The organism is Neobacillus sp. S1227 (assembly GCF_055385255.1).
Genome location: NZ_AP038276.1, coordinates 790,686 through 1,252,058, shown reverse-complemented (window position 1 = coordinate 1,252,058; position 461,373 = coordinate 790,686). Strand labels below are relative to the sequence as shown.

General features: G+C 41.5%; 466 protein-coding genes, 9 pseudogenes and 3 riboswitches (2 of these 478 running past the window's edge). Of the genes and pseudogenes, 156 read left to right on the top strand and 319 right to left on the bottom strand.

All coding sequences use genetic code 11. The features are described from left to right. From argF to ACZ5AE_RS06210, 15 genes are all read right to left on the bottom strand, one after another. A protein-coding gene (gene argF / locus ACZ5AE_RS06280) for an ornithine carbamoyltransferase (protein WP_464570512.1) crosses the window boundary here: on the bottom strand, positions 1–326 show its 5' end (the start). The gene continues 640 nt to the left of window position 1, outside the view; only the first 326 of its 966 coding nucleotides appear in the window; its start codon is at positions 324–326; the stop codon falls past the left edge of the window. Continuing rightward, positions 310–3,543: a carbamoyl-phosphate synthase (glutamine-hydrolyzing) large subunit gene (gene carB, locus ACZ5AE_RS06275; RefSeq protein ID WP_464570510.1), complete on the bottom strand. Its 3,234-nt coding sequence runs from the start codon at positions 3,541–3,543 to the stop codon at positions 310–312. Before carB ends, argF begins: the two co-directional genes overlap by 17 nt. Beyond that, the gene (locus tag ACZ5AE_RS06270) at positions 3,530–4,606 is read right to left on the bottom strand and encodes a carbamoyl phosphate synthase small subunit (RefSeq protein ID WP_464570508.1); all 1,077 of its coding nucleotides are present in this window, start codon (positions 4,604–4,606) and stop codon (positions 3,530–3,532) included. The genes carB and ACZ5AE_RS06270 overlap by 14 nt, the downstream gene beginning before the upstream one ends. Before the next feature lie 6 nt (positions 4,607–4,612). Beyond that, a complete protein-coding gene (locus ACZ5AE_RS06265; RefSeq protein ID WP_464570506.1) occupies positions 4,613–5,812 on the bottom strand; it encodes an acetylornithine transaminase in 1,200 nt (399 codons plus the stop codon). After that, positions 5,812–6,609: an acetylglutamate kinase gene (gene argB, locus ACZ5AE_RS06260; RefSeq protein WP_464570504.1), complete on the bottom strand. Its 798-nt coding sequence runs from the start codon at positions 6,607–6,609 to the stop codon at positions 5,812–5,814. The genes ACZ5AE_RS06265 and argB overlap by 1 nt, the downstream gene beginning before the upstream one ends. Positions 6,610–6,625: 16 nt before the next feature. Continuing rightward, positions 6,626–7,855: a bifunctional ornithine acetyltransferase/N-acetylglutamate synthase gene (argJ, locus tag ACZ5AE_RS06255; protein WP_464570502.1), complete on the bottom strand. Its 1,230-nt coding sequence runs from the start codon at positions 7,853–7,855 to the stop codon at positions 6,626–6,628. Between the two features lie 64 nt (positions 7,856–7,919). Continuing rightward, the gene (gene argC, locus ACZ5AE_RS06250) at positions 7,920–8,957 is read right to left on the bottom strand and encodes an N-acetyl-gamma-glutamyl-phosphate reductase (RefSeq protein ID WP_464570500.1); all 1,038 of its coding nucleotides are present in this window, start codon (positions 8,955–8,957) and stop codon (positions 7,920–7,922) included. Positions 8,958–9,172: 215 nt separating this feature from the next. Then, positions 9,173–9,925 (bottom strand): type I 3-dehydroquinate dehydratase, encoded by a 753-nt coding sequence (gene aroD / locus ACZ5AE_RS06245; protein ID WP_464570498.1) that lies wholly within the window; start codon positions 9,923–9,925, stop codon positions 9,173–9,175. Positions 9,926–9,928: 3 nt separating this feature from the next. Then, positions 9,929–10,399, bottom strand: a complete 471-nt coding sequence (locus ACZ5AE_RS06240) for a shikimate kinase (protein ID WP_464573560.1) — start codon at positions 10,397–10,399, stop codon at positions 9,929–9,931. A gap of 641 nt (positions 10,400–11,040) precedes the next feature. Next, a complete protein-coding gene (nikC, locus tag ACZ5AE_RS06235) occupies positions 11,041–11,940 on the bottom strand; it encodes a nickel transporter permease (RefSeq protein ID WP_464570496.1) in 900 nt (299 codons plus the stop codon). 12 nt (positions 11,941–11,952) lie between these two features. Then, complete coding sequence (locus ACZ5AE_RS06230) at positions 11,953–12,960, bottom strand: ABC transporter permease (RefSeq protein ID WP_464570494.1); 1,008 nt, start codon at positions 12,958–12,960, stop codon at positions 11,953–11,955. A 246-nt stretch (positions 12,961–13,206) separates the two neighbouring features. Next, entirely contained in the window at positions 13,207–14,823 is a 1,617-nt protein-coding gene (locus ACZ5AE_RS06225) for an ABC transporter substrate-binding protein (protein WP_464570492.1), read from the bottom strand. A 51-nt stretch (positions 14,824–14,874) separates the two neighbouring features. Continuing rightward, entirely contained in the window at positions 14,875–15,843 is a 969-nt protein-coding gene (locus tag ACZ5AE_RS06220) for an ABC transporter ATP-binding protein (protein WP_464570490.1), read from the bottom strand. Then, positions 15,824–16,837, bottom strand: coding sequence for an ABC transporter ATP-binding protein (locus ACZ5AE_RS06215; RefSeq protein ID WP_464570488.1), 1,014 nt, complete (start codon positions 16,835–16,837; stop codon positions 15,824–15,826). The genes ACZ5AE_RS06220 and ACZ5AE_RS06215 overlap by 20 nt, the downstream gene beginning before the upstream one ends. Positions 16,838–17,117: 280 nt before the next feature. Then, positions 17,118–17,885 (bottom strand): MerR family transcriptional regulator, encoded by a 768-nt coding sequence (locus tag ACZ5AE_RS06210; RefSeq protein ID WP_464570486.1) that lies wholly within the window; start codon positions 17,883–17,885, stop codon positions 17,118–17,120. A gap of 187 nt (positions 17,886–18,072) precedes the next feature. Here ACZ5AE_RS06210 and ACZ5AE_RS06205 point away from each other — a divergent pair, with 187 nt between their 5' ends. From ACZ5AE_RS06205 to ACZ5AE_RS06190, 4 genes are all read left to right on the top strand, one after another. After that, positions 18,073–18,375 carry an EthD family reductase gene (locus ACZ5AE_RS06205; protein WP_464570484.1) on the top strand — a complete coding sequence of 101 codons (303 nt, stop codon included), beginning with the start codon at positions 18,073–18,075 and terminating at the stop codon, positions 18,373–18,375. 119 nt (positions 18,376–18,494) lie between these two features. Then, positions 18,495–18,857, top strand: a complete 363-nt coding sequence (locus ACZ5AE_RS06200; protein ID WP_464570482.1) for a DoxX family protein — start codon at positions 18,495–18,497, stop codon at positions 18,855–18,857. Between the two features lie 122 nt (positions 18,858–18,979). Continuing rightward, a complete protein-coding gene (locus ACZ5AE_RS06195; protein ID WP_464570480.1) occupies positions 18,980–20,050 on the top strand; it encodes a GIY-YIG nuclease family protein in 1,071 nt (356 codons plus the stop codon). A 225-nt stretch (positions 20,051–20,275) separates the two neighbouring features. After that, on the top strand, positions 20,276–21,766 hold the full coding sequence (locus tag ACZ5AE_RS06190) for a peptide MFS transporter (RefSeq protein ID WP_464570478.1): 1,491 nt from the start codon (positions 20,276–20,278) through the stop codon (positions 21,764–21,766). A gap of 47 nt (positions 21,767–21,813) precedes the next feature. On the opposite strand, the gene ACZ5AE_RS06185 is transcribed toward ACZ5AE_RS06190, so the two are convergent. The 10 genes from ACZ5AE_RS06185 to ACZ5AE_RS06140 all read right to left on the bottom strand — a co-directional run bounded on the left by ACZ5AE_RS06185 (position 21,814) and on the right by ACZ5AE_RS06140 (position 32,939). Further along, entirely contained in the window at positions 21,814–22,143 is a 330-nt protein-coding gene (locus ACZ5AE_RS06185) for a nitrous oxide-stimulated promoter family protein (RefSeq protein WP_464570476.1), read from the bottom strand. A gap of 230 nt (positions 22,144–22,373) precedes the next feature. Beyond that, positions 22,374–22,754, bottom strand: coding sequence for a 4-carboxymuconolactone decarboxylase (gene pcaC, locus ACZ5AE_RS06180; protein ID WP_464570474.1), 381 nt, complete (start codon positions 22,752–22,754; stop codon positions 22,374–22,376). Positions 22,755–22,809: 55 nt separating this feature from the next. Beyond that, the gene (locus tag ACZ5AE_RS06175; RefSeq protein ID WP_464570472.1) at positions 22,810–23,598 is read right to left on the bottom strand and encodes an N-acyl homoserine lactonase family protein; all 789 of its coding nucleotides are present in this window, start codon (positions 23,596–23,598) and stop codon (positions 22,810–22,812) included. Positions 23,599–23,634: 36 nt separating this feature from the next. Further along, entirely contained in the window at positions 23,635–24,873 is a 1,239-nt protein-coding gene (locus tag ACZ5AE_RS06170) for an alpha/beta fold hydrolase (protein ID WP_464570470.1), read from the bottom strand. Positions 24,874–24,909: 36 nt separating this feature from the next. Then, positions 24,910–26,331 (bottom strand): aldehyde dehydrogenase family protein, encoded by a 1,422-nt coding sequence (locus tag ACZ5AE_RS06165; protein ID WP_464570468.1) that lies wholly within the window; start codon positions 26,329–26,331, stop codon positions 24,910–24,912. 137 nt (positions 26,332–26,468) lie between these two features. Further along, on the bottom strand, positions 26,469–27,839 hold the full coding sequence (locus ACZ5AE_RS06160; RefSeq protein ID WP_464570466.1) for an MFS transporter: 1,371 nt from the start codon (positions 27,837–27,839) through the stop codon (positions 26,469–26,471). Beyond that, on the bottom strand, positions 27,836–28,738 hold the full coding sequence (locus ACZ5AE_RS06155) for an NAD(P)-dependent oxidoreductase (RefSeq protein ID WP_464570464.1): 903 nt from the start codon (positions 28,736–28,738) through the stop codon (positions 27,836–27,838). Before ACZ5AE_RS06155 ends, ACZ5AE_RS06160 begins: the two co-directional genes overlap by 4 nt. Positions 28,739–28,772: 34 nt before the next feature. After that, entirely contained in the window at positions 28,773–29,423 is a 651-nt protein-coding gene (locus tag ACZ5AE_RS06150) for a GntR family transcriptional regulator (protein ID WP_464570462.1), read from the bottom strand. Positions 29,424–29,633: 210 nt separating this feature from the next. Next, positions 29,634–31,196, bottom strand: coding sequence for an ATP-binding protein (locus ACZ5AE_RS06145; RefSeq protein WP_464570460.1), 1,563 nt, complete (start codon positions 31,194–31,196; stop codon positions 29,634–29,636). Between the two features lie 201 nt (positions 31,197–31,397). Next, complete coding sequence (locus tag ACZ5AE_RS06140) at positions 31,398–32,939, bottom strand: NAD(P)H-hydrate dehydratase (RefSeq protein WP_464570457.1); 1,542 nt, start codon at positions 32,937–32,939, stop codon at positions 31,398–31,400. A 345-nt stretch (positions 32,940–33,284) separates the two neighbouring features. Here ACZ5AE_RS06140 and ACZ5AE_RS06135 point away from each other — a divergent pair, with 345 nt between their 5' ends. From ACZ5AE_RS06135 to narI, 8 genes are all read left to right on the top strand, one after another. Further along, positions 33,285–34,772, top strand: coding sequence for a nitrate/nitrite transporter (locus ACZ5AE_RS06135; protein WP_464570455.1), 1,488 nt, complete (start codon positions 33,285–33,287; stop codon positions 34,770–34,772). 234 nt (positions 34,773–35,006) lie between these two features. Next, a complete protein-coding gene (locus ACZ5AE_RS06130; RefSeq protein ID WP_464570453.1) occupies positions 35,007–35,471 on the top strand; it encodes a hemerythrin domain-containing protein in 465 nt (154 codons plus the stop codon). After that, on the top strand, positions 35,458–35,760 hold the full coding sequence (locus ACZ5AE_RS06125; protein WP_464570451.1) for a hypothetical protein: 303 nt from the start codon (positions 35,458–35,460) through the stop codon (positions 35,758–35,760). The genes ACZ5AE_RS06130 and ACZ5AE_RS06125 overlap by 14 nt, the downstream gene beginning before the upstream one ends. A gap of 16 nt (positions 35,761–35,776) precedes the next feature. Continuing rightward, the gene (locus ACZ5AE_RS06120) at positions 35,777–36,067 is read left to right on the top strand and encodes a hypothetical protein (protein WP_464570449.1); all 291 of its coding nucleotides are present in this window, start codon (positions 35,777–35,779) and stop codon (positions 36,065–36,067) included. Next, entirely contained in the window at positions 36,054–39,719 is a 3,666-nt protein-coding gene (locus ACZ5AE_RS06115) for a nitrate reductase subunit alpha (RefSeq protein WP_464570447.1), read from the top strand. Before ACZ5AE_RS06120 ends, ACZ5AE_RS06115 begins: the two co-directional genes overlap by 14 nt. Next, positions 39,709–41,211 carry a nitrate reductase subunit beta gene (narH, locus tag ACZ5AE_RS06110; RefSeq protein WP_464570445.1) on the top strand — a complete coding sequence of 501 codons (1,503 nt, stop codon included), beginning with the start codon at positions 39,709–39,711 and terminating at the stop codon, positions 41,209–41,211. The genes ACZ5AE_RS06115 and narH overlap by 11 nt, the downstream gene beginning before the upstream one ends. Beyond that, positions 41,211–41,810 (top strand): nitrate reductase molybdenum cofactor assembly chaperone, encoded by a 600-nt coding sequence (narJ, locus tag ACZ5AE_RS06105; protein WP_464570443.1) that lies wholly within the window; start codon positions 41,211–41,213, stop codon positions 41,808–41,810. Before narH ends, narJ begins: the two co-directional genes overlap by 1 nt. Positions 41,811–41,825: 15 nt before the next feature. Continuing rightward, positions 41,826–42,521, top strand: a complete 696-nt coding sequence (gene narI / locus ACZ5AE_RS06100; protein WP_464573559.1) for a respiratory nitrate reductase subunit gamma — start codon at positions 41,826–41,828, stop codon at positions 42,519–42,521. A 161-nt stretch (positions 42,522–42,682) separates the two neighbouring features. On the opposite strand, the gene ACZ5AE_RS06095 is transcribed toward narI, so the two are convergent. From ACZ5AE_RS06095 to ACZ5AE_RS06070, 6 genes are all read right to left on the bottom strand, one after another. Then, the gene (locus ACZ5AE_RS06095) at positions 42,683–42,901 is read right to left on the bottom strand and encodes a hypothetical protein (RefSeq protein WP_464570441.1); all 219 of its coding nucleotides are present in this window, start codon (positions 42,899–42,901) and stop codon (positions 42,683–42,685) included. Between the two features lie 99 nt (positions 42,902–43,000). Continuing rightward, positions 43,001–43,840, bottom strand: a complete 840-nt coding sequence (locus tag ACZ5AE_RS06090) for a MetQ/NlpA family ABC transporter substrate-binding protein (protein WP_464570439.1) — start codon at positions 43,838–43,840, stop codon at positions 43,001–43,003. A 19-nt stretch (positions 43,841–43,859) separates the two neighbouring features. Then, positions 43,860–44,534, bottom strand: a complete 675-nt coding sequence (locus ACZ5AE_RS06085; RefSeq protein ID WP_464570437.1) for a methionine ABC transporter permease — start codon at positions 44,532–44,534, stop codon at positions 43,860–43,862. Next, positions 44,524–45,537, bottom strand: a complete 1,014-nt coding sequence (locus tag ACZ5AE_RS06080; protein ID WP_464570435.1) for a methionine ABC transporter ATP-binding protein — start codon at positions 45,535–45,537, stop codon at positions 44,524–44,526. The genes ACZ5AE_RS06085 and ACZ5AE_RS06080 overlap by 11 nt, the downstream gene beginning before the upstream one ends. Before the next feature lie 96 nt (positions 45,538–45,633). After that, a riboswitch (SAM riboswitch) is annotated at positions 45,634–45,738 on the bottom strand. A 189-nt stretch (positions 45,739–45,927) separates the two neighbouring features. Beyond that, entirely contained in the window at positions 45,928–47,043 is a 1,116-nt protein-coding gene (locus tag ACZ5AE_RS06075; RefSeq protein WP_464570433.1) for an NAD(P)/FAD-dependent oxidoreductase, read from the bottom strand. A gap of 85 nt (positions 47,044–47,128) precedes the next feature. Further along, positions 47,129–47,725 carry a vWA domain-containing protein gene (locus ACZ5AE_RS06070; RefSeq protein WP_464570431.1) on the bottom strand — a complete coding sequence of 199 codons (597 nt, stop codon included), beginning with the start codon at positions 47,723–47,725 and terminating at the stop codon, positions 47,129–47,131. 97 nt (positions 47,726–47,822) lie between these two features. On the opposite strand from ACZ5AE_RS06070, the gene ACZ5AE_RS06065 reads away from it, so the two are divergent. Beyond that, positions 47,823–48,302: a hypothetical protein gene (locus ACZ5AE_RS06065; RefSeq protein ID WP_464570429.1), complete on the top strand. Its 480-nt coding sequence runs from the start codon at positions 47,823–47,825 to the stop codon at positions 48,300–48,302. 216 nt (positions 48,303–48,518) lie between these two features. Here the strand turns inward: ACZ5AE_RS06065 and ACZ5AE_RS06060 are convergent. The 10 genes and pseudogenes from ACZ5AE_RS06060 to mgsA form a co-directional block, all read right to left on the bottom strand. Beyond that, a pseudogene (locus ACZ5AE_RS06060) lies at positions 48,519–48,809 on the bottom strand (gas vesicle protein); the annotation flags it as partial. 22 nt (positions 48,810–48,831) lie between these two features. Beyond that, complete coding sequence (locus ACZ5AE_RS06055) at positions 48,832–49,095, bottom strand: gas vesicle protein K (RefSeq protein ID WP_464570427.1); 264 nt, start codon at positions 49,093–49,095, stop codon at positions 48,832–48,834. Continuing rightward, entirely contained in the window at positions 49,067–49,306 is a 240-nt protein-coding gene (locus ACZ5AE_RS06050) for a gas vesicle protein (protein WP_464570425.1), read from the bottom strand. Before ACZ5AE_RS06050 ends, ACZ5AE_RS06055 begins: the two co-directional genes overlap by 29 nt. Continuing rightward, the gene (locus ACZ5AE_RS06045; protein ID WP_464570423.1) at positions 49,306–50,136 is read right to left on the bottom strand and encodes a GvpL/GvpF family gas vesicle protein; all 831 of its coding nucleotides are present in this window, start codon (positions 50,134–50,136) and stop codon (positions 49,306–49,308) included. The genes ACZ5AE_RS06050 and ACZ5AE_RS06045 overlap by 1 nt, the downstream gene beginning before the upstream one ends. 23 nt (positions 50,137–50,159) lie before the next feature. Then, entirely contained in the window at positions 50,160–50,390 is a 231-nt protein-coding gene (locus tag ACZ5AE_RS06040) for a gas vesicle protein GvpG (RefSeq protein WP_464570421.1), read from the bottom strand. Then, a complete protein-coding gene (locus ACZ5AE_RS06035) occupies positions 50,380–51,144 on the bottom strand; it encodes a GvpL/GvpF family gas vesicle protein (RefSeq protein WP_464570419.1) in 765 nt (254 codons plus the stop codon). Before ACZ5AE_RS06035 ends, ACZ5AE_RS06040 begins: the two co-directional genes overlap by 11 nt. Continuing rightward, positions 51,144–52,049 carry a gas vesicle protein GvpN gene (gene gvpN, locus ACZ5AE_RS06030; protein ID WP_464570417.1) on the bottom strand — a complete coding sequence of 302 codons (906 nt, stop codon included), beginning with the start codon at positions 52,047–52,049 and terminating at the stop codon, positions 51,144–51,146. The genes ACZ5AE_RS06035 and gvpN overlap by 1 nt, the downstream gene beginning before the upstream one ends. 66 nt (positions 52,050–52,115) lie before the next feature. Beyond that, complete coding sequence (gvpA, locus tag ACZ5AE_RS06025) at positions 52,116–52,361, bottom strand: gas vesicle structural protein GvpA (RefSeq protein WP_464570415.1); 246 nt, start codon at positions 52,359–52,361, stop codon at positions 52,116–52,118. Positions 52,362–52,599: 238 nt separating this feature from the next. Then, complete coding sequence (locus ACZ5AE_RS06020) at positions 52,600–53,361, bottom strand: TerC family protein (protein ID WP_464570413.1); 762 nt, start codon at positions 53,359–53,361, stop codon at positions 52,600–52,602. Between the two features lie 222 nt (positions 53,362–53,583). After that, entirely contained in the window at positions 53,584–53,994 is a 411-nt protein-coding gene (gene mgsA / locus ACZ5AE_RS06015; protein ID WP_464570411.1) for a methylglyoxal synthase, read from the bottom strand. Positions 53,995–54,167: 173 nt separating this feature from the next. On the opposite strand from mgsA, the gene ACZ5AE_RS06010 reads away from it, so the two are divergent. Together ACZ5AE_RS06010 and ACZ5AE_RS06005 are read left to right on the top strand one after the other, a co-directional pair. Further along, the gene (locus ACZ5AE_RS06010; protein ID WP_464570409.1) at positions 54,168–54,395 is read left to right on the top strand and encodes a hypothetical protein; all 228 of its coding nucleotides are present in this window, start codon (positions 54,168–54,170) and stop codon (positions 54,393–54,395) included. Continuing rightward, on the top strand, positions 54,388–54,780 hold the full coding sequence (locus ACZ5AE_RS06005; protein ID WP_464570407.1) for a hypothetical protein: 393 nt from the start codon (positions 54,388–54,390) through the stop codon (positions 54,778–54,780). The genes ACZ5AE_RS06010 and ACZ5AE_RS06005 overlap by 8 nt, the downstream gene beginning before the upstream one ends. Positions 54,781–54,827: 47 nt before the next feature. On the opposite strand, the gene ACZ5AE_RS06000 is transcribed toward ACZ5AE_RS06005, so the two are convergent. Further along, positions 54,828–55,151: a BC1872 family protein gene (locus ACZ5AE_RS06000; protein WP_464570405.1), complete on the bottom strand. Its 324-nt coding sequence runs from the start codon at positions 55,149–55,151 to the stop codon at positions 54,828–54,830. 249 nt (positions 55,152–55,400) lie between these two features. Between ACZ5AE_RS06000 and ACZ5AE_RS05995 the strand changes: the two genes are divergently transcribed. After that, positions 55,401–57,041 (top strand): M4 family metallopeptidase, encoded by a 1,641-nt coding sequence (locus ACZ5AE_RS05995; RefSeq protein WP_464570403.1) that lies wholly within the window; start codon positions 55,401–55,403, stop codon positions 57,039–57,041. Between the two features lie 208 nt (positions 57,042–57,249). Here the strand turns inward: ACZ5AE_RS05995 and ACZ5AE_RS05990 are convergent, their stop codons facing one another. Further along, positions 57,250–58,707: a protein adenylyltransferase SelO gene (locus tag ACZ5AE_RS05990; RefSeq protein ID WP_464570401.1), complete on the bottom strand. Its 1,458-nt coding sequence runs from the start codon at positions 58,705–58,707 to the stop codon at positions 57,250–57,252. Between the two features lie 249 nt (positions 58,708–58,956). On the opposite strand from ACZ5AE_RS05990, the gene ACZ5AE_RS05985 reads away from it, so the two are divergent. Beyond that, complete coding sequence (locus tag ACZ5AE_RS05985; RefSeq protein ID WP_464570399.1) at positions 58,957–60,405, top strand: L,D-transpeptidase family protein; 1,449 nt, start codon at positions 58,957–58,959, stop codon at positions 60,403–60,405. 55 nt (positions 60,406–60,460) lie between these two features. On the opposite strand, the gene ACZ5AE_RS05980 is transcribed toward ACZ5AE_RS05985, so the two are convergent. Continuing rightward, positions 60,461–62,818, bottom strand: coding sequence for a polyprenyl synthetase family protein (locus ACZ5AE_RS05980; RefSeq protein WP_464570397.1), 2,358 nt, complete (start codon positions 62,816–62,818; stop codon positions 60,461–60,463). Between the two features lie 377 nt (positions 62,819–63,195). On the opposite strand from ACZ5AE_RS05980, the gene ACZ5AE_RS05975 reads away from it, so the two are divergent. Next, positions 63,196–63,417 carry a hypothetical protein gene (locus tag ACZ5AE_RS05975; protein WP_464570395.1) on the top strand — a complete coding sequence of 74 codons (222 nt, stop codon included), beginning with the start codon at positions 63,196–63,198 and terminating at the stop codon, positions 63,415–63,417. 56 nt (positions 63,418–63,473) lie between these two features. Here the strand turns inward: ACZ5AE_RS05975 and ACZ5AE_RS05970 are convergent, their stop codons facing one another. From ACZ5AE_RS05970 to ACZ5AE_RS05950, 5 genes are all read right to left on the bottom strand, one after another. Beyond that, positions 63,474–63,851, bottom strand: a complete 378-nt coding sequence (locus tag ACZ5AE_RS05970; RefSeq protein WP_464570393.1) for a VOC family protein — start codon at positions 63,849–63,851, stop codon at positions 63,474–63,476. A 190-nt stretch (positions 63,852–64,041) separates the two neighbouring features. Beyond that, positions 64,042–65,037: an ABC transporter substrate-binding protein gene (locus tag ACZ5AE_RS05965; RefSeq protein ID WP_464570391.1), complete on the bottom strand. Its 996-nt coding sequence runs from the start codon at positions 65,035–65,037 to the stop codon at positions 64,042–64,044. A gap of 231 nt (positions 65,038–65,268) precedes the next feature. Continuing rightward, the gene (locus ACZ5AE_RS05960) at positions 65,269–66,129 is read right to left on the bottom strand and encodes a DMT family transporter (RefSeq protein WP_464570389.1); all 861 of its coding nucleotides are present in this window, start codon (positions 66,127–66,129) and stop codon (positions 65,269–65,271) included. A gap of 129 nt (positions 66,130–66,258) precedes the next feature. After that, positions 66,259–66,534 carry a DUF4865 family protein gene (locus ACZ5AE_RS05955; protein ID WP_464570387.1) on the bottom strand — a complete coding sequence of 92 codons (276 nt, stop codon included), beginning with the start codon at positions 66,532–66,534 and terminating at the stop codon, positions 66,259–66,261. After that, positions 66,512–66,802 (bottom strand): DUF4865 family protein, encoded by a 291-nt coding sequence (locus ACZ5AE_RS05950; protein ID WP_464570385.1) that lies wholly within the window; start codon positions 66,800–66,802, stop codon positions 66,512–66,514. The genes ACZ5AE_RS05955 and ACZ5AE_RS05950 overlap by 23 nt, the downstream gene beginning before the upstream one ends. A gap of 345 nt (positions 66,803–67,147) precedes the next feature. On the opposite strand from ACZ5AE_RS05950, the gene ACZ5AE_RS05945 reads away from it, so the two are divergent. The 3 genes from ACZ5AE_RS05945 to ACZ5AE_RS05935 all read left to right on the top strand — a co-directional run bounded on the left by ACZ5AE_RS05945 (position 67,148) and on the right by ACZ5AE_RS05935 (position 70,782). After that, complete coding sequence (locus ACZ5AE_RS05945; RefSeq protein WP_464570383.1) at positions 67,148–67,867, top strand: metallophosphoesterase family protein; 720 nt, start codon at positions 67,148–67,150, stop codon at positions 67,865–67,867. A gap of 36 nt (positions 67,868–67,903) precedes the next feature. Continuing rightward, positions 67,904–68,530, top strand: a complete 627-nt coding sequence (locus tag ACZ5AE_RS05940; RefSeq protein ID WP_464570381.1) for a TetR/AcrR family transcriptional regulator — start codon at positions 67,904–67,906, stop codon at positions 68,528–68,530. 140 nt (positions 68,531–68,670) lie between these two features. Continuing rightward, positions 68,671–70,782: an MMPL family transporter gene (locus ACZ5AE_RS05935; protein WP_464570379.1), complete on the top strand. Its 2,112-nt coding sequence runs from the start codon at positions 68,671–68,673 to the stop codon at positions 70,780–70,782. A 762-nt stretch (positions 70,783–71,544) separates the two neighbouring features. On the opposite strand, the gene ACZ5AE_RS05930 is transcribed toward ACZ5AE_RS05935, so the two are convergent. Both ACZ5AE_RS05930 and ACZ5AE_RS05925 read right to left on the bottom strand, forming a co-directional pair. Continuing rightward, on the bottom strand, positions 71,545–71,988 hold the full coding sequence (locus ACZ5AE_RS05930) for a carboxymuconolactone decarboxylase family protein (protein ID WP_464570377.1): 444 nt from the start codon (positions 71,986–71,988) through the stop codon (positions 71,545–71,547). Between the two features lie 181 nt (positions 71,989–72,169). Further along, a complete protein-coding gene (locus ACZ5AE_RS05925; protein ID WP_464570375.1) occupies positions 72,170–73,186 on the bottom strand; it encodes a pirin family protein in 1,017 nt (338 codons plus the stop codon). 240 nt (positions 73,187–73,426) lie between these two features. Between ACZ5AE_RS05925 and ACZ5AE_RS05920 the strand changes: the two genes are divergently transcribed. After that, positions 73,427–73,744, top strand: a complete 318-nt coding sequence (locus ACZ5AE_RS05920; RefSeq protein WP_464570373.1) for a hypothetical protein — start codon at positions 73,427–73,429, stop codon at positions 73,742–73,744. Positions 73,745–73,837: 93 nt separating this feature from the next. Here the strand turns inward: ACZ5AE_RS05920 and ACZ5AE_RS05915 are convergent, their stop codons facing one another. The 8 genes from ACZ5AE_RS05915 to ACZ5AE_RS05880 form a co-directional block, all read right to left on the bottom strand. Then, positions 73,838–74,818 carry a Gfo/Idh/MocA family protein gene (locus tag ACZ5AE_RS05915; protein WP_464570371.1) on the bottom strand — a complete coding sequence of 327 codons (981 nt, stop codon included), beginning with the start codon at positions 74,816–74,818 and terminating at the stop codon, positions 73,838–73,840. A gap of 459 nt (positions 74,819–75,277) precedes the next feature. After that, positions 75,278–76,405 carry a hypothetical protein gene (locus ACZ5AE_RS05910; protein WP_464570369.1) on the bottom strand — a complete coding sequence of 376 codons (1,128 nt, stop codon included), beginning with the start codon at positions 76,403–76,405 and terminating at the stop codon, positions 75,278–75,280. Further along, positions 76,402–77,274, bottom strand: a complete 873-nt coding sequence (locus ACZ5AE_RS05905) for an ABC transporter ATP-binding protein (RefSeq protein WP_464570367.1) — start codon at positions 77,272–77,274, stop codon at positions 76,402–76,404. Before ACZ5AE_RS05905 ends, ACZ5AE_RS05910 begins: the two co-directional genes overlap by 4 nt. Beyond that, positions 77,255–78,031 (bottom strand): hypothetical protein, encoded by a 777-nt coding sequence (locus tag ACZ5AE_RS05900; RefSeq protein ID WP_464570365.1) that lies wholly within the window; start codon positions 78,029–78,031, stop codon positions 77,255–77,257. The genes ACZ5AE_RS05905 and ACZ5AE_RS05900 overlap by 20 nt, the downstream gene beginning before the upstream one ends. Beyond that, entirely contained in the window at positions 78,009–78,572 is a 564-nt protein-coding gene (locus tag ACZ5AE_RS05895) for an RNA polymerase sigma factor (RefSeq protein ID WP_464570363.1), read from the bottom strand. Before ACZ5AE_RS05895 ends, ACZ5AE_RS05900 begins: the two co-directional genes overlap by 23 nt. A gap of 171 nt (positions 78,573–78,743) precedes the next feature. Then, positions 78,744–79,706, bottom strand: coding sequence for a 2-hydroxyacid dehydrogenase (locus ACZ5AE_RS05890; RefSeq protein WP_464570361.1), 963 nt, complete (start codon positions 79,704–79,706; stop codon positions 78,744–78,746). A 49-nt stretch (positions 79,707–79,755) separates the two neighbouring features. Continuing rightward, positions 79,756–80,436 (bottom strand): response regulator, encoded by a 681-nt coding sequence (locus tag ACZ5AE_RS05885; RefSeq protein WP_464570359.1) that lies wholly within the window; start codon positions 80,434–80,436, stop codon positions 79,756–79,758. A gap of 16 nt (positions 80,437–80,452) precedes the next feature. After that, on the bottom strand, positions 80,453–82,024 hold the full coding sequence (locus ACZ5AE_RS05880; protein WP_464570357.1) for an ATP-binding protein: 1,572 nt from the start codon (positions 82,022–82,024) through the stop codon (positions 80,453–80,455). Positions 82,025–82,106: 82 nt separating this feature from the next. On the opposite strand from ACZ5AE_RS05880, the gene ACZ5AE_RS05875 reads away from it, so the two are divergent. From ACZ5AE_RS05875 to ACZ5AE_RS05865, 3 genes are all read left to right on the top strand, one after another. Continuing rightward, positions 82,107–83,168, top strand: coding sequence for a DctP family TRAP transporter solute-binding subunit (locus ACZ5AE_RS05875; RefSeq protein WP_464570355.1), 1,062 nt, complete (start codon positions 82,107–82,109; stop codon positions 83,166–83,168). Positions 83,169–83,351: 183 nt separating this feature from the next. Then, complete coding sequence (locus tag ACZ5AE_RS05870) at positions 83,352–84,086, top strand: YwaF family protein (RefSeq protein WP_464570353.1); 735 nt, start codon at positions 83,352–83,354, stop codon at positions 84,084–84,086. Positions 84,087–84,260: 174 nt separating this feature from the next. Continuing rightward, positions 84,261–85,526 (top strand): dicarboxylate/amino acid:cation symporter, encoded by a 1,266-nt coding sequence (locus ACZ5AE_RS05865; protein WP_464570351.1) that lies wholly within the window; start codon positions 84,261–84,263, stop codon positions 85,524–85,526. A gap of 49 nt (positions 85,527–85,575) precedes the next feature. Here the strand turns inward: ACZ5AE_RS05865 and ACZ5AE_RS05860 are convergent, their stop codons facing one another. Further along, the gene (locus tag ACZ5AE_RS05860) at positions 85,576–85,860 is read right to left on the bottom strand and encodes a hypothetical protein (protein WP_464570349.1); all 285 of its coding nucleotides are present in this window, start codon (positions 85,858–85,860) and stop codon (positions 85,576–85,578) included. A gap of 183 nt (positions 85,861–86,043) precedes the next feature. Here ACZ5AE_RS05860 and ACZ5AE_RS05855 point away from each other — a divergent pair, with 183 nt between their 5' ends. Next, positions 86,044–86,892 (top strand): peptidylprolyl isomerase, encoded by an 849-nt coding sequence (locus ACZ5AE_RS05855; protein WP_464570347.1) that lies wholly within the window; start codon positions 86,044–86,046, stop codon positions 86,890–86,892. A gap of 120 nt (positions 86,893–87,012) precedes the next feature. Here the strand turns inward: ACZ5AE_RS05855 and ACZ5AE_RS05850 are convergent, their stop codons facing one another. Beyond that, on the bottom strand, positions 87,013–88,080 hold the full coding sequence (locus ACZ5AE_RS05850; protein ID WP_464570345.1) for a YheC/YheD family endospore coat-associated protein: 1,068 nt from the start codon (positions 88,078–88,080) through the stop codon (positions 87,013–87,015). A 39-nt stretch (positions 88,081–88,119) separates the two neighbouring features. Further along, positions 88,120–88,476 carry an aspartate 1-decarboxylase gene (gene panD, locus ACZ5AE_RS05845; protein ID WP_464573558.1) on the bottom strand — a complete coding sequence of 119 codons (357 nt, stop codon included), beginning with the start codon at positions 88,474–88,476 and terminating at the stop codon, positions 88,120–88,122. A gap of 174 nt (positions 88,477–88,650) precedes the next feature. Here panD and ACZ5AE_RS05840 point away from each other — a divergent pair, with 174 nt between their 5' ends. Further along, positions 88,651–89,763 carry a YheC/YheD family protein gene (locus ACZ5AE_RS05840; RefSeq protein ID WP_464570343.1) on the top strand — a complete coding sequence of 371 codons (1,113 nt, stop codon included), beginning with the start codon at positions 88,651–88,653 and terminating at the stop codon, positions 89,761–89,763. A 36-nt stretch (positions 89,764–89,799) separates the two neighbouring features. Here the strand turns inward: ACZ5AE_RS05840 and ACZ5AE_RS05835 are convergent, their stop codons facing one another. The 3 genes from ACZ5AE_RS05835 to ACZ5AE_RS05825 all read right to left on the bottom strand — a co-directional run bounded on the left by ACZ5AE_RS05835 (position 89,800) and on the right by ACZ5AE_RS05825 (position 93,507). After that, positions 89,800–90,564, bottom strand: coding sequence for a D-alanyl-D-alanine carboxypeptidase family protein (locus tag ACZ5AE_RS05835; RefSeq protein ID WP_464573557.1), 765 nt, complete (start codon positions 90,562–90,564; stop codon positions 89,800–89,802). Positions 90,565–90,700: 136 nt separating this feature from the next. Beyond that, complete coding sequence (locus ACZ5AE_RS05830; protein ID WP_464570341.1) at positions 90,701–91,879, bottom strand: KamA family radical SAM protein; 1,179 nt, start codon at positions 91,877–91,879, stop codon at positions 90,701–90,703. A gap of 29 nt (positions 91,880–91,908) precedes the next feature. Further along, positions 91,909–93,507, bottom strand: coding sequence for a YheC/YheD family endospore coat-associated protein (locus tag ACZ5AE_RS05825; RefSeq protein ID WP_464570339.1), 1,599 nt, complete (start codon positions 93,505–93,507; stop codon positions 91,909–91,911). 208 nt (positions 93,508–93,715) lie between these two features. On the opposite strand from ACZ5AE_RS05825, the gene ACZ5AE_RS05820 reads away from it, so the two are divergent. Continuing rightward, on the top strand, positions 93,716–94,825 hold the full coding sequence (locus ACZ5AE_RS05820; protein ID WP_464570337.1) for a UDP-N-acetylmuramoyl-tripeptide--D-alanyl-D-alanine ligase: 1,110 nt from the start codon (positions 93,716–93,718) through the stop codon (positions 94,823–94,825). Positions 94,826–94,887: 62 nt separating this feature from the next. Beyond that, positions 94,888–95,625 carry a YheC/YheD family protein gene (locus tag ACZ5AE_RS05815; protein ID WP_464570335.1) on the top strand — a complete coding sequence of 246 codons (738 nt, stop codon included), beginning with the start codon at positions 94,888–94,890 and terminating at the stop codon, positions 95,623–95,625. An 85-nt stretch (positions 95,626–95,710) separates the two neighbouring features. On the opposite strand, the gene ACZ5AE_RS05810 is transcribed toward ACZ5AE_RS05815, so the two are convergent. Next, entirely contained in the window at positions 95,711–98,794 is a 3,084-nt protein-coding gene (locus ACZ5AE_RS05810; RefSeq protein WP_464570333.1) for an efflux RND transporter permease subunit, read from the bottom strand. A gap of 99 nt (positions 98,795–98,893) precedes the next feature. Between ACZ5AE_RS05810 and ACZ5AE_RS05805 the strand changes: the two genes are divergently transcribed. Continuing rightward, the gene (locus ACZ5AE_RS05805; RefSeq protein WP_464570331.1) at positions 98,894–99,721 is read left to right on the top strand and encodes a TetR/AcrR family transcriptional regulator; all 828 of its coding nucleotides are present in this window, start codon (positions 98,894–98,896) and stop codon (positions 99,719–99,721) included. A 94-nt stretch (positions 99,722–99,815) separates the two neighbouring features. Here the strand turns inward: ACZ5AE_RS05805 and ACZ5AE_RS05800 are convergent, their stop codons facing one another. The 4 genes from ACZ5AE_RS05800 to ACZ5AE_RS05785 all read right to left on the bottom strand — a co-directional run bounded on the left by ACZ5AE_RS05800 (position 99,816) and on the right by ACZ5AE_RS05785 (position 104,212). After that, positions 99,816–100,817, bottom strand: a complete 1,002-nt coding sequence (locus ACZ5AE_RS05800; RefSeq protein ID WP_464570329.1) for a Gfo/Idh/MocA family protein — start codon at positions 100,815–100,817, stop codon at positions 99,816–99,818. 27 nt (positions 100,818–100,844) lie between these two features. Then, positions 100,845–101,681, bottom strand: a complete 837-nt coding sequence (locus ACZ5AE_RS05795) for an SDR family oxidoreductase (protein ID WP_464570327.1) — start codon at positions 101,679–101,681, stop codon at positions 100,845–100,847. Continuing rightward, on the bottom strand, positions 101,682–102,755 hold the full coding sequence (gene uxuA / locus ACZ5AE_RS05790; RefSeq protein WP_464570325.1) for a mannonate dehydratase: 1,074 nt from the start codon (positions 102,753–102,755) through the stop codon (positions 101,682–101,684). 296 nt (positions 102,756–103,051) lie between these two features. Next, positions 103,052–104,212: a C40 family peptidase gene (locus ACZ5AE_RS05785; RefSeq protein ID WP_464570323.1), complete on the bottom strand. Its 1,161-nt coding sequence runs from the start codon at positions 104,210–104,212 to the stop codon at positions 103,052–103,054. Between the two features lie 328 nt (positions 104,213–104,540). Here ACZ5AE_RS05785 and ACZ5AE_RS05780 point away from each other — a divergent pair, with 328 nt between their 5' ends. Then, on the top strand, positions 104,541–105,044 hold the full coding sequence (locus ACZ5AE_RS05780) for a CarD family transcriptional regulator (protein ID WP_464570321.1): 504 nt from the start codon (positions 104,541–104,543) through the stop codon (positions 105,042–105,044). A gap of 68 nt (positions 105,045–105,112) precedes the next feature. Here the strand turns inward: ACZ5AE_RS05780 and ACZ5AE_RS05775 are convergent, their stop codons facing one another. The 3 genes from ACZ5AE_RS05775 to ACZ5AE_RS05765 all read right to left on the bottom strand — a co-directional run bounded on the left by ACZ5AE_RS05775 (position 105,113) and on the right by ACZ5AE_RS05765 (position 107,006). Beyond that, complete coding sequence (locus tag ACZ5AE_RS05775; RefSeq protein ID WP_464570319.1) at positions 105,113–105,568, bottom strand: MarR family winged helix-turn-helix transcriptional regulator; 456 nt, start codon at positions 105,566–105,568, stop codon at positions 105,113–105,115. A 70-nt stretch (positions 105,569–105,638) separates the two neighbouring features. Then, positions 105,639–106,034 (bottom strand): VOC family protein, encoded by a 396-nt coding sequence (locus ACZ5AE_RS05770; RefSeq protein ID WP_464570317.1) that lies wholly within the window; start codon positions 106,032–106,034, stop codon positions 105,639–105,641. Between the two features lie 156 nt (positions 106,035–106,190). Then, the gene (locus ACZ5AE_RS05765; protein WP_464570315.1) at positions 106,191–107,006 is read right to left on the bottom strand and encodes a ZIP family metal transporter; all 816 of its coding nucleotides are present in this window, start codon (positions 107,004–107,006) and stop codon (positions 106,191–106,193) included. 214 nt (positions 107,007–107,220) lie between these two features. Here ACZ5AE_RS05765 and hemG point away from each other — a divergent pair, with 214 nt between their 5' ends. The 3 genes from hemG (at position 107,221) to ACZ5AE_RS05750 (ending at position 110,841) form a co-directional block, all read left to right on the top strand. Further along, entirely contained in the window at positions 107,221–108,603 is a 1,383-nt protein-coding gene (gene hemG / locus ACZ5AE_RS05760) for a protoporphyrinogen oxidase (RefSeq protein ID WP_464570313.1), read from the top strand. A 183-nt stretch (positions 108,604–108,786) separates the two neighbouring features. Further along, complete coding sequence (locus tag ACZ5AE_RS05755) at positions 108,787–110,142, top strand: purine/pyrimidine permease (protein ID WP_464570311.1); 1,356 nt, start codon at positions 108,787–108,789, stop codon at positions 110,140–110,142. 99 nt (positions 110,143–110,241) lie between these two features. Next, a complete protein-coding gene (locus ACZ5AE_RS05750) occupies positions 110,242–110,841 on the top strand; it encodes a TetR/AcrR family transcriptional regulator (RefSeq protein WP_464570309.1) in 600 nt (199 codons plus the stop codon). Positions 110,842–111,119: 278 nt separating this feature from the next. On the opposite strand, the gene ACZ5AE_RS05745 is transcribed toward ACZ5AE_RS05750, so the two are convergent. The 11 genes from ACZ5AE_RS05745 to ACZ5AE_RS05695 form a co-directional block, all read right to left on the bottom strand. Continuing rightward, a complete protein-coding gene (locus tag ACZ5AE_RS05745) occupies positions 111,120–111,896 on the bottom strand; it encodes a Cof-type HAD-IIB family hydrolase (protein ID WP_464570307.1) in 777 nt (258 codons plus the stop codon). Positions 111,897–112,087: 191 nt separating this feature from the next. Beyond that, positions 112,088–112,858, bottom strand: a complete 771-nt coding sequence (locus tag ACZ5AE_RS05740; protein ID WP_464570305.1) for an HpcH/HpaI aldolase family protein — start codon at positions 112,856–112,858, stop codon at positions 112,088–112,090. An 84-nt stretch (positions 112,859–112,942) separates the two neighbouring features. Further along, entirely contained in the window at positions 112,943–114,100 is a 1,158-nt protein-coding gene (locus ACZ5AE_RS05735; protein WP_464570303.1) for a DUF4317 domain-containing protein, read from the bottom strand. Positions 114,101–114,162: 62 nt separating this feature from the next. Continuing rightward, positions 114,163–114,816, bottom strand: a complete 654-nt coding sequence (locus tag ACZ5AE_RS05730; RefSeq protein WP_464570301.1) for an oxidoreductase — start codon at positions 114,814–114,816, stop codon at positions 114,163–114,165. A 36-nt stretch (positions 114,817–114,852) separates the two neighbouring features. Then, positions 114,853–115,224 (bottom strand): YkvA family protein, encoded by a 372-nt coding sequence (locus ACZ5AE_RS05725; protein WP_464573556.1) that lies wholly within the window; start codon positions 115,222–115,224, stop codon positions 114,853–114,855. A 268-nt stretch (positions 115,225–115,492) separates the two neighbouring features. Beyond that, positions 115,493–116,668: a sulfite reductase subunit alpha gene (locus tag ACZ5AE_RS05720; RefSeq protein WP_464570299.1), complete on the bottom strand. Its 1,176-nt coding sequence runs from the start codon at positions 116,666–116,668 to the stop codon at positions 115,493–115,495. Between the two features lie 204 nt (positions 116,669–116,872). Further along, entirely contained in the window at positions 116,873–117,709 is an 837-nt protein-coding gene (ypfJ, locus tag ACZ5AE_RS05715; RefSeq protein WP_464570297.1) for a KPN_02809 family neutral zinc metallopeptidase, read from the bottom strand. Positions 117,710–117,797: 88 nt separating this feature from the next. After that, positions 117,798–120,059, bottom strand: coding sequence for an ATP-binding cassette domain-containing protein (locus ACZ5AE_RS05710; RefSeq protein ID WP_464570295.1), 2,262 nt, complete (start codon positions 120,057–120,059; stop codon positions 117,798–117,800). Between the two features lie 263 nt (positions 120,060–120,322). Further along, entirely contained in the window at positions 120,323–121,051 is a 729-nt protein-coding gene (locus ACZ5AE_RS05705) for an amino acid ABC transporter ATP-binding protein (protein WP_464570293.1), read from the bottom strand. Next, a complete protein-coding gene (locus ACZ5AE_RS05700; protein WP_464570291.1) occupies positions 121,048–121,692 on the bottom strand; it encodes an amino acid ABC transporter permease in 645 nt (214 codons plus the stop codon). Before ACZ5AE_RS05700 ends, ACZ5AE_RS05705 begins: the two co-directional genes overlap by 4 nt. A 61-nt stretch (positions 121,693–121,753) precedes the next feature. Beyond that, entirely contained in the window at positions 121,754–122,533 is a 780-nt protein-coding gene (locus tag ACZ5AE_RS05695; RefSeq protein ID WP_464570289.1) for a transporter substrate-binding domain-containing protein, read from the bottom strand. Positions 122,534–122,875: 342 nt separating this feature from the next. Between ACZ5AE_RS05695 and ACZ5AE_RS05690 the strand changes: the two genes are divergently transcribed. Beyond that, positions 122,876–123,136, top strand: coding sequence for a hypothetical protein (locus ACZ5AE_RS05690; protein ID WP_464570287.1), 261 nt, complete (start codon positions 122,876–122,878; stop codon positions 123,134–123,136). 45 nt (positions 123,137–123,181) lie between these two features. Here ACZ5AE_RS05690 and ACZ5AE_RS05685 read toward each other — a convergent pair. The 11 genes and pseudogenes from ACZ5AE_RS05685 to cax form a co-directional block, all read right to left on the bottom strand. After that, positions 123,182–123,338, bottom strand: a pseudogene (locus ACZ5AE_RS05685) (YdeI/OmpD-associated family protein); the annotation flags it as partial. Positions 123,339–123,439: 101 nt separating this feature from the next. Continuing rightward, positions 123,440–124,396 (bottom strand): tRNA dihydrouridine synthase, encoded by a 957-nt coding sequence (locus ACZ5AE_RS05680; protein ID WP_464573555.1) that lies wholly within the window; start codon positions 124,394–124,396, stop codon positions 123,440–123,442. A 318-nt stretch (positions 124,397–124,714) separates the two neighbouring features. Further along, a complete protein-coding gene (gene arr / locus ACZ5AE_RS05675) occupies positions 124,715–125,128 on the bottom strand; it encodes an NAD(+)--rifampin ADP-ribosyltransferase (RefSeq protein WP_464573554.1) in 414 nt (137 codons plus the stop codon). 537 nt (positions 125,129–125,665) lie between these two features. Beyond that, positions 125,666–127,069, bottom strand: coding sequence for a 23S rRNA (uracil(1939)-C(5))-methyltransferase RlmD (rlmD, locus tag ACZ5AE_RS05670; protein ID WP_464570285.1), 1,404 nt, complete (start codon positions 127,067–127,069; stop codon positions 125,666–125,668). A gap of 15 nt (positions 127,070–127,084) precedes the next feature. Then, the gene (locus ACZ5AE_RS05665) at positions 127,085–127,951 is read right to left on the bottom strand and encodes a DNA-3-methyladenine glycosylase family protein (protein ID WP_464570283.1); all 867 of its coding nucleotides are present in this window, start codon (positions 127,949–127,951) and stop codon (positions 127,085–127,087) included. 75 nt (positions 127,952–128,026) lie between these two features. Further along, entirely contained in the window at positions 128,027–128,824 is a 798-nt protein-coding gene (gene pdaA, locus ACZ5AE_RS05660; RefSeq protein WP_464570281.1) for a delta-lactam-biosynthetic de-N-acetylase, read from the bottom strand. Next, positions 128,799–129,752, bottom strand: a complete 954-nt coding sequence (locus ACZ5AE_RS05655) for a nuclease-related domain-containing protein (protein ID WP_464570279.1) — start codon at positions 129,750–129,752, stop codon at positions 128,799–128,801. The genes pdaA and ACZ5AE_RS05655 overlap by 26 nt, the downstream gene beginning before the upstream one ends. Before the next feature lie 1,342 nt (positions 129,753–131,094). Beyond that, on the bottom strand, positions 131,095–132,633 hold the full coding sequence (locus ACZ5AE_RS05650; protein ID WP_464573553.1) for a fumarate hydratase: 1,539 nt from the start codon (positions 132,631–132,633) through the stop codon (positions 131,095–131,097). A gap of 159 nt (positions 132,634–132,792) precedes the next feature. Further along, a complete protein-coding gene (locus ACZ5AE_RS05645; protein ID WP_464573552.1) occupies positions 132,793–132,993 on the bottom strand; it encodes an SE1561 family protein in 201 nt (66 codons plus the stop codon). 234 nt (positions 132,994–133,227) lie between these two features. Then, entirely contained in the window at positions 133,228–133,998 is a 771-nt protein-coding gene (locus ACZ5AE_RS05640; protein WP_464573551.1) for a YfkD family protein, read from the bottom strand. A 510-nt stretch (positions 133,999–134,508) separates the two neighbouring features. Beyond that, positions 134,509–135,564 (bottom strand): calcium/proton exchanger, encoded by a 1,056-nt coding sequence (gene cax, locus ACZ5AE_RS05635; protein WP_464570277.1) that lies wholly within the window; start codon positions 135,562–135,564, stop codon positions 134,509–134,511. Between the two features lie 182 nt (positions 135,565–135,746). On the opposite strand from cax, the gene ACZ5AE_RS05630 reads away from it, so the two are divergent. Both ACZ5AE_RS05630 and ACZ5AE_RS05625 read left to right on the top strand, forming a co-directional pair. Further along, positions 135,747–136,922: an MFS transporter gene (locus ACZ5AE_RS05630; RefSeq protein WP_464570275.1), complete on the top strand. Its 1,176-nt coding sequence runs from the start codon at positions 135,747–135,749 to the stop codon at positions 136,920–136,922. Positions 136,923–137,090: 168 nt separating this feature from the next. After that, complete coding sequence (locus ACZ5AE_RS05625) at positions 137,091–139,004, top strand: heavy metal translocating P-type ATPase (RefSeq protein ID WP_464570273.1); 1,914 nt, start codon at positions 137,091–137,093, stop codon at positions 139,002–139,004. Positions 139,005–139,337: 333 nt separating this feature from the next. Here ACZ5AE_RS05625 and ACZ5AE_RS05620 read toward each other — a convergent pair whose 3' ends face one another. After that, positions 139,338–140,174: a YihY/virulence factor BrkB family protein gene (locus ACZ5AE_RS05620; protein ID WP_464570271.1), complete on the bottom strand. Its 837-nt coding sequence runs from the start codon at positions 140,172–140,174 to the stop codon at positions 139,338–139,340. Positions 140,175–140,191: 17 nt separating this feature from the next. Then, positions 140,192–140,557, bottom strand: a complete 366-nt coding sequence (locus ACZ5AE_RS05615; RefSeq protein ID WP_464570269.1) for a YtxH domain-containing protein — start codon at positions 140,555–140,557, stop codon at positions 140,192–140,194. Between the two features lie 290 nt (positions 140,558–140,847). On the opposite strand from ACZ5AE_RS05615, the gene ACZ5AE_RS05610 reads away from it, so the two are divergent. After that, positions 140,848–141,072, top strand: a complete 225-nt coding sequence (locus ACZ5AE_RS05610; RefSeq protein ID WP_464570267.1) for a DUF1128 domain-containing protein — start codon at positions 140,848–140,850, stop codon at positions 141,070–141,072. 32 nt (positions 141,073–141,104) lie between these two features. Here the strand turns inward: ACZ5AE_RS05610 and map are convergent, their stop codons facing one another. Beyond that, a complete protein-coding gene (gene map / locus ACZ5AE_RS05605; protein WP_464570265.1) occupies positions 141,105–141,854 on the bottom strand; it encodes a type I methionyl aminopeptidase in 750 nt (249 codons plus the stop codon). A 273-nt stretch (positions 141,855–142,127) separates the two neighbouring features. Here map and ACZ5AE_RS05600 point away from each other — a divergent pair, with 273 nt between their 5' ends. After that, positions 142,128–142,457: a helix-turn-helix domain-containing protein gene (locus ACZ5AE_RS05600; protein WP_464570263.1), complete on the top strand. Its 330-nt coding sequence runs from the start codon at positions 142,128–142,130 to the stop codon at positions 142,455–142,457. Positions 142,458–142,491: 34 nt separating this feature from the next. On the opposite strand, the gene ACZ5AE_RS05595 is transcribed toward ACZ5AE_RS05600, so the two are convergent. Further along, positions 142,492–142,659 carry an anti-repressor SinI family protein gene (locus ACZ5AE_RS05595; protein WP_464573550.1) on the bottom strand — a complete coding sequence of 56 codons (168 nt, stop codon included), beginning with the start codon at positions 142,657–142,659 and terminating at the stop codon, positions 142,492–142,494. 38 nt (positions 142,660–142,697) lie between these two features. Continuing rightward, positions 142,698–142,790: riboswitch (cyclic di-GMP riboswitch) on the bottom strand. 392 nt (positions 142,791–143,182) lie between these two features. Between ACZ5AE_RS05595 and ACZ5AE_RS05590 the strand changes: the two genes are divergently transcribed. After that, the gene (locus tag ACZ5AE_RS05590) at positions 143,183–143,308 is read left to right on the top strand and encodes a hypothetical protein (RefSeq protein ID WP_464570261.1); all 126 of its coding nucleotides are present in this window, start codon (positions 143,183–143,185) and stop codon (positions 143,306–143,308) included. Positions 143,309–143,425: 117 nt separating this feature from the next. Here ACZ5AE_RS05590 and ACZ5AE_RS05585 read toward each other — a convergent pair whose 3' ends face one another. Further along, positions 143,426–143,800: a DnaJ family domain-containing protein gene (locus ACZ5AE_RS05585; RefSeq protein ID WP_464570259.1), complete on the bottom strand. Its 375-nt coding sequence runs from the start codon at positions 143,798–143,800 to the stop codon at positions 143,426–143,428. A 134-nt stretch (positions 143,801–143,934) separates the two neighbouring features. Here ACZ5AE_RS05585 and ACZ5AE_RS05580 point away from each other — a divergent pair, with 134 nt between their 5' ends. Then, positions 143,935–144,135, top strand: a complete 201-nt coding sequence (locus tag ACZ5AE_RS05580; RefSeq protein ID WP_464570257.1) for a hypothetical protein — start codon at positions 143,935–143,937, stop codon at positions 144,133–144,135. Positions 144,136–144,169: 34 nt separating this feature from the next. Here ACZ5AE_RS05580 and hutH read toward each other — a convergent pair whose 3' ends face one another. Both hutH and ACZ5AE_RS05570 read right to left on the bottom strand, forming a co-directional pair. Next, positions 144,170–145,687: a histidine ammonia-lyase gene (gene hutH, locus ACZ5AE_RS05575; RefSeq protein ID WP_464570255.1), complete on the bottom strand. Its 1,518-nt coding sequence runs from the start codon at positions 145,685–145,687 to the stop codon at positions 144,170–144,172. 314 nt (positions 145,688–146,001) lie between these two features. Next, complete coding sequence (locus ACZ5AE_RS05570) at positions 146,002–148,191, bottom strand: DNA topoisomerase III (protein ID WP_464570253.1); 2,190 nt, start codon at positions 148,189–148,191, stop codon at positions 146,002–146,004. A gap of 191 nt (positions 148,192–148,382) precedes the next feature. On the opposite strand from ACZ5AE_RS05570, the gene ACZ5AE_RS05565 reads away from it, so the two are divergent. Both ACZ5AE_RS05565 and ACZ5AE_RS05560 read left to right on the top strand, forming a co-directional pair. Then, positions 148,383–149,654 (top strand): MDR family MFS transporter, encoded by a 1,272-nt coding sequence (locus ACZ5AE_RS05565; RefSeq protein ID WP_464570251.1) that lies wholly within the window; start codon positions 148,383–148,385, stop codon positions 149,652–149,654. Positions 149,655–150,012: 358 nt separating this feature from the next. Further along, a complete protein-coding gene (locus tag ACZ5AE_RS05560) occupies positions 150,013–151,245 on the top strand; it encodes an aminopeptidase (protein WP_464570249.1) in 1,233 nt (410 codons plus the stop codon). A 40-nt stretch (positions 151,246–151,285) separates the two neighbouring features. Here ACZ5AE_RS05560 and ACZ5AE_RS05555 read toward each other — a convergent pair whose 3' ends face one another. The 3 genes from ACZ5AE_RS05555 to ACZ5AE_RS05545 are packed head-to-tail and all read right to left on the bottom strand — an operon-like array spanning position 151,286 to position 153,501. Then, positions 151,286–152,515, bottom strand: a complete 1,230-nt coding sequence (locus tag ACZ5AE_RS05555; protein ID WP_464570247.1) for a hypothetical protein — start codon at positions 152,513–152,515, stop codon at positions 151,286–151,288. Between the two features lie 13 nt (positions 152,516–152,528). After that, positions 152,529–152,918, bottom strand: coding sequence for a DUF6114 domain-containing protein (locus tag ACZ5AE_RS05550; RefSeq protein WP_464570245.1), 390 nt, complete (start codon positions 152,916–152,918; stop codon positions 152,529–152,531). A gap of 13 nt (positions 152,919–152,931) precedes the next feature. Beyond that, positions 152,932–153,501 (bottom strand): DUF6230 family protein, encoded by a 570-nt coding sequence (locus ACZ5AE_RS05545; protein WP_464570243.1) that lies wholly within the window; start codon positions 153,499–153,501, stop codon positions 152,932–152,934. Positions 153,502–153,706: 205 nt separating this feature from the next. On the opposite strand from ACZ5AE_RS05545, the gene ACZ5AE_RS05540 reads away from it, so the two are divergent. The 3 genes from ACZ5AE_RS05540 to ACZ5AE_RS05530 all read left to right on the top strand — a co-directional run bounded on the left by ACZ5AE_RS05540 (position 153,707) and on the right by ACZ5AE_RS05530 (position 156,374). After that, on the top strand, positions 153,707–155,209 hold the full coding sequence (locus ACZ5AE_RS05540) for a LuxR C-terminal-related transcriptional regulator (protein ID WP_464570241.1): 1,503 nt from the start codon (positions 153,707–153,709) through the stop codon (positions 155,207–155,209). Positions 155,210–155,288: 79 nt separating this feature from the next. After that, on the top strand, positions 155,289–155,681 hold the full coding sequence (gene mscL, locus ACZ5AE_RS05535; RefSeq protein ID WP_464570239.1) for a large-conductance mechanosensitive channel protein MscL: 393 nt from the start codon (positions 155,289–155,291) through the stop codon (positions 155,679–155,681). An 81-nt stretch (positions 155,682–155,762) separates the two neighbouring features. Next, positions 155,763–156,374 carry a Bax inhibitor-1/YccA family protein gene (locus ACZ5AE_RS05530; protein WP_464573549.1) on the top strand — a complete coding sequence of 204 codons (612 nt, stop codon included), beginning with the start codon at positions 155,763–155,765 and terminating at the stop codon, positions 156,372–156,374. Between the two features lie 65 nt (positions 156,375–156,439). Here ACZ5AE_RS05530 and ACZ5AE_RS05525 read toward each other — a convergent pair whose 3' ends face one another. The 11 genes from ACZ5AE_RS05525 to safA all read right to left on the bottom strand — a co-directional run bounded on the left by ACZ5AE_RS05525 (position 156,440) and on the right by safA (position 169,139). Continuing rightward, positions 156,440–158,125 carry an aromatic amino acid hydroxylase gene (locus ACZ5AE_RS05525; RefSeq protein ID WP_464570237.1) on the bottom strand — a complete coding sequence of 562 codons (1,686 nt, stop codon included), beginning with the start codon at positions 158,123–158,125 and terminating at the stop codon, positions 156,440–156,442. Positions 158,126–158,201: 76 nt separating this feature from the next. Further along, complete coding sequence (locus ACZ5AE_RS05520; RefSeq protein ID WP_464570235.1) at positions 158,202–159,536, bottom strand: polysaccharide biosynthesis protein; 1,335 nt, start codon at positions 159,534–159,536, stop codon at positions 158,202–158,204. Positions 159,537–159,642: 106 nt separating this feature from the next. After that, positions 159,643–161,355, bottom strand: a complete 1,713-nt coding sequence (locus tag ACZ5AE_RS05515; protein WP_464570233.1) for an FTR1 family iron permease — start codon at positions 161,353–161,355, stop codon at positions 159,643–159,645. Positions 161,356–161,411: 56 nt separating this feature from the next. Then, entirely contained in the window at positions 161,412–162,701 is a 1,290-nt protein-coding gene (gene efeB, locus ACZ5AE_RS05510; protein ID WP_464570231.1) for an iron uptake transporter deferrochelatase/peroxidase subunit, read from the bottom strand. A 1-nt stretch (position 162,702) separates the two neighbouring features. Further along, positions 162,703–163,551 carry an iron uptake system protein EfeO gene (gene efeO, locus ACZ5AE_RS05505; RefSeq protein WP_464570229.1) on the bottom strand — a complete coding sequence of 283 codons (849 nt, stop codon included), beginning with the start codon at positions 163,549–163,551 and terminating at the stop codon, positions 162,703–162,705. 1,208 nt (positions 163,552–164,759) lie between these two features. Further along, positions 164,760–165,392: a response regulator gene (locus ACZ5AE_RS05500; RefSeq protein ID WP_464570227.1), complete on the bottom strand. Its 633-nt coding sequence runs from the start codon at positions 165,390–165,392 to the stop codon at positions 164,760–164,762. After that, positions 165,385–166,434 (bottom strand): sensor histidine kinase, encoded by a 1,050-nt coding sequence (locus tag ACZ5AE_RS05495; protein WP_464570225.1) that lies wholly within the window; start codon positions 166,432–166,434, stop codon positions 165,385–165,387. Before ACZ5AE_RS05495 ends, ACZ5AE_RS05500 begins: the two co-directional genes overlap by 8 nt. Further along, positions 166,431–167,165, bottom strand: coding sequence for a cell wall-active antibiotics response protein LiaF (gene liaF, locus ACZ5AE_RS05490; protein WP_464570223.1), 735 nt, complete (start codon positions 167,163–167,165; stop codon positions 166,431–166,433). The genes ACZ5AE_RS05495 and liaF overlap by 4 nt, the downstream gene beginning before the upstream one ends. 82 nt (positions 167,166–167,247) lie before the next feature. Next, positions 167,248–167,895 (bottom strand): PspA/IM30 family protein, encoded by a 648-nt coding sequence (locus ACZ5AE_RS05485; protein ID WP_464570221.1) that lies wholly within the window; start codon positions 167,893–167,895, stop codon positions 167,248–167,250. A gap of 20 nt (positions 167,896–167,915) precedes the next feature. Next, positions 167,916–168,263, bottom strand: a complete 348-nt coding sequence (locus ACZ5AE_RS05480) for a lmo0954 family membrane protein (RefSeq protein ID WP_464570219.1) — start codon at positions 168,261–168,263, stop codon at positions 167,916–167,918. 264 nt (positions 168,264–168,527) lie between these two features. Then, on the bottom strand, positions 168,528–169,139 hold the full coding sequence (gene safA, locus ACZ5AE_RS05475; RefSeq protein ID WP_464570217.1) for a SafA/ExsA family spore coat assembly protein: 612 nt from the start codon (positions 169,137–169,139) through the stop codon (positions 168,528–168,530). A gap of 109 nt (positions 169,140–169,248) precedes the next feature. Here safA and ACZ5AE_RS05470 point away from each other — a divergent pair, with 109 nt between their 5' ends. The 3 genes from ACZ5AE_RS05470 to ACZ5AE_RS05460 all read left to right on the top strand — a co-directional run bounded on the left by ACZ5AE_RS05470 (position 169,249) and on the right by ACZ5AE_RS05460 (position 171,491). Then, the gene (locus tag ACZ5AE_RS05470; protein WP_464570215.1) at positions 169,249–169,629 is read left to right on the top strand and encodes a DUF1360 domain-containing protein; all 381 of its coding nucleotides are present in this window, start codon (positions 169,249–169,251) and stop codon (positions 169,627–169,629) included. 55 nt (positions 169,630–169,684) lie between these two features. Continuing rightward, positions 169,685–169,846, top strand: coding sequence for a hypothetical protein (locus ACZ5AE_RS05465; RefSeq protein WP_464570213.1), 162 nt, complete (start codon positions 169,685–169,687; stop codon positions 169,844–169,846). A 115-nt stretch (positions 169,847–169,961) separates the two neighbouring features. Further along, positions 169,962–171,491: an FAD-dependent oxidoreductase gene (locus tag ACZ5AE_RS05460; RefSeq protein WP_464570211.1), complete on the top strand. Its 1,530-nt coding sequence runs from the start codon at positions 169,962–169,964 to the stop codon at positions 171,489–171,491. A 235-nt stretch (positions 171,492–171,726) separates the two neighbouring features. Here ACZ5AE_RS05460 and ACZ5AE_RS05455 read toward each other — a convergent pair whose 3' ends face one another. The 4 genes from ACZ5AE_RS05455 to ACZ5AE_RS05440 all read right to left on the bottom strand — a co-directional run bounded on the left by ACZ5AE_RS05455 (position 171,727) and on the right by ACZ5AE_RS05440 (position 175,009). Further along, positions 171,727–171,867 carry a hypothetical protein gene (locus tag ACZ5AE_RS05455; RefSeq protein ID WP_172799159.1) on the bottom strand — a complete coding sequence of 47 codons (141 nt, stop codon included), beginning with the start codon at positions 171,865–171,867 and terminating at the stop codon, positions 171,727–171,729. A gap of 57 nt (positions 171,868–171,924) precedes the next feature. After that, a complete protein-coding gene (locus tag ACZ5AE_RS05450) occupies positions 171,925–173,394 on the bottom strand; it encodes an amidase family protein (RefSeq protein ID WP_464570208.1) in 1,470 nt (489 codons plus the stop codon). A gap of 94 nt (positions 173,395–173,488) precedes the next feature. Further along, entirely contained in the window at positions 173,489–174,628 is a 1,140-nt protein-coding gene (locus ACZ5AE_RS05445) for a DEAD/DEAH box helicase (RefSeq protein ID WP_464570206.1), read from the bottom strand. Between the two features lie 81 nt (positions 174,629–174,709). Then, positions 174,710–175,009: a DUF5658 family protein gene (locus ACZ5AE_RS05440; RefSeq protein ID WP_464570204.1), complete on the bottom strand. Its 300-nt coding sequence runs from the start codon at positions 175,007–175,009 to the stop codon at positions 174,710–174,712. 233 nt (positions 175,010–175,242) lie between these two features. On the opposite strand from ACZ5AE_RS05440, the gene ACZ5AE_RS05435 reads away from it, so the two are divergent. Beyond that, a complete protein-coding gene (locus ACZ5AE_RS05435; RefSeq protein WP_464570202.1) occupies positions 175,243–175,842 on the top strand; it encodes a copper resistance CopC family protein in 600 nt (199 codons plus the stop codon). Continuing rightward, the gene (locus ACZ5AE_RS05430; RefSeq protein WP_464570200.1) at positions 175,842–176,930 is read left to right on the top strand and encodes a copper resistance D family protein; all 1,089 of its coding nucleotides are present in this window, start codon (positions 175,842–175,844) and stop codon (positions 176,928–176,930) included. Before ACZ5AE_RS05435 ends, ACZ5AE_RS05430 begins: the two co-directional genes overlap by 1 nt. Before the next feature lie 49 nt (positions 176,931–176,979). Here ACZ5AE_RS05430 and ACZ5AE_RS05425 read toward each other — a convergent pair whose 3' ends face one another. The 4 genes from ACZ5AE_RS05425 to ACZ5AE_RS05410 form a co-directional block, all read right to left on the bottom strand. Next, the gene (locus tag ACZ5AE_RS05425) at positions 176,980–178,863 is read right to left on the bottom strand and encodes an AMP-dependent synthetase/ligase (RefSeq protein WP_464570198.1); all 1,884 of its coding nucleotides are present in this window, start codon (positions 178,861–178,863) and stop codon (positions 176,980–176,982) included. Positions 178,864–178,927: 64 nt separating this feature from the next. Beyond that, entirely contained in the window at positions 178,928–179,293 is a 366-nt protein-coding gene (locus tag ACZ5AE_RS05420) for an SCP2 sterol-binding domain-containing protein (RefSeq protein ID WP_464570196.1), read from the bottom strand. 311 nt (positions 179,294–179,604) lie between these two features. Further along, positions 179,605–180,207, bottom strand: coding sequence for a TetR/AcrR family transcriptional regulator (locus tag ACZ5AE_RS05415; RefSeq protein WP_464570194.1), 603 nt, complete (start codon positions 180,205–180,207; stop codon positions 179,605–179,607). A gap of 109 nt (positions 180,208–180,316) precedes the next feature. Beyond that, positions 180,317–181,333 carry a 4Fe-4S binding protein gene (locus tag ACZ5AE_RS05410; RefSeq protein ID WP_464570192.1) on the bottom strand — a complete coding sequence of 339 codons (1,017 nt, stop codon included), beginning with the start codon at positions 181,331–181,333 and terminating at the stop codon, positions 180,317–180,319. A 357-nt stretch (positions 181,334–181,690) separates the two neighbouring features. Here ACZ5AE_RS05410 and ACZ5AE_RS05405 point away from each other — a divergent pair, with 357 nt between their 5' ends. Then, positions 181,691–183,343 carry a glutamine--tRNA ligase/YqeY domain fusion protein gene (locus ACZ5AE_RS05405; protein ID WP_464570190.1) on the top strand — a complete coding sequence of 551 codons (1,653 nt, stop codon included), beginning with the start codon at positions 181,691–181,693 and terminating at the stop codon, positions 183,341–183,343. A gap of 119 nt (positions 183,344–183,462) precedes the next feature. Here ACZ5AE_RS05405 and ACZ5AE_RS05400 read toward each other — a convergent pair whose 3' ends face one another. The 20 genes and pseudogenes from ACZ5AE_RS05400 to ACZ5AE_RS05305 all read right to left on the bottom strand — a co-directional run bounded on the left by ACZ5AE_RS05400 (position 183,463) and on the right by ACZ5AE_RS05305 (position 202,274). Continuing rightward, positions 183,463–184,473, bottom strand: coding sequence for a PAS domain-containing sensor histidine kinase (locus ACZ5AE_RS05400; protein WP_464570188.1), 1,011 nt, complete (start codon positions 184,471–184,473; stop codon positions 183,463–183,465). Between the two features lie 14 nt (positions 184,474–184,487). Continuing rightward, complete coding sequence (locus tag ACZ5AE_RS05395) at positions 184,488–184,937, bottom strand: GAF domain-containing protein (protein WP_464570186.1); 450 nt, start codon at positions 184,935–184,937, stop codon at positions 184,488–184,490. Between the two features lie 15 nt (positions 184,938–184,952). Continuing rightward, positions 184,953–185,606, bottom strand: a complete 654-nt coding sequence (locus tag ACZ5AE_RS05390) for a response regulator (RefSeq protein ID WP_464570184.1) — start codon at positions 185,604–185,606, stop codon at positions 184,953–184,955. 13 nt (positions 185,607–185,619) lie between these two features. Next, positions 185,620–186,279, bottom strand: coding sequence for a sensor histidine kinase (locus tag ACZ5AE_RS05385; RefSeq protein ID WP_464570182.1), 660 nt, complete (start codon positions 186,277–186,279; stop codon positions 185,620–185,622). A gap of 185 nt (positions 186,280–186,464) precedes the next feature. Further along, positions 186,465–186,749 carry a hypothetical protein gene (locus ACZ5AE_RS05380; protein WP_464570180.1) on the bottom strand — a complete coding sequence of 95 codons (285 nt, stop codon included), beginning with the start codon at positions 186,747–186,749 and terminating at the stop codon, positions 186,465–186,467. Then, entirely contained in the window at positions 186,736–187,047 is a 312-nt protein-coding gene (locus tag ACZ5AE_RS05375; protein ID WP_464570178.1) for a hypothetical protein, read from the bottom strand. The genes ACZ5AE_RS05380 and ACZ5AE_RS05375 overlap by 14 nt, the downstream gene beginning before the upstream one ends. Beyond that, the gene (locus ACZ5AE_RS05370) at positions 187,040–187,231 is read right to left on the bottom strand and encodes a hypothetical protein (protein WP_213146534.1); all 192 of its coding nucleotides are present in this window, start codon (positions 187,229–187,231) and stop codon (positions 187,040–187,042) included. The genes ACZ5AE_RS05375 and ACZ5AE_RS05370 overlap by 8 nt, the downstream gene beginning before the upstream one ends. Beyond that, a complete protein-coding gene (locus tag ACZ5AE_RS05365) occupies positions 187,221–187,745 on the bottom strand; it encodes a Rieske (2Fe-2S) protein (RefSeq protein ID WP_464570176.1) in 525 nt (174 codons plus the stop codon). The genes ACZ5AE_RS05370 and ACZ5AE_RS05365 overlap by 11 nt, the downstream gene beginning before the upstream one ends. 11 nt (positions 187,746–187,756) lie before the next feature. Further along, positions 187,757–188,320, bottom strand: coding sequence for a 4Fe-4S dicluster domain-containing protein (locus tag ACZ5AE_RS05360; RefSeq protein ID WP_213118184.1), 564 nt, complete (start codon positions 188,318–188,320; stop codon positions 187,757–187,759). Position 188,321: 1 nt separating this feature from the next. Then, entirely contained in the window at positions 188,322–190,511 is a 2,190-nt protein-coding gene (locus ACZ5AE_RS05355; RefSeq protein WP_464570174.1) for a molybdopterin oxidoreductase family protein, read from the bottom strand. Then, on the bottom strand, positions 190,498–191,580 hold the full coding sequence (locus ACZ5AE_RS05350) for a hypothetical protein (RefSeq protein ID WP_464570172.1): 1,083 nt from the start codon (positions 191,578–191,580) through the stop codon (positions 190,498–190,500). Before ACZ5AE_RS05350 ends, ACZ5AE_RS05355 begins: the two co-directional genes overlap by 14 nt. Positions 191,581–191,764: 184 nt before the next feature. Continuing rightward, positions 191,765–192,979: a hypothetical protein gene (locus ACZ5AE_RS05345; RefSeq protein WP_464570170.1), complete on the bottom strand. Its 1,215-nt coding sequence runs from the start codon at positions 192,977–192,979 to the stop codon at positions 191,765–191,767. Between the two features lie 124 nt (positions 192,980–193,103). Continuing rightward, on the bottom strand, positions 193,104–194,267 hold the full coding sequence (locus ACZ5AE_RS05340) for an HD-GYP domain-containing protein (RefSeq protein WP_464570168.1): 1,164 nt from the start codon (positions 194,265–194,267) through the stop codon (positions 193,104–193,106). A 180-nt stretch (positions 194,268–194,447) separates the two neighbouring features. Next, positions 194,448–195,704: an ATP-binding protein gene (locus tag ACZ5AE_RS05335; protein ID WP_464570166.1), complete on the bottom strand. Its 1,257-nt coding sequence runs from the start codon at positions 195,702–195,704 to the stop codon at positions 194,448–194,450. A 180-nt stretch (positions 195,705–195,884) separates the two neighbouring features. After that, complete coding sequence (locus ACZ5AE_RS05330) at positions 195,885–197,300, bottom strand: amino acid permease (protein WP_464570164.1); 1,416 nt, start codon at positions 197,298–197,300, stop codon at positions 195,885–195,887. Positions 197,301–197,662: 362 nt separating this feature from the next. Beyond that, positions 197,663–198,037 (bottom strand): annotated as a pseudogene (locus tag ACZ5AE_RS05325) (hypothetical protein); the annotation flags it as partial. A 131-nt stretch (positions 198,038–198,168) separates the two neighbouring features. Then, entirely contained in the window at positions 198,169–199,665 is a 1,497-nt protein-coding gene (locus tag ACZ5AE_RS05320) for an amidase family protein (RefSeq protein WP_464570162.1), read from the bottom strand. 471 nt (positions 199,666–200,136) lie between these two features. Beyond that, entirely contained in the window at positions 200,137–200,880 is a 744-nt protein-coding gene (locus tag ACZ5AE_RS05315) for a C39 family peptidase (protein WP_464570160.1), read from the bottom strand. Between the two features lie 169 nt (positions 200,881–201,049). Further along, entirely contained in the window at positions 201,050–201,496 is a 447-nt protein-coding gene (locus ACZ5AE_RS05310) for a threonine/serine exporter family protein (protein WP_464570158.1), read from the bottom strand. Positions 201,497–201,512: 16 nt separating this feature from the next. Continuing rightward, positions 201,513–202,274 carry a threonine/serine exporter family protein gene (locus ACZ5AE_RS05305; protein WP_464570156.1) on the bottom strand — a complete coding sequence of 254 codons (762 nt, stop codon included), beginning with the start codon at positions 202,272–202,274 and terminating at the stop codon, positions 201,513–201,515. A 187-nt stretch (positions 202,275–202,461) separates the two neighbouring features. Between ACZ5AE_RS05305 and ACZ5AE_RS05300 the strand changes: the two genes are divergently transcribed. Both ACZ5AE_RS05300 and ACZ5AE_RS05295 read left to right on the top strand, forming a co-directional pair. After that, positions 202,462–204,537, top strand: coding sequence for a carbon starvation CstA family protein (locus tag ACZ5AE_RS05300; protein WP_464570154.1), 2,076 nt, complete (start codon positions 202,462–202,464; stop codon positions 204,535–204,537). Further along, complete coding sequence (locus ACZ5AE_RS05295; protein WP_464570152.1) at positions 204,530–204,733, top strand: YbdD/YjiX family protein; 204 nt, start codon at positions 204,530–204,532, stop codon at positions 204,731–204,733. The genes ACZ5AE_RS05300 and ACZ5AE_RS05295 overlap by 8 nt, the downstream gene beginning before the upstream one ends. Before the next feature lie 80 nt (positions 204,734–204,813). Here ACZ5AE_RS05295 and ACZ5AE_RS05290 read toward each other — a convergent pair whose 3' ends face one another. The 3 genes from ACZ5AE_RS05290 to ACZ5AE_RS05280 all read right to left on the bottom strand — a co-directional run bounded on the left by ACZ5AE_RS05290 (position 204,814) and on the right by ACZ5AE_RS05280 (position 207,105). Further along, entirely contained in the window at positions 204,814–205,782 is a 969-nt protein-coding gene (locus ACZ5AE_RS05290; RefSeq protein ID WP_464570150.1) for a ring-cleaving dioxygenase, read from the bottom strand. Positions 205,783–206,060: 278 nt separating this feature from the next. Then, positions 206,061–206,291: a hypothetical protein gene (locus tag ACZ5AE_RS05285; protein WP_213146516.1), complete on the bottom strand. Its 231-nt coding sequence runs from the start codon at positions 206,289–206,291 to the stop codon at positions 206,061–206,063. 70 nt (positions 206,292–206,361) lie between these two features. Further along, complete coding sequence (locus ACZ5AE_RS05280) at positions 206,362–207,105, bottom strand: alpha/beta hydrolase (RefSeq protein WP_464570148.1); 744 nt, start codon at positions 207,103–207,105, stop codon at positions 206,362–206,364. Between the two features lie 220 nt (positions 207,106–207,325). On the opposite strand from ACZ5AE_RS05280, the gene gntK reads away from it, so the two are divergent. Both gntK and ACZ5AE_RS05270 read left to right on the top strand, forming a co-directional pair. Next, positions 207,326–208,870 (top strand): gluconokinase, encoded by a 1,545-nt coding sequence (gntK, locus tag ACZ5AE_RS05275; RefSeq protein WP_464570146.1) that lies wholly within the window; start codon positions 207,326–207,328, stop codon positions 208,868–208,870. Positions 208,871–208,876: 6 nt separating this feature from the next. After that, positions 208,877–209,722 carry a MurR/RpiR family transcriptional regulator gene (locus ACZ5AE_RS05270; RefSeq protein ID WP_464570144.1) on the top strand — a complete coding sequence of 282 codons (846 nt, stop codon included), beginning with the start codon at positions 208,877–208,879 and terminating at the stop codon, positions 209,720–209,722. 44 nt (positions 209,723–209,766) lie between these two features. On the opposite strand, the gene ACZ5AE_RS05265 is transcribed toward ACZ5AE_RS05270, so the two are convergent. Next, positions 209,767–211,098: a GntT/GntP/DsdX family permease gene (locus ACZ5AE_RS05265; protein ID WP_464570142.1), complete on the bottom strand. Its 1,332-nt coding sequence runs from the start codon at positions 211,096–211,098 to the stop codon at positions 209,767–209,769. A gap of 313 nt (positions 211,099–211,411) precedes the next feature. On the opposite strand from ACZ5AE_RS05265, the gene ACZ5AE_RS05260 reads away from it, so the two are divergent. Continuing rightward, positions 211,412–212,638 (top strand): MFS transporter, encoded by a 1,227-nt coding sequence (locus ACZ5AE_RS05260; RefSeq protein WP_464570140.1) that lies wholly within the window; start codon positions 211,412–211,414, stop codon positions 212,636–212,638. A 33-nt stretch (positions 212,639–212,671) separates the two neighbouring features. On the opposite strand, the gene ACZ5AE_RS05255 is transcribed toward ACZ5AE_RS05260, so the two are convergent. The 3 genes from ACZ5AE_RS05255 to recQ all read right to left on the bottom strand — a co-directional run bounded on the left by ACZ5AE_RS05255 (position 212,672) and on the right by recQ (position 217,203). Further along, positions 212,672–213,598: a ketopantoate reductase family protein gene (locus ACZ5AE_RS05255; protein WP_464570138.1), complete on the bottom strand. Its 927-nt coding sequence runs from the start codon at positions 213,596–213,598 to the stop codon at positions 212,672–212,674. Between the two features lie 99 nt (positions 213,599–213,697). Continuing rightward, positions 213,698–214,810, bottom strand: coding sequence for a radical SAM/CxCxxxxC motif protein YfkAB (yfkAB, locus tag ACZ5AE_RS05250; RefSeq protein WP_464570136.1), 1,113 nt, complete (start codon positions 214,808–214,810; stop codon positions 213,698–213,700). A 263-nt stretch (positions 214,811–215,073) separates the two neighbouring features. Next, positions 215,074–217,203 carry a DNA helicase RecQ gene (recQ, locus tag ACZ5AE_RS05245; protein ID WP_464570134.1) on the bottom strand — a complete coding sequence of 710 codons (2,130 nt, stop codon included), beginning with the start codon at positions 217,201–217,203 and terminating at the stop codon, positions 215,074–215,076. 755 nt (positions 217,204–217,958) lie between these two features. Between recQ and ACZ5AE_RS05240 the strand changes: the two genes are divergently transcribed. Next, positions 217,959–218,132: a hypothetical protein gene (locus tag ACZ5AE_RS05240; RefSeq protein ID WP_464570132.1), complete on the top strand. Its 174-nt coding sequence runs from the start codon at positions 217,959–217,961 to the stop codon at positions 218,130–218,132. A 54-nt stretch (positions 218,133–218,186) separates the two neighbouring features. On the opposite strand, the gene ACZ5AE_RS05235 is transcribed toward ACZ5AE_RS05240, so the two are convergent. Beyond that, positions 218,187–219,764, bottom strand: a complete 1,578-nt coding sequence (locus ACZ5AE_RS05235; protein ID WP_464570130.1) for a fatty acid--CoA ligase — start codon at positions 219,762–219,764, stop codon at positions 218,187–218,189. A 79-nt stretch (positions 219,765–219,843) separates the two neighbouring features. Beyond that, positions 219,844–220,989 (bottom strand): acyl-CoA dehydrogenase family protein, encoded by a 1,146-nt coding sequence (locus tag ACZ5AE_RS05230; protein WP_464570128.1) that lies wholly within the window; start codon positions 220,987–220,989, stop codon positions 219,844–219,846. 253 nt (positions 220,990–221,242) lie between these two features. Here ACZ5AE_RS05230 and ACZ5AE_RS05225 point away from each other — a divergent pair, with 253 nt between their 5' ends. Next, positions 221,243–222,202: a D-2-hydroxyacid dehydrogenase gene (locus tag ACZ5AE_RS05225; protein ID WP_464570126.1), complete on the top strand. Its 960-nt coding sequence runs from the start codon at positions 221,243–221,245 to the stop codon at positions 222,200–222,202. Between the two features lie 179 nt (positions 222,203–222,381). Here ACZ5AE_RS05225 and ACZ5AE_RS05220 read toward each other — a convergent pair whose 3' ends face one another. Next, positions 222,382–222,537, bottom strand: a complete 156-nt coding sequence (locus ACZ5AE_RS05220) for a hypothetical protein (RefSeq protein ID WP_464570122.1) — start codon at positions 222,535–222,537, stop codon at positions 222,382–222,384. Positions 222,538–222,640: 103 nt separating this feature from the next. Further along, positions 222,641–225,394 (bottom strand): dynamin family protein, encoded by a 2,754-nt coding sequence (locus tag ACZ5AE_RS05215; RefSeq protein ID WP_464570120.1) that lies wholly within the window; start codon positions 225,392–225,394, stop codon positions 222,641–222,643. 266 nt (positions 225,395–225,660) lie between these two features. On the opposite strand from ACZ5AE_RS05215, the gene ACZ5AE_RS05210 reads away from it, so the two are divergent. After that, positions 225,661–226,164 (top strand): hypothetical protein, encoded by a 504-nt coding sequence (locus ACZ5AE_RS05210; protein WP_464570118.1) that lies wholly within the window; start codon positions 225,661–225,663, stop codon positions 226,162–226,164. Positions 226,165–226,230: 66 nt separating this feature from the next. On the opposite strand, the gene ACZ5AE_RS05205 is transcribed toward ACZ5AE_RS05210, so the two are convergent. The 3 genes from ACZ5AE_RS05205 to ACZ5AE_RS05195 all read right to left on the bottom strand — a co-directional run bounded on the left by ACZ5AE_RS05205 (position 226,231) and on the right by ACZ5AE_RS05195 (position 228,517). After that, on the bottom strand, positions 226,231–226,953 hold the full coding sequence (locus tag ACZ5AE_RS05205; RefSeq protein ID WP_464570116.1) for an amino acid ABC transporter ATP-binding protein: 723 nt from the start codon (positions 226,951–226,953) through the stop codon (positions 226,231–226,233). Continuing rightward, complete coding sequence (locus ACZ5AE_RS05200; RefSeq protein ID WP_464570114.1) at positions 226,950–227,606, bottom strand: amino acid ABC transporter permease; 657 nt, start codon at positions 227,604–227,606, stop codon at positions 226,950–226,952. The genes ACZ5AE_RS05205 and ACZ5AE_RS05200 overlap by 4 nt, the downstream gene beginning before the upstream one ends. Before the next feature lie 101 nt (positions 227,607–227,707). After that, positions 227,708–228,517 carry a basic amino acid ABC transporter substrate-binding protein gene (locus ACZ5AE_RS05195; RefSeq protein ID WP_464570112.1) on the bottom strand — a complete coding sequence of 270 codons (810 nt, stop codon included), beginning with the start codon at positions 228,515–228,517 and terminating at the stop codon, positions 227,708–227,710. 457 nt (positions 228,518–228,974) lie between these two features. Here ACZ5AE_RS05195 and ACZ5AE_RS05190 point away from each other — a divergent pair, with 457 nt between their 5' ends. The 14 genes from ACZ5AE_RS05190 (at position 228,975) to leuD (ending at position 244,201) form a co-directional block, all read left to right on the top strand. Next, positions 228,975–229,304 (top strand): hypothetical protein, encoded by a 330-nt coding sequence (locus ACZ5AE_RS05190; protein WP_464570110.1) that lies wholly within the window; start codon positions 228,975–228,977, stop codon positions 229,302–229,304. Positions 229,305–229,476: 172 nt separating this feature from the next. Further along, positions 229,477–229,614: a hypothetical protein gene (locus ACZ5AE_RS05185; protein WP_284037289.1), complete on the top strand. Its 138-nt coding sequence runs from the start codon at positions 229,477–229,479 to the stop codon at positions 229,612–229,614. A 139-nt stretch (positions 229,615–229,753) separates the two neighbouring features. Continuing rightward, positions 229,754–230,092 (top strand): MerR family transcriptional regulator, encoded by a 339-nt coding sequence (locus tag ACZ5AE_RS05180; RefSeq protein WP_464570107.1) that lies wholly within the window; start codon positions 229,754–229,756, stop codon positions 230,090–230,092. Positions 230,093–230,275: 183 nt separating this feature from the next. Continuing rightward, the gene (locus tag ACZ5AE_RS05175) at positions 230,276–231,535 is read left to right on the top strand and encodes an ammonium transporter (protein WP_464570105.1); all 1,260 of its coding nucleotides are present in this window, start codon (positions 230,276–230,278) and stop codon (positions 231,533–231,535) included. 62 nt (positions 231,536–231,597) lie between these two features. Next, a complete protein-coding gene (locus ACZ5AE_RS05170; RefSeq protein WP_464570103.1) occupies positions 231,598–232,584 on the top strand; it encodes a DUF294 nucleotidyltransferase-like domain-containing protein in 987 nt (328 codons plus the stop codon). A 1-nt stretch (position 232,585) separates the two neighbouring features. Then, positions 232,586–233,305 (top strand): exonuclease domain-containing protein, encoded by a 720-nt coding sequence (locus tag ACZ5AE_RS05165; RefSeq protein WP_464570101.1) that lies wholly within the window; start codon positions 232,586–232,588, stop codon positions 233,303–233,305. 410 nt (positions 233,306–233,715) lie between these two features. Then, the gene (ilvD, locus tag ACZ5AE_RS05160) at positions 233,716–235,386 is read left to right on the top strand and encodes a dihydroxy-acid dehydratase (RefSeq protein WP_464573548.1); all 1,671 of its coding nucleotides are present in this window, start codon (positions 233,716–233,718) and stop codon (positions 235,384–235,386) included. A 492-nt stretch (positions 235,387–235,878) separates the two neighbouring features. Beyond that, positions 235,879–237,606 (top strand): acetolactate synthase large subunit, encoded by a 1,728-nt coding sequence (ilvB, locus tag ACZ5AE_RS05155; protein ID WP_464570099.1) that lies wholly within the window; start codon positions 235,879–235,881, stop codon positions 237,604–237,606. After that, on the top strand, positions 237,603–238,124 hold the full coding sequence (gene ilvN, locus ACZ5AE_RS05150; protein ID WP_464570096.1) for an acetolactate synthase small subunit: 522 nt from the start codon (positions 237,603–237,605) through the stop codon (positions 238,122–238,124). The genes ilvB and ilvN overlap by 4 nt, the downstream gene beginning before the upstream one ends. A 26-nt stretch (positions 238,125–238,150) precedes the next feature. Beyond that, positions 238,151–239,182, top strand: coding sequence for a ketol-acid reductoisomerase (gene ilvC, locus ACZ5AE_RS05145; RefSeq protein WP_464570094.1), 1,032 nt, complete (start codon positions 238,151–238,153; stop codon positions 239,180–239,182). Next, positions 239,169–240,713 carry a 2-isopropylmalate synthase gene (locus tag ACZ5AE_RS05140; protein ID WP_464570092.1) on the top strand — a complete coding sequence of 515 codons (1,545 nt, stop codon included), beginning with the start codon at positions 239,169–239,171 and terminating at the stop codon, positions 240,711–240,713. The genes ilvC and ACZ5AE_RS05140 overlap by 14 nt, the downstream gene beginning before the upstream one ends. A 99-nt stretch (positions 240,714–240,812) precedes the next feature. Further along, positions 240,813–241,919 (top strand): 3-isopropylmalate dehydrogenase, encoded by a 1,107-nt coding sequence (leuB, locus tag ACZ5AE_RS05135; RefSeq protein ID WP_464570090.1) that lies wholly within the window; start codon positions 240,813–240,815, stop codon positions 241,917–241,919. Between the two features lie 276 nt (positions 241,920–242,195). Then, positions 242,196–243,614 carry a 3-isopropylmalate dehydratase large subunit gene (leuC, locus tag ACZ5AE_RS05130; protein WP_464570088.1) on the top strand — a complete coding sequence of 473 codons (1,419 nt, stop codon included), beginning with the start codon at positions 242,196–242,198 and terminating at the stop codon, positions 243,612–243,614. Between the two features lie 2 nt (positions 243,615–243,616). Beyond that, complete coding sequence (leuD, locus tag ACZ5AE_RS05125) at positions 243,617–244,201, top strand: 3-isopropylmalate dehydratase small subunit (RefSeq protein ID WP_464570086.1); 585 nt, start codon at positions 243,617–243,619, stop codon at positions 244,199–244,201. 38 nt (positions 244,202–244,239) lie between these two features. On the opposite strand, the gene ACZ5AE_RS05120 is transcribed toward leuD, so the two are convergent. Then, positions 244,240–244,815 carry a GNAT family N-acetyltransferase gene (locus ACZ5AE_RS05120; protein ID WP_464570084.1) on the bottom strand — a complete coding sequence of 192 codons (576 nt, stop codon included), beginning with the start codon at positions 244,813–244,815 and terminating at the stop codon, positions 244,240–244,242. A gap of 117 nt (positions 244,816–244,932) precedes the next feature. Next, positions 244,933–245,247: a DUF3892 domain-containing protein gene (locus ACZ5AE_RS05115; protein WP_464570082.1), complete on the bottom strand. Its 315-nt coding sequence runs from the start codon at positions 245,245–245,247 to the stop codon at positions 244,933–244,935. A gap of 137 nt (positions 245,248–245,384) precedes the next feature. On the opposite strand from ACZ5AE_RS05115, the gene ACZ5AE_RS05110 reads away from it, so the two are divergent. After that, entirely contained in the window at positions 245,385–246,116 is a 732-nt protein-coding gene (locus ACZ5AE_RS05110) for an RDD family protein (protein WP_464570080.1), read from the top strand. Positions 246,117–246,268: 152 nt separating this feature from the next. Here the strand turns inward: ACZ5AE_RS05110 and ACZ5AE_RS05105 are convergent, their stop codons facing one another. Further along, positions 246,269–247,396 (bottom strand): DUF4179 domain-containing protein, encoded by a 1,128-nt coding sequence (locus tag ACZ5AE_RS05105; protein ID WP_464570078.1) that lies wholly within the window; start codon positions 247,394–247,396, stop codon positions 246,269–246,271. After that, entirely contained in the window at positions 247,386–247,964 is a 579-nt protein-coding gene (locus ACZ5AE_RS05100) for an RNA polymerase sigma factor (RefSeq protein WP_464570076.1), read from the bottom strand. Before ACZ5AE_RS05100 ends, ACZ5AE_RS05105 begins: the two co-directional genes overlap by 11 nt. Positions 247,965–248,124: 160 nt before the next feature. On the opposite strand from ACZ5AE_RS05100, the gene ACZ5AE_RS05095 reads away from it, so the two are divergent. Continuing rightward, positions 248,125–249,675 carry a glycosyl hydrolase family 28-related protein gene (locus ACZ5AE_RS05095; RefSeq protein WP_464570074.1) on the top strand — a complete coding sequence of 517 codons (1,551 nt, stop codon included), beginning with the start codon at positions 248,125–248,127 and terminating at the stop codon, positions 249,673–249,675. A gap of 13 nt (positions 249,676–249,688) precedes the next feature. Here ACZ5AE_RS05095 and ACZ5AE_RS05090 read toward each other — a convergent pair whose 3' ends face one another. Beyond that, complete coding sequence (locus ACZ5AE_RS05090) at positions 249,689–250,279, bottom strand: DUF1836 domain-containing protein (protein ID WP_464570072.1); 591 nt, start codon at positions 250,277–250,279, stop codon at positions 249,689–249,691. A 132-nt stretch (positions 250,280–250,411) separates the two neighbouring features. Here ACZ5AE_RS05090 and trhA point away from each other — a divergent pair, with 132 nt between their 5' ends. Next, positions 250,412–251,059 carry a PAQR family membrane homeostasis protein TrhA gene (gene trhA / locus ACZ5AE_RS05085; protein WP_464570070.1) on the top strand — a complete coding sequence of 216 codons (648 nt, stop codon included), beginning with the start codon at positions 250,412–250,414 and terminating at the stop codon, positions 251,057–251,059. 40 nt (positions 251,060–251,099) lie between these two features. Here trhA and modA read toward each other — a convergent pair whose 3' ends face one another. The 13 genes from modA to ACZ5AE_RS05020 form a co-directional block, all read right to left on the bottom strand. Continuing rightward, the gene (gene modA / locus ACZ5AE_RS05080; RefSeq protein WP_464570068.1) at positions 251,100–251,885 is read right to left on the bottom strand and encodes a molybdate ABC transporter substrate-binding protein; all 786 of its coding nucleotides are present in this window, start codon (positions 251,883–251,885) and stop codon (positions 251,100–251,102) included. Then, a complete protein-coding gene (locus ACZ5AE_RS05075; protein ID WP_464570066.1) occupies positions 251,882–252,253 on the bottom strand; it encodes a DUF488 domain-containing protein in 372 nt (123 codons plus the stop codon). The genes modA and ACZ5AE_RS05075 overlap by 4 nt, the downstream gene beginning before the upstream one ends. Further along, positions 252,253–252,483 carry an excisionase family DNA-binding protein gene (locus ACZ5AE_RS05070; protein WP_464570064.1) on the bottom strand — a complete coding sequence of 77 codons (231 nt, stop codon included), beginning with the start codon at positions 252,481–252,483 and terminating at the stop codon, positions 252,253–252,255. The genes ACZ5AE_RS05075 and ACZ5AE_RS05070 overlap by 1 nt, the downstream gene beginning before the upstream one ends. 2 nt (positions 252,484–252,485) lie before the next feature. Further along, positions 252,486–253,517, bottom strand: a complete 1,032-nt coding sequence (locus ACZ5AE_RS05065; protein ID WP_464573547.1) for a DmpA family aminopeptidase — start codon at positions 253,515–253,517, stop codon at positions 252,486–252,488. Next, a complete protein-coding gene (locus tag ACZ5AE_RS05060) occupies positions 253,517–254,449 on the bottom strand; it encodes a dipeptidase (RefSeq protein ID WP_464570062.1) in 933 nt (310 codons plus the stop codon). The genes ACZ5AE_RS05065 and ACZ5AE_RS05060 overlap by 1 nt, the downstream gene beginning before the upstream one ends. A 247-nt stretch (positions 254,450–254,696) precedes the next feature. Further along, positions 254,697–255,515 (bottom strand): urease accessory protein UreD, encoded by an 819-nt coding sequence (locus ACZ5AE_RS05055; RefSeq protein WP_464570060.1) that lies wholly within the window; start codon positions 255,513–255,515, stop codon positions 254,697–254,699. Next, positions 255,516–256,127 (bottom strand): urease accessory protein UreG, encoded by a 612-nt coding sequence (ureG, locus tag ACZ5AE_RS05050; protein ID WP_464570058.1) that lies wholly within the window; start codon positions 256,125–256,127, stop codon positions 255,516–255,518. Positions 256,128–256,152: 25 nt separating this feature from the next. Next, the gene (locus ACZ5AE_RS05045; protein WP_464570056.1) at positions 256,153–256,839 is read right to left on the bottom strand and encodes an urease accessory protein UreF; all 687 of its coding nucleotides are present in this window, start codon (positions 256,837–256,839) and stop codon (positions 256,153–256,155) included. Then, the gene (ureE, locus tag ACZ5AE_RS05040) at positions 256,832–257,278 is read right to left on the bottom strand and encodes an urease accessory protein UreE (RefSeq protein ID WP_464570054.1); all 447 of its coding nucleotides are present in this window, start codon (positions 257,276–257,278) and stop codon (positions 256,832–256,834) included. The genes ACZ5AE_RS05045 and ureE overlap by 8 nt, the downstream gene beginning before the upstream one ends. An 11-nt stretch (positions 257,279–257,289) precedes the next feature. Then, positions 257,290–259,002 carry an urease subunit alpha gene (ureC, locus tag ACZ5AE_RS05035; RefSeq protein ID WP_464570053.1) on the bottom strand — a complete coding sequence of 571 codons (1,713 nt, stop codon included), beginning with the start codon at positions 259,000–259,002 and terminating at the stop codon, positions 257,290–257,292. After that, positions 258,999–259,328 carry an urease subunit beta gene (locus tag ACZ5AE_RS05030; RefSeq protein ID WP_464573546.1) on the bottom strand — a complete coding sequence of 110 codons (330 nt, stop codon included), beginning with the start codon at positions 259,326–259,328 and terminating at the stop codon, positions 258,999–259,001. Before ACZ5AE_RS05030 ends, ureC begins: the two co-directional genes overlap by 4 nt. 34 nt (positions 259,329–259,362) lie before the next feature. Beyond that, positions 259,363–259,665 carry an urease subunit gamma gene (locus ACZ5AE_RS05025; protein ID WP_464570052.1) on the bottom strand — a complete coding sequence of 101 codons (303 nt, stop codon included), beginning with the start codon at positions 259,663–259,665 and terminating at the stop codon, positions 259,363–259,365. Positions 259,666–259,979: 314 nt separating this feature from the next. Beyond that, positions 259,980–260,264 (bottom strand): hypothetical protein, encoded by a 285-nt coding sequence (locus ACZ5AE_RS05020; protein ID WP_464570050.1) that lies wholly within the window; start codon positions 260,262–260,264, stop codon positions 259,980–259,982. A gap of 602 nt (positions 260,265–260,866) precedes the next feature. Here ACZ5AE_RS05020 and ade point away from each other — a divergent pair. Then, a complete protein-coding gene (gene ade, locus ACZ5AE_RS05015; RefSeq protein ID WP_464570048.1) occupies positions 260,867–262,603 on the top strand; it encodes an adenine deaminase in 1,737 nt (578 codons plus the stop codon). Positions 262,604–262,642: 39 nt separating this feature from the next. On the opposite strand, the gene ACZ5AE_RS05010 is transcribed toward ade, so the two are convergent. The 5 genes from ACZ5AE_RS05010 to ACZ5AE_RS04990 form a co-directional block, all read right to left on the bottom strand. Beyond that, positions 262,643–263,008 carry an ArsR/SmtB family transcription factor gene (locus ACZ5AE_RS05010; RefSeq protein ID WP_464570046.1) on the bottom strand — a complete coding sequence of 122 codons (366 nt, stop codon included), beginning with the start codon at positions 263,006–263,008 and terminating at the stop codon, positions 262,643–262,645. Then, entirely contained in the window at positions 263,009–263,428 is a 420-nt protein-coding gene (locus ACZ5AE_RS05005; RefSeq protein WP_249366688.1) for an SRPBCC family protein, read from the bottom strand. A 151-nt stretch (positions 263,429–263,579) separates the two neighbouring features. Continuing rightward, a complete protein-coding gene (locus ACZ5AE_RS05000; protein ID WP_464570044.1) occupies positions 263,580–264,890 on the bottom strand; it encodes a purine/pyrimidine permease in 1,311 nt (436 codons plus the stop codon). A gap of 17 nt (positions 264,891–264,907) precedes the next feature. After that, complete coding sequence (locus ACZ5AE_RS04995) at positions 264,908–265,876, bottom strand: bile acid:sodium symporter family protein (protein WP_464570042.1); 969 nt, start codon at positions 265,874–265,876, stop codon at positions 264,908–264,910. An 18-nt stretch (positions 265,877–265,894) separates the two neighbouring features. After that, positions 265,895–266,239: a rhodanese-like domain-containing protein gene (locus tag ACZ5AE_RS04990; RefSeq protein ID WP_464570040.1), complete on the bottom strand. Its 345-nt coding sequence runs from the start codon at positions 266,237–266,239 to the stop codon at positions 265,895–265,897. Between the two features lie 150 nt (positions 266,240–266,389). On the opposite strand from ACZ5AE_RS04990, the gene ACZ5AE_RS04985 reads away from it, so the two are divergent. Further along, complete coding sequence (locus ACZ5AE_RS04985) at positions 266,390–267,346, top strand: DMT family transporter (protein ID WP_464570038.1); 957 nt, start codon at positions 266,390–266,392, stop codon at positions 267,344–267,346. A 57-nt stretch (positions 267,347–267,403) separates the two neighbouring features. Here ACZ5AE_RS04985 and ACZ5AE_RS04980 read toward each other — a convergent pair whose 3' ends face one another. Further along, positions 267,404–268,339 (bottom strand): COX15/CtaA family protein, encoded by a 936-nt coding sequence (locus ACZ5AE_RS04980; protein WP_464570036.1) that lies wholly within the window; start codon positions 268,337–268,339, stop codon positions 267,404–267,406. A 163-nt stretch (positions 268,340–268,502) separates the two neighbouring features. Here ACZ5AE_RS04980 and ACZ5AE_RS04975 point away from each other — a divergent pair, with 163 nt between their 5' ends. Beyond that, positions 268,503–268,892 (top strand): hypothetical protein, encoded by a 390-nt coding sequence (locus ACZ5AE_RS04975; RefSeq protein ID WP_464570034.1) that lies wholly within the window; start codon positions 268,503–268,505, stop codon positions 268,890–268,892. A 323-nt stretch (positions 268,893–269,215) separates the two neighbouring features. On the opposite strand, the gene ACZ5AE_RS04970 is transcribed toward ACZ5AE_RS04975, so the two are convergent. After that, positions 269,216–269,374, bottom strand: a complete 159-nt coding sequence (locus tag ACZ5AE_RS04970) for a hypothetical protein (protein WP_464570032.1) — start codon at positions 269,372–269,374, stop codon at positions 269,216–269,218. 134 nt (positions 269,375–269,508) lie between these two features. On the opposite strand from ACZ5AE_RS04970, the gene ACZ5AE_RS04965 reads away from it, so the two are divergent. Next, on the top strand, positions 269,509–270,024 hold the full coding sequence (locus tag ACZ5AE_RS04965; protein WP_464570030.1) for a DoxX family membrane protein: 516 nt from the start codon (positions 269,509–269,511) through the stop codon (positions 270,022–270,024). Positions 270,025–270,069: 45 nt separating this feature from the next. Here ACZ5AE_RS04965 and ACZ5AE_RS04960 read toward each other — a convergent pair whose 3' ends face one another. The 3 genes from ACZ5AE_RS04960 to ACZ5AE_RS04950 form a co-directional block, all read right to left on the bottom strand. Then, positions 270,070–271,728 carry a glycoside hydrolase family 13 protein gene (locus ACZ5AE_RS04960; protein WP_464570028.1) on the bottom strand — a complete coding sequence of 553 codons (1,659 nt, stop codon included), beginning with the start codon at positions 271,726–271,728 and terminating at the stop codon, positions 270,070–270,072. 193 nt (positions 271,729–271,921) lie between these two features. Continuing rightward, entirely contained in the window at positions 271,922–272,068 is a 147-nt protein-coding gene (locus tag ACZ5AE_RS04955) for a hypothetical protein (protein ID WP_464570026.1), read from the bottom strand. A gap of 102 nt (positions 272,069–272,170) precedes the next feature. After that, the gene (locus ACZ5AE_RS04950; RefSeq protein ID WP_464570024.1) at positions 272,171–272,563 is read right to left on the bottom strand and encodes a globin domain-containing protein; all 393 of its coding nucleotides are present in this window, start codon (positions 272,561–272,563) and stop codon (positions 272,171–272,173) included. Between the two features lie 213 nt (positions 272,564–272,776). Here ACZ5AE_RS04950 and ACZ5AE_RS04945 point away from each other — a divergent pair, with 213 nt between their 5' ends. Next, a complete protein-coding gene (locus ACZ5AE_RS04945; protein ID WP_464570022.1) occupies positions 272,777–273,127 on the top strand; it encodes a DMT family transporter in 351 nt (116 codons plus the stop codon). A gap of 1 nt (position 273,128) precedes the next feature. After that, complete coding sequence (locus ACZ5AE_RS04940; protein WP_464570020.1) at positions 273,129–273,443, top strand: DMT family transporter; 315 nt, start codon at positions 273,129–273,131, stop codon at positions 273,441–273,443. Between the two features lie 50 nt (positions 273,444–273,493). On the opposite strand, the gene ACZ5AE_RS04935 is transcribed toward ACZ5AE_RS04940, so the two are convergent. Together ACZ5AE_RS04935 and ACZ5AE_RS04930 are read right to left on the bottom strand one after the other, a co-directional pair. Continuing rightward, complete coding sequence (locus tag ACZ5AE_RS04935) at positions 273,494–274,936, bottom strand: glycoside hydrolase family 1 protein (RefSeq protein ID WP_464570018.1); 1,443 nt, start codon at positions 274,934–274,936, stop codon at positions 273,494–273,496. Positions 274,937–275,096: 160 nt separating this feature from the next. Further along, positions 275,097–275,285, bottom strand: coding sequence for a DUF4177 domain-containing protein (locus ACZ5AE_RS04930; protein WP_464570016.1), 189 nt, complete (start codon positions 275,283–275,285; stop codon positions 275,097–275,099). Positions 275,286–275,388: 103 nt separating this feature from the next. Beyond that, positions 275,389–275,433, top strand: a riboswitch (PreQ1 riboswitch). A gap of 24 nt (positions 275,434–275,457) precedes the next feature. Here ACZ5AE_RS04930 and ACZ5AE_RS04925 point away from each other — a divergent pair. Both ACZ5AE_RS04925 and ACZ5AE_RS04920 read left to right on the top strand, forming a co-directional pair. Further along, positions 275,458–275,982 (top strand): QueT transporter family protein, encoded by a 525-nt coding sequence (locus ACZ5AE_RS04925; protein WP_464573545.1) that lies wholly within the window; start codon positions 275,458–275,460, stop codon positions 275,980–275,982. A gap of 127 nt (positions 275,983–276,109) precedes the next feature. Further along, on the top strand, positions 276,110–276,634 hold the full coding sequence (locus ACZ5AE_RS04920; protein ID WP_464570014.1) for a DinB family protein: 525 nt from the start codon (positions 276,110–276,112) through the stop codon (positions 276,632–276,634). Between the two features lie 57 nt (positions 276,635–276,691). Here ACZ5AE_RS04920 and ACZ5AE_RS04915 read toward each other — a convergent pair whose 3' ends face one another. After that, a complete protein-coding gene (locus ACZ5AE_RS04915; RefSeq protein ID WP_464570012.1) occupies positions 276,692–277,570 on the bottom strand; it encodes a LysR family transcriptional regulator in 879 nt (292 codons plus the stop codon). Between the two features lie 107 nt (positions 277,571–277,677). Between ACZ5AE_RS04915 and ACZ5AE_RS04910 the strand changes: the two genes are divergently transcribed. From ACZ5AE_RS04910 to ACZ5AE_RS04900, 3 genes are all read left to right on the top strand, one after another. Continuing rightward, positions 277,678–278,766, top strand: a complete 1,089-nt coding sequence (locus tag ACZ5AE_RS04910; RefSeq protein ID WP_464570010.1) for a citrate synthase/methylcitrate synthase — start codon at positions 277,678–277,680, stop codon at positions 278,764–278,766. Between the two features lie 211 nt (positions 278,767–278,977). Further along, positions 278,978–279,409 (top strand): VOC family protein, encoded by a 432-nt coding sequence (locus ACZ5AE_RS04905; protein WP_464570008.1) that lies wholly within the window; start codon positions 278,978–278,980, stop codon positions 279,407–279,409. A gap of 186 nt (positions 279,410–279,595) precedes the next feature. Further along, positions 279,596–280,468, top strand: a complete 873-nt coding sequence (locus ACZ5AE_RS04900) for an SDR family oxidoreductase (protein WP_464570006.1) — start codon at positions 279,596–279,598, stop codon at positions 280,466–280,468. An 881-nt stretch (positions 280,469–281,349) separates the two neighbouring features. On the opposite strand, the gene ACZ5AE_RS04895 is transcribed toward ACZ5AE_RS04900, so the two are convergent. Genes ACZ5AE_RS04895 through ACZ5AE_RS04885 form a run of 3 tightly spaced genes read right to left on the bottom strand, consistent with a single transcriptional unit; the run spans position 281,350 to position 283,320 of the window. After that, on the bottom strand, positions 281,350–281,967 hold the full coding sequence (locus ACZ5AE_RS04895; RefSeq protein WP_464570004.1) for an exonuclease domain-containing protein: 618 nt from the start codon (positions 281,965–281,967) through the stop codon (positions 281,350–281,352). A gap of 56 nt (positions 281,968–282,023) precedes the next feature. After that, positions 282,024–282,599, bottom strand: a complete 576-nt coding sequence (locus ACZ5AE_RS04890) for a TetR/AcrR family transcriptional regulator (protein WP_464570002.1) — start codon at positions 282,597–282,599, stop codon at positions 282,024–282,026. Between the two features lie 13 nt (positions 282,600–282,612). Beyond that, positions 282,613–283,320, bottom strand: coding sequence for an MBL fold metallo-hydrolase (locus ACZ5AE_RS04885; protein ID WP_464570000.1), 708 nt, complete (start codon positions 283,318–283,320; stop codon positions 282,613–282,615). Positions 283,321–283,559: 239 nt separating this feature from the next. Here ACZ5AE_RS04885 and ACZ5AE_RS04880 point away from each other — a divergent pair, with 239 nt between their 5' ends. Next, positions 283,560–284,069 (top strand): DoxX family protein, encoded by a 510-nt coding sequence (locus tag ACZ5AE_RS04880; protein WP_464569998.1) that lies wholly within the window; start codon positions 283,560–283,562, stop codon positions 284,067–284,069. A 52-nt stretch (positions 284,070–284,121) separates the two neighbouring features. Here the strand turns inward: ACZ5AE_RS04880 and ACZ5AE_RS04875 are convergent, their stop codons facing one another. The 4 genes from ACZ5AE_RS04875 to pssA all read right to left on the bottom strand — a co-directional run bounded on the left by ACZ5AE_RS04875 (position 284,122) and on the right by pssA (position 287,283). After that, on the bottom strand, positions 284,122–284,343 hold the full coding sequence (locus ACZ5AE_RS04875) for a hypothetical protein (protein ID WP_464569996.1): 222 nt from the start codon (positions 284,341–284,343) through the stop codon (positions 284,122–284,124). Between the two features lie 208 nt (positions 284,344–284,551). Further along, complete coding sequence (locus ACZ5AE_RS04870; protein WP_464569994.1) at positions 284,552–285,952, bottom strand: sensor histidine kinase; 1,401 nt, start codon at positions 285,950–285,952, stop codon at positions 284,552–284,554. Beyond that, the gene (locus ACZ5AE_RS04865) at positions 285,930–286,631 is read right to left on the bottom strand and encodes a response regulator transcription factor (protein WP_464569992.1); all 702 of its coding nucleotides are present in this window, start codon (positions 286,629–286,631) and stop codon (positions 285,930–285,932) included. The genes ACZ5AE_RS04870 and ACZ5AE_RS04865 overlap by 23 nt, the downstream gene beginning before the upstream one ends. A 160-nt stretch (positions 286,632–286,791) precedes the next feature. Next, positions 286,792–287,283 (bottom strand): CDP-diacylglycerol--serine O-phosphatidyltransferase, encoded by a 492-nt coding sequence (gene pssA / locus ACZ5AE_RS04860; protein ID WP_464569990.1) that lies wholly within the window; start codon positions 287,281–287,283, stop codon positions 286,792–286,794. A gap of 185 nt (positions 287,284–287,468) precedes the next feature. Between pssA and ACZ5AE_RS04855 the strand changes: the two genes are divergently transcribed. Beyond that, positions 287,469–287,669, top strand: coding sequence for a hypothetical protein (locus ACZ5AE_RS04855; RefSeq protein ID WP_464569988.1), 201 nt, complete (start codon positions 287,469–287,471; stop codon positions 287,667–287,669). Positions 287,670–287,801: 132 nt separating this feature from the next. Here ACZ5AE_RS04855 and ACZ5AE_RS04850 read toward each other — a convergent pair. The 4 genes and pseudogenes from ACZ5AE_RS04850 to ACZ5AE_RS04835 form a co-directional block, all read right to left on the bottom strand. Further along, a pseudogene (locus ACZ5AE_RS04850) lies at positions 287,802–288,200 on the bottom strand (HAD-IA family hydrolase); the annotation flags it as partial. A 341-nt stretch (positions 288,201–288,541) separates the two neighbouring features. Further along, on the bottom strand, positions 288,542–290,083 hold the full coding sequence (locus ACZ5AE_RS04845) for an IS200/IS605 family accessory protein TnpB-related protein (RefSeq protein ID WP_464569986.1): 1,542 nt from the start codon (positions 290,081–290,083) through the stop codon (positions 288,542–288,544). Next, a complete protein-coding gene (locus ACZ5AE_RS04840) occupies positions 290,037–290,696 on the bottom strand; it encodes an IS607 family transposase (protein ID WP_464569984.1) in 660 nt (219 codons plus the stop codon). The genes ACZ5AE_RS04845 and ACZ5AE_RS04840 overlap by 47 nt, the downstream gene beginning before the upstream one ends. Positions 290,697–290,814: 118 nt before the next feature. Continuing rightward, entirely contained in the window at positions 290,815–291,045 is a 231-nt protein-coding gene (locus tag ACZ5AE_RS04835) for an HAD hydrolase-like protein (RefSeq protein ID WP_464569982.1), read from the bottom strand. Positions 291,046–291,382: 337 nt separating this feature from the next. Here ACZ5AE_RS04835 and ACZ5AE_RS04830 point away from each other — a divergent pair, with 337 nt between their 5' ends. Continuing rightward, complete coding sequence (locus ACZ5AE_RS04830) at positions 291,383–291,895, top strand: nucleotidyltransferase family protein (RefSeq protein WP_464569980.1); 513 nt, start codon at positions 291,383–291,385, stop codon at positions 291,893–291,895. Between the two features lie 221 nt (positions 291,896–292,116). Here the strand turns inward: ACZ5AE_RS04830 and bioB are convergent, their stop codons facing one another. Further along, complete coding sequence (gene bioB, locus ACZ5AE_RS04825; RefSeq protein WP_464569978.1) at positions 292,117–293,130, bottom strand: biotin synthase BioB; 1,014 nt, start codon at positions 293,128–293,130, stop codon at positions 292,117–292,119. Positions 293,131–293,518: 388 nt separating this feature from the next. Here bioB and kynU point away from each other — a divergent pair, with 388 nt between their 5' ends. The 3 genes from kynU to kynB are packed head-to-tail and all read left to right on the top strand — an operon-like array spanning position 293,519 to position 296,361. Beyond that, the gene (gene kynU / locus ACZ5AE_RS04820; protein ID WP_464569976.1) at positions 293,519–294,805 is read left to right on the top strand and encodes a kynureninase; all 1,287 of its coding nucleotides are present in this window, start codon (positions 293,519–293,521) and stop codon (positions 294,803–294,805) included. A 43-nt stretch (positions 294,806–294,848) separates the two neighbouring features. Further along, positions 294,849–295,697 carry a tryptophan 2,3-dioxygenase gene (gene kynA / locus ACZ5AE_RS04815; protein ID WP_464569974.1) on the top strand — a complete coding sequence of 283 codons (849 nt, stop codon included), beginning with the start codon at positions 294,849–294,851 and terminating at the stop codon, positions 295,695–295,697. Positions 295,698–295,734: 37 nt separating this feature from the next. Next, positions 295,735–296,361 (top strand): arylformamidase, encoded by a 627-nt coding sequence (gene kynB / locus ACZ5AE_RS04810; protein ID WP_464569972.1) that lies wholly within the window; start codon positions 295,735–295,737, stop codon positions 296,359–296,361. Between the two features lie 1,024 nt (positions 296,362–297,385). Here kynB and ACZ5AE_RS04805 read toward each other — a convergent pair. Next, on the bottom strand, positions 297,386–298,450 hold the full coding sequence (locus ACZ5AE_RS04805) for an undecaprenyldiphospho-muramoylpentapeptide beta-N-acetylglucosaminyltransferase (RefSeq protein ID WP_464569970.1): 1,065 nt from the start codon (positions 298,448–298,450) through the stop codon (positions 297,386–297,388). A 181-nt stretch (positions 298,451–298,631) separates the two neighbouring features. Between ACZ5AE_RS04805 and ACZ5AE_RS04800 the strand changes: the two genes are divergently transcribed. After that, positions 298,632–298,718 carry a YjcZ family sporulation protein gene (locus tag ACZ5AE_RS04800; protein ID WP_464573544.1) on the top strand — a complete coding sequence of 29 codons (87 nt, stop codon included), beginning with the start codon at positions 298,632–298,634 and terminating at the stop codon, positions 298,716–298,718. A gap of 125 nt (positions 298,719–298,843) precedes the next feature. Here ACZ5AE_RS04800 and ACZ5AE_RS04795 read toward each other — a convergent pair whose 3' ends face one another. From ACZ5AE_RS04795 to ACZ5AE_RS04775, 5 genes and pseudogenes are all read right to left on the bottom strand, one after another. Continuing rightward, complete coding sequence (locus ACZ5AE_RS04795) at positions 298,844–299,254, bottom strand: VWA-like domain-containing protein (RefSeq protein WP_464569968.1); 411 nt, start codon at positions 299,252–299,254, stop codon at positions 298,844–298,846. A 194-nt stretch (positions 299,255–299,448) separates the two neighbouring features. Beyond that, positions 299,449–299,751, bottom strand: a complete 303-nt coding sequence (locus ACZ5AE_RS04790; protein ID WP_464569966.1) for a phospholipase — start codon at positions 299,749–299,751, stop codon at positions 299,449–299,451. Between the two features lie 867 nt (positions 299,752–300,618). Then, complete coding sequence (locus ACZ5AE_RS04785; protein ID WP_464569964.1) at positions 300,619–301,866, bottom strand: cation:dicarboxylate symporter family transporter; 1,248 nt, start codon at positions 301,864–301,866, stop codon at positions 300,619–300,621. Between the two features lie 521 nt (positions 301,867–302,387). Continuing rightward, positions 302,388–302,521: pseudogene (locus ACZ5AE_RS04780) on the bottom strand (alpha/beta fold hydrolase); the annotation flags it as partial. Next, positions 302,487–302,621 (bottom strand): hypothetical protein, encoded by a 135-nt coding sequence (locus ACZ5AE_RS04775; protein WP_464573762.1) that lies wholly within the window; start codon positions 302,619–302,621, stop codon positions 302,487–302,489. The gene ACZ5AE_RS04775 and the pseudogene ACZ5AE_RS04780, both read right to left, overlap by 35 nt. Positions 302,622–302,709: 88 nt before the next feature. Here ACZ5AE_RS04775 and ACZ5AE_RS04770 point away from each other — a divergent pair, with 88 nt between their 5' ends. Continuing rightward, positions 302,710–303,513 carry an alpha/beta hydrolase gene (locus ACZ5AE_RS04770; RefSeq protein WP_464569962.1) on the top strand — a complete coding sequence of 268 codons (804 nt, stop codon included), beginning with the start codon at positions 302,710–302,712 and terminating at the stop codon, positions 303,511–303,513. 19 nt (positions 303,514–303,532) lie between these two features. Next, the gene (locus ACZ5AE_RS04765) at positions 303,533–303,937 is read left to right on the top strand and encodes a YbaN family protein (protein WP_464569960.1); all 405 of its coding nucleotides are present in this window, start codon (positions 303,533–303,535) and stop codon (positions 303,935–303,937) included. 39 nt (positions 303,938–303,976) lie between these two features. On the opposite strand, the gene ACZ5AE_RS04760 is transcribed toward ACZ5AE_RS04765, so the two are convergent. The 5 genes from ACZ5AE_RS04760 to ACZ5AE_RS04740 form a co-directional block, all read right to left on the bottom strand. Beyond that, a complete protein-coding gene (locus ACZ5AE_RS04760; protein ID WP_464569958.1) occupies positions 303,977–304,360 on the bottom strand; it encodes a MazG nucleotide pyrophosphohydrolase domain-containing protein in 384 nt (127 codons plus the stop codon). Between the two features lie 36 nt (positions 304,361–304,396). Next, positions 304,397–304,858 (bottom strand): NUDIX domain-containing protein, encoded by a 462-nt coding sequence (locus ACZ5AE_RS04755; protein WP_464569956.1) that lies wholly within the window; start codon positions 304,856–304,858, stop codon positions 304,397–304,399. Positions 304,859–304,938: 80 nt separating this feature from the next. Further along, positions 304,939–305,484 (bottom strand): hypothetical protein, encoded by a 546-nt coding sequence (locus ACZ5AE_RS04750; protein ID WP_464569954.1) that lies wholly within the window; start codon positions 305,482–305,484, stop codon positions 304,939–304,941. 16 nt (positions 305,485–305,500) lie between these two features. Then, a complete protein-coding gene (locus tag ACZ5AE_RS04745) occupies positions 305,501–306,127 on the bottom strand; it encodes a pyridoxamine 5'-phosphate oxidase family protein (RefSeq protein WP_464573543.1) in 627 nt (208 codons plus the stop codon). A 10-nt stretch (positions 306,128–306,137) separates the two neighbouring features. Continuing rightward, positions 306,138–306,992, bottom strand: a complete 855-nt coding sequence (locus tag ACZ5AE_RS04740; RefSeq protein ID WP_464569952.1) for a LysR family transcriptional regulator — start codon at positions 306,990–306,992, stop codon at positions 306,138–306,140. 133 nt (positions 306,993–307,125) lie between these two features. Between ACZ5AE_RS04740 and ACZ5AE_RS04735 the strand changes: the two genes are divergently transcribed. Next, positions 307,126–307,464, top strand: coding sequence for a cupin domain-containing protein (locus ACZ5AE_RS04735; protein ID WP_464569950.1), 339 nt, complete (start codon positions 307,126–307,128; stop codon positions 307,462–307,464). Between the two features lie 36 nt (positions 307,465–307,500). On the opposite strand, the gene ACZ5AE_RS04730 is transcribed toward ACZ5AE_RS04735, so the two are convergent. The 10 genes and pseudogenes from ACZ5AE_RS04730 to ACZ5AE_RS04685 form a co-directional block, all read right to left on the bottom strand. After that, on the bottom strand, positions 307,501–308,253 hold the full coding sequence (locus tag ACZ5AE_RS04730) for an MBL fold metallo-hydrolase (RefSeq protein WP_464569948.1): 753 nt from the start codon (positions 308,251–308,253) through the stop codon (positions 307,501–307,503). A 21-nt stretch (positions 308,254–308,274) separates the two neighbouring features. Further along, positions 308,275–309,069: an MBL fold metallo-hydrolase gene (locus ACZ5AE_RS04725; RefSeq protein ID WP_464569946.1), complete on the bottom strand. Its 795-nt coding sequence runs from the start codon at positions 309,067–309,069 to the stop codon at positions 308,275–308,277. Positions 309,070–309,237: 168 nt separating this feature from the next. Beyond that, a complete protein-coding gene (locus tag ACZ5AE_RS04720; RefSeq protein ID WP_464569944.1) occupies positions 309,238–309,603 on the bottom strand; it encodes a VOC family protein in 366 nt (121 codons plus the stop codon). A gap of 29 nt (positions 309,604–309,632) precedes the next feature. Further along, on the bottom strand, positions 309,633–310,340 hold the full coding sequence (locus ACZ5AE_RS04715) for a polysaccharide deacetylase family protein (RefSeq protein ID WP_464569942.1): 708 nt from the start codon (positions 310,338–310,340) through the stop codon (positions 309,633–309,635). A 58-nt stretch (positions 310,341–310,398) separates the two neighbouring features. Further along, positions 310,399–310,851 (bottom strand): DUF2269 family protein, encoded by a 453-nt coding sequence (locus ACZ5AE_RS04710; protein ID WP_464569940.1) that lies wholly within the window; start codon positions 310,849–310,851, stop codon positions 310,399–310,401. A gap of 189 nt (positions 310,852–311,040) precedes the next feature. Then, a pseudogene (locus ACZ5AE_RS04705) lies at positions 311,041–311,577 on the bottom strand (GNAT family N-acetyltransferase). Between the two features lie 39 nt (positions 311,578–311,616). Then, complete coding sequence (locus tag ACZ5AE_RS04700; RefSeq protein WP_464569938.1) at positions 311,617–312,027, bottom strand: GNAT family N-acetyltransferase; 411 nt, start codon at positions 312,025–312,027, stop codon at positions 311,617–311,619. A 21-nt stretch (positions 312,028–312,048) separates the two neighbouring features. Further along, complete coding sequence (locus ACZ5AE_RS04695; RefSeq protein ID WP_464569936.1) at positions 312,049–312,570, bottom strand: N-acetyltransferase family protein; 522 nt, start codon at positions 312,568–312,570, stop codon at positions 312,049–312,051. 193 nt (positions 312,571–312,763) lie between these two features. Further along, the gene (locus ACZ5AE_RS04690) at positions 312,764–313,303 is read right to left on the bottom strand and encodes an HD domain-containing protein (protein WP_464569934.1); all 540 of its coding nucleotides are present in this window, start codon (positions 313,301–313,303) and stop codon (positions 312,764–312,766) included. Between the two features lie 77 nt (positions 313,304–313,380). Continuing rightward, positions 313,381–314,622, bottom strand: a complete 1,242-nt coding sequence (locus ACZ5AE_RS04685; RefSeq protein WP_464569932.1) for an MFS transporter — start codon at positions 314,620–314,622, stop codon at positions 313,381–313,383. Positions 314,623–315,117: 495 nt separating this feature from the next. On the opposite strand from ACZ5AE_RS04685, the gene ACZ5AE_RS04680 reads away from it, so the two are divergent. The 3 genes from ACZ5AE_RS04680 to ACZ5AE_RS04670 are packed head-to-tail and all read left to right on the top strand — an operon-like array spanning position 315,118 to position 316,056. Then, entirely contained in the window at positions 315,118–315,438 is a 321-nt protein-coding gene (locus ACZ5AE_RS04680; RefSeq protein WP_464569930.1) for a hypothetical protein, read from the top strand. A 25-nt stretch (positions 315,439–315,463) separates the two neighbouring features. Then, the gene (locus ACZ5AE_RS04675; protein WP_464569928.1) at positions 315,464–315,640 is read left to right on the top strand and encodes an amino acid transporter; all 177 of its coding nucleotides are present in this window, start codon (positions 315,464–315,466) and stop codon (positions 315,638–315,640) included. A gap of 23 nt (positions 315,641–315,663) precedes the next feature. Next, a complete protein-coding gene (locus ACZ5AE_RS04670; RefSeq protein WP_464569926.1) occupies positions 315,664–316,056 on the top strand; it encodes a hypothetical protein in 393 nt (130 codons plus the stop codon). 274 nt (positions 316,057–316,330) lie between these two features. Here ACZ5AE_RS04670 and ACZ5AE_RS04665 read toward each other — a convergent pair whose 3' ends face one another. Further along, positions 316,331–316,798 (bottom strand): hypothetical protein, encoded by a 468-nt coding sequence (locus ACZ5AE_RS04665; RefSeq protein WP_464569924.1) that lies wholly within the window; start codon positions 316,796–316,798, stop codon positions 316,331–316,333. Positions 316,799–316,924: 126 nt separating this feature from the next. Between ACZ5AE_RS04665 and ACZ5AE_RS04660 the strand changes: the two genes are divergently transcribed. Beyond that, entirely contained in the window at positions 316,925–317,158 is a 234-nt protein-coding gene (locus tag ACZ5AE_RS04660; protein WP_464569922.1) for a hypothetical protein, read from the top strand. Positions 317,159–317,181: 23 nt separating this feature from the next. Further along, positions 317,182–317,307 carry a hypothetical protein gene (locus ACZ5AE_RS04655; protein ID WP_261363804.1) on the top strand — a complete coding sequence of 42 codons (126 nt, stop codon included), beginning with the start codon at positions 317,182–317,184 and terminating at the stop codon, positions 317,305–317,307. A 24-nt stretch (positions 317,308–317,331) separates the two neighbouring features. On the opposite strand, the gene ACZ5AE_RS04650 is transcribed toward ACZ5AE_RS04655, so the two are convergent. Beyond that, positions 317,332–317,832 carry an N-acetyltransferase family protein gene (locus ACZ5AE_RS04650; protein ID WP_464569920.1) on the bottom strand — a complete coding sequence of 167 codons (501 nt, stop codon included), beginning with the start codon at positions 317,830–317,832 and terminating at the stop codon, positions 317,332–317,334. Positions 317,833–318,217: 385 nt separating this feature from the next. Here ACZ5AE_RS04650 and ACZ5AE_RS04645 point away from each other — a divergent pair, with 385 nt between their 5' ends. Beyond that, on the top strand, positions 318,218–318,559 hold the full coding sequence (locus tag ACZ5AE_RS04645; protein WP_464569918.1) for a YqzG/YhdC family protein: 342 nt from the start codon (positions 318,218–318,220) through the stop codon (positions 318,557–318,559). Between the two features lie 8 nt (positions 318,560–318,567). Here the strand turns inward: ACZ5AE_RS04645 and ACZ5AE_RS04640 are convergent, their stop codons facing one another. The 3 genes from ACZ5AE_RS04640 to ACZ5AE_RS04630 form a co-directional block, all read right to left on the bottom strand. Continuing rightward, positions 318,568–318,780, bottom strand: a complete 213-nt coding sequence (locus ACZ5AE_RS04640; RefSeq protein WP_464569916.1) for a DNA-directed RNA polymerase subunit alpha C-terminal domain-containing protein — start codon at positions 318,778–318,780, stop codon at positions 318,568–318,570. Positions 318,781–318,801: 21 nt separating this feature from the next. Then, positions 318,802–319,521: a YjjG family noncanonical pyrimidine nucleotidase gene (locus tag ACZ5AE_RS04635; protein WP_464569914.1), complete on the bottom strand. Its 720-nt coding sequence runs from the start codon at positions 319,519–319,521 to the stop codon at positions 318,802–318,804. A gap of 66 nt (positions 319,522–319,587) precedes the next feature. After that, positions 319,588–319,881, bottom strand: a complete 294-nt coding sequence (locus ACZ5AE_RS04630) for an antibiotic biosynthesis monooxygenase family protein (protein WP_464573542.1) — start codon at positions 319,879–319,881, stop codon at positions 319,588–319,590. Between the two features lie 31 nt (positions 319,882–319,912). On the opposite strand from ACZ5AE_RS04630, the gene ACZ5AE_RS04625 reads away from it, so the two are divergent. Then, positions 319,913–320,062, top strand: a complete 150-nt coding sequence (locus ACZ5AE_RS04625; RefSeq protein ID WP_464569912.1) for a hypothetical protein — start codon at positions 319,913–319,915, stop codon at positions 320,060–320,062. 47 nt (positions 320,063–320,109) lie between these two features. Then, positions 320,110–320,435 (top strand): annotated as a pseudogene (locus ACZ5AE_RS04620) (secondary thiamine-phosphate synthase enzyme YjbQ); the annotation flags it as partial. A 73-nt stretch (positions 320,436–320,508) separates the two neighbouring features. On the opposite strand, the gene ACZ5AE_RS04615 reads toward ACZ5AE_RS04620, so the two are convergent. Then, on the bottom strand, positions 320,509–320,694 hold the full coding sequence (locus ACZ5AE_RS04615) for a hypothetical protein (protein WP_464569910.1): 186 nt from the start codon (positions 320,692–320,694) through the stop codon (positions 320,509–320,511). A 308-nt stretch (positions 320,695–321,002) separates the two neighbouring features. On the opposite strand from ACZ5AE_RS04615, the gene ACZ5AE_RS04610 reads away from it, so the two are divergent. Further along, a complete protein-coding gene (locus ACZ5AE_RS04610; RefSeq protein WP_464573541.1) occupies positions 321,003–321,608 on the top strand; it encodes a LysE family translocator in 606 nt (201 codons plus the stop codon). 47 nt (positions 321,609–321,655) lie between these two features. On the opposite strand, the pseudogene solA reads toward ACZ5AE_RS04610, so the two are convergent. From solA to ACZ5AE_RS04585, 5 genes and pseudogenes are all read right to left on the bottom strand, one after another. Further along, positions 321,656–322,740: pseudogene (solA, locus tag ACZ5AE_RS04605) on the bottom strand (N-methyl-L-tryptophan oxidase). Positions 322,741–322,831: 91 nt separating this feature from the next. Continuing rightward, on the bottom strand, positions 322,832–323,449 hold the full coding sequence (locus ACZ5AE_RS04600) for a LysE/ArgO family amino acid transporter (RefSeq protein ID WP_464569908.1): 618 nt from the start codon (positions 323,447–323,449) through the stop codon (positions 322,832–322,834). A gap of 123 nt (positions 323,450–323,572) precedes the next feature. Further along, entirely contained in the window at positions 323,573–323,983 is a 411-nt protein-coding gene (locus tag ACZ5AE_RS04595; RefSeq protein ID WP_464569906.1) for a VOC family protein, read from the bottom strand. Between the two features lie 227 nt (positions 323,984–324,210). Further along, on the bottom strand, positions 324,211–324,843 hold the full coding sequence (locus ACZ5AE_RS04590; protein WP_464569904.1) for an NUDIX hydrolase: 633 nt from the start codon (positions 324,841–324,843) through the stop codon (positions 324,211–324,213). A gap of 172 nt (positions 324,844–325,015) precedes the next feature. Then, the gene (locus ACZ5AE_RS04585) at positions 325,016–325,168 is read right to left on the bottom strand and encodes a hypothetical protein (RefSeq protein WP_464569902.1); all 153 of its coding nucleotides are present in this window, start codon (positions 325,166–325,168) and stop codon (positions 325,016–325,018) included. Between the two features lie 191 nt (positions 325,169–325,359). Here ACZ5AE_RS04585 and ACZ5AE_RS04580 point away from each other — a divergent pair, with 191 nt between their 5' ends. Next, on the top strand, positions 325,360–326,109 hold the full coding sequence (locus ACZ5AE_RS04580; protein WP_464569900.1) for a glucose 1-dehydrogenase: 750 nt from the start codon (positions 325,360–325,362) through the stop codon (positions 326,107–326,109). Positions 326,110–326,277: 168 nt separating this feature from the next. Then, complete coding sequence (locus ACZ5AE_RS04575; protein WP_464569898.1) at positions 326,278–326,532, top strand: hypothetical protein; 255 nt, start codon at positions 326,278–326,280, stop codon at positions 326,530–326,532. Between the two features lie 4 nt (positions 326,533–326,536). Here the strand turns inward: ACZ5AE_RS04575 and ACZ5AE_RS04570 are convergent, their stop codons facing one another. From ACZ5AE_RS04570 to ACZ5AE_RS04555, 4 genes are all read right to left on the bottom strand, one after another. Further along, entirely contained in the window at positions 326,537–326,914 is a 378-nt protein-coding gene (locus ACZ5AE_RS04570; protein WP_464569896.1) for a YkvA family protein, read from the bottom strand. Positions 326,915–326,937: 23 nt separating this feature from the next. Beyond that, a complete protein-coding gene (locus ACZ5AE_RS04565) occupies positions 326,938–327,618 on the bottom strand; it encodes an alpha/beta family hydrolase (RefSeq protein ID WP_464569894.1) in 681 nt (226 codons plus the stop codon). An 11-nt stretch (positions 327,619–327,629) separates the two neighbouring features. Next, a complete protein-coding gene (locus ACZ5AE_RS04560; protein WP_464569892.1) occupies positions 327,630–328,442 on the bottom strand; it encodes a GNAT family N-acetyltransferase in 813 nt (270 codons plus the stop codon). A 676-nt stretch (positions 328,443–329,118) separates the two neighbouring features. After that, positions 329,119–329,826: an MOSC domain-containing protein gene (locus ACZ5AE_RS04555; protein WP_464569890.1), complete on the bottom strand. Its 708-nt coding sequence runs from the start codon at positions 329,824–329,826 to the stop codon at positions 329,119–329,121. A 164-nt stretch (positions 329,827–329,990) separates the two neighbouring features. Between ACZ5AE_RS04555 and ACZ5AE_RS04550 the strand changes: the two genes are divergently transcribed. Beyond that, positions 329,991–330,131, top strand: coding sequence for a hypothetical protein (locus ACZ5AE_RS04550; protein ID WP_464569888.1), 141 nt, complete (start codon positions 329,991–329,993; stop codon positions 330,129–330,131). Between the two features lie 49 nt (positions 330,132–330,180). Here the strand turns inward: ACZ5AE_RS04550 and ACZ5AE_RS04545 are convergent, their stop codons facing one another. From ACZ5AE_RS04545 to ACZ5AE_RS04525, 5 genes are all read right to left on the bottom strand, one after another. Then, complete coding sequence (locus ACZ5AE_RS04545) at positions 330,181–330,852, bottom strand: hypothetical protein (protein WP_464569886.1); 672 nt, start codon at positions 330,850–330,852, stop codon at positions 330,181–330,183. A 189-nt stretch (positions 330,853–331,041) separates the two neighbouring features. After that, positions 331,042–331,515, bottom strand: coding sequence for a GNAT family N-acetyltransferase (locus ACZ5AE_RS04540; protein ID WP_464573540.1), 474 nt, complete (start codon positions 331,513–331,515; stop codon positions 331,042–331,044). Between the two features lie 44 nt (positions 331,516–331,559). Further along, positions 331,560–332,579, bottom strand: coding sequence for a glutathione S-transferase family protein (locus ACZ5AE_RS04535; RefSeq protein ID WP_464569884.1), 1,020 nt, complete (start codon positions 332,577–332,579; stop codon positions 331,560–331,562). Between the two features lie 483 nt (positions 332,580–333,062). Beyond that, positions 333,063–333,674 carry an FMN-binding negative transcriptional regulator gene (locus ACZ5AE_RS04530; RefSeq protein ID WP_464569882.1) on the bottom strand — a complete coding sequence of 204 codons (612 nt, stop codon included), beginning with the start codon at positions 333,672–333,674 and terminating at the stop codon, positions 333,063–333,065. Between the two features lie 28 nt (positions 333,675–333,702). Continuing rightward, positions 333,703–334,950 (bottom strand): esterase/lipase family protein, encoded by a 1,248-nt coding sequence (locus ACZ5AE_RS04525; protein ID WP_464569880.1) that lies wholly within the window; start codon positions 334,948–334,950, stop codon positions 333,703–333,705. A 230-nt stretch (positions 334,951–335,180) separates the two neighbouring features. Here ACZ5AE_RS04525 and ACZ5AE_RS04520 point away from each other — a divergent pair, with 230 nt between their 5' ends. Together ACZ5AE_RS04520 and ACZ5AE_RS04515 are read left to right on the top strand one after the other, a co-directional pair. Next, a complete protein-coding gene (locus tag ACZ5AE_RS04520; protein ID WP_464569878.1) occupies positions 335,181–335,462 on the top strand; it encodes a YggT family protein in 282 nt (93 codons plus the stop codon). Positions 335,463–335,469: 7 nt separating this feature from the next. Next, positions 335,470–336,105, top strand: a complete 636-nt coding sequence (locus ACZ5AE_RS04515; protein WP_464569876.1) for a pentapeptide repeat-containing protein — start codon at positions 335,470–335,472, stop codon at positions 336,103–336,105. Positions 336,106–336,195: 90 nt separating this feature from the next. Here ACZ5AE_RS04515 and yiaA read toward each other — a convergent pair whose 3' ends face one another. Continuing rightward, on the bottom strand, positions 336,196–336,666 hold the full coding sequence (gene yiaA / locus ACZ5AE_RS04510; protein ID WP_464569874.1) for an inner membrane protein YiaA: 471 nt from the start codon (positions 336,664–336,666) through the stop codon (positions 336,196–336,198). Between the two features lie 216 nt (positions 336,667–336,882). Here yiaA and ACZ5AE_RS04505 point away from each other — a divergent pair, with 216 nt between their 5' ends. Continuing rightward, positions 336,883–337,896, top strand: a complete 1,014-nt coding sequence (locus ACZ5AE_RS04505) for a S66 family peptidase (protein WP_464569872.1) — start codon at positions 336,883–336,885, stop codon at positions 337,894–337,896. A gap of 77 nt (positions 337,897–337,973) precedes the next feature. Here ACZ5AE_RS04505 and ACZ5AE_RS04500 read toward each other — a convergent pair whose 3' ends face one another. From ACZ5AE_RS04500 to ACZ5AE_RS04450, 11 genes are all read right to left on the bottom strand, one after another. Further along, positions 337,974–338,849, bottom strand: a complete 876-nt coding sequence (locus ACZ5AE_RS04500) for a 5-oxoprolinase subunit C family protein (protein ID WP_464569870.1) — start codon at positions 338,847–338,849, stop codon at positions 337,974–337,976. Beyond that, complete coding sequence (locus ACZ5AE_RS04495) at positions 338,846–339,613, bottom strand: LamB/YcsF family protein (protein WP_464569868.1); 768 nt, start codon at positions 339,611–339,613, stop codon at positions 338,846–338,848. The genes ACZ5AE_RS04500 and ACZ5AE_RS04495 overlap by 4 nt, the downstream gene beginning before the upstream one ends. A gap of 30 nt (positions 339,614–339,643) precedes the next feature. Continuing rightward, positions 339,644–340,387 carry a 5-oxoprolinase subunit PxpB gene (gene pxpB / locus ACZ5AE_RS04490; RefSeq protein ID WP_464569866.1) on the bottom strand — a complete coding sequence of 248 codons (744 nt, stop codon included), beginning with the start codon at positions 340,385–340,387 and terminating at the stop codon, positions 339,644–339,646. After that, complete coding sequence (gene pcp, locus ACZ5AE_RS04485) at positions 340,380–340,991, bottom strand: pyroglutamyl-peptidase I (protein WP_464569864.1); 612 nt, start codon at positions 340,989–340,991, stop codon at positions 340,380–340,382. Before pcp ends, pxpB begins: the two co-directional genes overlap by 8 nt. A 139-nt stretch (positions 340,992–341,130) precedes the next feature. Continuing rightward, the gene (locus ACZ5AE_RS04480) at positions 341,131–344,145 is read right to left on the bottom strand and encodes a M14 family metallopeptidase (protein ID WP_464569862.1); all 3,015 of its coding nucleotides are present in this window, start codon (positions 344,143–344,145) and stop codon (positions 341,131–341,133) included. A 3-nt stretch (positions 344,146–344,148) separates the two neighbouring features. Next, a complete protein-coding gene (locus tag ACZ5AE_RS04475) occupies positions 344,149–345,063 on the bottom strand; it encodes an ABC transporter permease (RefSeq protein WP_464569860.1) in 915 nt (304 codons plus the stop codon). Then, positions 345,060–345,995, bottom strand: a complete 936-nt coding sequence (gene nikB / locus ACZ5AE_RS04470; protein WP_464569858.1) for a nickel ABC transporter permease — start codon at positions 345,993–345,995, stop codon at positions 345,060–345,062. Before nikB ends, ACZ5AE_RS04475 begins: the two co-directional genes overlap by 4 nt. 154 nt (positions 345,996–346,149) lie before the next feature. Beyond that, the gene (locus ACZ5AE_RS04465; RefSeq protein WP_464569856.1) at positions 346,150–347,733 is read right to left on the bottom strand and encodes an ABC transporter substrate-binding protein; all 1,584 of its coding nucleotides are present in this window, start codon (positions 347,731–347,733) and stop codon (positions 346,150–346,152) included. Positions 347,734–347,745: 12 nt separating this feature from the next. Beyond that, a complete protein-coding gene (locus tag ACZ5AE_RS04460) occupies positions 347,746–348,558 on the bottom strand; it encodes an IclR family transcriptional regulator (protein WP_464569854.1) in 813 nt (270 codons plus the stop codon). Continuing rightward, positions 348,555–349,565 (bottom strand): ABC transporter ATP-binding protein, encoded by a 1,011-nt coding sequence (locus ACZ5AE_RS04455; RefSeq protein WP_464569852.1) that lies wholly within the window; start codon positions 349,563–349,565, stop codon positions 348,555–348,557. The genes ACZ5AE_RS04460 and ACZ5AE_RS04455 overlap by 4 nt, the downstream gene beginning before the upstream one ends. Beyond that, complete coding sequence (locus ACZ5AE_RS04450; protein WP_464569850.1) at positions 349,562–350,545, bottom strand: ABC transporter ATP-binding protein; 984 nt, start codon at positions 350,543–350,545, stop codon at positions 349,562–349,564. Before ACZ5AE_RS04450 ends, ACZ5AE_RS04455 begins: the two co-directional genes overlap by 4 nt. 253 nt (positions 350,546–350,798) lie before the next feature. Between ACZ5AE_RS04450 and ACZ5AE_RS04445 the strand changes: the two genes are divergently transcribed. Further along, positions 350,799–351,701 carry a DMT family transporter gene (locus tag ACZ5AE_RS04445; protein WP_464569848.1) on the top strand — a complete coding sequence of 301 codons (903 nt, stop codon included), beginning with the start codon at positions 350,799–350,801 and terminating at the stop codon, positions 351,699–351,701. A gap of 29 nt (positions 351,702–351,730) precedes the next feature. On the opposite strand, the gene ACZ5AE_RS04440 is transcribed toward ACZ5AE_RS04445, so the two are convergent. Both ACZ5AE_RS04440 and ACZ5AE_RS04435 read right to left on the bottom strand, forming a co-directional pair. After that, positions 351,731–353,155 (bottom strand): amidase, encoded by a 1,425-nt coding sequence (locus ACZ5AE_RS04440; protein WP_464569846.1) that lies wholly within the window; start codon positions 353,153–353,155, stop codon positions 351,731–351,733. Further along, positions 353,148–353,330: a hypothetical protein gene (locus ACZ5AE_RS04435; RefSeq protein WP_464569844.1), complete on the bottom strand. Its 183-nt coding sequence runs from the start codon at positions 353,328–353,330 to the stop codon at positions 353,148–353,150. Before ACZ5AE_RS04435 ends, ACZ5AE_RS04440 begins: the two co-directional genes overlap by 8 nt. Before the next feature lie 265 nt (positions 353,331–353,595). Between ACZ5AE_RS04435 and ACZ5AE_RS04430 the strand changes: the two genes are divergently transcribed. The 7 genes from ACZ5AE_RS04430 (at position 353,596) to ACZ5AE_RS04400 (ending at position 360,026) form a co-directional block, all read left to right on the top strand. Beyond that, complete coding sequence (locus tag ACZ5AE_RS04430; RefSeq protein ID WP_464569842.1) at positions 353,596–354,513, top strand: phosphotransferase; 918 nt, start codon at positions 353,596–353,598, stop codon at positions 354,511–354,513. A gap of 867 nt (positions 354,514–355,380) precedes the next feature. Continuing rightward, on the top strand, positions 355,381–355,836 hold the full coding sequence (locus ACZ5AE_RS04425; protein WP_464569840.1) for an RrF2 family transcriptional regulator: 456 nt from the start codon (positions 355,381–355,383) through the stop codon (positions 355,834–355,836). After that, entirely contained in the window at positions 355,814–356,002 is a 189-nt protein-coding gene (locus ACZ5AE_RS04420; RefSeq protein WP_464569838.1) for a YezD family protein, read from the top strand. Before ACZ5AE_RS04425 ends, ACZ5AE_RS04420 begins: the two co-directional genes overlap by 23 nt. A 130-nt stretch (positions 356,003–356,132) precedes the next feature. Continuing rightward, a complete protein-coding gene (locus ACZ5AE_RS04415) occupies positions 356,133–357,194 on the top strand; it encodes a sulfate ABC transporter substrate-binding protein (RefSeq protein ID WP_464569836.1) in 1,062 nt (353 codons plus the stop codon). Positions 357,195–357,211: 17 nt separating this feature from the next. Then, positions 357,212–358,048 (top strand): sulfate ABC transporter permease subunit CysT, encoded by an 837-nt coding sequence (gene cysT, locus ACZ5AE_RS04410; protein WP_464569834.1) that lies wholly within the window; start codon positions 357,212–357,214, stop codon positions 358,046–358,048. A 15-nt stretch (positions 358,049–358,063) separates the two neighbouring features. Further along, positions 358,064–358,915: a sulfate ABC transporter permease subunit CysW gene (cysW, locus tag ACZ5AE_RS04405; protein ID WP_464569832.1), complete on the top strand. Its 852-nt coding sequence runs from the start codon at positions 358,064–358,066 to the stop codon at positions 358,913–358,915. A gap of 19 nt (positions 358,916–358,934) precedes the next feature. Next, complete coding sequence (locus ACZ5AE_RS04400) at positions 358,935–360,026, top strand: sulfate/molybdate ABC transporter ATP-binding protein (RefSeq protein WP_464569830.1); 1,092 nt, start codon at positions 358,935–358,937, stop codon at positions 360,024–360,026. Between the two features lie 617 nt (positions 360,027–360,643). Here ACZ5AE_RS04400 and ACZ5AE_RS04395 read toward each other — a convergent pair. The 5 genes from ACZ5AE_RS04395 to ACZ5AE_RS04375 form a co-directional block, all read right to left on the bottom strand. Beyond that, positions 360,644–363,793 (bottom strand): DEAD/DEAH box helicase, encoded by a 3,150-nt coding sequence (locus ACZ5AE_RS04395; protein WP_464569828.1) that lies wholly within the window; start codon positions 363,791–363,793, stop codon positions 360,644–360,646. A 388-nt stretch (positions 363,794–364,181) separates the two neighbouring features. Next, the gene (locus tag ACZ5AE_RS04390; protein ID WP_464569826.1) at positions 364,182–365,081 is read right to left on the bottom strand and encodes a DUF2971 domain-containing protein; all 900 of its coding nucleotides are present in this window, start codon (positions 365,079–365,081) and stop codon (positions 364,182–364,184) included. A gap of 134 nt (positions 365,082–365,215) precedes the next feature. Continuing rightward, positions 365,216–367,138 carry an FUSC family protein gene (locus ACZ5AE_RS04385; RefSeq protein ID WP_464569824.1) on the bottom strand — a complete coding sequence of 641 codons (1,923 nt, stop codon included), beginning with the start codon at positions 367,136–367,138 and terminating at the stop codon, positions 365,216–365,218. Between the two features lie 174 nt (positions 367,139–367,312). Further along, the gene (locus tag ACZ5AE_RS04380) at positions 367,313–367,663 is read right to left on the bottom strand and encodes an ABC transporter permease (protein ID WP_464569822.1); all 351 of its coding nucleotides are present in this window, start codon (positions 367,661–367,663) and stop codon (positions 367,313–367,315) included. After that, positions 367,641–368,288, bottom strand: coding sequence for a hypothetical protein (locus ACZ5AE_RS04375; protein ID WP_464569820.1), 648 nt, complete (start codon positions 368,286–368,288; stop codon positions 367,641–367,643). The genes ACZ5AE_RS04380 and ACZ5AE_RS04375 overlap by 23 nt, the downstream gene beginning before the upstream one ends. A gap of 182 nt (positions 368,289–368,470) precedes the next feature. Here ACZ5AE_RS04375 and ACZ5AE_RS04370 point away from each other — a divergent pair, with 182 nt between their 5' ends. Continuing rightward, positions 368,471–369,124 carry a carboxymuconolactone decarboxylase family protein gene (locus ACZ5AE_RS04370; RefSeq protein ID WP_464569818.1) on the top strand — a complete coding sequence of 218 codons (654 nt, stop codon included), beginning with the start codon at positions 368,471–368,473 and terminating at the stop codon, positions 369,122–369,124. A 167-nt stretch (positions 369,125–369,291) separates the two neighbouring features. Here ACZ5AE_RS04370 and ACZ5AE_RS04365 read toward each other — a convergent pair whose 3' ends face one another. Then, complete coding sequence (locus ACZ5AE_RS04365) at positions 369,292–370,140, bottom strand: pentapeptide repeat-containing protein (RefSeq protein WP_464569816.1); 849 nt, start codon at positions 370,138–370,140, stop codon at positions 369,292–369,294. 221 nt (positions 370,141–370,361) lie between these two features. On the opposite strand from ACZ5AE_RS04365, the gene ACZ5AE_RS04360 reads away from it, so the two are divergent. Continuing rightward, the gene (locus tag ACZ5AE_RS04360; RefSeq protein ID WP_464569814.1) at positions 370,362–370,844 is read left to right on the top strand and encodes a hypothetical protein; all 483 of its coding nucleotides are present in this window, start codon (positions 370,362–370,364) and stop codon (positions 370,842–370,844) included. 299 nt (positions 370,845–371,143) lie between these two features. Here ACZ5AE_RS04360 and ACZ5AE_RS04355 read toward each other — a convergent pair whose 3' ends face one another. From ACZ5AE_RS04355 to ACZ5AE_RS04260, 20 genes are all read right to left on the bottom strand, one after another. Then, positions 371,144–371,524: a hypothetical protein gene (locus ACZ5AE_RS04355; RefSeq protein ID WP_464569812.1), complete on the bottom strand. Its 381-nt coding sequence runs from the start codon at positions 371,522–371,524 to the stop codon at positions 371,144–371,146. 6 nt (positions 371,525–371,530) lie between these two features. Further along, positions 371,531–371,875 (bottom strand): hypothetical protein, encoded by a 345-nt coding sequence (locus ACZ5AE_RS04350; RefSeq protein WP_464569810.1) that lies wholly within the window; start codon positions 371,873–371,875, stop codon positions 371,531–371,533. Then, complete coding sequence (locus tag ACZ5AE_RS04345; RefSeq protein ID WP_464569808.1) at positions 371,859–372,752, bottom strand: Gfo/Idh/MocA family oxidoreductase; 894 nt, start codon at positions 372,750–372,752, stop codon at positions 371,859–371,861. Before ACZ5AE_RS04345 ends, ACZ5AE_RS04350 begins: the two co-directional genes overlap by 17 nt. Before the next feature lie 35 nt (positions 372,753–372,787). Beyond that, positions 372,788–373,843 carry a dihydrodipicolinate synthase family protein gene (locus ACZ5AE_RS04340; protein WP_464569806.1) on the bottom strand — a complete coding sequence of 352 codons (1,056 nt, stop codon included), beginning with the start codon at positions 373,841–373,843 and terminating at the stop codon, positions 372,788–372,790. A 2-nt stretch (positions 373,844–373,845) separates the two neighbouring features. After that, complete coding sequence (locus ACZ5AE_RS04335) at positions 373,846–374,862, bottom strand: NAD-dependent epimerase/dehydratase family protein (RefSeq protein WP_464573539.1); 1,017 nt, start codon at positions 374,860–374,862, stop codon at positions 373,846–373,848. Positions 374,863–374,995: 133 nt separating this feature from the next. After that, positions 374,996–377,833 (bottom strand): hypothetical protein, encoded by a 2,838-nt coding sequence (locus ACZ5AE_RS04330; RefSeq protein WP_464569804.1) that lies wholly within the window; start codon positions 377,831–377,833, stop codon positions 374,996–374,998. 121 nt (positions 377,834–377,954) lie between these two features. Beyond that, complete coding sequence (locus ACZ5AE_RS04325; protein ID WP_464569802.1) at positions 377,955–379,547, bottom strand: extracellular solute-binding protein; 1,593 nt, start codon at positions 379,545–379,547, stop codon at positions 377,955–377,957. A 68-nt stretch (positions 379,548–379,615) separates the two neighbouring features. Continuing rightward, entirely contained in the window at positions 379,616–380,491 is an 876-nt protein-coding gene (locus ACZ5AE_RS04320; protein WP_464569800.1) for a carbohydrate ABC transporter permease, read from the bottom strand. Positions 380,492–380,511: 20 nt separating this feature from the next. Then, positions 380,512–381,483 carry an ABC transporter permease gene (locus ACZ5AE_RS04315; protein WP_464569798.1) on the bottom strand — a complete coding sequence of 324 codons (972 nt, stop codon included), beginning with the start codon at positions 381,481–381,483 and terminating at the stop codon, positions 380,512–380,514. 100 nt (positions 381,484–381,583) lie between these two features. Next, the gene (locus ACZ5AE_RS04310; protein ID WP_464569796.1) at positions 381,584–382,207 is read right to left on the bottom strand and encodes a YesL family protein; all 624 of its coding nucleotides are present in this window, start codon (positions 382,205–382,207) and stop codon (positions 381,584–381,586) included. Between the two features lie 30 nt (positions 382,208–382,237). Further along, positions 382,238–384,475 carry a heparinase II/III domain-containing protein gene (locus ACZ5AE_RS04305; protein WP_464569794.1) on the bottom strand — a complete coding sequence of 746 codons (2,238 nt, stop codon included), beginning with the start codon at positions 384,473–384,475 and terminating at the stop codon, positions 382,238–382,240. A gap of 25 nt (positions 384,476–384,500) precedes the next feature. Further along, the gene (locus ACZ5AE_RS04300; RefSeq protein WP_464569792.1) at positions 384,501–385,931 is read right to left on the bottom strand and encodes an extracellular solute-binding protein; all 1,431 of its coding nucleotides are present in this window, start codon (positions 385,929–385,931) and stop codon (positions 384,501–384,503) included. A 71-nt stretch (positions 385,932–386,002) separates the two neighbouring features. Further along, on the bottom strand, positions 386,003–387,076 hold the full coding sequence (locus ACZ5AE_RS04295; RefSeq protein WP_464569790.1) for an alpha/beta hydrolase family protein: 1,074 nt from the start codon (positions 387,074–387,076) through the stop codon (positions 386,003–386,005). Between the two features lie 25 nt (positions 387,077–387,101). Next, complete coding sequence (locus ACZ5AE_RS04290; RefSeq protein ID WP_464569788.1) at positions 387,102–388,967, bottom strand: hypothetical protein; 1,866 nt, start codon at positions 388,965–388,967, stop codon at positions 387,102–387,104. Between the two features lie 32 nt (positions 388,968–388,999). Continuing rightward, positions 389,000–390,259: a DegT/DnrJ/EryC1/StrS family aminotransferase gene (locus ACZ5AE_RS04285; protein ID WP_464569786.1), complete on the bottom strand. Its 1,260-nt coding sequence runs from the start codon at positions 390,257–390,259 to the stop codon at positions 389,000–389,002. 13 nt (positions 390,260–390,272) lie between these two features. Next, on the bottom strand, positions 390,273–391,958 hold the full coding sequence (locus ACZ5AE_RS04280; RefSeq protein ID WP_464569784.1) for a polysaccharide deacetylase family protein: 1,686 nt from the start codon (positions 391,956–391,958) through the stop codon (positions 390,273–390,275). A gap of 476 nt (positions 391,959–392,434) precedes the next feature. After that, the gene (gene lsrB, locus ACZ5AE_RS04275) at positions 392,435–393,508 is read right to left on the bottom strand and encodes an autoinducer 2 ABC transporter substrate-binding protein LsrB (RefSeq protein WP_464569782.1); all 1,074 of its coding nucleotides are present in this window, start codon (positions 393,506–393,508) and stop codon (positions 392,435–392,437) included. 15 nt (positions 393,509–393,523) lie between these two features. Continuing rightward, a complete protein-coding gene (locus ACZ5AE_RS04270; protein ID WP_464573538.1) occupies positions 393,524–394,510 on the bottom strand; it encodes an ABC transporter permease in 987 nt (328 codons plus the stop codon). Further along, positions 394,494–395,519, bottom strand: coding sequence for an ABC transporter permease subunit (locus ACZ5AE_RS04265; RefSeq protein WP_464569780.1), 1,026 nt, complete (start codon positions 395,517–395,519; stop codon positions 394,494–394,496). Before ACZ5AE_RS04265 ends, ACZ5AE_RS04270 begins: the two co-directional genes overlap by 17 nt. After that, positions 395,516–397,021: a sugar ABC transporter ATP-binding protein gene (locus ACZ5AE_RS04260; protein WP_464569778.1), complete on the bottom strand. Its 1,506-nt coding sequence runs from the start codon at positions 397,019–397,021 to the stop codon at positions 395,516–395,518. The genes ACZ5AE_RS04265 and ACZ5AE_RS04260 overlap by 4 nt, the downstream gene beginning before the upstream one ends. Before the next feature lie 250 nt (positions 397,022–397,271). On the opposite strand from ACZ5AE_RS04260, the gene ACZ5AE_RS04255 reads away from it, so the two are divergent. The 6 genes from ACZ5AE_RS04255 to ACZ5AE_RS04230 all read left to right on the top strand — a co-directional run bounded on the left by ACZ5AE_RS04255 (position 397,272) and on the right by ACZ5AE_RS04230 (position 404,252). Beyond that, positions 397,272–398,219, top strand: a complete 948-nt coding sequence (locus ACZ5AE_RS04255) for a sugar-binding transcriptional regulator (RefSeq protein ID WP_464569776.1) — start codon at positions 397,272–397,274, stop codon at positions 398,217–398,219. Next, entirely contained in the window at positions 398,220–399,785 is a 1,566-nt protein-coding gene (lsrK, locus tag ACZ5AE_RS04250) for an autoinducer-2 kinase (protein WP_464569774.1), read from the top strand. It abuts the gene before it with no gap. 24 nt (positions 399,786–399,809) lie between these two features. After that, the gene (locus tag ACZ5AE_RS04245; RefSeq protein WP_464569772.1) at positions 399,810–400,169 is read left to right on the top strand and encodes a cupin domain-containing protein; all 360 of its coding nucleotides are present in this window, start codon (positions 399,810–399,812) and stop codon (positions 400,167–400,169) included. 8 nt (positions 400,170–400,177) lie between these two features. After that, positions 400,178–400,969: a 3-hydroxy-5-phosphonooxypentane-2,4-dione thiolase gene (gene lsrF / locus ACZ5AE_RS04240; RefSeq protein WP_464569770.1), complete on the top strand. Its 792-nt coding sequence runs from the start codon at positions 400,178–400,180 to the stop codon at positions 400,967–400,969. Positions 400,970–402,119: 1,150 nt separating this feature from the next. After that, positions 402,120–402,626: a M15 family metallopeptidase gene (locus ACZ5AE_RS04235; RefSeq protein WP_464573537.1), complete on the top strand. Its 507-nt coding sequence runs from the start codon at positions 402,120–402,122 to the stop codon at positions 402,624–402,626. A gap of 138 nt (positions 402,627–402,764) precedes the next feature. Then, complete coding sequence (locus ACZ5AE_RS04230) at positions 402,765–404,252, top strand: carboxylesterase/lipase family protein (RefSeq protein WP_464569768.1); 1,488 nt, start codon at positions 402,765–402,767, stop codon at positions 404,250–404,252. Between the two features lie 30 nt (positions 404,253–404,282). Here ACZ5AE_RS04230 and ACZ5AE_RS04225 read toward each other — a convergent pair whose 3' ends face one another. Continuing rightward, positions 404,283–404,714 (bottom strand): ribosomal maturation YjgA family protein, encoded by a 432-nt coding sequence (locus ACZ5AE_RS04225; RefSeq protein WP_464569766.1) that lies wholly within the window; start codon positions 404,712–404,714, stop codon positions 404,283–404,285. 58 nt (positions 404,715–404,772) lie between these two features. Here ACZ5AE_RS04225 and ACZ5AE_RS04220 point away from each other — a divergent pair, with 58 nt between their 5' ends. Then, positions 404,773–405,348 carry an HAD hydrolase-like protein gene (locus ACZ5AE_RS04220; protein ID WP_464569764.1) on the top strand — a complete coding sequence of 192 codons (576 nt, stop codon included), beginning with the start codon at positions 404,773–404,775 and terminating at the stop codon, positions 405,346–405,348. A gap of 129 nt (positions 405,349–405,477) precedes the next feature. Here ACZ5AE_RS04220 and ACZ5AE_RS04215 read toward each other — a convergent pair whose 3' ends face one another. Continuing rightward, complete coding sequence (locus ACZ5AE_RS04215; protein ID WP_464569762.1) at positions 405,478–405,654, bottom strand: hypothetical protein; 177 nt, start codon at positions 405,652–405,654, stop codon at positions 405,478–405,480. An 82-nt stretch (positions 405,655–405,736) separates the two neighbouring features. Continuing rightward, positions 405,737–405,973 (bottom strand): hypothetical protein, encoded by a 237-nt coding sequence (locus ACZ5AE_RS04210; RefSeq protein WP_464569760.1) that lies wholly within the window; start codon positions 405,971–405,973, stop codon positions 405,737–405,739. Between the two features lie 112 nt (positions 405,974–406,085). Here ACZ5AE_RS04210 and ACZ5AE_RS04205 point away from each other — a divergent pair, with 112 nt between their 5' ends. After that, positions 406,086–407,891: an alpha-hydroxy-acid oxidizing protein gene (locus tag ACZ5AE_RS04205; RefSeq protein WP_464569758.1), complete on the top strand. Its 1,806-nt coding sequence runs from the start codon at positions 406,086–406,088 to the stop codon at positions 407,889–407,891. A gap of 17 nt (positions 407,892–407,908) precedes the next feature. Here the strand turns inward: ACZ5AE_RS04205 and ACZ5AE_RS04200 are convergent, their stop codons facing one another. Next, complete coding sequence (locus ACZ5AE_RS04200; RefSeq protein ID WP_464569756.1) at positions 407,909–408,451, bottom strand: hypothetical protein; 543 nt, start codon at positions 408,449–408,451, stop codon at positions 407,909–407,911. A 226-nt stretch (positions 408,452–408,677) separates the two neighbouring features. On the opposite strand from ACZ5AE_RS04200, the gene ACZ5AE_RS04195 reads away from it, so the two are divergent. Together ACZ5AE_RS04195 and ACZ5AE_RS04190 are read left to right on the top strand one after the other, a co-directional pair. Further along, a complete protein-coding gene (locus ACZ5AE_RS04195; RefSeq protein WP_464569754.1) occupies positions 408,678–409,124 on the top strand; it encodes a GNAT family N-acetyltransferase in 447 nt (148 codons plus the stop codon). Between the two features lie 50 nt (positions 409,125–409,174). Continuing rightward, on the top strand, positions 409,175–410,056 hold the full coding sequence (locus ACZ5AE_RS04190; RefSeq protein WP_464569752.1) for a PhzF family phenazine biosynthesis protein: 882 nt from the start codon (positions 409,175–409,177) through the stop codon (positions 410,054–410,056). A 51-nt stretch (positions 410,057–410,107) separates the two neighbouring features. Here the strand turns inward: ACZ5AE_RS04190 and ACZ5AE_RS04185 are convergent, their stop codons facing one another. Continuing rightward, on the bottom strand, positions 410,108–411,124 hold the full coding sequence (locus ACZ5AE_RS04185) for an SDR family oxidoreductase (protein WP_464569750.1): 1,017 nt from the start codon (positions 411,122–411,124) through the stop codon (positions 410,108–410,110). Positions 411,125–411,332: 208 nt separating this feature from the next. Beyond that, positions 411,333–411,776 carry an Lrp/AsnC family transcriptional regulator gene (locus tag ACZ5AE_RS04180; RefSeq protein ID WP_464569748.1) on the bottom strand — a complete coding sequence of 148 codons (444 nt, stop codon included), beginning with the start codon at positions 411,774–411,776 and terminating at the stop codon, positions 411,333–411,335. A 174-nt stretch (positions 411,777–411,950) separates the two neighbouring features. On the opposite strand from ACZ5AE_RS04180, the gene ACZ5AE_RS04175 reads away from it, so the two are divergent. Together ACZ5AE_RS04175 and acpP are read left to right on the top strand one after the other, a co-directional pair. After that, a complete protein-coding gene (locus tag ACZ5AE_RS04175; protein WP_464569746.1) occupies positions 411,951–412,592 on the top strand; it encodes a YitT family protein in 642 nt (213 codons plus the stop codon). Positions 412,593–412,882: 290 nt separating this feature from the next. Next, positions 412,883–413,113 carry an acyl carrier protein gene (gene acpP / locus ACZ5AE_RS04170; protein WP_464569744.1) on the top strand — a complete coding sequence of 77 codons (231 nt, stop codon included), beginning with the start codon at positions 412,883–412,885 and terminating at the stop codon, positions 413,111–413,113. 358 nt (positions 413,114–413,471) lie between these two features. On the opposite strand, the gene bacA is transcribed toward acpP, so the two are convergent. The 9 genes from bacA to ACZ5AE_RS04125 all read right to left on the bottom strand — a co-directional run bounded on the left by bacA (position 413,472) and on the right by ACZ5AE_RS04125 (position 422,006). After that, on the bottom strand, positions 413,472–414,275 hold the full coding sequence (gene bacA / locus ACZ5AE_RS04165; RefSeq protein ID WP_464569742.1) for an undecaprenyl-diphosphate phosphatase: 804 nt from the start codon (positions 414,273–414,275) through the stop codon (positions 413,472–413,474). Between the two features lie 146 nt (positions 414,276–414,421). Beyond that, positions 414,422–415,129 (bottom strand): ABC transporter ATP-binding protein, encoded by a 708-nt coding sequence (locus tag ACZ5AE_RS04160; protein WP_464569740.1) that lies wholly within the window; start codon positions 415,127–415,129, stop codon positions 414,422–414,424. Continuing rightward, on the bottom strand, positions 415,122–415,901 hold the full coding sequence (locus ACZ5AE_RS04155) for an ABC transporter ATP-binding protein (protein ID WP_464569738.1): 780 nt from the start codon (positions 415,899–415,901) through the stop codon (positions 415,122–415,124). The genes ACZ5AE_RS04160 and ACZ5AE_RS04155 overlap by 8 nt, the downstream gene beginning before the upstream one ends. Before the next feature lies 1 nt (position 415,902). Beyond that, complete coding sequence (locus tag ACZ5AE_RS04150; protein ID WP_464569736.1) at positions 415,903–416,838, bottom strand: branched-chain amino acid ABC transporter permease; 936 nt, start codon at positions 416,836–416,838, stop codon at positions 415,903–415,905. Positions 416,839–416,848: 10 nt separating this feature from the next. Beyond that, positions 416,849–417,727 carry a branched-chain amino acid ABC transporter permease gene (locus ACZ5AE_RS04145; RefSeq protein ID WP_464569734.1) on the bottom strand — a complete coding sequence of 293 codons (879 nt, stop codon included), beginning with the start codon at positions 417,725–417,727 and terminating at the stop codon, positions 416,849–416,851. Positions 417,728–417,881: 154 nt separating this feature from the next. Beyond that, the gene (locus ACZ5AE_RS04140) at positions 417,882–419,066 is read right to left on the bottom strand and encodes an ABC transporter substrate-binding protein (protein WP_464569732.1); all 1,185 of its coding nucleotides are present in this window, start codon (positions 419,064–419,066) and stop codon (positions 417,882–417,884) included. 354 nt (positions 419,067–419,420) lie between these two features. Continuing rightward, positions 419,421–420,626, bottom strand: a complete 1,206-nt coding sequence (gene ftsZ, locus ACZ5AE_RS04135; protein ID WP_464569730.1) for a cell division protein FtsZ — start codon at positions 420,624–420,626, stop codon at positions 419,421–419,423. Between the two features lie 681 nt (positions 420,627–421,307). Continuing rightward, positions 421,308–421,619, bottom strand: coding sequence for a thioredoxin family protein (locus ACZ5AE_RS04130; protein ID WP_464569728.1), 312 nt, complete (start codon positions 421,617–421,619; stop codon positions 421,308–421,310). Positions 421,620–421,634: 15 nt separating this feature from the next. Continuing rightward, entirely contained in the window at positions 421,635–422,006 is a 372-nt protein-coding gene (locus ACZ5AE_RS04125; protein ID WP_464569726.1) for a MerR family transcriptional regulator, read from the bottom strand. 121 nt (positions 422,007–422,127) lie between these two features. Here ACZ5AE_RS04125 and ACZ5AE_RS04120 point away from each other — a divergent pair, with 121 nt between their 5' ends. Beyond that, positions 422,128–422,355, top strand: a complete 228-nt coding sequence (locus ACZ5AE_RS04120) for a hypothetical protein (RefSeq protein ID WP_464569724.1) — start codon at positions 422,128–422,130, stop codon at positions 422,353–422,355. Positions 422,356–422,415: 60 nt separating this feature from the next. Next, positions 422,416–422,568, top strand: coding sequence for an HAD family hydrolase (locus tag ACZ5AE_RS04115; protein WP_464569722.1), 153 nt, complete (start codon positions 422,416–422,418; stop codon positions 422,566–422,568). Positions 422,569–422,700: 132 nt separating this feature from the next. Here the strand turns inward: ACZ5AE_RS04115 and ACZ5AE_RS04110 are convergent, their stop codons facing one another. The 5 genes from ACZ5AE_RS04110 to ACZ5AE_RS04090 all read right to left on the bottom strand — a co-directional run bounded on the left by ACZ5AE_RS04110 (position 422,701) and on the right by ACZ5AE_RS04090 (position 428,335). Further along, positions 422,701–423,588 carry a YitT family protein gene (locus ACZ5AE_RS04110; protein WP_464569720.1) on the bottom strand — a complete coding sequence of 296 codons (888 nt, stop codon included), beginning with the start codon at positions 423,586–423,588 and terminating at the stop codon, positions 422,701–422,703. 517 nt (positions 423,589–424,105) lie between these two features. Next, entirely contained in the window at positions 424,106–425,479 is a 1,374-nt protein-coding gene (locus ACZ5AE_RS04105; protein ID WP_464569718.1) for an amino acid permease, read from the bottom strand. Positions 425,480–425,763: 284 nt separating this feature from the next. Beyond that, positions 425,764–426,363 carry an NADPH-dependent FMN reductase gene (locus ACZ5AE_RS04100; RefSeq protein ID WP_464569716.1) on the bottom strand — a complete coding sequence of 200 codons (600 nt, stop codon included), beginning with the start codon at positions 426,361–426,363 and terminating at the stop codon, positions 425,764–425,766. A 23-nt stretch (positions 426,364–426,386) separates the two neighbouring features. Continuing rightward, positions 426,387–427,451 (bottom strand): LLM class flavin-dependent oxidoreductase, encoded by a 1,065-nt coding sequence (locus ACZ5AE_RS04095; protein WP_464569714.1) that lies wholly within the window; start codon positions 427,449–427,451, stop codon positions 426,387–426,389. A 35-nt stretch (positions 427,452–427,486) separates the two neighbouring features. Next, on the bottom strand, positions 427,487–428,335 hold the full coding sequence (locus ACZ5AE_RS04090) for a VOC family protein (protein WP_464569712.1): 849 nt from the start codon (positions 428,333–428,335) through the stop codon (positions 427,487–427,489). Positions 428,336–428,530: 195 nt separating this feature from the next. Between ACZ5AE_RS04090 and ACZ5AE_RS04085 the strand changes: the two genes are divergently transcribed. After that, the gene (locus ACZ5AE_RS04085; protein ID WP_277398168.1) at positions 428,531–428,833 is read left to right on the top strand and encodes a winged helix-turn-helix transcriptional regulator; all 303 of its coding nucleotides are present in this window, start codon (positions 428,531–428,533) and stop codon (positions 428,831–428,833) included. Between the two features lie 242 nt (positions 428,834–429,075). On the opposite strand, the gene ACZ5AE_RS04080 is transcribed toward ACZ5AE_RS04085, so the two are convergent. Together ACZ5AE_RS04080 and ACZ5AE_RS04075 are read right to left on the bottom strand one after the other, a co-directional pair. Continuing rightward, complete coding sequence (locus ACZ5AE_RS04080) at positions 429,076–429,756, bottom strand: DUF1129 family protein (protein WP_464569710.1); 681 nt, start codon at positions 429,754–429,756, stop codon at positions 429,076–429,078. Continuing rightward, positions 429,743–430,081 carry a PadR family transcriptional regulator gene (locus tag ACZ5AE_RS04075; RefSeq protein WP_464569708.1) on the bottom strand — a complete coding sequence of 113 codons (339 nt, stop codon included), beginning with the start codon at positions 430,079–430,081 and terminating at the stop codon, positions 429,743–429,745. Before ACZ5AE_RS04075 ends, ACZ5AE_RS04080 begins: the two co-directional genes overlap by 14 nt. A 342-nt stretch (positions 430,082–430,423) precedes the next feature. Here ACZ5AE_RS04075 and ACZ5AE_RS04070 point away from each other — a divergent pair, with 342 nt between their 5' ends. Next, entirely contained in the window at positions 430,424–430,993 is a 570-nt protein-coding gene (locus tag ACZ5AE_RS04070) for a sigma-70 family RNA polymerase sigma factor (RefSeq protein WP_464569706.1), read from the top strand. Further along, positions 430,990–432,009: a DUF4179 domain-containing protein gene (locus tag ACZ5AE_RS04065; protein WP_464569704.1), complete on the top strand. Its 1,020-nt coding sequence runs from the start codon at positions 430,990–430,992 to the stop codon at positions 432,007–432,009. The genes ACZ5AE_RS04070 and ACZ5AE_RS04065 overlap by 4 nt, the downstream gene beginning before the upstream one ends. Before the next feature lie 67 nt (positions 432,010–432,076). On the opposite strand, the gene ACZ5AE_RS04060 is transcribed toward ACZ5AE_RS04065, so the two are convergent. After that, the gene (locus ACZ5AE_RS04060) at positions 432,077–433,066 is read right to left on the bottom strand and encodes a glycine-rich domain-containing protein (protein ID WP_464569702.1); all 990 of its coding nucleotides are present in this window, start codon (positions 433,064–433,066) and stop codon (positions 432,077–432,079) included. 278 nt (positions 433,067–433,344) lie between these two features. Between ACZ5AE_RS04060 and ACZ5AE_RS04055 the strand changes: the two genes are divergently transcribed. From ACZ5AE_RS04055 to ACZ5AE_RS04045, 3 genes are all read left to right on the top strand, one after another. Beyond that, positions 433,345–433,911: a GNAT family N-acetyltransferase gene (locus ACZ5AE_RS04055; protein WP_464569700.1), complete on the top strand. Its 567-nt coding sequence runs from the start codon at positions 433,345–433,347 to the stop codon at positions 433,909–433,911. 228 nt (positions 433,912–434,139) lie between these two features. After that, entirely contained in the window at positions 434,140–434,397 is a 258-nt protein-coding gene (locus tag ACZ5AE_RS04050; protein WP_464569698.1) for an ABC transporter, read from the top strand. A gap of 302 nt (positions 434,398–434,699) precedes the next feature. Beyond that, the gene (locus ACZ5AE_RS04045) at positions 434,700–435,140 is read left to right on the top strand and encodes a cell wall hydrolase (protein WP_464569696.1); all 441 of its coding nucleotides are present in this window, start codon (positions 434,700–434,702) and stop codon (positions 435,138–435,140) included. Positions 435,141–435,220: 80 nt separating this feature from the next. Here the strand turns inward: ACZ5AE_RS04045 and ACZ5AE_RS04040 are convergent, their stop codons facing one another. The 3 genes from ACZ5AE_RS04040 to ACZ5AE_RS04030 form a co-directional block, all read right to left on the bottom strand. After that, positions 435,221–435,844, bottom strand: a complete 624-nt coding sequence (locus tag ACZ5AE_RS04040; protein ID WP_464569694.1) for a DUF2306 domain-containing protein — start codon at positions 435,842–435,844, stop codon at positions 435,221–435,223. 743 nt (positions 435,845–436,587) lie between these two features. Beyond that, the gene (locus ACZ5AE_RS04035; protein ID WP_464569692.1) at positions 436,588–437,280 is read right to left on the bottom strand and encodes a response regulator transcription factor; all 693 of its coding nucleotides are present in this window, start codon (positions 437,278–437,280) and stop codon (positions 436,588–436,590) included. Continuing rightward, positions 437,258–438,724, bottom strand: a complete 1,467-nt coding sequence (locus ACZ5AE_RS04030; protein ID WP_464569690.1) for a sensor histidine kinase — start codon at positions 438,722–438,724, stop codon at positions 437,258–437,260. Before ACZ5AE_RS04030 ends, ACZ5AE_RS04035 begins: the two co-directional genes overlap by 23 nt. Before the next feature lie 413 nt (positions 438,725–439,137). Here ACZ5AE_RS04030 and ACZ5AE_RS04025 point away from each other — a divergent pair, with 413 nt between their 5' ends. From ACZ5AE_RS04025 to ACZ5AE_RS04005, 5 genes are all read left to right on the top strand, one after another. After that, positions 439,138–439,359, top strand: a complete 222-nt coding sequence (locus tag ACZ5AE_RS04025) for an SHOCT domain-containing protein (protein ID WP_464569688.1) — start codon at positions 439,138–439,140, stop codon at positions 439,357–439,359. A gap of 699 nt (positions 439,360–440,058) precedes the next feature. Then, a complete protein-coding gene (locus ACZ5AE_RS04020; protein ID WP_464569686.1) occupies positions 440,059–441,066 on the top strand; it encodes a DUF3231 family protein in 1,008 nt (335 codons plus the stop codon). 361 nt (positions 441,067–441,427) lie between these two features. After that, entirely contained in the window at positions 441,428–441,919 is a 492-nt protein-coding gene (locus ACZ5AE_RS04015; RefSeq protein WP_464569684.1) for a CBO0543 family protein, read from the top strand. Next, on the top strand, positions 441,919–442,377 hold the full coding sequence (locus ACZ5AE_RS04010; RefSeq protein ID WP_464569682.1) for a CBO0543 family protein: 459 nt from the start codon (positions 441,919–441,921) through the stop codon (positions 442,375–442,377). The genes ACZ5AE_RS04015 and ACZ5AE_RS04010 overlap by 1 nt, the downstream gene beginning before the upstream one ends. Before the next feature lie 311 nt (positions 442,378–442,688). Then, positions 442,689–443,261 carry a histidine phosphatase family protein gene (locus ACZ5AE_RS04005; protein WP_464569680.1) on the top strand — a complete coding sequence of 191 codons (573 nt, stop codon included), beginning with the start codon at positions 442,689–442,691 and terminating at the stop codon, positions 443,259–443,261. Between the two features lie 36 nt (positions 443,262–443,297). On the opposite strand, the gene ACZ5AE_RS04000 is transcribed toward ACZ5AE_RS04005, so the two are convergent. The 3 genes from ACZ5AE_RS04000 to ACZ5AE_RS03990 all read right to left on the bottom strand — a co-directional run bounded on the left by ACZ5AE_RS04000 (position 443,298) and on the right by ACZ5AE_RS03990 (position 446,312). Then, positions 443,298–444,473, bottom strand: a complete 1,176-nt coding sequence (locus ACZ5AE_RS04000; protein WP_464569678.1) for a GNAT family N-acetyltransferase — start codon at positions 444,471–444,473, stop codon at positions 443,298–443,300. Positions 444,474–444,682: 209 nt separating this feature from the next. Beyond that, on the bottom strand, positions 444,683–445,468 hold the full coding sequence (locus tag ACZ5AE_RS03995; protein ID WP_464569676.1) for an SDR family oxidoreductase: 786 nt from the start codon (positions 445,466–445,468) through the stop codon (positions 444,683–444,685). A gap of 106 nt (positions 445,469–445,574) precedes the next feature. Then, positions 445,575–446,312, bottom strand: a complete 738-nt coding sequence (locus ACZ5AE_RS03990) for an SDR family NAD(P)-dependent oxidoreductase (RefSeq protein WP_464569674.1) — start codon at positions 446,310–446,312, stop codon at positions 445,575–445,577. A gap of 195 nt (positions 446,313–446,507) precedes the next feature. Between ACZ5AE_RS03990 and ACZ5AE_RS03985 the strand changes: the two genes are divergently transcribed. The 5 genes from ACZ5AE_RS03985 to ACZ5AE_RS03965 all read left to right on the top strand — a co-directional run bounded on the left by ACZ5AE_RS03985 (position 446,508) and on the right by ACZ5AE_RS03965 (position 449,800). Beyond that, positions 446,508–447,116: a TetR/AcrR family transcriptional regulator gene (locus ACZ5AE_RS03985; RefSeq protein WP_464569672.1), complete on the top strand. Its 609-nt coding sequence runs from the start codon at positions 446,508–446,510 to the stop codon at positions 447,114–447,116. A 172-nt stretch (positions 447,117–447,288) separates the two neighbouring features. Continuing rightward, a complete protein-coding gene (locus ACZ5AE_RS03980; protein WP_464569670.1) occupies positions 447,289–447,462 on the top strand; it encodes a hypothetical protein in 174 nt (57 codons plus the stop codon). A 21-nt stretch (positions 447,463–447,483) separates the two neighbouring features. Continuing rightward, positions 447,484–448,320, top strand: coding sequence for an aldo/keto reductase (locus ACZ5AE_RS03975; protein WP_464569668.1), 837 nt, complete (start codon positions 447,484–447,486; stop codon positions 448,318–448,320). 394 nt (positions 448,321–448,714) lie between these two features. Then, positions 448,715–449,173, top strand: a complete 459-nt coding sequence (locus tag ACZ5AE_RS03970) for a 2-thiouracil desulfurase family protein (protein WP_464569666.1) — start codon at positions 448,715–448,717, stop codon at positions 449,171–449,173. Between the two features lie 30 nt (positions 449,174–449,203). After that, entirely contained in the window at positions 449,204–449,800 is a 597-nt protein-coding gene (locus ACZ5AE_RS03965) for a dienelactone hydrolase family protein (protein WP_464569664.1), read from the top strand. Between the two features lie 114 nt (positions 449,801–449,914). Here ACZ5AE_RS03965 and ACZ5AE_RS03960 read toward each other — a convergent pair whose 3' ends face one another. The 7 genes from ACZ5AE_RS03960 to ACZ5AE_RS03930 all read right to left on the bottom strand — a co-directional run bounded on the left by ACZ5AE_RS03960 (position 449,915) and on the right by ACZ5AE_RS03930 (position 457,563). Next, positions 449,915–451,195, bottom strand: a complete 1,281-nt coding sequence (locus tag ACZ5AE_RS03960) for a TRAP transporter large permease (RefSeq protein WP_464569662.1) — start codon at positions 451,193–451,195, stop codon at positions 449,915–449,917. Further along, the gene (locus ACZ5AE_RS03955) at positions 451,192–451,698 is read right to left on the bottom strand and encodes a TRAP transporter small permease (protein WP_464569660.1); all 507 of its coding nucleotides are present in this window, start codon (positions 451,696–451,698) and stop codon (positions 451,192–451,194) included. The genes ACZ5AE_RS03960 and ACZ5AE_RS03955 overlap by 4 nt, the downstream gene beginning before the upstream one ends. Positions 451,699–451,787: 89 nt before the next feature. Beyond that, on the bottom strand, positions 451,788–452,846 hold the full coding sequence (locus ACZ5AE_RS03950) for a TRAP transporter substrate-binding protein (protein ID WP_464569658.1): 1,059 nt from the start codon (positions 452,844–452,846) through the stop codon (positions 451,788–451,790). Between the two features lie 87 nt (positions 452,847–452,933). Then, on the bottom strand, positions 452,934–453,836 hold the full coding sequence (locus ACZ5AE_RS03945) for a hydroxymethylglutaryl-CoA lyase (protein ID WP_464569656.1): 903 nt from the start codon (positions 453,834–453,836) through the stop codon (positions 452,934–452,936). Positions 453,837–453,899: 63 nt separating this feature from the next. Continuing rightward, the gene (locus ACZ5AE_RS03940; RefSeq protein ID WP_464569654.1) at positions 453,900–455,099 is read right to left on the bottom strand and encodes a CaiB/BaiF CoA transferase family protein; all 1,200 of its coding nucleotides are present in this window, start codon (positions 455,097–455,099) and stop codon (positions 453,900–453,902) included. Positions 455,100–455,148: 49 nt separating this feature from the next. Continuing rightward, positions 455,149–455,793: a GntR family transcriptional regulator gene (locus ACZ5AE_RS03935; protein ID WP_464569652.1), complete on the bottom strand. Its 645-nt coding sequence runs from the start codon at positions 455,791–455,793 to the stop codon at positions 455,149–455,151. Between the two features lie 786 nt (positions 455,794–456,579). Continuing rightward, entirely contained in the window at positions 456,580–457,563 is a 984-nt protein-coding gene (locus ACZ5AE_RS03930) for a DUF3231 family protein (protein WP_464569650.1), read from the bottom strand. A gap of 386 nt (positions 457,564–457,949) precedes the next feature. On the opposite strand from ACZ5AE_RS03930, the pseudogene lspA reads away from it, so the two are divergent. Both lspA and ACZ5AE_RS03920 read left to right on the top strand, forming a co-directional pair. After that, a pseudogene (gene lspA / locus ACZ5AE_RS03925) lies at positions 457,950–458,387 on the top strand (signal peptidase II). Between the two features lie 556 nt (positions 458,388–458,943). After that, positions 458,944–460,404 (top strand): S8 family serine peptidase, encoded by a 1,461-nt coding sequence (locus ACZ5AE_RS03920; RefSeq protein ID WP_464569648.1) that lies wholly within the window; start codon positions 458,944–458,946, stop codon positions 460,402–460,404. A 374-nt stretch (positions 460,405–460,778) separates the two neighbouring features. On the opposite strand, the gene ACZ5AE_RS03915 is transcribed toward ACZ5AE_RS03920, so the two are convergent. Next, positions 460,779–460,946 (bottom strand): hypothetical protein, encoded by a 168-nt coding sequence (locus tag ACZ5AE_RS03915; protein ID WP_464569646.1) that lies wholly within the window; start codon positions 460,944–460,946, stop codon positions 460,779–460,781. 343 nt (positions 460,947–461,289) lie between these two features. Here ACZ5AE_RS03915 and ACZ5AE_RS03910 point away from each other — a divergent pair, with 343 nt between their 5' ends. Then, positions 461,290–461,373, top strand: partial view of a DUF3231 family protein gene (locus ACZ5AE_RS03910; protein ID WP_464569644.1) — the 5' portion only. Its footprint extends 954 nt past the window's final position; 84 of the gene's 1,038 nt are visible here — the first part of the coding sequence; the start codon lies at positions 461,290–461,292; its stop codon lies off the right edge, out of view.

Here is a 461,373-nt window from a genome sequence, read left to right as displayed (position 1 = left end):
CGCGATAAGACTTTGGCTGTGTCAGAAATGCTTTCCCCGCGTCCAATTTGAATGTCTCTTGAACTTAAGAAAAGCGCATGGCCTCCTAACTGCAGCATTCCTACCTCAAATGATACTCTTGTACGTGTGGACGATTTTTCAAAAATCATTCCGAGGACCTTCCCGGCCAAATGCGGGTGCGGCTTCCCTTGCTTTTGCTGGGCCTTTAATTGCTGGGCCACTTCCAGCATATAAAGAATTTCTTCTGTTGTATAATCAGCCAGCTGAAGGAAATCCTTCCCCTTCAGCTGTAATTTATTTGAATTTAATTTAACGGCTTCTAACATGAACTGCACCTTCCTTTTCCAATTGATAAAACTCACTTACGGTGTGAACTGCGAAATCAGCTTTTTCTGTTTTATGCAAGTCGAGGATTGCTTTTACCGTATCAAGGTGGGTGTACACCGGCACCTTATAGCGAATCGCCTGCTCGCGAATATAAAAGCCAAATTTCTGTTTGTTCCGTCCCTGATTTGGCATATTGATAACAGCCTTCATGTTTTGCTTTTTGAACAGGTCATTCACATCCTGATCGTTATTCACAACAGTCTCAACAACGATGCCATTCTCTGCTAAAAATGCTGCGGTGCCTTCTGTTGCAGCAAGCTTCCATTTTCCTGCAAGCTCTTTTAGAATTGGCAGGCTTCCCGCTTTCTCACGGTCAGAAATGGAGCATAACAGATATCCTTCTTCGGCAGTTCCTCCTATTGAAGGAAGCGCCTTATCAAGTGCCTCCCGGAAAGTTCTGCCCATACCGAGCACCTCCCCGGTTGACTTCATTTCCGGACCAAGTACATGGTCAACACCTTTTAACTTACTTGATGAAAAAATTGGTGCCTTTATGGAATAATATGCCGGTTCAGGCAGCAAACCTGTTGTTTGGCTCAAATCCTTAAGAGTCTCGCCTAATTGAACCCGTACTGCCCATTCAATCATTGGAACGCCCGTTACCTTGCTGATAATCGGCACCGTTCTTGACGAACGCGGATTTACTTCCAAGCAATAGACGATATTTTCATAGACGACGAACTGGATATTCATCATCCCAATGATCGAGGTCGCTTTGGCAATTCTGGCACCGTACTCGATTAACGTCAATTTCGTTTCTGCTGTTAACGAAACCGGCGGGAATACGGAAATGCTGTCACCAGAATGGACCCCTGCTTTTTCAATATGTTCAAAAATACCAGGAACGGCAATTTCTTCGCCATCGCTGATGACGTCAATTTCGCACTCTAGGCCCGGCAAATATTTATCTACTAATAACGGCCACATTTTTTCGTTTGAATTTTTTTCTAGCTGCTGAATGTAACTGATTAACTCTTCTCCTGAAAAAATGGTAAACATAGACTGTCCGCCGATTACGTAAGACGGTCTGACCAGTACCGGGTAACCTAAGGTTGTTGCTGCATCGAGCAATTCTTGAGCACTTTCTGCGGTTTTCCCTTCGATATGCGGAATGTCTAGTTCTTCTAGAAGTTGATAAAATTCTTTTCGGTCTTCGAGTTGATCTACATGTTTTACTGAAGTCCCTAGGATTTTGACGCCTTCTTCTTCTAATTCCTTCGCCAGATTAATAGCTGTCTGCCCGCCGAATTGAATCAGCACGCCTTCAATCTGTTCTTTTTCAATCACATGCAGAACATCTTCCGCAGCAAGCGGTTCAAAATAAAGGCTGTCGGCAACGGAGTAATCGGTGCTGACTGTTTCCGGGTTATTGTTGATGACAACAGCCTGGTAGCCTTTTTTCTTGATGGCCTTTGCAGCATGGACAGAGCAATAATCGAATTCGATTCCCTGGCCAATTCTAATTGGGCCTGAGCCGATAACAAGAATTTTCGGCAAGTCCCTGGCTTCCACTTCGTCAAAACCGTGCCAAGTAGAATAGTAGTAAGGCGTTACCGCATCAAACTCTGCCGAGCAGGTATCAACCATCTTATAGCCTGGCTTCAGGTTTAATGCTTTACGTTTGCTTCTAATTTCCTTTTCGGGAACACCATAAATTTGCGACATTAGCTTATCACCGACATTGGTGCGCTTGGCTTCCTTCAGGAGTGTGTCAGGCAGCTCGCTCCATTGATAACTGGCCAATTCTTTTTCCAAGGCCACGATAGAACTAATTTTGTGTAAAAACCATGGGTCAATCTGAGTTAGCTGCTGCACTTGTTCAAGCGTCATGCCTCTTCTGAATGCTTCGGCAATGATAAACAAGCGTTGATCATTGGCAGTATCCAGAAGCTTAACCAGGGCAGTTTCTTCCAAAGCTTGATTTGCCGATTTGCAAAGTCCGTAAACATTCATTTCCATCGAGCGGATCGCTTTGTTTAAAGCTCCCTCGAAGGTCCGATCTATCGCCATGACTTCGCCGGTTGCTTTCATCTGCGTTCCCAGAGTCCTATCTGCTTCAGGGAACTTGTCAAACGGGAATCGCGGCAGTTTTACCACAATATAATCAATCGCCGGTTCAAACGATGCAAAGGTGTTGTCTGTTATCGGATTCACAATCTCATCCAAGTGATAGCCGATTGCGCATTTGGCCGCCATCCTTGCAATCGGATAACCGGTTGCTTTGGAGGCAAGTGCCGATGAACGGCTGACCCTTGGGTTTACTTCGATGATGTAATATTCGTTGGATTCCGGGTGAAGTGCGAACTGAATGTTACAGCCCCCGATAATCTCAAGCTCACGAATAACTTTTATAGAAACGTCACGGAGCATTTGATACTGAACATCTGTTAATGTTTGTGATGGAGCAACGACAATGGAATCACCGGTATGAACGCCGACTGGGTCCAGGTTTTCCATATTACAAACGATGATGCACGTATCATTGGCATCCCGCATGACCTCATATTCAATTTCCTTCCAGCCCTTAATGCTCTTTTCCACTAATACTTGATGTATCGGGCTGGCCGCTAGACCTTTCTTCAAAACGATTTCAAGGTCCTCTTCGTTATAGGCAAAACCGCCGCCATCTCCGCCAAGTGTATAGGCAGGTCGAATAATAACTGGATAGCCGATTTCGTTAACGAAGGCTAGACCTTCATCGTACGTATGAATAATCGCCGATTCCGGAATCGGTTCGCCGATTTGCAGCATCAAATTCCGGAACTTTTCGCGATCCTCGCCGTTTTTAATGGACGCAACCGAGGTTCCCAGAAGCTCCACATTATATTTTTCAAGAATTTTTTGCTCAAATAATTCAACGGTTAAGTTCAAGCCGGTTTGCCCGCCCAGGGTACCGATCACCCCGTCCGGTTTTTCTTTTTGAATAATTTTTTCAATCGTTTCCACATTTAGCGGTTCAATATATACTTTATCGGCGACTGCTTCGTCTGTCATGATGGTCGCCGGGTTGTTATTGACGAGGACAACCTCGAGCCCCTCTTCCCTTAGGGCGATACACGCCTGCGTTCCTGCATAATCAAATTCTGCAGCCTGCCCGATAACAATTGGGCCTGATCCGATGACTAGTACTTTTTTCAGGTTTTTATTTAATGGCATAACGTGTCTCTCCCACTGAAGCAATCTTACTTACGAATTCTGTTAAAATATAAGCGGTGTCGCTTGGTCCCGGGTGTGCTTCGGGATGAAATTGCACGGTTTGAATTTGATAGTTTTTATGTGTTAATCCTTCAATGGACTTGTCATTCACATTTCGGTAGGTGACGTTGAATACCTTTTCGTCGATGCTGTTGTCAACCACCACGTAGCCATGGTTCTGGGCAGTGATTTTTACTTTTCCGGTCATTAATTCTTTCACCGGGTGATTGCCGCCGCGATGGCCGTAAGCAAGCTTTTCTGTTTTGGCCCCGTAAGCAAGGGCAATCAGCTGATGCCCCAAGCAAATCCCAAGTGTCGGATAGTGCTGGGTGATTTTCTTGATTTCCGGAAACCATTTTTGCAGTGACATCGGGTCCCCAGGGCCGTTGCTGAGGAGGACACCATCCGGATCTAAAGATTTTATTTTTTCAAAAGGTGTGTTGTAAGGAACAACCGTTACCGAGCAATTTTCCGCTAAAAGAGCAGTAAGGATAGATTTCTTATAACCGAAATCCATTAAGACCACATGCGGGCCGCCTTTTTTGAAGAATTGCACCTTTTTCGTGGATACTTGGTCTACCCATAATGGCGTGTTTTCTTCTGCCGGGAAGCTTGCTTCTACCTTTTTGCTGATAAAACCCTTTACTGTTCCGCGGCTGCGGATGGTTTTAACAAGTAGTCTTGTATCGACATTCACGATTCCGGGAACGCCTGCCTGTTTTAGCTTTTCAGAAAACTTTTGAAAGGATTGATAATGGCTCGGTGTTTCACATAAGTCGCCGATAACAACCCCCGCAAGTGCCGGTGAAATGCTTTCATCATCAAGGGCGTTGATTCCATAGTTGCCGATTATCGGATAGCAAAAGGTGATGATTTGTCCAGCGTAGGACGGGTCAGTAATAATTTCCTGATAGCCGGTCATGCTTGTATTGAAAACTACTTCCCCGAGAGATTCCTTATTTGCGCCGATTAGCACACCTTCAAATACTTCTCCCGTTTCCAAAGTAAGATACCCCTGTTCCAACTTACCTCACTCGCCTTTCTCTAAACTTTGGAACGTTTTTTCCAGCTTTATAGTAAATTCATTAATTTCTTCTTTTGTTACTGTTAACGGTGGTAAAATCCTTACGACGTGTGGGCCTGCTGTTAAGATTAAAAGGTTGTTTTCGATAGCTTTTTTGACAATTGCTGAAGCGTCAGTGTCAACTACCAAGCCTTTTAAAAGTCCTTTGCCGCGGATTTGTTTGATAAAAGCGTATTTAGTTGAAAGGCTCTCAAGCTGTAGATCGAGATATTCTGCCATTTCGTTCGCGTTGGTAAGTATGTTGTTTTCAAGGATATGTGTAACGGTTGCCAGTCCTGCTGCTGTTGCCAGCGGGTTGCCGCCGAAGGTGCTCCCGTGGCTGCCTGGTTCAAAGCCCTTTGCGGCTTCTTGTTTAGCGATGATGGCACCGATTGGGAAGCCCGAGCCAAGACCTTTAGCAACACTGATCACATCCGGTTCAATGTTGTATTGTTGGTAGGCAAAAAGTGTTCCGGTCCGTCCGATGCCGGTTTGGATTTCGTCAACCATGAGGAGGATCCCGTTTTCCTTACAAATCTGGTCGAGCTTTTGTACCCATTCCTGTAACGCCGGAATGACACCGCCCTCCCCTTGGACAAGTTCGAGAAGAACAGCCGCCGGCTTTATTTCGGCTAGCTCTTTAAGTGAATCCATATCGTTATATGGCAGGTAACTGAAACCTGGCATCAATGGTGCAAAGCCGTTTTGGATTTTTTCCTGGCCGGTTGCAGTTAAAGTAGCTAATGTTCGGCCATGGAAGGATTGATTGAAGGTCACGACTGTGGATGAGCCGCTGCCTTTTACTTTGTTTGCGTATCTTCTTGCAAGTTTAATCGCGGCCTCGTTTGCTTCCGCCCCGCTGTTGCAGAAAAAGACTTGATCGCCGCAGCTGTTGGCTGCAAGGAGTCCTGCTAACTTTTCTTGGTTTGGAATATTGTATAGGTTTGAACAGTGCCAAAGGTTTTGCAGCTGTTCTTCGAGTTTTTCTTTTATAACATCCGGTACATGGCCAAGGTTGCAGGTTGCAATACCGGAGGTGAAATCTAAATATTTTGTGCCTTTGTCGTCCCAGACGCAGCTCCCTTTGCCTTTTTCGAGAGTGACAGGGAAGCGTCCATAAGTGGGCATTACCGGTGAAATTTGAGAGACGGTATTATTGGCTGTCATTACGCTATCTCCTCTTCTAATACGATTTTTGTTCCTGTATTTTTTCCGTTCACGTAATCTAGCAAGCTGCTTTTTTCAAAACCGTTGATAATGGCCACTTCACTAATGTTATGGACAAGGCCATCAATGGCTGCTTTTACTTTTGGAATCATGCCGCCGTATATGGTTTTGTTTTCGATCAATTCTTCAATAATCGCTTTAGAAACTTTATCAAGCTTCTTCTTGGCTCCGTCTTCCTCAACAAGGATTCCTGGGATGTCGCTGATAAAGCATAGGTTAGCCTGGAGCGCCTTGGCGATGGCAGACGCCGCGATATCGCCGTTGATGTTGTAGCGCTGGCCGTTAGCGTCAATTCCGATTGGGGAAATGACTGGGATATAGCCTTGGCAGACGATTCCCTCTATAACATTTTTATTTACATCAACAACTTCCCCCACGAATCCAAGGGTTTGGGCGTTTGCTGCTGGTTCAGCTTTTAACAAACTTCCATCTACGCCGCTGACCCCAAATGCGGTACCGCCGACTTCTGCGATATTTCTAACAACCTGCTTATTGACCATGCCGCTTAATACCATTTCAACGATATCGAGGACATCATGGTTGGTTACTCGAAGTCCGTTCACAAATTTAGTTTCTATATTTAAACTTTTTAATAGTTGATTAATTAATGGGCCGCCGCCATGAACAATAACTGGAGTCCATTCACCTGATTCCTGCATCTTTACAATATCTTCATAAAATGACCTTGGCAGATTTTCTAACACACTTCCGCCACACTTAATGACTAGGTATTTCATTTTTTGACGTCCTCCTTTAAGTGCGGTAGGATGCGTTGATTTTTACATAATCATAAGTTAAGTCGCATCCCCAGGCGGTTGCACTGCTATTTCCTTGGTTTAACTCTACAAAAATTTGAACGGTATCTTGTTCTAAGTAACTCTTCGCTTCCGCTTCATCAAATGTGCATGGCAGCCCGTTTTCAAATACAGGAATGGAGCCTAATGCAACCTTTACTAGGTTTGGTTCAACAGGTACACCGCTGTAACCAATTGCCGTTACGATTCTGCCCCAGTTTGCATCTGTTCCGTAGATGGCAGTTTTTACGAGGTTAGAAGAAATAACGGATTTCCCTACTGCTCGTGCTGCGTCTTGATTAATAGCCCCGCTTACTTGAACTTCAACCAGCTTTGTAGCCCCTTCACCGTCACGGGCAATTTTTTTAGCAAGGGTTTCACTGACAACTTTTAATCCGTTTACGAATACATCCCAATCTGGATGGTCCTTTGTTAGTTGGTCATTCCCCGCTAACCCATTAGCCATGACTAAAACCATATCGTTTGTGCTTGTATCTCCATCAACTGTTATCATATTAAAAGTTTGGTTGGTAACTTCTCTAAGTGCTGATAAAAGGTCATCTTGTGCAATGTTTGCATCGGTTGTGACAAAGCCAAGCATGGTTGCCATGTTTGGATGGATCATGCCGGAGCCTTTCGCCGCTCCACCGATGCTAACTGTTTTACCGTCAATTGTGAACTGCACAGCAATGTGCTTTGCGCAAGTATCGGTAGTTAGGATAGCTTGCAGGAAGTTCTCCTCTGCTTCAAACTCCGGTTGAAGGATTTGGCTAATTCCTGTCGTTATCTTATCCATTGGCAGTAATTCGCCAATCACTCCAGTTGAAGTGACGGAGACTAGGTGTTCTTTGATATTTAATTGACTTGCAAACTCCTTTTGCATCTGGTAAGCGTCCTGAATGCCCTGTTCCCCTGTGCAGGCGTTGGCGTTACCGGAATTGACAATGATTGCTTGTGTCTTATTTTCTTTTGCGATGCTTTCTTGCGTCACTAATAGTGGTGCTGCTTGGAATAAATTAGTTGTGTAAACACCAGCCACATCAGCGGGAACCTCTGACACAATATATGCCAAATCAAGTCTTTTTCTTTTTACTCCGCAATGCATTCCGCCTGCTTTGTATCCCTGTGGTAATGTTATTCCTGCATTTTCTAAAACAACGATTTCGTTGGTTGATGTTGCTTGTGTCAATGTAATTTCCCCCTTTATGGTTCCCCTTGATCTTGTTCAATCAGACTAGTTAACTATCAATTTATTATGGATACATCGGGATATCTTGGAGACCTGCGCGCTCATCCCAGCCGTTCATTATATTTGCATTTTGGATTGCTTGCCCAGCCGCCCCTTTTACTAAGTTGTCGATAACGGATATGATCGTTAGGCGGTTTGTCCGTGGGTCAACATGAAGGCCGATATCGCAATAATTACTTCCCCAGACTTCTTTAGTTGCTGGTACTTTTCCGACTGGCCTTACCCTTACAAATGGTTTATTTTTATAAAAATCATCATATATATGATGAACATCTTCTGTAGTAACCTTTTCTTTTAGTTTTAAATAAATGGAACACATAATTCCTCGAGTCATCGGCACCAAATGCGTAGTAAAAGAAATCGTTATGGGCTGGCCGCTTTCGTCAGTGAGGACCTGTTCGATCTCTGGAATGTGCTGATGTGCGCCTAGTTTATACGCCTTTAGGTTTTCATTGATTTCGGCGTAATGGTTGGTGAGAGAAAGTCCCCTTCCCGCACCGCTTACACCCGATTTCGCATCAATTATGATAGAATCGCAGTCTGCAAGGTTTGATTTCAAGATAGGTATTAATCCCAGCGTAGATGCTGTTGGGTAGCAGCCTGGATTCGAAATTAGGTTCGCACTTTTTATATTTTCTCTATAAATTTCACTTAAGCCATATACCGCTTCATTCAAATAATTTTCAGGTGCGGGTGAATGCTTATACCAAGTTTCATATACTTCCGGCGACCTCAACCTGAAATCTCCAGACAAATCGATACATTTTATACCTGTCTCCACCAATTGAGGGACAAGGTTACTGCTGACACCGGATGGCGTTGCTAAAAATACAATCTCATTTTCTTTAGCAATATTTTGAACATCAAATTTTTCCAATGGTTGTTCTATGATCTCCGACAAATGCGGATAGCTTTCACTAAAGTTACTTCCTGCTTGAGAGTTAGAAATAACTGAACCAACCTCTAAATATGGATGCTTTTGTATTAATCTAATTAGCTCGATTGCTCCATATCCTGTTCCACCAATAATCGCTGCTTTCAATTCTTTCAACTCCTAAGTACCGTTAATAATGAATTATTATACATCCATATATATAATTATTCAATTAAAAAATCACATATTTTTCAGATTTAATTCTATTTTCAGGTATAAGTTTATGTAAACGCTTTCAATACTTCTTCAGTAAATATACAACTATTTATGCAAAAGATCATAAAAAAAAAGCCCAAATAGGGCCTGATTACTATGTATTCAATTTATTGATTTAACAAGCTTAACATTGTTCTTAATTCGTTAACGGCAATTTGTCCAGGCGCAGAACCAACCTTTGCTGCACCGAAAGTTAGTGCCGAACCAAATCTAGCTACACGAGTGATGGCCCCTTTTGGGCCCATTGAAATTGTAATAAACGGTCTGTCTGCATATTTTTCAAACATTGTATTTGTTGCATCCAACAAAGTTAGTACATCTTCATTTGTTTTAGGCATTACGGCAATTTTCGGGAGGTCGCCTCCAAGTTCCTGCGCCTTGCGTAAGCGTGATACAATTTCTTCCTTCGGTGGTGTTTTTTCAAAATCATGGTTGGAAACAATCACGAAGACATTGTGTGAATGAGCAGCGTTAATTAGTGTTTTAACATCCTTTTCTTCATTGAATAACTCCACATCAACCAAATCAACCTTGCCAGTTCGCATGATTTCCATATTTAAATTGATGTAATCGTCGGGGCTGATTTCCCTTTCTCCACCTTCCTTCGCACTTCGGAAAGTAAAGATTAAGGGAGTGTCAGTTAAAACACTTCGAATATTGTCTAGTGCCACTTTTACTTGCATGAAGTCCTCTACCTGCTCGAAATAGTCAACTCGCCATTCAACAAGGTCTAAGTCTAATGTCTTTAGTAATCTTGCTTCTTCCATTAACTGGGGCGTTGTTTTCCCTACCATTGGTACACATATTTTAGGCGCACCCTCACCTAACGTTAACCCTTTAACTTTAATTGTTTTCTTCATTACTTACACCTTCTCTAAAATTTCGTCAGCAATTTGCTCAGGAGCTTTGTTATCAGTACTAATCTTTATATGGTGGTTAGAATAAATTTCTCTTCTATTATTATAAAGCTGTTCCATTTCGTCGATTGTTTTTCCATGTAGGACTGGACGGCTATCAATGATAAGGTCTAACCGTTTTTTCCAGCATTCAAAAGAAATATCAAGTAAAATGACTGTAGCCTTGGATAAACAGATAGTGCGGATTTCCTCTTGAAGAAAGGCCCCTCCACCTAGCGAGAGAACCAAGTTTTTTTCTTCATTTAAGCTGGCAATTAGGCTTTTTTCCTTTTCTCTAAAAACCTTTTCGCCATGTACCTTAAATATTTGGGAAGGGGGCATTTTAAATTCTTCTTCAATTAATTCGTCTGTATCGATAAATTCCCGGTTGAGTTTCTCTGCAACAAGTTTTCCTACTGTGGTTTTACCTGCTCCCATAAATCCTATAAAAATGATGTTTTTATTTTCTGTGTTTTGGTGTTCCTCCAAAATTTCCAACCCCTAACTTTGATGATCCGCATTTATCTTATAAACGATTTATTAAAATGACAAACAGCCATTGTAAGGCTGAAACGGTGATTGAAATGATATGATCCATAACATTATCTCTTTTTTTTAGGCTCTTTTCGTAAAGTTTATTGTTTTTGGGAATAACACTGTCCGTTCCTTTCCGCTACAGGCGCTCAGCAAACCCGCGGGGAGGAAGTCGAGCCTCCTCGACGTTCCGTCTGCGGGGTCTCGACCTTTCCTCTATTTCCCGCAGGAGTCAAGCGCCTTTCGCTCCAATCCACTCGGTGTTTTCAATATAGTTAAAAGCAACAATCTCTGAGAAAAGAGCCTTTTATTAAATGAACCACCAGAAAACACAATATTATTTTCAAGGACATTTCGAGCATGTTCTATCCCCATTTTATCCTTCATGTCCTTATGAATGGCTTTATCTGTCGAATTACTTCAGCAAAGTCCTTCATCCTATTATGAAAGATATTTTACCAAAACACCATAATAAACTTAAATATTCTGCAAATTCCCCGAGCAAAGCCCCAAAAGAAAAGAGACCCCTCTAGGAGCCTCTCACGTTATTGTTTCATCTTCGGATCGAGCACATCGCGCAGTCCGTCTCCCATTAGGTTAAAGCCTAATACGGTCAGCATAATCGCCATACCCGGGAAAAACAATGTCCACGGTGCTTGGGTAATATAGTTCTTGGAATCAGCAAGCATTTTCCCCCATTCAGGCTCTGGCGGTTGGGCGCCTAATCCTAAGAAACCTAGTGCTGCGGCTTCAATAATCGCTGTTGCAATCGCCAATGTAGCTTGGACAATAACCGGGGAAATACTGTTTGGTAAAATATGCCTCAAGAGGATTCGAGAATCCTTCATCCCTATAGCTTTGGCGGCCATGATATATTCCTCTTGCTTGACGCTTAACACCTTCGAGCGAACAAGCCGGCCAAAGTTTGGGATATTAATTACCGCAATCGCGATTAGAGCGTTGCGTAAAGACGGTCCTAAAATGGATACTACTGCAATTGCTAATAGAATACTAGGAAACGCCAGCATGACATCAAAAACCCTTGAAATGATGGCATCCACCCAACGGCCGTAATAACCGGCAACAATACCAAGTAGAGTTCCAACTATGACAGATCCTAATACGGAAAAGAATCCAACCCATAAAGAAATTCGCGCACCAAATAAAATCCTTGAAAAGATGTCCCTGCCAAAGTCATCCGTGCCAAACCAATGCTTACTCGACGGGGCCTGCATCCGGTCGGCCAAAACTTGTTCCTTGAACCCGTAGGGCGCCACCCAAGGAGCAACAATAGCAATAACAATAAAAAATAGCACGATTCCCAAGCCAACAACGGCCAGTTTATTTTTATAGAAAGATTGCAAAGCTTCCTTCCATGGAGGTGTCAGCTTTTCTTCAGCAGGTACCACCGGGATGTCTGCTGTATTTTTAGCAAGTTCAGCCACATTAACTCCCTCCTACTTGTTATATTTAATCCGCGGATCAACAAAGACATACAGTAAATCCACAATTAAGTTAATCAATACGAAAATAGCCGCGATCAGCAAAATTCCTGACTGGATAACTGGATAATCGCGATACGCAATCGCGTCATATAGGTATCTTCCGATTCCAGGCCAGCCAAAGATCGTTTCTGTTAGAATCGCTCCTCCTAAGAGAAGGCCTGTTTGTAGTCCGATAACCGTTAACACAGGAATAATGGCATTTTTCAAAGAATGTTTATAAACTACCCAGAACATCCTTAAACCTTTCGCACGTGCTGTACGAACGTAATCCGAGCGCATAACCTCAAGCATGGTGGCGCGGGTCATCCGGGCAATGATTGCCATTGGAATTGTCGCCAGTGCAAGGCTTGGCAAAATTAAATGCTGAACAACGGTCCAAAATTGATCGAATCTGCCCTGCAGCAAGGTATCAATTAAATAAAGATTCGTAATCGCTGAAACAGGATCTCTTACATTTTCCCGGCCGGTTGTAGGCAGCCAGCCTAATTCAATCGAAAAAGCCCATTGCTCCATTAGACCGAGCCAGAAAATTGGCATCGATACCCCTACAAGTGCGAGAACCATTGCCACATAATCGAACCATGACTTGGAGAACCAGGCGCTGATGATCCCTGCATTTACACCGACAATGACAGCGATAATCATCGCAACCAGTGTGAGTTCAAATGTTGCCGCAAGATATGGCCAAATCTCAACGTTTATTGGACCTCTAGTTCTTAAAGAGGTACCTAAATCACCTTGAAAAAGCTGGCCAATATAATCGAAATATTGTATGTACCAAGGCCTGTCCAAACCTAATTCCCTTGTTAACGTTGCAATCGCCTCGGCAGTAGCCCTTTGTCCAAGGATCACCTGGGCAGGATTCCCCGGAATTGCATGGATAATCGCAAATACCACGAGCGTCATCCCGAATAAAACAGGGATTAAGGAAAGAATTCGGCGAACTGTGTAAGTAAACATTTGATTCACCTCTTTTGTTCAAAAGTTCTTTTCTAAAAGAATGCTGTTTCGTTATTCGCTAATAGAACCTCGAAATTCGCTAATAAAGTGCCTTAATTCGTTAATAGAACGTTAATATCCGCTAATAGAACTCAAAAATTCGCTAATACAGCGTAGTTTTATACTTATCTGAACCCTTAAAGACGACAAAAGTACCTTTTGTTGATAAAAGGGGAGGAAAAAAACTCCTCCCCCATTTAAAATGGATTATTTAAAGTACACTTTTGTCAAAGCTTCAGAACCAGTTGGGTGCGGCAGATAATCTGCAACATCTTTAGATGCTGCTAACAGCGGTGTTGAGTGAACAAGCGGAACCCATGGAGCGTCATCGTGAATGATTTCCTGAGCTTTCTTGTAAAGCTCGTTACGCTTAGCTTGTTCTGTTTCGGTCTGCGCTGCAATCAATACATCATGAAGCTCGTCATTGCTGTATTGAGAGTAGTTATTGCTGCCGATGCTGTCTTTATCAAGCAATGTGTATAAGAAGTTATCAGGATCACCGTTGTCGCCAGTCCAGCCAAGCATGAACATGTCAAACTCGCCTTTAGCGGCCTTATCTAGATAAGTAGCCCAGTCAACAGATTGAATCTTTGCTTTAACGTTGATTTTCGCTAAGTCTGCTTGGATAACCTCTGCAACCTTTTGTGCTTCAGGCATATAAGGACGTGCTACAGGCATTGCCCATAGGTCGATTTCAAAGCCTTTCTCATAGCCTGCTTCTTTTAATAATGCTTTTGCTTTTTCTAAATCGTAATCATAATCCTTAATGCTATCGTTATAGCCTTCAATGGAAGGAGGCATCGGGTTCTTCGCTGCAAGAGCCTTTCCGCCGTAGAATGCTTTGATAATATCTTTCTTATTAACAGCATGGTTGATTGCTTGACGGACAAGCTTGTTATCAAATGGCTTACGAGTAGTGGTTAATCCAAGGTAACCAACATTCATAGATGGGCGTTCAATTACTTGAAGGTTGTCATTTCCTTTAACTGTTGCTTCGTCTGAATTGTTCAGACCGTCCATAACATCGATTTCGCCATTAGCAAGAGCATTTAGACGTGCAGTGTTTTCCGGAATAACACGGAAGACTACTTTGTTTAACTTAGGAAGACCTTTTTGCCAGTAGTCTGGGTTCTTTTCAAGAGTAATCGTGTCGTTTTGCTTCCACTCAACGAATTTGAATGGACCTGTTCCAACCGGATTTTTTCTAAAGTCGTCGCCGTATTTTTTCACAGCTGTTGGGCTGGCGATACCAAATGGAGACATAGCCAGGTTCTTTAAGAAAGGAGCCTGTGGTCTTTTTAAAACGAATTCTACAGTGTACTGATCCACTGCTTTCACTTCTTTAATGACGTGGCCTTCATCAGCCTTATAGCCGCCAAACATTGTGTAGTACGGGAATTGATCTTCGTTCCCGTTCATCCAGCGGTCGAAGTTGAAAACTACAGCATCAGCATTGAAGTCTGTTCCGTCATGGAATTTCACGCCTTCTTGCAGCTTGAATGTATAAGTTAATCCATCATCGGAAACCTTCCATTCTTTAGCAAGACCAGGATGAAGAGTGGTATCTTGGTCACCATACTGCAAAAGTGTTTCAAAAATATTCTCCGTAACTTTGAAGGCTTCCCCTTCAGTTGTGGTGATTGGGTCTAAAGATGTGGAGTCACCGCCACGGCCATAGACTAGCGTATCCTTTGCTGAACCGCCGCTAGCAGCAGGCTCTTTCTTGCCGCCTGTTTCTTTGGCCGTATCGCCGCCGCAGCCTGCTAAGAACATGCTGAGGGCCAATAAGGAAATCAACAGCAGTTTAATTGACTTTTTGCTCATAAGCGTTTTTTTACCCCCTAAAGCTTTTTTATTTATCATCAATGCCGCCTATTACTTGTTATACAAATGACAGGCAACAAAATGACCATTAAGATTGTGTTCTGTTGGTCTAGTAGTTTTACAAATATCCATACATTCCCCGCATCTTGTGTGGAAGGCACAGCCTGAAGGCGGATTTGCCGGACTTGGCAGTTCACCTTCTATTAAAATGGTCTTCTTTTTGATATCCGGGTCCGGAATCGGGACTGCGGACAGCAGTGCTTTCGTATACGGATGCTTAGGATTTTCATAGATTTCCTCACTGCCAGCTAACTCTATCAATCTTCCTAAATACATCACGCCAACGCGATCGCTAATATGGCGAACCACTCCTAGGTCGTGAGCGATAAATATGTAGGTTAACTGGAACTCTTTTTGGATGTCCTTCATCAAATTAAGGACCTGTGCTTGAATCGAAACATCGAGTGCGGATACTGGTTCGTCGGCAATGATTAGCTTTGGCTTTGTCATAAGTGCTCGGGCAATGCCAATCCGCTGGCGCTGCCCGCCGCTGAATTGATGCGGATAGCGTTTCGCATGATAGCTGCTCAAGCCTACTACCTCTAGCATTTCCTTAACGCGTTTTTGGCGTTCCGTTCTTGTCCCAATTCCGTGCACAATTAAAGGCTCTTCGAGAATTTGCTCTACCGAATGCCGAGGGTTCAAGGATGCATATGGATCCTGGAAAACCATCTGGATATCGCGGCGGACCTTCCTTAATTCCGCATTCGACATACTTGTAATCTCTTTATCTTCAAAAACAATTTTTCCATCACTAGCTTCAATTAAGCGCATAAGCAATCGCCCGGTCGTTGATTTGCCACAGCCGGATTCGCCTACGATGCCTAAAGTTTCACCTTTTTTTACATAAAAAGAAACATCATCAACGGCCTTTACTTCACCTTGTTTTTTTCCAAAAAGTCCGCCTGTGATTGGAAAGTACTTTTTTAGACCATTAACCTCAAGAAGTAACTCCGACATGTTTGTCACTCTCCTCTTTCAATGTATGTAGAAAACAGCGCACTTCATGTCCGTCTTTTTCCGATTTAAATAATTGTGGAGAATCGGTATGACACTGATCAAATGCTTCCGCACATCTGGCGGCGAAGCGGCAGCCATTGTGAACAGTGCCTGGTACCGGAACCGTGCCCGGAATGCTGTAGAGGCGTTCTTTCTTTCTTCTCAAGTCTGGAACCGATTTCAATAATCCTTTTGTGTAAGGATGCTGCGGGTCTTTTAGAATTCTTCTGACATCTCCCTGCTCAACGATTTGTCCGGCATACATGACGACGACACGTTCACAAATTTCCGCGACAACACCCAAATCATGCGTAATAAGGATGATGGAAGTGTTCGTTTTTTTATTCAAATCATTCATTAAAGCAAGGATTTGCGCCTGAATGGTGACGTCAAGTGCCGTTGTTGGCTCGTCCGCAATCAGGACTCTTGGGTTGCAGGCCATCGCCATGGCAATCATCACCCGCTGCCGCATGCCTCCTGATAATTGATGCGGATGTTCTTTTAAAATCCCTTCCGCTCTCGGTATTCCAACTAGTTTAAGTAATTCAATACTTCGGACTCTTGCCTCTGCCTTAGAAAGGTCCGTATGTAAGCGAATGGCTTCCATCAGCTGATTCCCGATGGTAAACAGCGGATTCAAGGATGTCATCGGCTCCTGAAAAATCATCGAGATTTGGTTACCGCGAATTTTCCGCCACTCTTTTTCTGTTAAATTAGTTAAATCAGTTCCATTAAAAATAATTTCGCCCTTTTCAATTTTCCCCGGCGGCGATGGAATCAAGCCCATAGTTGACAAGGAGGTAACACTTTTACCGCTGCCGGATTCCCCTACAATTCCTAGGATTTCGCCTTCCTTAAGTTCAAAACTAATCCCATCCACTGCAGGTAAGAGCTTTTTTCCGGATTGGAATGATACTTTTAAATCGTTTATTCGAAGAATGGAATTTCTATCCATACTAACACCTGCCTGACTAGACTATTATTTACAATTAAATGACGTTCTGAAATATTATAATATAATAAATTTTAAAATTATTATGACATAAGTCACCCTGTAAGCGCTATCTAAAAATGTCATTTCGGGAAAATTTTTTAAAAAGAGGAAAAAACAGGGGTACCACTTTAAAGCGTTAAAGCGGAAAGAAGCGGAATAACAAAGGCAATTTAATCCGGTAACGTAAAGATGCCAGGCCTTGCGTTTCATATATTACGCATTGTTGGCCTGGCCAAATTGGTTAATTATTTTTTATACCAGTATAGATTTGAATCGCATCTCTTAGAAATTCGGCTGTACCGGGCTGGTCTTTGTCATAGTAGGCTTTGAATCTTTCATCATCAACGTACATTTGCGAGAGTCCAGCATGGGCCTCTTTGCTATATTCCTTCCAGTAGTAGGTGAGCCAACGCTTGTGAAGATCTGCTGCTTTCTGTCCCATCTCTCCTGCCGAGTTGCCCGTTTTCATAGCCTCTACTAAGGTGGTTTTAATTTCTTCGGCTAACGCGGTAACCTCTTGATATTGCTCCTCAGTCATATTCATAACCTTGGCATTCGATTGATTAACCGCATCATCGCCATACTTGGCGCGGACTTCCTTGCCATATTTTTTCTCATTTTCATCTATCATTTTCTTCTTGAAGCCTTCGAATTTTTCTTTATTAGACATCTTTAATCTCCCTTCCGTCATCGCGATTGTCTTTTCAACATTCGCTATTATCAAGTCTAATTGTTCCCGCTTTTCGAGGAGCTTTTGGCGATGTACCATGAGTGCTGCGGCACCATCGAAGGAAGGGTCCGTTACAATCTCCTTGATTTGGTCGAGACCAACGCCTAACTCCCGGTAAAACAGAATTTGCTGGAGCCGATCCACTTCTGCCTGGCTGTAAATTCGGTAACCCGATGAATTGATTCTTGCCGGCTTAAGAATCCCAATTTCATCATAATACCTTAGCGTCCGGGAGCTGACCCCCGCCATACTCGCAAGCTTTTGCACCGTATATTCCATGCCTTTCACCTCCTCACCAACCACGATACACCTTTACGCAACGTCAATGTCAATCACTAGTATGCCTATATTTTTAAAAATTTCTTTGCAAAATTTGTCGAGCAGTTTAAATAATAATTGGTCTTTTCTTCCTTTATAATGAGAGGGTGATTGTACTATTTTAAGAGGTCGAAAGGGGATAGCTGCGATGGCTAAATTAGTTGTTATTTATGACCAACCGAAGGATCAGGAAGGTTTTGAAAACTATTATTTCAATGTTCATATTCCTTTAGCAGAAAAACTACCTAATATAACAGGTGCGGAGATTCACCGCGTTTTGCAAAAGCAAAACACGAGCGATAACCAATATCTTCTTGCTGAACTGCATTTTGAAAACCCAGCCATTCTAGCTCAGTCATTAGCATCCCCAGAGGGCCGTGAAGTCACTGCAGACGTAGCCAATATGATGCAATTTCTGAACAAACCACCAGTTGTTTTAATCGTGGATTAATAAATAAGGAGATTAACAAACAGCAGGCACAAGTGCCTGCTGTTTGCTTATTCTTTGGAATCTATCTGTCATTGTTTGTCCCCATTATTGCATATGTATTACAAAGGAGGCGGACAAACATGCATACTTCATTTTCAACTATGAATCTACTGCGCTATTCGGTCGCATACGTGTTTATCATCTCGGGTTTAATGAAACTACTTAACACTGATTTAAGCAACCATTTTTTTAGCCTGGGCCTGCCCTATCCTCAGCTCATGTTAAAGCTTGTCATCATTTTAGAAATTGGTTGCGGAGCTTTAATCCTTGCGGGTAAAGCTGTAAAAAATGCTGTCATACCCTTAATCGCAATCATGATAACGGCAATTTTATTAACGAAGCTGCCGGCGCTTAACACAGGGCTTTTGCAATTTGCTTTTAACGCCCGTTTAGACATCGTCATGTTAGTTCTATTAATCGCTTTATACAAACGAAGTCCATGATTAGGTTTACCAGATTGTTAATGCAATCTGGTTTTTTATTTATAGGAAATATTAGACAGAATCCACGATATATTTCCTATGATAAAATTATAGAAACAATATGGTTCGGGAAGGAAAAAAACATGGATTTAAAAGAAAAGGTAAACAATCTCCCCATCACTCCCGGGGTTTATCTGATGAAGGATTCTGGCCGCCAAATCATCTATGTAGGAAAAGCCAAAAATCTGAAGAATCGAGTTCGGTCCTATTTCCAGCATTCCAAGGCACATTCTAAAAAAACGCTAAAACTCGTTTCTACGTTAAAGGATTTTGACTACATTCTGACCGATACAGAGTTGGAAGCCTTTCTGCTGGAATGCCAATTAATAAAAGAAATCAAACCTTATTTTAATAGAAAAATGAAAAACCCGCAGAACTATTCCTATATCGTCGTGGGAATGGACGAGCGTTATCCTACGCTTGAAGTAACAAATGTTTGCATTGAAAATGACGGAAACCTTTATTTCGGACCGTTTATCAGTAAGTTTGCAGTGGAAAAAGCGGTCCAGGTGATCAAGGAATTTTTTAAAATTAGTTGCAGCAACCGTTCCATAGGAGGTTCTCCGTGTTTGAATCATTCTCTCAGTCTCTGCATAGGTTTGTGCACTGGAAATGTCCCAAGAGAAATTTATGATTCAATTTTAAACCGCATTATTGCTTTGATTAAAGGAAATGACTTAAGCCCGCTTCAGGAAATGGAAGAAAAAATGGCAGTTGCTACGGAGCAATTGGATTTTGAACTTGCCGCAAGGTATAAAGGATATATCGAGGCAATCAGTTTCCTTCATTATAAAGAGAGTGTCATTGATTTTGCAGAGGCCAATCAAAATATCGTCACGATCGAATTTCTGGATGACCGCAGCTTTAAACTTTTTTTAATCAAAGGCAGCACGGTGTTATTTTCAGAGAAATATTCGCTTGAAGGAACGGATGTCGTTGCAACGGTAAGGTCGAATATCCTGAACTTTTTCAAAGGTGCCAGGGATAAAACTCCCCTTATTGTCCACAAAGAAGACCTTGATGAAGCACAAATTATTTATAGCTATTTAACGAGTAATCATGTCAGTTACGCTATAATTCCTGATGCTTGGCTTACCTCACAGGATCACACTCTCACGAATGAGACAATTCTAAAATTGCTAACAAAGCCCTAGAAATCTTGAGGGCTTTTTATTTGGCTAAATTATCCAAAAGATGCCAAGATATTAACTTATCCGAAAATAATTACTATTTCAAAAAAACTTTCTTTTTACGTAATTACTTTCAGAAAATACGATAAAATCAAGGTTTTTAACTATTTTGCAATCTAATTCCAAAAAAAAGATTTTGACCATTCATAACTTTAAAAGTATTATAGAATAACAAAAGGAGGTAGATTTATGTCAAACATAAATAAACAGAAAATTGTGGACAGTGTACCTCAGAAGGGTTTTTTCGGTCACCCAAAAGGACTATTCACACTGTTCTTTACAGAGTTTTGGGAACGCTTTTCTTATTATGGAATGAGAGCAATTCTCGTATACTATATGTACTATGAAGTTTCCAAGGGCGGCCTTGGAATGGATCAAACTCTGGCATTGTCTATCATGTCCATTTACGGATCGTTAGTTTACATGTCCGGAATCATTGGCGGCTGGTTGGCTGACCGGATTTTCGGTACATCAAAAGCAGTGTTCTATGGCGGTATTTTAATCATGTTTGGTCATATTGCACTAGCCATTCCGGGCAGCATTTCATTATTCTTTGTTTCCATGGTATTAATCGTACTTGGAACTGGGTTACTAAAACCGAATGTTTCCACCGTGGTTGGTGATTTGTATGCAGAGAACGACAATCGTCGTGATGCAGGTTTCAGTATTTTCTATATGGGGATTAACCTTGGGGCCTTCATTTCACCATTAATCGTAGGATCTCTGATGGATGTCAGTTTCCATCTAGGCTTCGGTATTGCCGCTATTGGTATGTTCGTAGGATTAGTAATGTTTGTTTTAACAAAAAAGAAAAACCTTGGATTAGCTGGTACTACAGTTGCAAACCCACTGTCACCTGCTGAAAGGAAAAAAGTCTTTACTTATATTGGATTAGGCATAGTCGTGATTGCTGTAATTTGCGCCATTGCAATTTCTAATGGCTCTCTAACATTTGAAACCTTTGTTAACCTAATTGGTATTTTGGGTATCTTAATTCCTACTTCGTATTTTATTGTTATGTATCGCAGCAAAAAAACAACATCTGTGGAACGCTCCCGTTTAATTGCTTATATCCCGTTATTTATCGCATCTGTAATGTTCTGGGCGATTCAAGAGCAGGGTTCAACGATTTTAGCAAACTATGCGGACAAGCGCACCCAGCTTGATTTTGCAGGAATTCATATTTCTCCAGCATGGTTCCAATCTTTAAACCCATTATTCATTATTACATTAGCGCCAGTTTTTGCATGGCTTTGGGTAAAGCTTGGAAAAAAAGAACCGAATATTCCACAAAAGTTTTCATTAGCATTATTGTTAGCAGGTTTATCATTTATCGTCATCTTGCTTCCTGCCTACTTTGGCGGAACAGATTCTTTGGTAAACCCATTATGGTTAGTGCTTAGCTATTTAATCTGCGTACTTGGTGAATTGTGCTTATCACCAGTTGGATTGTCAGCTACAACTAAGCTGGCGCCCGCTGCGTTCTCAGCCCAAACAATGAGCTTGTGGTTCTTATCAAGTGCTGCTGCTCAGGCAATCAACGCACAAATTGTTAAGTTCTACACTCCAGAAACCGAAATGGCCTATTTTGGTACAGTCGGCGGTGCTTCATTAGTACTAGGTATTATCCTATTAATGCTTGCACCTAAGATTCAAGGGTACATGAAGGGCATTCGATAATTTTTATAAAAGAAAGGGTGTCTGCCAAGTATCGGCAGACACCTTTTTTATCTTTTATTTAGTAAATGTTTTACGCCATAAATAGGGTGATACAACAGCATCCACGGGCCGGAGCAGCGCATGACGGCTTTGATTTTTTGCCGGTAGGATGGTTTATAACAGTGAACTTTACAATGGGAGCAGGATGATTTCTCCTCACCAAAGCGGCAGAAGGATAGCCTTAACATACAGTAATTTTTCAACTCCTGACATTCATTGCACAAACCATTGGGATGCTTATGTTTGTGGCGGCAGTAAATCTCAATCATTTGCTTGACGCTTTCTTTTTCCTTTTGGATAACTGGACCAGTGTTTGGTTCTATTAAACGAGCTCCCATGTTAAAAACCTCCTACCTTTGATTCATCTCTTTCCTCTAACATACCATGAAATCTAATTTGCAGATGGAAAACTTTTTACAATTTCCGCACATTTAGAAGCAATAGACAAGCGGCCAACCCGTCTTTACCACCTTACCTATAATGACAAAAAAGCACTCATTTGGAGTACTTTTTGTCACAAGAATTTATGAAAAAAGACCGGACAATTCCGATCTTTTGAGTATGAACCTTATTCCTTTTCCATCGCCGCAAATACTTCTTTTGCTGTTCTGAAGCTGTCAATTGCTGCGGGAACACCACAGTAGATGGCCGTCTGCAGGAATACCTCTTTAATCTCATCCTTTGTTAGGCCGTTATTGAGCGCTCCTCTCACATGCAGCTTCAGTTCATGCGGGCGATTAAGCGCTGTAATCATCGCAAGGTTAATAATGCTTCTCGTTTTTCTATCAAGGCCCGGTCTGCCCCACACCTCTCCCCAGCAATATTGAGTGACCAATTCTTGCATTGGCATATTAAAATCATCCGCATTCTGAATGGATCCATCTACATATTCAGCACCTAATACACTTCTTCTAATTTCTAATCCTTTTTCAAATAACTCTTTATTCATGTTCATTTCCCCTAACTATTATTTTATTTTTCATGCGATGCACGGACTTAAAACGTTAAGCAATTCTTACTGCTATATCCTCCAACCCTTCGACTGCTGGGAACTTTTCCATTACCACAGGGTCATGACCTGGGATGATCAGGTCCGGAGACTCGGCCAGGTCGTTGACAAAGTCAAAAGCATCGTACATCTGGGCAAGGTTGGCGACGATTGAACTTGGCCGGTCTTCTTGGATGTTTTTATAGAAATGGCTCACATCCGAAGCAAGAATAACTTTTCCTTTTTCCGTCCGTACCTCAACCACCTGCAGCCCTTCGGAATGCCCACCCGTTTTATGTACATAGATTCCCGGCAGGATTTCCTTGCTTCCGTTGACAAACTTGACCCTGCCTTTAAAATTTTCCTGTACCAAATGCACCACGTCATCCGGCCTTACATGGTGCAGAAACTCTTTTCTAGACGCATATTTGCCTGTCCAAAAGGCCATCTCTGCTTCCTGAACGATAAATTGTCCATTCGGGATTTTATCCGCATTACCCAAATGATCGTAATGCATATGGGTAATGACTATCTGCGAAACTGAGTCGACAGCGACGCCAAACTCCGGCAGGATGCTGATCGGGCAGCGCAGAAACGTGCGATTTCTTTTCTTTGCCTCCTCTTCATTGAATCCTGTATCCACAACAATTGCATGCTCATCCGATTTTATAAGCCAGACGAAATAATCCATGGTCATCGAAAAATCTTCATGCGGATCGGCTGGACCATGAAAATAGCTGCTGTACACAGCGTCGCGAGTCGCGTATTTGATCGCATATACCTCATACTTAGGCGCTTCCTTCATTATCTTTTGGGCCTCCTATTTATCAGCATTTGCCTCTCATAATCTAGAGATCTCGTTTAACACAGGTTCAAAGTACTTCAAGAAGTCCCGTGGATTTTCAGACATCGGAAAGTGTCCCATTCCCTCCATCTTGATGAAGGAACCGCCTAATATATCAGCTGCTTCCTTGCTCATTTCCGGTGTACAGGAATAGTCATATTCCCCAGTTAAAATCCAAAGCGGGCATTGTGTTTTTCCGATGTTTTTCGTTACCTCAGGAAAATCATGGCTATAAAAATACGTATCGCCCTGATAGATACCAGGACCTCCCTGAGAATATTCCCAAAGCGCCAAACGACGATAGTATTCTGGACTATCCGGCGCCATTAATCCATCTACCCAGGAAGCTAGAAAGTTACCTGCATGTACCTGCGGATGGTATGTCCATGATACTTTTCTTCCTGCCCGGCCAAAGCCACCCTCCAAGGAAACAACCCCTTTAAACAGGTCGCCATACTCAGCGGCAAGATACAATACAATCGCACCGTCCATGGACGATCCGGAAATGACCGGCTTTTTATCATAAAGATCGGTAGCTTTCATAAACGCCATAATCCACTTCGTATATAATTCCGTGGTCAGTTGATATTTTTCCTCCCACCAGCGGTTTGGCGGCGAGGACTTCCCGTGGAAAGGAAGATCAAAGGCGTACATGTGCCATTTTTCCTGCAACTTCTTATTTCCAAGCAGGAATTTATACTGTCTGGAGTCCGAACCCGCTGTATGAAGGAAAATAATCGGATGTCCTTGTCCAGCCTCTTCATAATAAGTGGTGAACGTTTCGCCATCTGCTTCAATATTGACGTAATGCCCTTTGATGGTTTCCGGTGAGAATTCGGCTTCCGTTAATAACGGCTTCGTCTTAACCGGTTGTCTGGCTAAACACAAGATTCGTTCCACAATCTTTATAGACTGGGCCCAAGCTAATCGGTTTCCTTCCACCTCTACACCAGGTACATTTGCAACCATAGCCTGAAGCGTATTATGAAAAGCTGGCGGCAGGTCGGAGATGAATTTAAACCAAGCATGTTCCGGAACGATGATCGTAAAATCCCAAACATCATCAATCGTAAACTGTTCCTGTAAGGTGATGGATTCTTTCTCCACCGTCCATAGTTTGTTATGCTGCCCATGCTTTAATAGGAAACGAAAATTATGAGATCCTAGCAGACTGCGAAGCTCTTTATCTTCCTGTACCCGATTTTCCCATGTATCGATCCTCATGATTTTTACCATTAATGGTACCCCCTTCGGACTAGATTTCTCGCAAAATTAGTTTCTATTCCAAATAACAAGCTTCATTTCTGTCATTTCTTCAACTGCATATTTTAGCCCTTCACGTCCTGTGCCACTTTCTTTTACTCCACCATAAGGCATATGGTCAACGCGGAACGTTGGGATGTCGTTGATTAGTACACCACCAACCTTCAATTTATCAATGGCATCAAGCGCTGTATCCACATTTTTCGTGTAGATACCTGCCTGTAGGCCGTAGCGTGAATCATTCACTAGATCAATTGCCTCATCTACGGTAGATATCTTATTGATTATGACAATTGGCGCAAACACTTCCTGACACGAAACCTTCATTTGCGGATTTGCCTCTAAAATAACGGTTGGACGCAAAATATTTCCTACGGCTTCGCCTCCAGCAGCAATAACGGCCCCCGCGCTTTTCGCCTCTTCAATCCAATTCAATGCCCTTTGGACATCATTTTTAGAAATTAATGCAGAAACATCAGTTGCTGGATCGAGAGGATCTCCAATTTTCAATTGGTTACCCGCCTCTACGAACTTTGCGACAAATTCATCATAAAGACTTTCATGTACGTAAGCTCTTTGCAGAGAAATACAAACTTGGCCCTGATTTGAATACGCTCCGGTGATGCAGCGGGGAACAATTTTATCGATATCGGTGTCTTTGTCAATGATGACGGCTGCATTGGAACCAAGCTCTAAAGTAACCTTCTTCAATCCTGCTTTATTCCGGATACCAATGCCTACACTAGGACTTCCCGTAAAAGTGATCATGCTGATCCGATCATCGGTAACAAGCTTGTCTCCAACCACACTTCCTCTTCCGGTCACGACATTCAGCACACCTGCTGGAAGTCCGGCTTCCTGCGCTAGTTCAGCCAGAAATAAAGAAGATAGCGGTGTTTGTGTCGCTGGCTTTAGTACGATTGTATTTCCGGCGGCAATCGCTGGTCCAACCTTATGCACAACTAGATTCAGCGGAAAGTTAAATGGTGTAATCGCGCCAATAATTCCAATCGGTTCGCGCACCGTATAAGCGACTCTTCTTTCACCACCGGGAGCCGCATCCAATGGAATCGTTTCGCCATGGATTCTTTTTGCTTCTTCTGCAGCGAACTTAAACGTCTGGATGGTGCGGGCAACTTCTGTCTTAGCCATTACAATCGGTTTTGCGGCTTCAAGAGAAATAATCTTTGCTACTTCATTAAATTTTTCTTCAATCAGCTTTGCTAGATTTTCGAGAATTTTAGCACGCTCATGTGCAGGTACCTTTGCCCACTGACCTCTTGCACGGTCTGCTGCAACAATTGCGGCCTCGACATCCTCTAAGGAACCGGCCGGAATCTCGGCTAGCAGCTCCTCTGAATATGGAGATAGCAGCGAAGTATATTCTTTCGCGTCTAGCCACTCTCCGTTAATAAACAATTGTTTTTTCATATTACTAGCACCTCAAGTCCTTTTTTCGCTAATAAGGGAGGTATAAAATTTTCACAAATTTTATAATCTCTTAACGCATGAATTCAACTACGCCTCATGAACCGTCCTAACGGACTCGCCAATCGGCGAGTTTTCATTTAAGAAGCTTTAATACTATTTAAACTCTGTCCTTTTGTTTCTACACCTAGGAAGTAAACTAATGCAACAGCAATCCAGAAGAATACAGCCATGGTAATATAAATACCGTAGTAAAATTCAATGCTCATAAAATAGCCAAACACGATAGGGCTGACGGCTGCACTAATTCTTCCTGCCCCTGTTGACCAACTTGTAGCTGTTGCACGAATACTAGAAGGATACAATTCCGCTGTGTAAACAACTGTACCTGCAACTCCCTGTTCATATAAAAAGGATAGGATACACGCTCCCCAAATTAAATAACTTGGATCTTTAATGAGCCCAAACACCAATGCGGCCACACCACCGAGGCCAAAGCCTACATAGAATAATTGTTTTCTTCCAAATCGCTCGATTGTCCAGTAAGCGGTCAATCGTCCTAGAATCGCAGCGATGGCAACAAATAGGGTATAAGTAAATGTTTTTGCCAAGCTTAGGCCATATACAGTTGCTAGAATCGTAGGAAGCCAAAGCAAAAAACCATAGTAGCCAAAATAACTGAAGAAGTAATAGCCTGCTGTTAAAATAAATCTTTTAATATATTGAGGCTGAAGGAGGACTTTAAAAGATACCTTTTTGTCTGCCTGAGACTTAGATGGAATAACCTTTAAGTCTTCATCCGAAGCACCAAGGGTTTTTAGCACCTTAACGGTTTCCTTTCCCCGTCCCTGTGCGGCAAGCCAGCGCGGAGATTCAGGCACCTTTCGGCGGACAAAGAAGCTTAGGAACGCTGGGATTACACCGACAATAAATAGCACTCTCCAGCCGAAATCAGCGACAAAGCTAAGGGAGATAATGGCGGCAATCAGCATTCCGACCGGCCATAAAACGGTAAGAATCGATGTAAATCGTCCTCTGTACTTTGTTGAGATGTACTCAGAGGTTAGTGCCGTATCAATTGGGATCATCCCACCAAGGAACAACCCTGTTAAAAAGCGTAATAAGCCAAATTGAAACGTACTCGTTGTAAATGCAGTCAATCCAGTTAAAATACTAAATCCAAGAACTGTAGCCATAAAACCGAATTTCCGGCCAAATTTATCCGATATTGGTCCCCATATAATGGCCCCGATAAACATTCCCCAGATTCCTAAAGAATTGAGAGTTCCGTTTGTAATTGGATCAATGTTCCATTCCTGAATAATCGAAGGCATTGCATAGGAAACAATATACGTATCCAATGAGTCAAACATAAAACCAAGGGCAGCCGCGATAACGACAAAATAATGTGCTTTTGTCAACGGCAATTTTTCAATTATACTATCGACGGACTGTGAAGCTGACTGACTCTGATGCGCACCACCACTCACTTTTTCGGGTGACGTGCTCATGTAAGTACCTCCTTTTTGTGCAAGCGATCATTTGAAATCTTTTCTAAAAACTTAATAATCTCCGTGTGGTCCTGATCAGATTCTCCCGTTCTGGCAGCCCCTTCATAGACTTGCTCGATTAAAGAAGCGAGAAGAACTGGTACTTTTGTGTCCTTGGCGATGTTATTGACCATGCCCACATCTTTTAGTAATAAATCTAAAGAAAATCCTGAGTTATAGGTTTCCGGCAGGATAAATGTCGGTAACTTATAATGGGTGGAGAAGCTTTGACCTGAACTTGTATTGATTGTATCTAATGCAACATTCAAATCGATGCCAAGCTTATTAAGCAGGATCATCGCTTCACACGAAGCATAAAGGGATGTGGCAGACAAGTAGTTGTTAACCGCCTTTAGTGCATGACCTGCCCCAGTCTGTCCGACTAGATTAATTGCTTTGCCTAGACATTCTAATATTGGCAGCACCTTCGAATAAACCTTCTCCTCAGCTCCAACCATAATGGTAAGAGTTCCAGCCTTGGCTCCTTTAACGCCTCCAGATACCGGGGCATCAATCAAGGTTAAACCGAAGTTTTTCGCTTCCTCTGCCAGCTTTCTGGTGCTGAATACATAGGAGCTGCTCATATCAATGATGAGCCCGTCCTTCTTCATGGAGTGAAATAACCCGTCCGTTCCAGTTAATATTGCTTCGACTATGCTGGAATTGGGCAGCATCGTGATCACAATGTCATTTTGTTTTCCCAATTCAAGAATGGATGTTGCAACAATGGCCCCCTTTTCTTGAAGAGGTTTCATTGCTTCAACATTTGTATCGTAAACGGTAAGGCTGTAGCCGGCATCCAACAGATTTTCGGACATCCACCGTCCCATTTTCCCTATTCCAATAAAACCTATCTTCATTAGTTTTCATCCCTTCATTTTTTTGTTCTTCCCTCTACTCTGGGAATAATATTTCAAGTGACCGAAGCGAACGAATCTCCTGTTCATATATCGCTCGTTTTCCTGCACTAACATCTTTTTCTATTAAGGCCTTTACCTGTTCCCTATGTTCATTTAGAGAAGAGGTTAAGTTGGAACCTTGTGCCATTGATAGCATTCTGAAAGGACGAGCAGATCGCCTTAAAGATAAATACATTTCACTTAAGACCTTATTGTTGGCGATGGAAAAAATTAAATGGTGGAATTCTTCATTTAATTCATAGTAAAGCTCAAGATCATAGTCACTTACTGCTTGCTCCTGCGATTTGATAACGTTTTCAAGTTTATCAATGCCATCTTGATCAATTTTTACGATTGCTTTTTCCATCGCAATTTCTTCAAGCCGGTAAATAACATCATACAATTCATAAATATCTGTTCTCGTAAACCTTCTTACTACTACCCCTTGATGAGGAACTCTCTGTACCAGCCGATCCCGTTCTAGCATAAGGAGGGCCTCGCGAACTGGTGATCGGCTTGTCTTAAATTCCTCTGCTATTGCAGCCTCAACCAGATGTTCACCCGGGTGTAGAATTCGCTTTCCTATTCTGGCAGTTATTTCTTCAGCAATCTTGATAGCGATTGTCTTCTTTGCATTCGTTTCCATATTTCCTCCCGTTCAAATTAAACATACAATATTGTCGACAATTTAGTATATAATCATTATGGCATTTGACGATAGTTTGGTCAACACTTAATTTTCATAATATTCTTAATAAAAATATTTCATTTGCACATCAAAGCATCCCATTTATTTGTTCGCTACCAAGCGCAAATAAAAAAGTACTCCCTGCGAGTACTCTTTTTTGGACTTACTTTATACTTCTTGCAAATCTTTTTGAAAAACAATATCGTTCAAGGCTAATTGCAGCGTTCCTTTAAACTCTACCTTATGACTTATATCAACTCCAGAACTAAGAAGACTCTTGACAATTTCCGCCCGCATACCGGTGAGGATCGCTTTACAGCCCATCATCGAAAAGCCTTGGATGATTTGGACAAAGTTCCGTGCGGCTTCTTTTTCCATCGAGGCCACACCTGATAGATCGATAATTAAAGTTTGAATTTGCCGATATTCAATTTCAGTCAGCACTTTATTCTGAATCGTTGAAATACGCAGATCATCAAGTGTTCCAATTAAGGGCAAAATGCAAATCTCCTTATTAATTGGAATAATTGGAACAGATAGGTTTTCGACAAGCTTTCTTTGGTTATCCAGCAATTCATCCTTATATTTCGTGTACGTGATAAAAAAGTGTGTAAGAAACTGATCAATTAATTCATTAATACTTTTTTCCATTGAAAAAAAGGTGATCCTATCAGTCTCCAATTTATTAAAGGCATCAAAGTTATAGAGAAAATCCCACACTGTTCGGCGGATCGCCTGAATCCATTCCAGCTTAAACGCAAGGGTCAATGAATGCTTTGCCCAAGCCATGCCCTCCTGCTTGGCAAATGAGATTAGTTCATGTTCCCGGCCTTCAACGACATATAGAACTAACTTATGGGCATTGTTAAGTAAATTAATTCCGACATTATGTATATCATCAATTTTTTCACTTACATTCGTCGCCTCAGCCAGCAAACGGTCCTCAAATACTTTTTGATTCTTCAAAAAGTATTCCTTTATTGAATATTTATCGTCAATCATAACATCCAATTTTCTCACACCCCGTTGTGTTTTTTGCTGTTGCTGCGGGAGACTTATCGTAAAAGTAGTTCCTTGATTTTTCTTACTATCAACCAAAATCATGCCGCCATGCTGATAAATGACTGAGAACACCTGAGCAAGTCCCATCCCTGTCCCCTGATCCTTCGTCGTAAAAAAGGGTGTACCTAATAGCGAAAGCTTCTCCTCGGGAATGCCAACTCCCGTATCTTGAATCGTCACAATGACTTCATTATTCTTTGTGTAATGTGTCAGGGTAATGGCCCCTTCCCCGTCAATCGCCTCAATTGCATTTTTAATTAAATTAAAGAAAGCCTTTTTAAATTGATTTTTCCTGCCGTAAATAGCAGCACCCGTATCTTGAAAATCAGTTTGGATAGTAATCTCATACATCTTGTCCTGGAAAAGGTTAATGATGGATTCCAATTCAACTGACAAATAAATAGTTTGGAATTCTTCGTCCTCCAGATCAGGCTTTGAAACCTGAAGGAGATTATTTAAAGTTTTCAGGGCGTTATCAAGTTCGGAATGAGCAATTTCTAGGTATTCATTTTTTTGATCCTGCTGCAAAAGCTGTAAAAACCCTTTGACCGCTGTTAAGGGATTTCTCACCTCATGGGCGATTCCTGCAGCAATTTGGCCAATCGAAGCAAGCTGGCTTAAATGATTTGACATTCCACTCTCTTTGTAAACCTTTTCATCGATGTTCATCTTTATAAATCTCCTTTCCTACAATAAGGAACAAAAGGACTTATTTTTTATAATTGGATATTTCTACTATCTAAATATTAGTTTACTAAAAAAACAAACAAGGTAAATACGCAGAAATATGCATTCTTTTCCATTTCATATAGTAAAGAAGTTGTACTACCTTTGTAAAAAACAAAAAGCCTTTCTAGGAAGAAAGGCTCGTTATTTTAGTTGTTCTTTTATTCCTTCAATGATGTCCAATGGCATGACCCCATAATGAGAGAGAACTTTTGCTTTTTCTTGTCCGGCCCTTGCATGAAGATAACTTGCAGCAATCATAGCGTACAAGGGTTCGGCACCCTGGGCAAGAAATGAAGCAATCAAACCAGTAAGAACGTCCCCGCTGCCACCTTTTCCGAGGGCGTCATGACCGAGCGGGTTTATATAGACCTGTCCAGCCGGTGAAACAATTATTGACCGGTGTCCCTTCAAAAGCAAAAACACATGGCCCTCCTTCGCATATTCCTGGGCAATTTCGATGCGGTTTTCCTCCACCTCTTTGACAGTCCTGTTGACTAGCCTTGCCATTTCACTTGGATGAGGAGTGAAAATGACGGGCCCCTTGTACTTGCGGACCAAGTCCGTCAAGCCTCGTATAAAATAAAGGCCATCCGCATCAATGATTAAAGGCTGGCCGCTCAAAGACTCAATCAGAGATTTGAGCCACTCCTCTCCGCCAGCAAACCGCCCCATTCCGGGACCAACGGCTACACATTCAAACTGCTGAAGCTGCGGAATAATCTCATGAACTGCCCTGGCAGCAAAATGACCATCCTCATCTGATAAAGGCAAAAATAAGGATTCCGGATTTTGCGCCGCCGCCATCGGATAAATCCCTTCCGGTACTGCCAGCGTTACTAAGCCTGCACCAGAATGTAAGGCTGCCCTCGCTGAGAATATCGGGGCGCCTACATATGGGCGTGACCCTCCGATTATCAAGGCATGTCCGAATGTCCCTTTATGACCATGCCTTGGTCGTTTTGGCAGCACTTCCCGTACAAGAGGCCCTGTTATCACCCTTGGCATATCCAGTCCTAACTCTGCAGCGGCTGAAGGCGGTACAGAAATATCAACCGCCTTCCAATCACCGATATATTTTGGTCCGTCCTGTAAAAAAAAGCCTTTTTTCGGAAAAACAAATGTTATCGTCTTATCAGCCTTAATTGCCTCCCCTGCAACCTTCCCGGTATCGCTGCTGACACCTGAAGGAATATCAACAGATACAACCAATTTCTTTCCGGTATATTCATTGACCATTGAAATCACATTACTGAAGGGTTCTCTGACAGGGCCATTTACCCCAGTCCCCAAAATGGCATCGACAATTACATCTGCCGAATTCAATACATTTTTTAAACCATTTAGTGAATGTTCTTGAAGGTAAAAGACAGGCAGCCCGCGATTCATATACACATCAAAGTGGATTTTTGCATCTCCCTTTAGACGGTCAGGATCCACGAGAAGACAAACAAGAGCCCTGACTCCCGCATCAATCAGCCTGCGGGCAATAACAAAACCGTCCCCGCCGTTATTCCCGCCGCCAGCAAGAACGATAACCCGTGGATTTGAGTAAGGTAAGTCTGCTATTATTTCCTCAACTACCCTTGCCCCGGCATTTTCCATTAGGACCACACCAGGTAAACCAATCCTTTCCATCGTATACTGATCCATCCGCTGCATGTCCCTTTGCCCCGCCGCAAACATGTCAAACCAACCTCCCCGAAAATCTATATTTACTTTCATTTTACCGCTGTTACCAGAAAAGAGCCCAATTGATTGGCTCTTTTTAAAAAAATTATTCGAACTTAAGGTCCCATTTTTTTAATACATAGTAAAATCAATCATCTCCCTACTAATAAAGGAAATAATAATCATCCGTTTCTTCATCATTGGCCGCCCTTTAATTTGAATTCCCCGAGAGGAAAAAATGCTGCTTTTTTAACTTGCATTTCCTATTTTTGTACATATAGGGTAAATTTGAGGAAAATGTTTTTATTTGTTTTTGCTTATCCTATGATTATAAGAAATTTTTTAAGAGGTGTTTATTGAATGGGGAAAGCCAATTTTCAACTGGTTTTGCAAACAGTTAACTTAATTTTAGGATTCATGGTTTGGGTTATCATTTCTTCTTTAATATCATTTATTCAAACCGATATTAAGCTTACACCTGGCCAATTATCGACCGTAACAGCGATCCCGGTTATTCTCGGATCAATTTTAAGGGTTCCGATTGGCTTTTGGACCAACCGCTATGGCGCAAGATGGATGTTTACAATTGGACTGATATTTCTGCTTCTGCCAGTTTACTATATCAGCCTGGCGGATTCCTTCTCCGATTTAATCATCGGCGGTTTGGCCCTTGGTGTCGGAGGAGCGTTGTTCTCAATCGGGGTCACCTCCCTGCCGAAATATTATCCGAAAGAACGGCATGGGTTTGTAAACGGAATATACGGGGCAGGTAACATCGGTACAGCCTTCACCTCCTTTTCGGCCCCGCTGCTGGCCAATGCCATCGGGTGGAGAAGCACTGTTCAATTATACTTAATTTTAATCGTGATATTTGCAGTTTTAACCTTTATTTTGGGTGATAAAAAAGAACAAACAGTAAGGGTGTCCCTCACCGCCCAAATTAAAAGCGTTTATAAAAACTACCGGCTTTGGTTTTTATGCTTGTTTTATTTTATTACTTTCGGTTCATTTGTTGCCTTCACTGTTTATTTACCTGCCTTCCTTGTAAACCACTTTCATTTAACGAAGGTGGATGCTGGGTTCCGAACAGCGGGGTTTATTGTCATTGCCACCATCATGCGCCCGATCGGGGGCTTTCTCGCTGATAAATTTAACCCTTATATCATCTTGATCGTGATCTTTAATGCGATTACATTTGCCGGATTTCTATTATCGTTTACACCGTCACTGCCTATTTACACCTTGGGCTGCATTTTAGTCGCGTTTTGTGCGGGAATCGGAAATGGTACCATTTTCAAACTTGTGCCTCTTTATTTTTCAAAACAGGCTGGCATTGTTAACGGTATTGTAGCAGCTATGGGCGGCCTGGGTGGATTTTTCCCGCCAATCGTGTTAACGATTTTATTTAATATGACCGGCCACTATGCGATTGGCTTCATGGCTCTTTCCGAATTTTCGCTTGCCGCTGCAATAATTGTGATGGCCCTATACTTCCTTGATAAATTACAGATTTCCAACCAGGTTATTGAAAGCACCGTGGAAGGCATCATGGTGACAGATTTAAATGGTATTATTCAGCGGGTTAACCCGGCGTTCACTGCTGTAACAGGATATTCTGAAGATGAGGCCATTGGCAAGACCCCGGTTATCCTGCAATCAGGAAAACATGATGAAACTTTTTATAAGAAGATGTGGGAGGATATCCGCCAAAACGGCTCCTGGCAGGGGGAAATTTGGAACAAAAAGAAAGACGGGCAAATTTACTTGGAATTGTTAACCATCAGTACTATTAAGGATGAGAATGATAACCCGATAAATTACGTGGGAATGTTTAATGAACTGCGTTAGGGGGTTTTTCGGACTTCTTAGTTGAAAAAGGTTAGGACATTTTTCATCCTGAAATAGCTGGTTATCAGTGAAGTGAGAAGTGACTTGGGAAATACATCTAAAATAACAAAAGAGTTGAGAAATCAACTCTTTTGTTATTTTTATAATAATTTACATTTTGTTGGAAATAGTAAGGGAATACTTGGAAAGGTATCCATAAGAAAATTAAGAACCAAGATGAAAGGATGTTTTAAATTGTCAGGACCTAGCTTAAAAAAACAAGATGCACATGACTTAATACATGAATCGGCATTAAACGAGGCGAAAGAATTAAGGATGTTATTACAAAAATGTCTGGAAGATGGTCAAAAAGAAAAAGCCATGAAAGTAGCAGAGGTTTCAATTGAACATTGGGAAACTAGGACGCTGCAGCATGCAGCTTCAGAGGAAGAAGGTCTATATAAGGAGATGGCAACTGAAAAACCCCATCTAAAAACTCTTGTCATACAGTTAACTCGTGATCATGACCTTATGCGTAAAATGGTAGAGCAAATGAAGGTTCTATTAATACGTAATGAGATTGATGAGAAATTGGTAGCTTTAATGGACTCCTTAATTATAGTTGACTCCTTACATAACGACGATGAACTGAATAAACTTCTAGGACATAACGACATCAATAAGTTGGAAATTATGGAAGAGAGTGATGAGATTGCTTGAAGAAAAACTATTACGTTATGGAGCACCCGCCTTATATGACAAGATGGTTGAAACTTTTTCGCATTTTCATATTCATCCATATGATGTTCAAGCCACTATATTAAAAGTCGACGACAAATTTGAAGTTTCATTGAAATTTTCTGCAGATTTTTCTCAATTTGTAACCCGCCAATTCACAATTGAACAAGTGGAGCTTCCTGATGATGAAGTGACACGCTATTTTCAAGAGTCCGCAGAGAAATGCAAGTCATTGTTAATTGCTGATTACTACAAAATGATGAAAGAGTGAAAGGAGTTGAAACGTTATGTTTTCATTTCAAGAAGATGCACTTTTGGTTGATGACCGAGAGGATTTGATTGCTGTGTTACAGATGAGATTTGGCACTTTATCGGGGGAAATGATTCAAAAAATTTTTGAGATTAATGATATGAATACATTGCAGCGTCTCATCTTATCTGCGGCTAATTCGGCAAATTGGGATGTTTTTGTAGAAGATTTTAATGTCGGTAAAGATTCCTATCGATTATTGGGAGATAACTTTAACCCGCTAAGAGATTTAATAAAGGAAGGAGAAATGTGCGATGGAGGAGCATAAGAATAATTTATTCCATTCTCTTAAACATCTCGTCAGTGGAGACCGAATTAATGATGGCTGGACAGAAGAAAGCCCACGTCCACGGGATTGGGAGTCAGCTTACCGTAATCGGTGGGGGCATGATAAAGTTGTACGATCAACTCATGGAGTAAACTGTACGGGTTCTTGCAGTTGGAAAATCCACGTAAAAGATGGGATTATCACTTGGGAAACACAGCAGACAGATTATCCTTCTACTGGAGATGACTTTCCGGAATATGAACCCAGAGGGTGCCCTCGTGGCGCCAGCTTTTCATGGTATACATACAGTCCAACCCGTGTGAAATATCCATATGTTCGTGGAGAACTCTATTCATTATGGAAAGAGGAATTAGAAAAAGCCGATAACCCAGTTCAGGCATGGGAAAATATCGTTACTGAGCCTAAAAAGCGTGAACGTTATGTTAAAGCAAGAGGAAAAGGCGGTTTTGTTCGGGGGAATTGGAAAGACCTTTGTGACATGATTGCTGCCGCCACTATATATACAATAAAAAAATATGGACCAGATCGTATCGTCGGATTTAGCCCTATTCCCGCAATGTCAATGGTCAGCTATTGTGGCGGGACAAGATTTTTATCCTTAATCGGGGGAACAATATTAAGTTTCTATGATTGGTATGCAGACCTTCCTCCGGCTTCACCACAAGTTTGGGGTGATCAGACTGATGTTCCGGAAAGTGCAGATTGGTATAACACTAAATATTTTATTATTTGGGGAACCAATATTCCACAAACGAGAACGCCAGATGCCCACTTCATGGTGGAATCAAGATACAACGGGACAAAAGTAGTAGGAGTCAGTCCAGATTACGCAGAGTACGAAAAATTTGCAGACATGTGGCTGCCTGCCAAAGCCGGGACGGATGGAGCCCTCGCAATGGCAATGACACATGTGATTTTAAAGGAATTCTATGTCGACAAAGAAACACCCTATTTTATGGAGTATGCAAAACAATATACGGATTTGCCATTTTTAATCACATTAATAAAGAAAGATGATCATTACCGTTCTGATCGTTTCGTACGTGCATCAGATCTTTCTGACCAAGAAGAATTAGGTGAATGGAAAACGGTGGTTTGGGATGAAACAACTGATAACTTCGCCATTCCTAACGGCAGCCAAGGTTTTCGCTGGGATAATGGAAATCAGTGGAACTTAGATTTATATAATATTAATCCCAAAATGAGCTTCTTGGATGATTCAGATGATACTGCCATGGTCGAATTCCCTTACTTTGGCCAAAAAGATGGCGGTTTGATTAAGCGTGAAGTTCCAGTAAAAAAAATAAAAGATAAATCCGGAAATGAACTACTCATTACTACGATCTATGATTTAATGCTGGCGCATACCGGAATTAACAGAGGTCTAAAGGGTGACTATCCAAAGGACTATAACGACGATAAAAATCCCTATACTCCTGCTTGGCAAGAAAGTATCACAGGTGTTAACAAAGCTCATGTCATTCAAGTAGCAAGAGAATTTGCGGAAAATGCAGCATTGACAAAAGGTAAATCAATGATTGCAATGGGTGGCGGAACAAACCACTGGTACCATAGTGACCAAATTTATCGCTGTATTTTAAATCTCATTCTTTTAACCGGCTCACAAGGTGTAAATGGCGGGGGTTGGGCGCATTATGTCGGACAAGAGAAAGTACGTCCGCTTGAAGGATTCTCCCAAATTGCATTTGCTAATGACTGGGTGAAGGCTCCAAGGTTTATGAACGGTACTTCCTTCTTTTATTTTGCAACAGAGCAATTCCGTTATGAATATGAAAAAAAAGAAGAAGAATCAGAGTGGGGAAGTAAATATTCCAGCATGCATCCAGCTGATTTTAATGCCCTTTCAGCAAGGTTAGGATGGCTGCCAAGCTTTCCTCAACTCTCACAAAATTCCTTAGATGTGGTAAGAGAGGCACGCTCAAGAAACAAGAATGATCAAGCGGTTATCGAAGATATCACAAAGCAGCTGGTGGATGGAAAGCTGGACTTTTCCATTGAAAATCCAAACGATCCACGTAATTTTCCGCGAGTCTTTTTCAACTGGCGTTCAAATTTATTAGGAGATAGCGGAAAAGGACATGAATATTTCGTGAAGCATTTAATTGGCGGACAGGATTCTGTATTAGGTGATTATGAAAACTCATGGCAACCCGAGGATGTGAACTTGTCTGAAAAGCCGCCAGAGGGGAAAACTGACCTTTTCGTCAGCATGGATTTTCGAATGACTAGTTCAGGGCTTTTCTCCGATATTATTTTTCCAGCTGCTACGTGGTATGAAAAATACGATATCAGCACCACGGATATGCATCCATTTGTCCATCCGTTTAATGCAGCCATTTCTCCTCCTTGGGAGACAAGAAGCGATTGGGATGCATTTAGGGAAATTGCCAAACGTTTTTCTGAACTTGCAAAAAAACATCTGCCTGCTCAAGAGGACCTTGTTTTGTCGCCGCTAGCACATGATACCATCAATGAGATTGCTCAGCCTTTCGGAAAAGTCAAAGACTGGCGGAAAGGTGAAGTGGAAGCCAAACCAGGCAAAACCTTACCAAACTTTAATTTTGTCAAACGAGATTATCCAAATGTATACGATATGTGGATTACCGTTGGACCAAATATAAAAAATGGATACGGAACAAAAGGGGTTAAAATTCCTGGAGATAAAGTTTACAAGGATTTGCTTGACCGCTTAGGACCATCCAAACATATAGGCATTGGAAAAGGTTATCCCGACCTTTATTCCGACAAAAAAGCCATTAATGCCATTTTGTTAATGTCCGGTGCTACAAATGGCAAACGAGCGGTTGAAGGCTGGAAATCTGTGGAGGAAAAGACAGGTAAAAAACTGACTCATATAGCCGAGGAACGTGCGGAAGAAGATTATACGTTAGACGCCTTAACCATTCAACCAAGACCAACCCTTTCTTCACCAGTATGGAGCGGGCTCGAAAAGGACAATCGACGGTACTCTCCGTTTACGATTAACAAAGAATTTAATATACCGTGGCATACACTTACTGGAAGACAGAGCTTTTATCTTGACCATGAAGTGATTCTTGATTTTGGCGAAGGGCTTCCTTTATACATACCTCCAATTACAAGAGGGGCTTTTGTGAAAGGAGAAAAAGAAGTCGAAAATCAAGGAAAATCCATTTCATTGCGTTACATGACGCCCCATCAAAAATGGGGCATTCATACCATGTTTACCGATACCAATAACATGGCTCAATTGTTCCGTGGCTGGCAAGTCGTTTGGATGAATGAAGAAGATGCAGCCTCTATTGGCATTAAAGACAACGATTGGATCGAAGTTTATAACCGCAATGGTGCTGTTGTTGCTAGAGCTGTATTAACGTACCGTATGCCAAGAGGTGCGGTTTATATGTACCACGCCCAGGACCGGCATATGGGGGTTCCAGGGAATAACATTAACAAAGTACGTGGCGGAACCCATAACAGTGTGACCCGAATTTATCCAAAAGCCACGCATATGATTGGTGGTTATTCTCAATTGAGTTACGGATTTAATTATTATGGACCGACTGGTAGTCAAAGGGACACAATGGCGATTATTAGACCGTTGAAGGAGGTCGATTGGCTTGAGGATTAAGGCACAAGTTGCGATGGTCATGCACCTTGATAAGTGTATTGGTTGCCACACTTGTTCTGTTACCTGTAAAAATGTATGGACCAACCGTCCTGGAATGGATTATGTATGGTTCAATAACGTTGAAACAAGACCTGGGGTAGGATATCCAAAGGAATGGGAAAATACCAACCGCTATAAAGGCGGTTGGGTTTTGCGAAACGGTAAATTGCATTTAAGAGCCGGCGGGCCTCTTACAAAATTGGCGAATATTTTTTACAATCCCAATATGGCAGATTTAAATGATTTCTATGAGCCATGGACATATGACTTTCAGCATCTTCACAAACGGGATAAAGGAGAAAGTATACCTGTAGCCCGTCCTCGTTCCATGATTACAGGTAACTATATCGATAAACCAGTTTGGGGTCCAAACTGGGATGATGATTTGGCGGGAGGGAGCGAAACTGTTCCAAATGACCCGAATGTACGAAAACTTCAGGAACACATCAAAACGGAATATGAAAAGACTTTTATGATGTACCTGCCAAGAATTTGCGAGCATTGCTTAAATCCTTCCTGTGTTGCCTCTTGTCCATCTGGTGCTTTATATAAAAGGGAAGAAGATGGCATTGTATTAGTAGACCAGGATGCTTGCCGGGGATGGCGCTTTTGTATGAATGGATGTCCGTATCATAAGGTGTACTATAACTGGAACACGCACAAAGCGGAAAAATGTAATTTCTGTTATCCAAGAACTGAAGCCGGTTTACCAACCATTTGTTCCGAGACTTGTGTAGGTCGAATTCGATATATTGGTGTGGTCTTATATGATGCAGATCGGGTGAAAGAGGCGGCTTCCGTTAAAGATCCTAAAGATTTATATGAATCCCAGCTCTCTGTATTTTTGGACCCATTTGACCCTGAAGTCATCGAGGAAGCAGAAAAACAAGGAATCAATCATAGTTGGATTATAAGTGCACAAGATTCTCCAATCTACAAGATGGCAATAAAATGGAAAATCGCCCTTCCGCTTCACCCAGAATACCGGACATTGCCAATGGTATGGTATGTACCGCCACTTAGCCCAATTATGAATCACATTACTAACGAACAGGATTTAAGTGCGGAAGGCTATATTCCAGCAGTAGATCAAATGAGAATTCCAATGGAGTATTTGGCTTCAATTTTAACTGCTGATGATACTTCTGTTATTCGTAAAGTCTTATTAAAAATGGCAGCGATGAGGGTTTATATGAGGTCGAAAACCGTTGGCGGAGTGGACGAACAAAAATTGACTAAATTAATGGATGAAGCAGGTACCCATAATGAAGAATTAGAAGAGATGGCTCGATTACTTGCAGTTGCTAAATACAATGAACGATTTGTCATTCCGACTGGCCGTCGTGAAATGAATGATGACCTGCATTACAAACAGGGAGCTTGCAGCATTGAAGATTTAGCTCCTCCTGAAGGTATGATGACTTATCCATTCGAAAGAAGTGAAAACGCATAATGAATGAACAAAAAGCGATTTTAATGCTTTTATCGCGCCTCTTGGATTATCCGGATACTCTCTTTTTTGAAGATCAAGAAACAATCATAAGCTTTATTTGCGAGTCTATCAAATCAGAGGATATTCAAAAAGAAGTATTGAATAGAATTGATCCCTTCTATCAAATGTCATCGGTGCAATTGGAACAATTATATGTAGAGACTTTTGATTATAAGGAAAGTACCAATCTATATTTAACTGCACATGAACTAGGAGACAGCAGGAAACGCGGTTTTGCTCTTATCCAATTACAAAAACTCATATCTGAAGCCGGACTTGAATACATCGGACATGATATGGCAGATTATATCCCGATGTTGTTAGAACTTTTGGTGATTGTACCCGAAGAGGAAAAAATCAACAAACTTTTAAAAAGAGTTGCTTACGCCGTCGACCGGATCTTAACAAATCTTCCTGAGGACAATCCTTACAAGAAAGTACTTGAATTAGGGATGATGTATGTTTTTGAAACTCCGGATGCAGAAGAAATCTCTGCTTTAGAAAGACTTCGGGAAGATGCTGACCTGGATGAGCTGCCATATCCACTGATGTATCGCTAAAAAGGAGGGGCTATGATGGAAGTTGTATTTTGGTGGACAATTTTTCCTTATATTTGCGGAACAATCCTAATTATTGCAACATTTTATCGCTTTGTTTTCCGTGGCAAAAGTTGGACTGCGCCTTCAACAGAAATTTTTGAAAAAAAAGGATTGGGAATTGCATCTGTCCTATTTCACTATGGGATTATCTTTGCTTTTGTTGGACACGTAATGGGCGTATTAATTCCACTAAGTGTATACAATGCACTCGGAGTCACAGACCATATCTATCATTTCTTTGCCATAGCAGGAGGTGGTGTTGCGGGTCTCATGGTGGTAATTGGACTAGTTCTCATGCTAATTCGAAAGTTCAATTCACCAAGGGTTCGTGCCCATACTACTTCGACAAGTTATTTCACTATCCTATGGCTTATATTGGTGGCAGGGCTTGGGGCATATATGACGATCGTCTATAATACAACCGTAGGGGCATATGAATACCGTTTATCAATTGGCCCTTGGTTCAGAAGTTTGTTCACATTCCACCCAAGATCGGATCTAATGCTTGGGGTGCCTTTGCTCTTTAAAATTCATATCATTGTGGCATTTATCTTATTTGCTGCCATTCCATTTACAGCCTTAGTCCATATGTTCAGTTTTCCATTAAGATATCCTTCACGGGCTCCGCAACAGTACCGGTCAAGAAATGGTTATAATAAGAATAGCAGGTAGAACTGCTTTAAAAGGTTTTGCCTCATCATATATTTGCTGTTCTTTTGAGAATTAACAAAACAACAATAAAAAGCAGTGCATTTCACAACTGAAGACCGCACTGCTTTTTATTGTAAAGACCTGTTATTATAGGCCTCAATCATTTAATAAATTTATTAATCTTACTTCTCTTTGGTTTCATTTAACTCATCAATTAGCTGTTTCGTCCTTTTCGCATTTCCTTCCGCAAAGTTTTCAAGGCGTTCCTTTAGTTCGTCATTGTCATGAACCCGTTCGGCGGTAATTAAATATGTACGCATCAAATCTTCTTCTATTTCTATAGAATTTTCTAGAATCGCCTCGAGATTTTCCTTTTCTTCATTTCCTTTGAAAAAACTCATTTGAAATCCTCCTTTTTCTTTAGGATTCTCCAATCTTTATTGGCGTATCCAATGAAAAAAGGATATGGATCCACTCCATACCCTTTTTCAATTAAAAGATTATTTTTTCATCCACTCTGGCTTTCCAAAGCCTTTAAACTGTTCGTCAATCACTTTTTCAAAGTCTGCAGATTCGACAACAGCTTTCAGATCTTTTGATAACTGTGAATCTTTGTTGCTTGTTTTAACTGCCACAATATTGCGGTAATTGTCTGCCATGTTTTCAAGTGTTAAGGCATCAAGCAGATTCATTTTTGCTGCAAGAGCAAAGTTTCCTGGTACTGCAGCTAAATCTGCACTTTCAACTGAACGTGGAAGCTGGCCTGCCTCGATTGCTTGGAACTTTAGGTTTTTCTTGTTTTCAGCGATGTCTTTTTCAGATACTTTTAGTGGGTCAGCATCCTTTTTAATTGTGATTAGTCCTGCATCACTAAGTGTATTTAACGCACGTGCAGCGTTAGTTGGATCGTTTGGAAGAGTTACAGTAGCGCCGTCTTTTACATCTTCAATAGATTTAAATTTATTAGAGTAAATCCCCATTGGTGCTGTTGGTACAGAAATAAGTGCTGTTAAATCCATATTGTTTTCTTTTGCAAAGTTTTGAAGGTAAATCGTGTGCTGGAATAGGTTTGCATCGATATCACCATTGTTTAACGCTTTGTTTGGCTGGATATAGTCGCTAAATTCTACAATCTCAACTTTGTAGCCTTTTTTCTCTAAACCTGGTTTGATTGCTTTGTTTACCATGTCACTGTATGGACCGGCAGTGGCGCCAATTTTAATATCTTTTGATTCTGCTGCTTTTTCCTTGCCGCTTGCTGTTTTGTCTTCGGAGTTTCCGCAAGCTGCCAACGCGAATACTACGCAAAGTAATATAATGCTTGTCAACCATTTTTTCATAATAAGTTTCTCCCCTTTTTTATCTTCTTTTATCTACAACTTTGGCGATGTAATCGCCAAGAAGCTGAATGACCTGAACTAAAATAATTAAGATTAAAACTGTTGAAATCATGATGGTATTGTCGTACCTGTAATAACCGAAGCGAATTGCCAAGTCTCCAATACCGCCGCCGCCGACTGTGCCGGCCATGGCCGAGAAACCAACTAAACTAATGAGTGTTAACGTGACACCTGAGATGATACCGGATCTGGCTTCAAGTAAAAGAACATCCTTTATTATCATCCACGGTGTTGCACCGGCTGCAATTGCCGCTTCGATGACACCTTTATCTATTTCTCTTAAGGCAGTCTCCACGATTCTTGCGAAAAATGGAATCGCGGCAACCGACAGTGAAACACTAGCAGCGGTAGGTCCTATGGTACTGCCAACTAGCAAATTAGTCAGCGGAAGCAATGCTACTAATAAAATGATAAATGGAATCGAGCGAACCATATTGACAATAAAACCTAAAATATTCTGGACGGCTCGATTTTCCATAAATAAACCTTTGTCGGTTATGTAAAGCAAAATCCCAACCGGCAAACCGATTACTGTTGAAACCACTAACGATATCGCAATCATATAGATGGTTTGAATAAACGCTTTATTGATATCCGGAATCAGCTCCATCAAATGTGCAAAATCAAAGCCCATTGTGTAGCACCTCCACTTGTGCGGCCCGGCCTTCGATATACTTCAGGGCTTTTTCGATTTCTTCCTTTTGCCCTTTTAGCTCCATGATGAAAATACCAAGCGGCGATTCCTGAATATATTCTATGGAGCCATGCAGGAAGTTTCCTTTTACATTAAATTGTTGAAGAGTATCAGAAATGACTCCCTCTCCAGCAACTTTACCTTTGAAGGTCACTTTAACAATTGGCCCCTGGCAATTATTTAGAATCACTTCTGGAATCTCAAGGGATACAACACTTTCGATAAACTCTTTTGTCAGTGCTGCTTGGGGATGGGCAAAAATATCGTATACCGAACCCTCCTCAACCACTTTTCCATCCTGCATAATTGCCATACGGCTGCAGATTTCCTTAACAACATCCATTTCGTGGGTAATTAACACGATAGTGATGTTGAGTTCTTTATTTATTTTTTTCAAAAGATTTAATATTGACTTGGTTGTTGTTGGATCAAGTGCTGATGTGGCTTCATCACATAGGAGCACTTTAGGATTATTGGCAAGTGCCCGCGCAATGCCGACACGCTGTTTTTGGCCGCCGCTTAGCTGGGATGGGTAGACATTACGTTTATCAGAAAGGCCTACCATTTCGAGTAGCTCTTCGACCCTGCCTCTAATTTGATCCTTCGGCATGTTAGCTGCCTTTAAGGAAAAAGCAATGTTTTCATACACAGTTTTTTGGCTTATTAAATAAAAGTGCTGAAATATCATGCCGATTTTTAAACGGGATGAACGTAATTGCTCTCCTTTAAGGGAGGTGAGGTCATTGCCATCGACCTTTATGCTTCCCGATGTGGGGCGCTCCAAAAGATTGATACATCTGAGTAAGGAGCTTTTTCCAGCACCGGAATAGCCGACGATTCCGAAGATTTCACCTTCTCTAATGGTGAGAGATACATTATCCACACCTTTGACTTCACCTTTTTTCGATTTGTAAACTTTGGTAAGGTTTTTTATCTCAATCATTTTTGATTACCTCATTTTTCCGATATCTAAACTAGACTTTAGGCCTACATAAAAAGCCCCTTTCATCTGAAAGGAGCTCGAAATAGACATTTCGGCGGCTTATCTTTCAGAATGAAATCATTCTGCAGGAATTGGCACCTTCCCTTTTCGGGGGTTGCCGGACGTCATCGGGCCATGTCCCTCGGTCTCTCTGGATAAGAAAATTAAATTAACAAATAATTAAGTTATATTAAGATACTACAAATCTATTCTTATTTTGTCAATCGTCTAAATTATAATGTAATTTAATAGACAGCGTTTTCAATATTGCTATATCAACTTTATTATTGTTTTTAAAATTTTTTTTAAAAGAAAAAAGCTCTTCGAATGAAAAGCTCTTTGTATATAACATTAGGTTAAAGCACCAGCAACACTATAGTTATGAATATCAATTTCCATTTGTTTTCCGAGTGCTAGTTTAGCAAGTTCTGCCCCCAAGTACGGTCCGCTTGTTAATCCAGATGAACCTAAACCATTTGCCACTAAAATCCCTTCAAAATCAAGCAGCCCCCCTATTACAGGAAGAAAACCTGGAGTAAATGGCCTAAAACCTACCCTTGTTTCCAAAATCTTTCCACTCGCTAGGCCTGGAGCAATTGCTAAAGCTTTATTTAAGATTTCTTGGACTCCACCCGCCGTTACACTATTATCAAATCCTGCATCATTTTCGTGTGTTGCTCCAATTACAACACGACCACCTGCAAATGATAGTATATATTGATCAGATGGCGGCATGATAACTGGCCACGAATTTGTACTCATGTCTGCAATATGTAAATGGATGATTTGCGCCTTTTGCGGCCTTACCAAAAATTCAACGCCCAGTGGTCCCAAAAGTTTTTTTGCCCATGCCCCTGCTGTGACAATGACTCGATCAGCAAAAAAAGATTGATCAGATACTTTAACCCCTATGACTTTATTATCGTTACTAATTAATGAGGCATCTCCTTTAACAACTTGGGCTCCATGCTTTACTGCAGCGTTTATAAGTGCATTACGTAAAGCCCGGCCATTTACACGTGCCCCGCCACTAACATATACCGCGCCAAATTCTTCCGACAACGGCGGAAAAAGTCGATTTGTCTCTGCTGGAGACAAAATCGTAATTTCACCGATTTCGGGAGCATCCTCTCGGCGGGTTCGCGCCCGTTCTGCCATTTGTTCCAACTTTTCAGCATCACCATGAATACTTAATGCTCCAACTCGTTTGTAGCCCGTTTCTATTTCCCCTTCCCCTTCAAGCTGTGCGATTAATTCTGGGTAATACCGGGCCCCTCCTTTAACCAACTGATACCAAGCTTTATTACGCCGTTGGGACAACCATGGGCAAACGATCCCTGCTGCTGCGTCAGTGGCTTGACCTGGGTCTTGCCGGTCTACAATGATAACTTTGGCTCCCCATTTGGCAAGGTGATAAGCAGCAGATGCCCCCAATATACCTGCTCCGATTACAATTACCTTTTGCATAACTCACCTCATAGATAACAAAAACTCAGTCATATAGACTGAGCTAAGTAGATACTATATATTTTACACCAAATGCCATACTGCTTTAAAGTTTCTCTGTACGCTGCCTTCTCTCCGCTACTTGCTCACAAACCATATTATACATAACCTCCACACCTTTTTCCGAGGCTTCGAAGTTAAATGCATTTTCAACGTTTATTCCTAAATTATCCGCTTGCTCCTTAGCATCGATGTTTGCACCCAAAAAGATAAATTCCCAATTATATTTCTCCTGTTGATGCTTGATTAATTCTCTCACTTTTTCATAGGTAAATTCTGAGCTTGCATTTTCTAATCCATCAGTGGTGATAACAAATATCACCTTGCCAGGCCGCTTTTCTATATCCGTTTTGGATAAACGATACCCTACATCAAGGATTGATTTCCCCACTGCATCCAACAATGCAGTCATACCTCTTACATAATAATCTTGATCCGTGAGTTTAGCCTTCTTTGCCTCAATTCCATTCCACAATATTTCATATTGGTCATCAAACAAAACAGCAGTGACAAGAGTTTCCCCTTCCAGCTTTATCTGCTTTTTAATAAATCTATTAAACCCGCCAATTGTATCGACTTCGAGCCCAGCCATCGACCCGCTTCGGTCAAGCAGGAAAATAACTTCAGTCAAATTCGTGTTCATCTCTATCATCCTTTCACTATAGTTTATAAAATAATAATAGAGATTTTTATTTGAAAATTGGTCGCCTGATAAGCGACATTTCAAGGGAGAGAGAAACATGCTAAATCATCAACTTTTAATAGAATTGCAGGAATATGTTGAGAGTAGCTTGAACACCGTTACATACTCTATGATGGAGCCTAATGAAATACATAGTATCGAGTTAGAGGACTTTATCAAAAACAAACGCCAGCCGACCTTTAAACAAACTCTATTTAAATTGATAGATAAAAAAGGTGCTGCAGATTCAGAAATATATAAAAGAGCAGGACTAGACCGCAGACACTTTTCAAAAATCCGTTCTAATCCAGAATACCGTCCAAGAAAAAATACAGTGATAGCCCTAGCAATTGCCCTTGAACTAACCAAAAAAGAAACCGACAGACTCTTAAGTTCGGCCGGTTACTCTTTATCTGAGAGTGATACCTTTGATTTAGTCATTCAATTTTGTCTAGAGAAAAAAATTTATGATGTCCATGATGTTAATCATGCGCTGGACTATTTTAGCCTGAAGCCATTGATAGGTGTAACAGAATAGGTTCACAGGAATGCACGTTTCCTGCTTGCAATCCATCTAAAAGATAAAGGGGTGCCTTTTCCTGGCTTTCCCCCATATCTCAACCTCTTATTCTTTTGATGATGGAAGATTATCGGCAGTCCCCAACTGCTGTGGTAACTCATCGTCTAATATTAATTGTTCAGCCCTTCCCTCAGTGGGCTCCACTAATTGAATTTCTTTTTCCGGAGCAGGAAATGATTTTTCTGCCACCAGTTGCTCCAAACGATCGACTCTTTCCAGTAGACGGGCGTGCTCTTCCCCTGTCAATCTGGCCTTGGAAGAATAATACGGGTCATTTACCCACCAGTCCATGCCTATTTCTCTTGCCTTATCAACTGAGGCCACCAACAGCCTGATTTTGATTGTTAATAAATCGACATCCGCCAGGGATATTTTAATATCACCCGCAATGACGACCCCTTTATCCAGGATTTTTTCCAAAACCTCAAGCAAATTTGAAGATTGAGGTGCATGCTGAATGGGCATAATATCTCTCCTGTCGTTAGTCTTACAATAATCTTCCCAGCGGGCCAAGTTCTATATTTAGTTCTTCTTTTTCTAATCCAAAGACAATCTTTAACTCTTCCATTTTTTCTTCCAATCTCATCAGTGTCAGCCCTAATTCCTCCAACTGTTCATCCGTAAGCGAATCACTTTCCACTCTCCGCATAGCCTGACGTTCCATCAGCTGGCGAAGCAATTCGATAATCGTCAGGACTAATTTAGCTAACCCTTGCTCCACACTATTGGAGTCTAGCGGCAAGCGTTCCATTTTCTTTTCCCTCCCTGCTATTCAAACGTTCATAGGAACCAAACGCACTTTCAAAAGATGATATAAGCAGCTTTAGGTCGACAATGATTAAGTCAATATCAGCAATAGAGATCAGGATTTCTCCCCGTACGACCACACCTGTATCAATGATTCCATCTAATAAATCCAAAAGCGTCACTTCTTTATTTTCTAAGGGATGATACCGTTCCATTACACCTTCTCCATTACAAACTTAGCGAAGTGGTATGGCGGCCATGGTCCTGTTACCTGAAATGTACATCCAAATACTTCATAGCTTTTTTCTATTTCAGCCATTTTATTTAAAAATTGTTCCACTTTTCCTTCGAGAATAAGAAAATCATAATTTCCGACCATTTCATCTTTTCTTTCCGTTACTTCTTTTCCCCAATTTTGGCGGAGATTTGAATCATCAATGACGGATTCCAGCTGGAGTAAAATCTCCTGACGCCATTTGGCTTGCTCTCTTTCGTATTCTTCAGCGACTAATTGATCAAGCTTTTTTCTCATCAAGAATTGCTTTCCCTTAGGCATTAAGGCTAATTTCCGCCTCATCTCCGTGATAGCTGAATTATTCTTTAATACATACGATAAAGCCAATTCCTTATCACAAAACAGTTTCAAATTCCATTCTTGTTTCCCCTTAAGATAAGTAAGTTTTTCTAGGAGTAAATCATATTGGCCGGTCAGCAGGCTTTCCAAATTACCATCGTTTTGAAAAATTGTACAAAAAGACATCGGAAGAATCGTAAAATTTCGCTGAAAGTCTGCAATGATTTCATGATGATGAAACGCTTTTTCCTGCAGCCATTTAGCATCTTTTAGTTGAAGATCAATGTGTTGTTGGGAATAGTTAGTGGCACTTACTGGGGTAACGAGAGCTGCTATATCTTGAAAAGTTTTTATATTAATGGGGCTGTTATCAATTCCTAAAACGTCTGGAACCTCTGATTTCTGCAGTTCCTCTGCTAAGCAGACTCCGTACACATAAATGAATTCTTTGTTAACCTCTGTATGAGTCATAATACCTCCTCCTTTAAAACCCTTTACTCATTCTTTTCTTTTTCTTTTGCTGTTTTATAGCGGTTAAGCAGTTCTTGTTCCTGCACTAAGTAGGTTTCTTCGTCTAGTTCCCCCATTTCGTACGCCAGGTGCAATTCCATTAACTGCTGTTGAATATACGGAATATTGTAAAGCTCCTGCTCAGCTTCTTCCTGAATTTTTTCGCCTAGTTTTAGTAACGATCGAATGGGCAGTGTAAATAATTTATGAATCATGGTTTTCTTCAATCCTCAATCTAATATTGACAAAGTTATACGCCGGCCATGGACCTGAATATTTAAATTCCGCCTTATCCTTCCAAGATTCATATAATTCGTTTACCTTTTGGTCAAAGGCTTCCTCTTGTTCCCGGTCTACTAAAAAAGCGGCATTCAATAAAATTTTCCCGGGAATGGTATTATTCTGCTTGCCTGCTTCTGCTAATTCCAATAATGGTTCATAGATTTCCATACCTGCTTGTGCTTCAAGACCTAATACAAAGTTTTGGGCTAGTTCCCCCAATTGGATTTGCTCGTAAAAAGAACCGGCGGCTGTGAGATCCTTTTTCCCAGATTTCCATTCATTTAAAATTGGGTCCCTTGCTATTTCTTGTTCTACCCATTCCCGCCTGACCATAACCTTTAGACCAACTTCCATCTTGTTTTCTAATTCTGCAAACAAGTTTTCAAAATGATCATGTAAACGCTCCATTATAAGCAATACATCTTTATCAGAATGAAACACATTTCCAAAGCTCATCGGAATGACACAATATTGTTTCATTACCTCTGTAATGGTTTGTTGATGGACAAATAAATGATGACGGTCCGGTAATACTTCTCCATTTGCCTTGGCAGCAACCATCGCGGTATTCTTGTAATGGATTGTAAAAATCTCGCTTTCCTCTCCGTTAATCGTTACTTTGCCAAATGTTTTTGAGTTTGTTTCACGAATGGCACAGAAGACATACACTCCGCTTTGCTGGTCCATTACCCCTCTTCCCCTCTCAACATTTCCCGTAATATTAGCTCCTTAATTTCTGTATGCTTCAAATCAGGAAAATTTTGATTCACCGGTCTTGTTAATACATCACGGCAAAGTGCCTGATAATCTTTATTCCCAGGGCTAACCGGTATTTTTGCCTCCTTTGCAATCGTGGCAATCATAAGTGAAGCCCGCAGGCTCGGGCAAAATCGATTACCGCAGGATCTTAGATTGGAAACAAGTCTTACCACCTCTTTTGCTTCAGCTTCGCTAATTTCAGTTTTCTTTCTGATTATTTCTGCCTCTGTTTCTTTGTCACAATAATCAAGGTTAATCGTTATTAGCCTATCTAAAAGCGCATCTTGGGTATGAAAGGTCCCTGCATATTCATCTGGATTACTTGTAAAAATGATGGAAAAGTTAGGATGGCATTTTACAAACGTTTCCTTTTCCTTCCCGTAAACTGGGAGGATTTTCTCCTCTAATAGGGCTAAAAATATATTATTCGTTTCTGGGCGAGAACGTGAGAACTCATCGTAAATTACGATATGGCCGTTTTTCACTGCATCAATCAGCTGCCCCTGAACCCAAATCGGTTTAATTTCTTTCTCCGTTTTATAGACTGACCGAATATAATTATCTACTACCTCTCGTTTAACGACACCATAATGATGGCCCAACAAATCTTTGTTTGACATTTCATGGTGCCCGCGGATAATAGTTACCGGTCTGTTAAATTGCTTTGCGATATATAAAGCCAAGCTTGTCTTCCCTACACCGGATGGACCGACAAAATGGACTGGATATCCGGCCTGCATATAACGAAGGCTTCTTAAAATAATTTCGTCGAAAAATGCTGTTTTGACAAAACCCTCGGCTCCATCTATCTCCCTTCGCTTATTCAACATCATTTTCTCCTTTCTTTTAGCAAAAAAGCCAAGGCTTTAAAAAAATGCCTCGGCTCAGCTTTTTACTATTTAAACTGCTTCTTCCATTTCGAGAAGTCCATCATCTTCATTTTCTTTTTTTAGAAGTCCAACAGCATCAGCATATTTCAACCATGTTTTCACACTGGCAATAACAATACGAGCCTCAATTGTAAGCAGTTCAATTCCTACTAACGAAACACAGGCCCAAATGTCAATAACCACACCTTTATCCAGAATACGGTCTACAACTTCGGCTAAGCTTGATGAATCCACACTTTTTTGTATAGCAGCCATTTCATCGCCTCCTTTCATTGACAACAAAACACTGGAGATTCCTATAGAATATTCACTCATTCAGCTGCAGTTACTGAAGGTCGTCCCTTTATTAAGTCAAAGACAATTCGAATTTCTATAGTATATGAGCGAGAGGCTGTTTGGCATAGACAAGTGTTCTTATATTTGAATAATATTAATTGAAATAACTAAAGTGGTCCAAAAAAATACCCAGTCTAAAAGACTGGGTCCAATCCTTTTAATGTGATACTTTCTCTCCTCTTCTTGTACGAATCCCATGAATGATAAAGGTGACTAGGAACGACAAGACAAGGACAACGATAAAGATTTCATTTGCAATATGAATATCGATAAGTGTCAATCCCATTTTTACAGCAATAAAGGTAATCAGCACATATGCCGTTGTTTCGAGCTCCGGCACCCGGTTCATTAAGCTGATGAAGAATGTCGCAACACCGCGCATCATAAGAATTCCAATCATTCCGCCTAGCAGAATGACCCAGACCTCATCGGAAACCGCAAGCGCGGTAAGGATACTATCCACTGAAAAGGCCAAATCCATGAGCTCAACGCTGATAACAGTCGCCCAGAAGACTCCGAATGTTTTCATTAACCAGCCTTTTGGCTCATGTGCTTTTTCCTCTTCTCCATCCTCATTACGCTTAAATCTGTCAATAAAGAACTTAACTGCAAGCCATAGCAAATACAACGCACCAATTAATTTAATAAACCAAAGCTTGATTAAGAAAGTTCCCAGACCGATAAAAATAAAGCGGAACAGATACGCCCCCCACAGACCGTATACCAATGCCTTCTTTTGCTGCTTTTTTGGTAAGGGTTTTACGAACGCCGACAATACCAGCGCATTATCCGCCGATAAGATACATTCTAGTACAGCCAATGAGAGAATCAGCCCCCATGCCTTTGGCGAAGTTAATACTTCTGCCCACATATGCCAATCGAGCATCGAAGCATATGTGGCTAAAATATTTTCTACCATTTAACATTACTCCTTTGTTGGTCTCTATCTAATATTACTACTAGTCAAGATTTTTATAAAATTATTTTGCTGCAATATTGTTTTTCTTAGTAATTCTGCCATAAACAGTATTTTTTGTAACCACCATTCATTTATCATCGCTTTCATCAAGAATAGATTAAAAACAAGAAGCATCAGACATAACCGTTGGGTTATGAATGATGCTTTCCTTGTTTAAATACTTTATTCACCTTGCTGCTCATGGATAAGATTCCGCCACTCCAAGTCCCCGCGCTCCAAACCAAGGATCAGTATTTCCGCAGTTCCCATATTGGTGGCCAACGGAATGGAATACACATCACAAAGGCGGATAAGCGCTGAAATATCCGGCTCATGCGGCTGTGCTGTTAATGGATCCCGGAAGAAGAACACAATATCCATTTGGTTTTTGGCAATTAAAGAACCAATCTCCTGATCTCCACCCAGCGGTCCCGATTTAAAGCGTGTAATTTTTAAATCTGTTTTTTCCATAATTCTGCTGCCTGTCGTACCTGTGGAATATAATTCGTGCTTGCAAAAAATCGGCTCATATGCGACCGCAAAATTCACGATGTCGTTTTTCTTTTGGTCATGTGCTATAAAAGCAATTTTCAAAACATACACCCCGTTCTTATTTCAATTCACTCTATTTTATATCTTAAACCTTTTCCTGCCTTAAAGTCGATAATACATATGATTTCCCGCCTGTTTTTTGAATATTAAGATGATTTTAGAAAATTTTAAGATTGGTCCTATAGCATAGGGAAATACTTTAAGAGGAGGGCCATATGAAAAAAAATTTAAAGGTTTATATTCCTATTATTATTACTGTTATTATTTGCCTCATATTAATCGGATTATTTCTATATTATCAAATAACAACTCCCCACAATGGTCCGGATAAATTTCCAGGGAAGCCTGGAGAACACGAGGATGAAGGCGGAATTTTTAAGCTGATGGGGAACGGTGCGATTTTGGCCGGGGCGCCAGAGTTTTTCATGGTTTCTTTTGAGTAAGAAATTAAAATCTCCGTTTCCAATTGTTAAAGTCGGTGCACGAAAAGCTCACGGTCTTCATACGTATGCCGGCTGGGCCGCCTTGGCCCTTGTTGCCATCCATGGTGGATACTATTTAATAAAAGAATTCACCAAAACTGATAATTTAACTGGCGCCGCTGCATTTTTATTGCTGCTTTGTTTAGCTATATATGGATATATACTGGACCGGAAGAAGAAAAAGCCGATTCGCTCGGCTCACTTTATTGTCAGTATTTTGTGGATTGGTGCAGTTCTTGTTCATGGCGGCATGTTTGCCTTTGGAACTGGGATAACAATGGCCGTATTATATATTGGTGTGACTTGGCTTGAAAGGAGAAACTTAAAGCCTGCAGGTGCGAAATAATTAGAAAATGGATCGACCATCGAGTCGGTCCATTTTTTTGTGCAAATTTAACAAAGCTTCGACCATAGTCTGCTGCTGACTGCTTCTGTGCTTCTTTCGATGATGGAATAAGCTGCATTGGTAATGGCCATGGCCAAGGTTTCTCCGGTTCCCGTTACATCATTGAAGCAAACCTCTGATGGCCCTTTGTTTGTATAGGTAAAACCCAAACTCTCTAATCTGTCAACAATGATCATCGCATGATCAAGGTTGTGCTCTGGTTGAAAGTCTGCGTCATGAATAAACATTCCCTTTTCATAATCGTACCAACGATCCCACCTATTTAACTTCCAACCAAGAATTCTCCGTGCAATTGAATCTACCTTGTTCATCCTTTTGTCCCCTTTCCGTTAATCGTTGTTATATAACAATTTTTATATTTATAAAGAATTATATAACAGTATTTTTGGAATTTCTACTATCTTTTATAAAAACATTCTGCACTTTTCCGATTTTTTTCCCAACATCAAAACAAAAACCTTTTCTTTCTTGTAACTATTTTTGGTAGTAAAATGAATTCACACCTTGCTAGGTAATATAATAGTTTTAAAAATTAATAGGTTTTCCAAGGAGGGGTTTTAGTGAATAAAAAGGGTTTAGCTTTCGGATTGTCAATCGGGCTCGCTGCCAGTGCCATTGCCCCAGCGTCATCATTTGCCGCACCTGAAAATGTATTGTCCAACTACAAATACAATGAGCTAGTTGGATCCCCGGAGTTTATTTCAGGCAATCTTACAAACCCATCTAGTAAAAATGGAGAAAGCATTGTTCTTGATTATGTAAACGCTAACAAAGACAAATTTAAGCTGGGTTCCAAATCTGCATTAGAATCGTTCAAAGTTACCTCCAGCAATAAGGACAAGCTTGGAGGATCGACGCTAAGGCTCCAACAATTGTACAACGGTGTTCCAGTTTGGGGATCTTCACAGGCAGCGTCTGTCGCGGAGGACGGAACTTTGAAGGTATTCTCCGGAACAGTCACACCAGACTTGGAAACGAAAAAGGGGTTAAAAAAGGAGAAAAAGGTCAATGCCACTCAAGCAATAAAAATTGCAGAAGCAGATCTTGGGCATTCTCCTGATTACGAGAAAAAGCCATCTGCCGATCTAGTTGTTTTCACAAAAGGTGATGATGCTAACTATGCATATCTAGTAAACTTAAATTTTCTCGAACCAACCCCAGGAAACTATAATTATTTTATTGATGCATCAACTGGGGAAATTTTAAATAAATACAATGACCTTCATGAAGCAAAAACTGGCCCCGGCGTAACAGGTACAAATACAACGGGCAGTGGAGTTGGTGTTTTAGGAGATACGAAGGCCTTAAACATGCTTCTATCCAGTTCAACTTATTATCTGCAGGATAGTTCAAGAGGAAACGGGGTAATCACATACGATGCATCCAACCGTTCCCGTACACCTGGGACACTTTGGACAAGTGTTGACAACCTCTTAAATAGCTCGTATGAGAGACCTGCTGTTGATGCCCACTATTATGCAGGCAAAACCTTTGATTACTATAAAAATGTCTTTGCCCGCAATTCCTATGATAATAAGGGCGGAGCTTTAAAGTCATCTGTCCACTATGGACGAAACTACAATAACGCCTTCTGGAATGGAACCCAGATGGTGTATGGGGACGGCGACGGAATTACCTTTATCCCACTATCGGGTGGAATTGATGTCGTGGCTCATGAGCTTACCCATGCCGTCACTGACACTAGTTCGGATTTAATCTACCAAAATGAGTCTGGAGCATTAAATGAAGCCATTTCTGATATTTTTGGTACACTTGTTGAATTTTATAATGAGAAAAATCCCGATTATGAAATTGGCGAGGATGTTTATACTCCAGCAAAGGCAAATGATGCCCTTCGTTCAATGAGTGATCCGGCGAAATACGGCGATCCGGATCATTATTTAAAACGTTATACTGGAACAAGTGACAACGGCGGCGTTCATACAAACAGCGGCATTATCAATAAAGCTGCCTACCTGCTGGCTGCCGGCGGAACTCATTACGGTGTCACCGTTCAAGGAATCGGCAATGATAAAATGGGGGCAATTTATTATCGTGCAAATACTGTCTACTTAACAGCCTCCTCTACCTTCAGTCAGGCACGCGCTGCTCTGGTACAATCTGCTGCAGACCTTTATGGGGCTAGTTCTACAGAGGTTACGGCAGTTAATAAATCGTTTGATGCGGTAGGCGTATATTAAATTTTTTTCATAAAATAAAAAGAAGCTCCAGCAGGGGTTGGAGCTTCTTTTTCAATTCAAATTTCACTGCGCTCATTACATAAAAAAAGGAACTCACTACATAATTTTGCTTCTTCACGACATAATTTTGCTTCTTCACTACAAGATTCAGGAGTCTCACGACAAATTTAGGAATAAAACGGTAACCAACTAAGTTTTCCTTTCCTAATCATGTACCGCAATAAGTTCTATATGGTCTGTTAGTAGCTGCAGGAATCGTACAGTATTCTTCCTGTTCTGGTACGTAGGCAAAAGGGTGCGACAGTGCATTTAGGAGCTTCATCATTACGCTGAAATCGCCTTGACTGACTGCGGCATCAAGTGCTTCCTCTACTCGATGGTTGCGCGGTATGACAGCGGGATTGGAATTCCGCATTAACTTTTGGGATTCCGCTGTTGCTTCTTGCTGCCTGCCGAGTCTTGTCTGCCAACGCTTATGCCATTGGGAAAATTCCAGTGCATTATACAGCTCCGCTCCCTCCAACTGACCCAATGTTAAAGCTCGGAAGGTATTGGTGTAGTCAGCACGATGTTGTTGCATTAGGCTAAGGAGGTCTTCAACAAGCGATTCATCTTCGGCCTCTTCATTAATAAGACCTAGCTTTCCCCTCATTCCCGCGAGCCAATTTTCGCGATATAACCCGTCATATTCTGAAATAGTCGCTTGGGCCAATTTAACTGCTTCCTCCTCGTTTTCATGAAGCAGCGGCAATAAGCTTTCCGCAAATCTAGCTAGATTCCACCCGCCAATAAACGGTTGATTGCCATAGGCATATCGGCCCTCCCTGTCGATAGAACTAAATACTGTTGCCGGATCGTAGGTATCCATAAAGGCACAAGGACCATAATCGATGGTCTCTCCGCTTATAGTCATATTGTCCGTATTCATAACCCCGTGAATAAAGCCGACCAGCTGCCATTTGGCAATCAGCGCTGACTGGCGCTTGATTACTTCCTTGAGAAATGAAAGATACTTGTTCTCATCGTGCTCTACGTCTGGATAATGGCGCTTTATCGTATAATCAGCCAGAGTCCGCAAATCATCCACATTGCCTTTCCCGGCAGCATATTGAAAGGTACCAACCCTAATATGACTGGAAGCAACGCGTGTCAAAATGGCACCGGGAAGCTCTGTTTCACGATAGATTGCTTCCCCTGTAGTCACCACAGCCAGACTGCGGGTGGTTGGAATACCCAGTGCATGCATAGCTTCACTAATGATATATTCTCGAAGCATTGGTCCAAGCGCTGCCCGACCATCCCCTCCGCGGGAAAACGGTGTACGTCCTGAGCCCTTCAGTTGAATATCATACCGTTTTCCTTCCGGAGTGATTTGCTCCCCCAATAGCACTGCCCGTCCGTCCCCCAGCATTGTAAAATAGCCAAATTGATGCCCGGCATAGGCTTGGGCAAGCGGCTCGGCCCCTTCTGGTATTTTGTTCCCGGCAAATACAGCAACAGCTTCTTCACCCTGAAGAGCCTCTGGATTCAACCCCAAAGCCGATGCCAAATGACCATTAAGAATAACCAAGTTCAGCGAAGCAACTGAAGCAGGATTCGTATCAGTAAAAAAAGCTTTCGGGAGCAGGGCATAACTATTATCAAAATTCCAGCCTAAATTACTCATATTTTCTTATATCCCTTCTTTGAAGCATGGGGACGGTTCTTTTCCTTCTGAAGCAAAAGAACCGTCTCCATGCTCTAATTTATATTCAGTTTATCCTAAGTGAGTTTAAATTAGCACTTATTTTATCCTATGAAAATCTAGTAAATTATTAATGATAAATTAAGAAGATTGTTGTAGACTTAAAAGGAGTTACGGATTATAGTCGGTGAACTTGATCAAAGGTTATTAGGTATTTATGGGGGAAGATTTATGAATAACACAGAATTGAATTTGGTTGGAGAAATTCAGAGCAGACAAGGCAAATCAGTCAAATGGCACAGAAATTGGAAACTTGTTACAGTAAGCAGCACCTCTATTATCGTACTCTTAATTGCAGGAATTAGTTATTATCAGGCAACCCGATTCAATTCGCAGACTACGATTAATGACATAAATGTCGGTGGGATGACGGCTGATCAGGCATTGGAAAAATTACAAACCACTGTATTACAAAATAGGGTCTTTGTTGGCCAGCAGCAAATTTTAGATGAAAAGGATACAAAGTTGGGTTTTGCTGATCAGGATTTACCTGAGGTTAAAAAATTGCTGAAAAGCCAGTGGACCTTTTTTCCATCGACAAAGGCAAAAAATTATCCTCTAATACCTGAAAAGGCAGACAAATTCCGCAGCGAAACAATGAAAAAGCTTGTGGAAGAAAAGCTCCTATCAATAAATAAAAGTTTAAAAGCACCCCAAGATGCGGAGGCGAAGCTTGAGCAGGGCAGCATTGTCATCACCAAAAGCATAGATGGAGAACAGTATGACGTCTCAAGCATAATGAAGGAATACGACAAGGAGCATTATAAGAGTGACATTCACCTTAATCCTTTATACATACAGCCAATCAAAGAAAATAGCGCAATTGTAAAAAATGAACAGAAAAAGCTGCAAGAACTTCTTGGGCAGACTGTTGAGTATAAGGTTCAGGATCAGGTCTTTTCTTTAAAAGCTAGTGAAGTAATTAAAAATGCCTCTGTGACTAAGGATTTGAAAGTTACAATTGAGCCGAATGACATAAAAAACAAAGTGGCGGAAATAAATGAGACAAAATCAACATTAAATAAAGACTTTTCCTTTAAGACCCACTCAGGTTCGGTCATATCTGTAAAAGGAAAAGGCTACGGATGGGCATTGGATGTTGACAAAGAAACAGCTCAAATTCAAGCAGCTTTTGAAAAGGGAGAGAATTCCATTTCTGCATCCAATGTTATTGGACATGGCTGGAAGGGTGAAGGCTTCGGTTACGATACAACCGCTAACAACGGAATTGGCGACACATATGCTGAAGTATCCATTGCCGAACAGCGAATTTGGATTTACAAAGATGGTAAATTGGTCATCACAACAAATGTCGTGACTGGCAAGCACAGTACTGGTAATGATACGTCAACAGGAGTTTGGTATATCCTTTATAAACGAACACCTTATACACTAACGGGCAGAGAACTCGGTGGAAAACCAAGCTATACCGCAGATGTTAGTTATTGGGCTCCATTTACGAATGATGGACAAGGATTTCACGATGCCGGATGGCGGAAAAACTGGGCAAGCAATGCGTATCTTAACGATGGATCGCACGGCTGTGTCAACACACAACCTGACGATATGAAAATCGTCTACGAAAATCTCAGCACATATGAACCGGTAGTTATCTACTAAAACATGAGGACGGTTATTGCTTAGTTTATTGAAGCAAAAAAACCGTCCTCTCTTTTCAACGATTGCGATTTACAATATAGTTCATCAGATGTTTCAAAAAAGTCGTGTTACGCGGCACTTCCTCTAGTGTATCCATTGCCAGACAATAATGTTCCCACATCGCTATTTTCGCATCTTCAGCGCCCAAGATGGATACAAACGTTGAACTGTTGTTATCAGCATCCTTGCCTGCGGGTTTCCCTAATACATTCTGATCACCTTCCAAATCTAGAAGATCATCCCTAATCTGAAAGGCAATGCCAGCATGTCTGGCAAATTTTTTCAAGGCGGACAGTTCGGACGCATGAGCTTGTGCAAGAATCGCCGGCATGATTAAGGCCGCTTCAAAAGCGATTCCGGTTTTATAAAAGCACATTTCATTCAGTTGGTCCAGTGTTAATGGCTTGCCTTTAGATTCCAGGTCCATCGCCTGCCCCTTACACATATCCTCTGTTACCTGGGCTGAATATTGAATCAGGCGGAGCACCGTTTCCGCCTTAAACCTAGTAAGCGAAGTCTGCTCCTCAATTGCCTTTTGGGTTAAAAAAAGCGCGGTTAATTCAGCAATTGCGATGTTATAGGTCTTATGCAGAGTTGGCCGCCCCCTGCGGATTGCAGCATTGTCTTGAGATGGAAGGTCATCAAAAATAAGTGATGCGGTATGCATGTATTCTAATGATCGCAAAAGCGGGGTCATTGCGGAACCGTCCAATCCATATCCATCAACACCCATGACCCACGTCATTATGGGCCGGAGCCGCTTCCCGTCTCCCTCAAGACTGTAATTGGCAGCATCGATAATGGGGTCATTCCTTAATGGCACATCTTCAATTTTCAAGGTCCTGTTAATTTGGGCGCGCACCGTCTCAATTTTATCTAAAAAGTCGTCCTGCTCCATACGGTCATTTTTAAAATTTGTAATAATATGGTCGCGCAGCAGCTTATCAAAGAAATCCACATCGTCTGCTTTCCGAACCATATTTTGAATAACACGATTAAATGTAGAATTGCCCGAAGCAAATAACTCCATCACTTCATTGTATTTGTTTGTTCCTAGACGCACTTTAAATCGCTTCAGTCCGTTTATGGCGCGGTCCAGAATGACCTCGCATGTCTTTGGATTGGAGTGAAAGACATTGTGAATCAAATTCGCAATAACCGCCCAGTATAACTCAAATGGGTTGATGAGGTCATCGCGCTGGTTGTGATATTTCATATAGTAGGTATACGGCGTAACGGCACCGTCCTTTATGTCATCGAACATATCGGCAAAATCATCAGCCAGTTGATTATAAATGCCGTAATAGAAGGTTCGACTATCAAACCCCTCATCCTTAGGCGCATTAATGACAGAACGAGCAATCAATCGCGATGAAGACGATTTTAAAATAATCGGTATGTACAGTTCTTCATTGCTGTAATTGGGATTGGATAAACTTTTAACACGGTCCACTTCTTGAGAATTGAAAAAGATATAAGCCTGCTCAAAAAAATGCTTACTCGTTTCCGGACGCTGATGGACCTTAATATAGTTAAAGGCATCGCGCAGTTCGGAATGAATATTACGAATGAGACTGGCATTTGGTCCATTCCAGTTGCCTAAATCAGGAACAGATCCTGTAACAAGGGTAGTCCGAATTAAACTGGAGTACTCCTCTTTTTCTTTATCGGACAAAACCTGGGCATCTAATAGATCGTCAATAAAGGGATAGGTCAGACCGTAGGCATAGCCTAGCCTGATGGCTTTATCAAGCCTCCGGCTCCGTTCTTCTTGGGCAGTCCCATCAGCCATCTCTTCATTAACATGCAGGATGACCCCAGCAATGATTTTAATTAATTTCCGTTTTGCATGCTCTGGATCCATTCCCTCCGGAATGTTGTCAGATACGATTTTCAGTTTGTTCATCAGCCAAATAAAGGCGGATTCAATCCCTTCCTTCTGCGCCCAGCGATACAACCCGGCCATGCTGAAAAAATCAGTTTTGTCCTCCCGTTTGGTCAGGTGAGTTTTTAAATTGTTCACGACTCGCTGAATCCTTGCCTGTGTCTCCGGTGACTCCAAGGATTTGCCGAGATCCCGCATGTAAAGATAGGAAATGCTTCGGTCAAGATAATGGTCTAGTTTACCGGTATAGTCGAGCCATTGAATATATTGGTAGTATCCCCTAACATTGGGCCTTTGCCTTCTTCGAAAAAAGAAGGATAATAGCGGATGGCGAATATGATTATGTTTCCACTCCTGGAAATCCTTTGTCAGAGCAGTGACATAATTTTTTTCTCTGACCTGTTTGTATAGCGACCGAAAGTATTCAACAGCCTTATCCTCACCAAGCTGATAACACTCATCCGCATTTATTAACAACTCTTCAATCATATGAAGCACAACCTCTACTTAAGGTTTTTATTTTTGCAATACTCATTAAATTGAGATTACCACAATCCCCTTCATTTTTTCTTAAAAACTAGCAAATTATATTTAAATATAGTGCGAAAAAAATAACTTTATTACCAGAAAGGTTGATAACAACAAAAAAGCAAGTAGACTTGTCCACATTTAGACATCGTCTACTTGCCTGTTTTTTCCCCAACTAATTCTTTTTAAAATTTATTAAACTAGTGATCCGGAGAACGAAACAGTAGTTTTAAGTATGATTTCAAGTTTTTATGTATGTGTTTTTGGTCTAAAACTGCCTTTCATAAAATACTTTTGTATAGAGACAACCCATTAAAAATGAAAGGTGTGGCCCGCCCATGTTTGCAGTTCATTTTCTTGAAAACAAAAATGTTTTATTAACGCAGCTGCGAAAACGCATTCCGGCCGTTGGAGAGGTTCTAACCATTAAAGGCCGCAAAGCTAAGGTTTCAAACGTCGAGCATATTGACGAAAAAACGATACATGTGAAAGTGGTTTTAGAAGAACTCAAAAAAGGTAAAGTGGCAGTTGTCGATAATTCTAAGAAGAAAAAGAGGTAGGAAACGTGGGGACGGTTTATGTTACAAAAATCGAAAACTACCGTCCCTATTTATCCTTATTTATCTTCCCTCAACAAATAATCATTGCCATCCTGGTCATAGAAGGAAAACATCGTTCCGAATGGCATTCTTAACATTTCCCCAACTTTTACTCCATTTTGCTTCATTTTTTCATAAGCAGATTCGATATCTGTTGTGCTGAAGAGAATCGATGGATGCTGGACCTTTGATGGGTCATGCTGTTCCATGGCAGCTTTTGCATAAAGGACTAAATTAGCGGAGTCATCCCCGCTTGGTCCGACTTCTATCCAAGAGAAGTCAGGACCCATGGGCTGCTCCTCTTTTAGGACAAAACCGACTGTATTAATCCAAAAATCTTTGGCTTTCTCTTGGTCATTTACATAAACAGTAACTTTCGCAACTTTATTAATCATCCTATTAAAACTCCTTTTCTCAAAATACAAAATAATTTTATCAACCTAATTTTACAAAAGCAATTTCAAAAAAGGAACTATTTTTGGGTTCCTCCTAAGGCTCCGAAATCAATTCCATAAATAAAAGTTTCAAAGCAAAAGGACGGTTCTTGTGCTTCAAATTGATGCACGAACCGTCCCCATGTTTCACTTACTCTCCTACTATTTTAGCGTCCTTAATCAAATCGTCTGTTAGGGTGATGCCTTCTTCAGCGGCGGCTTTTTTGTTGATGACAAGTTCTAGTTTTTCAGGGAAGCCAACTGGAATTTCGCTTGGTTTCTTTCCTTTTAGGATTTCCACTGCCATTTTACCAGTGGAATAGCCAAGGTCATGGTAGTTTAGGCCATAAGAGGCAAATGTTCCGCGTTTTACAGAATCCCCTTCACCAACAAATGTTGGAATATCTTTTGCATTCGCTACAGTAATAACAGATTCAAGAGCAGCAACAACAGTATTGTCCTTAGGAATGTACAGGACATCCACACGGCCAACTAATGATTCAGCAGCCTGCTTCACTTCGGAACCGGCAGTAATAGTTGTCTCAACTGCCTCTAGTCCTTCAGCTTCGATTGCTTTTTTGGCATTCTTCACGTTTACAACGGAGTTTGGTTCACCATTGTTATAGATAATGCCCACCTTCTTGGCATTAGGAACGAACTTCTTTATCGCTGCAATCGTATTCTTAATTGCATCCGGATGTGTATCAGATGTTCCGGTGGCATTTCCTCCTGGATTATCCATACTTTTAACCAATTGCGCACCAACCGGATCCGTGATAGCTGTAAACAAAACTGGGATCTCCTTCGTATTTTTCAATACAGCCTGTGCACTCGGAGTAGCAATTGCTAAAATTAAATCATTCTTGTCCGAAACTAATTTCTGGGCAATTGATAAATTGGTATTCATGTCGCCTTGTGCATTTTGGTAATCAAGCTTCAGGTTCTTTCCTTCTTCATATCCGGCATCCTTCAAGGCTGCGATAAACCCTTCGCGGGCAGCATCAAGGGACGGATGCTCAACGAGTTGCGTGATCCCTATTTTCACTACTTTTTCTTTCTTTTCTCCGCTTGTTTCCTTGCTTCCCCCACCACAGGCTGACAACAGCAACAATACTCCCATCAAAACAATTGCTAAACTCTTTTTCACCTTTTCTCCCCCTCAAAACATTCAGCGGACTATGTATGTAGAAATAACCGCTTTTATTTTATGAAAAATTAATAATATTCAGATTTTACCATACGTTATTGTTATAGAACAATAGATTTTCAGTAAAAAATTTTATCACTTTAAACCAAAAAAGCACCGCCTCGTTTTCTCCAAAGTAAAAGGGACGGTCCATGTGCTTCCATAATTGAAGCACATGACCGTCCCCACGTATCATATTTTTGTAAAAATAATTCCAAGAATCGCTGAAAATATGCCAACGAGCTGGTACCGTTTCAATTTTTCCTTAAAGAACCAACAACCTGCCAGGATGACAACAAGGCAATTCAAGCTGACCATTGGGAAAATAATGCTGGCAATTCCAGTCTGCAGTGCATATAAATAACTGCTGTAACCGATAACGCTGACCAGTCCGGCAAGGGAGCCGACATTGGCTTCGGACCTCTTCCAGTTTTCCTTCCCCCACAGGCTTGTCAGCCCCAAATATATGCTGCCTCCGCCATACATACAAATTAATGTACTAAGCGAACTAATATGCAGATAAGATGTAGTTTTCATTAAAATCCCAAGTATTCCAAACGAAAGAATGGCCAGTACGACCCTGTAAATCCACGGGCCATAATTCATGCTTTTATTTGCACTTGGCGAATATTGAATCATCAGCGCAGAACCAAGGATTACCACTATTCCGAACCAATGGTAAAAACTGATTCGTTCATGAAATATGATCGCGGCTCCAAGAATCGGCATAATCGCATTTGCCCCAATTAGCGGTGAAGTTAAGCTCGCTGGTCCTTTTTCAAATGCTTTGGACATCTGAATATTGCCATTCGCATTTAAAATGCCAATCAGGCCGCCTAAAATGATGGCATAAAGGTTAAACCGTAAATCCCCAACATAAATCCCATAAGCAATTGTTAAGATAAACGCCACAAAATAAAAGAAAAACTGGATATGCACTTTGGACAAACCACGGCTTGTACTCCATTTAAAAATCGTGTTATTTGTACCGAAGCTTAAGGTTGTTACCAATGCTGCAGCAATCCACATGCTGAAACCTTCTCTCCCTATCATTTTCCACTCTCATTTTAAATCTATTAGAAAGTCCTAGCAATATTTTTTTTGATGCATGGGAATAACCCAGTCCCGGAAAAGGATTGGGTTTAGATTTTCCTATTAATGAAACATCACAGTCTATGGATGTTATCCCTCAGATATATGTAGAATTGAATAAACGACGCCACTTACATCTTTTACGCTACTTAAATCATTTAAGAAATAAAACACATCGTACTTCCATCTCTCCGGATTATAAACAATAAGATATTCTGTCTCGTCTATTGTTGGGATGCTTTCTGCAATTTTATCCTTCAAGTTGTTTAAACTTTCTTGCGGTGGAATTTCTTTTGTGATTTGAAATAGGTACTTATTGTCTGTGATTTTAGATGTAGTAGTATCAATCAGGGGAATTTCCGACATTCACTTGCTGCCAGCCAAAGGAGTTTAGGATATTGTCATAAAACCCATTAAATAAAAACTTGTTAAGTCCGTCATTCCCTTTCCAAAGATATAACGGGCTATAACTGTTTTGCAAATTATTATGGATTCCTTTTTCGGTGACCAAATAGAGTTTAAACTTTAAATCTTCAAACCCGTCTGTTTTATGGCCATTATTTCTCACTCTGTCACTGATTATATTCATATCGTAATCGCTTGGCAGTGTAATCTTATATTGGGTTGCGATCATTTTTTCTCCACCTCCGCTATACTATTTTATCAATTTTCCTGTTTTAGCTCATCTACTTCCAGCAATTAGTCAGTAACTTTTTAAAATCAATAAACCACAATACAATGTTCGAATCAGTTTCCTTTTAACAAAAATACACCTTTATATAATAGATGTGCTAAATGAGTAAATATGACAGAATGGCACCTTTGAAAAAAACGTTTAAGGTTCCTTTTGCAAATCCGTGGGACATTATTCCGGAACACCCTGTCCTATTTTTTCATTGAATTATTCCTTAATTGGCACAAGCAGCCACTTAATGGTACTATTTTCTAAAAGGCAGAGTAGCGGGGAGTTGAGTTAGTCATGAAAATGGCGTTTATTTCGGATATTCATGGGAATGCAGTTGCTTTGGATGCGGTCCTTGCTGATATTAAGCTAAAAGATGTGGACAAGATTTATGTTCTTGGTGACATTTGCTACCGAGGACCGGAACCAAAGCGCTCGCTAAAATTGATTCAGGCGTTAGATACCGATGTCATCAAAGGAAATGCCGATGAGTGGGTGGTTCGCGGTGTTCGTGAAGGTGAGGTACCTGCTCATGTATTGGAATTAATGAACACTGAGCGGCAATGGACGGTTGGCAAACTGGATTCGGCCGATCTCCAATACCTAGAGCATCTTCCTGCCCATTTGTACACAAATGTGGAAGGAACTAATATTGCTGCCTTCCATGCTACACCTGATAGTTTGTTTGACATCATCCTTCCCTATGCCGATGACGTAACGATCAAGACTAGCATTATGAAGCCATCCGATGCAAATGTTTATGTTTATGCCCATATTCATCGTCCTTATGTGCGATACATCGATGGAAAAGTCGTTATGAATATTGGCAGCGTTGGCCTCCCATTTGATGGTCTAACAAAGGCTTCCTACGGACTGGTGGAAATCGAGCCAGGAAATATCAACACCTCCATCCAGCGGGTCAGCTATGATTTAGAAAAAGTCATCCAGCTTTATGAGGAAGTAAACTATCCGAATAAAGATATGATGAAACAAGTCATTCGGAACGGAAAAATTTGATACACGGGGACGGTTCTTTACACATCAATCACAATAATGATGCAAAAGAACCGTCCCCATGTTACATTAATGGATGGAGGTGGCATTATGGCACGGGAGCGCAAGTTTTCGACGGAGGAATTATTTCAGTACACCAAGCAGCTTCTTCTTGAACATGGATATGAGGGTTTTACCTTCAGTCTATTAGCAGAACGAATGGAGATTTCCCGCGGCACGATTTATAAATATTTCGAGAACAAGGAAGAATTAATTACCGAATTTATGTTATTTGAGATGAAGTATTTCCTAGTAGAATTAAAGGAAATAGCCGAATTAGATGACTTTGACAGGCAATTTGAATTCCTTTTTGAAATTATTTTTAGAAATAGTGAAATCCACCAACTCATTGAGATAGGCAAACAAATTCCTTCCTCCCTCAATGAAAAGGTGCGGAACAATACGCAAGAGCTGGAAAAGATGCACTTTGAAATGTACAGTTATATGCAGAACTTTGTGGCACTTGGGAAAGCTGAGAACAAGCTGAAGCCCAATATTCCGGATGGATTGGTGCTCGGAATTATTTTTCAAACCATTGCCATTCCCAATCATTTCGGCATCCAACAAGATGTTTGGGTTCAATCAATTAAAGAGATTATTAGTCATGGAATGTTCATAAACAAGTAATTGACACATCTGTCACTTTAAAAGATAATGTTAGTGACAATAGTGTCAATTATTTTTTCGCTCAAAGTGACAACACTGTCACCTTGAGTCGATTTATGAAAAATAAACCCACGTAAACTAGTGCAGAAAGGAGTACTAAAATGAAATCATTCTTGCAATCTCTCACAGACCGGGTCTCGACAAAAAAAGGAATGTGGATTACGCTTGGAATCTGGTTTGCGGCCGCGATGCTGTTGGCGGTCCTAGCCCCAAGCGCCAAGGACTACGAAGTGTCAAGCATAAAGTCTATTCCGGAAGATGCCCAGTCGTTCATTGCACAAAAGAAAGTGGATAAATACTTTAAAGACAATGAAGGAATTCCTGCGATTCTAGTTTTTCAAGCGAAGAAAAGTGAAATCACTCTGCCACAGCTGACCAGTATTGTTGACAGCATTGAGAAGGAAAAAATCGATGGTGTCGATCAGATGGTGCCGCTATCGAAACTGCCTCCACAGGCTGCTGCAGGTTTCTTTTCAGACGATAAAACCACAGCTATTCTTCCTATAACTATTGATTCATCCCTAGAGACTAAGGATATTAAAAAGGTGGAAGAAGCGATCCAGAAAATCGTCAAGAAAGACTCCGATTTAACCTTTTATGTAACCGGGCCTGCCGGTATTGCCACCGATACCCTGGATCTTTTTTCAAGAGCAGATATCGTCCTTTTATTATCAACTGTCGGCTTGATCCTTGTGCTATTGATAGTGATTTACCGCTCACCGCTCTTGGCGTTAATTCCACTCCTGGCTGCGGCCTTCGTGTATGAAGTGGTGATGCAGACGCTCGGCATCATGGGCAAAGCAGGGCTGGTCATGAGCAGTCAAACGCTGTCCATCATGACGATTCTTTTGTTTGCTGCCGTGATTGATTATTCTTTATTTGTGTTCTCCCGGTTTAGGGAAGAATTGAAAAAGCAGGAGAATAAATTCGATGCGATGAGGCAGGCGATGCGGGAGGTCGGAACACCTGTGTTCTATTCCGGCGGGACCGTGCTTGCCGCCATGTTGGTATTATTTTTTGCAAGATTTGGGGATTACCAAAACTTCGCACCAACGTTTGCGACCACCATGCTGATTATCATGATTGCATCGGTGACTTTGGTTCCAGCCTTGTTTGCCCTTTTTGGCAGAAAATCATTTTGGCCGATGATTCCTAAGGCAGGGCAAGATGCCATCAAAAGCAATTCCCTTTGGAGCCGCGTCGGGCGCTTCGTCACGAAAAAACCGGGACTTTCCGTTGCTGTGCTTGGAGTAATTCTAATTGTATCAGCAAGCAATATTGTGAACATTAAATTTGAGTTTGATACGATGAAATCATTCCCGAAAGATATGCCATCTCGGATGGGCTATGAGATTCTTGAAGATAAATTTGAAAAAGGCGACCTCGCCCCAACGACCGCTTTGTTTGAAGGTTCAGAGCCACTATCTGCAGAACAACAGGATGCATTGAAAAACAAACTTGCTGAACAGGACCTGGTCAGTTCCGTTAGAATCAATGGTACCGCAGAAGATGGCAAAGTCGTTCAATACAGTTTAACTTTTGCGGAAAACCCATACTCCTCCAAAACGATGGATGCTTTAGAGGATATGCGGGACAGCCATGATAAAATCACTGCCTCGGCAGGTGTTAACGGTGACATTTATTTTGCCGGCGAAACAGCCACGAAAGTCGATGACCGCGCCATTAATGACCGGGACCTACTCGTCATTGTGGGGCTTGAGACGCTGCTGATTTTTGTGATGTTGATTAGTTTGACAAGATCCATCAAGATGTCGATTTATATGATTGGAACTATCCTGATTTCCTTCCTTGCCGCATTAGGACTGGGAATGTTCCTAAGCAATTTGTTCTTTGATATCGACTCAATCAGCAACCGCGTTCCGCTATACTCCTTTGTGTTCTTGATTGCACTTGGGATTGATTACAATATCATGTTGATTTCCCGTTATCAGGAAGAACGGGCTAAGCACTCGGTGCGAGAGGCTGTCGAAATTGCAGTTGCCAGTACGGGCGGAGTCATTTCCTCAGCAGGACTTATACTCGCTGCAACCTTCGCCGTTCTGATGACGCAGCCAATCCAGCTATTATTCGTATTTGGCTTCATCGTCGCCATTGGGATTCTGCTGGATACCTTTTTGGTAAGGGGTGTGCTGTTGCCTGGACTGATAGTATTGTTTGAAAAAGAGGAAAGGCGATTGGGGAGTAAACAATAACGGGGATTACAATGTGGAGCAGCTTTATGGGCTGCTCTTCTTTTTCTTATCCCATTTTTAAACATTAAAGGACTACATCTGGGCGGTTTTTACGCTTCTGTATAGAGGCAAAAAAAGAACGAACACCATAGATATTAACGGTTTTACTTTAGAGGCGCAAACATTGTAAAACACATATGAAAACGCACTAGAATTCACGGTATCATTCACACTGCGTTTTTTATTGATTTATCAACGTTTTGGTAAATATTATTTACTTATTTTGACTTCATTCACATAGAAAATCACAAGGTATGAAATAATTATTGGAAGATGTGTGAATTATTTGTTATTTAGTTGAATGAGTAATCAGTGATATCTAAAATAAACGGAGGTTTTCCGGTTAATCTGAAAAAAGAACTCATTTCGGTGTAAATAAGCGGAGGTTTTCCGCTTAAGCAAAGCAAAATTTCCTATTTTCTTGTTTTTCGAGTAAATAGGCGGAATTCTTCCGTTTATTTAAGCTATTTTCAATGCTAATTCTTAATTAAGGGAAATTTCTCTGATTATTAATCAAACTCACTTTCCCGTCTAATAAACTAGGTACAACTTACGATGCTTAGTTAGTAAAGAAAAAGTTAAAATAGGCTTAGAGATGTTTGCATCTCTAAGCCTATTTTGACTGTGAAATATCTTGATTTGTTATTTGTTTTGGACTGCGATTTGCTGTTTTGCACCTCACAAGTAAACCCGTTACATAGATATTTCTTCGTTCTTAAGTCATTATTTTTCAGTTACCATATTCCCCATTGAAATAGAGATTCTATTCCAACTGTTAATTTGATTGATTATTAGAACGAGGTCAACATATTGTTTCTCGTCAAAATGCTTACGGACTCGTTCATAAAGCTCATCTGGAACACGTTTTGTTGGAATTAACGTTATGTGCTCTGTCAGCTCTAAAGCCGCCTTTTCTTCCTCGGTATAGAATTCACAGTCTTCCCAAGCGCTTACGCAGTATATTCGTTGTTCGGTTTCTCCCATCTTTCGAGCATCTTCTGCATGCATATTCAAACAAAATGCACATCCGTTAATTTGGGAAGCACGAATTTTTATAAGCTCACGAAGTTTTCGATCAATAGCTGTCGTTTTCGTATACTTCTCCATCTCCATCATTATTTTTAAACCTTCAGGTGCAATGTCGTAGTAGGGAACCCTTAGGACCATAAAGCAAGACTCCTTTGATTTAATATAAGATTATTATTACCTTATGGGAATATTCGTACTAAAGTTATGATGTGTAACATACTGTTTTAAAACAGCAAATTGATAAGAAATATTAGGCCACTTTTTTATTTAGTTGCTTGTTAAAAATTCAGGGTTAACGCACAAGAACTATCCCCATACACTATCTTTTCTCTACTCTTCCATCCCCATGCCGTGCAAATCTGCCATCACTTGGTTCATTGACAGGGTCCATCCGGCCCCACGGCCAGCCTCCAAATTGTGTTCTGCGATAGTCATTAAAGGCTTGAATGATTTCCTGTTCTGAATTCATCACGAACGGGCCATGCTGCACGACTGGTTCGCCAATCGGTTCACCTTCAAGGATAAGAATATATGCCTCTGTTTCGCCATTGGTAATTTCGATTTCCTGATCCCCTGAAAGTTTAGCACAGTGGTATGCTTGGACAGGTGTCCCCTCCAGATGGATTTCTTCTCCTTCGTAAAAATAAATGTTTCGATTCAATGTATTGGATACCGCTGGAAGTGTAAACACCGCTCCTGGATCCATCCGAATAAGGTAGATTCCGACATGATGATTAGGGTCTTTTGCCCAAGAAGCTGCCGCCGTGTCTAAGCTAGTTTTCCCCTGAAGTTTTCCAGCAATGAGCCGGACAGTCGTTTTCTTCCCGTTGGCATCTGCCTTTTCTAAAACAGGAATATCCTCTGCCCATAGCATTTTGTAATCTGGCTCGGCTGTTTTGTCCTTGGCGGCTAGATTCAGCCAGATTTGAAATAGCTCCAGCGGGTTGCCTTTATCCTTATGGACAAGCGGAAACATTTCAGTATGCAGGCAGCCTTTACCGGTTGTTAGCCACTGCACATCTCCATTTCCATAGCGCCCTTTTGCCCCAGTCGAATCAAAATGGTCGACCAAACCTTCCAGAACAATTGTCACCGTTTCAAATCCCTTGTGCGGATGCGCCGGAAAACCCGGTACCGTTGTGCCATGATACATCCGAAAACCATCTTTAATAGTAAAATCCTGACCAAGATTTCTGCCAGCCAATGATGTGCTAGGCCCCTGTTCATCATTTCCCGGTGGATATGCATCCTTATGATGCACAGTCATCAAAAAAGGATCCTCCGTCGCCCACGGAAAGCCCAACTTCTGTATATTAAGGATTTTCTTATTTGACATCTTAGTAACCCTCCTAAATTTTCAAAAAATGTTCTTATTTATCTAAAAACTAAGTAATCCGGATCACACCTTCTTATACTTCCCAAAAGTACAATCGAATTGATTTTAACAAAAACAAAGGAGATGATGCATCTTTGCGGATTTTGAAGCACGGGTTGAGGCGTGGGGACGGTTCTCTTGCATCAATTTTGAATGAAGCAAAGAACCGTCCCCACGCATCAATTTTAGGAGGTTAGTTTATTGTTGAAAATTTTTGTTTTTCTTTTAATTGCTGTTACTTTGATTCTGTTGAGTATTTTTGTGGATGGGCTGATCGAGTTGAATAAGCAGGAGCAGAAGGACAGGAAGCTTATCATCAGAGATGGTTTGGAGGGTTATTTGGACCAAACGTTTGGATTTGGGAGATTTATAATCTTTAAAACATTGCTTGATAGCGAAGGAAGTATCAGGTACCTGGTGTATTTGCCGAAGTACGAGTGGTTCAAAGCGCCTACCTATCATTGGTATGAAGTTTATGAAGCCCATAATGGCTACCGTCATATCGCATATGAAAGATAATTTTGCAATAAACACCCCAAGTTTAAAAAATTCACTTGAGGTGTTTTTTTCTGTCACTGTTATCTTTTATTTCAGGCCCAAGCTAAACTCAATTTACATTTTGGTCATTTCCCCCATGACCCAATTTGTCCGCGCACCAGACTCTCCAGTGCTCGGGCACTTGCTGCCATCTCCTGTCAATTCTCCCACTATCGTTTCCACAAGAGGCTGATGAACATGCTGCAGTGGTTCAAAACTCCATTGCTCCGTACCTTCAGCAGTTGTCAACACAATAGGTTCTGTCCCAAAAGTAGAAAAGGTAATTTTCCCTTTACTGCCGATGATTTCGTTAACATCTACATTTTCAAAAGCAGAAAAACACCAGGTCCCTGTGCCATGTACTCCGGATTCGAACAAATATGTACCTGTCACAATATCTTCCGCTGGGTAATATCCAGCCTGGTTGGAATGTAACCCGATAACGTCCGTTATCGGCCCCAGCAGAAAATCGAGCAAATCAAGGGTATGGCTGGCAAGATCGTAATACAGCCCGCCGCCGGATATTTCCGGCTGCACCCGCCATGGCAGGTTTTCCGGATGCAATACATCATCAGATGCTTTTTGATATTGCGTTGTTGAAACAAAACGGATATCCCCAATCGCGTTTTTTTCCAATAACTCTTTTATTTTTAAAAATCGGGGCTGCGCTCTGCGGTAGTAGGCAGCAAATAATGGAACGCCGGCGTCCTTACAGGCAGCAATCATTTCCTCACACTCAGCAAAATTCAGCGCCATTGGCTTTTCAACATAGACAGGTTTTCCTGCCTTTGCAGCTTTAATAGTATATTCTTTGTGCGAACCTGGCGGTGTTGCGATGTAGACAACATCAACATCCGGGTCGTTGATTAGTGCGTCGGCATCATCATACCAACTCGGAACATGGTGCCGCTTTGCATAGTCTTTCGCGAGTTCACTGGTTCTCCTCATTACGGCAGCCAGTTCTGAATTTTTTACTTTTTGGAATGCTGGTCCGCTCTTTACCTCAGTCACATCACCACATCCAATAATTCCCCAACGGACTTTTTTGAATTTCATTGAGCTAGGTCTCCTTCTTTTTCTGTAAATATGATGTTTCAAGTATAATATAAAAATTTATCCAATGAATGAAAATCAAATCACTTCCAATTAACTAGGAAATATAAAAATTCCTTTACACACCATGAATATTCCTTTAAACTTCCAAAAGCTAATAATAAAGTTTATAAGGCCATGTCTTATATTGAAAAGGGCATGACCAAAAATTCAACAGACCCTGTAGACATAACTTTGGCTTAGCCTAAGCGCAGTCATCGTATCATCTCTGCCCCTGACAGCGGAGAAGAACGGCCAGCAAGCAATTGATGATTTAAACGTCAAATCTTACCTTATCTTTGGTAGGTTTGCGGAATCCTGGTAACATTGGATATATTGATTTGAGAGGACTTAACTTTTAATAAATAAACAGTGGCAGTTCTTTTGCATCACTAAATAACGCATAAGAACCGCCGCGATGATTCAAGCTATCTGCTTCTTCCCTATCAAGTATCTCCCCAAAACTACTGAAAATACTATAATGGCAATTGCAACTGTCACACCAACAAAAGGAGCTAGAACAGGATTACCGAAGATGTTCACAGAGATAAAATTCATGTACATATCTTCCACTTTCATGATGTTGGTCAAGGTGAATGTTAGGGCTTTGTTTAACCAGATTGATTCAATATCCATGATACTTTGGGCGAGAATCGGAATCCCAAACAGAACTCCAGACATGAAAAACGAGATCATTGTTGATCTAGACATCGTCGAAACCACCACAATCACTCCGGCAAACGCTAGTGCCGCCAGCCAATGAATGCTGACTTGCATCAAATGATATTCCATAAACGTCAGGTTATAGGGGGATGCAAAGTATTTATATGAATATTGAATCGGCATGTCCCAGCCCTCTGTCCCATAAACCGCCGTTCGCATCGTCAGGTTAAATGCCTCCCACACGAAAACTACTACTGTTGTAAAAATGAATGCCGCCATCATCTTTGCTCTCATCGTTTTTGACCTGCCGTTTTTGGCGCTGAGAATATAGTTTTCGACTCCTGAAGAATGTTCATTTGAATAGATCCCTGATAAACCAATTAACAGAAATACACCTGTTAAAATCAACCCAAAAACATTCACGAAGTCTACAGCTTCTCTCGGAGCACCATAATAAGAAATTTTGTCCAAGCTGATCTTGTTGAACATATTTTTCTGAAGTTCAAGCTTGTTAGCCAAGGCGGTATCTCCATTATTTTCAGCCTTCTTAATCTCTTGATCCAGCTCCCGCTCCCTTTCCTTTATCGAATTCTTGATAGTTTGGCTAAGCGCAATATTTTCCGTCAGCGCCGATTCTGCTGATTTGGATGCGTTTGGAGCAGGTTCATTTGCAAGATACTCCGTTAATTCCTGGTTTAATTTTTCCGCCTTCTCAATCTTCTCAGCCGTAATCGGCCCCTGCCATTGCCGATAAACATCCTTCGTAATGTCAATATTTACTCCATTTACACCAATCATGGCAAACCAGCCAAACAGAACAATCCCAATTATATAAAGGCTCTTTTGCTTAAAAACCTTTACCAGTTCCCATTTTACCAAGTTCATCATGCCCCTGCCCCCTCGTCAAAATAATAGAGATACAAATCTTCGAGATTGACAGGGACATTGATGGCGCTCGTTGACGGTTTTAGCTCAGAGATAATCCGCAATTCAATTCCCTCTGATTTTCTGGCAATATTGCCTACTTTGAACGATTCCTGAAAAGATGGGATTTCCGATTCACTGGCGTCGACACTCCAAACGATTTTTTGCATCCGGCCAAGCAGGTTTTGAGGTGTGTCCTTTTCCACTAATCGGCCATCCTTCATAATCAAAATTTCCTTGGCAATGTATTCAATATCAGACACAATATGCGTCGACAACAGCACGATCCGGTCACTAGCTATTTTCGCAAGCAAATTGCGGAAACGGATTCTCTCTTTTGGATCCAGCCCGGCCGTTGGTTCATCGACAATTAATATTTTGGGATCATTCAAAAGCGCTTGGGCAATGCCGACACGCTGCTTCATCCCGCCGGATAATTTCCCCATCTTTACTTTTCTTTTATCGGTCAGATTAACGGTTTCCAGCAAATCGTCTATCTTTTGTTTGGCTTCCCCTTTATCGATGCCTTTCAAACTGGCAATATAATAAAGAAATTTTTCAACGGAGAAATTCTTGTAATAGCCGATATGCTGTGGAAGATAGCCGAGCAGCTCCCGATAACGGTCGCCCATCTTCAAAATATCCTCGCCATTCAGTGTAATTAACCCCGATGTCGGCCTTGAGACGCCTGCCAGCATCCTCATCAATGTTGTTTTTCCAGAGCCATTCGCCCCGAGAAATCCGTACACGCCATTTGTCAGTTCAGCGCTCACACCATCCACTGCCCGTTTATCCCCAAAAATTTTTGATATATTATCCATTCTGAGTTCCATAATGTTCTCCCATCCTTTTTACTTTAACGATTGAGATAACCCACACGACAATCCCAACGAATAGGGAGCCGCTTATCACAGGGATGTTTATTTTTAAGAGAAACTCCCTTAGCACTTCCACTTGGATCAGTCCATAACAAACAGCAAACCAGGTGGCAAGTGTCACGCTGCTTGCAACAGTCCCCTTTGTATACATGGCAAAAATGAAAGCAAGACCAGTGACCAATAGATAAGGAATCGTCCATATGGCGAGAAGCTTAGTGAAAATAATGTCTGGATTCACACCAATGGTGATGAGCGATATTACCAAATTGATAACAAGGTTAAACGCACCTGTAACCAGCAGCCGGGTAATGAAGATTTGCCCGGCATTGTATTTCAATGTCAGTTCAAGTTCGGTTAGCCCTTCATCTTTGCTTTTTAAAATTTCAATCATACCGACAAGAAATGGCAGCGGGGCCAGCACGAAGGCTGTCAGATATGGGTCGGTCTGCCGTTGAATGAGGCTGAATAGGCCAAGCAGCAGAAACATCCCGTTGAACCCCCAAAACAGCAAGCCAAAGTTCAACACTTCCCTCGTACAATTTCTGAGCAATGATTTTGCCCTTTTTTGAAAAATTGCTGCACTGCTTTCAATCGGCTGCACATTTGACATGATGTATTCGACGGAAACCTCAATCTCCTCCTCATGCGGGAAATCTACTTTATAGGAAGCGAGATAGTCTTTGATTTCATCATCCATTTCGATGTTGTTCATCCTTATCCCCCCGTTTTATATATTTTTCCAGTTTCGTAAGACCCTGCTTAAGTCTAGACTTGACGGTTGGAACGCTGGCATTTGTTACCGCAGCAATCTCCGAAATTTTCAAATCATTATAGTATTTAAGCAAGATTACCTCCCGTTGGTAATCGGGGAGCCCATCGAGTGCTTCCTTTATTTCTTTTCGCTTTTCATTTTTTTCGAAAATCGAGGAAACACTTTTTCCAGTCCTTGTATCTTGTTCATACAGTTCATATGTATGCTGGCTCTCTTTATGGGCCCTGCTTCGCAAATAGTCCTTGGCGTGATTACTGGCGATGGACAACATCCAGCTTTTAAATTCGGAGGATGGCTGATATTTGGAAATATTGTTTAACAGTTTAATAAAGGTTTCCTGTGTCAAATCCTTCGCCAGTTCCTTATCTCCAACCATTCGGTATAGAAAGCTGTAGACTAGCTTATAATGGCGCCGCACCAGTATTTCCTGGCTCGGCCTGCTGCCTTTTTTCACCTCGGCAATCAATTCTAAATCCGTCATTTTCACACCTCCAATAAGTTAACGAAAAAGAGTTGCAAAAAGATTTAACTTTTAAAAAATTTTTTCAATTCTTTAAATACCATTAATTGGGTATTGATCAAAATTAGGACTACAAACCTTTGAAGAATAAATAAAATGCTCAGAGCATAAAAATCTCTGAGCAATTTTTCATTATCTATTGATTAAGTTTGCCGGAGTGTCGCCTTTTAGACCGGCAACGAGGTTAGTTGCCGCTGTCATCGCCATTTGAAAGCGGGTTTCGTATGTGGCGGAGCCGATATGCGGCAGAGTCACTACGTTCTTCATCAGAAGCAGCGGATTGTCCATGTTGATTGGTTCCTGAACAAATACATCCAAGCCGGCGCCGGCAATTTCACCAGTTTGAAGGGCCTGAATCAATGCTTCTTCGTCAACGGTTTTCCCTCTTGACGCATTGATAAAAACCGCCGATTCTTTCATGAGCTCGAACTCTCTTTTTCCGATTAACTTTTCGGTTTCCGGGGTTAGCGGCGTCAGGAGACAGACAAAATCGGATTTCTTCAACAGTTCTTCCATTGAACAATAGGCGGCGCCATACTTTTCTTCTGCGGCCATGTTTCTTGACCGGTTGTGGTATAGAATTTCCATATCGAAACCACAGTGCGCCCTTTTGGCCACGGTAGTCCCGACTCCACCCATGCCAATGATTCCTAATACCTTATGATGGACATCTACCCCATACCACTGTTCTTTCAGTTCGGCATTCCACTGCCCGGTTCTCACCCATTGGTCCAATTCCGGAATCCTCCTGGCCGAAGACAAAATTAATCCCATAATCGTATCAGCTACCGTATCATTCAATACATCTGGGGTATTCGTTGCCATGACTCCACGGGCTGTCAATGATACTATATCCAGATTATCGTACCCTACTGAGATATTGCTTACAATTTTTAACTGGGGAGCCTTGTCCAATAAATCGGCGTCCACTTTCAACCTGGAACCCAATATCCCATCTGCATTTTTTAATTCCTGAATAAATGCAGGATATGTATTTGAATCTAATTCCTCAAAATAAATGACCTCACATGTTTGCTGTACAAATTCCAAAACATTAGGATCTACTTTTTTATAAACTATCACTTTTGGTTTCATCTTTTCCCCTCCAATTTACATTATATAACATAGGGATGGCTCTTTTTCCTCACAATATCTTATATTGGTTAACAGGCCGGCCAATTCCGCCATATTCGATGACGATTTCCACTTTTCCGATGTGTTCGAGATATTCTAGGTACCTTCTCACAGTGACACGGGCGAGGCCTATGCCTTCTGCTACAGCTTCAGCCGAGATGGCCTGGTCCTGCCCTTTTAGATATTCGATAACCTTTTCGAGTGTCAACATATTCAGTCCTTTTGGCAATTCGCCTTTATCATGCCTGCCTCGTTGAAATAACAAATTATCCAATTCCTGCTGGGAAATCGCATCTTTTTTCAAAAGGCTGCTATGATAATCCCGATAATTCATTAAAGCCTGCTGGATCCGCTCAAATTTAAAGGGCTTCATGATATAATCGACGGCCCCATGCTGCAGTACATCACGGATCGTTTCAATATCACTTGCAGCTGTTACAGCAATTACATCCGTTCCCAGTTCCTCCGACCGAATTTGTTTGATTGTCGTAACTCCATCTTGGTTAGGCATATAAATATCAATAAAAACGAGGTCCGGCTTTTCTTTTTTGATAAGCTCAATCCCCTCTTTTCCATTTGAAGCAACACCAATGACCTTATACCCTTCTACCCTCTCCACAAACTGTCTGTTTATTTCTTGAACCATCGGATCATCCTCTATTAACAAAACACGAATTAGCCCTTCAGCCATTTAACAATCCCCCCTGTTAAATCGTTACAATAAAGGTCGTCCCTTTTCCAAGGTCAGATTCTACCTGAATCGTTCCGCCCGCCCTATCAACGATTTCTTTTATCAAATAAAGTCCAATTCCATGATCCAAGCTGTCCTTGGTTGAAAAGCCCTTAGTAAAAATATGCGGGAGAACGTTTTCAGGAATGCCGATCCCGTTGTCTTCAACCAGAATCGATAAAATCTCCTCATCATGTTCGATGCTAACATAAATATTTTTCTCATTTATATCCTTGTTCCTAAAGGAATCAAACGCATTTTCAATTAGGTTTCCGATAATAATCACAAAATCATGTTCATCCAGCGGTTCTGGGAACGAATGCAGGCGGCTGTTGCGGTCAATATGTAAATGAATACCCAATTCCTTGGCTCGGCTGACCTTACTGATCAACAGTCCTGAAAGACTTTCACTCTTAATATTCTTCGATAAAAATTGAGTCAGTTCCTCATGTTCTTCAGCTGTTTGAAATACATATTCTAGCGCTTTTTTCGGGTTCCCAAGCTGCAGCAGTCCAGCAATGGTATGGAGCTTGTTCATATGTTCGTGATTTTGCACCCTTAAAGCACTGACAAAAGCTTTAAAGCCGGTTAACTCTTCAGCAAGTTTTTTCACTTCGGTGCGATCTTGGAATATGGCAATTGCTCCAATGATTTCATTATTTACTTTAATCGGAATGCGATTACTGTGTATATTTAAATTTCGAACCGTCAGCTCTTTGTTATAAATTGGTTTCTTGAGCTCGAGAATTTCTGGCAATCTTGTGTCCGGTACTACCTCGGCAATTGACCTGCCAATCACTTCCCCCGAAATCCCCATCATCGTTTTTGCCTTATCATTAAAAATCGTAATCTTTTCATCCTTGTCAATTGCGATAATCCCTTCATGCATGGCATTAAAGGTTTCCGTCCGCTCCTGCACTAATTGAGCAATCTCATGCGGTTCCAAATTAAACATTTGCCTTTTCATTTTAGTAGCAAACAGCCATGCTCCCCAGCCCCCAAACAATAACGAAATGAAGCCGGCAAATAGAATTTCCATCCGCAAGTCCCAAATCATTTCAAAAAAAGTAGGAAGTTTATAACCTGCCAGGACGACTCCGACTTGCTGATGCTCCTCATTCATAATTGGCACAAAGGCTCGAATCATGGTACCTACTTCTCCTTTGGCTTTCGTTGTGTAGGTAAGTTCTGCAAATGCCGGCGCCTCATCGCTGCCATTCGACATTCTTCCTATCAAGCTTGGAAGGGGGTGGGATAGACGGATATGGTTCATATCCATCACAACTATATAGTCCGCGTGATGGATGATTCGCAGTGTTTCCACTCGTTTGCGAATTTTTACCCTGTCTTCCATACTTCCCGTAATATTGGACTTGATTCCTACATCCTCTGCGATGGTTTGGGCAGAAAGAAGGGCCCTTTTTTGTAATTCAGCCTCTTCGGTATTGATAAAATTACTAATTACGATTATTCCTGCAAGTAACAGCGAAAATAAAACAATAAAAAATATCAACGCAGTAATCTTGGTCTGAATAGAGAAACGATTCATAGAAGAATTCCTTTCAGATGAAATCTACTAAAATAATTTTAACATGATAAAATAAGTATGGAAAACAAGGGGGGAATTTCAGTTGAAGTATTTAATTGCATCAAGCGTGCTTGTCATCACTTTAATAATAGGTTTCTTCTTCTTGCCCTCCAGTTTATTAAGCGAGAATGAAATCCCCTATGATGATGAACAGGACGGATTATCCAAACAAATCGTCATCCGTTTCAGCCACGTTGTTGCTGAAAATACTCCGAAGGGGCTGGCGGCACAAAGGTTCGCCAGACTGGTGGAGGAAAAAACGAATGGCTTGGTCAAAGTAGAAGTGTACCCAAATGGCAGCCTCTATACCGATGAAAATGAACTTGACGCCCTGATCGATAACGATGTCCAAATGATTGCCCCCTCCGTATCCAAACTGACAAACCTAGCACCGGAATGGGGACTATTTGACTTGCCGTTTCTGTTCCGGAATGATCATGATATTGAAGATGCACTTTCAAGTGAACTTGGGCATAAACTTTTATCATTAAATGAGAATAAAGGAATCAAAGGACTTGCCTTATGGAGCAATGGTTTTAAGCAAATGTCGAGCAATCTCACCCCCCTTTTGACCCCTGAAGATTTTAATGGTCAAAGGTTTCGAATTATGCCGAGCCCTATTATAGCGGAACAATTCAGATTGTTAGGGGCCAAACCTGTAGAGGTTCCTTTTAATCAATTATATACTTCCCTTCAGGCAGAGCAATTTGACGGTCAGGAAAATACGATTTCAAACATTTACTCAAGACGCATATACGGTATGCAAAAGTATATGACGGTTAGCAATCATGGTTTTTTGGGATATGCTGTTTTAATGAATAAAGAGTTTTGGGACAAGTTGCCTCAGGGTGTACAACAGGACCTTAACGCGGCAATGGATGAGACCACCTCATGGATGATTTCCGAATCACAACGGGTAAATGTGGAGCAGCTTAATCTAATAGCGAGGGAATCCTCCATCCAAATTTATCGCTTAACGGAGCAGGAAAAATTAGAGTGGTATAAAGCATTAAGACCTGTTTATCAGAAGTTTCTACAAACCACAGAAGATAAGGAAATGAAAGAATTTGTAAAGCGAAGGATGGACCAACTGGAGACACACTGAGATGTCCCCTATGAAGAAATCTAATCTGGACCTTTAAAGCCTTGATTATTCAAGGCTTTTTTTGTTGATGTTTTCAGGACATTGGAATGTCGAACATGCAGTACAGTACTAGCATATGTTACTACAAAGGCTCAACATTAATTGTTCGATCCACCCATAATGTAATGAAAGGATGGTGAAATCATGGAATGGTTTGGGGATAATTATGCTAAGTTCGATTTTGAAATGTTTTCATTTACCCATTTTACAGTCATGGCAGCCTTCCTGATTATCACAGCAGGAATTTACTATATGAGAGATCAGTTTAAGGACGATAAATGGAAGCGAGCAGAAATCGGTTTGGCCATCTTTTTAATCATTTTAGAATTGACTAATCAATTTTGGATGTATGTAAACGGGAACTGGAGGGCAAGCCATTCGCTGCCACTAGAACTATGCAATATCAGTTTGCTATTAACCATTATTTTCTTATTTACCCGAAAAAAATTCCTTTATGAAATTTTATTATTTACTGGCCTGCTAGGCGCCACGCAAGCTATATTTACCCCTTCCTTAAACTACGACTTCCCACATTTCCGCTTTTTTCATTTCTTTCTCACCCATATGATTATTGTTTGGGTACCGCTTTATTTCACATGGGTAAAGGGGTACAGGCCAACGTTTTGGTCATGTGTAAAGCTTGTTGTATTCATAAATGTTTTGGCACCGATTGTTTTTCTAATCAATCAACTTGTGGACGGTAATTATATGTACTTAAGCCACAAACCCAAAAATACAAGTATATTAGACTACTTAGGCCCCTATCCTTACTATATTCTCTCAATGGAAGTACTGACAATTGTACTTACCTTAATTGTTTGGTTTGTTTTTAGAGAAAAAAAGGGTAAGGTTAATCAGCTAGATAAAAGTTCAAATTAGGGATTGCCTAGGCAGTCCCTTTTCTTATTTATACATCGAACCTGCATAAGAGCTTTTTTAAGACCAAAAAGACCAAAAAGACCATTATCACCTAAAATATTAAATTTTAAAATTATCTATTAATATGAAATCAAGGAGAAATGAAAACGTTATCAAACGAAGGGGGTAAAAGGAATGAAAATTAATTTTCGCAATTTAACGGTTCAAGTTATTATCGGTATTATTCTAGGTATTGCTGTCGGATTTCTGTTTCCAGAGTTTGGGGCAAAGCTAAAGGTTCTAGCTGATATCTTTATTAAACTAATAAAAATGGTCATCGCTCCAATCATCTTCTTTACCATCGTCATCGGTATTGGAAATATGGGAGATTTAAAGAAGGTTGGCCGTATTGGCGGTAAGGCATTGCTTTATTTTGAAATTGTCACTACCTTCGCACTAGCCATTGGTATTCTAGTAGTTTCTATTATTAAGCCGGGACATGGATTTAATACGAAAGCCGCTGAAGGTGCGGACGTTTCACAGTACACAAAAGCTGCTGCCGAAACAAGCCACGGCGTGATGGACTTTATCCTAGGAATCGTTCCTGATAATGCGCTTGCCGCACTTTCTGGTGAAACACTGCTGCCGGTTCTATTCTTTGCCGTGTTATTCGGAATTGCCGCTGCTTCTTTGGGGGAAAAAGCAGCACCAGTTATTTCATTCCTTGAAAAAGTTTCTGAGATTTTCTTCGCGATTGTTAACATGGTCATGAAGGTATCACCAATTGCAGCATTCGGAGCCATGGCTTTTACCATCGGTAACTTCGGTATTGGTTCTCTTATCTCATTAGGTAAATTAATGGGCTCTGTCTATATTACGATGTTCCTGTTTATCGTGTTCGTTCTTGGCGCTATTGCTAAATTCTATAACTTCAATATCTTTAGCTTCTTAAAATATATTAAAGAAGAAATCCTACTAGTTTTAGGAACATCATCTTCAGAATCTGCTCTTCCAAAGTTGATGGAGAGACTAGAAAAGTACGGTTGTTCAAAATCAGTAGTCGGCCTTGTTGTACCGACAGGTTATTCTTTTAATCTTGATGGAACCTCCATCTACCTATCCATGGCAGCAGTCTTCATTGCCCAAGCCTATGGAGTAGAATTAACCATTTGGCAGCTAGTAACCCTGATTGGCGTATTAATGCTTACTTCTAAAGGGGCTGCCGGTGTTACTGGTTCAGGATTTATCACTTTAGCGGCAACTTTAGCAGCGTTCCCAATGATTCCGGTGGAAGGTATGGCACTTATTCTTGGCGTAGACCGCTTCATGTCAGAAGCACGTGCGATTACAAACATAATCGGCAACGGCGTCGCTACAGTCGTTATTTCAAAAACGGAAAAAGAATTTAACCCTAATGGTGCAACCCAAACAAAATCACAAAAAACTTCGATCGCTTCTTAATTTGAAAGTAAAAAATTAGGACTGGCTCCTGGAGCCGGTCCTTTTTTGATTATTCTCCTTTTTTCTTCGGTACTAATTTCACCACTTTATACCCAGGCTTTAATTTAACCCTTCTTGTTTCCTTATCTGTTATAAGTTGATAAATCGTATATTTACGCGGCTGATGTTCAACCAGATCAATCTTTTGGATTTGTTCGTTTTTATAATATTTACGTATTTTCTTTTCCTGCTTCTCTTGTTTTTCTCCATAAAACACATCATATAAAAAAATGAATACATACACGAAAATGGCGCCGACTACTAGCGTATAAAGAAGTGAAGACAAAATTGACACAATGTGACATCCTTTCATAATTAGCGGAAATAAATATATTTTATCGTTTCTTTCGGCCGCTTTCCATTTTTTCTACAATTGTTCTTAGCTTGTTCATTTTTTATTCATATTCATTCTGTAACATAGTTTTTATAAATGAAAGTTTATACATTCTTATCAGCAAAAAATTTAGGAGTGAAATAATTGAAAAAATGGATTCTTTCAGGATTTATGGTTGGGGCTTTGGCTTTGGCAGGCTGCAGCAGCAGCGCGATCATGAAATCCGATGCAGGAAATATCTCTCAGGATGAATTATATCAAGCGATGAAAGACAAATACGGAACACAAACCCTTCAGCAGCTTGCAGTGGAAAAAGTGCTTGAAAAAAACTATTCCGTTTCTAAGTCTGAAGTGGACGCCCAAGTTAATAAAACAAAGGAGCAGATTGGTGATTCATTTCTCTCCACTCTTCAGCAATATGGCTTTAAAGACGAGGACGACTACCGAAGCACTGTAAAACTAAATCTGCTGGAGCAGAAGGCAGTGTTTAAAACCATTAAGGTAACGGATAAAGAACTGAAGCAAGCCTACGATGATTACACACCGGAAATTCGTGCCCGTCATATTTTAGTGAGCGACGAAGCAAAAGCGAATGAAATTGCAGCGAAACTCAAGTCTGGCGCCAAGTTTGAAGATTTAGCGAAGGAATCAGAGGATACCGCTACTGCCTCCAAAGACGGAGACCTTGGCTGGTTTGGCACCGGCGTCATGGACCCAGATTTTGAAAAAGCAGCCTATGCTTTAGAAAAAAATCAAATCAGCGACCCAGTCAAAACCTCCTACGGATACCATATCATCCAGGTAACTGATAAAAAGGAGAAAAAATCATTCGAGGACATGAAAAAAACACTTACCGAACAGGTAAAGCAATCGAAAGTCACAGAGGACCAGATTGTTAAAGTGTTAAAAGACGAGTTCAAAAAGGCTGATGTCAGCATATCAGATAAAGATTTAAAAGCAGCTGCCGAATTTTCTGCTACAGCTGTCCAATAAACAAAAAACCTAAAAAAGCCGAGAAAATGCTCTCGGCTTTTGGGATGAGGTTTGAGTTAATAACTTTTTATAACTGAGGGGCCCACAAATGGTTCCCTTATTTTTTTTAGACAATATATTCTATTTAATATCTAATAAAAAACGTGCATATGCCATGGGTCTTGTATAAGTTAATCTCCATTCATCAACCAAATTTGTCCCCAGGAATATATATCGATGGGGTCTAAAATTACATTCTATAAAAAAGGGATAACCTTCCTTTGTAATACCTATGTCTAGTCCTATATCAGCCAAGTGAGGCAAATTACCAGTCAGACATTCAGCCACTTTCAGCGCAAGCGCTGATATAGCTTGTTGGACCTCTGTTCTTTTACCATGATCTACAATATCATCTAAAGTGTATGATGTTCCCCCTTGACCTACATTTGTTAAGAAGCCATGTTTTGGAGCAACCCTTACCAACATTCCTGTTATATTCCAATCACCAATTTCATCCCGCTGCACATGTACCCTTATATCAAAAGGATTCCCCTCATGTGTATCTAAAGGAATCCGTTTTTGTACAAGGTACGCCCTACTGTGGATAGATTGTAATAAGAAATCGGGCAGTTCATGCTCAAAATCTATTTTTTGGGTTCCATTCGCAGAATTATAGATTAAACTCCATTGATTATTGGTTACCTTCTGCAGCTTCATAATTCCCCGTCCCAAATAATCATTGCTCGGTTTTATGATTAGTTCATCATACTTATTCATCATGTTATGAATAGAATCATTTGTTGCTAATAGTGTTTCCGGTAAATGTGGGACAAGATCTGGGTTATTTACTAAAATAGTATGAATAAAATATTTCCTGTCACGAATATAAGAATTGAATATTTGCCTTCCTTCTGATGTCAAAGCTTTAATTTTACGGCGCACTTTCAAACTGGAAGTCATTGTACGATTACAAATGACCTTCGGTGTTTCTACGATACGAAGTTGATATCCTGACTCAGTTTTCACATACGCCTTTATCATGGTCTGTCCTGGCAGGATATCTTCCCAGCGAAAATAACATATATTTATGCCATAAAAATTTGCTCCATCTTCATACAGTTCAAGGTTTTCTTCTTTATGAATTCCGAAAATCGGAAACCTTTTGTAAAGTCTTGAAGGAAGGCAGATACCTACATATTCTATATCCAATATTCTTCTGCTCCTTTCCGTAAAACAAGTTAATGATGGCTACTTAATCAATTGTGATATTCTGTTTTGTTCATCCAATATCGCTACCTTTGGTTGGTGGGAAGCAAGGTTTTCCTCGGCAACCATCACATATGACATGATAATCACAATATCATCCTTTTCCACAAGACGTGCCGCTGCCCCATTTAAGCATATTTCTCCTTCTTTTTCCCCAGCCAGCACATATGTTTCGAACCTAGCTCCGTTATTTATATTAACCACTTGTACCTTCTCATTCGGCAGAATATCTACTTGTTGTAAAAGCCCTTTATAGATTGTGATACTCCCGACATAATTAAGATTTGCATCTGTTACCCTTGCTCGGTGAAGTTTAGCATTCAACATAGTACGCATTATGCTTTATTCCTTTTTAGAAAATTGTGCTCTTCTATTAACTTATTAAGTTATCCAGGATTATGAGATGGACAAACTACTATTTTCTAAAAAAAGGGTGAAAATGGGTTGTTATCTGAGCCATAAACTTGTTTTCGGCATAACTTGTACTACAGATCGATTTAAGGGGTGAAATAGGTGTCTAAAGACTATATAGGTTTTATAATTCCAATAGGTTTATATAAAAAAATTTTAAAATCAAATAATCCAGGAATTAAAAAAAGGCTGGAGCTTTTCGAAGAGGCTGGTGAAAGAAACAATCTTATACCTTGTTATTTTCGTATTACACATATAGTGAAGGGGCAAAACGAAATTCGGGCTCTAGTAAAAATAGATGGAAAATATCAAGAGGAAAAAGTCCCCATGCCAAAGGTAATCTACAATCAAATGTGGGCCACCCTTCCCCGCCTTCGCGTTATAAAATCATTAACCGCGAACGGAATATATGTTTTTAATGAAAATAATTACTTACAGAAACATAGGTTTCATCAATTGCTAGAAAACCACAGTGAGCTCAAATCCCATCTTCCCCATACGGAGATTATGACGAGTGGAAATCTGCTAAACATGATGCAACAATATAACAAATTAATAATTAAACCTGACAATGGTCTTGTTGGCAAAGGAATACTTAAACTTGAAAAAGTAGATGACAATAATTGGTGCCTGTCCTATCAGGATTGGGAAGGAACCAAGAGGGTGTGGAAACAAATATGGTTTGAGGATCAGCTCCCACCATTCTTGTTGCAACTGATGAATAAAAATCTGTACCTGGTTCAAGAGATTATTCCTTTGGCCACTTTTCAAGGGTCACCCTTTGACCTCCGAGTAGCTACCCAACGGAACCATTCAGGCAACTGGGAAGTTACAGCCATTATAGGAAAAGTTGCTTTAAGAGGGAACTTTTTAACGAATATCGGACAAGGCGGTACAGCCTATAGTTTAGAAACACTTCTTCAAGAATACCCCCATCTATCGCATGAAAGAATAGCTGAACAAATATCCTCACTAGTTGTCAAAATTGCTGAGTTTTTTAGCGATCATATTCCGCATCATACCGCTGATCTCGGTTTTGACATTGGTCTTACTGCTGATGGCTTTCCTTATTTTATCGAGTGTAATTTTCTATCTGCCTATAAAACGCTAACAATGAGGGATGGAGAACTTATTAATAACGATTGGAAATCGGTCTTTACAACCCCTATAGATTATGCACGTTATTTAATCGATAAAGATGCCCGTAATATCTAATATAAAACAAAAAAGAAGCTGTACTACGCTTGGGTGTCATCCATAGATTCGTAACCATGCGTAGTCAAGCATTTCAAGAATCTCCTTATTCCTTGTCTTTCTACTTGGCTCTCCCATTACAATAGCAAGTACCCGATTATTGTCTCTAATAGCAGTTACTGAAATGCAGGCTTTTGCAAAACGAGTATACCCTGTTTTTAAACCGTCTATTTCCGGATGATTCCTTAGCAGTTTGTTTGTATTAACTATCTGTAATGGATGCATGCTGTCTTTTTTTATTATCTCTTTATATTTGCACGAATAATTTAGAATTTCTCCACTTTTTAGAAGCTCTTCTGATAAAATAGCCATATCAAAAGCAGAAGAATAATGTCCTGCTTCATTCAGTCCATGCGGATTTAAAAATTGAGAGTTTTTAAGATTCATTTCATCAGCCTTTTTCCCCATCATGGCAACAAATTCCTCACACGATCCCGCGATGTATTCGGCCATTCCAATTGCAGCATTATTTGCTGAGGCAATCACAATACATTTGATCAAATCTTCAACACTCACTTCATCTTCGGGGGCAATGCTAACCTTTGATCCCCTCACCGATCTTGCAGATGGACTTAGACTAACGTTATCTGTAAGACGAATAACCCCCTTTCGCAGTTGCTCAAATATGAGAAGAAGGGTCATGATTTTGGTTAGGCTCGCAGGGGGGAGCCTCTCATTCATGTTTTTCTCAAATAAAATTTCACCCGAATTTACATTCATTAATATAGCGGACCTAGCATTTTCGGCTAGCGAATGCTTCATCCAATCATCAGCACCTTTCTTCAGCCAATAAGAATACCGGCCAACCAAAGCCCCTTTTGCTTTAAAATCACTTTCAAAACTAAGGCACAGGTTACCCGGTTTTTTTATTGTCCGCAGGACTGTATATTACATAACACTATTGTTCACGGGGACGTTTTTTTTCGGGGACAGGCGGCAATTCATTTACAGAGACAACTCGATCTGTCTTTTTGCTTGGTTTTTTCCAGTATTGTTCGTTACTTGGCAGGTCATCAAACCATGATGCATCTGGCGGACACTCTAAAACCATCAGCTTCCCATATTCTCCATCACGCGATTGGTGATATTTCAAGAATGCCATTCCATTCTCAATGGCAAGAATTTCAATCTTCCCAGAAGTATGACTCATGACCAATTTGACACGTTTGCCAAGGCCAGAGGTCTTCGCTTTCGCTTCCTCCACGATTTTGTATGCCTCTTCCAAAGGAAGAACAAACGAAGAATTTCCGGCTACCGGCCGATTAATGAAAAAGTAATAAGGCGTGACTCCTGCCCAAGATAGTTTATCCAGCAATTCGCCGAGAACAGTCGGATCGTCGTTAATACCCCTTAGGACCGGTGTTTGATTGACAACCACCACCCCAGCTTCATGGAGGGTATCAATGGCTTTAAGGGCCTGTGGTGTTAGTTCGCGTGGATGATTAATGTGAGCCATTACATATATTCTTTTGTTAACGGAAGAATGTTCTTTAAGTAACGCCAACAACTCTTTGTCCTCGGAAATCCGCATTGGATTAAAAACAGGAATTTTGGAGCCAATCCTGATGATTTTCACATGATCAATTTCACGCAGACTTTCAAGAAGCCAGCGTAACTTTGGTGTACCCAGCATCAGGGGGTCCCCCCCTGTTAACAAGACGTTATTAATTTCCGGTGTATTTCTAATGTATTCTAGACCTGGAGTCACATCAGTCATCGCTTCTTTCACATCAGAACGAAACAAGCGCTTGCGAAAACAATATCTGCAATAAGCACCACAGACTTCAGACACTAAAAGCAGCGCTGTGGTGGAATATTTATGCTGGCACCCTTCGACTACATAGTTTGTATCCTCATCAGATGCGTCCCATCTGCCGTACTCGTTTAATTCCTCAGCGGCGGGAATGACTAGTTTGCGAAGCGGGTCATTTGGATCAGACCAGTCAATAAGATTTAGATAGTAGTCATTTACCCGGAAAACAAATTTTTCAGTAACCGCCTTAAGTGTGCTTTTTTCCTCTTCACTTAGGTTTGGTATTTTATTAATGTTTGTTATATATTTCGGTTGTTTATCCATCCTAAATCCCCCATTTTGGTACTGATAAGCTATGAATCTAAAGTTTTGCGATTTTTCTTATCGAATAAATATTTCGAGAATAATACCGGATTTAGAAAAGCATGATAAAATGTCTTATCATCATAGGCTTTCATAAGTGAAACCTTTGCCGATTTAGAATTTGGTTCGATAAACCAAATCTCTTCATCCTGATCAATTCCAAAGTCAATGCCAATTTCCCCAAATACTCCATATACTTTTTCTAAAGCAATATAAATTTCAGTTAGAAATTTGTGGATTTTTCCCGTTAATTTATTTATCTTTTCATCCGGATATTGTAAGAATTCCTTAAAGAAAAACTCGATTGGATACGCTGAGGAATGAATAGTGATAGGAGATTGACTTATTCCAATTCTTGAACAAACACCAAGAATATTAAGCTTTCCTTCCCCATCTCTTTGTAATTCGGCACGAAAATCAACTTTACTGTCCTCTACTTTCAATAGATTGATGGCCTTTTGGATGATAAATTTCCTTCCACCGTAAAACTTTTGAATCTCTTCAATTAATTGAGCCCATTCTACTTGACCAATTGACAACACGTCATTCACATAGTAACTATATTCAAATTTCTCTTCTGGCAATTTCCGAACCCGAAAAATCCACTTCCCACGTCCGCCGCGCGCGCCTTTTAAATAGGCTTCATCATTCTTCTCCAAAAACTTTTTCAAATGTCTTTCTTTCTCATACACAATAGAATAAGGAAGGTATTTCCTTAACTCGGAGTTTTGACTTAAATCTTCATAAACCTCCCATTTGTCAAAGTACGATTTAGAATTAATCTTAACCACTTGATGCTCTTCAAATATTTGTTCAATGTGCTCGAAAATAAACCTGCTTGGTCCTCCCCCTGCCCGGCGATTATAGAGAACATCTGGCAAAGGAAAATACCGCTGTTCCCATTTGTTCAATTCGAAATTAAATCTAGTTCCGAAGATGAGATTCTGCCTAAAATCAAAGTTGTTTGTGGAAAAGTAATAGAGGGTTGCATTTGATTCAAAGCCTGCTTTTGCAAGCGCTTCAAGCCTTGGGTAGCTTTTAAAGCCGCTTTTTTGTTTATTTAATCTCCCGATGACAGCATGGTCAACAAAAACACCAATGACCGGCAGATTGGAAGTATTGAATTCTGACATATCCACTGTAGCTAAAGTGTTCTCCTCTTGCTGCATTACCAAAGATTCGTCCATAACGATTTGACTTAAACTTACCCGAGCCTCCTGATTATTGAAGAGCAGATCAGAATTAACTTTTACCGCACCATGTTTTATTAAGATATCCTCTATATATGCTTCAATAAATTTACTTGGGCCTCCCTTTTTCAGACAATTACAAAAAATGTTAGGAAAAGGAAATTTTTCTTGCTTCCATTTATTTAAATCCACATCAAAATAAGTACCGCAAATAAGATTATTCTTAAAGTCAAAGTTTTTTATAGAAAAGTAAAAAAGGATCACATCTGCATCCTTGCTCGCTTCGGCTAGTTCTGCATATCTTTTATGACCTTTAAAGAGTTCTTTTTGTTTTTTTAAATGGCTCACTACCGAGTGGTTAACTAAGACACCAATACTGGGCCGTACCAAAATACTCAACTGCTTTGCCTCCCTCTTTGTGTGCACTATCTTTTGCATAGTATGAAATCTTGGCACGAAAAGGAACGAAGTTAACATTACATAGTTAAAATGTGCATTCGTTTATATGAAATAAAAAATGGGTGAAAAAGCTTGCCAATTGGCTAAACCAATTTCAAGGGAAACCATAGTATATACTGTAAAAAATTCATAATTAGGGGGATTATCTATGTATCCTCTCCGTTTATCCATACCTACAATTGCTGTAACTGGCAGTGCAGGAAAAACAACGACGAAAGAGATGATAGCTTCGATTTTGGCAACCAAGTGGAATATTTTTAAATCGAAAAAGAACAGAAATCAGCGTTATCATACACAACGTCATGCGAGTCTAATTAAACCTGCACATCAGGCTGCTGTTCTAGAATATGGCATGGGTCGGAAAAGATCTGGGAAAATTCATTGCAGTTTTATCGAACCGAATATTGGAATTATTACGAATGTAGGTGCAGCACATTTCGGGGTATTAGGAAATAGCGTGATAAAAATCGCTAAATCAAAATCAGCTCTCATTAAGTATATGAAACAGGATGGGCTTCTGTTCCTCAACGGTGATGATGAGAATTCAAAATTATTGCAGACCGGGAATTTCCAGGGTGAAATCATTACGATTGGCATTCAAAATGATTGTGATTACAAGGCTAATAATATAAAGTTCCTGCCGAATGGAATGAGTTTTGAAGTTCAATTGGACGGACATCTAGAAGAGTTTATTATTCCGTTTTTCGGTGTGCATAATGTTATGAATGCTTTATTTGCAATAGCAGTCGCCCATCGTCTTCACTTTACTTCTTCGGATATTAAAACAGGTTTACAAAGTGCACCAGTTCCTTTGCACAGGTTAAATATGATTGAATTAAGCAATCACTCCCTTCTTATTGATGATAGTTTCAGTTCTAATCCACCGGCAGCAAAAGCAGCAATCGATGTCTTAACTAAGATTGCAGAAACAAAAAAGAAATTAGTGATCCTTGGAACCATGCTGGAGCTTGGCGCCTATTCAATGGAAGGACATAAAGAGGTAGGAAGGTATTTGAACGGAAAAGGGATTGAATTAATATTAACCTTCGGAGAAGAAGCAAAGTGGATTGGTGACGGTGCAGTAGAATCCGGATACGATAAAGAACGGATTTATCATTTCGATGATCGTGAACAATTACATGAGTTTTTAGACAACACCATGACCCCACATTTGGCGATCCTCATCAAAGGATCAAATCGAATGAACATGAGTCTTACTTCCCAATATTTAAATGAAAAGTATGGAAAACAGCCCTAAACTTAAGTCGTCTGAATATCACATGAAGGGGGTTACCTATGCATAGGCCTCTAAACAATAAAATGAAAAAAACTTTAGTGCTGCTCAATCATCCTGATGTTAAAAAACATGTACCGGTTACTGAATGGTTTACTGAACAAAGGGTAATCAGTATGATAGAAACCTATCCAACTCTGTTTATTAAACCCAATAAAGGGAGAATTGGAACTGGAATTGTTCGTTTAAGGAAGATCGACGGCCCTTTTTATGAAGTCCATTATCATAATGATGCTGAAAAATATAAAACTATTGAACAAGCTTTAATCTCTGTAAAAGAAAAAATGATTCCAGGAAAAAGGTATATCATCCAACAGGGTATCGAGCTTGCTACCGTTCTGGAACGCCCTTTTGACTTTCGGATTATCATGCACAAAGTGAACGGCAGTTGGGAAAAGACTGCTTGGTGTGCCAAAATTTCACCTCCCCAGATGATTGTGACTAATCACGCCAGGGGGGGGATTATCATATCTGCCGAACAAGCGCTGGCAGTTAATAAACATCTATTTGATTATAAAAAAGCCCTCACCGAATTAACTAATGTGTGTTCCAAAATTTGTGCAATCTTTGATGACCACTTTTCCTTTTATACTTTAGGTATTGATATGGCCATTGATAAAAAAGGGCACATTTGGTTTATTGAAGCAAACACTATGCCCGATCATGCCATGTTTCGCAAATTGGGTGATCCGCGAATATACAGAGAGTTAGTGGCCAAAGAGCGGGAAGTCCTTAGAAAAGCAAGAAATCCACTTGAAAATTAATAAATCTTAGATAAGAATGCGGGAAGGTGAACAAAAAAACAAATACCCTGCAAGATACTCACTCCATCCTGCAGGGCCCAGATTTTTAATTTTCTTCTATTTCTCTACGATTTTTCTTAAATAGTTTAGACAGCACTTCATAGACAATTGGCACAACTATTAGGGTTAAAAGCGTTGAACTTGCTAAGCCCCCGATAACAGTAATGGCAAGGCCTTTCGAGATTAATCCTCCGCCGCCTTCACCAAGTGCCAATGGGATTAACGCTCCAATGGTCGCAATAGCAGTCATGAGGATTGGGCGAAGACGTGTCGCTCCTGCCTCTAAAACCGCCTTCCGCATAACTAATCCATCACGTTCCATATGAATAATCCTGTCTACAAGCACTATGGCGTTCGTGACAACTATACCAATCAGCATCAACAGCCCCATCATGACTGATACAGAAATGGTTTCTCCTGCTATTAACAAGCCCACAAAGGAACCTATTACAGCAAACGGCAGCGAGAATAAAATTGAAAACGGTGCAACACCTTCACGGAAAGTCACAACAAGGATGAAGTAGACGATTGCAATCGCTGCTGCCATTGCCGCTCCTAGCTGGGTAAAGGTTTCCGTCATATCTGCTTGGACACCTGCAACGCCAACAGTTACTCCCTTAGGGAGATCCAATTTATCTACTTCTTTACCAACCTTAGCGGTTACTTTCGAAATATCCTCACCTTTGATTGTTGCTGAAACGGTAGCATAGTATTCACCTTTACTGCGCGCCAGTGTATTCATCGTGGTCCCCTTCTTGACAGTAACTAACTCAGAGAGCGGCACATTTGCCCCCACTGCCGTTGGTACCTGTTTAGAAAGCATCTCATCGATAGATTCTGGCTGTGCCGTTTGTTCCTGTTGAACGATGACATCTAATGCCTTCCCATCTTTTTCAACAGTCGTTAAAACATCCTTCGTTTGCTGCGGATTTAACATCATAACCAGCTGCCCAGTTGTTAATCCATACTTTAGCAGATGAGCTTGGTCAACCCGGAACGTATACTCAACATAAGCATCCTCGGCCGTTGAAGTAACATCTTTTAAATCTTTATGTTTCTTCAGTACCGACTCGACTTTCTTAACCGAATCATTCAGTTTGTTTAAATTTTCACTGTAGAACGTATAGCTTACTTCATTGGTCGATCCCGACATTGATGAGAAGTTCTGGCTCTTCCATGTTCCCGATTTGCCAAGACCTGTTACATACTTTTCAATCTTCTCCTTAACGGACGGGAAGTTCTTCGTATCCGGATCAAAAATCAGATACATTAATCCCCCCTTAGATCCGCCGCCCATCATGGCCCTCTGCGGGTCTCCTTCTTCGGTAATGGATATTTGAACAATATCAATATCTTTACGTTTCAGCATTTTTTCTTCAACCGCTTTAACATTTTCCAATGTCTGTTCATGTAGTTCACCGGCTTTTGGTGTGTACGTTAGGTACATGACCTTATCTTCTTCGCTGCCCATGAAACTGAAACCTATTAATGGTGTTAATGCTAAGCTGCCGGCTAATAACAGTACAGCCAGAATAGAAGCGATGACTTTGTGGTTAAGGGCTTTCTCCAAAAACCACTTATACCATTCGGCAAGCTCCCCGGCATTTTTATGCCGGATTGCCGTCTTCTCGCTGTATAATTTTTTCCTGAATAAGAAATGCGAAAGAGCAGGAACGATGGTAATTGCCACCAGCAATGAGGCTCCAAGTGAAAATGCCATCGTTAAGGCAAACGGTGTGAACAATTCACCAACCATACCGCCTACGAAAATCAGCGGTGCAAAAACGGCGACCGTAACCAATGTCGAGGACATAATCGGTTTGAACATTTCAATGGTCGCTTCGCGGACCAAGGCGCGCCCTGTCAACTTCTCTTCCTTTAGATGCAGGCGTCGATATATATTTTCCACAACTACTATTGAGTCATCGATCACCCTGCCGATAGCGACTGTTACCGCGCCGAGCGTCATAATATTCAAGGTGATATCCATCCAGTTTAATATCAGCAATGCCATGAGAATGGAAACTGGTATCGAAATGATGGAGATAATTGTCGATTTAAAATCACGCAAGAATAATAAGATGATTAGAACTGCGATCAACCCGCCAAATACGGCCTTTTCTACCATCGTGTTGACGGATTCCTGAATTGGTTTTCCTTGGTCAAGGGTTACATCGATAGTAAGCCCCTCATATTTAGCCTTTTCATCTTTTATTAGTTTCTTTACCTTATTAACAACATCAACAGTATTAGCCTGCTGAGCTTTGACAATTTGAATAGCAATCGCGTCTTTGCCGTTTGTTCGGGAAATTGATTGCACCTTACCGATTGTCTTAACCTCAGCAATATCGCCAAGTTTCACAACGGGTGATGGATTAGCTGCTGATGGTGTAACAGGAATTAGCATATTATTTAGTTCATCCACCGTCATGAACTTTCCATCAATTGCTACAGCCTGCTCCCCTTCTTTAAACTGGTAAAGTCCTAAGGAAACGGCCATGTTGCTTGCTTGGATCATTTGCTTTACTTTATCTTCAGTTAAACCTAACTCAGCCAGTTTCGCCTTATTGTACGTAAGGTCTACTTCGTCAATATGCTGACCGGTAATGGTTGCCGATGCTACACCATCAAGTTTCTCGATTTTAGGAACCAAGCTTTCCTCAACGGTTGATGTAAGCTCAACAATATCCTCTTTTGAACTGCTGACACTTAGCGCAACGACAGGCATCATATTCATGCTGATGGCAGTTGTCGTCGGTTTCTGTGCCCCTTCCGGCAATTTCAATGAATCCAATGCCGATTTTAATTCACGCTTTGCCTCATCCATATCGATACCATATTCGTATTCAACCTGAACGCTCGCCATATTTGAATAGGAATTGGAATAAACGGCTTTTACATGATCAAGTCCCTCCGCTGCTTTTTCAATTGGCATGGAGATGTCCTTCATGACCTGTTCTGGGGTGGCCCCAGGATAAACGTCCGTCACCATTAAATACGGAATGGAAATATCGGGAATCATCTCGGTTTTCATTCGTAATCCCGAATAAATACCAGATACCGTAATGATGATAGTCAATAACCAAACTGCTAGTTTATTTCTCAAGACAAAATTGACTAACCCTTTCACTATTACACCTGCCCTAAATTGACTTAATGAACTCAATTCCTTATAATAATGACCAATCAGTCATTTGTCAATTAAAGACCATAGGAGCGAGGTCAATAGATGATCAAAAAACAATTAATTATGGAAAAAGCGCTGGAGCTTTTTGCTGAGCAAGGGTTTGAAGCAACTTCGGTACAGCAAATTACCGAGCATTGCGGTATATCTAAAGGAGCTTTTTACCTGTCTTTTAAGTCAAAGGACGAATTGATTATAGCTTTAATCGACCAGTTTATGATGCAGGTTGTTACTGACATTGACCATATAGTCAGAGATACTATCGATGAGCAGCTTTTATATGAATTTTATTATTGTATTTATCAGTCTTTTCACAAGCATTCTGACTTTGCCAAGGTACTCATGAAGGAGCATTCGCAAACACTTAATAAAGAACTCATTCAAAAAATGAGATATTATGACAAATTGTTAGAGAACATTATCCTTTCGATGATTGAACGTTTGTACGGGGAGAGAGTCCAAGAGATAAAATATGACTTAATGTATTCTATAAAAAGTTTTATGAATATGTATTCACATTTATTTGTTTTCTACAGCATTCCAGTAGATTTGAGGTTACTGGCTGACTCCCTTGTGGAAAAAACAAATTTGCTGGCTAACAACGCTGTCGTGCCATTTGTTTCTATGGAGCTTCACCATATGATGCAGCCCACGAATGAAGAAATAACGAAGGAACAAATCCTAGACACTCTAGAACTAAAAATAGCTGAAATAGAAGAGCCAATTGAGAAGGAATCGCTGATTCTGTTAAAGCAGCAGCTTTTAGAACCGACCTTCAGCCTGGCAATTGTGAAGGGACTGATTGAGAATATTCGGAATCATCCTCATTGTAAATGGATCTCCTATTTGCTTCGCCAGTATTATAAAGTTTAAAATAAAAGCCATCCATATAAATAAAAAAAGCCGAGACTACTCTCTCGACTTTTTTTATGTCGCAGGATGACAAGTCTTTTATTTCTGCGGACCTTCATTCATGAGAATTTAGCTGAACAATTATTCCGGTTTGTATAGATTCATAACAAGCCTGAATAGCCCTTGTGTTATTGATTGAATTTTCTGCGGTGTAGGATGGTTCACCATCCTCAGAAATAACGGTTGAAATATGTTCGACCTCTAATTTATAAATATCGCCGGTAATTTTTTCTTCTCTATTAACGAATTCCTTCTGAACGATGACTAGGCCTTCCCCGCCTTGATGGTCTGGGCGGAATGCTCGTGGGACTTGAATTTTCCCTTCCGTTCCAATGATTTCATACTCAGCTCTAAATGTCATATCAAAGCTGCAATCAAAATAACCAGTCATTCCGTTCTCTAGTTTCATATAGACAAATGCTGAGGTATCCACCTGATGGACCGGGTCAACCTTGGCATGAACATGGACTTCGACAGGTTCTGTTTGCAATACATTGCGAATAGCATGGACACAGTAGCAGCCCACATCATAAATACTTCCACCGCCTTTTTGCTTATCCATTTTGATATTCCCTTCCCGCTGAGCGAGTAAAAATGAAAAGCTAGCGCGCATGTATTTCACTTCACCGATTTCACCTGAGGCAATAATCTCCCGGACCCGTTCATGCTGCGGATGAAACTGGTACATAAATGCTTCCATAAATTTCACGTTTTTCTCCCGGCAAAACTCAGCCATTTCCCTTGTTTCATCGGGAGTCATCGACGCTGGTTTTTCGCAAAGAACATGCTTGCCATGCTTTGCCGCTTCCATCGTCCATTGTTTATGCAAGTGATTTGGCAGCGGGATATAGACAGCATCTATTTCGGGGTCTCGAAGAAGTTCCTCGTAGCTGCCGTAGCTTTTTGGAATGTTAAACTTCGCAGCTACTTCCTCTGCTTTTCCACTTCCACTAGCGATAGCCGCCACTTCCGCATTCTGCGCTCGTCCAAAAGCGGGGATTAACTCTTTTTGAGCAATTTTTGCAGTACTTAAAATACCCCAACGAACCCTTTTCATCTGATATTATCCCTTTCCATTAATAAATTAGACACCTGAGTAGGCCATAAATCCACCGTCGACTGGAACCGTAATTCCTGTGACAAAGCCGGAATATTCTTCATCTACGAGCCATAATAACGTACCGAGCAAATCCTTTGGCTCCCCGAAACGTTTCATCGGGGTGTGAGTGATGATTTTTTTCGACCTTGGTGTATGAGAGCCATCTTCATTTAAGAGAAGATCTCGATTCTGAGTCGTCAGGAAAAATCCTGGAGCTATAGCATTCACCCTTAGCCCTGTTTCAGCAAAATGGACTGCCATCCACATCGTAAAGTTGTTGATAGCGGACTTAGCAGCACTATAGGCCGGTACTTTAGTCATTGGCGAGTAAGAACTCATCGATGAAATATTGATAATCACCGGGGAATCCTGCTTCAGCATTTCCTTTCCAAAAACCTGACATGCTACAAAGGTGCCAGTGAAATTACTGGAGAATACCTTATTAAATCCAGTTTCCTCCAATTCAAAAAACGATTTTTCACAAGGACCTTCTGTGAAGGTTTCGACATCGGTTATAGCATCAGGATGGTTCCCGCCCGCTCCATTTATTAAAATGTCAACCGCTCCGAATGCATCTATAACTGCATCCTTCGCACGTTCCAAGGAAGAACGGTCAAGAATATCAGCAGCAACAGCTATTGCACGTCCACCTGCATTATTTATCTCTAGCGCTATTGCTTCTCCCTTTTCTAAAGTTCGGTTGATAATCGCAACTTTAACTCCCTGTCGTGCAAGTTCCCGCGCCATTTCAGAACAAAGCACTCCACTTCCCCCCGTAATGACTGCGGTTTTTCCCTGTAAATTATGATGTAAAGGCATCATTTATTTTTCCTCCTGTTTCACCGTTTGATAAGCATCCCATAATCCGAGCAGGTGCATAATTCCAAGGGCACGGTCGTATAACCCATATCCCGGTCTACATTTTTCTCTCCAAATGTGTCTTCCATGATCGGGCCGAACATAACCATCGTATTGACAGTCGGACAATACTTTTACAACCCCTTTAACATCAAGAGAACCATCAGAAGATAAATGGGATGTCTCGATAAAATCGCCATTTTCAAAGATTTTGATGTTACGTATATGCGTGAAAGGAGACCATTCCACAAATTCAGTAGTAAGTTCCACTATATTATTATCAGGATTAGAACCAAGCGAACCTGTACAAAAGGTTATTCCATTAGATGGAGAATCTGATATTTTCCGAAGCCTTTCAAGACTCTCTTTCCCGGTAATAATTCTTGGCAGCCCAAAGATAGACCATGGTGGATCATCAGGATGAATAGCCATTTTGATGCCAGCCTCTTCCGCGACAGGCAGGATTTCATTCAAAAAGTAAGCAAGGTTGTTCCACAAATCCTCCTCTGTCAATTCTCGATAGGCCGCAAATAACTCTTTTATCCTGCCGATTTTTTCAGGCTCCCATCCAGGAAGAGTCAAATCTGAGTAATTTGAAAAGGTTTCAATAAGTTCCTGTGGGTCGCGGTTCTCGACCTTTTCTTTTTCATAAAACATGGATGTGGAACCATCCGGCAACCCCCGAAACAGCTCAGAACGGGTCCAGTCGAAGATTGGCATGAAATTATAGCAGATCACTTTCACACCAAATACACCTAAATTGCGTATCGTTTGTTTGTAGTTTTCGATATATCGGCTGCGTTCAGCATTCCCAAGTTTGATAGATTCGTGGATATTTACGCTTTCTACCACATCTGTATGAAAGCCAAAGGACCTTATATAATTGACCTCAGACTCAATTTCATGCTTCTCCCAAAAGTCGCCTACTGCTTTCTGATGAAGTCCCCAGACAATTCCTTTTACACCCGGGATTTGCTTTACATGCTCCAGTTGTACCGTATCATTCCCCCGGCCAAACCAGCGAAATGTCATATTCATCTATTTTCCCCCATTTGCATATGTAGTCATTACTGTGCTTTTTTGCAATAGTTATTAAAGAAAGGATGCCGGGTCGGCAATCCTTATCCATTTTATGCTTTTTTCAGGATTAAACTTTCAGCCCATTGGAATCGTTTACAGATTTACTTCTATCCTAGCATACCCAATTTTATTAAATCAATAATTTATTCATTAAACTAACAAATTTTCCAACTAGATTTGTAATCAATAAAAAACGCCCAGAGTAGAATGACTCTAAGCGTTTTTTCTGTATATTTTCATATTGTATACTTCTTTTAGCGCAATACTCTAGCTGCACTTGTGAATTTGGCTGGGTTATAAGACGCAATCTTCACCACATCACCTGTTTGCGGCGCATGAATATACTGTCCGCCGCCAATATAAATACCGACATGATAAGCAGGATTACCTCTAAATACTAAATCACCTGGCTGCACTTGGCTTGGAGATATTCTTGTTCCAACATTCTGCTGGTCGCGTGAGACCCTTGGAAGATTAATGCCAACTGCATTTCTGAACACGTACGATGTAAAACCAGAACAATCAAATCCACTCGGCGTTGAACCGCCCCAAACATAAGGAACACCTAAGAATTGTTTCGCATAAGAGATAACTCTATTTGCCGCATTAGGGTCAGATGGACTGGCAGCGGCAACCGTTGGGGCCGGCGCTGGGTTTGATGCAGTTTTGGCGGAAGACTGCTGCACTTGCGCCGGCTGCTGCGGCTGGGCTAATCGTGCTTGACGCTCTGCCTCTTCCCTTGCTGCTATTTGGGCCTGCCTTGCTGCCTCTTGTTCAGCAGCGAATTGGTCCTGTTGGTCTTTTAATTGGCTTTGGGCTGCAGCCAATGCCTGCCCAACTGCAGCTTTATCTTCTTCAATCTGTTTCTGTTCAGCAGCTAATGCTTCTTGGCTCTTTTTTAAATTAGCTAACTCATTTTGCAGTTTATCTTCTGCATCTGTTAATGCTTGTTGTTTTTCCTTTAAACCGTTCAATTTGTCAGTATCATTTTGAATAATTTGCGAAATAGCTGAAAAGCGTGTTAAAAATTCAGATAGATTATTAGATGAAAGCAAAACCTCTGCATAAGCGGCGACGGAGATTTTACCCTCTGCCTGAATACTTTTTAACCGATCGGAATAAGCTTGTTTGTAAGCCTCCAAGTCATTTTTTGCTTTTTCAATTTCAACCTTGGATTTTTCAATTTCTTCTTGTTGAGTTTGAATTTGGTCGTTCAATTTTTGACTATTCTCTATCGCTAAATTAATTCTGTTATCTAATTGTTGAACTTGTGTTTCAAGGTCATCGACATGCCCTTGAGTCGCATTAATTTCACTTTGTGTAACATGTCCTGGTTCAGCAAAAGCAGGTGTTACCTGTATCAAAGATGCGAGGACGACAGCCGATACTGTATATGTAAATAATTTTTTTATCATCACAAATCTCCTCTAGCTTCCTATTATTATTTCAAATTCTTAAACTATTATTAGTTTATATTCCCATTAGACTAAAAACAATGAGACTGTCGGATTTGTAATGTAATTGTAATTTTATGTAGAAAAATTTAATATAAATTCGACATATACTGAAAAAGGGTTCAATCATTCCAATCAGCGTATGCTCCATTCCCGTTGCATACCCCAACAGACCAACTTAACAAATCAAAAATTTTTTACAACGTCAACCAAGTTGACGAATTTTCTTTTTAATGGTATTATGTTATTATCAACTTAGTTGACATCAATTTAAATTGGAAGTGATCAAATGTTTAGTATTGGAGATATGGTCATCTATTCCGTACATGGCATATGCAAAATTGATGATATTTGTGAAAAAACAGTATCGGGTAAAACCAGCCTGTATTATGTATTACATCCTACGGAAGGCAATAATCAATTAACAATAAGTACTCCTGTTCATAATAGTAAAGTAGTTATGCATGAACTTCCCGATCGAGGGGAAGCAAATGAAATAATTGAGTCCTTTAAATATCCTGGGGTAAAATGGAATGACAAACCTAACATCCGTCACCAGCTATATTCGAATATTGTAAATTCAGGTGAACGAAAAGAAATTGCCAAATTGGTAAATACGCTTATGAGGCAAAAAATCGAAGTCGAATTACGCGGAAGAAAACTTTATGAACAAGACCGCAAACTATTGGACACAATACAAAGTATCCTCTTTAAAGAATTAGCTATTTCTCTTGATACGACTTCTGGAGAAATAAATGAAATGATCATTGATTTAATAACTGAAAATAACTAATTATTTTCAACGAAAGAGAAACCTCCTCTTGTATTAACAAGAGGAGGTTTCTCTTTAAACTAGCAATGTTATTCTATTCCCCAATCTAACTTTAATAACTCCTTAAGGACTTTCACTTGCTCTGCACCTATTTTTTCTGCAATTTTATTCTCAAACTGTTCTTTAAGAGCCGCGTTTTTTTCGTAACATTCTTCCCCTAAGGCAGTTAACTGGATGCACTTCTCTTTTCTGTTGTTTTCTGCATTGCTGATTTCCACTAATCCTTTTGCAGCAAGGTTTTTCATAAATTTATGGATCGCCTGGCGGGAAATGTCTACGTTTTTTGTAACATACGAGATGGTAGGTCTCTTTTTATAAATCCTGGCCAAGATATACCACTCAGAATTTGAAATATATATATCACTTTGATCATTCCATGCTTTCTCCGAAATTCTTCTGACCAAAGTATGACGCTCGCTTAATAAATCTATAAGGTCTAAATTTTGTAATCCAGAGGCGGAACTCAAACGATTCACTCCAATCATGATCTTCGCCACTTACTATACAAAATTCCGTTATTAAATGTCAACTTGCTTGACATCTATTGATTGCAACCTATTTTGCATTCGCATCGGGCTGATGAATCCCAAAAATATTCCCTTCGGTATCCTGGTAGTATCCTTGCCAGGCCATCCCAGGCAGTGCATATTTTGGCATTGCAACCTTGCCGCCATGCTCAAGAATTTTAGCTTCGGTTACGTCGTAATTTTCCACTCCCATTGTACAAGCAAAAGCATTTAAAGCTTGGTTTGTTTCTGGCGGTGCACTTTGACGCTGCATCAAGGCACCATTAATTCCAGGTTCGTCTTCATTCCCTGTCACTGCTCCAAAGTAAGGCATTCCAGCATAGTCACTCCAATCTTGGAATGTCCATCCGAATACCTCTCCATAAAACTTCTTTGCCCGTTCCATTTCATTCACATGAATTTCAAAATGTACTAATCTCCCCATGATAAACCTCCTAATTTTCTAAAAAATTTACTTTAAATCTATTCGATTGTCCTCTAGCAATTCCCTCTCTATTATCGTGAATTTTTTGGAAAAATATTCAATCATCGTTCATGTTCCATGCTTCAGATATATGATGCCGATAAGGTTGTAAAAGTTTTAACCTAATGCAACATCAAGTATCATCATCAATACGAATCCAACCATTAAACTCATTGAAGCCAAATCTTTATTGCCATTTTCTTGAGAACCCGGAATGACTTCTTCGGTTACTACAAAGATCATGGCTCCAGCCGCAAAACTCAATGCATAGGGTAATAACGTTTCAATAAATGCGACAGCAAATGCACCAATGAGAGCAGCAATCGGTTCGACCATGCCCGAAAATTGCCCATATAAGAAACTCTTTCTACGAGACATTCCTTCTCTTCTCAATGGCATGGAAACCGCAACCCCTTCAGGAAAGTTTTGAATACCGATTCCAAGGGCTAGTGTCAAAGCTCCGGCTAAGGATGCTTCGGTTCCCCCATTTGCAAGTGCACCAAATGCAATCCCGACTGCCAGCCCCTCTGGGATATTATGTAATGTGATGGCGAGCACCAACAATGTACTCCTTTTTCTTCCTTTCGGATGATATCCTTCCGCTTTACCAATCGGCGCATTCGGATGAAGATGGGGCAAAATTTTATCGATACCCCACAAAAAGATGCCTCCTATTAAAAATCCAAAAGCTGCCGGAAACCAAGTTCCTATAGGATTATTTCCAGACATTTCGATGGCCGGAGCAAGCAATGACCAATAGCTGGCCGCAATCATGACACCACCCGCAAATCCTAACATACTATCCATTAATCTCTGGTTGATTGCCTTCGTGGCAAAAACTATAGCAGCCCCAATTGCCGTCATCCCCCAAGTAAATAGAGTAGCTATTAATGCTTGAGTTATAGGATTAAATTCTTGAAAAAACTCTACCATTATAATGAACCCCTTTATAAAACGAAATAGTGGAACTTCACCAATCATTATTTCTAGATTGTTGAAATTCAGGTGATAATATCCGGAAAAGTCTGAGCGCTTTTTAAACCGTGGCCATCCCACAAAAAACGCATTGAGCCTATAATTGTTTTTTGCAGAGGTATGGTAAACTTAAAAAAGTGACGAAGTTTAAAATATTTAAGAGGTGGCAGAAGTGAAAACAGTCGTAGTGATTGGCGGCGGTATTACAGGGCTATCAGCCATGTATGAATTGCAAAAATGGAAGAAGACAAACGGATCAGACCTAAGACTGGTACTGGCTGAAGCGTCCCAGCAGCTTGGAGGCAAAATCCGAACCGTCAAACAAAATGGATTCGTGATGGAAGCGGGGGCGGATTCCATTGTCTCTAGGAAAATGGAGACTATGCCTCTAATCGATGAGCTAGAATTAGAAAAGGAAGTTGTTTACAACGCAACAGGTCATTCTTTTATATACGTTGATGGAGAATTAAAGCCGATACCGGAGGACGCTGTTTTCGGCATTCCTGCAAGTATTGAATCGCTGGCGAAAAGCACACTCGTTTCTACAGAAGGAAAAGTGGCAGCACTGAGGGATTTTTATACAAGAAATGAAACGTTTACCAAGAATGATTCCATCGGTTCATTTCTGGAGCACTTTCTTGGAAGGGAATTGGTTGAAAAACAGATTGCCCCTGTCTTATCCGGTGTCTATTCCGGTAAGCTTAGTGACTTAACTATCGCCTCCACCCTTCCTTATTTAATTGATTATAAGGAACAATACGGTAGTATCATCAAAGGCTTAGAAGCCAATAAGCAGAAATTTAAAGGTGGGGAAAGGAAGTTTCTTTCTTTTCGAAATGGCTTAAGCTCGCTAATTGACGCGTTTGAGGAAAAGCTTAATGATGCAGAAATATTAATAAATACCAAAGTCACTAAAATTGAAAAAGAAAGCAGCATTTATCAAGTGGTTTTAAATAATCAAGAAATCATTGAAGCAGATTACGTTATACTTAGTATTCCGCATACAGCTGCTGAATTCTTAATCAATGACCCGAACCTGTCAATAGATTTTGCTGGGTTGAAAAACAGTTCATTAATTAGTGTGTATGTTGGCTTTGACGTGCCTGACAGTGTCCTTCCTGCCGATGGAACAGGGTTTATCGCCGCAAATACCGATGAGTTGTTCTGCAACGCCTGTACTTGGACGAGTCGGAAATGGGAGCATACATCTAAATCCGGAAACCTGCTTGTTAGATTGTTTTATAAAAGTAGTCATCCTTCTTTCGTTTCATTAAAGGAAATGGATCAAGAAGAACTTCTCAAGGTTGCACTTAGTGATATTCACAAATCCCTTGGCATTACCGCCAACCCTTCTGCAAGTGAAATTACCAAATGGACCGAACAAATGCCGAATTATTTAATTACCCACCCTAAGAGTGTTGAAGCACTTGAAAGCAAAATGGCAGCAGCCTATCCAGGTATTGTCCTTGCCGGTTGTTCCTATTATGGTGTGGGAATCCCCGACTGCATTGATAACGGTATTGAATCAGCGAAAAAGATTATTCAATTGTTCTAGTATTCAGAGGATAGCTGCATTTGCGCAGCTATCCTCTTCTATTACCTTAGTGTTATCACATAAAGAGAATTAAAATGTTTATTTTGAGCCAGAAGAGTTGAAAAAATTATTAAGTACTATATAATATAATACGAAACGTATCGTTTCGTATTTGAAATCTATATAAGCGGAAAGGGATGGAATATGAAAAATACAAAATTAGATACAAGTATCGGTTCTCTTCAATGGTTTATTTTTTTAATTGCTAATTCACTTACGATTCCTATTATCGTCGGCCAGGTCTTTCAACTCTCTCCTGTAGAGATTACCGGATTGATGCAGAGAACCTTTTTAGTCGTTGGAGTATCATCTTTATTATCTGGCTGGTTAGGACATCGTTTACCAATACCTGACGGCCCTGCTGGCATATGGCTTGGGGTATTCACGTTAATGGGACAAATGGCTGTCGTACAAGGGGTAGACAATGCTGGCGGATCTCTTCAATTATTGGAAGGTGCCATGCTTTTAACGGGGGTTTTTCTTATTATCGTTGGTTTAACAGGATGGATGAACAAATTACTAAAACTGTTTACACCACTTGTTAATGGAGTTTACTTGACCATTCTCGGCTTTCAGTTAAGTGGAATGTTCCTTAAAGGGATGATTGGGGTCAGTGATAAGTCAACAAAGATTCATCCAGGAGTTGTCTTTCTTTCTTTTGCAATCTTTATTCTCGTACTTTCTCTTTCTGTTTGGGGAAAGGGCTGGTTAAAAAGTTATGCGGTACTAATTGGTATGGTTATTGGTTCAATCACTTTTATTGTATTTTTTGATTCACAGCCGAAACCTAAAACATCTTCCATTATTTCTTTACCTGAATTGTTTGCATGGGGAATGCCAAAGCTAGATGCGGGAATGTTTGTTTCTTCGATCATGGTGGCATTCGTATTAATTTCCAGCATTATTGCCAGTGTTGCAGCCATGAAACAAGTATTCGGTGAAAAATCTAATGAAAGTACACATGACAAGGCCATCCAAGAAGGGGGTTCACTTAAAAGAGCCGGGATTATTAGTGGAATAGGTACTATGTTATCCTCTGTCTTCTCGACAGTCGGAGTTGTGCCATTTTCTGTGGCAGCAGGGTTTGTACGGATGACTGGTCAAAGCCGTTTGCTTCCGTTATTTATCGCTAGTATAGCTCTTGCTGTCATTTCCTTTTTTCCTAAGGTATTTTCACTGCTTGCTATGCTGCCAGGTCCGATTGCTTATTCCGCTATGCTTGCTTCGTTTACTTCTATGGCGGGGATTGGCATCAGTTCCATTTTGAAAGAACCTCTTGACCAAAGACGGTTGACCATACTAAGTACTGCTCTTTCACTAGGAACAGGGGTTATGTTCTTACCGCAAGCTGTCTTTTCTGCCCTGCCAACAGTCTTGCAATATGTATTTAGCAATGGGGTAATGGTCGGAATGTTAGTAGCTCTTTTATTTGAACAAATTTGGCGTCCAAAGAAAGTCAATATGAAAACTAAAAAGAAAATCATTAATATTGCAGGGTAACCTGTTTATTTTTCTTGGCTATCTGCCCTTTTATTGACTAAAATCATGTTTATATAAGTATCATCATTACACCTACACCGATTTAAGTGAGGAATGAAAATGTCAGAAAAGAAACAATCTAAACAACCTTCAGTAGGAAGACCAAGAAGTGAAGCTTCCAGAACTGCAATTCTTAATTCAACCATTAGTTTAGTGGAGGAATCTGGGTATTCAACCTTGACCATTGAAGCCATTGCTGCACGTGCGGGTGTCGGAAAAGCTACAATCTATCGTTGGTGGGCAAACAAAGCTATTCTTGTAATTGATGCCTTTCTTATGTCGACTGAATCGCGTCTGGTTTTCCATGAAAACACTTCGATTCGTGAAAATTTCCGTCAACAGCTTTACACTCTTGCAAATGTGTTAAATAGCACCCTAGGAAGAACGGTGGCAGCCCTTGTGGCAGAAAGTGAAGAGGATTCGGAGATTGCGAATGCCTTCTACACATATTATCTTAAACCTCGACGTGAAGATGCAATATTAATTCTTGAGCGTGCAATTGCTCAAGGTGAAATTCAAACGGAGATTAATTTAGATGTTGTGTCAGATATGTTATACGGTCCGATTTATTTTCATATCCTTATTTACAAGAAAAAGATAGATACAAACTTTATTGACACATTAGTAAATCAGGTAATGAAGGGGATTGGTGCACCTTAATGATGGATTTTAGATCAAAATTAATGAATCTTTAATAGAGTATATATACGCACTGCAAACTGTTATCTTACTTAGATTCCGTTTGCAGTGCTTTTTTTCACTAACATACTCTTTAAACAGGAGAATACATTATTATGAAAAAACTCGCCGATTGGCGAGTCCGTTAGGGCGAAGACAGAAGCGCAGTTGAATTTATACTTTCCTATTAGCGAAATAATAAAAGAAACAATTTTAATCGTCAGTTTAGAAATAATTTCTTTTCTTTAGATTTCCGTTCTTTATAGTAATCCGACCATTTTCAGGCCGTGGGAAATTCCATTGTCATCAACTGATTTGGTTACATATTTTGCTGCTTTTTTCACCTTTTCTTCTGCATTCCCCATTGCTACACTATTTTCAACGGTTGTGAGCATTTCCATATCATTCAGTGCATCGCCAAAGGCATATTGCCGTTCTGGAGGGATTCCTAGTTTTTCAGCGATCCTTTCAATTCCTTTTGCTTTTGACCCGCCCTTTGGTAGAACATCAACAGCGAGGGGATGCCATCTTATAAAATCAAAGTCATGGAAATCCCGTTCGTATTGTTTTTCTTCACCTTCCGTACAAAACAGGAGTGTTTGATACAAATCTCGCCCTTTGTAATAGTTCGGGTCGTGCATAGGCGTACGATCGATTTTTAATGTTCCGATGCTTTCATTAATATAGGCATGGTCAGGAACATTGGCTTTCATATCCTCATGGTCCATGAAGACAACGGGATGATTGTTTAGAAGTGCGGTTTCGGTTAGTTTTTCCAACGAAGTCGTATTCAGTGGATTGGTATATAAAACTTCACCGTTTAACACAACATATTGACCGTTGTAGCTTACAAATGTATTTATATCCAATTCTTCCCGCAAATCTTCAAACATAAAAGGGGCACGTCCAGTGGCAATTGCGACAACATGTCCCAGTTCCTTTAATTTAAAAACGGCCTCTTTGGTCGCCGCAGGAAGCTCTTTTTTTGAGTCAAGCAACGTTCCGTCTATATCAAAAAATATCACGCTTTGTTTCACATTCTGTCCCACTTTCAAAGTAAAATATTAAAAAGCCCGTTGCTTTGTAACATTCCCAAATATTTGTATTCACAACCGTTTGCTTTCTAATCATTTATAAGTCTAAATTATGAAACCCGTTTCATGTCAAATGAAAAGAAAAAGGGCTAATGCCCCTTTGTAAACTTCATCTTCATCCATATTTATTTTTTCTATTTTGTGTTTGCGATAATTTTCTTAAAGGCTTCTGTTAAGACGATTGCATCCATACTATAGGCAACGGAATCGAATCCCAATTCAAAATCTTTCTGAATATCCGGTTCTGATCCAGCAAAGATAAAGGCAAATTTACCGGCTTTTTTGCAGGCATCAAGGATTTTTTGAATAGCCTCTTTTACCTCGGCAGCTCCAAATTGTCCTGGCTTACCCAAAGCTGTTGACAGATCAAATGGCCCCACAAAGATCCCGTCAACACCATTAAGTCCTACGATCTCATCAATACTTTCCAAGCAGCCAAGAGTTTCACATTGTGGGATGACTAGGGTTTCGTTATTGCTGACTTCGAAATAATGGCCCAATCCTTGTGTTGCATAATCGGTATACCAGAATGAGCTGCCGCTGGTTGGAGCAATGCCGCGTTCACCGACTGGAAAGTATTTTCCGTATTTTATGATGTCTTTTACATCTTTAACAGATTGTACGTTGGGAATGATTAACCCCATTGCACCTACATCCAGCATCTTTAGAATAGAGTTTCTTTGTCCGTCTTTAACCCAAACAAGTGGAGTAATGCCGGCCAATTTAGCTGCACGTATATACGTTTGGACACTTTCCACATCGAATGGTCCGTGTTCCGAATCGACGACTACATAATCAAGTCCTGCATATCCTAAACACTCAACAGCAGCAGCACTTCCCATTACATGAAAAGTGCCCAACGTTTTTTCACCTTTCAGCATTTTTTCTTTTATTTTGTTTTTCATGATTACCCCTCCCATACATATTTCAAAAACTGCTGAGATTCTTCTCTCAGCAGTTTTTTATTGTGTATAATCTATTCAATCCAACTAGAGTGTCGTCGATTCCAATCGAAATCCTTCCACGACGACCTCCTCATCAACTTCGAGAAGTAGGCATCGTTTTCCTTCGAAGGTAATATATTTGACATTTTTCAAGTCTTTCGGGTTGATGGTTACCTCAGCAACCTTAGTGCTGATCTTTATAGTTTTTGGCACTAAACTGCTCGCTTTGAATTCATGTTTTTCGTCCGCTACGACACTTTTGAAAGCATGTTCCACTTTGGCCGTATCGATATTTTCAACACCGCTAACTGTTAAGATCCGTTCGATGTCCCGATAGTCTAATGTAGGGATTTCACTTTCCTCGTTTTCAATATTCTCTTGTACTACCTTATCGATTTCCTCGTAAACATTTGAAATAACCGCAGAATCTACTTCGTCTCCTATTACTTCTTTTAAGACCTGATCAAAACTGTCCTTATCTTCTTGAGCCGTAATGATGTCATCACAATTTAGAACCTCTTCAATAAATGTAAAATCAGGTTGATTTGCTTTCCCAGCACAGTAAAGAATATGGTTCACATCTGCTGCATTGTCATTAAAAGCAGGGAAAAGAAAACCCGACAATGGAGAGTCTAAATTAATTATAGGATCCACAAAGTTATAGGATTTGAATTCTTTCTCGATATAATCAAACATTAATGCCTTTTTCGGTTGATCGGTTTTATTAAGGCTGCAAAGGATAAGTCCGCTGGAATAAACCTCATCATCCCCGCCTTCTTCGGACTCCTGATTCCGCTTCTTCGTCTGTTTTCGGTATTCTGCGCGAATAAATGTTACAACTGTATCAAATTCATAAGCCCCACGCGCAAACATTTTTGTGACAATTTCCAGCATGTATTCCTGCCAGTCTTCCGAATCTGCCTGCAATCCTTCGTAGAGGAATGATTGTGTGCTGTCTTCCACATCACGTCTAAACTTCAGCTCAAACAATTTGGCATCAAGATGGCCAGTTAATACTTTTTTAAAGTTTTTCAAAAACAATTCCTGTGTTTCCTGTTCTAACATTTGAAATGGCTGGCTGACTTGGTGATAAATCTCACCTGATTCTTTTTGAACGTAAACATTGAAGATTTCACGAATGTTCATCCGATAATTGTCCAATTTAAATTCCTTGCGGATATTTGCGATGTCTTTTTTATTCATTTGTCTCATCTCCCATCCCTGATTATACTGTCTAAAAAAATATTCGGAAACCACTAAGCCAGCTATGCTTGTACAATTTGGTTTGATTCGTAGACGTGGATTCCTAGAGCGCCTTTTTGCGCAATACGGAGCATTGCACCTGCTACCGTTTCCGCATGTACAGGCTTGTACTTTTTCAGTGTTCCTAAGAAAAGCGGTGACAGTATACTTGAAAGGACTGCAGAAATCCGTTCTCCGAATCGAAACTCCTCCCGGTTACCAAGTAAAAGCGATGGCCGGAAAATGTGTAGTGCGGAAAGGCCAAGTCCACGCAATCCCTCCTCAACCTCTCCCTTTACGCGAATGTAAAATGTCCGGGACGCTGGATTTGCTCCCATTGATGTTATAAGGAGGAACTGCTTCGCACCCTGGGCTTTTGCCATTCTGCCAAGTGCCAGCGGATATTCATAGTCGACCAGGCGGAAAGCCTTTTGACTTCCTGCCTTTTTAATCGTTGTTCCAAGAGCGCAAAACACATCGGCTCCCGCCAAATCAACATCGGATTGCTCCAATCGGTCGAAATCGACAATCTTTTCCTGCAGCTTTGGGTTGGCAATCCCTGTTGGCCGCCGGACAATGAGCGTTACATCTGTGTATGCCGGATTGTTTAGTAATAGCTTTACAAGCTCCTTTCCTACCAAGCCGGTCGCTCCAGTAACAACTGCTTTTCGGTTCATCTTATTATTCCTCCCAATTCCCCGCTGAAAAATCCTTTAAACAAGCTTTTTGTCAATATCTGATGTGTCGACGTGATCGCCAAACCAATCTTTAAGTTTTTCTTTTGCTTTATTTTTTATATCTTCATCAATGTATATAGCAACTTGTAAAAGCGCAACTCCTAACGCTCCCAAGTCATCCGTGTACCCGACACCAACCGCCACATCAGGAATTAAATCTAATGGCAGGATGAAATACCCCAAAGCGCCTATAATGATGGTTTTTGCTTTAGCCGGTACTTCCGGCTTTTGAAGTGTATAATATAAGAGCAAGACTGCATATACAACGGATGAACCCGCCTTTTTGGCAAATTTCTTTAATTTATCCCAGAACTTATCATCGGAATAATTTTGACCTGAAGCTTCCATGTGCTTTTTGATATCTTCTTCGTTGTTTGCCACTTTCCACAATCCTTTCATTTGTTCATATCATTATTTTACCTCAATTTATTATCATTAAGTAAATGAAAACTCGCCGATTGGCGAGTCCGATAGGACGAAGACAGAGGCGTAGTTGAATTTATGCGTTAGGAAATTATAAATTTGTGAAAATTTATAATTTCCTATTAGCTAAAAAAGGAACCTCGTCCAACCGAACGAAAGGTTCCTTTCAAAGAGTATTTAACCTCTTTTTATTTTAATAAACATCGCGCAGGTAACGTCCTTGCTTCTGCATCTCCTTCAGATATGCCTCGGCTGCCTCACGGTCCAACGCACCTTCTTTTTCTATCACAGTAATCAGCGCATCGTTGACGTCTTTCGCCATATGTTCCTTATCTCCACAAACGAAGAAGTAAGCGCCTTTTTCCAACCATTCAAATAATTCTTTGCCATGTTCAAGCATTTTATGCTGTACATAAACTTTTTGGTCTGAATCACGGGAGAAGGCAGTATCAAGCTTAGTCAGAACGCCATCTTTTTGATAGGTTTCCAACTCTTCTTGGTATAGGAAATCTGATGCGGCATGCTGATCCCCAAAGAATAACCATGTGCGGCCAGTTTCTTTATTAACAGCTCTTTCTTGAATGAAAGAACGGAACGGTGCAATGCCTGTCCCCGGACCAACCATAATAATATCTGTATCACCGGACTCTGGCAAATGGAAGTGTTTATTTGCCTGAACAAAGACCGGCAAAGTGTCTCCCTCTTGAACACGTTCTGCACATAAAACAGAGCAAACCCCTTTTCGCTCACGTCCATGTGATGTGTAGCGAACAGCACCAATAGTTAGATGAACTTCTTCCGGATTAGCAGCAATGCTGCTTGCAATAGAATAGAGGCGCGGCGTCATTTTTCTTAATATAGAAACGATATCTTGTGCAGAGGCCTTCCATGGGCCAAAATCACGTATCATATCAAGCAGATCTCGCCCATAGCAATATTCCTTTAACTGAGCAGCATTTTCAACCAAAATAAGCTTTTGCAGATCTTCGTTTTCTGTAAATGCTGCTGCCTGTTGTAAAATCTTCTTCGACAGCAGTGTAATTTCAAAGTAGTTTGTCAGCGCTTCCTTAAGTGACAGTGTTTCACCCTGCTTGCCAACCGTTACTTTCGCTTCCTCGTCCCAGGCCATTTCCTCAAGAAGAGCAGCCACAAGTTCCGGGTCATTTGCAGGAACAATGCCAAGTGCATCACCTGGATTGTAAGAAAGTCCTGAACCTTTTAATGATAACTCAATATGCCTTGTTTCTTTACTAGAGCCTGATCCATTTAAATTAATATTTTTTAGAACCTTCGCCTGAAAAGGATTCGTCCTTGAAAATGGCTGGTTGTCACTTTTGGTATTTTTAGTATTTTCTAAAATAAGTTGCATTTCCCATTACCTCCAAAAGTAATATATATCTAAGATAACATATCACTATCATATCAGATGTGTCATTTAACACACACTGGTAAATAATTTTAAAATTATTGAAAAAACTTTTTCTTTGGCAGGGCTTAATGATATAAAAAGGAGATAACCAACAAATGAGCTGGCTATCTCCTTTTTGTGATATGATATTATCCTTTGATGACTTTAAAGGCTTCCAGCTTTAAACGTATCTCCACCTTCAATGGTACCCTTCTCAAAGCCCTTTTTGAACCAGCGCTTTCTTTGCTCGGAGGTACCATGTGTAAACGAATCAGGAACCACGTACCCCTGTGATTTTCTTTGGATATTATCATCTCCGACGGCTTTTGCAGCATTGAGCGCCTCTTCAAGGTCCCCCTTTTCAAGGTAGCCCTTGCCTTGGGCGAAGTGGGCCCAAACGCCCGCCAAATAATCTGCCTGCAATTCAAACCGGACTGAGTATTCATTGGTTCGCTTCTGGGCATCTGAAGCTTGGTCTCCTAAATGTAACAGAGTCTGAACATGGTGCCCCACCTCGTGGGCGATTACATACGCCATCGCAAAGTCACCAGGTGCCTGGAATTTTTGTTTCAGTTCCTCATAAAAACTTAAGTCAATATATAATTTGTGATCACCAGGACAATAAAACGGTCCCACAGCAGAACTAGTCAAACCACAAGCTGACTGAACATTGTCCCTATACAAAACAAGCTTTGGATTTTCGTATTCCAGCCCCTTCTTCTTGAATTCTGCGGTCCATACATCCTCTGTATCAGCAAGAACGACCGACACAAATTCCTTTTGTTCCTTCTCATGAGCAGATTCTTCATAAGGAGCATTTGTATCGGGATTATTATTCAATGAATTGTTGTTGATTAAATCCCCTGGGTTGCCTCCTAAAAGTGTAAACAGGAGAACAATAATGAGGCCGCCAACACCGCCGCCAATGATGGTTTTGCCCCCCACGCCCATTCCTCTTCGGTCTTCAACGTTCGCGCTTTGCCGTCTTCCTTTCCACTTCATTTTTTTACCTCCCTAAAACAAATGTAGATATTTAGTGTTATACCCACATTAAAGAGAGTTGAATATAGTTATTTCTGGTAATGGTAGTTTAACTATTAATATGTTCCATCAAGTATTTTCCCGTGATTGACTGCTCCGAATTGATGATTTTTGATGGTGTACCCTCGACAACAACCTGGCCGCCCTTGCTGCCTCCGTCCGGTCCCATATCAATGATCCAATCCGCTTGGCTGATCACGTCGAGGTTGTGCTCGATGACAATCACCGTATTGCCGGCATCCACGAGGCGGTTCATGATTCCTAACAGGTGACCGATATCTGACATATGCAGGCCAGTCGTCGGCTCGTCCATCACGTATACGCTTCCCTTTTTATGCAGCTCGCTTGCAAGCTTGATCCGCTGACATTCCCCGCCAGAGAGCGTGCTGAGCGGCTGGCCAAGTGTAAGATAATTCAGACCCACATCACTCATCGCCTGAAGCTTCTTCACAACTTCTTTTAACTGAAAAAAGTCCAACGCCTGTTCCACGGTCAGCTCCAGCACATCTGCAATTGATTTGCCGTTCAACTTGTAGGCGAGTACCTCTTCCTTGAACCGTCTACCTTCGCATACTTCACATGGCAGCTTTACGCTGTCGAAGTATGAAAGGTCCTTATACACAACACCCAACCCTTGACAGTTTTCGCAAGCCCCCTTGGAATTGAAGCTGAACAAACCTTGGTTGACTTTGTTCGTAGAAGCAAATGCCTTGCGCACATCATCCATAATGCCTGTGTAGGTCGCGGGATTCGAGCGTGTTGATACTCCTATCGGCGATTGGTCGATGACGATTGCATCCGGATGCTTGCTGAGGAATACTTCGTTAATTAGCGTACTCTTGCCTGAACCGGCGACACCCGTAACGACTGTCAACACTCCAGTTGGAATATCTACACTCACGTTCCGCAGGTTGTGCAGGGTAGCATCCTTTATGGACAGCTTGCCGGATGGTTGCCGAGAGTTCTGCTTTAGCTGGAGCGGCCGCTTCATATGGGTGCCAGTCAGTGTGCCTGACTCCAGCAGGCCTGGGAAGCTTCCTTCATACACGATGGTTCCGCCGCGTGTGCCGGCGTGAGGCCCGACGTCGACGATATGATCTGCCACCTTAATTACATCGGGATCATGCTCGACAACAAGCACAGTATTGCCCTTGTCACGAAGCTTCTGTAGCAGCCCATTTAACCGGTGTACATCACGCGGGTGCAGGCCGACGCTGGGCTCATCGAAAATGTACGTGACATCCACCAGACTGCCGCTCAGGTGTTTCACCATCTTGACGCGCTGCGACTCACCGCCGGACAATGTATCCGTCTCACGATCTAGCGTCAAGTAGTCCAGTCCGATATCCACCAGATGCTGCAGACGTTCTGTCAGTGACTTGACTACCGGAGCCGCTGCAGCATTATCAATCTCCCGAAGGATTCGGATGAGCTGCCCGACCTCCATAGAGGACATTTCCGCTATGTTGAGCCCATTGATTCTGCAGCCCAGCGCGGCCTGGCTGAGTCTCGCTCCGTGGCAGCTAGGACAAATCCCCTCGGAGATGTACGGCGCAACTGTTTGTTGTGTGCGCTCGGAATACGTCTTTAAATCCTTTTTGATGTACTTGTTGGTGAACTTCTCGATGACACCTTCTACTGTAATATTCACTGTCTTCCCGCCGAACTGCGTTGGCACTTTCCTTGCCTTGCTGTACAGAAGTTGTTCCAGCTCCTCCTCCGAATAATTCTGGAGTTTCTTGTCAGGATCAAATGCCCCTGACTGCAGGATCATGTTCCATTCCATGCTGTCCACCGAATAGCCCGTCAGCATAATGGCCCCTTCATTCAACGATTTTGACATGTCCAAGGCCTTACTCATGTCGACGGACAAACTGCGGCCAATCCCGTTGCAAACTGGACACATGCCCTGCGGATCGTTAAACGAGAAACTCGATGCACTTCCGACAAAAGGATGGCCAACCCGCGAGAAGAGAAGACGGAGAAGAGGCGAGATATCGGTAATTGTGCCCATTGTAGAATGGGATCCTCCACCCAAACGTTTCTGGTCGACAACAACCGCCATACTAAGATTTTCTATTGCGTCCGCATCCGGTTGCGGAAAACTCGGCAAAAAGGTGCGGACGAACGTACTGAAGTTTTCGTTCAGCAGACGCTGGGATTCAGCGCCGACGGTATCGAAAACGATTGACGATTTGCCAGAACCGGATACTCCGGTAAATATGGTGATTTTGCGCTTGGGAATACGTAAAGATACATCTTTAAGGTTGTTTTCCCGGGCGCCGCGGATTTCTATATATTCTTGGGTCATACAATAACTCCTTTACTCATATTAAGATCTTTATCGATCCGAATCTGTTAATGCGTTCCAAAGCATATTAATTGAACTCGTAAACTGAGAATCTAATGATAGTTTTGCCTTTAATTTTTCATTTTTGACAAATGGTATTTGTTTTATTCTCTTAACATTGAGTATACAGGACTAAGCTTCAAAAGTAATAATCACACAAAAGGGCGAACCCCAATTTTTCATTTAAGGTTTCGCCCTTTATTTGCTCACTACTCACTATTTTTTTACAACACCTTGCTTAAGAAAGCTTTCGTTCTATCATGCTGAGGATTGCCGAATAACTGATTTGGTTCATTTTCTTCGACAATATACCCGCCATCCATGAAAATGACACGGTCTCCAACTTCTCGGGCAAATCCCATTTCATGTGTCACGACCACCATCGTCATACCCTCTTTGGCAAGCTGTTTCATAACTTCTAAAACATCCCCTACCATTTCCGGATCCAGTGCAGAAGTCGGTTCGTCAAAGAGCATGATTTTTGGATTCATCGCTAGTGCCCTTGCGATGGCAACCCGCTGCTTCTGCCCTCCAGATAGTTCGCCCGGATAGCTGCCAGCCTTTTCTTTAAGTCCAACCTTATTCAGTAACTCAAGGGCTGTTTTTTCGGCCCCCGCTTTATCTTTAGAAAGGATTTTAATAGGACCTAATGTGATATTTTCCAAAACGGTTTTATGAGGGAAAAGATTAAATTGCTGGAATACCATTCCGACTTCTTGTCTGACTTTATTGATATTAATTTTCGGGTCAGTGATATTATGTCCGTTAATCACTACTTCTCCGCCTGAGATTTCTTCTAGGCGGTTTAAGCAGCGAAGGAATGTACTTTTTCCTGATCCAGAAGGACCGATTACACAGATAACTTCTTTTTCTTGCACTTCAGCATTAATATCCTTTAATACCTCTAAGTTCCCAAATGACTTTCTTAAGTTTTTTACGGTAATAATGCTCATCGCACCTCGATCCTCCTTTCTATAAAGTTAGCAAGTAGCGTTAATAAATAAATGATAATAAAGTAAATGACACCTACAGTCAGCCAAATTTTAAAGGCTTCAAAGGTTGCCGAAGCCTGTATTTGGCCCTGTTGAGTTAAGTCAGCAATACCAATAACCGATAAAAGCGAAGTATCCTTTAAACTAATAATGGATTGGTTAGTAATCGTTGGAAGCATCCTTCTAAACGCCTGAGGAAGGATAATGAACCGCATCGTTTGTGCAGAGGTAAAACCAATTGACCTAGCTGCCTCTGTTTGCCCCTTATCAATGGATTGAATACCCGCTCTGATAATCTCTGCAAAATATGCACCAGCATTGATTGCAACAGTGATAATCCCCGCTGTCGTATTGTTTAGGGAAACCAAATGCAGTGAATTTATACCAAAATAAATAAAAAATAACTGGACAATAAATGGTGTTCCACGAATCGCATCGACATATACCTTCGAAATCCAATTCAAAATTTTAATAGGAGCAAGCCGTAACAAGGCCATTAATAAACCAATTAAAAAACCTAGAATAATAGCAATAACAAATATATAAAGCGTAACTTGAAGTCCTTTAAATAACATTGGTAATGCAGCCGTAATAATATCCACTCTTTTTTCATCCCCTTTCTAGAAGAAAAAGCGCGCTGTGAGCGCGCTCTATATTTGATATTTATTTTTTGCCGAGATATGTTTCTACAATTTTATCGTATGTTCCGTCTTTTTTGAGTTCTTCAAGGCCCTTATTAATCTTCTTTAATACATCCTGATTTTGTCCTTTCAGAACAGCAATTCCATATTGGTCGCCATTTAAGCGATCACCAACGATTTTCAAGCCAAGGTCTTTTTGGGCAATAGCATATGAAATTACAGGATAGTCTTCAATAAGCGCATCTGCATTTCCATTAGAAACTTCCTGGAACATTGCCGGGCTATCGTTGAATTGAACGACTTTAATTTCCAGTTTTGAGGCATTATCTTCCGCATATTTGGCACCTGTTGTTCCTTTTTTAACAGCAACAGTTTTCCCTTTAAGATCATTAACTGATTTAATAGTTGAATTGTCTTTCTTAACAACAACCGTTAAACCTGCATCAAAATACGGAGTTGAAAAATCTACTACCTTTTTTCTTTCATCTGTAATACTCATTCCGGCAATGGCTATATCAAGCTGATTAGCTTGCATAGCTGGAATTATTCCACCAAAATCCATTGGATTAAGCTCAATTTTAATGCCTTGATTTTTCGCGATTGCATTAATCAAATCGATATCAATACCCTTATAATCATTTCCGTCTTTATATTCAAATGGAGGGTAAGTGGTATCTACGCCAACCTTATATACCTTTTCATCTTTCGCTTTCTCTCCGGATGTCGATGTTTCCTTGCTTCCACAAGCTGCGATAAAGATGGTAAGGATTAAAAATAAACTAAATAACCCAATCTTTTTCATTTAATGTACCCCTTTTTTAGATTATTTTTAATAGAAATACCATTAACACTTTATTAATATACCATACCTAAAAATCACATTAAACTATTAGTTTTTGGTAAATTGAATATTTTTAAGTATTGCATTATTTTTATTTCAAAAATTTTCAGACTCTATTATTTGCATAGAACAAATTTAGTTTTGTAATTCCGATCGGTTTATTCAGTTAGCCGCCTTCTATTTTAGGTTATGGGCTGGCTCATTCTTACATTTTTGAAAACGTCACAATATATCCAAATCATTCTATAGGAAGCACATAACAAATGTTGAATTTAAGAAGTAAGAGAAAGTGGGGTGAATTTAATGCCGTGGTTGATAAAGAAAATTCGGAATTGGATTTGGTATCGGCACGGAAAAGTTAGATATCGTATTTGGCTTGACGAAGATAGATACATTATCTCTGCAACGAATGGAACAATAACCGTTCATGATTGTTATGGCAGTACCCATGAAACAGCTAAAAACTTAGCGCTATTTAAGCTTCATCAAGCATTAAGCGATATAGAAAATAAACGAAAGTGGATTACCAAAGGGAATGGATATGAATTATTTCGGATTAAATAAAAGACAAAGCCGTTCCATTTTGAACGGCTTTTTTCATTGAATAAACTAATCATTTAATCCTTTTCCATCAAGAATTTTCTTCATACATTTTTCAATCCTTGACACCCGTTTTGGATTGTTTTGGCGCTGAAAAATGTAGAATATATGCTCTTTACCGCCCAGGCGTCAATGCATCGAAAGCAGTTTTCAAGGCAGGGATTTTACAGTCGGGAGTAGCCCCCAGCGAACAACGCATACAACCATCAATTAAGTATTTATCAACCTTAGGATCAATTTTACTATTTGCCACCAGGCACACCCCCTTTATAACTCAAAGTGATCGAGCAATGCACGTACATCATCTGTTGATTTTGTATTCATCAATTGATTCCTTAATTCAGCAGCTCCAGGGAATCCTTTGACATAAATTTTGAAAAAGCGATGAAGCCCTGTGATTGAACGCGGCAGTACTTCCGCATATTGATCTTGCAGATCAAGTTGCAGTCTTAAAAGATCAAGGTATTCTTTACTGCTATGCTCTTTTGGCTCTTTTTCAAAAGCAAAAGGATTTTTAAAAATACCTCGCCCAATCATAACCCCATCAATACCATATAGTTCAGCAAGTTTCAGCCCTGTTTGACGGTCTGGAATGTCGCCATTGATTGTTAGCAGCGTATTTGGTGCGATACGGTCACGTAATTTTTTAATTTCCGGAATTAGTTCCCAATGCGCATCTACCTGGCTCATTTCCTCTCTTGTACGTAAATGAATCGAAAGGTTCGCAATATCCTGTTTTAAAATATGTGTTAGCCACTCCTCCCACTCCTGAACCTCCTTATAGCCAAGTCGTGTTTTCACGCTGACAGGCAGTCCGCCTGCTTTCGCTGCTTGTATGAGTTCCGCTGCAACATCTGGACGTAGAATAAGGCCGCTGCCTTTGCCTCTCGATGCAACATTCGGTACAGGGCAGCCCATATTAATATCGATGCCTTTAAATCCTAGCTCTGCCATGCCAATACTCATTTGGCGGAAATATTCGGGATTATCCCCCCAAATATGTGCCACCATTGGCTGTTCATCTTCTGTAAAAATCAAACGGCCACGCACACTTTTCATGCCCTCTGGATGACAATAGCTATCCGAGTTTGTAAACTCCGTGAAAAACACATCCGGTCGAGCTGCTTCACTTACTACATGTCGAAAAACAACATCTGTCACATCTTCCATTGGTGCAAGTATAAAAAATGGCCGTGGTAAATCACGCCAAAAATTATCAATCAATTCAAACTCAAATCCTCTCATCATGGATATAACTTTACATACTCTGCAAAAAAATTTTAAAGCCAATGTTCCACTTCTTTTACACTTATATCATGCTTTATAACTTATTATCAAATACAAATGTTCCTTTCAGGCGGTGATTGAATTTCCATAAATAAAAAATAATCCCAGTCCTGAGACTGGGCAAGTTTTAACTAATTTAAAATAAGCTTAACCACACACTCCACATGTGCGGTGTGTAGGTGGCAACACATGGAGTGCAGGTAAAGGATACTATTGGAAACTCAGCAATTGAGACTGGATACACAGGAAACCAGTTCAGTTAATAATTTCGCCCTTGTTTTTAGCTAAATTTTCGTTCCATTCGCGTCGCTCCATATTTGTCAATTTCGCCCATTCTGTTACTTCACCAATAATTCTTAAAGGTTCTTCTGAACGATAAGAACGTGTTAAGTTACCAGGAAATTTTTTGTCAGTAACATTTGGGTCGTTTTCAAATTCACCTGTTGGTTCTATTATATAAACTCGTTCTCTTCCTTCTCCTTTTGCTAAAGCTGCTGCAAGTCCTGCGCCATTGACATTAGCAGTGAAATAAATGTGGTTCATTTTAAGCCCAGGTTTGTAATTTGAATTTCCACCTGCTGTTAGTAAATCACCAACCTTCAAATCTGCCTTTGTCCCATGGTAAAATGGCCCTGCGTCAGAAGGTGCACCCTTAAATGAATTTGACAATTCAAAATTTCTTTTTGCATTGTCAGTATCACCCAACTCTTCATAACATTTGGCAATGTTTAAATATAACGTTGAGTATGCACTCTTCACATCATCATCATTTATTTTTAGTGCACACTGTAGAGATGTTTCCATCCATTTTAATTTTTCTGTAATACTCTTTTGTTGACGAGCTAAATGATAAGCTGCAATAAATCTTTCATAGTCGTCTGTTGCTTCGTGCCATGCTTTATGAAACACCTTGACTGCATCTTCAATATTTCCACTATCCTCTATACCCATCCCACTCATACAGAGTTTAATAACGACATTATTTGGATCAAATTTTATCTTCATCAAATTACCTCCAAATTAGATTGATTGTTATTATGAGTACACCCGGAAATTCAACTTCTCAATCTTACTTTTCCTTAAATTTATTATAATTGATTCAAAGGAAATATCATACAAAACCATATAATGCTCACCTACTTGTCAGACTTGCTCGAAATTATTACTGCTGTAATGTAAGAACCCTTTATAGACCAAAACCCAGTCCTAAGACTGGGAATGTTTAAAGGATTTTAAAATAAGCTTGACGACACACTCAACATGGGCCGTCTGCGGGAACATGTCCACCGGCTGTATATATTTCACATCATATTTGGAACTTAATGTTTGAATGTCTTTTGCCAAGGTCGATGGATTGCATGATACATAGATAAGTTTCTTGGCTTCAACTTGGAGAATTGTTTGAATTAGCTGCTTATCAAGTCCGGTTCTTGGCGGGTCGACAACGATAACATCTGGTTTCCAGCCCTTTTTGACCCATTTCGGAAGGACTTCCTCTGCTTTTCCTGGGACGTATTTCGTGTTAGTAAATCCATGGCGTTTAGCGTTTTTCTTAGCATCCTCTATGGATTCAGGAATCACATCCATACCACGGACTTCCGATGCTTTGTCTGCTAGCCACAGGCCAATGGTGCCAACACCACAATAGGCGTCAATAACCCTTTCTTGCCCCGTTAGTGCTGCTGCTTTTTTAACTTCATCATATAGCTTCACAGTTTGAGTCGGATTCAGCTGAAAGAATGTTCTAGCGGAAAGTTCGAATTGAAGGTCACCCAAAGTTTCTTGAATAAAATCTTCACCAGCAAGCGATACCGTTTCTTCTCCAAAAATGAGCGAAGTTTTTTCACCGTTAATGTTCTGAATAATCGATTTTACATTAGGAAGCTGTTTTTGGATTTCCTGAAGGAGGTGTTCCTTCTTTGGCAGTTCCTTTTGTGAAGTAATAAGAACAACTTGAAGTTCGCCTGTCTGCACACCCACTCGGGCAACGATCGTCCTGACGATCCCTTTTCTTGTTTTTTCATTATATACAGGTATTTGTAAGCTCTCTAATATTTGTTTCACTTTCGCGGTGGCTTCGTTTGTCTGGGAATGCTGAACAGCGCATTGTTCGATGTTGATTAATTGATGGGAATTAAGGCCATATAACCCTGCCAGTACTTTTCCTTGTTTTTCTCCAACCTGGAAACTGCTTTTGTTCCGATAGCCCCATGGGTTTTCCATCCCAATCGTATTACGGATATCAAGTTTTTCTATATTGAGCTTTGTATGGCGCTCTAGCGATTGAATTACGATATCGCGCTTTTCCTTAAGCTGTTGCTTATAGTCCAAATGCTGCAGCTGGCAGCCGCCGCAAAGGTCATACACAGGGCAAAGTGGTTTCACACGGTGCGGTGATTTGATGCGGATTTTCTTAATCTTGGCTTCAGCATGTCTCGGGTGGATAGTTGTTGCCTCTACGACCACTTCCTCGCCTGGTAGCGCCCCTGGCACAAACACGACTTGCTTTTTAAAATATCCGACACCCTCGCCGTTAATGCCAAGCCTTTTAATGGTCAGCGGGAAGGTTTGTTTTGGTTGTATTTTGATATGTTGTTCTGTTGTTTTCATTAAGTTCACTCCAAATTATTCGATGCTTCTCCATAAGTAAAGGGAAGCATAGCTTAAATAAGGCTCCCAGCCTTGTTTGTATTGTTCCATTTCTTCATAGGACGGCTTTTTTTCGAGCTGATATAGGTTCTTGATGGCGTTTTGTATACCTATGTCAGCCAATGGAAAAAGAGTTGGACGGCCCAGTCCGAATAAGAGAAAGTTCTCCACCGTCCACCTGCCGACGCCACGGATTTCCATCAGCCGTTCGAAAATTTCTTCATCGGTATCTTGTTTTAAAGTATCTAGGTCAAGGCCACTTTCGACGATTTCATTGGCAATCCCAATCATGTACTCGGCCTTTCTGCCGCTAATTTGCAATGGTCGTAATTTTTCAACTGTCAAGCTCGCTGTTGTCTTAGGCTGCGGAAAAAACCACACCCCATCAATCTCATAACCAAACGTTTTTACAAATCGCTCGGTCAAGGTATAGGCAAATTTCATATTAATTTGCTGGTGAAGAATGCATTTTAACAGTGACCCGAACAAATCGAAATCCAGAACCAGCGGGGTGCCGATGAACTTATCGACTATTCCCTTTAAATCTGTTTTTTCAAAATGGTCATGGACATTTGCTAAAGAAACATTCCATTGAAAAATTTCGGCTATGCGAAGGATGATTGCATCTTTGTCTATATCACTTTTTCCTGAAACGATGAAGGCCGGCTGGTTAATTGTTCCTGTCGCCGTTACCTGTACTATATGCGAGCTGCTCCCGATTACTAACGGGATTCGAATTGTACGTTTGCCTAAGTCGAGCACCTTCAAAGGATCCGGTGCATGCCTCACCAATACACTGTCAAAATTATAAGGACCGTCAATACGTATGGTTTCTTGCCACATATGGGCTCCATCCTTTAGTATTTTCCCCGTATTATAGCATGAAACACGAAAAAACCGAATTCCAATGAAATTCGGTTACTTCTTCTTCGCTTTCTTTTTCTTCTCATTTGGTTTCTTCATCAAATGGTCAAGGCTTTTGAAATTGTACCCTTTCTTTTTCATGTCTTGGATTGATTTTTCAAGAGCGTCGGCGTTGTCTTTTGAAACGGAATGTAAGAGAATGATTGCACCTGGATGGACTTGCTTCATCATATTGTTGTATGAATAATGCCAGCCCTTTTGGCTGTTTACATTCCAGTCAACGAAAGCCAGGGACCAAAAAATATGTGTGAAGCCCTCTTCTTTCGCAATTTGCATCGTTCTTTCACTAAATACACCGCGTGGCGGGCGCAGATAGTGCATTTCTTTTTGACCGGTTATCTCCTTAGTTTTATCCCTTACTTTTCGAAGTTCTGTGCGGACCCTTTCGTCACTAACGCGTGTAAAGTCAGGATGGTGCCAGGAATGATTCCCGATGATGTGCCCTTCATCGACTATTTGTTTAGAGAGTTCCGGCTGTGATAGCAGGAAATGCCCAGTTACAAAAAAAGCCGCCGGCACTTTTTCTTTTTTTAGGACCTTCAATATCTTGGGTAGATGACCATTTTCATAACCGCTGTCAAAGGTAAGGTAAATGATTTTCTTATTTGGGTCGCCCTTGTAAACTGCCCCGTACTTTGCAAGGATTTCGTCATATTCTGCCCCTGCCTCCGGCGGCACTTCATCGACTGCTTTTTTAAATCCCCAATGTATCGGCCTATTAGGCAATGCCGCATATGTAAGTGTCGGTAACAATAGGATCATTATGCTAAGTAAGCACAATAATTTTTTCATCCAAGTTTCCCCCAATATTGTTTTTTATAGTGTTTGTTCTCGGGGGGAAAACATAATTGGGATATAAAGGTATTTGGGGTTCATAATAAATTCGGTGGTTTCTGTCTCCTGTATAGGGAAGATTTAATATAGAAAAAATATAAGTGGCGATTCTAGAGGAAGGTAGTTGAAGAAAACTACATAATTCTCGGTTTGTAATAGTTGGGCTAATAATAAGAAAATAATCATTAATTGCTTTTAAAAAGGCATCATAAGAAACAAACTCGCATTTGGGACAAATCCAGCTCATTCTATGATAATTCATAGGCACATGTAAACATCTTGGACATAGCACTCCAGGAATAATTTCGTTTCTAAATATGCCAAACAATTTTAATACATCTGTTTCCTTTTGAGTATGGTTTTTTAATAATACCTCTATTATGTTTTCTATCGTATTATTGTTTATTACATCCTTCTTGAAAATTTCCTCGGTGAACTCAATTATCCTTAATAAGTCACCCACTCTGCGAATCTTTTCCTCAGCTTCTCTATAACCGGGTTTAATATTCACTTCGGTGGAGGGTCTAGTGATGAGGACAAAAAAATCCATTGGAATAAAAGGAATTTGATACTGACTAAAAAAGGAATTTAATAAAATCTTATGTCGATTCGCTTGAGTGATGGGGTTCTCATATGTTTCCCTCGTGCCGTTATAAGTTTGGGTCATTTGCAGCGGATCAATATGGAGTGTTCCTGAATGATTTTTCCCTTCAAGCATAAGTAAGATTTTTTTCGAAAGGAGCGCGGCATCAATTTGGAAGTGCGTTTCACCATAGGGCAAGCGTATGTCGTGGAAGATATGATACTTGTGATTGGGGATTTGCTTAAGGTAGTGGTTAATTGCTTTTTCCCCGTTATATCCAGATTTCAAAGATTTTATCTTCATTTTAACATCTGGTATTTTCGGATGGTTAATTGGTATTCTCCCTTCAAGTGCCTCAGTTTGGAGCAGGATTCTTGGGACCATAATATCTCTGTCGAACAAAAAAATTCCTCCTTAAATTATATAAACTTACATTTCTCTACAAAATTTGATATTCCTACTACCGATTCATCATACTTGTGAACACTTTTTGTCCGATTATACCTATTCAGTGCCTTTATCCTTAAATTACAAATATTGTATTTTGATTTCTTTTTCTCTCTAAATAATTTGAACAATCACAACATAATTCCGGGGGTTCACTACATAAATTCCTCTCCTCACGGCATTTTCTGGAATAAATAGGTAAACCACTAAACCAAGTACATTCTCTCTACATAATTTGAACCTCTCACTACATAATTTCGGGGGTTCACTACATAAATTCCTCTCCTCACGACATTTTCTGGAATAAATAGGTAAACCACTAAACCAAGTACATTCTCTCTACATAATTTGAACCTCTCACTACATAATTCCAGGGGTTCACTACATAAATTCCTCTCCTCACGACATTTTTTGGAAAAATAGGGAATCCACTAAACCAGGTACATCCTCACTACATATTTGGAATCCCTCACTACATAATTCCGGGGGTTCACTACATAAATTCCTCTCCTCACGACATTTTTTGGAATAAATAGGGAATCCGCTAAACAAGGTACATCCTCTCTACATATTTGAAATCCCTCACAACATAATTCCGGGGGTTCACTACATAAATTCCTCTCCTCACGACATTTTCTGGTATAAATAGGTAAACCACTAAACCAAGTACATTCTCTCTACATAATTTGAACCTCTCACTACATAATTCCGGGGGTTCACTACATAAATTCCCCTCCTCACGACATTTTCTGGAATAAATAGGTAAACCACTAAACCAAGTACATTCTCTCTACATAATTTGAACCTCTCACTACATAATTCCTGGGGTTCACTACATAAATTCCTCTCCTCACGACATTTTTTTGAATAAATAGGGAATTCGCTAAACCAGATACACATCCTCACTACATAATTGGAACCTCTCACTACATAATTCCGGGGGTTCACTACATAAATCCCTCTCCTCACGACACTTTTTGGAATAAATAGGGAATCCGCTAAACCAGGTACATCCTCACTACATATTTGGAATCCCTCACTACATAATTCCGGGGGTTCACTACATAAATTCCTCTCCTCACGACACTTTTTGGAATAAATAGGTAAACCACTAAACCAGCTACATCCTCTCTACATAATTTGAACCCACAAAAAAAGATAGACCCGCGCTATGCGAATCTATCCCATTCCAAAGATCTTATTTAAAAACCGGCTCTTTAAACTGCGCCAATTTCTCCAATGATGATTTGTCAACATCAGCATGTAAGCTGTTGCCATGCGAATCCATCGTAACTACCGCTTTGAAGCCCTCAACACGCAGATGCCACATCGCTTCAGGAATACCGAATTGCATTAAGTCAACGCCCTCGACGCCCTTGATACAGTCAGCATAGTACTGGGCTGCACCGCCGATAGCGTTCAAATAAACACCACCATGCTCAGCCAAAGCAGCCAATGTCTTAGGACCCATTCCGCCTTTACCGATAACAGCGCGGATGCCAAATTTCTTCATGATATCTCCTTGGTAAGGCTCCTCACGGATACTTGTTGTCGGGCCGGCAGCCTTCACATGCCATACGCCGTCTTCATCCTTCAGCATAACTGGGCCACAGTGGTAAATCACTTGGCCGTTTAAATCAACAGGTGCGTCATGGTCACTCAAATACTTATGAATCGCATCGCGGCCAGTGTACATCATGCCATTGATTTGCACAACGTCACCGACTTTTAACTCACGAATTTGTTCCTCAGTAATTGGCGCCTGCAACGTGATGACTTCCTGTTCAGAAGCAGCTGCAACTTCTTGTTCTGCCCCCTCCTGTGCGAAATCAATGAACTCGCCATCCTGATATGCCCACTCCACAATTGCGCCAGTCTCAGGGTCAACGGACACACCCATGCGGCGGTATGCCCAGCAGTTGTAGGCAACCGACACATAGAAGCTGGCAGGAATGCGGTGCATGACGCCGATTTTACAACCAAGCAAAGTCGCTTCGCCGCCGAAGCCCATTGTGCCGATCCCTAATTTATTTGCATTTTCAAGTACATATTCTTCTAATTTATGAAGGTCTTCATTCGGATTCACATCGTCAACTGGACGGAATAGTTGTTCCTTTGCCAAATCATAGCCGGAGGAACGGTCGCCGCCGATGCCGACACCGATGAAACCTGCAGAACAGCCTTGTCCCTGTGCTTGGTAAACAGAGTGCATGATACACTTGCGGATCCCATCAAGGTCGCGGCCTGCGCGGCCTAGTCCTTCTAATTCGCAAGGCAGGCTATACTGGATGTTTTTGTTTTCACAGCCGCCGCCTTTTAAAATCAGCTTCACATCAATATAATCTTTTTCCCATTGATCAAATTTAACAACAGGCACACCAGCACCAAGGTTATCGCCGCTGTTCACACCAGTCAAAGAGTCAACAGCGTTCGGGCGCAGTTTTCCATCTTTTGTCGCTTGAACAATCGCCTTTTTAATGGCTTCTTTTATTTCTAATTGGTTGACACCAACTGGAGTTTTAATTTTAAAAGTAGGAAGTCCTGTATCCTGGCAGATTGGTGATACTTGGTCGTCCGCCATTTTAATGTTGTTGGTAATGGTAGCTAAGCTCATTGCAGCACGAGTACCGGCATTTTCTTGTTCCTTCGCTGCTTTGATCGCACGACGAACATCCTTTGGCAGCTTTGTGGAAGTTTCAACAACTAGCTCGTACATGCTTTCTTGGAATTTCTCGATATTCACGTTTCGGTTTCCCCTTTCCCTATTTTCCCCTAATTATGCATATTTTTTTACAACTTTTTGACGGTTATAATTATACTCTTATAGGCGGAAGATTTAAAGGATTTGGATGTAATCGATTTCGTGGAAACTTTTTCTCAAAAAAAAATGAGCCTGCTATTTAACAGACTCACTTAATTCGCGGTTATTAAATTCTCTTATTTTCGATTCCAGCTCGTCAATCATCGTAATCAGGCGGTCAATATCGTCTATGTCGGTATCTTCCGGGTCGATGGCTTCGAGAATGTCGAGAAACATATTAAGTCGATGCTTTAAAAAGTCTAACTGTGAATTCTTATCATGAGTGGGACTGCCCATCGTAAATTCGCTCCTTTTTTTCAATTGCCTTTTTCATCCTAACCAAATTTCAACAGTTTTGCAATCTTCTTTTTTTAAATGAAAACTCGCCGATTGGCGAGTCCGATAGGACGATGACAGAGGCGTAGTTGAATTTATGCGTTAGGAAATTATAAATTTGTGAAAATTTATAATTTCCTATTAGCTAAAAAAGCCCCTGCCAAGTAACATTGGCAAGAGCTTGTTCAAAATATTTTATCGTGGTCGTTCGGAAGCGAGAAATCCGAAAGACACATAATCCTGCACAGGAATCCATGCACCGATTCCCTGTGAGGTAACGTTTTTGATGACGATGAATTTTCGGTTTCCCTTTAACATTAAGTAGACTTCACCATAGGTGACTTTTCCCTTTTCATTCACGGCAGGCGCATAGGCATAAAGGTAACCTAACCGGTTCGAAGGAATGTTATAAATATGGTCGTTCTTAGTGCCGGCACCGATAATCGTATCAAATGAGAGCGGCAGATTCGTTTTTTCCATGGCCTTTAAAAGAATCATTTTCTTCACGTCTTCTGCATTCGGAATTTTGGCAGTTAAACCTCCTCTGACAATCTTCTGCGCTTCCTGAACATATTTAATTTGATATGGGGCATTGCCGCCGCGGTTATCAAAGTAATTCGTATTGATTTTTTGATACTCCCAATTCGTCGAGGTTTCCAAAGACTCATAGTTCAAGGGCCACTGGCCAAGGTAAATGATAGCGCGGTAGCCGACGGCGAACGGTGTTCCGTTAATGCTTGATTCATTAAGCATGCGAATAAGGTCAGGATTTTCAATTTTGACCTTTGAAGAATTAATAAGTTTTTTGGTCAGATCACTTGGCTGTAAAAATGGCAAATCCTGAGTCGAATTCGGATATGTATTTTCCTTTGTGATGTTCCTAACCGAGGATGGAATTTGAGTCTTTATCGGTTCCTTTTTTTCAGCAGCTTTTTCTGAGAAGGCAGACGGTATGAAAGAAATCATTAAAACAATAGTTAGAATGACTGAAGCAATTCTCTTCAATAGAAAAACTCCTTTCGCAAATAGTAAACATAATCTGCTAGTAGTTTTTTCGTAGTTGAGCCATATTATCCATTGGCAAGTGCCGCTTTTTCAAATTTTCCGAATGCCCTCCACCTGTATCTATTTTCGCAGATAAAAAGTAATAAAAATGTAATAATTTGAACATTTACAAAATTCTAATTACAGGTTATACTAAACTTAACTTTCAAAAAGGAGGGCTGCAATCAATCGACAAAGCTGACTTAGTTTATTAATTATTATTAAGGAGGTTGGGATACTCTTATATATGCATTCAACAGTCGTGTTTTCATAAATTAAACATGAAGGTTGGTGGTTGATGGTCCCAAGAAAAAACGATTGATGAAAATACCCTATATATGAAAGAACGCTCGGTCTAAAACATAGATTTACCCCGTATAATAAGAAAAGACTCTAAGCCAATCGGCTTGGAGTCTTTTTAAGTGTAATTGATTATAAGAGGTAAAAACCAATTCCCATAATGACATAGGCGGCAAGTAAAGTGAGCCCTTCAAACCAATTGGTTTCACCATCGTTAGAAATAACAACCATCAATAATACCGACGAAACCATCGCGATTAGTTCCTGCCAGCTGAATAGTAACGGCATAGATTTTTCGTACAACAAAGAAATCAACACTAAGACCGGTGCGACGAACATCGCAATCTGCAAAGTGGAGCCGATGGCGATTTCCACCGCAACGTCCATTTTATTTTTAAATGCCATTAAAACCGCTGATGCATGCTCTGCCGCGTTTCCGACAATGGCAACAATGATAATCCCAATAAATAGCTCCGTCCATCCAAAGGATTCTGCCACAAATTCGAAGGTATGAACGAGATTCTCGGAAATGTAGGCAACCGCCAGCGTTGCTAAAAGCAATACTAAGACGGCTCTTCCTTTCCCCCACTCCGGCTCTTCATCATGATGCTGGGCCTCGTTATCACTCTGATAAACCCCACGATGCGTCACAAGCTTAAAAAATAATGCTGCGAGGTAAAGCAGAATTAAAATGACAGAGATTCCGACACTCAGAGATAATTTCTTAGTATCATTCATATCCATTGAAAAAACTTCCGGGATAACAAATGCAACCATTACCGCAAACATTAGCAATCCGGAATTATGGCGGGCATCATAGACATTAAACTTCTGCCGTTTGTATTTCAAGCCGCCAACAAAGAAGGATAGGCCTGCTACGAGCAGTAAATTCCCGAGCACCGAACCTGTCAACGAAGCAAGGACAACCCCGACAAGCCCCGCCTTTAAGGCAAATACGGAGATAATCAATTCGACGGCATTTCCAAAAGTGGCGTTCAACAGTCCGCCGATTCGCGGTCCCGCAACAATGGCCAAACTTTCCGTTGCCCGCCCCATATAGCTCGATAAAGCAATGATCGTTAAACAGTAAATAATAAATAGGAAAATACTTGGCCAATGCATCAGTGTCCCAATAACTGAAACGGGGACCCCGATCAATGTCAGCAGCATAAAAATTTTATTTGTCACCGATTTCCCTCCATAAATGTATTTTAAACGCTTCTCTTTTTTATCTTTCTTTCCATTATGCCCAAATTTTTCAAACTAAAGATTACCATTTCAAGGAATGAACTTGCAACATTTTTCTTGCAAAAAAAGCATATTCTGATTTACCATCATTAGCAAGAACGTCTCAAGTAGAGGAACAATCAATGAAAAATAATTATCGGTTTACCATCCTTGTCAGCATCGTGGCCATCTCAGGTTTCTCGCAGGGAATGTTGCTGCCGCTGATTGCGGTTATTTTTGAAAAAGGCGGAGTCTCTTCTTCTTTAAATGGACTTAACGCAACCGCTCTTTATATCGGAATATTGTTTGTTGCCCCTTTTATGGAGTTGCCGTTAAGAAAATATGGTTATAAACCTATCATTATAGTGGGCGGCGGGCTTGTTTTTACCGCGCTTGCTCTATTTCCATTATGGAAAGCCTTTTGGTTTTGGTTTTTCCTAAGGCTGATGATTGGAATTGGCGACCACGCCTTGCATTTTGCGACGCAAACCTGGATTACTTCCTTTTCGCCTTCCGATAAACTTGGGAGGAACGTTTCCTTGTACGGCCTTTTCTTTGGTATCGGTTTTGCCGCTGGTCCGCTAATGACACCGCTGGTCAATCTAAATGAATCCCTGCCATTTATAGTATCTTCCATCCTTTGCTTAATCGGATGGGCATTTGTCTTTTCCCTAAAAAATGAATTTCCTGAACAGGAAGTGAAAATTAATTCCTTTTTATCGACGATCAAACAGTTTACAAGAGCCTTAAAATACGGTTGGGTTGCATTCTTGCCTACGTTTGTTTATGGCTTTCTGGAAGCGTCCTTGAACGGAAGCTTTCCCATTTACGCTTTACGAATGGATTTAGCTGTATCGAGTGTATCCCTTGTTTTATCGGGGTTCGCCATTGGCAGTATCATTACTCAGCTGCCATTAGGATTGTTAAGTGACCAATATGGGCGAAGGAAAGTTTTAATGACGGTTCTTTTGCTCGGCTTTTGCAGTTTCACAGCCGCTAGCTTTCTTGAACATTCATCATTTGGCCTATTTTTAACCTTTCTTATCTCCGGCATGCTCGTTGGGTCCACTTTCTCGTTAGGAATCAGCTTCATGGCCGATTTGGTCCCAAGAAACCTGCTGCCGACCGGGAATTTACTGTGCGGCATCTTTTACAGCCTTGGCAGCTTAACCGGCCCAGTGATCGGCGGCTTATATATCAAGTATTTTCAAAACGCCAGCTTCTTTTACATTATTAGTACGCTGCTGTTGTTTGTCTCCTTCACTATCTTTATGTTTGGAAAAAGGAATGTCCTAATTCCCCGCCAAGAAAATTCTTAGCGCAAAACCATATCCATTGCATAAAATGTATGGTACAATAAAATAAATAATAATAATTCTAATTTACAGGTTCTGCTGTCATCCCTTGATGACAGCTTTCGTGTTTTTTAGGGGTTGTGATTTTGATTATTTTTCTCAATTAGATTTCATTAAAGGAGAGTGAAAAGCATGGTTTCCGAAACAAACGTTCTCACGAAAGGAATTCCAAAGACCAGTTTTTTAGAAAAAATAAAACCGCATGCAGAATTGATTGCTGCCGGGTTAAGTGGTGTTTTTATCCTTGCAGGCTGGCTTCTCGATAAAAACGGCCTAGAAGCAGAATCAATTACAGCCTATCTGCTCGCATTCGTCATCGGCGGCTTCGCCAAGGCAAAGGAAGGCATTGAGGCAACCTATGAAAACAAAGAATTAAATGTTGAAATGCTGATGATCTTTGCTGCAATTGGCTCTGCCATTATCGGCTATTGGACAGAGGGGGCTATCCTCATCTTTATTTTTGCTGTCAGCGGGGCAATGGAAACCTACACGATGAATAAAAGTCATAAGGAAATTTCCTCACTAATGGAGCTGCAGCCTCAAGAGGCAGTTCTGATCTCCGCCGGTTTAGAAAAGCTTGTATCGGTATCGGAACTTCGGGTTGGTGACCTGATTCTCATTAAACCTGGTGAACGGGTTCCGGCGGATGGAATGATTGTCAAAGGATATACAAATATCGATGAAGCAACGATCACCGGTGAGTCAATGCCAGTGTCCAAAGGCGAACAGGAAGAAGTTTTTGCCGGAACTGTGAATCTATCCGGTGCCATTACCGTCAAGGTTTCAAAGGAAAGCAGCGATACTTTGTTTCAAAAAATCATTCAGCTCGTGCAATCGGCCCAAAGTGAAAAGTCTCCGTCACAGCTTTTTATTGAGCGCTTTGAAGGAACGTATGTTAAGGTTGTCCTGCTTGTAGTATTAGCGATGTTCTTCCTGCCGCACTTTTTGCTTGGCTGGGACTGGCACGAATCATTTTACCGGGCGATGATTTTATTGGTGGTCGCTTCCCCGTGTGCACTGGTTGCTTCGATTATGCCTGCTACGTTATCGGCTATCTCCAACGGCGCAAGGAACGGAATATTGGTAAAAGGCGGGGTCCATTTGGAAAATCTCAGCCACTTGGGAGCCATTGCTTTTGATAAAACCGGAACACTCACTAAAGGCAGGCCGGTTGTGACTGAAATGATCGTCAAGAATGGGCTTGATAAAGACAGCCTGATTTGGAAAGCAGCTTCGATTGAAAGTCATTCCAATCATCCGCTTGCACAGGCGATTGTGAAATATGCGAAGGAAAACGTTTCAAAAGAGTTATTTCACCCTGACAGCCTTGAGGACGTACCGGGCTGGGGAATTAAAGCGGTAGTAAATGGAGAACAGTGGAAGATTGGTAAAGCTTCGTTTGTCGGTAAAGAACAAACGGAGAAATTCGCGGACGGTCTTACAAAAGATCTTGCGAGCCAGGGCAATACCCTTGTTTATGTGGAAATTGACGGAGAATTAAGTGCCGTAATTGGCTTAAAGGATGTTGTCCGGGAAGAAACAAAACTTGCCATTGACCACTTGAAAAACCAAGGCATTCATACGATTATGCTAACCGGTGATAGTGAAAAAACAGCGAAGGCAATTGCCGCAGAAAGTCACGTTTCGGAATACTTTGCCGAATGCCTGCCGGAAACAAAAGTGGAGTATCTGAAAAAGTTAAAAGAAAAATATAAAAATGTCGCCATGGTCGGTGATGGTATCAACGATGCTCCGGCACTGGCTATTGCAAATGTCGGAATTGCGATGGGAGAAGGTTCGGATGTGGCCTTGGAAACAGCAGATATTGTTCTTATGAAAAACGACCTGCCAAGAATATCAGAAGCCATTCGGTTGTCACAGCGAATGAACCGGATCATTAAGCAAAATGTTATTTTCTCGATTGCGGTCATCACGCTGTTGATTTCGTCCAACTTCTTTCAGATTATCGACCTGCCGTTTGGCGTCATCGGCCATGAGGGCAGCACGATCCTGGTCATTTTAAATAGCTTACGGCTTTTAAAATAAGGATGCGGGCGCACTTCGCAAGTTGGCAGTGGCTTTCCGCAAGTGAGTGCAGGCTTTCCGCAAGTTTAGAACCGCTATCCGCAAATTAGGCACAACATTAAGGACCGAGTACAAAAGTACCCGGTCCTTTTCAATAACTATAACCATTAATGGTATCCGTTTGAACCATTAGCCGATCCTGATGTCTTATTTCCTTTGCTGCCCTTGCCCTTTTGTTTCGTGCCGCCGTCTTTCTTTGTATGCTTTGTCAAAGTCCAAACCTCCCTAGTAATGAAGTAGTCCCCAATCCTAGTTTGGACAGATAAACAGTTTTCATAAAGGAAAGTATTAGCATTAGCAGTTAGAACGGTTTTCTTCACTATAGAATGCATTAATTTCGCCGCCTAAAATGATGATAAAGGCAGAAATGTACAGCCAAAGCATCAACACAATAATGGCTCCAATACTACCGTAGGTAACCGAATAATTGCCGAAATTACCTACATAGTAAGATAAACCAAGCGAGGAAATGATCCAGCCGACAGTCGCAAAGGCGGCACCTGGAAAGGCGCTGCGGCAGCGCAGTTTCACGTTTGGAGCCACCCAGTATAATCCTGTAAAAATTAGAAATAAAATAATCGCACTAACAGCCAGACTTAACGTATTCCAAAGTCTTAGGAATTCACTTGAATAGCCAAATTGAGAAAATAAAAACAAACCTATTTCCTTGCCAAACACCGGCAGTACGATGGCGACAATAAAAACGATAACCATTCCAAACGTCAGCAAAATGGCCATGCCGCGGGAAACGATAAAGGAACGGCTTTCTTCGACGTTATAAGCCTTGTTAAAAGCCCTCATAATCGCATGAATTCCATTAGAGGACGACCAAATCGTCCCGATTACCCCGAAAGACAGCAATCCGCCATTCCGATGACTCATGATTTCACTTATATTTTTTTCAATCAATTCCATAGCATCTTCCGGCGCAAAGCCGCTAATAATCCCTAAAACGTCATGTTCGTGAAAAGGGAGATATGGCATTAGGGTAAAAATAACAATTAAAAGCGGAAACAGTGAAAGAAGAAAATAATAGGCTAACTGCGCACTCATTCCCGGAAGATCATCCTCGTCAATCCGGTGCCAAAGCAGGCGGATTAGCGAAGAGCGAACATTTCCTTTGTCCTTCATTATCACCTCTCCTTTATTCAGTTATATTCTTTCTCTGCAAAGATTTCCTCTACCAAATCAGCTTGGCCCTCATTTTTAAAAGATTTCTTTGTCTCCTTGATGGTCTCGGTCACTTTAGGTGTCAGGGTGCGAAACTCATCAACCTTATCCATGATATAGGAAATATCTTCTCCCGCCTGCTCGACGGTATCCATAATTTTCTCTGCCGTTTCCTTTACCTTCCCGACCATTTCACCTGGATGCCTGGCCACATAGGATACCTTTCCGGAAACTCTTCCCACATGTTCTTTCATTATTTGCCGGGTTTGTTTATCAAAAAGACTAACCGCTCCGCCCGCAATGGCTCCTATAAGCATTCCCTGCCAAAATTTATTCTTTGTCATCTTAACCTCTCCTTGCTTAATCATAAAAATGAATGAAAATTATTCCAATGAATTTTCCTATCATTTATTTTGCTTTATCTAGAGAGGGTATGCAAGTCTGGCCCTAATTTTCTGTGTTGACATCATCCCGTGAACATGAAAAGATTATATGGAAACTAGCCAATGGGCGGGTTCCGTTAGGACGGTTCATGAGGCGTGGTTGAATTTATGCGTTAGGAAGGTATAAAATTCGGGAAAATTTTATACTATCTTATTAGCTGAAAATATGAATTTCGAAAGGGTGACCTAAAATGGATTTAACACTGAGATCGGTAGAAAATGTGGAATATATGATTGAGCAAATTAAAGAGAAGTTAAAGGTATTGAATCTAGGCGCAATTAAGCCTTCCCATTTTGATGAGGAAATGTATGAAGAGTTGAAAGAGATTTATGAAATGGTAATGAAAAAGAATTCCTTCAGCCCTAATGAAATGCAGGCTCTAGTTGAAGAATTGGGAAGCTTGCGGAAAAAATAAAAACAGACCTCGAATGAGATCTGTTTTTATTTTTAATCTTGATCAGTTAAAATTACTGGGCCATCTTTGGTGATGGCGATTGTGTGCTCATATTGGGCGGAATAGGTGTTATCGACGGTCCTTGCTGTCCATCCGTTAGAATCCATTTTGGTGAATAATAATCCGATATTCACCATTGGCTCAATCGTAAATACCATTCCCTCTTTAATTCTTGGGCCTTTACCTGGTAAACCATAATGCGGTACATCCGGCTTTTCGTGAATCACTGCTCCAATCCCGTGTCCGATAAAGTCCCGGACAACCGAGAGTCCTTCACTTTCTACATAAGTCTGGATGGCATGACCGATATCGCCAATCCGGTTGCCTGGAACGGCTTGTTCAATTCCCTTGTACAAGGCTTCCTTTGTGACTTTTAACAAATGCTTAGTCTCTTCGGAAACCTCGCCAACTGCGTAAGACCACGCGGAATCAGCCAAGGCCCCGTTGTAATTAACAACCATATCAATGGTGACAATGTCCCCTTCCTGCAATGGTTCTTTGCGCGGAAAGCCATGGCAGATTTCATCGTTAATACTTGCGCATGTTGCGTATTCGTAGCCCTTATAACCTTTTTGTTCTGGAGTGGCATTATGCTTTTTTAAAAATTTCTCCACAAACTGATCAATTTCCCAAGTGGTAATCCCTGGCTTAATCATTTTGGCAATTTCTTTGTGACAGGCAGCAAGGATTTCTCCTGCCTTTTTCATTGCTTCGATTTCTCGTTGTGACTTTAAGACAATCATGTAATTTTCCCCTGCCTTTTTAATTAAATTCTTTTGTCTGGAGTCCTATTTGTACGAATCCTAGTATATAAAAACGATTACTTAATGACATTTTGGGCAACACTTTAATATTAACGCTAACGGGCTTATTTTTCAAAACTACTTTCTTAATGTAAAAAATTAATTTATGCAAATTTCGATAATTTGTCGTATTCCTTTGTTCTTAATATGGTACTCTCAAATTCTTTTTGATAGAATGATGTTATAAATTATTTTTTAGGTGTGTGAGAATCCATGATAGGTGACCGCGTAAAGAAATTCCGCCAAGAGAAGAAGATGTCACTTTCTGAACTAGCAGAGCAGGCAGGGGTTGCAAAATCCTATTTAAGCTCGCTTGAGAGAAACCTTCAAAAAAATCCGTCCATACAGTTTCTTGAAAAAATTGCCGGTGTATTAAACATTCCGGTTGAGCATTTAATACATGAACAGATTGACAAGACGGAATTGGACAATGATTGGATGAATTTAGTTAAGGAAGCCATGACCTCCGGTGTTTCAAAAGATCAATTCCGCGAGTTCTTGGAATTTAATAAATGGCGGAACAACAATCAAAACAACAGCTAAATATAAGCAAAAAATAAAGCACCCTACAGAATTATTAATTCTTGTAGGATGCTTTTTGCTTTTGATATGTATGAAATTGTTCAGATTTGTTGTTACCGCTAAGGAAATTTCTTATTTCCTCTGCCGACAATCCAATTTTCTTAGCTTCAATAATTAGTGTCAACCAATCTCTGTCAATCTTCTCCATCTGCTCTATCCCCATTTTCAATTTAACAACCCCCTAAAATACTTACCCGTATTTCAGGCAGCCCGGCCATCCTAGCTTCTCTCTATTTCCACCTTAGATCCTCGGCTTTGCGTCCCTGACTTTCACCAGGTTTGCCTTTTCTGAAAGGAACTTTCTTATTTTTTATTAGCCCTTATTTCTGGGTCTAAATTCATATCATTGTTTTAGTAAGTTCATTATATCTAGTCCTTTTTTAACATAGTGTTAGTTTTTGTCAGCACTTTTCATATTCTAAACCTCTTTTTTTGACAAATTTTATCATGTTTCCACAAATTTTCCTCCAATTCACATTTCCTAAAAATGGAATATAAAAATAATTGAGAATTTGAAGTCGAAAATCCCCTTAATTTGTGGGAGAAAAATTTTCCTTAACTATTATTGGCTCTTATTTTTATGACGAAAAATTTGTCTAATTTGTGACGATTAGCATATAATGTAAACAATATAATAATATACAAAATATTATTAATTTTCTGAACAGTTAAAGAGGTGATAGGCATTGACCATTGTTCACATGTTAAACTTTTCAATCCCCATTGCTTTTATAGTATTTGCAGGTTATTTCTTAGACCGCATGTGCAAGCCTGCCAAAGCAGAAGAAAAAGCTGGTGAAGAGGAATTGTAAAAATTCTCTCTTCGCCAGCTTTTTTAGCTAATCGGAATTTATTTTCATATTTGCTGCGCTAATTCAACCGCGTCTCGTAAACCGTCCTAACGGACTCGCCAATCGTCGAATGTTCCATTATTTAAACCGGTTTTCGACCTTTTGTTCGTAATTTTTAAAAATGGACGAATCTGTTTTCGCCCCGCGTTTTGACATCAATTGATTAAAGCGAAGGAGCTTTTCATTTAACTTTTTTTGCAAACTTTCCTTCTCGATGTTGTCGTCACATCTTTTGATGAGATCCTCAATGCTCATCATCTCTTTGCGTAAATGGTTTTCCTCTTCTGTAAAGCCTGCATTTTTCATGATTTTGTAAGCCATGCGCAGTTCTTCAGGTATCCCCGATAAATCTTCAAGCTTCAGGGGTTTTCCATATCCAGGAAGGTTATCAAATTCCCCATCTTTGTATGCTTTTTTAATCCGATCTTCTGAGACAATATGAAACATATCCATGTTTTTGTCCTCCTTTATTTAGCATACTCACTACATTTATTATAACAAAGGTCCATTTCGGTTGAAAAATAAATCGGTAATGATTTCACCCTTATTGGGGCATGCTACAAGCGAGAACGAAAGGAGTGTTAGACTTGGCTCGTGGAGAACATTTTAATCATAAAAATAAAAACCATCCTGGTGAATTCCCCAAGAATACCATGACCGAGAGTCATGCTGAGCAGGCAATCGGGGATGAAGAATTAATTGTCACTCAGGAAGCCTTCAAGAATAGAACGGAGGAAGAAGAAACGCGGCAGGACACCGCCCGTCTGCTTCCTGAGCAGACAGAATAAAAGGCGTGAAGAGTTTCACGCCTTTTTACTCTGATTATTTTTCAAAGCTTAATTTCTTCCTAAACTGAGAAAATTCTACGGTTTTCAGCCATTCTGCCAGCCCTTCGATATCCTTTGAGAAGATTCGGTCCTGCTTAATGGATGCCACCTGCTCACGACCTTTTTCATAGAAGTTCCTCGTATGGGTCGCCATTTTCTCCACACCGCGATATTCTACGGCTTGCATGGCGCAAATCATCTCAATCGCAAGGACCCTCCGGGTGTTTTGGATGATTTGATATGCATGCCTTGATGCAATCGTCCCCATGCTGACATGATCCTCTTGGTTTGCCGAAGATGGAATGGAATCCACACTTGCTGGATGTGCCAAGATTTTATTTTCTGAAACAAGGGCAGCGGCAGCATACTGCATAATCATCGCCCCTGATTGAAGGCCTGGCTGCGGGCTTAAAAATGGCGGCAGATCGCTTAATTGCGGATTAACTAACCGTTCCACACGACGTTCTGATATATTAGCAAGCTCTGCTACTGCGATTTTCATAAAGTCCATTGCAAATGCAATTGGCTGCCCGTGGAAGTTTCCACCAGAGATGACTTTTTCCCCGTCATCAAAAATTAGTGGATTGTCAGTCGCCGCATTCATTTCGATTTCCAGCTTTTCTTTTACGTAATCAAGCGCCTGCCAGGAAGCACCTTGAACCTGCGGGATGCAGCGAAGAGAGTAAGCATCCTGAACCCTCAGTTCTCCCTGCATCGTTGTTAATAAACTGTCACTCAAATAGCGGCGGATTCTTGCTGCTGTATCAATCTGCTGCTGGTAGCCTCTTGCCACTTGAACCTCTTCTGCAAAAGCATCGAGAATTCCGTTTAACCCTTCAATCGTCATGGAGGCAATCAATTCACTTTCGAAAGCAAGCTGCTCTGCTTCCAGGTATCCGACTACCCCCATAGCTGTCATGGCTTGCGTTCCGTTAATGAGAGCAAGACCTTCTTTAGCCTCAAGTGTGAGTGGGAAAAGACCCTCCTGCTGTAATGCTTTGCCTGCTTCCACACGCTCGCCTTTATAGAATACTTCGCCTTCACCTACAACCACTAATGCCAAATGAGATAATGGCGCCAAATCCCCGCTGGCACCGAGTGAACCCTGCTGCGGAATAACCGGAATAATGTCTTTATTGGCAATCTCAATCAGTCTTTCAATGACTACCGGACGAATGCCTGAGTAACCTTTTAACAGGGCATTGGCACGGAGAACGACCATTGCTTTTGACACCACTTCCGGGAATGGCTCCCCTACACCACAGGCATGCGAGCGGATTAAATTCAACTGCAGATCCTGAACATGTTCTTTATCAATAAGTACATCGCTAAACTTTCCAAACCCGGTATTGATTCCGTAAACCACTCTGCGCTCAGAAACAATTCTATCAACCGCTTCACGGCTTTTTGCTGCGGCCTCCATACTTTGTTCAGATGCACAAATTTTTTGTCCACGGTATAAAACTTCGTTCATTTGCTCCAATGTTAAACTATTGCCTGTTAATGTAATCATTACTCCCCACTCCTCTATTACTTTAGTAAGATAAAGAAAGAGGCTGGATTCCATTTCTGATTAGATTTGGAATCCAGCCTCTTTAATAAACCCTATAAAATTTTGAACGGTTCTTCGGCGATGCCTCATGTTTTTTCACCCATTCTAAAAATTATTATTAGTTTGATAACATTTTATGTGACAGACACCTTGCCTGTCAATATAATTTTCTGAATTTTAGCACATTATCACTTTAGCAGGATAATGAATGAAAGAAAGTAAAAGGCTATTCATAAAGAATTTCAATCTTCATGAATAGCCCCTTAAGTATGGTGTTAATCAAACTTCAACCCTTTTAACGCATCAGCCAGCGCACTATTCAAAGGTTCTTCATCTTTGTGCTGGTTCTTTAAATATTTTTGTACTGTCCGTTTATCCACTTTACCAACGGATTCTTTTTTACGGCGTTCTTGGAAAACAGAAAGTTTTTCACGATATCCACATTTACATGCGAAGATTTGGCCCTCACCCTCACCACGCAGCTCAAGTTTTTTATGGCATTGTGGACAGCGTGCGTTTGTAACACGTGAGACATTTTTACGATGCCCACATTCCCGATCTTGGCAAACGAGCATTTTCCCCTTTTTACCATTCACTTCAAGCATTGGTTTTCCACAGTCTGGACAATTTTTTGTAGAAATGTTGTCGTGCTTATATTTTTTATTACTTGCTTTAATTTCAGCCACGATTTCTTTGGTGTAGTTTTTCATTTGGCTGATAAACACTTCTTTTTTCAGCTTGCCATGCGCAATTTGATCTAGCTTTTGTTCCCACTCTGCTGTTAAAGAAGGGGATTTTAGCTCTTCTGGCACTAAATCCAGCAATTGCCGGCCTTTGGAAGTAATATGAATGTCTTTGCCGCGTTTTTCGATTAAAAACGAGTTGAATAGCTTGTCAATAATGTCAGCACGTGTCGCAACCGTACCCAGTCCACCAGTAGATTTTAATGTTTCTGCGAGCTGTTTATTGGTTGTTTCCATATACTTTACAGGGTTTTCCATCGCCGAAAGCAATGTTGCCTCGTTAAAACGAGCCGGCGGATTTGTTTGTCCAGACGTTTGCGCGATTAGTTTCACATTCAATGTATCACCTTTTTCGATGCGAGGTAAAATCTGTTCTTTCAGATCATCTGCCGCATCATCATCTTCAAAGCGATTATTGTAAACTTCTTTCCAGCCCATAGCGATAATCGTTTTTCCGCGCGCCACGAAGTTTTCATCAGCGATTTTGGCCCGGAGCGTTAATTGCTCGTACTCAAATGCCGGGAATAATACCGCTAAGAAACGTTTTACGACTAAATCATAAATTTTACGCTCTTTATCTGTAAAGGCTGAGAAGTTTACATAGCTTTCTGTCGGTATGATCGCATGATGATCGGATACTTTTGTGTCATCGACAAAAGCTTTAGAAGCTTTAATAGGCTTACTTAAGACCTTATTAGCTAATGGACGATATTCTCCTGCTGCGCATGCTTTCAACCGTTCAGGGAGTGTTCCGACAATATCAGAAGAAAGGTAACGCGAATCAGTCCGGGGATACGTTAAAACTTTATGCTGCTCGTACAGCTTTTGCATAATGTTTAATGTTTCCTTAGCAGAGTAGCCAAAGATTTTATTCGCATCTCGCTGCAATTCTGTTAAATCATAAAGACCCGGGGAAAAAGATTTCTTAGGCTTTTTCTCAATTTCCGTTACAATAGCGTTTTGTCTGCCAAGCTTTTTAACAATCGACTCAATTTTTTCTTTATCGAAGCTTCGGCTGTTTCCTTTTGCATCCTGCCAAGTCAGCTTTAGTTGGTCGGATGTTTGAGCTTCAATTCCGTAATAGGTTTGTGCTCTGAAATTTTTGATTTCGTCCTCACGTGCAGCAATGATCGCAACAGTAGGTGTTTGTACACGTCCGCAGTTTAGTTGGGCATTGAACCTGGTCGTTAAAGCACGTGTTGCATTCAGCCCAATATACCAATCAGCTTCCGAACGTGCTACAGCTGAAGCATATAAATTGTCATAAGACTTACCGGGCTTCAAGTTTGCAAAACCATCTTTAATCGCTTTATCCGTAACAGATGAAATCCATAGACGTTTAATCGGTTTATTGACTTTTACTTTATCAATAATCCAACGTGCAACTAATTCTCCCTCTCTCCCTGCATCAGTCGCCACGACTATTTCGTTGACATCATTTCTAGTCAGTTGACTCTTAACGGCATTAAACTGTTTGCTGGTCTGCTTAATTACTGTTAACTTCAAGCGTTCAGGCAGCATGGGCAGATCTTCTAACTTCCATGTTTTATATTTCACATCATAATTTTCTGGGTCAGCAAGCGTGACAAGGTGCCCTAGTGCCCACGTAACGATATATTTATCGCCTTCTAGAAACCCATTTCCTTTTTTATTACAGTTAAGCACACGTGCAATATCACGTGCGACAGAAGGTTTTTCAGCGATTACTACACTTTTTGCCATATTTAAAACATCCTTTCGAATTACAGTATGTTAAATATAGCATACGTCGCTAATGGATTCAGTAATTCCGAAACCCCTAATTCAATGTTGTTATAGAATGTATGGGAAAGCAGCCTCTTTTTTTCTTGTATTCCCTTCCATTTGGATAGTATGATGAAATGGCACCATTTTTGGAAAAGAGGATATTTGTCATGCGAATTAGGGATTGGGATACGAATTTGAAGGTTCGCCTGTTCGGTGAGGCAGCCATGAATATTACTTATTGGATGTTCTTTCCGTTTCTGTCGATTTATTTTGCAGAGGAATTCGGCAAGAGCAAAGCTGGTTTGTTATTGGTTTTTTCACAAATATTTGCGGTGGCGGCCAACCTGTTGGGCGGCTATTGCGCCGACCGGTTTGGACGGAAACGAATGATGGTGCTCTCTGCCATCGGGCAAGGATTTTCCTTTTTAGCATTCTCAGCAGCAAGTTCACCCTGGTTTCAGTCGGCAATACTTGGCTTTATCGCGTTTGCCGCCGCGGGGGTTTTTGGTTCCTTTTATTGGCCGGCAAGCCAGGCCATGGTTGCTGACTTAGTGGAGGAAAAACACCGCAGCCAAGTATTCGCTATTTTTTATACATCGATTAATATCGCGGTAGTCATCGGTCCGATTTTAGGCGGTCTTTTTTACGCCCATTACCGCTTTCAGCTATTGTTTGCTGCTGGTATTGTTTGTATGATGCTTGGCATTATATTGGCGAAATTAACAAAGGAAACAGTGCCCGTTCAAAAAACTTCAGCTTTATCCGCCGACGGAAAATGGTACTATTTTTTAATCAACCAGTTTCGGGATTATGCAATAATAGTACGAGATAAAACGTTCCTCATATTTATTGTGGCGGGAGTTTTAGCCGGACAAACGTTTATGCAGTTGGACTTATTGTTTCCTGTATATATGAAGGATGTGGTTCACAATCAAACTCTACTTTCGATTGGGGATTGGTCATTTAGGGTTGGAGGCGAGCAAGCTTTTGGAATGGTGCTTGCCGAGAATGGCCTGCTTGTTGCATTATTAACTGTCATTGTGACCAAATGGACAGCTAACATTAATGAAAGAAATATTTTCGTCTTTTCATCGGTTGTATATGGAGTTTCATTGATTCTGTTTAGCCAAACGCAGTGGATTTGGGGATTGATTTTGGCGATGGCGGTATTTACTTTTGCAGAATTGATGGGTGCAGGTCTCCAGCAAAGCTTTGTGTCCAATCTCGCACCGGAGCATATGCGAGGCCAGTACTTTGCGGCTGCGAGCATGCGGTACACCATCAGCCGGACCATTGCCCCGTTGTCAATCCCGATGACCGTTTGGATTGGATATAATTGGACATTTTTTGTACTATTTTTGCTCACTCTCCTCAGTGCGTTCTTTTATTGGCTGATGTTTTATTCATTCGAGAAAAAATCTATTAAACTGGGATCCTAGCTTAGCAGGGTCCCTTTAATTAATGTTCAAATTTCAGACAAAAAATTGTACTAAATTATTCACAATTACCCCTTTTAGTATTATACTTAGAGTGTAAACACTACATATTTCAAAGGCGGTGGACAAAGTGGAATTGTCAACATTTATGGCTCCCACTTCATTGTCAGGTATTATTACATTTATCGTTTTATTTTCCGCAGGGGTATATTTTAATATAAAGGTTTATGGAAGCAAACTTCAGTAGGAACACTGTTCCTGCTGTTTTTTTTGTCTAGCAATACACATTCCCTCTATCATTTTCTTTTTTAAGATAAAAACGCTACAATAAAAGAAGATTCTGATAAAGGAGATTATACATATGAGTCAATTTCAAACTAACCTTGAAAAATACGCGGAGCTTGCAGTTAAAGTTGGCGTCAATATTCAAAAAGGCCAAAGCTTAGTAGTCAACACTTCCTTGGATTCTGCCGAGTTTGTCCGCTTGGTCGTCAAAAAAGCTTATGAAGCGGGTGCCCGCAATGTCGTTGTTAACTGGGCCGATGATTTCGTTACGAGAACTAAATATGAACTAGCACCGGATGATGTATTCAACGAATACCCGCAATGGCGGGCAAGGGAAATGGAAGAATTAGTCGGTCAAGGGGCAGCCTTTATGTCGGTGGTATCTTCGAGTCCGGACTTGCTAAAAGGTGTCGACCCGCAGAGGATTGCCAATTTCCAAAAAGCTGCTGGAAAAGCAATGACTAAGCATCGTCAAGCGATTCAATCAGACAAGGTTAGTTGGACGGTCGTCGCCGCTGCGTCTCCTGCCTGGGCTGCCAAGGTGTTTCCGAGCGAACCTGCCGAAACGCAGGTTGAAAAGCTTTGGGATGCTATTTTTAAAGCTGTCCGTGTGGATGCTGAAAACCCGGTCGAAGCCTGGAAAAAGCATGATGAAGATCTTCATAAAAAAGTCAACTACCTCAACGAAAAACGATATGCAAAGCTGCATTACAAAGCTCCTGGAACTGACTTAACGATCGAGCTTCCGAAAAGTCATCTGTGGGTTGGCGCTGGAAGTGTTAACGAAAATGGTGTGGAATTTATGGCCAATATGCCAACGGAAGAGGTATTTACGGTTCCATTAAAAACTGGCGTAAACGGCACCGTTGCTAGCACAAAGCCGCTCAGCTACGGCGGAAATATCATTGACCGTTTTTCAATTACCTTTGAAAACGGCAGAATTGTCGGGGTAAAAGCTGAGGAAGGAGAAGAAGTTCTGAAGCATCTTGTGGAAACCGATGAAGGCTCTCGCTATCTGGGTGAAGTGGCATTAGTTCCGTATAACTCCCCAATCTCCCAATCTAGCATTCTTTTCTTCAACACTTTGTTTGATGAAAACGCCTCAAACCATCTTGCTATTGGCAGCGCCTATTCTTTCTGTATTGAGGGCGGCAAGAAAATGTCTGCCGATGAACTAAAAGAAAATGGACTGAATGAAAGCATTACCCACGTTGATTTCATGATTGGTTCAGCCGAAATGGACATCGATGGCATCACCGAAAATGGACAGACAGAACCTATTTTTAAAGCAGGAAATTGGGCGTTTTAATTCAATCAAAAATAAAAGAGCAGGCACACCTGCTCTTTTTCTATTGACTATAAATGACCGATCCATCGGGCTTTTTCACAATCTCATTACGCATTTTGGCAAGCTTCGAAACAGGATCATTCGGAATCAGTAATCCTAGCAACTTTGAAATCCCCAGCGTGTTCAATAAGCTTTCTTCTATTTTTACCAATTGGTTAGTCAGAGTCGTATCTGTCGGACATACCTGATTTAGATCGACCTTTTTCGCCAATCCCTCATCGATTAATTGCAAGCCCATTTCCTTCGTGATTACTCCGTTCGCAGCCTGCAGCTTTGAACATACCGTCTGCACTGTTTGATTTACCGTAGCAGCCGTACCGTTTACCACCGGTTCTACAGGTTTGATGACAGGTTCTAACTGCTGCACGACCGGATCAAGCGGTTTGAGTGCAGGCTTAAGTGGATCTAAAGCTGGTTCCAACTGCTGCACGACCGGATCCAAGACGGTCTCTACAGGTTTCAAAACTGGATCAAGTATACTTACAACCGGTTCTAGCGGCGTCAAGACCGGCTCTAATGGCTTTATCTCCGGACTTAGCGGATCCGTTATTCCTCCAATTACGCCCTGAAGCGGGTCAGTAATTTTCCCAGCCAGATCCTCCGAAGCCCCAGCAGTGTTGCTATCTGCACAGGTTAGCGGCAGGTGTCCCGACATGATGTTTTCAATTTCCTTCTTCAATTGCTCCAAAGGAAGCTTACTTAAATCTTGAAGGATTTGCAGCTGTCCCGGCTTTTCAGGGCCAGCGTTTCCGGCTGCTGTTTTTAGGGTCAATTGTTTGATGACGCTATCATCTGATTCCATAAAGTGAGCCACCATCGTAACATTTTCCATCCCTGCCTGAGGGACTGTTTCGGCGGCATGGATACAGGCTCCTTTAAAGGAAATGGCCGAAATATCAACTGTCATGCCATATACGGTAACTGGTCCGTTTGCATTTAAGACAATGCTTATTGGTCCGTTTCCGGAATTAACTCGCTTTGTTAATTTCATTCCATATATCGTGGCCGATTTATATTTAATTTGCAGCATCGGCTTTTTGTCAGTTGCGGATGTTTCTCGCTCTACAACAAAAGCTGACATCCCAGTCCCAACCACCCGGTCTGCCTCAATGATAAAGCCTTCCATATCGGGTGTTGTTTCTGCCCTAGCACCGTAACTAAAAGAGAAGAGCGAGAAAAACATGATCACAAGACTGCAGCTTATCAAAAAAGATTTGTTTTTCCACCACATAATTTGGTCTCCTTTAGAAGGTGAACGTGTGTTGAACCGTTTCTTCCACACCGCTTGACTTTGTTGTCTTCACTTTTGCCGGTCCCAAGTGCCATGCCGTCAAGAGCGAACCTCCGATAATTCCAAAGATTGTTCCAAAGAGAAACCCGCCTAACGCCCCGATTACTGATAAAATAGCTAGGAATATAGTAAAAATCCCTAGAATTCGAGACGCATTAGGGAAAAATAATGCAATGATTCCGATTAACGTAATCAGCCCGCCGAATAATAAACCAATAACGGCAATCGATCCAGGAAGGAAGGTGCTTAGATAAAGGTTTAACGGTACCCATAAAATCATCAGCCCGCTTGCAATAGTTAGCAGTGCACCCCAAAACGGCCGCTTTTTTCGCCATTTTTTCATACTAGTTCCCTCCTTATTTTTTAATTCTTTCTACAGTCAGCTTCATACCGTTCATATTAATCGTTTTCTGAAATAGATAATGAGTTTTCAATTTGGCATGCTCTAATATGATAGTGGATGATTTTTGCTGGAATTGCTTTTGCCAGTCATCACTGTGATTTTCCTCGAGGACCAGGTTCTGGAATTTCGCATCTGCCTCAATAAGGCCAGCATCATGCTGCAGTCCACTGATTTGAACTGGCTTGGAAGCCTGAATCTTGACGCGGATCCACTCACTGCCTACCTTAAAATCCTTATATAATTGCAAATTTGTAATCGTTAAATTTTCAATAAGGTTTGTTCCTTGTGGTGCAGAATCCTCTGAGCTTGTTTCCCCCATCTTTGGATAGAAGGTGTACCCCGTCCCTTCTAATTTATCAAACTCAACATAGAAATCACCTACACCAGCAATTGGAACTGCATAAGCGACACCAGAAATGCCGAATGACACTATAAGCAGTCCGAGGGCTAAAAACCCCGCTGTCAATGCAGACCAGAAAGCTTTCTTACTAATTGTTCCTTCAAGTTGAACCGGATTCTCCATAAAAACCCTCCTACAATTCGGAATATTTAAATAATAACAACTTACTTTACCTTACACTTCTTTTAAGACAACTACAATCACTGAAAATATCGGAAATTTATAGGGACCCCCGTCAAATGTCGGGGGAATACTACTATGGGCATATTGGAAATTTCCGCAATTCATATTATTTTATAAATATAGATTGTCCGGAGGTGGAAGGTTTATGGAAGAAAAAGTGGAGCGGCTTTTATTAAAAGGACTTTCCATTATTTTCGAGCTAAGTTCACCCTTTTTAAAAGAGTGGAAGGAACTTATGCCCTCATTAAAATATCGCAATCAAAGTTTAGTAGATGAAATTGATGTCATCATTCAGTTCGCTATTAAAGATGTATTTCAAAATAAAAACCTTAATGCTGATTCTTTTATCCTATCCTTGCTTGCCGAATGGCAAAAGCGTTTTTCCAGCAAGTATGATGAATATGAAGCCCTTTCTCTTGTCACAACCATTGAAAATATGTTTCACAAGCTTCTGGATAGAAATCCGGAGTCCAAATTTTTGGACCATCAGGCAATCCAAGCCTTTTTCATTAGAATACTTGACCAAGCACTTCTCAGTCAGGACATGGAATACCGAAACGAGAACAGCGCAAAAATTATTATGGAAACCAATGTTCTCCCTATGAAGTGGGTTGCCATTGTGAAAAAGGACAAAGATGAGTATGTCATCGATAGCGTTGTCTGTTCCGATGAGAATCCAGTTGACAAGCATTTGCTTGAAATGTGTAAAAGCCTAAGGGCTCGGGAAATCGGCCACCTATCCATGGCAACGGAAAGATTAATAAGCCAAAACTTGGGTGATTCACCCCTTATCCAAATTCCTTGCTTAAATGACACCCTGCTTATTTGCCTTGAAGATAAGAACTTTCAAGCAAAAGAACAGCAAATCGATTTTATTAAGGAAATGTATCTTCGTCAGCTAAAGCTTTACCATTTGGAAAGCAAACTTGATTGGAAAAATACTTCGCTTTTATTTTTACAGCACCTGCTTCTTTCCCGCAGTGCAGGCGATGCTGTTAATGCGATTTCGACTGGCCTGGTTGAATATATGCCGTTCGAACGCTGCGCCTTATTTTTATATAATCAGTATGAAGAAAAAGGGATTGGAGTTTCCAGTCATAATGTCAGCACATCGTCTGTTCAGCAAATTAGAGAGGAGATTTTTAAACTTCCCCTAATTAAAAAGTATCTAAATTCGTTAACACATTCACAGCCGCTCTATTTTCCCGATGCTGCAGAAGTACTGCCAGAAAAATATATTCACGAATTTAAACTACGGTCATTAGTGGTCCTGCCTATTTTTGTTCCGACAAAAAACAAACTGATTGGAATTGCCATCTTGGACCAAGGGGAATATTCTGATTTTCTTGTGTCAAATCAAACCTTAACGACACTGATTAAATTTGGCCATTACGCTGGGGAATTGCTGTTTTCCATTTGGGATGAGGCACTCCAGCAGTTCGGAAGCTTTGACACATTGTTAACACCTAGGGAGAAAGACGTGCTGAAACTGATCGCCAAGGGGGCTTCCATAAGTGAAGCAGCTAAAGAGCTCCATTTAAGCAGCTACACAGTGCGTGATTATGTGTCGGTTATTATCCAAAAACTAGAGGCAAAAAACCGGACGGATGCAGCTGTTAAGGCGATTAAAATGAAGTTGATTTCATAGGACTTTTATCACGGTTGCGAACAAACGCAATTTATGGTTACAATTAAATATTAGACCATTTTAATGGAGGTAGAAATGTATGTGGAATGAGTTTAAGCAATTCGCGATGAAAGGAAATGTCATCGACTTGGCAGTTGGTGTGATAATCGGCGGAGCTTTTGGGAAAATCGTTTCCTCGTTAGTTGATAATGTGATTATGCCAATCATTGTTTTATTAACTGGTCAAGTAGACGTGAAAGATCTGGCCTTTAAAAGTATTAAATATGGGATATTTATCCAAAATATTATCGACTTTTTTATCATCGCCTTCACGATTTTTCTTTTTATCAAATTTTTAAACCGTTTCAAGAAGAAGGAAGAGGTAAAAGAGCAAGCACCAGTAAAAGTAGACCGCTCAGAGGAATTGCTTGCTGAGATTCGCGATTTGCTAAAAGAAGACAAAGATTTTTTACGAAAAAATGAAACTCCTTGACCACTTTTTCGTATATCTTTAATGTAAGCAAATTATTTATGAGGTGAAGATAAATTGTATAATACACAAACTTCGACAGAAATGATGCCATCGGTATTACGGACTTTTGCGTTATCCCTTGCCATTGCCTTTGTCGGAACGATGGCCGGTGTTTATGTTCCGCCTGCCTTATTTATGCCATTAGCTATTTTAGAATTCATCATGATTCTTGCTGCTGTTTTCTTTAGAAGAAGGAAGGCCATTTCTTACTCTTTCCTTTATGTCTTTACGTTTATTTCGGGAATCACCCTGTATCCGATTGTCGCTTATTACGCAGCAACTGCAGGTGCTAATGTCGTCGTCATGGCTTTTGCGACAACAACTGTCGTGTTTAGCGGGATTTCCATTTATGCGGCTAAATCCAAACGGAACTTCTCGTTCCTAGGCGGATTCCTGCTCGCTGCATTGCTCGCGTTAGTGGCCATATCGATTTTTAACATTTTCTTCCCGTTAAGCTCAACAGGGATGCTTGCTTACTCCTTTATCGGGGTACTGGTATTCAGCGGATATGTCCTCTTTGATATCAGCCGAATGAAGCATTACGGTGTCCGCCCGGAAGATGTACCGATGATGGCATTAAGCTTATACTTGGATTTCGTTAACCTATTCATCAGCATCCTGCGTATTTTCGGGATTTTGAATAGCCGTGACTAATTTTATATAACAAAAGGAGCTTGAGACTATCCTCAAGCTCCTTTTGTTATATAAGTTGCAGCCCCCTATGAATCAATTGTTTGATGGAAGGGGCCCGTTTCGTGAAGTGTCCTTAATAATCTTTGAATATTAGAATGGCCTGCGTCATGTAATTGATAAAGCTCCAGAATTTCCAGCCGCAATAACCACTCATTTGGATAGTCGTCATCAAGGAGTGCTATAATTTTCTCTACCTCCGACGCATTCCAATCCGAGCTTTCACGAATCTGGCGAATCAATTCATATAGGCTTTCGAGTTCGGTTTCACCATCCCTTACCTTTTCTTCTTCAAACGGCATTGCCGGCTGCATATCTAAAAAGGAGTACGGATCGGCAGCACCTGCAAAAACGGATGTAATTCCTTCCCCAACAGCCATGTCAAAGGTTCCCCAATCGGGCTTAAATAAAAGTTGATTGTTAAAGCTAACCGTACAATCCTTAAATGAAATGAGAATCGGTTTCCCCTCAGCAAGCAGAATCTTCTTAACTATCCCTTCCACTTTGATACCGCTTTCAAAACACAGGATTGCTGGGCTGTCCTCGTAGATTCCCAGGGCAGGCAATTGTTCCGGATTGCAATTCTCCAGAACAATGCCACCTGCTAAACGGCCAATCGGTGTTCCAAACCCTTTACGGTGGGTTTCCGTACTATGACCAATTAACTGTATATCATCAAAGGATAACGCTGTCGGCCCTTTGGTCCGGAAATAAACGGCTTCCCCACTTTCATCCTTTAAAATCTCAGCCAGCGTCCCAGTTACCTGCAGGCCTGAGGAAAAAACAGCGGTCGCGATTGCGTCCGTTCTTAATGCTTTTTCGAGACTTTCCGTGCCGCCTTTTCTGAAGGCCATGGTTTCAGCGAATTCATCAATTTCTGCCGCCAATTCCGCAAAGCTGTTACAAACAAATAACTGCGGCTGCGGCTTGGTCACATCATACGGGGTGTTGATACATTCCTCAACGGAAAATGGGATTTTCCGTACATTATCCGCAAGACAGCTTTGACTTTCCCCTACTGACGAAAGCAGCCCTGCCCCGTAAATCTTCGGATGATCCAGGTCGCCAATTAATCCATATTCAACCGTCCACCAGAAAAGCCGTGATACTTTGTCTGCTTCCGTTAATCCCTTAACCTTTTTCCTTGCCTCGGCTACCCTATTTTCAGCATCCCTTACCTGCTCAGGGGTTGATTTCGGGTCCTCTGCGACAATCGTTAATTGGCGGACGGTCTTAAATACCTCCAGCTTTTCCTTGCTGGAAAGTGCCTTCGCCCCCATTTCCCCTATTTTTCTAACAAACTCGCGGTATGACGAGTCCAAGAGAATAGGAGCATGTCCTGCCGCCTCATGGATAATATCGGGCGCAGGCGTATAAGCGATATTTTCAATTTTTCGTATTTCCGTCGCGATTGGCAGAATGCGGTTTTCTAAAAAGCTATAAAAAGCGGCGCCGGGAATCAAACCGTCTATCGCGACAGCCCCCCAGCCTACTCGTGCCAATTTTTCATTCATTTCCTCGACCCTGGGAATCGATTCGATATTTATCCCCGAATCCTTCAAACCTTTTACATACGCAGGATGGGCAATTTTTTTCAAATTAGAATGGTTCTGCCTCATGACAAATCGCCAGACAGCGTGGTTAATCGGCGTATAATGACGATAATGCTGCTTGGCAATATATTGTTGCAGGTGAACAGGAATCTTATTGCTCACTGTGACCTTCTCCTTTTTAAAAAAATATCTATCTATAAAAATATTATTACATATCGTTTTGTAAAAGTACTTTTGTCTAGCGGTCCATAGTTTTTGGTACAGCCCCCTTCAAGAAGAAGGATAGGCCGATTTTCTTGCAGACGGTGGCATAATGCATCAGGAATAATAAAACAGAGCCCGTATTCATACCGATGATGACACCGTTCATTCTCCACTCATACATCGAACCAAGTAAAAGGATTAGGGCAAAGCTGATGACCGTCGACCAAATAATATGGAAAAAAGCTTCTTTAATCATATCCAGTCCAATCATAAACGCCTGAAGCGGCATAATGAAGTAATGAAATAAGAAAAACGGCCAGAGCAGCTGAAGGTAAATAGCCGATGTTTCTGATTTAAAAAATAAAGAGGTCAGCTCTGGTGCAAAAAAGTAAAAAATTGTAACGGCCGAAATGCCGTAGACGAAGGTAAGCACCATTACCTGCTGAAGCATCTTTCTAAGAGATGGGTAATCCCGGTCGGAATGGGTTTTCGAAACGGCCGGAATAAGAACGATCAGCAAGGAATGGGCTATAAACGCCGGGAAAAAGCCAATCGACATCGCCACCCCCATCAACATCCCAAACTGTTCAGTCGCAAGCGTTTGAGTCAGGCCTGCATGGACCAAAGCCCCTTTGATAATAAAGGGCTGGATGGCACCCGTAAAAGCCGAAAACAAGCGCATGCTCGTAGTTGGAATGGAAACCGCCATTAAATTTTTCCTGACAAGCTTGCGATTGAGATTAGAAAACGGCTGTCGTTTCATGTGATGATATTGAATCATGAACATGTAAATTAAATAAAGGAAAACGACAATTTCACTGCCAATTAGTGTCCCAAGGGCCACTAACAATGAGGTCTCCGCACTAAATTTAAAAAGGCGGAACAGCGCAAACAAAAGTCCAAGTTGGACGGCTTTCCTAAGGAAATTAGAAATTGCAATTTTCCCCATTTGCTGCCTGCCCATAAAATAGCCTCTGGCAACGGAGGTAAAGGAAATGACCGGAATTAAGAGGAGCACGAGCCACCTGATGTACGGATGGTAGGTATCAAATATTGGGATAAACGGTATCAGGACGGTTCCTGCCAGCAATAAGACACTAGTGAAGACAATCGTAAGTGTTATCGCATGATAGAGGATATTCCGATGATAGCGTTCCTCCCTTTCCGCGACAAATTTGGAAATGGAGACAGGCAATTCGAAACTCGAAAGCAAGACAATGAGAAAAACAGTTGGAAGAATGGACATATACAGCCCGAGACCATGGGAGCCCAATTCCCGCGCCAGAATCATATTAACCAAGACTTCAATTCCTTCACCTAAAAAGGCGGTCGCCGCCAAAAAGAAAATACCCTTGTAGTAAACAGCCATTTTGGATTCCCCTTTATCAATCTCACTTTTATAAACTTATGAGACAAGTTCTCGGATTAGTAGGGGATTTTTCCGAAGCATAAAAAAAAGGACGCAAGGCCCTTTTTTATGCGGCTGCAGTTACTGTCCGCTTTCTTATAAACCAAGTCATTGAGATAATGACCAGTATCAACGCAATCTGAGTTAAAGTCGTTTCCCATGTCGGATATAGTCCGAGCCAATCAATAAATGGAAGGTTTTGGACCGTACTAGTTGACAGAATATTGGATACCTGCAATGCATGAATGCTGATTCCTAGAATTTTAAAGGCCAAGAAATAGATTAAAATAGTGGCGGCCTTAAAAAATAAGCTGATTGGTATTTTCACACTGTAATGAATAATCGCAAAGCCGACAACAGCAAGAATAACAATGGCCAGCACAATGCCCAGCATAAGCTGCTGCAAACTGATATAAGGGGTAATTCCCGCATAGAAGATAATCGTCTCCGCTCCTTCACGGAAAACCGACAAAAAGCTTATAAACGCAAAGGAAATAAGACTTCCTTTAGCAATCGCCTGCTGCATCTGTTGGTTTATAAACTTATTCCAGCTGCCGATGCTTGATTTATTATGCAGCCATGCGCCGACCGTCAACATCATCACAACAGCCACAATACCGGTTATTCCCTCAATATATTCCCGGCTCGAAGCTGCGGTAATTTTGGAAAAAATAATATTAATGAAAACTGCCAAAACTGCACTTGCCACAATCCCGGCAGCGACTCCGGCCCAAATCCACTTTTGCTTCGCCGCCTGCCCCATTTTCTTTAAAAAGGCAATTAAGGTGGCAACAATTAATAATCCCTCCAGGCCTTCACGCAAAAGAATCAAGGCTGCATCCCATAAGGAATAGTCCGTTTTGCTGGTTAATGGGGCCAACCGCTCGTTAAGGTCCTTTACGATGGAGAGCGCTTTTTCAGAATCAACAGTTTTTGAGTTTAATAAGCTGATGGCTGTTGGAACTTTCGTTTCCAAGTCGCCGTATAGCTTGCTGTCTCTGGTTTGAACATCGCCTTCGACCATTGGCCAGATGTTGAGAACTTCATTTAATTCATCCGCTGCCTGCTGATAATCTTTACCTGCAATCTGATTTTCGGCGTTGGTCAATAATTGGGTAAGGTCTGTTAATGTATAGCTTTTTGTTTCCTGCTTCTGAACCTTTCCTGCCAAGAAATTTTCTACTTCTGTTTTCAAAAGTTCCAAATTTTGTTCAGCTTTATCAAAATCAGCCGGTTCTTGCGTAATCGCAATCCGAATTAATGCCGTATACTTTTCAATGTTCCCATAAGATACAATACTTGCGTCATGAACAATTTTCTCTGATGCAGTCCACTGATTCATAAGCGTCTGATACTGTGCCTTTAATCCATTTGTGCTCCCTTGTGCAATGGACTGTTGAAATTTTTCAATCAGCGGCAGCATGGCTTTAACTTTCACTTTTTCCTTGTCTTTATCGACAGGATTTTGTTCTTCATCATATTTGATGACCGCACTTGACAGTGAAGAAAGCCCTTTCGCAAGTTCCTCCTGATCAATATTCCCCTGCTTAAGTAAGCTTTGAACCTTTTTTAGCTCTTGGTCCACATTTTTCGTCTGTTTACTGTCCGCTTTCTTTAAGGAATTCCACTCTGCTGCAAATGATTCTATATTATTGGAAACTTCGGCTGTATCACCAGCTTTTGCTTTCATCAAACTGTCGCCAATCAGGACAAACAACTCATCATGATTTTCTGCCGCAGTTCCATGATAAGCTGGCTGGAAAAATAAAACCAACGCCATTATTAGTAAAAATGGTCTCCACATGTATGCCTCTCTCCTCTAATAAACGGAAAACATTAAAGAAAAAGTGTTTCTCCGATAAACCCGCCTTGTTTGCATCCCGGCAGGCAAGCAAACATAGCACTGCCGCGGTGGGTCGTATATTCATTTAATTTATCCAATTTTGAAAGCCGCTCTTGAATCGGGATAAATTGCTTGCTAGGTTTCCGCTGAAAACAAATGAACAAAAGCCCTGCATCAAAGCTTCCTGTTTTGATATCCATGCCATTGGAATAGGAATAGGCCCTTCGAAGAATTTGCTGATTGCCGTCCCCGTGTGAAAGGCGGACGTGTGAATCCGCCGGGATGTAATATTCACCCTTATCATCCTTTTTCTTTAAATCCAGTTTTTCAAATTCCTTTTTCTGGCCAAGCGGTGCTCCATTGTCCCGATAGCGGCCAAAGGTATTCTCTTGTTCCCTTAAGTTCGTACGGTCCCAAACCTCGATATGCATTGCAATTTTCCTTACCACCATGTAACTGCCGCCTGCGAGCCAATCCGGGCCATCTCCAGGCTGAACCCACACCTGTTGATTCATTTGTTCCACGTTGCTAACATCCGGATTTACCGTTCCATCCTTGAAGCCAAACAGGTTCCGCGGCGTTTCCTCTTTTGGATCAGCTTGCTTTGATCGCTGGAATCCCGGCTGGGCCCATCTTAAGATTGCTTTCCCTCTGGCAATCCTAATCAGATTGCGAACCGCATGAAAAGCGACTTGCGGGTCATCAGCACATGCTTGAATACAAAGGTCGCCGCCCGTCCATTCCGGTTCTAATGCATCAAGCGGAAATTTTGGAAGGTCCGTTAACTCTTCTGGCTGCTTATCTTTAAGCCCAAAGCGATCTTTGCCGTCCTTTAGAAAAAGACTTGGTCCTACACCAAAGGTGATTGTCAGGTTTGATGCCGATAAGCCTTCCGCTTCCCCGGTGTCTTTTGGCGGCAGGAATTCATTACTAGAGAGGTCACCGACAGGTTTTCCCTCCATCATTAGTGCCGCTGCTTTTGTCCAGTCCTGAAAGAGTTTTGTTAATTCCTCTTTTTTGGCAGCTGAAACATCCAAGGCTGCAAAATAAAGATGATTTTGAGTTTTAGTTGTGATGCCGCTTTGGTGTTCTCCGTAAAACGGAACGATGTCTGTTTTACCAGTGCCGGTTGCTTGGCTTTCGTTGCTGGAAAGGATACCTCCTAATCCAGATGCTCCAATCAAAACCCCGACTCCGCCAACACCTGCTGTTTTTAAAATATCCCTGCGTGAGAATTTCTTTGCTGTTATTGAAGCTTCGGTTGTCTTCTCAGTATTTGACATGTTAGGATGCCTCCGTTACGACTCCGATTTGGGAAAGAGGTTCAGCAAGGGCGTCTATCCCCTGGCTGAGTTCTTTTACTTCTTCTTGGGATAAATCCGTATACACCTTATATCCAGTGTCTTGTTTATGCTTGTTTAATAGATTGTAGACTTCCGCAAAACGGGTTTCAATTTCCTTTGAAACGTCTGCATCTTTCTTTTCTAATTCAGGTTTTAAAAGTTGGTAGATTTTCTCCGCACCCTCCAGGTTTGCGGCAAAATCATATAAATCGGTATGAGAATAACGGTCTTCCTCTCCAGTGACCTTGGAAGTGGACACCTCGTTTAAAAGGTCGACAGCACCCGTGATTAACATCTCAGGAGTAACCTCAACAGTTTCGACTTTTGCTCTTAATAGATTTACATCCTTCATTAGCTGGTCAGCATATCCTTCATAGCCATTTGTTGTGTTTTCAATCCATAGTCCCTTTTCAATACGGTGATAACCGCCCCAATCTGCTTCGGGAACATCGCCTTCACGGGCGTCAATTTTCGGATCAAGGTCACCAAACACTTCGGCAATCGGCTCCGCCCGCTCATAGTGCATCCGTGCCGGAGCATAGAGTTCCTTCGCTTTCTCGATATCACCGTTTTTAACTGCTGTAGTAAAAGCTTCGGTAGCTTTGACAAACTCCTCAATTTCACCAATCGCATACTTACGATACTCATCTGTTACACCTTTTAAGGCTGCTGATTCGGTTTTCTTCGTTTCTTGCGGCTTTCCTGCTGCCGAATCATTATTGGTCTTTCCGCATCCAAATAAAAGGCTGCTTGAGAGTAATAGAATTCCAGATACTTTTAGTAATTTCATATTTTATATAAACCTCCGATGCGTATATAATGATAATCATTATCACTATGTTTAATAATAACAGCAATTGAGAAATATTTTCAATTGTTTTTTTATTTGAAAATATGTAATTTGGCTTGCTCTCGACATAATTTGGTTTTCTCACGACATATTTTCGCTGTCTCACGACAAACGTTCGGGTTTTCACTACTTAATTTCCGATCCTCACTACACATTTTGGAATAATATTGAAACCGCGCAAAATAGAACCTTTCTCTCGACATAATGTAGTCGCCTCACGACATATTTCCGAACCCTCACTACTTAATTTCCAGTCCTCACTACACTTTTTGGAATAATATTGAAACCGCGCAAAATGGAACCTTCTCACGACATAATTTAGTCGTCTCACGACATATTTTCGAACCCTCACTACTTAATTTCCAGCCCTCACTACACTTTTTGGAATAATATTGAAACCGCGCAAAATGGAACCTTCTCACGACATAATGTAGTCGTCTCACGACATATTTTCGAACTCTCACTACTTAATTTCCAGTCCTCACTACACTTTTTGGAATAATATTGAAACCGCGCAAATTAGAACCTTCTCACGACATAATTTGGTCGTCTCACGACATATTTTCGAACCCTCACTACGTAATTTCCAGCCCTCACTACACTTTTTGGAATAATATTGAAACCGCGCAAAATGAAACCTTCTCACGACATAATTTAGTCGTCTCACGACATATTTTCGAACCCTCACTACTTAATTTCCAGCCCTCACTACACTTTTTGGAATAATATTGAAACCGCGCAAATTAGAACCTTCTCACGACATAATTTGGTCGTCTCACGACATATTTTGGTCGTCTCACGACATATTTCCGAACCCTCACTACTTAATTTCCAGTCCTCACTACATTTTTTGGAATAATATTGAAACCGCGCAAAATGGAACCTTCTCACGACATAATTTAGTCGTCTCACGACATATTTTCGAACCCTCACTACTTAATTTCCAGTCCTCACTACACTTTTTGGAATAATATTGAAACCGCGCAAAATGGAACCTTCTCACGACATAATGTAGTCGTCTCACGACATATTTTCGAACCCTCACTACTTAATTTCCAGTCCTCACTACATTTTTTTTGGAACAAATTTGGATTCCCCTCCCGCACAATAAAAAAGACTCCCCATTTAAAGGAAAGTCTTATTGATAATTATTGAATTAACGAATGCTTAAACGCATAAATAACCGCCTGGGTGCGGTCCTGCACGTTGAGTTTGCTTAAAATGTTGCTAACATGGGTTTTGACGGTTTTTAAAGCGATAAAAAGTTCGTCGGCAATTTCCTGATTGGTTTTGCCTTCAGCCATCAGCAGCAAAATTTCCAGTTCCCGGCTGGTCAGGTCCTCATGGGGCATGTGCTGGATTTTCTGGCGCATTTTCACCATCATTTTTCCGGTCACTTCCGGCTCCAGGACAGTTTGGCCGTTAAAGGTGGCACGAACAGCATTAGCAATTTCACTCGCTTTTGAGGTCTTCAGCATATAGCTTGTTGCCCCAGCCTCCAAAGCAGGGTACACTTTTTCATCATCCAAAAAGCTGGTCACGATAATAATCTTAGCTTCCGGCCATTGTTCGATAATTTGCCGTGTTGCCTCAATTCCGTCCATTTCCTTCATGACCAAATCCATTAAGATGATATCCGGACGCAGCTGCAATGCCAGTTCCACTCCAGTTTTTCCATTATCCGCCTCACCAACAACCTCAATATCGGGCTGGGCCGATAAATAGGCGGACACACCAATTCTAACCATTTCATGATCATCGACAAAGACTACTCTAATCATCCGCACCCTCTCCATTACTCATCACCGGGACCTTCACCTCGAGCCTCGTCCCTTTATTTTTCATACTGACAACCTTTAGCGTACCGCCAATTTCCAGCGCCCGTTCATGCATATTCTGCATCCCGTAGGAGCCCGCTTTTGCAGACTCAACCTCAAAACCAATTCCATCATCAACAACCCGCATAATAATCAGATGGCCCCGCTTGATTAGCAGCACTTCCAGTTTTTTCGCCTTCGCATGGCGCAATGTATTGGAAACCGATTCCTGAAGAACCCGGAAAAGATGATCCTCAACGCCCTTATCAAGCGGAAACTCCTCTACCTTCCACTGAATATCCATCGTTACCTTTTGCCTTAATTCGAGCAAAAGCTCTTCAATTCCTTCCTGCAGCGATTTATTCTTTAAAGCAATCGGACGCAGATGCAGCAAAAGTGCCCGCATCTCAAGCTGGGACTGATGAATCATTTCCTCCACCATTTTTAACTGTTTTGACTCAAAAGATTCCGCGGAATCCTCCCTTGTCTCATTGATGGCAGACATCATCATTGAAGCGGCAAAGAGCTGCTGGCTCACGGAATCGTGCAGCTCCCGGGCTAAACGGTTCCGTTCCTGTTCAATAATTTCCTGGATGCGGGCTTCCTGATCCTCTACCTTTTCTGTAGCAAGCCGCTGCGAAAGCTTTGCCTGCTCAGAAAGTTGCTTGCCGATTTTCTCAATTCGTCCGGCAATCGCCTGCATTTCTGCCACAGGCTGCTTACCGGTAATATCCGTATACCTTCCCTCCTCCAATTGATGGAGGGAGTGTTCAATACTGTGAAACTGCCTTCTCCAGAATAGCCCCGTCACAGCCCCGAGCAGAATCCCGCCAGCAATACTGAAAGCGGGGACAAAAATGACAATCGGAATATCCATAAAATTTGTAGTCCATAGTTCCGACCAATTGTTCAAGGGAAAAACTACCGTAAAAACGGCAGTAATCATAATCGTCAAACCTAAGGCAAACGCAGTACTCCACATCATCTGACGGCCTGCAGCACTCATATCCGGCTCACCTCTAAATTCCCGACGATGAGCGATGTAAGGATTTTCACCTTGTGCTCGGCCTCTTCATAGCCCTGAGTTTTTAATTGAAAAACCTGGTTAAACATTTTCGTTTCATGATGATCAAAAACAGTTGAGGAACCGACTAGGCAGGAATGCTGGACACTGACATCTACCTCATACGGGACGAGAATCTGCACGTTTCCAATCAGGTTCCGGATAAAGATCACCGTTTCCCCTTTTGGCAGCATCGTATAGCTAAGGTCAATGATGGTGTCGCCGATGCCGGCCTGGATATTGATATCTTTCCATTCATATACTCCAGCCGGCGTTTTTTGCTGCCCTAAAAAGATATTTTCAAACAAAGGCTTTGTTTGAATAATCGTTTCTTCTTTAGGTATTGGCTCCGATTCCTTAATTTGCAAGGCAACTTTATTCGGATTTTTTTTCGAAGTGATGAATTGTATAAAAAAGTGCAGTAAGATCGCTAATAGAAAAAATTTAAAGGTCATCATGTTTAACACGCTGATGACAAAGAAAATGATTCCGCCGATGAATAGCAGTTTGCCAAGCTTTTTACCAGACCTTTTACGGCCCAAATAAACCATGCCGCCTGCGATAAATAAGGAGAAAATGAGCCCGCTGTTGAAAAATAATATTTCTAAAAGCAATATGACCACACCGACAAGCATCAGCCAGCCTAAATAGTCATTTTTTACATTCTTAAACATCGGTTCACCTCTCCTCTCGTTTTATGTATGGGCAAAAGGCGTAGGACCCTACGCCTTCATTCTTAAGAATACCATGTTTTGGTTAAGAAATGGACTTGCTTTCTTCCAATTTTATGTTTTTTTCTAATTCTGCAACCCTCGCGTCAATCGTGCTGCGATAATAAGAGCTGTTCACCTTGTGCTCAAGGCCGTCAAGATAGTTCTCAATTTCCTTGAAGCGGGAGAAGGCTTTATCCGAATAGGTATTGGAGTCTAGTACCTGATTCATGCGCTGGTTTGCACGGGTGACGTTCTCACGGCCCATCAGTTCCATCCGGCGAAGCTGCATGTCTTTCAGCTTATGCTTCATTTCTTCATATTTTCTTTCTAATTCCCCAAGCTGACCTTTTACCTGGTCAAGTGAGGCACTTAGGCGCTCAACACGGGCAGCATATTGCTGGAATTCGCTTTGAGCAAATTGATATAACTCTTCCTCTCCGGCTTTCGAAGCCACTTCTGCTTGATATTTTCTTTTCGCGGCCATTTCCGAAGCCTGATTGAGTTCTTTTGTAAATTCATCCCGCAGACGGTACTGGCGCTCTACCAGTTTTCTAACCTTTTCAGTTTCCTGCTCGCTTTCACGAAGATATTGATTCAGCAGGGCAATCGGGTTTTTGTTTTCCTTTTGGTCAAGTGCCTCATGTAAATCAGCTAAAACAGTGTTTTTAATTCTTGTAAATAGGTTGGTCATGATCATACTCTCCTTTAATATTAGTTTTTGTTTAGTTCGTTCCATTGTTTTTCAAAATTAACGAATGGATCGGATTCTTCCTTAAACTTGATGGTTTTATTTTGATTCCATTTTTTGTAGATGATATATAGCGCATATGCTGCTACGGCACCGATGATGGCAGGTACATTATGGAAAGCTGCCATCAGTACGATGAAGCCTAAAATCCCAAGACCGATTTTTGCCCAGATGGAATCTGTTTTTAAAAACTGCTTCGCTATGAAGTAAAGAAGCACCAAGCTGACCGCTAATCCCACCATGGGACCGATAGTAGAAAGTAACACCACTGCGGCGATACCCCCCGCAACCAATAAACCAAACTTTTTCATTTTGTTGTTCACTCCCTTTCTTTAGCTAATCAGAATTTATATTCATAAATTCTGAACGCATAAATTCAACTACGCCTCTGTCGTCGTCCTATCGGACTAGCCAATCGGCGAGTTTTCATTTATCTTGATTTCATCTTACCTTTTTTCCACGGTTTCCATAATTGCGCTAGAGCTTGATTTTTGGATAGGTCTCGAGTCTTAGAAAGGGTCGGTCCATAAACACAAAAAAGGCCAGTTTCTTGTGAAACTGACCCTTTTTCCATGTTATTTAGATATAAACATTTGCACCCAATAATGTCCGTATGAACCGCCTTTGGCATACCCAACGCCGATATAGGTATTCGAACTTAGAATGTTGGCGCGGTGGCCTGAGCTGTTCATCCATGACTGTACAACTGAGGCAGGTGTTGTCTGCCCTGCAGCAATATTTTCGGCAGCAGTTCGATAGGATATACCAAAGTTTTTCATCATTGTAAATGGACTGCCATAGGTAGGACTTGTATGGCTAAAATAACCCTTGTCCCGCATATCCATCGCCTTATAGCGGGCAACCCTTGAAAGCTCCCAATCCGCGGTCATCGGCTTTAAGCCATTTTTCGCACGCTCCTGGTTGGTCAATTGAATCACTTGGTTCTCAATTGATTTTGCCCCGCCCAAGTCCGGAATTGTGACCTTTTGTCCTGGATAGATAAGGGCCGGGTTTTTAAACTGGGGATTGGCAGAAATAATTTCTGAGAGACCAACCTGATACCTGACAGCAATTTTCCAAAGCGAGTCCCCTGGCTGAACTGTATAAATCTGCTGGGCAAATGACACGCTTGGGATACAAAATATAGCTAGCAAAAACAAGAAACTAAACCATAGAGATTTTTTCATTTTACACCTCCTCCGAATATAGAATTTTGATTTCAGGCTCAAAATATACAGGGAAGGATAAATATAATTTAAAGCCGATGCTACGAGGCTTGTGGAGGCCTAAAAACTAGTGAAAGACATTTCCTGGATGACTTATATTATGTTAATTTTGGCGAGCTATCGTTTTACCCATTTAATCGTTTTTGATAAAATCACCGAATCCATACGCAGGCCATTTATGAAAAAAGTGGAGGTAAAAACGGAAAATGGGGAGGTACATACCAAAGAGGTCCCAAAATCCCTGTTTGGTTACTTATTAAAGTGTTATTGGTGTGCCGGGGTTTGGAGTGCGATTATTCTGGGAGGCGCCTATTTGATTTTTCCAAAAATAACTTCAGTTTTTATTTTTATTTTTTCCATTGCCGGAGGCCAATCCATTATTGAGACGTTTGTCGGCGTCAATATTAAAAAAGTTGATTATTATTCTGAGTTAAAGAAAAAGGATAATTAGCAAGATTATTTCCCCTTGCGCATATATTTTAAAAAAGATTTTAAGGGGGAATATCGTGGGTGTCTGGTGGGTTACGACAATTGGCGTGGTAATTTGTCTTGGTCTTGCTGGTGGTGTATTGGTTCACTTTTTAAGAAGTGCCTTGGATATGGAAGACTCGACCCGAATAGATAAAATCGACAGCAATACCGAAACCCAATTTAAAGACAAGTCTTAAATGGTGATCTCGCACTGAACCCTGTTTACGCAGGGTTCTTTTTTATTTAGCTTACATTGATTTTTGAATTTAGGAAAAATTAAACATGAGATTATTTTGGTAATGGAGGGTATTTATGAGTTCTAATAAAATTCCAAGGTTTCCAAAACCCTATTGGCGAGAAATCGAATTGCCTTCTTTTGAAGCCTTAAATGAAGATTTGTCTGTTGATGTGGTAATAGTAGGTGCAGGAATCACAGGTATTACGGCGGCCTATTTATTGACACAGGAAGGACTGAAGGTGGCGCTTTTGGAGGCTGACACTGTCCTAAACGGCACTACTGGCCATACTACCGCTAAATTAACAGCCCAGCATGACATTATTTATGATGAATTAATCAGTCATTTTGGCGAGGAAAAGGCCCGGCAATATTACAAGTCCACCTCTTCGGCTATTGAGTTCGTAGAGCGGCTTGTAAACGAAAAAGGAATTGATTGTGATTTCAGCAAGGAAGATGCCTATGTGTATGCCACTACGGAGCAGTCAAAGCAGAAGCTTGGAACCGAATCAGAGGCCTACCAGCGCTTAGGGATTCCTGGCACGCTAAAGGATACGATTCCGTTTAAAATTCAGGTAACAGGAGCTTTGGCCATGCACAACCAGGCCCAATATCACCCATTAAAGTTTTTGGGGGCACTTTTGGGTGAAGCTGTGAAGGCTGGCTGTCAAGTTTATGAACATACAACAGCTTGGGATATTGAGGATGCTGAAGGCTCCCAGCCTGTAGTTGTAACCAAAGGAGGCAATCGTGTATCCTGCAAGCATGTCATCATGTCTTCGCATTTTCCTTTTTACGATAAACCAGGGCTATATTTTGCGAGAATGTATCCAAGCCGGTCTTACGCTATCGGAATTAAGACGGATAAAGAGTATCCCGGCGGCATGTATATCAGCGCTGATGACCCGCCCCGCTCCATTCGTTTTACGCCTGTAGATGGGGAAAAGTTGATTATTGTGGGCGGTGAGAAGCATAAAACCGGCCAGGGCAAAGACACAATGAAGCATTTTGAAGCTTTGGAGGCCTTTGCTGAAGAGGTATTTGGGATAAAGGAATATGCTTACCGCTGGTCCGCCCAAGATTTGATAACCTTGGACAAGGTTCCCTATATCGGCCCGATTACGGAAGACCGCTCGAATGTGTTGCTGGCAACCGGGTTTAAGAAGTGGGGCATGACGACAGGTATTTTTGCTGGGCACCTACTCAGGGATTATGTATTGGACCGGGACAATCCTTATAAAGAACTTTATTCACCGCACAGATTCCAAGCTGACCCTGAATTAAAAAATGTCATTACGACGAACTTAGACGTGGCCAAGCACCTTATTAAAGGGAAATTAGAATTTGTTCCGAAAGATGCCGATGAACTGGTTGCCGGCGAAGGCTGTCCTGTCATGTTCAACGGAAAAAGAGCAGGCGGCTACAAGGATGATAACGGTAACCTTTTTGTGGTAGACACAACCTGCACCCATCTCGGCTGCGAATGCGAGTGGAACCATGCCGAAAAGACCTGGGACTGCCCATGCCACGGTTCGCGGTATTCCTTTAAAGGCGATGTGATTGAAGGTCCGGCCAAGGAAGGATTGGAGTTGCTGTCGGAAGGGTGAATTTGGTAGAAGATGAGCGGATTAGGACCGAGGATGTGGGTAACGACCTTTGTTGACAATGTTCAAAGGGGACCCTGTTGGATATCTACAAATTTTTAGCGGATATCTACATTTTATCAAGGATATCTACGAAATATTAGCGGATATCTACAAATTTTCAGTGGATATCTACAATTCGATCTTTCTCCTAAAAAAACGCCTCCCAGTCGCTCGGAGAGAGGCGTTTTTATCTCATTTATCTAGGATTCCCGTGCGGACGGTTCCGTTTTAAAGCTTCGCCGGTTTCAAATTCAACCAATTCAGAGCTTGTTTTCATTGCTTTCTTGCGGTTGTTATTACGCTGGGCATTCGCGTTGCCGAGTTTCGTTCTACCCACACTAATCAGCTCCCTTTTTTAAAAAGTCATTGATAGTATGAGTGAAAACAAAATGACTTATTCTAAACTAAAAACCGGTGCTTTTCTTAATTTTTCCAGCTGTTCAAAGGCATAGGCCACCTCAATCAGGACCGGTTCACTATAGGCTGTTCCGGCAAACGTGATCCCCGCCGGCTCACCACTAACAGTAAACCCAGCCGGCACAGCGATGGATGGATAGCCAGCTTTGGCGCTGATGTGCGACCCTTCATCGCCTGGAAAAACAATTGCATCCAACCGATATTTTTCCAAAGTATAATCAATCCCTTGCTCTGTCGAATGATATAAGTCGAATTCCAACGCATCCAAATAAGCAGACTCTGTTAAAGATCCGCTTGTCGCTTCAGACTCCAGCAGCACTGCCTGGCCATATTTCAGCATTCGCTCTTCATCGGCATTGTTAAACACAATCAAGTCGTGCAAGCTGCGAACTGTAACGGACGGGTGTAAACCATTCAAATAGGCATTCAGATCCGGCTTAAATTCATATGTTAACACGTCATATTTCCACTTAGCTTTGGCGCAAGGAATTTCAATATTCTCCACCACTTCTGCACCAGACGATTTCAATAGCTCTACAGCAGCCTGAAAGACTTCTTGCTTCTCCTTTGTTAAAAGCTCGAGGAACCCATTAACAGCGATGCCAAGCCTTTTACCTGCCAAACCGTCCTTAAGAAGACTTTTTGAAAAATCGACCCCGGCAAGCGGATTCGTCAGTGTAATCGGGTCAGCATCATCCCTGCCGCATAAGGTGCTAAGGAGAATCGCAGCATCCTCAACCGTTCTTGTCATCGGTCCTGCCGTATCCTGGGTATGAGCAATTGGAATAATCCCGCGGCGGCTAATCAGTCCAACTGTCGGTTTAATGCCGACAAGCGAGTTTTGGCAGGATGGGTTTAAAATGGATCCAGAAGTTTCCGTCCCAACGGCTCCTGCAGCAAAATTAGCAGCAACAGCAGCACCCGAGCCCGAACTCGAGCCGCCGACATCAAATTTTCCTGGCCCATACGGATTTAATACCTGCCCACCGCGCGAGCTGTAGCCGCTCTTCATTCCATCCGCCATGAAGTTGGCCCACTCCGTCATATTTGTTTTTCCTAGAATAACCGCACCAGCCCTCCGTAATTGCTCAGCTGCATAAGAATCTTTCAAGGCTATCGAATCCTTTAAAGCTAACGAGCCAGCGCTGGTATGCATTTTGTCGTGGGTGTCGATATTGTCTTTTATTAAAATTGGGACGCCATGAAGAAGACTGCGCCGCCCCTTCACTTTTCGTTCCAAATCAAGTGCTTCCGCTATCTGTAAGGCATCTGGATTTATTTCCAGAACCGAATGAATCTCCTTATCATAAACTGAAATCCGTTTTAAATATAATAGGACCAGCTCTTTGGATGTAAGCTCGCCGCTTTCTAATTTTTCTTGAATTTCACTAATGGTGACTTCCTCGAGCCATTCTTCATAAAATTCTTTTAACTTTGGATTTTGCATTACATTTCCCCTCCAATTTCACCTCTTATTATTCAAGAAGGTTATCTAAAATCCCTTTTCCCTATGAAAAAAGGCTGTGGACATCCCACAACCCTTAACTCCGCGACGTCTGCTTTTCCGCCACGATTTGCCCTTTGTAAAAAGTTCTTTTTTCAACCGACACTTTTAATTCCCGGCCGTACTGTTTTAATTCCCGCTCTTCCCGGTCTGTTACCAGTGAGATGACCATACCATCCGCTCCCATTCTTCCGGTTCTGCCAGCGCGGTGGATATACTGGGTAATATCCTTTGGCAAGTCAATTTGGACAACATGAGTGACTCCCTGAATATCCAGCCCTCTTGCCGCCACATCGGTAGCAACCAGCATTTTCAGCTTTCCTTCACGGAAAGCTTTTAGAACTGCCTGACGGTCAAGCTTTTTCATTTCACTATGTAATATTCCAACAGAAAGTTCTTTAAAATCAAACTTTTCCTTCATTACCTGCAACTCGCCGATATCATTGATAAAGGCAAGTGACTTGCTGCCTTCAAGGCGGGCAACTTTTTCAAGCAATTTGATCTTTTCACGACGTTCGCAGACTAAATAAACATGCTCTACCGTTCCACTGGCTGAAGCTGCATCATTCCGTGAAACTCGGATAAATTCTGGCTCTGTGGTTAAATCCCTTGCTGTCTTTTCAACCGCTGGCTTTAATGTCGCAGAGAATAATACCACTTGACGGTCCGCCATCGTTGACCTAACAATATTCTGCACTGACCCCAAATGCTCAGAAGTAAGCAGCTGGTCACCCTCGTCCAAAACAATCATTTTGACTTCGTGCATTTTTACCTTTTTCTGCTTAATCAATTCGAGCAGCCTGCCTGGTGTTGCAAAAATGACATGCGGGCGCTTTTTTAATTTTTCTAGCTGCCTTTTCAGGTTTGCTCCGCCAATAATCGAAGTGCCTCTGATGCCGCTGCCTTCCGACCACTTCTGGAATTCCTGAAAAATTTGCATTACCAGTTCCTGTGAGGATGCCAGTACAACGCCTTGAAGTGACTGCAAATTGGTATCTATTTTATCAAGCAATGGCAGTAAATAAGCAAGCGTTTTCCCGGTTCCCGTCGGCGATTCGGCAACCACATCTTTTCCCTCGAGAATTGGCGGAACAGCCTGCTCTTGAATAGCTGTGGCAGTTTGAAATCCGGACTTTTGCCATGCCTCTTGTAAAAAGGGCTTTAAATTGTTTAACATCGTTTACTCCTTTTTCTACATCATTTTTCATGCTGTTTTGATACTAACGTAATTGGGCCCGGGTGTCTAGTTAGCTAAGGATTACGCGGTGGTGTTGAAATAGAAAAGAATCCAGGCCATGTGATAAACGAGGACAGAAACGTAAAGGACACAAGCCGAAACCAAAAGGGTGCGAATCCTCCCCTTCAAAGGACGAAGATAATACAAACCAAGTAACAGAAAGGGAAGGAAAATTTTTATCAGATAAAAATGGGCCCAGCTTTTTTCAATGACAGCTTTCATCAGCGGATTACCCTCTTCAACGATTCCTGAGCTAATGCCAAACTGTGTCAAAGCAGCATCTGCCACTCCGGCAAATAAAAGGAAAAAACAAAACTTCACGTTTAACCCCCTTTCACTATTCAGTGTTTCTACTAAGACATATGCTGATACATACACATTTATATATTAACATAAAAGGAACAATTATTTCTTTATAATGAACGACTTGATAGATTTTCTAGTTGCTTCGTTTTTGAAATGTTTGTGAACAATCCCGACAAATGGATTTACGCAGGGAGAAAAGATGATAGAATGAATCACAGGAAGATTACAATATAACGGAGTTGAAATTAATGTTAAAGAAAATCTCCTTCATGGTATCCATGCTGTTTTTTCTATTAGGAACGAATGTATTCGCACACTCCCATTTGGAAGATTCCTCTCCGAAAAATGGCGAGGTGATAACACAGGAGCTTAAAGAAATTACCCTTACCTTTGAAACAAATTTAGAACAGACTAGCACCTTTACAATGAAAAATCAAAACGGTACAGAAGTCCCTTTGTCACAGGTGACTGTTGATGGCAATAAATTAGTGGGAACGCCAACGGATAAATTAGAAAACGGAGGATATACTGTACATTGGAAGATTATTGGAATTGATGGCCATTTATTAGAAGGCGATATTCCATTTACGGTACAGCTGCCTGAGGTTCAAAAGGATGCGGCCTCAACTGAAGGCACTTCTACTGAGCAAACTTCAACGGAAAAGAGCGACAAAACTGATGATACTGCAGCAAAAGAACAGAAAGCTAAGAGTGCTGCTGTCATGGCAAAGAATGTTGAAACAGAAGGACCAACCTTTAAAAACTATGTGATCCCTGCCTCAGTCGGCCTTTTAATAGTCGTCGGCGCGGGAAGCTATTGGTTACTCTATAGAAGGAAGCGTGCTTAATGTTCATAGCGAATGTCCTTAGCGAAACCTTACTTTATTTGTGCTTTTCCATATTGTTAGGTAGTTTTATTTTACAGCTTGTTCCAGAAACGGCACGCCCTGAAATAAAAATCTCAAAAGGTCTATTGCTGACAGCAACTCTCGGAGTTGCTTTTCTTTCGTTTATTCCGGTTTTAAAAATCATTTTGTATTTGTATAAGGACCTTGGTTTAGGCATGACCGTTCAGTCTGTCATCCTCAACTTTGAGGTTGGGAAGTCTTGGGTTCGCACTGCAATAATCAGCTTCGTTCTGTTGATTTTTTTAATACCTATCCGTCTTGAGAAAAAGCGAATCTTTTCCTTTATAGGGCTTATCTTTACCATCATTTTAATTAATGTGCGTGGTTCAGCAAGTCATGCCAGCTCCATTGCGGGATGGCAGGGTTATTTCACCCATTCCACCCATTTTCTTGCCGTTTGCACATGGATAGGAATTCTTGTTACGGTCGGCTGGTTTTCAAAAAATCATGCCAATTGGCAGCGATTCTTAAAGTGGTTTACCCCGATGGCCGTCATTTGTTTAATCCTGATTGCTCTAACAGGATTTGACTTGATGAGCTATACGATGAATGAAGGTGACTATGTCAATTCATGGTCCTTATCTTGGGGACAAGCGCTCTTGCTTAAACATTTGGCTATAGTGCCGCTATTGGGCTTTGCTTTTATTAACAGTATCCTGATTCGAAAAAGACTATCAAGTGACGCGGCATTTAATCCGCTGCCTTGGGCGCGGCTTGAGAGTGTAGTCGTGTTATTGATATTTTCAATGACAGGGGCACTTGGACAGGAATCGCCGCCGCATAATATTCAATCAACGCTTTCCGAGTCAGGTTACTCACCGCTCTTTAGCTTTTTTCATTATGACAAAGCTGCATTTCCGCTGCATTTTTCACCGGGTCTCATGTCAGTTGGGCTTTTCATATTAGCATTCATTTTTTGGGGAATGATCGTCTTAACCTTTACCAAAAAAGCGCCAAAAATAATGTCCATTATCATGAGTATTCTGTTCATCCTTGCTGGATATTTAGCTTTAATGCTCGCTGTTTAATGCCCAATATAAAACTAGCGTGAACCGCTGATGTGGTTCACGCATTTTCTTAATGGCCACCGCTCCGCACATGGCTTACTGATAAGCCAACTGCCGCCTCATTAGCGGCGTTCCTCATATCCATAAAGCTTTCCTCCGCGTAGGCATGTTCGATGACATCCTTGTATTTTTTCTGAATTTCCGGCAGGCGGACCTTTAAGGAAGGGGTCAGTTCACCATCATCAACAGACCACTCCTTGCCAATAATGACCACCTTTTTTGGCTGCTCATACTTGGCAAACTTTTTCGTAAATTTGGCCACTTCCTTTAATAACAAGCGTTGTACTACCGGCTCTCCTAGCAGCTGTTCAATACTTCCAGAAAGCCCTTTCTTTTCTGCCCAAGGCAAAAGATTCTCCAGGCTAGGAGTGACCAAAGCAATGACATACTTTTTGTCCTGACCAACGAGGACCGCATTTGATATATATATGCTTTGGGTTATCGCATTTTCAACTGGCTGAGGAGCGACATTTTTTCCGGTCGTTAGGACAATAATCCGTTTTTTCCTGTCGACAATTTTTAGATAGCCTTCTTCATCGATGCTGCCGATATCTCCGGTCTTAAACCAGCCATCTTCGAATACCTCAGCAGTCGCTTCTTCATTCTTGTAATAGCCCTTCATAACACTTGGGCCTTTTACTAATACCTCGCCATCCGGGGCAATTTTGATCTCCAGATTCGGAAGCGGTTTGCCAACTGTCCCGACTTTTGAACGTACCATCGGATTTGCACAGACCACCGGCGCCGTTTCCGTCAGACCATAGCCTTCAAGTGCAGGAATATCAACAGCCCAGAAGAACTTGCCGATTTCTGGATTCAAAGCACCTCCCCCAGAAATAAGCCCTCTTACTCTGCCTCCAAGCTTATCTTTAACCTTTTTGTAGACAAGGGCATTGGCAATCTTCCAGCTGCGCTTGATTTCTTTAGGGAGAAAGCCTTCTTTCATAAAGTCATCAAAGCTTTTGCTTAAGTAATGCTCGTATTTTTTCAAACCCACTCCAATTGCCCATTTAAATATTTTCTTCCGTAATGGCGTACCGGATTCGACCATTTTTTGGGCAGTAGCATATACTCGTTCAAACAGGAGCGGCACGCTGACTAACACAGTTGGCCTGACCTCCAAAAGGTTTTCTTGAACCTTATCAATTCCTTCTGCATAAGCGATAGTTGAGCCAACTGATAATGGCATAAATTGCCCAGCCATCCGCTCGAACACATGTGACAACGGCAAATGGGAAAGCATCACATCGGATGGTCTTGCTTCAAGCACCCAGAATTGAACCCCTTCGATGTTAGCTAGTATATTGCCGTGGGACAGCATGGCTCCTTTCGGGCTGCCTGTTGTTCCTGACGTGTGGATAATTGTTGCGAGGTCGTCTCTGGTCATTTTATCCCAAATTGACTCCCAATTACCTAAGGGGTTAACAGAACCAAGTTGGGCCAAATGCTGCAATGATAATAGGGTGTCTTTTTCGGTGAAGTTATTAGGGGCAAAGATAAGCGCCGTTTTCATGGGAACGCTGCCATTTTGGAGCACCTTTTTTAAATAGTTTTCATCTTGTACAAAAATAAAAGTGCAATCGGCATTATTTAATATATACTCGATTTGATCATTTGGAAGAGTTGAGTGGATGGGTACGCTGACAGCCCCCAGACTTAAAATGGCCAAATCGGCTACCGGCCAGTAAGGGTTATTTTCTGATAATATTGCTATCTTATCATTTCGTTTTACACCAAGATGGGCAAGACCTGCTGCCACCTGTTTGACTTTTTCCCAAAAGGTAAAATAGCTAATTCCACGCCATATCCCATTCTGCTTCCATAAAAATGCATCCTTATCTGCGTAGCGGCTGGCAGTACGGGCAACGACTTCCACTAAATTTTTTGCTTTCATTGGTGCCCTCCTATCAAATTGAAATTTTAAAGAAAACCCGTTAAAATTACCGGGCCGCTTAATCTTACAAACTGTCTTTTACGTTATAATGACGAAGAATACTTTCAATCTTTAAGGCCTTACCCATATCCCCTTTAATTTTCAGCTTGCCGGTCATGAATGCCATCGTGCCGTTTAATTTGCCAAACATAAATTGTTGGAAGCTTTTCAAGGACATGATTAGCGTACTGTCAGCTGGTGTTTCAGAGCCTTCCTTAACCGCTGCTCTGCCATCCTGGAACCGCAGCTGGTATATGCCGCCATTATCACCTGTTATGTCAAATTGATAGTTTGCTTGGAAGCCTTCAATCGGACCGGAATTTCCATTCAATGTTTCCTCAATTTTTTTAAATAAATCTGCTAATGAATATTCTTCAATTGTTTTTGACATGATTATTCCCTCCTAAAATAGATATAAAGTATTAGTGGTCCGGAAGCTTTATTGGTATCATATTCTTCTCCGCCCAGAAGGTTCTGTTATTAAGTCAAAGCAGTCTTTTAACACCATCGTTATATTTAAAAGAAAACGATTGATCAGCTATACCTCCTTCATTTGAATGATGCTGAATTTTCAGATATTTTTATGATACCAATACGTACTCGTATTGTACAACCGAAAAAAATCGATGCTTTTCGACAATCTCCCTATGCATATGTTGTTTTCCATTGCATTCGTGCAAGAATGCAAAAAAAAGCACCCGTTTAATTGGTTAAATTAACGAATGCCGCGATAACTATTCTATTGAGAAGCCGGGCTAAATCATCATAATGGTAAGGAGTGTCATCCTTTCCTTTATAGTTTTGTACGACTACTTCATTAATTGCTCCAATCATGGCCTGGGAAACAATACGTAGTTCCGTCTCGGAAGCAGTTTCTGGAAGGTAGCCTCGAACCGTTTGAAACATCAGCTGCGCAAATCGGCGGTGGGCTTCACTTCTGGCCATTTCGACATCTTGGGAAACACCAACAGACTCCACCAGCATTAAATTAGCCACTTTCACGTCAGTAAAACAAATCTCTATATAGCGGCGGATTCCTACGTACGCCTTATAAGCTGTCCTGGTTTCCTTGTCACTGGCCAGGTTTACCTCTTGAAGTATTTCGGATGCCACCACGTCGAAGAGGCTGACCAATAATTCTTCCTTGCTGTTGAAATGCTGGTAAAAGGTTGTTTTTGAGATTCTTGCCATCTCAACAATATCAAGAACTGAGGTGTTTTTATAGCCCTCATTTGTAAATAGAACCAGTGAGGAATAAAGGATTTTCTCCTTCGCCTCCTTTGGCATTTCCGTAACAAAAAGCATCAATAAATCAGTCCAATCTATTTAATACCTGAGCATCTAAGTTGTCTTAATTTTAAAAGATATTTTTCTAATTAACAAGAAACAGCTTTTCAAAAAAATTCAGCTCCTATTAGTGGCCAACATAATTCGCATCAGGAATCAATTGCTGCCATTCTTTATAGGCAATAATTGTATCCCAATGGCCGGTTAGTTTTGCGACAACGATTACTATGAAAAACAGTGCAAGAAAACCAACAGGAATGAACCATTTATTTACCTTTTTGTTCACTACCGTCATGTTCAATGTATCCTTAATCGGGCATGCCTCAACACAGGACATACAGGCATTGCAATTTGGTGATGACACAACCTTTTTTGTATGAACTTTGATTCTTTGCGGGCATACCTTCGTACACATTTCGCAATTCGTACATGTATCTTCATTGCGGCGCACCTTTGTAATTCTGAATAGGGAGCCAAGGCCGATCATTGCGCCATATGGGCAAAGGAAGCGACACCAAAAGTTTCTGAAGAATAATGACAGGACAAAAATAACTAAGATTACCTTCAAAGCAAAACCGCCAATGTTTAAAAAGAACAGCAGCATTTTTACATCAGAAATTTTATTATACGGTTCATCTAAAAATGCCTTTGCCGCAAACGTCGGCATCGCAAGAATCATACTGATGAAGAAGTACAAGAGCAAATATTTTAACGGAGTTAAAATCCAAGTCAGCCATGTTGGTATCTCAAAATTCTTTTTAAAAAGCTTTCGTCCAAACCAGGCAGTTATTTCACTGACGGTTCCAACCGGACAGAACCAGCTGCAAAACGATTTGCGGAAGATAAAACCTGAACCAATGAAAAAGGTAAATAAGACAAGTCCTGCCGGGTGAATCTTATCAAATTCCCCACTTGTCAGCCATACCTTCAACGCTACCAAGGCGCTGATTGGAAGAAACCCCTCGACTGCCGATGGACGCTCAACAAAAGGCTTTTCACCAAGCGTTTCAAAATGCATATAAAACTGATAGAATCTTAATCCAACATATAATAAAAATAAAAAGAAAATTGCTTGAACAGCATATCGTGTTATTTGAACAGGCTTCCGTTTCAACTGTTTCTTGTACCAGGCAGTTGACTTCATAAAGTTCCCTCCGTTCCTCATATCCTAACTATAAGGAACAGGAAAATATGGATATGTGATATTAATCATCGCATTTATGTAATTCATAAAGCTGTCAAATTAACGACGAAATTCTGTCAAGTAATTTTTTTATTATTGCTAATAGTTATACAAAAAGCGCAAAAGATATAAATGGGGAACTGCAATTAGAAAAAGCATCTTAATGATAAAGGTGCCGGTGGATTTTTTGTTTCGCCGGCATCTTTTATATATAGCCTTCTTTATGCCTGTTTTTCGGATGAATTAATAGCAATAATGGAAAAATATCATTATTTATGATATGAATATAGATAGATAAGATGAAAGAGGTTGAAAAGGATGGATAATCAAACATCTAACTTTATTAAGGATATAATGATAAAAGATTTGGAATCAGGCAAGCACGATAAAATCGTGACCCGATTCCCGCCTGAACCAAACGGCTATTTACATATTGGCCATGCAAAATCCATCATCTTAAATTTTGGCCTGGCGGATGATTTTAACGGACTGACTAACTTGCGCTTTGATGACACGAATCCATTAAAAGAAGATATTGAATATGTAAACTCTATCAAAGAGGACGTCAAATGGCTCGGCTTTGAATGGGACGACTTATTATTTGCCTCCAACTATTTTGAAGAAATGTACAACCGCGCTGTCTTGTTAATCAAAAAAGGGCTTGCTTACGTTGATGACTTAAGTGCCGATGAAATTCGTGAATACCGGGGAACCCTGACAGAACCTGGTAAGGAAAGCCCGTATCGCGACCGTTCAATTGAAGAGAATCTTGACTTATTTGAACGAATGCGCGCTGGTGAGTTTAGTAACGGTGAAAAGGTTCTACGTGCGAAAATCGATATGGCTTCGCCGAATATTAACCTGCGCGACCCGGTTATTTACCGCATTTCTCACGCCACACATCATAATACAGGCGATAAATGGTGCATCTATCCGATGTATGCATTCGCTCATCCGCTCGAAGATGCAATTGAAGGTGTTACACACTCTATTTGTACGATTGAGTTCGAGGATCAGCGTCCACTTTATAATTGGGTTGTTGAACAATGTGAGATGGAGAACACACCACAGCAAATCGAATTTGGCCGCTTGAATTTAACCAATACCGTAATGAGCAAGCGGAAGCTGAAGCAGCTGGTTGATGAAGGGTTTGTTGATGGCTGGGATGACCCACGCATGCCGACCATTTCCGGAATGCGCAGAAGAGGCTTCACCCCTGAGTCCATCCGTGCGTTTGTACGAGAAACGGCTGTTACCAAAAATAATGCTACAGTTGATGTGGAGATGCTCGAGCACTTCGTCCGCGAGGATTTAAAATTAAAGGCGCCGCGGACAATGGGTATTATTAATCCATTAAAAGTGGTCATCACCAACTATCCTGAAGGACAAATTGAGCTTTTGGATGCAGAAATCAACCCGGAAAATCCGGATATGGGCATGCGGAAAATTCCATTTTCCCGCGAGATTTACATTGAGCAGGATGATTTTATGGAAAACCCGCCAGCAAAGTACTTCCGACTCTTCCCTGGCAATGAAGTCCGTCTGAAGCATGCATACTTCATCAAATGCGAAGAAATTGTCAAGGATGCAGATGGAAAAGTGGTTGAATTGCGTTGCACATATGATCCTGAAACTAAGAGCGGCACGGGCTTTACTGGAAGAAAAGTAAAGGGTACCATTCATTGGGTGGAAGCAACCCATTCCGTTCCTGCTGAATTCCGTCTTTACGAGCCGTTGATTTTGGACGAGACGGAGGAAGATGAAGGCGCAACTTTCCTTGATAAAGTGAATCCAAATTCGCTGGAAGTGCACCAAGGCTTTGTTGAGCCAAACATGAAGGAATGCCAGCCGCATGACAAATTCCAATTTTTCCGGCATGGTTATTTCAATGTTGATCCGAAGGATACCGCGTATGGTGAAAAGCTTGTGTTTAATAGGATTGTTTCCTTGAAAAGTTCGTTTAAACTTTAAATGAAAACTCGCCGATTAGCGAGTCCGATAGGACGATTCATGAAGCGTATTTGAATTTATGCTCTCATATTTAGAAATAAAAAGGCTGGCACAAAAATGTGTCAGCCTTTCATTTACTCTTACGATATTGGCACTTCTAGGATTATTTTTGTCCCATTCCCCGGGGATGTATTAATCGTCAGGGTTCCGCCGACCGACCTTGCTCGCTCATCCATACTGAAAAGGCCGACACCCGGAGACTGGTTCCCTAAATCAAACCCTTTTCCCTTATCTTCAACCATTACCCGGACAACATTGTCTATTTCCCTTACTGTTACGGAAGCATCTAAAACCTCCGCATATTTTCGAATGTTTGTCAGCGCCTCCTGGATAATCCGGTAAATGGTCAACTCAATGCTGATGTCGAGACGACGGTTCAATACACAATCAAAATAGACGTCAATATTATAATGATTGGAATACCGAGAAAGATAAGAACGAATCGCGGGAATTAAACCTAGGTCATCCAAGACGGACGGTCGGAGTTCCCAAGAGATTTCCCGGATTTCTTCAATTAACTGGGTCGCTTCCTCTTGCATCTGCTGCAAAAGCGAATGGTCCATCTCTGATAACAGACGGTTAATGGTAATCAGGTGACTGTATAGATTTTGTCCTATTCCGTCATGGAGATTCCGAGAAAAACGCTTTCTCTCCTCTTCTTGAACATCGATGATCCGTGCCATCATTTTTTTCAGTTCCTGCTCGACCCGCTTGCGTTCGGTAATTTCGTAGCGAATCGCCAAATACTGATATGGCCTGCCATTATCGTTTAAAAACGGAACAATCGTCGTATCAACCCAATAATAGGTACCATCTTTGGCTTTATTGCAAATCTCACCCTTCCAAACCTGACCGCTCCCAATTATTCTCCACATTGCTTTAAAAAACTCTTTGGAATGGTGTCCAGAATTGATGATGCGGTGATCCTGCCCAATCAGTTCTTCTCTTGAAAATTTGGAAATGAGACAAAACTGGTCGTTTACATATGTAATTATCCCCCTGGAATCGGTGATAGCAACAATTGAGGAGGCATCCAGGGCAAATTTGTAATCCATCAATTCATTTCTTGTTTGCTGTAAATCCTTGTCCATTTCCATCCCCCGCATCAAAATATTTGCTCCTTTAATAGCTGTTCCAGGGCTTCCGCTGAATCGGCCACCTTTTCCTGCTCTTCATCCAAAAAGGTATATTCTTCCCTTTTCCCGATGAGCAGCACTCCCTTTGGAACACCATTAAAAAATAAAGGGACCGCGTATGTAGAAACAAGTTTTTCAGCAAGCATGATGGGATAATCAGTCACTTTTCCAACAATACTGTTCGGAAAATCTGACATCAGCATCGGAGTGCCGCTAGAAATGATTTTTCCTGCGATTCCTTTTCCGAAACGGACTGTTATTCGTTTGTATTTATCGTTTAGATTTCCGGAAGCGTAATGCCACCTTACATCGGGTCCTGTTTCATTTTGCAGGGCAAGCCCGACAAAATCGCAACCGATCTCGGTTTTTAGCCGCTCACAAACCATAACCACTTCGAGGAGTTCTCTCAACTCTGACATTTATGCTCGTTCTCCTTAAATGCCATATCCCAATAACCCCTTCCTAACAGCATACTCGACCAGTTCAGGCCGGGTTTTCATCTGCAATTTCTCCATCAGATTGCTTTTATGTGTTTCAACTGTTTTAACACTGATGATTAACTGTTCGGCAATTTCTTTATTGGAGTATCCTTTGGCAATCAAGGTAAGCACTTCTTTTTCCCGTTCTGACAAAAGATTGTACGTATCATTGCCGTCCTGTTTCATGCCGGCTAAATACTCTTCCATTAACCGCTTTTGTGCAGAAGGATGCAGATAGGCATCGCCCCTGGCCACCGATTCAATTGCGGACATTAATTCATCATGCGGTGCGCTTTTTAAAATACAGCCGCTGGCGCCGCCTTGAATAGCCCGAAATAGGTATTCCTCATCATCATGCATCGTTAAAATTAAAATATTCACTTCAGGCATTTGCTTTTTTAATTCCGTTGTTGCAGTTAAGCCGTCTTTTCCATGCGGCATGCTTAGGTCCATGACGACTACAGTAGGTTTTAGCTTCAACGCTTTTTTAATGCCTTCGTTGCCTTCAGATGCTTCACCGACTACTTCCATTTCAGGATTCGTTTGCAGCAGCATTTTCAGGCCGCTTCTTACCACTGCGTGGTCATCAACTAACAGGATTCTTATCAATGTAAACTCTCCTTTAATTCGATAATGGAAGAGATATTTCTATCGATGTTCCTTCTCCTATTTTAGAGGATATCATACACTGCCCGCCAATTAGAAGCATTCTTTCCTTCATCGCCGCGAGCCCTGAGGAAGGCTCTTTTCCTTGGAGCTCTTCTGGTTGGAATCCTTTTCCAAAATCATGGATGGTAATTTTCAAAGCTTTTTCTTTCCAGAAAAAATTCATTTTCACAATGGACGTATCTGCGTATTTCGCAATGTTCATTAACGCTTCCTGACATACGCGAAATACGGCAATCCTTTGTTTCTCCGGGATTAATTTCCCCTCACCATTGGACTCTAACTCCACAAGTATGCCAAATGTTGAGGTATAACACCTAATATAGCTTTTCATGGCCGGCAGCAATCCAAGAGTTGTCAGGGCAGGCGGATGGAGTTCGACGGAAAGCAATCTGATTTCTTGGATTGTTTTTTCAATCAGTAAATTCATTTCCCGCATATAGTTTTTTCTGGATGGATCTTGTTCACCCGATGCAAGAAACTGTAAGCCTGTTAAAATACTATATAGGTTTTGGCCGACCCCTTCATGCAGATCATGCGCAATTCTTTTGATTTCCTCTTCTTGGGAGTCAATGATATATGTGCAAACATTCGGGTTAGTTTTTAATGAATCCATTTTTACCTGCCCTCCTATCTCTTTTAGTTCAGTTTGGGATTAAATATTTTGCAATTTTTGAGGACATATTTACTGGACTTTATAGCTGTTTTGTCCCTAGGAACATCTCTTACGGACATTTCTATCGAATTTTTATAGCATTTAGTCCTCAGGGTTACCTCTTTTATAAAAAAATTCAGGTTCTCCTAGAAGACCTGAACCTTTTTAAAAATATACGTTAACCCACTTTCCGTATCAGTAGCCGACCACAAACCAGTAGACTCATTTACCTGACTCGAGAGCGGCACAGCCAGAAAGTAAAATTTATCAAAGTAGAACCGGAGATGAGTTCCGTCCGGACACAGCTGCACCATTGTGATTGATTTCCTTACAACAGGTGCCTGGTCCCCGCCTTCACGGTCCTGAATGGCAATTTCAACTTCAGCACCAGCGAATCGCTCCTGTACTTTCTCGATATCAATGGACGCCACAGCTATTACATCCTCTCTTAACAGGGTAGATGAACATCTTGTAGCCCTGTAGGTACTCCCAGAACTTCTCCCCCGCGTTATCCTCGATAAACTTAATCGTTTCGTCCTCGGACAGCCAATTGCTCATCCCTTTAATTTCAGCGATAACCATTTCGGCACCTTCCACGAACTTTTCTTCGAGATACCAATTTAAACGTTTCTTGGCAAACAGTGTTTTCAGCAGTTCGTCAATCTCTATAGAAAATCCCCCTGTCTGCGGGCGAACAAAGCAGAAGTCAATATACGTTTCACTAGTCATTGACATTCACACCTTTTTTATAAATGATAAATGCGACAGGGAATAATACAACATTCACAACAGCAGCGATAATGGTATTTGTATAATTTTCGTAAAAATATTGATGCACCATGTATTGTGTAAAAATAATATTTAGCATCAGCACCACAAGCAGCAGACCGACTGGAATGTAACTACGCTTCATAACGCTTCACCCCCACGGCATATACAGCACCGTTTTCCACTTTCACATGGATTTCAGGCAATGGACGTCTTGGCGGGCCGGCAATTGGTGCACCTGTTTCAACATCAAATTTTCCGTGGTGGCAAGGGCACAGCATTTCGCCTTCATCCTTTTGCCAAAAAACTGGACATCTTAGATGCGTGCAGGCATTTTGGTACGCGACAAACTTCTTTTCCGATAAGCGAATCAAAATGGCGCTGTCGTGCTCGCCAGGAAAATGAAAATCAACAGCGTCACCGACAGGAACCTTGTCTAATTCGGCAATTTTATGCTTCGGATATTTTTTATCTCCTAAGCGGTTAAGCTCCTTCGCCGCCATGACACCCCAAGGAAGAGATGAAACGGCAAACACACCAGCTGCACCGACCAAGGTTTTCATGAACCCGCGGCGGTCTAGCTTTCTTTCATTGTTACGATTGATATTGTGAGTATAATTATCTTCATTGAACGGGATTTTATTATTTTTATCGCTCATGGTAATCCCTCCTAGAACAGTTTTGTGACGCCCTGCAGGATTCCAGGGAGATTCACTCGGACGTTAGTTTCGCCTTCTAAATATGGCATGCTGGTTACCCATTTGCCATTATCGAGGTTAAATTGCTTTTGTTTTGCTTCAATTTCTTCGTCTGTCAGCCATTGAAGTGTATTAGATGGACATACGCTCGCGCACATTGGCGGGATACCGTCCTTAGTGCGGTCAATGCAAAGGTCGCACTTATACATTAAATTCTGCTCCGTATCAAACTTTGGTATTCCATACGGACAGGCAATGGTACAGTTTTGGCAGCCAATACATTTTTCCACAAGAGCCGAAAGAACGGCTCCTGTTTCGTGAATTTGGATCGCTTGGGCAGGACAGCTTCGTGCACATGCCGGATTCACACAATGAAGGCACATTAGCGGCATCGTCTGCCGATTTTTAAGCGGATTTACATCGTATACATAGTTGCGGTTGCGCTGCTCGTGCCCTCCGCACTGTGTGCAGGCAGCCAAGCAGGAACGGCATCCGATACAGTTTTCCAGTTCAAGATATAACCTCTTTTTGACCACTTTATTGCACCTTCTTCATTTCTAGTTTTTCAATCTGTGCGGCACATGCCTTGAATTCCGGCATTTTTGAGATTGGATCAAGCGCGTCTATTGTTAGTAGATTAATAGATTGTTCATGTCCAAAATGGTACGGAACAAAGACTGTATCTTTACGGATAGCTTCGGTAATTTTCACTTTATATTCAGCCTCACCTCTGCGAGTGTAGAGGCGGACATATTCTTCATGTTCAATATTGTATTTTGCAGCTGTTTCCGGATGTACTTCTACATATGGCTCCGGACACATATCACGCAAGAATTGAATGCGGCGTGTTTGGTTACCGGATAAATAATGGAACACTACACGTCCGGTTGTTAAACGCAATGGATACTCAGTATCCGGCTCTTCTGCCGGCGGACGGTATGGAAGCGCACAAATTTTTGCCTTTCCGTCTGGATGATAGAATTTTTTATCCAAAAACATATGTGGTGTACCAGGATCTTTTTCATCACGGCAAGGCCAAAACACCCCGTCCTGCTTGTCGATTTTATCCCAAGTAGCACCGTAATAATCGGCGTATCCGCCTTTAGAAGCTAATCGGAACTCGTCTGCCACATCTCTGGCTGTTTTTAAGTGGGAGAAGTATTTGCCTCTGCCAATTCTTTCAGCCAGCTCTACCTGAATCTGCCAGTCAGGTTTTGATTCACCAAGCGGCTCTTGAGCTTTATTAATTTTAATTATCCGTCCTTCCAGGTTGGTAACTGTTCCTTCGTCCTCTGACCAAGTGACTGTAGGTAAAATGACATCCGCAAATTCTGCAGATTCTGAAAGATAGAAATCTGCACAAACCATGAAATCTAAGCTTTTCAGTGCCCTTCTAATAAAATTTTGATTTGGCGCTGAAACTGCTGGATTGGAGCAGAGTAAATACAAACCGCGAATGGTCTTTTGCTCCATTAACTGGAACATTTCTACTGCGGAAACACCCGGCTGCGGCATTTCTTCAGGAGTGATTCCCCAAACTTTACATACTTCCTCCACATGCTTAGGATTGGTGATTTTACGATAGCCTGGCAGCAGGTCAGATTTCTGGCCATGCTCACGGCCGCCTTGACCGTTACCTTGGCCGGTAAACGTCGCAACACCTGATTTTGGACGGCCGATCTTTCCTGTAACCAAAGCCATGTTAGTGTATCCAGAAACGTTATCGACCCCTTTATGCTGCTGTTCGATACCGCGGGCAAACATAACAACTGCGTTTGGTGCTTTGCCGTAAATTTCAGCAGCACGGATGATTTTTTCAACTGCTACGCCGGTAATTTGACTTGTATATTCTGGGGTGAATTGCTTCACCAGTTCTTTTGTTTCTTCAAAACCATTTGTATGCTGATTAACGAATTCTTCATCTACAAAGCCGTTTTGAATTAATAAATTTACAATTCCGTTTGCCAGCGCCAAGTCTGTTCCCGGTCTTAAATCCAAGTGAACATCAGCTCGTCTGGCAATCGGTGTTTCACGCGGGTCAGCCACGATTAGGTATCCGCCTCTTTCCTGTACGTTCCAAACACGGAACATAGAAGTTGGGTGACACTCCGCGGTGTTGCTGCCTGCAATAAATAAGCAATCTGATTCATGGATATCAGTCCATGGCAAAGTCGAACCGCGGTCTACACCGAAGGAGCGGAGGAATCCGCCGGCTGCGCTGGACATACAGAAGCGTCCATTATAGTCGATATAGCGGGTTTGCAAGGCAACCCGAGCAAACTTACCTGTTAAATAGCATTTTTCATTAGTCATCGATACACCGCTGAAGACAGACAATGTATCTTTGCCATATTTCTCTTGAAGCTCTTTGAACTTCCGCGCGATTAAATCATACGCTTCATCCCATGTTGCTTCTCGGAAGCCCTTATTAGTTCCTTTTAAGGAAGCATCATCACGAATCAATGGTCTTAAGATTCGGTCTGGATGGTTTGTCTGCTGGTAGGCGGTAACCCCTTTGGGACACATTTTGCCAACATTCACCGGCCAATCATAACGAGGCTCCACTCCAATAATTTTATTCGTTTTTGTATTCACCCTTAGGTTCATCCCGCACTGCATACCGCAATAAGCACAGTGTGTTTTGATTAATGTTTCATTTGGGTGGCGTACGTTTTCGATTTCTCTAAAAAATTTATCTCTTGGGGCTTTTTGGTTAACCTCTTGCATTCTGATTTGCCTCCTTGACCTTCACTTGATGGGTAGGGAATCCTGAGAATCTGGCGATACGGTACTTTCTGCGGCATGGCAGGCACAATTCCGCAAGATTAAAGCCGTCTTCCATGTTGAACTCCATGTTGTTAGTGCCCAATACTTGAATAATATCGTTCGATTGTTCAACTGACACAAATTTATCTCCGCACACTTTACATTCTTTCATATGCTGTTCTCCATAATGTTCACGATAGTTTCTTGCAAACACACTCATTGGACGGAACGGAATGTGAGCAAGTTTACCAAATGGCAGGTAGATTAGCGTTACGATAACTGAAAACTGGTGAATCAGCGACATTTGCGGCTGCATCCATCCATGCAAGAATACGTTTTGGACTGTTAAAAGTAACCCTGTTACAGAAATAAATATCAACAGGTAGAGCGGTAAGAAATCATACATGAATTTTTGTTCTGCTCGTGCCTGCATATTTTTCATACGGCGGTATAGCGCCATGCAGACACCTGTAATGACCATGATGGCTGAAATATTTAAAGCATTATACGAAAACCATGCGATGATTCCGTCTGCTTTAATCCGCACTAAGTCTATTCCCATCAACACAACTGTGTAGTAGCCGTTACCATCCATATTAAAGTACATCCAGCTGAATACGAGCGGAAAGGTAACTAAACAAGCAAGCACGCAGCCCCAGCCGATTAATACGTGCTGCAGCCAGCGATAAAATCCGCGTTTTTTGATGAAGTCATAAATCGCTAAGTGACTCACTGCTGTTTTTGGAGTGCTTTTTCTAAAAAGAAGTTTTATACCTTTTTTAATAATAATTTTTGTTGGCGGTCTTTCACCCCAGGAAATAAAGCGATAAAAGAAACCTCCGAGGAACGTCAAAGTTCCCACCATATATCCATAAAGGTTTAAGTCGATATGTGTAAACATTCTTGTACCGATAAACACTAAAACCGCAAGTCCGACCACAGTTAAAAACATCGATTTGGCAAAATGGGAAGCAAATGCATTATTGATGGAATGGTCCCGTTTTTTAGCCGTTGTAATTGTTGACTCCATTTTCTTGATCCTCCTCAAAAAAATAACACTATCGTTTTCTTACTGTTATTGTAAGAAAAACAATAGTGTTATCTTTATCAGGGAACTCCCCCATCTAGGGGGGAAAAAACCCTTATCTATATCGAATTTTGACAAAACTTCGTCACAAATAGAAAAGCGGAAGCGCCTTGACTTAGGACTGGAGCTAGACATTTTGCTTTTTGATGTACTTTTTATGCCACGAATAAAGAAGCAGCAGAAGCCCGATTATTAATTGCAGCGTTGACAAGGATGCATCCCAGAAATGATAAGTGGACGGTCCATAGCCAAAACAGTGATGTATCGTAGTCATTGCATATACCATTTGCGGGAGGTAATAACCGATAAATAACGATAACGTCAGCCCCACACCCAGCACATAAAATACGGTATAAGTTATAACTGTCCGCTTTTCCTCTTCAAAGATAACCTCAGTTTGTCGGGCAGGTCTACGAAATCTAAACCAGTTTCGAAAAACCTGCTGGGCATTTTCCATAAGATTGTAAGCACCCGTCGAATTTTCAAATACATAATATAAATCTGTTTTCATATAGATGCAGCACTGATAAATCATCCGAATAAAGGTATCTAATACAACAACCTTTAGCACACTCAGGAAAATCCCTGACACGTCTTCGAAAATCAACTGACCTAGCAGTGCTGCAAAAAGAACGAATGTATCAAAACAAAGCCCCGCCAAATATAAAACATTTCGGTCTTTTGAAGGTAGTTTCCAAACGGATGACATATCTGTTTCGAAAACGACTAGGAAAAGGCGGTGTCCGATTGTTAATTTCGTAGGAAGCCGGTAAGCCCTCATAGCCAGTACATGCCCAAATTCATGAAGCAACACAAAACAGAAGGATAAAACGAGCCATGCGGGGATGTTCAGCACCATTAAATCGAAAATAAAGATATCCTTAAAATTGGGAAATAAGGATGGGTGAGTTAGAAAAAGGCAAACGTTGATGAAAAATAAGGCTGCATAAACTGTATAAGCTGCTTTGTTGAAAAAGAATATTCCCAACTTAGGAGAAATCCACTCAAAGCCAAAGTTTTCTTGCTTCCTTTCTGGAGCAGCAAGTTTCACACCATCCATTTCGACAACCAATTGCAGTTCGAGAAGTTGTTCGGCAAAATCGAGTAAATCAACCTTTTCATGAGGATACTTGCTTTTAAGCCGGCTTTCAATGTCACCTAACTGATAGCCTTCGATGATTAAATGAATAGCATCGATACAAACCTCCGGCATTTCATAAAATTCCCCGGAGCCGGTATTTTCTACTATATAATTCTTTTTATCTTTACGAATTTCAATTGAGACTAATACAAGATGCGAATCGAGTGTAAGGTTCATATTAACACCCTTTATCCTTTGCATTATTTTTAAATAAAGAAGGATGCCTAGCTCATTGCCAGCATCCCTTTCGCTTTAACTTAAGGCTTAATCCCGAACCAAGCACACCAATAGCAAGTTACTTTGACTTTCTTAAGCTTACGTATTTTCATGGTTCCACCTCCTTAAGTAATTCCCATTTTTTGTTCCATGGATAACTATCATGAAATTTGACCCAAGCAGGAAAAACCTTCATAAACTCTTCCACAAGCTTGGGATCAAACTGGGAACCATTCCCATCCAAAATACGTTTATACGCTTCTTCTAAAGGGAGTGCAGCACGATATGATCTAGATGACGTCATGGCATCAAATGCATCTGCAATAGCTGTAACTCTAGCTAAAATAGGAATTTCATCCCCTTTAAGCCCCCGAGGATATCCTTTTCCATCCCAACGCTCATGGTGAGATTCGATTACACAGATACAATCCTTTATTCCCTCTACATCTTTTACTGCATTAGCACCTACTTCAGGATGAAGCTTAATAATTTCATATTCTTCTTGAGTTAATTTTCCCGGTTTCATCAAAATGGAATCAGGAATATGAACTTTACCAATATCATGTAGTAAGCATGCGCAATAAAAAGATTTTTGCTCATCCTTTGAAAATTTTCCGATTTGCTGTGCTAATAATAAGGCATAACTGGCAACTCTTTCACTATGTCCTCTTGTATAAGGATCCTTTAATTCTAAAGTTGCAATTACGCCTTTTACAATTCCTTGTAACTGGTTATCGAACGAATTACTTATTGAACGAACATACCCCTGAAAGCGTACTAATAAAAAGAAGGACATAACCGATAAAATAACAACTAATATAATTGGCATTATAATAAACGAAGTCTTTAATATTACGCCAATTAAAATATACTTTGCTACTACACCTAAACTGACTAACCAAAAATAGTTTGTATTCAAGAAAAGTGGTAAAGATAAAAACAAAAAAACCTCGACTAAATTACCACTAGTATATGAATCCCCGCGCCCGTAATAAGTTAATATATCGACTATAAAAGAGGTAAATAAGTAACAAATAAAAAAAACATATTTTAATTTATGTTGCTTATTTACTTTGTTGATATAATAGATAACGGGAATTAGAAATAATAATACAATATAATTAATTAACCAAAAATTGCTTGGAAAACCGCTCTTTTTATGTGTAATAAAAGCTGGAAGGAGATAATAATTAAAAATATCGTATCCTATGAAAATTAAATAGAAAAATAAAAGAAACCATTTGACAGTGCGCCGTTCTTCATGTGGTAACATAAAACCCTCCAAATTATCTATCATATGCAGGTAATGGGTAATATGGCAGATAAACAGAATTCAAAATCCACTTTACATAAAATGACAAAAACTATAAAAATTCCGTATTCTTCTTCATTATATATCATCAATTAATCCCTTGAAACATTTTATTTTGTTGATTTTTGTACAATCGAAGAACTACTTTTTTGCAAAATTATTCTGGGAAATAGGTAAAAAAAGTGTTACTTTTGTCCCATATCCATTTTTACTTTCCACTTTCATTTCCCCTTTATGGTCTTGGATAATTCTTTTTGTTACCATTAATCCCAAACCTGTCCCATTTTTTTTCGTTGTAAAGAATGGTTTCCCTATATTTTTAATGGTTTCTTCCGTAATTCCGCTGCCCTCATCTTCAATAAATATTGAAAGCTTTTGTTCTTTACTCAGCAATTGGAGGTAAATTTTAATCTTTCCACCATCCGGCATAGCCTCAATCGAATTCTTCAATAAATTTATAAATACTTGCTTTAACTGTTTTTCATCACATTGAATTTGTGGGATTGTCTCTTCAATAATTGTCTCCACTTTCACATCTTGTGCATTAGTCTGCTGACTGGTTAATGCAACAGTATAGTTAATTATTTCTTTAATATCTACATTACTAAATTCAGTTGCTCTCGGTTTTCCCAGATACATCAGGTCGTCAACTATGGAATTAATTCTATCAATCTCTTGGATCATAATCGGATAAAACTTGCTGCTACTTGGGTTGGATTCAAATTGCAATTGCGTAAACCCCTTCAATGATGATAACGGGTTGCGAATTTCATGCCCTATGGCCGCAGCCATTTGCCCAATAACTGCTAGTTTTTCCTTTTGACGAAGTTCTTCATGAACTACCATTAAAGAATTCAGGTAGGAATAAAATCGAATTAAAAGGATAAAAGCAATTGCAGCAATTACCATGCTGATAATAATAGGAGGTAAGACATTAGTTGTCTGTAATATCAATCCCAACAAAATATATTTCCCCACAATACCTATTGATGTTGTCCAAAAATACTTTTTATTAACAAATACTGGAGAAAAAATAAGAAATAAAAGCTCAACCACATTTCCTGACGCAAAAGTGCGGGAAGTCCCATAGTACCTTAAAAAATTATCGATAATATCGATTAAAATATAGCTAATCAAGAAAAAATACTTAACCACATACGGTTCTTTCTTTTTAATGAGATAAATTGACACTGGTAATAATATAAGAACCAATGGATAAATCCATATACCTAGTCCACTATTTAGCAATTCGAAGTTTCCGTAATCAGTATATTTCGGCAATAAAATATTCCAAGCAAGTTCATATATGATAAAGAAGAAATAGAATAGCCACAAAAATAACTTAATAGCCTTTTTTTCTTCAAATATTAGCTTTGGACTTTTGCTGCTTATTTCCATGAGTGTTCTCCTTAACCTAGATACTATTCTAAAAATTCTAAATTATGTTCATTCCCCATACTATTTTACCATTTTTTTAGAATAACATTATAAAAAAAATGAAAAATACGATGATTTTCGACATTTAGTTATTGGGAAAATTTAAAGGGGAGTCCCATTTGATTGGAACTCCCCTTTATATTAGCTGACCTTTTTCAATTGACCAAATGAATTATTTAATGTCGAATGCTTTCGTCCATAGCCGAAGTAGACGAACAATCCAATTACCAGCCATACACCAAAACTAATCCATGTTATAGCCGGCAGCTGCACCGCTAAATATCCGCAGAACAAGAATGCCAAAATCGGAATATACGGTACAAACGGGACTTTGAAGCCGGTTTTAGGTACTTGGTTGTTTTTTCGAAGATATAAAATCCCAACTGAAACTGTCATGAACGCGAACAAGGTTCCAATGTTAGTTAATTCAGCCAGTTTGCTTAATGGAACAAATCCAGCAATAACAGATACCAATAAACAAATGATCCAAGAGTTTACAACCGGCGTTTGTTTCTTTTCATCTACCTGGGAAAACACCTTTGGCAGCAGTCCGTCACGACCGATTGCATAGAAAAGACGGGATTGTCCGTAAAGTAAAACTAGAAGTACCGTTGTAATCCCTGTAATTGCCCCAATTGAAATGAAACCGGCAACCCAATCCTGATGGATATAGGTTAAGGCAAAGGCAACCGGGTTTTTCACCCCCAACAGATTGTAAGGTACAATTCCCGTTAGGATAGCAGAAACTACAATATATAAAACCGTACAAACTAGCAGTGAAGCAATGATACCTATTGGCATGTTGCGCTGCGGGTTTTTAACTTCCTCAGCAGCTGTCGATACAGCATCAAAGCCAATATATGCAAAGAAAATCGTGGCCGCTCCAGTTGCTACACCTGAGAACCCAAATGGCATAAAAGGAGTCCAGTTAGCTGGCTTTACATACCATACACCAACACCAATAAATAACAGAACAACAGCGAGTTTGATAATTACCATGATGTTATTTAATCGAGTAGATTTCTTTGCCCCCTGCGATAAAAGCAAAGTAAGTAAAAAGACGATGATGATGGCAGGAATGTCAACAAATGTTCCGTTTGCCGGGTCAAATGCACTTGTTATGGATTTCGGAAAATGAATCCCAAACCCCGCAAGCAGACCTTGGAAATAGCCAGACCAGCCGCTTGCGACCGCTGCTGATGCAAAGCCGTATTCCAGAATTAAATCCCAGCCCAAGATCCACGCGATTAATTCTCCAAAGGTTGCGTAGCTGTAGGTATAGGCACTTCCGGAAACCGGTACATTTGAAGCAAATTCCGCATAACAAAGTGCGGCAAAAATGCAGGCTAAACCTGATAAGATAAAAGAAATAATAAGAGCTGGCCCAGCGTGTTCCGCAGCAGCCACCCCAGTGACAACAAAAATTCCGGTCCCGATAATAGCCCCTATCCCAAGCATTGTTAAGTCAAAGGCCCCCAGTTCCTTCCTTAAGGCAGCACCTTTTTTCCCTGATTCCTGGATCAGTTCCTGAATTGATTTCTTCCTAAATAAGTCCATTTATTATATAAACCTCCTCGAAGCAAACGTTCGAATCTTCTGAAAATACAAATAAAATTTACATCGGTATAATATAATCTTTTTAATGAAAAAGCAATATTTTTTTATAAAATAAAAAAATGGTAATATTACACTGGTAATATACTTGATTTACATTGCATTAACATAAAAGAAAACTTATTACTATTCATATTTTTCTTTATTTTGATATAGTTTACTTAAATAAAAAACAGATGACATCAAACGAACTTGATGTCATCTGTTTTTACATTTACATTAAGAAAATTAACGGCACTTTCCTTCTTATGTTGAAAATTTGTTGACAGGAAAGGCGGTTTTCTTCTCTGGAAATCTTTACGACGTCAACGGCATTTGCCGGTAAAGGTTCCATAGTATACATAGCATTTGCGATCTTCATCAATCTCCCTTGAGTCCATCGCAAATTCTAAAAACTTTTCTCCCTTTCTTATATAGATGATATCTGAATGTAGGGCAGCCAGCACTTCGTCGTGCTCCCAAATATCTTTCTGGTCCATTAAAATGCTCCCCTGTTCGGTTAGTTCCCTTATCTCAAATCCAATATGCGAATGATATTTTTCGAGCGTCTCATTGCGGAATTCTTCTTTTTCAACATAATTGACTGCCGTTCCGTCTGGGTCAAGTGCGGTAGCGGTAACCTTGTACCCTTCATTGTTTTTTACAAAATATTCACAGGTCATTCGCGCGGCTGCTTCCGATCTGCCCCGTAAAATCTGGGATGCTTTTTTTCATGCTTGTTGATAGGTATTTGGGCGTTAAAAACTTTTCAAAACAACCGAAGCATCGGTTTTTCATCTGATTCAGGCGTTATGCCCCTTCACCAAATCGATTAAAATAACGGATTCGATTGCACGGGAATCCATATATCTGTTTGTTCAAGCTGTCCGGCTAGAGCATACAATAAATCTTCCCGTCCTCGGGCAGCCATGAATTGTACTCCGACCGGCAGTCCATCCGGGGTGAGATGCACCGGAACTGTCATCGCGGGCTGACCGGTTAAATTGGCAAGCTGTGTAAAAGGAGTTCTCTTAAGATTATTTTCCGCTACCTGTTCGACCGTGCCGGCCTTCTTCAAAATACCGCTCAGGGATAGCTTCCCTGCAGCAGTCATCGCCAGTTTTTCTGAAGCAGTTGGCTCGAGTTCCCCGATTTTTGCCGGAGGGAAGGCGGTTGTTGGCGTCATAAAGAAGTCGTATGTTTCATGAAAGGCCTCCATCGCAATGGCGGCATTGTCCCATTCGCGAATACTTAAAACTATTTCGTCAGCAGATGTTGCCTTTCCTACTAACCCTAAAATCCAAGTAGGCAACTCTACATCGCTCATCTTCGCTTTCCGGCCAAGGACATCTTCTAAAGATGTCAATGTAGCAGCCACTTCCCCGAAATACATCGTTAAATAGCTTTTTGCAAGTTTCCTGCCGTCCACAGCCGGACCGATTTCGACCACATTATGACCCATTGATTCCAGCAGCCTTGCTGTTTTATAGACTGCCTCCTGACATTCTTTGTGAACCTCCGCTCCTAAGGGAGACCGGATTGAAAAAGCAATCGTTAATTTCTCTGCTGGCCCGCCCTGTACCTGCTGTAAGTAGGAGCCTTCAAATGGCGGGGCATGAAAGGCAGCCGCTTTTTCGTAAATCTTAATTTCATCAAGCATCGCCGCACTATCTCTTACCGTTCTTGATAGGATATGGTCAACAGATGCCCCCTGCCATAGACGGCCGAAAACGGGACCGACCGGCGTCCTGCCTCTTGTTGGCTTCATCCCAAAAAGCCCGCAATAAGAACCTGGAATCCGAATCGACCCGCCGCCATCATTCGCTCCAGCAATCGGTACCATCCCCGTTGCAACCGCCGCTGCCGAACCGCCGCTCGAACCGCCCGGTGTATGCCCTAGATTCCATGGATTTCGGGTAGGTCCATAATACTTCGGCTCGGTAATGCCCATTAAAGCGAATTCCGGTACATTCGTCTGCCCGACTAATATTGCACCCGTCTTACGCACTTGCTTTACATAAATGGAGTCTGCTTTTGCCCGGTAGTCCTGATACGCCCTGGAACCAGCTGTAATCTTCTCCCCTTTCACTTCTTGAGCAATATCCTTTAACAGCATCGGAACACCTGCAAAGGTCCCCTCTAAATTAACATTTTCCGCTTGTTTTTCAGCCTTTTCGTAAAATTTATTAATAACAGCGTTAAGCTTTGGGTTATGTTCCTCAATAGCTTTGATGGCTTCCGAAAGCACCTCAGCCGGTTTCACTTCTTTCTTTTTTATCAACCCCGCCAATCCAAGTCCGTCATATTCCTTATAATGAAAACCTTCCATCCAGTCCCCCTCCTTTTATATAAATACTTCTATTTACTAACCAAATACCCTTTTTATAGAAATTCTTTAAAAAGGCGGAAACCACGAAGTCATTTTCACATAACTATTGACAAACTACAGCTAACCATGTATTATTAATTCTCACGCTTTTCATTTGTGTAACTTGAAATAAATGGAGAATACACAATGTAAGAATTTTACTGGCTTTTCACTCGTGTTTTTTCGGAACGACTTATTCACACTGGAACGGCCTCGGAGCCGTAAGGATGTTAGAGAGGTAGGGCTGACATCGTTTAGGTTTATAAAACCTACTGGTGGAAATTGTACCGCGGCATATTTAATTAAGAAATATTTAAATTTTTACATTAAGACAGCATAATGAACTTGCAGTAATTCAAGTTACGATAAATCCTAAATAAGCAAAAGAAGGCAGGGGAGCTATTCCTCTGCCTTCGTCCAATTTTCGGGATACTATTGGATCACTATCGCTTGTTTGCCCATTTGCTCCCAGGCATTGATAAAGTTTTCGCGGTTTAACTTTTTATTCTTTGTACCGTATGGGTCATTGATGTAGATGTAGGACTGGTCGTAGCCGGTGATGACTACGCTGTGTTCGCTGAAGGTGATATCGATTTTTCCCTCTGGGGTATTCCAGGTTTGAAATACGTTTACTGGAGCATAGTTTACGGTCGTGATAATCCATACTGGATGTCCTTGGTTTACTTTTTTCAACAGGTCTGTAAATGGACTGCCCGTTAAATTTATGGCACGTTCCCCAGCATATTTTTTTGCAAGCTCGTAAACGGGGCCATTGTACACCCCAAGTCCCGGCCCGTGTGCCATATCTCCAACAAATCCGGTATTTGGATTTCCTTTTAGACCATTTCTGTAAGTAAACGGAACTGTTTTAATATTTTCAGCAAGTTCATTTTTAGTCACTTTGATTCCATTATATTGCATTACCATTGCAAGGCTTGTCACTTCACAGCCATTATAGAGCAGCGGCTTATCCATTTGATTAATCAACGGGACATCAAGCAGTCTGCTCTCAGGTAAAATAGGACTATCTTTTTGAAGCGCTATCTGGCGTGTTTTTAGAGGCGGTGCTTCCAAAATCGATTCTGTTGCCGATCTAATTGCTTGAACCCCAATGATGGTTTTTGTACCAAAAAGAGTCGCTATGATAACAATAAGAACAATAATCGTTTTCTTCATATTTGAAATACCTTTCCTGTAATCTTTTCAATTTAAATATTGTACTAATATATTAATATATTACTATACCAAACATTAAAAGAACCTAAAAGAGGAAAAGTTTCCAAATGAAATCCAGAGGCTGTATCAGATATTAAGATAGATGAAAGGACAGCCTCTTAGAAAAAATTTATATTTTCACCTTTCTTTCATTGATTTTCCGGATCACTTGGTTGATCACTTCGGAGAAAACTAACCCAAAAGCGATGGTGCCCGCAAGCATCAAAACCTGAGCAGCAGACCCAAGTGCCGTGTTATAATTCTCCTCCACAAAATTTCTCATGGCATTATATGCGAGTCCCCCCGGAACTAATGGAATAATTCCCGCAACACTAAAAATAATCACAGGGGTTTTATATAACTTTGCCAATTCCTGGCTAAGTACAGCTATAAAGATCGTCGCCAGTAATGTCCCTAAAACAGGATCATCATAATACCCATCTACAAGATAATAAACCAGCCAGCCGCCTGCACCAATCAAACCACATTTCACTAAGGTATTCTTTGGTGCATTAAATAGGATGCCAAATGCCCCTGTTGCAATAAAGCTGGTTATAACCTGAGCTAAAATATCCACTTTCCCAAGACCTCACTCACAAGAATTTCAGTATTACGGCAATTCCAGCCCCAATGGCAAAGGCTGTTAGAAACGCTTCGGCACCTTTTGATAATCCGGAAACCAGGTGACCTGCCATTAAGTCTCTAATGGCGTTGGTCACTAATAAGCCGGGAACTAACGGCATGACTGACCCAATGATGATTTTATCCAGTTGATGGCCAACGCCGATTATTACAAAAAGCAAGGAAAGTAGCCCAATCACGAATGAAGCCAGAAACTCAGAGAAAAACTTGATCGGCACGAAGCGATGGAAATAAACAAAACTTAAATAACCTGCACCACCGGCAATCATTGAAGGCAAAAAATCATTCCATTCTCCCATAAACATAATCATAAAACAACCGCTTGCCAAAGAGGCTGCCGCGACCTGTATCCTGAATGGGAAGAAAAGGTCCTTGTCTTCAATTTCCTTTAGCTGTTTCATCGCCTCTTTACTATCCAAATCACCGTTTGATATTTTTCGAGAAATACTATTCACGATAGCGACCTTCTCTAAATCTGTCGAACGCTCTGAAATTCTGATCAGCTTGGTTTTTGTAGGTTCGGACCCTTCAGCGGAAAAAATAATGCCTGTTGGCGTAACATAGCTATGTGACTTTTCAATCCCGAACGAGGCTGCCATCCGCATCATTGTATCTTCCACCCGATAGGTCTCCCCGCCGCTCTGCAGCATAATCTTCCCCGCAAGAAGACAAACCTCCATGATTTCATACGTTCGTTCTGATTCATTATTCATCTATATCTCACCACATCAATTTCAACATTTGATTAATAGTTTAATTCAAAAACAAGTTTTAAGGCAATTTTCACTCCGTTTATGATTAATTTTTACTATTTTTAAAAAATTCACAAAAATTCTCTTGAATACAAAAAAGAATGAAATATAATAGTATTGATTTTAATCGTGAAAGGTGGGAATATCAATGAAAGCGCTTAAATCGGTTTTGATCTGGGGAGTCATCGCCGCCCTAGGAGCAGCAGGTTTTGCAGTCATGGCCTTAAACAGAGGCGAAAGCATCAGTGCCATTTGGCTGTTAACAGCAGCTGTCTGCGTGTATGCCATTGCTTATCGTTTTTACAGCAAGTTTATCGCGGAAAAAGTCTTTCAATTAAACGATAAAAGGAAAACCCCTGCTGAAATTCATAACGACGGAAAAGATTTTGTTCCAACCAACAAATGGGTTTTATTTGGTCACCATTTCGCTGCTATTGCCGGTGCAGGTCCCTTAGTTGGTCCTATTCTCGCAGCCCAAATGGGATATTTGCCTGGAACTCTTTGGATTGTCGTTGGTGTTGTTTTGGCCGGTGCTGTTCAAGACTTTGTTATTCTTTTCGCATCCATGCGCCGTAATGGTAAATCACTCGGTGAAATGATTAAAGAAGAAATGGGCAAAGTTACAGGTGTCATTGCGATGATTGGGATTTTAGGAATCATGGTTATTTTATTAGCGGTTTTAGCCCTCGTCGTCGTAAAAGCGCTTGTAGGAAGCCCTTGGGGAATGTTCACGATCGCAGCAACGATTCCGATTGCAATATTAATGGGAATTTACATGCGGTTTATCCGTCCGGGCCGCGTTGGCGAAGCATCCATCATCGGTATTGTTTTACTATTACTTGCGTTAGTTTTCGGACAGACAGTTGCCGAGAATCCAACGTTAGCAGCCATGTTTACGTTTAAAGGCGAAGCCATTGCGATTATGATGATTGTTTATGGTTTTGTTGCATCAGTATTGCCAGTATGGCTGCTGCTTGCACCGCGCGACTACTTAAGTACGTTCTTAAAAGTTGGCACAATTATGGGACTGGCCATTGGTATTGTCGTAGTTGCTCCACATTTGGAAATGCCTGGTGTAACGAACTTTATTGATGGAACTGGACCAGTATTTGCAGGAAACCTCTTTCCGTTCTTATTTATTACTATTGCCTGCGGTTCTGTATCCGGATTCCATGCCTTAGTTTCCTCCGGTACAACGCCTAAGATGATTGAAACGGAATCACACGCCCGTCCAATCGGCTATGGTGCGATGCTGACAGAATCGTTTGTTGCCGTTATGGCGATGATTGCTGCCTGTGTGCTGCATCCTGGTGTATATTTTGCAATTAACAGTCCAGCAGCCTTAATCGGAACTGACGTTACCCAAGCTGCTTCTGTTGTATCCAGCTGGGGCTTTACGGTCTCTCCTCAAGATTTAGCGAATTATGCTAAGGATGTAGGGGAAGCTTCGATTCTCTCGAGAACTGGCGGTGCCCCGACCCTAGCGATTGGTATGGCGGTTATTTTCTCAAAAGTCATCGGTGGAAAGGCATTAATGGCATTTTGGTACCATTTTGCGATTCTTTTCGAAGCATTGTTCATCTTAACAACGATAGATGCCGGCACTCGTGTTGGCCGCTTTATGATCCAGGATATTTTAGGGACTGTTTATAAACCATTTGCGAAAACTGAAGCGCTGTTTCCAAATCTTATTGCAACCGCTTTATGCGTTCTTTTCTGGGGTTACTTCCTGTATCAAGGTGTTATTGACCCGCTTGGCGGCATTAATACATTATGGCCGCTGTTCGGTATAGCCAACCAAATGCTGGCTGGAATCGCCCTGCTCTTTGGAACTACGATTCTCTTTAAAATGGGCAAAAAAGCGTATGCATGGGTTACCCTGCTGCCGACCGCTTGGCTGTTAATCGTTACGCTAACAGCAGGCTGGCAAAAGCTATTCCATGAAAATCCAAAAATCGGCTTCCTTGCTCATGCCAAGATTTTCAAAGAGGCAAATGATGCCGGCAAGGTTCTGGCACCAGCAACTTCTCCAGGACAAATGAATCAGGTACTGATCAATGATTACGTGGATGCCACACTAACGGCCATTTTCATGGTTGTTGTCATATTGGTATTAATCGCGGCTATTCGAATTTGGCTGCAGGTGTTAAACGGAAAAAAATTACCGGTACACGAAGAACCTTTTATACCTCGTACCGAAGGGGATTTGAAGAAATATGCTTAGTCGCTTGAGAAAGCTAAACGCTTACCGTAAGCAATTTGTTAGTTTGCTGGTTGGGGTTCCAAGCTATGAAACATATGTAGCCCATATGGAATCACACCATCCTGACGAGCCGATTAAAACTCGGAAGGAATTCTTCTGCGAGGCTCAGGATGCGCGTTACAATGCAAAGGGCGGTAAAGTTTCACGCTGCTGTTAAAACAGACAAAACAGCCTAATACCCGAGGACGGGTTTTTAGGCTGTTTTTTTATTAATTGGCGGCAGTAATTGCGGAAAGTTTAATTTAGATCCAGCGGTCTCAGCTTTTCTTCTATCTCTTTTCGGCGAGTCTCCAAAAATGGCGGCAGTGCCAGCTTTTGACCCATTGTTTCCATCGGTTCATCTTTTGCAAAGCCTGGCTCATCTGTTGATAATTCAAACAAAATGCCATTTGGTTCTCTGAAATATAGTGCTTTAAAATAGTAACGTTCTACTTTTCCTGAGTTCGGCAAACGATAATCCTTTAAACGTTGTGCCCATTGATTATATTCATCTTCATTTGGAACGCGGAAAGCAACATGATGAACTCCCCCACGGCCTAATCGGGCTTTTGGCAAATCAGGCCTTCTTTCAATATGCACTTCTGCACCACTGCCTCCTTCACCTGTTGCATAAACTAATATTTCAGGAAAATCTCCTTCAAGTGATGGGTATGATCCCACATATCGAAACCCCATTACTTCAGTTAGCACACCAACAGTTGGTTCGGCAACCCCAACAGTGAGGGTAACAGGCCCTAAACCTATAATGGCGTGTTCCGTTGGAATATCTTCCCTTATCCAAGGAACCCCCGGCCTAACACCTTCTTCACCATTATCGGCGACAAGTATTAAACGAGTCCCATCGAAATCCTTGAAGGCTAATGTATCTCGATTTGCTCTTTTTTCAATATTATCATGTTGTACACCTGCTTGTTTTAATCGTTCCTTCCAAAACAATAAAGAATTGGTTGTTGGAACTCTTAAGGATACAGTGGAAATATCTGAAGTTCCCCTATATGAACTTCCAAGATTAGGAATGTCAAAAAAGGTCACCTCAGTACCGGGATTTCCTTCTCCATCCGCATAGAAAAGATGATAAGACGATGTATCATCTTGGTTTACCGTTTTCTTCACCAATCGCATTCCTAAGATTTTTGTATAAAACTCATAATTTTTTTCTGCATTTCCGGTCAAAATCGATACATGATGTAACCCTAAAAGTTTCATTTCTTCCACTCCTTACACTCTTATTTTTTCAAAGTCGGTTAGAATAAATGCAATTATCTCGAATTCGAGATATTATTTCGAATATAACCTTCAATTACCCTAAACAGGATATCTTGAAGTTGAGATAATAGTAACCCTTTTACATTTACATGTCAATAGACTTTCTATTAGCGACTAAATGAAAACAAACTCCCACTTGGTTTACGAAAGCGAGAGTTTTACGTTCTTATGGGACATAACTGCGGGCCATCCATTCCTGGTGGCTTTGTAGCTAAAATCTACTCCCCAATATTGTTCTCAAACCATTCCTGCAATTCTTGTAATGAGGTAAAAGAGAAGATTTCTTCTCCATTCTGGCCATTATCAAAACCGGTGTTTCCCCTTAACGTAATCATCCCTTCATCCTCTGAAATCAGAATCGCATAGGGATGATTCACATTTATGTACCTGGCATCCAAATCATTATCAATCCAGTTTTTACTTCGCAAAAAAGTTTCACAATGATTCACGCAAAATCACTCCTTCACTAAATATTGTTCCAAAAATGCAACAAAAAAAGAGACAAAAAAATTGTCTCCATTAAAGATTTTTTTCGATAAATTTTAATGTTTTTTCGATAATTACCTGCTGGTCGTTATCAAGTGTGGCCACATGATAGCTGTCTTTCAACCGATGAAGTCCTTTAACCTCTGAGCGAATGTCATCATAAATGATTTGCGAATTATCCGGCGGGACGACATGGTCTTCATCAGAAACAAAAATTAATACCGGGCAGGTAATTTTGTGAAGGGTTGCTTTTACCTCTTCCATAAAGGTCAAGATTTCCTTCACAGATTGAACCGGTGTTTTTTCATAGGCAAGTTCCACGACACCCGGCTTTTTAATATCTGAACCGATTGCATCTAAATAACGTACATCTTCTAATTGGCGGACTGGTAACATGGCCGGAATATCAACAGCTGCATTAATAGGGATAATCGCGCGAATTTCCGGATGGGTTTCAGCCATATACAAGGTTAATGTTCCGCCCATTGATAAACCAGTCACAAAAATCGTGTCACAGCGTTTCTGTAGCCACTGGTAAGCTTCCTCTACCGAAGTAATCCAATCTTGATATGTTGTTTGCTCCATATCTTCATAATGTGTTCCGTGCCCTTTTAAGCGCGGCCCGCACACCGTGTAGCCTGCTTTGGCATAAGCCTCCCCAAGCGGGCGCATGCTTTGGGTGGACCCCGTAAAACCATGTGAGACCAAGATACCGACACGATTTCCTTCAAAATAAAACGGTTCAGCACCTTCTAGAACTGGATATTTTTCAGACATGAACTTCCCTCCCGTATAAATTTTCATATACGTTTAAAATATTCGCTGCAAATACCTTTTTCCCTTTCTTTTATAAAACTATCTAATAATCTCTTTATGTATGTTTAACAATAGTTATAGGACAAATTGTAGTGTGCGGGAATATTTTTTCTTATATAATGATAATGGAGTAAAAATTTTTCGAACTATACAATAACGCTTCATAAAGGAGATTAACCCAATGACTAAAACCTCATACTATCTCGGTGTTGATATTGGTACAACAAGTACAAAGGCAGTTCTTTTTGCGGACAAAGGGAAAGTTATCAGCATGCATCATGTTGAATATCCTTTATACAGCCCTGCTCCATCCATTGCAGAACAGGATCCGGAGGAAATTTTCCAAGCTGTCCTGGAAACGATGAAAGCAGCTGTCAAAAAGGGCGAAATCAATACGGAACAGCTTAAGCTTGTTTCCTTTAGTTCCGCTATGCACAGCCTGATCGCCATGGATGATAAAGGTAAACCAATTACCCGCTGCATTACGTGGGCAGATAGCCGCGCTACGGAAACAGCTGAAAAAATTAAAAACGAATTAAATGGGCTTGCCATCTATCGTCGAACCGGGACACCAATTCATCCTATGTCACCGCTCGCTAAAATTACTTGGTTAAAAGAGGACCATCCTGAAATCTTCAGCAAAACCAGCAAATTTATCGGCATAAAAGAGTACATATTCTTTAAGCTGTTTAATCGTTATGTTATGGATTATTCCATCGCCTCTGCCACAGGGCTGTTTAACCTCAAACAGCTTAATTGGGATGCAGAAGCACTGAGCGTTGCCGGTATTACCACCGAACAATTGCCTGAGCCAGTTTCAACAAAGTTTTATTTGACCGGCTTAAAAAATGAATATGCCGAGGAGCTTGGAATATCAGGGAACACTCCATTTGTAGTTGGAGCAAGTGACGGCGTTCTCTCCAATCTTGGCGTCAACGCCATTGACCCAGGAGTAATGGCTGTCACGATTGGCACCAGCGGCGCGATTCGGACTGTAACGGACAAGCCAGTGACCGATCCAAAAGGAAGAATTTTCTGTTATGCATTAACTGAAAATCATTGGGTTGTCGGCGGTCCAGTCAACAACGGAGGGATGACCTTCCGCTGGGTTCGCGATCAGCTTGGCTGGTCTGAGATTGAAACGGCAAAACGCCTAGGCATCGACCCTTACGATGTCTTAACGAAAATTGCCGACAGGGTCTCACCAGGTGCAGAGGGGCTCATTTTCCATCCGTATTTGGCGGGTGAACGTGCACCTTTATGGAACGCCAATGCCCGCGGTTCGTTTTTTGGACTTGGCCTTCATCACAAAAAAGAGCATATGATTCGTTCTGTCCTTGAAGGTGTCATTCTAAATTTATATACCGTTATGCTAGCCCTGCAGGAAATGATTGGCGTTCCGCAAAAGATTCAAGCAACTGGCGGGTTTGCCCGGTCAGAATTGTGGAGACAGATGATGGCTGATATTTTTAATCAGGAAGTGGTCGTGCCGGAAAGCTTTGAAAGTTCCTGCCTAGGTGCTATTGTTCTTGGCATGTATGCACTTGGGGAGATTGAAGATTTCTCAATTATGTCGGAGTTGGTCGGTTCTACCCATGCCCATCAACCGATTGAAGAGAACGTGGAAATTTATCAGGATCTAATCCCGATTTATATCCGCCTTTCCCGTTTGTTAAGCGAAGAATACAGCGCCATCAGCAGCTTCCAGCAAAAATGGGTAAGGTAATCACCAATGCTGGAAAACTGTCTGGGAAAAATTCGTTCTTATTATGCTAGACTTAGTGAAAAAGAAAAAAAGATTGCTGACTACATCTTGGACAGTCCTGAAAAAATCATTCATAACACCATTAACGAAGTGGCAGAGGATTTGAATGTCGCCGATGCCACTGTTTTTCGGTTTTGCAAAAGGATTGGCTTCAAGGGGTACCAGGCAATGAAAATTGCCCTCGCTTCTGAAATATTTGAACCTATTCAACAGATTCATGAAGAAATTAAGGAAGATGATACTGAGAAGACGGTAGCAGTGAAAATTTTCCAATCCAATATTAGAGCATTGGAAAACACCTTGCAGATTCTCGATGGGCCTTCTATTCAAAAGGCAGTTGATTTATTATTGCAGGCTGACCGGGTTGAGTTCTATGGAACGGGCGGCTCAAATGTGATCGCCATGGATGCTTTCCACAAGTTTGTCCGGACAGGGATTAAAGCATTTGCCTTTATCGATTCCCATTTTCAGCTTATGTCTGCCTCTCAGCTTGGCGAAAAAGATGTGGCTGTGGTGATTTCTCATTCGGGAACAAACAAAGACACCATCAATATTTTAAAAACAGCGCAAAAAAATGGCGCCAAGACAATTGGTATTACTAGTTATCCAAAATCACCAATTGGGCAAAACGTGGATGTTGCTCTTTTTACAAGCTCTGAAGAGACCGAATACCGCTCTGAAGCACTGTCTTCGAGAATCGGCCAATTAAGCCTGATAGACGCTCTTTATGTCAACATGATGATCCGCAATAAGGAAAAGGCCAAAAACTCACTTGATAAAGTTAGAGAAGCCATTTCTAACACACGAATATAAATCTAAAAGAGGATGCCTGTTTGAGGCATCCTCTGCTTTTTTACTTAGACAAACATATTCACTATAAGTGCCCCAAGGAAAGCGACAAAGGCAAGAATAGTTTCGAGTACCGTCCACGTTTTAAAGGTTTCTTCAAGAGACAGCCCTAAGTATTCTTTCACCATCCAGAAGCCAGCGTCATTCACATGAGAGAACATTAATGAACCTGCACCCGTTACAATAACCAGCAATTCTAAATTGACTCCGGACATTCCGGCAACAATTGGTGCGACGATTCCGGCAGCAGTCGTTAATGCTACTGTTGCTGAGCCGGTTGCAATCCGGATTAAACCGGCAATCAAAAAGGCCAGAACGAGTGGAGATATATTTAAATCCTGAGACATGTCAGCAATAACTTTCGCCACGCCGCTGTCAATCAGAATTTGCTTAAATCCGCCGCCGGCACCAATAATTAAAATAATTGAACCGACTGGTATAATACATTCTTCCACGAGTTTCTTAATTAAGTTCCTATCCATTCCATGACGGAAGCCAAGGAAATAAAAAGCCAAGAAACAAGAAATCAAAAGAGCGATGACCGGGCTGCCGATAAAGGACAACACTTTTTGCGCACCGGTTGAAAGATGCAGATAAGGCGCTGCTGTTCCTAAAATCATTAAAATGACCGGCATTAAAATTGATAGGAAGGAAATACCAACACTTGGAATAGACTTTTTATCGGCATGATCGTCAATTTTCACCAAGGTTGGTTCGCCGGTTGGGACTACCCGTTTATTAATAATCCATGCAAATAACGGTCCGCCAATAATCCCCGCTGGAATTGCAATAATTAAAGAATATAGCAATACTTTACCAAGATTAGCCCCATAAATTCCAATTGCCGCAATCGCCCCTGGATGCGGCGGAACAAGACCGTGTGTAATGGACAAACCTGCAATGGCTGGCAGACCAATCAATAAAATATTTTGTTTAGACGCTTTTTGAATGGAAATAACCAGCGGTAACAGAATTAAAATTCCAACTTCAAAGAATACTGGAATACCGATAATGAAGCCTGAGAAAAACATCGCCCATGGAAGCTTCTTTTCGCCAAATGCCTTAATAAAGAAATTAGCGATTTGCAATCCTGCCCCAGATTCAGCAAGCATTTTACCTAGAATTGTCCCTAATGCCAAAATGCCTACTAAGTGTCCTAACACTCCTCCTACCCCTGCTTCATATGAAGCGACAATTTTATCCCAGCTCATTCCGGAGAAGATAGCCAAGAATAGCGCTGCGACCATTAAACTAATAAATGCATGCCATTTAAACAAAGAAACTCCTAATATGACAATGATGATTGCCAGCAGTGTAATGAGTAACAAATATGCATCCATAATAACTGCCACCCTTCTGTGATGTATTAACATAATAAATGATATGAAAGCAGTTTCAAGCAAGACTCATTATACGGAAAAATATTTCTTGAATCAATACATTTTTTGAAAAAAATATTTATCATATAAATAGTATCCATCATCAGGATACAATCTCTTAATTCCCTAAATGTCACCTTATTATTTTTCAAAAAATGCATAGTTATACTTAAGCCTCCCACCTGGAATAATGGAGACAACAAATTTCCTATTTAAATTTTTCTGAAATTTCGGTAAAATAATATTTAGAGAAGCGAAATAATTACAGAAAGAAGTGTTATCTAACTTGAAACAACAGGACCAGACAAAACGAAATTTGGCCATCATGTGGTTTGCCAACTTTTTTGTAGCTGGCAGCATGACAATGGTTCTGCCGTTTATCTCCCTGTACATCGAGTCACTGGGTGATTTTTCGAAGCAATATGTCCAGCATTGGTCAGGCTTAACATTCGGTATTACATTTGTGTCCGCCTTCCTCTTTTCGCCGATTTGGGGCCGGATCGGCGACCGTTATGGCAGAAGAAAAATCCTGATCATTTCCGGAATGGGAATGGCTATCTCAATTCTGTTAATTGGGTTTGCCCAATCGGTTTGGCAGCTTTTCATGCTCCGCTTTTTTATGGGCTTCTTCTCGGGATTTATTCCGATGTCTCAGGCACTTATCTCTACACAAACACCGAAGGAAATTGCCGGCCGCGTCCTCGGCACTCTGCAAACCGGAAGTATTACCGGTTCCTTATTAGGCCCAATGCTCGGAGGGATTCTTGCGGATACATTTGGTTATGCAGACACCTTTAAGTGGACTTCCGTTACGATTTTCCTTTCGGCCCTGCTTGTGCTGGCAGTGAAAGAAGTACGAATGGAAGTAAAAAAGGGAGTGAAGTCCCACTATTCAAGCAAAGAAGTTGTCCAGCATATCATCCATAATCCGATCATGCTGACTGTTTTGCTTATCTCAGCCCTTGTCCAAATCGCCCATTTTAGTATTCAGCCAATTCTATCATTATTTGTCGGCGAACTTCATGGCCCTAAAAATATCGCGTTTTATTCAGGAATTGCTTTTTCTGCTGCTGGCCTGGGAAATTTATTGATGTCTAGAAGATGGGGAAAAATTGCAGATAGACACGGTTATATTAAGATTTTGGTGATTCTCCTTTTCCTTGCAGGAATTATTTACTTACCTGGAGCAGCAGTTACAAATCTTTGGCAGCTGGTCATCATTCGGTTTGTTCTTGGGGTTGCCATCGGTGGGATTATTCCGGTGCGAATCGCTTATATCCGTCAGGAAGCACCTCTTGCCATGCAGGGCGAGGTTCTTGGCTATAACAACAGTCTGAGGTTTCTCGGTAACATCATTGGCCCTATGCTCGGCGGCTTTATTTCAGGATATCTTGGTTTTTCGGCTGTATTTATCAGTACCAGCGCATTATTAATCATTAGCGGTGTGATTTTGCTCGTATCCATGCATAAGCATCCTGAACTGGCAAAGCATACAGCATAAAGGGTGAGCAATTGTGCTCACCCTTTTATCATGTTATTGGATCTGTTGCAGCTGCAATTCATACACTTTTAAATTGGCATAAACAGCTTCTAAAACCGGAACCTGAATTTGTTCTTTACGGGCGGCAGTTAATAAATACCCATGAAGATGATCCGCTTCTACAGAAAGCTGCTTCTCCATGTCCCGCTGCATCGAGGATTTCATCGCATATCCCAAGCTATCAATCTGATTAAGTTGAAGTGCTGCAATATCTTCAGGCAGAGGGGCGCCAATTTTGTTCATGACGGAAATGATTTCTTGTGACAGTTTTTCGATAGTTGCCCGTCCGCTTGGCATTTCTCTGATTGGTCCAATCGGCGCCCTCATCAGAGTTGTAATTCCTGACATCATCGAAATAAACAAATATTTGTTCCATAAATCCTGATTAATGTTCTCACTTAGCCGATAGCCAGACCTAGTGCCGCTGAAGGCATCTTCAACTTTTAAAATTCTTTCTGTCTTTTCACCGGTTAATTCACCAAAGACAATATCGTGTCTTGGGCTTGTTTGGATGATTCTTCCCTCTTGGTCTAGGGTAGTTTCAATAAAGCACAGGCCGCCAATGATCCGTTCTTGGCCGAACTCATTTGCTAATTGTTCGATATGGGAGATACCGTTTAATAATGGAAGAATGGCTGTCTTTTCATTTACATATTGCCGGAAGCTATCAATGGCACCTTGCAGGTGATAGGCTTTTGTCGAGAGCAGGATTAAATCAAATGGACCCGCTTCTTCCCCCGACAAAATTGTTTTTGGTGTTAGCGTGACGCTGCCATGAATACTATCAATGACAAGTCCGGTTTGGTCCAGCTGCTTCTTTCTTCCTTCTCTTACTAAAAATGTGACATCAACGCCTTTTTCCTGCAAGCGTCCGCCAAAATATCCGCCAACGGCCCCTGCGCCAACAACTAAAATCCTCATGCTACAAACCTCCTATGTATAAATTGGTCTATGTTTCTAGTATAAGGGAATTATTAGTAAAGATTAAGCAAAAAAGCAAGATGATGTGTCATCCTGCTTTTAAATATTGGTCTGCCGTTTTGTAAAATCAATGTCTTGATAGTAGCTGTTTTTGACAAGAATATTTGGGCCAAGGCACTTTACGGATGGACAGTGGCAGCTTAGTTCCTTGGCCAGATTGGAGGACTGCCATGTTTGATAAGCATCTTGAAGCTTTGTCGTTTGAATATTACCAAGCGGAGGAGTGTCACCAAAATCAGTTACAATGATATCCCCGTTGAAGATGTTAACATTTAGACGGGAGCGGCCGTCGGGGTCGTTTCTGACTGTAACATTTTTACTGGAATCTAGCCGTTTTAATAGATTAAGGTCCTCCTCTTTATTACTGCACGGATAAAACGGTATCGTGCCAAACAGCATCCAAGTATTTTCATCCCTGATGTCCAGTAAATGATGGATTGAGTCTCGTATTTCAGCGAGTGTCAGCACTTCCAAATTGCTGGCAAAGTCACTTGGGTACATTGGGTGCACCTCGTGCCTTTGGCAAAGCATCTCATCGACAATTTGCCGGTGAATTTTTTCAAGATGCGGCAGTGTCCGCTTGTTTAACATTGTTTCGGCGGATACCATAACACCTGCTTTAACAAGCTCGCGGCTATTTTCTATCATTCTTTCAAAATATCTTGCCCGTTGCGAGTATTCTGGCTTTTTTTCCATTCGGGCAAAACCGCCCTCGACAAAATCATCAATCGTGCCCCAGTTATGCGAAATATGTAAGACGTCCAAAAAAGGAATGATTAATTCATAACGGTCGAGGTCTAGCGTTAAGTTGGAGTTGATTTGTGTCCTAACACCTCGTTCATGTGCGTATTTTAAAATGGGAACGACATAATTTTTCACCGAGGAAAGAGAGAGCATCGGTTCACCGCCGGTAATGCTTAGCGCTCTGAGTGTCGGGATTTCCTCCAGTCTTTGTAAAAGCAATTCGAGTTGAAGCGCCTCTGGGTCCTTTGTTTGCAAGGTATAGCCGACCGCGCAATGCTCGCAGCGCATATTACATAGTGTTGTGGTGGTGAATTCGATATTGGTCAACTGCGGCTTTCCGTACTGTTCAATGTCGAGATAGGCTTCCCAAGGATCATACTGTGGGGAAATTTTCTTCATAGTTTTCATGATTTGCTCCTTTAAATCGGTTCTAACAAACTTAATTATTATAGCCGATTTGTGGATTGGTTGGTATACAAAAGCTTATGAACACCAAAACGTTTATATTCAGAAGGATGTTTTTCGATCTGCATCATCCGTTCATCGACAAATTGCCGGGGAAATAGAACAAATTTATAGGAATATCGACAATTGTTATGAAATTTTTGGAATTTCTATTCCCCTTGTAAATAAGGCTGTACCCGGCACTTCGCCTTATACAGCCATATATTTCATTTCTTTTTGCTTAAAAAATACACATATACTTTAATCATAAAATAACTCACTTCTTCTGGAAGTAATTCTTTAATAGGTTTCAGGCGGTCACGGCCTGCTTGTTCCACTGCCTTTTCTAAAAGTGAAATGTACTCGCCGGGAACCAGCCTTGTATAATCAACTGCAAGTCCCTGCTGGGCGCACTGCAGCAAATGATTTTCGACGGTGCTTACTGCGAGCTCGCGCTTTTCGGCTATTTCCTGGATGGATAATTGGCCTTGATGCAGGTTCAATGTCTCTAAGTGTGAATCTGTCACTGCTTTATTCGCCGTTTTTTTTGCCGCGGCCGGTTCAGGTTCCAATTCGCTTTGGTAGTTTGGGTTTTCCTCTAAAAACGCTCGAATTGCTTGGATAAACTCCAATCCATATTTTTGAAGTTTGTGTTCCCCAACACCGCTCACATTTAAAATTTCCTCACTTGTTTTGGGCAGCTTGGCACACATATCCTTTAGCGATGCATCTGAGAAAATTACAAACGGAGGGACTTTTTCGGCTTCAGCAATCCGTTTGCGAACTTCCCTTAATTCTTCAAATAATGGGTCACTCTTTGATACTTGTTTCACCTGGACAGTTTCCCTGCGATGTACCCGCTGCTTCCCGAGTAACACTTCTTTTCCCTTTGATGATACATAAATGGTTGGAAAGGTCCCCTGCTCAATCGTCAGCAAGTCCTGCGAAATTAAAAACTCAATAAAATCACTGACATCCTTTGCGCTTTTGTCCTTCATGATTCCATAGGTTGATAGCGTCTCAAAACCCATTTCGGTGACCTTTTTATTTTTCGAGCCTGTTAATACCTGTGCTGTGATATTTTTACCAAAGCGCTGTCCCATTCGAATGACACAGGACAATACCATTTGTGCTTCTTTTGTTACATCAATGCTTGTCCTTTCGTCGGTACAATTCCCGCATCTGCCGCAGGGCACCGTTTCTGCTTCACCAAAATAATGCAAAATAAACTCCTGCAGGCAGCTTTCTGTATGGCAATAATCGACCATCTGCTGGAGCTTTTCAAGCTCTTGAGTCATTCTGGACCTGTCACTGGATTGGTCAATCAAAAAACGCTGAATTTGCACATCCTGCGGAGAGTAAAGCACGATACATTCGCTGGCGAGTCCGTCACGGCCGGCACGGCCCGCTTCCTGATAGTAGCTTTCCATGTTTTTGGGAAGCTGCAGGTGAATACAATAGCGGATATTGGATTTATCGATTCCCATTCCAAACGCAGATGTTGCCACCATGACGGAAGCCTGGTCGGTTAGGAACCGTTCCTGCTCGCTGGCACGGTCCGCATCCCCCATTCCGGCATGATAGCGGGCGACATTGATGTTTTCCTTTCTGAGCCGTTCGTAAAGGATATCGACATTTTTTCTTGTTGCAGCATATATGATGCCCGCCTCTTTATCATTCTTTATTAGATAATCTAACAGATATTTAAGACGGTCCTGTCCCTTAATGACCGAGAATGAGAGATTCTCACGTTCGAAGCCTGTGATAATAGTGTTTTGTACATCTATATCCAGCAGGCTGCAAATATCCTCCCGCACTCTTGGTGTTGCTGTTGCAGTTAAGGCGATTACTTTTGGCCGCTGCGGCAGCATTTGAATCATCTTTTGGATATGCCGATAGCTTGGACGGAAGTCATGGCCCCATTGCGAAATACAGTGCGCTTCGTCCACGGCTATCAACGGGATTTCCATGTCTTTTAGATCCTCTATAAATTCGTGCGATTCCAACCTCTCGGGTGCTATGTACAATAATTTGTATTCTCCGTACTTTGCCGCCTGGGTTCGGTTATATGCCTCCTGAAAGCTAAGCGAGCTATTGATAAAAGTAGCTGGAATTCCTACCTGGATAAGAGCATCAACTTGATCCTTCATTAACGAAATCAGCGGAGAGATTACAATGGTGGTGCCCGGGAGAATGAGAGCAGGAATCTGGTAGCAAATCGATTTTCCACCGCCGGTCGGCATGACGCAAATGGTGTTATTTCCTGTTAAAACGGATTGTATGGCCTGCTCTTGGCCGGTGCGGAAGGAGCTGTAGCCAAAGTGGGATTGCAGCAGGGGAAGTGCTTGTTCAAACAAGGGAAGTCCTCCTTTTACTTTGAAGATAGTTTAATCTCCTCTATTATACTACTTTCAAATAGATAGGAAAAATTGAATATTTATGGTTTGGTGAATCTTCATAACGACTCAGGAATTGATATCTTTTTTCGTTCAGGTGTTATGAGCCTTTTATAACGACTCTCCGGTTCTTTTAGGCGTTTGGGCGTTATGAAATTTTTATAACGACTGGGGACTCTTTTTTTTTAATCAGTACGTAGTTATGAGCACCTTCATAACGACGGGGCTCCGGCTCTTTTCACTGTCGGGTCGCTATGATGTACTTTAAAACAACTGAGACTACGTTTTTTCAATCGTTTGGTAGTTATGAATCTTTCATAACTACCATGACCCAAAATAAATAGACTAAAACCTACTAGGTGAAGCGGGTTGCAATTTAATATCAGCCACTAACTCACCGATTATTTCTTTGCGGGAATTGCGCAATTTCGGGCGGTGGTACTCAGCAAGTTATACAGGCAACACGCTGGGAGGAGAGATATAAAGAGATAATCCGTGATGGTAAAGAGATTACTCCTTTATATCCAAATTCACTCAGCCCTTAAATAGTTTTTGAAATCTTATAACCATTATGGAACAAAAATAGGACTTTCATAACCGATAAAAAAGTTTTAAAAATGTTCAAATTTTACCCCTGTTTTATGTGACATATGTCACACAAAAAGAAATAAACATTATTTAAAATTTAATTAAGTTAATAAAAGGGGGAATTATTAATGGCTGCTGCTGCCTGGATAATTACAATCGGTTTATTTATTACTGGATTTTATTTAACATCAGTTATTATGAATGGTCTTAAGGAAAAAGAACAGCAAGAATTAGCAATGTTAGAATCTCAGCTTGCAAGCATATCAGTAAGCAATACAGAAATAGGAAAGAAAGCAGTATAATTTCGCAACAAAAAAACAGCTTCGCAATTTGAAGCTGTTTTTTCTTTTTAAATCCTACCTTTTCGTTGAATCCGGGCTGAATAATTCCTCAAGCTGTTTGCGAAGAACAAATTTCTGGATTTTTCCGCTGGCGTTCCGCGGCAGCGCTTCACAGAAAATATATTTGCGCGGACGTTTATAGTTTGCTAGGTTATTGCTGTTTTTACAATATTCGTCTAGTTCCTGTTCCGTGACATTCGGGTCTTTTTTTACAACGAAGGCAGTGACGGTTTCCCCCCAGCGGTCGTCAGGCTGTCCGATGACAGCCACATCAAGCACCCCATCATGTGCATGGAGCACGTCTTCAACTTCGCGCGGGTAAATATTTTCACCGCCGCTGATGATCATGTCATCAACACGATCATTTACAAATAGATAACCTTCGTCATCCATGTAGCCGATATCGCCTGAATGATACCAACCTTTATACATCGCCTTTTCTGTAGCCTCTTCACGATTGTAATAGCCAAGCATCATACTTGGCCCTCTTACAATAATTTCTCCTGCTACTCCTGCTGGGCAGACATCATCTGGATCGGACGGTCCATCCTCCCGGGTCCTGACAACGCGAATTTCATGGTTTAATCCAGCCTGTCCTGCAGAACCTGCTTTTCTGAGTTGGTCTTTTTCCGACAGGAAGGTTATGGCAGGGCCCATTTCTGTCATCCCGTAGGCCTGTATCAAGGAGATGCCCAAGCGGTCATGGAGAGCATGAACGAGTGATGGCGCCATTGGTGCGGCACCATATAAGCCTAGCTTCAGGCTTTCAGTATTGTACTTGCTCAGATCTTCTTGCAGAAGCATATTCCACATTGTAGGCGCTGCAAAAAACTTTGTAATTTTTTCATTTTCGATTAATGGCAGGATCACCTTAGGATTAAATTGATGCAGGACGACGTTTTTCGCCCCTATTTGCACCCTTGGCAGGAATGCACAGTGCAGTTCGGCACAATGGAACATTGGGGCTGTCACAAGGCCGACATCCTCTTTTTCAAGTTTTTGAGAGGCAACACAGAGCAGGCTTTGGTCGACCATATTGCGGTGGCTATGCATGACCCCTTTAGGTCGTCCCGTTGTTCCGCTCGTATAAATAAAGGCATATATATCATTTTCGTTTACTTCGGCTTGGATTGTTTCTGCAGTGGCGGAGGCGAGTTTTTCTTGGTAGCTGGCGGCATAGGCCGGAACCTCTTCATCAATAAACCAGAAAGAGATTTTGTCAAAGCGGCTGGCAATAGCCGTGATCACAGGCTCCAACGCTTTTTCAAAAATAACAACCTTTGGCGCGGCATCGGATAAAATAAACGCTACTTCTTCCGACATCAGGCGGAAGTTGATGGGGTTAAAGATGGCACCGATTTTTGCACAGGCAAAAAAGGCGGTTCCTAGTTCCTCGGTATTAAACATGAAGGTGGAGACACGGTCGCCTTTTTTCACTCCTTGTTTAAGGAGGGCATTTGCCAGGCGATTAACCTGCTCATTCCACTCTTTATAAGAGTAGCGGACATTTTTACGGACATCATAGAGGGCTTCCTTGTTGGGGTACTTTTGGACTGTTAATTCAAAAATTTTACCGATAGTCGTATTGCTCATTTACTCGCCTCCATTTTTATTTTGATTTATAAGGAGGCAATCGGCCAGCGGCCAATTGCCATCATTATCATGTGGTTTTTTATAATCCTAAATTTTTCGCAATGATGGTTTTCATAATTTCGTTGGTACCTGCATATATGGCTCCTACTTGAATATCACGGAACCTTCTGGCAATCTCGTATTCTTCCATGTAACCGTAGCCGCCATGGAGCTGCATACATTCGGTTGCAACCTTCTTGGCAATGTCTGTCAGCTTCCATTTTGCCATGGACACCTTGGTCACGACGTTTTTCCCCTCCATATGCTCGGCAATCAACTGATCCAAAAAGGCCCTGCCCATTTCAATATCGGTGGCCATTTCGACAATTTTGAATTGCGTATTTTGGAACTGGCTGACTGGTTTTCCGAATGCTTCACGGCTTTTTATATATTCAATCGTCTTTTGCAGCATCACTTCCGCTGCTGTTTGCGCTCCAATCGCGACTAAAAGGCGCTCCTGCTGAAGCTTTTCCATCAAATATAGGAAGCCTTTTCCCTCTTCTCCTAGGATGTTTTCTTTTGGCACCCGGCAGTCTTCAAAAATTAATTCTGCCGTGTCCTGGGAATGGAGACCAACCTTGTTCAGCTTGCGGCCTCTAGAAAATCCAGGAGCGTCCCGCTCAATGACCAGCAGGCTGACGCCCTTATGCTTTGGTACTGCCTGCAGATCGGTCTTCACCGCCACCACGATAAGGTCCGATTGAATACCATTGGTGATAAACGTTTTTTGTCCATTAACAATATAGTGGTCTCCTTCAAGCCTGGCTGTGGTTTTAATATTGGCAAGGTCAGAACCGGTCCCTGGCTCCGTCATCGCAATCGCGGTAATGATTTCACCAGTGACGCACTTCGGCAGCCAGCGCTGCTTTTGTTCCTCTGTTCCATAAGCAGTTATGTATGGGACGACTATGTCATTATGAAGCCCAATTCCAATCGTACCGGTTCCGACTCGTTCAAGTTCTTCATTAATAACAACCGAAAAGCCCCAATCTACCCCACTGCCGCCATATTTTTCATCGATGTCTGGACATAGGAAGCCTTGCTCACCCATCTTCGTCCAAAAGGAGCGGGGAATGAGTCGATTTTCCTCCCATTGCTCATAAAAGGGATATGCTTCCTTTTCTAAAAACTTTCTTAAAGACTGGCGAAAAATTTCATGATCTTCATTTAAATAAGGATGATTCATTTCTACAAACCTCTCTTTCTATAGAAAGCGCTTTCTCTACTTTTTATTCTAACAAAAACAGAGACTTTTTTGTATTTTTAATCTTTACTTTTCCACATAAAAGTTGTCAGTGCTCCTTTCTACTGACCAAATTGCGGGTGCTATTGATTTTTACGTTTAGAATTAACTAGAAAAGGTCAAATCAGTTACCTTTTTTTGAAAATTCCTATATCATTAGTTTAGATAGATTTGTAATGAACGGAGGAACCAAAACTTGCGGAGGAAAATTGTAATTACTCATAACCTTGAACAAAGCCTGCTTAGTCAAATTAAAGAAGTGGTCCCTGAGTGGGAATTGGTAGCAAGCAAAGAAAAAGAAATCTGGCAGAAACATGCCAAGGATGCTGAAATCATTGCCGGATGGAAAAAAGGTATTGATGATTATTGCCTTGCGCCTGATTCAAAACTGAAATGGCTGCAAAGCTGGAGTGCCGGTGTCAATACCTTGCCGCTTGAAAAACTGGAAGCCCATAATGTTCTTTTAACAGGTGCCAGCGGCGTGCATGCCTATCCTATTTCTGAAACCATTTTTGCCTTAATGCTGGGTCTAACCCGAAAGATCCATACATATGTACGAAACCAGCAAGCCAAAACCTGGCATCATGGTAATATGAAACTCGAAATCCATGGAAAAACGATTGGCATCATCGGGATCGGAACAATCGGAAAAGAAACCGCAAAAATTGCCAAAGCCTTTGGAATGAAGGTTATTGGTGTACGGCATTCGGGCCAGCCGGCAGAGTTTGTCGATGAGATGTACACTACCAATCAATTGGACGCACTTTTACCGCAGTGCGATTATGTCGTAGTCACCTTGCCGCTGACGAAAGAAACACGCCGTATGTTTGGCACTGAACAATTTAAACTCATGAAACCTGCGGCCTTCTTTATTAATATCGGCCGTGGTGAAATCGTGGTTGAAGACGAACTCGTCAAAGTCTTGCAGGAAGGTGAGATTGCCGGAGCAGGACTTGATGTTTTCGAAAAAGAGCCATTAAGCCAGGACAGTCCGCTTTGGGAAATGGAAAATGTCATTATCACTCCACACACCTCTGGTTCTACTGAGCATTATAATGAACGTGTCGTCGAAAATATCTTGATACCGAATTTAAAAAGCTACCTTTCTGGAGAAGCTCCTTCTATTAATCTTGTTGATTATGCAAAAGGGTATTAAGGAAGAGAGACACTTGTGCGGTCTCTCTCTCTATTTTTTATATATTCCTGGAGTAGATTTTTCACTGGACTTAAAGCTAAATACCGATTAATAAAGCTTGCAATCACGACAGTTTCTTTCATTTTTCAAAGATCTTATTGATTGGCTTGCAGGCCATAGGCGCTTTATCGAGTGTTTCTTCAGACACCGATGTCGTCCAAAGGACTTTCATCGTGTTGTGGAAATTTCCATAATGTATTTAAATGACATTTCGCTTCTGTCCATACCTGGTTTTGCCCTTCATCCGGCCTATCATGGACATTTCGCTTCTCACGGCACCTGGTTTTGTCCTTCATCCCGCTTATCAAGGACATTTCCCCTCAACCGCCCCTTTATTTTGCCCTTCATCCCTTAGCAAAAAAAAGAAGATGCCCCACTGGACATCTCCCAACAAAACTATTAATATATCGTCTGCATTCCTTTCCCGGCCACTGTCATCCATTCAAACTGTCGCAGCCTTACCTCGAACAGCGTCAGCGGGTCGCGGAACATTTGCGGGTTGGCGTTCAACTTGTTCAGCATTTCGCGGTTTGATGCCACTTCTCCGCGCGTTTCTTCCACTGCAGATTTTAAGACACCCAGTGGATTCTTGAAAAACCAAGTGACATCCCTCTCCAACGATTTTTCAAATAACTCGAACGGCTGGAAAAACTGGCGGCAGACCTGTGCAGCAACCTCTGTATAATCCTCGTTTTCCACAAAGGACTTGTATTTGTTATATACCATCGTTTTGTTCTGCGACAAGGCCCCAAACAGCTTCCCTGCACTTTTCAATAAGAACTGCGATGGAGTCCGCTTCAACAAAATATTGACAGGCTCAAGCACGAATCTGCTTGTCATTCGGTCGATATCACGGCGCCAATCATCAAGCACCTTAAAATCACAGTCAAGACTAAGCCTCTCATCGCCATACATTTGGTTGAAACCAGAGCCCCGCTCAATTAATAAATCCTGCCCTTGGTCAAATTCCTCCCGGCAGCCCTTAATCCATTCCTGAAGCCTTGTAAAGTAATTCGGCATTACCTGCTGCTCCAGATAATCCTGAATGCGGTTGTTCATCTCATGATTGAGGTCCAAATGAATGGTACTGAAATTGCTGTCTTCCTTGATCAAGTTCGAGCACTCTGACATCATTTTGGGAATAGCTTCAAAAATATCTGCTTGAATCGATTCTTTTACAGAGCGGTACAGCTTGGTGATTGTCTTTGTTTTCTGCGATACCTCGTCATTCAATTGATGAACAGCACCACTTAACTTCATATTCATTTCTTCGTTCCAATTAACCGTTTCAATTAAGCGGTTTTCAACGTCAAGTCGTTTTTGCAAAAGACCGGCAATCGTCGCGCGAATAAAATATAATAGTTTAGCAAGACGTTTATCTTCTATGTTTCTTGCATTCCGAATTGAGTTGATAAACACTTGGAGATCGCTTAACTGCTTTACACGGTCATATTGAGAAGAAAAACCTAACAGCTTGGCATCTGGCAAATAAGAATGAATCGCATGCTTCGTTTCTTCATAAACCTGAATGGCATCCTGCTCATTTACAATGGTATCCAGCTTACTCAACAGAAAATGAATCGGCACGTCAGGGGCAAGTCCTTGGATTTGCGACACAACCGCACGCTCCTTTTCCGTGAACGGAGCATTCGCATCCAACACAAACAAAACAGAGTCAGCAAGGTTTAAATACTTCAAAATCTCAAAACGGTCGTTTTGATTCCCTTTTAACCCCGGTGTATCAATTATAGCCAAACTATTTTCCTGTAAAAAAGGAGTTGGCTGCTTAAATTCAATGATGGACTCAAGCGCGTTACGAAGACGGTCCATACGCTCTTGGAACTCCGTAAATCCGGAAAGCGGCTTAACATCTTCGTCAGTTATTTCGGTAATATCCACTTCCTCGCCGTTTTTAAACATCACAATGGAAGAAGTTGGGCTGTCTTGGACGTCCTCTCCAAAGATGGTATTGATAAATGTAGACTTACCGCTGCCTACGAGTCCAGTAACAAACAGATGCTGCGTATCGAAATCAACAAGCTGGTCAACAATCCAGTTCACACGGTTGTTTTTCCCCATATCGTTGAATTCAGCCCATTTAATAATCGATTCCAATAACGACAAGCACTCTTCAAGTTCATCCATGTCACACTCTGTCTTGCTGATTAACTGTTCAGCCTCCTCTACAATGGAGACGCTGAGGCTTGCTGGAAAAAGTTCGTTCCAGGCCAAAACAGCTGCTGCCGCTGCAACAACATTCCCGTCATCAGCCAGACGTACCCAGTTTGTCAGCAAGTCCGGTAGAAAATCGTCAATTTGTTTAATGTAGTACTTACCGCCAATATAGTGAAAATACGTTTCTTTATGCAGCTGCGAAAGCTCAAGCAATTGATCCTGGCGATCTAACTCCAGATTCAACAATAATTGATTGATTTCCTTAATCCAAAGCAAATAGGAATTTTCATTCTTATAACTGTTCCACAACGATGAAACAAGCTGTTCAAATTTTTCCTTATTTAAGCCATACAAACTAAATAAGGCATGGGAAAAATAACTCGGTGACAGCGCCCGTGTCACACCATTTTCCACATAAGTGTTAAGAATTTCAAACCACTCAAGTGATTCTGTCCGCTTTGCTTCGTTTACCGCTAGTTCAATGGCATTATCCCAATCCTCCCGCTCTTCAAAAAAAGCGCGGGCCACATTTGTGACATTTGGGTAATCAGGGTAAGCGGCAACCGTTCTTTTAATGACCGCCACAGCTGCATCAATCTTGCTGCGCTCAATATAAAGAGCAAATAACTTTAATGCGACCTCAGCATTCAATGTAGAATTATCGGTTTCAATCACTGTATATATATCTTCCGCCGCCGACAACAGGCCAAGTTCATAATAGGCATCAGCGGTATTTTTCCTGGCCCATGGTTCAAGCTCATTGATAATATTTTCCCATTTGAAAATTGCAGCCTCGAAATCTTTATGGTGAAAATAAACTTCCCCTTGTGCAAACCTAATCTGCGTTAAATCCGGGAGATCCTTTCGGGCTTCCTCCTGAAACGCCTCCCCCAGCACCTTAATGGGGTGTTCATCTTCATGTTCATTAATGAACATTTTATAATAGGTTTTATCCTTTAACTGATCTTCAATCGTCATTTCTATCCCCCCAATTGCCAACACTCTATTGTATATATGGTAAAGAGGCATAATTATTCCCCATACTATTCGAAGGTGATGTGGATTATAAGTCCCTTTTTACCGATTTTACCAAATGTTTTTATGTAAATTATATCAGTTGTATTTCATTTTCGAGACAAACTTAATACCTCAGTCATTTTTGAAAAATAAAAATAAGACCATACTTCCTTATTTACCTTCTCAAAAAGTATAATAAGACAAATAATTCAAAGGAGAAATCTATTATGGAAAGGGAGCAGGCCTTATTTTTATCAAAAAAAATTGAAAACTCGAGGTCCACTGAATATGAAATAAGGAAATTAGAAACCGTTAATGGTACATTACCCAAATTCCACCAATGGACGAATGGGAAGACTACCTTAGCTGCCTTTGAAGTAAATAGGCCAAGTACTGAAACAGGCTGTTACCTTGTATTTATTGATTGGCATCGGAAAGGCATCTATTACTTAGTTATATATGCTTATGACAAGTCTACTACCTTGGCAGAATTACGGCAGGTTCAAGATATTGAAGGAACTCCTCACATTATTTGGAGCTACAAACCTTTTAAGCGGGACGGAAAAAATGATCAACGAAAAGCCTATTTTAAACAGATGTTCGGTTCCACTTCCGTTCAAATTCCCTTCCCAACTTCCGATTTAGATGTTGATGACTTTTTAACACAAATATTTATGCTATGTCAGAATAGAATAAAAGCTGATCAAATTGTAAATGCATTCGAGCTTTAACTGATTTTTTCTTCTTGCGCCAAGCGATAGCTAAAGAAAAGGGAGGCAGCTGCCTCCTTCCTTTTTCTATAGAACTTTACTTAAAAACGCCTTTGTCCGGCCCTCCTGAGGATTTTCAAAAATATCCTTTGGTACGCCTTCTTCGACGATAAAGCCACCATCCATAAAAATCACACGGTCACCTACCTCGCGGGCAAAGCCCATTTCGTGGGTTACGACAACCATAGTCATCCCTTCCTTGGCCAGCTGCTTCATTACTTCAAGTACCTCGCCGACCATTTCCGGGTCCAGCGCAGAGGTTGGCTCATCAAACAGCATGATTTTCGGTTCCATCGCTAATGCTCTTGCAATTGCCACCCGCTGCTTTTGCCCGCCCGACAGAGAATCCGGATAAGCATCGGCTTTTTCAGCCAAACCAACTTTGCGTAAAAGCTCCAGGCCTTTTTCCCGGGCTTTTTCCGCTGGGACTTTTCTTACCTTTGTCGGTGCAAGCATGATATTTTCGATGACCGTTTTATGCGGGAACAGGTTAAATTGTTGAAACACCATGCCCACTTCAGTACGGATCGCGTTGATATCCGTTTTTTTATTGGTAATATCAGTCCCCTCAATCCAAACTTGACCGTCTGTAATCGTTTCCAGCAAATTAAGACAACGTAAAAAGGTGGATTTTCCAGATCCTGACGGGCCGATGACCACTACTACCTCCTGAGGCTTTACGGATACGTTAATTCCTTTTAATACCTCGTTCTGTCCAAATGTTTTTTTCAGATTCTTTACTTCTATCATTCTGTGGCCAACCTTCTTTCAAGTCGATTTAACAGTAAGCTGAGTGAAAAAGTTAAGACCAAATAAATGAGTGCTGCTGTAATATATGGTTCCCATGCACGGTAGTACTGTCCCTGCATTGCTTGTCCCCAATACATCAATTCCTTAACAGCGATAATGGCAGCAAGTGACGAATCCTTGATTAAGACAATAAATTCGTTTCCAAGTGGTGGAATCATCCTTTTAATTGCCTGTGGCAGGATGACAAAGCGCATTGCCTGAACATGATTCATCCCAAGAGAGCGGGCGGCTTCCATCTGGCCCTTATCAATCGATTGAATACCTGCACGGAAAATTTCTGCCACATAGGCTGCAGAGTTCAATGAAAGGGCCGTAATAGCAGCGATTATTCCATTTGTTTCACCTACAATAAGCGGAATCAGTCCAAAATGAACTAACAATATCTGCACTAATAATGGCGTTCCTCGGAAAAACGTAATATAAGCCTTAAACGGGAAAGCAAGCCACTTATTCTGCACCATTTTTCCAAGACCAATAGCTAGTCCTAGGACAGAGCCTATTAAAATACTGGCAATGGAGAGGCCAATGGTAAGTAATGTTCCTTTTGCAAAAAATGGTGCATATTCAGCAAGTATGTCCCAACGAATATCCATTATGAATCCCCCTATTTAAACCTTGTGTTTAACTGTGATGCGTTAAGACAAAAATTGCGTAACTGCTAGTTTGTAAGAGTTACGCAATTCTAGTTTAAAGATTATTTTTGTTGTGCCTTGATATCCGTTAAATCCGGATCAACCTTAAACCACTTCTTGTAGATTTTTGCATATTCACCATTTTCCATGACTTCTTTAACTGCCTTATCAAATTCAGCTTTTAACTTGCTTCCCTTAGGGAACAACAATCCGTAAAACTCTTTATCAAAAGCAGCTTCATCTTCAATGACAACAAAATTTTCTTTCGGATTATTTTTTACATACTCCTCAATGACAGTGTTATCAGCAACAACCGCGTCCGCGCCGCCGCCTTTTAACTCCATAATTGCCAGATTGTTATCTTTAAACTTTTTAAGATTCTTATTTTCTGCTCCAAGGAGCTTTTCAACTGCTTCCTGACCAGTCGTTCCGTTCTGGACAGCCACAACCTTGTCTTTTAAATCCTCTGCGCTTTTAATCGGACTGTCTTTTGGAATCATGATTTTATTAGTAGATAGAAAGTAAGGTACTGAGAAATCATAGGTTTGTTTACGTTTATCGTTAATCGTAATAGCGGAAATTCCAATGTCCGCTGTTTTCCCTTTAATTTCAACAAATAATGGATCCCAGCCAACATGTTCAACCTTTACTTTGTAGCCTGCCTGCTTTGCAACTGCGTTAATGAAGTCGATATCAAATCCGACTACTTCCCCTTTGTCCTGGTACTCAAACGGAGCATAAGCTGCATCTGTAACAACCCTGAGTGTCTTGTCCTTTTCCGGGCCGCCGCTCGTTTTGCTGGTTCCACATGCAGATAGAATCATCGCGAAAGAAACAGCCATTACAGTCATAATCCATTTTAATTTCTTCATTCATTGACCCCCTAAATATTTTTTTGTAAAAGCATTTCATCAAAATTATAATAATATTTTGAATATAAAAATTATAAACTTTTTTGTTTATAGATTCAATACCCAGGAATTTTTCACTGTTTTAGTGTGCTAATTGACTAAAGTTGGTATATTAATGAAATAAAAAAGGTATTTTACTAGTCCAAGTTTTTACAGAACACAAAGGAACGCTCTTCCCTCCCAATGTTAATAAAATACTCCCTTTACTAATCCCCCTAAAACAGGGTTGATTACGGGCGCGCGAAACCAGGCGCAATAATATATAAGGATGCTGAGAGGCTGTCTCTTAAAAAGAGTACATTTATATTTTTTGATACATCCTCTTTTTTTAAAAAATATTATCTAGGCAAATGCCGTTACATTATAAAATTCCACGCATAATTTGTAGGGCAACTATCACCTAAGGAGAGATGCCCTAATGAATCCTTATAGCTATTATCAGCATCCACAAATGCCCATTGAATATCATACCTATGTTCCTGTTGACCAATATAACCAAGTTCTGCCCCATGACCAATTTAACCCCTATCAACTTCAGAATCAATTTGACCCAGATAGACAACCGCAGCAGCTTGAACGCAGGGTAAGCCAACTTGAAAGAGAAAATAATCGCCAGCGCCAGGAAATCGAGCGGCTTTCCCGTGAAGTTAACCAGCTCTCACGCCGCCTGCAACGTGTAAATCAACGCCTGCGTGCTGTTGAAAGAAGATTTAACTTTCCGTTTACTCCATTCGACGGGGAATATTAATAAGAATGAACCAGGTCCTGCACCTGGTTCATTTTTATTTTCTTCCCGTAAGGTTTCCTTTCAAGTTACTAAACTCCGTTATAAAAAATATGTTATATAATCTCACAGAATTCCTGACAAAACGCTAAATTTCAGATAAATTTTCCATATAAAACTAGAGAGGATGATTCTTATGAATCAAAAAAACTCCGTTCGATTGGCTAAAACAATTCTTCTTTTAGATCAATTACGGGATGAGTTATATGAAGAACTCATGAAAAACCTGGGCTCAAGGGGACACGAATTATTAAGAAGACTTCAGAATCTTTAAGCATCACTTTCTACTCTGATAATTTTTTCCCAAAATAAAATAAAAAACAAATGTAAAATTCAATTAAATGTGAGAAAATGTAACATATAATATATTAAGATTTATTGGACCTTAGAATGGAGTGTGGTGAGAAGAAAACATGGCAAATGAATCATCTTACAAAGATAAAAAGGTCATTACCATCGGCATTGTTAGAGAACTTACCGGTTTATCCGAAAGACAGATTCGTTATTATGAAGAGCGGAAACTCATTTTTCCGGAAAGAACCACCGGCGGAAGCCGAAAATACTCGTTCGCTGACGTGGAACTATTAGTGGAAATCGCTAATAAAATTGAGGATGGTGTCCAGACACACGAAATCAGAAAGGAAATGCTAAAAGCACAAAAGAAACAAAACCAGGAAGAAATTCGCAGAAAGATGATACAAGGCCAGCTAAATGCCCAATTCGGGATACGAAAAGGTCCAGCTTCTCATTAAGGAAGCCGGGCTTTTTTGTTGTTATAGTTTGACATATATTCAAATATCAAAATGTGAAACACTCAATCTATAAAAACCATGTGAGAATTCCTTACACAGTTGTAGAAGTCCTTACAAAAACATGTAAAAATACAACTACAGCAGACGTTATAAATGCTAACATACATTAAAGGAGGAATAATCATGGATACTTTATTTTTAATGAACAGCATGTGGGTAATGCTGGGAGCTGTCCTTGTAATTTTAATGATCGGCGGCTTCATCCTTTTAGAAACAGGCTCAACCAGAATGAAGAATGCTGGTCATGTAGCCGGAAAAACGATCCTTACTTTTGGGATTGGTTCTCTCGTATTTTGGGCAGTAGGCTATGGCCTCATTTTCGGTAAAGGAAATTCTCTTATTGGTTTCTCAGACTTCTTTTATTCAGGATACGAAATTGATGGATTAGGGCTATCAGGTTCAGTATTCTTCCTATTCCAATTAGCATTTGCAGGTATTTCACTAACAATCGCCCTTGGGGGATTTGCCGAACGCGCTAAATTAAGTGCCTATCTCGTCTTTGCCCTCCTATTCTCCATTATCGTCTATCCGCCGATCGCCCATTGGATCTGGGGCGGAGGCTGGCTGGCGGAACATGGTAAACAAGATTTTGCTGGCTCCACTGTTGTTCATTTAACAGGAGCGATGGCAGCATTGGCAGCTACGATTATCCTAAAACCGAGGATTGGCAAATATAATAAGGATGGCTCCGCCAATAATCTTGCCGGTCATAACCAAGTATTTACAGCCCTTAGCGTGTTGCTTTTATGGGTAGGCTGGTTCGGCTTCAACGCCGGCAGCACGTTATCGGTTGACAAAGCCTTTTTCGGTTTTGTTGCCATCAATACCAACTTGGCAGCTGCAGCCGGTACCGTAGCGGCGATGATTATCTCTTGGATGGTTTTAGGAAAAGCCGATGTGCCGATGATGCTGAACGGGGCACTAGCAGGCCTTGTAGCAATTACTGCTTCTTGCGCATTTGTTGAAACCTGGGCGGCAGTGGTGATCGGATTTATTGCAGGAATTCTCGTCTTCTACAGCATTCGTTTTTTTGAAAAAAGAAAAATTGATGATCCGATTGCAGCATTATCCGTTCATGGTACAGCAGGAGTTTGGGGTACCCTGTCAACTGGATTCTTCGCCACAAAAGAATTAGCAACGGTTGGGCAGCCCGGATTATTTTATGGCGGCGGCCTGCATCAGCTAGGTGTTCAAGCAATGGGGGTTTTGGTATGCGGCGCCTTTGCCTTTATTGTCTCTTTTATCCTTCTTAAGGCAATGAAAACAGCAATGAACGGACTGAGAGTAACTGAAGAGGAAGAAATTATCGGTCTTGATATGAGCGAACATGGCAGCTATGGCTACCCTGAATTACTGGAATCCGAACAACGGATTAATGCTTAAATTTTTTACTACAAAGAGGCTGTCCTCGGGCAGCCTCCTCTTTCTAAAAGGGGTGGAACCTAATGACGGACTCCAGCTATATGGAAATCCGTAAATTTCGGGATGACAAAATAAAGCAAGCAGCTCAAGACCACATTAAATTAAATCAACTCCACGATGAAATAATGAAAAAGGTCATCCATTTAGCTATAAAGCAAACTGTTGAAAAGCTCGGACCTTTGCCCTGTCCTTTCTCATTTTTTGTCATGGGTTCAGCCGGCCGGTTTGAACAGTCTGTCTGGAGCGACCAAGATCATGGAATTGTTTATCATGACAATCGCGTTGAAACAAAGGTTTATTTCCTTGAACTAGGAAAAGAAATATCAAGGGGGTTATTCCAGGCCGGATATTCCTATTGTGATGGCGGAGTTATGGCCAGCAATCCTTTGTGGTGCAAATCCTTAAATGAATGGCATCAGCAATTGATGAAGTGGATCACTGAATTCTCATGGGAGTCTGTTCGCTATTTATTAATCTTTATAGACGCGAGAACATTAGTAGGAAATGAGAAATTTGTAGATACTTTAAAAAATCAAATCTATCAGACTGCAAATAAAGATTTACTTGTTAAAAAAATGCTGAACAACACCAAGTATCTCAAAAATGGCATTAACGTATTCGGAAAGTTAGTAACTGAAACACACGGGCCATACACAGGATGGCTAAACATTAAAGAAATCGGCATCCTACCTTACGTAAACGCCGTCCGTCTTATTGCTATCAAAGAGAATCTGCTCACAACACCAACTCTTGAACGACTAGATACGCTTTCAAAACTACATTTTTCCGATATTGATGTAGATTTTTTCAAACATCAGTTTATTAGATTATTAGACTTTCGGCTAAACTATTGTAAACACACAAATTATGATTCTGGCCATTATTTGCCTGTTGCCCATTTATCGAGAGAGCAATCGAAAGAATTAAAAGATATTATCAAATACAGCTCGGTCCTTTTTCACTCTGTCCGAAAGTTAATTGAAAAGGAAGATCCCCATGCCCATGAATGAAATGATTCAATTCTTCAGACAACTATCCGGAAAAATCAATTCCAATCTTTATGCAGGCCTGCAGTGGAGCTCTTCACCACAGCACCAGGCATTCCTCAGGGAGCTGCAGAAAGAACTCAAGCAGACAAATACACTGCAAATCCCCCTACATGAGCTGCCGGTAGTTGTATTTGATATTGAGACAACAGGGTTTTATCCTGAAAAGGGGGATCAAATGATTTCAATTGGAGCGGTCAAAATGATTGGCAAAGAAATGAAAGCAGAGGAAACTTTTTATACTCTCGTAAAGTCAGACCTACCTCTATCAAAGGAGATTATTGATCTAACCGGTATTCAAGAGAAAGAATTACGTCATGCCCCTAATCCCACAGATGTATTGGTAGATTTTTTCAAATTTATCAAAAATAATATGCTCGTCGCCCATCACTCCAATCATGAGCTGAATTTTATGAGAAAGATGACAAGGGATTATCTGCGCTGTAATTTTGACCACCGTATTGTCGATACATCCTTCCTGCTTCGTCTTGAAGACCCATTCTTTAAACCAAGTCCGCTCGAGGAAATATGCCGGAACTGCGGCATTGAAATAAAGAACCGGCATCATGCGCTTGGAGATGCGCTTATGACAGCCAAGATTTGGAGTCAATATCTGCAAGCAGCAGAAACAAAAGGCTTTAAAAATCTGCAGGAAATATATGAATATCTTTCTAAGCTTAAGTAATTGATACCAGCCGGCTGAATAAATATACAGGGCGCTTCATTTTTTCTACTATATTAGGTGGAAATAAAAGTTAACTTTGTTTCCGTCTATTTCCTCCCTTCCAATCTAAATTCCCACAATAAATCTGCAAATAAAAAAATTCACAAATTTTTTTATTTTCGATATAACCCCATGATGAAAGGATTGTAAACGCTCCCAGTTTGTTTAACTAGTTTGAATTGTCAGATTTTTATGTTGACCCTGTCTTTAATTGGTTGTATGATAATCGTCAATAAGTACTAAGAAATTTTTTCATGGCTCCTTTATTAATTTCTTTACAAAGGGGAACGACAAAGGCTCTTCATTTAATAACGGAATGGCTTGTCAATATGAAGAAACAAACCATGACCTGTCAGTTAGGAGATCGTAAAATGAGAAGCGATATGATTAAAAAGGGGATTGATCGTGCTCCCCACCGCAGCTTACTATACGCAACAGGGGTCAAAACGAGTGACCTTGAAAAACCATTTATCGGTGTTTGCAACTCGTATATTGATATTATCCCAGGTCATAAACACCTTAATCATTTCGGTGAAATAGTCAAGGAAGCCATCCGCGAAGCCGGCGGTATTCCTTTCGAATTTAATACAATCGGTGTCGATGACGGAATTGCCATGGGACATATCGGAATGCGCTATTCGCTTCCAAGCCGTGAAATCATTGCCGACAGCGCAGAAACAGTTATTAATGCACACTGGTTTGATGGTGTTTTTTACATTCCAAACTGTGACAAAATCACTCCAGGGATGTTAATGGCGGCAGCAAGAACAAACGTACCATCTGTTTTTGTATCTGGTGGTCCAATGGAAGCGGGCGTTTCACCATCGACAGGAAAAAATCTTTCGCTTACTTCAGTTTTTGAAGGGGTTGGTGCTTACCACAATGGTACAATCAGCCAAGCACAATTGCTAGAAATCGAAACGAATGCCTGTCCTACTTGCGGCTCATGTTCTGGTATGTTCACAGCAAATTCTATGAACTGCTTGATGGAAGTTTTAGGAATGACCGTTCCTGGCAATGGAACGATGGTTGCTACTTCTGAAGAAAGACATGAATTAATTAAGCAGGCAGCAAGACATTTGATTGACTTAATCAAAAAAGATATTAAACCTCGCGACATCATTACACGAGAAGCCATTGATAATGCCTTTGCACTAGATATGGCGATGGGCGGATCAACTAATACTGTGTTACACACATTAGCGATTGCTCATGAAGCAGGTATCGATTATGATCTTCGCGAAATTAATAAAATCGCTGAAAGAGTTCCATATCTTGCCAAGATTATGCCAGCATCTGACTATTCAATGGACGATGTTCATCGGGCCGGTGGTGTAAGTGCCATCATTAATGAACTCTATAAAGTCGAAGGTGCATTGCATGATAACTGCCTAACGATTACAGGAAAAACTCTTCGGGAAAATGTGAAGGAAGCAACAATTACCAATGAAGCAGTCATCCGGACAAAAGATAATCCATATAGCCCAGTTGGCGGACTATCCATCCTATATGGAAATATTGCTCCAGATGGCGCTGTAATCAAGGTTGGCGCTGTAGATTCTTCGATTAAAACATTCTTAGGTGAAGCAATTGTATTTGAATCCCAAGATGAGGCATTAGAAAGCATTCATAATGGAACGGTAAAAGCTGGCCATGTAGTAGTTATCCGCTACGAAGGTCCTAAAGGCGGTCCAGGAATGCCGGAAATGCTAGCTCCTACCTCCGCTATTATGGGCCGAGGTTTAGGAAAAGAAGTAGCCCTTATCACAGACGGCCGTTTCTCAGGTGCAAGCCGCGGAATTTCCATTGGCCATATTTCACCTGAAGCTGCAGAAGGCGGACCAATCGGTCTCGTTGAAAATGGTGATAAAATACTAATCGACCTCGAAGCACGTTCAATTGAACTTGTCGTGGATGATGTTGTGTTAACTGAAAGACGCAAGAATTGGGTAAAGCCGGAGCCTAAAATCAAATCTGGCTATCTAGCAAAATATGCAAAACTCGTTACTTCTGCCAACACTGGCGGGGTAATGAAAATATAAATATTAAGTTATTTTACTGGGAACTGCTAGTACCCCTCCCCTTCACTAAAGAAGTTAAGGTACTAAAAACAAAATTTTTGACAATAAAATAGTCAAATCGATGACGGGAATAAAGGTGTAGGAATTTGTATTTTCAGAGAGCTGGGGTTGCTGGAAGCCCAGTAATACAACCTACTCCGACATCATCCCTGAGTGTTATTCTGAACGGTTTTTAACCCAGTAGGTCTAACCGGGTGTCAACTTAGAGCACCTGTTACAAAAAGAAGCGTTCTTTTAAATTTAGTTGTCGCTTCATGAGGCAGTATTCGTAAGGATACTGTAAAAACCGGGTGGTACCGAGAAAATGAAAGGCCTTTTCTCCCCGAACATTCTGCTTTTGATGTACTTGACTGCAGTTTATTCGGAGAGAACAGGCCTTTTTTACTGTGTTCAAACACAGTTGAAGTTTTAGTTTTGTAAATATTCTAATACCCATAAGGAGGGAACTACGACGTGAAAGCAGAAGCAAAGCTGGAATTCCAAACCAGTACGGCACCAAAAACAGGTGCAGACCTTCTCATCGATCTTTTAATTAAAGAAGGTGTTGATATATTATTCGGGTATCCTGGAGGTGCAGTCCTGCCGATTTACGATGCGATTTATCGGGCACAAAAATCCATTAAGCACGTCCTCTTCCGTCACGAGCAAGGGATGATTCATGCCGCTGAAGGATATGCCCGAATCACCGGAAAGCCTGGAGTTGTCATCGCCACTTCAGGTCCTGGGGCAACGAACTTGGTTACTGGAATTACAGATGCCATGATGGATTCCTTACCACTTGTGATTTTCACAGGGCAGGTAGCACGGACAGTCATCGGAACAGATGCCTTCCAAGAAGCAGATGTAATGGCGATTACCACGCCGATTACAAAACACAATTATCAAGTGCAATCTGCAGCAGACCTGCCAAGAATTGTTAAGGAAGCTTTTCATATTGCTTCTACAGGAAGACCAGGCCCGGTTTTAGTTGATGTACCGAAGGATATCTCATCTGCAATATTAGCGGCAATCCCAGAAGATGCTGCCATGGACCTGCCAGGCTATCAGCCAACAATTAAACCGAATCCATTGCAAATTCGGAAGCTTGCTGAGACCCTTCCAAAGGCTAAAAAGCCTGTGATTCTTTCCGGCGCTGGCGTTCTCCATGCAAAAGCCTCTGAAGAATTAACGACTTTTGCTGAAAAACATAAGATTCCAGTCGTAACCACCCTGCTTGGACTTGGAACATTCCCAGCAGACAGCCCGCTCTCCTTGGGAATGGGGGGTATGCACGGAACTTATGCAGCTAACATGGCTTTATACGAATGCGATTTGCTCATCAATTTCGGAGCTCGTTTTGATGATCGATTAACAGGAAACTTGAAGCATTTTGCACCATTTGCGAAAGTCGCCCACATTGACATTGACCCTGCGGAAATTGGCAAAAACGTTCAAACCCAAATTCCGATTGTGGCCGATGCCAAAGTAGCCTTAACACAATTGATTGAAGAGGCAGTTAATTCCCCATCACATGAGGATTGGCTGGAAGCTCTTAATCATAATAAAAAGGACTTTCCGCTTTGGTATAAGCATGACCCAAACGGCATGAGCCCGCAATGGTTAATCGAAGCGGTTCATAAAGTAACGAATGGTGAAGCGATTGTTGCTACAGATGTTGGCCAGCATCAAATGTGGGCCGCACAGTTCTACAACTTTAATCACCCGCACCGCTGGATTACTTCGGGCGGACTTGGAACAATGGGCTTCGGCTTCCCTGCTGCGATTGGGGCGCAGATGGCTGCACCAGACAGTACAGTAGTGGCAATCGTCGGAGATGCCGGGTTCCAAATGACACTGCAGGAATTATCGGTCATTTACGAACGCAACCTGCCGGTCAAAATCATTATTGTCAATAATGGCGCACTTGGCATGGTTCGCCAGTGGCAGGAGCTTCAATATGATAATCGTATTTCCGAATCCCTGCTTCATACCCAGCCTGATTTTGTCAAACTGGCTGAAAGCTATGGAATCCGCGGTGCAAAAATTGATAATCAAGAAGACCTAGTTGCCTCCCTGCCTGAGCTTATGGCCTATGACGGTCCGGTACTAATTGACGCCCGAGTCCTTCAGAAGGAAAAAGTTTTTCCAATGGTTGCTCCTGGCAAAGGGCTTCATGAAATGATTGGGGTGAAACCAGAATGAAACGTATCATCACACTAACTGTTCAAGATCGCAGCGGTGTTCTAAATCGCGTAACGGGACTGCTGCAAAGGCGGCAATTTAACATTTCCAGTATTTCCGTTGGTGCCACTGAAATCGAGGGCGTTTCTAAAATGACTCTTGTAGTTGAAGTGGAAGACGAACAGCGTCTTGAACAAGTGACGAAACAACTAAACAAGCAAATCGATGTTTTAAAAGTTTCAGATATTACTGATAAGGCAATCGTTGCCCGTGAACTTGCCCTGATTAAAGTAACATCTGGTTCACAACTGCGAAGTGAGATTAACGGGCTCATCGACCCATTCCGAGCCATTATCGTGGATGTATGTAAAGACAGCATCACCGTTCAGGTTACAGGCAAGCCTGATAAAATTGATGCTTTAATCGAACTGCTTCGCCCATTTGGCATTAAAGAAGTTGCCAGAACCGGCCTGACCGCCTTCTTACGCGGCCACCAGCCACAAGTAAATGAATTATCAGCATACTCACTAACAAAATAACACTTAATTCTGAAAGGATGATTGTAATGGTTAAAGTACTATATAACGGAGATATTCAAGAGGAAGTTTTACAAGGAAAGAAAATCGCGGTAATCGGTTATGGTTCTCAAGGTCATGCTCATGCCCTTAACCTTAAGGAAAGCGGTTTTGATGTTGTCGTTGGTCTACGCGGCGGAAAATCTTGGGATAAAGCAGTTGAAGATGGTGTAGAAGTTACTTCAGTTGCTGAGGCTACTGCACAGGCAGATGTTGTTATGGTTCTTCTTCCAGATGAGTTGCAGCCAAAGGTTTACGAAGAAAGTATCAAGCCTAACCTTCAAGCTGGCAATGCATTAGTTTTTGCACATGGTTTCAATATTCACTTCAGCCAAATCGTTCCTCCTGCTGATGTTGACGTATTCTTAGTGGCACCAAAAGGTCCAGGACATTTAGTTCGCCGTACTTATACTGAAGGTGCTGGAGTACCTGCTCTATATGCGGTTTATCAAGACTACACCGGCCAGGCTCGCGAAATCGCCCTTGCTTACGCAAAAGGAATCGGCGCAGCACGTGCAGGTGTATTAGAAACAACATTCCAAGAAGAAACAGAAACTGACCTTTTCGGTGAGCAGGCTGTTCTATGCGGCGGTACAACTGCCCTAATCAAAGCAGGCTTCGAAACTCTTGTTGAAGCAGGTTATCAGCCTGAAGTTGCTTACTTCGAATGCTTACATGAATTGAAATTAATCGTTGACCTTCTATATGAAGGAGGACTTGAAAACATGCGTTACTCCATCTCTGACACTGCTCAATGGGGAGATTTCGTATCAGGTCCGCGCGTCGTAAACGAAGATACAAAAGCACGTATGAAAGAAGTACTAAAAGATATCCAAACTGGTGCATTTGCTAAGGGCTGGATTTTAGAAAACCAAGCTAACCGCCCACAATTCAACGCCATCAACCGAGCTGAAAATAACCATCAGATCGAAGTTGTCGGCCGCGAGCTTCGTGCGTTAATGCCGTTTATTAAAAAACCAGTAAATCAAAAGAAAGAAGTGGTGGTAAATGGTTCACGTTAACATCTTTGATACAACCTTACGCGATGGTGAACAGTCCCCTGGAGTAAATTTAAACCAACTTGAAAAATTGGAAATTGCCAGACAGCTCGAACGGTTTGGCGTTAACATTATGGAGGCCGGCTTCCCGGCTTCCTCTCAAGGAGATTTCGAAGCGGTAAGAGCCATCGCAAGAACGATTAAAAACTCTTCCGTCACAGGTCTGGCCCGTGCCACTAAATCGGACATCGACATTGCGTGGGATGCTTTAAAAGATGCTGCAGAACCAAGATTGCATGTATTCATTGCAACCTCCCCTATCCATATGCAGTACAAACTGATGAAAAAACCTGAGGAAGTCGTCGAGACCGCTGTTGATATGGTTAAATACGCACGTAAAAACTTCCCGCAGGTGGAATGGTCAGCAGAAGACGCTTCACGTTCAGATTTAGATTTTCTTGTCCAAATTATTACGAAGGTAATTGATGCCGGCGCTACTGTCATCAATCTTCCTGACACTGTTGGTTATACCACACCGGCCGAATATGGACGCATGTTCCGCTATATCCGCGAAAATGTGCCTAACATTCATAAAGTAGCATTATCGTGCCATTGTCATGATGACTTGGGGATGGCTGTTGCCAATTCATTGGCTGCTATTGAAAATGGCGTTACCCAGGTCGAGGGCACCATTAATGGAATCGGTGAACGTGCTGGAAACGCAGCTTTAGAAGAAATTGGTGTGGCATTAAATATTCGTCAGGACTTCTATCCATACACAACGGATCTTGTATTAAAAGAAATCAAGCGCACCAGTGACTTAGTCAGCCGCTTTACAGGAATGAAGGTCCCTGGCAACAAAGCAGTTGTCGGTAAAAATGCCTTCGCACATGAATCCGGAATTCACCAGGATGGCGTGTTAAAAAATACATTAACCTATGAAATTATTACACCTGAACTTGTTGGAGTCGGATCCAATGACCTTGTTCTTGGAAAACACTCCGGACGTCATGCTTTTAAAGACAAAATTGAGCAAATGGGCTTTGAATTACAGCAGGATAAACTAAATGAGGCATTCCAGTCATTTAAGTCCTTAACAGATAAGAAAAAAGAAGTAACGGATGAAGATTTGTTCACTATCCTAACAGACATTCAAACCTCGGGCTTCGATGTGAAAAAATATGAGTTAGTCGCATTCCAGGTTCAATATGCTTCAGCTAATCTCCCGACAGCTACTGTCGCATTAACCACTCCTGACGGTGAAAGAGTGGAAACAGCACGCACTGGCTCCGGAAGTGTAGAAGCACTGTTTAACACGTTAGATGCTCTTATTAAAGAAGAGATTCATCTTACAGATTATAGTTTAAGCTCAGTAGGCCGAGGACGTGATGCCCTGGCTGAAGCAAATGTCAAATTGACCGTAAATGGCATAAATGTCAGCGGCCGCGGCTCTGCCCAAGACGTTCTTGAGGCATCCGGGAAAGCATTTATCAATGCGGTCAACCGAGTCTTCTTCAACCAAAAAGCCGGTGTTAAAGAACCTGCCGCACTATAAAAAATCGTAATGCAAGTTTTGGTGTGGATACCGAAACGTGCATTAAACAGAGATAAGCTAGGAACGAAATTTTTTAAAATAATAAGGAGGTTGCTTCTAGTGAAAAAACGAATTGTCTTACTTCCCGGTGATGGTATCGGCAAGGAGGTTATGCATTCCGCGAAGGAAGTTTTAACGGCGATTGCAGAAGAATATAATCATACTTTTAGCTTTGAAACCCATGAAATCGGAGGAGCAGCCATTGACCAATACGGCACTCCCCTGCCGGAAACAACAGTTGATGCCTGTAAGCAGGCAGATGCCGTTCTTTTAGGTGCAGTCGGCGGTCCGAAATGGGATAACAACCCATCCCACCTGCGTCCTGAACGAGGCCTGCTGGGAATAAGAAAGGCCCTTGATTTATATGCCAACTTACGGCCAATCAAAGGCTTCAAAAATCTCCTTCACGCTTCGCCGCTTAAAGAAGAAATTGTTTCTGGAAGCGACCTCCTTATTGTCCGTGAATTAACTGGCGGTATTTACTTTGGTACTCCAAGTGAACGGCGTGATAACGGCGAATCGGTTGTCGATACTCTAGCTTATACCCGCCGCGAGATTGAAAGAATCGTAGATAAGGCCTTTCAAGCAGCCGAAGGGCGCCGCGGTAAGCTTACTTCGGTCGACAAGGCGAATGTGCTTGAATCCAGCAAGATGTGGCGTGAAATTGTCGAAGAGAAAAAAGTACAGTACCCTGAAGTGTCTGTTGAGCATGTGTTAGTCGATGCCGCAGCAATGAAGCTAATTACTAACCCAGCTTCATTCGATGTTGTTGTCACTGAGAACATGTTTGGTGACATCTTAAGCGATGAAGCATCTGTTTTAACGGGCTCCTTGGGTATGCTTCCTTCTGCCAGCTTAAATGAATCTGGCGTCGGTCTTTATGAACCAGTTCACGGCTCCGCTCCTGATATTGCCGGAAAAGGCTTAGCCAACCCGGTTGCGATGATTTTATCAGCTGCTTTGATGCTAAGGTATTCCTTCGAACTGGAGGACGAAGCCAAAATTATCGAAGATGCAGTCCAGTCTGTACTAGATGCCGGCTACCATACTGCTGACTTGCAGGTTCCAAACGGCCGCAAAGTGGGCACCGAAGAAATGACCAAATTAATCGTCGACTATATCCGTACACTGAACGCATCTAAGTGTATCGCAAGCTGTTACTATTAAATTTGAGGACGTTACCGCCAGGCTTGGGCTGATTAGGCCTGGCGGTTTGTTCTTAAAGAAGATTTCCTTTACCGATTGGCACTCTATATTGTTCGTTTAAACAGTAAATTGATTCCAAAAAGCGGATTCGCAGACTTATTAATAAATTCGCTGATATATTCCAAAAATCCGATGATATAATTTATTTTTACTTTAACCTATAGATATTTTCGAACTTATTTTCCTAGTTTACCAGCCATTTCTGGCAAAAAATCTATAAACGTGAGGAAGGAAGCTATGCAAACACCAAAAAATATCATTCAAAAAATTTGGGAACGGCATGTTGTCCATCAAGAAGAAGGAAAGCCGGATTTACTTTATATTGATTTGCATCTCGTTCATGAAGTTACCTCTCCTCAGGCATTTGAGGGCTTACGCATGACCGGGCGCAAGGTTCGCCGCACTGACCTTACTTATGCAACAATGGACCATAACATCCCAACCCGCCAGCGTCTTGTAATCAATGACCCTATTTCAAAAAAACAAGTCGATACATTACAGCAAAACTGTGAGGAATTCGGCATTACGCTTGCAGACCTTCACCACCCGGATAATGGAATCGTCCATGTTATCGGTCCTGAGCTTGGTCTTACCCAGCCTGGAAAAACCATCGTCTGCGGCGACAGCCATACCTCCACACACGGGGCATTCGGTGCGCTTGCTTTTGGTATCGGTACAAGTGAAGTCGAGCATGTTCTAGCCACACAAACCCTTTGGCAGGCACCGCCGAAAACGATGAATGTCAAAGTTAATGGCAAGCTTGGGACAGGCGTCACCGCAAAGGACTTAATCCTTGCGATTATCGGTAAATTTGGCGTGAAATTTGGAACTGGCTATGTCATTGAGTATACCGGGGAAGCAATCCGTGGATTTTCCATGGAAGAGCGCATGACCGTCTGCAACATGTCGATTGAGGGCGGCGCAAGAGCAGGACTAATCTCTCCAGATGAAACAACAATTGAATATTTACGCGGCAGAAGACATGTTCCGCAGGGTGAAGCTTTCGAAGCAGCCGCTGCAGACTGGAAGTCCCTAGCCACAGATGAAGGGGCCACTTACGATACAGTAGTTGAAATTGAAGCTTCAGAGGTAGAACCTCAGGTAACTTGGGGAACCAACCCTGGAATGTGTATTCCGGTAACAGCAAACGTGCCAAGCCCGGAAGACACAGATAAACCAAGTGATAAAGACGAAATTCAGCGGGCCCTTGAGTACATGGGTCTTGAAGCTGGCCAGCCGATTTCCAACGTAACAATCGACCATGTCTTCATTGGTTCTTGTACCAATTCACGTCTAAGCGACCTGCGGAAAGCAGCTAACATCGTCCGTGGCAAGAAGGTAAATTCTTCGGTTACTGCAATTGTTGTTCCAGGTTCCTTCAGCGTCAAGCTGGCTGCGGAAAAAGAAGGTTTGGATCAAGTCTTTAAAGAAGCGGGCTTTGAATGGCGCGAAGCAGGCTGCAGTATGTGTCTCGGAATGAACGATGATATCATTCCATCTGGTGAGCGCTGTGCTTCCACATCCAACCGGAACTTTGAAGGACGTCAAGGTAAAGGTGCCCGCACACATCTTGTCAGCCCTGAAATGGCAGCAGCAGCAGCAATTGCCGGCCACTTTGTCGATGTTCGGAAGTTCACTGCTCAGGAGGTTATGTAGAAATGGAACCATTACGCATTCATCAAGGCCTTGTCTGTCCAATTAACCGCTCAAACATTGATACAGACCAAATTATACCGAAGCAATTTTTAAAGCGCATTGAACGAAGCGGCTTCGGCCAATTTCTTTTCTATAACTGGCGTTTTGACGATGACGGTAATCCAAATCCTAATTTCGAATTAAATCAACCACAATATAAGGGTGCTTCTATCCTGGTTGCCGGTGAAAACTTCGGCTGCGGCTCCTCCCGCGAGCATGCCCCTTGGTCAGTTCAGGACTTTGGCTTTAAAGTAATCATCGCGCCAAGTTATGCAGATATTTTTAAAAATAACTGCGTAAAGAACGGGATCCTTGCCATCGCTGCTACTGAAGAACAAGTTCAAACTATTATGAAAAAGGCAGAAACTGCAGGCTATTCACTTACAGTAAATCTTGAAGAGCAAAGGGTTTATGATAACGATGGTTTTGAATTGACTTTCGACATTGCTCCTTACCCAAAGGAAATGCTCCTAAATGGTTGGGATGAAATCGGCGTTACCTTAACCTACGAAGATAAGATTAAAGAATACGAGCTTGCACGACAGTAATAAAAAGAGGGCTTGGTCTCCAAGCTCTCTTTTTATTGCTATAAGTTATCTAATATATTCGTGTTATCCGGTTCCTCATTAAAGGAAAGGACTTCATCAACTGGCTGGTAGGATTCACCGTAAAAATGTTCATCCTTATAGGTATGAATCAAATTATATGTTTTTTTCATAGCTTCAAAAATCATTTCCTCTGATTCATGATGCGGCGCCCAATAGAGGATTTCCATTTTGTTTACTTCATTTGTCGCCAACGACCTTCTTTCGTAACCGATTGACTCGGCATGCTCAAAGCCTTCCCGTTTATAAAAGCGCAGTCTTTTGGCCGTATCGCTGTCTTTATAATTAACCGGCTCCACTTCCAGAATAATTGGCTTCTCCTTTTGCTTCATTTTTTCCAAAAGCTTATGGCCAAGCCCTTGCCCGCGGGCGTTGCTTGAAACGAATAGATAGTCGATAAAGACAAAATTATCTAGTTCCGCATACATCAATACATGATTAGGCCCCTCATCCTTATGATAAATATCGGATTGCTCTCGAAGCAGCGTTTCCATATGCTCCCGCGATTTCATTTCCTCAACCGGAAAATATTGATTTAACTTTTCATACCAATGCATTTACATGGCTCCTTTATTAAATGTATATATTGATTTTCCGCATATTGTGACCGGATTATTCCGGGGTCAATAAACGCAAGAACTGAGCAGGAACTCTCCTGCTCAGTTCTTACAAAATTAGAACTCCGGTAAATTGTCTAGATTATTTTCTTTAATACCATCCGGTTCACTGCGAATAATATCTCTCCCGTATTTATGAAAAACATCAATATGGGCGATTCTACCTGACTTTGCTTCATCCAAGGCCTGGAGATAATCCAATTCCCTGCCTGTGTTTGTCTTAAAAGCAATGATATCTCCATCATCGTTTTTCTTAACAGCAACAAACTCTTCTTTGCCATCAGGATTAGTTTCCCCCGCCTCAGCCTGGGCCTGCTGCTCCCCTTGCTGCTTGTATTGCTCATAAATATTTTCAAAATCCTTTTGTTCCATCCATTTCACCCCCGAACATTTGTTAGTATTTTTCCTTTTAAAAAAATTATCCTTGATTAAAAAAATGTCAAAAAAAGTTCCAAAATTATCCTTTTGCCAACATGGTATAATTTACCTAGTTGGGGAGGGGTGATGAAATGGATATACTTGACCATAATGTTTGGTTTTATATTCGTGACCATCAACAACAGGGACCTGTCGGCATGTTTGAGTTAAAAAAACTGTTTGAACAAGGGATTCTAACAGGAGATAGCTTTGTTTGGTGCCCTCAAATGGATTGTTGGTGCATGGCTAAAACCCTTAAAGTGTTCCAGTTTGCCGATGAACAAGATTCAATAAATTATTCCTTAGTTTGGGAGGAAATCAAAAAGGATACCTATCCTGCCGGAAGGCCATTTGTGCGATTTCTAGCCAGGTTCTTTGACCTTGCCCTGTTCACATTTTTCCTTATAGCTTTTGTATCTATTTTTTCTCCGAAGTATATCGTTGAATCCTCAGCCATTACCGTATTCATGATTTGCCTAATACTTTATATCCTAGTAGAGGCCGCCATTCTCTTTGTCTTTGGGAATACGCTCGGTAAGTCTCTATTAAACACTCGTATGAAAACAGTTACGGGTGAACCCATTAATTTTGTTAGCGCACTGAAACGAAGTATTTTCGTAACAGCCGCCGGAATGGGACTTGGAGTGCCCCTCATCAATATTATTTGTTTTGGTCTCGCCTTTTTAGATTTAAAAAAACACGGATATGCCATTTGGGATAAGCAAATTGGAACCATTGTTTTATACGGAAGGGTAAGCTTTGCCAGAATCCTTTTCGTCAGCATAATCCCTATTGGATTATTAATAACTGGCTTCGTCATTTAAGCTTTTCACTTTTTAGCGATATGGGTAAAATCAAAAAATCTAATCCCCCTCCACTAATTCCAATATATTCCATAATTTTAAAACTCATATGCATCAGCATGGGTTCACAAAAGGTTCAGAACTTAAAAAGGACCAGAGCGATTCCGGTCCTGTTAATCCATTTTCTTCTCAAGCAGCGTCTTATTATCCTTACTTGAAATGGTGACTTGGTAAGGGTCATTTTTTACCATTTCCCAAACTTCGTCCGTGTGAATAAAGTCATCAATCATCGTATAAAGATTATCTGCCTGCTCCTCTGCTTTTGGGTCGCTGCTTGGTAATGTCATTTTCACGTGTATATAGAATACTCCGTTTTTGCTGACATGGCTGACCCCTTTTACGTTATACTTTTTGTAGGTCATCAATTCCGTCCCAATGGCCCCTATTGCATTCCCCCAGCGGTTATACTGCTGTCTTTTTTCAAGATTAAACGTCCGGTGTTTAACCTCAACCGATTCTTTTCCTGCTGATTTAAGGGCCTCTTCGACTGCCTTCTTGATCTCCTCAATTCGATCTTTGCTTTCAGTACTTGGGAATTCCAGTTCGATCGTATTAATACTTCCACCAAATCCATTACTGAAATCATATCCTTTTGCCTTGAGAACAGACTCGGCAATGTTAAATATCTCGGTTGTTTCTTTGTCAGTCCGCTCCTCCTCTTGCTTCCATTTCTCAGATGGCTCCACATATTTTCTAACTTTAACATAGTAATCTTCGGTCCTTGTTCCCCTATATTTTTCACCACGGATAATATTATAGGAGGTTTTTTCAATCCCGGCCTTCATCTTTTTAATGTTTTCATCAGATGTATCTAGGTATACATAGACCCCCTCCTCTTTGCCGCCAACATGCTCAATAGCCTCTATTACAGGGTAACCTTCTTTTTTAAGTTCCTTTTCAACGTATTCAGATACATTTCCGTCAAACTGTGCATAAAAAGAGCTAAGAGGTGGAATTTTCGCCATCATTTTCGCCATGGTTGGGGAAACAAAGCCGGAACCAACAAACAGCAGAAAAACGGCTGCCGCTGCTGAAATAATAGCTGTAACTTTCTTTCCCGGGCCCCACTGCTTTTTCATTTTTTTTTGAAAAAACGCCCACTCTCTGTCAACACGCTCGAGCCTGTTCTCATCGAACTGGCCTTCTTTAAATCTTTGCGGAAGATTTTTGGTGAACCTTTCAAGGGATACAGGCACTTGCAACGGATCCATGGTATTTCTATTCTCTCGATTAGATTCCATACGATTTCACCTCCATTGAATAGCTGCTGTCATTTTTGATCATATCAGCGAGCTTTTTTCTCCCCCGGCTCAGCCTCGTTTTGATGGTATTGATATTTTCATTAAGAATCAGGCTGATTTCCTTTATCGACAAATCCTCATAATAGTGGAGAAGGATTGGAACGCTTTGTTCTTTATGTAGGTTTAAAATGAGGCGCAGCAGTTCTTCGCCATTTTCGTTTTGGATGGCTTCATACTGAGCTGAAGCTGATTTCATTCGCTCTTGCGCCTCAGGATTTTCCTCGATATTGCTATATCGGATCCGGGAATTTTTGCGATAAATATCTATGGAACGTGAATAAACAAGCCGGTAAAACCATGCCTTAAATTGGCGGATTTCCTTGTTTCTCATAATGCTGATATAACAATCCTCCAATGCCGTTTGGACAGCATCTTCGGCTAATTCTTTGGAACGGAGAATAAGAAAAGCTGTTTTATAAGCGCTGTTCAACAATTCTTCGACAAGCAAACTGAACGCTTCTCCATCCCCCATTCGAATCCGGTTCATTAGGTTTTGTTCCCCATCCAAATTGGGAACCCCCTTTCCACTTCTTTCTTTCTATAATTAAGTCGTTTTCAAGCCCCTGTTTGGTTTCACTTTTTTCAAAATTAATAGCCCAAAATGTGGTTTTTTCGGGAAAAGGACTATAATACTTATATCATGCTTTCAATTCTCGGAGTGAACAAAGATGCTATTGTTAAAGAAAACTCATAATCCACGAAACAATAAAGAACTGCTTGCACAAATTACTGACGACAGCTTGGACATTAAACAAGTCCTTATCGAGTCAGAACAGCTTTGCCAGCTATTTCTCGAAAAAAATATCCTTCTTGAGCCCGGCACTCCCAACTTTCCTTTTAAGCAAAGAATCATAGAAAGGCTCTTTAGAATTTTAGCAATACCCTCAAATCTCTTGGAACCAACAAGACTTTCCGTTGACTCAGAAGGGTATGTCATTCCTGACTGGAAAGATAAATTGGATCAGGAATTTACTAAGCTTATGGGGTCCATAAATAGGGAAGTCAATGTGGCGGATTTCGGGGCAGTCGGAGACGGTGTCACTGATAACACCGCAGCTTTTAAAAAAGCGATTGGGACTGGGCGTGTGAAAGTCATTGTCCCCCCAGGTGTATACATAACAAAAGGAATCTGCCTGCCTTCACGGACATGCCTTATTGGGGCTGGTAAAGGGATTACGACCATCCGGATGCACGGCGCTGCACCAAAAGGAATGAGGCTGGTCACCAATCTGAGCCATTGGCGCGGCAACCATCATCTATTCGTACAGGGGCTTAGTTTGGATTGGAACGTCGAGAGGCTGGGGGATACGCCTAAAACCAGCACTTGGGGAAATCACTCCAGCTGCTTGACGTTTGCAAATGTCCAGTATGGCTGGGTAAAGGATGTCGAAGCGATCAATCCGGGTCTGCATGGCTTTGATATTACGTCTACCTTGTACAATTATGCTGGTGATGGCTTCCGTGCCCGTGGAGGCAGCAAGTATGTCTGGCTCGATAATTTAAACGGTCACGGCTTCGGCGATGATGGCATTACTACCCACCATAGCGATTATATTTGGATCTCAAATTCGCATATGTGCGACCCAAGCGGCCGCGCCCACCAAAATGGTTTTTCGAACTCGAATGGGATTGAGGTGGATGATGGATCGAGGAATGTCCTTCTCGTCAATAATTCAACAGCCAGATGCTTTGGAGGTGTGGAAATAAAAGCCCATCAAAATTCATCGGCCGCCTCTAACGTACAAATCGTTGGGCATATTTCCTTAAACGATAACCGTTCCTTTAACTTCCGGCATATCGGCCATCACAAAAGTACGGACCTAGAGTCGAAGACTGCCTATAATGTTTTGGCAGTAAATTTGGCTTCAATTGCACCTGTCTTTTCAGATTTATATAAGGATTCCTCTCCACGTGGTTTGGTGATTTCCGCCTATAAGAATGTGGTGCTGAACCATGTAACTTTTATTGGCGATCCTGACTATGACTATCAAGGGAATCCTGTCGCTGCGATTCAATACCGGGCGAGGAATGTTGCCCTAAACAATGTTTCTTTTAAAAATTTTAAAACTGCAGGAGCCGGAATAAAGATTTTCGGCGGCGAAAATCGGGCTGATTCGATTGAAATACGGAATGTAGAAGTTAAAGGCTCGGCTTTAAGGCCTGTTGTTGTTGGCAAAGAGGTTAAGAATATTAAAATGGCCATCATGGAACCAATTTAAAAAGCGCCAGAGATTATCTTTGGCGCTTTCCTTCTTTTTCTACGATAATTCCGTCAACGAGCTTCTCTGCCGCTTTTCGATATAAATTGCTCATATGGACTAGGGACGAAATCATCAGGACCTGTTCAAGATAGGGCGACTTATCCTCTTGCCCTTCCGCGATTTCTTCCTTTACCTCCAGCCCTCTTCTTGTCATTTCCTCTTTAAAATCGGCAACATTTTTAGCAGCCTGATTAAGATAACTGTTATAGAAAGAATCAACATCGATATCTTCCTTCATAATTCTTTTGTTTATCCCATCAAGGGTGGTTTTAATGTCATTAATGGATAGGGCACCTTTCAGTTGATAGATAAGACTGATTAGGATGAGATGCTCTTTCGAGTATTTTTTATTTTTAATAGGAAAAATAAGCTTCCCTTTGGCATAGTTGTTAATCATGGTTTTCGTAAGAACCTTTTCCTCAACATTCCGCTTCGATTCCGAGAATTTATTTTCGAAAAGCTGGATGACCTGGTCCATATACAAATCTATTTCCGGAATATCTTCTAATGATAAATTCGCCTCTAAACCCAGATCTTCAATGAATTGATTGATTTTTTCCATTACTGCAATCCCCGTTCACTTCATTAATATTTTTTATTATACCTAAAGAAATTAACGTTGACTAGACAAGCATACACTTGTATCATTATATGTAGTTATGAAAACTACATGTTGAAATGGGAGTGTTACAAAATGAATGCGTATATTCGAGAGCCCATTAACGGACTCACTCATTTGACCGGTGCGATTCTGTCTTTTGTCGGACTGTTGGCAATGGTAATCAAAGCTTCACTGACTTCCCAATCGCCCCTTGCCATTGCTGCTGTCATCATTTTTGGCATCAGCATGATTCTTCTTTATTCAGCCTCGGCAACCTACCATATGGTCATTGCAGGGGAAAAAGTGGTTGCATTTTTAAGGAAACTTGATCATTCGATGATTTTTATCATGATTGCCGGTACGTACACTCCATTTTGTTTTATCAGCTTAAATGGAAAAACAGGTGCAGTTCTCTTTTCGATTATTGCAGCAGTCGCAATCTGCGGCGTTGTGTTTAAAATGGTTTGGTTTCACTGTCCACGCTGGATCTCAACTGCCTTGTATATTGTGATGGGCTGGATGGTGGTCTTTGTGTTTTCGCCGCTGGCAGGCAGCATCAATCCATACGGATTATTTCTGCTGGTACTCGGCGGTATTTTCTATACCGTTGGCGGCGTCATTTATGGAGCGAAACCAAAGTTTTTACAATTTAAAAATTGGGGCTTCCATGAAATTTTCCATGTCTTCATTATGCTTGGGAGCTTAGCCCATTTTATGTGCGTGTTTTTATATGTCATCTAATAAAAAAGAAGCTTGGATTGTTCCAGGCTTCTTTTAATGCTTAATGCAATTTTTTAAATCCGTATTTTTTAAAAATGTCCATCGATGTTTGATTTTGAAGATATTCGAGAAACAACTCGGCTTCTTTTGGATGTTGCGATTCTTTTATGACACCTGCCGGATAGATGATAGGAGTATGTGTGTTGTCCCCAGCCGTTGCCGCTATTTTTACTCTTTTGGAGGTTAATGCATCAGTTTTATAGACAACTCCCGCATCCACATTACCCGTTTCAACATAGGTAAGGACTTGGCGGACGTCTTTTGCGTAGACCACTTTACCCTGAAGGGAATTCCAAATATTCAATGCTTCGAATGTTTCCTGCGCATATTTTCCGGCAGGCACCGATTCCGGGGTACCAACCGAAATGTTTTCTGCACGCGAAACGTCATTAAATTTATTAATGCCTTTCCTATTGTCCTTCGGAACAACTAACACCAGGTCATTACCTACAAGATTAACACTGTTTTTCTTTTCAATATCGCCTTTTTGGACCAATAAATTGAATTTATCCTCTGCAGCCGAAAAGAACAAATCTACAGGCGCCCCTTGGGAAATCTGCTGCTGCAGCGCCCCCGAAGCCCCGAAGTTATAATTAACTTTTACATTTGGATGGGCTTTTTCAAAGCTTCCTTTAATATCATTCAAGGCATCCTGTAGGCTCGCTGCGGCGGAAATGGTTAATTCCACTTTCGCATCTTTCTTGTCCACTTTATTGGCTTGATTATTGGAAGAACATCCGGATAGGACAAATACTAACAGCAGTGCTGTGAAAAATATTTTTTTCACCCGATGTCCCCTCTCCCCATTAACTCCTCATACAAAACCACCGCATGGTTATAGACCGTGTCCTTCGCGCCGTATAAGAGCGTAATGTTTTGGGACTCTGCCATCTCGATCATTTGACTAATTAATTGAAGTTTCACTTCATCAGTACGGAGTTCTTGTATATAACGGCTGCGGAACTCGTCAAACAGCTCCGGTTTGTGGCAAAACCACTTTCTAAGATCCGGGCTTGGTGCGATCTCTTTATACCAATGATCAAGCCTTGCCGCATCCTTCGAAATCCCCCTCGGCCAGAGCCGGTCCACCAAAATCCGGCACCCATCCGATTCATCGTAAGGCTCATAAACTCGCTTTAATAAAATGCTCAGCATTAATCCTCATCCTTTACATCCAAGTCTTCAGGTATGGGCTCACTTAAGATTTCTTCTACAAGCTGTTTGTATTTTTCCATTTGTTTTAAATGGGTGTTGAATTGCTCTTTGTTGATTAGGTAATCACTGCCGTCAAAAAGCGTGCGGATTTTTTTCTGCTGAATGAGCTTTTTAACGTCAGCTTCTGAAATGGATAAAAACTCTGCTGTTTCTTTGATTGAAAGATACATAGTTAAATCCCTTCTTTCTGAAACGAAAATGATTCGACAACACGGCCATCCCGACCTTTTGTGCTGACTGCCTGGGTCAAGGAATTTAAAATCGCTTCCTCTGCCGCTTCAGCTGCAGCAGAAAACAGCTGATTCATTATTGGATGATCTTCACGAAGCTGGGCCCGAGTTTCCGTGATTTCATCCGAGAAATGAGCAATTTTATGAGCGGTTGAAAAAGCAATCACAATATCACCGCTGCCATGGCTGAAATGGCTTCCTGTCCGTCCAAGCCCTATCCCGCAGCGTTTTGCCACACGCAGGAGCTGCCGGTCGCTTAAAGGAGCATCAGTTGCTAAAACGATAATAATGGAACCGTCAGCTGTCTCAGATAGACCACCTGAGGGAAGGTATTGAAAGCCTCGAAAATCTTCTTTCCTTCCGAAATTACTTAGAACCATACATCCCACTGTATATTCTTGGGCGATTCGGGACGATGAACCAATCCCGCCCTTATAACCAAAGCAAACCATCCCTTTTCCAGCACCAACGGCCCCTTCCTCCGCACGTTGTTCAGAGGCCTTTTTTATAGCTTCAATGGCATGTTCAGGTTTAACCGGGAATAACCGAATAGAGTTTAAATAACTATCATTACATTCCCCAACCACTATATTAATGGTTCCCGTCGAATCGCCAATTTCAGGATTCTCCTCCAGCATATATTCAAGTGTCCCTTGTGTCACTGCCGGGACCCCGAAGGTATTTGTTAACATAATCGGTGACTCAAGAACTCCTAATTCATTGACCTGAACCAGCCCAGTTGTTTTTCCAAAGCCGTTCAGAACGTAACTTGCCGCGGTCACCTTTTCTTTAAATACATTACCTTTATGCGGTAAAATGGCAGTTACCCCTGTACAGGCATAGTTGTTTCCAGTCTCATCTAAGGGAAAGTCAAGAGTTACCTGGCCTACCAAAACGCCCCCGACATCAGTAATACAGTTTTTTTCCCCTGCTTCAAGCCTGCCGATTGTGATTCCTAAATCGCGAGCTTTCATCATACCACCCCTGGCCGGTGGTCAAGGAAGTTTTGTGAGGCAAAGCCCCTAACCTCTTCTTCACTGTAATGTTTTAAAAGTTCATTGATCAGGTTTTGCGACTTAGCGGCATTCTCTAAATCAATGATAAATTGTGATATTCCATCAAAATCCGATCCTAAGCCGATTTGTTTTACACCGCCGAGGGAGCAGAAATGATCAATATGCTTGATGAGGTCACTAATGTGTGCATCCCCAGATTCATTGATAAATGGCGGATTATAAACGACATGGATCAGTCCGCCCTTTTGGAACATTGCCCCAGCTTGCTCATCAGTTAAATTTCGTGGGTGGTTACAAAGGGATTTGGCGTTGGAGTGGCTCGCAATCGGATAATCTGCGAGTTCCATGACATCCCAGAATGCTTTTTCGCACAAATGTGAAACATCTGTGAGGGCTTGATGTTCATTGTTTAATTGCACGATTTCCTTCCCAAATAATGTGAGCCCCGCCCCGCGCGGCTCGCCGGCACCGTCAGCCGCCAAATTGGCGTTATTCCAGGTAAGGCCGACAGACCGGACACCTAATCGGAACAATGTACGCAACTTCATAAGGTCGTTGCCAATTGCGTCTACACCTTCAAGCGTCAGCATTGCACCAATTTGGCCAATTTTGAGCTGGTCAAAGTCAGCCCAATTCTTTATATGTACCATGTCGGGATTTTCTCCCAAGACTTCCTTATAAAAATAATCGACTTGCTCCAACGCTGCCTGGAATTTTTGATCGGATGGGATGTCCGGTTCAATAAAGATCGCAAAGCACTGAGCCTTGATTTTGCCCTGCTGCAGGCGGAATTTGTTTGTTTCTAATTGCGGGGCATCGGTAAATCTTAGCTTGCCTTTACCCTCAGAAAGTTTTAGTAACGCATCACAATGCAGGTCGATGATATTCATTCTGGCCGACTCCTTTTTTTAAAAAATTGTATCATAAAAGTTAGGAGTTATACCTAGAACTTGAATAGTTTATATTCTATTTCCTGCAAACCGCTTTATTTTCGGGAGCAAATAGTTTTCCATATGGTTCCCCCAATTTATCTCATAAAAGCCATTATCTCCCTATAAACTAAAAATCCCTATCCTTATACATTTTTTTATAAAAAAATCAGCAGGGTTAGCTGAACCTGCCGATTATGTGTACAGATTAATATTTTCTTAGAAAAATAGGCTCTTTACCCAATAATCTATTACGAAGGATTTCGTGACATAAACTTAGGGCCTTTTCTATTTCTTGGGTTGCATTCCCTAATATCCTTAGAGCAAAGCCAGGAACCGCAAGCATTGAAAAGCCGATTCTAAGCTCACCACAAAGATTGAGAAGCTCATGGAGTTCTTCTAAAAGCTCCTGATTCACCTTTTCATGTATGACAATCATTGTTCCAAAATGGGTAAACCCCTCCATATATCCAATTCTTTTGAGGTCTTTATCCGGCTCCAGTTTTAGATGGTCAAACAAAATTATGCGGCCTTCCAAATAAACCTCCATCCTCGATTGTAGCAAGTCATACCGGAATAATGTCCCATCCGGGGCCCAGCCCGGAGTGAAAATATCGGTACAAATCAGTGAGGCACCTTGTTCCATCTGCACAATCATACGCTGCTTGTAACATGCGTTCTGGTAGGCAATCACCGGATCGGGCAGATATTCCAAAACACTGCCTTTTCTCAAATTAATCTCCATTTCCTGAAAAGCAGGAAGGGTTCTAGTTTTATAAATCTTCGTAGAAGATTGGGTAGTCACCACCGCCTGTGCATCTTCTTCTAAATCCATATCAACCTTGTACGTGTCACCGTCAAGGTAACCTCCTCCGGGGTTCATAATATACAGATAAGCCTCGCCGCCCGGTGTCAGGTAGAGGGGTCTTGTCACTTTAAATGCGCCCTCAGAATAGGAGTCTTTTAAGATGGTTTTCTCCCCTTTCCTTTCACCTATTAGTCTTAAATATCCTGTACGGGCAGTCACTTATGCCAGGCCTGCCAGTAACGCATTTTTTTTAATCCAGTCAATCACATTATCGAGACCTGAATCCGTTTTTAAGTTCGTAAAAATAAAAGGCTTATTGCCGCGGGCCACTCTCGTGTCAGCCTCCATTACTTCCAGGCTGGCACCGACATATGGCGCCAAGTCGGTTTTATTGATGATAAACAAATCCGACTTGATCATTCCTTGCCCACCTTTGCGTGGTATTTTTTCCCCTTGGGCCACATCAATGATATAAATGGAAAAATCGACGAGCTCCGGACTAAAGGTAGCTGCCAGGTTATCACCGCCACTCTCCACAAAAATAATTGTTAAATCTGGGTGTTTTTCCTTTAATTCATCGATCGCCGCAAAATTCATCGAGGCGTCTTCCCGAATAGCGGTATGAGGACAGCCCCCTGTTTCTACCCCAATAATCCGGTCGGCAGGCAGGACGCTGTTTTTCATTAAAAATTGCGCATCCTCTTTTGTGTAAATATCATTGGTCACAACGGCTATCTTGAATTCATCATTCATATATCTGCTTAATCTTTCAACGAGCAGGGTTTTACCAGCTCCAACCGGTCCGCCAATTCCAATTCTTATTGGTTCCATTGTTTTTCCCTTCTTTCCTAGAAATCTATGAAATAAACAATCTGACATGAAGCCTTTCATGCCGCATTTGTGAGATTTCAATTCCCGGTGCAGCTGCTCCAAAATCATCCGGATCCATTGATATAATCCGTTCTAGAGTGCTTGTTAAATAAGAGTTAAGCTCCAAAAGAAGCTTTTGTCCGGCCGTCTGGCCAAGTGGAATTCCACGGACCCCATTTTGAACAAGGGTTCCCATTGTCGAGTATAAATAGGTTAATAGCCCTTCTTCACTTTCTATATTTAAATGATGACAGATGATCGAAAAAACAATAGCCGGATGGCCAAACGCTTCACGGTTACGAATCTTTGTTAGATATTCATTCAGCAAAGGGATGGTATATAAGTCAATCCCCATTCTGATCAGTCTTTCTCCGATTCTTCTGTTTGCCTGCCGGGCTTCTTCCGGAAGAGCCTGGACAAACAGCTTTTGGTCCAAAGTCCAAATGCCCTTCACCCGATTTCTACTTAAGGCGTCAAAGGTCATCCGGAAAGCCAGCCCATCCGTATTCGCCAATTGCTTTTCCAAATAAATTCGCAGCCAGGTAAAAAAAGTTTCCTTATCATGGACGGCCCCCTCTTGAATATAGGTTTCCAGCCCAAATGAATGAGAAAACGCCCCTGACGGAAAGTTGGAATCTCCCAATTGCAACAAGGTCAATAAATGGTTATTCATGGTGATGGCCAATATGGCGAAAGGCCTTTTTCACTTTTCGTTCTTCCCTTGCATAAGGAACCCCTAATTGCACCAGCAATTCCTCAACAAGATAGTCATATTGGACAAGCATTTCTTCTCCCTCAAATTGGGCAGGCAGGTGCCGGTTACCCAATTGATGGGCGATTTCCCCCATTTGCTGCACGGATATAGGTCGGAGAACGAGCAAGTCATCACTTTTGACACTGACTACAATCATATTGCGGTCATCCATGTGCAATATGTCCCCATCCGTTAAGTCCCTTGGTTCCCTTAAGCGGATTCCCATCTCCTTTCCATGATCCGTTGTCACGCGCTGGATCCTCTTCACCAATTCATCACTGGATAAATACACTCGTTCGATATGACGACTCGAGAGAGGAATTTCTTCGATATTTCCGACGATTTGTTCGATAATCATTTGACAACCTCCTAAAATAAGAAATAACGCTGTGCCATTGGCAGAACCTCCATTGGATCGCAGGTCACCAGCTTGCCATCCACCAACACTTCATAGGTTTGCGGGTCCACTTCAATCTTAGGCATTTCCCCATTCAGTTTCATGTCTTTTTTAGAAATCTTGCGGATTCCATGGGCTGGTCTAATAAGTTTTTTTAATCCTAATTTTTCATGGACTCCAAGCTCGATAGCCGCTTTTGATAAGAAAGTAATCGACGTGGAGAATTTGGCTTTCCCAAATGATGCAAACATCGAGCGGTAGAGAACGGGCTGTGGAGTAGGGATGGAAGCATTGGGGTCCCCCATTAGGCTGTGCGCAATCATGCCGCCTTTAATGACCATTTCGGGTTTAACTCCGAAAAAGGCCGGATCCCAAATGACCAGGTCGGCCATTTTTCTAACTTCCACTGAACCTACCTCCTCCGCAATGCCATGTGTGATCGCCGGATTAATCGTATATTTGGCTATGTACCGCTTTACCCGGAAGTTGTCGCCCAATCCTGTATCTCCCGGCAGCTTGCCTCTTTGCTTTCTCATCTTATCCGCTGTCTGCCAGGTACGGGTAATGACCTCACCCACCCGGCCCATGGCCTGTGAATCCGAGCTAATCATGCTGAAGACCCCCATGTCATGAAGAATATCCTCGGCCGCAATCGTTTCTTTACGGATTCTCGAATCAGCAAAGGCAATATCCTCAGGCACTTCTGGGTCCAAATGGTGGCAGACCATCAACATATCAAGATGTTCATCCAATGTATTCTTTGTAAAGGGGCGGGTTGGATTGGTAGAGGAAGGCAGAATAAAGGGATAGCTGGCCACTTTAATGATATCAGGGGCATGCCCCCCTCCAGCTCCTTCGGTATGGTAGGTATGAATTACCCGTCCATTTATGGCTGCCAAGGTATCCTCCACAAAACCGCCTTCATTTAATGTGTCGGTATGGATAGCCACTTGAACGTCATATTGGTCCGCCACCCGAAGACAATGGTCAATTGCTGATGCTGTCGTTCCCCAGTCTTCATGAAGCTTCAGCCCAATGACCCCCGCTTTTATTTGTTCGATTAACGGAGCTTCAGCTGATGCATTGCCTTTTCCTAAGAACCCGAGATTCATCGGAAATTCTTCAGCCGCTTCCAGCATCCGATAAATATTCCATTCCCCTGGCGTACAGGTGGTTGCATTCGTTCCGGTTGCGGGACCTGTGCCGCCTCCAATCATAGTGGTGATGCCGGAGGAAAGGGCAGTTTCGATTTGCTGAGGACAAATGAAATGAATATGGGCATCAATGCCACCAGCCGTGACAATCATTCCTTCTCCTGCAATAATTTCGGTTGCCGCGCCAATAACAATATCGACTCCATCCATCAATAACGGATTTCCGCTTTTGCCAATTCCGGAAATCCGTCCGTCACGAATGCCGATATCTGCCTTGTAAATCCCTGTGTAATCCACAATAACAGCATTCGTAATAACGGTATCCATCGCACCATCCTCCCGGGTAATCAGAGGATGCTGCCCCATCCCGTCACGGATCACTTTTCCGCCGCCAAATTTTACTTCATCCCCATAAACGGTTAAATCATTCTCAATTTCAATAAACAAATCGGTGTCTGCCAGCCGGATGGCATCCCCCGTTGTCGGACCAAACATGTCCGCATATTGCTTTCTCGACATCCGAAAGCTCATGATTCGGCCTCCTTTTCTTCGTCCAAAACACCGTCCGTTTTATTATTTAACCCATAGACTTCCCTCTTGCCGGCGAATGGAACCAGTTCTACCTCTTTTGCATCGCCCGGTTCAAAACGGACGGCTGTCCCCGCAGGGATATTTAAATGCCTTCCATAAGCTTCGCTCCTTATAAATTCCAACGCCCCATTCACCTCATAAAAATGAAAATGGGATCCTACTTGAATCGGGCGGTCCCCTCGATTCATTACCATTATTTTTGAAGCGGTCCTTCCCTGGTTACAGACAATCGGGTCCTGCCTCAATCGATACTCACCGGGTATCATCATACTATCCCACCTTACCTATTAATTTCTCAATCTATCTAATGGGTTCATGAACAGTCACCAGCTTTGTTCCATCAGGAAAGGTGGCTTCCACTTGAATCTCGCGAATCATTTCCGGTATCCCTTCCATCACATCCTCAGTGGACAATATTTTTGTCCCCTCGCTAATTAGCTCAGCAACCGATTTTCCGTCTCTTGCCCCTTCCATAATTTCATAGGTTATGAGGGCAACGGCTTCAGGGTAGTTTAATTTTAATCTTCGTTCTTTTCTCCTCCTCGCCAAGTCTGCGGCCACAACAATCAACAATTTTTCTTGTTCGCGTTGAGTCAGTTTCAATTAGCTTTCCTTCCTTCGATTTAACATTTATTTTTGTAACAATTCCAAATTACCAGCATTACAAACCTCAATTTCTAACATCTTATGTCAGTTATTTTAACACCATTTAGATAAAAGTGGAATAAATTTGTTTTTTTAACTTATTTTCATCAATTTAATCTCAATCTATTTTTAACTGCGTTATAAAATATAACATCTTTGATTGATATCAGTTCTACTTTAACGATTTGTTCCATTCTTTTTCTAAAATCACCTTGAAATGCTCATAAAAAAAATGTGGGATACATCTACATGTACCCCTTTTTTCATAAACTCTAGGTTTTTCCACCGCTTATATCCAGTACGTGGGTTGTAATTTTTCCTGTCATTGCCGGGATTTCCCTTCTGGGTTCCAGATCATCTCGGGTCATTGAAAAACATTGCAACCCAAACGGTGGACGGGGTTCTGTAAACACTTTCCCTTCCTGCGAGGCAGGAATTTTATCGAGAAACGTTTCCCATGTTCGGTTATTGGATTCAAAACGGACCTGCACCAATTGCGGAAAACGTTCGAGAATCCTTCGACCAATTCGGTAGATGAGGTTTTGGATTGACGGCAAGGTTTCCTCATGAAAAACGGTATGGCGATATCTCTTATTTGCTCGGCAGCAACATACCCGCTTGGCAGATTTCTACTTGCCCCCTCAATATCTCCTAAAAACAGCCCTGTAATATCTCTAAGTTTTAGGCCTCAATGGATGGTTAAGAGATGAAATCATGGGCACAATGTTACAGTCTCTGCCACCACTGTTTAACCCATATTACCGAAAAGATGATATACCATCCACATTTATGTTATAAAATCTAACATAAAAATATTTGATATATACATTCATAGACAAACTAGGATACTAGCAATGTTTCTTTCAATTATTGGCGTTTTTGGGGAGTAATCTCATGGTACGTCAAGAAGTTTTTTAGCAGATAACCTTACAATAAACAAGGAATTATGAGGAAGATATCGAATAATGTAAATCAAGTTAAATGTGAATATTCAATTGAGCCGATATGCATAACATCTTTATAAAAATTCACGTACACTAATAGAACACTAAGAAGGAAAGATTATATGACCTATATAAATGTTCTAAAATAGTCCTTATGGATATCTCTTTTAATATGATGTGATTTTAATGAATCAAAACAAAAAAGGATGGTGCGTATGGATAGACATTTGGCAAGAAGAATCTCAGTTGCCTCTAAAAAAGAGCTTGCGGATACAGTCATTAAAAATGCCAAAATTATTGATGTTTTCAACGGAGAAATTATCGATGGAGATATTGCGATAGCAGATGGATACTTTGCGGGCATCGGAAGATATGAGGGGAAACAGGTGATTGATGCGAAGGGGGCTTATTTAACGCCAGCCTTCATCGATGGTCATGTCCATATCGAATCATCCATTGTCACACCTTCTGAATTTGCCAAAGTTCTTCTCCAGCATGGTGTAACGACTGTCATCACAGATCCACATGAAATTGCCAACGTTTTGGGCGCCGACGGAATTCAATATATGCTTGATGCCTCTGATAACCTTCCGTTCGATGTTTACTTTATGCTCCCTTCCTGTGTCCCTGCGACTGAGTTCGAACATTCAGGTGCTGTGTTAAAAGCAGAACATTTAAAACCTTTTTTTCAGCACCCAAAAGTTCTAGGACTGGCTGAAGTCATGAATTTTCCTGCAGTTCTTAATGGTGACAAGGATATGCTCGAAAAAATTGCAACTTCCAAAGCCTTTGGGAAAAAAATTGATGGCCATGCTGCAGGTCTATCCCCAAATGACTTAAATGTGTACATGGCTGCCGGCATCAGAACCGATCACGAGTGTACGAATGCAGCAGAAGCAAAGGAACGTCTCAAACGGGGGATGTATCTCATGATTCGTGAAGGGACTGTAGCGAAAGATCTATGCCAATTGATTTCCGTCGTAAATGAGCAAAATGCACGCCGCTGCTTATTCGTCACAGATGATAAACATCTTGATGACTTGCTCCGAGAAGGAAGCATTGATCACAATATTAGGCTGGCCATTGCAGCTGGCCTCTCCCCCATTACTGCTATTCAGATGGCAACAATCAATGCAGCAGAATGTTTTGGGCTTGAGGAAAAAGGGGCGATTGCACCCGGTTATAAAGCTGATTTCGTTATGTTGGAAGATCTTGAAACGATTAAAATTACCGATGTTTATAAGGATGGGAAGGCTGTTGTCAAAAAAGGAGCCCTTGTTCACTTTCCAGAAAGCAGCCAGCCGGATATCCCAAGCTCATTAACCCAAACCGTTCGTTTCCTTGAAATTTCCGAGGATGAATTTCAAATTCCGGTTCAATCCCATAAGGCGAACATCATCGAAATCATTCCAAATAGCCTTGTGACACGACATATCATTGAACAGGTTGAAACAAATGGGTCTGGTTTCTTTCAATGCTCCTTGGATAAAGACCAGCTAAAATTGGCCGTGATTGAACGCCATCACCAGACTGGTTTTATCGGTTTGGGAATTGTCAAAGGTCTAGGGCTGAAATCTGGTGCCATAGCGACTACAATCGCCCATGATTCCCATAATCTTGTGATCGCCGGCACAAACGACCATGATATGGTGATGGCCGCCAAAACCATCAAGGAAATGCAAGGCGGGATGGTGGTTGTCCATCACGGCCAAACTATCGCCGCATTAAAACTTTCCATTGCAGGATTAATGTCGGACCGCCCCTATCAAGAGGTTTACGCAAACCTGAACGAGATCCATCTTGCCCTTAATCAGCTTGGGGCTAGTCACGAGTTCAACCCGTTTTTAACCCTATCCTTTTTAACCCTGCCGGTCATACCAGAATTAAAGCTGACCGACATAGGCTTGTTTCAAGTTTCCAAGTTTCAGCATATCCCGGTAGATGCAGGTTAACGTTTGCTTTTGTCTTAGAGTACAAAAAAAGAACCTCAGTTAAGGTTCTTTTTTTTCTGTCTCTGATGGAATCACTTTCAGGCCGCTGTTTTCTCCGCCCGTTTCCACAATATGCTTTAAAACAGAAAGCCTATTGCTCCAGAATTGGTCATAGAACTGCTTTAGTTCCGAGAGTGGTTCCGGATGGAGCCGGTAGATTTTTTCCCGGCCCTCCTTTCGTCCGCTGACCAATTCCGCCTCAGAAAGGATTTTCAAATGCTTGGCAATGGCCGTCCGGCTAATTGAAAAATGCGATGTAATTTCCGAAATCGGCAATTCTTTTTCAGAGAGTAGCTTTAGCACCTCTCTCCTTGTAGGGTCTGCTATCGCTTGAAACACATCATGCTTTTGTGCTGAGGCAGACACTTAGCCCTCCACAATCCTTTTTAATTTTTCAATAATGCCATTCCAGCCGCCAGACATGTGTTCACGAATGACACCGGATTTTTGACCGGCTTTACCAATGATTTCATCCGCGGGCTTCCAGCCACCATGAATCAAAGTAAACTCTGTTTTCCCGCCCAAATCTTTTAAAATAAACGAGGCAAACCAGCCCTCTGTATCCCATTTGAATGAAAGACGGTTTGGTGGATCAAATTCGGTTACTTTACAAGGAGATGGACCGAACGGGGATTGCAAGTGAAACTCATGACCTACTTCTGGTTTGAAGTCGTTTGGCATGAACCATTCTCCAATCGCTTCAGCAGTAGACACATGTTCCCAAACCTTTTCAATTGGTGCTTCGATGACAATTGATTTTTTAATATCCTCTAGTGTATTTACCATTACAACTCGCCTGCTTTCTATATAAAATATACAACCAAATGGTTTCACATTTTTGATTATATAAAACCATTTGGTTTCATGTCAATAAAAATTTCTCTATTACTTTCTCCAAAAATAAATATAAAAAATCCCTTCCTAAAATCAGAAGGGATTACGATGTCTGTCGAATCATCTTTTTTTGAAAAACCAAATGCTCTAACAAGAAACATAAAATAAGGCCGACGAGCAGTCCGTTGGAAACAATATTCCGCAGCCACGGAACGATATTTTCAAAGGCTTCGGGCGGTAGAAACATGATGCCGATGCCTGTCATTAAGGAAATCCCAATCACCATCAGGTTCCGTCCTGTCGGCTCCTGCCCCATTAAATCGCGGATGCCAAACCCAAGCAACTGAGTAAACATGGTAAAGAGAGAAGCATAGGCAACTTCTAATGGCAGTTTCGCTAAAAAACTGCCGATATATGGAAAGAATCCTGACACCGTGATTAACACCGCCCCTATAATAAGAGGGAGCAATTTTTTAATGCCAGTGGTCATGATGAATCCAGCGGAAATTGCCAACGGGATTACGCCCACAACAGCAAAGAGTCCGGAGAAGATTAAACCTACTCCATTTCCAAAAATTCCTTTTTGATATTGATTAGGCTTCACTCTTTTTTCTAAAGCCACTCCCACTACCAAAACGCTAGAGATTACGTTGGAGATAAGGACGACAGAAGTAAGGAGAGTAGTCAGTGCAATCCCAATATCAAATTTCGGGGTTCCCCAAGCAAAAAACTCAGGAATGCTGAACCATCTGGTGGGCTCATAAGCTTGTTTTGTATCACCTAGACCGAAGAAATGAAACATTGCCCAGCCAACAATAATCCCAGCTAACGGCCCTAAACTTCTTAAAATGCCAGTTGTTTTTAATGATATGAATAAAATAATGACAACAACTAGGAAACAAATAAGGGCAATTTTCCCGTTTAAATGGCCGGTAGCGGTGAAACCAAGCATGCTTTTTAAAAACGAACCGCTCAATTGGCTGACTAGCAGAATTAAGTACACACCCGTCACAATAGGTGTAAATAGGAGACGTATATTTTCAATAATCGGCAAAAACCCGATGATAGCCAACAATATTCCGGCGATGATCAGCCCCATCTCTAATTGTTGGAGCACATTTCCTTGGTTAGCTGGGACACTCATCGTACCTAGCAGGATAAAGATGGCCCACCACATTCCTGCTGCCCCTTCCACGAGGGGAAGACAATGGCCGAAAAAAAGCTGTATTAAGGTAGCCATTCCGGTCACAAAAAGCATGCGCTGCATGAAATCAGCGATTTCAGCAGGTGCCATATGAAAGGCTGCTCCGACCACGACCGGCACTGCAATGACATTCGTCAACATAAAAACAGCCCACTGAATCCCCTGTATCCCAACAATCAGACCGTTATCTTTGTTCGTTTGATTTTCCATGATGAAATTCCTTCTTTCTACACAGCAACTGAATCCTGCTTTTCCTCGCCTTTTTGGTAGGATTTTGCGATAAAATGCCCATTTAAAGACGCTAATATTTGTTGGAAAAGCATTCCTACCACAACTGGTACCGCAACCGCCGGAGGGAAATAGGTAACTCCGATGACAGCACCGGCACTGATATTTCTCATTCCGCTGGAAAAAGTCATGGTGATGACCATCTCCCGTTTGCCAAAAATCACCCTCCCAATGAAAAAGGAAAATAGGTAGCCAAACATGGCAATCACAAAGGCAATAACCATGATGGAGATTAATTTAAGGTCAATATTTTTTAAATAAGGGGCAACAACTGCTCCGTTTAGCATAACAACAAAACCCATGCAGATTTTTGAAAATGGCGCGAGCGGCACCCCTAATTGTTGTTTTATTTTTCCCTTTGTCCACTGGTTTAACAGCATGCCGATGATGGATGGGATCACGACCATTCCAAATAATCCTTTCATGATATCGACATAATCCATTTCAACTTTTTGCCCCATAAAGGCAGATAGTGAATACGGAACGATAATCGGAGATAACAAGGTATCGATTAAGATAATGGATAAGACAAGCGGGATATTCCCTCTATAAATGGAGACCCAGACAAAACTTGTAATGGCCGTTGGGATTACCATAGCTAACGTAAGCCCCGTAATTGTGTAGGTATCATGAGGAAAAGCTAAATGACCCACTCCCCACGCAAACATCGGCATCAAAATATGAAGTATTAACATTGCCACAAGAATCGGAAAGGGATGGAGGATCGCATCCTTTAATGATTTGAAATTGGAGCTTAAACTCCCGGCAAAGGTCATAAAGGCGAAAATCCACGGGATTAAAAAGGAAAAATCCTTTATATAAGCACTTAAGATCACCCCGGTTATAACACTAACCGGGGTGATAAATGGCATTATTTTTTCTAGTTTTTTATTTAATTTTTGCAGCATAATGGGTCTCTTCCTTTTTTAATCTTCAAGTGACTTTAAGAAGTCTTTCCAGGCTGTTACGCCGCCTTCCAGTAGCGTGACCTGATAATTTTTTCGGTCAAGGAGATTCGCACATTTTGCTGCTGAATTTCCAGTGGTGCAGGTAACAATGACTTCTCTATCTTTTGGCAGCGTAAGCTGTTTGTCCATGTTTTCTTCAAGTTCAAATATTTCCGGCTTTGGAATGTTGCGGCTTTCTACGCGGGAGTCTTCTATATGAAACTCGTTGTATTTCTCGTTCGCCCTGACATCCAAAACCATTACATTTTCTTGTCCTTGTAATCTTGCATGCAGCTCTTTGGCTGTAATTTTTTTCACTGTCACTCTAAACACCTCCATTCAAAAGAATAACACAATTTTATTATTTGGGCAGGTAATATCTTTCGCCAGTCGAAAAAAAGCTGAACAAAAATGACCTCCACTGTTGTATAATATTGGCATTATATTTTATGGAATAAGGGAAGAAGTGGGGATATGGCAAAAGCGCAAAAATTCCAGATGTATATTCTGCTTGTTATGGTGATGGCGGCTTGGGGTTTTAATGTTGTCGGCATCAAAGTGATTGTCTCTCATTTTCCTATCATTACGATAACGTCATTACGGATTTTCGCCGCTTCACTATCTGTCTTTACTATCTTAGCTTTTTTAAAGAAGGTCAGGATACCAACTAATAAGGAACTCCGTTATATCGTTGTTGCTGGACTTTTTAACGTGGTCTGTCACCATGTCTTTTTGTCGATTGGTTTAACGAAAACCACGGCTTCAAACGGTGGACTTATCCTAGGGCTGGGACCGCTCTTGTCGGCCATTCTGGCGTTTATTTTTTTAAAGAGCAGAGTAACATTAGTAAAAGTTTTGGGAATCATCTTAGGCTTTACCGGGGTTGCCTTTATTGTTATGGCAGGACAGGGGGGTTTGTCCTTAAGCATCATTTCCCTTGGGGATCTGTACATCTTTTTATCGATTCTTACACAGGCATATAGTTTTGTCCTGATAAAGAAAGTTTCCGATACGTTGGACCCCCGCTTATTAACTGGATACATGTTGCTTTTCGGCTCGATTGTTTTATTTTTCATAAGTTTATTTATGGAACCAGGCGGTTTAAAGGAATTATCTAACGGTTCCTTTGGTATTTGGATGATTTTTCTCGCTTCCGCCGTATTCGCCACTGCAATTGGTCATATGATTTACAATTATGCGGTAAGCAAAGTTGGTGTAACGGAAGCAGCCATCTTCATCAACTTTGAGCCCTTCTTTTCCTTAGTGGGCGCTGTGACATTTCTCGGAGAAAATATTTCCGTGGCGCAAATCCTAGGATTCCTCCTTATATTATTTGGGGTGTTATTTGGTTCTGGAGCGCTCGAGGAATTCCTTCATCAGTCGCGGCGGAAAAAGAAAACGGTATATAGCGGAAAAGCAAAGCATTTATAGTTTCTAAAAAATCGCGGGCGCTTGAATCGCTATTTTTCAAGCGCCTTCTGACTGGAATTAGTCAAAGCCTTTCCTTTCTCCCTGCGGCCTAATTTCTTTAAGGCCTGAAATCGGCAAAACTGTTCTTCCCCCTAAATAAATCCTTGCCTCGCTGACAATCGCAAACAGGGCGGTTCCGATAGCAAGATGAAGGACTGCCCATGTGATGGCAATCGAATTTTCAATAACGGCTGCACCAACAACCAATTGCAGTAAGACAGTTAAGGTCCCCAATAATAAGCGTTTCTGAAGACTCCTCCCCCATTTTTCCGAAAAAGACACGTATGTCAAAAATAGGGTGTAGACTGCCGAAATACCGGCAAGACCGCGGTGGAGAGTTTGCAGCAACTCAGGTGTGCTTGATGGAAAAAATGATTGCCGGCATCCCAGCCATCCGCAAGCCACACCAAACGATTCATGTTTAATATAAGCTCCAAAACCAAGCGTACTTACCAGTAGTATGAGTAATATGTTTAGGTGAAGATAAGCTGACCTATCGATTCTGGATAGGATATAAACCTGACCGGTCTGCTCTTGAAAACCTTGGTATCTCCATATCCAAATTAAGCTGGCAAGAAAAACAAAAGCGATGATGAGATGGATGGTAATGATAATGGATGGCAAATCGCGGACTACTACAATAGCGCCAAGCAGGATTTGAACAATTAGAAGCCCTAACATTAAGAATGCAGCCAACCGGACTACTTGCTCTCCTTTTTCTCTTATAAGCTTTACAAATAGCCCCAAGGATAAAATTCCAAGCAAAGCACCAATTACTCGATGACCAAACTCGATTAAGGTTGCGCCCTTTAAAACAGGAACTACTTCTCCATTACATAACGGCCATTCCGGCCCACATCCCATTCCGGAATTAGAGGAAGCCACATAGCCGCCAAACACAATTAAGAAATACGTGAGAAGCATACAAATAAATGCTAACCGTTTGATTGTCACCTTTCGCCCTCCAATTTAGTGAAAATTTAGAATCCATTTACAATTTAACAAAAACGGACAATCATTTCGGTGATATGCATCACGATTCTGTACTAGGAACCAAATTTTCACCTTAAACATACCGTATACTGCTATGCTGTTTTGCTATAAAAGGAGTGTTAGGATGTATTACAACCCTTTTCATTATCCTGTAAATCCGCCAATGACGTATTATCCTGCCTACACCACACACTTTCCTCCTCCAAGGGCGTACCCGCCAGTGGATACGAAAATTTTTGAACAATCCATCAAGACTTTCCGAATTTTAATGACGCAGGGGAGCAAGCTGCTTGATCGGCTTAGTGATGTCGGATTTGCCCGCAAAATTATGAACGCCGCCCAGCAAGGGAAGCATGTCGAGGTTGACAGCCTCATTAAATCGATTGGCCTCACCATTCCTGTCGCCACAAGGTTTACGCCATCGGGTGTAGCTTTCATCCTCACTACAACGGCGACTCAGGCTCAGCCGGCAGACTGCTGCACATTATCTATTAACATGAAATGGGGGCAATAAATCAACGTAATTGCCATTTTCATATAAATTCCCTCCGAGCGGCAGCCGGCAGCATTTTCCTAAGGAAAACTCGTCGGTTGGCGAGCCCCTAAGGGCGGTTGATGAGGTGCAGTTGCACTTATACTTTCATATTAGCCAAATAAAAAGTGGTACCCATTAAAAACGGATACCACTTTTATTGCGTTCAAGATACATCTCAATCTCATCTGCCGGTAATGGTTTAGTGAATAAAAAGCCTTTGCCGACAGCACAGCCATTTTGCCGCAGGAACTCCAATTGGTGCTCGGTTTCAAAACCTTCTGCGATGTCAATATAATTTAGGTTTAACCCATATCAATAATTGTTTTTACCAGCATTTCTTGGCTTTTTAAGCAAGTTACATCCTGGACAAAGGATTTATCGATTTTGATTTTATGAATGGGAAGACGGTTTAAATAGTTCAACGAGACAAAAGGTGCAAGCATACGTTCTGAATTTTGCACCGTTCAAGGAACTGTCAAAACATTTCGAACAAACTTTGAACTTGTTACTATACCCATGTTTTTTACAAATAAATCCTATATATTGAAATTAGAAAGAGAAACAAATAAATAAATGTTTGAAAGGGGAATGCAAAATGTTTAACAAATTTTTAAGAGAAAATAAAATTTCCGCAGCCATCCTACTGGTTATCCGTTTATACCTTGGTTATTCTTGGTTCACAGCGGGTTTTCATAAATTAACAGGCGGCTTTGATGCAGCTGGATTCCTAAAAGGAGCAACAGCAAATCCGGTCAAAGGGCCAGATGGTACCGTTGTTTACGGCTGGTATGTAGAGTTCTTAAAAGGTGTGGCCCTGCCAAATGTCGATCTTTTCAACTTTATCGTCCCTTGGGGTGAAACATTAATCGGCCTTGGCTTACTTCTCGGATGCTTAACAACAGCGGCCATGTTCTTTGGTCTCGTAATGAACTTCTCTTTCTTCTTAGCAGGCACTGTATCTCATAACCCTACTGACATCTTCCTTGGCTTCATCATTCTAGCTGCAGGATATAACGCAGGACGATTTGGTTTAGATTATTGGGTAGTACCTTTCTTCAGAAAAATGACCAAGAAACATGCAAAGACTGAAAATCCTAATGTCGCTGCTTAACGAACTCTAGCAAAAAGACGATTCGGATGACCGAATCGTCTTTTTTTATTTCAAACGATATACTCTTGTTTCGTATGGTTTTAAAATGGGCTCAGACGTCTTGGAGACTGGATAATTATGAAGCAGTAATGAGCTATTTTCTAACCTTATACCTTTTACTTTAGCCTTCCCGTCTGAAAGATTCGCAATGACTAGCACCTTTACTTCGCCAATTGTTCTCGTATAGGCAAAAATCTGCGGGTGTTTCGGCAAAAGAAGATCATACGAACCATACGTAAACACTTCATTCGCCTTTTTCAAACGAATCATTCTTTTATAGAAATTCAGGACAGATTCAGGGTCTTGTTCCTGCGCTTTAACATTGATTTGGAGATAATTTGGATTGACCTTTAGCCATGGAGTTCCGGCGCTAAACCCAGCATTCACCTCATTTGACCACTGCATCGGCGTCCGGGAATTGTCGCGCCCGCTCGCCCAAATAATCTCCATAATGTCCTCATGCGGCACACCATCCGCCCGTTTCAAGCGGTACATATTCTTCGCTGAGACATCATCATAATCCTCAATGGAATCAAAGCGGACGTTGGTCATGCCGATTTCTTGCCCTTGATAAATAAATGGCGTCCCCTGCATTAGAAAATAAATCGCTGCAAAGGCAGTTGCACTTTCCCGCCAGTATTTATGATCATTTCCCCAGGTTGAGACAACACGGGCATTGTCGTGGTTTTCAATGAAAAGGGCATTCCAGCCGTTCCCTTCCAGCCCTTTCTGCCAACGCGACAGGACATTCTTAAATTCTACTATATTCAGTTCTTTTTTTACCTCAGCATCCCAAAGGGCAAGGTGCTCGAATTGAAAAATCATATTAAATTTGCCCTTCGCAGCCCCGACCCAAAGCTCAACGTCCTCTGCATCATCAGCGGTGACACCATTTGCTTCACCAACCGTCATGATATCATACTTGGAAAATGTCTCATCCTTTAATTCCTGAAGAAAATCGTGTATCCCGGTCACATTCATCATTTTTTCAAAGCATGGAATAAAGGGAAGCCCCTTTGGATTCGGCATGTCAGGGAGGCCTGCTTCCTTTTTAATATGGCTGATGGCATCGACGCGGAAGCCGTCAATCCCTTTATCAAGCCACCAATTCACGGTTTGATAGAGGGCTTTGCGGACCTCTTCGTTTTCCCAATTCAGGTCAGGCTGTTTTTTTGAGAAAAGATGCAAGTAATATTGGGCAGTTCGTTCATCATATTCCCAAGCAGAACCGGAAAAAATGCTTTCCCAGTTATTCGGTTCCTTTCCTTCCTTACCGTCGCGCCAAATATACCAGTCACGCTTCGGATTGTCCTTAGAGGAGCGGGATTCAACAAACCACAGGTGTTCATCGCTCGTGTGGTTGATAACTAAATCTAGGATTAGCTTCATCCCGCGGCGGTGGGTTTCTTGTAAAAGCAAATCAAAATCGGCCATCGTTCCAAACTCTTTCATGATCTCCTGATAATTGCTGATATCGTAGCCGTTATCATCATTTGGCGATTCGAACATTGGGCAGACCCAGATGACGTCGATTCCTAAATCCTTTAGGTAATCAAGCTTCGCGATGATCCCCTGAATATCGCCAATCCCATCTCCGTTTGAGTCCATAAAGCTGCGCGGGTATATTTGATAGGCCACCGCTTCTTTCCACCATAATCTATCCATATCTGCCAATAACACCTCCATCATAACAGAACAGCCCAAAACCAAACGGGCTTCCAAAATCAAATAATAAGCAGCCGAAATTTGCTGCTGTATTGGCTGGTTGTCTCTGATGTTACTGGTATATAGGTATGAAATGGCACATTAATACTTTCCAATTTAAGAAAAAAAGCAACCTGAGGCTGCCTTTACCTTATTAATCATATTGGTCAGTAGATTTTGATTCAGGGGTTTTGCCATTCATTGATTCTTCGATTTTTTCCTTCTTTTCTATTTGGTCATTATCCAATTTGGTATCCCAAATACTATAAGTGATTGAATTGGGAGTGTTTTTCTTTGCCATTTTCAAGCACCTCCAATTTATATCTTTTCTTTTAAAAATAAAACTATGCAGGATGATTTTGGCGTAAAAAAGATCCTCTGTGCTGATGAGGATCTTCACGATTTATTCACGGTCCGGACTATTCACCATAATACCGGCCACTTGTGTTAACCTGTCATAAAATGCCTGTCCTGCCGGACTCTGGTCAAGGCCGATTTCTTGGAATGCTTCCTTCATGCAGCGCAGCCAGCATTTCGCCCGCTTTGGTGTCACTTCAAATGGGAGATGGCGGTGCTGCATTGCCGGCGGGCCAAATTCCTGGCTATAGAGTGCCGGACCTCCAGTAAATTGCGGAAGGAACATTTTCTGCTTCCGTTTAATTTCCTCCATGTCCCCTTCAAATAATGGCGCTAAATCGGGATCGGCATATACTCTCGGATAGAAAGCCTCCACAAGTTTATCAATGGTCTCCTGGCCGCCGATTTCCGAATAAAGTGTTTTTAATTGGTATTCCATACTTCTTCACCATCCTCTACAAAACTTTCCTTTTTTTATCATTATACTGATTTACCTGATTACGTTTTGTGATTTATATCACACTTTCTAAGGATTACACAATTTCCCATAGTGATTAATTCTGGGTGAAACCATTTTTTTTGCTTTATGTTATCCTAATATACTATAGGGTAAGCTGGCTTGGGAAAGCTTCGGCATTATGAGGTGAGACAATTGAAAAAAGCTTGGTTATTTGTAGCTTTAACTTGTTTATTTGAATTAATGTGGGTGTACGGATTTAATGCAGCTGAAACTTGGTGGCAATGGGCAATCGTGATCGCGATTATTTTTATTGACTTTCACTTTCTTCCGGAGGCCTGCAAAGGGCTGCCAACCGGGACGGTTTATGCCGTTTTTTCAGGAGTTGGCACGATTGGGACCTTCTTGATGGATGTTTTCCTTTTTGGGGAAGGGTTCAATAGCGGCAAGCTTTTGTTTATTGCCATTATTATCTTAGGGGTCATCGGCTTAAATCTGGCAGACAACAAACACAGCAAAAAAGAAACGGCAAAGGAGGCTGCCTAAGATGGGCTGGTTATTTGTACTTTTGGCAAGTGTCAGTGAGATTATCGGGGCAGCTGGGCTGAAATTATACAGCCAACGGAAAAATTTGAGAAATGGCGCACTCTATATAGGCGGTTTCAGTGCCTCTTTTGGCTTTTTATATATCTCTTTTCAATATTTGCAGGTCAGCATCGCTTATGCCGTTTGGATTGGGATCGGCACAGCCGGGGCCGTGTTAATAAATATGTTTTTATTCGATGAATCAAAAAACATAGGGAGGTTTGTCAGTGTCGGCTTGATTATCGTCGGGGTGATTGGGCTAAGATCACTAGCTTAATGTTACACATAGAAAAATCGGTACCTAATAAGCTACCGATTTTTTTATTATTATAATTGCTCTCCATTGGTGGCAATGACATTTTTATACCAATGGAATGACTTTTTCGGTTTACGCTCTAATGTACCGCTGCCGTCATCATGCTTGTCGACGTAGATAAATCCATAACGCTTGGACATTTCACCAGTAGACATACTGACTAAATCGATACAACCCCAGCTTGTATACCCCATTAGTTCTACACCATCTGCAATCGCTTCACCTAAGGCTTTTACATGTTCGCGGAGGTAATCAATCCGGTGATCATCATTGATAGTACCGTCTTCCTCTGCTTGGTCATATGCCCCCAACCCATTTTCCACAACAAAAAGCGGCACCTGGTATCTTCCATACAGCCTGTTTAAGCTGATGCGCAAACCAACTGGGTCAATCTCCCAGCCCCAATCGCTTGCTTTCAGGAATGGGTTCTTCACTCCTCCAACAATATTTACATTTGCCTTTTCCTCTTCTGCCTTTACTTTTTTATCGGTACGGGACATGTAATAGCTTAAGCCGATATAATCTACTGTTCCTTCCTTGATTAATTCTAAGTCTCCATCTAGAATTTCAAGTTGTATTTTTTGCTCCTTAAAAAAGCGCTTAATGAACGACGGGTATTCTCCGCGCACCTGAACATCTGCACAAAAATAGTTAAACAGTTCCTCTTCTTTTAAAGCGAATAGGACATTTTCAGGATTACAGTCGTAAGAATAAACAGGTGCAAACAGGATCATACAGCCAATTTTTCCATCTGGAATAATTTGTTTACAGGCTTTTATCGCGCTTGCACTGGCTACAAACTGATGATGGAAAGCCTGAAAAGTCTCTTGATAACGGCCATCTTCTTTGTCGGGAGAGAAACCCATACTCATAATTGGCATCTTCAAGGCCCCATTAATTTCATTAAAGGTCATCCAATATTTCACTTTTTCCTTATAACGGTTAAAAAGTGCCTTTGCATATCTTTCAAAGAAAGTAACCACCTGGCGGCTTCTCCAGCCGCCGTATTCTTTCACCAAATGCAGCGGCATTTCATAATGAGAGATGGTCACTACAGGTTCAATTCCGTACTTATGTAATTCATCAAAGACCCGGTCATAAAAAGCCAGACCTGCTTCATTCGGCTCTAACTCATCACCTTCGGGAAAAATTCTCGTCCACGCAATCGACATCCGAAATACCTTGAAGCCCATTTCAGCAAACAAAGCGATATCTTCCTTGTAACGATGATAAAAATCAATCGCTTCATGATTTGGGTAGGTATATTTCTCATTGTTAATTTCAAAGTCAAATCCAGGCGACATCAATATTTTTAATCGCTCTTTACCGCCCGGAAGAACATCTGAGATATTTAAGCCCTTATTGCCTTCACGAAATCCACCTTCTATTTGATTGGCGGCGGTTGCCCCGCCCCATAGAAATCCTTCTGGGAATCTTTGCTGATTATGTTCCATTCAAAAATCATCCTCATCTTTAAATATCAATGATGTACTTTTTTAATATTGTTTTTTTGGCGTGAAAGATGTCCGAAAGAGGAAAATATAAGTAAATGGCTGACAAAAAGTTTCCTCGTCAGCCCTAATAGCTTATTCCAATTTCTCTCGGAGTATTTCTTTAATCTACTTTTCTTTCAAATATGGCTTCATAATATGCTGCAGACCCGTATGCGGCGATTCCCGGCGCAAAAATCTGGACAAGTCTCCAGCCGTTTTTGGCATTTTGTTGAATGATTTCATGGTAATCTTCCTTTGGTTTTCCGCTTAATTTGCTTAATTCAATTTTTTCAAATTTATATTCGTACATGGTTCTCCTCCAAATCAACTATTTTTTATATTCTTATTATCCCAAAAACTGTAATTGACTGCCAATTTTTTATGTATTAATATAATAGTTTGTTAGTATATTACTTTAAGTGGTTCGAGAGCCTCCCACTTTAAAAAACTAAGGAGAAATGAATATGGAAAAAACAACTAATATGCTGAATGCCCAGTATGCGGCGGGCACATCGAGCAGCAAGGTACGGGAAATTGTTGTAAACGGGATTGTCGCGGCTTTGTACATCGCGGTTTCGGCGTTAATTCAGCCATTTGGGTTTACCCAGGTGCAATTCCGCGTTTCAGAGATGTTCAATCATCTCATCGTTTTCAACAAAAAGTATCTATACGGGATTATTTTAGGAGTATTTTTAACGAATTTATTTTTCTCGCCAATGAAGGCTTATGACCTCATTTTCGGTGTCGGCCAGTCGTTGATTGCTTTGGTTATTACGATTTTGTGTGCGCGGTTTATAAAAGGATTCTGGGCGCAAATGATTGTCAATACATTGGTGTTCACCTTTACGATGTTCCTGATTGCCATTGAACTGCATTTGGCATTCGATCTGCCATTCCTGTTTACATGGTTAACTACTGCAGTTGGGGAATTCGTTGTAATGGCTGTCGGCATGCCAGTCATGTATTTCATTAACAAACGCGTTCATTTTGATAAAATCTTTAAATAAAAGATTTCAAGAGCTGTTGCTTTTGGGGGACACCCTAGGCGGCAGCTCTTTTTTATGGTATTTAATTGAAAAAAATTCTAAAATGAAGGTAGTTGATTTTTCAGAACTTTTGAAAGGGGTTTTTCGAATGTTGCAGCGTCCCAATAACAATGAGTTTCCTGATTATTATGTACCGTATGTTCAGTTAGTTCCAGAAGGAGATTTATTGCAGATTCTTAAGGAAAATCTTGAAAACGTGATTTCACTTTTCGAAAGGATTTCAGAAGAAGATGCGCAATTCCGCTATGAACCTGGAAAATGGAGGATCAAGGAAGTGCTTGGCCATATGGCAGATACCGAGAGGATCATGAGCTACCGCCTGCTTCGAGTCGGCCGCGGCGACAAGACTCCATTGGCAGGATTTGACGAGAATGATTATGTGGCCGGGGCACAAATGGGCGAACTGTCGCTGCAATCTATTCTTGCGGATTTTATTGCGGTCAGAAAGGCTACCATCACCTTGATTGAGAACATGCCGGAGAACTCTTGGGAAAATGTCGGCGATGCCAATGGCATGGAGGTCACCACCCGTGCCATCGCCTACATTATCGCCGGCCATGCAATCCATCACCGCAGCATCGTGACAGACCGCTACTTAACTAAATTGAAATAAGAGCTAGGTGCCAAGCACCACTCGTGGACAGTGTCCTCCTCAGGTGGACACTGTTTTTTATATTCGATAGTTCGAGATAAACTCGAGAAATTCTTTTTGTTTGGAGTGATTGTATTTCATGATTGCGTAAGTGTTTGCTTCGGGCAAGTGGATGGTATGGCAGTCTGCTTCTAAGAGCCTGCCTTCGAGCAGTTCTCTCCTGACTGTTGATGTTGGAAGGAATGAGACACCCAGCCCTTCAACTATGAATCTTTTTGTAATGTGTACCTGTGATACTTTCATCATTCTTACTTTTGGATATCTAGTTTTTACTGCATGGCAAAGATCATCCCAGTAACCAGGGTGATTATGGGTTAACAAATAGTTTGATGTTAAAACCTCTTCTTCGTCTAACGGAGGTGCAGTTTCGGAATCTCTCCCATCGTGAGGCGCAACCAGCATAACCCTGTCCTTATATAAAAGTTCACTAATCAATTCAGTATGAAGGCTGTTTAAACAGGACAGCCCGATATCAACTTCTTCCCTTAATACCGCGTCTTCGATACCGACGGATTCAATGATTTTAACTGAAATCTCTACTTCTGGATGCTTGTTTGTATAGCTTTTTAAAACATATGGCAGGATGGTATCTGCAATTAAAGGTGATATGGCAATGGAAAATTTCGTTGTGTAGCCTTGACTAAAAGAGTGAATGTCCTCGAGTCCACCCTGATAAACCTCTAACAGTTTTTTGGCATGAACCAAATATCTCCTCCCCGCTTCCGTCAGTTTTACTTTTTTCCCATCCCGATCAAATAATTGAATCCCAAGTTCTTGTTCCAATTGTTTTATATGAACCGTTACAGATGGCTGTGAAATATAAAGGATTTCTGCCGTTCTACGGAAATTCCCACAATCAGCTGCCGTAATAAACGTGTTAAGCCATTGGAATTCCATATTCTCCTCCTTATTAAAGATATTAATCATTTTATTTAAAATTATTTAATTTTATTAATTGAAATTATTATATACACTATTAGTAAATAAAGGAAGGAGAGATTTTTATGATCCAGAAGGGTTTAAAAGGAATTGTCGCCGCCGAAACATTAATCAGTCATATTGATGGTGAAAAGGGAGAGCTTATTTATCGGGGATATGAAATCGGAAAGCTTACTAATCGTTACTCTTTTGAAGAAGTGGCGTACCTGCTCTGGCATGGCTGTTTACCTGATGATGTTCAGGTACGGGATTTGAAAAATGAGTTAAAGAGCCACCGTGAGCTTCCTGAAAATATAAAAAAAATAATTGACTTGCTCCCTCCGGCTATGGACCTAATGAGTGTGATGAGAACAGCCATATCGGCAGAAGCAGGGAATTTCAATTATAGCTGGAAGCCGACTATATCACAGGCTATTCGTATCACTGCCCTCGCCCCGACAATCATTGCTTACCGGAAAAGACAATTGGAGGGAAAAGAGTTTGTTCCTCCGTTGAATGAATTGGATCATGTGGCTAATTACCTTTATATGCTTAATGGTGCAATACCATTAGATGCCCATGTGGAGGTACTCGAAACGTATATGATTTTGACCCTAGAACACGGCATGAATGCTTCCACTTTTTCAGCAAGGGTTACGGCTTCGACTGAATCGGATATTGTATCAGCCGTTTCATCAGCTATTGGAACGATGAAAGGACCACTTCATGGCGGCGCTCCTTCAGGAGTAATTGAACTTTTGGATGAGATTGTGGCTGCCGGGGATGCTGAAATGGTGATGCGAGATAAATTATCGAAGGGAGAAAGGTTGATGGGGTTTGGGCATCGGGTGTACAAAACCCACGACCCGCGCGCCATTGCCTTAAAGGCCAAATTACGGGAACTGGTTGGTCAAGATGCATGGCTTGACCTCGCTATGGAAGCAGAAAAAATCGCAATAAGAGTGTTGGAGGAGTTAAAACCCGGCCGTTCACTTTATACAAATGTAGAATTCTATGCCGCAGCCATCATGAAAGCCATTAACATGGAGGCAGACCTGTTCACACCAACCTTCACCGCTAGCAGAATCGTCGGCTGGACAGCCCACATCCTCGAACAGTCAGAAAACAACACCATCTACCGGCCGCAATCCAAATACATTGGAGCACTCAAATAAACCAAAACACACTAATATTGCGATATTCCCTATCCTTACAGGCGGTAATACTTTTTAAAAACAAATTGACGAACGCCTGTTCTGTGTCTTATAATCAAATTATTGGTTAATAATAGAAATTGTGTTGTTTTTCAGTGGCTATTGGCCAATGGAAGCCTCATTACTAAAATATTAACTAATAAATTTTGATGGATTCAAGGAGTGAATGTTCATGTCAGTAAAATTAATTCCTTATTTCGTAATGAACGGTAACGCTAAGGAAGCGATCCAGTTTTATCAACAGGCACTGGATGCACAGGTTTTATTCTCTCAAAGTTTTGGTGAAATGCCTGAAAACCCGGAATACCCTCTGCCTGCTGAAGCTAAGGACTTGGTAAGTCATGCGACTATTAAAATTGGTGAGTCAGAAGTTATGTTTTCCGACACCTTCCCTGGACAGGACCATCAAAGCGGAAATCAAGTGACCATTTGTATTTCAACCAATGATGCAGACCAATCAAGGAAAATCTTTGAAGGGCTTTCCCAAGGCGGTCAAGTTGGAATGCCGCTGCAAGAAACTTTCTTTAGCCCTGCCTATGGTCAAGTAACAGACAAATTCGGCATAACCTTCCAGATTTTTACTGAAGGAAAACCTCATCAATAACATTCTATCCTATTACAAAAAGGCTCTGTTCAGCAATGGAACAGAGCCTTTATTCATTTCTTTGATTTTTCAAATCTTCGGTTAAGCCCCAATCAACATTCCTATCCCATTCGTTCCTTATTCCCATCATAATTTGCTTCATTTTTCTAACACTAACTAGTGATTAATACGATGGAGGTTTAGAAAATGAGCAGCAAGCAGAGTCAAAAAAAGCAAACGTTTCCGCCGCAGCATCAAAACCATCAACCAGGAACTGAGAGTGAAATGAACCCAAAGCCGATTTCCGTTGATTCCAACTATAAGCCGGCCGGAAAATTATCCGGAAAAACCGCTATTATTACTGGCGGTGACAGTGGAATTGGAAAATCAGTTGCGATTTATTTTGCCAAGGAGGGTGCAGATGTAGCAATTGTGTACCTAGAAGAGCATCAGGATGCTGAGGAAACCAAAGGAATCATAGAAGCTGAAGGACGAAGATGCCTTCTTTTTTCCGGCGATATTGGCAATGAGGACTATTGCAAAGAGGTTGTGAAGAAAACAATTGATGAGTTCGGCAAATTGGATATTTTGGTCAACAACGCGGCGGAGCAGCACCCGCAGCCAAGTATTTTAAATATCACTTCAGCGCAGCTGGAAAAAACATTCAGGACCAATATTTTCTCCTATTTTTATATGACGAAAATGGCACTCCCTTTTTTGAAGAAAGGAGCATCAATCATAAATACGGCTTCCATAACAGCCTACCATGGGAATGAACAATTGCTTGATTACTCGGCCACAAAAGGAGCCATTGTCGCCTTTACTCGTTCGTTGGCCCTTTCATTGGTGAAGCAGGAAATCCGGGTAAACGGTGTTGCCCCGGGCCCAATCTGGACTCCGCTCATTCCATCGACCTTTACAGCAGATCAGGTCGCAACCTTCGGATCAGATACACCAATGCAACGTGCCGGACAGCCTCATGAACTGGCGCCAAGCTATGTGTTCCTGGCCTCGGAGGATTCGTCCTACATGAGCGGGCAGATGATTCATGTGAATGGCGGAACGATTATTAATGGGTAGAAAAAATGCATCGGGATTACCGATGCGTTTTTTTGAAGCTCAGGCGTCTATTGGCCCTAATTGCTACTGTTTTGTTTTCCATGACTTTATATAGTTTTGTTTTGGCGACCGTTTCACTTAATTTTTTTATAGTTCTGGCGCCAATACTTCTTATTGGCGACCGTACTCTTGATTTTTTTATAGTTTGGGCGCCAATACTCCTTATTGGCGACTGTTACTCTTGATTTTTTTATAGTTCGGGCACCAATACTCCTTATTGGCGACCGGTACTCTTGATTTTTTTAATGTTTGGGCGCCAATACTCCTTATTGGCGACCGGTACTCTTGATTTTTTTAATGTTTGGGCGCCAATACTCCTTATTGGCGACCGGTACTCTTGACTTTTTTATAGTTTGGGCGCCAATACTCCTTATTGGCGACCGGTACTCTTGATTTTTTTATAGTTCGGGCACCAATACTCTTTATTGGCGACCGGTACTCTTGACTTTTTTATAGTTTGGGCGCCAATACTCCTTATTGGCGACTGTTACTCTTGATTTTTTTATTGTTCGGGCACCAATACTCCTTATTGGCGACAGGTACTCTTGATTTTTTTAATGTTTGGGCGCCAATACTCCTTATTGGCGACCGGTACTCTTCATTTTTTTAATGTTTGGGCGCCAATACTCCTTATTGGCGACCGGTACTCTTCATTTTTTTATAGTTTGGGCGCTAATACTCCTTATTGGCTACCGTTACACTCGTTTTTTCCAAATTTCGGTTACCAATACTCCTTATTGGTAACCGTTTCACTTGTTTTTTTTATAGTTCGGGTGCCAATAATCCTTATTGGCGACCGGTACACTCGTTTTTTCCATAGTCTAGGCGCCAATTAGATGCACTTACCCCATCTTCGCCCTCGAAGCAGCAGGCCGGTACTTTCTCATCGGTCCGAATTCAATAACTTCCTGCAGATAGAGATTGCCTTTTGGACTTGTCCGCTTAAGCAATTCCATCAAATATGTAATATCATCCATCGCTCTATGTGTTTGATAGTTTGTGATTTCATGAGCTTCCAAAAGGGTAATAAGCTTGCCATTTGGAAAGCCGTACTGTTTCCAAGGCACATTCCTCATCGTGCAGAACCACTGCAAGTCATTCACCTCAGGATACATATGAAAAAGGAAACTGCGGTCAAAGGAAGCATTATGAGCAAAGACAGAATCAGCATGTTGAAGATATTTTTTTACTTTCACATCAGAAAAACTTTTTCCTTGAACCAAATCAAATGGAATGCCATGTACACGAAAAGCACTATCATAATTTCTGCGCGCTGAGCTAGAAAGGGGCTCTCTTAAAAAGGCATCTTCCTCCAAAACCTCTAATATTTCACCGGATTCCGTACAGTAGGAAAATAGCTTCAGGGCCAATTCAATAACTTCATCTGTAGTCGGTCCCAGCCCTGTTGTTTCCACGTCCAACAATAACCCTAATTTCGTCTGTCTTTGCAATGTAATCATTCCTTAAATCGAAAATTTCCTTTATTATACCAGATTTCAGCCGCCCATCCTATATCTTAAAGACTGCCATGATTCTCCATTCCACTAATAAACGCCTTGATAACAATCTCCAAGCTCTCATCCAAATCCAATGACATCTTAAATCCGCCTCTTTGCTCCAACGAGGAGAATCCGTGCAGGACGCTCCGCAGTCCCCTTACAGTATGGATGGCTAGATCACCTTCTAGATGAAAAGCCTGCAGGACCCTGACGGAAAGGTCGACTATTTTTGCCCCTGCCTGCTGGACATCAATATCTTCCGGGTCCGGCGCCATCAATGTTGCCTCATAGATTCCAGGATGTCTTCTGGCGAAGCTTACATAAGCCTTACTAATCGATAGCAGCGCATCGGTGCCTGACACCCCGATCGCTGCCTGGGTCAATTCATCATACAACAAATTAAGTCCATAGATGGCCAGCTTTTTCCTTAATCCAGGCAGGCCATCGAAATGATTATAAAGAGAAGGAGGGCGGATGCTTAGCCTTTTGGCCAGGTTCGCCAACGTCACTTCTTGCATCCCATCTTGATCTGCAAGCTCTCCCGCGGCTTCCAGAATTGCTGATATTTCAAGTCCAACTTTCGGTCTAGCCATTTTATTTCTCCTTTTACCGTAATTTCTGTTCGAATTTATTGATAGCCATCTCCATGGATGCAACAGGGTTTTCTACCATTTCTCCGTGCCCGATAGCAAGTAAACTCGGGTTAAATTCAGCCAGTTTTCTGGCACTATTTAGCGCGGTTTGTTTGCTCCACGTACCGAACGCTGGGAATGGAAACAGTGGTCTTATATCCCCCGCAACAGCAATGCCTCCTCTTGTCTGGAAGGCGTCACCTGCTACTAAAGCATTCGTCCGCAAATCAAGAAATGACATGGACCCTGGTGTATGTCCTGGTGATTCAACTGCCCTTAAATGTCCAAGTTCATCCCCTGCCTTCAATAGTACGCTGGCTCTAGTTTTCAATTTCTTCGGCACGCCACCTTTAATCGGGGTCTGATCTTCATGGGAATCTAGGGAACGGTCGCCGATCATTAGTCGGTTATCCCTCACTGAAATATAAACAGGTACGTCTGGCAGTCTTTCCTTTAACAAATCCAGTGCTCCTACATGATCCTCATGGGCATGTGTTAAGACAATCTTTGTAATAGGTTTTCCAATTCTCTCGGCGGCCTGCAATATTCCCTTTGCACCAAATCCTAAGGCCGCATCAATTAGGGTTAAACAGTCGTCTTCTTCCACTAGATAGCAATTAACTGGAAAAATATTCGCCATAAACGTTACCTGATACAAATATCCCTTTTTGATTATTCTCATTATGACCAACCCCTTAACTAATATCATTAGTTTTATTTTAACTAATACAATTAGTTTTATCAAGAGTTTTTTTGTAAAATTTTCCTTAACTATCCCCTTCTGGCATGTAACAAATTGTTCAAAGCTTTTTTACGAATATGTGAATTAGTGAACGAAAAACCCTCAATTCAAATTAAATTTGCTATATTTACAGTGTAGAAATTATTTAGAACTTATAACCTTTTAAGGAGATGTTTCAAATGTTTGCAAATTGGTTGAGAGAAAACAAAATCGCCGCTGGAATTTTAACTGTCTTACGTCTCTATCTAGGATATTCTTGGTTCACCGCCGGTTTTCATAAAATAACTGGAGGATTTGATGCGGCAGGATTTTTAAAAGGAGTGACTGCCAATCCTGTAAAAGGTCCAGATGGTGCCGTTGTATATGGCTGGTATGTTGAATTCTTAAAAGGCTTCGCCCTTCCTAACGTTGATATCTTTAACTTTATCGTTCCTTGGGGAGAAGTTTTAGTCGGCTTAGGATTAATGTTAGGCTGCTTAACAACTGCCGCTGCATTCTTTGCCTTAGTCATGAACTTTGCATTCTTCCTTGCAGGAACTGTATCTCACATTCCAACTGACATTTTCCTTGGCGTGATGATTTTAGCTGCAGGCTACAATGCAGGTCACTTCGGTCTTGACCGCTGGGTTGTACCATTCTTCCGTAAAACAGTTTTAAAAGCTAACGATCCGGTTAAACACACTGCATGACTAAAAAACACCTCCATCTCAGCTTCGAGATGGAGGTGTTTGTTTTTGCGGATTAATAGCTGTTATCTTCCTCGAATCTTTGTCTGTTAACATACCAATTTGTAACCTGTGTCAGGATTGCAAAGACAACAAAGAAATTCATCGCCCAAACGTTAATGAACGGTTTAAGGCCGCCGAATTCAATTGTCGCATAGCCTTTAAACTTCATAACAATCATGGACTCAATAAAAATTAAAATGAAACCAACTACACCCGCAACGGCCGCCCTTATCATTGCAAATCCCCCCGAAAAGTTTTTGCTATATCTCAAAAGTAATTTTGGCAAAATTGTGAACTTATTATAACCATTATATAGCAACATAGAAGGAATCCAAAGTAAAATTAACTCGCACTTTTAAAAAATATTTAGTTTATAAGAATGGCTGCCAATTATGAAAAAAACCAGCTATCAAAAAAAATGGTGGACTAATTCTAAAAAGGTGTCAGAAAAGTGCCTGACACCCTTTTTTGGTTTTGGATTGAGCGGATTCATTTAGGAAAAGTAATTTTACGGTAGTCCCTGACCCTTCATTACTTTCTATTTCAATTTCACCTTTATGCAATTTCATAATACTTTTGGCGATATGCAACCCCAGTCCAGTTCCGCCGGTTTCTCTGCTCCTCGCTTTATCCACTCGGTAAAACCGCTCAAAAATATTTTGAATCTCATCCTGCGGGATTCCAATCCCATAATCTTTAACACTAATAATGGCAAATTGTTCTTTCTGGTCTAAGATAACATCAATTTTATCCTTGCTGTACTTCATGGCATTGTCCAGCAAAATGATAATTACTTGTTTGAGCTTTAATTCATCTGCATGAACAATGAGCGGGGACGCGGCATATTCCAATGTTATTTCTCGTCTATAGACATGTTTTAGTTGTTTCAAAATACTTTGGCATAAAGAAACCAGGTTTACTTCGTTGATTTCTAATTCCGTTTCCTTTTCCAGAGTGGCTAAGTCCAAAAAGGTGTCTGTCATTTTTTGTATCCTAGTTGCCTCCGAATGAATAGCCTGAATGGCTTCGTCAGCCATTTCTTTATTTTCAAGCCCGTGCCTTCTCAGCAGATTTGCATAGCTTTTAATGACCGTTAACGGGGTTTTTAATTCATGAGAGGCATCAGAAATAAACTGCGATTGCTTTGCTAAGTTCTGTTGTAGTCTATCTATCATCCGATTAAATGTTCTAGCCAATGTGTGAAGTTCGTCCTTTGCCCTATTTTGAATGGTGATGGTCTTCGGTACACCACTATTTTCAATTTCCTCCATTGTAGTAATCATATTGGAAATCGGCCTCATAATCATATTGGACAGCCATCTTCCTCCAAGTAAAGATAATAAGGCAGCTAGGATCGTACAAAATATTAAAATCGCTTCAAGAATCTCTTTCCTTGATTCTAATCCCTGTAATCGTTCTCCAATCTCGAGGCTTCCTCTTAATTGCTTTGTATTAACCGGAAAATGAACAACCATTACTTGTTCTTGCCCGTTTTTTCCAGAGATTACGTAAGTTTGTGACTGTTGATTTTCCGCGTATTTTCCTTTTATCTTTCTTGATTGTAACTTATCATTCGAAACCTCGTGGATGATTTTGTTCCCAGGACCAATGATTCGGATATAGGAGTTTTCTGATAAAAATGCTTTTAATTTGTCCTCAATACTACGAGAGGATCGGCTGTTATCAATCTGTTTTTCAATATCTGCTGCCTTTTGAAAAAGCATATCCTCCTCCATATTGAGGGTTGTTTTCATAAATAAGAAGAAGACGACTACATTAACGAGTATTAATATGCAAAGCATCCAAGCGGTTGTTAATAGGTTAATTTTCGTCGAGATCTTCATCCGTTTTCTCCTTTATCGTAAAACCAATCCCTCTAATAGTGGTTATTAACGGGACAGGAAAACCTTCATCCACCTTTTTTCGCAGATGTCTGATAAAAACATCGATTACGTTGGTCTCACCCTCATAATCATAGCCCCAAACATTATGGATGATGCTCTCACGTGTGACAACTTTGTTTTTATTCATGACTAAATAGACCAAGAAGTCATATTCCTTTGGTGTTAAGGAAATGGGGTTTCCACCTCTTTCCACTTCTCTTGATTCCTTATTGATGATTAGATCCCCGACAATCAGTTGAGACTTTTCCCCATTGGGACGATTCCGCAGGCAAGCACGAATACGGGCTAGTAATTCTTCGATTTCAAAGGGCTTGGTAACATAGTCATTGGCTCCATGGTCCAATCCCGATACTTTATCGTATGTTGTATTTCGAGCCGTTAAAAGAATAACGGGAGTATTATTGTTTTCCCTTCTAAATCTCTTTAATACTTCCATTCCACTTAACTCAGGCAGCATGACATCCAATAAAATTAAATCAATATCTGTTTGTAAGGCGGTTTCCAATCCTGCCTTCCCAGTGTGTTCAACTGTTACCTGATACCCTTCAAACTCAAGCTCCATCTTTAAAACTCGAGCAATTTGAGCTGAATCCTCGATTACTAAAATATGTGTTTCCATGAAACATACGTCCTTCCAAAGCTTTTTCTATAAATACAATGTAGCACCAAAAATTAAATTCATTTACCATCTTAATGAATTCTTAATCTTTTAAAGGGGTTAGTGAAGAAAATAAAAAAGCTATGAAAGGTTCCTAGCTTTTTTTAAAAAGAGTTATAAATTAAATTTTTTTGACCCGAATTGGACTCACCATTAAGAGGGCAAGAATTAAGGTAATCCATGCATTGCTATATGAGAAGAATCCCATGCCGGCAAGCGGCAGGCCGGCAGCGGGAATTGGAAGCCCTTTAAAATAGCCGATGGTTGGCTTGACACTGAACCTGGCTAATCTTAATGCCCCCATCATCGGAAAAAGGATAAATGCCAAAGAAGTTAATATAGATGGTGCAGCAATTGAATGGAATAAAAGAGCAGGGGCGACCCCAAAACTCACAATATCGGCCAAGGAGTCCAGTTCTACGCCCAATTCACTGTTCACTTTTAATTTCCTCGCAATCCTTCCGTCAAGAAGATCAAAAACGGCTGAAAAAAATATAAAAATGGCGGCAACTTCGATAAAGCCACTCATATTCAAGGTAATAGAAAGAACACCGCACAATAAATTTCCTAATGTAAATAAATTAGGAATTGCTTTTATTAAATGTTTAAACAAAGTCGTCCCCCCTGACTTTTAAATCTCCCATTAATTTAGCCTTTTCTATATATTCTTCCATTATTCTAAAAAATTTTTTCCATCTTAATGAAAGATATCAGTAAGTCCAAAAGATGTTTCATTCCATGTTTTATTTGAAAAAAGAATTAAAACATTAGGAGGAATCTCCGAACAAGCTAACATTATTGCAGCTGGCATTTTTTCATAATGCAGATACCCTTATTTCGCAAACACTTGGCATTGTCGTGATTGGCGGTATGTTCACTTCGACCATTAACAGCTTTATTATCATTCCGATTATTTATCAATGGCTGCATAAAAAGGCTGCAAAAAACATGTCGATGAATGCAAAAGTATCAGCTATAAAGCTTATAAAAATGACTTGAGGTAATGATAAAAAAGGTGACTGACACACTTTTACGCCGTCACCTTTTTTATCATTTAGATGCAACCAGCATATCCTAAAATACTCCATCTACACCAATTATTTTAAAGCCAAACCTTTATTTAATAACCTTTCAAATGCTTCCCCCTTTAATTTTTTGCAATATTAGCTTCAGGTTCATCTCTTCCATTGAAGACAGCCTGCAGCTATGACCATGAAACTCCAAATGCGATGTAACTTGATTTGGCACCACCACGCAATGAACACCTGCTTCTCTTGCCGCCCTGAGGCCGTTTAAGGAATCTTCAAACGCAACTGCTTCGAAGGGTTGGATACCAAGTGCCTTAACAGCTTGAATATATAATTCCGGGTCCGGTTTCACTTTAGAAACATCGTCCCTCGTTTTAATCACATCAAAATATCGGAGAATATTGAGTCTTTGTAAAAAGCCTTCCACCCATTTACGGCTTGAACTGGAGGCCAAACCAATTTTCAGTCCTATTTCTTTTGCTTCTTTAAGGTAGTCCACTACCGTTCCTAAAAACATAGACATCTATATACATCAGAAAATCTATGTGATCTAAATATGTTTTAGCTCATTTAGCACGCAAAACGAACAGCGTTTTTTGCGAATCGCGTTAGGGGATCACGCCCTAATTCCAGAATGGGAACATCCGTCTATAGAGGTCTTTCAACTTCTAGAAACTTCTTCGTTCCCGTCTCAATACCATTTACACGGTACAGGATATCTTTTTTTGATACTCTAGAAAGGCTGTTAGCCACGCTGGTAAAGCAGTTGACTCACTAATTGGAGTACGTGGTCCTTTTCTTCCTTGCAGGTAAAAAGGAAGTGTTGCTCCAACTTTTTATTGACTAACTATCTGCTTTTAACAGTTCGATTTTATCATGGAATAAATATTCTTTTTTCAAATGGTTGGTTATGGTTCTCCATTTCCTATAGTTGGATTGATGCTTACCAAAGTTTTTCGGTAAAGATAGAATGGTGTCATACTTCGGTTTTTCGATTTTAAAATAGTAACCTCGTCTAGCAATCATGCAGGCAGCGGATTCATGGGAGCTTAGCCCATATCTAGCCATAAATTTCATATGTCCGATTTGGCTGGTATACATAGGGTTAATCCGTTTGATTTTGACTCCTGCTTTTTTAGCTTTTGACTCTATGAATTGTTGAAACGAGGAATACGCAAACCCTGAAAGCATCCTTGCGTAGGCAGGCCCCCTCTCCCGAAGCTGTGTCTTTTTCTTTGAAAAGTCCAATTTTTCAATGACAACATCTTTTTGCACCAACACTGCGTAATCCAATACTGTCTTTATCGCATCACTCATAGAAGCTAGAACCTGCTCTTTTTTTCTATTGTACATGGGGACCTTTATCGACCAGCTATGAATGGGATTACCGAATCGGTCAATTTCACAGATGGCGAGAAAACCCGCATTTACATCAACGCCGATCAACCCATTAAGATTCGAGGTTCCCACTTTTGGTGCTTCCCTTTCAACGGTTGCGTTCAAATACCAGCCTTTATCCCTTTTCATAAACCGATAGGTAATGGAAGAATAGTATTTTTGAAGGCGGCCACTTCGTGTGAAACCCATTCTTGGAACCTTTGCCTTGTCCAGCCACTCTTGCCCATAGGGGAAAATGGCCGCGAGAAATTCTATATATTTCCCATATGTATCCACGAAATGATTCGCGACACGTAATCGTAGTGTGTTCTCCAAATCATACGTCGCTGTTTGGTTCCCAAAAGTTTCATCTTTCGAGCCAATCACCAAAAATTGTCCGTTTCTTGCCTCGATCCAGTCGTTTCTCCACTCTTGGTGATTCTTATAGTTATTTTCCTCTAAATGAAATTGTTTAAGGAACAGCTTCTTTGTACCAAAACAGATACGGATTTTTTTATTTGCCGCGTCTAACACAAGTTTCCCTAATTTCTGTTGGAGATTTCTTAGCCGTCGTTTCTTTTGATGGAGATAAAATTTAAGGTTGCAATATCTTTTTAAGGTTTTCAAAAAGGATGGATGTGTTTGTGGGATTCCCTGGAGTTTTTTTTGTGATTGTTCTTTTTGCGTGGTTTTCTTGTCGATGATTTTTTGTAAGTAAGCTGTTTTGGACCTCAGCTCTTGAATTTCCAGTTTTCTCTTTTTAATAAAGGAAGAGACCTTTCCGTCCAGCTGCATTCTGATCGAATTAAACTGCCGGGCTGTAATATCATACTGCTTAAGAAAGGTCTTTTTGAGGCTGGAGGAGGAGACCCCTTTGATGTGGGATTGGACGAACAAATTCCGTTCCAGCCTGCCGAAATAGGATGCATATTCTTGGAGGTACTGATCTGAAGATAGGCCTTTAGGTAGTGGAATGTTCGGCAGCTTCGTTTGGTAGGTTTGCAACATCTTCTAGAACCTCCTTTACTTTTTCTTCTAAGATTTTATTTTTGTGACTTCGAATGCTATACAATTTCCCGGAAAAGCTGGTAATGATGGCGATTAAATCTTCCGCTAATTCCTCTTGGGACGGTTTTTTTTCACCTGTCTGATCATCTAAAACATGTAGTTTAACCTGGTGACTTTCAAAATAAGTTTCCAAATATTGAAACCCAAAGCGAGTGAGGCGGTCACGGTATCGAATAGCCAGGTCCGTTATCAGTCCCGCCTCCGCTAATTTCATGATTTTGACTAGTCCTTTTCGTTTTTCATTTAAACCTGAACCCACATCCTCGATAACCATCACCTGTTTGAATGAATGTAAATCCATTTTATTCTTGATAAAATCAATCTGCCTTTGTAAATCTCCCTTCGTTTTTTGTTCATGCGATGAGACGCGGGCGTAAATGACTATGTTTCTTTCGTCTTTATTAACTGTAGAGTTTCCTAATAATCGGTTAATCTCGCTTTCAGGCAATCTTCTTTGACCATTGGGAGTACGAACAAAAACAACCCTTCCCGAATGATCCCAGCGTTGGAGTGTCTTAACAGTCACGCCTAATATTTCTGCAGCTTCATTCATCCTGTATAACTTTTCCATAAATCAAATATATCAATTATATTATCCAATGTCCACTATTGTCCATCATTTATAAAACTGCTTAAAACCCCTTCCCTTGCGGCAGGCTCCTTCATTTTTTCTAAAACAATTCTTTGACAGAGTTTTCGACGACTTCGGGTTTTATTGGTATGGTAAAATTCTCTTGGATATATGTGAATAGTTTAGTATCATCCGTTCCTATGATTTTTGAAAACTGCTGCAAAGAAAGGATTAGTCCATAGTCTTTAGCTAAGACCTCCTTATAGGCATCAAACCAATTCGTTTCTGTATCTACAATTAGTCCATCAAAATCAAATATGATTGCCTTCAATTATGTATCACCTCAGTTAATTTAGACGAAAGTTTTTGGAAAAGGTTTTGCCGTGTCGATTGTTTTTGTTGGGGTAAAAATTTATTACGACCGAGGCATCGGTTTTTTATAAGGTTCGGGTGTTAATGACCCTTTCATAACGACTAAGGCATTAATTTTTAAGCTGTCCAGGTGTAATAGATTTAAAGAAATTACGGGACCCTACAGGAAAAATATGTTAGATTTTATTTAAACCCTACTTCATTTCGACTACGTTATTAAAAAAATAGTTAAGGAGTGTTAAAAAATTATCAAAAATCAGGAAGATATTATTCAAGTTATCAGAGAAGATATCTGGATGATGGATATTTTAAAAATAGTACAAACTATGAATCTGCCTGATTGGTGGATATGCGCCGGGTTTGTCCGCTCAAAAATCTGGGATGTACTCCATGGATTTACAGCTAGAACCCCTCTACAGGATATCGATGTAATTTATTTTAATCCGGAAAATATTGATGAATATGACGAAAAGAAGCACGAAGATAAACTAAAAACCCTGAGGTCTGACATCCCATGGTCGGTAAAAAATCAAGCCAGAATGCATGTTGTTAACAACCTGAATCCCTACTCTTCTGCTGTGGAAGGTATTTCGAAGTTTCCCGAAACAGCAACAGCGGTTGGAGTGAAACTCGATGAAAAAGACAACTTAGTAATTGCAGCATCATGGGGAATCGAGGATTTGATTCATATGGAAGTGAAACCGACTTCATTATTTTCGACAAATATGGAGCTTACAAAAGTTTATGTTAATCGTGTTAAAACCAAGAAATGGGAAGGAACATGGAGCCAATTAAAGATATCTTTTTGAACCAAAGCTAATCTCAAAGAATCTTCATAACTTCCACATAAGTTCCCTATAAGTTCTACACAAAATTCTATTACTATAAAAGTAACTTAATTAGGAAATAAGTTCACACGAACTCATTTCTTAAAACTTCCCATAATTTTGATTGGTGCTAGCGCCAATCTATTTTTTTGTCCTTAAAAAATAGAGCCCCTCACTTTAGTGGTAAAGTGAAGGGCATTTTTTTAGAAGGTTCCTGCAAATGTCTGGGTTTCTGTTTCAAATGGGTTCTCTTCAATTTCGAAACCAAGATCTTTGATTAGTTGATAGTCTTCACTAGCTCCTTGACCGGCGGTTGTCAGGTAATCGCCGACGAAAATGGAGTTGGCGATAAACAACCCTAGATTCTGCAGGGAGCGCAAGTTAAATTCACGGCCGCCGGAGATGCGGATTTCTTTTGTCGGATTGATAAAACGGAATAGCGCTAAGATTTTGAGACATCGCAGCGGTGTCAGTTCGTTTAGGTCCTCTAGCTTCGTTCCTTTGATCGGATGAAGGAAATTGACCGGGATGGAATCGGCATCCAGTTCTCTTAACGCAAATGCCATCTCTACGATATCATCGTCAGTCTCTCCCATTCCGCAAATGACGCCGGAACAAGGAGAAATCCCCGCTTTCTTCACATTTTCAATCGTTTCGACACGGTCGTCATAATCATGTGTGGTGGTAATATTAGCGTGGTGATTGGCACTTGTATTGATATTGTGATTGAAGCGGTCAACTCCTGCTGCTTTCAATTTGTAAGCTTGCTCCTCACTGATCAATCCCATACAAGCGCAAATCTTGATTTGCTCGACCTCGCTCTTAATTTCTTGAACTGCTGAAATAACGGTATCGACCTCATTGTTGGTCGGCTTCCGGCCGCTCATGACGATACAGTATGTACCAATTTTGTTTTTCTTTGCTTCCTTGGCACCTTCGACAATCGTCTGTTTGCTAATGAGCGTATAACGGTCGATTTCCGTTTTAGCTTTAATGGACTGTGCGCAATAGCCGCAATCCTCCGGACATAGGCCGCTTTTGGCGTTAATGATTAAATTTAACTTTACCTTCTTACCATAATAATGTCTGCGGATTTCATAGGCGGCATTGACTAGGGACAAGATATCGTCATCATTCGAGTGCAAAATTTCCTTGGCTTGTTCTTTTGTTAGGACATATCCATCCAGCACTTCATTTGCTAGTTTTGACCAACTCACATAATCACCTCAATTATATTTGTTAACTTAAATTATAAATTGGTTAACAAATAAAATTATAAAACAACTAAACTGTAAATTAAACCATTTTGTTCCAAGGTTTTTTGGAAGGCAATCTATGAAAAAGTACCCCAAGTATAATCTTCACAGCTTCCCCACAACTTCTCCCGAACTTCTACATAACTTTTTATTAATATGAAAGTAACTTAATTAGGAAATAAGTTACTCGAACTCATTTCTTAAAACTTCCCATAATCTTGATTGGTGCTGTCACCAATCTATTTTTTTGCCCTTTTTTATAAGTTCCGCCTGCAGTTCCTGACACCCATTTCCTATTCATTGTTACGTTTCAGATGGAATATATATTTAGAAGAAAAGGAGGAGGACAATGAACATAGAAGATTTTGTGCCATCGCTGGATTTTGCCAGGAAACTGGACAATGAAGATGCTCTTTCGAGATTTCGTGAGGAGTTTTACATAAAGCCGGATTCCATTTATATGGACGGAAATTCTCTAGGTTTGCTTTCTAAACGGACGGAACGGGCGCTTCTCAATACGATTGAGGCTTGGAAGGAATATGGAATCGATGGCTGGACAAAAGGAAAGCAGCCATGGTTTTACCTATCTGAAAGATTAGGAGCATTGATGGCTCCCCTTATTGGAGCGCATCCTGATGAAGTAATTGCCAGCAGTTCCACAACTACTAATCTCCATCAGCTTGTTGCTACTTTTTATAAACCAACAAGTTCCCGCACGAAAATAATAGCAGATGAATTAAACTTTCCAAGTGATATTTATGCTTTAAAAAGCCAGCTTCAGCTTCATGGTCTTGATCCGGATGCCCACCTTATATGCGTAAAGAGCCGCGATGGCAGATTCATAGATGAGGACGATATTATCGAAGCGATGACCGACGACGTTGCCTTGGCAATCCTTCCGACGGTATTGTATCGGAGCGGTCAAATACTGGATATGAAACGGCTGACGGAGGAAGCACACAAGAGAAATATTTTAATAGGTTTTGATGCCTGCCATTCGGTTGGCGCCATCCCCCATTCCTTCAGCGAATGGGATGTGGATTTTGCCTATTGGTGCAATTACAAATATTTAAACGCCGGGCCTGGGGCCGTCGGCGGTTTGTATGTGAATCGGAACCATTTTGGGGCAGCCCCTGGTTTAGCTGGCTGGTTTGGCTCGAACAAAGAGAAGCAATTTGACCTGGAGCATACCTTTACACCGGCTGAAACTGCGTCCGCTTATCAAATTGGCACACCGCATGTTTTCAGCCTTGCCCCTCTTATTGGCTCCCTGGAAATGTTTACTGAAGCCGGGATGAAGAACATTCGGTTGAAATCTCTTCAACTTACCAGCTATTTGATGAAATTAATTGAACATGAGTTGGCGGATTTCGATTTTGTGATTGGGAACCCTCGAGAGGATTCTCGCCGCGGCGGACATGTCAGCCTTGAGCATGATGAGGCAGCCCGGATTTGCAAAGCACTAAAAGAAAATGGGGTCGTTCCGGATTTCCGTGCTCCTAATATTATCCGGCTGGCTCCGACTGCTCTTTACAACACCTTTGAAGAAGTTTGGAAGGTTGTCCAAGTTTTAAAGTGCATTATGTCGGATAAACAGTATGAAAAGTTTGCCAATGAGCGGGATATCGTCGCGTAGCCTTAGGTCTTTTTTGGAAAATTTTCCTAAAGGAGCTAGATATATGGAAAGCGATATGCAAGACCAAAACATGGGTTTAGACAAGGAGATTCAGACTGACTTTCAAAAAGAAATGTCCTACGGGGATTACCTTTATCTCGTTAACATCCTCTCGAGCCAGCACCGGTTATCCGACCACCACGATGAAATGCTGTTTATCATCATCCACCAAACGAGTGAGCTTTGGATGAAGCTGATTCTGCACGAATTGAACGCCGCCATCCAATGTATTCTCCGAAACGATTTGGAGCCTTGCTTTAAGATGCTGGCGCGCGTTTCCAGGATTCAGCAGCAGTTAATCCAGTCGTGGAATGTTCTCACGACCTTGACGCCAGCTGATTACATGCAATTCCGCCATAAACTTGGACGCTCTTCCGGGTTCCAATCGTATCAAAATAGGTTAATTGAGTTTGCCCTAGGTCAGAAAAATCCCGGGACATTGGCAGTTTATCGGCATCAGGCTGATCTATATAAAAAGATGTGCGATGCCCTTGGCAAACCCAGCATATATGATGCAGCCATCTCGGCCCTTGCTGCTAATGGATTATCTATTGATGAGGTTGTGCTGAAACGAGATTGGTCAGTGCATTATGAGCCAAATAACAGCGTTGAGGAGGCATGGCTGGCTGTATACCGCAATACTGATAAATACTGGGATTTATACGAACTGGCGGAAAAGCTGGTCGACATCGGCAATCAGCAGCAGCTTTGGCGGTTTCATCACATGACTACTGTGGAGAGAATTATTGGGCATAAGAAAGGAACTGGCGGGTCCTCTGGTGTTCCATATTTAAAAAAAGTTGTTGAGCATCAATTCTTCCCGGAGCTCTTGAGTCTTCGGACAAAGCTGTAATACACTTGGTGTATGAATGTGTTGGAGGCGGGATTGGATGAATAAATGGATAGATATTTCACAGCGGCTGGATAACAATATTGTGGTTTGGCCTGGGGATACCCCTTTCTCTTATAAGGTGAGCTGGAGTATGGAAGAAAGCGGCTCCTGCAATGTCGGCGAAATCACGATGAGTGCCCATACCGGCACCCACATTGATGCTCCCTACCATTTTGATAATGATGGAAAAAGGGTTATTGACTTGGATATTAATTTGTATATGGGTCCGGCACGGATTGTTCATTTACCAAATGTAGCGAGTATCGGAGTTAAGGAGCTTTCCAGTGTGGATTTGAAAGGCGTTGAGCGGCTTTTAATTCGGACGGATGCTTGGTCAGACCGTCGTGCGTTTCCCAGTTCGATTCCCCCGGTAGAGCCTGAGTTGGCGGCGTATCTTTCTGAACGGGGTATACGGCTGCTTGGACTCGATTTACCGTCTGTCGATGAGTTGGACAGTAAAGAACTTTCCGCCCACCATGAGCTTACTCGCTGTGGGATTCATATTTTAGAGGGATTAGTCTTGGATGAGGTGGAGTCAGGGGATTATGAGTTGGCTGCACTGCCTCTGCCATTGGTGGAGGCCGATGGCAGTCCAGTGCGGGCGGTGATTCGGAAACTGGTGTAGGACGGGCAGCTCTATGCGAATGGGTAATTCTTTCATGAGGACACTTCCGCTTGGTTTTTTGTGTGTTCTGTCCTCATGAGACCTCTATGCGGACACTTCTGCTTGTTTTTTTGCCAGCCCTGTCCTCATGAAACCTCCATGCGGACACTTCTGCTTGTTTTTTTGCCTGCTCTGTCCTCATGAGACCTCTATGCGGACACTTCTGCTTGTTTTTTTGCCTGCTCTGTCCTCATGAGACCTCTATGCGGACACTTCTACTTGTTTTTATACTGATTCTGTCCTCATGAGACCTTCATGAGGACACTTCTGCTTGTTTTTTTGCCTGCTCTGTCCTCATGAAACCTCCATGCGGACACTTCTGCTTGTTTTAATCCTAACTCTGTCCTCATGAGACCTCCATGAGGACACTTCTGCTTGTTTTTTTGCCTGCTCTGTCCTCATGAAACCTCCATGCGGACACTTCTGCTTGTTTTAATCCTAACTCTGTCCTCATGAGACCTCCATGCGGACACTTCTGCTGTTTTTTTGCCTGCTCTGTCCTCATGAGAGCTCCATGCGGACACTTCTGCTTAATTTTTTGCCTGCTCTGTCCTCATGAAACCTCCATGCGGACACTTCTGCTTGTTTTAATCCTAACTCTGTCCTCATGAAACCTCCATGCGGACACTTCTGCTTAATTTTTTGCCTGCTCTGTCCTCATGAGACTTCCATGCGGACACTTCTGCTTGTTTTTTTGCCTGCTCTGTCCTCATGAGAGCTCCATGCGGACACTTCTGCTTGTTTTTTTGCCTGCTCTGTCCTCATGAGATCTCCATGCGGACACTTCTGCTTAATTTTTTGCCTGCTCTGTCCTCATGAGACCTCCATGAGGACACTTCTGCTTGTTTTTTTGCCTGCTCTGTCCTCATGAGAGCTCCATGCGGACACTTCTGCTTAATTTTTTGCCTGCTCTGTCCTCATGAAACCTCCATGCGGACACTTATGCTTGCCAATCCAATTAAAAAAGCTAGCCTGCGCTAGCTTTTTATCTATATTTGTTGATTTCCATCACCAGTGTTTGCAGTGCTTCCCCTTGCTTCGAACGCTTCATATTCTGGCGTATCTCGGTACTTTTTTGGTCAAGCGTCTCCAGATGTTTCAAAAGCGATTCACTAGTTAATTGTTCTTCTTCTAGAGTAAGCGAAAATCCTTTTTGCGCAAAGGCTTTTGCGTTTAAAATCTGATCGCCCCTGCTTTGCTGCAGACCGAGTGGAATAATTAACATCGGGATATTTAATGCCAAAAATTCAAAAATAGCATTGGAGCCTCCTCTTGTTATCACCAGGTCCGTTGCAGCTAAAATATCCGATAGTTCTTCATGTACATATTCAAATTGCTTGTACCCTGGAACACCTTCAAGGCTGGGGTCAAGATTGTTTTTTCCACACAAATGAACAATTTGGTACTTTGCCGTCAAGTCTTTTAGCGACCCTCGTACCGCTTCATTGATCTTTCTTGCCCCCAAGCTTCCACCCATAATGGTCAGAATCGGCCGGCCGCTATCGAACCCTAGGAAGCGTCTCCCCTTTTCCGCAGAACCTTCTAAAATTCCCTTCCTTATAGGTGAGCCAATGGCCTTCACTTTACCTCGCGGAAAATACTTTTCTGTCTCTTCAAAGGATGTGAAGATTTTGTTTGCGAACCGTTGGGAAATCTTATTCGCCAGCCCCGGAGTCATGTCACTTTCATGAATAAAGATCGGGATTTTTAAAGTACTGGCCGCAATAATGACCGGAACAGACACAAATCCACCTTTCGAAAATACCAAATCAGGCTTTAATTTTTTCAAAACCCTTCTTGCCTCCAGGCAGCCCTTCAACACCCGGAATATATCCTTTACATTTTCAAAATCAATATACCTTCTTAGCTTCCCGCTGCTAATTCCAAAATACGGGACGTTGATTTTTTCAATTAATTCCTTTTCAATGCCCTTTTTTGAACCAATATATTTAATATCCCAGTCATTTCTTATCTCACTAATGATAGCGAGATTGGGTGTCACATGACCAGCAGTACCTCCACCTGTAAATACAATCGTCTTTTTCGACATTTCTGCCTCCTACAATCTTTGCATAATAGAATAATTATATGAAATTGTTGAAGGCAATACCATCTTTTAGAATTTTATTTTTCAACAAATAAAGATATTTCGGTATAATTCCATACTTGTCCCTTTCAAAAATTAACCCCTTGAATACATTGTAGTACCTCATAAAAAGGAGGTGAGGTTTATGTACGGCTACGGCAACAGTTTTGTGTTGATTGTCGTTCTGTTCATCCTATTGATCATCGTAGGAACACACTTTGGCAGATACTAATTTAGTTTGGACAACCCTCCTAAAACCTCCAACCATTTTGAAGCGTGGCATTCACCACGCTTTTTTTATTTGATTAGAATAAGAACGAAAAAGACCAAACCTTAAATTTGGTCTTTTTAATGGTTTTAGGCCACTTTAATTGCTTTGCCAAATGGCACTCTTGGAAGGAATGCCCCCGGAACGAGCCAAAACATTTCATAATCGAGCTTTTCCATGTCCTCAGAAAAAAAGCCAGTGACGTCGGTAATATAAAACAGCGTATCAATCTGTTCTTCCTTTGCCCACTCAAGAACTAATGTATAGGAGGATTTCCCATGAGAGTGCCATTTAATGGTGTCACTTTTTACCGGAGAAATACTCCTTATTTTAAAATCTGCTTGAACCAAAATCGTATCGGGTTTGACTGTTTCAAACAGTTTGACTATGTTATTGATAAGAATTGTTGGAGCATCTTTACTGGAAGTGTCCACCGCCAAAGCCACCTTTTTATCCTGACGCTCCTGGATCATCGAAAGAATCCGCTTATGCCATTTCACTCCGTTTCCCCCTTTGCAATATTCAAGCGACCGCTATTATTTTCCGTAATAGAGAATCGGTTTATGATTGGATAAATACGGAAGCAACCTTGCATGATGACAAGGGATTCAGGAGAAAAGTTATACCTAACATTTATATTTTTTTGTCGATTAATTGAGTGGTTAAATGGCGAAAATACTTCATGAACATATTTTCAATCTGGAGATTCATACCGTTCGCGGCAGGTAAATGAGGTTTTAATTTTCATAAAATCATACATTAATGCTGCTTTTCTTCCTTTATCCGTATGCCGGTTTCGTTTATGGTGCAGGCAATCCATGAATTCAAAATCACAGTGACATGGGTCAATTCCACGTTTCAGGCAGTAGTCATGCCGCTGACAACATTCATCAACATCATTAATGGGGGCACCCGGCCCGCTGCAACCTGGACCACACCAGCGGTAACCGGGGAATATACAAAAGCCAAATTGATTTCTTCGTCCGCCGTTATGCAAGTAATATGCACCTCCCTCAAGTGGTTGTCCTATATAACTAAAATATGTGTAACCATTTGAAAAGGTATTGGCGCATTTACTACTATTTTAGATTTTCAGAGAATGCTAAAAACCGCTTGGAAATTCTTTTAACAGGTTTACGGTCAATCACAACCCTAACCACATAGCAAATCACAGTATATTGCACCGTCCATAAGGCTTTGAGATGAAAATATCTTTAAGCCTTATTTTCTTTATTGGACTAAAGCAACCGTAAGTGTACAAGTTCATTAGACAAAGTTTGATAAATAAGGGGAGAAATTTCCCTTAATTAGCAATTAAGATCAAGAATAACTTAAATAGGCGGAGAAATTTCCCCTATTGACTCAAAAAACTTCAGTATTGGGGATTTTGCTTTGTTTAAGCGAAAAACCTTCCCTTATTTACGCCGGAATGAGCACTATTCTCCATTTAGCGGAAAAATTTTCGCTTATTTTATTACCACTAGTTACTCAATTAAGGATAAGACTTCTTATGTTTCAATGCGTTGGGGGAGTTTAAAAATTCACACACCCTCCAATACCTTGTGAATTAGAAAATGATAAGCAATTAAAATTCTCTAAAATGGTGATAAATCAATAAAAATCGCACTGTGAATCATATTGTGAATTCAAGTGTGTTTTGCTGTGTGGTTTAAAATGATTGCACCTCTAAAGTGAACCCGTTAAACTTCTTCCAAGCGGTTTTTTTTCAACAATATTACAAACCTTCACAATGAATTCCACTTTTTTTTATGACTAATCTAATAAAAAAAGGACCTATATTTCGCCATAATAAAAAGGTGCCTGACACCATAAAAGTATCAGACACCTTTATTTATTAATTCTGCTATGCTGCTAAATCTTTTATCTCGTCATCAACCTTATAGCCTTCCCATCTTGAGATTACGATGGCAGCCAAGGAGTTACCGACGATATTGACACAGGTCCGCGCCATGTCTAGGATACGGTCAATCCCGGCGATGAAGGCAAGACCTTCTACTGGGATGCCGACAGTTCCCAAAGTGGCAAGAAGAACGACGAAGGATACACCTGGAACCCCGGCAATACCTTTGGAGGTAACCATCAATACCAGCACCAACGTAATTTGGTGGCCGATGCTCATATGAATGCCATACATTTGGGCAATGAACAAGGCAGCAATGGCCTGGTACAGGGTAGAACCATCCAGGTTAAAAGAATAACCCGTTGGGATAACGAAGGAGGTAATCGCCTTTGGACAGCCGATTTTCTCCATTTTTTCCATAATTTTTGGAAGCACTGTTTCCGAACTTGAAGTAGAATAACCTAATAATAATTCATCTTTCAAATATTTCAATAGCTTAAAGATATTGAAACCGACTAATTTCGCTGTTAATCCTAAGACAACTAATATAAAGAATGCCATGGCACCGTACACGACGATGACCAATTTTCCTAAAGGAATTAGGGAAGATAATCCAAATTTTGAAACCGTTACACCAATTAATGCAAAAACACCGATTGGCGCAAGCTTCATGATCTGATTAGTCACGTAGAACATGGCATCAGCTGTTCCCCTGAAGAAGTTGAGTATCGGAGCTCCTTTTTCCCCAATCGCAGCAATACCAAGACCAAACATCACGGAGAAGAAGATAATCGCTAACATATCTCCATTCGCCAAAGATTGCATGATATTGGTCGGAACAATATTGACAAAGGTATCAACCATTGAATGTGTCTCTGTTGTTTTGGCAGTTTCCACATACGTGTTAATGTCGGTTTTCGTTAAGTGGGAACGGTCAATACCAGTCCCAGGATGGAATATGTTACCGGCCAAAAGCCCAACAACAATGGCGATAGTCGTAATAATTTCAAAATACAGCAGTGTCTTGCCGCCGAGTTTTCCTAATGATTTCATATCACCGGTACCGGCAACGCCCACGATGATACTCGAAACGACAATCGGTACAACAATCATTTTAATCAACCGAATAAAAACGTTTCCAATTGGCTGTAAATATTCAGCTACGTGTGGATTTCCATAGAAAACAGCACCAATAATAATACCTAGCACCAATCCAATGAAAATTTGCCATGCTAAACTGATTCTTTTCATAACATGCACCTCTCCTTGATGAAATAAGAACAAAAACTGCATAGAGGGAATTTTTATTTTACCTCTTTACTTTCAAAAAATAAATAAGATAAACACAATTTCATCGCCTAATATAATTTTATTTTGAAATCGTATTCAAATCAATGGCAAAGTGATACCATTTTTATCTAAGTCATTTGGACTATTTTGAAAATATAATTATTTCGAAATATTAATCAACTGTGTAAATTGAACTAAAACACAAAAAAGAACTCAGTTGTCAGAGTTCCGTTCAGTTTATTTATGACAGCCTTTGTTTAATTTTTATACATTCTTGATAAAATTTTCCAGATTCTTCAAAGTTCAGCAGATGGGCCGAGTTTTCGAACCAACAAATTCCTAATGCGGGCATTGCAGTACATCAAAGTATTGCTTTGCTAATGACGAAGGTGTTTGTTAATCCTGCCTGCCGGCAAAATATAAACCGGCACCTCTAGCTTCGCCGCATTCGTAATGAAATCTATCGCCAAAAGCTCTCCCACCTTTTCAAGGTCCTTTTGAAATTTGGGAGCAAATGCAATTTGCGCTGTGCCCGGTCCGCCGTGCAAAAACAGCATAATAGGCTGGTCAACATTTTCCCTCTAAACAGGAACCATTGCTTTCTGCCGCCAATCATCACTTCTTCTAAAGTTGCAATGGATTCCGTTTGGCCCTGTATCTTTTTCGTTTTCCTCGCGAGCATTTCGCTCCACTCCAATAGTCTGGATTTTTTCCATATCCAACCATATTATAATCCTGTTAACTCCTTTTTATATAAAAATTTAGGCAAAAATTGGTGTTTATGATAAATTTAAGTTTAGGAGATTGCATGATTGGAAGTGGTCCATTGTGTTGGAAAAATTCACCCTTTATATGACTTCATTTCAGCAGGATAGAATGATTCGTGTTTATTTGCCAGAATCCTATCAGAACGGACTGAAACGGTATCCCGTTCTCTATATGCACGACGGGCAAAATGTGTTTGAGGATGAAGATGCTATTAACGGAACTTCATTAGGTTTGAAAAAGTTTTTAGAGGAATCTGGCATTGAAATCATCGTGGTTGGGATTGATTTGAATACTGAGGGCGAGGGTCGGATAGACGAATACTGCCCGTGGAAACAAGGAAAGTTAAGTGAGGAAATATTAGGCTATGCCAGTCCTTCAGGCGGGAAGGGCGAGGACTATTTAGATTTTATCGTTCATGAGTTGAAGCCATTTATAGACCGAAAATATCGGACGCTCGAGAATGAGACAGCAATGGCGGGAATTTCATTAGGTGCGATTATTTCCACTTATGCCGTCTGCTGTTACCCGCAGATTTTTAGGAAAGTCGCCGTCCTCTCGCCGGGCTATTATCGTAATCAAGAAGTGTTGGAGGATTTTATTAGACAGAGTGATTTGTCGGGTGTGGAGAAATTTTATATGGATATTGGGACAAAAGAAGTTCCGAATGATCCAAAAGCAAGCAAACTGTTTTTTGATCTTGCCAGCCAGGTATATGACATTTTAAGCAGCCAAATAGCCGATACCCGCTTTGTAAGCGTGGAAGCTGGCGAACACCATTATCGTTTTTTCCGTGAGAGAATGCCTGAGATTCTGTCTTACCTGTTTTCGGATAGGGGATAATAGTGGTAAACAAAGTTGATTGGATCGATGGAAGGCAATGATTAGTCAAAATCGTATTGTTAAGTTTCTTTTTATTGTCATTGGGTTTGTCGCACTTGGCTTGGGGGTTATCGGAATTATTTTACCAGTGGTGCCAACGACACCATTACTGCTGCTGGCATCCTTCTGCTTCATGAAAGGATCAGAACGGTTCGAGCACTGGTTTAAGGGGACTAGCCTCTATAAACACCATTTGGAAAGCTTCGTCCGGGAACGGTCGATGACCTTAAAGCAGAAGCTATTGATTTTGTTGTTTGCGGATGCGATGATAGCGATTCCTCTTATTTTGCATCCGAGTTATATCGTGAAAGGCGTTCTGGTGTTGATTGTTATTTATAAGTACTATTATTTTATTTTTAAAATAAAAACCGTTTGGTCAGATTAAGACTTAGACGAAGAAAGACAGGAAGGCGCTTCCTGTCTTTTATTTTTTTGCCGGCACGACATCCTTGTTACGCCGGTTCTTGACTTCCTCCATTTTGGCATAAAAGGTATCCTCAAGGTCGAGGCCGAAATAATTATAAAATTTGAGCATGTAGGCGAGGCAATCAGCCAATTCCTTGCCGATGTCTTCTTTTATAAAATCCTTGGACATTTCGAAAGCCTTCCCCTCCTCCATGCCCTCATGGACTAGAGTCCTTGTCATGTTAAAGGCTTTTCTCAGTTCCTCTGCGACCTCTGCCACTTCTGTTGTCAGCAGCATGTAGTTATTTAAAAGAGATGCCCGGGCGTCCTCAAAGCTTTCATTGCTAATTTCCCAGTTCATTTCTTTATGGAATTGTTTGGCGAATTCCTGGATTTCTTTCATTGCTGTTTTCCTCCAATTACGTTTTTTCTTCAGACTTTAAAAAGAGGCAATTCCTTTATGTACGTTTTGAGCAAATTGAATGAAATAGGCGATATTTCCGTCTCCTGCCATTTTGGGGTTAGAGGCGTCCAGCAATTGATCATCCTGTATATGCAGCCACTCTAATGTGCCTTCAACCATTGTTTTCTTTGTGGGATAGGATTCAATGTTCCGGTTCAATACGAAGTAATAGACATATAGCTTTACTCCTGCCTTAAATTCCAGCGTGGTTAAATGACTAAATGTTTGAATATTAGACTGCTCTAGTCCCGTTTCTTCCTGGAGTTCCCGAAACATGGCCTGCTTCGGTTCCTCGCCAATTTCTAATTTTCCACCTACGCCATTGTAAAGATATTGATATGGCGGCTTGTTTCTTTTCAACAATAAGACGCGATCCATTGTGTGAGTAAATGCAAAGCCGACTACGTATTCCTTCATCGTGTTTACTTCCTTTGACATTATATATGCTGGTTTAACTCTTACCAGCAGCCAGCCGCTCCTCCTTAGGAGCTTCTCTACGGCAGTTTTCTTCTTTTTTGTTATCGGTTTTGTCCGTAGGACCTCTCTCTTCCGACAGTTCTCCTCTTTTTTCTCGCCGTTTTGTCCGTAGGACCTCTCTCATCGAACAGGTTTCCTCTTTTTCCTTGCCGGTTTGTCCGTAGGAGCTCCCTCTTCGGACAGTTCTCCTCTTTTTCCTTGCCGGTTTGTCCGTAGGAGCTCCCTCTTCGGACAGTTCTCCTCTTTTTCCTTGCCGGTTTGTCCGTAGGAGCTCCCTCTTCGGACAGTTCTCCTCTTTTTCCTTGCCGGTTTGTCCGTAGGAGCTCCCTCTTCGGACAGTTCTCCTCTTTTTCCTTGCCGGTTTGTCCGTAGGAGCTCCCTCTTCGGACAGTTCTCCTCTTTTTCCTTGCCGGTTTGTCCGTAGGAGCTCCCTCTTCGGACAGTTCTCCTCTTTTTCCTTGCCGGTTTGTCCGTAGGACCTCTCTCTTCGGACAGGTTTCCTTTTTTTCCTTGCCAGTTTGTCCGTAGGCGGTCTTCTTGAAGACATTTCCCTTCTTTTGACCAATAGTTTTGTCTTTAAGATCCATCCCTAATCTCTAATAATCAATACAACCTCTTAGTATAGCTCTCCTCAAGACTTTTTTTAATAGTATCGACATTGGAATCGGGGAGCTTTGCATGTGCAAAAAGGATCTTAGCCGCAGATGGCAGCAGTTCTTTTTCAAACCAGGACTCTGTATCCCATATGCCTGAGCGTTTAAAGGCCTTCGCACAATGTATAAAGCATTCTTCTACTTCCACGCCAATCCCTAAAAGAGGCTTCCGCCCGTGAACCGCCATCTTCTCAAGCAGTTCGTCATCTCTAATGATACAAGCTTTCCCATTTATCCTAAGGGTCTCTTCCAGCCCCGGTATCAGAAACTGCAGACCTACTCTAGGATTCGATAATATATTTCGCAAGGAATCTACTCTTCTGTTGCCTGGCCGCTCCGGTATGACAAATTGTTTTTCATTTAGGACTAGGACAAACCCGGGCTGGTCTCCCCTTGGTGAAACATCACAAAACCCCTGCTCGTCTGCAGTGGCCATCACCAAAAATGGTGATTTTGAAAGAAATTCCACGCAATGATGGTCCAAATGGTGAATGACTTTTTTGGATGCGAGTTCACCCGGTGTTCCCAGCAATGACCGCAGTTCTGCCTCAGTTTCAATAATATCTTTAAACAAAATCCCATCCCCCCTAAAGTTTTTTTAAAAATGGATATAATGCTTTTCCCGTTGTGTTCGAATTTGCAATAAGCGAAATTTTGCGTTTGGCTAAGGAATGGTTTAATGGTATGGCTTTTACAAATGAGTTCCCCAGATTCTTGATACTCATTTCTGGTACTACGGTAATCCCTGACCCGGCTGCAACGTATCCAATTAAAAAATCCCCAAAGTCTATTTCTCTAATAATCTTAAGCTCTTTTTCCTGTTCATGGAACATCCTGCTGACACTTTCCCTAATCGTACAGAACGAAGGATACAATACAAATTCCTCGTCACTAATCTCTTCAATTAGAACGGACTGTTTTCCGGAAAGTTTATGTGAAGTACGGAGGATCGCATATAAAGGCTCTTCAAAAATTTCCTTTTGCCAATACGTTTTATTGACCGGCATTTCTTCAATGATGGCTGCATCAATTTCCCCATTTTTTAGGAGTTCAAATACTTCTTGAGAGGCGTTCTTTATAACAACCTCCACGTGAATCCCTTTCTCCTTCAATTTTAAAATTCGGGATGGGATATAATTTCCGGCCAAACTTGGCAAGGTTCCAATAGTATAACTTCTTTTTTCCTTCAAACTGTTAAGATCTTGTTGAAGAATCGATAGATCACCAAGAATTTGTAAAAGCCTCTTGTAGACTACCTCCCCTGCCTCGGTAAGCTCGACTCCAGATGTGGACCTCACTAATAATGGTGCATCAAAGTAATCTTCTAATTTACGTATTTGCTTGCTTAATGCTGGCTGCGATATATTAAGGCGCTCACTTGCCTTGGAAAGACTTTTTTGATTGACTGTTTCTACGAAACTTCGAAAGTAATCAATATTCATATAGCGCTCACCCTTTTGAAAGCCCTTTTGAACATTTTACCATTTTAGATAAACATCGGAAATTAACAAACTATCTGTCTAATGAAAGGTTGTATAATGTATGTACAAGTAATGGTGAATCGAGGTGGAAACAATGAAACGAAGCAAATCTAATGCGGAACACTACATTTGGGGACAACAATGTGACGGATGGCATTTGGTGAAGGATGCAAATCTGAGTATCATCCATGAACGTATGCCGCCCAACACTGCTGAAGAAAGACATTACCATTCCCAAGCAAGGCAATTCTTTTTCATTTTGTCCGGAACGGCAACCCTTGTGGTTGATGGGGAACGAGTGATTCTTGATCAATTGGAGGGATACGAAGTGCCGCCGATGATCCCTCATCAAATTTTCAATGAGACAGACAGCGATATTGAATTTCTAGTCACGTCCCAGCCCAATAGCCGTGGAGACAGAATTCCATTCTAATAGAAGTCACGAGTCGGTTCACTCGTGACTTCACATTTAAAACTCAAAAATTTCTCCGTTAGACGGGACCGTCACATTACTTAAGCCATTTTTCGCAATATATTCCATTAAATCTTCCCTGCTCAACAGGCAATGATTCCAGGACTCCATGTGTACCACAATAATTTTGGAGGAGGAGGCCTCTGCATTTACTCTTTCGATATCCTTGATTCCCATAGTAATCGGATCCCCTGTTAAAAACTGCGCTTCCCCGCCATTTAAAATGATGATTTCAGGCGAGCGCTCCTTTAATGCATTCTGCACTTCATCGCACCAAATGGTGTCTCCGGCAATATAAAGGGAAGGCTCTCCTGCGGCCTCCATAATGAATCCCGAAACGGGCCCCATCTGCTTGCCTAATTCACCAGTTCCATGCTGTCCTCCTGTTCTAGTAAAGCGAATCCCGTTCCAGCTTTCTTCTTCCTTAATTTTGGTAACTTTGGAAAAACCAAACCCCCGAAGCTTTTCTTCATCTTCGGGCTGGCAAAAAATCTTTAAATCCTTCGGTATGATTTTGATTGCTGTATCATCAAAGTGGTCGCGATGGGAGTGTGTTAATATGATTGCGGCAATGTCATGAAGGATGGTTTCGATGGGAAGCGGCAATTCAACTAACGGATTTCTGAATGAATTGGCCGCATTCGCTACCGGGTCCATCTCGCCTTTAGAACTGAACATTGGGTCAACTAAGAACTGAATTTGATTCATGCTGATTTTAACGGTCGCGTGTCTGATTAATTGAATTTTCATTGATATCGCTCCTGTTTATTTTTATTTGGCAGATTGTTTTATCGTGTCTCCCAGAAAAAGGTACTCATTTGGAAGTAAAATTTTTATATTAACATCTAGTTCATTTCCTCTTTTTATTAACCTTTCTTCAACACTTTCCGCTTCGATATAAAACGGCGGATTATGGAAGGTTCCAAAATGGATAGGAACCAAGTAATCTGCATGTAATATTTTTGCTGCTTCCACTGCCTCCTCAGGCGTCAAACAGGCTGGCAGACTGCTTTGTGTTTTTAAACCGGCAACATTGAGGATGGGGCCGTTTACCGGAAGACATGCAGCATGGATTGGCCCATATTGCTGCTCCATCCGCCACCAAAACCCATGCCACTGGGTATCACCGCAATGGATAATCGTATGAACGCCATCATTTACAATCCATGAAACCTGTGGGGAGCCAAAGCCATCCACTGAATAGGAGGCAGAAACCTTTACATGATTTACAATAAAATGCTCATTTGGATTGACCCCGATTAAGTTTTTAAATCCACATTTTTTAGCATATTGGCTAGATTCATTTGGAAGATAAAGAGAAACCTCATCACCAAAGCTTTCCAAGACTGATTGATAATCGAAATGATCTGGATGGAAATGGGTGATCAAAATAGCATCAGGACTTTTGATGGTTCCAAGTGAAACCAAGGGCTCCAATGGTTCTCCTAATCTAGCCGCATGCGGCCGGTCCTGCCCCTTGATTGGTGCCCCTAGCGGATCAATAAGTATGGAGGTTCCATTTGATTCCACTACTACAGTTGCCCATGACAGTTTTTTTAATTCCATAAAACGTTCCCCCCCCTAAATTATTGTTATCTACTACTATGTTACACTGTTCCAATGTCTGGAAGATAATACAAATCTGTTATAGGGTTATAACTTTTCTTTATTGGGCTCATAAAAAGCAATAAAAAATGCTTTACCTCGTTTGAAGTAAAGCATTTTAACTCGTCTTTATTTCTGATAATTCAGCAGCCAGCCAATTCCAAATTGGTCGACCAGGTTTGCATGAAGCGCCCCCCAGAAAGTTTCTTGCAATGCAAAGGTAACTTTCCCTTCGGTACTGAGGGAATCATACACTCTCCTAATTTCCTCTTCACTCTCACATTCCAGCGTGATTCTCACGTTATCCCCTGCATTGACTTTGCTAAAGGTATCAGAAAAGTGGATAATACTGTCTCCTATATGCAGCTCTGCATGCAGACACTTGCCATCATCTGTTTGTTGAATATTTGTAACTTCTCCTCCAAATAAACCTTGGTAATACTCCAATACTTTCAGGCAATTATCAACAAAAACGTATGGATTTGCACTTTTCAAAATTAATTCCTCCCTATGACTATTACTTTTTACTTTCCTACGGATTCTTGCAACTCATTTACAGTAACAAATTTATACCCTTTTTCGGTTAAAGATTGTAAGATTCCTTCCACCGCTTTTAACTCTTCAGCGGACCCGCTGTACCAAGGGTGCAGAAGGATGATAGATCCTGGTTCTATGTTTTTATTTACGTAGTCTACTTTGTCGGAAGCAGAAGTGTAATAGGTATCCGGCTCCAGGTTCCAAGTAATCGTGTCTCTATCATGTTTACTTAAATAATAGGGCATGCCGACAAGCTTCTTCCCATTCGGCGGCCGAACATCGATTTCACCTTTATACCCCGCCTCTCTTATTAACTGATCAGTTTTTTCAATTTCTTCCCGAATAAAAGAAGGTGATTTAAAAACCATTCGCTTGTGAGAATATGTATGGTTGCCAAGCTGATGTCCGGCCGCTGCCAATCTTTTCGCTTCCTCGGGGTTTTTCTCGATATCACTTCCGATTAGAAAAAAGGTAGCCTTTGCATCGTATTTCTCCAATAATGGCAGGAGCGCCGGAATATTTTTCGACGGGCCATCGTCGAACGTCAATGCCACTAGCTTTTGATTGGTCTCAGCCTTATAGGTTAGGTCCCCGAACAACTGAAAGGTACGGGAATTCATTAATTTATATGTACCAAATAATAATAGAAAAACAACCAGAATTCCAATGACTGTATAGGCTATACTCTTTTTCATAAATCTCTCCTGAATAACAAAGCGCAAAACCGCTTCGGCTTTGCACTTCTAATTTTTTCTAAAAGGGTTTTAATATCATAAGGGTAATGATTATGATAAAAATAAAATTCTCCAAATTTTCATAGAAGAAAAGTTCTTTAGATAAACGCCAATACTCCTCCGGGATGTCGTCACCTTTATGTGTCTCCAGCATCGCCTTAATGGGTTTGGACCTTGGTGATAAGACGAGCGGGCCGATTGCTAGGGCAGCCAAAAAGAGAATGAGACTTATGAGATACCATCCTTGACGGAAAAGCGCTGTATTGAATAAGCCTAGTCCCAGGCCAGTCACCAGTAATAAAGTGCCGCCAATCATAACATAAATATGTAATTTGTTTCGAATCGCATAGGAATGACGCAGTTCGGTCATCGTTTTTCCCGATTTAACAACCGTTGTTAAAATAAACCCCGGCCCCATTCCGATAATAGCAGAAAAAATGTGTATGAAAACTAGAGCCTTGTAGAAAGTCATCGTCAGCTACCTCCATTCTCTACAGGACAATTTTATCATAAACAAGATTATTAATATAATGAGGTTTGTTACATATTTTTGTAGATTAGGACTGATACAGGCAAAAAAATAAGATTGTTTGTCAAAGCCTTTTTAGATAATTAAAAAAAACCGGAATAGCCCATAATGAAGGCTTGCCGGTTTTTTGGTCTAATCATTCGGATTTATTATCGCCAGCACCTGATGGTCTTCCCATTTCCCATTGATTTTGACATTTTTAATGGCGATTCCTTCCTTATGGAAGCCTGCTTTCTCCAACACCCGGATAGAGCCAAGATTGTGCGGCATAACCCCAGCTTCGATGCGGTGCAATTTGAGCTCATTAAACGCATACTGCACTTGGAGCTTAACAGCCTCAGTGGTATAGCCTTTCCCGTTATGCTTTTGATCTAAAAAGTATCCTATGAATGCACTTTAAAGGGAGCCGCGGAGAACCTGAAATAGATTGATTGTGCCGATTAAGGTGTCTCCTTTTGTAAAAATCCCGAAGGTATACGCCTGGTCGTTTTCCCAATCCTTTGCAAACTCTCTTATTCTGCTTTGCTGGGCTATTATTGTGTAAAAATCATCAGTACGCTCGTAGGAAATTCTCTCGAAGAAATAGCGGTTCTCTCTTTGTAAATTAAAAAGGGATTCCGCATCGTCTTCAGTAAAGGGTCTTATGTAAATATTTTTGCTTTTTAGCAAGAGAAGTCCCCCTTTTTTAATAAATTTACCAGCCTTTGGCTAATACTTCTTATACATTCCATACGATTTAGGATAGGTATATTGAAATCCAAATTGTTCATATAGTTTATTAGCTGGATCATCCGCAATTAAACTTACATATGAGCCTGGATACGTGTTCTTATCTAGATAGTTCATTATTTCCTTCATGATTACTTTTCCGAGCCCTTGACCTCGGTAACTAGGGTTCACCACAATGTCCACGATATGAAAAACAGTACCGCCGTCACCGACTACCCGGCCCAATCCTATTAATTTGTTTTGATCGTAAATACAAACAGAAAACAAAGTGTTTTTTAAGCCGATTGTCGCGGCTTCAAGTGACTTGCCGCTAAGCCCTCCCTCAATTCTAAGCTCAATGTATTCTGTTGGTGCTGGTGATACATGCTTTATTTCAAAACTTGTATTCATGATTAAAAAAACTCCCTTTCACTAATTTCCCGATGATGGTTTCAGGAATAAAACCATATACTCCTCATCGAAATATTCACCATTCACGATTAATGCCCTTTCTTCATGCCCAAATACTTTAAACCCTAGTTTAGTATACAGTTTCTTCGCTTTTTCATTGCTTGCTGTTACAGCTAAATTTATTTTTTCGATTGATTGGATTGATTTTGCTTTTTCAATGGCGGCTGAAAGCAAGGCACTGCCCACACCGGATACTCGTTTATGTGGTGTTACGTACATCGCGAAAATGTTGGCTTTGTGGCGGATTTTGCTTGGCTTCTCCTGCATTAGGGTGACGACACCGATTAGTTCTTGGTTTATGAATGCACCGAATGTATAAGTTCCTTCTGCTGCTAGATTCTGCGCGGTCTGTTCTACTGCGTTATCTCTTGCTATAGCATCTTCATAGCTTGTTAAAAAAGCCTCCGGATTTTGCTTTAAGGCTTCTAACCTTAACTGCCAATAGCTTGAGGCATCGTTTGAGTTTAGTAATCTTATTTCCATACCTATCTCCCTTGTTAAAATTTTTAGGGTGGACTGAGGTGAGTTGTCTATTGGATGGATTATATGTGCCCCCCGTTTTTTGAAGAAGGACATAATCGGGTGGGTATCGGCTCAAAATGTCCTTCATTTGCTTGATGAAAACCAATTCCATGCGGGCCCTCGTTCGAATTGTCCTCCATTCCACGCTTAAATTCTAACGCTTAAACAACCTGATTACCACATTCTCTAGTTTTTCTACTAAACTAAACGACCCCTGGTGTCTGAGGCTCTCGACCAAATTGGTGTAATACCACTCCTGCTGCTCCTTGCCTCGTTTAAATCTTTGCCAGACCTCCTCGCCAACCTGCTCATAATCTTTGATGATTGACCGGATATTGTGAAGTTTATCGGCACAGGCAACGGCACGGATATCGCTGGAGGCGTTTTTCAAAAATCCAATTGTGTGCTCCTTCCTCTCTTCCCAGGAAAGCGACTTATCTGGTTCTGAACATCCCGCCACGATTTCAGCTATCTCTTCACCAAAATCCCTTTTGATATCTTTCAGTTTGTAATTGGTATCTTCATCCGTATCATGCAAAATTCCTGCCGCCACCACCTCATCGCGATATCCCGCCTTCATCAAAAGCATGCCAACAGCGGCAGGATGAGCGATGTATGGAATGTCCGTTCCTTTTCGATACTGGCCCTGATGTGCTTTGCTGGCAATCTGAAGTGCCTTTTCAATCACGTCCATGTTTAAATCCCTCCCACATTTCAATATGAATATTTTACCATAAGAAAAGGAGCCTTTATAAAAGCTCCTCCCCAAAATTAAGCCTCTTCACTTTTCTTCAATACAGCCGCCCCTTTGAAAAGCGGTACTAGGAATAACACCCCGACGACAAATAAAAGCGCAGTAGTTTCATACATCGCAACAAGCGAAAACTTTTCCTTCAGCCAGCCGCTTGCCGTCATGGTAATGACCATTGTCCCCATAAACATCGGATTCAAAATCCCATTTACCCGGCCGATAAAGTCCGCGTCTGTATTTTTTAATATCATTGTATTGATTCCAATATGGATGCATGGCATAAATAGGCCAGCGAGAAATTGAACCGCAAGAGTCAGCCAGAACAACTCGGAAAATCCCAGCAGCATAAAGACAATTGCATTTATGGCCATTCCTAGTGCCAGCAGAATTTGCGGCGGGGTCTTTTTGGCCAATCCGACAGTTAGGCCACCCCCTAAAATCATCCCTGCTCCAAATGCCGCCATCAGCCACTGTAGCTGCTCTTTTGGCAGGCCGAGCTTTTCTGTGACAAGAAATACTGCCAGCGGCTGCGTCAGTCCCAGTGCTAATCCTGCCGCCGCAAAACATCCGCCAAGCAGCGTCAATGCCCGGCTGTTCAAAACGTAACTGAAGCCTGCTTTCATTTCCTGCGTAATGGTTGTTTTTTCAGCCTTCTCCTTTACCTCATAATCGGCTGGAAGTAAAAATAGAATTCCCGCCGACAGTAAAAAGGCAACACCCATGATGGCAATCGCAACATCAATTCCGTAGTGCTGATACACAAACGTCCCAATAACAGGACCGAGAATCATGAACAACGCAAACAGGGTTTGGTAAATAGACATCCCCATTTGGATGAGTTCTTCCCTCACATGCAGCTTGAACAGTTTCATACCAGACGGCTGTGAAAACTGGGAAAGAATAGAGGATACGAGAGTCGCAAAGAAAATAGCTTTCCAGCTTCCAAAGACAAGTGCCATCAACACAACAAAAATCGAAATGGCACTTAGAAAGTCACACCAGATCATCGTCTTTTTTGGCCGCCAGCGATCGGCAAAAGTTCCCCCGATAAAGGAAAATAGAAAGATTGGGGCGAATTCTGCTACCGAAATAAGCGAAACAGCCACCGCGTTTTCATTTGTTTTCTCCACCACAAATAGCAAAATTGAGTAATTACGGACCCAGATCCCGATTTGCAGGAAAAACGTCGAAAGCAAAATCGTCCGAATCACTTGATTACGAAACAATGCTCCCATCGACATATCCGAATTTGTTTTTTCCATAAAAAAACCTCCTTATCCGATTAACTGGATAGGAGGAAAATCCGGCGCAAAAAGTCATAGTACACCATGTACCATTTAAACCTTTTATAAAAAAGCCTATACTAATCCTATCCAGAATTATGTTCGTTATTACGAATTATTTCTAAAAATAGGATTAGTTATTCATTGGCTTAATGTTCACCCTTCCGAATTTGAGTAATTTTCATTTTACTGGATTTGTTTTTGAGTTTCAAGCAAAAATATGTTAGTTTATGGTGAATCTTTTCTCGAACAACACCATATCCAAAGCCCTGATGCCATTTTCATTGATTGGGTTAGGGTATTTTTTAAAAGCAAATCAATAATAGACAATCTTTGATCCCTTTCAACGGGTTTAAAACTACCTTTTTCATAAAAATAACCCCTGCTTATGATTTCTTTATTTTATCAAAAATTTGGAAAAAGGAGGTTATTCAGATCTAATATACGAATATAAAGATATGAGGAGGGATGGCGTTGAATATAGCAAAACTTTTGGGGGTGCTTGGCTCTTTAGGTGGACTTCTTTTCTGCATATACTTTTTATTCAATAATCCTTACGTTGGAGGTCCTCCACCTGAGGATGTTCTTGCATCCTTTTCACTTTGGTATTTCCTTCCGATGATTATAGCTCTCTATGCAATCCGCTCTTTTAAACCTACCTTACTATTGATTTGTGGAATCTGGACCTTCCCGTTAACTTTATATTTGGCAGCAACACCTGGAGTGTTTAAATGGCTAGTTATTTCCCCGGTTTTATTAATGGCAGCTGCTATTATCATGTTTAGACAAAGATAACATTCTCATAACGAGGTGAGTCTGAATGACGAAAAATAAACCATTTAATGACGTCATTGATCACTATGATAATATCGAAGGCAATGCTGCTAACGGAAGTTTAAAGAAGCTGCCAAAGCCGTTAAGGTATTTTGGATACTTTTTTATTAGTTTTTTTGCTTTAGGGATATTGTTGCTGATTATTTTGAGTTTGCTGAGGTAGTTTTAGAAAAATGAGGTGATGAAATGCAAAGATGGTTGAAAAATCTTATTTATTCATTCATTCTCATTCTGGTCCTTCTCGTTGGATCCGTAATTCAAACTCAGTTAAGGGAATACCAAAGTATGTATTTTAGGGTAATGCCCAATTTAATCTTTAGTGTGCTGTTTCCTATTTTTGTGGGGGGATTACTCCGGCTGCCAAAGCTGGTAACAGAAATTTGGGAAAAGAAACGCTGGGCAATAGATTGGGGTAAACTTATTCTTATCGGCCTACCTGTACTTTTAATAGCTATCGGGCCTTTTGCTACTTGGTATTTTGTACCTTTATTCATGAATCCTGGCTCAAACCCTACGATTATGGCCATCGCTGGAGTTATTTTTGGCTACCTTTTGTTAGATAGTTTGAAAGAAAAATAGGAAGTGTTGTCAATAATGAAAAAGGAGTGAATCGAATGAAGCAAATTATCGCACTGGGGTACGGATTTTGGTTGTTTCGGGCGTTATAAGCCTTTCATAACCACCCAGGCGCTGTATCTTTCTTCGATTTGGATGTTATAAGCCTTTCATAACTACCCGGGCACCAACTCTTTTTTCGGTTCGGGCGTTATAAGCCTTTCATAACGCCCCGCTCACCTATACTCCAGACGGTTCGCGCGTTATGATCTCTTCAATTACCAATTTCGCCCACTCTTTACCCGCAGTTTTTATTAATTTCCCTCAATGTTATGTATCGTCCACGAACTTTATTTTTTTCAACCACTTCCCACTTTTCTGGACCACGCTTTATTTTTAAAATGACATTTGCCCCATTAATCTCTTTATAAAAAATAAAGCCGGTAAATGAGTTCCCCCACTTTTCGCTGTATTTCCCACTTGTTATCACTAACCTTCTTTCACCAATAGATGTTCCGCCGAATAACGAAATTAGGGAATCCAAATGGGAGTCTTTTTTGCCAATTGGAAGACCCATCTTAATTAAGTCCTCGAAATCGTAACTCCAGGCATTATCCTTTTTCATTAGTTTCTTTAAAAACGGATAACTGGTTTGAATATCCTCCTGCACTTTTTTGTTAAGCATATCATAACAACCCGATTTGGCTGCAACAGGAAAACATGTTGCCTGAAATACCAAAAACAGGACAAAGAAATTTTTAATCATAACTCCCTCCTATTGGTATCTTCCCAACTTATATAGGTATTTACTCCAAAAATTGAAATGAATATAGACAGAGTGCGATTGGAAATCTAAATTTGTAGCCTAGAATGCAAAAACGGGGTGTTTTTTATGGCAGATAGTTTGGATTCAAAGGATTACGAAACAGGTTCAGCCATTCGAACATTTAACATTATTGAGACGAGTGTTGGGCCCGAAGGATATGAGGTTCTTTTAGAGATGGATTTGGACAGTGGATATGATTTGGAAAGCGTAAGAATGAAAATTTCCCATGAGGATATGGTGGCATACGAAACAATCGATATTCATGAAGCTGTAAAATATGCTTTAGGATTCTTTGAATAGACTCTTATCGGGAGGCAATCGATTTGAAAAAACAAAATAAAAAACGCCAGCCTGCACAGGGGAATACCCAAAGCCAGGAAGTTAAAACACTAAAAACAAATGATAATATAAAGGATTACAGCCGTGCATGGGAGGACGACCGCCTATAAACGGCGTCTTCCCCTTTCCACAGTTCACTGCAGCAGTTTGGCCATGTAATATTCATCAACAAATTCACCTCCGACTAGCAGGGAATGTTTCTTAGTACCTTCAATTTGAAAACCCATTTTTTTATATAAGGCTACCGCTGTTTCGTTAAGGGTGACGACAGTTAATTCCAATCGGTGTATTTTTTGCTTCACTGCCCACTCGTTTAGTTTTTCAAACAAATGAGTTCCAATGCCTTTTCCCCGATAATCTTTTAAAATCCCAACCACCAGATAAACGGTGTGTTGGTTTCTCTTCGCAGTTCCGCCAATTGCAAACATATAACCAACTAAATCCCCGTCTTCTTCCGAAACAATAATAGTGGAATTATCGCTCTTTTTCATTGTTTCGATTCTTTGCCGGTGCTGCTCAGGTGTAGCTTTTCTTTCGCCAGGTTCCATCAACATATATTCAGATTCGGCCTCGACCTGTTGAATAAGTCTCGTAAGCTTTTCGACATCTGCAACTTCTATCTCTCTTATGAACATGACCAATCTCTCCCAAAAAATATCACATCATTTTTAAATTTCTCCAACCTTTTATGCGAAACCTTAGTTCGTTTTATTACGTCTAAATGGAAAAATCAGTTAAAAGGCGGAACAGTGAGATGATTAAGAAAAAAGGGCCATTTGATTTGAAACAAAGATGGATTCAGAATATTTATCGCGAAATATTAATTAAACAAAAGAAAGAAAAGAATGAAAATAAGAATGTCTTTCTATTTATTGGCTTTATCGTTTTCTGTTGCATAGTATTAGGGGTTTTCGAACAGTTTCTTCGGTAACAACTAACATCCTTTTACTTCCACAGAATTGTTAACATAATTCCCTCTCAATAATCCCATCCTATACGTAAAACAAAGGGGGAATTGAGTTGAGAAAAATCTTAATCAGCTTCCTAACCGCAACTGCCCTTGTTTATTTAAGTAGTATTCCTGTGGTTTCAAATCATCAAGTATATGCCCAGCAAAAACCCATTCCACCCTATGCAAAATGGGGAAGGGTTGCTATGGAAAGAACACATAAAAAGTATCCGAATGCCCAAATTGTCGATTATCTCCACATTGGAAGGACGACTGGCGCCAATTCCTCAGTAGAAAAGTTCAAGCTGTGGTTAAAAGAAGGACAAAGAGAATATGGTGTATTTATCGATATTCAATTTGAAAACAAAACGGAAAAGATTCAAAAAGTAACGTTCAAAGAATCCGCAAGATAATCTCAAAATTACCTGCGGAATGAAATACCCTTCACAGCTAAAGCTTCTCGTATCTGCCCTAATGCTTTTGGACCCATGCCATGCAATTTCAGAAGTTCTTCTTCACTTAACTTTGATAACTGGTCCAGCCGGAAAATACCCGCTCCTGCTAGTGCCCTAAGTGCAGGCTTGGCCAATTTCTCCGGCAGATCGCTTTTTTCAAAGTCCAAATTCTGTTCCATCTCCCACTCACCCCAAATGGTTTATTTAATCAGCATTTCTTGTTTGTGCTCGACAATTTTTAAAAGGTCGGTCAGTTCGCGAATTTCATAAGTCGGCTCGATACCAATATTGTTATCTTTATAATTTGGATTAAACCAGCAAGTATCTATTCCGTAATTGATTCCGCCTTGGATATCAGAGGTCAGGGAATCGCCAACCATTAACACTTTTTCTTTGTCTGTGATTTGCAGCTTGGAAAAGGCATAGTCAAAGATTCCTTTATGTGGCTTTTGGTATCCTGCTTCTTCAGAAATGATGATTTCTTCGAATGCTTGAGAGAGTGGCGAGCCTGCAATTCTTGACTTCTGCACCTGGCCAAATCCGTTAGTAATGACGGCCAGCCTGCATCCAATCAAGTTGCTGCACACTTCAAATGCTCCAGGAACGAGATGGCTTCCCTCTCCTAAATATCCAAGATAGATATGATTAAAGCGCTCTGCATCAAACTCGAGGTTATATTCCACAAACAATCGTCTAAACCTCTCCACGCCCAATTCAGCTAACGTTGTATGCCCTTGTTCTAATTCGCCCCATAAAATTTTGCTTATCTCTTTATAGCGCGGACGGTAATCCTGCACACCTGATGGCAGACCAAAGTCTGTAAAAGCCTTTTGCAGTGCATTCTGTTCTGTTTTTCCAAAATCGAACAATGTGTCATCTATATCAAAAAATATCGTATCGTATCTCACAGCTGCCTCCATAGTCTAATAATCTAGTTTTCTCTATTCTATCATTTTTTTTATCTGGCGCTGGTAAAAGACTACCGTTTAATGTTCCACTTTTTCGAAATGCTCCACTGTTGGAAATGGTTCGTAGAAATGATGGAGAAGTTTTTTCCACTCTTGATACTCCTTCGACTCTCTAAACCCGACAGTATGGTCTTCTAATGTTTCCCACTCCACCAGCAGTAAGTATTTCCCCTCCACTTCCAGACAGCGCTGCAGTTCGTGGGAGAGATAGCCTTTCATTGATGAAATAATGGCAGATGCTGTTCGGAATGCAACCTCAAATTCCTGTTCCATTCCTGGTTTAACTTGGAGCAAAGCAGCTTCTAAAATCATCATTTTTTCTCCTTTTCTTTAAAATAAATTAATGAATGAAAAAACAGAAATAAAGGCAGCCGATACAATCGTTCTTGCTGTTAATACCGATTTTATTGCTTTTGCAAATAGCAACAATCCTCACTTAATTGCAAAATCCGTTAAACTGATGGATTATTTTCATAAGGATATGAAAAAATAACAGCTCAATCTTTTTTTGGGCTTTTATTTTGTGAAAGGAAGAGGAGCATGCTGAAAAAATTCACTTTGAAAACCGGCAAACGGGATGAAATGATTGAAGTAACCGAACAGGTACAGGCTTTTGTGGATGAACAAAGGCTTCGTGATGGAACGGTTATTGTGTATTGCCCTCATACAACGGCTGGAATCACCATTAATGAAAATGCTGACCCGGATGTAAAACGGGATATGATTCGCCGCTTTGATGAGGTTTATCCTTGGCACCATAAACTGGACCGCCACATGGAAGGCAATACTGCCGCACATATGAAGGCAGTACAGTTGGGGCCTCACAGCATGTTATCGTAACGGATGGCCGGCTGCTTCTTGGCACATGGCAAGGCATCTATTTTTGCGAATTCGATGGTCCAAGGACACGGACATTTTATGTAAAGGCATTATAGATTTTTACAATTTACATGACACAGACCAATTTATGGCCAAAATCCCCTGCTCGACTTCAGGGGTCCTATTGTTTTCGACACAGGCCTTTTTTGCGTTTTCAAGCGAATAAATATTTAAAACGAACACTGCCGCAAGAATTGCTAAACCAATGACTCCGGGGATATAAAATATCTTACTGTTTAGTGTCATATATAGGATCCCTCCATTAAAGATTCATAAGTTCAAAGAATTCCGATTCAGGCTTCATGATTTTCGCGCCTCTTTCTGATTGCAGATAGATTTCCTTGTCGCCTTCACTTCCTCATCAGAAGAACTCTACCTTCCAGCCATTCTTCGGGAGTTCCTTTATATAAAAATCCTCTCTCTCTCTCCAGTGGCTCACTTCCCAATGATTTCACGATTAATTATTTCATTTTTCAAAAATTATGGTAAATTAAATTTATCCATTTTTCTAAAAGGAGGATATTAAGGTGGAAAACTTTTATTTGTTTGTGATTATGTGTATTATGCTCATTATTTTGCCTGGGCCGGATACGGCGATTGCCACCAAAAACACCTTAGCAGTCGGCCGGGCAGGTGGTTATAAAACAGTTTTCGGTACTTGCTGCGCTCTTCTTATTCATACAACTGCTGCCGTTATTGGACTTTCCGCCATTATTGTAAAATCGGCATTATTGTTTTCTATCTTCAAATACGTCGGTGCAGTTTACCTTGTGTACATGGGCGTCAAAACGTTATGGGCCCTAAAGAACAGGGAAGCAGTTGCTACTGCAGAAACTACGGTTGAGAGCAAGTATGAAAGCAAATCTTGCTTTAAACAAGGCTTCCTCACCAATCTGCTTAATCCAAAGGTAGCCGTCTTTTTCCTGACTTTCTTACCGCAATTCGTCCATTCAGGGACCCAGACGTTTATTCCCTTTCTCATTATGGGAATTACGTATAGTGTATTAACGGCTATTTGGTTTTTGTTCTATATTTATTTGTTGAACCAGATTAGTGCTTTCATGAAAAGACCTCGGACCCAAAGAGTTTTTGAAGGACTTACAGGTACGGTGCTGATTGGGTTCGGGATAAAGCTCGCTCTTGAAAAAGCGCATCATTAGACAGATGGCCTTAACCCCTTGGATTCGATTCCAAGGGGCTTTGTCTTCTAGGAAAAACGATTGATGGTAAAGAGGGAAATATCCTGTTCTGTCTCCCCTGAAATAATCAATTCGGCTAAAATATGTCCAACCGCGCTGCTAAATTTAAAGCCATGGCCTGAAAAACCCGATGCGATGGCTACATTTGAATATTTTGGGTGTAAATCGATAATAAAGTTTTCATCAGGTGTCAGCGTATAGATACAGGTTCTACCGTACTTCAATTGCTGGCTATGCGGCATAAACGCATTCAAAAATTGTATCAAATCAGCTTCGTCTTCAGGCAGCTCACCAAATCCGGGGATTTGATTATCTGGGTTTATTTTTTCCCCGCCATCATGCCGGCCCACCTTTAGACCTGATCCATCGATACTCGGAAATCCGTAATATAGACCTTGATTCGTCTCAAATGCAAAGGCTGGAAAACCATTGTGATTATAAAAATTTTCAGCGGCATCAAACCAGGCAAAAGTTTTTCTGATTGGCACGAGAGGAAGGTTCAAATCCAACAGTGAAAGGAGCTCTTTTGACCATGCTCCCGCCGAAACAATTATGGACTCGGAGTGAAACGCCTGATCATCTGTCTTGATTGTTACTCGGTTATCATGAATATTGATTTCTTTAACTCTACTATTTGTTAAAATTTCAGCCCCATGCTGTACACGAGGTCCCGGTAAGCTTCAATACATTCTTCACATTTTAGCACACCTGATGTTGGTTCATAGCAGCCTATGTAGTCCTTTGATAGTGTGATGCTGGGCCAGCGATTGTTTATTTCACTTGATTTTAAAACATCAAGCGGCAAGGCGTAAGTCTTTGAACTAGTAATAATGTTTTGGATAAAGTCCGATTTTTCAGGACCTACATTAAGAACGCCGGTCTGGAGAAACAATTGTTTCCCCGTCATATTCTCCAAGTCATTCCATAATTCCTGGGCTTTTAGGGCTAATGGAACATATTCCGCCCCTTCACCATATGCGTATCGAATGATTCTTGTATCTCCGTGATGGCTGCCCTTGCTATGCGGAGGGTTAAAGGAATCTAATAATAGCGCACTCTTTCCGCTCTTCGCTAAAAAATAGCCCGCAGCCATTCCCATTGACCCTGCTCCTACAACAATCACATCGTAATTCTTTTGATTCATTCTTTTTTCTCCTAATCTACTAAATGGTAATATATGCCTTTTAAAATTTTTGAAATAGCTGAATAGCAATATATATGGCTACTCCCCAAATAATGATGGCGGATATTTTATTGATGATTGTTTGGAGTTTTCCTTCAGAATCTAATTTCCCAGTTATTTTTCCAGCTATAGCGAGCCCTAGGAACCAAACCCACGATACAGCAATACAAGCTATGGTAAATGCCGCTTTTTCCGAACCGGAATAGCTTAGGGAGCTTGTTCCAATGACGCCGATTGTGTCAAGGATGGCATGGGGATTCAGTAGAGAAACCGATATCGCAAACATAATCTGTTTCTTTGGCGGCATGATGGATTCCTTGCCGCTTACATCGGAAGGGTCACTTTTCCAAATGGACCAGCCCATATAAAGCAAAAATAATATACCAAAAGAAAATAGAACGGTTTGTAATACAGGTACTGTTAATACAATGACGGAAACTCCTAATACGGCTAATAAAATTAGGAGCGTATCGCAAAGCGATGCTGTAATAATGACTGGAATGGCCCCTCTAAACTTTGGCTGCGAGGCCCCTTGATTAAAGACAAATACATTTTGTGCACCAAGAGGAAGGATTAGTCCAAAGGCTAATACAATTCCATGAAGTAGTGCTGCTAGCATGATGTTCCTCCTCATTCTTTCTATATGAATCTATTAAATATTCTGGATTGACATCCGGGTTCCCTTCCTCCAACTGCCAAAAGACGTCCCCACCTTTGATGTAGTGACGCCCAATTAAAGGTATTAAGCCTTCGGCATTTTGCTCATATCCATATACAACGCATTCCAGCGGTGGCCATCCGGATCAGCAATACCACAGCCATACATCCATCCTTGGTTTTCCCCGGGCTCAGCGAAGACGCTGCCTCCAGCCTCCACCGCCTTCATTGCCATGTCATCGACTTCTTCTCTGCTCTCTGCACCAATGGAAAACAAAACTTCGGCAGATTGCTTTGTATCGGTGATTGCCGACCTGGTGAAATTTTCAAAAATTGAATCTTGGAAGAGCATGACATTGACCTGATTATCCCCAACGATGACTTTAGCTTGATTGCTATTTGGCTGGGATTCGACGGAAAATCCAAGTCCTTTATAAAACTCAACTGATTTATTCATATCTTTAACTGGGAGGTTAACCCATAAGTATCTTGTCATGATTATTCTCCTTTTCGTTTCCTGCATTGGATATATTCTTTATTTACATTAATTTCCTTAACAATACATTGCATATTATAACGAATGGGATTAGAAAATCACAATTTATCATTTGCTATCCCCTAAACCTCTGTTAAGGCATAATAGCGGCTCTAGTTTTACCATTTGTACCTTCTTCACCACCACTTCGGGCAATATCAGTCAAAAAAAGATCGAAACCCCTCACTCTAATTTAATTTAATTTTCTCAGCAACCGTTTGAATAACAGTTTCATAATATAAATTTTGATGCGTGACAAATTGATCCTTTCCCGCCATATAATCAATAGGAATTTTATTACCCTCTTCGTCCATTTTAAAACCTTCGATACGGATGGTTTCCTTTCCACCCAGCCAAAAGTCAGTAAAATCATTAAACTTAACTTTTATGATTCCGGAAACTTCTTCCTCTTGAAGATTGAAATCTTCAAACCTGCCCGACATTTTATATAAAAATACGTTTGCAATTTCCTTATCTATGAAGTTCCCATTTATCACGCAGTAATCAATTACACCCAACGACTCCAGTTCTTGAAATGAAACATCAATTCCTAGCTCTTCCCTTACCTCTCTAACACCATCATGAACCGTTTCATCGGCCAGCAAATGACCGGCAGCCGTAATATCAAATAGCCCGGGATAATCCTTCTTTTTTTCACTGCGGAGCTGCAGATAGATATAATCGGTACCCTCTTCCCTCCCGACAAACCAGCAATGGAATACTTCATGCCAATATCCGACTCTATGTACTTCTTCCCGAGTCGCAACCCCAATTTGATTTCTATTTTCATCAAAAATTTTCAACTGTTCATTTTCCACCATATCTTCTCCTATAATGCTGCATCAATTAATTTTCTTTTTATTGGTCACGACCAATCACTTTTCACGATATATCCCCTATTCCTGTAAAACTTTAGCTTAATAACTTCTTCAAATTCTTATAAATCCAAAATTCACTCTTTAGTTAAAGTCATGTTCAAATAAAATATTGCCTTTACTGTCCAAAGTTTGATAGCGCAGTCTTTGAGTTTTGATATAAAACCTCGATTCCCTCCCGGCCGGTTTTTTCAATTGCGCGAAGAAGGCTTGATGAAGCGCACCCTCCGAGAAAAACAATAAATAGGATAACGATAATTAGTTTTCTCAAAAAGCCACCTCCGTAGCACTTTATTTTACCACAAAATCCCATCCATTAGATTGATAAAGCGATTAACCTATAGTAGTCATTTATGCAACTTTTTCATCTTTTATTTGTAGTGGTATATTTGATTTAACATTACTAACTAACCATTGCCACTTTCGTTCGTGGATTTTTTAACATAAGGATGTGAATGATTCATGGATTTTACTAATCAAACGGTCATTGTTACAGGGGCAGGAAATGGCATAGGAAAAGGTATCGCGCTGCTCTATGCTGAAAAAGGTGCCAATATTGTTTTGGCAGATGTAGATGAAAAAGCAGGTTCTCAAACCGCCAGCATGATAAAAGAACAAGGCGGCGAAGCTCTTTTTGTAAAGACTGATGTGAGGCTGGAATCAGACATTGTCCGGTTAATGGAAACAGCCCATCAAACCTACGGACAAATTGATACATTAATTAATAATGCCGGAAAAGGATTATTTAAGTCCCCTTTTGATGTATCGATCGAAGAATGGGACGATGTCATCAACACGAACTTAAGAAGCGTGTTCCTGGGCTCGCGGGAAGCGGCGAAATATATGCGGCAAAATAAGGAAGGCGGTTCAATTGTGAATATGGCCTCCACACGAGCCATCATGTCTGAGCCGCATTCGGAAGGCTACGCCGCCACAAAAGGCGGGATTGTTGCCATAACGCATGCGCTTGCAGCTTCCCTTAGCGACTATAGGATCACCGTCAACGCCATTTCCCCAGGCTGGATTGAAACGGGAGATTATTCAAAGTTGAGCGCGGCTGATCATAAGCAGCATTTTTCAAAGAGGGTCGGACAGCCGGATGATATTGCTAGGGCCTGCCTTTATTTAACGGCAAGAGAGAACGATTTTGTGACCGGAATTAACCTCGTCGTTGACGGAGGAATGACACGGAAAATGATTTATGAAGAGTAAGAGTTCTGTCCCCCCTTTTCTTTTTCGAAAGGGGGACCATTTGAAATGGCTGCTTTCTAACATTAGGACTATTTATTTAAATCTACCGGGGAAGGAATAATCTGTTACTTTTATCACCAAACAAGCCTTTAAGTAATAAACTTTTACAAAAAGGCGGGTGATATATCTGTGTACGGTGTGTTAATCCTCATCTCGTATGGATTGTTTTTCTTGCTGCTAGGATGGATTTTTTGGGGTATGGAGGACACCGATGAGTCCTTTTGGCCTGCATTTTTAGATGTCTTGTCAGATATATTCTTAGACTTTGTTCCCGGTTTCCGAGCGGTTGCTTTACTTTTATCGTTTATTGGCTTTTTAACGATTGTTACTGGTATTACCGCTTATTATCATCCCGCATTTTTAGATTTAATTCCTTTCTTTTAGACTGTTACCGAAAATAAATCATTTTCAATATCCAAATAAGGATTAAGAACCAGATAACCATAATAATAGAACCTGCTATCCAATTCTTGGGTTTCCCTTTGTTCATCATTTCCAGTGCTTTTATTTCACACTCAGCAAGTACATTCTTCGGAATCATTTTTAATGCAAGCATGATTCCTAACGGGATAAGGATGATGTCGTCAAGGTAGCCAAGGACGGGGATAAAGTCAGGGATAAGATCGACTGGACTGAAGGCATACGCTGCCACACAGATAGCAAAAACTTTGGCGTACCATGGCACCCTTGGATCTTTAGATGCCAAATACAAGACAAATATCTTTCGTTTCAATTCTTTTGCCCAGTCTTTTAGTTGCTTAAACATGTTATATCTCCGTTAAATATATTTTAAATCTTCTGCTTCATCACAAATTCTTGAATATGTTTCACAACTTGCCTTAAGGCATCAATCGTTGCTAAAACATCCTCTTTTACTTCCAGGCTGTGTTCTGCATTTGGAATTACAACCATATCTACAAGATGATTAGTGGCAAAGGCCGAAATCCGTTCCTCAATATAATGATGATCCTGGTCCCCAATTATACAAAGCGAGGGCAGTTCGGTGTTTAAAAGAGCTTGATAAACCTCATCCATTTTGATAAGCGGCGTTAACCAGATTCCAAAAGCATTGCGGATGAAATTCCGCTGTGCCCACTCCTCCGCCATTGGAATCGTGCCAATCGATTTGCTTAACAAAAAACATTGGTCATAGGAACGTCCCTTTAATACTTCATCAATAACTGCTTTTACATCCTTGTACATCCATTGTTCTTGGTCTGATTCTGGAAGCTTTTTAAAATGTTCGCTTTTAGTAAACTGGTAGTTTACGTGAAGAACATCTATGTTTTGGTTTAGGCATATTCCGGTTGAATAATGAAACAACGGCCGTTGTGTGGTATAACCCAGTCCCGGGAGCATGATACAGATGCTTTTTGCTGGTTCTTTGCTGTAAATCCATGTGTAGGGAATGGTGGAATATTCATTTCTTGTCACTTGTCCTTCTAAAATTTCATACAATGATTTTTTCACCTCGATTCACACTAGAAAAACTTAATTTCCTCAATCAACCCACATTTTTGAAATCCTATATTTTGATATACTTTATTGGAGTCTGGATTTTTTATATCTGCATACAGCATTGGAGTTCGGTTCTCTGACTCTATGATTTCACAAAGTTCTGCGACCAGCACACTAGCATAGCCGTTTTTTCGGTGATGGATAGGGGTAAACACGGCGTTGATTCTGGCATGTCTTGGGGAACGATGGGAAATGTTCGCCATCGCTGCAGGGTGTTCGTTTACGATCCAAAGATACATGCCTCCAGCTGCAATCATCGTCTTTGCTTTGGAGAGCTGCGACGTAGCCTCTACTGTTGTCCCAAATGCATCCCTCATAAAACCCGCGAGATATTCTGCGACAACGTCAACATGCAGCTCCGTTGCTTTAATGATTTTACCTTTAACACCTGCAGGCTTAAAGAGCTTTGGACATTGGTAGGCTTCCATGGTCATATCGGCTTCGTATTGAACGTTATTTATTTTTGAAAAAATTCCAGCAAACACCTGCGCCGTGTGCGGATCCCCAGTAATTCCTGGCAGGGATACTCGTGCGAGGGGATTTATTAGTTCATGGATTAAGGATGTTCGTTCTGCGGCAGGGATATCATTCGAAATCCATAGCCAGCCCTTATGGCCGGGCGTTTGGGCATAAATCATTTTTTCGTCTGGTGTTTTAAGGCATAGGGAGTTACGGTCTTCACTAATTATGTGGATTAGATTGTATTGTACTTCATCCGATGCGAAGCGGCTTCCTTCTGCGATAGCCGTGTCATTGTGTAATAACTTTAAAAACATTCTTTTCCCCCCTCATTTAATACCATTTAGAATTCTTGATTTTCGATTCGCACTTTTATGAAGGACACTTTACATCTTCCACTTATTGTTTTTGTCCTCCATCTCCTCTTTGAAGGACACTTTAGCCTTGGCTATATCGATTTTGGTCTTCATCGACTCTATGAGGGACTCTTTGACCTTGGTCTCTATCCATTTTGGTCTTCATCTGCTTTATGAAGGACACTTTGACCTCAGTCTCTATCCTTTTTGGTCTTCATCGACTTTATGAAGGACTCTTTGACCATAGTTACTTTCCTTTTTGGTCTTCATCGCCTTTATGAAGGACACTTTGACCTCAGTCTCCATTCATTTTGGTCTTCATCTGCTTTATGAAGGACTCTTTGGCCTCAGTCTCTATCCTTTTTGGTCTTCATCGCCTTTATGAAGGACACTTTGACCTCAATCTCTATCCTTTTTGGTCTTCATCGACTCTATGAATGACACTTTGACCTCAGTCTCTATCCTTTTTGGTCTTCATCGACTCTATGAGGGACACTTTGGACTCAGTCTCTATCCTTTTTGGTCTTCATCGCCTTTATGAAGGACACTTTGACCTCAGTCTCTATCCATTCTGGTCTTCATCGACTTTATTTAAGGACACTTTAACCTGAGGATTTACTCTATGTGTCCTTCATAATCACTCATTCGGCCCGTAGACCCTCTTTGTTATATCCGGTGCTACCCTTTTCTCAATTCTTTCCCCTAAAGTGGCTCTCAAACCAGGCGCGAGCAGTTCACACTTAGCAAGCTCTGCCATTTCTTCAAAATTCGGCTTCCTTGAATGAATAATCTCATTGCATTTTTGAATAGTCCACTGCGGATATGGGCGCTCCAAAAGGGTAAAGGTCTGCCCCGCCTCCACTAAACCTTCCTTTATCACCCGAAAATACCACCCAGTCCGTCCGGTATTTTGGATAAGCAGCGCGAGAGTTTTGATTTTAAAACGACGGGCCGGCTTCCAGCATGGCTGGCGAGGCTGGGAAACTTGTACAACCGCATCACCGATTTGAAAAGTATCACCTATCGAAATCAGATCCTCCCCAACATTTTCCACAAGAAAATTCTCGCCCATAGCTCCTGGTCCAATATGAGAGTTATCCAATTCCTTCTGCCAGTCCTCATAATGTTCCAAAGCATACGCAAATACAGCTTTCTCCGGGCCGCCATGGTGCTCCGTATCAAACACGCCATCTCCCGCTAACCCTGTTTTGCCAACCCAGACCGGGCCTTCAACCAGCTCTTTAAAAATCGCACTCGTCCACTCACGATCCATCAAATTACCGGCATCTTTATCACCGACAGTTTTTGGCTTCCCGACAAAAGCCTTATTTAATAGAAACTCCATTCTTGCCCCCTCCTAATTCCGAAATCAAAATCTCATCTAAATCCTGTATCTCCAAATTCTATCACAGCAATTTACGAATATTAACAAAAATCCAAATAAGGACTATTTATTTTGAAACCTTCATAAGAGATAGTCGTAATAAAATTTACAGGGGGGATATTTATATGGAATTCAAGGTGAGAAAGAAAAAGAAGAAAAAGAATAGGGACAGATGGGAATTCTTTGAAATAGCATTTGATCTGATTGAACCTATATACCTGCTTATCAGATGGGGCGTCCATGTCATCATAAAAATCTTGCATTAATAATGGTGAAATCGAAATAGCCCGGTTTGGATACCAGGCTAACTACATCCTATTCTTTTCTTGTTAATCCGCGCCTTACTTCCCCATAGCTCCGCACCGCATTTCTCCACATCAGGAAGCCAGTTTCCATTATTGACATCGTCAGCCCCGTCCAGAAAAACAAACAGGAAAGGGGATAGCTTTCCAATTCCTTTGAAAAATCATCGTCTTTTACGGGAGCTGCGGGTTTAGAAGCCTCAAAGGGTTCATTTTTGACTTCCTCTACCTTTGGAGATGTTTCTTTTTCCGGAGTTTGTATTTTGCTTTCAACAGGTTTTCGTTTTGCATCCTTGACTGCCTTAATACTGACTACTTTTTTCCTCGGCGTCGTCCTGACAGCTTTCAAGGGACCCTGTGCCTGTAAAAACGCATCTGCCTCGATGGCCAGCCCGGACATGGACTTCATCGCCTCAACAATGACAGTGATTAACTCATCCTTGGTAAAATCTCTTACCGAAATCCAGCCGCGCGGGTCAACTGTGTAGTTGTTTTTCCTAATGACTTCTTCAGACATGTACTTGCCAAGCACATAGCCATTGCCGCTTTGCTGCAATTCCCTGGCAAGAACAAATCCTCTTTGCTTGCTCTCCGGATAGTTAAAGTTCACTCTGCCGTTGCTGATTTCCTTCTCTTCCAGCTTGAAAGCACGGAAAATCTCCTTTTTTTCCTCAAACGATAACATTGGTGACCGACTCCCCTTCCCTAATATATTTTTCTATATAGTTGTTATCCAATTTCTAGTAATAGACTTCTCGATATATATCCTTTTTCCTGCAAAACTTTTCAGTACAATTGAAAAAAGTAATTAAAACAAAAGAGCGAATTTGAGGAAATACCGCTCTTTCAACTAGAACTAATTAATAATGCTTATTTATTTGAAACTCAGCCGATATGCCCTTACAATGATGCCGTCATCGGCAGGTTCAAAATCAAATTGAGGCAGCCGTTCGAAGCCGAGGCGTTCGTACAATCGGATTGCACTCTCCATAAATTGGCCAGTATGAAGACCTATCGAAGAGTACCCCTGGGCCCTTGCCCGTTGGATGCATTCCGCGACCAAAGAAGCAGCGACACCTTTTCCCCTCGCCTCCGGCGAGACGGCGAGCATGCGGATTTCAGGATAGTCCAGTTCCTCCACCTCTCCCTCATAGGCATCCGACTTTGCCGGAAACAAGATCACACTACCGACGATTTCTCCATTTATTTCAGCTACAATCCGTTCCACTCCCGACTGTAAGTCCGCCTCCGAGGAAATAGCTTTTTTCAATGCTTCCCAGTGCCCGGCGGGAATTTTGTCAGCATGCTCCTCATACGCGCTGACTCGCTGCGCGCGAATAAACGGCATCTCCTCTGCAATCGCATCTCGTATTAACATAGTTTGCTCAACTCCTATTGCTTGAAAAATTTCTCCTCTTTATTGCTTAAGCATTGGCGATTATGTTCGGTGGTAAGACCTGATAAGTCTGGACCTTTCGGTAAGATGTTAAAGCTCTTCTGATCGTCGCTGGCGATATGGTTCGATAGATGATAATGCACTTTAATAGCATGGAAATCTGTTGTATCACCAAAGCCTGGCGTTTGGTATAGGTCACGCAAATAGCCCCACAGATTCGGAAAATCAACAATCCGGTTTCGATTGGCTTTGAAGGCGGAATAATACGCTACATCAAACCGGATGAGCGTCGCATAAAGTCGGATATCCGAATCGGTAATATAATCGCCGAACAGGAAGCGCTTGGTTGAGAGCCGCTCCTCCAATTCATCCAATCTGGCGAACAGCGTGTCATAGGCCCTTTCGTAGGCTTCCTGCGACTGGGCAAAGCCGCATTTATATACCCCGTTGTTCACGTCGTGGAAAATGACATCGTTTAATGCTTCAATCTCATCCCGTAAATGTTGAGGATACAAATCAGGAGCATTTTCCTTATGAAACGGGGCCCACACGGTTTCGAGATAGTTTGTTAGTTTAAAATAATCGTTGTTGACGACCTTTTGTTCCTTTATATCGACCATCGCCGGAACTGTCGGACGACCTAAATAATCAGGATCGGATTTTTTATAGATTTCACTCATGTAGCGAATGTCAAGAACAGGGTCGACGCCATTCTCATCTAGGAAAAACTCCCAATCAACATGGGGAAGTTTTGGGCGCATTGGACTGGCAGTGCCGAGGCTGATAACCTCTTCTAATCCTAGAATTCTACGAACAATGACGGAGCGATGGGCCCAGGGACAAACAGCCGACCATAGGAGGCGATATCTTCCTGCCTCCACTGGAAGTTCACCTTCCTTGCTGCCAAATGGTGTAGTAAATCTATTTGTCTGCCGTTTAAATGAGCCGTCTGTTGTAATTTCGGCAATGGCTTTTGGAACTTTTACGTTGGAATTTTGTTGTTCACTTTGCTGCATTAAAAAAACACCTCTTCAAAGTTTTTTTTAAATAAATCCTATTAATACTATGGAAATTCTTTATTCTTTATGTCATCTCCTGCATCATCTCCAAAAAGAGAAAAAACAGGGCCAAAAAAAAAGGAGCTAACTAACCCCCCCGGCTCCCTGTCTTGCATTCTATTAAACTAAAAGTCCCAATAATAACATCGTTAGGGACGATGGTTACGTTTTCCCCTTTTTGCTTTAAGGCTCTTTTCGTAAAGTTTGTTGTTTTTGGGAATAACACTGTCCGTTCCTTTCCGCTACAGGCGCTTGCTTTCCGCGGGGAGGAAGTCGAGCCTCCTCGACGTTCCGTCTGCGGGGTCTCGACCTTTCCTCTATTTCCCGCAGGAGTCAAGCGCCTTTCGCTCCAATCCACTAGGTGTTTTCAATATAGTTAAAAGCAACAATCTCTGAGAAAAGAGCCTTGCTTAAATAATATACCGGCCGTTCAAATCAGCTTTATAATTTAAGGTTAATCCTCATCATGTCAGCTATAAGTCTATCATTTTGATCGGCAGACCTTTCCAGCTGCTTAATAACCAAATCTTGACGTTCACTTGGGTGGTTCTGACTTAGCTTTGCCTTCCCCTCAATTTTAGTAATGCTTATTCTAAAACCTACAATGCCTTTCGTCATTCCTTCAATGTAGCCTGGGTCTACCCCCTTTAACTGATAGGAACTATCGGGCTTTTCATATGTACTTACCATTTCTGCTAGCGTTTCATATAATTCCTGAGGATCTTCCACAATCTCCAATTGGCCATATACATGAACGGCAACATAATTCCAGGTTGGCACAGCCTTATTGGTTTCGTACCATGAAGGGGAGATGTAGCAATGCGGGCCTTGAAATATGACCAAAACCTTTTGACTTTCAATATCCTTCCACTGTCCGTTCGGACGGGCAAAATGGCCATATAAAACACCTTCCTTTTTATGTATGATTAAGGGAAGGTGAGTGGCATATGGTTCCCCATTATGCTGCGAAACCAACGTGGCAAAGCTGTTTTTTTCCATAAGGTCATAGAGGACCTCTTCGTCATCTATTTTGAAATGGTTTGGAATATACATTCTTCATACCTCTTATTCTGAAAAAATTTTATTCCGGCAGCCCATGCAAGTTTTCAGCGATTCCTTTATAAAAACTATAAATATCTTTTAAGCCAAGATTATCTTCAGATCCGATCCCGATAAAATCAAAATGATCCCAGCCTGACTGCACATCAAAGTGATTCCACACTCCTTTTTCAACATGGCCATCATACCTCTTATGAGCATGGCTGAGCGGAAATTTCGAGGAGACTACATTTACAATCCCGTCATTCGGCCACCAGGCAGAATCAATAACAGGCTCAGGGCTTTTTCTTGAATAAGCTCCCATAAACAGGCTGGAGCCCTTCATTAAAGGATTCATGTTAAACATCGGATACGCCCGTCCGGTCAGAACGCCTTTATAGGTGGCATCCCCAGTATAAGAAAAATAGTACACATTCTGATGTGTCTTCACCCATTGATTTAGGTGAGCCGCTCCATAAGTGGTTAAATCATTTAGGCTGCTGTCCTTGCTTGTCCAAATGGCACTATTGAATACCCTGTCAACATATTCAAGGTAGGACTCTGCCTCATCCCGCTTAAGTCCCCATTGGTCAAGTTTATAATCATAGACGATATTTTCATCACTTGCTCCTGATAAACTCCCAGCGTAAAAGACCATCTGATTCAACCATGGTGTCATCCCTTCTTCATCCGCAAACGTTGAGCCATTATGGGGAGTTGCAAGGGTCGTTACACTATGCACCCAGCTTTTTCCGCCTTTAAACAAATCGGATAATCCCTCTTCAGGATGCTGCTCGAAGTAATCTCTTTCAGCTGCACTTCCATTTTCCAGCAGTTCGACCAAGGTTCTGATGGTTTGTCCACCCATACTATGGCCGACGAGGTGAATTTTCTCGGTGAGATCCCATTGGCTGTAAATCCCAGGGTAGGTTCTGCCAAAACGTTTATGCCCGTGCTCTTTAGCATGAGCCGCCCCGTAGTCTACCTTTCCGCCTTTGATGTACGCATAAAGCTCAACTGCCCGGTCCCAGTTGCTTGAAACAGGTCCCACTGTGGCTGTATAGGTTTTATGTCCTTTTTCATTTAAGTACTCTTCGAGGTCGCGGACCCCGCCCCAATATTTAATGCCCCCCATTTCATCCCTGCCCCAGCCGGTTAATCCATGGACAAGGATAATCGGGAAATCATTCAATTTTTGTGAAGCTTTTGTCTTGGTTTTTCCCGAGACCGTTGGGGAAAAAGAACATGTTAACAGACATGAGCTTGGAAACAATGTTAAACTCCCTATCATTAAATTGACCCCCTCCTTTTTGCTAAATTTTCGCAATTTTCTAACCCCATTATATCAATTTTGGTAATCAGTTTTCAAATGAATAAAGAAGTGTTTAGGTACACACCCCAAGTCTGCTTAGCATCTTTTTATTGGTCAATTTTCTTCCCTTTTGGTGAAACTTTATATAGACTAATACGTAATACATGTTTGTACCATTCTAAATATTATGATAGGCAGGAGATATAAAATTGGGTTCTTATATTATGCTAATTGGACAGTATGCTTTTGAGGCATATTATTGGTTAATTTTAATATCCATTTTTGGTTCTTGGTTCCCGCGTTTTCAAGCAACAAAAGTTGGCGAGTGGATTTATAAGGTCGTTGAACCTTATTTAGGCGTCTTTAGGAAATTCATTCCACCTCTTGGTCCAATCGATTTCTCGCCAATCATCGCCTTATTTGTATATCGATACATCGGCGGGTTCGCACTTGAAGGACTGCGCTCATCCATTAATTTTATTGGGGTTTAAAAAACAGATGAAAATTGAAGCGCCTAAAATTCCTGCTGAGTTACGCGACAGGAATTTCCACGAAATTTTTTATGAAGAAGATCCGGAGTTAGAAATGTGCAGGATTAGCGATTCTGTTTTTGAAAATGAAGCGGCCATTCGGGTCCGGCTTTTCAATGTAGTATTGAAGAATTGCCGGTTCACCAATACTGATTTTCAAAAAATGGACCTGACGGATGTAATCTTTGAAAACTGCGATTTATCCAATGCCGATTTAAGCAAATCCTCGATTCACAGAGTCATCTTTAAGGATTGCAAATTATTAGGGGTTAATTTTGAAGACTCCCGATTTGGAAACGTCCAGTTCATCAATTCGGTCTTAAACTTAACGGCATTGGCCAGTTCAAAGTTTGAAAAGGTACTTTTTCAAGATAGTTCATTAAAGGGTACCGATTTTTATGAGTGCAAATTCAAAAGTACCGAATTTCAATTTTGCAATCTTGATGGAGCCAGTTTTGATCACACATCCCTAAAGGGCGTGGATATCAGTTCCTCAAATTTCAATACACTGACCGTCGCCATTGAAGATTTAAAAGGATGCAAAGTATCAACGCATCAAGCTTTGCAATTTTCTACCCTGATGGGGTTAATTATTAAAGATTAAAGATAAAAAAGGAGTTTCGAACACGAATCGAAACTCCTTTTTTATCTTTCTTCCCTTGTTCATTTCTTTCATCCTGCACTGCTGCCGACATCAATCTCTATCTCTTGCCCTCTGTGTATCTCTAATATTCTTTTGAACCGTTATAGCTGCAAATACACTAAGAACAAATGCCATACCATAAAATCCCTTTTCGCTTAAATCAATACTTCCTGCATTGTATAAACCAATGGCCATTAATGAAATAGATACAATAAGTGCTATCCAACTAATGCCATAATAAATATTAGTAACTGGTATTCCCTCTTCTTTATCTCTTACTGCTTTTTGTAAAGATACCGCTGAATAGAGTCCGAATATTAAAACGGCAAAGTAATAGCCTTTTTCGTTGAGCTGCATCGCTGCGTTATATAAGCCTATAAGATAAGCGATAACACCTACAAGCAGCGCCGCCCAAGAAGCCCCTTTGAAAGCTCCGGTCGGCTCTCCCTCTTTCCTTTCTATTTTCAATTTTGGCTCGTTTTGGTTTCCTTTATCTAATAAAACCTCATTATCGTTAGACATTTATTGTTTCGCCTCCATTTCCCCCTATTATCCATCATCTTCATTATAAGAAGAAACAGGGTATTAAGTAAACAATTTCCACTAATGAAAAAACTAAATACTTTACTTTATCATCTGCGGTCAGGTCTATTGTTTTAATATTTTTTTTGGAAAAAAATAGTTTATAAGGTTTATGTAATTTGGTAAACTTATCAAAATTAACTAAGGGGGATTTTCATGATTACCTATCCTTTTTTGAAAAAGGGTGCCACAATTGGAGTGACCGCACCTTCGTCGGGTATACCTGCTGGATTGCATGGTTTAGTTCGGCTAACCTGCACCCGGCTGGAACAGAGGGGCTATCGAACTGCATGCGGGGAAACGGTTTGGACACAGGAAAAGGCCAAATCAGCCCATGCGGTCCAAAGGGCGGCCGAGTTCAACTCGATGATGGCCAACACTGAAATTGACATTATCATTCCCCCTTGGGGCGGAGAATTATTAGTTGAGACTCTCGAACATATAGACTTTGAAAATTTGAAAAACAAATGGGTGCTGGGATACTCCGATACCAGCGCCCTGCTGCTGGCCATCACTTTAAAGACAGGAATGGCAACAGCCCACGGGACGAACCTGATCGATATCAGGGGAGAATATTGGGATGAAACAACAGCGCTGTGGGAAAACGTCTTATCGACGGCAAGCGGAGGATCTGTCCTTCAACATTCGTCTCCCCTTTATCAAAAAGAATGGCAGCACGATAATCCGTCACCATGTGTATTTCATTTAACTGAGGAGACTCGGTGGAAAACCATTTCTAATAGTACTGTTAAAATTAGCGGGCGCCTGCTCGGCGGGTGTGTGGACATCATCAGGCATCTTGCCGGCACACCATATGGTGATGTGCAAAGCTTTAGAAAACAGTACATCCCCGACGAACCGGTCATTTGGTATTTGGAGAACTGCGAATTGAGTACAACCGATTTACGGAGGTCATTAGTGCAAATGAAACTGGCAGGCTGGTTTGACAATTGTTCCGGTCTGCTGTTCGGCCGAAGTTCGGCTAATATGCCTGTAGAGAACTATACAATTGAGGATGTTTACCAGGACCTTGCTGAAGAGCTACAAATACCGATTATTTATGATATTGACTGCGGCCATGTTCCGCCGCAGATTACTTTTATCAATGGGGCTTTTGCAGAGGTAGAAGTAGCGGAAGGAAAAGGAACAGTCCTGCAAATATATAAATAACGCCGGAAAGGGCTGGTCCATTTTTGCTTGAATCTCCCCATAATAGCAAAGGGTCAGGCTCCCGCTTCACTTTCCTGTTAAAGCGATGAGGCCTGACCACTAATTTTAAAATGGATTTTGCCGCCTGGGCGGAGCTGGGCGATTTTCCCTATATCTTCTTTAGCAATTTTTCCGATTGTGGCGTAGCCGCCGATCGTTTGGGCGTCGGCCATTAGGATGAGGGGCTGACCGCTGTTTGGGACTTGGATGGTCCCAAATTGAGTGGCTTCTGAGAGGATATCTCCTCCGTTTTTAAACCTTAGCTCGGGACCTTTAAGAAGGTATCCCATCCTGTCCCCGCTCCTCATCGTATACGGAGTTTGGAAGAATTCTTTTAAGCTTTCCGGTACAAACATCTCTGAATGTGGACTAGGCCAAACACTAACCTCTACTTCGTCTGTGTATTCCGGGATTTCACTTGGAATCAACCCTCGATGGAACCCATTTGATTTCCCTTTCTTGGCATAGAGCACGCCATCCTTCTTAATGGAACTTCCCAGAAGACCTTTTGGATAAACCGAAGCGCTGCCAAGCAGTTCTTCTGATTGAAATCCACCTTCAGGAATCACATACGCGATACTGCCTTTATTTGGGTTAGTAAACTTTAATGTCTGTCCTTGATGAATCGAAAAAGTCTTCCAGAGCGGAACAGAATTTCCGTTCACTCTTGCCCCTAAATCCGCTCCTGTGATGACGATTCGGTGATTCGACAGAACCTCGAATTCCTGACCGCCTAAGAAAACTTCCAGTGCCGGACTGCCGGCAGGATTCCCCATGATGTAATTTCCCATTTCGTAAGCATAGGCGTCCATCGGTCCAGATACAGGAACGCCAAAGCGTTGATAGCCGAACCTTCCTTTATCCTGAATAGAGCCGTAAACACCAGCCCTTCGGACCTTCAATAAAGGAATCATGCAAGTGCTCCGATCGATCGGACAAGAACATTTTCCTGTTCTAAAGCTTTGCGAATCAGAGCGGTATGTTCAACCACATTTGCTCCGTCCCCATGAAAACAAATCGTGTCTGCCTGTAAAGGAATCCAGCCTCCTGAAATACCCTTCACCCGCTTATGGAAAATAATCTCTTTCACCTGTTGCAAAATCTCATCGTGGTTCTTCAAAACAGCATTTGGCAAAAGCCTTGAACACAGACGTCCGTCATCTGTATATTGCCGATCCGCGAACGCTTCGGAAGCTGTTTTCAAGCCTGCTTCTTTTCCAGCCATCACAAGTTCACTATTGCACAACCCAAATAAATAAGCATCTGGAACCGTATCATACACAGCTTCAGCGATGGCTTTTGCCACTGCCGGATTCTCAGCCGCCGTATTGTATAAGGCTCCATGAGGCTTCACATGCTGTATAGCCATTCCCTGAACCTGTGCAAACATTTTTAGTGCCCCGATTTGATAGACCAAACAATTATAAATTTCCCGCGGTGTCATCTGCAGGTTTCTCCGGCCAAATCCTTGAAGGTCCGGATACCCCGGGTGGGCGCCAATCGCCACGCCGTTTTCCTTCGCTCTTCTAACCGTATCATACATTACGTTAAAATCTCCTGCATGAAAGCCGCAGGCGATATTTGCAGATGTAATATGTTGAAAAAGATTCTGATCATCCCCAATGGTGTAGGCACCAAAGCTTTCTCCCACATCGGCATTTAAATCTATTCTCATCATAGCCCCTCCCTTCAAAAATTCCCCTTTTTACTAAATCTCTATGATAAATTCACTGATGGATTCAGGATCCTTACCTAATTGCGTTTGGATCGTGCTAAATTCAGCTTGGGAGATAGCCGTAAACTGAAGGGTGTCCCCCGTACGGATAAAAAACGGCTCCTCCCGGTCAGGACGATAAATCTCAAGCGGTGTTTTTCCAATAATGTTCCATCCCCCAGGACATTCAATCGGATAAATCCCCGTCTGGCTGCCGCCAATGCCAACCGTCCCCTTTGGCACTTTTGCCCGCGGATTCGGAAGCCTGGGTGTCGCTAATTTTGGATTTAACTCTCCAAGGTAAGGGAATCCAGGTAAAAACCCTATCATATAGGTGGTATATACCGTTTGGGAGTGAAGCGAGATAATCTCGTTGTCCCGCAATCCGGTATGCTCCATCACTCTTTCCATATCCAAAGCAAATTCTTCATTATAACAAACAGGAATTTGTAGTTTTCTAGATTTCCAGTCTAGTTTCCCTTTTGATTGATGTTCCCATTTTGCCAGTACCGACTGAATGAAGGGCTCTTTTTTTTCCAAATCCTTCTTCAAATAAACCGTTACCGTGTGATAGCTTGGGACCACTTCTTCAATTAAAAAAGATTCTTTTTCCAACATGTGACAGAAGCTTTGCACCTGGTTAAAGATTTCTTTCCCAACCTGATTGCTGAAAGCAAAGCGAATGCTGCGTTCCCCTGTGATGTTTACTTTTGGAAAAATAACCTTTGTGCTATTCATGTTCCGCTAACACTTGAATGCAAGTGTAGATTCCTCGTTTTAAATCCTCATGTGACCAGCTTGGGATCTTCCCGTGCTGAATCGCAAGCTCATGGGAGGCAGGAATATGAATAAAACCGGAAGGCATTTTCTTGTTCTGTGTTTTTGCATAATGCAGACTTTGATACATGACATGATTACATAAATAAGTTCCTGCAGTATTAGAGATTTCAGCCGGTAGACCTGCTTCCTTCAATTGGTTAACCATGGCGCGAATAGGCAGAGTTGTCATATACCCATCTGCACCCTCTTGCTGAATCGCTTCATCGACAGGTGTGTTGCCGTGGTTGTCTGGTTCCCCGTCATTGACATTGATGGCAATTCGCTCCGGTGTCATTTTAAAGCGGCCGCCCGCCAAACCTAAGGAAATCACAGCGTCCGGCTTGATGGTCTCTAGGTGTTCTAAGAGCTGTTTCCCAGCTTTCTTAAAATCTACCGATAAGATTTCACCATGAATCTTGTAGCCGCCAATTTCCTGGCCGTTCAGTTCTTCTACAATTCGCATTGTAGGATTGATCGTGAAGGATAGAAACGGTTCAAAGCCTGTTAGTAAAAGTGTTTTCATTGAAAAAACCCTCCCCGTGGTTTTAAAAAATTGCTTATTAAAAAGATATCTACGGAAACTTTAAATATATCTACGAATTTTATATACATATCTACGAATTTCCAATTATATCAGCAAATCTATAAATAAATCAGTGTTTTTACAATCGAATCGGCCTGCTCCGTTCCAGTGCGAAGCCGTTCCGCTCATCTCGCTTGACCTCGATTTCAGCCTTTTGAAGTGCCTCCAAAATCGCTAAATCAAAGACTATGTGCGCTTCGACGCAGCTTTGAAGTACTTCGCCGTAGACGACTTCATCGGCTGTTTCAGAAATGATTTCAGCCGCAATCCACTCTGGGTACCTCGAGATTCCTATTGTTCTATAAGACGGTGCAACAGAAGCGGAGCGATAAAAATGAATCCCCGGTGCCTCTTCAATTGGAAAAACATTCGGCAGCCATTGGTTTCCGAACTTGATAAAACGCTCTTGCCAGTAACCATTCTCTTCTTCAATCCGAGTTCCACGAATCCGGTTGCTGACCTTACCAACGATTTTATCTACATTTTCATCGTGAAGGTTCCGATACTCGCCGTTCGATAATCTGGCGATGCCGTATATTTTCGCACTTGGCAAAAAGTAAGATACCGGAAACCGCGGCGGGCTGTTATAGCCGGCAAATGGCTGCACCCACTCATGTGAAGGGATGCCGTGATCATCAATGATGACATCAGGTGCCCATCTCTTCAGCACTTCGGGATAAATATTGGCTTCTCCGAAAACCGTTTCGTGGAAGCGTACTAAAGAATATTCCAAGCCTACCGCGTTGTACCTGGCCGCATGATGCTTCCATTCTGGATGCTCTTCCGTCAGCTTGGTGAGCAATTCATAGCCATCCGGGTTCGCCAATGGAAGAATCACCACGTTGACTTCCTTCAGCCAGTTTTCATACTCAGACGCGGCACGATCGATAAATTGAAGGATCGCAGGTGTACTGGAAACCTCATTCGAATGATGTCCTGCTTCAATGAACACAGTCTTTTTAAAAAGGGACATTTTCAAAGGCGAATAAAACTCTTCCCCTGCGTCTAAGAAACACTCGATCACCGGAATCGCCTTCCCTAGATAGGAATAGTCCGGATAGACAATACGATATGGTGATGGCGTGTTCAGCCATTGCTGGACATCGGGATGTATATGCTTGCCCGGTTTTTCAAAGTTCTTAATTTCAAGGGTTACGTCCTCTTCTCCATTCGACATAATGGCTTCTGAGAACCTGCCATCATCCGTAAAGGAAATCGCTTTTGTCACCAGGTTTTCCAGCGGCTTATCTTCCCATTTGTACACGCGAATCCGAGCTTCTGGCTTTTCGCCGACTCTTACATGCATAAATGGATGAACGCCCCCAGGTGCATCAAACGACTTGCCTTCTAGTTCTTCTCCCATATAGGCAAAATAATCGAGGGTATTAAAATAAAGGTCTTCGTGGAGTGCTTCCAGTGTAGAAATACGTTCCTCGTCCACTTCAAGCTTGTGTTCCTCTTCACTCATCCAGACATCGATTTCAATCCGGTCGAATAACGGACGGTTGCGGCCCTGGCCGGGATTGTAATTCGAAACTTCTTTCCTAACCTTCGGCAGCACTTCTTCGACATAATAACAGTAAAAGCGTTCTCGATCCGTTTGAATAAGATGTTCTTCTTTACGTTCTCCATCGCCATTAATGCGAACGGCACTTGATACAGGATAAACATAACGCTTATGATCCAGGTAAGGCAGCTTCGATACAGGGACTTCCAGACAGCCCGCAAACTGCCTCTCCTCTGTCTCATTCCATATATGGACCTCATATGTATGGTCAAGGTCCTTCACCAGCTTGAATTGTACACAATCTGCCTTAAGACCCAGCTTCTCTTCTAGGCAGCGGTCCACAGGATACAGCTCCTGTATCCAGCGTATCGGCAGCTCGAGACCCAACTCTCCCTGTTCCTCCAGAACATAAATATCCATTCTCGTAATGTTCTCCCCTGCCTTTTGCAAGGAAGGCAGAATCTCTTCCATAAGCCAATGAAAACCGGGCTTAAAGGCGGAGCGGATGGATAGAGAGTGAATGTCTGGAAAAATTGCTTTCCACTCAGCCGCCAGACGGTTTCTTACCTCTAATGGTTCTGATAAGAAAATCTCAACTTTCGCTGACTCAAGATTCTTGGATTCTTCTAATACCTTGAACGCCAAGTCTACTTCCCGCTCACCGGACCATTCTGATTCAAATAAAAGCGGGGCTTCTTTTTTCTGGGATAATAGATACTCTTGTTCCCAATGACCAAATACTCCTCCTTCGCTCCAATGCTTGGCTTTCGCCAATTCATTCAGAGCGGCAGGTACTGCTTCCTTCTTCCCGATTAAGCGGAGTTGGTTTGAATCTACAAGCTCGAGCACCGTTTTATCGGGGCCCTCTTTTATTGCAAACTGAAACCGGGCAGCCGGATTCCCCGTAAGCGGAAAAATGATACTTGTAGAGTACATTGCGGCTCTAGCAGCAAAATAACAAATCTCTCGTAATACGCTTGTTGTGATCAATGGTTTTTCAACTGATATATTTAGGTTTAATAGTTTCGAAGGCGAGGCTTCCTTATTTTTACCAACCCCCGAAAAACTCCAAAGATGGCTGAGGCTATCAATATCGGAATAAACTTTGTTAAAGTCCTCCTTGTTTGTGCCTACATTAGCTGAAGCCCCCGCTTCGGCCATTTCTTCCTGGCCCCAGTTCACCGCAACCAATTCTGCCCCGGCATACAATTGGCCATCTCTTAATTCGATAACCAGACTTTCCCTACCGGATTCCGGCTTCATCGCTGCAAGTAACTGCAGGAACAATGACAATTCCGATTCATTTTTATAAGAAAAAGTAATTTCTCCGTTTTCCCATCGTGCTTCTGTTTTAGAACTTGAACCAGCAAAACGAATATTCACGGCCTCATCACTTGGTTCAAAAAAGGTGAATGATAGAGAAGTAGTTTCAAATCCCAAACGGGCAGAGAAATCGATTAAACCTTCCGGCGCCAGTCCCTCCGGTAAATCGATAAAAACAGAAACTCCATCTACCACACCATCGCTATTTTTATCCCTTAGAAGTCCATCCTTCGTCCAAATCGCCAGGATATTATTCAAGATCATCACCTACATCTTCATATTCGGGTCAAACTTGTCACGCAGCCAGTCCCCAAGTAAATTGAACCCTAAAACAGTCAACATAATCGCGATCCCTGGGAAGGTTGCCGTCCACCAGGCTGTAGTGACATAGTTACGGCTGTCAGCAAGCATGCCTCCCCAAGAAGGTACTGTCGGGTCAACGCCCAATCCTAAGAAGGTTAAGGAAGCTTCTAATAAAATAAATTCCGCAATATACATCGTTCCCAGAACGAGAATTGATGACATAACATTCGGTAAAATATGCTTACGAATAATCCTGAACTGAGTGCCGCCGATGGCTTTTGCCGCCTGAATATATTCCTGCTCCTTCAGCGAAATCACCTGTCCTCTGATGAGACGGGCAAAACCGACCCAATACGTTAATCCTAGAATAAGGATAATTTTCCAAATCCCCGTTCCAAGGACACTCATGATCACAATCGCAAACAGGATAAACGGAAAGGCTAATTGAATATCGGCCACCCGCATGATTAAATCATCCATCCATTTTCCAAAGTAACCGGAAATCAGGCCAAGGATGGTTCCGATAATCATGGAAATCAATACGCCAAAAAAGCCAACCATTAAGGAAATCCTTGCACCATAAATGATCCTGCTTAATAGGTCGCGCCCCACCTGGTCAGCCCCGAGAAGAAACACGGACTTGCCGGTATCGTCAGCCCAGGACGGCGGTGAAAGCCTCGAGGAAAGGCTAGCCTTAATTGGATCAAACGGTGCAATCCATTGCGAAAATAGTGCACAGCTCACGCTGAGAAGAACAAGTAAAATTCCAATGAATCCGGCTGGGTTTTTTTTCACAAAACGCCAAAAGCTTTGAAGAACGGTTCTTTTTTTCGGAAGAAGGGCAACCTCCTCCTGAACCTGCTGCTGTAAGGTTGTCATGCTCGTCCACTCCCTCCGGTCTTAATTCTTGGATCAATCAATGAATAGCTTAAGTCAACAATTAAATTTACTACCACCATGATAATGGCTAGGAAAATGACGCCGCCTTGAATAACAGGATAATCACGCTGGTTAATGGCATCGATGATCAAACGTCCGATGCCAGGCCATGAGAAAATCGTTTCCACGATAACCGTTCCGCCGAGCAAGGAGCCAAATTGCAGACCAAGGAAAGTTACAGTCGGCAGCAAGGCATTACGGAAAGCGTGCTTGATAATAACGGCCCAATCGCTGATCCCCTTTGACTTTGCTGTTGACACATATTGCTGATTCATGACTTCCAGCATGGAAGAACGGACGAGTCTTGCCAAAATACCGGACAGAATCATCCCTAATGTAATTGATGGCAAAATCAGATGCTGCGGTCCATCAAACCCTGAGGAAGGCAGCCATTTTAAGTTAACGGCAAAAATCAAAATCAGCATGATTCCTAACCAGAAGTTTGGAAAGGAAATACCCATCAAGGAAAAAATACGCCCGAAGAAATCGACAACGGTACCACGCTTGACGGCTGAAATAATTCCGACCGGAAATGCGATTAAGATAGCAACAATTATTCCGCCAATGGCAAGCGCTAAAGTTGCACCCGCTCGTTCCATAATTAAATCCATGACCGGCATATGGCTGCGAAACGACTCGCCAAAGTCAAACGTTACTAGACCTTTTAAAAAGATTAAATATTGCACATAAAGCGGCTGGTCGAGCCCAAGATTTCTTCTTACTTCTTCTATAGCTTCTTTTGTTGGTTCGCCTGCGGAAAACATCACCGTCACCGGGTCCCCCGTCAAGCGGATCGAAAAGAAGATTAATAATGATATCGCAAATACAACTAAAACCGTGTGAAGTAATCTTCGAATCACGTAAGCTATCATGTTATTCCTCCGTCCTCTTTGATAAAGAAAGAGATAGCATGAGGACCATACTATCTCTTTTTTAAGCCAATCAGAATTTGTAACCGGCCATTAAAACACATCGCGCTTAGAATCCCTTTTAGGAGACCGGAGCTTTAAGCGGGCAGTATTTTTATTACTTCACAGAAACTTCTTCTAGGCGCATACGGTCCTCGTGTGGCGGCTGGAAGTTTTGAACACGTTTATTGACAGCGTATAGATCAACGGCTGAGTATAAGTTAACCTCTGGTGCCAAATCATATAAAACTTTTGTTAACTCTTTGAAGATGACTTTCCGCTTTTCAGGATCAACGGTCGCACGCTCTGCTGCAAGCAGCTCTTCAACCTTTGCATCTTTAAATGATGGGTTCCAGAATTCGCCTTCGTGGTACATTAAGTATGCTGTGTTATCAAAGTCGAGCGTCCACCCACCCCAGCCATTACGGTACATATGACCGACCTTGCCGTTCGGAATTAAATCAGAGTTCATTGTTGTTCCGTCTGCAGTATGAATATTCACCTTTAATCCAACTTCTTCCAAGTAGAAAGAAACAGCCTGAGCAATCTCTTTAAAGTTTCCATCGGTACCTGGAATAAAGAAGTCGAGTGCGGTACCCTCTTTTACTCCTGCTTCTTTTAATAATTTCTTCGCTTTTTCTGGATCATATGGATATGGCTTCAAGTCAGGGTTGTTACCAAATGAAAGGTCACTTTGGAATGTGCTGATTTGCTTACCGTACCCACCTAAAATTTCTTTAATAATCCCTTCTTTGTCAATCGCGTAGTTAATCGCTTGTCTAACTTGTTTATTATCCATCGGTTTTTTCGATGTATCGAAGCGAATGGCGAATGCAGTTGGTGTACCAACCTCTTTTAATTCTAGGAAACCAGTATCTTTAACCGTTTTTGCTTGTGCCACTTCGACACGTTTCATGACATCGATTTTTCCAGTTTGAAGTTCTGCTAATCTAGTAGAAGCTTCCGGAATGACTTTGAAAGTAACCTTATCTAACTTTGGCAGACCTTCTTTCCAATAGTTAGGGTTTTTCTCTAACACGATTTCTTGGTCGCGCTTATAGCCTGTCATTTTGAATGGTCCTGTACCAACAGGGTTGTTGTTGAAGAACTCATCGCCTTTTTCTTGAACGTATTTAGGTGGTACAATAACCGCACCATAGCCCGCAAGTTTTGTTAATAGAACAGGATCCTTAGATTTCAATTTAAAATTAACGGTATATTCGTCAACAATTTCTACATGATCAATCGAATTATAGTTGGCATACTGAGGGCCCTTTTGTCCTTCTGGTCCTAATAAACGATCAAACGAAAATTTAACCGCGTCTGCATTAAACGGCTCTCCGTCATGGAACTGAACACCTTTACGCAATTTGAATTGAAGTGTGCTATCGTCCAGGTATTCCCAGCTTTCCGCAAGTCCCGGCTCCAATTTCAAATCTAGCGTACGGTCAACTAATCCTTCAAATACAGAAGTGGCCACTGTGCTCCAATCTAGCAAAAATGTATCAATTGGATCCCAGTTTTGAGGTTCAGCGCTTACACCAACAACAATTTCATTCCCGCGGTCTTTGACAGGATTCTCCTCTTTCCCTTTTTCGGAAGAGCCTGCACTGGATTTTTCACTCTTGCCTGAAGAACAAGCGGATAGAACAAGTGTGAAGCTAAGTAACAGTGCAAACAGAATTGACAATTTTTTCTTCATGCTTTTTCCCCCTTATGTTTGATTCGCTAATATTGTTTTTCCATATGGATATGGATGGTTATAGCCTAATTTCTTGGAAATTTCAGCGGCTGCCTCCCAAAGCGGTCCCACAAACTGATCCGCCTTATCTCTTGGCAGGTTGGTAGAAAAACTGGCTACGCTTAGTGCGTACTGGACTGCTCCCCAGCTATTAAAAATCGGAACGCCGATTGATGCGGTTCCTTCTTCCAATTCCGAGTCGCTGTATGAATAGCCGCTTTCCCGTATTTGCTTAATTAAGAGAAGAACTTCCTCTTTCGTTGCCGGTGTCTGGCTGGCATACTTCGTCAGAGGCTTGTCCAAAATCTCTTGAATTTTTTCCTCAGACAAAAAGGCGAGGATGGCGCGCGGGCATGCTCCCGCATATAACGGGGCGTGCCTTCCCACTCTTGTGTACAGCCGAACCGGCAGTGTACTTTCTACCTTTTCAATATATATACCCTCGTCCTGCTCCAAGGTAATCAATTGGATAGCCTCATTAAACTGTTCTTGAAGCTTTTTCATATATGGATAAGCAATCGGGCGGATATCAAATCTTCCTGCCACTCGTTCTCCCATTTCAAGGAATTTTAATCCCAGCCCGTAGCTTTCTCCGTCAATCACGAGCCCCTCCCGCTGGAAGGTCATCTTTTTTAAATAACCGAGTTCTACAAAGGTTCTTAACAGTCGTAAACACGTTGGCTTGGGGATACCTGTAAAGGTAGAAATCTCATCCAGCTTCCAGTAGGGTTTTTGTTCAGTAAAAATATCGAGAAGCTGCAAAGCTTTTTTAACGGTTTTACTCATCGCGATTCACCTGCGGCAATCTGATCCTTGGTGCCTTGATATAAATGGCAGGAAACGAGATGGCCCTCATGAACCGGCTGCAGGCTTGGCTGTTCCGTTTTACAAACATCTAAGCACTTAAAGCAGCGCGGATGAAAGGTACAGCCGCTTGGCGGGTTAGACGGACTTGGGACATCCCCTTGGAGAATAATCCGTTGCTTTTTCTGAAGCGGATGGGAACTCGGCAATGCCGAAAGCAGGGCTTCTGCATATGGATGATGCGGAGAATCATACAAGCGGTTTTTATCCGCAACCTCCACCATTTTCCCGAGATACATCACGCCAATCCGGTCACAAAAATGTTTAACGACGCTTAAGTCATGGGAGATAAAAATATAGGTTAGTCCAAACTCTTTCTGTAAATCTCTCATGAGGTTAAGAACCTGTGACTGAATGGACACGTCAAGGGCCGAAACCGGCTCATCAGCAATAATCAGCTTTGGCTTTGAAATCAGCGCTCGGGCGATCCCGATCCGCTGACGCTGCCCTCCGGAAAATTCATGCGGGAATCTGGAAAGCTGTGCCTTCGTTAGGCCTACTTGATTAGCCACTTCCAATACCCGTTTTTCCCGTTCAGTTCTGTCGGCCACCCCGAAATTGATCAGCGGTTCCTCAATGGTCTCTTTGATTTTCATTCTTGGGTTTAACGAAGCAAACGGATCCTGAAATATTATCTGAATATCTTTTCTCAGCTTTCGCATGTCGTTTTTCGAAAGCTCGGCAATATCTCTTCCTTGAAAAATAATCTTTCCTTCGGTAGGTTCTAGTAATCTAAGAATCGTCCTGCCGGTCGTACTCTTCCCGCAGCCAGACTCGCCAACGATTCCAAAGGTTTCCCCTTCAAATACATCGAACGAAACTCCGTCTACGGCTTTGACTTGCTTTAGGGTTTTCTTGCCAAAAACCCCGCCCTTTATCGGAAAGTATTTCTTTAAGTCTTGAACTTGCAAAATTGGATTTTGTGTCACAGTACCGCCTCCGAATCACCTTTTTCATAGAGCCAGCATTTTACCTTTGAACCGTTCACCTCAAATAATGGCGGTGTGTTTTTGCAGCGTTCATGGGCAAAACTGCAGCGTGCGGCAAAACGACAGCCAGAAGGCATTTTCCCGGGTGCCGGTACTACGCCTGGAATAGAAGAAAGGTACTCCTTCTCTTGATTCACATCCGGCAGGGAGGATAATAACCCTTTTGTGTACGGGTGCCTCGGACGATCAAATAGTTCGACCACTTGTGCCTCTTCCACGATTTCTCCCGCATACATGACAATGACGCGGTCGCACATTTCGGCTACGACACCGAGATCGTGCGTGATTAACACAATCGACATATTTAATTGGTCTTGGAGCTTTTTCATCAATTCGAGAATCTGCGCTTGAATCGTTACATCCAAAGCCGTTGTTGGTTCATCAGCAATCAGGATCTCCGGGTTGCACGATAAGGCGATGGCAATCATGACCCTTTGTCGCATCCCGCCGGAAAGCTGATATGGATATTCATCAAGAACTTGCTCCGGTCTTGGAATTCCGACAAGCTTCAGCATTTCTAGCGCCCGTTCTCTCGCCTGTTTCTTCGTGACGTTCTCATGGCTTAAAACCATTTCGACAATTTGCTGGCCAATTGTATAAACCGGATTTAGTGAGCTCATCGGCTCCTGAAAAATCATCGCGAGTTTTTTCCCTCTGATTTTCCGCCAATCCTTCTTCTTGAAATCCTTAAAATGAAGGCTATCCGTTTTAATATCGCCGTCGAACCACTCGACGCCTGGCGGCAGAAGCCCCATTAACGATAGCGACGTCATACTCTTCCCGCACCCGGATTCTCCCACGATTCCAAGAGTTTCACCTTTTTGCAGTGAGAAGCTGATTCCGTTCACAATCGCAATTTTATTCCCATCATCATTAATACCGACTTTTAACTTATCAATCTCTAACACTTTTTGAACCATTATGACACTCCTAACGGTTTCATTTTGTGAAATGCAATTTCATTTTATGATTTTTATAATATAGAATAATTCGAATATTTTCAATAGTAATTGATAGAAAATTATTTAAAAATGTCGAAATTTTAGATAGATTGGTAATAACTGTCGGATTTAGACCCTTCCACGTTCTTTTTATATGGGGTCTACCCTTCAAATAGATATTGAGAAATTAGCTAGTTTGTGGTTGGATTAGTATATCTGGGAGGGTTTTACAATGAGTGTGAAATTTAGATTAATCATGACTATGCTCATCTTTGGGAGCATCGGAGTGTTTGTAAAGAAGATTGATTTGAGTTCAAGTGAAATTGCCCTTTTACGCGGGGTGATTGGCAGTTTATTCTTGCTATTAGCTAGTTTTCTAGTAAAACACAATCCAGCTATGAAGGCGCTGAAAGAAAATGCTGTGCTGCTCCTTTTATCAGGCGGTGCCATTGGTCTTAACTGGATTTTTTTGTTTGAGGCATATCGGTACACGACGATTTCCAACGCCACCATCAGCTATTACTTTGCGCCAATATTTGTGATGATTTTAGCCCCTTGGATTTTGAAAGAAAAACTGACGGGCGGCAAGATTGTCTGTATCGTCATGGCTATGGCGGGATTATTTCTAGTCGCTCAGAATGGGGCTGGAGGTGCGGATGGCTCGCACAATCATGCGTTGGGGATATTATATGGCCTGTTAGCTGCGGCTTTATATGCAAGTGTCATCCTAATGAACAAATTTATAAAAAACTTATCCGGTTTTGAGATGACTTTAATACAGCTAATGGCAGGAGCTCTTGTACTGCTCCCCTATGTGCTTTGGCAGGGTCAGCTGAACCTTACTGGGTTAGACTCCACCTCAATTATTTTTATCTTAATACTGGGTATCGTCCATACTGGGTTTGCCTATTTCTTATATTTTACCTCTATTCAAAAACTCAAAGGGCAAACGATAGCTGTTCTTAGCTATATTGACCCGATTTCCGCGGTTATTATTGCAGCGATTTTCCTGCACGAAAGCATGACCTGGATCCAAATGATTGGCGGCGCCCTCGTATTGGGCTCGACATTTTTGAGTGAAAAACTAGAATTAAAACTCGCTAAAAAAGGGCAGACTCCTACTACTTCGCCGTAATAGGGGCCGGCCCTTTCTTTTTTATAATTTTAACGGGAGACAACACCTGTTAAATCTGGTTTCTGACCTTGCATCAGATTTAGTTTTTCAAGTGCATATGCAACGTTTAAAACATTTTCCTCCTTAAATGCTGGACCCATTATTTGCAGACCTATCGGCAAGCCATTGCTGATACCGCATGGCAGGCTTAGAGCGGGAAGTCCTGTCAAATTCCCCGGTCCCGTGAATCGAATAACCTGGTCAAGAAAACTTTCTTTATTGCCATTAATCTCGACTGAATTATCTCCGATAGCAGGCGGAAGGAATGGCAGTGTTGGCGAAATCAGAGCATCGATGTGTTTAAATGCATGTGCAAAATCATTACTTAGTTGAAGTCGAACCTGCTGTGCCTGCAGGTAATCCACTGCTGGAATTAGTTCACCAAATTCCAATAAAAAGCGAACGTCATCTCCAAAATCCTCAGGACGTTTAAGCAGATTGGCATGATGAACGGCGCTTGCTTCGGAAACAATCGTGACTAACTCAGCAAATTCAGAGGCGGCAAGAGTAGGAATCTTGACCAGCTCAATTTTGGCACCCAGCTTTTCAAGCTGCATAAGCGCTAAACGGACAGCTTCTTCTATCGGTTTGTCAACATTTTTAAAAAAGTAGTCTTCATTTATACCAATAACCTTCCCGGAAAGGTCTTCTGATAGCAGCTCGGTGTAGTTTTTCACCGGGGCATCGACGGATGTCGGATCTTGATGGTCGAAACCGGAAAGGGTTTCAAGCAGCAAAGCTGCGTCATACACCGTTTTGGTCATTGGTCCGATATGGTCCAGAGACCAAGCAAGCGGGAAGCATCCATGCTTACTGATTCTTCCATGGGTTGGTTTCAGGCCGACGATCCCGCAGCTTGAAGCCGGAATTCGGATGGAACCGCCTGTATCTGTACCAAGGGAGGCGATGGTCATATCGGCGGCCACTGCTGCTCCCGAACCGCCGCTTGAACCGCCAGGAATTTTGCTTAAATCCCAGGGATTATGGCAGGCACCGAAATGCGGGTTAGTTGTCGTCGCCCCCCAGGCGTATTCGTGCATATTCAATCTACCTGTAAAAATAACTCCTTCCTCTTTTAGCTTCTTCACTACAGTCGCATCGTAGTCTGGTGTAAAATCTTGATGGACTTTTGAACCGATTGTGGCTGTCTCGTTTTTGAAAAATAAAATATCCTTCAGGGCCATTGGAATGCCGTGCAGGCGGCCGCGGTAATTTCCCTGCAGAATGTCTTTTTCAGCATCCGCAGCGGACTTTACGGCATTTTCTTTGTCAACTTGAATATAAGCATTGATTTCACCGTCGTATCGATCAACATTCTCCAAAACAGCTTTGGTCAATTCTACAGGTGAGATCTCTTTATCCCGTAATAGCGGGGCTGCTTCCCCAATAGACATGGCGGCTAAATTTTTAGTCATTCTTATTTCCCCCCGGCACGTGTTTTAAACCAATGTCATAGTCTGCAAGTTTTTCAAGATACGGATTGCTTTTTAATTGTTGATAGGCCTCCCACTGTGCCATTAATGGCCCAATATGGTGTTCAGGCACAGCAATTCCTTTCTTTTTCAGATCGTCAATAACTCTTTCACTCACGATTCTCAACCTCCTTAATTACTTTTGATATTTGCCTTTAATGATTTCTGTTAATCCGAGTCTATCAAGATAGTGTACCGTGGCAAGGAAAGTGACAGACACCTGGGCAACTGCTTGTATACCTTAGATGCACTCATTTTAAAATATACCTTACCTCTATTTAAAAGATTGTAAATTCTTGTTGTCGATTCTTGTTAAAACAGCTATTACATTTCCTATTCTAGTAATAATATAATTTGAATAATGGAATTGGAGGTTTCAATGAATGAATGTGCCGTGGAAACCTGAAAGGGTTATTTCGAATGAAGAAGCAGTTAAGATGATTGAAAAACAGTTTCCTCAGTTAAAACCTGTTAGTCTAAAAGTATTAGGTGAGGGATTTGACAATTCCGTCTTTCTGGTAAATGAGCAATTTGTGTTTCGATTTCCTAGACGTGAGATTGCAGTTAGGTTGCTTCAGACCGAGAACCGGCTACTTCCGGTCGTGGCTCCTTTGCTGCCAATCCCGGTGCCGAATCCTATTTTTCAAGGTTTGTGTGATGATGGGTATCCGTGGCCATTTGCAGGGTATAGACTGTTATGCGGGAAGATTTTGTCCGGCTTAACGCTAAAACAGCGGCTCCTCTCAGTTGAGCCCTTGGCTTTATTTTTAAAAACACTGCATGCATTTCCGGCAAGTGATGCAGAAATGCTCGATGTTCCTTTTGATGAGCTGGGCAGGACGGATATTTTAAAGAGAAAGCCGATGCTGGCAGCAAATATAGAAAAGGCTGTTGATTTAGGTTTGCTTGACGAACATGATCAGGAGCGGCTGCGGTTATTTCTTTCAAACCTAAAGGTCCCTTTTGTGGACGATGCCAAAACGCTGGTTCATGGTGATTTTCATATTCGTAATATGCTTGTTGATGATAGCGGCACAGTATCGGCGATTATTGATTGGGGAGATGCCCATATTGGCAGCCCAGCGATGGACTTGTCGATTGCATATAGTTTTATTCCGGCTGAGGGTAGGGATTACTTTTTCGAATTATATGGTGATGTATCGCCTGAGTCAAAAAAGATAGCAAGATTTAGAGCCATCTATTCGCTCATCATGCTACTTTTGTATGGAGATGGGCAGGAGGATGGGCTTTTGGTCGCCGAGAGTCGGGAAGGATTGGAGTTAGCATTGGCTGGTTTATAGGAGTGTAGTGCGCGCTTTGTATGTTGTGGGGGTGTTCATAACTACCAGGGGACAGATAGGCTGTCTGGTTCAGGCGTTATGGGGCGTTCATAACTACCGGGGATGCTGCGCTCTTTCTTGTTCGGACGTTATGGGCGGGTCATTACTACCCGGGATGCGGCGCTCTTTCTTGTTCGGGCGTTATGGGGCGTTCATAACTACCCGGGATGCGGCGCGCTTTCCTGTTCGGGCGTTTTGGGCGGGGTCATTACTACCCGGGATGCGGCGCGCTTTCCTGTTCGGGCGTTATAGGCGGGTCATTACTACCCGGGATGCGGCGCGCTTTCCTGTTCGGGCGTTATGGGGTGGGTCATTACTACCCGGGATGCGGCGCGCTTTCCTGTTCGGGCGTTATGGGGCGTTCATAACTACCTTGGCTAGCCGCTCTCGTCCAGTTCAGTCCGTCCGAATAAATCCTTTATATACGACCAATCGCCGGAAGAATTCCCCAATTCAGTAGCATATAATTCACCGGAACGTTTTATGGGTCTAGCACTGACAATTAACCAAAAAATTAACGCTTAGAGTGAAAAATTCTCTAGGCGTTTTTTCGTCTAGAGAAATTTCAAAAAGTTCTTGATTTTTTAAATATGAAGTATTATGATTTTTAAATAAGTAATCCTATAGTTATTATCGGAATTTATTTTCAGCATCTTAAAATGGGCTGATTTTAGAGGAATTGGATAAGTGCCCTCCGCTTCCTCACTGCATATATTTATTAAAAACTAATACCCGCTTTGTAACATTCCTGTCCCAACAATCGATTTAGGGATATATTTTTAGCAGTGAATGTTGACTGAAATACTCGACATTAAGGAGAAGAATGACATGAAGGTATCAAGTAAAGGCGAATATGCCCTAAGGGCCTTGCTCCTGCTTGGAGGGCATCAAGGTAATGTCCTCGGCATCCAGGAAATCGCCGACAAGACTCTAGTAACCACAAATTACCTTGAACAAATCCTGCTTCAATTAAAAAAGCTGGGCTATGTAACGAGTAAACGAGGAGCAAAAGGCGGTTACATGCTGCTAAAAGAGCCGCAGGAAATCAATATTGGAGAAATCATCCGAGAGTTAGAAGGGCCTCTATCACCGATGGCATGTGCATCCGTTACAAAATATGAACCATGTCCTTTAGAAGTTGGCTGTCAATTAAAGCCGCTATGGTCCTTGGTGAGAGATACCATTGCCTATGTCCTTGAACGGACGACACTCGAAGATTTATTAGAAAATAGAATAAGCCTGTTAAAAGGAGAGGATTTAGTTGTCATCAAAAGTGCACCTTAATCAGCAAGTACTGGAAAAACTCGAAAGTTTATTGGAAGGATTAGAATTTGGAACCGTGCAAATAACGGTTCACGAGTCACAAATCACGCAAATCGACAGGTTAGAAAGACACCGGATGCCATTGCAGAAAAAAACCACTCAAGTAGCGAACAACAGGAAAAAATGAAAGATGAATATGCTGCCGATCGGACCCCCGAAGGCCCTTTAGTTAGATGTACGTGACAATGTACATGTAAAAACTAATGGGCTTTTTTTATTAAAAAAAGCCCGCCAATACAAAAAAAGGGGAGTTAAAAATGCTCAAAAAAGTCTTAATTACATTAATTTCACTCATGTTTCTTGTAGGAGTGGCTGGCTGCTCGAGCCAATCTTCAACTGAACCAGACAAGTCCAAAAAAGATGCCTCCGCAAAGGAAACCAATAAGAAACCAATTGAACTATTAAATGTATCCTATGACCCAACCCGAGAATTATACGAGGAATATAACAAAAGTTTCGCCTCTTATTGGGAGAAGAAAACCGGGCAAAAAGTGACGATTAACCAATCTCATGGAGGGTCTGGCAAGCAGTCCCGTTCTGTCATTGACGGACTCGAAGCCGATGTCGTGACGCTGGCCCTCGCGTATGATATCGATGTGATTGCAGAAGCAGGTAAGTTGGCGGACGACTGGCAGAACCGTCTTACTGACAACAGTTCACCGTATACATCAACAATCGTATTCCTAGTGCGAAAAGGCAATCCAAAGGGAATCAAAGATTGGGATGACTTGGTGAAAAAAGATGTTTCCGTCATTACCCCGAATCCGAAAACCTCTGGCGGTGCACGTTGGAATTACTTGGCTGCTTGGGGCTATGCCTTGCAGCAAAATAACGGGGATGAACAAAAGGCGCAGGAATTTGTGGCAAAGCTCTTTAAAAATGTGCCGGTATTGGACTCCGGAGCCCGCGGCTCGACGACTACTTTTGTGGAAAGAGAACTCGGAGATGTATTGATTGCATGGGAAAATGAGGCTTATCTTGCACTTAAGGAATTTGGCGAAGACAAATTTGAAGTAGTCAATCCATCTGTCAGCATCTTGGCTGAGCCTCCTGTTTCCGTTGTCGATACAGTGGCGAAAAAGCATGGGACCGAAGAAGTGGCAAAAGCATATCTTGACTATTTATATACAGTAGAAGGACAGGAAATTGCCGCGAAGAATTTTTACCGCCCTCGCAATAAAGAGGTCGCTGAAAAATATGCCAGCCAGTTCCCTGATATCAAACTATTTACGATTGATGAGGTTTTTGGAGGCTGGAAGAAAGCCCAAAAAGTACACTTTGATGATGGGGGCGTATTCGACCAAATCTATAAACCGTAATGAATGGAGGCTTTCACGTGTTTAATCAATCCAAAAGCCGCCGGGTGCTCCCGGGGTTCGGCCTTTCAATGGGGTATACGGTCATCTATCTCAGCCTGATTGTCCTGATTCCAATAGCAGTTCTATTTTTAAAAGCAACTACGATAAGCTTGGCCGAATTTTGGGAGACTGTGACGAATGAAAGAGTCGTAGCTTCCTTTAAACTAACCTTCTATACCTCTTTCATTGCTGCATTGGTGAATGTCCTATTTGGAACGCTTATCGCTTGGGTATTAGTAAGATATGACTTCGTCGGGAAACGATTCGTTGATGCACTTGTCGATCTGCCGTTCGCACTGCCAACAGCAGTCGCAGGCATTGCGCTTACCGCCATTTATGCTCCGAATGGGTGGATTGGGCAATATTTCGAAGCAGCCGGGGTGAAGATTGCTTATACGCAGTATGGAATCATGATTGCGCTGACGTTTATCGGACTCCCCTTTGTGGTACGTTCAGTCCAGCCGGTCTTGCTGGAGTTGGACCAACAGTACGAAGAGGCAGCTGCTACACTTGGTGCCTCTTCTGCCCAGATTTTTTTCAAAGTTATTTTTCCAGCCATTTTCCCTGCCATGCTAACTGGCTTCGCCCTTGCCTTTGCAAGGGCTTTGGGTGAATATGGATCGGTTGTGTTCATTTCCGGTAACATGCCGATGAAAACAGAAATTGTCCCTTTGCTCATTATTACAAAATTGGAGCAATACAACTACGGGGGGGCTGCCGCCATTGCCGCCGTCATGCTCATCATCTCTTTCCTTCTATTATTCTTAATTAATTTTTGGCAGTGGAGAACGGCTAGGAAATATCAAGTGACCTAGAGGAGTTTGAAAAATATGATTGCTAGAGAACATGTCCATCTTAAAAAGGCAGGTGCTAGCCGCTTAGCTCTGGCCCCTATAAGAAAATGGCTGCTGATTGGAACTGCCCTTGGATTCTTAGGAATCTTTATTCTCATCCCCCTCATAGCGGTTTTTACAGAGGCGTTGAAAAAGGGGATCGAACTATACTTTGCAGCCATCACGGAGCCTGATGCGCTATCTGCCATTAAACTCACGCTCATCACAGCTGCCGTCGCCGTTCCCCTGAATACCATTTTCGGTGTAATTGCCGCATGGGGAATTGCAAAATTTCATTTTAAGGGAAAGAATATTTTAATTACCTTAATCGATATCCCTTTTGCTGTTTCCCCTGTGATTGCAGGCCTCGTGTTTGTATTGTTGTACGGCTCAAATGGGGTGTTCGGTCCGTTACTTGAAGCAAATAATTTAAAAATCATATTCAGCGTACCGGGAATTGTTCTTGCCACAACTTTTGTTACTTTTCCGTTTGTAGTCCGCGAGCTGATCCCGATCATGCAAGAACAAGGAACAGAGGAAGAGCAGGCAGCTATTTCACTAGGTGCCAACGGCTGGCAAATGTTTTACCGGATCACTCTGCCAAATATTAAATGGGGATTGCTGTATGGCGTGATTCTTTGCAACGCCAGGGCCATGGGCGAATTCGGTGCTGTTTCGGTTGTGTCCGGCCACATAAGAGGGCTAACTAATACCCTCCCTCTTCACGTTGAAATTTTGTACAACGAATATAACTTTACCGCCGCCTTTGCCGTCGCTTCCCTGCTGGCCCTGCTTGCCCTGCTTACGTTAGTTTTTAAAAGTATTTTGGAATGGAAAACAAAGAAATAGTAGAGAGGGAGATTAAGATATGGGGATTACAATCAGTGGAGTAACGAAAGCTTTTGGTGCTTTCCAGGCAGTCAAAGATATTAACCTTGAGATTTCGACTGGGGATTTTGTGGCATTATTAGGTCCTTCCGGGTCTGGAAAAACCACCCTTCTTAGACTAATTGCAGGACTGGAGGGGCTCGATACAGGTTCGATATTCTTTAACGGTGTGGATTATTCTTTCAAAACTGTAAAAGAACGCAAAGTCGGCTTTGTTTTTCAGCATTATGCGTTGTTTAAGCATATGACCATTTTTGAAAATGTGGCCTTTGGGTTGAAGGTACGACCGCGCAAACTGCGGCCGTCGAAAAAAGAAATCCGGGAAAAAGTGCTGGATTTATTAAAGTTGGTGCAGCTTGAGCATTTAGCTGACCGCTATCCTTCCCAGCTTTCAGGAGGCCAGCGCCAAAGGATTGCACTGGCAAGGGCGCTTGCTGTTGAACCAGAAGTGCTTCTTCTCGATGAACCATTCGGAGCATTGGATGCCAAGGTTCGGCAAGAGCTGCGGCACTGGTTAAGGGAAATCCACCGAAAGCTAAATATAACGACTGTTTTTGTCACGCATGATCAGGAAGAGGCACTCGAAATGGCCGACACCGTAGTGGTCATGAATCATGGAGTAATCGAACAAATTGGTTCGCCTGCGGAAGTCTATGAAAGACCTGCAAATGCTTTTGTTTATAGCTTTTTGGGCCGGGTGAATGAATTCCGAGGAGCTTTATTTAATGATTATCAAGTTTCCAGGGACTCGGTGGTGGATGCGGTCGGGTACATCCGGCCCCACGAGATTGGATTGAGCAGGTTTTCCAACGGGAACAGTGTGGCGGCGGAAGTGTCTCATATCAATGCGGTTGGATCTACTGTTCGGGTTGTATTGAAACGACTTGATACGGAGGATTTTTTTGAAGCAGAATTAACAGGGGGCAGTTTTCGGGAACTTGGTCCATTTCATAAAGGGGATATTCTTTATGCTGATTTTACAAATATCGTTGTGTTTGAGGCTAAACAGGATCCTGATCATGCAAAAGTAATGGAAAAGGTAACTGCTGGGGCTTTTTCGGCATTTACGTAGGTTCTAATTGAATTTTATATGGGAGACCAGTCGCCAATAATCTCTATTGGTGACCGGAGCTCTTGATTTTCCCGCCGTTCGGGCGCCAATAATCCCTATTGGTGACCCGGGCTCTTGGTTTTTCAGCCGTTCGGGCGCCAATTGCCTCTATTGGTGACCCAGGCTCTTGATTTTTCCGACGTTCGGGCGCCAATAACCTCTATTGGTGACCCGGGCTCTTGATTTTCACGCCATTCGGGCGTCAATAACCCCTATTGGTGACCCGGGCTCTTGATTTTCACGCCGTTCGGGCGTCAATAACCCTATTGGTGACCCAGGCTCTTGATTTTTCTGCCGTTCAGGCGCCAATAATCTCTATTGGTGACCTAGGCTCTTGGTTTTTCTGCCGTTCAGGCGCCAATAACCTCTATTGGTGACCCGGGCTCTTGGTTTTTCCATCGTTCGGGCGCCAATTGCCTCTATTGGTGACCCAGGCTCTTGGTTTTTCTGCCGTTCAGGCGCCAATAACCTCTATTGGTGACCCGGGCTCTTGGTTTTTCCATCGTTCGGGCGCCAATTGCCTCTATTGGTGACCCAGGCTCTTGGTTTTTCCATCGTTCGGGCGCCAATAAAGGTTATTAAATCATCAATATCTCCCGAATATCATCTTCAGTAAGTGCCCCCATCGCCTTCACGTCCGAATCAATAATTTCCTCTATTAAAAGCCTCTTTTTATCCTGCAATTCATTAATCTTTTCTTCAATGGTGCCGCGTGCCACAAGCTTGATAACTTGAACCTCATTTTGCTGGCCCATCCGGTGCGCACGGTCCGCGGCTTGTTCCTCAACGGCCGGATTCCACCAAGTGTCATATAAGATAACGGTATCCGCCCCCATTAAATTAAGTCCGGTTCCCCCTGCTTTCAAGGAAATTAGGAAAAGGTCGCGTTCACCGTGATTGAACCGTTCACAAATCTCCACACGCTCTTCCGAAGGAGTCTGCCCATCAAGGTAAAAGTATGGCCGCCCTTTCGCCGTTAATCTTCTACCAATAGTCTCCAGCATTTTCGTAAACTGGGAAAAAATCAAAACCCGTCTCCCAGAAAGCTGAGACTCATCCAAGATTTGCATGAGCTGTTCAAATTTAGCCGAACCGCCTTGATAACTGTCCACAAACAAGCCCGGATGGCAGCAAATCTGCCGCAAGCGGGTCAATCCCGCTAAGATCTTGATACGATTTTTTCGAATTGTGTCTTTGTCCAGATGCTTTAATGTATCATGCCGAAGCTTCGCCAAGTAAGCAGCATAAAGCCTCTTTTGTTCTGGCAACAGCTCAACCAATTCCAAAGATTCAATTTTACCAGGGAGTTCAGATAAGACATCTTCCTTCACCCTGCGCAGCAAGAATGGCCGGATCCTGTGAGCGATTTGCTTTCGGGTCAGCTGGCTGAATTCCTTCAGCCCAAGGAAAAGCTCCGGAAAGACAACATGAAAAATTGACCACAGTTCCTCGGATGAATTCTCGACCGGCGTGCCCGTCAGTGCAAACCGATGATGGGCCTGCAGCTTTTTTAACGCCCGGGCTGTTTGTGTCAACGGATTTTTAAAGGCCTGGGCCTCGTCAAAAAACACAGTATGAAAGGTTTGTTTTTCAAACCAAAGGATGTCCTTACGCAGTAATGGATAGGAAGTGATAATGACATCGACATCGGTTAAATCCTGAAGAAGCTTGGTCCGCTCCTCCTTCGAACCATCGATAACTACCGCCCGCAGCTGGGAGGTACCGGTAAATTTCCTGAACTCGCTCAGCCAGTTATAGGTCAGAGAGGATGGACAGACAACGAGGACCGGCTGCTTTTGCTCGCGAACTTCCGGAAGCACCGACACAATATATGCAATACTTTGAATCGTCTTTCCCAGTCCCATATCATCCGCTAGGATTCCCCCGAAGCCAAAGTGGGCAAGAGTCTTCATCCATTTAAAGCCAACTTTTTGATAATCTTTGAGTATAGGCTCAAGACTGCGAGGCACCTCGAAGTTCAGGCTGCCCGGGTTTCGGAGCTGTTCCATAAACTGCCGGAAGGATTCCTCTAGCTTAAAGGTGTCACTCACCTCCACCGTATCCAGCAGCTGAAGACACTGTTCGATAGGCAAGGCCAATCCATTCTCCAAGTTACCAGCCTTCATATGTGGTGACTGGAGAAACTGTTGAATCTCCTCGAATTCTCTTGTTTGCAACGATAACAGCGAGCCATTCGGCAATCGATAATACTTCCTTTTTTCCTCCAGCGCCTCTAAGATATCGCGAATCTGATTGTCGGAAATGCCGTCCATTTCAAACTTGAATTCCAGCCAATTGGTCCGCTCCTTTTTTACCTTCACCCTGATTTTCGGAAAAACATTTTCTCGAAAAATTCGATTCCGGACAGCCGTAGTTGCATAAATCTGGGCGAGCTTTTGCAGCCGTGGTACGACATAGACTAGAAATTCGTACTCAAGTTCCTCATTATGCAAAAAATAGCCCCCATCCGTCTTGGCAAATGAGCTGTTCTCTATGATTTGCAAGATTTCCGCTTCCTTCTCGACATCCCTAACAATCATTGAGCCCGCCGGAAGTTCCCTTCCCTCAAGCGGATTGATCATCATATGTTCATAGTGAAACTCGAGTCCGGCAAGGAGTCGGTTTTTCACCCGATCCAAATAGAGCTTTGCTTTCAACGGTGTTTTCATCCAGGTTTTTGTAATGGAATCGGCAATCTGCACCTGTCCCAGCTCTTTCAATCCCGGGGCGACTTTTTCAAGAAAAAAAGGTATTTGTTCGTAAGGGATCGGGATTTTGTTGGTCCCGGAACCATGGAGCATTCGTTTTAGTTCCAATAACCTTTGGAAATCCTGATTCTTCAATTGCTTTATTTTCTCCTTGTAAAGAACGGAGCGATAGGTTTCGAGAATCAGTATTTGATCAAATCCTTCAACCACTAGCAGATTTTCCGTAAAAGCAAATTGTAACGGCAGCGCCCCGTCTGACAGATGGAGCTCTTCATAGGTATGGCCATCGTACTGAATTTTGACTCGAGGAGCCTTTATAAGTAATGGCAGGAGCCGATCCCATAAGGATGCTGAAATCGGCAGGACTTGCGGATCCAGGGCTTCCTTTCCATATGCCTGTTCATCTCGAACCATGTTAATCATCTGTTGAATAACTTCATCGATTTCTTTTTGAAAACACTGAAGGCTTGGATCGTAGGTAAAGGACTCCGAAACAATAAATGAATTTCCATTGCTGATCTTGTCCAAGAACTCTCTGATATTCTGAACCTTGTTCCCTTCTACGTCCATCTCAATGCCCAAAATATACCTGCCTTGGCCTGCCGCGACTGGTTTACAGGTAAAAACAACATCCAGCACGGTTCTTTTTTCAAAATAATTCTGGTGGCCGCTGGACTGGACGGGCTTATGATCGAAAATAGTCAGCAGGCCGGCGGTCAGCTCCTGATTGGGTGTGGTTCCTTGTTGCTGGTGATCGTAAATCGCCAATAAAACAGCCGCAATATGCTGGCAATCCTTTTGAAAAGAAGCGAGCTTTGGGCAGCTGCAATTAGTCCGGAATTTACCTTTTGTTTCACTCACCACAGTCACACGGAAATCCCCGTCAACCATTGCTTGGCAGCGATCTGGACCATATTCGGTGAAGGCCACTTTATTCGTCCGATAAAAATAATCTCCTCTTTTGAAGGAGACCGCGCCACACATATCTGTGATGGTTTTATAAGTTAACTCTATGTTCATTTGGATGGCTCCTTCCTTGAGGGGGTGATACATTCCGGTCGTAATATATAGATACGATTGTACCATAAGGAAGGGCCGTATTATACAATTGCAAACTGCCAGATTCCTGTAAAAACAGAAATTTATAGTTTGGTAAAATTGACAAAAGATTTACAATTCTTCAAAACAGGATTAATAAATTTAGCCTATACTGAATTTAACCAAGTCAGATTTTTAAGGAGTTGAGAGGATGATTGATTTCTTGATTCGGCTTGTAATATTGATACCTATTTGCACCTTGCTTTGACCTTAACATCCCAGCCGCCGCAGTACCCCATCCCTCCCTCTACATAGAAAATTCCTTATAAGCTCTCAACAAAAAAAGCGAACAGCAGTCGTTCGCTTTTGATTAGAATCTTAAGGGAGTTCTAGAAGTACACAGTTCGATTCCCTCCAGCTTTTTAACCGACAAATAAAATTCTAATCCTGATTTTACAATATCCAATTTTGTCCGTGGACCGATGGTTATTTTTCGAACTAAAAGCTTGTCCTCTCCAGATTCTGCACTGTGGTCGACCACTGGCACCTTAATAAATGGGATAAAGGCCCCTCTCGAAACTCGAAAATGAATATGCTCATCGGATTTTGGGATGAAAATGAATCTGAATTCTTCTTCCGAAGCAAATGCGGGATGTTTAATAAAACAGCCTAAGGTCCCAAAGGTGAATAGCAAAGCTCTGGAAAAACTCTCATGAGAGAGGTTGGCATCTTTCACCAATTTGAGTAGACGAATAATCGCTTCTTTGACAATTTTCCTTTGTTTTTCCTCATTATAAACCACTTTTCCAACAAAGGTAATTTGTGAATTAAACGATTGTCCGAAAAATTTGGGACCGTCGATTCCGATATTACAGCCCTCATCCATACCATAATTATTCCACAATGGCAGCGAATCCGGATTCTCAGTTAATGAGAAAGCAAAGATATTTAAATCCTTATAGTAACTTTCAGTGGAGGCAAATTCTTTGTAAAGGTCCGCAAAGGTCTCCTTCTCTTTACTTTCCTCAATATCCCCGATGACTGTTTGAACGACTTCCGTCACATAGGCTATCTCTTTGTAATCATTCATAAAGTCGACCCTAGTAATCCAAAAGCACTTTTCACGGTCAAGGATATTATTTAATGCCTCCATGGACGTGTAATGATACAGCATCGGGCCTTTCATGACTTTGTCCAGATTGTCAAAAATATGTTCTTTAAAGTATTCCGCCATTTCCTGGCTGAAATAATCCAAAATGACTTGTCCCATGCCCTGCTCCTCCTCCAGTTTTTTTCTTTATTATTGCTAATTATTGGAGAGAACATTTCCTTTTGGGCCAACTATTTGAAAAACTATGCGCGGCTGCCAACCACGCTTAGTTTTTGATAACTTAGAAACCGCTTCTAAAAATTAACTCCTTCATTATTTTGAAGCGCTTTTTGTAAATAACGGAGCTCTTTTTGAATACTTAGGAATGATTCGATTCCAGGAATCGGTTTTTGTGGCGGTGCTTTTTTCAAATGGGTCGCTATCGCCATCGTTTCACACGCTAAGAGCAGCTGGGCAAGTTCATCATCAGCAAGAATTGGACGATTGCTTAATTTAGCTGCATTCTCCAGCAGATAACCTAGATGTTCAATAGAATGGACTACCGGCCAGTAATAATCCAATACATCGCGATTGACCGGAATCTCACCTGAAGCAGTATTATACAGGATTTTCAAATTCAAAATGTTCGTTCTCATTTTCTTTAACTCTGTGCTATTTCTAGCATTAAACCCCTTTCCTTGATCCGAGAAGAGAACGAATAAAAATTGCGACTGACTGCGAATGGTTTTGCTGATTAAGTGCGGAAGCCGGCTGGAGGCGGACCTCCTTCCGACCAGCCATACTCCTATTAGACCAATGATACTGCCGATTAAAACATCCATCATTCTTGCGGAGGCAAAATAGGCAAAGCTAAAGCTCCCATGGCTTGTGCTTTCTGCCATGAGTAACGCATTAGGGGTGAAAAACAATGCCGCTAACGCATAATTTTTCACGATAAACAGTTCAGTAATGAACGTAAACAGTAAAACTAATAAAGCGATTATGTATCCATCAGGATGAATCGAAAGAATCAAGCTGGCAATCAGAATTCCAAGCAATGTACCGATTCCTCTTTGAATGGCCCGATGGTAAGTGGCGACTATGGAATAGCCTGACATGACGGCCACGCAGGACAATGGGACCCAAAAGGAACGGGCAAATCCGACCTCAAACGCGAAGATAGCAGCAATGATTGTGATGATCCCAAACCTCATGGCAGCAATAAAAATAATCGAGTTTTTATCAAAGGCCCCGCCAAAGACAGTCTTAAGTGACAACTTTGAGAATTCAACCTCTTGATTGATTTTGGAAGTGGGTTCATTCATAACTGCATCTGCATCATAAATCAATGTAAATAATTGAGCGACCGAAGCATCCATCTCTTCAGGCTGTAAAATGACTCCAGAATTAGTGTCACTTTTATTTTTTTTGCCTAACGAGTTTGCTATTTTTCGGACAGACTGAGCAGCTTCTAGCGGTAATGGTGCTTGGTGTTCTGAAAAATGTTCAAGTAAATACGTAAAAATATGATGAGCCGAGTTGTTTAATACATATAAACGTTTGAAATAGTTCGTTTGCCTGATCGGTGTCTGCCCTGATGCAAGTGTTTCGTCCGCATCCATTAAGGCTGACATGACACGGTGCCGCGACTCGTGGAATCGGTCTGTCCCTACTGAATCAAGTAATGCTGCGAGCTCTAACAGGCCCCTTTTAACTACACCTGTTTCAGGACCATGGGGATCGGAAAACCAGCCAAGCATAGCCAAAATCCACGATAAACTTCCTCCCAGGAAGACTAGGCCTGCTCTTAATGGAGCAAGCTCTGGAGCCTGGGGCATTCCTGTTACCATTGAAAAAACGAGGACCAGAAAGATGGCAGCAGGACCCGCAATCCTCAATGCACCGAAAATAAAGATGGCGGCAGCGCCGATGATTCCCATCAAAATCGCTACCATAATGGGATAAGGGGCCACCAGTGTACCTAACGCGGTAAGGAATGTGAGGGCAATGACAATCCAAAAGATTTTTTTCGCTCGCTGCGCGTACGGAACATTAAACACATATAGATATGTAAATCCGCCCAATCCGGCAATTAATCCATATTCCAGGTTGCCAAATAACAAGCCAATCAAAATCGGCAGTGCTGCAGCCACCCCTGCAGTAAAGGCCTTCAGCCACGGAAATGGCTTCCTATTGACGGTCAATGCTTGTTTTAATATAGATGGTGATTTCTCCATACCAACCACTTCTTTCTAAAAACTTAAGTTACGAAATACATTTTAAACAAAAATTATTATCAAGAAGGAAATAATGCCTGCTGCTAAATAGAAAAGCCTAAATCACATAGTGATCTAGGCTTTTCTATTATTATCTATATTGCTCAATAGTAATCGGTTAATGGACTGACCTAATTAGGCCGAATTCCCTTTTATAAACGAAACTATTTTTGCAATCATTCCAATGAAAACATAAAGAATCCCGTTTCCGACGATCATTAAACCAATAAAAGCTGCGCCAATGGCTCCGCCCTCACCTGTTCCGCCTGCGCTATGATCCATTTTCACAAATAGCGCCCCGATTAAAAAGGCAATGATCGGGCCAAGAATCCCGATAATAATCCCGGACCAAAAAAAGTGCAGTTTTTTCTTATTATGCAGGGAAATTGCGGCCCAATTGATCAGCGTGAGCAATAGTAAAATCAGCAGCCAAATTACTGCATCCATATGAACACCATCCATTTCATAATTTTCGGCTTTTCCCACCCGACTTGATGATAATATTCACTCCATTTACATCTGCACTATCAATGTGGCTTTTCATCTTCGATACATCAATATCGGCTTCAATCTCCACTCGTTTACTTTCCTTGCCGCCAAGCCTTACTGTGTAAGGAGCATTGGCGTTCATTAATGTGACTATTTCATCATCATATTGGTCGTAAAATTCTAAGGTGAAATGAACATTTTCACTGCTGTAGTTTACAAAAGGAAGAACACATTCGCCGTGCAATGTTTTTTCGTCCGCCATTTCAAAATGGCACCTGGTTTCATTATGATTATAGGCAACCGAGTAAATGCCTGTTGCAAAGTATTTTTGAATAGAACCAGCCAGAAACGTTGGGATAAAACTTACCGCCAAAAAGGCAATAACTATAAATCTGGTTTTATATTTTTTCAATGCTTTCGAAAGAAAATAAAGGCTCAGGATAAATAATATAAATAGAGAAATGCCAAAATAATGCAGGCCATTTGCGGACCTTACAGGAATATTTAACTTTGATGCCAGGGTCTCGCCAATGGGACTTTCATTCGGAAAAGGAAGGTTCAAAATGATTACGGCTAAATATAGAATAATAGAAATAGATAAGGATTTTTTATCCTTGATCAAAGGGACCACTCTTTTCTATAAGTTCTTACCTTAAGTTTACCATCAACTCTTACACTTTTGGAAAAATTTGATAATCCTATTTTTAATTTAGAACATTATGGTTTGTTTAGTTGGTTTGATTGGATATTCTATAAACCTTTAAGGTTAAACTAATCATAAAAAGTTCAAAAGGAGTTTTGATAATGTCAACAAATCTATATGCAAAAGAAAACACTCAAAACCTGGCTCAATTAAAAGATTTAGCACCTGAACAATTAAAAGCTTTTAACGATTTTAATGTTGAAGTATTTAAAGAAGGTGCTCTTACTGTTAAAGAGAAAGAAATCATTGCTGTGGCAATTGCTCATGTTACTCAGTGTCCGTATTGCATTGATGCTCATACTAGGAAGGCAAAAAGCGCAGGGGCGTCATTAGAAGAATTAGTTGAAGCTGCATTTGTTGCCGCGGCTGTAGAAGCAGGTGGTGCGGTTACTCATAGTACACATGTACATAATGCAAAAAATGTCGATGCATCAGACGTTCTTTATGCCCGTTCCAATTTGAAAAATTTAAGCAAGCTTGGTAAATTTGCTCATGTTGGATTCAGAGGCTATACAGCGTTTAGTGCAGCCGCCACTAAAGAAGGAAAACTCTCTGCTAAATTTAAAGAAATAATCGCAACTGCTTCTGGGGTAGCCAGTCAATGTCCATATTGCATTGACGTACATACGAAAAAAGCCGAACAACTCGGTGCAACAAGCGAGGAACTCGCAGAAGCTATTATGGTTACTTCCGCATTACGTGCTGGCGGTTCCTATGTTCATATGGCTAATATGATTCAAAGTTTTCAAGACTGAGGTTGTTGTTTTCTCTCAAAAAACAGGAAATTATTCGAATATCTTGAGAGATTATGACCTCAAAAGGGTACCAAGCGACATAAGTCAGCGATATTATGGCTGCTTATGCCAAGCAACCTTCGACATAAAAAACGGCCTAGATGCTAAGCCGTTTTTTTCCTATTATTTTATTTGTGATGTACCCAATGCTCAGGAGTCTTTAGTGCGTCAGGCAATTTCGTGTGACGGTCGCCCTTTGCTGCATTCACTTGCGCCTGAGTCAAAAAGATACTCCCTGTAAGATTTGACCCACTTATGTCTGTATCTCTTAAATCTGCGCCGATAAAGTCGACTGCTCTCATGTCCGCTTCCCGGAGGTCCGCCGCAATTAGCAAAGCACCCCTTAAATTTGCTCCCCTCAGGTCGGCACCTCTTAGTTTTGCACCAATCAAGTCACTGCCCTTGCGGATTTTGTTTATATTTTTTCCAGATGAAATCTTTGCCCGAACTAGTTCACTGGTACGTAAAAATAACTTATTAACCCTTGCCCGATGTGATGGTACATCAAGGTTCAAGATTTCCTTTGGAGTTAAATTGGTCAGACTTTCTAATTCTTTAAAAGCATCATGCAGTTCATGATGAATGACGTTCGCTTCTTCAAAATGGATTGCCTCATTTAAATAATAAAGCATTTCGTGAAGTTGCTGCATGATTGGAAATACGTTAAACATTTCCTTGGCGGACTCTGGGTACTCTCGCCAATTTTTTCCACCATATGTATTTTGAGAAACCTTTTGGCCTGCCCCAAAGCACTCATAGGCGGAACAGCCGCGAAATCCACTATTTCTAAGATTTTGATGGATCTTGCAGCGGAAATCTGATTGCAGATTCTTGCAAGGAGTTCCGCTATCTTTATCAAACGCAAAATCAGCAGACTTAGCATAAGGCAGTGCCACACAGCACAATGCAAAGCAGTTTGTACAGTCTGCTATTAAATTTTGATGCTTTTTATTGTAACTGGTTAATGGATTTGACAATCCTTACACTTCCTTTTGGTGATTATTAAACTAAACAAAATCACTTCTCTTAAATTCCTGTAAATAACAAATTCTATTATACTTCCTCAGTATATGGATTTATATTTAAATTTTTGAAACAACTTCAGTGCTTGAATGGAATGTTTGAGTAATGAAATTATCGGTAATGTAGATAATACATTTATGAACTAATCTAGTAATTATAAAGGGGAATATTCTCAATGAAAAAACATTGGATACTCAGTGTATCAATGGTCCTTCTATCATGGTCAACTCTCCCTCTTTTAGGAAGGGATAACATAAAAAGATTTCTACCTGCATCCATTCTGATTTCACTGTTCGAAGCCCTTAATGTGCAAATTGGAAGAAAACGCAAATGGTGGATTGTCACTAGAACACCTAAGACATTTTTCTTTAGAGAGTTTCCTTATAACATCGGACCGCATTTAGTCGGGTCCATGTGGATATTAAAATGGACATACGGAAATTTTAAAAGTTATATTCTGCTAAATGCTTTGGTAGATGCTTTCTTTGCTTTTCCCTTTGCAGGTTTTTTAGAAAAAACGAAAATGTTTAAACTCGTGCGCATTAATCATTTTCAGTTTTTCCTATACTTCTTTTATAAGGCATTTATACTTTATGGGCTTCAAGCCTTTTTCGAAAAGAAAGCAAGGAATTTTGATATCGTAAAAACACCCTGCTAGTTTTAGTGGCAGGGTGTTTCTGTTATTCACCTCATATGGACCTTTTCCCCTTGGACCCAGACTTCCCGAATGTTTTTCCGGCCGGGCGAGGGACATGATTTTTTGAAAGATATCAAACAAATTCTCTTCAATATCATAGAGTGGCAGTCGAGCTGTCTCTATAGCTATCGCGCTCTTCATCCCCATTGGTAAAAATTAAATCCCAGTAGCAGATTTCATCTTCAGGAAGTCTAGCTAAATAGTAGTCTGTCAATCTCTTCGATAACCGATTTGGCTCCAATCTTTTGTATAGCAATAGCTTAACGGAAAGCCGTATATTCCCCATGCCTGCCCGTGTGCCCAGCAGGAGTTATCCGAGTACTCTTGATGGGTATTACCGTACAATGGGGCACCTGTCTTTGATCCATATAGAATGTATGGAAGGTCGAGGCATCCTGCCTGACGATATATTTTGCCGCTTGCTTAATATGAGACTCTGCCACTTCACGGTAAATGGACTCCCCTGTCACCTCTGATGCCCAGTAAAGTAACGGAAGGTTCATGTTGCAATCACTAATCATTCGGCCACGCTGCCCCGGTTCATTCAAGTTCCCCCACGCCTGGATAATCCCCGCTTTGTCGTAATAGTGGGTGATTAAAAGGTGCTGCCGCCTTAATGGCGGTTTTCTTTGCCTGTACATTGCCTGTCAGTTTAAAAGCGCTGACGCAGGATAAGGTGTACAAATAACCAAGGTCATGGTGGTCAACCTCAATCCGCTGTTCGAGCCTTTCATTAAAACTCTCAACCTGCTTTTCGGCCCCTTCTCGGTATATTCATAGGCAAGCCAAAGCATCCCTGTCCAAAAGCTCGCTGTCCATTCCACATTATCAATGGACTGATAAACCTGATTGATACTGCTGGAATCAGGAAACTTATCAGTGAAAACAGCTAAATATTGATCAATTTTCGCTAGTACATGCGCAATCGCTTTTTCCACAAATTCTCGGTCGACAGCTGGTGAAGTTTCATATTTACTAATTGGCTGAATCATGGCAGTACTCTCTCTTTCTATTAATTTCTTCGATGACATCAATTAATTTTTGCGTTTCTTGCAGACTGACCGGCGGAATTCCGGTCTGGAAGTAGGAAATAATTCTCTCCAACAAACTAGCGTAGTATGGCTTCTCATCCTTCCAAAGCTCTGCACTTAAGCTATTGGAGGGGGTATGGGCAACGAAACCGAAACGGCCATGCATGTTGTAATCACCGCGGATGATGGCACTGCGGCCCTGGTCATAGGTTAAGCGGCACAGCTCATAGTGTTCAAACCTCTCCACCTCGACAGCTTGCACACATATTCCCATAATCGCAAAGGCCATCTCCAGCATATGAATGCCATACCAAAAATACCCAGGGAATCCTTCCTGCATCGGAAGCGGTCCGTATATGTAGACAGATTGGATACTTGAATCCATCATACTGTTCATCGCTTTTATCAGCCCGTCTGCATATCGTAAGGAGGATGAACTCATCACTTGAATTTGATGTAATTCAGCAATTTCCCTTATTTCCTTTACATCCTTGCTCGAGAGTGCAATCGGTTTATCAATAAATATTGGGAGTCCGAATGGCGCGATCTTCTTGAGCCAGTCAAGATGTGTGCTTCCATCTACAGCGGTAATCAAAATGCCGTCAAGTCCACTGCAAAACTCTGATAGCTCTTCAACCATTTCAACTCCATAGCTGTCCCGCAATAGGGTGGTGAAATGCCCCACCCTATCTGCACTAATCGATAACTCCGGAGAGTAAAACGGGATGGCTTTGACCACATTTGCTCCAGTTATATGAAACGGGTTGCTTTTATCGTTTAAAAGCTTTGTGAAAATTTCGCAATGAGACGTATCAAGGCCAATCATTCCAATCTGCATGTCAATCTCTCCTATGGGTTTTCCAGTAACGTAACTTACCGATTCTGATATTCGGCCAAAAAGTTTTTTACAAATTCATCATCCTGGAGCTCCGGATACATATGATAGATTCTGTCTAATTCCTCTGCTTGCCCCGGGGATAAGACTTCATGATCAGACAGGCACCAATTGCCTTGAAGTAATCCTTGGCGTGCCAATACTTCGTTGATTCCAGCGATACAGCCTTTAAATTGATGGGCTGCATCAAAGAATACTGCATTCGTATCGGTAACAGCCTGGGCAAGGGTCAAATAGTTCGCATCAATCGCACCGCCTCTGCGGACCTGCTTTAACTCCTCCAGCAGTTCGACCGCTTTTCTTGTCCAGACGGCCCAGTGACCAAGCAGCCCGCCTGCAATTTGCTTTGTTACCACTTTTCCCTCTACCGTAAATGAGTATTTCGTCAACAGATCAAGGACGATATTGTCATCATTGCCGGTATAAAGGGCAATTTCATCGCGTCTCGATGATTCACATACAGCCCGCACCACATCAAGCGTTTGATAGCGATTAAATGGAGCGATTTTAATAGCCATTACGTTGGGAATTTCTACAAATTCCTTCCAAAAATTGTACGTAAAGATGCGCCCGCCAACTGATGGCTGTAAATAAAAGCCAAACACAGGCATAATCTCCGCAACCGTCCGCGTCCGCTCCAATAGTTCTTCTTCACTGTAGGTTGTAAGACCGCCATTACTCAAAAGCACCAAATCATAGCCAAGCGATTTAGCCAATTGGGCTTCCTGAATGGCTTGCTCTGTTGGACCGCAAACCCCAGCGATTTTCAAAAAAGGCCGGTCTAGCTTTGCCTTTGCCACTTCCTCGGCAGCCATTCTAAGAACAGGTTCTAACAAATTATGCTCCGGGTCACGGATTTCAAATTGGGTAGTATGAACTCCAACTGCAATTCCTCCGGCACCTGCCTGAATATAATAATGAGTCAGCCGTCGCTGTGCCGCTTCATCAAGTTCTCTTTTTTCATTAAGGGCAAGCGGGTGAGCCGGGATCGCTGTACCCTCATGCAGAAATTTCTTTAAAGCTGGGGAAAGCATACTCAAAAGGCCCCCTTTCGCTCTTGGAAATGTGTCGGCTTGTTGCTTGTAACACCGTCGTTCTTCACCCATTCTGCAGTCCATTCAATCATTTGATTAATGGAAACCCTCGGGTAACCAAACAAGCGGTGAGCCTTTCCTGAATTATTTAATAATGCGGTCGGCAGCTCTTCTCCCGTAAAAATGGGTTGCTTATCTAATAGTTTGCCAAATTGCTTAGCAACCCAGCGGACTGGGATCTGCTCAGGGCCTGTTACATTTAAAATTTGCGGAGGTACATCGGCGATTAACAAGGAACGGATGGCGTATTCATTAGCATCCCCTTGCCAAATGACATTCACATGGCCCATCGACACATCGATTTCCCTGCCTTCATTAACAGCCCGGGCAATTTCTAGCAGTACGCCATATCTCATGTCAATCGCATAGTTGAGGCGGAAAATCGTGAGTGGTGTGTTGTCACGATGCGAAAAATGGGTAAAAATTCGTTCTCTTCCCAATGAAGACTGACCATATTCACCTACAGGGTTCACTGGGTGGGATTCATCACAGCCGCCCTCTGAAACAGGAACCAGTGGATACACATTCCCCGTGGAAAAGGCCACAATCCTTGAGCCCTTGAATTTCTCAGCCACCCGGCCCGGCAGGTAAGTGTTCATTGCCCAAGTAAAATGTTCATTGCCCGTTGTGCCAAATTTATTTCCAGCCATATAGATAATGTTTTTCTCATGAGGCAGTCTGGATAATTGCTCTTCATCCAATAAATCGCAGGCTATTGTCTCAATTCCGGCCATTTCCAGTTCCTCTTGCAAAGTACCAGATGAAAACCGTGAGACACCGATCACCTTTTTATCGACTCCAGCGGCATCGATGGCACGTTTCGCTAATTTCGCTAGGGTCGGCCCCATTTTCCCGCCTACACCAAGGATGACAATATTCCCATCCAATTTTTTCATATCCCCAATCAAAGCTGCTGATGGCTCTGTCATTACACATTCAAGCTGTTCGACTGTCTTCATCATTAACTAACCCCTTTACCTGTTAAAGTGATTTTCGTAACCTGTACTTTACCTGTATACACTTCTAGTAAAATATAGACCACCTTTATCACTTTTGAAGAGATAAAGGCAGCCTGCTATTTTTTAGCCCTCTTTATTCCGAGAATGGTCCTGTTACAAGGACAGGAATCGGCTTTGAAGTGACGGCTACTCCGTTGAGCGTAACGGTTACCGTTACTTCTGTCCTCCCCGGATGCTTGGCTGTGATCGTTCCATCCTCACTGACTTCAGCCGCTTTCGGTTTGCTAGATTCGTATTTGATCACTGCACCGGACAGTTCTTTTGTAGTACGTCCCTTTTCTAACAATGCTGTAAATTGAATCGAAGTTTTGTCTCCCGGCTTCAGACTTGTTTTTTCGATATCAGCCTTTACCTCACTCAAGTTCACAACAAGATTTGGATCGCTGTACTTCATCAGTTCACGGCCGTATTTAAAATAGAAGTTTCCAAAATCGTCTTGTGCTAATTTTTCTACGTTGCCTTCTAGAATTACGGATACTTCCTTGGTCGCTGTATCAATTTTAATAAATTTGCTTGTATAGGTTTTATCCGCAACATAGCCAATGAAAATAGATGCATACACATTGCCGTCCGTGCCAATCATCAAACGCGGATTGGAATGGGCATAGTCTGCTGTTGGAAACTTATCATCGCTATAAATTACCTTTTTTGTATCAGGGTCAAAGATAAACAGCGTTCCGAGTGCCATTCCCCAAAGATTTCCGTCTGGACCCCAAATGAAAGAAGTCAGCGTCTTTTTCCCTTCGACAGGAATGGTTTCATATTCGATAGTGCCTGTTGCTGTATCATAAATGGCCAGCTTGCCGGAACCGCTGCCGTCCATCGCACCAGTACCCATATACAGTTTTCCATCACGGTAGAGAAGTGTATTGATGGAATGCTCCGGAATAATGTTGCGTTTGACATCGAATACCCCTGTCTCTGGGTTATAGATGCTCAGGGCACCACCTGTTTTACCGGCAATTGGATAGGTTCCGATATAAAGCCTGTTTTCCTCTTCCACTCCCACCATCGCAACTGGGCGATCCTGATCCTCTCCAAGCTGCGCAAGACGCGGCGGATTTAACGGCTCGCTTGGATCAAGGCGGTTCCACGGTTTTGTCGGGTCATATTCGAAAATGGAAGCACGGGGATAGACACCAAAATACACTTTGCCATTCAATGTCGCATATCCCTCTACCTGCCCAAGTGAGGAATAAAGCGTTGTTTTGTCCTGGGTCGGAGAGTAAACGCCTAATCCACCTCCTGAGATAAAGCCTGAGCTAAGTATTTTTCCGTCAACACTCTTGCCGATATTGAACAATTCCACAAATTGCGGCGGCAGCGGAAGCTCTGGTGTTTCTGTATAGCCTGTTTCTAGGTTATAGTAGAAGGCGCGGCCGCTGTTACCGGCCAATCCGACCAAAGTCACGCCAGGAAACTTCGGATCATTTAGCTCCACATAGTGAAACGCAATCGCCGGCCCTTTAACATCAATGCCGAGCGAACCATATTGGCCAGTATTAACATCGTAAGCATATAGAGACCATTGGCTGCTGCCATCCTGCTTTGGTTCATAATAGGTGTAGAACACGCGGCCGTCTGGTGAAACCTGTGAAAATCCTCTTGTGTTATACTCAGGGTTAGCTTTGACAATTAAGCTGTTGTTTTCTGGGGTGTAAACATACATGACTGGACCGGGATCGACGCGGATAAACAGCTTGCCGGCAGTGTATTGAAGGTCGTAAACGGAAGTCTTGCCGCCGAAGCCCGTAATCAGCTTTTTCTCTTTTGTGGTCAGATTATAACTATACAGCTTTGCCACATCGGCTCCGCCGACGTAAAGTGTATTGCGCTCAGCATCATAGGCCAATGATCGGACATGCTGTTCCTTTGAAGCTGTCTTAAACGAGGTTAAGACTGTTGCTTTATCTGTTGCAGGATCATATTCAAAAATCGATTGAGAATAACCTGTGCCGCCATATACCTTGCCGTCTTTACCCGGAACAAGCACCCAAATGACGGTATCGGTTGGAACAGGCTTGCCGATTGTCCGCATGGCCTGTGTATTTGGATCATACTGAAATAACGTCCCGTTAGGTGTGCTGCCGATATATACCTTGCCATCCGAGGCAACGGTAATCGCCCAGGCTGCGGTTGCGTTACTGCCATCTAGGGCCACTAACGGCTCCTGGTCGTAAATTTCCTTCGTTTTCACATCGCTGACAATGAATTGCGCCGGATCCCCCTGGGCCACCGTATACATGACATCCCGGCCAAGTTTATCTTTACCGTAAGCGCCAGTCATGATCGTCAGACTGGTTGATTGAGGACCAAGATTTGTAATCGTTCCTGGAGCTGTTGAAGTCACAATTTTGGCCTCATCTGCATAAAACACGCCGACTCCTTCGATAGTTGCGTAGAAGGCTGCTTGAAAATATGCTGCGTCCTTTGGTGCATTCGCCGCCAGTGTGATGCTGCTCCATTTTCCTGTCTCACTTACTGCAGAATCAACCAAGGCGCTGACCACTGACAGTAGCGTACCGTCCTGTTTGAAGAAGCGCAGGTCTGCCTTGCCTCCTGTCCCAGACTCCTTAAATACTTGAGCAGTCAGAATCACGTTCTCAAATGGAGCTGTCTTAACGGGGTCACTGATTGCACCGTAAGAACCGGATGCCGATTCATCCTTGATTAGCAAACTACTTTTTCCTTCAAAAACTGTTTCTTGGCTGCTGAATACCTTTTCTGCTGCACCATCTGGGTGCCAGCCAGGTATATTGCCGTTGTCATCAAGCTCAAAGCCACCGTTTACTAGGGACAACTGAGGCGGAGCGGCCGCTGCACCGGCAAATGATTCAAAAGCTGGTGACAATAATGCTAAAATGAGGCCCGAAATAAGAATGACCGTAGAATAGAGACGAAACTTTTTCATTATTTCCTCCTTTAGAATGAGTTGGTCTTAATAGATTGATAGATTGCTGATTTCGCAACATTGGCTCCTCAAGAAAATAGAGGAGTTCCTGTTTCACTCCTCTATTTAATCATGGTGCTATTTATTTCCACTCTTTTTTCTTGTAGCCCTTATCTTTAATCCCTTTGTTCATTTCTTTTATGATTTCCTTACCGCCGCGGGCCATGTACTCATCCACAAGCTTATCCCAATCGGAAAGCGGGCGTTGGCCGGCGATCATTTTCGCCTGCTCATTCATAATGAACTGCGTTAAATCAGTGCCTTTTTCTTGCTCTGTCTTAGAAATAACACCATTAGAAGGGTTGACATAAAGCTTGTTGGCCTCAAACATATCCTGCAGTGAATTAACTAGGTTTTTCATTGATTCAAGCTTGTAGTCATCCGCAAAACGAACCTTTGCACCCTCAGGAATATGACCACGGTTATCCAAGAAATAAGTAGATGGCGCTAAACCTGCTGAGGAGAATTCAGGAACCCTTACAGGCGCTCCATTTTCCATTTTGTAACCGACACCTTCTTTACCCCATAAGAAATCAAAGTCTTTATTTTGTGGGGTCATTTCTTCTCTCGTGAAGAACTTCTTCCCTAAATCGACCATTTCAAGTGCACGATAGATTTTCCCTTCGTCGTCAGCCATTTTGGCATTTAAAGCTAGGATACCGGAGTTACCTGTTCCCATTGTAAAGCCGACCGAACCGTCTGGTGCTTTAAATGGAGGGATCGCGACTAGTTCAGCTTTTGGATCAATGTCAAGCAAGCCTTGTAAATAAGGCTCAGACATACCAGACACACCGCCAATGAAAATCCCTGCTTTTCCTTTATAGAACTCAGCGTTTGTATCCTGCCAGTTAAGAACAGCAAAGTCCTTCGTCATGGCTCCTTTTGCATATAAATCAGCGAAAAAGCCGATTAATTCTTTTCTGCCTTTAGAAATAATGCCAGGAATATAGTTTCCATCTTTATCTTGGTGGTACCAGGCACTGAAATCCCAATAGGTTCCCATATTGAAGTTTGGATTGATGTTCTCGCCAATTGCGAGTCCATAAGTGTCATTCTTGCCATTTTGATCTGGGTCGTTCTCGGTAAAGGCGATCGCTACCTTTTTCAATTCCTCATAGCTTGTCGGGACCTCAAGGCCAAGGTTATCAAGCCAATCCTTACGAATAATTGGTGTTAACGGATACTCCTGATTGTATCTTGGAATTCCATAAATCTTTCCGTTCACCTTAAATGCATCGTAAACATAGCTTGGAATTTTCCCCAGTGTGTCATATTTTTTTAGATAATCATCCAAAGGAAGGAATGCTCCCTCTGAAGCCCATTGGTAAAATCTTGCGTCATTTGCTGGGAAACCGACCAAATCCGGCATTGAGCCTGAAGCTACAACAGCAGAAGATTTTTCAACATAGTCACCTTGAGGAATGATTTCCGGCTTATAGTCCACATTGAAGCGCTCATTAATCATGTCCAGACCAGGACTTGAAGATGGCGGCGGATCTCCATAGCGGAAGGTCATCCCTGTGATTGTATATTTCTTCGAATGATCAAATGGATCGACTTTCTTTGTTTCCTTTCCCTTTTCTTTATTGCTGGCTTGGTTCGTTTCTGACGAACATGCGGCTAGAAGTAGTGATGGTATTAACAGCATGGTGAGTGAAATCTTGCCTATCTTCATCCTAATCCCCCCTGTAGTTTGATTATTTTTGTTTGAAGCGCTTACAGTTGCCATGGAAGTGAGACTGTTTATCCCTTTACTGAACCCAGCATCACCCCTTTAGCAAAATGCTTTTGTAAGAACGGATATACAATCAAAATTGGCAGTGTGGCCAAGAGTATCGCTGCCATTTGGATGGTTACCGGCGGCGGCAGTGTCTCGAGCATCATTTCATTTGCTCCCAAGGCTGCATTTGGCTCATTAACAATGACGATTTGTCTTAATATAACCTGAATTGGCCATTTTGCCGGATCACTTAAATAAAGAACTCCAGTAAAATAACTGTTCCAGTGGCCGACTGCATAAAACAATCCAAAAGCCGCCAATGATGGCTTTGATAACGGCAGGATAATTTTGCTAAAAATCTGGATTTCATTTGCCCCATCAATAATTGCCGCTTCCTTTAATTCATCTGGAATGCTCAAGAAAAACTGTCTCATAATGATCAGGTTAAATGGGCTGATGGCAACCGGAATAATCAAGGCCCAAAGGCTGTTAATCAACCCGGTAGCTTTGACAATCATATAAGTTGGAATCATTCCCGCCGAGAACAACAGGGTGAAAATGACCATCATCAGGATGGATCGCTGACCGATGACAGACCTTGTCAGCGCATAACCCATCGTTGCAGTAAAGATTAGGTTAACCGCTGTACCAACCACCGTAATATAGATGGTGACAAGCAAAGAGTGGAGGAAGCGGTCAGAGCTTAAAATATACTCGTAGGCATCCGTTACCCATTCCTTCGGCCATAAGAGAAAGTCATTTTCCAAAAAGTCGCTTACAGATGAAAAAGAAACAGAAAACACATAGAAAAAAGGAAAGACCATCGTCAAAGCTATCAACACAAGGAGCAAAGCATTCATTTTATCAAAAATTTTAGAGCTTAACGTATTTCTGTCCATTCAATTTCCTCCTTTCTTTCCTAGTAAAGACCATCTTCACCAAATTTTTTCGCTAAACGATTGGCTGCTACAACTAGACAAAGCCCAACTATACCTTTAAATAACCCGACGGCTGTGGCAAAGCTATAGTTTGCCTGTTGAATCCCTTTAAAATAAACAAATGTATCCAAGACATTCCCAGCATCCATATTAAACGGATTGAGTATTAGGAAGATCTGTTCAAACCCAGTGTCCATTACGTTTCCAAGACGAAGGATAAGCAAAATAATGATGGTGCTTTTAATCGCCGGTAAAGTGATGTGCCAGATTTGTCTCCAGCGGTTGGCGCCATCGATTGCCGCTGCTTCGTATAGTGACGGGTCAACCCCCGCAAGGGCTGCCAGGAAAATGATCGTCCCCCAGCCTGATTCCTTCCAGATGACCTGCAGGATGACAATCGGTTTAAAAAGGTTAGGATCTGTTAAAAATTCAATCGGATTCAACCCCATCGTGCCGACAAGAAAAGCATTCAGGATTCCTTCACTGCGGAGGAAAATAACGGTAATCCCAATCACCACCACCCAGGAAAGGAAGTGTGGTAAGTAAACAATCGACTGAACAACCCGCTTAAACACTTGATTTCTTAATTCATTCAGCATCAAGGCTAAAATGATGGAAATCGGAAAGGCAAAAAAGATTTGCAAAAACGAAATTTGCAGTGTATTCCAAATGACTCTAATAACCTCTGAATCTTCAAAAATTAGTTTAAAGTATTTTAATCCTACCCATGGGCTATCCATTAATCCCCGAAACGCACTATAATCCTTAAAAGCGATGATAATTCCAAACATCGGTACGATTCGGTAAATGAGAAAGTACAATATTCCTGGGAGAAGCAATAGGAGCAAATACTTGTCTTTCATTATTTTTTTGCCGATCCGGCTGAACTTACTTGTCTTTTCCGCGGTCGGGAAAGGCTCATCTATATCGACATTCACTGATTTCAATTCCATCCCCTCGTCTCCTCTCCGCATTACCCTTAAATAAACTACATGTATATAACCTGTATTTATAATTAGAATAATACATTCCTATTAGGTTTTCAATAAATTTTTAATCTTTTTCTAACTGTTCAAAATTATCGAATATCTTTAGAGAAATGAACAACAAACAGTATGCAATCAAGCTGCCACTGTAAAATGGCAGCAGCCCCGGCACCTTAAAGACCAGATAATAGGGAAGGTAGACCGCGATGGCCAGCACAATCGCAAATAACGGCCGCGATAAAGTAAGCAGCACTGAATTCTTCACTGTCTGGAAAACGCGCTCATCATAATGAACATAGACAGGAAATGCAAATAATAGAGAACAGATATAGACAGCGCCAATCAAAAAGGTAATATAGGTGAAAATCAAGCTGACCAGGTTGGAAAAACTGCGAAAAAAGCTTAAATCAAAATATAAGATCAGGCCCAGAATCACCCAGCAATAGCCAAACGCATTCCCTTTCAGCATTTCGCTTTTATAGATTTTCCAGAAATAGGAGGCTGTTTTGACCTCCTCGTCCTTCTGCAGCCACTTCCTGACCACGGCAAACATCGCAATGGTTGCCGGGAAAAAGCCTATAGCTACAAGTCCAAGCAGACTCCCGCCAATCCATAGAAGGTTTACATAGGCAAGCCTCATCGCCCATTCCAAAAAATCATACAATTTCCCTTTCCAACCTGTCAGCATCATGTATGTCCATCTCCTTTAAGCCAGCCAACGTTAATCCTGCTGAATAACTTGAATCATGGTTTCCCCTTTAGGTAAAACCAATTCTAGATTCCCAGTTTTGCTATTTTCATATCTTTGATTGTTTACCAATACCGCATCCGAATCCCTGCACGGAATCACAATGGCAGTCTCCTCCATCAGCTCCAGACAATACTTTAGTTCCTGCCTGTCCCTTTCCATTCTTGCAGTAAGATTCTTATCGGATTTAAGATACCCTTTGCCTTCAAAAGCCAGTTCCGAACCATTGATGAGCAGTAATTTTGCAGACTGCTGAAGCTTGTGGTCCATACAAATCCACGCCTGCTCACCATTCACCTGTAAATCGATGTGTTCCGACGCCATCTGCTCAGATTCTTGACTGTCAGCTAATAAGAGGTAATCGGTAACCCCGCAGTCCTTCCTATCAACCTTTATACTGATTGCCCCATTGTTTCTATCAACCTGATAATCTAACGGTTTATCTGCCAATTGCTTGTCGGCATGGGGAACAATGAGGGTCACTAGGAACTCTTCCTGAAGGTGCCCTGCCGGCTCCACAGTTATATAGGTTCCGTATTCCTCCGCCCCCGGAAACTGCTCCAACGTTTTCTTCGTTTGCTCGGGATAACAATAATAGAGTGAGGCCCCCGCCTGCCCGCCAGCAATGATAACGTGATTGGAGTCAATAGACTCGTTCACCTTAAGCTGTCTGCCTGCGGCAATGACGCTGGAGGTTGTATGATATAAAAATGACACACGGTCCTTGGGATTATTTTTCTCTACACAATCCATTATCAGAAAGTAAGCCTGATCAACGTGCAGAATGGTCCGCTTCCACTGCTTTACCGTACCATTGTAGGCATTAGTGGCATCACCGGTACAGAAATCATAGGAAGGCGACAAATACCAATCAGTAATCCTGCTCCGCCCTAGCTCCGTCTGCCCGCCGCCATTGATCAGCATGGCATTATGGCCGACCGTCCCGGTTGTAAACGTGTTTCGCGGTCCGGGTACATAATCCTGATACCCTGGATTTGTCATTAACCACTCATCATGAACATGGAGGACAAAATTATTTTGGTCATAATGATTATGCCCTTTAGCGGACCCGCTTGAAGCAAAGGCCAGCAGATGGCTTTCCTTCTCCCAGCCGTTCCGGAATGAGGCCCAGCCAATTGAAGGGATAACCTTTGAATGTTGCTTATTGAAAAATTCACCTGGTGCAATTGGGTCTGGCATCCTTTTAGGATGTAACAGAACATGCGAATGATTGATTTTGGCCTGTTGAAAATACCAGCTTGCAGCCGGATGCAGGTTACGCTGTGCCAGCATCCCCATCAAATAACTAATATCCAAAGTGTAGAAGGAGTCTGAGAAGTTCACAAAGCTCTGCTTCTTAGCATTGCCGAGCATATAAAGGAATAGCTCTGGCAAATACGTTTGAAAATAATCATGACCAATCAATGAGACATCGCCTGTTGCCCGGTTTAGTGCATCTGCCGCCATTAATATATGGCGAATCGCCACACTTGTATAAAGGAGGCCCTCAATTTCCGGACTCGTCAGCCGGTCTTCCAGGTAGTCAAACAAATACTCATATGCATTGGTTAAATACTGGCCTACATCCTGTTCATCTGCAATCGACAAGGCGCCAATCAGCATGGCTACCCGTTTGGAGGCAATAATATTATGGCTGTCCTGATTTTCAAAATCGATTTCAAACGGCTGCAGACCCTTATCCAGGATTGCCTGCTGCAGTATGGTCCGTTGCTGCTCATTCAACAAAGAATAAATAGAATCATAGCCAATTGCGGCCGCTAACGTAAAGTGGGCATTACTGAGGTTTCCCTCCGCTCCCCTGTCCGGAAATTCAAACCATCTCGTAAACTTGGAGAGGGCCAAAAGGTATTCTTTCACCTTATCCCCGTATTTCCGATCTTCAGTTAGCGCATAAGCTGTGGACAAAACGGTAATGCGCTCCTCAATTGCCCGCGAGTACATCGTCCAATAAGGAAAATCCACATATCCAGGTGCCTCCGGCAGCGGTGCCAACTGAACGAGCGGAAGGGTTACCGTGATTTGAAACTGAATGGACGGATAGTTCACCTGAAAGTCCGTTTCCGCTAAAAATTGATTCGCTTGTTCAAAAAATTCATGTGCAATTTGTGAGTCTCTAACCTGTTTGAGTTCTGTTTCAGAGAATAATATCCGTGGATGATTTCTTACATTCCATCTGTTTGGAAGATTCATTGAAAAGCCCCTTTCCCAATAGACGTCACTGGACTACACCATCCAGCTTTTCATTTAACAGTTTCTCAATCCGTTTGCAGGCATCTGCCGGCTTTTCCATATTAGACCACAGAAATTGCAATTCATTTTCGAGCAGCTCGATATCGGAATGGGTTAAATGCAAATCCCTGGTCGTATATGCATAGGGGATAACCTCTTTAAAAGCGTTGTAATTCTCCGGATGAATGCCCGGCTGCAACAAATAATTATCCTCTGCCACCACCCGAAGCATCGGGATCGTGCACCCGTTTCGTTTTAGCGTTGTCTGGGCCTCCGTGCTCACCATGTAATTTATCAGGGCTTTGGCTGATTCCTTCATTTCGCTCTGTTTATTAATTCCTAAAGAACCGCCGAGCAATATTGACGCATTTTTCTTGTTCTTAGGGGCCGGCATCACATCCCATTTGATTTTATGGTCACGGAACTCATTCATAAAGAAATAGGTTGTCAGGATCATTGCCGCCCGCTCGCGCATAAACAAATTCTCGGCCATATGATTGCTGCCATGGGAAAAGATTGGAGATACTTTATTTTCATACATTAGGTCTACACAAAAGGTTAATGCTTCAACATTTTCCTTGCTATTTAACAACGATTTGCTGCGGGCTTCATCGAAAAATTTTCCGCCGTTCTGCAGCATAAAGACAGGAAAACGGTTAGAGGAAGCTGAGAAACAAAAGCCGTACTGCTGAACTAGCTCATTTCCACCCTCATCTTTGGTGCATTTTTTCGCAGAACCCAGCAAATCCTGCCAGTTTTCCAATTTGTATGGCTGTGGGATTTTAGCTTCCGAAAACATTTTTTTGTTATAACAAATAATCACCGGTGAAAATAAGAATGGCGTCAGAATTGTCTCTTGATTGACCGTGAACATTTCAAATAGCTTTGGATAACTATCTTTATCAGGCTGCAGGTGCTCAGGCACATACGGTTCGATCACATCTAACTTATCAATGGCCGCCAGCTGCCGGAAATGTAAATCGGACACCATAAATACATCCGGTCCCTGCCCGCGTTCAATCAATTGCGTTAAGGTATACACATAATCCGTACCTGGGAAAAGCTGCAAATCGACTTTGACGAACGGATTTAATTGTTCAAAGCGCGCAATAATTTCTTCAATAATTTCAATTTCATAAGAATCTGAGTACCAGCCAAGCTTGATGGTCTGCTTGGAGGTTTCTTCTGGAAGGGAAACCCGGTTTCCTTTTCCAGGAATTTTTTCAATTAATCCTTCATCTACTAGCTCTGCAAGTGCTTTCCTGATGGAGACTCTACTTAAATCATATTCTTTACTTAAAGTATTTTCCGGCAGGATAAATTCTCCGGGCTTCAGCCTTCCAGAAATGATTTCATCCTTTAATTCAGATAAGAATTTGTAATACTTAACTTCAAATTCACTTCGTCTCTTCAACACCGCATACCGCTCCTATACAACTTGATGATTTAATATTAAATGAGGTGAATCGGTTTTGCAAAATACTATTTTTATGATTTCTCAAAGTTTTCTGGATTTAACTTTTCATCTAAAAACATATAGGCTGACTGACGGATTTCGCTTGGAAAATCATGGCCCTCATTCCCAATCAGAGCTTTAAACTGCTGCCCCTCGCCTAAAAAGTCATATAATCGGTCCAGGTCAGAAACGGCCTTGGCGGCCGATTCCCAGTGCGGGAAGATCCTGTCATTTTGGCCAATCCAAAGAAAAAACGGCGTTGGCGCCACAAGTGCGGCAATTTCATTAAATTCAAACGGCACTTCTTCCTTAACCAGGAAATCGCTGACCTTTGGAATATGAGAAAACCAGCTGCGCCGGCCCCAGCGTTCGCGTTCAGGGTCACCCGCAAACACAGCAAACCCGCAGCTTGTGACAACAGCCTTCACCCGTTTATCGATTCCAGCCAAGAAGTAGGCATTATAGCCGCCAAGCGAATGGCCAATCGCTCCGATTTTATGTACACTGGCTATTTTCGCTAACAGCGAAACTCCATACATATGGTCCACAAGCATTTTTCCCACTGCAGACCACTCCGGATATTTTTCATAAAAGGAAGCAGTATGAAATGGCTCCTCGTTCAGCTGAACTCGCTCACCGGCTGTAATTGTATCAGATGCGAGGACAATATAGCCCCGTTGCACTAGTTCCAATCCATAGGTACGGTTTACTCTTCCGCTTGCAACAGTTACATCATCCTTCCCTTCATTGGAGGTTGGATGAAGAGCAAGAACGGCCGGCCGTTTCTTCGTTTTTTTTGTAAACAATTCGGCTTCAACATTAGCCGGGGTCAGCTCGGTCCCACCATCATCAGGAATCAGCAAATTCGCCGGCACCCAATCATGATTGGCAGATTCATAGGTTAAATGAATTCGAAAATGGTCCGGCTCTCTAACAATCGATTGAAATTCCACTTTTGGCTGGCCGGGGGTCGGAACCGGACCAATCGCATCCAGCCACCGCTCTAAAATATCGTTTCGCTTGGTTTCCCAATCTTTAATCTTCTGAATCCCCTCCATTAAGCGGGGAATTCCTTCTTCCTGCAGTTGCTTCAAGGTATAAGCCATCCTAGCGTCACCACTCTTTGTCAATTTACGATTCCACATTTATGCTCATGAGGCGGCTGCCTGAGCCATAATAAATTCGGCCCTTATGAAAGACCATGCCGCTGGTAGCACGGTTCTTCAACAGCACGTGAACCTCCGGCTCTTTTGGCTCTGGCCCAGTGATCTCAATTTTAATAATCGCATCATTTAATAAGCCATAAAGGGCTGTCTGTTCGGTGCTGCCGACAAAGCCCGTTCGAACAGGTGCGCCGTAGCCTGAAACATCTTTTTGATACAGAACTTTGCGGTTCTGAGGATCAAACACAAAATAAATCCCTTCGACAGTCAACCCGTGAACGAGATCCCGTCCATCCACAAACAACTGGGCGATTTCTTTGGAACCGGGAATCGGGCTGATTCGGAAACAAACCTCCTGCTTGGTCCAATCGAATATAAAGAGTTTTCCTTCCTGTTCCTTCGTGCTGGCACCACCAGGGGTTTCGATACTGGTTCCTCCGATAATATCACCAGAGCGCAGGACGCCAAGACATACCGTACTTTGATTCAGGACAATTGAAGTATGCGGGATAATTGTATTTGTCCGTGATTCAACATGATAGATTCCAAGGCCGCCTCCAGTCATTCCATAGCCCGGAAATCCGCCCCAAACAATATGGCTGCCGTCAGGATGGGCGGCTGCACATCGTGGCCGGTGAATTTCTAAATGCTCGCTGATCAGACTCGGATTTCTGCTGTGTTCCAAGTGTTGAATGGGCTTCTCCAAATTGATTTCATATATTTTTCCGCCAGCATAGGCAAACCCAATCAACTTCGTGCCTTGAACGGCATAGGCAGAAATATTCCCGCCGCCGCCTTTTTCCAGCACGGCTCCGCCAAAATTTGTTGATTGCTGGGCGGTTAAGTCATAGCGAAACAGCTGCATTGGATGCATTGAAGTTCCATAAATATAGCGATTGTCAGTAAAAATGAGAGTTGAAAGTGCAGCTCCCTCCGATTGGTACTGCAATGTAATTTTCTTAACGGAATCCTGCTGTTTTTGGATAATAAGATACCCCTCCGCCAAATGGTGCTCCAGCACCTGCCAGTGACCATCTCCATTCCTGTGGATTCGATTGAAGCCCTCTCCGGAATAAAAGGAGTCTGCAGCGTAGGAGGTAAGGTTGCAGCCGCCCTCAGAAAATTCATACCAAATCAATGATGCATTGACATCCTTTAATTCGCTAGCTTCCCAATGTCCATATACTTTTCCATCTTTGCCTTGATAGACATATCCTGCACCTCTTGTTCGTTCTGCGGGCGGGACAAGCGGTTTCCATTCCTTTGTTCCCGGATGAAAAGCAATGATATTTTTCCGCTCCGTGCCAATCCCGAGATACACCCAGCCATGCCTGTCAACAGCAGCGCTAGCTGGATACTTTTCCGTTTCATCCATTTGGCCGTGATCATGAATTGTTTTTGATTTTGGACAATATTGTAGAAGATGACAGCTTGGGTACGAAGTAAAATAAATCTGGCCAGTACGATCCTCAGCAAAGCTGAAACCAACAATCTCTTCGCTATTTTCTATCCATTGATAGTCAAAGAATTCCCCTTTGAACGGATCAACGACCATCAGCATTTTTCCTGCCCCAGTGTAAAACAGGCCGTCTTCACCGCTATAGGAAGCAAAGGGATAGTCTATATGCTGTTCCGGAAAGAATAACTGCCTGGTTTCTTCCGTTTCCGGGTCAATTATTAATAAAAATCCCTTTGCTGCAATCACAAATCGTTCATCGCCATCACGATTGATGCAGATAGCCGCCGTTCGGGATTCCTCTGCGTTTACCTGAATGCCGTGGTCCACGGCCAGTCTATTTGTCGTCATGATGATTCCCTCTTTCATGGACTTCAATGGGGAAGTCTTCCCGTTCTTGTTTATGTCTTTTATTTACTCTCGGCAGGTGATTTTTCCATAGAATAATAATTTGCTACTTTCTTTATTGCCGCAATGATTTCTTCGATATCCTGCTGCTTGTAAAATTCGCTCAGATTAATGCGGATGGCCGTATTCAAAATTTCTTCTGCGACTGGACATAGCCCTTTTGGATAATCCTGTGCTGACAAGCTGAAAGGGAATTGGCTGTTTAGATAAGCTTGCTTTTGCTGAAACATTGGCTGCTCGTAAAGCACCTTTGGGATGTACCCGGCCTGATTCGGAATTCCTTCGGCAGCAAGAGCGGCTGAGAATTCTTCGTTTGTACAGGAGAGAACTTCAGGGTTTATCCTAAACATATAGAACCAATACGTACAATAATCCTCTGCCGAAATGTCCATCGGGTAGAGGCCCTCGACTGCTCCAACCGCACTATTCAGCATTTCTCCATACTGATTTCGCGTTTCACAAATCCAGTTCAGCTTTCGCAATTGGGCAATTCCAACCGCACCTTGGAGCTCCGTCATCCGGTAATTCGGCGCCAAATAGTGAATATCGCGCGTTACCTTGTCATCGAGGCGCTGATAGTTTTTATCGGCAAATGCATGGGTACGGTGGTAATCCTGCTCGTTGCCGGAATTGACGGTGACAATCCCGCCATCGCCTGTCGAAATATGCTTAAAATCATTGGTACTAAAACAGCCATAATCGCCAATCGTACCTACTAATCTTCCTTTATATCTAGTTAAATAACTCTGAGCACTATCCTCGATTACCTTCAAGTTATGCTTCCCGGCGATTTCCATAATTGGATCCATATCACATGGATTCCCGGCCAAGTGCACAACGAGAATCGCTTTTGTTTTCTCTGTGATTTTTTCTTCTATTGATCTTGGGTCTAAATTATACGAATAGGGATTGAGGTCAGCAAAAACCGGAATGGCATTTTGATAGAGTATCCCGATGACAGTTCCCTGATCTGTGATGGGACTTGTGATAACCTCATCTCCTACTGTGACCCCTGCGGCTCCAAGGGCTACATGGATTGCTGCTGTTCCTGACGATGTCGCTACACTGTATTTTACACCATGCATGTTATTGAAATCTTCTAAAAATTTATTTACCTTTTTTCCAAAGTGATAGAAAAGAGTATTCTGATTAAGGGCTTCAATGAGTTCCTTTACTTCTTCCTCGCCGAACCGGTTTCCTGTCCCAAATGGCGTGTTTTTCGTCCTCGGTCCCCCATAAATCGCAAGCTGATTGGTTGGCATGATCACCCACTCCTCACAATTCCACTTTATTTAGCTGAACCTGCAATACTTGAGTTTCGCCTGGCAGGCCATATTTATAGGTAAGTTCGCGTTCTTCCTTGTCATCCGCATCAGTCATAGGAATCCAAACCTTCACATCCGGCAGTTCCGTAGCTCCTAGGACTTCCAGTCTGCCATTTGCAGAGAACGTCAGCGTCCTGCGGGCCCTTTCCCAATCATTAATTTGCTTGGAGGTCCAGAATGTAAATCCGGCAGTCCTTGCTTTCCTGACTAATTCAATCAGCGCCTCTTTGACCTTTGGTAAATGGTAGATGTGATGCTGATGGAACAAGAAATGCGCAACACCGTCCACCTGTTTGGCTTTTTCCAAAAATGGCTCAATAATTGTGGTATCTGCAAGCGAAGGGTGATTCATATCCTGCGTTAAAAAGCCAATCTCCAATACGTCGTAGAAGCGGTTTTGTTCATCTGCCAATGAAATTGGGAAGTACGGCTGGCACGTACCAAACAGAAAACCTACATTCCCTTTTTTACTTGGTCCTCTTGTTTGATCCGCCTGTATGCCATTCTTCTCACACCATCTGAACAGCTCCCCCCAGCCCTCAAACCGCGTATAGTGGTTTTTATTGGAGGTAAAATCGGTTTCATCCGCGGCTCTCTTTAACCATTCAAGCTGCTCCAGAAAGGCTTCTTCCGACCAGACTCCCTCTTCCGCCTCCAATGCATTATAATGAAGGGCTAACTCGTGACCGTCGGCTTTTGCTTTTTCATAGATTTCCTTACTGAATCCAGGGGCAATGATACACCAAGTGGTCTGGACATCCTCCTGTTTCAATACTTGCAATGTGGCTTCGGCGGCTTCATTGATGTTCATATCGCTGTCAAACGAAATCATCGCCATATGCTGAACCGAGGCAGGCCAGTACTCGAGTACGGGCAGGGTCAACCCTTTATCCAATGCGCGCCGGATTAAGTGTCCAAGGGTGACTTCCCTCCATAAATCGGCATAGGGTGTAAAAAAATAAGGCATCCCCGTTTCCGTTGTTTTCCGGTCCTTTTCCCAGTCTAATTCGAACCCGTCATCTGCCTTGAGAATTCCTTCATCCAGGTTAGCCGTTCCATCAGGAGCCGGGATTCCATCCTCTGTTACGGGCGACGTTCCCTGCTGTAGTCCGACAATCGTTTCCGGAATATTGATTGCCCAGCGGTCAACATATCCTTTTCCAACTGGTATTTGCAGAAGAGCTGCCGATTTCTGGTCATCGCCGCATAATTCACCCGTTTGTATTGCGGATTCCGTGTCAATATACTGCCAAGGATTTGCTTTCAGATAGCGAAGCGGGTCTTCCTGGCCGAATTCCGCTGGCAAAACAACATAACCGGCTTCCAATGGCGGCAGGTTTTTACACCCAAGCTCCTGGCTGAGAAGCTCCAATCCTCCGTAACTGATGATAATTCCTCCCGAAGCGGCGTAATCCAACAATGCCTCTTTTATGAGATGGTCCTCACTTGCAAGTCCGACAATCAATAAATCTACTGTATTAAATTTTGATATATCATCTATCGTTTGATAGGGTACTCGAGCATGTTCTAACACCTCGATTATATATCGTTCAAATATATTTTCCTGATGGGACCATCGCTGCAATTCTGCCTGCCCATCGAAAAACAGACCAATTCTGGCCATTTGCATATCCATCTCACCAACCTCCCCCTCTTTTTTGAAGAACATGTATTTAACCTGTATGCGAAAATCATAAACCATATTATTGGAAAGTTCAACGACTTTTTTGAATATTTCAGTTTTTTTGTTAAATAATTGGCATGGAGGCGATGATTAGGAGGGATATTCCCATAAAAAACAGCTTTGAGTTTTTCTCTCCAAGCTGTTTTTGTGCGGTATTTTGTAAACATTTTTCCAAAGGGCTCGCATACACGTTTTAGATAGACCTCTTTTTTCACTGCTGGCACATCTTCAGCACCGCTTCGGGTAAAATAGACCTTCTATTTTTACCGGTCGAGCACGCTTCACCACCCCTTCGGAAAAATCCACCCCTATTTATACCAGACTCACTCCCTCCACCAACGTCCTAGGCAAAACGCTTTAACCCCTCACTTAACAAAAAAAGAAAACTGCCTTATACCAAGGCAGTTTTCCATCCCTATCACAAACTTTTAAAAATCGTAATTATCAATATTATCCTTCGTAAACACCACCCGCTCCGGCAATAAGATAATGCCGCTGCGATCATCGGTATAATCATAGCCCTGAATGGTATTTGGCTCAATCTTCACGTGGCCGATGTTCGGTACATCAAACTCGTCGCCAACCTTTAAGTCCTTACCCTCGACTGTCATCAGATAGGCAACATAAGCAGCAAGCGCACCTTGCTTTTTGACATCCCACAATCCGAATTGCTTAACGGTTCCGCGTTTGACAAAGTCCCGCATAACGTTTGGTGTCGAGAATCCGGTAATCGCAATCTTGCCGGCTACGCCAAGGTTTTCAGCCGCTTGGGCCATGGCCGGCAGCGCAGTAGCATCCGGACAAATGACAGCGTCGATGTCAGGATACGTATTAATAATATTTTGACCGACAGTCAGAGATTTCTGGGCATCATTTTCGCCGAATTGGGTCGTTACAATTTCCCAGCCTGGGTGCTCTGCTTTAATTTTGGCCTTGGCAGCTTCAACCCATTGGTTTTGGTCTGTTACTGTTGGGCTAGAGTAAAAGAATGCAACCTTCGCATTGTCGCCAACCTGCTCAGCCGTCATCTCAATCAGCATGCCGCCCAATTGGTCTGGAGTCCCTTGGTTAATATAGAAGGAACGGTGCTCAGGGTTTACATCCGAGTCCCAAGTCAAAATCTTAACGCCGCGTTTTTTCGCACGGTCCAAGGCCTGGTTCAAGCCGTCAACAGAGGTGGAGGATACCATTAATGCCTTATAGCCCTGGTTAACAAAATTGTTAATGTACTTAACTTGCCCGGCAACAGACGCCTCACTTGGTCCATCGTAAGTTAAATCCACGCCAAGCTCCTTGGCCATCTCTTTTGCCCCTTCACCGCCGGAGGTAAAAAAGCCGACACCGGTCAATTTAGGGATAAAGGCCAATTTTACATTCTTTTTATCGTTTTTCCCGCCGCCGTCCCCGCTGGAAGACTTTTCTCCGCTGCTGCTGCAAGCGGCAAGGACCAGCAGCGCTGATAAAATAATGGTAAGCAGTTTCAGATAACCAGATTTTCTCATTACTCTACACTCCTTTTAAGGCTCTTTCACTGCAGCCTTTTTAATATGAAACTTTTTAAAAAGTCCCCAATTCGTTAATCGGAGTAACACGGCAATGATTAACAAAAATCCAATAACCACACTTGTTTCCTGGCTGGTCATACTCATCATCTGCAAGCCATACTGCATCATCCCAATTACAATACTTGCTATCCCTGTTCCGACAACTGACCCCTTGCCCCCTGTAATGCTCGTTCCCCCCAAAACAACTGCCGTAATGACAGGCAGAACGGCTTCCGTTCCAAGGTCGGACCTGGCGGAACTAAAGTAGGATGTCAAGATTAGCCCACTCACACCACCTCCCAAACCGGCTATAATATAAGACCAAATTAAGATTGATTTCACCCGAATCCCGCTGTAGCGGGCAGACTTGCTATTAATCCCCACCAGAAAAACCTGCCTGCCAAACCGGGTAAGATTTAAAATCACCGCAAAGAAAACCATAAAGCCTATAAAAAACAGGATAGGATTGGGCAGTCCGAATGTTTCCCCATTGGCCAGCGTCACAAACCCATCCGGAAACCCGCTGATTCCTTCATATCCGGAAGCACTGCTGCCACCGGAAATAACCAAAGCAATTCCCGAAAAAAGAAACATTGTTCCCAGCGTCACAACTAATGGCTGAACATTCGTCGTCGCAACGATCGTCCCATTAACCGCACCTGCACAAGCGCTGATCAATAGGGCAATCAGGACCGCCAGCCAAACATTAAGCCCATTCATCCACAGAACTCCGATGACAATGGAGGTCAAGCCAATCGTGGAACCAACGGAAACATCGATCCCTCCTGTAATAATCACGTACGTCATCGGTATCGCGGCTAGTCCAATGTAGACATAGTCATTCATGCTAAAAATCAAGTTTGTCAAATTTAAAAAATCAGGGTTCATCACTCCAAAGAAAATAAGTTCAAGGATGAGAAAAATGACGAGTGCGCTCTCCCACCTAAAGAGTGGCTTGATTCGATTCATCATCACTTTGAACCCCTCCTTCCGCTTCAGCCGTTTCCTTCTTTTTAAATTGGCTGTTTGCTAAAAAACTTTGGAACCTAGAGTCACTGATGACAATGACGAGCAATAAAAACCCGGAAATGGCGTTATTCCAGTACGCGGGAATTTTCAAATAGATCAACGAACTATTGATGGCTGTCAAAAAAATGGCCCCCAGTCCTGCTCCCAGCACAGTCCCGAGACCGCCGTTTAGGCTGACACCGCCAAGCACCGCCGCCGCAAGGACCTGCAGCTCCATCCCGCTTCCGGTTTGGTTTGGAACAAAGCCAATATTCATGACAAAAATCAGACCGGCAACCGAAGCAGATAGCCCTGACAGTACGAAGGCCAAAACCCTCACCTTAGAAACAGGAATCCCAATCAGCCTTGCTCCGTTGGCATTATCGCCGACAGCATAGAAGTAACGGCCAAACTTGGTCATCCTCAGCACCAAATAGGCTGCAACGAGAATCACCAGCCCAACCCAAACTGGCAATGGTAAACCGATCAATTCCGTTCCCGACAGCTTTTTAAAATAATTCGGAATGTCCTCAATCCACTTTCCGCCTGTTAAAATAATCATGAAGCCTCTTAAAATACCTAATGTGCCCAATGTCATAATGATAGCGGGAATTCTTAAGTAAGCCACTCCCAGTCCATTAAATAGACCGGCGATCAAACCGACGGCAAGAACGGCAGCCGATGCCGCCCAGCCAGAAACGCCGCTGGTTAACAGCAGGCCGCAAACCGCCGCTGACAGCCCCATCGTCGACCCGACCGAAACATCTATTTCTCTTGTTAATAGAACAAACGACTGGCCGACTGCCAAGATGAGTAAAATAATGGCGCTCTCCACCAGCAAAAGAAGGCTTTTTCCAGATATAAACTTGCTATTTACCATCCCTACAATCGCGATAAACACAACAATAAGGACCACAATCGAGATTTCCCGCTGCTTCATTATTTTTGAAAGGAGATTCATAGCGCCTTCAACTCCTTCTGGATCCCGAATGCTGCTGAAGTAATGGAATCGATGGTTAAATCCGCTTTGCGAATCGTTGTCGTCATCCGTCCTTCATGCATGACAAGGACCCGGTCGCTTAGCTGAACGATTTCTTCAGTATCGGAGGAGATGAGAATCACTGCCAGCCCCCTGTGCTTCAAGTCGTCGATCATCTTGTAAATATCTCCGCGGGCTCCGGCGTCAATCCCGCGCGTCGGTTCATCTAAAATAATAACTTTTGGACTTGTTTCCAGATATTTTGATAGAACAATCTTTTGCTGGTTTCCTCCAGATAAATTGCTTATTAACTGATTCGGTCCTGTTGTAAAAATTTTAAAGCTATTAATGGCTTGAGCGGCAATGTCTTTTTCTTTTTTAAAAGGGAGAAATAGGCTGCGAAATTTGGGAAGGATGGTGGATGTGATGTTCATTTGTATGGAGGCGATAGAAAACAGACCGTGCTGGTGGCGGTCCTCAGGGACGTATACCAAGCCCAGGTTGATCCGGTCACGCAAAGAATGTTTCTTAATGCTTTCCTTTTCTAAAAAAATATCTCCAGAATCTGATGGCTCCAGGCCAAAGATTGTTGCGGCGAGCTCAGTTCTGCCTGCACCGACGACACCGGCAATTCCTAAAATTTCACCCGGGTATAGGTCAAAACTGATGTTTTGAAACCGGTGTCCCGATAAATTTTTTACAGAGAGGATGGGCTCGGAAAGCTGACTCACCGAATGCTTCTCCTCCGTTCTTTCTAGCTGCGGAGCCAAAATTTCTATCTTTTCCGGCATTAGCCCTTCCAGTAATGTCTCATAAGTAAACTCGCGAACTGGCCCTTTAGCCGAGATGATTCCATCCCGAAGAACAGCAACGGTATCAGCCAGTTCAAAAATCTCCGTGAGGCGGTGGGTAATATAAAACACGCCAAGGCCTTCGCTTGTTAATTTTTTGATGGTGGAAAAAAGAGAATTGATTTCACTAAAGGTTAGGGTGGAGGTTGGTTCGTCTAGGATCAGAATCTTGGCATTTCGGATTAACCCTCTCAAGAGTTCAACTAGCTGCTGCTCCGCAATCGAAAGGCTAAGGCCCCGGCGGTTCAAATCCAAATTCCAGCCTAATACGGAGAGATAATGCTGAATCCGTCTCTCGCATTCGGCTTTATTCTCATGCAAACCAATGGTCACGTTTTCGCGAATCGTCATATTGGGGAAGATTAGTGGTTCCTGTGGGACTAGATAGATTCCATGTTTGTGGGCATCGGATGGCTGGTGAAACAATACTTCGCTCCCCTCCACTGCCATTTGCCCCTGATCGGGTCGATACAATCCCGTGATGATTTTCATTAAGGTTGATTTACCAGCACCGTTTCCGCCTACAATCGCAAAGACCTCCCCTCTATGAAGGGTTAAATCCACACCCTTTAATACGGGGTTCCCTGCAAATTGCTTGTATATTTGCCGGATATGAAGCAGCTGGTCATCCATTCCAATCACCCGCCTTGTCCGGTTATCACACTACTAATCTAAACATTTTTTCATGGCGGCAACTTTTGTCTCCGACCATTAAAACGCTTACAACACAAATATTAAATGACGAAATACCCATAGTCAATACGTTAATTTAAAATTATCTAAATATTTAAAATTAATTGACTTTTAATTTCACGCCCCCTATACTCAATATCAGAGTAAACATTTGTTACGTGAATGATTTTTTGTTGAAAGGTTGAGGAAGATGACGAACAATGATGCGTTCACTGAAAACCTCCTCGTTAAGGTTGCTTGGTATTATTACAAGGACAATCTCACTCAGACCGAAATCGCCGAACTGCTTCACTTATCACGAAACAAAGTTGTTCGTTTACTTGAGCGCGCCCGTGCCGAAAATATCGTGCAATTTCATATCCAAGGCCACGGGGTCCACTGTCTGGAAATCGAACGTCTTTTGGTTTCCGCTTTTAAGTTACCTCAAGCTTTTATCATTCCTACTCCAACTCATAATCTTAGCCGTTCATTGTCAAAAGCAGCAGCACAGTACCTCGAAAACAGTATTTCAAATAATAATTTGATAGGATTCGGATGGGGAGAGGCTGTTTCCCGAACCATCGAAGCTTTGTCAATCGATCCTGCAATCGAGGTGTCCATGGTCACTCTGACTGGCGGTGTTAACTACTATTTTCACAAGCGCGATTACTCCATGGAAGGCGGCCTTGATAAATTCAAAGGTGGAATCCATGTCATTCCGGCCCCATTTCTCGCCTCATCGGAAAGAATGGCGAAAAATATGTTATCAGAACCTTCAGTGGAAAATATACTTGATTTGGCAAGCTTGTGCCACCACGCCGTCGTCGGGATTGGCGGTTTGTCCGCTGATTCTACCATTATCAAGGAAGAGAAGATGACCCTTAACGAATTACTTTATATTAAAAACCAAAATGCGGTCGGCGATATTCTGGGCCAATTTTTTGATGCTAATGGCGAGCTTCTGGATTTGCCGCACCACAACAGGCTAATCGGCACCCATCTGCATACATTGAAAAAATTAAAAAATGTCATCGGCGTCGCCGGCGGTCCGCATAAAGTGGAGGCCATCTACGGCGCGTTGAAAGGAGGTTATATCGACACCCTGATTACCGATGAAGAAACCGCTGCTGCACTACTAAAAAAGGAGGCTGCTTTTTAAATGGAGTACATCCTGGTTTTTGATGCCGGCACAGGCAGTGTGAGAGCTGTTCTGTTTGACAAAACAGGCAAGCAGGTTGCCGTCTCGCAATATGAATGGACGCACTTGGAAGACCCGCGCTACCCGGGCTCGATGGATTTTGATGTAAACCGAAATTGGGAGATTATTCAAACCTGCATCTCCGAGGTGTTGGAGCGGTCTGGCGTTCTCCCAAGCAGCATTAAAGCCATCAGTGCGACAAGCATGCGTGAGGGTTTTGTCCTCTACGACGAAACTGGAAAGGAAATTTGGGCCTGTGCCAATGTCGATGCCCGGGCCATGGCAGAAGCCAAAGAGCTAAAAAACGGCGATCCCCTGCTTGAGAAACGGCTCTATGAATTATCCGGACAAACATTTGCCCTAGGCGCACTCCCCCGTCTTCTTTGGATTAAAAACAACCAGCCGGAAATCTATGAAAAAGTTGCCTATTTAACCATGATCAATGACTGGATTCTCTTCAAACTCACCAACAATCTTCAAGTAGACCCCTCCAACGGCTGCACCACCGGACTTTTTGATTTAAAAAATCGCACTTGGACACCGGCCATTACCGAAGCCTGTCAGCTGAAAAGCAACATCTTCCCTCCCGCAAACGAAGCAGGAAATCTACTCGGAACCATTCCCAAATCTATCGCTCATTCTACTGGACTTGCAGAAGGCACGCCTGTTTTTAGCGGCGGCGGTGATGCCCAGCTTGCATCCGTTGGCGTCGGCGCCACCCGCGACGGCCAGACCTTTATATGCGGCGGCAGCTTTTGGCAGCAGGAAATCAATATTAAGGAAGCCATAATCGACCCTGACTGCCGAATCCGTGTAAATTGCCACGCTGTCCCGGATTTATGGCAGATTGAAACCATCGCCTTCTTCCCCGGACTTGTCATGCGGTGGTTCCGCGATGCTTTTTGTGAACACGAAAAAATGGAAGCGCAGCAAACTGGACGCGATGCCTATGAAATTTTAGAAGAAAAGGCAAAGGATGTTCCTGTCGGTTCAAACGGCATTATTCCGATATTCTCAGATATCATGGATTATATCTCATGGCGGCATGCAGCCCCCTCCTTCCTTAATCTCACTATTGATCCCAATAAAACTGGCAAGAAAGAAATGTTTAAATCGATACAAGAAAATGCCTGTTTTGTGACCTATGGCAACCTGAAGATTGTCGCAGAAGTTACCGGCCATTACCCTTCGGAAGCTATCTTTGCCGGCGGCGCCTCTAAAGGGAAGCTTTGGAGCCAAACGCTGGCAGATGTGCTTGGGATTCCTGTTAAGATACCCGTTGAAAAAGAAGCTGCGGCCCTGGGTACTGCGATTATGGCAGGGGTGGGCGCCAGTTTGTTTTTAGATCTTGAGACTGCCATTTCGGAGTTAGTGAAGTGGGAACGGGTTCACTACCCAAACATGGATAACCATCGGCGTTATCTATTACTATATGAAAATTGGCGGAAGGTTTATGCCGAGCAGTTGAAATTAGCGGATTCCGGAAAAACCACCCACATGTGGATGGCACCCGGGTTGACAGTTTAATTTTTGAAAGGGGGTGAAACGGCAATGTTTCACGTGAACGAAGAAAATCTGGAATACCGGTATGGCACCCACGGGCCAAAGTACTTACGAAAAGGACCAAATGTGGATATGGGCGTGGTGCTGCTAAAACCGGGGGATGACCACGAAAATCACTATCATACGACCTGCGAAGAGATCTTCTATATCCTCGAAGGAGAAATGGATATTTATATAAACGGCGAGCCTGTCCACGTCAAACCGGGCGATATGCTGCAGGTGCGGCCATTCGAAGCCCATTATTTAAAAAATACTTCCTCTGTCGATTTCAAAGCGGTGTTTATTAAATCGCCGCATATCGGTGAGAGAGACACAGTCATTGTAGAAAACCCGAAAATGAAGGAGTGATTGTTGAAATGAATTGGGGATTTCAAAATAGAATGAGTCAGATCTTTCCGGGCGGCAAAGCCGTCATGCTGGCGATTGATCACGGCTACTTCCTCGGCCCCATCCACGGTTTGGAAAAACCGGGTGAAACCGTTCGCAGCCTGCTGCCTCATACGGATTCGTTATTTGTGACTAGGGGGACACTCGATTCCTGCATTCCTGCCGATGTGAATAAGCCCATGCTGCTGCGGGTTTCCGGCGGTCCAAGTGTGCTGAATGACCTTTCCAACGAGACGATTGTGACACCGATTAAGGAAGCCATCCGCCATAATGTCGTTGGGGTCGGAGTTTCGATGTTTATTGGCTCCAAGTATGAAACGCAGACGGTGGCGAATTTAGCGAATGTGGTAACAGAAGCCCATGAGTATGGAATTCCTGTGTTAGCAATAACCGCTGTCGGCCATGAACTGGAGAAACGGGATGCAAGGTTTTTAGGATTGGCTTCCCGGATTGCTGCCGAAATGGGTGCTGATATTGTTAAAACCTATTATTGTGAGGGGTTTGAGAAAGTTACAGGGACCTGTCCAGTGCCGATTGTGATTGCGGGCGGGCCTAAGTTAGAGACGATCAAAGATGCGCTGGAGCTTACGTATAATGCAATGAATCAGGGCGCGGCTGGTGTGGATATGGGACGCAATATCTGGCAATCGGAGTATCCGGAAGCGATGATTCAGGCGATAAACGGGATTGTGCATAAGGGGTTGAAGGTTGGTGAGGCGCTGGAGTTGTATGGGCAGTTAACTGGGGTGAAGGTGGGGTAAGATTGTTGCATTTATTGGTTTGGAGGGCAAAACCTTGCCCTCCTATTTTATCTTAGGTAGTTTTTTAAATTTGTTTTATTCTCTCTACATAATTTGGTCCACTCACGACATATTTCCGGGACCTCTCTACATAATTACCGGTCTTCACGACATTATTTGGAATAAATAGGTAATCTCTTTAACTTCATCTATTCTCTCTACATAATTTGGTCCACTCACGACATAATTTAGGGACCTCACTACATAATTTCCGGTCCTCACGACACTTTTTGGAATAAATAGGTAATTCCTTTAACTTCATCTATTCTCTCTACATAATTTGGTCAACTCACGACATAATTCCGGGAACTCACTACATAATTTCCGGTCCTCACGACATTTCCTGGAATAAATAGGTAATCTTTTTAACCTCATCAATTCTCTCTACATAATTTGGTACACTCACGACATAATTCCGGGAACTCACTACATAATTTCCGGTCCTCACGACATTTTTTTGGAATAAATAGGTAACTCCTTTAACTTCATCTATTCTCTCTACATAATTTGGTCCACTCACGACATAATTCCAGCTCCTCACTACAAAATATATCCTATATAAACCGACTACCCTAAAAGGATCACCCCCAGCATCAACGCCGGGATGATCTCACGCTGACCATCAGGCCTGAACGCCCCGAATTTTTCCGTTCCAATAGACTGCCCCTGCACACCTGAAGAACGTCCAAAAGATTAAATGGAAGATTCAATAAATTACACAAAAACATTCTCCTATCGGCAGAAAAAAAGCACCTAACCCGTCTGCAGGTGCCCCCCTTCCCGCGAAATTTATTTCGCTAAACTCACAGTTTCGGTCTTGAGTTTTTCCAATTCATTATCAGTTTAGTAAAGGACGGTGAAAACTTGGTGAAAGTGAGATCTTTTTTTAAAATTAATAGAAAAAATTGCTGCGTTAAATTACCCTATCTTTCCATTTGTCGATTATATGAAACTATTAGACTCGTCATTTCGTCTTTTAGAGTGATATAATTTTTCAAAAACAAGAAAGGAACTTCGAGCTTTGAAACGAAAGAGAAAAAGAATACGTATAAAACGAGTATTACCTTTATTAGTTCTCGTGATTACCATAGTGGTAATCTTTTATAATAAAATGAATTCTACTCCTACGAAACCAGCGATCGCAAAGGATGCTCCAATGCCGACTGAACTCAACCCGGTTGTGAAGGAGCAGGCCAATCAGCTAATCCAGCAAGCTGCCAAAAAAGGGATTGTGGTGGTCATTACGGACGGTTTTCGTAGTGCCGAGGAGCAGGACAGTTTATATGAACAAGGGCGTACCACAGAGGGATCGGTTGTAACCCATGCGAAGGGCGGCGAATCTTATCACAATTACGGGCTGGCGATTGATTTCGCGTTAAAGACGCCTTCGGGAGATGTGGTGTGGGACCGGGAATATGATCGGAATGGAAACTCAAAATCCGATTGGACCGAGGTCGTACAAATGGCGAAAAAGCTGGGGTTTGAATGGGGCGGAGACTGGGCTAAATTCAAAGATTATCCTCACCTGGAGATGAATTTTGGTTTAACGATTGCTGATCTGCAGAATGGGGAAAGGCCAGATTCGTCCTTGGTTGCGGGACCTAATCCAGGCGAATAGGTATTTTCACTATTCGCCCGCGGGTCGTTATATTTGGGTAGAAAAAATATTAAATATAATCATGTAAATAAAAGGAAAACAACTCCTTCATCTCGAATAAAATTAATAAGTATGATTATCGTTGAAAGGAGAACGTTCATGTCCAATACAATTATTGAAAGCGTTTACGGTAAATTACAGGGAGAACTGATTGATGGTGTTTATTCTTGGAAAGGGATTCCATTTGCAAAGCCACCGGTCGGCCCGCTTCGGTTCCGGGCTCCAGAGCTGCCAGATTCTTGGGAAGGTGTTCGGGATGCTACCTCCTTTTCACCGGTTGCAGCGCAAACTCAAAAAGAAATAATGGAGTTCTTCGGGAATGACGTCTCGAATGTGAGTGAGGATTGCCTATACCTAAATGTATGGTCACCGGGAGCAGATGATAAAAAACGTCCCGTAATGGTTTGGATTCATGGTGGTGCTTACGTTACTGGATCTGGATCCGGCCATTGGTATGACGGTACTTCGTTTGCAGCTCAAGGCGATGTCGTTGTCGTGACAATTAATTACCGGTTGGGAGTTTTTGGCTTCCTTCACCTTGGCGAAATTGGCGGAGCTGAATATGCCACTTCCGGGAACTGCGGAATCCTTGATCAGGTAGCTGCACTGCATTGGGTGCAGGAAAATATTGCGGCATTCGGCGGCGACCCTAATAACGTAACAATTTTTGGAGAATCGGCAGGAGCCATGAGTGTCGGGGTATTGCTTGGATTCCCTTCTGCTCAAGGACTTTTCCATAAAGCAATCCTGCAAAGCGGTGCTGCAGCAAACGTTCATCCTGCTGAAACCGCAACAAAAGTGGCGGGCGCCATCCTTGCAGCTTTACAAGTAGACCCTGCTAATCTAGCAAAATTGGAGGAATTACCTGTTGATCAGCTGCTTCAAGCTGCTGATGTTCTCCCGGCAATGAGCTTGGGACCGGTTATAGATGGCGTATCTCTGCCAAAACATCCACAACTGGCGATAGCAGAAGGTTCAGCAAAGGATATACCGGTTTTAATTGGTACCAACAAGGATGAATTTAATATTTTCAGTGCCTTTGACCCCGAGTGGAAGGATGCAGATGAGGCAAAGGTCAAGGCGATTTTTGAAAAAACCTTTGGACCGCTCGTGCCTCTTATTGCAAACTTTAATCCTGAACCACTAAGCCAAGATCTATTCAATAAACTGCTGACCATTCATATTTTTACATACCCTGCGCAAAAACTGGCAGAGTTGCAGGGTAATCAGGGTGCGCCGGTTTGGATGTATCGCTTTGATTGGGAGACACCGGTCTTTGACGGCGCCCTTAAGGCAACACATGCATTAGAGATTCCATTTGTCTGGAACACATTGGATAAACCAAATACAACAAACTTCACGGGCTCCTCTCCTGAGCGGCAGAAGGTATCGGATCAAATGCATCAGGCTTGGATCAATTTTGCACGTAACGGTAACCCTAATACTGATGCCCTTCCTTCGTGGCCAAAGTATGATTTGAACTTCAGGCCAACCATGATTTTCAATCTGGAGAGTTCGGTGGTCAATGACCCTAACCGGGCCGAACGGTTGATTTGGGAACAGGCGGCAACGGTAATGAAATCGTAAAAATTAAGGTCTAGCCGGGTAGAAAACCGGCTAGACCTTGTTTATTTTTAGAGCGTTCCTATCAATCAGACTTCCAATCATAATGCCTATTAGGTAGCGAAACAAATCTACAAAAAGAAAACCATGCCCCAAAATCAGCGCTCCGAGCACTGTCCCCCGAATTTGATTGATCCAGTCGGCCTGATATAATTGGCTGAATTCAATTCCGAAACTAAATAATAGGCTAAGTATAATGGCGTTAAGGATACTTTTCCGAATAAATAAGAAGCGACAGGCAAAATAGACCATCATCGCCCAAAACGCATCCCCTGCGTTTTCCGCTATAAACGAAGGCAGAAACTGGCCGTATTTTCTGGAGGAAAGCCCTAGTAAAATGACAATTATGATCGTTATTAAATAAATGCCTCTTTTCGAATTCAGTGGAGTCCACCCCCTCGAAATAAATATTACGCTTTCTTCCATTTTTAAGCATCATATGTTACTTTCTTTTTATGAAAAAATCGTCTTTGAAAGAGGGATAATGATTAATATTTTGTGGGATTTTGATGGAACGCTTTTTGATACATTTCCAGCACTTGTTGAAGGATTTATACAGGTAGCTGGGCAGGAGCTAGAACGTAGTGAGGTGTTAAAATGGCTGAAAAAGGATTCGAAAACGGCCTTTAAACATTATGGAATTGACGAGAGCCGGAGGAGTGAGTACCAAACGTCTTTTAATTATTTTTCCAAAAGGATCAGCAAGCCATTTGATGGCGTTGAGGGTGCATTAGCAGCAGTCGAGAACAATGTGATTGTAACTCATCGCGATAAGGAATCTACCCTTTATCTGCTTGAGAAATATCGTTTATTAAAATACTTTAAGGACATTGTATCCGTGGAAGAACAAGGGTTTACCAGAAAGCCTCATCGTTCTTCATATGAATATGTCCTTAAAAGCCATCATATTGATCTGGTGGTTGGGGACCGGGACTTGGATTTAATTCCCGCACAAGAATTAAAGATTAAAACCTGTGCCTTTCAAAATCGTAACATTGAGGCTGATTTTCATATTGAGAGCTATGCGGACTTTATTTCTATGGTACTTAATCAGCTGTAGGTGATGAACACCTTACCATATGAGGACACTTCCCTCGGATTTTTCTATCAGTTTGTCCTCATGAACCCTGTTATGACGACTCCCCTCTCGGATTTTTCTATCCTTTTGTCCTCATGAACCGAGAACTCCTTAATCAGCACTTCCAGCCTCTTCCCCAATCGGCTGATTTCCGATTTTGGGCGTAGCTGCAAAATCCGTTTTTCCTGTTTCCCAATCGAAACCTTGCTCTGTTGTGCCCGTTGACATTAGTGGCTGTTCAATTCCGCTTTTACCTGAAGTTTGAATCTTTTTATTAATAGGAACCATTTTTCAACCTCCAATTTGAGTTTTTCATATTATTTTCTTGATCCCCATCACCTATACCGTTGGGCATGCTGTTCATATTTTTTTAATGCAGGGTTAACAATTTGCTAACATCTATAACACTGTTTATTAACATCGTAACGTTATAGTAAGTAGTAGAGGGGATGGCAAGCGTGGCCATCACGGTATTTGGCGTAGGTGGAGCCGATACTTTAATTGTTCCTGTCTTCCAATGTGAAAACGTAAATCCTTTTATGAACTTGTCCCTAAACCTAAACCAATTTATTTTTGTAAAAGCAAATGGCTCAGTTGACTGGGTCATTTGCTTTTCTTTTCTCCCAAAAAGCAAGTTATTAGCAAACCCAACCTCAAAACATTAGAAATATAGTAAAATTCAGGTAATGGATTATTGCTCGAAAGGAGGAAACTCCACCATGCCAGATTGGTCGTATCACACTATCTTCAAGCCGATTCTTCATAAACTGCCGCCATCGTTTAGCCGGGAGTTTATTCACCGCGGGATGAGCATGTTATCGTCGTCGAGAATTGGGGAGGTGTTAATAGAATTTCTTGGCCACATGGCCCCTTCGAAAAAACTCGCGAAAACCTTGTTCGGTGTTCAATTTTCTTCGCCAGTTGGGCTAGGCGGCCAAATCGATCCCCAATTATCGGGACTGAAAGCTTTTCAGAACCTCGGCTTTGGCTTCATTGAGATTGGCCCGGTTTCGATAAAGGGTTCAGCAAGTTCAGAAGAACTCCATCTAGACCCAAAACAGGAAAGTATATCGAGAAATCCAAATTTTTCGATAAAGGTATCTACAGTTAAGAAACAGCTGCGCTCTGTGAAGAAAAAGGAGGTACCATTTTTTATAAGGGCTGCAGGAACGTATACTGAAATAGAGCAGATTTGCGAAGAACTCCTCCCTTTTAGTGATGTGTTTATTATCAAAAGCCATTCGTTTGAATCAGCCAACCAATATCATCTTTTTCAAAAAAAATTAAATAAACCAGTTATTCTGTCTTGTTCAACGGAACAAATTGAAAAACTAACAAACTGTCAACCAAGTGGAATACTCCTTGAAGGTAATCCTTCACCTGATGCTCTTGCTGCTGTATGGAAAACAGTTGGTGACGACGTGCCAATTATCATATCAGGCGGGATCCGCGAGCCGGCAGATGCGGTGAAATTATTAGAAAACGGTGCATCCCTTGTCATGTTAGGCTTTGAATATGTATTTGCTGGACCTGGTCTCCCTAAGCGGATCAATGAGGCGTACTCCAACACGTTCCCGAAGGAATCAGAGCCCGCGCTAGGATGGCTTTGGTATTGGCTATTTGGGTTGGCCATTACCATTGCGGGATTCATCGCCCTATTTTTCAGTATGACAGCGATTATCCTTCCATACGACGAGGATTTTTTAGGCATCCTGCGAGGCGACATCGTAAATTTCAATCCTGCCATTTTATACTTCATGGCGCACGATCGGATGACCCTTTCCGGAACGATGATATCGGGCGGAATCATTTACATGCAGCTGGCGAGGCATAGCATAAGAAATGGTCTGCATTGGGCCAGAAAAGCAGTGAATATCGCTGGGATTATTGGTTTCCTTGGAATTTTTTTATTTATCGGATATGGGTATTTCGATTGGCTTCATGGATTGTTTTGGCTGATTTTATTACCTTTATTCATTTTTGGATATGCAAAATCAAGAAATGCAATTGAAGCGCCATCAAGCACCAACCTTTACAATCATCGATACTGGAAATGGAGCTTAATTGGACAGCTGGCATTTATCGTATTAGGGTTTGCTTTAACTATTGGCGGGGTTGTCATCTCCGTCATTGGCGCATCCAGTGTCTTTGTGCCGACTGACCTAGAATATATATGTCTTACACCGGAATTGCTGAATGAATTTAATGAACGGTTGATCCCTGTTATCGCCCATGATCGGGCCGGGTTTGGCAGTGCCCTGCTGAGTGTAGGACTGCTTGTCTTGATGCTCGCCTTATGGGGGATTCGCGAAGGGGAACGCTGGGTCTGGTGGACTTTTACAATCGGGGCCATACCCGCCTTTGCATCGGGTCTTATCACTCATTTTATTATTGGCTATACCGATTTTATTCACCTATTACCGGCTTATTTTGCGGTTATTCTGTACATGATAGGAGTCATTTGTACTGCGCCGTTTTTATTAAAAAATAAACATGGGGACGATACTCATGCTTCTGATGCATAAGAACCGTCCCCGCGCGTCTAAACGCAAGTAAACGATTGAATTTGTCGTAAGGATATTCCGGAATACATCCATCTAAATCCAGTCCATCGGTACCCTGCGATTGAGTTACGGCCGACAAATATTGGATAGAACCAAAATTGGTCAAAACCTCTTAGCCATATATAAGTGAATCTGAATAAGCATCTTCTAATACCGCCTGGGTCAACTGCAAATGCTTGCGCTTGCTGTTGTGTCTGTGTAGGAACAAAAGATGGCGGTGGTGATGTTGGCGGTCCCGCTTGCGGACCTTGACCTGGAGGCGCCGATGGCAGTCCTCCTCCTGGGCCTTGACCTGGGGGCGCTGTTGGCGGTCCCCCTCCTGGACCTTGACCTGGTGGTCCAAATGGTGGTAAAAAGCTAGGGATTCCTGACGACGGTCCCATTGGCGGAAAAAATTGGCCAAATTGTCTCTCATAAGGGTTTATCTGGTAATAATACTCCTCTGGAAATGGAGTTGAATACACATGAATTTCCTGAGTATATGGATTGTTATAATACATAGGCATAGGATTAAGATACATAAAATGCACTCCTTTCTTCTAAAACTTACATCATCATATTCTTTAGTCATTGACCTATAAACTTGTTCTCTCAAAAATGGGCGTAACCTATAAAAATGTTATTCACTCCCGCGATATTTGTCCCAATCAGTAATCACACAGAAATAAATATATATGTTAAAATTTTTGAAAGAGGCATATCTTTCCAATGGGTATCTGCCTTTTTACAAATGAAGGAGGTTCACCTATGAACACGTGGCTAAAAAACGGCTTCTCCATATCTACCAATAAAGAGTATTTAGATATTGAAACAATCCACAATTTTTTAAGCGAAGAATCCTACTGGGCATTGGGCCGGCCAAAGGAAATCATCAAAAAGTCGATTGACAATTCTTCTTTATGTTTTGGAGTTTTTAAAGGGGATGTCAGCAAAGGCGATGCAGAACAAGTTGGTTTTGCAAGAGTCGTATCCGATTTAACGATATTTGCGTATCTCGCTGATGTATTCATTGTGCCTGAATATCGGAGATTAGGCTTGTCCAAATGGCTAATGGAGGTCACCACCAACCACCCAGAGTTGCAAAATGTCCGCCGGTTTATGTTAGTCACCAATGACGCTCACACTTTATACAGCCAATACGGTTTCGAACCGATTGATCACCCAGAGCGGTTTATGCAAAAATTTCGCGGCTGATACATGGAGACAGTTCTCGTGATTCAACTTCAGTAGAATAGGAGATTTCTATGAAAAAAATAAACTTTTCAATTGTGGATGTTTTTTCGCAAGGGAAATATACAGGGAACCAACTGGCTGTTTTCAAAGAAGCAGGACATTTATCAGACCAGGAAATGCAGCAAATGGCGAAAGAAATGAATTTTTCGGAGTCTACTTTTATTCTATCTGACCAAACAATAGATGGCGGCTTTGATGTCCGTATCTTCACCCCTAATGAAGAGGTTCCTTTTGCCGGTCATCCAACGCTGGGAACAGCCTATGTTATTCAACATGAACTATTAGAGGAACCGACAGAAACACTTAAGCTAAATTATATGGCTGGCCAGATTCCCGTCACGTTTGATTCAAACGATGACCTTATTTGGATGAAACAGAATAAACCTGCCTTCGGCAAGATATTAGAGACAGACACAGTTTGTGGTGTCTTACAGATTGAGAAGGATGCCATTGATGAGCGGTTCCCCATTCAGGAGGTTTCCACTGGGCTTCCTGTCATTCTTGTCCCTTTGAAAAGTCTGAACGCCGTCAAAAGAGTTAAGGTCCATTTAGAAAAATACTATAAGTTGATTGAGAATACGGACGCAAAATCGCTTATGGTATTCGCCCCTGAAACGTATCATCCGGAAAATCAGGTAAATGTCCGTGACTTTGGAGATTATTATGGGATGCCGGAGGATGCTGCTACGGGCAGCGCAAATGGATGCTTAGCTGCCTACCTGGTAAAATACCAATTTTTCCAAACAAGTGAAATCAATATACGAGTCGAACAAGGATATGAAATGAACAGACCATCTTTATTGTTTTTAAAAGCAGATGAGGAAGACGGAGAAATCAACATTTCCGTTGGAGGAAAGGTTGAAAAAATCGCACAGGGTGAATGGCTGGTTTGACACATGGGGACGGTTCACATGCCTCTGATGCATGTGAACCGTCCCTGTAATTCACTTGTGAATTAAAAGTTCTTGTTCTCTTTCTCTTGAAATCCCTGCTTTAAGAATTGCATCCTGCCTGGTCTGTAACCAGTCATAAATCTCTTTAATCGTCTCCTCCAGCGGCCGGAAGGTAAGGCCTGCATTCACTGCTTTTTCGATATTGATAGAAAAAGAGCCTTTCCACGGTTCTGTTTCTCCCTCTAGCGGGAAGAGCTCGGGAACCCATAGCGGCATTTCCGTCCATGGCTGCACATTACGCTCCAGCAAAAATTGCTCATCTGCCCATATCCATTCGCACTCGCTATTGGCGACAGCTTTACAGGTCTCCAACAGCTCTTCCATTGTCAATTTATCATTCGGGCCCGTCACGTTAAAAGTCCCTGCTTTTCTGCTTTCCGCCATATCAAACACCCATTTGGCAATATCTTTAATATCTATCAGTTGAACAAGACGGTCCGGCCTCCCCGGTACCAATACTTTTCCTCCTTGTGCCACACGCTGAATCCAATACGGAAGCCGATCCGTGTAGTCAAACGGTCCGACAAGCTGCCCTGCTCTTATATTCAACACACGTCCCGGCCAATGTTTCTCCGCTTCAGCCTCACACAAGACCTTCAAGGCACCGTAATGCTCATAAGGAGACTTACTTCCTTCCTCAACAGACCTTAATTGATCAGACGACAAAGTTTGCAGATGGTAGTCTTCAGCAAGATTAAGCGGAATCCAATCTTTATATACAGAGATACTTGATATATACGTATAATGATAGATATTATCCCCCAGTATATCTGCGATTTTTTGAATCTGCTTCGGAATAAACCCACATGTATCCATTACCACGTCCCACTGTCTATTTTTCAAAAGGGAAACATCCCCGTCTCTATCCCCTGCAAGCTGCTCCACTTCAGGAAATGCCTCTTTGTTGTTCCCGCGATTAAATAAACTAATTTCGTGGCCTCTTTTCAAGCCTTCCTCCACCAACGCCCTTCCTAAAAAACGAGTCCCGCCTAATATAAGAACCTTCATCCCTTCTCCCCCCATTCCATTTAACTTCTTTCCCTTATATAACGATATATATTTTGTTAAAAGATATGGGGAGTATAAAAAATTTATACTTTCTACGTCCTTGTTAAATCATCATGCTCTAATTTCAAGGCTTGACTCCTAATATTCTACGGAAAAATCTCTGTCTTGGGCAGCAATGTTTTAGCTAAATTGGTCTGCTCAATGTTTTTTAGTCTCCTTCAATTGGCAAAATGTATCGATAAGGTACAGGTGATGATAACACAGTTGAAGTGTTAATGTTCCCAAAAGGAATTAACCGATCGATTAATAGCCTCATTCCAGTCATGTTTGAAACAGCTACCTTTAAAAAATAGCTTACTTCCCCCGTGACACGGTGGCACTCAATAATTTCCTGCTCCCTTTTAATGAATTCTTCAAATTCTTGCACGGATACTTTAAGTCCGCCTACTTGAATAATTAACAAAATCTCTCTCCCAATCGCTGGCAAGGAAATTCTCGCACTGTATTCTTCAATAATCCCTTTCTCTTGCAGACGGTGAAGACGCTCTGAAACGCTTGGCCTGCTTAACGCTAATTCTTGCGATAAGTCACTGATCGTCATTCGAGCATTTTTTTGCAAAAGTTTTAATAGTTTAATGTCTAGTTGGTCCACTCAAATACAGCACCTTTCAATATGAATATAAATACTCATTATTTTATACGAAATAAATACATTTTAATAATATTGCATTCATTTTGTTATGTAAAATTCATATTTTATCTTTTATTATTTAATTATCCATTTACGCAGTTTCGTTCATGTTGTTAGGAAGCAGGTGATTTAATAGTGAAAAAGTCAATAGAGATCTTGTTAGGATGTCTGATAACAAGTATTGGGGTCATCCTTTTAAAACATTCCAATATCGTTACAGGAGGCACGGCTGGGCTCTCATTAAGTGTTGCATATCTTTTCAATCTTCCATTTGCAGTGATTTTTTTCTTAGTGAACATCCCTTTTTATGTTTTTTCAGTTTTTAGAATGGGTTGGAAGTTTACTTTATCTACTGTTATTTCCGTTTCAATTCTGACTTTCATGACAGGGATGGACCAATTCCTTCCACATTTTTCACTCCCCATTTGGATCGGTGCCATTTTAGGCGGGTTTATGATTGGAGTAGGTGTGACAATCCTGTTTATGAATGGCGCTTCCCTAGGCGGAGCTAATATTCTTGCTCTGTATCTGCAAAAGCGATTTCACTTTAATCCAGGGAAAGTAAACTTTCTATTTGACTCCATTGTTGTAGTTTCCAGCATTTACGCTGTCGGACTGGTAAGAGGGTTATGCTCCATTTTGTCTATTGCGGTAACAGCAAAAGTAATTAGTTATTACAAAAATGATATTGCCAACAGAAGCCAAGCAGCAGAAAGAAAGAAATCTACCCCACTCATACAGCTGAATCGCAAGCAGCAGTTTCCAGATAGTGTGTAAAAAACTTGAATCTATGAAAAATAGGGTTAATCCAAAAGCGCTCCATTACTTTTGAATGATCCCTATTTTTCTATATAACCGGACCTATAGAGACTTTCTATATAAAGTCTTCCGATGAAGTGCCCCCTTATAAATTCAGCTTGCTCCGAACTGTTTAGTGCCCTAACTGGGAGTAGAACCGATTTCCAACTGGTTAACTGTTCGCCGAATATTGGAAATACTTTTATGTTTTAAGTGCCCAATTAGGTTGTTATAATGATGGGTATGATATATTAGGAGGATTTGCCGCAATGACCACATTTGAAAAATTAAAGCCGATTATTGCAGATCAACTGGGTGTCAAAATGGAGGAGGTCAGACTTGACGCATCCTTCAAGGATGACTTCGAAGCTGATTCACTTGATATGGTGGACCTGACGATGGAGATTGAAGATGAATTCGCAATTGAAATTAGTGATAAAGTGGCATCGACGCTTCAAACTGTCGGAGATGTCGTGAACTTTATTGAAAAAAATCGTTAACAGTGAGGCGGATGGACTAAAAGCAGACGGACACTTAACCGGATGGCTGATGGCATCCGCTTTTTGCATACATCGGATATTGAAATCTATCGGTTTTTCTAAAAAAAGCAGCCCTCAAGACTATAGTCCTCGAGGGCTTCCAGAAATAATATAAAAGGGGGTTTTGAAAAAGTCTGTTTTAATAGTAGCGCATTATTCTTAATTAATCCTTAACATTTTGCATCTTTATTTATTAATTAATTCCGTACCATATGAGTTATCGATCCTATGCGCATCAATAATCACTTCCAACTCTTAGTACCTATCAACGGCTGCTTTCAACTTCCCCATCTGCATAAGAACAGTCCCCTGATTCAACTTATAGGATAATAAACGCGAATACAATCGCAAGAATAATACGATAGTAGGCAAATGTCGAAAGCCTTACTTTGTCAAGCAGTTTTAGGAAGCCGATGCAGGATAGCAATGCGACTACGAAGGCTGTTAAAAAGCCGATGATAAAGGTTGTGATGTCTCCTGAAGTGATGGCATCCATATTTTTCAATAAATCTAATCCTGTTGCGCCAACCATAATAGGTAATGCCAGAATAAAGGAAAATTCTGCTGCCGTTTTTTGGCTGGCACCCACTAATAATCCCCCGGAAATGGTGGAACCCGCTCTTGAAAAGCCAGGCCAGACTGCTAAGCATTGAAACAGGCCAATATATAGGGCCTGCTTATAAGATAATTGATCAATGGTGTGTGCCGTAACTGTTGTGTTCTTTTTGTCCGCATAAATTAATAATAAGGCACCGACTACTAACGCCACCAAAACGACTGTTGTCGAAAACAGGACGTTTTTTATAAAATCGTGGAGGACGAAGCCTACGATCACTGCCGGCAGAACCCCTAAAAATACGTGAAGAAGATTTAGTTTCGTTCTGTTGTTGTCCCTTATATTTAAACTCTTAAAGTCTAAAAGTGAAAAAAATCTCCTCCAATATAACACGACAATCGCTAGGATTGAACCTAATTGAATGACAACTTCAAATGTTTTCGCCCGATCTCCTTCGAACCCCAATAGATGCCCAGCTAAGATGAGATGCCCTGTTGATGAAACGGGAAGATACTCTGTTAACCCTTCTACGATTCCCATTATAAAAGCTATGACGTGCTCACTCATAAAAAAAGTTCCTCCTATATTAAATGCTACCTATTAATAATACCTGTTAATGCCTTAAAAACAGTATTAAGTTTTAGTAAATTTTTTAAACAAAACAAAAGGACGGTTCTCATGCTTTTGATCATGAGAACCGTCCCTTTGTATCATTAATGACCGCCAAGGTAGGCTTTTTTGATTTCTTCGCTTGCTTGGAGCTCGGCGGCAGTGCCTGAGATTTGGATGCGGCCGGTTTCAATGACGTAGGCCCGGTCAGCGACGGATAAGGCCATGTTGGCGTTTTGTTCAACGAGCAGGACGGTTGTTCCTTCTTTATTAATCTGCTCGATAATGTTAAAGATTTGTTTAACAATCAAAGGTGCCAAGCCCATTGAAGGCTCGTCCAACAGCAGCAGCTTTGGCTTGGCCATGATGGCCCGCCCCATTGCCAGCATTTGCTGTTCCCCGCCGGAAAGGGTTCCAGATAGCTGCTTGCGGCGTTCCAACAGCCTTGGGAACAGTTCGTAGACTTTTTCCATATCCTTGCGAATTCCGCTGGCATCCTTTCTTGTATAGGCGCCAAGCTCCAAATTTTCCTCTACTGACATATTGGAGAACACCCGGCGTCCTTCAGGTACTTGAGAAATTCCAGCCTTCACAATCGCTTGAGGGGCCAATCCTGAAATCTTTCCGCCTAAATATTCAATCGTCCCTGATTTTGGCTTAAGCAGTCCGGATAAGGTTTTCAGAAGCGTACTTTTCCCTGCCCCATTCGCCCCGATTAAGGTCACAATTTCGCCTTCTTTTACTTCTAATGAAATGCCTTTAAGTGCTTGAATGTTTCCATAAAATACATTTATATCATTGACCTTAAGCATGATCGTTAGAAACCTCCTCTCCCAAGTAAGCCTCGATGACCTTCGGATGACTCCGGATTACTTCTGGTGTACCTTCTGCAATCAGCTGGCCATGGTCGAGGACATAGATCCGTTCACAGATTCCCATGACAAGCTGCATGTCATGTTCAATTAATAAAATCGTCAGGTCAAACTGTTTCCGAATAAAGGCTATCAGTTCCATTAATTCGTGGGTCTCCTGCGGGTTCATCCCCGCTGCAGGTTCATCCAGCAGTAACAGTTTCGGACCGGCCGCTAACGCCCGGGCGATTTCCAATCTCCGCTGCTGCCCATACGGTAAATTTTTCGCCTTTTCATCTTTAAATCTTTCCAGGTTAAAAATTTTTAAAAACTCGAGCGCTTTTTCCTCCATCTTTTTTTCCTCGGAAAAATGGGAAGGCAGACGAAATATAGAACTAATAATGGAGTTTTTCGCTAACGAATGATAGGCAACCTTTACATTGTCTAACACGGATAATTCACTAAACAGACGAATATTTTGGAATGTTCGGCTGATCCCGCTTTGGGTCACCTTGTAGGGAGGCAGTCCGTTTAGCCGACGCCCGTTAAATACAATCTCGCCTTCAGTTGGTACGTAAACGCCTGTTAACAAGTTAAAGCTAGTCGTTTTTCCGGCACCGTTCGGTCCAATTAAGCCAACTAGTTCCCCTTGTTTAAGTTCCATATTAAAGCCGGAAACAGCTTTTAATCCGCCGAACTGAATGCCAGCATTTTTTACTTCCAAAAGCGCCATGCTAATTGCCTCCTTTCGCAGGTTTCCACTTGAATAAATCTGTGACTTCACGCGTGCCCATCAATCCTTGTGGACGGTAAAGCATCACGATGACCAAAACTAAGCTATAGATAATCATCCGTGTTTCCGGATATTGCGCCAAAAATGCTGATATAACGGTTAATAAAATGGCCGAAATCACGGATCCGGTAAGGCTTCCAAGACCGCCTAAGACAACAAAGATGAGAATATCAAAGGATTTTAAGAAACCGAAATTTCCCGGCTGGATGATATAGAAATTATGTGAATATAAACCGCCTGCAATTCCGGCAAAAAATGATCCGATTGCAAAAGCAAGAACTTTATAAAACGTGGTGTTGATTCCCATCGCATCGGCGGCAATTTCATTTTCGCGAATCGAAATACACGCCCGGCCGTGCCTAGAATTCGTAAAGTTCGTGATCACCAGAATGGTAATGATCAGACAGACAAATGTAACGGTCCAAGTCGTCAGATGCGACACCTGCATACCAGCTGCCCCGCCTACATATTCAATATTAAATAAAGCAATTCGAATGATTTCTGCAAAACCAAGAGTAGCAATCGCCAAATAGTCACCGCGCAGTCTTAGCGTCGGAATGCCGACAATCAGACCGGACAAAGCGGCAATCACCCCGCCAATGACAACGGCAAGAATAAATGGCAGCTCTAATTTCATCGTGGCAATCGCCGAAACATATGCTCCGACTGCCAGGAAACCAGCATGGCCGATTGAGAACTGACCGGTGATGCCAATGACCAAATGGAGACTGACTGCCAAAATAATATTAATGGCAATGGTAATGAACAAATTACTGTAATAAATATTTATGAATCCTGAGCCGATGAAAAATTGAACGACTACGTACACAACCGCCGCCAGAATCAGAAATGCCCAAAATGATTTTGATTTCTTCATTATTTTTCACCTATACTTTCTCTCTTGTATTTTTCCCAAAGATGCCGGATGGTCTGAAAATAAGGATGAGAATCAAAATGACAAAAGCGGCTGCATCTCTCCATAAAGAAAATCCTGCGGCACTGACGATCGACTCGATGACACCGAGGAAAATTCCGCCAACCATCGCTCCAGGTATACTGCCGATGCCCCCCAAGACGGCGGCAACGAACGCTTTTAACCCGGGAATCACACCCATAAGCGGTTCAATTTTTGTATAATATACACCAAACACGACCCCTGCTGCCCCTGCTAATGCTGACCCAATGGCAAACGTGAAGGAAATCGTTTTGTCAACGCTTATTCCCATTAAGCGGGCCGCGTCCATATCAAGAGAGACAGCACGCATCGCTTTCCCCATTTTCGTACGCTGAACAATAAATTGTAAAATAATCATCAAAATAATTGATGTTAATAGGATAAATAAAGACTGGCTGTTAATATGGACACCAAACAAATTGATGGCCTTATTTGGCAATACGTCAGCAGGATACGCTTCCGGCTGAGCGCCGCGGATATAGATCATACCGTATTCAATCAACAAAGACATTCCAATCGCTGTAATCAAGGCAGCGATCCTCGTAGCATTCCGAAGCCGTTTATAGGCAATCCGTTCAATTAATACGCCAAATACCGCACAGAAAGCCATCGAAATGATGAGTGCAGGCAAGAAGCCTAATCCCCATCCCTTAATCGCATAGAATCCAATAAAGGCCCCAACCATGAATACATCGCCGTGAGCAAAGTTTATTAATTTAATGATTCCATATACCATGGTGTATCCTAATGCGATTAAGGCATAGATGCTGCCGAGTGAAATTCCATTTATTAGCTGTTGTAACCAATCCATACGTTTTTGCTCCTTTTTTCTAAGGCTGTGTTAAACTTGTCTGTTCAATTGCGCTCCTGTAAATATAGTGTGCAAACCAACGATTACTTTTAACAAGCCTTTTTCTAAAAAAGTAAAATGGAAGGATAATCCTTCCATTTTACTGGTCTAATTATTAAGGATTAATTTTAGAGTTAAATACTTGCTTACCATCTTTGTATTCTAGCACTGTTGCAGATTTAATTGGGTGATGATTTTTATCAACAGATAACACGCCAGTTACAAGTGATAAATCTTTAGTTTTTGCTAATTCTTTCTGAATCTTAACAGAGTCAGTGCTGCCTGCACGTTTAATGGCATCTGCTAAGAAATAAACCGTATCATAACCAAGGGCATTGAAAGCGTTAGGCGCATCGCCATTGTTCTTGTCTTTGAACGCTGTCACAAAGTCTTGAACCTTTTTGTCCGGGTCCTCTGTAGAATAGTGGTTGATTAGGTATGTGTTATTTAAGGCATCGGCACCTGCTAAATCAACTAATTTTGGTGAATCCCATCCGTCAGCACCCATTAAAGGAGCTGTGATGCCAAGCTCGCGTGCTTGCTTAACGATTAAGCCAACTTCCTCATAATATCCAGGGATAAAAATGAAGGATGGATTTTTAGCCTTAATACGAGTTAATGTAGCACGGAAGTCAGTATCTTTTGCCACATAAGATTCTTCTGAAACGATTTTACCGCCTGCTTTTTCGAAGGTTTTCTTGAAAGCATCGGATAATCCTTTTGCATAGTCACTTGAGCTATCTGAGAAAATGGCTGCATCTTTTACATTTAAATTATTGGAGGCAAAGTTAGCAGCTACTGTGCCTTGGAATGGATCAATAAAAGATGTACGGAAAACGAATTCTCTTACTTTTCCTTTTTCATCTACCGTAACAGTCGGGCTTGTTCCGCCTGGTGCGATTAGAACGGTCTTCGTATCATTGGCAATTTGCGCTTGAGCAACAGTATTTCCGCTTGTTGCCGCACCAATTACCGCATTTACTTTATCTTGGCTTGTCAGCTTAATAATTCCGTTTGTTGCTTCAGCCGCTTCCGATTTATTGTCATTTTTAATCACTTCGATTTTTTTACCTTCCACACCGCCAGCTTTGTTAATTTCCGCTACGGCCATTTCAATCCCTTTGGTCATCGATTCACCGTAGGAAGCAACGTTTCCGGACAGCTCCATGTTTACTCCAAGCTTGAAGGCATCTGAATTGCCTCCGCCGCCGCTAGCACTTTGGTTTCCTGTCCCACAGCCGGCAAGGATACCGGCTGCTAATGCTGATACCATAAATACCTTGCTAAATTTCTTTTTCATCTCTAGGTTCCCCCTCTGTTGTTTTCCTTTTTTGATTTTTCTGACATTATTATCCGAATATAAGTATCGGGAAATGATAGTTAGAAATGTTTTAACTATTAGTATATTAAAACAATTTTTTATTTTCGTCTAGTATATTATTTTAATATTTCAGAAACTTGCGTATTTTTGGAAATGATAGTGCTTTCATCCGGAAAAATATAAGGAAAGAGCTGATGTTTTCCATAAATTACTTTAATTCGAATAATAAACTAATTAAATAAAAATTATTACGACATCAAAAAAAACAAAAAAAACAGGGAGACGGTTCTATAGGCCATTACGGCTGCTAGAACTGTCTCCCCTGGTTATCTTTTATTTTCTATTTCTTCGTCTCCGCAGGAACGATGGAATATCCAAAGATTCCTCTTCTGGCTGTTCATAGTATCGTTCTGGTTCCTGCTGTTCATAGTATCGTTCCGGTTCTTGCTGTTTATAGTATCGTTCTGGTTCTTGCTGTTCTGGTTGGTAAACTGGCTCTTCGCGTTTTATTGGAGTGCGCCCGAAACTATCTTCTCGCTGAAAGATCCTTGTTGACTGAGGGACAGGCTGTTTAACTTCAGCCGCTTGCTCATCGAATCCTGTCGCTATAACCGTTACGATTATTTCATCTTTCAAGCTTTCGTTAATAACCGATCCAAAAATCATATTTAATTCCTCATGAGATGCAGAAGCAACTAAATCGGCTGCCTCTTGAACTTCAAATAGGCTTAGATTGGCTCCTCCAGTAATGTTCATGATCACACCTTGCGCTCCATTGATAGACGTTTCCAAGAGCGGACTATTTAAGGCCTTCTTGGCAGCTTCCGCAGCGCGATTATCCCCTTTTGCTACACCAATTCCCATGAGGGCAGTTCCTTTATGGGACATGACCGTTTTCACGTCGGCAAAATCAAGATTGATTAAACCTGGAACAGCAATTAAATCGGAAATCCCCTGAACCCCCTGCCTAAGCACGTTATCGGCTTCGCGGAAAGCTTCGATCATCGGTGTTTTTTTATCAACGATTTCCAACAAGCGGTCGTTTGGAATAATAATTAACGTGTCCACCGCGTTTCTCATGGCGTTAATTCCATTCATAGCATTTACTGAACGCTTGTGTCCTTCAAACTTAAACGGACGCGTGACAACTCCAACAGTCAGGGCACCGATTTTTCGGGCGATTTTCGCAATTTCAGGCGCTGCCCCAGTGCCTGTCCCTCCGCCCATTCCGGCTGTTACGAAGACCATGTCTGCGCCTTCCAGTACGTCTTCAATCTGCTGTCTGCTTTCTTCCACTGCTCTTTTGCCGATTTCCGGATTGGCCCCCGCTCCTAATCCTCTTGTCAAGGATGATCCAATCTGCATCGTAACCTCTGCTCTTGATTGGTGGAGTGCTTGTGCATCCGTATTTACAGCAATAAATTCCACACCGCTAACGCCATCCTCAATCATCCGGTTCACAGCGTTGTTACCCCCGCCGCCGACACCGATGACTTTAATCCTAGCAAATTGGTCCATGCTTGGTTCAAAGTTAAACATTTTTATTCCTCCCCATTCGTCCCAGTTTCCTTGCTTCACACTAATCATGGCTGCCAAAAAGGCCCCTATGTAATTTTCAGATCGTTTTGTTTATGTTAATAGATTCGGAGGCAGAAGTTGCAGCTTTTTCTAGCAAACTACCAGCAGACTCCAAATAGTTTATTTTATAGTCTACTTAACGATAATCTTATTGTCCAGTTAAGAATAGCCTATTTTCTGTTAAAAAATTGTAATATGGGTGTAATATGGGGACATTCTCGTGTGTCATATCTGGGGTGCCGGGGACTGTCCGTGGTATGGATTCGGTGCATGATCCGCAGATATTTCTGAAAACCCCAGAATTGATGCACTAGAACCTGCCCAGACTACTGGAAAAATTCCACAAGGATAGCGAAGCGGATACGGATAAAAAAATATATTCCTCCCTGTACAAGCAGAAATGGACTTCAATGACTTAATGAAGACCATTTCTCCCCTTGGCTTGTGCCATTTTGGGCTTCATAGATTTTATTTTGAAAGCCCTTTTAAAATTTAGAACAGTTTGTCTATATCATTTTGAGCCAATCTCGAAAAAAATAAGTATTAAAGTAAAGGCTAATAAAGAAGGTTTCCATAATAAAAGACATTCTTTCAAGGAATGTCTTTTACTGATTATATTACCTTGTTAAACCGCCGCTAGGTTTATAGTATTCTTTCTATTTTTGATTTTATTTGTTCTATATAATGGAGTCCACGAAGAGAGTCTACTTTTTTTCCATCTTTAAATATCACAAGGGTGGGGATTCCTTGAACTTCATATTTCGCTGCCAGGTTTGACTCTTTATCAGTGTCAATCTTTGCGATCGAAATGTTATCTCCCCACTCCAATGATAACTCCTCTAGAATGGGCTCCTGGATACGGCATGGCGGACACCATTTAGCACCAAACTCAACCAGTGTAATCCCTTTTTCAATTTCTTTATGAAAATTGTGATATTCTAATTCTTTAATCAACTGTAAAACCTCCCTCTAATTTCCACCATCAATACGGGTACGTTCTTCCTTAATTGAGGTTATCCGTTCAATTAAATTAGAGCGAATCATCGTAAGCAGCTGAATTTGAGTATCCAGCTCCTGCAGTTTTTCTTCGTAGATTGGGAGAATTTCATTACAGAAAGCTTCTTTGTTCTTCAAGACACAATTCAAAAATCCAGATATTTGCTCAATCGTGAGTCCCAAATTTAAATAAAACTTAATGGTATTCACTTGTTCTACTGCCAAATCATGATATTCGCGATATCCGTTTGGCAAGCGTATAGGACTTAAAATTCCTTGTTCTTCGTAGTACCGTAATGAACGAACACTCACCCCAGTTAACCTGGATAACTCACCAATTTTCAATGGAGAACCCCCTTTCCTAATGATGTTATGGTCATTATAAACCCTCACATTAATGTTACGGTCAATGTTTTTTTTTAATGTTATATCCATTCAGCAAATGGGCTTTATTGTAAGGAAACAAATGAAGAGGTCGATTATTGGACAAAAGTCGGGCAAATTCCGCCACGTTATATTGGAGATTTACGACAGGCAAATTATCAAGATGTACTGGAATATAGTGTTCTATCTGGGGAACCAAGTCCCAAATTTTTCGCTTTGTTTAAAAAGGAAGCAGAAGTCATTGATTGGAATAAATGGATTTGAACTGCTTGCTCCAAATGTTTCAAAATGGGCTGCAATAAAAAGCTAACTTCGTGCTTTTCGAATTAGTCCAAAAGAAACAGCAGCCACTGGAGACGGGCCGAATGATATGGAGATGCTTCGTCATGTCGGAACTGGGGTGGCAATGGGGAACGCTGGCGAAGAGGTAAAAGCAGCAACTGATTTCGTGACTGTGCACAACAAAAATGATGGATTAGCAGAATCTATAAAACGTAATCTTTATAAAGCATATGTGGTTTGATGCATGGGGACGGTTCTCTTGTCTCATTTCGGTCTTGGCTCTTGGTTCCGTAACGTTGCATGGTTATGTGTATTTTAAAAAAACAATCGAAATGATGCATAAGAACCGTCCCCATGTTTCACTCATGTCCCATTAGTGGATGTCCTTTTTCTTGAAGCGGCCGCCGTATACGGCTGTTACGTCGGTTGCGATGATAAAGGCTTCGGGGTCTAATTCTTTAATGATATCTTTCATTTTTGTTTCCTCCAGCCTTGTGAAAACACTTAATATAACGCGTTTATCTTCGCCGCTATAGGAACCCTCTCCGTGCAGAAAGGTCACTCCCCGGCCTAATCGCTCGGAGATGGCATCCGCAATCTCATCGGTATTGTCACTTATGATATAAACGGATTTCATATCATCCAAGCCTTTTACCACAACGTCTATAGTCCGGAAGGCAATATAGTATGTAAGCATTGAAAACAAAGCATTTTCAATAGAGAACACAAAGGCAGCAACCGAGAAGATAATTACATTCACAAACATGATAATTTCGCCCACTGAAAAAGGAAGACGCTTCTCTACTAAAATTGCCAACGTTTCTGTTCCATCTAAAACCCCGCCATTTCTGATTGTTAAGCCTACTCCTAAGCCTAAAATTAAACCACCGAAAACAACTGCCAGCAACTCATTATTGACAATCGGTTTTACATGGTGCAGTAAAGAAGTCGCTACAGATAGAGCGATAATTCCGTATAACATGCTAATCGCAAAGGTTTTCCCAATCTGTTTATATCCCAAGAAAAAGAACGGCAGGTTTAGAATAACCAAGAAAATACTGAGGTTAAAGTCTGTCACATGGCTCAAGACCATGGATAAACCCGTAACTCCACCGTCAATCATATTGTTTGGAATTAACACAGCCTCTAACCCATAAGCCATAATTGTGGCACCAGCCGTAATAAATAAACCCCTTTTAACAATATTTCTTGCCGTTAACCTTTTATGATTTACTTTCTTTTTTTCTACATATGTATCCATACAATTCCCCCTCTATTTTTGATGCATGGATGATGCACGACCGCTCTCCTGCCTCATCCATAAAGCGCAATAAAACTCCTGCCTCTAGGCCTCTGGACAAACACATGCCTTCCTTCAAAATAAAATGGAGAAAGGACGGTGATTCCAGATGGCAAACTCACTCAATATAAGTCAATTTAGGGTACAAGCACTTTCCAACAATGCAAACGTAAATTTTAGTGGAACCACACAAAACAGCCACACTTCTAATAATATCATAATCGGCGGCAATTTTAGTTTTGGCGATGGCTCTTCAAACACATTTACAAATATTAATAATGGCAATATAACCGTTCCAAATGAACGCACAGGCCAAGACTCTTAGGTAAACGACGCCGCGCTTTTTAGGATTTGAATTAAAACAATGTTTGATGCATGGGGACCGTAAACTAAAACAGGCTCTGCTCCTGATTGAAGCAAAGCCTTTTTATATCAATTATTAATCATGTTTTCACTTAAATAAAGAAATAAATAATCATTATTCCTTTTTAGTGCCGCCCCTCTGTCCCTTTTTATACCCTATATAAAGAATCAGGAACCAAACAGGTGCTACGTATAATGCTATTCGCATTTCCGGGATAAATGCCATTAAGATGATGACAAGTGCTAGAAAAGTTAGTGATAAGTAGGTTGAAAATGGATAAAACGGAAGTTTAAATGCTAGTTTTTCTATTTGTTTTTCTGTTTTTGATTGCCTGAACTTTAATTGTGCCATCAGGATAATCGTCCAGCTAGTGATAACCGCAACCGTGGCAACAGAAGAAATATACAAGAACACTTTTTCGGGAACAATATAATTCAAAACGACTGCCACTAATAAAATGAATGATGAGAACAGGACGCCGCGTCTCGGACTGCCACTCTTACTAAGCTTTCCGAAATATTTCGGACCATTATTTTGCAATGATAAGTTATATAGCATCCTTCCCGAACTGAATAACCCACTATTAAAAGCGGATAACGCGGCTGTTATAACGACAAAGTTAATGATATCGGCAGCGCCAAGAATGCCAACTTTGTCAAAAATCAACACAAACGGGCTTCCCTTCGTGCCAATCTCATTCCAAGGATATAAAACCATCATGATACCTAACGCACCAATATAAAAAATCAAGATCCTCCAGACGACATTGTTGATGGCTGATGGAATCGACTTTTCAGGATTTTTTGCCTCCCCAGCTGTAATTCCAACCAATTCTACTCCGCCAAATGAAAACATGACAAGAACCAATGACATTAAAATACCTTTGATTCCGTTTGGCACGAATCCCCCATGACTCCAAAGGTTATCAAATGCGATTGGCTGGCCTCCATTGCCGATGCCAAAGAAAATAATTCCTAACCCAAGAATAATCATTCCAATAATGGCAACAACTTTAACCAGAGCAAACCAAAATTCAAACTCTCCAAATGCTTTTACATTGGCAAGATTGATCAGTGTAATCACGATAAGAACAGCCAGTGCTGTCAGCCATTGAGGAATATCTGGGAACCAGTAATTTACATAGACGCCGACTACTGTTATTTCCGCCATTCCAACAACAACCCACATAAACCAATAAGTCCACCCGGTAAAGTAACCTGCAAACGGCCCTAAATATCGATGCGCATACGAACTAAACGAACCTGAAACTGGCTCGTCCACAGCCATTTCCCCCAGCGCCCTCATAATCGTAAAAATAACTAATCCCCCAACTAAATATGAGAACAATACGGATGGACCAGCCATTTGTATTGTAGCACTTGAGCCGTAAAACAGCCCAACCCCAATGGCACCCCCAAGCGCAATTAACTGGATATGCCGATTATCTAAACCTCGCTGCAACTTCTCACTTTGATGATTTTTCCCCAACCTTTACTCCTCCAATATCTACTACCATCTTTTTAGAGATTATAATTATATAAGAATTTTCAAGCAATGAAGCAAATTAACGCTTTACTGTATTAAATGATGCAAATCGACGGTTCTTTTGCCTCATTCTGTGCCTGCTAAGGACCCATGTTCAAATATAGTACCGCATTTTTCTCAAAAGGCAAATTGATGCATGAGAACCGTCCCTATGCCTCAAAAAAAGGCTGGCTCAAGGGCGTTGTTGCTTTGCCAGTTGAGTCAGCCTCTTTGTATTATTTGCGATTTTATCGTAATGTTTTTAATGCTCCGCTCCATGCAACAACTTCTTCGAGCATGGCATTTACATTGTTGAGATGTAATTCTTGTGGTTTGAATTCAGATCCATTTACAAAGTCTGTGAACAAGCTTAAAGTTGGATGTGTACGAACATCCGCAACCTTTTGTTCTGCAAGAATTCCACGTAAATGTTCGGCTGCACGAGCTCCTCCAGTTGAGCCATAGCTAACGATTCCAGCAGCTTTGTTATACCAAGCCTCACGAGCAAAATCGATCGCGTTTTTTAACGCCCCTGTAATACTGTGATTGTATTCTTGAACGATGAATACAAATCCATCAAGGTTCGCCAATTTCTCATTCCAAGCAGCAATGCCTGGTTCTGATCCATCAGTAGTTCCTAAAAACGGAAGATTAAAGTCGGCAATATCGACGATTTCATAGTTGGCATCGCCTCGTTTATCAGCGATTCCTTTGACCCATTCTCCAACCTGCGGACTTACACGACCTTGGCGTGTGCTGCCTAAGATGATTCCAATGTTTAATTTTTCAGTTGTCATGGCTACTTCCTCCTTAGTTTGTTTCCCAAATAGTTTGTCTATAAAACCCATTTTCATTACACCCCTAAAATTTTTTATTTACTTGTTTCTCTTCGGACAATTGGCGCAACTTCTGTCGCCAATAATTCAATGCCTTCAGCTATTTTCTTAAATGGAATACCGCCTATATCAATTTGCGCCATAAACCGCTGATGCCCAAAAAGTTCGTGTTGTCGAAGGATTTTCTCCACAATCTGTTGTGGGCTTCCCACAAACAAGGCGGTACCCGGACCTGTCATAGATTCAAAATCTGATTTTGATATTTTTCCGCTTGTCATCCCCCGCTGGCGGTTTACAGAATACCAGTAGTTGGAATAGTAAGGGTAGAATTCATCCTTGGCCTGCTGGGTTGTTTTTGAAATATACCCGTGGCCAGTAACACCTATCTTCAATTTTTCTGAATCATGCCCCGCCTCAGTGCCAGTTTTACGGTATAGGTCTACCAATGGTTTGAATCGTACAGGATCGCCGCCAAGTATTGCTAAAGCCATTCCAACACCTAATCGGCCGGCACGGGCCGCACTTTCCGGCGTCCCCCCTACACCAATCCAAACAGGTATCTGATTTTGCAATGGCCGCGGAGCAATTTCAGCATTCTTTAAAGATGAACGAAAGTTACCCTCCCATGTAATTCTTTCGTTTTCATTAAGCTTTAAAAATAAATCGATATTCTCAGAGAACAAGGCGTCATAGTCATTTATGTCAAACCCGAAAAGAGGGAAGGATTCTATAAAAGCCCCGCGTCCTGCCATGATTTCTGCCCTTCCATCTGATAGCAAATCCAGCGTAGCAAAATCTTCAAACAGGCGAACAGGATCAACCGTGCTTAATACAGTCGTGGTACTTGTCAATTTGATTCGTTTAGTTTTTTGCGCAATGGCGGACAATACGACTGGAACGGCTGACGTGGCATAGTCCAAGCGGTGATGTTCACCCACTCCAAACACATCAAGTCCAGCTTCGTCGGCGAGTGCAGCCGCAGCCATTATTTCCTTTATTCTTTGCCCTGCAGTAACCGTTTGACCAGTATTAGGATCTACACATATATCACCAAGCGTATAGAGGCCAATTTCTATTCCAGTATTTCTTTCCTGTCCCATAACAGCTAATTCCTCCAGTTATGATGAATAAATTTTCATACTTTCAGGATGATTTGGTTACCTGAAGGATCAGAGGTAACAAATGAACCATTTTCTTCAGCGACAGATGCTCCAATACTCTTCAGTTGATTTATAATATTATTCCTCTTTTCCTCATTTGCCAGTATAAGAGTAAATGTTTCAAGCCCAACACTATTAGGAGAAGGTGCAGGCGCTCCTACGCCATTCCAAGTATTTAAGCCAATATGGTGATGGTAATTCCCATCGGAAATGAACAGGGCCTGACTGCCAAATCGGTTTACCACTTCAAATCCAAGACCTTTGATATAAAACTCTTCTGTCTTTTTTAATTCGGAAACATGTAAATGGATATGGCCCATCACCGTTCCGGCAGGCAGCCCTTCCCATGCGGATTGTTTTCCGCCAGAAAGCAAGTCGGAAAAATTCAACGGGTCAACCGCCATGGCCACTTCTCCCTTGTTCCAATCCCATACGGAAGGGTCACGGTCTATATAAATTTCAATTCCATTCCCATCAGGGTCAGATAAATAAAGAGCTTCGCTCACAAGATGATCGGATGAACCGAACCGCACGCCTATTTCTACAAAGTGCTGCACAATTTTTGCCAAATCAGTACGTTTAGGCATAAGAAGAGCATAATGATACAATCCTGTGGTTTTTCCCTGCTTCGGAATAACGTTATCTGGTTGTTCTATGGATAATAAAACGGTCTTTCCATCAGCAGTAAGGTTAGCTGTTCTTTCCGACTGATCCAAAACCTTAAAACCAATCACCTGTTGATAAAAAGCTAATGACCGTTTTAGATTTTCTACCTTTAGGTTCACTTGGCCTACAAATGTAATAGGTTCACGATGAAAGTTCATTTTTGTTGCCTCCTTTAATAAGCTTTCTCTAAATGCCCCAGGACGTTATCTATATTTAAATCACAATTCGTTAGTTACTTACTTTATGTAAGTAAGTATATTATTATGTGTATATTATGTCAAGTAAGTAATTTGTAAAAAACAATTCAATTATTTATAAATATGTTTATAATAATTAGTAAGGAGTTGATTCAATTGGATAAATCGATTTGTCCTCGCTTTGAAAAAGCCATGGGGTTATTGAGCCAAAGATGGACTGGCATGATTATTTACCAACTTTTATCTGGTCCGCAGCGTTTTTGCACCATTGAATCTTCCATTGGTGTAAGCGGCAGAGTGCTCTCTGAAAGGTTAAAGGATTTGGAAAATGAGGGAATCGTAAAACGGGAAGTCTTCCCGGAAACTCCAGTCCGAATTGAATATTCACTAACCGACAAAGGCCAAGCATTAAAGCCGCTCATGAACAGCATAGAAGACTGGTCACAAAACTGGTTGTAATGCATAGGGGCTGTTCTTTTGCCTCAAATATTTTTTTCGAAAAAAAGAGTTCAAAACCTATAAAAAAGGGCAGACCTCCACTACTTATTTGTAATGAAGGGTCTGCCCTTTTTGTTGATGCATAGAGACGGTTCTTCTGCCACATTTCGTGGTCGGGGCTCAAGGTCCCCATTCGGCATATGGTGCAACCTATTTCCCAAATCCTCATAATCAATCCACAAGAACCGGCCCCGTTTGTCAATTTATTTTGTAATACAATATTTACGGTCTAACCATTGGGAAATGCTGAGTGCAGCGACCCCGACAATTAGGTATAAAAATCCCCCAACTTCTATTACAAATCCGAAGTTGGGAATAAGTCCAGGCAAAGAAATCATGCCAAATATAGAAATTGTCATAATGAAAAATATTATGATAAAATCTTTTACTTTATTTGATACTTTGTAAATAGATTGTTGCAGCCATTTAAAGATTAGAACCACATCAAGGAAAATGATACCAGCAATGATTATAAACGTAACAATAGCTGTCCCGACATACACTGTTTGATTGCTATCTTTAAAATAGTGGATAATAATGTCCCCTATCCCATTCACGACAGCCATTAAGCCTGCCAGCTTTACTAACAAAAACCCTATAAAAAAGGCTGTACTTTTCCCCGGTTCTTTAGGCAAGTGCTTGATCATTTCATCACAGTAAGCTGATGGATTCTCTCCAAATATATCCACTGCTCGTTTTCCTTCTTTCTGTGCCTCAATGATATGATCTAAAAGCTCCATCAATAATTCTTCAGTTTGCTGCTCCGAAATGGCCAAACTTGCTCGGATATAAACCAGCATATTACCGTAATATTCTTCATTTTCCTTCGTCAATTCTTTTTGTTTTCGATTATTTAGTTCAATCAACTCTTTAGCGTTCATCATCCAATCCCCTATTTAACAATTTATCTACAGGTTTCTGAATATTTTCCCATTCTTCTCGAAATTCAGTTATTGCCTTTTCCCCTTGGATCGTAAGTTGGTAGTATTTCCGTTTAGGACCTGTTGGAGAGGCTCGCATTTCACCGTTAATTAATCCCTCCTTTTGGAGCCGAAGCAAAATAGGATAAATGGAGCCTTCACTTACACCATTCAAGCCAAATTGTTGAAGCTTCTGTGATAGTTCGTAACCATAAACCGTTTCTTTTTCAATGATTGATAAAATACATCCTTCCAAAATCCCTTTTAATAATTGGCTTCTTAGAGACATAAACGTTTCGTCCTTATCACTATATTGTATTGCAAGATACCATGTTTTAATTTAGCTACCTTGCAAAACAAGATAGCTTATTATGATCATAACCTATTTTTGGTAATCATTCAAGTTTTGCTGAATGGAGAGCGTACATCCGCTAGGACAAGGTCTCCTTCCTTATTCCGTGGTCCTGCCCAAGGTCCGCATTTGGTACATGGTGCAACATATTTTTAATGCAAAAGAACTGGCCCTATGCCTCTTTATTGTAAAATAAATTCAAAATAGTTGAGAATTTGCCGATAGTTGCTCCGTTATAGTTATTGAAAAAGCTTTTTCAAAAAATGAAGGAGAAATAATATGGCCGTTTCTAACAAGAATTTTATTAAACGTTTAAAAAAGCAAAAAGAAGATGCCCTGGAGTATGTCATTGATGAATATATGCCCTTTGTCAAAGCCATTTCACTGAAAATATTACAGCCGCTTGGAAAACGTGATGCTGTAGATGATTGTATAAATGATGTGTTTTTAGAAGTTTGGAAAAACAGCCATCAATTTAATGGGGATGAGGCAGATTTCAAAAAGTGGATAGGCACGATCACAAAGTATAAAGCAATTGATTACTATCGGATCTTTGAAAAACAAACGGCACGCGAGGCTCCTCCCATTGAACTTGAACAGATTAGTTCACCTTCAAGTTTACAAAAGTCCGTATTAGAGCGGGAACAAAAAAATGAGCTGCTTTTTGAACTATGCAAACTCGCTGAATTAGATCGCGATATTTTTATCATGAGATACTTTTTAGAGATGAATAATGGTGAAATTGCCGAGTCACTGCAATTATCAAAGGCAGCAGTCGACAATCGATTGTATCGTGGAAAGAAAAAATTAGCTCAAAATTCGAAATTGAAGGAGCAATTCATTATATGAATTACTATAAAAAGTTAGCGGATATCAATATTGATGAAATAGAACCTGTGGCAGTCAGTGAGATTGAAAAAAAACGCGTGAAGAAGCATGTAGTAGGAGCAAAGAAGAAAACTAAGTTTTTTAAATATATGGCTGTGGCAGCGACAATTGCTCTTGGGGCCACAATTGTTGCCAGTTTTGCCGTACCATCACTCGCATCCCAGATTCCATTTATGAATAATATTATGAATTACTTTAAAGTTGAAAACTCTTATACTAGCAACTATTCGAAATTCGCAACAACTATTTCACAAACCCAGACAAGTAATGGTGTAACCATCATGATTGAGGATGCTGTATTCGATGGTTCTTCGATTACAGTTTCCTATGCGATTGAAACCGATAAAGATTTAGGAACAAATCCTGGCATGTCATCCGCATTTGATGTAAAGGGTGCCGAGGGTATTGGGGCGACTGGGACGATAAAAAAAGTGAATGCCACAACTTATGTTGGTACAGAAAAAATAACGCCTACATATCGCGGGAACAAACCTGACCAGATTGAAATACGCTGGAAACCAGGGGCATTCGTAAATTTGGAAACAAAAGAATCCTTTGCAGGCGATTGGGATTTCGCCTTTGAAGTGTCCGCTTTGGAAAACAAAACGAAACTCGTGAATCAGTCCGTTACAAATCATGGTGTTTCAGTTAACATTACATCCATTGAAACAAATGGTTTATCGACAGTCATCCACTACAGACAAGTGGTAGAAGAAGCGCGTATCCTAGACAAATGGCCGCATGTAACTACAGAAATTAAAAGTGTACAAGATGATTTAGGGAACAGCTACAGCGTCGATGGGAACGGCGGTGTCAGCCGCGATAACGGAGTATCCTTTGAATGGAGCAGTACGATTAAATCTATCAATCCAAATGCAAAATCGCTAACGATAGTACCAGTCATCTACTATTCCCTTGGCTCAGGAACAGGACTAAAGACAAAAGAAATGGACCCTATCCGAATCGAGCTAAAATAAATAATGCATGGGGAGGGTTCTTCTGCTTCCATTCTCAATGATACACAAGAGCCCTACCTGTGCCTCGCTAAGAAGAGCACCCGCCGCCACAGCTTGAGCAGGATGAGCAGCTGCTTCCCCCGCTATCTCCTCCTCCACTATCTCCGCCGCAATTTCCAAAATCCTTCCCTGAGTCATCTGAAGAAGCGGATCCGCAAAAAACAGCAGTAGAGCAGCCGCTTGTATATTTAGCCGCTTCAGCAACGGCGTAGGCTCTCATGTACCCCCAATAATCGTCAAAATAAAAGTACGAGAAAAAAACCATCCCCAGCGCCAGTGGAGTCAAATCGCCATACGTCCGCTGTTTCGAAAATGAACCTTTTGGGTTAACACGATACATATTTTCGGCTTCGCTTAATTGCTTTTTCATCCGATTAACCAAATACTCAAGGAGATCCTTGTTTTCCTCGCTCCGCTGAAAATATTTTTCTATCAATGTTTCCGGGCTGTTTTCCTTAAATTCTTTTAAAACTTCACTGGCCATTGGATATTTGAAAAAATCCCCCCACGTTTTCCAGCTAAACTGTGTAATTTCAAACAGCTGTGAAAAAATCCAGTCATAAAAGGCTCGCTCCTGAGGTGCCGGCTCAGGATTCGTGTTCGGTGTGTGATGCAGCATTTTTCCTAAGAATTTCTCGGAAAACGCCTGATAATTTTTTGTAAAAAGAATCATTTCATGCCAGAGTTCATCGACGTCTTCACTAAACATCGGCGCCTTCTTTAAAATGTTGGCGACGATGAAATACCGCTTTAATTCAAACAGCAGCCATTCAAATTCATCTTCACTCCTATTCGGAAAATCCTTTAAAAAGCGCTTCTTTACCAGCTGCATGTATTCATCATCCAGTGCGGTGTTAAGCTGGTTAATCAAAGGCTGTATGGGGACATGGCTTAGTACACCTAAGTTGGCCGGGATGTTCTCCTTGGCTAATTTCGGCCTCCTTTTATCAGCTGACGAAAAAAATAGGACGATAACACCTATTACTATTACCCCGGTTATAATAACACCCGCAGTCATTCTAATCCCCCTTATGATCCTGTTGGAAAAATTCACCTATCTATTAAAATTATAATATAATTTAAATTATGATTTTATAATATTTACAAAAATTGACTCAAACTTAATATTTTATTTCTTATACCTCACTAAAGGATTTTTATTTCGAACCTCCACTAAAATGGCACTGAGTCCTCATCCCAGCCATAATAGTTTATAGCAACCGCAATTGAACCATATGGTTTGATTGGAAGTGCGATTCTTGAAAAGTATAATAATTAGTGAGGGGAGGAAAAAACATGGATATTAAATATGAAATACTACCAAATGAAAAAGTTGAATGTTGTAGAGAGTTATGCAACGAACTCATGGTCTTTCAAAAGTCAAAGACAAAAATAAGACCTGAATTGTTTGACAGCATGAATTTTGATTCAAGAATGATTCCTTCTATGACGAGCGCAATTTACAATCATATAGTGGTTGCTAAAGATGACAATAAGATTGTGGGCTATGCCTACTCGAACATCTCTCCCAAAGAAGCTTATTCCAATGATTTTGCTACATTTTTTGACATGGCATCTGTTGGTAAAAGGAATGTAGGTTGTCTATCCCAGTTTTATATTAAAGGTGCATATAGAAAATACGGGATTGGCTCAACTCTTTTCGATATGTCAATGAATTGGATGAATCAATTTGAGGATGTCGAGGTTTATTTTATTTTTGTTTCGAATGGCAATAATGATGCTTTGGAGTTTTATAAACGAAAAGGATTTGTGTTTAGCCATGAAATTTTGGATGGTTTTATAACTGTTTTAACGAAACAAAAATCTATAAATGAAAATTTTATCAATAGGGTCTCCCAATAATGTTTGGCTTCTGATTGCTGTATTGGCGGTAGGAAGCCGATTAAGGGTCCGTTGTCCGCGACCTTAACTAATTAACTCAGAGTCAATGAGAAGCTGCCATTAATGAGGCAGCTTTTTTGGTGTTAAACCTAGAAAAAATTTAGGGCAAGACAGGCACCTTCATTATACAAGCTATTCTGATGCTGCATACCATATAAATGAACAACCATTGACAGGGGGTGAATTTTTATGGGTCATCATTGTCATTGTAATGGTAAGTGTTACTGTCATGGTCACCACTGCATTTTTGGAATTTTCCTTGCATTTTTAGGAAGTGTGATCTGGCTGCTTATAGCCGTGATGGGATACACTTCTCAAGCTTTTGGAATACTTGGGCTTGGAAACCTGGGTCATATTATATTTATCATTATTGTGTTAATCGGAATTCTGGCTTTTCTTGTTTTTGGATTATTTTTATTCAAAAAAGCATGGCGTTGCTGCCGGTGATTTTGAAAGGGGATGCTAAAGGGAATTAGCCCTGGGCAGCCCCTGATTTTGATATACATACCCGCTCCCCCTGCGGTCTCTGGAAATGACAGCTCAATCTTCTAGCTTTGAAAAACCCTTGGTGATACATGGGGACGGTTTTCCTGTGTCATCCTGTGGTGCCGACATACGGTTCCTGTTCAGTGATTGTGGAATCATTCTTACATATGAAGCTAGCCAATGGAATTAAAAACTGAGCATAATGGTAATAACTCAGGCACCAACGTAGGCTTTTTTCATAATATATTCTTGGGGTGAAAAAAATGCCAAGAGTAAATTATCGAAGTTCAGATGTTGCCTTAATGGCAAGGATGATGAGAGCAGAAGCCGAAGGAGAAGGAAAACAGGGAATGTTATATGTTGGAAATGTAATTGTGAATCGAGTTGTAGCAGATTGTTTGGACTTTAAAAGTTTAAGAAACGTTAACCAAGTTATTTTTCACGTACAAGGAGGAAATTATTCCTTTGAAGCAGTTCAAAAAGGGAATGTATTTTATCAAAGAGCAAGAACTTCTGAAAGAAGATTAGCAAAACAAAATTTGGATTATTGGAGAGACCACCCAGCCAAATATGCTCTTTGGTATTTTAATCCTCATGCTCCATGCCCTCCAACATGGTATGGTCAACCTCATTCTGGTCAATTTAAAGAACATTGTTTTTATGAACCAAAACCTGGAACATGTGATAGTGTTTATAGAGGTTAAGCTTACTCTTTGAGTAAGCTTTTTTGCATGCAGCAATTACGGCGTTAAAGGTTCCCATTCAGAAAGTTTTAACCCATGAATCATTTCTTAAGGATCCTCCACTCAATAATGAGGAAGTTAACAACAAGGGCGACCCATATATTCACATTCAGCACTTCTTCCACCATTGCCTCCCTGCCGTCCGAAAGAGAAAAGCCGTTTAAAATCAAATAGGTTAATAGTAATACCGGCACGACAAGACGTCCGCTTACTGCTACCAACGTAACACCAAAACTGCGAATCATCCATTTGCGATGCTCATCAAATTCTTTTCTCACAGCAGTCCGATAGCCTTTCCAGCAGGTAAAAAGCCATAAAAGTGATAATACAAGGAAAGATGTTGCCTTTGAAAAATTCTCAACGTAAAAAGTATAAACCAGAGCGAGGATCCCGCTTATGACAATACTGCCTGCGTACACTCTCCCAAGATAGCGATGGACCTTTGGCGACTTTATTCGAACCGGCTCCAGAAATTGAAAAAAGCCCGAAATCAGTGCAACACATGCCGTAATAATATGAGCAACTAATAAAGGAAATTGTATCGCTGCCGATGTGAATGATACACGGCTATATGCGGGATTGAATGTTAAATAGGGAGAAGCAAACGGAATAATGACTCCCAATGATATAATGACTAAAATCCACCAGCTTTTTTTAGGTTTCAATCTAATTCACACTCCATTACATTTATTTACTAACATTCTCCTGTTGCTAATGGTAATGGGTGTGTCTAAATGGATTCTAAACGAATTCTAAAAAAAGTATAAAAATAATATCACTCAAACTTCTATAAAAAAAGACCAAATGAAGCATGAGAACCGTCCGAGACCACTGAAAAACACACAGATTAAAGACATTTTTGTCTTCTGTTAAGGCAGATATATCTTTGAGAAAGGCTCTTTTCGTAAAGTTTGTTGTTTTTGAGAATAACACGGTCCGTTCCTTTCCGCTACAGGCGCTTGCTTTCAATATAGTTAAAAGCAACAATCTCTGAGAAAAGAGCCTTGAGAAAATAGATAAAAGACAAATACTTTTCACAAGGGAGATAATGTCTTTGATAAAACGGAAAAAAACATTTTCGGTCTTATAACCTTCTATAATTCTATTTTACCATTCTCTACACCAATTTCGGTCTTATGAATCCATTATAAGACCATTTTGACCAATGCTCCCTAGCCAATTCGGTCTTATGAACCTTTTATAAGACCGTTTCACCCATATTTCCCAGCAATTTCGGTCTTATGAACCTTTAGTAAAGCCGCTTTTTCCATTGCTATCCTGCAATTCCGATTTTATGAATATTTTATAAGACCGTTTTTACCATACATAAGGGCGATTTCGTCTATGATAAACAAAAATAAGTTGTATTTCTCAGTGATCTCGAACAGTCCCATGCATCACCCTATGTCTAAACATTAAACCGGTAGCCGACGCCCCAGATGGTTTCGATATATTGCGGTTTGGATGGGTTGGGTTCGATTTTTTCGCGAAGTTTGCCGATAAACACGGTTACTGTAGCGTTATCACCCATGGAATCGAGCCCCCAGATTTTTTCGAACAATTCGTCTTTACTGAAGACCATGTTCGGGTGCATCGCCAGAAACAAGAGCAGGTCGTACTCTTTCGAAGTAAACGAGACTTCCTTTTCATTCAAAAATACCTTACGGGACAGCTTATCAATCCGAATACCCCGAATACGAATTTCTTCCTTTCGTCTCATCAGGTTATCTGACATCAATCGGTCATATCTGGCAAGATGGGCTTTGACCCGGGCGACCAGCTCCCCAACGCTGAATGGTTTGGTCATATAGTCGTCTGCCCCGAGTCCGAGACCGCGGATTTTATCGATCTCCTCCTTTTTGGCGGAAAGCATTAAGATGGGAATGTTTTTCTCCCGGCGGACTTGCCGGCAGATCTCAAATCCATCCGTATTCGGAAGCATGAGATCGAGGATGATGAGGTCATATTCTTCTTCAAGTGCCTTCTTAAGACCTGCATTCCCGCTTGCGGCAATTTCCACGTCGAACCCGCTTGCTTCCAGATAATCTTTTTCCACTTCCACAATGACCTCATCGTCCTCAATGATCAGAATTCGTTTCACTCGTGTTCACCCTCATCAGTGTAAAATAAATGCCGGTGCCTTCACCTAACCGGCTTTCCGCCCAAGCCGTTCCACCTTGCCCTTCGATAATCTGTTTGACAATCGCAAGACCAAGTCCGGACCCTCCTGTTTCTGTATTCCTTGACGGATCGCCCCGGTAAAAACGGTCGAAAATATGCTGCTGCGCTTCGCTGTCAATTCCCGGTCCGTTATCTTGAATATGGACCGTCGCTTTCTCATCATCCGCAAACAATTCCACCACTATTTCCTTTGCTCGTTTATCCATATATTTCAGGCAGTTGCCGATAATATTCACCATCACCCTGCTCAACTTTTCGCGGTCGGCCAGCACAGGAACCGGGGCGTCATTGGCAAAGGAAAACGAAATCTTGATGTCTTCCATCCTCGGGTCGATCCACAGTTCTTCAACATAATCCTGTAAGAACGCACGAATGTCCAATGGTTCAATTTGAAACGGCAGCCGATTTAGATCAAGCTTGGAATACAGCATTAATTCATCAATCAAAGCGTCCATATCTTCAGCTTTTTTCGCAATCATCTTCATATACTTCTCCTGTTTCGCGGCCGTATCCGCAATCCCGTCTTGAATCCCCTGGACACATGCCTTAATCCCCGTAATCGGTGTCTTTAGGTCATGCGAAATATTTGAAATGAGTTCTTTGCGGTTCTCTTCGTATTGAAGCTGCAGATGAATCGATTCATACAGGCGGGCCCGCATTTCTTCAAACGCAGCCCCCAGCTCCCCGAATTCGTCTTTTCGGTTCAACTTTACCTCCTGATCCAAGTTTCCGTCCTTAAATTGATTGGCAGCTTTTTTTAACATGTACAATGGTTTGATAAAGCTGCGGGAAACTAAATAGGTAAGGAATCCATTCGTCAGCCCAATCACCAATAACAACGATAGAAAAAGCAACGGGAAGAATTTCCTTGCTTCGTTGAAAATCGGGTTTAAATCGGTCATTAAATAGACTGTCCCAGCAGCACCATCACTGAACAAAATATCGAACTTTTCTTCTAAAAAGCCACCCTTTTTCCAACGATTTTGTGTCTGGCCCGTTTGCAATTCTTGGACCGGCTGTTTAAGTTCAAGGCTTTCCACGAAAGGCGATGTGAAAGATACCCGATTATTTTTCAAAACCACAAGTCCTGTCTGCAAACGATTCAATTGTCTGTCTGTTTTTTTCAAAAAGTCACGCTCCATGAAACGATCAGGTTCTGTTTGGGCCACAAATTTCACTCCGGCAATCAAGTCGCGGCGCTGTGCAGCCTCCTCCCAAAAGGCTGGCATCCCTTTCCTTCCTCCGGTTCCCGCCATATCTGTGTAGAAGGCTGAGAACAGTGCTGCTGCAATCAAGGCAAACAAGACGATGGGGATAAAGGTCATTGCAATATAGGAAAGCAGTAGTCTCTTCTTGATAGACATGGACAAATCTCCTTATAGCTGGTTTTTCTCAAACAAAATCAAACCAGCTTAAAACATAATGATAACAGGAGCAGTAACGTATTGATAAGTTGCTCTAGTGCTCCTCCATTTATTGAAAAGCTTCAAGCTCTCTCGATTCTATACACCTGGAATTCATCTTTCAGAAGCTTTCTATATTTCATCCTACTCCATATGTCTTAAAGACTTCTAAACCAATTCTAAAAAAAGTATAAAATTCAAAAAAAGTAATTTAATAAGCTTGCTAAATATCATTTCATTAAGCTTCTTTGAACTCTACATTCTAATATTCCCTTAGAACTTTTTTATAAATATTTTAGATTTTTTTCAGAGTTTGATTAGAAACGGGATGTATTCTGAAAATGTATTGAATTTATCAAAAGGAGACGATGTTTATGCATTGGGGCTATTTTCACCCATTTGGTTTTATCTTCTTTTTATTACTACTTGGATTAATTTTTGCCAATTTCAGATTATGGCGCGGCAGAAGAGGTTTCTATTATCAAGATAGGCATCATGAACCCCTGCTTATTTTAGATAAGCGATTGGCCTCGGGAGAAATCACAATCGAGGAATACACAAAGCTGAAGGAATTCTTGAGCGGGAAACAGAAGTAAACGTTGGGATAGTTCATAAATTGGAAGCTGGAGTTGGTCTTTTTTATAAAAGCTGACAAACCCGACCACTACAAAAAACTCAGTTTGGTTGTATAGAACTGAGTTTTTTTGATTATGGCTCTTTTCGTAAAGTTTGTTGTTTTTGGGAATAACACTGTCCGTTCCTCTCCGCTACAGGCGCTTGCTTTCCGCGGGGAGGAAGTCGAGCCTCCTCGACGTTCCGTCTGCGGGGTCTCGACCTTTCCTCTATTTCCCGCAGGAGTCAAGCGCCTTTCGCTCCAATCCACTCTGTGTTTTCAATATAGTTAAAAGCAACAATCTCTGAGAAAAGAGCCTTGATTATTCACCAATAATTTAAGCGATTGGCAGAAATAACTTGATGCATGAATCGTGATCCGAGACTACCATATGTGCGTTGTATCATATTACAACGTTTTTTTTCATTATTAAAAATTAACGGAATTTCCTCTTCTCTAACTAAACTGACCCCTTTTGGCCAAAATTAATAAAGTACTTACAAAATCATCATTCAACTCAATCTAAAAATACAAGACAACGCTAGAAACTTTAACACAATTCCTTCACGTTCCTATACATATATCTTTCTTTCCCAGCTGTCTTTACACCTGTTACATATATTAGTGTGTTTTGGGGAAATTGAAATTAGAGAAATTTTGTCTAAATTTTGGAGGTTAGATAATGGAGATTGGAAATCAGGTGAGACTTACCTCAGTAGAGATTACATCTTTATGGGCTTCATATATCAATGACACCGCTATTTCATGTAAATTCAAGTTTTTTTTATCCAAAGTGGAGGATGAACAAATTAAACCATTACTTAAACAGGCTTTTGATATTGCCCAAGGAAATCTTAAAACTCTAACTGAAATTTTCAAAAAAGAAAAGTATCCAATTCCATATGGTTTTAAACTTGATGAAGATGTAAATATATCTGCTCCTAGATTGTATTCTGATTCATATGCGTTACATTACCTCCATCAAGCTTCGCAAATTGCTTTTCAAGGTTATAGTATGAATTTAGCTTTATCTGTCAGGGGAGATGTGTATAGTCATTTTAATGAGTGTATTTCACAATTAACCACATTTCTAAGAGAGGTAAAAGAACTCTTATTATCAAAAGGTCTTTATATTCGGTCTCCCTATTTACCAATACCAGATGATATTGATTTTGTTAAAAAGCAAAGTTTTTTAAAGGGTTTTTTTGGAGAAAAAAGACCTTTAACAGGTACAGAAATTACAAATCTCTTTGCGAACTTTCAAAGAAATGCTTTTGGAGTAGCAACCTTGCTGGGTTTTAGTCAGGTCGCTCAGTCAAGGGAGGTTGCCGAGTATTTAGTTAGGGGAAAGGACATAGCTAAAAAACATTGTGAAGTTTTTGGTTCCATTCTTAGTGAGGGAAATCTCCCTATTCCAATGACATCAGGTACCGAAGTAACGGAGTCAACCGTATCTACCTTTTCAGATAAACTGATGATGTTTTATACTACATCACTAATCGCCCTTAGTATTGGATTTTATGGAACAAGTATGGCAATGAGCCCAAGGAAAGATCTTGGTCTTCATTATGTCAGGCTTTCTGCTGAAATAGCAAAGTATGCAGAGGAAGGGGCGAATCTAATGATTAAAAACGGTTGGTTAGAACAACCGCCCATGGCAGCGGATAGGGATGAATTAGCAAAAAAATGATGCGTGAAGACAGTTCTCTTGCTTCTTGATTGTGTGTTGTTAACTGATATCCGAGGAAGATCGAAGAATGTATATCATTTTACCCTCCGCAAAAATGAAACCTTGCTGAACAACAGCAAGGTGATTATTTGAAAATTTTCATATGTACTCTGGTGCAGGATTCTGAAGCCACTTACATTTCTTTTTCTCGTGATGGAGGCTTTCCCACTTTAATTATTAACAACTTCTATCCCAAACCACATAAACGGAATACCCAAAGTACTGAGTTTTTTGGATTATTCCCAACCTAAAAAATGAATAATCCGGTTTATAGCCAATAATACTAATAATTATTCCACACGAGCGGGGGCGTTCTACAACCATGCAGGTAGAGAATTTAATCCTGGCAGCGATGTGGCTGTTCGGTTTTGCTGGCTTTATTCTATTAATTCCACGCAAAGATTGGCGCAAGGGAGCCTTGGCTTTCTTGATGTTTCAAGCAGTTATTTGGCTTTGCGATATGCCTTCCTTTGAATTTGGCCTGTTAAGTGCGCCTGTTCGGGAGTTCCCTAATGCGTCAGATCTCCCCCTTACAATTGATTATTGGTTTTATCCTGTTCTGTTTTCCATCTATTACGTCCGCAAGAAAGTAAAGGGTAGCCGTTGGTCCAAGTTTACATTTTTTGTTTGGATTTCTGCTGTCACGTTGTTTGATATTCTTCTCGAGAGATTTTCAGATTTATTAGAATATGAATTGATCACGTGGTGGGGAATGTGGATATACATTTCGTTTCTCTTTTACGTAAGTCAAGTTTTATGTAATTGGTTCTATAAGGATGAAGCTGTGTTTCATGCAGAACGGCGGGGTATCTAATGAGAATTGAATGGTGGATCTTAATATCCGTCTACATATTGGCAACAGGGATTCTTTTCTTTATACCGAAAAATAAATTTCGCCTAGCGGTCGTGGCGTTTTTGTTCAAACAGATTATTACTTTTCTTATAGGATTAGTAGTCGTAGAGCTGGGGCTGATTAAATATCCTATTCGACTTTTTGCTTCTATCAATCGGACGAGCTTTACATTTGAATATTATGCTTTCCCAGTCATATGCGCCGCCTTTAATGTATGGTATCCTAATCACCGCAAAACTCTCATTAAATTGGCATATTATGCTGGCTATAGCTCTGTGCTGACGATTGCTGAAGTCATAATCGAAAAATACACCGACCTCATTAAATACATTCACTGGGACTGGTATATTTCTTGGATTTCTATTTGTCTTACATTTATTGTATCGCGATTATTTTGTAATTGGTTTTTCGCAAAATAAGGCATGGGGACGGTTCGAGACCACTGAAAACACCCTTAGGCTTGGGCACATAAGACAAAACGGCTTTTTTCAGTAGTCTCAGACGGTTCTCTTCATTCTGCTTTACCGTTCGTGGTCCTAGGTTCAGTGCATGAACCCGAAAACGACTAAAATGATACATAAGAACTTCCCTATGCTTCGTTTCAGTTCCGTTAACCGTAGAAAACTTAAATTTCCAATAGATAAATAGGTGGTAAAATATAGTAGAATAAATAATTATAAATTTCGAAATAACATTTTAAAGTTAGTTTAGAGACTATAGGAGCCATGCTATGGAAATTTCTTTAATCAGGCACGGGAGATCTTTGTGGACTGAAAATCATCCAATTACCTGTAAAGAGCTTCAAAAATGGATTGAACAGTATGATTACAATGGAGTTTATACAGAAGATTCCTACCCTTCTGAAACCCTACAAATTATTTCAGCTGCAAATATCGTCATTACTAGCGATTTGAAAAGGGCTATCGAGTCGGCAGGTTATTTAAATCCAAACATAAAAACAATCCCGGACCCATTGTTTCGTGAAACAGAGCTTCCTATTCTATCAACAAATCTATGGGGATTAAAGCTCAATCCAAATACTTGGCTAGTTTTTTTAAGATGCCTATGGCTTAGCGGCATTTCAAGTGATTGTGAATCTTTAAGAGATGCAAAAATCAGAGCAAAAAAAGCAGCCGAACGTTTAATTGAATATGCGAAAGAGAAAGAGCTTGTCGCATTAGTCGGTCACGGATTTTTTAACATGTTGATAGCAAAAGAACTATTAAAATTAGGTTGGACAGGTAATGGAAAAACAAGCTCCAAGCATTGGCATTCAACTACTTATTCATTTAAGAAAGGATAATAGAAGCCCGATTCTCATGAGAATTGGGCTAATGTATCAAAAGAAATCAAAAAACGCTGATTTAATCGGCGGGACCTTCCTTTCGAAAAGTTGAACCTCATTCTCGGACCCTTTTAGGTATCCCATTTCATAAAGTTCCATCGGCCTTTTGTAGCCAAATAGAATGGCTGATAGAGAGTTGATGTTCAGTTGAATCCCTTTTTTAGGGGGATGAACACAGTGGCTGCCTGTTTTTTCTTTAAATGCCTTTACTTCCCCGTTTCCAAGCAAGTAGCTGCCATTGTTCCATGGCGCGTGCTCGTCTTCGAGATGCAGGAATAGGGCCTCATTTTCAAGCAGAAACGGGAATCTCTTCAAGCATTCCTCGGCGTTCACGATCCTTGCCATAAAATAAGGAGTTACCTCCTGCTTTACATTAGGCTGCTGCAGAAAGTAAGGAAAAGAATCATGACTTGCAAGTGTTATTGTAACTGTTTCAACCATGGAATCATGCTGGCAAATGAAATTCCAAAGCCCTGTGCGCGCTTCATGGTCAAGTGCAACGAGCTCCTCTACCTCCATTTTTCTATCCTTCACATAGTACAGCATATAACCCAAAGCCTCGTTTTCGGAACGATAATAGACAGCAAGCTGAGAATGATCGTCATATACGCTCTGTTTCCACCAATTGGTCTCACGCTTCAGCGTCCCTGTATATTGACTGCAAAACTGCTGATAAATTCTTTCTATCTCCTCATTATGGGTGTCTTTTGAATATCTTCTTATAAAACCATGCTGCGCTTCGAGGAGCTTCAGATTGATTTTTTCAATCGTTAATTTTTTCTTATCACTTAAAATCTCCCACCCATATTTACGATAAAAACCGATATCAAACGGGTGCAAAAGGGATACAACCTGATTATCATCCCGCATCTGTTTTAAGGATTCGATTATGAGGGACTTTACGTAACCTGTTCGTCGATATTCCGGGTATGTGGCCACTCCGGCAATGCCGCCCATTTTCCATTCAGCATTCTTCATATAAATGGTTAGCGGGATGATATGTAATTTAGCAGCCAGCGTATTCTCTTCCCATATTCCTAAAATTTTGTGGTTTTTCAATTTTTCCTTCCGAGCCGGTATGCTGTCCTCCGGCACCTTATATTGGAATGCGTATTCTGATAGTCTTACAGCGTCTAGATAATCAGCTTCTGTCACTTCTCTAAATATCATTCGGCCAACCCCTTTTCGTTCATTACATGTATTTCTTAAAATAATGCTCCTTTAACCAATTTTACCAAAACTTAGAAGATCCCGCACAGTGTACCTTGGCCGTTTTTCCGTTTACTGGATTCGTTTATCAAAATATCAAATAGTTTATTTCCTCTAAAATAAAAAAGGCGCATTTCTTCTTACAGAAATGCGCCTACCTATTTCTTTCCTTAATATTTATAAGATTGCCCGCCATCAATTGGAATAACAGTTGCGTTGATGAAGTTGGCTTGGTCAGAAAGTAAGAATGCCACTAAATAACCCACTTCTTCTGGTTTACCGAAACGTTTCATTGGGTTTGGCTGCACAAATTGTTTTCCTACCTCTTCCCAGTTATCTGGATCCATTTGTTTTAATGATCCTTCGACCATCGGTGTCATGATGGCGCCTGGTGCAATGGCTTTGATGCTGATTCCATATTGACCGTATTCAATTCCAGAGTTTCTAGTTAATCCGACCACGCCGTGTTTACTAGCGGCATAACCAGATTGGTTGCCTACCCCGCGAATACCGCCAACAGATGCAGTATTAACAATAGAGCCAAAGCCTTGTTCTCTCATGACTTTCAATACGTGTTTCATACCATAAAACACACCATTTAAATTGACGCCGATTACTTTTTGGAATTCCTCAATGCCAAAGTCTTCTGTTAAGTTTTGTTTACCTTCGATCCCTGCGTTGTTGAAGAAGCCATCGATTTTCCCAAATTTCGCAACTGTTTCACTTACATAGTTTTCAACCGCTTTTTCATCTGCCACATTTGCTGTAATCAGCAATATTTCTGCGTTTGGTGCAACCTCTAGTACTTTGCTTTTCGTTTCTTCTAATGAAGCAGCCTTTAAGTCAACAAGTGAAAGTTTTGCTCCTTCTTTTGCCACTTGTAGAGCAGAGGCTTGACCTAAACCAGAACCTGCACCTGTAATTAATACTAATTTCCCATCAAAACGATTACTCATGGAAAATTCCTCCCTTTTTTTAAAAAATTATTTTCAATTAAAATATCTCATATTAGAGATTTATATCAATGAAAGGTCATCATTTCTACTTAGACACTAAGATTTATTATTGCGCCGTATACCCGCCATCAACAGTCAAACTATTGCCAGTCATGAATGAAGAATCATCTGAAGCCATGAATAACACTGCTTTTGCCATTTCTTCTGCTTTCCCTAACCGTTTCATTGGTGTGACTTCAGCCAAAGCCTGCTTGCTTTCTTCCGGAATAATTGGTGTATCGATAAAACCAGGGCATAATGCATTAATACGAATATTTTGTTCAGCATATTCAAGTGCAAGGGAACGAGTTAAGTTAATCACGCCGCCTTTTGCTGCATTATAGGCTGCTGAACCTGGTGATCCAACCCAACCGTACATTGAGGCCGTATTAACAATCGTACCGCCTTCTTTTTTCAGCATTTCGCGGATGGCTTCACGTGCGACTAAGAAGACACCATCTAAGTCAACATTGACGGTGTTGCGCCATTCTGAGTACTCTAATTCATGTGATGGCTGAACACGGCCAATACCCGCGTTATTGAAGACCACATCCACTTTGCCGAACGTTTCAACGGTTTGTTTAAAAATATTTGCGACTTCTTCTTCACTCGTAATATTTGCTTTTATAAAAAGAGCTTCCGCATTAAGCGTTTTCAATTCTGCTTCAAATGCCTTCCCTTTTTCTTCATTTAAATCGACAAGAACCACTTTGGCTCCCTCTGAAACGAATAAACGTGCTGTTGCTGCCCCAATGCCGGATGCTCCACCGGTAATCACAGCTACTTTGTCTTGTAATTTTCCCATCCTAAATCCTCCTCGTATTCAAGAATTCTTTAGCACAGTCTAGAGAAAAATAATTGATAAATCTATTATCTGTGCTTTATTGTTCACAATTTAATTGTACTATTTTGTTCACAACTAACAATCATTAAGATATCATGAAGTGTCTACTAATTAGACACTTATGTTAAATCTGTCTATCTCTAGGGAGTTTTTTTCATGAATCATGAACAAAATACAGCAACTCAACGTCAAAATCGAACAAAATTGCACTTAAAACATGCATTGATTGAACTTATAAAAGAGAAGGGGTACCATGCGGTTACGGTAAAAGACATTGTCGATTACGCCGCTTACAATCGCAGTACCTTTTACATTCATTACACAGATAAAATTGAATTGGCGGAGGATTTACTTGTTTCTATGCTTGAGGGGTTGGAGGTTTCCGTAGGCAAAGCGTATGTACCTGGACAAAAGGTTTATACTACCAAGCTAAACGCCCCCTCTTTTAATATCGTTTCTTATATCTATAAAAACCAGAATTTTTTTACATTGATTAACTACTTTGACACGTTACCAGGATTACATACACGGTTCCCTCAAACAATAATAAAAATATATAAGGAACAATTTGTTTTCGAAACCATCAACAACATCCCAGTTAATATGGATTATTTTAAACGTTACACAGCCTATGGCTTCTATGGGCTTCTTCAGAATTGGATTGAAAATGGCTTCAAAGAAACGCCAGAACATTTTATCCAAGAAGCCATTGAACTTACAAAAACTCATATTTACTCATTTCAATATATAGGACATAACAGATAAGTATCTGCACCAATGTGAAGAATATCGAAAATAGGCTTCTCCAGATATACCAGTGGTGCAACAATTATAGGTGAAATATTAAATTGAATTTTATTTGACTAAATTTCCCGTGAGCGCAAAAAGACATTGAGCTGCCGCAGCGGCCTCAAGTCAATATTATGCCTGCCGGTCGGTGTGTTTAAATAATTACGAACAATGGATCTGCAGCGGATGTGTGGCAGTCGGTGTAAGCAGGAATCTGGAAGCACCTCCCAAAGGCGGAAATTTTGAGCAAATTACCAACTATGCGTTACAATATATGGATAAGGCCCGTGCTGCAAAAAAATCATTGCAGCCGGTTCAATAGGAATAATAGGAGGTTTTAACAATGCCAACAAGTTTAAAAGATACCGTTACATTACATAATGGTGTGAAAATGCCGTGGATGGGGTTAGGAGTTTTTAAAGTTTCGGAAGGTGAAGAAGTAGTAAGTTCAGTAAAAGCCGCAATCCGCAACGGTTATATTAGTATCGACACAGCTGCTATTTATCAAAATGAAGAAGGTGTCGGTCAGGGCATTCGGGAATCCGGCGTTCCTCGTGAAGAACTTTTTATTACGAGTAAGGTTTGGAACTCCGACCAAGGTTATGAATCTACATTAAAAGCTTTCGAAACTAGTCTTAACAAGCTGGGAATCGATTATTTAGATCTTTATTTAATTCACTGGCCAGGTGTTGATAAATATAAAGATACGTGGAAGGCGCTTGAAAAGCTATACAAAGACGGTCGTGTCCGCGCGATTGGCGTAAGCAATTTCCAGATTCATCATTTAGAAGATTTAATGAGTGATTGCGAGATTAAGCCAATGGTCAACCAAGTGGAGTTTCATCCTCATCTAACACAAAAGGAGCTTCTGGCGTTTTGTAAAAAAGAAGGAATCCAAATGGAAGCATGGTCGCCATTAAAGCAAGGCCAGCTGTTAAACGATCCTGTCCTTGCAGACATTGCTCACAAATATAATAAATCCGTGGCTCAAGTCATTTTGCGCTGGGATCTGCAGCATGAAGTTATCACCATTCCAAAATCAATCAAAGAGCACCGTATCATCGAAAACGCTGATATCTTTGACTTCGAGCTGACTCAAGAGGACATCGAAAGAATCGACGCGCTAAACCAGGACAGCCGTGCGGGATCCCACCCTGATACAATGAGAGTAGGATTTTAAAACCTTTTCGTTTTGGGGCCAACTGAAGAAATAGCTGATAAATTTTTTGGAACAATTTGATGATGCAAAATAATTTTAAAGCCCGACGAGCACCTTGCTTGTCGGGCCTTTTCACGTGCCAGGCTTCGAACACATCCCCTTAAAGAAAAATCGGCTTATAGTAGAATGAAACGATAACATAATCACGATAAGAAAATTAAAAGCAATTAACTACCAGTAATTCCAACCATGATGATAGGTGAGGTTGTCAGTTACATACATGATTGCTTATATACCACAAAGAATAATCCCCCATAAAATTAAGTGCTTTACATGCTTCATTAGCGACTGTGGGAAATGTCAGCACACCGCTCCTATTGCCTATGCTAATATTTACATTGAAGGGGGTTCGTAAATGATATTGGTGAGTTCGTGTTTAGCAGGTTGGGAAGTCCGATATAACGGTACACATAGTTTAAATAATAAAATTAGGAAACTAGTAGAAGAAAATAAAGCTGTTACCATTTGTCCAGAGTTACTTGGCGGCTTTTCAACCCCAAGAGAGCCTGCTGAAATTATTGGCGGCAACGGCGAAGATGTACTGGATGGAAAGGCTAAAGTAATGGATCAAACAGGAAAAGATGTTACGCAGCTTTACCTAAACGGAGCCTATGCTGCTCTTGAAAAAGCCAAAGAAATAAAGGCGACTATTGTGGTTCTTAAGGAGAACAGCCCGTCCTGCGGCAGTTCATTGATTTATAACGGCAAATTTATTGGTAAAAAAATTGAGGGAATGGGGGTTACTTCTGCATTACTAAAAAGAAATGGATTTAAAGTGATTTCTGAAGAACAATTTGCGGAAACCTTCCTTTAAATATGGCGCTCTGGTTTTAAGGGGGATAAGATGCTACAAATACTAAAGAATTCAAGTCATTTGATTATTGTCATTCACGAAATCTATGGCATTAATCAACATATGGAGAACTTTTGTGATTTATTATCAAAACAGGATTTTGATGTGATTTGCCCCAACCTATTAGATCGAGAACAACCTTTTACTTATTCTGAAGAGGAAATTGCCTACCTTCATTTTATGAAGAATGTGGGATTCTCGGAAGCTGTACTCAAAATAAAGAATCTATTGTTAGTCGTTAAAAATGATTACGAAAAAATATATATGATCGGATTTAGCGTTGGCGCAACTGTTGCTTGGTTGTGCAGTGAAGAAGAATGTTTGGATGGGATCGTAGCATATTATGGTTCCAGGATTAGAAATTACCAACAGATTGCGCCGCGATGCCCTACGGTTTTATTCTTTCCGGAGGAGGAACAATCCTTTCATGTGGATCAGTTAATTTCAAATCTGGACCAAAGAAATATCGAGATTCATAAATTTATGGGACAACACGGATTTAGTGACCCATACTCTGCTAAATTTAATGAAAAGTCATCTCAAAATGCCTTTAACAAAGTGCTAAACTTTTTAAAGAAACATCATTGAGAATTTCTTTCATAAACCAGGCACGTGGGAAAATAGTCTTTACTAGATTAATCCATGCGTCTGAACATTGCGCAAAAACCGGCATCCTAAAGATGCCGGTCAAGTGCTGTTGTACTATTTTATATTTCCCGTATTAGTAAGGAATGTGGCTATTTCTGGGAATACCGCCAGCAGTCCGATGAATAGTAACATGATAATCGCATATGAAAAAACACCTCGAGTAATTTCTGACATTGAGGCAGATTTGTCTACTCCCTTTAATACGAATAAATTTAATCCGACAGGTGGTGTAATTAATGCTAATTCCATATTAACAACCAAAATAATAGCAAACCAGATTGGATCAAAACCTAAAGACGTAATAATTGGATATAAAATTGGGACCGTAATCACGATAATGGAAACCGTCTCCAAGAAACACCCTAGAATCAACAATACGATATTTATTAAGATAAAAATAACCCAAGGGGATACATCCCATGATATAGCCATTTCGGTAATGGTTTGTGGGATTCTTAGAACCGTTAAAATAAAGCCAAGCAGCATGGCACCAACAATAATGAAAAGAATCATTGCATTTGTTTGAACGGTTGAAAATAAGATTTCTTTCATATTTTTAAATGTTAAATTTCTATAGGCTAATCCAGCAACTAATAAGCTAATGACTACCCCCACTGCCGCCGCTTCAGTTGGTGTAAACAGGCCAGAATAAATACCGCCAATAATGATAACTGGCAGGATTAATCCCCATATAGCTTTTTTTGATGCCTCAAATCTTTCCGCCCATGTGGCCGCCTTTTCCTTAATATGCCTTGTCTGCCAGGAGGCAAAAATGGTGAAAAACAATGTAAGGAGTAATCCAGGTACAATACCTGCAACGAAAAGTTTACCTACTGATTCTCCTGTGATATTTCCATAAAGAATCATCGGAACGCTAGGCGGAATCAAAATCCCCAATGTACCACCAGCGGCTACTAACCCTAAAACATATCTTTTCGTATAGCCACGTTTAACCATTTCTGGAATAGCCACTGAACCAACCGTTACAGCCGTTGCCACACTTGAACCTGAAATAGCAGCAAAAATGGCACAGCAGAAAATAGTACCAATTGCAAGCCCGCCCGGTAAATGTCTAAACCATTTGCTTGCCATTTCATATAAATCTTTCCCAACACCGCAAACTAATAAAATCTGGCTCATTAATACATATAATGGAAGAGCCGTTAGCTCGAATGAATCTAATGCCTTGTATGAAATAATCGGTATTTGATTGAAGGCTAGTGTTCCGCCATTAAAGAAATACATACCGCCTATCGTAAGTAAACCTAGCGTAAAGGCAACGGGCAGACCAATTAATAGGAGAGTCCCCATTCCTCCAAGGAAAAATATATTCATGCGTGAGTCTCTCCTTTCCGATTAAAGCCATCAATGATTTGTAAGATAAATGCCATGCAAAGCAATACCCCGCCAATAGGAAGCAACATTTCCGGTATATACATCGGCACCCTTAATAGTGATGAAGATGTTGTTCCGATTGTATAAGTCCCTTGAACATGCAGGATCGAATAAAATGTGAAAATGACACTAAAAAGGAGCCCTAAAGTATTGGAGATCACATCCAAAACATTTTTTACTTTTAATGGTACCGCATTTGTTAAAAGATCCACTGTAATATGTGAAAAGGTTCTTAACGCGTATCCGCTGCCGATAAAACAGCTTCCAATCAACGAATAAATGGATAATTCTGTCGCAAATATCGTTGGGGAATTGAAAATAGCACGAGACACTATCTCATAAAAGATCATTCCTGTCATAAGCACTACGAATATGCCTGAAATGATTCCACCAAGATAGATGATTCTATCGATGAATTTATAAAGCGTCTTAAATAAATCCATTTTTCCCTCCAAACTATGTCAGAAACGACATTATTTAAAAATTCACCCGGGAGATGTGTCCTCCCAGGTGATGATATAATTCTACTAATTTAGTTTTGTTTTTCAGCAAGGTCTAGAAGTTCCTTTCCAAGATCTCCCGCTTGTTTTTCGAAAATATCATATACTGGTTTAGCCTCGTCCTTCCAAACTTTTAGATCTTCTTTAGGAACAACGTAAACTTCCACGCCCTTCTTTTCTAGTTCTTTAGCGGTTCTCGTATCTTCAGCCTTTGCTTTATCACGAATCTCTTTTTCCGTTTCGGCAGCAGTTTCCTCAATTAACTTTTGTGTTTTGGCAGGAAGCTTATCCCAATAACCTTTATTTACGGCTAAAATAAACTCCAAATAGGCATAATTGTTAATGGTTAAGTATTTAACCACTTCATCATATTTTCTTTGAAGCATCGCAGTTGTTCCTGATGTTGCACCATCAACGGTATTACGCTGTAATGCCATATAAACTTCTCCGGCCCCCATAAACACTGGAGAAGCTCCATATGCTTTAATTAATTCTGATGGAATTTCACCAATACTTCTAATCTTTAAGCCTTTAAAATCTCCAGGCGATTTAAGCGCTCTTACATTATTAGCAAATTGAGCGAAACCATAGTCAGCAAATAATAATACCTTTGCACCCTTTTCTTCCATGGCAGTTCTTAGTTTGTTACCCATTTCACCTGAAAGTGCTTTACCAGCAGCCTCGTAGTCTGGGAAAACATAAGGGACGTCAAAGATTCCCATAGCAGGAACAGTCGAAGCCCATAGTGTTGACGAGTTTAATCCCATTTCTACCCCGCCTGTCAGGATCGACTGGTTCATTTCCTTATCACTTAACAACTGTCCAGCTGGATATACTTGCACCTTTACCTTACCGCCGGATTTTTCCGTAACCTTTTTCGCAAATTCTTCAATACCGACAGAAATGTGATGGTCTTGAGGAAGATTGTACGCTAAACGAATGGTAGCTTCTTCGTACCCGTCTCCGCCGCTGTTGCTTTCTGCTTTTCCCCCATTTGCAGGAGATGCTTGATTTGTTGCCTTTCCCCCACAAGCTGTCAAAATTCCCATTAATAAAATTAAGGCTAGAAAACTTGAAATTACCTTCTTCATTTTAAATCCCTTCCCTCTTATATTTAAATTTAAATCTCTCAATATCCCCTATTTTTCCTATCGTGTTCGGTTATTGTGCTCCTCTATTTAGGATTGGCAATCTTTTACTTTATGCAGATGACCCGTCAATTCCCGATTTGTAAATGGTTTCAGTAATTCGATGCAAGCTAGAAGCTGCTCTAAGTCAATTCCTGTATCAATGCCCATTTCATGCATCATGAAAACAAGATCCTCTGTTGCCGCATTACCAGCTGCACCAGGGGCAAATGGGCACCCGCCAAGACCGCCGATAGAAGCATCAAAACGAGTAACCCCCGCTTCTAATGCAGCCATTACATTTCCCAGTGCCAGTCCATATGTATCGTGAAAATGAGCAGAAATACTTGACTTTGTTTTTAATGAAATGGCAGCCTGAAATAACTCAAAAACCTGCTTTGGATTCGCTCTTCCAATGGTGTCGGCAAGAACAATTTCATCTACACCGAGCATCTCTGCTTCCTCGACCATTTTGAGAACCAGGTCAGCATCTACTTTTCCCTCAAACGGGCACCAAAAAGCAGTTGCAATACTATAGCGAATAAAAATATCATTTGCTTTTGCTTTTTCGATTACCGTTGCAAGATTAGTAATAGATTGCTCCCGGCTCATTTTTACATTTTTTAAATTAAAGCTGTCACTTGCCCCTACTACCAGTGATAGTGAATTGACACCACTCTCTATCGACCGGTTATACCCCTTATCATTAGGAATCAGCGCCATATATTGAACAGAAGGGCTTTTTTCTATGCCGTTTAGAACTTCCTTTGCGTCCTTCATTTGCGGAACATATTTCGGATGAACGAACGAAACTGCTTCCATCCGTTTGATCCCAGTTTTGCTAAGTGCATTGATTAGCTCTATTTTCTTTTCAGTCGGGATAAAATTAAATTCATTCTGAATTCCGTCCCTAGGTCCGACTTCGATTATTTCTACCTTATCCGGAAGGTTCATAAGACATCCCCTCTTTTATTGTAAGAAATTCCAAGCTTCGTAAATTGGATGGGATCGTTTTCTCTAAATAACCCCTTTTGCTTTCAGATCCTTTATTTGCTCTTCAGTCATGCCTAGCTTCCCGCCAAGAACATCATCGTTGTGCTGCCCCAATTCTGGTCCTGCCCACAGAATTTCACCAGGGGTTTCACTCATCTTTGGTACGATTCCTGGCATCTTCAACATGCCAAGCCCATCAATGGCTACTTCCTGAATCATTTTCCTGGCTTGATAATGCGGATCATTTACTATATCCTCCACAGAATAAATGGAACCCGCCGGAACCCCCGCTTTATCTAAACATTCCTTTACTACCTTAAATGGCAAACTTTTCGTCCATTCTTCGATTAGACCGTCTAAGAATGAAGCATGTTCAGATCGTTTAGCATTGTTTTCAAACCGTGAATCTTCGGCAATATCCTCACGTCCCATTGCATACATAAGCCTTTTAAAAATGGCATCTCCATTCGCACCAATAACGATATACGTTCCATCAGAACAAACATATGTATTCGATGGTGTAATTCCTGGCAGCATGCTTCCCGATCTTTCACGAATCAATCCTGCACGATCATATTCGGGAAGAACGCTTTCCATTAAACTAAACACCGATTCATATAGGGCAACGTCTATTACCTGTCCCTTACCTGTACCATTCACATCACGATGGTAAACCGCCATTAATGTACCTATCACAGCATAAAGTGATGACAAGGAATCTCCAAGACTTACACCTACTCGTACCGGCGGACGATCTGGATATCCCGTGATATAGCGAAGACCTCCCATTGCTTCCCCAATCGATCCAAAACCCGGTTTATCTTTGTACGGACCATCCTGACCGTACCCGGACACCCGAATCATAACCAGACCCGGGTTAATCTTTTTTAATTCCTCGTATCCGAGCCCCCACTTTTCCAATGTTCCAGGGCGAAAGTTCTCTATTAAAATATCAATTTCTTTCACCAGTCCGCGTATCAGCTCTTGCCCTTCATGGTGCTTCAGGTCAATGGTAATGGACTTTTTATTTCTGGATTGAACATACCACCATAGACTTGTACCGTTTTCCATAACCCTCCATGTTCGGATTGGATCACCCTTAGCTGGAGGTTCGACCTTTATAACCTCAGCACCAAATTCAGCTAATAACCGAGAGGCAAATGGGCCTGCAATTAGCTGTCCCATTTCCAGCACTCTTAAACCTTCCAATGCTTTTTTTCCCATTTGTATTCATCTCCTATAATCTAAACCTGTTTAAAGTTAAGGATGAATTCTACTTATAAAGTGATATAAGTGCCCCTAAATCATGCTCAATGTGTTCAAGCATTATCTTTGCGGCTTTATCCCCATTCCTTTCTTTAAGTGCTGAAAGGATGCGGGAATGTTCTTCGATAGGACTCTCATCTCGCATGGCTTCTTTCACAACACTGTTCCTTAGATAGGTAACTTTATCCCGAATCATATTTGTTAATGAAATCAGCTGGCGGTTACCGGATGCCTTGAGGATAATCTCATGAAATTTGATACTCAATTCCACTACATGATTTTTATCCTGTTTTAACCATGCTGCTTTAGTTTCTTCCACGATCTTTTCAAGCATTTCTAATTCTAAAGATTCAATTTTCTGAGCAGCCAATTTAGCTGCAAGCGATTCCATTTGCTGCCGAACTTGATAAATATCAATCATATCGGATATTGAAGGGCTGAACACATGTATTGCGTTCCCCTTTTGCACAAGCAACTCATCTTGAATAAGGATTTTTAAAGCTTCACGAACCGGTCCGCGGCTGGTGCCAAATTCCTCAGCAAGTTTTGCTTCTACTAATCTATCACCAGGAATGTAATCTCCTTCTAATAAACGTTTTTTTAATATTTGATAGATTTGGGTATTTAGGGTATCTCTAACAATCGATTCCAATGATAGGCCCCTCCTTTCTGAACCACTTTGCAAACGTTTTATCAAACTATTTTTAATAGTAAGATAATTACGGTTAACTGTCAACGGTTAACAATCCGTGTTTTTAGTATCTTCTGAATATTGATTCCAAAAAAAATAGCCTTCAAAAGTTTATAAAAATACCCAAAAAGACGGAATCCGTGGTTACTAATGCCAGGAATGCGGGATATATCTATATTTATAAAAAAATAAGCGCAAATAATCCCCTCCTGATTATAGGAAGAAATCATTGCGCTTATTATTTAGCTTTTAATAAACTAATAGTTGCAAGATGATTAATAGGGTCGGTTCTCTTTTTTCAAAACGAAGTGTCAATTCAGGTTCTATCTTCACCCTATGCCACTTTGTCCATATTTTCAGCAAAAAAAAAACCCGAAAAATCAGGGGCTTCTTTCAATATGCGGAAACCGTCTTTCAACCTATCATCTATTAAAAAAGTCCTACTTTTATAAGTTCAGCTATTGCCGAACAACTGCTTTAGCAATCAATGAAGTAATGGCGCCAGTTTGTGTTAAAAGTCCAAAACTTCCACCAACAACAAGATAAACAGCATAATAATATTGGCAATCCATCTTAGGCGGCAACGGAGATGATGTGTTAGATGGATGTTATATGCCCAGCGTTATGAACGCCGATGTAAAAGTCCATAGTTTAGGGATATATAAAAGTGAGAGGATTAAAATGAAAAGTTGTCACTTTAATCCTCTACCCTTAAATGTAATTAGTTAGGACTCGCTTTTTGTACGATTAACAGCTGATGGCGGTTCCTCCATCCTCCATCCAACCATGTTTTATTAAAATCGTTCCCCCATCCTTGGCAAAATCAAATGTGTTTGACATGATATTTCCTATATTTAAAAGCAGGTCGCTCCTAAAACTAAAACCTGCCCCAATCGAATTGCTCCCTAGTCCAAAAATGGATAATAAATTGGTATTATACATCATAAGTTTGTCAGAAAAGGGTGAAATGGTCGAATTTGTAACCATTCCGGCCCAGGTTGAAGGGGCTGGAATGTCGCTATCTATTAAAATGTCACTCATCGTAGATATTACCTTTTTGGCTAATTCTTTTCCTCTAGTGAAGTATTTTTTCACCTCTGGCTCTTTTGCTGCCTGTTCAAATCCTATCATTAACTGCATCCCAGTAATATTAGTCTCCATGGATTGGTAAACCAAACCGATTTCAACGGTGTTTAGTGCCCTTTTTTGTCGAAATGGATTTATGCCTTTTGTGTAACTTGTATCTTGAATGAATTCCACTTCTTTAGGCATAGGTATAATAGGCGGGCATGTCAAAACACCTTTATCCAGAAGGTGTTCGGTTGTTTTGGAATATATACGTTGCATATCATTCGTTAACTCTATGTACAATTCTCGAATATCTGGTCTGTATGACAAACCTTCATGTAGGGTATAAAGACCTGATAAAATTTTGCTCATCATTCTGACATACATAATTGCATAGTTATCATCAAATAATTGCGGTGCATTTGTATTTACATCACTTTCGTTAAAAGCGGCGGGAATAACAGCACCAGCGTTTTTAAAAATGGTTTTAATTTTTTGTTCATTTTTGGTTTCAATTGTGTAAATGTTTTTTAAAATCACTTTTAATTCATCCTCATTTGCCGTCTCGATAAAATATTCCAGAACCCTTAGCAGCATAGATTTTTCTTGATAAGTCTGCCATAAGTTCCCTAACTCAGAAGATGATAATGGTATGGTAGACAATTTTACACCTCCAAATAATACCTCTTATGTATGTACATCTCTTTGTTAGGATTTATATATTCAAAAAAATTTATGTACGAAAGAGGGAATATGTTTGTGAAGGAATGTACATAAAGCAAAGCTCAATTCCCGTACTTTTAAACATGTTTCTTCTACGATGATGATAGGAGCTTGGACTCTTTGCAAAATTTCGGCAAAAGCAATATGTCAATAGGTGTTATTGGTACATTGTTCTTTACTTATTTTCATGTTTTAGTTTTATACCCATCGATATAAAAAAAGAGAATCGAATAAACGTATAAGAGCTTCATAATAGAATAGAAAGAAGCTTCCAATTATACTGATGAAAAGGATGCAAATGTTTCTGTAGGAGAGAGGACTATTATATGCTATTTTATGTCATTGCCATCCTCGTCATTGTGATGGACCAGCTTTCTAAATATCTCATTCGGGCCTATATTGAAATTAATGAAACATTTACATGGCGGGGAATTCATCTCACACATATCGAAAATAGCGGGATGGCAGGAGGTTTATTTCAAGGCAATGCATGACTCTTCGGAGTTGTGGCTGTTTTTTTCGTGATAGCAGTTTTATATTTTCGCAGATCCGGAGAAATGAAGGGTGTTCTCATCGATTGCAGTTTTGGATTCCTAGTCGGAGGAGCAATTGGAAATGGAATCGATGGACTTTTGTTTGGGGAGGTGACAGATTTTATCATTCGCTCTAAGGGAATTCTTAACTTGGCCGACCATGCGATCGAGATAGGGGTGTTCCTGCTTATTATGTATGGGATCGTCAGCTGGTTGAAAAATAAGCACTAGATATGACGATTTTGAGGATTGTGATGGTTTTGAAGAGAGCAGCGACGAAAGCTCTAGTTCCGACTAAACTTCCAATAACCGTTCTATTCCTTATGAAACGATTGATGATCACACTGAAGGAAAATCCTTCATAGTCCAACTATAATTACTCCCACAGAAATATACTCAAATCAATGACAAGGGAATTGCCTACGAATAATCGATAAAGTGTCGGATCCTTCTTTCCACATGGAGTAAAACTTTGTGAAGCTGCTAAAAGTTTGTTTAAAGCCAGTTGAAATAGATATTATCCCTCCTGTGTAGACAGTATGAAAATATCCATTCTGCTGCATAGGAGGATTTATTTTGGGTAGAAAAGGACAAACTTTCATAAACTATCAGACTTTTCCGCTGCTTCCCCTGTAAGACCTTGTCCCCAAATCACATCCTATCCAATAAGCACTTCCTCCTATTTTGCATCACTGGCAGGCGCCTTCAGTACATTCCATTCCTAAAAATGTTAAATTAGTATGGTAGTGGATAAGGAAATATATTCCACAATAAAAGGAGGATGATTATGAAGAGTGTATTAGTAAAATCCTTGCTTTCCGTTACATTAGGGTTCGGAATTGTAGCAGGAGGGACAATCCCTAGCCTGGCTGCTGAAAACCAGTTAACGAAATCAGAAGGAAAAAACCTGTATGTGATTGCATTTAAAAACGGGCTGCCAAAAGGATACGAAGACGTAATCAAAAAAGCAGGCGGCCGAGTGGTAAATGCACTCTCGGAAGTGGGAGGAATCGAAGCACAGTCCGATGATCCTTCATTTCTAAGTAATCTCAAAAAAGTACCTTCCATTGAGGTGGCTAGTAAAGAGATACCACTTGCATTAAACCAGCCGGCGATGATTCAAAACACCGCCCAAACAGCATCTCTCAACCAACAAGGAAGTCTTTGGGACAAGCAATGGGACACTCAAAGGATAACGAACAATGGGAAATCGTATGAAATTGAAACCGGCGGATATAAAAATGAAAAAGGAGAAATGATACATAAAGCGGTTGTAGGGGTAATTGATACTGGGATTGATCCAACACATCCAGATTTACAGAAGAACCTTCTTGGCGGACGGAATTTGGTCCCTGCTGGCATGGATGCAACAGAAACTGGAGACCCAAATGACATTGTGGACCGTAACGGCCACGGAACACATGTGTCTGGAATTATTGCAGCAAATGGAAATGTCAAAGGCGTAGGTCCAGACCTAGGAATTCGCACCTATCGTGTATTCTATTCAGACCAAGCTCTTACTCTCCCATCCTTTATCATTGATGGCATCATAGCAGCTGCGAATGATAAGGTAGACGTCATAAATATGTCTCTAAGACTCTATAATACTTCGAAAACCATCATCGAAGGAGAAACCTATAAAACAACGGCCGATACGTTATTGTGGAAACGCGCGATCCAATACGCTCTGAAGAACGACGTAACTGTAGTAGCGGGTAGTGGAAATGAAAGCTTAAACCTTGATGACAAGAAAGAAGTTACGAATTACTTAAACTCGCTTTATGAACCATATGGAATCACACTTAAGGGACCAACTACAGTCGTACCTGCACAAATGCCTGGAGTGATCAATGTATCGGCCTCAAACAAATGGTCCCAACAGGAACTTGCCTTTTACTCCAATTATGGAAACAGTGCGATTGATGTAGCCGCTCCTGGAGGGGACTTTGGTGCGAAATATGCCGAAACCTTTGATCCAAACACGGCAGATTATTCTAACTTAATCCTAAGCACATGGCCAACCTACTTAGGTACGCCATACAATTATAATGCAGGTACTTCAATGTCAACTCCTCAAGTCGCTGGGATTGCCGGCGTTATTAAAGCTGCACACCCTTATTTAAAACCTTCGCAAGTATCAGCCATCATTAAACAAACAGCGATTGACTACGGAAAACCAGGTCAAGATGCCTTGTATGGTTCTGGGGAAGCCAATGCTTATCGGGCATTGATGAATATAAAAAAATAGAAAAGTAACGAGAGATACTAGAACCCATAATTGGGGGCATTATTTCCTTATTGAGGAGATGTGCCCTTTTTTGTGTTCAATGAGAATTTGGAGTTTAGGTAACAAATTACAGAAATATTTAAATTAACAAGATTCTGTTAAACATCACCCGTTCTATTTAGAACTTTGCCTCTTCATTAGGAATTTGATTAACTACTCGATTAGAATTCGATTCTATTATTTGATTTTTATGTTAAAAGGGCAAATTGATCAACGGGTGCGGGTGAAAATCGTATTAAACTGAGGGATTTTTAGAAGAAAAACGATGCGTATATTTGAGAAAAATTGCGAAAAAAATGAACTGTACTAGGAAGACAGTTCATTTAATAAGTATTTTATTTTTTTAGAGGAGAAATGACATTGTTATAGAAAAATCTTTCCCATTTAGCTAACAAACCGTTTCCATTTTCACCAAGTTGTATTTCCTTTTCGTGGTTCTTATGAAACTCTGCTATTCGTTTATTATTTTCTTTATGCCATTGATGAAGAGATGCTTGTTTCATTTTTATTCCTCCTCTCTTTTAATACCTTAATTATATAGCTAAGGTTGAAAATCACTAAGTAATTCTGGCCGCAAATTGTGCAATGAGAATGGGAGAAACGATATTGGAAATATACCTTTAATAAGAACAATGTCGTATTACGAAGAAAATTATGAAGAAATCTACTTAAGCGAACGGGGTGCAATACTTGAAAAGTCGGACACAGTGCCGGCTATTTTTTTATTAATCAACGATAGAGGGAGTTTAGTGAAACAAGGGGAATTAAATTTTAGGATAATGGTAGTCCGGAATATGATTTGAATTGAGGAGAATACTAAGCAAAACGCTAAAAGGGGTAGTTTCTATGTATACGCTTAAACCGATAAATTTAGCCTCAAGTAAAACAAACATTTCAGAACCATTAACATCAGCTGAAATGGGTAAACTT

What these genes read in the sequence shown, in the direction of transcription:
- ureC (WP_464570053.1), bottom strand. Translation starts at nt 259,002, where the DNA reads ATGAGCTTTCGGATGTCGAGAAAGCAATATGCGGACATGTTTGGTCCG.
- ACZ5AE_RS04210 (WP_464569760.1), bottom strand. Translation starts at nt 405,973, where the DNA reads ATGACCCAGTCAACTGAGCCATTTGCTTTTACAAAAATAAATTGGTTT.
- ACZ5AE_RS04750 (WP_464569954.1), bottom strand. Translation starts at nt 305,484, where the DNA reads ATGGATCTTAAAGACAAAACTATTGGTCAAAAGAAGGGAAATGTCTTC.
- ACZ5AE_RS04045 (WP_464569696.1), top strand. Translation starts at nt 434,700, where the DNA reads ATGCCAAGAGTAAATTATCGAAGTTCAGATGTTGCCTTAATGGCAAGG.
- ACZ5AE_RS04010 (WP_464569682.1), top strand. Translation starts at nt 441,919, where the DNA reads ATGAGAATTGAATGGTGGATCTTAATATCCGTCTACATATTGGCAACA.
- ACZ5AE_RS04320 (WP_464569800.1), bottom strand. Translation starts at nt 380,491, where the DNA reads ATGGACAGAAATACGTTAAGCTCTAAAATTTTTGATAAAATGAATGCT.
- ACZ5AE_RS05820 (WP_464570337.1), top strand. Translation starts at nt 93,716, where the DNA reads ATGTATCCTCTCCGTTTATCCATACCTACAATTGCTGTAACTGGCAGT.
- ACZ5AE_RS04935 (WP_464570018.1), bottom strand. Translation starts at nt 274,936, where the DNA reads ATGGAACATAATCAGCAAAGATTCCCAGAAGGATTTCTATGGGGCGGG.
- ACZ5AE_RS05805 (WP_464570331.1), top strand. Translation starts at nt 98,894, where the DNA reads ATGATCAAAAAACAATTAATTATGGAAAAAGCGCTGGAGCTTTTTGCT.
- ACZ5AE_RS05985 (WP_464570399.1), top strand. Translation starts at nt 58,957, where the DNA reads ATGAATAACACAGAATTGAATTTGGTTGGAGAAATTCAGAGCAGACAA.
- ACZ5AE_RS04915 (WP_464570012.1), bottom strand. Translation starts at nt 277,570, where the DNA reads ATGGAATTCCAATGGCTTAACACGTTTATTACGGCAGCTGATTGTGGG.
- ade (WP_464570048.1), top strand. Translation starts at nt 260,867, where the DNA reads ATGGATAGACATTTGGCAAGAAGAATCTCAGTTGCCTCTAAAAAAGAG.
- ACZ5AE_RS05960 (WP_464570389.1), bottom strand. Translation starts at nt 66,129, where the DNA reads ATGATAGGGAGAGAAGGTTTCAGCATGTGGATTGCTGCAGCATTGGTA.
- ACZ5AE_RS05725 (WP_464573556.1), bottom strand. Translation starts at nt 115,224, where the DNA reads ATGGAAGCTTCAGGTCAAAATTATTCCGATGATAAGTTCTGGGATAAA.
- lsrF (WP_464569770.1), top strand. Translation starts at nt 400,178, where the DNA reads ATGAATTGGGGATTTCAAAATAGAATGAGTCAGATCTTTCCGGGCGGC.
- ACZ5AE_RS04160 (WP_464569740.1), bottom strand. Translation starts at nt 415,129, where the DNA reads ATGCTTAAGGTCAATGATATAAATGTATTTTATGGAAACATTCAAGCA.
- ACZ5AE_RS04875 (WP_464569996.1), bottom strand. Translation starts at nt 284,343, where the DNA reads ATGATAAGGGCGGCCGTTGCGGGTGTAGTTGGTTTCATTTTAATTTTT.
- ACZ5AE_RS04285 (WP_464569786.1), bottom strand. Translation starts at nt 390,259, where the DNA reads ATGCCAACCAATCAGCTTGCGATTTATGGGGGACCGAGGACGAAAAAC.
- ACZ5AE_RS04525 (WP_464569880.1), bottom strand. Translation starts at nt 334,950, where the DNA reads ATGATAGGGAGTTTAACATTGTTTCCAAGCTCATGTCTGTTAACATGT.
- ACZ5AE_RS04415 (WP_464569836.1), top strand. Translation starts at nt 356,133, where the DNA reads ATGCTCAAAAAAGTCTTAATTACATTAATTTCACTCATGTTTCTTGTA.
- ACZ5AE_RS04460 (WP_464569854.1), bottom strand. Translation starts at nt 348,558, where the DNA reads ATGAGTAAAACCGTTAAAAAAGCTTTGCAGCTTCTCGATATTTTTACT.
- ACZ5AE_RS05900 (WP_464570365.1), bottom strand. Translation starts at nt 78,031, where the DNA reads ATGAACAACATCGAAATGGATGATGAAATCAAAGACTATCTCGCTTCC.
- ypfJ (WP_464570297.1), bottom strand. Translation starts at nt 117,709, where the DNA reads ATGAAGTGGAAAGGAAGACGGCAAAGCGCGAACGTTGAAGACCGAAGA.
- ACZ5AE_RS04560 (WP_464569892.1), bottom strand. Translation starts at nt 328,442, where the DNA reads ATGTTTTTAAAGTTATTACACAATGACACGGCTATCGCAGAAGGAAGC.
- ACZ5AE_RS05290 (WP_464570150.1), bottom strand. Translation starts at nt 205,782, where the DNA reads ATGAAACTTTTAGGGTTACATCATGTATCGATTTTGACCGGAAATGCA.
- leuD (WP_464570086.1), top strand. Translation starts at nt 243,617, where the DNA reads ATGGAACCATTACGCATTCATCAAGGCCTTGTCTGTCCAATTAACCGC.
- ACZ5AE_RS05710 (WP_464570295.1), bottom strand. Translation starts at nt 120,059, where the DNA reads ATGACCCAAGAATATATAGAAATCCGCGGCGCCCGGGAAAACAACCTT.
- gvpA (WP_464570415.1), bottom strand. Translation starts at nt 52,361, where the DNA reads ATGGCTGCTATACAAAAAAGTGTGGATTCATCAAGCTTAGCCGAAGTT.
- ACZ5AE_RS05800 (WP_464570329.1), bottom strand. Translation starts at nt 100,817, where the DNA reads ATGAAAAGGGTTCGTTGGGGTATTTTAAGTACTGCAAAAATTGCTCAA.
- ACZ5AE_RS05500 (WP_464570227.1), bottom strand. Translation starts at nt 165,392, where the DNA reads ATGATTAGAGTAGTCTTTGTCGATGATCATGAAATGGTTAGAATTGGT.
- ACZ5AE_RS03915 (WP_464569646.1), bottom strand. Translation starts at nt 460,946, where the DNA reads ATGAAACAAGCATCTCTTCATCAATGGCATAAAGAAAATAATAAACGA.
- ACZ5AE_RS06115 (WP_464570447.1), top strand. Translation starts at nt 36,054, where the DNA reads ATGGAGGAGCATAAGAATAATTTATTCCATTCTCTTAAACATCTCGTC.
- ACZ5AE_RS05435 (WP_464570202.1), top strand. Translation starts at nt 175,243, where the DNA reads ATGTTAAAGAAAATCTCCTTCATGGTATCCATGCTGTTTTTTCTATTA.
- ACZ5AE_RS04060 (WP_464569702.1), bottom strand. Translation starts at nt 433,066, where the DNA reads ATGACTGCGGGTGTTATTATAACCGGGGTAATAGTAATAGGTGTTATC.
- ACZ5AE_RS05935 (WP_464570379.1), top strand. Translation starts at nt 68,671, where the DNA reads ATGAAATCATTCTTGCAATCTCTCACAGACCGGGTCTCGACAAAAAAA.
- ACZ5AE_RS05955 (WP_464570387.1), bottom strand. Translation starts at nt 66,534, where the DNA reads ATGTCGGAAATTCCCCTGATTGATACTACTACATCTAAAATCACAGAC.
- ACZ5AE_RS05365 (WP_464570176.1), bottom strand. Translation starts at nt 187,745, where the DNA reads ATGAGCGATAAAAATAATAAAATCCCGTTCAATGAAGATAATTATACT.
- ACZ5AE_RS04785 (WP_464569964.1), bottom strand. Translation starts at nt 301,866, where the DNA reads ATGAAAAGAATCAGTTTAGCATGGCAAATTTTCATTGGATTGGTGCTA.
- ACZ5AE_RS04225 (WP_464569766.1), bottom strand. Translation starts at nt 404,714, where the DNA reads ATGGAAGAAAGCGTAATATTTATTTCGAGGGGGTGGACTCCACTGAAT.
- hutH (WP_464570255.1), bottom strand. Translation starts at nt 145,687, where the DNA reads ATGATTACATTAACAGGCAATAGTTTAACATTGGAGCAAATGAACGAA.
- ACZ5AE_RS04450 (WP_464569850.1), bottom strand. Translation starts at nt 350,545, where the DNA reads ATGGTTCAAAAAGTGTTAGAGATTGATAAGTTAAAAGTCGGTATTAAT.
- ACZ5AE_RS04390 (WP_464569826.1), bottom strand. Translation starts at nt 365,081, where the DNA reads ATGGGACAAGTCATTTTGGATTATTTCAGCCAGGAAATGGCGGAATAC.
- ilvN (WP_464570096.1), top strand. Translation starts at nt 237,603, where the DNA reads ATGAAACGTATCATCACACTAACTGTTCAAGATCGCAGCGGTGTTCTA.
- ACZ5AE_RS05755 (WP_464570311.1), top strand. Translation starts at nt 108,787, where the DNA reads ATGAAAAATACAAAATTAGATACAAGTATCGGTTCTCTTCAATGGTTT.
- ACZ5AE_RS04500 (WP_464569870.1), bottom strand. Translation starts at nt 338,849, where the DNA reads ATGATTCCTTTATTGAAGGTCCGAAGGGCTGGTGTTTACGGCTCTATT.
- ACZ5AE_RS04535 (WP_464569884.1), bottom strand. Translation starts at nt 332,579, where the DNA reads ATGCAGCAAAGTGAACAACAAAATTCCAACGTAAAAGTTCCAAAAGCC.
- ACZ5AE_RS06240 (WP_464573560.1), bottom strand. Translation starts at nt 10,399, where the DNA reads ATGGGAGCAGGTAAAACCACAGTAGGAAAACTTGTTGCAGAGAAACTC.
- ACZ5AE_RS05185 (WP_284037289.1), top strand. Translation starts at nt 229,477, where the DNA reads ATGAATCAAAAAAACTCCGTTCGATTGGCTAAAACAATTCTTCTTTTA.
- ACZ5AE_RS05265 (WP_464570142.1), bottom strand. Translation starts at nt 211,098, where the DNA reads ATGGATGCATATTTGTTACTCATTACACTGCTGGCAATCATCATTGTC.
- gvpN (WP_464570417.1), bottom strand. Translation starts at nt 52,049, where the DNA reads ATGATGTTGAATAAGCGAAGGGAGATAGATGGAGCCGAGGGTTTTGTC.
- ACZ5AE_RS04920 (WP_464570014.1), top strand. Translation starts at nt 276,110, where the DNA reads ATGTTGCAGCGTCCCAATAACAATGAGTTTCCTGATTATTATGTACCG.
- ACZ5AE_RS05785 (WP_464570323.1), bottom strand. Translation starts at nt 104,212, where the DNA reads ATGATAAAAAAATTATTTACATATACAGTATCGGCTGTCGTCCTCGCA.
- ACZ5AE_RS04845 (WP_464569986.1), bottom strand. Translation starts at nt 290,083, where the DNA reads ATGTTGCAAACCTACCAAACGAAGCTGCCGAACATTCCACTACCTAAA.
- ACZ5AE_RS03995 (WP_464569676.1), bottom strand. Translation starts at nt 445,468, where the DNA reads ATGAGTAATCGTTTTGATGGGAAATTAGTATTAATTACAGGTGCAGGT.
- ACZ5AE_RS05925 (WP_464570375.1), bottom strand. Translation starts at nt 73,186, where the DNA reads ATGTCAAATAAGAAAATCCTTAATATACAGAAGTTGGGCTTTCCGTGG.
- ACZ5AE_RS04325 (WP_464569802.1), bottom strand. Translation starts at nt 379,547, where the DNA reads ATGAAGATAGGCAAGATTTCACTCACCATGCTGTTAATACCATCACTA.
- ilvC (WP_464570094.1), top strand. Translation starts at nt 238,151, where the DNA reads ATGGTTAAAGTACTATATAACGGAGATATTCAAGAGGAAGTTTTACAA.
- ACZ5AE_RS04550 (WP_464569888.1), top strand. Translation starts at nt 329,991, where the DNA reads ATGGAATTCAAGGTGAGAAAGAAAAAGAAGAAAAAGAATAGGGACAGA.
- ACZ5AE_RS04955 (WP_464570026.1), bottom strand. Translation starts at nt 272,068, where the DNA reads ATGGCAAAGAAAAACACTCCCAATTCAATCACTTATAGTATTTGGGAT.
- narJ (WP_464570443.1), top strand. Translation starts at nt 41,211, where the DNA reads ATGAATGAACAAAAAGCGATTTTAATGCTTTTATCGCGCCTCTTGGAT.
- ACZ5AE_RS04090 (WP_464569712.1), bottom strand. Translation starts at nt 428,335, where the DNA reads ATGAACTTTCATCGTGAACCTATTACATTTGTAGGCCAAGTGAACCTA.
- ACZ5AE_RS04660 (WP_464569922.1), top strand. Translation starts at nt 316,925, where the DNA reads ATGGCAGATAGTTTGGATTCAAAGGATTACGAAACAGGTTCAGCCATT.
- ACZ5AE_RS04070 (WP_464569706.1), top strand. Translation starts at nt 430,424, where the DNA reads ATGGCCGTTTCTAACAAGAATTTTATTAAACGTTTAAAAAAGCAAAAA.
- ACZ5AE_RS05460 (WP_464570211.1), top strand. Translation starts at nt 169,962, where the DNA reads ATGAGTTCTAATAAAATTCCAAGGTTTCCAAAACCCTATTGGCGAGAA.
- ACZ5AE_RS05570 (WP_464570253.1), bottom strand. Translation starts at nt 148,191, where the DNA reads ATGGCAAAAAGTGTAGTAATCGCTGAAAAACCTTCTGTCGCACGTGAT.
- ACZ5AE_RS03990 (WP_464569674.1), bottom strand. Translation starts at nt 446,312, where the DNA reads ATGGGAAAATTACAAGACAAAGTAGCTGTGATTACCGGTGGAGCATCC.
- ACZ5AE_RS04625 (WP_464569912.1), top strand. Translation starts at nt 319,913, where the DNA reads ATGAATGAAAAAACAGAAATAAAGGCAGCCGATACAATCGTTCTTGCT.
- ACZ5AE_RS05555 (WP_464570247.1), bottom strand. Translation starts at nt 152,515, where the DNA reads ATGTGGTGGAAAAACAAATCTTTTTTGATAAGCTGCAGTCTTGTGATC.
- pxpB (WP_464569866.1), bottom strand. Translation starts at nt 340,387, where the DNA reads ATGAATAGCACAAAGGTTATTTTTCCAAAAGTAAACATCACAGGGGAA.
- efeO (WP_464570229.1), bottom strand. Translation starts at nt 163,551, where the DNA reads ATGAAATTACTAAAAGTATCTGGAATTCTATTACTCTCAAGCAGCCTT.
- ACZ5AE_RS06050 (WP_464570425.1), bottom strand. Translation starts at nt 49,306, where the DNA reads ATGGAACGGTATCATCCCTTAGAAAATAAAGAAGTGACGCTTTTGGAT.
- ACZ5AE_RS04220 (WP_464569764.1), top strand. Translation starts at nt 404,773, where the DNA reads ATGATTAATATTTTGTGGGATTTTGATGGAACGCTTTTTGATACATTT.
- ACZ5AE_RS04425 (WP_464569840.1), top strand. Translation starts at nt 355,381, where the DNA reads ATGAAGGTATCAAGTAAAGGCGAATATGCCCTAAGGGCCTTGCTCCTG.
- ACZ5AE_RS05220 (WP_464570122.1), bottom strand. Translation starts at nt 222,537, where the DNA reads ATGAAGGACAAAACCAGGTGCCGTGAGAAGCGAAATGTCCATGATAGG.
- ACZ5AE_RS04960 (WP_464570028.1), bottom strand. Translation starts at nt 271,728, where the DNA reads ATGGATAGATTATGGTGGAAAGAAGCGGTGGCCTATCAAATATACCCG.
- ACZ5AE_RS05550 (WP_464570245.1), bottom strand. Translation starts at nt 152,918, where the DNA reads ATGAAAAAATGGCGAAAAAAGCGGCCGTTTTGGGGTGCACTGCTAACT.
- ACZ5AE_RS04255 (WP_464569776.1), top strand. Translation starts at nt 397,272, where the DNA reads ATGACGAACAATGATGCGTTCACTGAAAACCTCCTCGTTAAGGTTGCT.
- map (WP_464570265.1), bottom strand. Translation starts at nt 141,854, where the DNA reads ATGATTGTCTTAAAGTCACAACGAGAAATCGAAGCAATGAAAAAGGCA.
- ACZ5AE_RS04670 (WP_464569926.1), top strand. Translation starts at nt 315,664, where the DNA reads ATGCAAAGATGGTTGAAAAATCTTATTTATTCATTCATTCTCATTCTG.
- ACZ5AE_RS05975 (WP_464570395.1), top strand. Translation starts at nt 63,196, where the DNA reads ATGTTTGCAGTTCATTTTCTTGAAAACAAAAATGTTTTATTAACGCAG.
- nikB (WP_464569858.1), bottom strand. Translation starts at nt 345,995, where the DNA reads ATGATAGCTTACGTGATTCGAAGATTACTTCACACGGTTTTAGTTGTA.
- ACZ5AE_RS05305 (WP_464570156.1), bottom strand. Translation starts at nt 202,274, where the DNA reads ATGAATAATGAATCAGAACGAACGTATGAAATCATGGAGGTTTGTCTT.
- ACZ5AE_RS04370 (WP_464569818.1), top strand. Translation starts at nt 368,471, where the DNA reads ATGTCAACAAATCTATATGCAAAAGAAAACACTCAAAACCTGGCTCAA.
- ACZ5AE_RS04615 (WP_464569910.1), bottom strand. Translation starts at nt 320,694, where the DNA reads ATGACACTAAACAGTAAGATATTTTATATCCCCGGAGTCATTGGTTTA.
- ACZ5AE_RS04200 (WP_464569756.1), bottom strand. Translation starts at nt 408,451, where the DNA reads ATGTATCTTAATCCTATGCCTATGTATTATAACAATCCATATACTCAG.
- lsrB (WP_464569782.1), bottom strand. Translation starts at nt 393,508, where the DNA reads ATGAGAAAATCTGGTTATCTGAAACTGCTTACCATTATTTTATCAGCG.
- ACZ5AE_RS06055 (WP_464570427.1), bottom strand. Translation starts at nt 49,095, where the DNA reads ATGGAACGCTTGCCGCTAGACTCCAATAGTGTGGAGCAAGGGTTAGCT.
- rlmD (WP_464570285.1), bottom strand. Translation starts at nt 127,069, where the DNA reads ATGAAAACAACAGAACAACATATCAAAATACAACCAAAACAAACCTTC.
- kynU (WP_464569976.1), top strand. Translation starts at nt 293,519, where the DNA reads ATGAACATAGAAGATTTTGTGCCATCGCTGGATTTTGCCAGGAAACTG.
- ACZ5AE_RS05735 (WP_464570303.1), bottom strand. Translation starts at nt 114,100, where the DNA reads ATGAATAAAAAAGACATCGCAAATATCCGCAAGGAATTTAAATTGGAC.
- ACZ5AE_RS05515 (WP_464570233.1), bottom strand. Translation starts at nt 161,355, where the DNA reads ATGGCGTTGGTTTTATTTTTCCAGCCAGCTTATCATGGAACTGCGGCA.
- ACZ5AE_RS06215 (WP_464570488.1), bottom strand. Translation starts at nt 16,837, where the DNA reads ATGGATAGAAATTCCATTCTTCGAATAAACGATTTAAAAGTATCATTC.
- ACZ5AE_RS06040 (WP_464570421.1), bottom strand. Translation starts at nt 50,390, where the DNA reads ATGATTCATAAATTATTTACACTGCCCATTCGATCGTTACTAAAACTA.
- ACZ5AE_RS04760 (WP_464569958.1), bottom strand. Translation starts at nt 304,360, where the DNA reads ATGAAAGAAATCCAGGAATTCGCCAAACAATTCCATAAAGAAATGAAC.
- ACZ5AE_RS05240 (WP_464570132.1), top strand. Translation starts at nt 217,959, where the DNA reads ATGGCTGCTGCTGCCTGGATAATTACAATCGGTTTATTTATTACTGGA.
- ACZ5AE_RS05350 (WP_464570172.1), bottom strand. Translation starts at nt 191,580, where the DNA reads ATGGAGTCAACAATTACAACGGCTAAAAAACGGGACCATTCCATCAAT.
- ACZ5AE_RS05340 (WP_464570168.1), bottom strand. Translation starts at nt 194,267, where the DNA reads ATGTTACCACATGAAGAACGGCGCACTGTCAAATGGTTTCTTTTATTT.
- ACZ5AE_RS04665 (WP_464569924.1), bottom strand. Translation starts at nt 316,798, where the DNA reads ATGATTAAAAATTTCTTTGTCCTGTTTTTGGTATTTCAGGCAACATGT.
- ACZ5AE_RS04465 (WP_464569856.1), bottom strand. Translation starts at nt 347,733, where the DNA reads ATGAAGAAAAAATTGTCAATTCTGTTTGCACTGTTACTTAGCTTCACA.
- ACZ5AE_RS04475 (WP_464569860.1), bottom strand. Translation starts at nt 345,063, where the DNA reads ATGACAACCTTACAGCAGCAGGTTCAGGAGGAGGTTGCCCTTCTTCCG.
- ACZ5AE_RS05990 (WP_464570401.1), bottom strand. Translation starts at nt 58,707, where the DNA reads ATGAGTAATTTAGGCTGGAATTTTGATAATAGTTATGCCCTGCTCCCG.
- ACZ5AE_RS05115 (WP_464570082.1), bottom strand. Translation starts at nt 245,247, where the DNA reads ATGGAACAAAAGGATTTTGAAAATATTTATGAGCAATACAAGCAGCAA.
- ACZ5AE_RS05355 (WP_464570174.1), bottom strand. Translation starts at nt 190,511, where the DNA reads ATGCAAGAGGTTAACCAAAAAGCCCCAAGAGATAAATTTTTTAGAGAA.
- ACZ5AE_RS04150 (WP_464569736.1), bottom strand. Translation starts at nt 416,838, where the DNA reads ATGAAGAAATCAAAATCATTTTGGGCATTTCTGATTCTGGCGGCGGTT.
- ACZ5AE_RS04515 (WP_464569876.1), top strand. Translation starts at nt 335,470, where the DNA reads ATGAAAATTGAAGCGCCTAAAATTCCTGCTGAGTTACGCGACAGGAAT.
- ACZ5AE_RS05105 (WP_464570078.1), bottom strand. Translation starts at nt 247,396, where the DNA reads ATGGAATCTAATCGAGAGAATAGAAATACCATGGATCCGTTGCAAGTG.
- ACZ5AE_RS06020 (WP_464570413.1), bottom strand. Translation starts at nt 53,361, where the DNA reads ATGGTAGAAAATATTTTAGCCACATATGCTTCGATGCTCGATTGGCAT.
- ACZ5AE_RS05090 (WP_464570072.1), bottom strand. Translation starts at nt 250,279, where the DNA reads ATGGAAAAAATCAATCAATTCATTGAAGATCTGGGTTTAGAGGCGAAT.
- bacA (WP_464569742.1), bottom strand. Translation starts at nt 414,275, where the DNA reads ATGAGTGAGCACGTCATAGCTTTTATAATGGGAATCGTAGAAGGGTTA.
- ACZ5AE_RS04805 (WP_464569970.1), bottom strand. Translation starts at nt 298,450, where the DNA reads ATGTCGAAAAAGACGATTGTATTTACAGGTGGAGGTACTGCTGGTCAT.
- ACZ5AE_RS05370 (WP_213146534.1), bottom strand. Translation starts at nt 187,231, where the DNA reads ATGAAGCGTAGTTACATTCCAGTCGGTCTGCTGCTTGTGGTGCTGATG.
- ACZ5AE_RS03965 (WP_464569664.1), top strand. Translation starts at nt 449,204, where the DNA reads ATGCTACAAATACTAAAGAATTCAAGTCATTTGATTATTGTCATTCAC.
- ACZ5AE_RS04280 (WP_464569784.1), bottom strand. Translation starts at nt 391,958, where the DNA reads ATGGATATGCAAATGGCCAGAATTGGTCTGTTTTTCGATGGGCAGGCA.
- ACZ5AE_RS04140 (WP_464569732.1), bottom strand. Translation starts at nt 419,066, where the DNA reads ATGAAAAAGAAATTTAGCAAGGTATTTATGGTATCAGCATTAGCAGCC.
- ACZ5AE_RS04075 (WP_464569708.1), bottom strand. Translation starts at nt 430,081, where the DNA reads ATGTCTCTAAGAAGCCAATTATTAAAAGGGATTTTGGAAGGATGTATT.
- ACZ5AE_RS04540 (WP_464573540.1), bottom strand. Translation starts at nt 331,515, where the DNA reads ATGCCGTTTATTCGCGCGCAGCGAGTCAGCGCGTATGAGGAGCATGCT.
- ACZ5AE_RS04350 (WP_464569810.1), bottom strand. Translation starts at nt 371,875, where the DNA reads ATGATTCAGCCAATTAGTAAATATGAAACTTCACCAGCTGTCGACCGA.
- ACZ5AE_RS04245 (WP_464569772.1), top strand. Translation starts at nt 399,810, where the DNA reads ATGTTTCACGTGAACGAAGAAAATCTGGAATACCGGTATGGCACCCAC.
- ACZ5AE_RS04975 (WP_464570034.1), top strand. Translation starts at nt 268,503, where the DNA reads ATGTATTACAACCCTTTTCATTATCCTGTAAATCCGCCAATGACGTAT.
- ACZ5AE_RS04800 (WP_464573544.1), top strand. Translation starts at nt 298,632, where the DNA reads ATGTACGGCTACGGCAACAGTTTTGTGTTGATTGTCGTTCTGTTCATC.
- ACZ5AE_RS04555 (WP_464569890.1), bottom strand. Translation starts at nt 329,826, where the DNA reads ATGGAGTTTCTATTAAATAAGGCTTTTGTCGGGAAGCCAAAAACTGTC.
- ACZ5AE_RS04580 (WP_464569900.1), top strand. Translation starts at nt 325,360, where the DNA reads ATGGATTTTACTAATCAAACGGTCATTGTTACAGGGGCAGGAAATGGC.
- ACZ5AE_RS06155 (WP_464570464.1), bottom strand. Translation starts at nt 28,738, where the DNA reads ATGAAGATAGGTTTTATTGGAATAGGGAAAATGGGACGGTGGATGTCC.
- ACZ5AE_RS04400 (WP_464569830.1), top strand. Translation starts at nt 358,935, where the DNA reads ATGGGGATTACAATCAGTGGAGTAACGAAAGCTTTTGGTGCTTTCCAG.
- ACZ5AE_RS06265 (WP_464570506.1), bottom strand. Translation starts at nt 5,812, where the DNA reads ATGACAGCCAATAATACCGTCTCTCAAATTTCACCGGTAATGCCCACT.
- ACZ5AE_RS05720 (WP_464570299.1), bottom strand. Translation starts at nt 116,668, where the DNA reads ATGCAACTTATTTTAGAAAATACTAAAAATACCAAAAGTGACAACCAG.
- ACZ5AE_RS05315 (WP_464570160.1), bottom strand. Translation starts at nt 200,880, where the DNA reads ATGAAGAAAACGATTATTGTTCTTATTGTTATCATAGCGACTCTTTTT.
- ACZ5AE_RS04650 (WP_464569920.1), bottom strand. Translation starts at nt 317,832, where the DNA reads ATGTTCATAAGAGAGATAGAAGTTGCAGATGTCGAAAAGCTTACGAGA.
- ACZ5AE_RS04725 (WP_464569946.1), bottom strand. Translation starts at nt 309,069, where the DNA reads ATGGAATTAAAAAAACTGTCATGGGCAACTGTAGTAGTGGAATCAAAT.
- ACZ5AE_RS05400 (WP_464570188.1), bottom strand. Translation starts at nt 184,473, where the DNA reads ATGGACAAGGATTTACAGCAAACAAGAAATGAATTGATGGATTACAAA.
- ACZ5AE_RS04195 (WP_464569754.1), top strand. Translation starts at nt 408,678, where the DNA reads ATGAACACGTGGCTAAAAAACGGCTTCTCCATATCTACCAATAAAGAG.
- ACZ5AE_RS05885 (WP_464570359.1), bottom strand. Translation starts at nt 80,436, where the DNA reads ATGGCTGAAGGGCTAATTCGTGTTTTGTTAATAGAGGATGATCCGATG.
- ACZ5AE_RS05110 (WP_464570080.1), top strand. Translation starts at nt 245,385, where the DNA reads ATGGATATACTTGACCATAATGTTTGGTTTTATATTCGTGACCATCAA.
- ACZ5AE_RS06160 (WP_464570466.1), bottom strand. Translation starts at nt 27,839, where the DNA reads ATGAGCACGTCACCCGAAAAAGTGAGTGGTGGTGCGCATCAGAGTCAG.
- ACZ5AE_RS04590 (WP_464569904.1), bottom strand. Translation starts at nt 324,843, where the DNA reads ATGGTGGAAAATGAACAGTTGAAAATTTTTGATGAAAATAGAAATCAA.
- ACZ5AE_RS05070 (WP_464570064.1), bottom strand. Translation starts at nt 252,483, where the DNA reads ATGTATCTTTCAATCAAAGAAACAGCAGAGTTTTTATCCATTTCAGAA.
- ACZ5AE_RS04395 (WP_464569828.1), bottom strand. Translation starts at nt 363,793, where the DNA reads ATGAACATAGAGTTAACTTATAAAACCATCACAGATATGTGTGGCGCG.
- ACZ5AE_RS04870 (WP_464569994.1), bottom strand. Translation starts at nt 285,952, where the DNA reads ATGAAGATCTCGACGAAAATTAACCTATTAACAACCGCTTGGATGCTT.
- ACZ5AE_RS05075 (WP_464570066.1), bottom strand. Translation starts at nt 252,253, where the DNA reads ATGCTGAGCATTTTATTAAAGCGAGTTTATGAGCCTTACGATGAATCG.
- ACZ5AE_RS04440 (WP_464569846.1), bottom strand. Translation starts at nt 353,155, where the DNA reads ATGACTAAAAATTTAGCCGCCATGTCTATTGGGGAAGCAGCCCCGCTA.
- ACZ5AE_RS05870 (WP_464570353.1), top strand. Translation starts at nt 83,352, where the DNA reads ATGGAATGGTTTGGGGATAATTATGCTAAGTTCGATTTTGAAATGTTT.
- ACZ5AE_RS04120 (WP_464569724.1), top strand. Translation starts at nt 422,128, where the DNA reads ATGAAGAGGTCGATTATTGGACAAAAGTCGGGCAAATTCCGCCACGTT.
- ACZ5AE_RS04095 (WP_464569714.1), bottom strand. Translation starts at nt 427,451, where the DNA reads ATGGGACAGGAAAGAAATACTGGAATAGAAATTGGCCTCTATACGCTT.
- ACZ5AE_RS04985 (WP_464570038.1), top strand. Translation starts at nt 266,390, where the DNA reads ATGGCAAAAGCGCAAAAATTCCAGATGTATATTCTGCTTGTTATGGTG.
- ACZ5AE_RS04310 (WP_464569796.1), bottom strand. Translation starts at nt 382,207, where the DNA reads ATGATGCTGACAGGTTGGAAAGGGAAATTGTATGATTTTTTGGAATGG.
- ACZ5AE_RS04215 (WP_464569762.1), bottom strand. Translation starts at nt 405,654, where the DNA reads ATGGTTCCTATTAATAAAAAGATTCAAACTTCAGGTAAAAGCGGAATT.
- ACZ5AE_RS03975 (WP_464569668.1), top strand. Translation starts at nt 447,484, where the DNA reads ATGCCAACAAGTTTAAAAGATACCGTTACATTACATAATGGTGTGAAA.
- ACZ5AE_RS06225 (WP_464570492.1), bottom strand. Translation starts at nt 14,823, where the DNA reads ATGAGCAAAAAGTCAATTAAACTGCTGTTGATTTCCTTATTGGCCCTC.
- ACZ5AE_RS05730 (WP_464570301.1), bottom strand. Translation starts at nt 114,816, where the DNA reads ATGAACCGAAAAGCAGTTGTTACTGGAGCGACCGGCTTGGTAGGAAAG.
- ACZ5AE_RS04840 (WP_464569984.1), bottom strand. Translation starts at nt 290,696, where the DNA reads ATGAATGAAGCTGCAGAAATATTAGGCGTGACTGTTAAGACACTCCAA.
- ACZ5AE_RS04600 (WP_464569908.1), bottom strand. Translation starts at nt 323,449, where the DNA reads ATGCTAGCAGCACTACTTCATGGAATTGTATTAGCCTTTGGACTAATC.
- ACZ5AE_RS06165 (WP_464570468.1), bottom strand. Translation starts at nt 26,331, where the DNA reads ATGAAAAAACAATTGTTTATTAACGGAGAGTGGCTAGACGCGAAAGAA.
- ACZ5AE_RS04895 (WP_464570004.1), bottom strand. Translation starts at nt 281,967, where the DNA reads ATGATTACATTGCAAAGACAGACGAAATTAGGGTTATTGTTGGACGTG.
- ACZ5AE_RS05595 (WP_464573550.1), bottom strand. Translation starts at nt 142,659, where the DNA reads ATGGGGATAGAGCAGATGGAGAAGATTGACAGAGATTGGTTGACACTA.
- ACZ5AE_RS04530 (WP_464569882.1), bottom strand. Translation starts at nt 333,674, where the DNA reads ATGTATATTCCAAACCATTTCAAAATAGATGACGAAGAGGTCCTCTAT.
- ACZ5AE_RS05640 (WP_464573551.1), bottom strand. Translation starts at nt 133,998, where the DNA reads ATGATTTCTTTCATACCGTCTGCCTTCTCAGAAAAAGCTGCTGAAAAA.
- ACZ5AE_RS05060 (WP_464570062.1), bottom strand. Translation starts at nt 254,449, where the DNA reads ATGAATATCATCGACCTGCATTGTGATGCGTTACTAAAACTTTCTGAG.
- ACZ5AE_RS04110 (WP_464569720.1), bottom strand. Translation starts at nt 423,588, where the DNA reads ATGGATACATATGTAGAAAAAAAGAAAGTAAATCATAAAAGGTTAACG.
- ACZ5AE_RS05170 (WP_464570103.1), top strand. Translation starts at nt 231,598, where the DNA reads ATGACGGACTCCAGCTATATGGAAATCCGTAAATTTCGGGATGACAAA.
- ACZ5AE_RS05830 (WP_464570341.1), bottom strand. Translation starts at nt 91,879, where the DNA reads ATGGATAAACAACCGAAATATATAACAAACATTAATAAAATACCAAAC.
- ACZ5AE_RS05430 (WP_464570200.1), top strand. Translation starts at nt 175,842, where the DNA reads ATGTTCATAGCGAATGTCCTTAGCGAAACCTTACTTTATTTGTGCTTT.
- ACZ5AE_RS05600 (WP_464570263.1), top strand. Translation starts at nt 142,128, where the DNA reads ATGATAGGTGACCGCGTAAAGAAATTCCGCCAAGAGAAGAAGATGTCA.
- ACZ5AE_RS04230 (WP_464569768.1), top strand. Translation starts at nt 402,765, where the DNA reads ATGTCCAATACAATTATTGAAAGCGTTTACGGTAAATTACAGGGAGAA.
- ACZ5AE_RS03940 (WP_464569654.1), bottom strand. Translation starts at nt 455,099, where the DNA reads ATGGGAAAAAAAGCATTGGAAGGTTTAAGAGTGCTGGAAATGGGACAG.
- ACZ5AE_RS05140 (WP_464570092.1), top strand. Translation starts at nt 239,169, where the DNA reads ATGGTTCACGTTAACATCTTTGATACAACCTTACGCGATGGTGAACAG.
- ACZ5AE_RS04695 (WP_464569936.1), bottom strand. Translation starts at nt 312,570, where the DNA reads ATGGAAATAAGATTACTAAACTCAAACGATGCCTCAAGCTATTGGCAG.
- ACZ5AE_RS05585 (WP_464570259.1), bottom strand. Translation starts at nt 143,800, where the DNA reads ATGGATATGTTTCATATTGTCTCAGAAGATCGGATTAAAAAAGCATAC.
- ACZ5AE_RS05330 (WP_464570164.1), bottom strand. Translation starts at nt 197,300, where the DNA reads ATGGACTTATTTAGGAAGAAATCAATTCAGGAACTGATCCAGGAATCA.
- ACZ5AE_RS04315 (WP_464569798.1), bottom strand. Translation starts at nt 381,483, where the DNA reads ATGGAATTGAAATCAGTGAATGTCGATATAGATGAGCCTTTCCCGACC.
- ACZ5AE_RS04055 (WP_464569700.1), top strand. Translation starts at nt 433,345, where the DNA reads ATGGATATTAAATATGAAATACTACCAAATGAAAAAGTTGAATGTTGT.
- ACZ5AE_RS06090 (WP_464570439.1), bottom strand. Translation starts at nt 43,840, where the DNA reads ATGAAAAAATGGTTGACAAGCATTATATTACTTTGCGTAGTATTCGCG.
- ACZ5AE_RS04020 (WP_464569686.1), top strand. Translation starts at nt 440,059, where the DNA reads ATGGAGATTGGAAATCAGGTGAGACTTACCTCAGTAGAGATTACATCT.
- cysW (WP_464569832.1), top strand. Translation starts at nt 358,064, where the DNA reads ATGATTGCTAGAGAACATGTCCATCTTAAAAAGGCAGGTGCTAGCCGC.
- ACZ5AE_RS04940 (WP_464570020.1), top strand. Translation starts at nt 273,129, where the DNA reads ATGGGCTGGTTATTTGTACTTTTGGCAAGTGTCAGTGAGATTATCGGG.
- ACZ5AE_RS05705 (WP_464570293.1), bottom strand. Translation starts at nt 121,051, where the DNA reads ATGAGCATTATTACCGTAAAAAACTTAAGAAAGTCATTTGGGAACTTA.
- ACZ5AE_RS05865 (WP_464570351.1), top strand. Translation starts at nt 84,261, where the DNA reads ATGAAAATTAATTTTCGCAATTTAACGGTTCAAGTTATTATCGGTATT.
- ACZ5AE_RS05530 (WP_464573549.1), top strand. Translation starts at nt 155,763, where the DNA reads ATGATGCCATCGGTATTACGGACTTTTGCGTTATCCCTTGCCATTGCC.
- ACZ5AE_RS05230 (WP_464570128.1), bottom strand. Translation starts at nt 220,989, where the DNA reads ATGAATCATCCTTATTTAAATGAAGATCATGAAATTTTTCGCCAGTCT.
- ACZ5AE_RS05480 (WP_464570219.1), bottom strand. Translation starts at nt 168,263, where the DNA reads ATGAAAAAGTTTGGTTTATTGGTTGCGGGGGGTATCGCCGCAGTGGTG.
- ACZ5AE_RS06010 (WP_464570409.1), top strand. Translation starts at nt 54,168, where the DNA reads ATGAAAAAAAATTTAAAGGTTTATATTCCTATTATTATTACTGTTATT.
- ACZ5AE_RS05815 (WP_464570335.1), top strand. Translation starts at nt 94,888, where the DNA reads ATGAAAAAAACTTTAGTGCTGCTCAATCATCCTGATGTTAAAAAACAT.
- ACZ5AE_RS04235 (WP_464573537.1), top strand. Translation starts at nt 402,120, where the DNA reads ATGAATTCTACTCCTACGAAACCAGCGATCGCAAAGGATGCTCCAATG.
- ACZ5AE_RS05300 (WP_464570154.1), top strand. Translation starts at nt 202,462, where the DNA reads ATGAAAGCGCTTAAATCGGTTTTGATCTGGGGAGTCATCGCCGCCCTA.
- ACZ5AE_RS05950 (WP_464570385.1), bottom strand. Translation starts at nt 66,802, where the DNA reads ATGATCGCAACCCAATATAAGATTACACTGCCAAGCGATTACGATATG.
- ACZ5AE_RS04685 (WP_464569932.1), bottom strand. Translation starts at nt 314,622, where the DNA reads ATGGAAAAAACAAATTCGGATATGTCGATGGGAGCATTGTTTCGTAAT.
- lsrK (WP_464569774.1), top strand. Translation starts at nt 398,220, where the DNA reads ATGGAGTACATCCTGGTTTTTGATGCCGGCACAGGCAGTGTGAGAGCT.
- ACZ5AE_RS04360 (WP_464569814.1), top strand. Translation starts at nt 370,362, where the DNA reads ATGAAAAAACATTGGATACTCAGTGTATCAATGGTCCTTCTATCATGG.
- pcaC (WP_464570474.1), bottom strand. Translation starts at nt 22,754, where the DNA reads ATGAATAAAGAGTTATTTGAAAAAGGATTAGAAATTAGAAGAAGTGTA.
- ACZ5AE_RS05970 (WP_464570393.1), bottom strand. Translation starts at nt 63,851, where the DNA reads ATGATTAATAAAGTTGCGAAAGTTACTGTTTATGTAAATGACCAAGAG.
- gntK (WP_464570146.1), top strand. Translation starts at nt 207,326, where the DNA reads ATGACTAAAACCTCATACTATCTCGGTGTTGATATTGGTACAACAAGT.
- ACZ5AE_RS04595 (WP_464569906.1), bottom strand. Translation starts at nt 323,983, where the DNA reads ATGACAAGATACTTATGGGTTAACCTCCCAGTTAAAGATATGAATAAA.
- kynA (WP_464569974.1), top strand. Translation starts at nt 294,849, where the DNA reads ATGGAAAGCGATATGCAAGACCAAAACATGGGTTTAGACAAGGAGATT.
- ACZ5AE_RS04345 (WP_464569808.1), bottom strand. Translation starts at nt 372,752, where the DNA reads ATGCAGATTGGAATGATTGGCCTTGATACGTCTCATTGCGAAATTTTC.
- ACZ5AE_RS05270 (WP_464570144.1), top strand. Translation starts at nt 208,877, where the DNA reads ATGCTGGAAAACTGTCTGGGAAAAATTCGTTCTTATTATGCTAGACTT.
- ACZ5AE_RS04995 (WP_464570042.1), bottom strand. Translation starts at nt 265,876, where the DNA reads ATGCTGCAAAAATTAAATAAAAAACTAGAAAAAATAATGCCATTTATC.
- ACZ5AE_RS04030 (WP_464569690.1), bottom strand. Translation starts at nt 438,724, where the DNA reads ATGTCTATCAAGAAGAGACTACTGCTTTCCTATATTGCAATGACCTTT.
- ACZ5AE_RS04700 (WP_464569938.1), bottom strand. Translation starts at nt 312,027, where the DNA reads ATGAATACAAGTTTTGAAATAAAGCATGTATCACCAGCACCAACAGAA.
- ACZ5AE_RS05405 (WP_464570190.1), top strand. Translation starts at nt 181,691, where the DNA reads ATGGATAATCAAACATCTAACTTTATTAAGGATATAATGATAAAAGAT.
- ACZ5AE_RS04065 (WP_464569704.1), top strand. Translation starts at nt 430,990, where the DNA reads ATGAATTACTATAAAAAGTTAGCGGATATCAATATTGATGAAATAGAA.
- ACZ5AE_RS04015 (WP_464569684.1), top strand. Translation starts at nt 441,428, where the DNA reads ATGCAGGTAGAGAATTTAATCCTGGCAGCGATGTGGCTGTTCGGTTTT.
- ACZ5AE_RS06145 (WP_464570460.1), bottom strand. Translation starts at nt 31,196, where the DNA reads ATGAACATCGATGAAAAGGTTTACAAAGAGAGTGGAATGTCAAATCAT.
- ACZ5AE_RS05345 (WP_464570170.1), bottom strand. Translation starts at nt 192,979, where the DNA reads ATGCAAAGGATAAAGGGTGTTAATATGAACCTTACACTCGATTCGCAT.
- ACZ5AE_RS05000 (WP_464570044.1), bottom strand. Translation starts at nt 264,890, where the DNA reads ATGGAAAATCAAACGAACAAAGATAACGGTCTGATTGTTGGGATACAG.
- ACZ5AE_RS05210 (WP_464570118.1), top strand. Translation starts at nt 225,661, where the DNA reads ATGGAAAGGGAGCAGGCCTTATTTTTATCAAAAAAAATTGAAAACTCG.
- ACZ5AE_RS04635 (WP_464569914.1), bottom strand. Translation starts at nt 319,521, where the DNA reads ATGGAGGCAGCTGTGAGATACGATACGATATTTTTTGATATAGATGAC.
- ACZ5AE_RS05030 (WP_464573546.1), bottom strand. Translation starts at nt 259,328, where the DNA reads ATGATACCCGGTGAGTATCGATTGAGGCAGGACCCGATTGTCTGTAAC.
- ACZ5AE_RS04880 (WP_464569998.1), top strand. Translation starts at nt 283,560, where the DNA reads ATGTTTGCAAATTGGTTGAGAGAAAACAAAATCGCCGCTGGAATTTTA.
- ACZ5AE_RS05655 (WP_464570279.1), bottom strand. Translation starts at nt 129,752, where the DNA reads ATGAAGATAAAATCTTTGAAATCTGGATATAACGGGGAAAAAGCAATT.
- ACZ5AE_RS04145 (WP_464569734.1), bottom strand. Translation starts at nt 417,727, where the DNA reads ATGGATTGGTTACAACAGCTAATAAATGGAATTTCACTCGGCAGCATC.
- ACZ5AE_RS06230 (WP_464570494.1), bottom strand. Translation starts at nt 12,960, where the DNA reads ATGTTTACTTACACAGTTCGCCGAATTCTTTCCTTAATCCCTGTTTTA.
- ACZ5AE_RS05415 (WP_464570194.1), bottom strand. Translation starts at nt 180,207, where the DNA reads ATGCTTTTTGTTACGGAAATGCCAAAGGAGGCGAAGGAGAAAATCCTT.
- ACZ5AE_RS04735 (WP_464569950.1), top strand. Translation starts at nt 307,126, where the DNA reads ATGAAACGAAGCAAATCTAATGCGGAACACTACATTTGGGGACAACAA.
- aroD (WP_464570498.1), bottom strand. Translation starts at nt 9,925, where the DNA reads ATGAAGAAAACAATTAAAGTTAAAGGGTTAACGTTAGGTGAGGGTGCG.
- ACZ5AE_RS05045 (WP_464570056.1), bottom strand. Translation starts at nt 256,839, where the DNA reads ATGAATAACCATTTATTGACCTTGTTGCAATTGGGAGATTCCAACTTT.
- ACZ5AE_RS04890 (WP_464570002.1), bottom strand. Translation starts at nt 282,599, where the DNA reads ATGGCTAGACCGAAAGTTGGACTTGAAATATCAGCAATTCTGGAAGCC.
- ACZ5AE_RS05540 (WP_464570241.1), top strand. Translation starts at nt 153,707, where the DNA reads ATGGAAGAAAAAGTGGAGCGGCTTTTATTAAAAGGACTTTCCATTATT.
- ACZ5AE_RS05945 (WP_464570383.1), top strand. Translation starts at nt 67,148, where the DNA reads ATGAAAATGGCGTTTATTTCGGATATTCATGGGAATGCAGTTGCTTTG.
- ACZ5AE_RS05630 (WP_464570275.1), top strand. Translation starts at nt 135,747, where the DNA reads ATGAAAAATAATTATCGGTTTACCATCCTTGTCAGCATCGTGGCCATC.
- ACZ5AE_RS04505 (WP_464569872.1), top strand. Translation starts at nt 336,883, where the DNA reads ATGATTACCTATCCTTTTTTGAAAAAGGGTGCCACAATTGGAGTGACC.
- ACZ5AE_RS04295 (WP_464569790.1), bottom strand. Translation starts at nt 387,076, where the DNA reads ATGGCTTATACCTTGAAGCAACTGCAGGAAGAAGGAATTCCCCGCTTA.
- ureG (WP_464570058.1), bottom strand. Translation starts at nt 256,127, where the DNA reads ATGGAACCAATAAGAATTGGAATTGGCGGACCGGTTGGAGCTGGTAAA.
- ACZ5AE_RS05665 (WP_464570283.1), bottom strand. Translation starts at nt 127,951, where the DNA reads ATGTGGCAAGAAACCATACGTATTGACGGTCCTTATAATTTTGACAGT.
- ACZ5AE_RS04050 (WP_464569698.1), top strand. Translation starts at nt 434,140, where the DNA reads ATGGGTCATCATTGTCATTGTAATGGTAAGTGTTACTGTCATGGTCAC.
- ACZ5AE_RS04080 (WP_464569710.1), bottom strand. Translation starts at nt 429,756, where the DNA reads ATGATGAACGCTAAAGAGTTGATTGAACTAAATAATCGAAAACAAAAA.
- ureE (WP_464570054.1), bottom strand. Translation starts at nt 257,278, where the DNA reads ATGATTATCGAACAAATCGTCGGAAATATCGAAGAAATTCCTCTCTCG.
- kynB (WP_464569972.1), top strand. Translation starts at nt 295,735, where the DNA reads ATGAATAAATGGATAGATATTTCACAGCGGCTGGATAACAATATTGTG.
- ACZ5AE_RS04355 (WP_464569812.1), bottom strand. Translation starts at nt 371,524, where the DNA reads ATGTACAGGCAAAGAAAACCGCCATTAAGGCGGCAGCACCTTTTAATC.
- ACZ5AE_RS05485 (WP_464570221.1), bottom strand. Translation starts at nt 167,895, where the DNA reads ATGACCAACCTATTTACAAGAATTAAAAACACTGTTTTAGCTGATTTA.
- ACZ5AE_RS05560 (WP_464570249.1), top strand. Translation starts at nt 150,013, where the DNA reads ATGAGTCAATTTCAAACTAACCTTGAAAAATACGCGGAGCTTGCAGTT.
- ACZ5AE_RS05520 (WP_464570235.1), bottom strand. Translation starts at nt 159,536, where the DNA reads ATGGCTGTTTACTACAAGGGTATTTTCTTTTTGGCGGCGACCGCCTTT.
- ACZ5AE_RS05795 (WP_464570327.1), bottom strand. Translation starts at nt 101,681, where the DNA reads ATGATGCCTTTACATCATAATTTACAGGGAAAAACCGCAGTCATTACG.
- ACZ5AE_RS04205 (WP_464569758.1), top strand. Translation starts at nt 406,086, where the DNA reads ATGCCAGATTGGTCGTATCACACTATCTTCAAGCCGATTCTTCATAAA.
- ACZ5AE_RS05065 (WP_464573547.1), bottom strand. Translation starts at nt 253,517, where the DNA reads ATGAAAGCTCGCGATTTAGGAATCACAATCGGCAGGCTTGAAGCAGGG.
- ACZ5AE_RS04715 (WP_464569942.1), bottom strand. Translation starts at nt 310,340, where the DNA reads ATGAAAAAGAGTATAGCCTATACAGTCATTGGAATTCTGGTTGTTTTT.
- ACZ5AE_RS04185 (WP_464569750.1), bottom strand. Translation starts at nt 411,124, where the DNA reads ATGAAGGTTCTTATATTAGGCGGGACTCGTTTTTTAGGAAGGGCGTTG.
- ACZ5AE_RS06070 (WP_464570431.1), bottom strand. Translation starts at nt 47,725, where the DNA reads ATGAACACGAATTTGACTGAAGTTATTTTCCTGCTTGACCGAAGCGGG.
- ACZ5AE_RS05645 (WP_464573552.1), bottom strand. Translation starts at nt 132,993, where the DNA reads ATGGGCAGTCCCACTCATGATAAGAATTCACAGTTAGACTTTTTAAAG.
- ACZ5AE_RS05165 (WP_464570101.1), top strand. Translation starts at nt 232,586, where the DNA reads ATGATTCAATTCTTCAGACAACTATCCGGAAAAATCAATTCCAATCTT.
- ACZ5AE_RS05420 (WP_464570196.1), bottom strand. Translation starts at nt 179,293, where the DNA reads ATGTCAAAAACAATTGAAGAATATTCATTAGCAGATTTATTTAAAAAA.
- ACZ5AE_RS05750 (WP_464570309.1), top strand. Translation starts at nt 110,242, where the DNA reads ATGTCAGAAAAGAAACAATCTAAACAACCTTCAGTAGGAAGACCAAGA.
- ACZ5AE_RS03950 (WP_464569658.1), bottom strand. Translation starts at nt 452,846, where the DNA reads ATGAAGAAGGTAATTTCAAGTTTTCTAGCCTTAATTTTATTAATGGGA.
- ACZ5AE_RS05320 (WP_464570162.1), bottom strand. Translation starts at nt 199,665, where the DNA reads ATGGAAGGTTTTCATTATAAGGAATATGACGGACTTGGATTGGCGGGG.
- ACZ5AE_RS05910 (WP_464570369.1), bottom strand. Translation starts at nt 76,405, where the DNA reads ATGATGAACTTGGTAAAATGGGAACTGGTAAAGGTTTTTAAGCAAAAG.
- trhA (WP_464570070.1), top strand. Translation starts at nt 250,412, where the DNA reads ATGAATGCGTATATTCGAGAGCCCATTAACGGACTCACTCATTTGACC.
- ACZ5AE_RS05200 (WP_464570114.1), bottom strand. Translation starts at nt 227,606, where the DNA reads ATGGATATTCGTTGGGACATACTTGCTGAATATGCACCATTTTTTGCA.
- ACZ5AE_RS06200 (WP_464570482.1), top strand. Translation starts at nt 18,495, where the DNA reads ATGCATACTTCATTTTCAACTATGAATCTACTGCGCTATTCGGTCGCA.
- ACZ5AE_RS05770 (WP_464570317.1), bottom strand. Translation starts at nt 106,034, where the DNA reads ATGGGGAGATTAGTACATTTTGAAATTCATGTGAATGAAATGGAACGG.
- ACZ5AE_RS05780 (WP_464570321.1), top strand. Translation starts at nt 104,541, where the DNA reads ATGTTTAGTATTGGAGATATGGTCATCTATTCCGTACATGGCATATGC.
- ACZ5AE_RS04545 (WP_464569886.1), bottom strand. Translation starts at nt 330,852, where the DNA reads ATGTTATCGTTTGAGGAAAAAAAGGAGATTTTCCGTGCTTTCAAGCTG.
- ACZ5AE_RS04675 (WP_464569928.1), top strand. Translation starts at nt 315,464, where the DNA reads ATGACGAAAAATAAACCATTTAATGACGTCATTGATCACTATGATAAT.
- ACZ5AE_RS05905 (WP_464570367.1), bottom strand. Translation starts at nt 77,274, where the DNA reads ATGGAACTCAGAATGGATAATATATCAAAAATTTTTGGGGATAAACGG.
- ACZ5AE_RS04340 (WP_464569806.1), bottom strand. Translation starts at nt 373,843, where the DNA reads ATGCTTTCCCCAGCTTTAAAGAAATTTCTGCATGAGGGTACAGCGATC.
- ACZ5AE_RS04730 (WP_464569948.1), bottom strand. Translation starts at nt 308,253, where the DNA reads ATGAAAATTCAATTAATCAGACACGCGACCGTTAAAATCAGCATGAAT.
- ACZ5AE_RS06140 (WP_464570457.1), bottom strand. Translation starts at nt 32,939, where the DNA reads ATGTTTGCGGCGGGGCAAAGGGACATGCAGCGGATGGATCAGTATACG.
- ACZ5AE_RS04025 (WP_464569688.1), top strand. Translation starts at nt 439,138, where the DNA reads ATGCATTGGGGCTATTTTCACCCATTTGGTTTTATCTTCTTTTTATTA.
- safA (WP_464570217.1), bottom strand. Translation starts at nt 169,139, where the DNA reads ATGAAAAAATCTCTATGGTTTAGTTTCTTGTTTTTGCTAGCTATATTT.
- ACZ5AE_RS05930 (WP_464570377.1), bottom strand. Translation starts at nt 71,988, where the DNA reads ATGGTCCTAAGGGTTCCCTACTACGACATTGCACCTGAAGGTTTAAAA.
- ACZ5AE_RS05410 (WP_464570192.1), bottom strand. Translation starts at nt 181,333, where the DNA reads ATGAAGTCAACTGCCTGGTACAAGAAACAGTTGAAACGGAAGCCTGTT.
- ACZ5AE_RS04155 (WP_464569738.1), bottom strand. Translation starts at nt 415,901, where the DNA reads ATGGCGCTTTTGGAAGTAAAAAATGCTGGCATTCAGTTCGGCGGATTA.
- ACZ5AE_RS04630 (WP_464573542.1), bottom strand. Translation starts at nt 319,881, where the DNA reads ATGATTTTAGAAGCTGCTTTGCTCCAAGTTAAACCAGGAATGGAACAG.
- ACZ5AE_RS04905 (WP_464570008.1), top strand. Translation starts at nt 278,978, where the DNA reads ATGTCAGTAAAATTAATTCCTTATTTCGTAATGAACGGTAACGCTAAG.
- acpP (WP_464569744.1), top strand. Translation starts at nt 412,883, where the DNA reads ATGACCACATTTGAAAAATTAAAGCCGATTATTGCAGATCAACTGGGT.
- ACZ5AE_RS05295 (WP_464570152.1), top strand. Translation starts at nt 204,530, where the DNA reads ATGCTTAGTCGCTTGAGAAAGCTAAACGCTTACCGTAAGCAATTTGTT.
- ACZ5AE_RS04710 (WP_464569940.1), bottom strand. Translation starts at nt 310,851, where the DNA reads ATGACTTTCTACAAGGCTCTAGTTTTCATACACATTTTTTCTGCTATT.
- ACZ5AE_RS04740 (WP_464569952.1), bottom strand. Translation starts at nt 306,992, where the DNA reads ATGAATATTGATTACTTTCGAAGTTTCGTAGAAACAGTCAATCAAAAA.
- ftsZ (WP_464569730.1), bottom strand. Translation starts at nt 420,626, where the DNA reads ATGTTTAACTTTGAACCAAGCATGGACCAATTTGCTAGGATTAAAGTC.
- ACZ5AE_RS03960 (WP_464569662.1), bottom strand. Translation starts at nt 451,195, where the DNA reads ATGAATATATTTTTCCTTGGAGGAATGGGGACTCTCCTATTAATTGGT.
- ACZ5AE_RS05445 (WP_464570206.1), bottom strand. Translation starts at nt 174,628, where the DNA reads ATGTTAAACAATTTAAAGCCCTTTTTACAAGAGGCATGGCAAAAGTCC.
- argB (WP_464570504.1), bottom strand. Translation starts at nt 6,609, where the DNA reads ATGAAATACCTAGTCATTAAGTGTGGCGGAAGTGTGTTAGAAAATCTG.
- ACZ5AE_RS06175 (WP_464570472.1), bottom strand. Translation starts at nt 23,598, where the DNA reads ATGAAGGAAGCGCCTAAGTATGAGGTATATGCGATCAAATACGCGACT.
- ACZ5AE_RS05880 (WP_464570357.1), bottom strand. Translation starts at nt 82,024, where the DNA reads ATGAATCGTTTCTCTATTCAGACCAAGATTACTGCGTTGATATTTTTT.
- ACZ5AE_RS06210 (WP_464570486.1), bottom strand. Translation starts at nt 17,885, where the DNA reads ATGGAATATACGGTGCAAAAGCTTGCGAGTATGGCGGGGGTCAGCTCC.
- ACZ5AE_RS06150 (WP_464570462.1), bottom strand. Translation starts at nt 29,423, where the DNA reads ATGGAAACGAATGCAAAGAAGACAATCGCTATCAAGATTGCTGAAGAA.
- ACZ5AE_RS06075 (WP_464570433.1), bottom strand. Translation starts at nt 47,043, where the DNA reads ATGCAAAAGGTAATTGTAATCGGAGCAGGTATATTGGGGGCATCTGCT.
- ACZ5AE_RS04755 (WP_464569956.1), bottom strand. Translation starts at nt 304,858, where the DNA reads ATGTCAAAGGAAGTAAACACGATGAAGGAATACGTAGTCGGCTTTGCA.
- ACZ5AE_RS06185 (WP_464570476.1), bottom strand. Translation starts at nt 22,143, where the DNA reads ATGGGAGCTCGTTTAATAGAACCAAACACTGGTCCAGTTATCCAAAAG.
- ACZ5AE_RS05005 (WP_249366688.1), bottom strand. Translation starts at nt 263,428, where the DNA reads ATGGTAAATACACTAGAGGATATTAAAAAATCAATTGTCATCGAAGCA.
- ACZ5AE_RS05195 (WP_464570112.1), bottom strand. Translation starts at nt 228,517, where the DNA reads ATGAAGAAATTAAAATGGATTATGACTGTAATGGCTGTTTCTTTCGCG.
- ACZ5AE_RS05495 (WP_464570225.1), bottom strand. Translation starts at nt 166,434, where the DNA reads ATGAGTGCTGCAGGCCGTCAGATGATGTGGAGTACTGCGTTTGCCTTA.
- ACZ5AE_RS04910 (WP_464570010.1), top strand. Translation starts at nt 277,678, where the DNA reads ATGATCCAGAAGGGTTTAAAAGGAATTGTCGCCGCCGAAACATTAATC.
- ACZ5AE_RS04260 (WP_464569778.1), bottom strand. Translation starts at nt 397,021, where the DNA reads ATGGATGACCAGCTGCTTCATATCCGGCAAATATACAAGCAATTTGCA.
- ACZ5AE_RS05695 (WP_464570289.1), bottom strand. Translation starts at nt 122,533, where the DNA reads ATGAAAAAGATTGGGTTATTTAGTTTATTTTTAATCCTTACCATCTTT.
- ACZ5AE_RS04495 (WP_464569868.1), bottom strand. Translation starts at nt 339,613, where the DNA reads ATGATGAGAATAGATTTAAATGCCGATGTGGGAGAAAGCTTTGGTGCC.
- ACZ5AE_RS04640 (WP_464569916.1), bottom strand. Translation starts at nt 318,780, where the DNA reads ATGGAACAGAATTTGGACTTTGAAAAAAGCGATCTGCCGGAGAAATTG.
- ACZ5AE_RS05395 (WP_464570186.1), bottom strand. Translation starts at nt 184,937, where the DNA reads ATGTCAGAGTTGAGAGAACTCCTCGAAGTGGTTATGGTTTGTGAGCGG.
- ACZ5AE_RS04950 (WP_464570024.1), bottom strand. Translation starts at nt 272,563, where the DNA reads ATGGAATACCAATTAAAAACACTTTATTCGGAAATCGGCGGCCAGGAG.
- ACZ5AE_RS05620 (WP_464570271.1), bottom strand. Translation starts at nt 140,174, where the DNA reads ATGAAGGACAAAGGAAATGTTCGCTCTTCGCTAATCCGCCTGCTTTGG.
- ACZ5AE_RS05095 (WP_464570074.1), top strand. Translation starts at nt 248,125, where the DNA reads ATGCTATTGTTAAAGAAAACTCATAATCCACGAAACAATAAAGAACTG.
- ACZ5AE_RS05215 (WP_464570120.1), bottom strand. Translation starts at nt 225,394, where the DNA reads ATGACGATTGAAGATCAGTTAAAGGATAAAACCTATTATAAAATGTTC.
- ACZ5AE_RS05565 (WP_464570251.1), top strand. Translation starts at nt 148,383, where the DNA reads ATGCGAATTAGGGATTGGGATACGAATTTGAAGGTTCGCCTGTTCGGT.
- ACZ5AE_RS03955 (WP_464569660.1), bottom strand. Translation starts at nt 451,698, where the DNA reads ATGGATTTATTTAAGACGCTTTATAAATTCATCGATAGAATCATCTAT.
- ACZ5AE_RS05740 (WP_464570305.1), bottom strand. Translation starts at nt 112,858, where the DNA reads ATGAAAAACAAAATAAAAGAAAAAATGCTGAAAGGTGAAAAAACGTTG.
- ACZ5AE_RS04430 (WP_464569842.1), top strand. Translation starts at nt 353,596, where the DNA reads ATGAATGTGCCGTGGAAACCTGAAAGGGTTATTTCGAATGAAGAAGCA.
- ACZ5AE_RS05615 (WP_464570269.1), bottom strand. Translation starts at nt 140,557, where the DNA reads ATGACAAAGAATAAATTTTGGCAGGGAATGCTTATAGGAGCCATTGCG.
- ACZ5AE_RS06195 (WP_464570480.1), top strand. Translation starts at nt 18,980, where the DNA reads ATGGATTTAAAAGAAAAGGTAAACAATCTCCCCATCACTCCCGGGGTT.
- ACZ5AE_RS04865 (WP_464569992.1), bottom strand. Translation starts at nt 286,631, where the DNA reads ATGGAAACACATATTTTAGTAATCGAGGATTCAGCTCAAATTGCTCGA.
- ACZ5AE_RS04930 (WP_464570016.1), bottom strand. Translation starts at nt 275,285, where the DNA reads ATGTACGAATATAAATTTGAAAAAATTGAATTAAGCAAATTAAGCGGA.
- leuC (WP_464570088.1), top strand. Translation starts at nt 242,196, where the DNA reads ATGCAAACACCAAAAAATATCATTCAAAAAATTTGGGAACGGCATGTT.
- ACZ5AE_RS04005 (WP_464569680.1), top strand. Translation starts at nt 442,689, where the DNA reads ATGGAAATTTCTTTAATCAGGCACGGGAGATCTTTGTGGACTGAAAAT.
- ACZ5AE_RS04335 (WP_464573539.1), bottom strand. Translation starts at nt 374,862, where the DNA reads ATGAAGACAGTCGAACAGCTTGAATGTGTAATGACAGAGCCATCAGCA.
- ACZ5AE_RS06095 (WP_464570441.1), bottom strand. Translation starts at nt 42,901, where the DNA reads ATGAGTTTTTTCAAAGGAAATGAAGAAAAGGAAAATCTCGAGGCGATT.
- ACZ5AE_RS06170 (WP_464570470.1), bottom strand. Translation starts at nt 24,873, where the DNA reads ATGGTAAAAATCATGAGGATCGATACATGGGAAAATCGGGTACAGGAA.
- ACZ5AE_RS05180 (WP_464570107.1), top strand. Translation starts at nt 229,754, where the DNA reads ATGGCAAATGAATCATCTTACAAAGATAAAAAGGTCATTACCATCGGC.
- ACZ5AE_RS05895 (WP_464570363.1), bottom strand. Translation starts at nt 78,572, where the DNA reads ATGACGGATTTAGAATTGATTGCCGAGGTGAAAAAAGGCAGCAGGCCG.
- ACZ5AE_RS06080 (WP_464570435.1), bottom strand. Translation starts at nt 45,537, where the DNA reads ATGATTGAGATAAAAAACCTTACCAAAGTTTACAAATCGAAAAAAGGT.
- ACZ5AE_RS04925 (WP_464573545.1), top strand. Translation starts at nt 275,458, where the DNA reads ATGCTGAATGCCCAGTATGCGGCGGGCACATCGAGCAGCAAGGTACGG.
- ACZ5AE_RS05775 (WP_464570319.1), bottom strand. Translation starts at nt 105,568, where the DNA reads ATGATTGGAGTGAATCGTTTGAGTTCCGCCTCTGGATTACAAAATTTA.
- ACZ5AE_RS04265 (WP_464569780.1), bottom strand. Translation starts at nt 395,519, where the DNA reads ATGAATCTCCTTTCAAAAATAATGAAGCAGCGGGAAATCTCGATTGTG.
- ACZ5AE_RS05765 (WP_464570315.1), bottom strand. Translation starts at nt 107,006, where the DNA reads ATGGTAGAGTTTTTTCAAGAATTTAATCCTATAACTCAAGCATTAATA.
- ACZ5AE_RS06220 (WP_464570490.1), bottom strand. Translation starts at nt 15,843, where the DNA reads ATGTCGGAGTTACTTCTTGAGGTTAATGGTCTAAAAAAGTACTTTCCA.
- mscL (WP_464570239.1), top strand. Translation starts at nt 155,289, where the DNA reads ATGTGGAATGAGTTTAAGCAATTCGCGATGAAAGGAAATGTCATCGAC.
- pcp (WP_464569864.1), bottom strand. Translation starts at nt 340,991, where the DNA reads ATGAAAACACTTTTACTAACAGGCTTTGAACCGTTTCTATCCTTCACG.
- ACZ5AE_RS06190 (WP_464570478.1), top strand. Translation starts at nt 20,276, where the DNA reads ATGTCAAACATAAATAAACAGAAAATTGTGGACAGTGTACCTCAGAAG.
- ACZ5AE_RS06120 (WP_464570449.1), top strand. Translation starts at nt 35,777, where the DNA reads ATGTTTTCATTTCAAGAAGATGCACTTTTGGTTGATGACCGAGAGGAT.
- efeB (WP_464570231.1), bottom strand. Translation starts at nt 162,701, where the DNA reads ATGTCAAATACTGAGAAGACAACCGAAGCTTCAATAACAGCAAAGAAA.
- ACZ5AE_RS04115 (WP_464569722.1), top strand. Translation starts at nt 422,416, where the DNA reads ATGGAGATGCTTCGTCATGTCGGAACTGGGGTGGCAATGGGGAACGCT.
- ACZ5AE_RS05235 (WP_464570130.1), bottom strand. Translation starts at nt 219,764, where the DNA reads ATGAGCAATACGACTATCGGTAAAATTTTTGAATTAACAGTCCAAAAG.
- ACZ5AE_RS06205 (WP_464570484.1), top strand. Translation starts at nt 18,073, where the DNA reads ATGGCTAAATTAGTTGTTATTTATGACCAACCGAAGGATCAGGAAGGT.
- ACZ5AE_RS05890 (WP_464570361.1), bottom strand. Translation starts at nt 79,706, where the DNA reads ATGAAACCAAAAGTGATAGTTTATAAAAAAGTAGATCCTAATGTTTTG.
- pdaA (WP_464570281.1), bottom strand. Translation starts at nt 128,824, where the DNA reads ATGAAAAAATTATTGTGCTTACTTAGCATAATGATCCTATTGTTACCG.
- ACZ5AE_RS06135 (WP_464570455.1), top strand. Translation starts at nt 33,285, where the DNA reads ATGGGGAAAGCCAATTTTCAACTGGTTTTGCAAACAGTTAACTTAATT.
- ACZ5AE_RS04385 (WP_464569824.1), bottom strand. Translation starts at nt 367,138, where the DNA reads ATGGAGAAATCACCATCTATATTAAAACAAGCATTGACCGTCAATAGG.
- ACZ5AE_RS04000 (WP_464569678.1), bottom strand. Translation starts at nt 444,473, where the DNA reads ATGATATTTAGAGAAGTGACAGAAGCTGATTATCTAGACGCTGTAAGA.
- ACZ5AE_RS04885 (WP_464570000.1), bottom strand. Translation starts at nt 283,320, where the DNA reads ATGAGAATAATCAAAAAGGGATATTTGTATCAGGTAACGTTTATGGCG.
- ACZ5AE_RS05375 (WP_464570178.1), bottom strand. Translation starts at nt 187,047, where the DNA reads ATGACTAGTGAAACGTATATTGACTTCTGCTTTGTTCGCCCGCAGACA.
- ACZ5AE_RS06125 (WP_464570451.1), top strand. Translation starts at nt 35,458, where the DNA reads ATGAGATTGCTTGAAGAAAAACTATTACGTTATGGAGCACCCGCCTTA.
- ACZ5AE_RS06065 (WP_464570429.1), top strand. Translation starts at nt 47,823, where the DNA reads ATGCTAAATCATCAACTTTTAATAGAATTGCAGGAATATGTTGAGAGT.
- ACZ5AE_RS06000 (WP_464570405.1), bottom strand. Translation starts at nt 55,151, where the DNA reads ATGAACAAGGTAGATTCAATTGCACGGAGAATTCTTGGTTGGAAGTTA.
- ACZ5AE_RS05835 (WP_464573557.1), bottom strand. Translation starts at nt 90,564, where the DNA reads ATGAAGCATTCGCTAGCCGAAAATGCTAGGTCCGCTATATTAATGAAT.
- ACZ5AE_RS05915 (WP_464570371.1), bottom strand. Translation starts at nt 74,818, where the DNA reads ATGAAATTCAAAAAAGTCCGTTGGGGAATTATTGGATGTGGTGATGTG.
- ACZ5AE_RS05190 (WP_464570110.1), top strand. Translation starts at nt 228,975, where the DNA reads ATGAATCCTTATAGCTATTATCAGCATCCACAAATGCCCATTGAATAT.
- ACZ5AE_RS05425 (WP_464570198.1), bottom strand. Translation starts at nt 178,863, where the DNA reads ATGAAAGCAAAAAATTTAGTGGAAGTCGTTGCCCGTACTGCCAGCCGC.
- ACZ5AE_RS05450 (WP_464570208.1), bottom strand. Translation starts at nt 173,394, where the DNA reads ATGCAAAATCCAAAGTTAAAAGAATTTTATGAAGAATGGCTCGAGGAA.
- ACZ5AE_RS05625 (WP_464570273.1), top strand. Translation starts at nt 137,091, where the DNA reads ATGGTTTCCGAAACAAACGTTCTCACGAAAGGAATTCCAAAGACCAGT.
- ACZ5AE_RS04445 (WP_464569848.1), top strand. Translation starts at nt 350,799, where the DNA reads ATGAGTGTGAAATTTAGATTAATCATGACTATGCTCATCTTTGGGAGC.
- ACZ5AE_RS05255 (WP_464570138.1), bottom strand. Translation starts at nt 213,598, where the DNA reads ATGAGGATTTTAGTTGTTGGCGCAGGGGCCGTTGGCGGATATTTTGGC.
- ACZ5AE_RS04690 (WP_464569934.1), bottom strand. Translation starts at nt 313,303, where the DNA reads ATGGACGTGATTGAAAAGGCACTTCAGATTGCCAGCAAAGCACATCAG.
- ACZ5AE_RS05175 (WP_464570105.1), top strand. Translation starts at nt 230,276, where the DNA reads ATGGATACTTTATTTTTAATGAACAGCATGTGGGTAATGCTGGGAGCT.
- ACZ5AE_RS04330 (WP_464569804.1), bottom strand. Translation starts at nt 377,833, where the DNA reads ATGAAAAAGTTTCGTCTCTATTCTACGGTCATTCTTATTTCGGGCCTC.
- ACZ5AE_RS04480 (WP_464569862.1), bottom strand. Translation starts at nt 344,145, where the DNA reads ATGATCTTGAATAATATCCTGGCGATTTGGACGAAGGATGGACTTCTA.
- ACZ5AE_RS05545 (WP_464570243.1), bottom strand. Translation starts at nt 153,501, where the DNA reads ATGGAGAATCCGGTTCAACTTGAAGGAACAATTAGTAAGAAAGCTTTC.
- ACZ5AE_RS06045 (WP_464570423.1), bottom strand. Translation starts at nt 50,136, where the DNA reads ATGACTCATACAGAGGTTAACAAAGAATTCATTTATGTGTACGGAGTC.
- ACZ5AE_RS05690 (WP_464570287.1), top strand. Translation starts at nt 122,876, where the DNA reads ATGCCGTGGTTGATAAAGAAAATTCGGAATTGGATTTGGTATCGGCAC.
- ACZ5AE_RS06035 (WP_464570419.1), bottom strand. Translation starts at nt 51,144, where the DNA reads ATGGACCAGCAAAGCGGAGTGTATGTCTTCTGTGCCATTCGTGAAACA.
- ACZ5AE_RS05980 (WP_464570397.1), bottom strand. Translation starts at nt 62,818, where the DNA reads ATGATTGAAGAGTTGTTAATAAATGCGGATGAGTGTTATCAGCTTGGT.
- ACZ5AE_RS04190 (WP_464569752.1), top strand. Translation starts at nt 409,175, where the DNA reads ATGAAAAAAATAAACTTTTCAATTGTGGATGTTTTTTCGCAAGGGAAA.
- ACZ5AE_RS05205 (WP_464570116.1), bottom strand. Translation starts at nt 226,953, where the DNA reads ATGATAGAAGTAAAGAATCTGAAAAAAACATTTGGACAGAACGAGGTA.
- ACZ5AE_RS04610 (WP_464573541.1), top strand. Translation starts at nt 321,003, where the DNA reads ATGTGTATTATGCTCATTATTTTGCCTGGGCCGGATACGGCGATTGCC.
- ACZ5AE_RS05940 (WP_464570381.1), top strand. Translation starts at nt 67,904, where the DNA reads ATGATGCAAAAGAACCGTCCCCATGTTACATTAATGGATGGAGGTGGC.
- ACZ5AE_RS04100 (WP_464569716.1), bottom strand. Translation starts at nt 426,363, where the DNA reads ATGGGTTTTATAGACAAACTATTTGGGAAACAAACTAAGGAGGAAGTA.
- ACZ5AE_RS04900 (WP_464570006.1), top strand. Translation starts at nt 279,596, where the DNA reads ATGAGCAGCAAGCAGAGTCAAAAAAAGCAAACGTTTCCGCCGCAGCAT.
- ACZ5AE_RS03920 (WP_464569648.1), top strand. Translation starts at nt 458,944, where the DNA reads ATGAAGAGTGTATTAGTAAAATCCTTGCTTTCCGTTACATTAGGGTTC.
- ACZ5AE_RS05335 (WP_464570166.1), bottom strand. Translation starts at nt 195,704, where the DNA reads ATGGAAATAAGCAGCAAAAGTCCAAAGCTAATATTTGAAGAAAAAAAG.
- ACZ5AE_RS05385 (WP_464570182.1), bottom strand. Translation starts at nt 186,279, where the DNA reads ATGGATTCATTAAAAACTAACCCGAATGTTTGCACATATATCATTGAC.
- ACZ5AE_RS03985 (WP_464569672.1), top strand. Translation starts at nt 446,508, where the DNA reads ATGAATCATGAACAAAATACAGCAACTCAACGTCAAAATCGAACAAAA.
- ilvD (WP_464573548.1), top strand. Translation starts at nt 233,716, where the DNA reads ATGAGAAGCGATATGATTAAAAAGGGGATTGATCGTGCTCCCCACCGC.
- ACZ5AE_RS06085 (WP_464570437.1), bottom strand. Translation starts at nt 44,534, where the DNA reads ATGGGCTTTGATTTTGCACATTTGATGGAGCTGATTCCGGATATCAAT.
- carB (WP_464570510.1), bottom strand. Translation starts at nt 3,543, where the DNA reads ATGCCATTAAATAAAAACCTGAAAAAAGTACTAGTCATCGGATCAGGC.
- narI (WP_464573559.1), top strand. Translation starts at nt 41,826, where the DNA reads ATGGAAGTTGTATTTTGGTGGACAATTTTTCCTTATATTTGCGGAACA.
- ACZ5AE_RS04570 (WP_464569896.1), bottom strand. Translation starts at nt 326,914, where the DNA reads ATGTTTAAGCAACTAAAAGACTGGGCAAAAGAATTGAAACGAAAGATA.
- ACZ5AE_RS05120 (WP_464570084.1), bottom strand. Translation starts at nt 244,815, where the DNA reads ATGCATTGGTATGAAAAGTTAAATCAATATTTTCCGGTTGAGGAAATG.
- ACZ5AE_RS05610 (WP_464570267.1), top strand. Translation starts at nt 140,848, where the DNA reads ATGGATTTAACACTGAGATCGGTAGAAAATGTGGAATATATGATTGAG.
- ACZ5AE_RS03970 (WP_464569666.1), top strand. Translation starts at nt 448,715, where the DNA reads ATGATATTGGTGAGTTCGTGTTTAGCAGGTTGGGAAGTCCGATATAAC.
- ACZ5AE_RS04775 (WP_464573762.1), bottom strand. Translation starts at nt 302,621, where the DNA reads ATGGAAAAAATCCAGACTATTGGAGTGGAGCGAAATGCTCGCGAGGAA.
- ACZ5AE_RS03945 (WP_464569656.1), bottom strand. Translation starts at nt 453,836, where the DNA reads ATGAACCTTCCGGATAAGGTAGAAATAATCGAAGTCGGACCTAGGGAC.
- uxuA (WP_464570325.1), bottom strand. Translation starts at nt 102,755, where the DNA reads ATGAATATGACATTTCGCTGGTTTGGCCGGGGGAATGATACGGTACAA.
- ACZ5AE_RS04305 (WP_464569794.1), bottom strand. Translation starts at nt 384,475, where the DNA reads ATGAATCTTCCAAACAGATGGAATGTAAGAAATCATCCACGGATATTA.
- yfkAB (WP_464570136.1), bottom strand. Translation starts at nt 214,810, where the DNA reads ATGAAAACTATGAAGAAAATTTCCCCACAGTATGATCCTTGGGAAGCC.
- ACZ5AE_RS04830 (WP_464569980.1), top strand. Translation starts at nt 291,383, where the DNA reads ATGATGGATATTTTAAAAATAGTACAAACTATGAATCTGCCTGATTGG.
- yiaA (WP_464569874.1), bottom strand. Translation starts at nt 336,666, where the DNA reads ATGTCTAACGATAATGAGGTTTTATTAGATAAAGGAAACCAAAACGAG.
- ACZ5AE_RS04965 (WP_464570030.1), top strand. Translation starts at nt 269,509, where the DNA reads ATGTTTAACAAATTTTTAAGAGAAAATAAAATTTCCGCAGCCATCCTA.
- ACZ5AE_RS05280 (WP_464570148.1), bottom strand. Translation starts at nt 207,105, where the DNA reads ATGTCTGAAAAATATCCAGTTCTAGAAGGTGCTGAACCGTTTTATTTT.
- liaF (WP_464570223.1), bottom strand. Translation starts at nt 167,165, where the DNA reads ATGTTTAAGAATGTAAAAAATGACTATTTAGGCTGGCTGATGCTTGTC.